This window comes from Streptomyces sp. NPDC005820 (assembly GCF_040630255.1).
GTDB lineage: Bacteria > Actinomycetota > Actinomycetes > Streptomycetales > Streptomycetaceae > Streptomyces.
This window is the reverse complement of record NZ_JBEXXE010000001.1, coordinates 57,211-483,486: the sequence shown is the minus strand read 5'-3', so window position 1 is coordinate 483,486 and position 426,276 is coordinate 57,211. Positions and strand designations below refer to the sequence as shown.

Here is a 426,276-nt window from a genome sequence, read left to right as displayed (position 1 = left end):
ACGGCGACATCGACCCCGACGCGGATCCCGACGACCTCGCGTACCTACTGCTGACCGTCATCCGCGGGAGCGATGTCGTGGGCGCGTACGGCCACAGCCCCGACCGCCTGAACTCGATCGCGGAGAGCGCGTTCGCCTTGCTGCCCCGCCCGCGCCACACCTGACAAGGGAACGGCCGGCCTCGTTGCACCAGCATCTGATGCGGCCGGCCCCCTTCGACGCCGCGGAGACACGGCCCGCAGGTTCACGCGCCGCCGTGACCTCGTGTGTCGGCGCGTGCTGTGGCGTTCCGGGGATAATGGACGCTGCTGCCCAAAATGAGGGTCAGGACCCGCTTGCCGATCGTCTGATCAGGGCCGGTGCCGCGTTCGAGGGCAGTACGGAGATCGCCGAGGCTCGCGCCATGGCCCACGACTCCCGCACCTCGGTGCAGGCCGTGCACGGGCTGCCGGTGTCGGCGCGGGCGATGGGCACGATGCAGCTTGGTCGTCAGCGACCCTTGGGGTGCTGCAGGATCGAGTGGAATGCCTCGCCGAAAGCAGTCACCGTCAGACCTTCTGCAATCTTCGGCGGGCGGGCATAAATGTCCCAGGTTTCGGTGAACCGGGCGTGACGTGAGAGGGACTGTGAACCGTTCCGGGATCGGTGGAGGCTCCGGACTGTCCCGAGCCGAATGAGATCGGCTGCAGCCGTAGGCAGATGGTGAAGGCCCAGTCGCTCGCCTGGGTGAAATGGCCGTCGGAGAGAAGCTGTCTGGTGGGTGCTGTGTGGCACTGTGGAGCCGTCCCGCAAGGACAGAGACGCCACCCAGGCCCGCTAAAACCACGGGTGGTGTCCGGTACCGACCTCCAATCGGTGCCAGCGATGCCTCCAGGATGGCCATCCTGGAGGCATTCGTATGCCTGGCTCCGATGCCGGAGGCAGACGTCCTCATCGCGGCTCGACCGAGGTCGATTCCGAGTGCTGTCAGCGGGTTCACAGCCCAATCAACGCCGTCTGACCTGGGCAGACTCGGACCAAAACAGAGGGCGGTTGCCTCTGATCGGCTCCGAGCAGCTCGGTTCGAATCGGGGTCGAATCAGAGCGGTTTCCTCTGACTGCCTCCGGTCGCCTCTGCAACCCGACCTAGCAGGTCACAACCGATACGCCCCACGAAGCCGCAGGTCAGAAAGGTGCGTCAGGAATACCCGGCGTACAGCCCGACTCGTCTGCCGCCACCTGCGGCTTTGCTCACGCTGAGCACGCCGTCCAAGCGGCTGAGGTCGACGAACACGGGCCGGCTGTCGGCGTCCGTGCCTGCCCGGACCAGACAGGCCGTGGAGAGAACAGCGGCTGAGGTCACGCCGCTGTCGCCCGGGACCTGTCGGCCGGGTGCGGCGGCGGGGCGGCGCCGGCGCGTGCTGTCGATGCTCGTCCACCGTGTGCCGGCCGTCGGCGCAGCGCTACGGCCGTACTTGCTGAACTGTCATTCTTTCGCCGTCGCGAAGAAATCGAGGTAGCAGCGCCCGAGTTCGACGGGCGCCTCCAACGGGATGTTGTGCCCCGCCTGCTCGATCACCACAGGTGTGACGTCCACCGCGACCTGAGTCATCTGCTCTCCGGGCTCCGCGGCCAGGTAGGCGCGACCTCCGACGGCCAGCACCGGGCATTCCAGCGGGACGGCGAACTGCGGCCGGTTCTGTTCGGCGTCGGTCTCGGTGGCCCGGTACAGCTCGAACACGGCGTGGTTGCCGCCCGGTTCTTCGAGCCCTCGGGTGTATTCGTCCTCGTCGGCGTCCGTGTAGGCGCTCGGGTCCCACATGGTCCGCCGCATGAAGTACGTCCAGAAGGCGCGCTCCCGGCCGGCGAGCAGCAATTCGGGATAGTGCGGCAGGCTGAACAACGAACGGTGCCAGCCGGTGCGGGGATCCTCGGCGGCGAGCGGCCCGAGGTCGGGGACCCGCAGTCCGGGCAGTCTCGTCTCCTGGAAGACGAGTTGGACGACCTTCGGGCGGTGGAAGGCCGCCACGGCGTAGGCGACGGCCGCACCCCAGTCCTCGCCCACCACGCGGTACCGGTCATGTCCCAGCACTGTCATGAGCGCGGCGATGTCGGCGGCCAGGGTCCGCGTGTCGTACCCGGTCGCCGGACGTCCGGAGCCGCCGAATCCGCGCAGGTCCACCGCGACGACCGTGTAGTGCGGTGTGAGCAGCGGGATGACGTGCCGCCAGAAGAACATGCTCTTCGGCACGCCGTGGAGCAGGACGACCGGGTCGCCACTGCCGCCCGTCGCATAGTGCAGATCGACCCCGTTGACCCGTGGCCGGCCGTGGGCGAGCGGGACGCCGACGTGATCCGTCATCCTTGGCGCTCCGGATCTCGTCATCGCCGCCTCCTCGTATCAGGTTCCCGCCGGCACCAATGGTGCCGATCGGTCGCATTCCACACCGGCCGACGTTTCGCTCGCACCGGGGAGCCACCCCGGTTCGAGGACGTCCCGCTGGAGGGCGGCGTCCAGGAGTCCCGCGACGAGGGGTTCCGCGGCGGTGTGCTCACGGCGCCGGCCGCGGCTGCCGGATCGTCGGTGGATTGCTGTTCGAGTTCGGCGCGCTCACACCGCCTCGCGGCCGCGATCGCCGTCGGGGCGGTGGCCGGGCTGCGGTGTCCGGGTACTGCTCGGCGGCCACCGTTCGGCGGCGCCCGCCACCTAGCAGGCCGGCCGAGCCGGGCGATCCGACTGAGCCGGGCGGAGCCTGGCGGTCGACGGCCCGCTGTCAATCGTCGGAATCGGTGTCACTCAGCTTGCGCCCGATCTGCTTGCGCGACGTGATACCGAGCTTGCGGAAGACCCTGCTCAAATGGAACTCGATGGTCGAGGTGGTGACGAACAACTGGGTGGCGATCTCCGCGTTGGTCAACCCCGACGCGGCCAGCATCGCCACATGACGTTCCTGAGGGGTGAGGTCGAACTGGGTGTCGACCGTGCGCTTGCGTGCGGTCTCCCCGGTTGCCAGCAGCTCCACCCTCGCCCGCTCGGCGAAGGACGCGGCTCCAAAGGACTCGAAAGACTCGTACGCGGCCCGCAGTTGGACCCTGGCGTCGGCGCGACGCCTGCGACGGCGGAGCCATTCGCCGAAGAGCAGGCGCGACCATGCCAGCTCCACGGCCACCGGGACCTTCTCGAGCTGCGAGATCGATTCCTGGTACAGCTGCTCGGCTCCGTCATCGTCGGCCATCAGGGCCTGGCAGCGCGCGAGCAGCCCCCACGCCCATGGGGTTCCGGCCAGCGGAGCGCGCTCCTCCATGCGCTCCATGGCCATGGCGGCGGCCTTCCGGTCGCCGGCCCGCAGCCCGGCCTCGACCATTCCGGCGAGATTGATGTCGCCGAGGACCAACGGGTCGTAGTCGAAGACCGCGAGCAGGGCGTCGAGCGCCTCCCGATACCGTCCGCGACCGATCTCGAAGATGCTCAGGGCCTGGCCGATCCCCCGCCGGTTCAGTACGAGGCCCAGGTTCTCGGCCATGGCGTTCATCGTCGCGACCGCGGCCCGCAGTTCGGCTTCCCGGCCGGTCCAGGCATACAGCAGGGCCTTGTGGAAGTCTCCCGACGCGCTGTACCCGGTCGCGGTCATGTAGTCGTCCGCCTCGTCGTAGCAGCTTTCGGCGGCGGCGAACCGGCCGTCCCAGATCTCCACGGTGGCGAGGGAGACCAACGCGATACCGAGCCCGTAGAGGGCTCCGCGGCCGCGGTCTGCCGTCACCAGCTTCCCGAGGATCTCCCGCTTGGCTTCGATGTCCCACAACTCGTCGCCCGCGATGCCGACCATGGCGCTGAACGTATTCTGCTCCTGGAGTTCGTCGGCGGTACGCAACCGGGTCAGGGCCGCGGCCAGGGCCGGGGCTCCCGCGGCGTAGCCGTAGGCGATCAAGCGCGCCAGTGCCGCCATCAGCGGATCGGGGCTCCAGGCCGGCAACGCCGGTTCGCGCCAGGCGTCGGCGGTGGCCTTGGCGACCTCGAGGGTTGTCGTCCCCGTGATCATCCGGCCGCCCATGATCGCGGCGTACGTCGCCTCGCGCAGCAGCTCCCAGCTCGCCACGGGATCGGTGGTGCCGAGGTCGGCCACCGCGTCCAGCAGCATCGCGGGCACCTCACGGGTGCGGGCACAAACCATCTCGACGGAGGCCCGCAGCCGTATCGCGTGGACCCGGGCGGTCGGACCGGTCAGGTCGGGAGTGGCGAGTTCGAGCAGCGTCCGGACCGCCGGCAGATTGCCGGAGGTAAGGTGTGCCGCCGCCGCGTCGAGATACCGCTCGGCCCGTCTGCCCGGGTGCGCGGTCAGCTCCGCCGCCCGGGTGAGGACCAGGGCCTGTTCGGAGTATCCGCCACGCGTCTGGGCCAGTTCGGAGGCGGCTTCGAGCTGTGCGGCCACGCCGTCGTCCGGACTGATGGCCGCCTCGGCCAGATGCCAGGCCCGGCGCTCGGGAGCGCTCGTGGCGGCCAGTGCCGCCTGGACACCGCGTCGCTCCTCGGCGGACGCGGCCGAGTGGACCGCCGACCGGATCAGCGGGTGGCGGAACTCGGCGACGATCCCGCGGTTCAGTATCCCCGCGGCGATCGCGGGCGTGGCCGACCGGATGGACAGCCCCAGGGCGCCGGCGGCGCGCCACAGCGTGGCCTGGTCGTCCGTCGGCGTCGTGGCCATGAGCAGCAGCAGGGTCTGGGTGTCGGCGGGCAGCAGCGCCGCCGCCTGCCGGAAGTGTTCTTCCAGCTGCCGGTTCACCGGTAGCGGCTCGGGTAGGGGTGTGATCCCGGCCAGCTGCTCCGAGCCCAGGTTCACGGCCAGTTCCAGAAGCGCGAGCGGGTTGCCTCCGGTGCCGGCCACGAGCCGCTCGGCGACGGCCTGGTCGAGGTGCCCGGTCACAGCGTCGGTCAGCAGGGCCCGGGCCTCCACGTCCGCGAGTCCCTCCAGCCGGAGTGCGGGCAGGGCGCCGAAGACGTCGTGGACGCCGGTCCCGTCACGCCCGGCGAACAGCAGCCCGAGGCAGTCCGCGTACAGGCGTCGGCCCACGAACGCCAGGGTCTCCGCCGACTCGCGGTCCAGCCACTGCACGTCGTCGACCAGGCAGAGCATCGGCGCCGCCGTGGCCGCGTCCGAGAGCAGCGTCAGCGCGGCCAATCCGACCAGATGGCGGTCGGACGGCGAAGCATCGGTCAGCCCGAACGCGGCGTTCAGGGCGTCACGCTGGCGCTGCGGCAGAGCCGACAGCCGGCCGAGGTAGGGCAGCATGAGCCGGTGCAGGGCGCCATAGCCCAGTCGTGTCTCGGCCTCCACGCCGACCAGCCTGACGACTGTCAGGTCCGCGGCCGACTCGGCGGCGTACTCCAGAAGCCGGGATTTGCCGACTCCCGCGTCGCCGGTGAGCACCAGGACGCCACTGAAGCCGTCACGGACCGATTCGAGCAGTCTTCCGATCGCCTCACGCTCCGCGTGCCGACCGACCATCGGCGGCCCCGCCGCGTGGTGAACCCCGGACCACATCATGAGATCTCCTTTCGCGATGCTCTGCCCGGTTCAGACGGTGGGCGCGCCGCAACAGGCCAAGTCGTCGAGGGCGGCGACGGCAGCCAGGTCCCTTGGCGACGTGCTCGGCGACTTGATGCTTCATTCGCGTGGCTGACATCTCGCCACCAGGCAAAACAGGCACGGTCCCCCCGGGATTGGTGTGCTCTTTTCCGGCGTCCGAGCCGTCGGGGAAGGCTGAATGCCGTCGATTGACGGTAAGCGGGTCGGAGTGTGCAAAGCGTGCCGAGAAGGTGAACACCCCGTCGGGCGAGCGTTCACCCCGGTCTGGAACCCCACGCGCCGGTACGCCGACGGGCGCTGTGCGAGCGCGGGGCCCACCCCACGTCCCAGGCGGTGAACCCAAAGCTGTGGAGAAGCCGGACAGGCCCCGTCCGCCTCGTCAGTACCCCCACACAGCCGGGTGGTCCGCCAGCAGGCTTCGTGCTGTTCGCTGTAGCCCCTGAGTACGGCGGAGTGCGGCCGCCGCTCCCCGCGTACGTGTGCTCTCGACCGCGGAGGGATGCCTCGGCGTCGGGTCATGTGTCGTCGGGGCGCCGGAGCTTGTCGCGTACGTGCTCGGCATCGGGGTGCGCGATGGCCTCAAGGATCTCCAGTGCCTGCTGCCAGGCGCCCGCCGCCCGCTCCTGGGAGCCGTCGGCCTCCCACGCGTCACCGATGTGGACGAGAGTGTCCGCTTCCAGGTAGTCGTCGTGGATCTCGCGGTATGCCGTCAACGCGTGTTCGTAGCAGGTGAGGGCCTGCTGATACTGGCCGAGGTGGTGACGGGCGTAGCCGAGGCTGTCCCAGGCGGCGGCCTCCCCGTTGCGGTCGCCGAGTTGCTGGTTCATGGTGATCGCCCGTTGGCAGTCGGCCAGGGCTTCCTCGTACGCGCCGAGCAGAATGTGGGTCCAGCCGACCTCGTTGAAGATGCCTGCCTGTCCGCTGCGATGACCGGCCGCCTCGTACAGCGAGTGCGCCTCGCGGTAGTGGTCGAGTGCCTCGTGGTGATGGCCTTGGCGGTTGGCCTGGAAGGCCAGGTAGCGGTGGACGCGCCCCTGGCCGGGCAAGTCGCCGATGGCGGCGAACAGTTCCAGCGCGGTGGACAGGTGTCCGCGTGCCTCGGCGGGGCGCTCCAGACGCCCGTTCACGAAGCCCAGCGCCCGGTGCGCGTGAGCGCGTCCCGAGAGATCGCCCAGTTCCTCGGCCGCGTGCAACGCCGCCGCCTGAACGGCTAGTTGGTCCTGCCACCGGCCATGCCGGTCGAGGAAGAGTTCCAGTGTCGCGGCCAGCTGCCAGCAGTGGACGCCGAAGCCGGATCGGGCCGCCTCCTGCACGGCTGCGAGGAGGACCGGTCGCTCGGAGTTCAGCCAGCTCGCCGCTTTCTCCTGGCTGTCGAACGCCACCGGACTGGCCCCGGCGGCGACCCGCGGTGACAGGGCGAGACGTTCCCGGTGGGGTGCGAGCAGGCTGTCGGCCCGGTGAGCGGTGTGCAGGAGGTGGTCGAGCAGCCGGTGCCGTGCGGCGTCCCGCTCCTCGAGGGCGTCGTGTGATTCGGCCAGTTCCGCGGCGTAGATCCGCAGCAGTTCGTGTGAACCGAAGCGGCCCGGGGACCGCTGGGTGAGCAGATGCGCGCCGACCGATTCGGCGAGGAGAGGGCGTACGTCTTTGAGCGGTAGGCCCAGCAGAACCGCCGCGGTCGCGGTGGACGCGTCGGGGCCGGGATGGATCGCCAGGAGACGGAACAGTCTCGCCGCACCTGGTGTGAGAGCGTCGTAGGACCACGAGAACGCCGTACGGGGGTCGGTGGCGGGGTCATCGTTGGCGAAGCCGGCGAGGCTGCCGCGGGTCTCGCGCAGGTCCTCGGCGATGGACGAGAGGCTCCGGCCCGGCTGCACCGCGGCACGGGCACTGACGATGGCCAGTGTCAACGGCAGGGAGCCGCACAGTGCGACGATCTCGTCGGCGGCGGTCGGCTCCTCGGCGACCCGCTTCGTGCCGAGTCGCCTGATGAGGAACTCCCTGGACTCCGCGGCCGTCAGGAGGTCGAGCGAGAGGGGATGGGCGCCGTCCGCGACGACCAGTCCGTGCAGGTGGTTGCGGCTCGTGATGACGATCAGGCATCCGGCGGAGCCCGGCAGGAGCGGGCGGACCTGCTCCGTGTCGCGCGCATTGTCCAGCAGCACCAGGACTCGGTGGCCGGCCAGCAGACTCCGGTAGAGGGCGGTCTGGGCGTCAAGGCCGGCCGGTACGCGGTGCGCGGGGACGCCCAGGGCATCGAGAAAGCCGCGGATCACCTCCGCGGGATCCGCGATCGAACCCGACGGGTCGAAGCCGCGCAGGTCGGCATACAGCTGGCCGTCGGGAAAGCGGTGGGCGATCCGGTGGGCCCAGTGCACCGCCAGGCTGGTCTTGCCGACGCCCGCCATGCCGCCGATCGCGCTGATCACCACGGCGTTCGGCCGATCGTCCGACGGAGACAAGAGGGCGTCAACCCGGTCCAGTTCGGCGCGACGGCCGGTGAACATCACCAGGTCGGGCGGGAGTTGTGCGGGGCGGGCCCACGTCGCGCCGTCTGCCGCCTCGCCGGTGGAGGTTTCCGGCACGCGGGCGCCGCCGTACGACGGTTGGGGTGCGTCGTTCTCGGCACTGCTCCGAGCACTGCCCGCGGGTCCCGACGGGCCCGGCGGTGTGGAGGCGGTGCCGCGCGGCAAGTGCTGTTCGGCGGCCAGAAGTTCCGGGCCCGGGTCCAGACCCAGCTCATCGACGAGCCGCGTACTGACGTCCCGATAGGCGTTCCATGCCTCGGCCCGGTGTCCGGTCGCCGCGAGCGCTGTGACGAGACTCGCGTGGAGCACCTCGTCCAAGGGGTGGGCCGCGGCCGTCTGTCTGAGGATCGGCAGCAACTGCCCGGCGAGTGCCGGTCCGGCTTCGAGGGCCACCGCGGCGGCTTCCTTCACCGCAGCCGGATACTCCCGGTCCACCGACGCGAAGGCGGGGTGCGCGCGCACTTCCGGCGCGATCCCCGACGCCGTGGGGCCGCGCCACAGGGCGAGTGCCTCGAGCAGTGACGCGGCGGCTCGGGCAGGGTCGCCCAGATCCCGGGCCGCACTCGCCTCGTCACGCAGGGCACGGAACCGCTGGAGGTCGAGCTCCCCTGCGCCGAGTATCAGGCGGTAGCCTCCGGAGCCACGTACGAGTCGGCTGGACGTCGTCTGTCCGGACGGATCCGCGTCCAACATCCCGCGCAGGGCTCCCACATGACGGCTCAGCACATTGACGGAGCTGACCGGCGCGTTCTCGCCCCACAGCACATCGACGATCTCGTGGACGGGAACGGGCTCCCCCGCCCGCGTCAGGAGCAGGGCCAGCAGGGCTCGCCGCTTGGGCGGCCCCGGGGTCAGCTCCCTTTCGCCTCGCCAGGCTCCGACGGGCCCCAACACCGTGAAACGCACAGTTCGGAGTCTATGACGTCGGCAATGCGCACCGACCGACCTCGATCATTTCCGGTCTTGACCATTCCCCGCCCTGCGGTTCTTTCGCGCCGATGGTCACTTCAGACGCATCCATCGGTAACCGCCGGACTCCTACGCTGCCCCCACCACACCGAGCCGGACCGAGCAGCGGTACCCGGCACGACGGACGGAGTCTCCACATGATCGAGTCGGCGGTGCGCCTGCTGGCCGGACAGGTCGACCCGGCACGGCTTCGACGCGATGTCGAGGTCCTGGCGGCGGGCCCACGCAGCCGTATGCGCGCGCCGGAAGCCATGGCCGAGGCGGAGCGCCATGTGACGGAGGAGTTGTCGGCCGCCGGATGGCAGGTCGAGCGACAGCCGTTCGACCTGCGGTGGCAGCCAGGTGCGACCGACCGGCAAGGGCACCGGCTCCTTCCTCTCAAGCTGCGCCTGCATCGGCGGCTGACCGGCGCCAACCTGCTCGCGCGACTCCCCGGGCACCCGCAGCGGCCGACCGTGCTGATCGGCGCGCACCTGGACTCCGTGGACGGAAGCCCAGGAGCCGACGACAACGCCTCCGGTGTGGCGGTCCTGCTGGAGGCCGCCCGGCTGCTCGGCGCGCTGGAAGAGCCGCCGCCCGTCACCCTCATGTGCTTCGACATGGAGGAACTGGGACTGATCGGCTCGCGGTACGCCGCCCGGCAGTTCACCGACCGACAGGGGCAGGTGGCGGGCATGATCTGTCTGGAGTCGGTCGGGTACTTCGCACCTGAGCCGGGTGGTCAGCGGCTGCCCGCAGGCTTCGGTCTGGCCTTTCCGTCGGCCTCCCGCGAGGTCCGTGCGAACCGCTTCCGCGGCGACTTCACCCTCGTGGTCCACCGGCGTTCCACACAGGGTGCCGCCGCTCTGTGGCAGCGTGCGGCCGGGTGCGTGGGTCCGGCACTGCCCGCCCTCCCGTCGATCGCCCTCCGTGACCGCCGTCCCGAAGGGCCGTCGGGTCTGCTCATCGGCCTGCTGGTACCACCGGCGAATCATCTCGGGCGCAGCGACCACGCCTCGTTCTGGAACCGCCGGATCCCGGCGCTCATGCTGACCAGCACCGCCAACTTCCGTAATCGGCACTACCACCGCCCCACGGACACGGCGGACCTCCTCGACTACGACCGGCTGGCCGCGGTCACCGCCGCGACCGCGGCCACAGCGCTGCACTGGCCCCGCGGGTGAGAGAACGTCATGGTGAGGGGCGACGTGCACCCTGTGGTCATCCGTCCCGTCCGCGGCCGTCCGACCTCGACCCCGCACGACCGGCCGTCGCCCTGCGGGCCGGGGTACTGTGAGCTGGGGGAAGGTCCCTGACGGCACAGCTGGAACGCGCATCGGTCGCGGGCGGTGAGGGCGGGTCGGGGCCTCGGGACGGGGGGATTCATGACCATGGTGCTCGACGCGTTCAGCAGGGCAACGGCAGGTACGGGCACCGGCTCGCGCTTCGCCGGGCATCGTGCTCGGCCGACCGCCGTATGAAGCACCCGGCCGAACCGCGGAGACCGTCAGCCAGGCCCACGACCGGTCCTTCCGGCGGGCGGGAGCTCCGACCCCCGGGGGAGACGGTGCACTTCGCCGTGCTCGGTCCGGTACGCGCCTGGCGGGCCGATGTCGAGCTGCGCCTGGGGCCCCCGCAGCAGCAGGCGTTCGCGGCGTTGCTGCTGGCGAACGCCGGCCGGCCCGTCACCGTCGCGGAAGTCGTCGACATGCTGTGGGGGCGGGATTCGCCGCCGAGCGCGGTCAATGTCGTACGCCGCTATGTGGGCTCGCTGCGCCGCGTGCTGGAGCCGGGGCTGCCCCGGATGGCGACCGGGAGATGGCTGCTCCGAGAGGGCGGCGGATACCGGCTGAACGTCGGCGTCACCGCACTCGACCTGCTGCGCTTCCGTGACCTGCGTACGCGGGCGCGGGCGGCCGACCAAGCGGACGGTTCCGCGTACGCCCTCGAGTTGTATGCGCAGGCCCTGGCGCTGTGGCGCGGTCACGCGGCGGCCGGGATACCGGCGCAGGCTCGCAGCCACCCCGTGTTCGCGGGTCTCGACGGCGAGCGTCTGGCCACGGTCAAGGAGGCCGCCGACACGGCCCTGCGCTGCGGCCGCGCGGAACCGGTGCTGGCCCAACTGCAGGGCCTGGCGGACAACCATCCCCTTGACGAACCGCTGCACAGCCGGCTGATCAGGGCGCTGACGCTGACGGGCCAGCAGGCCCAGGCCTTGGAGACCTATCAGAGAATCCGGGTGCTGCTGGCCGAGGAACTGGGCGTCGAGCCCTCCTCCGAGTTGCTGGCCGCTCACCGCGAAGTGCTGAGTGCGCGGACCGCACCCACCTCCCCGACGCCCTCCGCGGCCTCGGACAGTGAGGGCTCGACCGGTCGGCCCGCTGCTCCCGAGACGGCCTCCCCGGCTCGTGACGACCTACTCGTTCCACTGCCCCGGCCGGCCCAACTCCCGGCCCTTTACGAACACTTCGCAGGCCGTGAGGCCGAGATCGACCACATGCTGCGCCGCCTTCCGGCCGTCCCGGGCCAGGGTGGACCCGGGACCACCATGGTGATCAACGCGATCGGCGGCATGGCCGGAGTGGGCAAGACCACCTTGGCCGTCCAGGTGGCCCATCGAGTGACGGACCGCTTCCCGGACGGCCAGCTCTACGTCAATCTGCGGGGGTTCGATCTCCACGGCGCGGCCATGGACCCGGCGGAAGCCGTACGCGGCTTCCTCGAGGCCCTGGGAGTCAGCCGCAAGCAGATGCCCGACAGCCTGGAAGCCCAGGCGGCTCTGTACCGAAGCCTCCTCGCGGACCGACGCGTCCTGGTCCTGCTGGACAACGCGCGCGACGCCGACCAGGTACGTCCGCTGCTGCCCGGAGCCGCCGGCTGCCTGGTCCTGATCACCAGTCGCAATCAGCTGACGAGCCTGGTGGTGGCCGGCGGCGCACACCCCCTCACCCTCGACCTACTGTCTCCGAAAGACGCCAGGCAGTCACTCGTACGACGTCTAGGGGCCGACCGGGTGGCCGCCGAACCCGCTGCCGTCGACACGATCGTCTCCCTCTGCGGCGGGCTGCCACTGGCGCTGTCCATCATCACGGCCCGCGCCCTGATGAACCCGACGTTCCCCTTGTCCGGCATCGCAGCGGAACTCATGGAGGCGAACGGAAGCCTCGACGCCTTCGACGGCCTCGATGCGACGACAGATGTGCGGACGGTGTTCGGCTGGTCGTACCGCACGCTGACCGGCGAAGCGGCCAGGCTGTTCCGGCTCCTGTCCCTGCATCCCGGGCCGGACATCGGGACACACGCGGCCGCCGCACTCGCGGACCGCCCGACCGGCCGGGTCCGTTCCCTGCTGGGCGAACTGACGCGCACGCACCTCCTCACCGAGGAGGCCCCGGGCCGATACCGCTTCCACGACCTCCTGCGCGCGTATGCGAACGAACTCGCCCGTGCCGAGGACGGCGAGGGGGACAGTGAGGAGGAACGGCGCGACGCCCTGCGCCGCATGTTCGATCACTATCTGCTCACCGCGTACGCCAGCGCCCCCCTTCTCGATCCGGCGGGTGTCTTCCCTTCACCGCCCCCGTCACCGGAGACCACGGGGACCCCGGTGGTCCTGAGGGACGCCGAGTCCGCCCTCGGCTGGTTCAGTGCGGAGCGGCTCGTCCTGCTGGAAGTGGCGCGGCAGTCGGTGGACGAAGGGTTCGGCGGCCACGCGTGGCAACTGGCACGGCTGCTGGACCCGGTGCACGAACGGTTCGGGCACTGGCACGACTGGGCGGACCTCCAGCGCATCGCCCTCGCCGCGGCCCAGCAGCTCGCCGACCCCGTCGGCATGGCGCATGCCCACGGTGGCCTCGGGCGCGCCTGTTCACTGCTCCGCCGCTATGCCGAGGCCGAAGACCACCTGCGCCACGCCCTGTCCCTGTTCGAGGCGCTGGGCGACGACCTCAGCCAGGCACACACACGACGCGCTCTCGGCTGGGTGATGACCCGCACCGAGAGGCACGGTGAGGCGATACGGCAGACCCGGCACGCCCTGGACCTGTACCGCATCGCCGGACATCCGAGCGGGCAGGCGGACGCGATGAACGCGATCGCCTGGTACCAAGCGGTACTCGGCGACTACGACGAGGCCATGGCCAACGCCGTAGGGTCGCTTTCTCTGTACCGACGGATGAGCGACCGAGGCGGTCCGAACGAGGCCAACGCCTGGGACACCCTTGCCTACGCCCATCATCATCTGGGCAACTTCAGGCGGGCGCACACCTGTTACCTGCGAGCCATCGGCATGCTGCGCAGGAACGGCGACCGTTACAACGAGGCCGGCAGCCTCACCCGGCTCGGCGACACCCACGCGGCGACCGGCGACGACGCGGCCGCTCGTGCGGTGTGGGCGCAGGCGGCGGACATCCTCACGGAGATCGATCCCCCGTGGGCGGCCGAGGTGCGGGCGAAGCTTCAGACCGTGTGGGAGGGACCCCCGGCCGTACGCACCGAACGTCGCTCCTTCTCCCAGGGAGAGCCGTCAGAAGGGCGCTGAACCCGTTCGTGTGCGACCGCATGAACGACCTGCGGCGGTTCGGTCAGCAGGTTTCGGGCCCTTGCCTCCATGGCGCTGTCGAGGCCGGTCTGCCGTTCGTGGTGCTGCGCCAGGTGTTCTGACCACGACCGGACGAGGAACGTTTCGAAAAGGCGGTCGGGGGATGCGGTGTCCGCGTAGAGGCCCCAACTGAACGCGCCGGTGCGCTGCCGCGACCGTCCGACGTGGTCCATCTCGGCCAGGAAGGCAGCCGTGTTCCCCGGTCGGACCCGGTACTCGACGATCACCGGTGTCGTGCTGTCGGCGGTCGCGGCGTCGTGCAGCGGCCATCGGACGTGAGCGAGCGCGGCCAGGACAAGGGAGGCTGCCGCCGCGGTGAGCGCGGGCCGTACCCCCGCCCGCTGCGCGACGGCTCCCCACAGCAGCGATCCGACTGCCTGGCAGCCCTGGAAGGCGAGCAGGTAGAACGCGAGGCCCCGCGCCCGCACCCAGGCGGGCAACGTCAGCTGCAGCGACGCGTTGAGCGTGGTCAGGACCCCGATCCAGGCGATGCCGCCGCCGACGAGTGCGACAGCCGCGATCCACGCAGAGCGGGTGAGGGTCAGGGCGGCGATGACCGCGGCGTAGCCGAGGATCGACGCTGTGAGCGTCCGTCGCCGCCGAGCCGACGGGTCAGTGGCCGCAGAAGAAGCGACCCCGCTACGGCTCCGACCCCCACTGCGCCGAGAAGCGCGCCGTAGCCGGGTGCGCCGAGCCCCAGTTCCGTCTTGGCGACCACCGGCAACAGGGCCCACAGTGCGACCGCTCCCGGGATGAACAGCGCTGCGAACAGGATCAGACGCCGTACTCGAGGCGCGTTGCGGACGTAACGACTGCCTGCTGCCGGCGCGCCTCGGATGTGCGGTGTTCTGACGCGGCCCGCACCGGGGTCCACCCCAGTCCGAGGCGGCCGTCGGTGGGCCCGTCCCACTGGGGTGGGGCCCCGGTGCGAACGCTGCTCACGCGGTGCTGTCCTGACGTGGCCGGCGATCACGGTTTGCGCGGCGAGGAGCGCTGAGGCCGTCGGCAGCGGACGGGCCGGGCCACCGACGGCCACCGGCCACTCGACACCTTCGATCCCTGCTTCAGCTGAACACCTTCACCCCGGAATCCGACCCCGATTCTTCCCCTGAACCGAAAGGCGACCCGACTCCCATGTCTCCCGAACTCCTGCCTCCGACCGGCCGCCGCGGATTCCTCAAAGGCGCTGCCGGCGCCCTCGCCGTCCCGGCCGCCGCGACCCTCGTCGGGGGCGTGCTGGCCGAGCCCGCCCACGCCGACGAGGGCGGCCTGCCCGACTTCGCGCCGATCCCGGCCTCCTCGGCCGGGCCCAAGATGAACACGGACGGCTACCACGTGGGCCGGATCGCCGGAAACCTGTACTGGGTCACCGACTCCTACTACCAGTCCATGTTCCTGACGACCACGCGGGGCGTCGTCCTCGTCGACGCGCCGCCGACCATCGGGCACAACCTGCTGCGCGCGATCGACGACATCACCCGGGTCAACGGCCGGCCGAGCAAGGTGACCCACCTGGTCTACTCGCACTCGCACGCCGACCACATCGGCGCCGCCGGTCTGTTCGGAACCGACGTCGTCCGGATCTCGCACGCCGCGACGGCCGGCCTGCTGGCCCGCGCGGCGGACCCCAACCGTCCGCTGCCGACGGTCACGTTCCACGACAAGTACCAGCTCAAGGTCGGTGGTGAAACCCTGCACCTGGCGTACCACGGGCCCAACCACTCCCCGGACAACATCTTCGTCTACGCGCCCGAATACGCCACCCTGATGCTGGTCGACGTCCTGTACCCCGGGTGGGTGCCGTTCAAGAACCTCGCGGTCTCCCAGGACATCCCCGACTGGATCAAGGCCCAGAGGATCGCGATGGACTACCCCTGGCGGACGTTCGTCGGCGGTCATCTCGGGCGGCTCGGAGTCCGCGCGGACGGCGCCCTGCAGATCCAGTACATGGACGATCTGGAGGCCAGTACCCGGTCCGCGATCGCCTCCGTCGACCCGAGCCCGTTCTTCGACAAGTACTACGCGCAGGGGAACTCGTGGGCGATCTTCAAGACCTTCCTCGACGCGGTCGCCGACACCGCGGCCGCCCCGGTGACCGCGAAGTACACCGGCGTCCTCGCCGCCGCCGACGTCTTCACGAAGGACAACGCCTGGACCCTGCTGGAGTCCCTGCGGATCGACGCGGGTGTCCTCGGGCCGTTCGGCGTCCACCCCTGAACCACTGGGGCGCCACCCCGGTGCGAGAGCACCGGGGTTCCCGGTTTCGTGTGCGCATACCCGGTCAGGACACCCACACAAGAGAGGCCCAGCCATGACCGTCCCGCTTCCCGTGATCTTCGTCCACGGACTCTGGCTGCACAGCACCTCCTGGCGGCCGTGGCTCGATCTGTTCCGCGAGGAGGGCTACGACCCGTCCGCGCCCGGGTGGCCCGGCGACCCCGACACCGTCGAGGAGGCGCGCCAGAACCCCGAGAGCATCGCCGGCCACGGCATCGACGACGTCGTCGAGCACTACGCGGCACTGATCGCGGACCTGCCCGTGCGGCCCATCGTGATCGGTCACTCCTTCGGCGGGATGATCGCGCAGAAGCTGCTCGGCCAGGACCGCGCCGCCGCCGCGGTCGCGATCGACGCCGCACAGATCAAGGGCGTTCTGCCCCTGCCGCTGTCCGCACTGAGGGCGACGTTCCCGGTCTTCAAGAACCCGGCCAACAAGCACCGGTCGGTCTCGCTGACCGCGGAGCAGTTCCGGTTCGCGTTCGGCAACGCCATCTCGGAGGAGGAATCGACGGCCCTGTACGAGCGGTGGACCATCCCCGCGCCGGGCAAGCCGCTGTACGAGGCCGCCTCCGCCAACTTCAACCCTCACTCGCCGGCGAAGGTCGACACGCAGAACAGTGGTCGCGGTCCGCTGCTGCTGATCTCCGGCGGCAAGGACCACACGGTGCCCGAGACCGTCACCCGGGCCACCCTCAAGCAGTACCGGCACTCCGAGGCCGTCACCGACATCACCAACTTCCCCGACCGCGGGCACTCCCTGACGATCGACGACGGCTGGCGCGAGGTCGCGGACACCGTTCTCACCTGGCTGCGGCAGCAGGTTCTGGAGACCGGGCGATGACCTCCCGCCCGTCCCGCAAGGAGCCCGACTGATGGATCTTCGACTCGACGACGCAGTCGTGGTGGTGACCGGCGCTTCCGCAGGGATCGGCGAGGCCACGGCGGGAGCCGGCGCAGCAGGCGGAGGCGAACAGTTGGCAGCGCAGGCTGCGCCGGGCCGCGGCGAGGGCGCGCAGCCCGGTCGCCGCGCCGACGCCGAAGCCGGCGCCCGCGACGCCGAGCTCAACATCCACTGCGCAGTGCGGATGACCCGGGCCGCGCTGCCCGCCCTGCTCATGCGCGATGGCTCCCTGGTCCACCTCACCAGCGAGGCGGCCAGGATGCCGGACGTGTCGATGGTGGACCACGCGGCCGCCAAAACCGCGCTGCTGTCACTGTCCAAGACACTGGCGGCCGAGTTCGGCCCGCGCGGAGTGCGTTCCAACGTCGTCCAACCCGGACCGGCCCGGACCCGGCTGTGGGACAGCCCGGGCGGCTTCGCCGAGCAGCTCCCCGCTCAGTTCCACCTGGAACGGGAGGCGGCGATCGACCACTTCGTCCGCGAGGTGCGAAGGCTGCCCACCGCCCGGCTCGGCAGCCCCGACGACGTCGCACGGGTCATCGCCTACCTGCTCTCCCCCCTCGCACGCCAGATCACCGGCGCCGAGTGGGCGGTCGACGGCGGCGCGCTGCGCCAGATCTGACCCTCCCCGCGAAGACTCCCTCTGGCTCTGCGCAAGTCGATCGGTACCAGCGCCCTCGCCGGCGCCGACTTCGTCATCGCCGGCGGCTTCGTCGCCCCCCCCTGACCGGCCGCGCCTCGCTTCCCCTCGCACCCCCTGGAGATCTCAGTGAGATTCCGCCTGCCCCGCTCCCGCCGCCTGACGGCCGCGGCCTTCGCCCTGGCCGTCGTCCTCGGGTCGATCACCGTCACGGCCGCGGCCTCCGACAAGCCGGTGCCGTCGTCCGGCGAGCAGATCCCCGCCGGCTTCAGCGAACACAAGACCCAGGTCGCCGGGACCGGCATCAACTACGTGATCGGCGGCCACGGTCCGACCCTGGTCCTGATCCACGGCTACCCCCAGACCTGGTACGAGTGGCACGGCATCATGCCCGCGCTCGCCAAGCACTACACCGTCATCGCACCTGACCTGCCCGGCGCGGGCAAGAGCGACGCCCCGGCGTCCGGCTACGACAAGAAGACCATGGCCGCCAAGCTGCACGCGCTCCTGGTGTCGCTCGGCAAGGACCAGGACGTGAACGTCGTCGGCCACGACATCGGCACGATGGTCGCCTACTCCTACGCCGCGCAGTACCCGCACAGTGTCAGCAAGCTCGTGCTCAGCGAGGCCCCGATCCCGGACCCGGGCGTCTACACGTTCCCGTCGCTGACGGCCCAGGGCACCGGGGCGTGGCACTTCGGCTTCTTCTCCTTGCAGACCGGCCTCCCCGAGAGCCTGATCCAGGGCCGCGAACTGACCTGGATCTCCGGCTTCATGCGGGGCATCGCCGTGCACAAGGACGCCCTGACCCCGGAGGACCTCCAGATCTTCGCCTCCTACCTGCGCGACCCCGCACACCTGGAAGCGAGCTTCGCCTGGTTCCGGACGTTCCCGCAGGACATCGCCGACAACGCGCGGTTCCAGAAGAAGCCCCTGACCATGCCGGTTCTCGCGATCGGCGCCGACGGCAGCCTCGGTTCGTCGGTCGCGAAGCAGGTACGTCACTACGCCACCCACGTCACCCCGGCCGTCGTCCCCGACTCCGGCCACTGGATCTACGAGGAGCACCCGAAAGAGATGACCGACCTGCTGCTGCGTTTCCTGGACGGCCGACGATGACGTCAGGAACGGAAACGACCCGGTTCTTCCCCACCTTCGGCCCGACGGCCGAGCGCGAGCCCTTCTGGTTCCTCGGCGGCCAGGCCAGGATTCTGCTTCCCGGCGCCGCGACCGACAACCGGCTCAGCCTGATGGAGTTCGCCGACCCGGCCGGCCACGCGCCCCCGCACCACGTCCACGAGGACGAGGAGGAGGTCTGGTTCGTCCTCGACGGCGAGGTGACGTTCTTCGTCGGCGACCAGCGCCACGATCTGGTGCCCGGGCAGGTCGCGTACGGGCCGCGCGGGGTTCCGCACAGCTATCTGGTGCGCTCGCCCGAGGGGGCGCGGATAGCGGTGCTGTTCAGCCCGGCCCGCATCGAAGAGTACTTCAGGGCCAACGGCACCCCGGTGGCCGAGGCCGGGGACCTGCCGCCGGAGTTCGATCTCGCGGCGGTCGTGGCCTCCGCCGAGGCCTTCCACCTGCGCGTCACGGGACCGCCGCCGTCCTTGTGAGTCGGACCGCCCCGAAAGAGCAGGAAAGACGAAAGACGAGGAAAGACGAGGAGAGCGGTCATGACCGGCATCGACGTCCTCCCGCTCCCCCGGAACGCACCGGTCCACCTCACCCACCCCGGCGCCGTCACCGCGCTGACCCACCAGCCCGCGAAGGGAAACCGACATGCCGTACATCACCGTCGGCCAGGAGAACTCCACCGACATCGAGCTGTACTACGAGGACCACGGGAGCGGGCAGCCCGTCGTGCTGATCCACGGCTACCCGCTGGACGGCCACTCCTGGGAGAAGCAACTCCCGGCCCTGCTCGACGCGGGCCACCGGGTCATCACCTACGACCGGCGCGGCTTCGGCCGGTCGTCGCAGCCGACCACGGGCTACGACTACGACAGCTTCGCCGCCGATCTCGACACCCTGCTGTCAGAGCTGGACCTCACCGACGCGGTACTCGTCGGGTTCTCCATGGGCACGGGGGAAGTCGGCCGCTATCTGGGTACGTACGGCTCGCAGCGCGTCGCCAAGGCCGCCTTCCTGGCCTCCCTCGAACCCTTTCTGCTCAAGACCGACGACAACCCGGACGGCGTCGACCGGTCCGTCTTCGACGGCATCCTGGAGGCGGTCACCAAGGACCGCTATGCCTACTTCACCGGCTTCTACGAGGGGTTCTACAACCTCGACGAGACGCTCGGCGACCGGATCAGCGAAGAGGTGGTGCGGGCCAGTTGGAACGTGGCAGCGGGCGCGTCGGCGTACGCGTCGGTGGCCTGCGTGCCCACCTGGATCACCGACTTCCGCGCCGACGTCGCCAAGATCGACGTACCGACGCTGATCCTGCACGGCACCGCCGACCGGATCCTGCCGATCGACTCCACCGGACGGCCCTTCCACGCGCTGCTGCCCTCGGCCGAGTACGTCGAGATCGAGGGCGCCCCGCACGGTCTGCTGTGGACGCACGCCGAGGAGGTCAACGCCGCGCTGCTGGCCTTCCTGAGCAAGTAACCGTCAGCTCGGCCCCGCACCGAGGGCCAGGTCCGTGACTCGGTGCAGGTCCTGGCGGCTCGCCCCGCCGCTGACCTGCACCGCCCTGGCCGACGGCCCGTCAGGCAGCGGGCGAGGGCGTCCGCGTCGGCCTTCGGACTCGGGTCGCCCTCGGCGTGGGCACGCTCGAACCCGCGCGCACCCCACCGGCATCGCGCTCCCCGGCGCTCGGCCGGGTCGCGTCGGGCCGGCTCGCCCTCGGGTCCGCGGGCCAGCGCGGACCGACCAGCAGACAGCCGCAGGGCGGCCGGCGGCCGGGGGTGGTGCGGGCGTCGTGACAGCCGTGTGGCAGCGTCTCGGCCACCTCGCGGGCGGTGGGCTGCTCCAGACATCAACGCCGACCGCGTCCCCAGGCCCGACACCGCTGGGCTTCCTCCCCTTTCAGCGGCCACGTTCAAGGAGGCAGCCGCCCAGGACGTCGTGACCCACGCAACTGCCCGGCGAGCTTGTGGCCGAACGCTGCGGGCACCTCCCGCAGGCCCTGGCAGCCGACCGCACCAAGCCACTCCTGGCGTACGTCGAACGCATGCTGGGCGATCGTCACATGGCAGAGGACATCGTGCAGGAGACCTTGATACGCGCCTGGCACCAACTCCGACCGGCTGTGCGCCAACGAGGGATCGATGCGCGGCTGGCTGCTCACCGTGGCCCACAACCTCGCCATCGACCGGATACGCAGCGCCTACTTCCGCCATGAGTCCCCGGGCGCGGAACACCAGGGCACCCTGCCGAGCGACCACGCCGACACGGTCGCGTCCTCGGTCGACGTCGTGGCCCTGCTGCGGCATCTGTCACAGGAGCCGTTACGCGTTGCGCCAGCTCCGCAACCGGGTCCGCGCACGTAGGGCGACCGAGACGGCCGCTGAGACAGCAGCCGCCTGAGTCGGCTGTCGCGCCTACGGGGCACGCTTCCGGCACGGCACGGCCGACCGGATCCTGCCGATCGACGCCACCAGCGGGCGCCACCCGGCCCGCCAAAGCCACGGGCCGTGTCCGGTACCGGCCTCAAGTCGGTGCCGGCGAAGCCTCCAGGATGGCCGTCCTGGAGGCCTTCGTATGCCTGGATCAGAGCGGTTGCAGGTCAGAAAGGTGCTCGGGAAGACCCGCAGGCCGGCACTGGCGTTGCCGAGATGTCCGGGATGCCGATCCTACGATGCCGCTGCCCTCGGTTCCTGTCCCCGCTGACGGCCAGGGGCTCTCGCGTTTGCCGTACGGCTGCGGGGCGGGGTGGACTCGTGCGCCCGGCCAGCGGCGAATGGGTGATCACCACGGCCGCAGGGTATGCGTAGCAATTCCAGACGCGGACGCGGTACGACACGCCGGGACAGGCGGCTGTACCTCGATCCGGTGGTCGCAAGACTGTGCGGGACTTGGGGGGTGGGGTTTGCGCGTCGTAGGGCGGGCCGATCCGCTGGTCCGGCGCGATCTGGATCATGTGGCGGCCGAGCTCACCGTTCCACCGTTCTCACCGGACGGAGAACGCGTGTCTCCGGGAAACGAGTCGCACGGCGTGCAGGCCTCATGGCAACTGCGCACGACGTGCCGGGGGGAAGTCGTTGATGAGCGAGTTGAGCGGGAACATCGACGCATGGCCGTTGTCTCCGCTCGTGGATACCTTGTGCGGTCTCTCCTGCATGCGCGGCAGCGCCGAACGGGGTGCCTTTGTCGACGTTCTCCAGCGAGTCCACCGGCTGAGCGTCCAGCTGCGCGGGGTCAGCCTGCGCGAGGACGTCGTGCAGATCGTCCTGGAGGTGAAGGACCGCGCGCACGGCGTCGACGCCCTTGTGGACACCGTCGCCATGTTCTGCGGTAGTGAGGACGCCGAACGAGTGGCCCGGCACTTCGGACGTGCTCCCGCCCCCGGTGGCCCGGCGAACGGGGTGCTCCACACGGGCGCGGGGGACGAAGGCCCCGCCGTACACCGCGAGCGCGGCCTCGGCGCGGTCGATCCGAGGTCGCCCGCGCCGCCCCAGGACGGGGACATCCACCCGGGCGACGCCCGCCCCTGGTCGGCTGTGCCGTACTTCCCGGAACCGCTCACCCCCGGCGAGTCACATTCCGCGCGCGCCCTGCTGGAGAAGGACCAGGCATTCTCCGACTCGCGGCTGGCCGATCTGCTCGCTCGGGAACTCGACTGCGACATACCGGTCAACCTGTCGGCGGGGCAACTGCTCAGCAGAGCCCTGCTGATGAACGCCCAGCCCGACGGCCTGCCGCCGGCGGTCATCCTCCTGGAACTGGCCGCCGACTGCGCCTCCTCGGAGGAGCGCAGTGGCGCTCTACGGAACCTGGTCGAGGGATGGGCCCATCGCCATTCACTGGATGACCAGTTGGCCTTCCGCCGCCGTCGACGTTCCGGGTACGTGCCCGATCACACCACCCCCAGATGCCTGGTCGTCGTGGTCGACCCGGCCCTCGACGGCTCTGACGACATCGCCGTGCAGTACTGGGTCAACAGCGTTCCCGGCTACTGGAATCCGCAGCAGGGCACCCCCGTGATGACCAAGCTCGACGGGCTGGCCGAGGCCGTCCAGGAAGCGTTGCGGGACGGGGTCGGCAGATGGAGTGAACTGTCCGGTTCCCCGCAGGGACCGCCGGATCCCGTCAGCCCTTACATCGAGTTCGTCTTGCCGTACAGTCTCCTCAACCACGACGTGGCCGGGCTCCACCTGTCGACGGGGGACGGCGCGCCTCTGCCCCTGAGCCCCCGCTACAGCGTGCATGTGCGCAGCCTGGAGCGGATGAGGGCGGGGGATCCCTTGCAGATCGAACGCTGGCGTACGCGGTGGAGCCACCTGCGGCACAGTGGACCCCGCGTCTTTGCCTTCGAGCCCGAGGACGCGTGTCGGCTGGCGGAGTGGCAGATGCGGCTCGCGCTCCAGGCCGAGATGTCGGTCGTGTTCGTCGACGCACCCGCCGAGGGCGCGGACTCGCTCGATGCTCTGAAGTGCGCCCTGGCCGAAGGAGTCGGCTGTGCGGCGTGGGACCGCCGAGGCGGCTTGGAGACACAGCCACGCACGATCATGTCGGCGGTGCTCGCTGCCGCGGGCGCCACGCCCCTGCACCTGCCCGACGCCGTGCAACGCTTCAAGAAGAACGCGGTGCTGCGGCCGGCCCCGCATCTGGACTTCGCTGAACACCTGGTCCTCTTCTGGGACGATCCGCATCGCCTGGTCGGTGAGCAACACATCGTGGAACCCGAGAAGGAGATGACCGAAGAATGACGCTGAACGGTGAGCGGAGCGCGCCCTCCTGGCGCCTCTTCCACGCCACAGGACGCCCCTCGGAGGGCGACCCGCCGGAGTTACCCGAGGCACCGCCGTGGCGGCGCTTCGCGGGACAGCCGGTACAGCCCGACCCTCCGGACGCGGACCCCGATCTGCGGCGTCGGCTCGGCGCCCTCGGAGACGTTCCGTACCTGGACGACTCGAGCGTCGACATCGTCAACGCGGCACTGGTGCTGAGGAGGCCTCTGCTGGTCACCGGGCCCCCAGGGGTCGGCAAGTCCAGCCTGGCGCACCTTCTGGCGAGCGAGCTGCGTCTCGGCCGGGTGCTGCCCTGGCCCGTGGTCAGCCGCACCACCCTCAAGGAGGGCACCTACACCTACGACGCCATCGGACGGGCCCAGGCGCTGGCGGCCTGGCGTGCCGAGCAGGAGGCGGGCGGTACGCTCCAGGAAGCGCCCAGGTTGGGGGACTTCATCACCCTGGGACCGCTGGGAACGGCTCTTCTGCCGCACCGTCGGCCACGGGTCCTCTTGGTCGACGAGCTGGACAAGAGCGATCTGGACCTGCCCAACGATCTGTTGCACGTGCTCGAGAACGGGTCCTACGAGATCACCGAGCTGACCCGTGGCGCGGAGGACTCCGTCCTGGTGCGCACCGACGACCCCGACGGCACAGCGCTGGTCTCCCGGGGCCGGGTCGAGTGCGCGGAGTTCCCGATCGTCGTCATCACCAGCAACGGCGAACGGGAGTTCCCGGCGGCCTTCCGCCGCAGGTGTCTGCCCCTGGAGATGCCCGTCCCCAGCCGGGATCAACTGCTCGCCATGGTGGAGGCCCATCTGCGGGAGCGTCCGCAGGGAATCGCCGCGTTGACGGATGACTTCGTGCAACGTGTGCGCAGTGGTGGCGCCCACTCGATCGATCAGCTCCTCAACGCCCTTTATCTGATCAGTTCCACGGGCCGCGACCTGGCCGAAACTTCGGCCTTCTCGGAGTCCGAAGAGGGGCGTAGGCTTGTTGAGGTATTGTTGCGCGACCTTTCCAAGGGCCAGTGATGACGGCCCGTCAGCAGGATCAGAAAGCCGACCGCGACAGCCCGCGACAGGGGGGTCGACCAGTGCCCTCATCGGAGACGCGCGACGAGTGGGCGGGCGGCGTGTCGGCTTCGCAGCGGCGCGGGCGTGATCCGGACTGGCGCGATCTCGCCGACGCCGCCTGGCTTGCCGACTTCTGGTTACGGTCGGATCGATCCTCCCCTCCCCTCACCCCGATCGAGCCCGGTCCCGAGGTCCGTCAGGCCGACGCCCCGCCGGCGCCCGAGCCTGACCGCGGCCCGCTGGAGGCGGCTGAGCCCGAGGCCGCCGACGGCCCCGGCCCGGTCCCCGCTGCCGAGCTTCTCCCGAGTCCGTCGACTCCGGGGACCTTCCTGACGCCGTCCGCGGAGTTATCCGGCGAGGGCTCCTCCACCGCGTTGCGTCATGTGACGCCCGCCGTGCTGCCGGTCGACTCGGTGCTGGCACGTCGTCCGGTGGCCCGTGACGTCGCGCTGATGGCGCAGGCCCTGCACCGGATGGCGCGGAGAGTCCCCTCGCGCAAAGTGAAGATCGTCGACGAGGTCGTCACCGCCGAGCATTCCCTGGGGGAGGGCGGTTGCCTGCTGCCGGTCCTGGTACCCGCTCAGGAGACCGTGTTCGACCTGGTGGTGCTCATCGACGCCGCTCCCACCATGCCGGTCTGGGAGCGGCACTGGCGCAGCCTCGTCCTGGCGGCCCAGCAGTGCGGCGCGTTCCGGGACGTCCGCCTCGCGCGGGTCAGCGTGGGGCCCTCCGGCCAGCCGGTCCTGTTGTGGCCGTCCGGCGCCCGGAGCCATCCGGGTGAACTCGTGGACAGCCAGGGCACTCGGGTTCACCTCGTGGTCACCGACGGACTGGCACACGGCTGGGCGGCGCCTTCGGCGGACGTACTGCTGACGCTCCTCGCCCGGGCCGGGCCGACAGCCCTCGTGCATCTGCTGCCGCCGCATCTGCGCCACCGGTCCTCGCTCTACCCCTACCCCGCCCGCCTCGGAGCCGGGGGTTTCGGGGTGCCCAACACCAGGCTGGTACACACACCGCGCAGGGACGACTCGGCCTCGTTGAGGGCCTTCCCGGAGACGGACGGGCTCATCTCCGTGCCCGTGCTCAGCCTGAAGGCCACGTCCCTGGCCGCATGGGCCCATCTGGTGAGCGGCGACCGTGGAGTGCTGCGCGACATGCCCGCGATCCCTGCGGGTGCCCTCGCCAAGGGCGTTCCCGCGCCCGGGCTGTGGGCCCCCGCTGCGGGCAGCCCGCAGCAGGTCTCGCTCGCTGTCCGGCATTTCCTGACCCTCGCCACGCCGATGGCACGCCGGCTCGCCGCCCACATGGCGGTTGTTCCGTTCGAGTACGACATCGTCGCGAGCCTGATCGGACGGCTGCTGCCCGACTTCGAGCCGACCCATCTGGCCGAGGTACTGATGGGCGGATTGATCGATTGGCGAGGGCTCGGGGAGTCCTCGCCGGGCGCCGAAAGAATCCGGCCTGATTTCGCGCCTGGCGTACGCAAGGCGCTGCTGGCCACCACGACACGCCGGGAACTGGCCCGAGCAGTACAAGCGTTCGGTGAGATCCCGGACCCAAAACGCCGCGGCCGACGGCTGCAGGAGATCCTGGCCGACCCTGAAAACGCCCCTTTGCCCTCGTCGGACGACGAGTCCTGGGCCGAACTGGAGGGCGCGGTCCTGAATGCGCTGTCCGGCCCTTACGCGGAACGGGCACGCCTCATTGTGGATGCGCAAGTCTTCGGTCCGAGAGGCCCGGTGACTGCGATAGGGTCAGGAACTCCTGCTGGCGCCGACCCGGCCGGCTCAGGATCGAGCCAGTGCAATGCGCTGGCGGCGGCCGAAACCGGAGGAGGCGGAGTGGCGCAGAACTCTCGAACTGATGGACTCGTGACCGAGGAAGTGGATTCCTCGCCAGCCACCGTTCCGCGCCTCGAGGGGTCGGCCACGCCGCATCTGCAGGCGTCCCCGCCGCTGCCCGCGCCTGACGCCCTGCCCGTCCCCGCCTCTCTGCCCGCAGTGCCGCGCACCCCTGCCGTCATGGGCAATGTGCCACCTCGGAACCAGTATTTCACCGGCCGGGAAGAGCTTCTCGCGAGTGTGGACGCCCAGCTCCGCCAGGACAGCACGGCCGCCGTGCTGCCCCACGCGCTGCACGGCATGGGCGGGGTCGGCAAGTCGCAGATCGCTGTTGAATACATTTATCGGCATCGTTCCGAGTACAACGTCATCTGGTGGGTCCCCGCCGAGAGTGAAACCCTCGTTCTGGGTGCTTTGTCGCAACTCGCGGCACGTCTTGGACTGGATGTCTCCCGCGAGGCGAACCGCGCCGTTCCCGCCGTACGGGAAGCGCTTCGCACAGGTGTTCCCTATTCCAACTGGCTTCTCGTCTTCGACAATGCCGAAGACGTCGAAACCGTACGCTCGTATTTCCCGACCGACGGCCCGGGGAAAGTCATCGTCACGTCACGAAATCGCGACTGGGAGCGCATTGCCACGCCCCTGTCGGTGGATGTCTTCCGCAGGGACGAATCGATCTCTTTGCTCCAGCGACGTGCCCGGCACATGTCGCTGGAGGACGCCGATCGGCTCGCGAAAGCACTCGGTGACCTGCCTCTCGCGATCGAGCAGGCAGGGGCCTGGCACGCCAACACCGCGATGCCCGTGGCGGAGTACCTGGCCCTGCTGGAACAGCGCAAACCGGAGATCCTGAACCTCGACCCCTCACCGGACTACCCGGTCTCGGTCGCCGCGGCCTGGGACATCTCGCTGGACCGGCTGGCCCAGGAGGCGCCCGGAGCGCGCCAACTGCTCGACCTGTGCGCGTGCATGGCACCTGAACCCGTTCCGCTCTCCATGCTGCGGGCCGGGCGTGACACACAGGTACCGGAGGTTCTCAGGCGCGTACTCGACGGCAGCCTCGAGCTGGGCCGCGCCAGTCGGCTGCTCAACCGCTACTCCCTGGTCCGTACGAACCACGGCGCAGGCACCCTGCAGATGCACCGGCTGCTGCAGAACGTGCTCGTCGCCCGGCTGTCGCCGGAGGAGCGAGCCGTCGCGACCAGCACGACGCACCTGCTGATGGCGAACAACCGCCCCACACCCGCGTATGCCGACCCGGCGCAGTGGCCGGCCTACCAGGCCCTGGTCCCGCACATCATCGCCTCCGAGGCTTTCCGCTCGACGGACGAGTACGTGCGGGAACTGGTCTACGACTCCGTGCTCTACCTCTACTACTGGGGTGACCACGACACCTCGCTGAGGCTCGCGAAGGGCACGCACGAGGCGTGGCGGGAGGAGTCCGGCGAGGACAATCTCCACGTCATCCGGATCGCCAAGATCCTTGCGTTCCTCCTCCGTCTGAAGAACGAGGGCGACGAGGCATTCCGGCTGAACGCCTTGTCGCTGCAGAGGTCACGACAGGACGGGGTACCGACGGAGGACCTCGTCGACTCGCTGTCGCAGTACGCCGGCGCCCTGCGGTACGCCGGACGGTTCGAGGAGGCTCGCGACAGCGACAAGGAAGCGGAGGCTCTGGCGCGGGACCCCTTCGGTCCGGACGACGTCCACACACTGCTCGCCGCGCACAGCTACGGCGTGTCGCTGCGTCTGTGCGGGGACTTCAAGGCCGCCGAGGAACTGGACGAGGAGACGGTCCGTCAGTGGGTCAACGTGCAGGGGCCCACGCACCTGCTCACGCTCAACACCCAGAACGGTCTGGCCATCGACATCCGTGAGGGCGGAGACTACCCACGGGCCCGGCTGCGACAGGAAGAGACGTATCAGTCGTATCGGCATGCCTACGGAGAGGAGTACGTCGCCACGCTGCGGGCCGCGTACAACCTTGCCGTCTGCCTTCGCCGCGACGGGGCCCTGCCGGAGGCGGCGGCGCTGAGCGAGCTCACCCTCGCGCGCCTCACCTCCCGGTACGGGGCGAACCACGGCGACGTACTGGCGGTTGCCAGCAACGTCACCGTCGACCGTAGGCTCGCGGGGAACCTGGAAGGGTCCCACAACCTCGGTCGCCAGACCGTCGACCTCTACCGGCAGACCCTCGGACCGGACCACGCCAACACCCTGGTCGCCATGGCCAACCTGGCCGCGACCCTGCGGGCCATGAAGGAGTTCACCGCGGCTGCGGAGCTCGACGAGCAGGTCATCGAGACCCTCACCAGAACTCTGGGACCGCGTCACATCACCACCCTCACGGCAGAACTGGGGCGGGCCCACGACCACTACTACCGCTTCGACTTCGCCGGGGCCCGAGACACCGACCGGGCGGCCCGGGAAGCACTGACCGAGGTGGCCGGGCCCGGGCACCCCGTCACCCTCGCCGCCCTCGCCAACCTCTCGCTCGACCTGCGTGGCCTGGGACAGGGCGAGGAGGCGGACGCCCTCCAGCGGCAGGCGGTGGTCGGCTTCGCGAGGGTCGTGGCGGAGGGACATCCGTGGTCGGTCGCCGCCCGGTTCAACCGGCGCATCGAGTGCGACATGAGCCCCCTCCCGCTGTAGGGGGAGAGGCGTCCGCCGGGTTGTACGGAAGCCGACCGCAGGGGGGATCTGCTGGTGTCGACAGTGGTACTCATTCACGGCACGGGGGTACGTGAGCCGCGCTTTTCGGCCTTACGGGCGCGGTTCACGGAGGAACTGACGGGGCGTCGGCCGGACGTCACGGTTCTGGGGTACTACTGGGGCGGCCCGCACGGGGCCACCCTCTCGCACGGAGGAGCCAGCCTTCCGCTCGAATCGGGGGGCCGGCACCGGGCACTCGAGTCCGACGATCACGACCCCTGGGAATGGCTCTACGCGGAGCCCTACCTGGAACTCGGCCTGGCCTCGGCAGGTTCCCCCGACGGCAGGGAAGAACGGCCCCCGGGAGCCGCCTCCCCGGCCCGGGAAGCACGCCGGCGGCTCGGCGCCGTCACCGACGAAACGCTGCCCGAGCTGGCTCCGCACCTCAGCCGGGCAGCGGCGGAGCTGGCAGCGGAACCGCTGCTCACCGCGGCGGCGGACTCCCTGCCCACGGACGAACTCGCGGCAATTCTCGCCCGCGCGCTCGTCGCCGACGCCACCCGGCGGGCGCTGGCCGAGGGAGGCGCCGTCCTGCCCCTCGCGGACGCCCGGGACGAGGCCGTCGCGAAGCTGGCGCAGGGATTCGGCGCCTCGCCCGAGGGCAGCGAGCGAGGGCTGAAGAGCTGGTTGCTGGCGCGCGTGGGGGCCCTCGTGGCCAGACCCGTCGAGAACCGCCGCCGCGCGCTCACTCAAGCCGCACATCCCGCCGCCGGTGACATCCTCCGCTATCTCAGTCACGGCGAACCCTTCCGCACCGGACTACGAGACCTCATCGCGGCAGCGGCACCACCGGTCACGCTGATAGGCCACAGCCTGGGCGGCATCATCGCCCTGGACACCCTGGCCCTCCACGACGCCCCGGCGGTCGGCTTGCTGATCACCTTCGGGTCGCAAGCACCCTTCCTCTACGAGAGCGGCGCCCTTCCCGGCCTCACCCCGCCGCACCCCCTGCCCGACCACGTTCCGCCCTGGCTGAACATCTATGACCCCCGCGACCTGCTCTCGTACACGGGTGCCGCGTTGTTCCCCGGACGCGTCACCGACCGGGCCCTGCCGTCCTCGCTCCCCTTTCCCGCCTCGCACAGCGCCTACTGGGCCAATCCGGCCCTCTACGACTGCCTCGCGGAGCACCTGCCGTGACCGCCGCCGTGCATCCGGCCCACGTCCACGCGCTCATCGTCGGCATCGAGTCCTATGCCGCGGGCCCGCACTGGAACCTCCCCGGTCCGGTGGACGACGCACTGCGCTTCCGCACCCTCATGCACGCGGCCGGCGTACCCGAGGCCAATCTGCACCTGCACCTCGCCCCTCTTCCCGGAACCACTCCCGCCCATCCGTACCGGCCGGCAGATCACGCCTCGCTACGGGCGGCACTTGTCGGCGACCTGTCGAGCGTGGCCGACGGCCGGCATCTGTGGGTGTGGTGGGGCGGACACGGGGTGCTGGACCATACCGATCGGCTCAGGCTGCTGTGCGCCGACGCGACAGTTCCGGACAAGCGCTCCATCGATTTCGATTCCTCCCTCGCCCGCTTCAGGACCGATGCGGTGCCCGGGTTCGACCGGCAGCTCTGGCTGGCGGACGTGTGCGAGACCTTCGAGGAAGACCTCGCGTTCCGCCACTCCCTGCCCACCGACACCCTCCCCGCCGGCCGCCGCGACGCGGAACGACGCCAGGTGGAGATCCGGGCGGCCGGGCGTGGACGCCGAGCGAGGAACGACCCCGAACGCCGCACCGGCCTTTTTTCGGAGATCGTGCTCGAACTGCTCAGAGAACAACTGCTCGCGCCGCCCGGCACGGCGCTGGCGCGACTCCCCGGCGTCCCCGACTCGATGGATTTCCTGTCGGAGATACGAGCCCGGGTCGCAGCCCGCAGGGCCGCCGGGCAGACCGAGCAACTGCCCCACCTGGTCCTGCGCGGACCCGACGGCGGATACGACGAACCACCCCCGCGTGCCTCCGTACCCAGTCCCGCCCGTCCGCATCCGAGGGAGGGGGCCCGGCCCGGGCAGGCGGCGGTGCGACGGGCCGTCGAATGTCTCCTCGCGTATCCCCTCATGCGGGACCCCGTGCAACGGGAACTGGTGATCGAGGGCATCGACGCGCGCTTCACCGACCGACTCCGGCGCAATGTCTCGGTTCTGCGCTCCGACATCGCCGGCATCGTCGTCGGACTCTCCGCATATCCGGAAGCCCTCGGGCAACTGCGGGAGGCGATCCTTGTGCTGGACCCCGATTCCGGGAGGGGCGGCGAGCTGACCGCCGCCTTGGACGACCTTGCCGGGCACGATCCGTACGCGCGAGGGACCAGCCCCGAGCCCATGGCGTGATCGCATGGTGATCGTGGCGTGATCGTGCGGTTCCCCCATCTGCCTCGGGTCGCCATGATGGACACACCGCCGGACAGCACGTGCCATCTCACCTACACAGGGGGACATGCCTTGGACACGTCGGAGAGTTCAGAGTCCGGCACCCCGAGCAGTCTGCCGGACTGGGAGTCGGACATGGCCGACCTGGCCTCGATGCCGATCCAGGGCATCACCGACCTCGAGGTACCGCTCCCCGTTCGCCTGCTGACGGAGCTGCGCCGTTCACGGGGGAATCTGACCGGCGGTTCGAATCCCGGACGCGCGGAATGACGCGAGTCCGGACAGCACCGTGAAGAACCACGGAAAAGCATGCCCACCCCTGCGCATACCCGAGCGGCACTTCGCCTCCCTCGCCTCCGGGGGCGGCACCCCGGAGGCCATCGACCTGCTCCGAAGCGGTGAGCGCTCCAGACGACTGCTTCTCCTGCGCGAGTTCCTCGACGCGACCAGCGCGATCGACACCCCGCTCGGGCCGGTCGCCACCGGCTGGAAGGTTCTGCGCGACGCCGCCCGGGAGTCGCCCCGGCACGTCGAGGAACTCGTGCTGTCGCCCCAGGCAGGAGCCTGGCTCGCCTATGTGCTGCGCCGTCTGCACCGTGACGCCGGGGACAGCACACTCTGGCTGGACGTCGGCCACTTCCATGCACTCGCCGTCGCCGCCGCTGTCAAAGCGCGCACCGACGGTGAACTCGACGTCCTCCTGAACGACGGAGCCCTCGTCCTGCCCACGCTCGGCATGCTGCGCTTCGAGGGCCACCCGGCAGGTCACTCGGTCGGCCGGGCCACCGTGCGTGCCGGAAGGCTCACTCTCCATTCGGCGGAAGGGACCCTCCCGGACATCGCCGCGAGCGACCACGAGACAGCACACTGGTTCCCGCTACGCCGACTGCGCCGCATGTCCTTCCTCGACGACCTCGACCCGTACCGAGACCTCGACCGGCCCATCGCACCCGCCCGGCTCGACGCGGAGGAGGTCGCCGAATGGCGACGGGTGCACGACCAGACCGTCGCCCTCCTCCGCAGCAGACCGGGCAGCGGTCCCGGCAGCCTCGCCCCCGAGCTCGTCGACACCATCGTCCCGTGGGGCCGCACCGCGGCAAAGCCGCCCGCCGTACCTTCGGTCCGCCTCTCGGCGTCCACCGGCGATGCCTTCGGTTCCATGGTCATCGAACGCCCCACCGAGGGACGAGCCCTGGCGGAATCATTCGTGCACGAGTATCAGCACAGCAAACTGGGCGCGCTGCTCCATCTGTTCCCTGTTCTCCAGGACGACCGCGCGGAGCTCTACTACGCGCCGTGGCGCTCCGATCCGCGCCACCTGACCGGATTGCTGCACGGTGTGTACGCCTTCACCGGGGTGGCGGGCTTCTGGCTCGGTCTCATCGGCGATACGACGTACGACAGGGACGGCGCCTGCGGTTACCACTTCGCGCTGCGCCGCCTGCAGACCCGTATGGCGCTGCGCACCCTTGCCACACGAGCCACCCTGACCCTCCCCGGCCGTCGCCTCGTCGCCGGATTGACGACGACACTGGACGCCTGGCAGCGGGTACCCGTGGACGCGGACTGCTTGCGGCGTGCACGCCTCGCCGCCCGCATGCACCTGGAGGAATGGCACCTGCGCAACGCGGCCGGCATCACACGCTGGCCGGACCGCTGCGTCACCTTGTTCGCGGCGGTGCCGACCGTACCTGGGACCGCGGACGAACTCCTCGCGGCGGGACGCTACGCCGAAGCACGGGAAGAGTACGCGAGGAACCCCGAGGACCTGCACGCCGAAGCCGGCCGCCGTGTCGCGGAACGGGAACTGGGTCGCGAGCGCACTCGACTGGAGGGGGACCGACGGCCGGGGTAGCGGGGTGACGGGGCGTCGGCCGTGGGACCGGTGGCCGCGTCGGCCGCTCACCTCACCCCGGGAGCCTCGGATGCGCCCAGCGACCTCTCCGCCACCCTCGCCAAATGCTCCCCGAACACCCGCTCAGGCTCCGGCGTAAGCGTCCGCAGCGCCACCAACGCCGTGATCACCACATCACACAGCTCCCCCTGCACCTCCTCCCACGTATGGCTGGCCCCCTTGCGCGGGTTCTGCCCCATCGCGCCGATCACCGCCTCCGCGACCTCCCCCACCTCCTCCGACAGCTTCAGCATGCGGAGGAGGAGGCCCTCCTGGCCGGCGTGGGCGCGGTTGGTGTCCAGCCAGGTCCACAGGGCGTCGATCGTGGGCCAGATGTCATCAGAAGTGGGGGAGGCGGCGTCAGTCATGCAGGCAGCTTGGCATGAGCCGCCAAGCCGCAGAACCGCGCCTCACCTCACCCCAGCAACAGCTCCCCCTCCTCGAACAACGCCGCCTGCTCCCCCTCCTCCCGTCGCCGGACCCGGCGATTGCGCGTGCCCACCACCACCGCCGTCAGCACGCCCGTCGCCGCCAGGGCCGTCGGGACCATCCAGCCCCGGTCGAAGACGTGGCCGAGGGCGTGGTCCAGGGAGAGGCGGCCGGGGCCCGTGATGGCGAGGCCGGTGGCGGCCAGGCCCAGGGTGGCCGCGTACTCGTAGCCGCCCTCGGCGTTGAAGAAGCCGTTCGGGGCGTGGACTGCCGCCGCGCCCGCCATGCCGCCGGCCGCCGCCGCGCCCGCTGCCGGGGTGGCCAGGCCCAGGGCGAGGAGGGTGCCGCCGCCCGCCTCCGCCAGGCCCGCCGCCGTCGCGCTGGCCCGGCCCGGCTTGTAGCCGACCGACTCCATGAACTGGCCCGTGCCCTCCAGGCCGTGGCCGCCGAACCAGCCGAACAGCTTTTGCGCGCCGTGCGCGGCCAGGACGCCGCCCGTGCCCAGCCGTAGCAGCAGCAGGCCCACGTCACGGCGGTTGCAGAAGGTCATGGGGACTCACTCCCTGAGCAGAGCAGACAGCAGTGGCACCCCCCGGTTCCGGTTTCCTCCGTCCACCGTCGCATCCCTGCGTCCCACCCGGCCCCTCCTGGGCGCCGTTCGGGTGGCGGGCGGAGTGGGGTGGTGTGACGCTGCCCTTATGACGATCAAGACCGGCAAACTCACCGACCCGGCCGTCCGGGCCTTCGTCAGTGCCGTCAACGACGGTGACCAGGAGGCCTTCCTGAGCATCCTGGCGCCCGACGCGACCATGGCGGACGACGGCTCCGACCGTGACATCGCGCAGTGGATCGACCGGGAGATCTTCTCCTCCCGCGGCCACATGGACGTCGTCAACGAGTCCAACCGCGGCCAGGACCTCGTCGTGAACTACCGCAACGACACCTGGGGCGAGATGCGCACCCGCTGGCACTTCGACGTCACCGGTGACGGGCACATCGCACGGTTCGAGACCGGGCAGGCGTAGGGCAAGGGCACGCGGAGCAGCGGGAAGGGGCCGCTCGCCGGACAAACGGCGAGCGGCCCCTCGAGAGGTTCCCGGGGCTCAGTAGCCCTGCTGCGCCGGCACGTACGCGTTCTGCGCGTGCTGCTCGGTCAGCGTGATCTGCCCCGCCTTGATCGTGGCCAGGCGCGGTGCGCGGCGGGCGATCGACGAGTCGTGGGTGACCATGATGAAGGTCAGGCCGTACTCGTGCCACAGGCCCTCCAGCAGGGCCATGATGTCGTCGCGGGTGCCCTCGTCGAGGTTGCCGGTGGGCTCGTCGGCGAGCAGGACCTTCGGCTTCTTCACCAGCGCGCGGGCGATCGCGACGCGCTGCTGCTGGCCGCCGGAGAGCTCCGAGGGGGCGTGGCTCAGGCGCTCGCCCAGGCCCACCGAGCGCAGGGCCTCCGCCGCGCGCTCGCGGCGCTCGGCCGGCTTCACGCCCAGGGGGACGAGCGCCGTCTCGACGTTCTCCTGCGCGGTCAGTGTCGGGATGAGGTTGAAGGACTGGAAGATGATGCCGATCTTCTCGGCGCGCAGGCGCGTCAGCTTCGCCTCGCTGATGCGGGCCAGGTCGACGCCGTCCAGCTCCACGCTGCCCTCGGTCGGGCGGTCCAGGCCGCCGATCATCTGCAGGAGGGTGGACTTGCCGCCGCCCGTCGGGCCCTGGATGACCAGCTGGTCGCCGTCCTCGATCGTCAGGTCGATGCCGCGCAGGGCCTCCACCGTCTCCTTGCCGCGCGAGTAGCGCTTGGTGACGCCGGTCAGTCTGTACATGGGTGCTCCAGGTCCGTAGCCGCGTAGCCGCGTAGCCGCGTAGAGAACGCGTAGAGAAGAAGGAAGAAGAGGGGTTGGGGCGCCGCTGACCCGGGGGGAGAGGGGTCGGTCGCGGCGCCCCGGCACGGGGGGTGTTACGACACGCTGCGCAGCGCGTCCGCCGGGCGCATCCGGGACGCGCGCCAGCCGCCCATCGCGCCGGCGATCAGACCGCCGGCCACCGCCAGGCCCACCGCGAGGGCGATGGTGGTCGCGGAGACGGGGGCCGACAGGGCGATCTCCATGGTGTTGGAGGCGGACTGCTGGCCGGGGCCGCCACCGCCGGGGCCGCCGCCCATGCCGCCGCCACCGCCGCCGGTGTTGCCGAGCTCGGCGGTCAGCTTCGGGCTGATCGCGGTCACCGCGTACGCGGCCGCCAGGCCGAGCGCGATACCGAGGGCGCCGCCGAGCAGACCGTTGACGATGGACTCGCCGACGACCTGCCGGGTCACCCGGCGGCTCGGCCAGCCGAGGGCCTTCAGGGTGCCGAACTCACGCACGCGGCGGGACACGGCCGAGGAGGTGAGCAGCGCGGCCACCAGGAAGGCGGCGGCGAGCACCGCGATCGACAGCCACTTGCCGACGCTGGTCGCGAGGTTCGAGGCGGTGGAGAGGGAGCCGGAGACGGTCTCCGCGAGGTCGGCGGAGGTCGTGACCGTCGTACCGGAGATGTTCTTCTGGATCGTCGCCTTGACGGTGTCGATCTGCTTGGAGTCGGTCGCCTTGACGTAGATCGTGGTGACCTGGTTCTTGGCGTCGGCGAGGGTCTGCGCCTGCTTCAGCGGCAGGTAGACGTCGGTGGTGGAGTCGCTGCTGTCGGGCGTCGCGATGCCGATGATCGTGTACTTGGTGCCGGAGATCTTGAAGGTCTTGCCGACCTTGTACTTGTTCTCCTTGGCGTACGACTTGCTGACGACCGCGACCTTCGCGTTGGTCTGCGAGGCGGTGAAGGTCTTGCCCGTGGTGATCTTCGAGCCGGCCAGCGGGCCGAGGTCCTGGTTCGTGACGTCCACGCCGGCCACGGAGTAGGAGTTCACGTCGAAGGAGGCGCCGCCGCCCTGGACCTGCGGGGCCGCGGTGGAGCCGCTGCCCTGGCCGCCGCCGGGGCCGCCCTGGTTGCCGCTGCTGCCGCTGGTGGAGGACTGCGCCTTGCCCTGGGTGAAGGAGCCGTCGACCTTGGTGACGTTCAGGGTGATCGCGCCGACCGCGTCCGCCACGCCCTTCTGGGCGGCGACCTTCGTCACCAGCGCGGACTTCAGGGCCTGACCGCCCTGCGTCATCACCCGGTCCGAGCTCTGCTCGGAGTCGTCGTCGTTCGACTTCGCGTCGAACTCGAATCTCGGCTGACCGGAGCTGTTGCTGGTGGGCGCCGTGCGCGCCTTGGTCACCGTCATGTCGGTGCCGAGGCCGTACAGCGACTGCAGGACCTTGTCCTGCGCCTGCGTCATACCGGCCGACACCGAGTTGACGGTGATGACCAGCGCGATACCGAGCGCCAGACCCAGAGCGATGACCAGGGCCGCCTTCTTGCGCCGGCCCAGCTCGCGCTTGAGATAGATGCCAAACATCCCGTTCCTCGAAGGTTCTTGGCGCCCGCTGTGGACGCGACCCAAAAACTAGGGAGGAACCTTTGAGCCGGACTGAGTAAAAGATGTGTAAGGACTGAGAATGAGGATCGATTCCGGACCCCTGGATCAGAATTCCATCAGACAGCTCATTCCTAAGCTGTGGAGGGGGTTTTCCCAGGTGGAAGGGGTTGGCTGGCTGACGCTCACGGTGTTTTGCCGCCCACAGGATCCCCTTGTACGGTCCCGCCGTGCACGCATTCTCCCGACGTTCGTTGCTGTCCTTCACCGCGCTCGCGCCCCTGGCTCTCGCCGCTCCCGCGGTCGCCGCGACGGGCACGGTGATCGGCGGCGCCCGGCTCGCCCGCGACGGCGTCCAGACGGCCGTCCCCGCCGGCCTGCCGAAGAAGCTCACCGCCCGCGCCTGGCTGGTCGCCGACCACGACACCGGCGAGGTGCTGGCCTCCTACCGCGCGCACAGCCGCCTGGCGCCCGCCTCGACGCTGAAGATGCTGTTCGCGGACACCCTGCTGGACAAGTTCGAGCGCACCGAGCGCTACACCGTCACCGACGCCGACCTCGCCGACATCCCGGCCGGTTCCAGCCTCGTCGGCCTCAAGCCCGGCCTCACCTACACCGTCGAGCAGCTCTGGCAGGGCGTCTTCCTGCGCTCGGGCAACGACGCCGTGCACATCCTCGCCCTGATGAACGGCGGGGTCGCCCGGACGGTCGCCGAGATGCAGGCGCGGGCCGCGGACCTCCAGGCGCTGGACACCCATGTCGTCTCCTGCGACGGGTACGACCACACCGGCCAGCTCTCCTCCGCCTACGACCTCACCCTCTTCGCCCGGCACGGCCTGCGCGACGCCGACTTCCGCGCCTACTGCGCCACCAGGGCCGCCGACTTCCCCGCCGGGGGCCGCAGGACCTTCCGCATCGAGAACACCGACCGCCTGCTGTCGGGCACGTACGGCGTCACCCCGTACCGGGGAATGATCGGCGTCAAGAACGGCTACACCACCCACGCCGGCAACACCTTCACCGGCGCCGCGACCCGCGCCGGCCGGACCTTGCTGGTCACCGTCCTCCATCCGAAGAGCGGCAACAACGCGGTCTACGAGGAGACGGCCGCCCTCCTGGACTGGGGCTTCGGGAGGGGGAGTTCGGCCACTCCGGTGGGGCAGCTGGTGGACCCGCTGAGCGAGGGCGGGGCAACGGCCTCACCTTCGGGCAAGGCCCCTCACGCGGGTTCGAAGGCTGCCGCGACGGGCGACGGCTCGGGATGGGCTTCACTCGGAACGGCGGGGGCGCTGACCCTCCTCGCGGCGGGCGCATACACCTGGCGCAGAAACCGACGCGACACCGGCCGACCTGAAGGGGCGCGGGGAACTGCGCGAGAAACCACGACGAACCCGCACCCCGAAGACGACAGCACTCCCACCCACGAACCCGACCCGGCCCAAAAATAAGTGGCAGCCGCTCCACACCACCGGTGCAAACCCCGCGGTCCCATGCGAGGCCCACCCCCACCCGGTGCCGTGGAGCGGCTGCCCTTCCCCCCTCGGTTTGGCCCAATCGGCTCAATCGGCTCAATCAGCGAGGCGTTCTCGTGCTCAAAGTGTGAAGTTCTCGTGGAGAAGAGTTGAGCATAGGTCCACTACCGGCCGCAATGGCCCGGATGGCCAAATTCCGCTTGTATGGACCGCGGAATTGACGCCCCGTGGGCCCCTCACCCCCGCCCCACATACGGCATCGCCGTCGCCAACACCGTCGCGAACTGCACGTTCGCCTCCAGCGGCAGTTCCGCCATGTGCCGCACCGTGCGCGCCACGTCCGTCACATCCATCACGGGTTCCGGCGCGATCTCGCCGTTGGCCTGGAGCGCGCCCGTCTCCATCCGGGCCGTCATCTCGGTCGCCGCGTTGCCGATGTCGATCTGCCCGACGGCGATGCCGTACGCCCGCCCGTCCAGGGACAGGGACTTGGTCAGTCCGGTCAGCGCGTGCTTGGTCGCGGTGTACGGCGCCGACAGCGGGCGCGGTGAGTGCGCCGAGATCGAGCCGTTGTTGATGATCCGTCCGCCCCGCGGCTCCTGCTCCTTCATCTGCCGGAACGCCGCCTGCGCGCACAGGAACGCCCCGTTGAGGTTGGTGTCCACCACATGCCGCCAGGCGTCGTAGGGCAGGTCCTCGAACGGCACGCCGCCCGGCCCGAACGTCCCCGCGTTGTTGAACAGCAGATCCAGCCGCCCGAACCGCTCCCGCGCGGCGGCGAACAGGGCACCCACCTCTCCGGGATCCGAGACGTCCGTCCGTACGACGAGACCCGCGGCCCCGGGCACCAGCGCCGCCGTCGCCTCCAGGGTCTCCGCGCGCCGCCCCGCGAGCCCCACCGACCAGCCCGTACGCAGCAGTTCCACGGCGACCGCCCGCCCGATACCGGAACCGGCACCGGTGACGATCGCGATCCTGCCGGTCTCCACACTCTCCTTGGCGTCCATGGAGCCGCAGCGTACGGCAGGCCGAAAGACGACCTCCGCCATGCGGAACTCCCCCGTCCGCCATGCGACTGTTGTGTACGTGTCAACCCGGCGCCGCCCGTCGGTCGCCCCCGGCCACTCCAATGCCAGGGACACCCACCGTCAGGGGAGGACCGGATGACACCCGCAGCACGCCAGTCCCAGCACACCCCCGAACTCCGCGAGGCCGCCCGCCGTTCCCTCGGAGGGGGCGCCCCCAGCCGCCGCCGCTTCCTCACCGTCACCGGCGCGGCCGCCGCCCTCGCCTTCGCCGTGAACCTGCCCACCGCCGGTACCGCGGCCGCCGCCGAACTCGACCCCGCGCAGCTCACCGACGACCCCTTCACCCTCGGCGTGGCCTCCGGCGACCCCCTGCCGGGCTCCGTGCTGCTGTGGACCCGCCTCGCCCCCGCCCCGTACCAGCCCGACGGCGGACTGCCCGCCGAACGCGTCCCCGTCCACTGGGAACTGGCCCGCGACGAGAACTTCCGCCGCACCGTCAGACGCGGTACGGCCGTCGCCCACCCGGAGTTCGGGCACAGCGTCCACGTCCAGGCCGACCACCTCGACACGGACCGCACGTTCTACTACCGCTTCAAGGCCGGCACCTGGATCAGCCCCACCGGCCGCACCCGCACCGCCCCCGCCCCCGGCGCCGAGTCCTCCGCGCTCACCCTCGGCGTCGTCTCCTGCCAGCGCTACGACCAGGGCTACTACACCGCGTACCGGCACCTCGCCGAGGACGACGTGGACGTCGTCCTCCACCTCGGCGACTATCTGTACGAATACGCCGTCAGCGGCGTCGGCGGCGCCCGCGCCTACCCCGCCGGGACCGTACCGGCCGTCTACGGCCACGAGATGGTGACCCTGGACGACTACCGCATGAAGTACGCCCTCTACAAGTCCGACCCCGACCTGCTGGCCGCGCACGCCGCCCACCCCTTCGTCGTCACCTGGGACGACCACGAGACCGAGAACAACTACGCGGCCTCCGTCTCGGAGAACAACGACCCGCCCGAGGAGTTCCTCATCCGCCGGGCCGCCGCCTACCGCGCCTACTGGGAGAACCAGCCGCTGCGCCGCCCCCAGCTCCCCGACGGCCCCGACGTCAGGCTCTACCGCCGGCTCCACTGGGGCAGGCTCGCCCAGTTCGACGTCCTGGACACCCGCCAGTACCGCTCCGACCAGGCCTACGGCGACGGCTGGCAGTTCCCCGGCCCCGAGTCCGAGGACCCGGCCCGCACCCTCACCGGCGACGCCCAGGAACAGTGGCTGATCGACGGCTGGCGGCGCTCACGCGCTCTCTGGAACGTCGTCCCGCAGCAGGTCACCTTCTCCCGGCGGTACAACTCCACCGCCGTCCCCTCCCGCGTCTCCATGGACTCCTGGGACGGCTACCCGGCCTCCCGTGAGCGGATCCTCGCGGGCGCCGAGGACGCCGGAGTGGAGAACCTGATGGTCCTCACCGGGGACGTGCACGTGCACTACGGCTTCGACGTCAAGCGGGACTTCGCCGACCCCGCCTCGCGCACCCTCGGCACCGAGATCGTCACCACGTCCGTCTCCAGCGGCGGCAACGGCTCGGCGCAGCCGTCCAACTGGGCCACCTTCATGACCGCCAACCCGCACCTGAGGTTCTACAACGGCCTGCGCGGCTACGCGACCGTCACCCTCGGCCGCGACCTCGCCCGCGCCGACTTCAAGACCGTCCCGTACGTCACCACCCAGGGCGCCCCGATCAGCACGGCCGCCTCCTTCGTCACCGAGATCGGCGACCAGGGCCTCAAGCCCGCCTAGGGCCCCAGCCGCTCAGCGCCGTGGCGGCCAGGTGTCGCCCCAGTCCGCGTCCCGGGCCGCCCGGTACAGCTCGCCGTGCTTCTTCGTCACCGTCGTCCGGTCCAGCCGCTCCTCGGTCTCGCACAGGTCGAGGAGCACCTGTCCCTTGCGGATCTGCGGGCGGCGTACGACCCGGGAGGGCGCGGGGGAGACCGGGAAGCGGGCGGCCGCCACGTACGAGAACTTCTCGTCCTCGTACGGCAGGGAGCCGCCCTTGACCTGCCGGTGCAGCGAGGAACGGCTGACCCGCGCCGAGAAGTGGCACCAGTCCTGGCCGGCCACGATCGGGCAGCGGGCGCTGTGCGGGCAGGGCGCGGCGATCCGGAAACCGGCGGCGATCAGCCGGTCCCGGGCCTCGATCAGGCGCGCGTAGCCGTCGGGGGTGCCCGGCTCGACGATCACCACGGCCTGCGCGGCGGCCGCGGCGGCGTCCACCAGCGCGGCGCGGTCGGGCGCGGCCAGCTCGTTCAGGACGTACGAGACCGTGACCAGGTCGGTGGGGTCCAGTGCGAGGGCCGACCCGATGCGGGCGCGCCGCCAGTGGGCGTCGCCGAGCGCCGGGTTCGCGGCGGCGACCTCCTTGCCGAGGGCCAGCGCGGGCTCCGCCCAGTCCAGCACGGTCACCGGACGCGTCCCCGCCCAGACGGCACTCACCGCCCAGGTCGCCGCACCCGTCCCGCCGCCCACGTCCGTATGACTGCCCGGCGTCCACTCCGGCACCGCGTCCGCGAACGCCTCCAGCGCCGAGCACACCGCCTCGAAGGTGGCCGGCATCCGGTACGCGGCATAGGCGGCCACGTCCGCGCGGTCCCGCAGGATGGGGGCGTCGGTGGGGGTGGCCCCCCGGTAGTTGGCGATGAGCCGTTCGACGGCTTGCGCGGCCTGCCGGGGCGGCAGACCGTCGAGGAGTTCCCCCAGCGCGGCGCGGAGGGTCTCGGCGGTGGATACGGAGACGTTCACCCGCCGATTTTCTCAGGTCGCGGCCACGGCGTTCACCGCACCGCCATCGCCATCCGCGTCCCCGCCAGCGCCCGCGGCGAGCTGTCCGGCACCCGTCTCACCGGATGCACCGTGTTCGCCAGCAGCACCACGAACGTGTCCGTGGCCGGGTCCAGCACCAGGGAGGTCCCCGTGAAACCCGTGTGGCCGGCCGCGCCCTCACCCGCCAGCTCGCCCATGAACCACGGCTGGTCCACGGCGAGGCCCAGCCCCGGCGGGGCCAGCAGCAGCTCCACGAAGTCCGGGCCGAGGACGCGCGCGGGGCCGTACGAGCCGCCCGCGAGCAGGGTGCGGCAGAAGACGGCGAGGTCGCGGCCGGTGGAGAACAGGCCCGCGTGCCCGGCCACCCCGCCCAGCGCCCACGCGTTCTCGTCGTGCACCTCGCCCCGCAGCATCCCCCGGTCCGCCTTGGCCCACGGCCGCCACTGGTCCTCGGTGGCCGCCGCGCCCGGACAGGGGCCGAAACGGGTCGAGGTCATGCCCAGCGGCCGGGTGATCCCCTCGTGCACCAGGACGTCGAGACCGCGGCCGGTCAGGCGCTCCAGAAGCCGCTGGAGCAGGAGCATGTTCAGATCGGAGTAGACGTACGTGCCCGGCGGCCCGGCCGGAGTCTCCGCGCGCAGGACCTCCAGCCGCTCCTCGTCGTCCGCGCAGTCGTACAGCGGCAGCTCGGGGCGCAGGCCCGAGGTGTGGGTGAGGAGCTGCCGGACCGTGAGGTCGTGCGCGGCGGCCCCGCGGAAGTCGGGCAGATAGGCGCCGACCCGGGCGTCGATGCCCAGCGTGCCCCGCTCGATCTGCTGCACGGCCGCCACCGAGGTGAACAGTTTCGTGAGGGAGGCCAGGTCGAAGGGGGTGTCCACGGTCATCGGGACGCGTGCGTCGGGAGGGAGCTCCACCCCGGCGTCGGCCTCGGGGTCGTACGACGCGTACCGCACCGCCCAGCCCACCGCCTCCTCGACGGCGATCACCGGGCCGCGGCCCGCGACGACGACGGCGCCCGCGGCCCAGGGCCGGTCGCCGGTGATGAGGTCGATGACGTCGAGCACGAGGAGGCGCATCTCCTCCGGGTCGAGCCCGGCCCGTTCCGGGGTGTCGACGCGCAGTCTCGGTGCGCTCAGCTCTCCTCCACGGTCTGTCTCCAGGGACGGCACATTCCCATGAAACAGGCCAGCGCCACCAGCGCGGCCGCCAGCTGGACGACGGCCATCGGGACGGCGGTGCGCTCCCCGGCGATCCCGACCAGCGGGGAGGCGATCGCGCCGATCAGGAAGGAGGACGTACCCAGCAGCGCGGAGGCGGACCCGGCGGAGTGCCGGACCCGCATCAGGGCGAGCGTCTGCGCGTTCGGCAGCGTCACACCCATCGCCGACATCAGCACGAACAGCGCCGCGGCGACCGGCACGAGACCCGCCTCGCCGAACACCCCCGCCGCCATCAGCAGCAGCGCGGCCGCCGCCAGCGCCACCACCGTCAGCCCCACGGCCAGCACCCGGTCCAGCCGGACCCGGCCCACCAGCACCTTGCCGTTGATCTGCCCGACCAGCACCAGCCCCACCGAGTTCGCCCCGAACAGCAGACCGAACGTCTGCGGGGAGGCGCCGTAGATCTCCTGCACCACGAACGGCGAGGCGCTGATGTACGCGAACAGCGCGGCGAAGGCGAAACCGCCGGTCAACATGTACCCCGTGAAGGGCGCGTCGGCGAGCAGCCCGCGCATCGAGCGCAGCGCCTCGCCCACCCCGCCCGAGTGCCGCTCGGACGGCTCCAGGGTCTCCGGCAGCCGGGCCCACACCAGCGCGCCCAGCGCCAGCCCCACCACCGTGAGCAGCGCGAACACACCCCGCCAGTCCGTCCCCCGCAGGATCTGCGCCCCGATCAGCGGCGCCACCACCGGCGCCACCCCGGAGATCAGCATCAGGGTCGAGAAGAAGCGGGCCATCGCCACACCGTCGTACAGATCACGCACCACGGCTCGCGCGATCACGATCCCCGCCGCGCCCGCGAGGCCCTGCGCCAGCCGGAACGCGATCAGCAGCTCCACGGTCGGCGCGAGCGCGCACAGCACGGTCGCGACGACGTACACCGCGAGACCGGCGAGCAGCGGACGCCGCCGCCCCCACCGGTCGCTCATCGGCCCGACCACCAGCTGCCCCAGCGCCATGCCCGCCAGACAGGCGGTCAGCGTGAGCTGGACCGTCGCGGCGGGCGCGTGCAGCGAGCGGGTGACCTCCGGCAGCGCCGGGAGGTACATGTCCATCGACAGCGGGGGAGTGGCGGTCAGACCGCCCAGGACCAGGGTGACGAGCAGACCGGTCCGGCGCCGCGCGGGCGACGGCGGCGCGACGGCCGTCGTATCCGATACCGCCGACACTCCCGGTATCGCCCCACCCTCCGGCATACGGCCGCCCCTCCCTCATTCCTGTCTCCGCCACCTATGCTCTCAGCTCGGAACGACTGCTGGTACGGCGCGAGGACGGGACGGGGTATGACGACGGACACGGTGCGATGGGGAATCCTGGCGACCGGCGGCATAGCCGCCGCGTTCACGGCGGACCTGATCGACCTGCCCGACGCGGAGGTCGTCGCGGTCGGCTCGCGCACCGAGGCCTCCGCCCAGGCGTTCGCCGAGCGCTTCGGCATCCCCAGGGCCTACGGCGACTGGGGCGCGCTTGCCGAGGACCCGTACATCGATGTCGTCTACGTCGCCACCCCGCACGCCGCCCACCGCACCGCCGCCGGCCTCTGCCTCAAGGCCGGGCGGGCCGTGCTGTGCGAGAAGCCGTTCACCCTCAACGTGCGCGAGGCCCAGGAACTCGTCGCGCTGGCCCGCGACAACGGCCGCTTCCTCATGGAAGCCATGTGGATGTACTGCAGCCCGCTGATCCGCCGCCTCAAGGCCCTCGTCGACGACGGCGCGATCGGCGAGGTGCGCACCGTCCAGGCCGACTTCGGCCTCGAAGGCCCCTTCCCGCCCTCGCACCGGCTGCGCGACCCCGCCCAGGGCGGCGGCGCCCTCCTCGACCTCGGCGTCTACCCCGTCTCCTTCGCCCACCTGCTGCTCGGCGAACCCGACGGCATCTCCGCCCAGGCCGTCCTGTCCGCCGAGGGTGTCGACCTGCAGACCGCCCTCGCCCTGTCCTGGGACTCCGGCGCGCTCGCCGCCCTGCACTGCTCCGTCGTCGGCGGCACCGGCACCACCGCCTCCGTCACCGGCTCGCGCGGCCGCATCGACATCCCCTCCGGCTTCTTCCACCCCGACCGGCTGGTCCTGCACCGCGCCGGACGCGACCCCGAGGAGTTCACCGCCGACCCGGCCGACGGCCCCCGCAACTCCTTCCGCCACGAGGCCCGCGAGGTCATGCGCGCCCTGCGGGCCGGCGAGACCGAGTCCCCGCTCGCCCCGCTCGACGGCACCCTCGCCGTCATGCGCACCCTGGACGCCGTACGGGAACGGATCGGCGTGCGCTACCCGAACGAGTAGGCCGTACCGTCGACCCATGGTCACCAAGCCTGCCAAGCCCGCCACGCCCGCTCAGCCCGCCAGACCGGCCCCCGACACCAGCCGCCGCAGCGAGAGGTCCCGCCGCGCCATCTACGAGGCGGCGCTCTCGCTCGTCGCCGAGGCGGGCTACCCGAAGACCACGATCGAGGGGATCGCCGCCCGCGCGGGCGTCGGCAAGCAGACCATCTACCGCTGGTGGGGGTCGAAGGCCGACGTCCTGCTGGAGGCGTTCCTCGACCTCGGCGAGCAGGCCGCCGAGGCCGCCGGGCACGTGCCGTACACCCTTCCCGACACCGGCGACCTGGCCGCCGACCTCAAGGCCGTCCTGCGCGCCACCGTCGACGAACTCCTCGACCCCCGCTTCGAGGCCCCCGCCCGCGCCCTGTCCGCCGAGGGCCTGGTCAACGAACCGCTCGGCCGCGAGTTCGTCACCCGACTCCTCGAACCCCAGCTCCAGCTCTACGTGGACCGCCTGCGTTCCGCCCAGCGCGACGGCCAGATCCGCCCCGAGATCGACCCGCGCATCGCCCTCGAACTCTTCGTCTCCCCGCTCGCCCAGCGCTGGCTCCAGTACACGGGCCCGATCTCCTACGACTACACGGACACCCTTGTCGACTACGCCCTGTACGGACTCGCACCCCGCTGACGGGCTTTGCCCCGATTGGGGGTACGGGACCCCCGATGCGCCGGATGATGGGACCATAAGGCATGCTGTCCGCATCACCGGCGAGGCGAGGGGATAGATGAGCGCGGAGTTCGGCGGCCCGAGCGGCCTGCGGGGCAGACTCACCCAGTGGCTGCGCGGAAGCGGCCCGACCCGGACCGCCGACGACGGCGGCCGTGAGGCCCTGCTGCTCGCCGCCGCCGGGGCCGGACTGCCCCTCGCGCCCGCCGCGCACCCCGCCGCCGACTACCGCTGCTCCTGCGACCGCGTCGGCTGCCCCACCCCGGCCAGGCACCCGGTGTCCTTCGCCTGGCAGACCCAGTCCACGACCGACCGCGCCCAGATCGAGCGCTGGGCCCGGCACCAGCCGCAGGCCAACTTCATCACCGCGACCGGGATGACCCACGACGTTCTCGACGTCCCCCTGGAAGCCGGCCGCGAGGCACTCGACCGCCTCCTCGGCGCCGGCGTGGAGGTCGGCCCGGTCGCCGAGAGCGACGACGGCCGCCTCCTCTTCTTCACCCTCACCCGGGGCACCCCCGAGGACGAGGACGAATGGTGGCCCTGCGAGCTGGACTGCCACCCCGAGACGATGGACGAACACCCCGGCCTGCGCTGGCACTGCCGGGGTTCCTACGTCCTGATCCCACCGGCCCGCCTCCCGGGGGACGACCACCGGTCGGTGCACTGGGTAAGGGGCCCGGAACACCCTCTCCCGGACCCCCTGAGCCTCCTGGAAACCCTGACAGAGGCCTGCGCCCGCCACGTAAACGCCTTCGGCCTCTAGGCTGTTGGCCTTTGGCTTTTGGCTTTGGCTTTGGCTTTTGGCTTTTAGGGGCGCGGGGAACTGCGCGACAAGCCACAACGCACCCGCACCCGACCGACGGCCTACTCCCCCTTCGCGCCGGTCAACCCCTCAAGCCGGCTCAACAAGGACACCTTCCCGTCCCCGGAACCCTTCACCGGATCCAGGGCGATCTCATTCGCGACGAACTCCATCGTCAGCGTCTGCTTGATCTCCCCGGTGGTCAACGCCTTCACACTCACGTTCGGCGCCGGCACGGACGCCCCCGCCGCGGCCGTCTGCTTGACGTAGTGGTGCGAGGAGAAGAACACCAACGCCCCACCGTCCGCCGTCCGCAACGCGAGCGGGGCGAACCCCCCGCCGGTCAGCGGCTCGTCGATGTACTGCTGCACCAGCCCCGGCTTCTCCGCGCTCTTCGCCCGCGTGGTGCGCAACGTGCTGGTGTACGAGCCGTCCGCGAACGCACCCCCGCCGTCCTTGAGGTAGGCGGTGTACTCCTTGCTCAAGTCCCCCGGCGCCCACGTCAGTTCGGCTGAGTCCGCCGGTACGGTCTCCGCCCAGCCGTCCTTGTCCTTGCTGAACTCCGGCATCGCCCCCGCCGCCACCAGCGTCAGATACGCCGCCTGCCACGGCTCGGAGAGGTCGCCCCGGGTGAACACCAGCACCCACCGGGCGTCACCCCCCTTGTTCGCCTTGGCGTCGGCGACGAACCAGCGCGGCCAACCGGCCTTCTTGGGGATCGTGTACGTCACGTCCGTCAGCGTCAGCGGGGTGTGCTGCGGGTTGCCGCCCGGGTTGTTGGCCTTCCCGGCCTTCAGCCGCGCCGCGTCGATGGCCCCGAGCGCGCCGGTGGTGTACTCGGCGTCCAGGGAACCGTCGTACGCCTTGTCCGCCTTGTTGTACGCGGTCGTGAACTGATCGAGCGCCTTCGCGGCCTCCGCCGGGGTCGCCGAGGGGAGCACCACACGCTCCCCGTGGACGACCACACAACCGCTCGCCGTCAACGACAAAGCCGTCGCGGTGGCCGCCCACAGCGCGCTCCGCTCAAGCCTGCGGAGCCTTCGACTGCCGCGATCCCCGGTCGTCAGGTGCGTCATCAGGAGCCTTCACCTTCCCCTTCCCGGAGGCGAACCCTACCGGGGCGAGGAACAGCGCGAGCGTGGGGACCAGGTACAGCAGCCACACCGTGACCTGGAGGACGGTCGGATCGGGCTGGAAGTTGAACACGCCCTTCAGCAGCGTGCCGTACCAGCTGTCCGGCGGGATTGTGCCGCTGATGTCGAAGGCGAGGCTGTTCAACCCCGGCAGCCAGTCGGCCTCCTGGAGGTCGTGGAAGCCGTACGCCAGCACGCCCGCGGCCACGACGACGAGCATGCCACCCGTCCAGGTGAAGAACTTCGCCAGGTTGATGCGCAGCGCCCCGCGGTAGAACAGCCAGCCCAGGAACACCGCCGTCGCGAGGCCGAGGGCCACCCCGATCAGCGGGCGCGGGGTGCCGTCACCGGCCGCGTGCACCGACGCCCACACGAACAGGGCGGTCTCCAGGCCCTCCCGGCCCACGGCGAGGAACGCGGTCGCGACCAGCGCGCCCGTGCCCATCGCGAGGGCCGCGTCCAGCTTGCCGTGCAGCTCGGACTTCAGATGCCGGGCGGTGCGCCGCATCCAGAAGACCATCCACGTCACCAGGCCGACCGCGAGGACCGACAGCGACCCGCCGAGCGCCTCCTGCGCCTCGAACGTCAGCTCCTGCGAGCCGAATTCGAGGACGCAGCCGAAACCCATCGCGATGAGGACGGCGATCGCGATACCGGTCCACACCGGCTTCAGGGCGTCCCGGCGGTCGGTCTTCACCAGGTAGGCGATGAGGATGCAGACGACGAGCGAGGCCTCCAGGCCCTCCCGAAGTCCGATCAGATAGTTGGAGAACACGGGCTACGCCTCCTCGGAGAACAGCGTCCGGCCCCACCAGTCGTCCTTGTCCCGGACGCCCGGCGGCACGGCGAAGACGGCCGAACCCACGTGCTGGATGTACTCGTTGAGCGCGTCGGTCGCGAGATTGCGCTGGATGCGGATGAACCCGTTGCCCACGTCGCGCATGTAGGCGAGGAAGAACAGGCCCGCCTCCAGGCGCCCCAGACCGTCGGTGCCGTCGGTGAAGGAGTAGCCGCGGCGCAGGATGGTCGACCCGTGGTTGGAGTCCGGATGCGCGAGCCGTACGTGCGCGTCGGGCTTCATCGCCTTCAGGAACGGCTCGTCGCGTTCCTTCGCCTTGCCGACGGGCGCGCCCTCGCCCTTGTCCCGCCCGAAGATGTCCTCCTGCTCCTGGAGGGGGGTGCGGTCCCAGGTCTCGATGTGCATCCGGATCCGCCGGGCGACGAGGTAGGACCCGCCCACCATCCACTCCGGGCCGTCCTTCTCGCCGACCCACACGAACTTCTTCAGCCGGTCGGTCTCGGTCCCGGCGATGTTGCGGGTGCCGTCCTTGAAGCCCATCAGGTTGCGCGGGGTCTGTGCGTCCGGGGTGGTGGAGGAGGTCTTGCCGAACCCGAGCTGCGACCAGCGGATGGAGACCTTGCCCATGCCGATACGGGCCAGGTTGCGGATGGCGTGCACGGCGACCTGCGGGTCGTCGGCACAGGCCTGGACGCACAGATCGCCGTTGGAGCGGCTCGCGTCGAGGGCGTCCCCGGCGAACTTCGGCAGATCGACGAGCGCCTCGGGCCGCCGGCCGTCCAGCCCGAACTTCGCGAAGAGGGACGGACCGAAGCCGAGGGTGAGCGTCAGCCGCGAGGGCTTGAGGCCCAGGGCCTCACCGGTGTCGTCCGGCGGGGCCTCGGTGAGTCCGCCGTACGCCCCGTCGCCGACCGTCTTCCCGGCGGTCATCCGGTGCGCGGCCGCCGTCCAGTCCTTGAGCATCTGGACGAACTCGGCGCGGTCGGTGGTGTCCACGTCGAACGCGGCGAAGTGCAGCCGGTCCTGGACGGGCGTGGCGATGCCGGCCTGGTTCGCGCCGTGGAACGCGACCGCGGCACCGGTCTCGGCGGCCGTCGGCTCGACGTCGTCGCCGGTACGGGCCATCGCCACCGCGCCACCGGCCGCGACGGCCCCGAGCGCGAGCCCGGCCCCGCCCCAGCCGATGAGCGACCGCCGGGAGGGGCGGCTGTCGTCCTTGACCTCGGTGTTCTCGGTGCTCTCGGTGTTCTCGGTCATTGCCGTTCCCCCTACTTGACCACGGCCGCGGCGAGCTTGGAGAGGGGCTCGGCGAGCGCGTTCACCGCGTCCGAGAGCTCCTTGCGCTGGGCCTCGGTGACCTTGTCGTAGGAGACGAAGTCGTACGAGGCCTTGTCGGTGCGGTACTTGTCGAGCAGCGTGTTGAGCGCGGCGAACTGCTTGTCGAGCCCGGTCGTGAGCGCCGCGTCATTGGTCTGCGCGACCGGCTTCAGCAGTTCGTACGCCTTCTGCGCGCCCTCGACGTTGGCCTTGAAGTCGGCGAGGTCGGTGTGCGAGTAGCGGTCCTCCTCGCCGGTGACCTTGCCGGTGGCGACCTCGTCGAGCAGCTCCTTGGCGCCGTTGGCCATCGAGGTCGGGGTGATCTCGGCCTTGCCGACCCGCTTCTGCCAGTCCTTCAGGTCGGTGACGAGCTGGTCGGCGAGGGTCTTCTCCTCGTCGCCGATCTTCTTGTCCTCCCAGAGGGCCTTCTCCAGCCGGTGCCAGCCGGTCCACTTCTGGCCGTCCTCCAGGCCGTCCGCGCGGGTGTCGACCAGCGGGTCGATGTCACCGAAGGACTCGGCGACCGGCTCGGTGCGCTCCCAGCCGAGGCGGGAGGGCGCGTAGGCCTTCTGGGCGGCGGCCAGGTCGCCGGCCTTGATCGCCTTCACGAAGGTCTCGACGAGCGGGATGGTGGCGTCGGACTGCTCCTGGGCGTACTCGCGGTAGTCGGCGACGGCCTTGTCCAGCTGGGGGTTGCGCTTGGCGGCGGTGCCGCCGGTGACCTTGAGGTCCTGCCGTATGCCGGTGCCCTTCATACCGGGCTTGCAGGCGATCTCGTAGTCGCCGGCCTTCACCTCGGCGGTGACGCGCTGCTTGGTGCCGGGACCGATGTTCTCCCGCTCCGTGACGACCCGGTCGTCCGGGAACAGCACGTACACCTCGGTGACCTTGGAGCCCTTGTTCTCGATGGCGAGTTCGACGTGCCCGGCGGAGATCTCCTTCTTGGAGGTCTCGCACTTGGAGTCGGTGGCGGTCACGTTGATGATGCGGTCGCCGTCCTTCGCATCGCTCTTCTCGGTGCAGCCGGTGACGGCGGTCAGTGCGGTCACGGCGGCGACGGCGGTGACGACGGACAGTCTGGCGGCTCGCATTCGGGCTCCCGGCGATGGCTGAATATTCACGTGACGGGACTCACAAGGATTGGTGAGCCTCGCCTAACTTATCCAAGGCTTACCTGCGTAATACCCGCCCGTGCCGTGATTCAGCTCTCATAGACGGTGTAAGAGCACGACCCGATCACGGTGGCTCAAACCGGACCCCAATGGATGGTCAAAGGAGATTCAAAGATTCCGCTTGGCGGTGACGATGAGTGCCCCGCTGCGGGGATGCGGAAGCACTTCGACGGCGTGCTCGTACACATCACTGAGCAACCGCTCGCCGAAGACGTCCCCCGGAGCCCCGTCGGCCGCGACGCGCCCCTGGCACAACACGGCGACCCGGTCCGCGTAGGCGGCGGCGAGCCCCAGATCGTGCAGCACGACGACAACGGCGTCCCCGCCCCTCGCCCTCTCCCGGCACACCCGCAACACCAGTTCCTGATGCCTGAGGTCCAGCGCGGCGGTCGGTTCGTCGAGCAGCAGCAGGGGCGCCCGCTGGGCCAGCACCCGGGCGAGCGCGACGCGGGCCCGCTCACCGCCGCTCAGCGCGGAGAACGGCCGCGCGGCGAAGCCGCTCACCTCGGTGGCGGCCATGGCCTCGGCGACGACCGTGTCGTCCTCGGCGGCCGAGGAGTCGTGCGGCGCCCGCCCCATCCGCACGACGTCCTCGACGGCGAACGGGAACGACAACTCGGCGGCCTGGGGCAACACGGCCCGCCGCAAGGCGAGTTCCCCCGCTGACCACCCCGCCACGGCCCGCCCGTGAATCTGTACGTCCCCTCGCGCGACCGCCAGATCACCGGCGAGCACCGCGAGCAGGCTGGACTTCCCGGCCCCATTGGGCCCCACCAACGCCAACACCTCCCCACCGCGGACCTTCACATCAACCCCGCGCAGCACCTCCCGCCCCCCGAGCCGCACATGCACCCCGACGACTTCGGCGAGAACCGCGCCAGGGGGAAGCGCCGCAGGGGGGTTGAACCGCCGACGAAGAAGACGCATACGGGGACTCCTTGAGGAGGGGACGGAAACCGACTCGGCACCGCCGGGCTGCACCGCGCCGGCTGAACACCGTTACGGCCGGGAGGGGTATACGGGGTGGGGGAGACGCGGGGTGCGTGGCGAGAGGGGTGGGGATTGAGGGGATCGGGGGCAGGTGCGGAGCCCCTGGTCTCCCGAGGGGCGCGGGGAACTGCGCGATCGGCCACGTACGAGCCGCACTCGGCCGGGGTCAGGCCCAACCGCCCTGACGGCGCCGGGTCCTGCGCAGGAGCCAGAAGAAGAACGGGCTCCCGAGCAGCGCCGTGAGGACACCCAACGGCAGCTCCGCGGGCACCGCGACCGTACGCGCCGCGAGATCCGCGGCCAACAGCACCAACGCCCCCGCCAACGCACTCCCCGGCACCAGGAACCGGTGCCCCGGCCCCGCCGCCATCCGCAGCAGATGCGGCACCACCAACCCCACGAACCCGATGATCCCGGACACGCTCACCGCCGCGGCCGTCAACAGCGCGATGACAAGGATCAGCACCACCCGCAACCGCTCCACCTCCACCCCCAGATGCCGCGCCGGCCGCTCCCCGAGCGCGAGCAGGTCCAGCCGACGCGAGAAGAAGGGGGCGACCCCCAGCCCCACCACCGCGCACGGCAGCACCGCGACCACCTTCGGCCACGTGGCCTGCGACAGCGACCCCAACTGCCAGAAGGTGATCTGCTGGATCGCCGCCGCGTCGGCGAAGAACAGGAACAGCCCGATCAGCGCCCCGGCGAACGCGTTCACCGCGATCCCGGTGAGGATCAGCGTCACCACCTCGGTGCGCCCCCCGGACCGCGCCATCGCGTACACCACCAGCACGGTCGCGAGCCCGGCGAGGAACGCGAACGCCGACACGGTCCACGTCCCCAGCACGTTCACCCCGAACGCGATCGCCCCGACCGCCCCCACCGCCGCCCCGGAGGAGATCCCGATGACCCCCGGCTCGGCGAGCGGATTGCCGAACACGCCCTGCATCAGCGCCCCGGCGCACCCCAGCGAGGCCCCGACGAGCAGCGCCAGCACGATCCTCGGGAACCGCACGTTCCACAGCACCGACTCCGCGACCCGGTCCAGCTCCCGTCCCCCGGGCCCGAGGTGGTGCTGCACGGAGGCGAGCACGTCGCCGACCGGGATCGCGTAGGCGCCGAACGCCCCGGCCGCCGGCACGAGCACGAGCAGCGCGGCCACCAGCCCGAGGGTGAGCAGCCCCGAGGTCCCGCGCCACTTCCGTACCGGCTCACCCACCTTCTCGTCCGCCGTGCCATCCGCCGTGCCGTCCGCCGTGTCGTCCACTTCCGCGTCCAGGACAGTCATGGATGCATCTTAGGTTAGCCTTACCTATCTAAGTCACTCCTCCATGCGATGTTTCAATTCCGGAGTGACTGATTACGACGTGCTCCGCGTCTTCTGCGCGCCGAACGGCGGCTACGGCAACGAACTGGGCGTGGTCCGCGAAGGCTCGGTGCTGCCGGACCGGGAGGACCGCCAGGCCCTCGCGGCGAAACTCGCCTTCAGCGAGACGGTGTTCGTCGACGACCCCGAGCGCGGGATCATCGACATCTACACCCCCACCGCCCGCCTGCCCTTCGCCGGCTACCCCTGCGTCGGCGCCGCCTGGCTGCTCGACGTCCCCGAACTGGTCACCCCGGCCGGGGTCGTCGGCGCCCGCCTGGACGGGGAGTTCAGCTGGATCGAGGCGCGCGCGGAGTGGGCCCCGCCGCGCACGTTCCGCCAGTACGCCAGTGCCGCCGAGATCGACGACCTCGCCGTGCCGCCGCCCGGCGAGTGGGTCTACGCCTGGGCCTGGGAGGACGAGCCCGCCGGCCGGATCCGCGCTCGCGGTTTCCCCGGCCGCGGCGACGGCATCGAGGAGGACGAGGCGACCGGAGCCGCCGCGCTCCTGCTCACCGAGCAGCTGGGCCGGGCTCTGAACATCACCCAGGGCGCGGGCTCCCAGATCCTCACCGCACCGCAGCCGTACGGATGGGTGGAGATCGGCGGCCGGGTCCGCCTGGAGGGCGCCGAACGCTGAGCGCCGGAACAGGTCCGGCCGCGCGCGTCCGTGGTGTTCGGGCGGCCGTACGGGTGGTCCCGCGTGTGCGCCGGGAGGCGAACGGTTACCTCTGGCGTGACCACTCCGCCTCCGTGAGAGGAGCATCATGCGTATCCGATCAGCCCTGGCCGCCACCGTCCTGGGACTCGCCCTGGCCACCGCCGGCGCGACGAGCGCCGTCGCCGACGAGGGTCCCCACCACTACGGCAGCGACCACTACGGGAACGACTACGGCAAGGAGCATCACGGCAAGGACCACTACGGCAAGGACCACTACGGCAAGGACAAGGACCACTACGGCAAGGAGCACCACGGCAACCACGGTGGCCCCGTCTGCAGCCCGTACATCGGCAAGGTCGGCGCGGGTCCCAGCCACATCTTCTGGGCGGGTGCGCACTGCGGCTGGTTCTGACAGGGCCGAGCCACGGCACCGGGCCCTTTCCCGTCAGGGGGAAGGGCACGGCCGGTGCTCCGGCCCCGTCGGCGGCCTCAGGCCGACAGCGGGAACTCCTCGCCCAGCGCTCGGAACACGGCCGTGTTGAGCGCGAAGGCCCGCTTGCACTCCGCGACGATCCGCTGCTTCTCCAGGTCGTCCGCCCGTACCGCGTCGAGCAGTTCCCGGTAGTCCCGCTTGAAGGCGGCCGGGTTGCCGATCCCCTCGAAGACGTAGAAGCGGACGCCGTCGCCCTTCTTCTCGAAGCCCCAGGTCCTCTCGGCCCGGTCGCGGATGATCTGGCCGCCGGAGAGGTCGCCGAGGTAGCGGGTGTAGTGGTGGGCGATGTACCCGGCCGGCCAGTCCTCGGCGCAGGCGCGCACCCGGTCCGCGTACGCCCGCGTCGCCGGCAGGGCCGCCAGTCCCGCCCGCCAGTCCGCTCCCCGCAGATGCGCCAGGTCCCGGTCCAGCGCGGCCAGCCGGAACAGCTCGGGCCGCACGAACGGGCCCGCCACCGGGTCCGACGCCAGCCGCTCGGCGCCGGCCTCCAGCGCCTCGTAGACGAACCAGAGCTGCTCGGTGTAGCGCGCGTACGCCTGCACGCCGAGCCGGCCGCCCAGCAGGTCGCTCATGAACGTCGAGGTCTCGGCCTCCATGTGCTGCTCGTGGGAGGCCGTGCGGATGACGGTCGAGAAGGAGTCCATACCGCCTATCCTCTAAGGTAAGGCTTACCTAAGTCAACGCTCTTGCCGACACCCTGTCGGTAAAAGCGTACAAGAAAGGACCCGCTCCGCACGGGGAGCGGGCCTCTGATCACACTCGGGTGCTACGGCAGGGTGAGGATCTCCGCTCCGGTCTCCGTCACGACCAGCGTGTGCTCGAACTGGGCCGTGCGCCTGCGGTCCTTGGTCACCACGGTCCAGCCGTCGTCCCACATGTCGTAGTCGTGCGTCCCCAGCGTCAGCATCGGCTCGATCGTGAAGGTCATCCCCGGCTGCATCACGGTCGTCGCGTGCGGGCTGTCGTAGTGCGGGATGATCAGCCCGGAGTGGAACGAGGAGTTGATCCCGTGCCCGGTGAAGTCCCGGACCACGCCGTACCCGAACCGCTTGGCGTACGACTCGATGACCCGCCCGATGATGTTGATCTGCCGCCCCGGCCGGACCGCCTTGATCGCGCGGTTCAGGGACTCCCGGGTCCGCTCCACCAGCAGCCGGCTCTCCTCGTCGACGTCCCCGACCAGGTACGTCGCGTTGTTGTCGCCGTGCACCCCGCCGATGTACGCCGTCACGTCGAGGTTGACGATGTCGCCGTCGCGCAGCACCGTCGAGTCCGGGATGCCGTGGCAGATGACCTCGTTGACGCTGGTGCACAGGGACTTGGGGAAGCCGCGGTAGCCGAGCGTGGAGGGGTAGGCGCCGTGGTCGCACATGTACGCGTGCGCCACCCTGTCCAGTTCGTCGGTCGTCACCCCCGGCGCGATCAGCTTCGCGGCCTCCTCCATCGCCCGCGCGGCGATCCGCCCGGCGACCCGCATCGCCTCGACGGTCTCCGGGGTCTGCACCTCAGGACCGGTGTACGGCTTCGGCGCGGGCTTGCCGACGTACTCGGGACGGCGGATGTTTCCGGGCACGGAACGGGTGGGGGAGAGTTCCCCGGGCACGAGCAGCGACTGGCCAGACATACCGGCGAGTCTATCGAGCGGCCACGGGGGAACATGTGGGTGGCGAGAGGAGCCGGTCATGCCCCTGTTCAAACGGCGCGTCACGGGAAAGCCGGGCGAGTGGTACTACTGCCTGGAGCACAAGAAGGTCGAGGAGGGCCCGGACTGCCCCGGCAAGGACCGCTTCGGCCCGTACGCCTCCCGCCAGGAGGCCGAACACGCCATGGAGAGCGCCCGCGAACGCAACCTCGAGTGGGAGAACGACCCGCGCTGGCACGACGCCCCGAAGAGCGAGGCGGGTGAGGACTAGGCGCCGGTGAGTGGTGTGGGGGTGGGGGCCGCTGCCGCCCGCCGCTCGCGTTCACGGGCCGCGTGCCGGTCCGTCCGTACGTCGTAGCGCATCAGCGCCGGCAGGCACAGGGCCAGCAGCCCCACCGCGCCGGCGCACAGCGCGCCGCCCGACCACACGGACGTGCGCACCCCCAGCCACGCCGCGAACCCGCCGCTGCGGACCTGGCCCACCGTCGGCCCCACCGAGTACGACAGCAGCTCGATCCCGGCGAGCCGCCCGCGCAGCTCGTCCGGGATCGTCTGGTTCCACATCGCGCCCCGGAAGATCCCGCTGACCATGTCGCAGCCGCCGGCGAGGGTGAGGCAGAGCAGCACCAGCCATACGTTGCCGACGAGCCCCGCGCCCGCGATCGCCACGCCCCACAGCGCGGCCGCGACCACGACCGCCCGCCCGTGCCGGTGCACCCGGGAGGTCCAGCCGCTCGTCAGGCTCACCAGCATCGCCCCGGCCGGCACCGACGCGTACATCAGGCCCAGCGCCCACTCGGCGTCCAGCTCGTCGGCGAGGAACGGCAGCACGGCGAGCGGCATGGCCAGGAACATCGCGGCGAGGTCCACGGCGTACGTCCCTAGCAGTTCCTTCCTGCCCCAGGCGTACCGGGCGCCCTCGGCTATCGCCTGCCAGGACGGCTTCGCCGCCTCGTGCGCGGCGGGGGAGGCGGCGATGCCGACGGTCAGGGCGACGGAGACGGCGAAGGTGAACGCGTCGGCGGCGTAGGCCCAGGCGAGGCCCGCGTACGCCACGACGATCCCCGCGACCGCCGGTCCGGCCACCCCGCCGACCGTCCAGCGCAGCGAGTTCAGCGCGGTGGCGGCCGGCAGATGCTCATGGGCGACGATCCGCGGCCACAGCGAGTCCAGTGCGGGCCGCTGCACGGAGAACAGCACGGCGGAGAGCCCCGCGACGACGTACAGCGGCCATACGGCGGGCTCCGGCAGCAACGCGTTCACCAGCAGCGCGGCACTGAGCAGTCCCTGTCCGACCTCCGTCCACACGATCAGCGTCCGCTTGTCGAGGGCGTCCGCGAGCGCGCCGCCGTACAGCCCGAACACGACGAGCGGGACCAGCTGCACGGCCCCGATCGCCCCGACCGCCGCCGCCGACCCCGTCAACTCCTTCAACTGCACCGGCAACGCGACGAACGTCAGGAAACTCCCGAAGTTCGAGATCAGCCCCGAGAACCAGAGCCGCCGAAAGTCACGGGAGCCCCGCCAGGGGGCGAGATCGGGCAGAAGCGCGCGCAGGGAGTCGGTGGCCACGGGGGGCCATGCTCGGCGGAGCCCCAGAGGAGAGCAACACATTTTCCCACCCCCCTTCCCCCACCCCCCACCCCCCGCCCACCACCCGGCCGCCCGCCTGCCCGCTCGCCACCCGGCGGCCGCCCGCCTGCCTGCTCGTCGCCCGGCCGCCCCGCGCCTGCTCGTCGTCCAGCCGCCGTCAGGCCGCCAGGCGCCTGCTCGCCGCCCGGCCGTCCACCTGCTCGCCGTCAGGCCGTCCACCTGCTCGCCGCCTGCCCGTCCCGCGCCTGCTCGTCGTCCGGCCGCCCGCTTGCTCGTCGTCCTGCCGCCCCGCGCTTGCTCGCCGTCAGGCCGCCCCGCGCATGCTCGCTGCCCGGCCGTCCACCTGCTCGCCGCCTGCCCGTCCCGCGCCTGATCGTCGTCCGGCCGCCCGCTTGCTCGTCGTCCTGCCGCCCCGCGCTTGCTCGCCGTCAGGCCGCCCCGCGCATGCTCGCTGCCCGGCCGTCCGCCTGCTCGCCGCCTGCCCGTCCCGCGCCTGATCGTTGTCCGGCCGCCGTCCGGCCGCCCCCCCGCCGCTCCTCCTCCGCCCCGCCCGGCCCCGCTCGCCCCCCGCCCCGCTCGCCCCCCGTCCCGCAGCTCGGTCGCCCCGCATCCGGGCCCCAGTCTGTTCTGCCGAAGGCGGTGTTCCGAGCGGGACGGGTGGGTGGGTGGGGAAGTCACCAGGAGGGAGGGGGCGGGGCTGTCAGGGACTCCGCCAGCCGGGAGAGGCGGTCGCGGAAACCCCGCCGCACCCGCGCCGAGCGCCCGCTTTCGCCCGCCGCCGCGCTGACCAGATGCTGCACGGTGTCCAGGTCCAGCTCCGAGCCGTCCGGCACGGTCAGCGTCTCGTGCGACAGCGCCGTCAGCTCCCCCTCGCCCGGACCGAGGGACAGCACGGTCAGACCGCAACGCCGCGCGTCCGCCACCCGCTCCAGCAGGGCGGGATCCCCCTGCGGCGACGCCACCAGCAGCGTCTCGCCCCGCCGCGCCGCCTCGATCCGCCCGAGGCCCACCGCGAGATGCGCGGGGTCGCAAGGACGCGCGTGATGCCGTACGAGAGTCGGCGCCAGCTCCGGCGTACCGGACCACGCGGCCTCGTCCACCAGATGCGCCGCGAGATGCCACGGCTCGTACTCCGCCGTCCCCACCAGCAGCAGCCCGCCCCCGTGCGAGACCACCGACCCGCGCAGCACCGCGCCGAACCTGCGCGTGGCCCCCAGCCACTCCGTCCCGGCGAGCACCTCGCGCAGCAGCGCGACCCGTACGGCGTCCATGCGCCCGCATCCTGCCCCAGCCGCCCCACCCCCGCCCCCGCTTCGCCCCCGATTCACCCGACACGGCGAAGGCGCCGTCACCGCCCCACGTAAAGTCGGCCCATGACCTCTACCGACAGTGCACAGAACGCCCCCGCGAAGGCCCCCGCCAAGGACCCGTGGGACCTCCCCGATGTCTCCGGACTGGTCGTCGGCGTGCTCGGCGGCACCGGCCCGCAGGGCAAGGGTCTCGCCTACCGGCTCGCCAAGGCCGGCCAGAAGGTGATCATCGGCTCGCGCGCCGCCGACCGCGCGCAGGCCGCCGCCGACGAGCTCGGATACGGCGTCGAGGGCGCCGACAACGCCGAGACCGCCCGCCGCAGCGACATCGTGATCGTCGCCGTGCCGTGGGACGGGCACGGCAAGACGCTCGAGTCGCTGCGCGAGGAACTGGCCGGCAAGCTCGTCGTCGACTGCGTCAACCCGCTCGGCTTCGACAAGAAGGGCGCCTACGCGCTCAAGCCCGAGGAGGGCAGCGCCGCCGAGCAGGCCGCCGCCCTGCTGCCGGACTCCCGGGTCGCCGCCGCCTTCCACCACCTCTCCGCCGTCCTCCTCCAGGACCCGGCGATCGAGGAGATCGACACCGATGTGATGGTGCTCGGCGAGGAGCGCGCCGACGTGGAGATCGTGCAGGCGCTGGCCGGCCGTATCCCCGGGATGCGCGGTGTCTTCGCGGGGCGGCTGCGAGGCGCCCACCAGGTCGAGTCCCTGGTCGCCAACCTGATCTCCGTAAACCGCCGCTACAAGGCGCACGCGGGACTGCGGGTCACGGACGTCTGAGCGCATGGGGGACACTGGACGACGCACCCACCTGGCCATCCGGCCATCCGGCCACCCGCCTACCCATCCGGTGTCCCCCGACAGGAGAGCAGCACCATGCCCCGCCTCGCGATCTACACCCTCGTCGTCTGTCTCCTCGCCGTCGCCGCCGCGGTCGTCTCCTTCGCGCAGGGCAGCTTCCTGGGGGTCGTCTGGGTGCTGCTCGCGGGTCTGTCCTCCAACATGACCTGGTACTACGTCAAGCGCGACAAGGCCCGGAAGTCCGTCACCGGCTGACCGCGCAGTACTCGTTGGTCTCCTGCCAGAAGCGGTAGAGGTTCTGGCCGCAGTAGGTGTCGAAGTCGCTGATGCCGAGACCGCGCAGCACCGCGTCGACCGCGTCGAAGAACACGGCGTTGACCGAAGGCACCCACAGCAGCGCGAACACGAACAGCAGTCCGAACGGCGCGAACGGCTCCACCTGCCGCTTGATCCCGTACGACAGCCAGGGCTCGACCACGCCGTACCCGTCGAGGCCGGGCACCGGCAGGAAGTTCAGGATCGCCGCGGTGACCTGGAGCAGCGCGAGGAACGCGAGCGCGTACCGGAAGGCGGCCGGCACGCCGTCCAGGGCGTCCAGCCAGAACGGCGCGGTGCACACGGCGGCGAACAGCACGTTCGTCAGCGGACCGGCCGCCGAGACCAGACTGTGCTGCCAGCGCTTGTGGATCCGCCCGCGCTCGATGAACACGGCGCCGCCCGGCAGACCGATCCCGCCCATGACCACGAAGATCACCGGTAGCACGATGCTGAGCAGGGCGTGGGTGTAGGCGAGAGGATTGAGCGTGAGGTACCCCTTCGCGCCGACCGTGATGTCGCCGCTGTGCAGGGCCGTGCGCGCGTGGGCGTACTCGTGCAGGCACAGGGAGACGATCCAGGCCGCCGTCACGAACAGGAACACGGCCAGGCCGGGCTGCTCGGCGAACCCGGTCCAGGTGGCCCAGCCGGTGACCGCGGTGACGGCCAGGATCCCCACGAAGACCGGGCTGATCCTCCGGTCGCCGTTACGGGTGGTGGCGGTGGTCATGGGGCTCCCTGAACTCGTCGGCACGCGTGGAACGGCCCGACCGTACCGGGCGCACCGGGAAAACGTCTCGCGGTGGCCCCCGGGTTCCGTGGAAGGGTGGGCACATGGGGTTGCGGCAGGTGTTCTACGAGGACTGGCGGATGGAGTGTGCGGTGCACCCCGACGAACGGGGCCGCCGCCCCGACGAGTCGGGAGTGCTCGCGACCCTGGAGATCCCGGCCCTGACCGTGGCCCCGGGCCCGGATTCCTGACCGCCGTACCGCCGTAACTCCGTGACCGCCCCCGTTCTCGCCGGAGACAATGAACCCCGTGCGCTATCGCATTCTCGGCACCACCCAGGCACTCCGTCCCGACGGCACCCCCGTCGCCGTCGGCGGTGCGCGGCTGCGTGCGCTTCTGACCGTACTGGCGTTGCGGGCCGGGCGGAGCGTGCCCACGGGGCTGCTCGTGGAGGAGGTGTGGGCCGGGGATCCGCCCGCCGACGCCCCGGGCGCGCTGCAGGCGCTGGTCGGGCGGCTGCGCCGGGCCCTCGGCGCCGAAGAGATCGCCTCCGCCGAGGGCGGCTACCGGCTCACCGCCACCGCCGACGCCGTCGACCTGCACCGTTTCGAACGGCTCACCGCCGACGGCGTCGACGCCCTCGCCGACGGCGACCCCGCCAAGGCGGCGGTCCTCCTCGACGACGCCCTCGCCCTGTGGCAGGACCCGCCCCTCGCCGACCTGCCCGACCGTGCCACGGAGGCGGCCCGTCTCCTGGCCCGCCGGCTGGACGCGGTACGCGCCCGCCACACCGCCGCGCTCGCCCTCGGCCACGCCGACCGGTCGCTTCCCGAACTCACCGCCCTGTGCGACGCCCACCCCCTGGACGAGCCCCTCCAGGCCCTGCGCCTGCGCGCCCTGCGCGACGCCGGCCGCCCGGCCCAGGCCCTGGCCGCCTACGACGACGTACGCCGCCTCCTCACCGACCGCCTCGGCTCCGACCCGGGCCCCGAACTCCGCTCCCTGCACGCCGAACTCCTCAACCCACCGGCCCCGCCGTCCGCCCCGCACCAGGGCAACGGCACCAACCCGGCCGCCCGGCCCCCGCACCCGGGCAACCCCGCCGCCCCGGTCGCCCCGCCCTCGTACCCGGCCGCCCCGCCGACCCCGGACGGCTCCCGTCCGACCCCGATCCAGCCGCCCCCCGACCGGCTGTCCGCCGACCGGCTGTCCGCCGACCGGCCGTCCGCCGACCGGTCCCTGACGGGCGGCGTTGCCCCGGGCTCGCCGTCCGCCACCGCCACCGCCGCCGCCGCCGGGGACGCGGCCCCGCCCGCGCCCTTCGGCGGGCCGCACGCCCTCACCCCGCCACCCCCCGGCAACCTCCGCGCCCGCCTCACCTCCTTCGTGGGCCGGGAGGGGGAGATCGGCGCCATCCGCGGGGACCTCGTGCAGGCGCGGCTCGTCACCCTGCTCGGGCCCGGTGGGGCGGGGAAGACACGGCTGTCGCAGGAGGCCGCCGAGGGCGTACGGGACTTCGCACGCGACGGCGTGTGGCTGGCCGAGCTCGCCCCCGTCGCCGACCCGGACGCCGTACCGCAGGCCGTGCTGACCGCCGTCGGAGCCCGGGAGACCGTGATGTACGGCGCCGGGGCCGAGGAGATGCGCGCGGTGGCCGAGCGGACCGACGACCCGGTGGAGCGGCTGGTCGAGCACTGCGCCCGGCGCCGCATGCTGATCGTCCTCGACAACTGCGAGCACGTCGTCGAGGCCGCCGCCCGGCTCGTCGAGGAACTCCTCGGCCGCTGCCCCGGCGTGACCGTCCTCGCCACCAGCCGTGAACCCCTCGGCGTCCCGGGCGAGTTGCTGCGCCCCGTCGAGCCGCTGCCGGAGCCCGTGGCGCTGCGGCTGCTCGCCGACCGGGGCGCGGCCGCCCGCCCCGGCTTCCGGGTCGAGGACGACCCCGAGGCCTGCGCCGAGATCTGCCACCGCCTCGACGGCCTGCCCCTCGCGATCGAACTCGCCGCCGCCCGGCTGCGCATGCTGACCCCGCGCCGGATAGCCGACCGCCTCGACGACCGCTTCCGGCTGCTCACCTCGGGCAGCCGTACCGTCCTGCCCCGCCAGCAGACCCTGCGCGCGGTCGTGGACTGGTCCTGGGACCTGCTGGACGAGGAGGAGCGCGAGGTCCTCGCCCGGCTGTCGGTGTTCGCCCGCGGCTGCGACCTGGCCGCCGTCGAGGCGGTGTGCGGTCCCGCCGCGCACGACGCGCTCTCCTCCCTCGCCTCCCTCGTCGACAAGTCCCTGGTGGTGGCCGCCCCGGCCCCGGACGGCGAGATGCGCTACCGGCTCCTGGAGACCGTCGCCGAGTACGCCTCCGAACGGCTCGACGAGACCGGCCGCCGCCCCGACGCCGAGCACGCGCATCTGACGTACTACCGCGAACTTGCCCGCACCACGGAGCCGTTGCTGCGCGGCACCCGCCAGACGGAGGCCGTCGCCCGCTTCCAGCTCGAGTACGAGAACCTGCGCACCGCGCTGCGCCGCGCCGTCGCCGCACGCGACGAGCAGGAGGCGCTCAGCCTCGCCCTGTCCCTCGTCTGGTACTGGCAGATGCGCGATCTGCGGATCGAGGCCCGCACCTGGTGCCGTGCGGTCATGGACCTCGGCCCCGACCCCTTCACCGAGCCCGTCCGCCCCGCCGTCCCGGTGTGGCGACCCGCCTCCGAGACCCCGCTGCCGCTGTCCGGCGAATTCCTCGCGGAGGCCCGGCGCGGGGTCCACCTCGCCCATCTCGCCTGCATGGACACCGAGCTGGACGCCTGGGAGACCCCGGAGGCCCAGCGCAAGCTGCGGATCATCAGCGAGACCTACACTCCCGGCCTGCCGCAGACCTGCCGCCCGCCGGGTCTGCTCTGGTTCTACGCCGTGATGATGATCGGCGACATCGAGCGCATCCGTGTCGTCGTCGACGCCAACGTCGAGACCTGCCGTACGACCCCCGGCTACGAGTGGGAGCTCGCCACCACGCTGCAACTGCGTGCCAACCTCCTCGCCAACCGCGCCGACTGGGCCGGCGCCGCGGGCCGCGACGCCGACGAGGCACTGGACCTGTACCGCCGGCTGGGCGACGCCTGGGGCGCGGCCGAGGCCCTCTCGGCGCGCGCCGAGGCCCGCGAGCGGACGGGCGACTACCGGGGCGCCGCGGCCGACTACGAGGAGGCCCGCGTCCAGGCCGAACGGCTCGACGCCCGCCACCAGTCGGCGATCCTCGGCGCCCGACTGGGCAGCGTCCTGCTGGAGGCCGGTGACGAGGAGCACGGTGAGCGTCTGCTGCGTGAGGTCGTCGAGGCCACGGCCGGCGGCCACAACGAGGCCATGCCCGCCGCCCGTCTCTTCCTCGCCTCGCACCTGGCGATGACCGGCCGCCTGCCCGAGGCACGGGAACAGCTGCGGCTGCTGCGCGAGACCTTCGGCCTCGCGCACTTCGTCGTCTTCGACGCCTTCATCCTGGGGGCCGAGGCCTGGGTGGACGTCGTGGACGGCCGGTACGGGCAGGCCCTCGTCTCCGTCCGCAAGGCCATGCGGCACGCGTCCGAGCGGCTGTCCCTGAACATCGCCCCGCACATGCGCAGCTTCTACCTCGCCATCGCGGCCTACGCCCTGGCCGGCGCCGAGGGCGGCGCTCGCGCCGCGGACGCCGCCCGCTGTCTCGGCGCCGCCGCGAGGATGCTGCCCCCGGGCCATGTCGCCGTCCGCTTCGAGCGCGAGACCCTGGTCCGGGCCACGGGCGCCGCCCGGGCCGTCCTCGGCGACACCGCGTTCGAGGCCGCGTACGCCGAGGGCGGCGGCCTCTCCTACGAGGAGGCCGCCGCCCTGGTCCGAGAGCCCGAGACAGGCTCCTGAGAGCCCGGCAGGGCTCGTCGGCTCCGCAAGGGAAGCCCCGTCTCAGCTCTTGGTGCGGAACTTGTGGATGGCGACCGGCGCCATCACCGCCGTCAGCCCCACCGACCAGGCCAGCGTCACCCACAGGCCGTGCGCGACCGGACCGCCCACCATCAGCCCGCGGGCCGCGTCCGCGAGCGAGGACAGCGGGTTGTAGTCGGTGAAGTTCTGCAGCCAGCCCGGCATCGAGGCGGTCGGCGCGAAGATCGACGAGCCGAACTGCAGCGGCATCAGCACCAGGAAGCCCATCGCCTGCACCGACTGCGCGCTCTTCATGATCACGCCGAGGGTGAGGAACACCCACATCAGCGCCGAGCCGAACACCGTGGCCAGGCCCACGGCCGCGAACAGCCCGGGCCAGTGGGTGATGTCGAAGCCCACCAGCACGGCCACGACCATGAGGATCACGCAGGCGACCAGCATCCGCATCAGCTCGACCACGATCTTGGCGAACAGCACCGAGCCCCGGCCGATCGGCAGCGACCGGAAGCGGTCCATGACCCCGGAGTTGAAGTCCGTGTTGAAGCCGGTGCCCACGCCCTGCGCCATGTTCATTCCCATCATGGCCAGCAGACCGGGGATGACGTACTGGACGTAGGCCTCCTGTCCGCCGCCCAGGGACTGCCCGATGGAGCCGCCGAAGACGTACACGAACAGCAGGGTGAAGATCACCGGGAACAGGATCGCGTCGAACATCGACTCCGGGTCCTGCCGGATCCACAGCAGATTGCGGCGGATGAGCGCGCCGGTGTGCCGCAGATGGCTGCGCAGCGGGATCCGGGCGTCCGCCGCGCCCTTGATCTCGACGGCGGTGACGGTGGGGGGCGGGGTGGCGGTGGCGGTGGCGCTCATACGGCGACCTCCTCGCGGTCGTAGGCGGGCACGGTGTCCTGCGGGGCACCGGCGCGGTGGCCGGTGAGGGACAGGAACACCTCGTCCAGGCTGGGCAGTTCGGTGGTGAGGGAGGAGAGGGTGACGCCGCGCGCGGTGACCGCGCCGACGACGGCGGTGAGCTGCTCGTCGCTGAGCACCGGCACCAGCAGCGAGCCGCGCTCGGTGTCCACGACGGTGGTGGCGAGGCCGGTGATGCCGAGCTCGTCGATCCAGCCGGCCAGCGGGCGCAGCTGGAGCGGATCGGAGGGCCGGATCCGCAGGGCCCGTCCGCCGACCCTCGCCTTCAGCTCCTCGATGCCCCCGCCCGCGATGACCCGGCCCCGGTCGACCACGGTCAGCTCGGTGGCCAGCTGCTCGGCCTCCTCCATGTACTGGGTGGTCAGCACCACGGTCACCCCGTCCCCGACCATCGTCTTGACCTCGTCCCACACCTCGTTGCGGGTGCGCGGGTCGAGCCCGGTGGTCGGCTCGTCCAGGAACAGCACGGTGGGCCGGCCGATCATGGACGCGGCGAGGTCCAGCCGCCGCCGCATACCGCCGGAGTACGTCGCGGTCGGCCGCCTGGCGGCCTCGGTGAGGGAGAACCGCTCCAGCAGCTCGTCGGCGCGGGCCCGGGACTCCTTGCGGGACAGGTCGAGCAGCCGCCCGATCATGTACAGGTTCTCCCAGCCGGGGAGCTTCTCGTCCACGGAGGCGTACTGCCCCGTGAGGCCGATGACCCGGCGCAGCTGCCGGGGCTGCCGTACGACGTCGTAGCCGGCGACGGTCGCCTGCCCCGCGTCGGCGGCGAGCAGGGTGCACAGGATCCGTACGAGGGTGGTCTTGCCGGCGCCGTTCGGCCCCAGCACCCCCATCACGGTGCCCTCCCGCACATCCAGGTCCACCCCGTCCAGCGCCTTGGTCTCGCCGTAGTGCTTGACCAGCCCCCGCACGGTCACGGCGCTCGCGGCGCCCCCGGGGTTCATGTCGATTCGCGTCATGCCACGAACCGTCCCAGCCCCCACCGACAAACCACCGACAGGCCGCCGACAACGGGGTGACGAGGGGTTCGGCCACCGACATTCCGCCGACAGAGACGGCACCGCCCGCCGACGGGGGAAGATCGGCGGGCGGTGCGTGGTGCGGCACTGGCTCAGTGGACGGAGTGCTCCTCCTGCGGGAACGTCCCGCCGACGACGTCCTCGGCGAACGCCTTCGCGGCGTTCCCCATCACCTCACGCAGGTTCGCGTACTGCTTGACGAACTTCGGCACCCGTCCGCCGGTCAGCCCGAGCATGTCGGTCCACACCAGCACCTGCGCGTCGCACTCCGGGCCGGCGCCGATGCCCACGGTCGGGATGTGCAGCACGCGGGTCACCTCGGCGGCCAGCTCGGCCGGCACCAGTTCCAGGACCACCGCGAACGCGCCGGCGTCCTGCACGGCCTTCGCGTCCCGCAGCAGCTGCTGGGCCGCCTCCTCGCCGCGGCCCTGCACGCGGTAGCCCATCGCGTTCACGGACTGCGGGGTCAGGCCGATGTGGGCCATGACCGGGATCCCGGACTCCACCAGCAGCTCGATCTGCCGGTGCGAGCGCTCGCCGCCCTCCAGCTTCACGGCCCCGACGCCGGCCTCCTTGACCAGCCGGGTCGCGCTGCGCAGCGCCTGGACGGGGCCCTCCTGGTACGAGCCGAAGGGCAGGTCGCCGACGATCAGCGCACGGTTCGTACCGCGCACGACCGCCGCCGACAGCATGGTCATCTCGTCGAGGGTGACGGGTACGGTCGTCTCGTACCCCAGGTGACAGTTGCCCGCCGAGTCGCCGACGAGCATCACGGGGATCCCGGCCTCGTCGAACACCGACGCGGTCATCGCGTCGTAGGCGGTCAGCATGGGCCACTTCTCGCCCCGCTCCTTGGCGAGCGCGAGGTCGCGGACGGTGATACGGCGTGTGCCCTTGCCCCCGTACAGCGCCTTGCTGCCGTCGGAGGGGTTCGTCTGGGCAGCCGAAAGCTGCGTCATTGCAACGGCTCCTTACGTCATCTCGAGGCGCCCTCACGGCGTCCCCGGACCACCCCCCATGGTGGCACCTCGTGCCAGGCAGGGCCAGACCGCCCCGTGTGGCCAACACCTCGTCGGCGACCTCGGGGGCGACCACGTGGGGTGCTTCATGGGTAAAAGCTGAGTAAGAGAACCGCGCCACGATCAAATACGAGACGGTCTCGTATCGAAAAGGTTCTACGCTCGACGACATGACTACTCCTGCCGTCCCCACCGCGCCCCGGATACCGGAACAGGTGCACCGGCGCCGTTGGGCGATCCTCGGCGTGCTGATGCTGAGCCTGCTGATCGTGGTGCTGGACAACTCGATCCTGAACGTCGCGATCAAGACCATCTCCACCCCGGCCCCGACCGGGCTCGGCGCCACGCAGAGCGAGCTGGAGTGGGCCATAAACGCCTACACCCTGGTCTTCGCGGGCCTGCTGTTCACCGCCGGTCTTCTCGGCGACCGCATCGGCCGCAAGAGGGTCCTGCTCGGCGGGCTCGCCGTGTTCGGCATCGGCTCCGCGCTCGCCGCCGAGTCCGGCTCGCCGGCCCAGCTGATCGCCTTCCGCGCGCTGATGGCCGTCGGGGCCGCCTTCGTGATGCCGGCCACCCTCGCCGTCCTCATGAACGTCTTCGAGCGGGAGGAACAGCCCAAGGCGATCGGCATCTGGGCCGGCGGCGTGGGCCTCGCCATCGCGATAGGGCCGATCACCGGAGGCCTCCTCCTCGACCACTTCTGGTGGGGCTCGGTCTTCCTCATCAACGTGCCGATCGTGATCCTCGCGTTCGCGCTGATGCTCTGGCTGGTGCCCGACTCCCGCGACCCGAACCCCGGCCGGATCGACCCCGTCGGCGTCGTCCTGTCCGTCGTGGGCCTCGTCCTGCTCGTCTACGGCATCATCAAGGGCGGCGAGCTGGCCGACTTCACCGACGTCACCGTGCTGGCGACGATCGGCGCCGGTCTCGCCGTACTCGCCGCGTTCGTGGTGTTCGAGGCACGCAGCGACCACCCGTCGATAGACGTCACCTACTTCAAGAACAAGGTGTTCTCGGCCGCCATGGCCGTCATCACCCTGGTGTTCTTCGCGCTGATGGGCGTGACCTTCTTCTCGGTCTTCTACACCCAGAGCGTGCGCGGCTACTCACCGCTGCAGTCCGGTCTGCTCCTGCTGCCGCTGGCCGCCGCCCAGCTGATCTTCGCGCCGCGCGCCCGGCTGGTCGTCGACCGCATAGGGGTCCGGGCCACCACCACGGGCGCCATGCTCGTGCTCACCGCGACCCTGGCCGCGTTCGCCACCCTGGACGCCGACACCCCGATCTGGCTGCTGGAGATCGTCTTCTTCTGCATGGGCACCGGCATGGCCCACGTCATGACCCCGACCAGCGTCGTCATCATGCAGGCCCTGCCCCGCGAGAAGGCCGGCTCCGCCTCCGCCCTCAGCAACACCTTCCGCCAGCTCGGCGGCGCGCTCGGCATCGCCGTCCTCGGCTCGGTGCTCTCCACGGCGTACCGCAACGGCATCGAGGACAAGCTCGGCGCCCTGCCCGCCGGTCTGCGCGAGACGGCGGGGGAGTCCATCGAGGCCACCCTGGGCGTCGCCGCCAAGCTCGGCGCCCGCGGCAAGGGCCTGGTCACGTCCGCCGACGACGCCTTCCTGCACGCCATGCACATCACCGCGCTGTGCGGCGCCGGGGTGGCGCTGGCCGGGGCGATCGTGGTGGCGCTCTTCCTGCCCGGGAAGCCGAAGGCACCCCAGCAGGGCGCCCCGGAGGAGGAGTTGGTGCGCACGGAGTCCTAGAACCGTCGGGAGGGGACGGCCCGTGGGCGAGAATTCCCCCAGGAGGACGAAAGGAACGATGGACGTGAGCCTCGTCGGCAGTGGCACCGCTCCGGAGCAGCCCGCCAGGGGCCGGCCCCGCAGCGAGGCCGTGGAACGGGCCATCCTCGAGGGGACGATGAAGCTGCTGGAGGACGGCGTGCCCCTCGCCGAGATCTCCATAGAGCGCATCGCCCGTACGGCGGGAGTCGGCAAGGCCACCATCTACCGGCGCTGGAGCGGCAAGGAGGAACTCTTCGTCGACGTCCTGCGCACCGCCGAACCCCAGGACCCCGAGCAGCTCCCGGGCACCTCCATGCGCGACGACCTCATCGTCCTGCTGGAGTCCCTGCGGCAACGGGGCCTGGCCAACCGCTCCTCGGCGATCCTGCACAACGTGCACGCCCAGATGAAGAGCAGCCCGAAGATCTGGTCGGCCTACCACAACTCGGTCATACTTCCCCGGCGCAGGGCGGGCATCGAAGTCCTGCGCCGCGGCCAGCAGAACGGCGAACTCCGCGCCGACCTGGACCTGGAACTGGTGAACGACATCATCATCGGCCCGATGCTGGTCCGGGCCGTCCTGCGCCCCGAGGCCGAACTCCCCGAGGACCTGGCGGAACGGATCGTCGACACCCTGCTCGCCGGACTACGCCCCGTCAGCTGACGGGCCGGACGTCGGAATGTGCGCGTTCCGTCACAGAGCGGCACGCGCACCGCAGGTCCGGAACCCCCGGCGCGGCCCCGTTCGTCCTCGTGCCAGTACGGCCGTCGAGGGACGGCAGGATGGAAGCCGATCATCCCCTAGGGTCTATGCCCGGGGGAGACGGTGTGCACGGCAGGCAGTGAGGCGACGGTATGGCGCAGCAGGCGTACATGACGGAGACGGACGACAACGGCGGCTCGGGGCCCGAGCGTCGGGGAGACCGGCTCCGGCGCCTGATCGGACGTCTGACCTCGGGCTGGCGCGGTGACCCACGCGTCTGGCGCCGCGGCCTGGTGGTCGCCGCGCTGGCCCTGCTCCTCTCCCTGGTGATGCTGCTGCACTCGCGCATCCCCAACCGCTTCGGCAACCTCGGCAGCCTCACGGAGACGTTCCTGCCGTGGTTCGGGCTGCTCAATCCGCTGTTCCTGCTTCTCGCCCTGGTGCGCAAGTCGGCGAGCGCGCTGATTGCGGTGGTCCTCCCGGCCGTCGTCTGGCTGAACCTCTTCGGCGGCCTCCTCAGCGACAAGACCGGCGGTGGCGGCGACCTCACCGTCGCCACCCACAACGTCAACGCCGACAACCCCGACCCGTCCGGCACCGCCCGGGACGTGGCCGCGTCCGGCGCGGACGTGGTGGCGCTGGAGGAGCTGACCGCCTCGGCGGTGCCGGTGTACGAGAAGGCGATGGCGGCGACGTACCAGTACCACTCGGTGCAGGGCACGGTCGGCCTGTGGAGCAAGTACCCGCTGAGCGCGGTCAAGCCCGTCGACATCAAGCTGGGCTGGACGCGCGCGATGCGGGCGACGGCGGCGACCCCGGAGGGCCAGGTCGCCTTCTACGTCGCCCACCTCCCGTCGGTCCGGGTCAAGCTGCAGGCCGGCTTCACCGCCCGCCAGCGCGACAAGAGCGCGGACGCCCTCGGCGAGGCGATCGCCGACGAGCCGCTGAGCCGGGTGATCCTCCTCGGCGACCTCAACGGCACCATGAACGACCGCTCGCTGAACGCCGTGACCTCCCAGATGCGGTCCACGCAGGGCGCGGCGGGCGACGGCTTCGGCTTCAGCTGGCCGGCGTCGTTCCCGATGGCGCGGATCGACCAGATCCTGGTGCGGGGTGTGGAGCCGGTGACGTCCTGGACGCTCCCGCAGACGGGCAGCGACCATCTGCCGATCGCGGCGCGGGTGAAGCTCCCCACGTCGGATTCCTGAAGACGGCTTGCTGGTAAATCGGGCCGGGGCGGGTGGTGCGCAGCTATACCGGCAGGCGCCATGAGGGGCCGTCGGGCGTCCCGGCCCAGACGCGTTGCGTGCCGTCGACGTCCACGGTCATGCCGAAGTCGGACTGCGGAGGTGATCCCGCGTCCTGCCATTCCATGAGTGCGTCTTCCACGGCGTTCCACAGTCGCAGAGGCCCGTGCTGGTGAACCTGCCAGCCGCCCTCGACCGACTCCGTCCAGGCCTGCGAGCCGGTAGCGACGTCCAGGAGGATCACCCCCTCGCTCGTCGTCATCAGCTCCGCGGAGGGAGCGGCGAGCTGGGCGACGAACTGTCCCGTCCAGTCGTCGAGGAGGCCCGGGTCCAACCGGGTGGGACGGGACTGGCCCTGCAGCTGGTAGTAGGTGGGGCGGGGTGGGCGCTCGTGTGGGCGGGCGAGCATGTAACTGATCCGGTCCCCGGTGAACCGACCCGTGGCGGTGCCGTCGGCGTGGACGGTGAGCCGGATGAGCCCGGAGGCGAGCATCCACCCGCTGACGGTCGTGGTGATGGTCCCGCCGGAACGGACCTGGTGGAGCCAGGCCGGCGGGATGTGCCGCACGGCGCAGGTCGCGACGATCGCGTCGTACTCGGCCGCCCCTCTGTGCCCGTCGAGGCCGTCTCCGGTGACGACGTTCGGGAAGTACCCGGCGGCGTGGATTCGATCGGCCGCGACGGCGGCCAGCCGAGGGTCGTACTCGACCGAGTACACGTACTGGTAGCCGAGGCGGTGGCAGAGGATGGCGGTGGAGTAGCCGGTTCCGGTCCCGATCTCCAGCACCTTCTCGTCCTGGCGGAGGTCTGCGAGTTCGAGCATGCGCACGACTAGGGAAGGCAGCGTGCTGGACGACGTGGGACGGCCGTCGAGGGGGCCGGGGGCGTCTGCGGCGCTGATGCCATCGACCTGGGTCACCCAGGTGGTGTCCTGGTAGACGAGGCGCAGCCAAGCGTCTTCGCCGGTCCGGTCACGGTGTACGGGCTCCCATCGGGAGCCTGACGGCCTGAACAGGCAGTCGCCGAGGAAGAGTTCGCGGGGGACGGCTTCGACTGCGGCCCGCCATGCCGGGTCGGTCACGTCGAGGGTGGCGGCCAGGCTGCGGCGCAGTTCGGCGGGGGCGGCTGTCATACGGATTCTCCAGAGCGTTGGAGCTGATCGGCGAGAGCAGCGGTGATCGGTGCGGTGATGTGATCGGGGAACCAGGCCCACTGGCCGTTGGGGTTGCACTCGTACCAGTACCAGCACCCATCCGCTCCCAGGCCGAAATCGAAGGCGCCGAAGACGAGGCCGAAGGCATCGAGGTACGCGCGGACGCCTTCCGTGATCTCGGGTGGGGTGGGGATGGGCGTGTAGGTGAGGTCGTCGTAGTGGCGACGCCAGTCCACCCCCGGCGATCCGTCGATGCGGACCGCGAAGAGAAGATCCCCGACCGCGGTCAGGCGGACATCGGCTGCCTTGGCCACCCGCTGCTGGAAGAGATGAGCGGTGTGGCGCAGGCTGCTGTCGATCAGGTCAGGAGGGACGTCGTCGATCCACACCGTGAGTGCGCGGCCGTCCGTGTCGGTGTACTCGGTCTCACGGAGCGGCTTGTAGATCACCCGTTCCTGGTCGGCCGCGAAAGCCCGGGCCCGCCCGGGGTCGTTGGTGATCAGAGTCGGAGGCACGGTGAACCCGCAGCCTTCCGCCGTCGACAGTTGCGCGGGCTTGTACTCCGCGTCCCGGTTGCGCCAGGGATGATTCACATAGTGGGCGCCGGGCAGACCGGCGAGCACGCCTCCGAGTCCGTACCGGGCCTCCTCCAGGGCCCAGAGGGCGGCCTGCTCCGGCATGGCGCCATCGGCCGTATACGGGGTGGGCCGCCGCCAGTACACCGAGCGCACGTCGTCGAGGCGGAGGGTGCGGGTCTCGGTGGCGAGCGTTCCACCGGGCCCGCCGCCGCCGAAAGTCGCGTTCAGGATGACTGCCGTGGGGAAGTCCCCAGGGTCCACGCGAACCACCGGCACTGCGCGCCGATTCAGCTCCGTGATCACCTCGTCGGCCGTGGCGTCGTCCAGACGGGTGACGACGAGGACGGGCGGCCCATCCCCCGCCATCAGTCGGAGTCTCCCTGCTGGTCGCTGCCCTGGTCCGGCGCGCCGTCGAGACTGGTCTTCGTCCTCGTCTCCTTCGACGTCTCGGAGCGTTTGTGCCGGTCCAGTGTCGGCACCAGGGTGCCGTCGGGGTCGAGCCATGTGGCGGTCTGGGTCTCGGGGTCGAGTACGGCCAGGGCTGCAGGAAGGGCGACGGCAGGGGGGAAGGGCTTCATGCGCCCGATTCCCCAGGGCGACAGCCGGTCGTTCGGCGGTGTCGTCTGCATGGGACTCCTTCAAACGAGTTGATGCGTGGGCAGGCTCGTCGTGTTGTGGTCGGCGGGGCCACGGCACGACGGTGATTCGGGTGCGGCCCTGACCCGAGCGGCCGCCGTGGGGGTGCGTCAGTACGCCGTCCATGCCCGCACCATGGCGAGGACGGGAGCGGTCACGTACCGGACAGGACGGTGATCGCCCTCACGAGAGGTCACCGACGGACGGCTGCCAGTGGCATGAGCAGCGGCAGCGGTGGACGAGCAGTACGCCCGTGGAGTACGGCAGTGGCACGTCCCTGAGCTGGCGGCACTGGGCATGTACGTCCTCATAGCCGGGCTTTCGGCCTAGTGCGCACTCGACGGACAGCGCCTTGGAGTCGGTTGCGGTCGCCGTCGTCACGGGCGGTCGCCGCCGAAGCTCTCGTAGTGGTCGCACAGGGCTTTCAGGACACGGGCCAGACGCCTGGCGTGGCCGATGTCCCCGCCGAATCGCGGGGTCGGCCCGGCGCGGAGTTTCCCGCGCGCCTCTCCTACGCAGGCGAGCGCGCAGTGCCGGGGGACGCACCCCTCGTCCAGCTTTCGGGCGGCTTGCTCCACCACGGGGATGAGCAGGCCGAGGTGCCCGCACAGGGTCTGCGTCAGCGTGGCCACCTCGCCGGCGGACAGACCGAGCGCTTCCGGGGCCAGCGCGATCTCCACTGTTTCGCGCATCACGGTGATGTCCATGGAGGGCGCCTGGTGCACGATCACTGTTGTGCGGGGTGGTGTGACCACACCCTCCCGGGTGACCTTGTACACGCTGATCGTCATCTTGGCTCGCCCAGTGTGTTCCACGCGCGGGGCGGTACCGTTCGTCATGTCGACGCTCCCTCTCAGGTTTGAGCGTTGGCCATGCCCCGGGGCCGTTCGCGCGGTCGCCGGGGTCGTGCCTTGCAGCTCACCAACATTCACGAGTTGAGCGGGGCGTTACCACCGCCCTCGAAGGACGTTGAGTACAGAGTTGGAATACGCTCATGAAGCGTCCCTAACGTCCCAGGGGGTATCCGTGAACGAAGCCCTGCGTCGGGCCATGGCTCAAGCGCGACTGAACGACCGGCAGTTGGCAGAACGCTGCGGCGTCGACGCCAAGACGGTCGGCCGGTGGATCACACAGGCAGGGCGGGTCCCTCGAGCACGTCACCGGTGGGCCGTCTGCGACGCACTCGGAGAGGACGAAACAGTGTTGTGGCCAACAGCAGCGAAGAAGGCAGTCAAAGTCGGCCCGGATCGCGAGATCGTTTCCGCGTATCCGTACCGGTCTTCCTGCCCTGCCGCACTGTGGCGATCGCTCATCACGAACGCCAAACGGGAACTGACCTTCGCGGGCTATACCAATTACTTCCTGTGGCTCGAACACGCCCGTTTCGGCAGTGTGTTGCGACGCAAGGCCGAGCAAGGGTGCCGGGTGCGATTCCTGATCGGTGACCCTGACAGTGATCTGACCCGTTCGCGAGAAGAGGACGAAGGGGTTGCCCTCACTCTGTCCACCCGCATCCGGGTGACGATCGCTGAACTGGAAAAGATCAGGAACCGGACCGGCATTGAAGCTCGTTACAGCGCCGGACACGCTCACCTGTCGGTGTTCTGCTTCGACGACGACATGATCGTGACACCGCTTCTGACGCATAGCGTGGGGCACGACGCGCCGACATTGCATCTTCACCGATACCAGGACGACGGCATGTTCGACCGCTTTGCCTCGCATGTCGAGGAACTGTGGAACCGGGGTACCCCGGTGTGGGAAAGGCAGACTCATGAGCAGGCGTGACTACGAAGACGACCCGAACGCCCCGGAGGCGAACAGCCTCGTCCCAGCGGCCTCCGCCGTTGTCGTCGACGACTCGGGATGCATTTTGCTCCAACGCCGCAGCGACAATGGCATGTGGGCCCTGCCGGGCGGTGCCATGAACATTGGTGAGTCTCTCCCTGACTGCGCTGCTCGCGAAACCCTCGAAGAGACCGGCATTGAAGTCGAAGTCATCGGGATCGTCGGCACCTACACCAACCCTCGCCACGTCTTTGCCTATGACGACGGCGAGGTACGGCAGGAGTTCTCCATCTGCTTTCTGGCCCGACCCGTGGCAGGTGAGTTGACCATTTCGGAGGAATCCACGGACGTCCGCTGGTTCAAGCCGGAGGACGTGGCCGAACTCCCCATGGTCCCGAGCATCCGCAAGCGAGTGAACGACTGGCGGAACGGAACCATGCCTGTCCTGGGCTGACTCGCCTCCTCAGCCGTCAAGGGTGTCGATCAGCTCGCTGAGAGTGCTGATCCGCCAGTCCGCCGTCGCCGTGACTTCTGGATCGTCGGCCCACAGGTGCCCCCACGGCCCCCGCCGGAGGTGCGCCACCCGCAGTCCTGCGGCCTTGGCCGGGAAGATGTCGTTGGCCGGGTGGTCTCCCACGTAGAGAGTTCTGTCCGCCGGGGCCTGCGCGACCTCCCGGACCCGTGCGAAGAACGACGGCTGCGGCTTGGCGACCCCCCACTCCCCAGACGTCATGATCAGGTCCGCCGGAAGGGCAAGGCCGCGCAGAAGCTCACCTGCACGGGCAGTCTGGTTGCCCGCGACGACGACCCGCACCCCACGTCCACGCAGTGCGGAAAGGGCAGGCCGCACATCGTCGTAGAGGTCGCTTTCGTCAAGGTACTCGCCGCGTCCCGCCGCTTCCCGGGCGCGGTATTCGGCAGCCACGTCGCAGCCGGGCCGCGCGAGCCGTAGTGCATCGGCGTTGTCCTGGCCCTTTGCGACGACTGCGCCAACGAGGGCGGACAGGGTGTGACGAGGGATCTCCAGCCAGTCGGCCCAGGAGGCCCAGTAGCGGTCATCACGGGTGATCGTCTCGCCGATGTCCAGCACGATGGTCTCAATCACCCTCGGAGGTTACGGGGCAGTGAAGCCCCGCCCAACCAGTCGCGGTCACCACCTCCCGCGCGATGTCCGCGACGGCGCGTCCGTCGGTCAACACACGGATCGTTCCCGCCGACGCTCGTTGTTCCAGGAGCCGGGCCTTGCGGACGCTGCCTTCCCACTCCCGCTCCAGTTCCGAACCGAGTTCACGCCCCACGAGCCGCTCGCGAGCGATGGTGTCGGAAGCGGTGAGCAGGACCCGCACGATCTTCACGCCGGCTCCCATGGCGCGCTCGAACATGCCCGTCGCCTCCGGCAGCACGCTCACGGTGTTCGTGTAGATCAGGCGTCGGTAGCCACGCCGGGCGAAGTTGGCCCACACCGCGGTCAGATTGCTCTCGGTGATCTCCTCGCGGTGCGGGTCCCCCGCAGGTGCCGGATGCACCTGCCCCATGAAGTCGCCCTCGATGATCGCGTGAGCGACTTCCGCTGCGCGGAGCTGCGCCGAGACCTCCCATCCCACAGTCGTCTTGCCGACACCGGCCCGTCCCCCGATGAGCAGTACTTCCGTGCGATCCATGAAGGCAGCGTGCCAGCGGGGGACCATCGCGGGCGATCCGTTATCGGGTGGGCGCAGGGCTATTCGTCGAAGCGGGCCAGATCCCGCAACCAAGCGCGCGCCGAGCTGTCCGACGGTGCCCGCCAGTCCCCTCGCGGCGACAGCGAACCGCCCGCCGACACCTTCGGCCCGTTCGGCATCGCCGAGCGCTTGAACTGGGCGAACGCGAAGAAGCGGCGGCAGAAGACCTCCAGCCACTGCCGGATCTCGGGCAGGTCGTACGCCACCCGCTTGGCCTGGGGGAAGCCGGGCGGCCAGGCGCCGCCCTCCGCGTCGTGCCAGGCGTGCCACGCCAGGAAGGCGATCTTCGACGGCCGGAAGCCGTACCGCAGGACGTGGAAGAGCGTGAAGTCGTGCAGCGCGTACGGGCCGATCTTCGACTCCGTCGACTGCATCTCCTCGCCCGGGACCAGCTCCGGGCTGATCTCGGTGTCGAGGATCGCGGCGAGCGTCCTGCCGGTCTCCTCGCCGAACTGGCCGCTGCTGATGACCCAGCGGATCAGATGCTGCATCAGCGTCTTCGGCACACCCGAGTTGACGTTGTAGTGGCTCATCTGGTCGCCCACGCCGTAGGTGGACCAGCCGAGGGCGAGTTCCGACAGGTCGCCGGTGCCGAGGACGATGCCGCCGCGCTGGTTCGCCAGCCGGAACAGGTAGTCCGTGCGCAGGCCCGCCTGGACGTTCTCGAAGGTGACGTCGTACACCGGCTCGCCGGCGGCGAACGGGTGGCCCATCTCCCGCAGCATCAGGCGCGCGGTCGGCGTGATGTCCAGCTCGGCCGCGGTGACGCCCAGCGAGTTCATCAGCTTGTGGGCGTTGGACTTGGTGTGGTCGCTGGTGGCGAAGCCGGGCAGGGTCCAGGCCAGGATGTCACTGCGCGGGCGGCCCGCGCGGTCCATCGCCCGGGCGGCGACGATCAGCGCGTGCGTGGAGTCCAGGCCGCCGGACACCCCGATGACCACCTTCGGGCCGCCGATCGAGGCCAGCCGCTGCTGGAGGCCCTCGACCTGGATGTTGTACGCCTCGAAGCAGTCCAGGGCGAGCCGGTCGGCGTCGGCCGGCACGAACGGGAAGCGCTCCAGCCGGCGGCGCAGGCCCAGGTCGGTCAGCGGCGGGTCGAGCTCGAAGGAGACCGTCCGGAAGTCGGCGGTCCGTGCGCGGTGCGTACGGCGGTTGTCGTCGAAGGTGCCCATCCGCTGCCGCTCCTGCCGCAGCAGGTCGAGGTCCACGTCGGCCACCGCGTACTCGTCGCCGAGCGGGAAGCGCTCGGTCTCCGCGAGCAGCACGCCGTTCTCGTAGACCATGGCCTGGCCGTCCCAGGACAGATCGGTGGTGGACTCGCCGAGGCCGGCCGCCGCGTAGACGTACGCGGCCAGGCAGCGCGAGGACGCCGAGCGGCACAGCAGCTTGCGGTCCTCGGCCCGCCCGACCGTGATCGGGCTGCCGGAGAGGTTGACCAGGACGGTCGCGCCGGCGAGGGCCGCCTCCGCGCTGGGCGGCACCGGCACCCACATGTCCTCGCAGATCTCCGCGAACAGGGTGAGACCGGGCACGTCGTCCGCCGCGAACAGCAGGTCCACGCCGAACGGCACGGTCTCGCCGCCCACGCGGATCGTTCCGCCACGCTCGTCGGAGCCGTCCGCGATCTGCCGGCGCTCGTAGAACTCCCGGTAGTTCGGCGGGTACGACTTCGGTACGACCCCGAGGATCCGGCCGCGGTGCACGATCACCGCGCAGTTGTAGATCCGGTTGCGGTGGCGCAGCGGGGCGCCGACGACCAGCACCGGCAGCAGCCCCGCCGAGCCGGCCACCACCTGCCCGACCGCCTCCTCGACCTGGTCGAGCAGCGCGTCCTGGAGCAGCAGGTCCTCGATGGAGTAGCCGCACAGGCCCATCTCCGGGAACACGGCGACGGCGACGCCCTCGTCGGCGCACCGGCGCGCGTGCCGCAGCACCGCCTCGGCGTTGGCGGGCGGGTCCGCGATGACCGTGTGGCCCGTACAAGCGGCGACGCGGGCGAAGCCGTGCTGATAGATCGACCAGAAGTTCAACGGAGGCACGCGGCTCAGTGTAATCGCTGTAATCGTCAGAGCGACGCGATGGGGTGGCGTGCGGTGTGGTCCACCGCCCGCCACCCCATCGGCGACTCAGCGCTTGCGGTACGAGTCGACGTAGCCGTTCGCGGGCGTGCCCACGCCGGTGACGTCGTCGTAGCCCTTCACCGCGGACAGCGAGCTGTCCTTGCCGAGGCTGCGGACGGAGGTCAGCAGGCCGTCGGCGGCGTCGTAGCCGTTGGCGAAGTCGACGCGGGCGACCGCGAGGCCGGAGCCCGTCGGGTCGTCGGTGACGTCGTGGTAGACCCGCGACCCGTACTTGGAGTAGATCGACGGGTTGGCGAAGCCGATCGCCTTGCCGCCGCGCGCCTCCTGGGCGAGGGCCTGGACCGCCGCGATGACCGGCGCGGCCAGCGAGGTGCCGCCGATGCGGTACTCGCTGTACTGCGCGGACCCGTCCGGGAAGGTCTGCGTCTGGCCGACCTTGAATCCGGTGTTGGGGTCGGCGATCGCCGAGATGTCCGGGACGACCCGGTTGCCGGCCGCGTTGTTGGCGGTGGCCAGCGCGTTCGGGACGACGCCCTTCTGGTAGTACGGCTCGGCGACGGTCTTGCTGGTGCCGCCGCCCGCGCCCGAGGTGAACGCGCCGGGGAAGTTCGTCCAGCTCTTGCCGTCGGCGGACAGGGCGGCCTTCTCGGTGCCCCAGCCGGTCTCCCACAGGTAGTTGTCGCCCTTGCCGACCGCCAGCGAGGTACCGCCGACCGCCGTCACCCAGGCCGAGTTGGCGGGGGTGTCGACCTGCTTCGTCCCGGTGTTGGCGACCTCGTCGCCGTTGTCGCCGGAGGAGAAGTAGAAGCCGATGCCCTCGACCGCGCCGAACTGGAAGACCTGGTCGTAGGCGGCCGCCAGGTCCGGCGTCTGGTTGGCCTCGATGTCGCCCCAGGAGTTGGAGACGATGTCGGCCAGGTGGTTGTCGACGATCTTGCTGAGCGAGTCGAGCAGGTCGTCGTCGTAGCAGGACGCGGCGCCCACGTACGTGACGTTCGCGGCCGGCGCGACCGCGTGCACGGCCTCGACGTCGAGGGTCTCCTCGCCGTACCAGCCGGCCGCCGAGCACTCCTCGGTCTTCGTGTAGTTCTTCGGCAGGACCTGGGTCAGCTGGCCCGTCTTCCAGGCCGCGTCGCCGTGCTTCTTCGCGTAGGTGGCCGCGTCGAAGGCGATCGTCGGCGAGGCGTACGCGTCGGTGATGGCGATGCGCACGCCCTTGCCGGTGTAGCCGCCCGCGCCGTAGGCGGAGCGCAGCTGCTTGCCGGTGTAGCCCTCGACGGCGTACGGGATCTTCGTGCCGTACGCGTCCGGGAGGGTGCTCGCGGTGTTCGAGCCGTAGTACGAGGAGAACGGCCCGGAGTTCTTGAACACCGCGTCCGGCGGCGGGAGCTGGTCCTTGCTGCTCGCCTTGTGCGGCGCGTTGTCCAGGCCGGTGACGGTCAGGACGGCACCGGCGAGGCTCGCGGGCGCGGAGGCCGACTTCGAGGGCGCGCGGTAGGTCCTCGAGCCCTTGGTGTAGTTGTGCAGCTGGGTGCCGAACGCCTTCTCGGCGGCGGCGACATCACCGCTGACGGAGATGTAGTGCTGCGAGGTGCCGGTGACCTTCAGACCGGCGGCCGTCAGCCACGCCTTGACCGCGGCCACCTGGGCCGCGGTCGCCCCGAAGCGGGCCTGCGCCTGCTGGGCGGAGAGGTACTTGCCGAAGGCGGGAGAGCTGGGGTCGGACACCGCCTTCGCGTAGGCCGCGAGGCCGTCCGCGTTCCGGCCGGCGAGGTAGACACGTGCGTTCAGCTGGGCGCTGTTCGAGGTAGAGCCCTTGTCCGCCTTGGCCGTCGCCCACGCGGGCTTGGTCCCGGCCAGCGTGTCACGGGCCGGACCGTCCGCGGCGTGGGCCGCGGGTATGCCGAGCGCGAGGGCACCGGCGATCATGGGCAGTGTCGCCGCCATGCTCACCCCGGCGCGCAGCGCGGCACGGTTGGATCTCATAGGACCCCCTGTATGTGGTTCGACGCGAGTGGATCACTCGCCCCGGCCACTCTGGCCCTGAACCGTTCATGCCAGGGGAATGCGAAGCCCAAGAAGCCCCCAAGTAATCGCTGTCGGGGGTGATTTGGGGTTTAGATCCTTTCGGGAACGTTACGGCCCGCCGAAGATCTTCATGCTGGAGAACGTCAGGTCGGAGACCCTCATGTTCACAGGCCGGTGTGCCCGTTGGCGGTGAGTCGTGCCCGCATCTCGTCGTGCGCGCGGGCGGAGTGCGGATTGCCGGGATCGTGCCTGCGCAGCAGATAGGAGTAGAGCGCCGCGACGCACAAGTCCCGCTGCAGGTACGGCGCGTCGTCGACGAGGCGCAGATCGGGGGAGACCTCCCGGATGGTGCCGGCGGCTGTCGTGTACAGCGGATGCCAGACCAGGCTGATCTGCCGCCCGGCGCTCTCGTGCAGCTCCTGCATCCGCCGCAGCTGGGGGATCTCCTGGTCCTGGAGGACGCTGTCGGGGTCGTGCGCCCGGAGGAAGACGTGCACGGGCCCGGTCGCCCGCTGCACGAACGCCACCGACAGCAGGTTCCACAGCGGTCCGATGAGCGAGAAGTTCGGGTGGAGCCGCAGGCTGTTGACGACCCGTCCGAGGTTGGAGTGCTCCAGTGTCGTATGGCCCTTGGCGCTCGCGTAGTCGTTGACGTCGACTCCGCCGGACCACAGTCCCATGGTCGGGGTGTCGATGCGCAGATGGTCGCCGACCAGGTCGACGACCTGGCGGTACCAGTCGTTGCCGGAGCGCCGCTCCCGTCGCTGCGACCGGGAGAGCCCGGCATCGCCGAGGGAGTGCTCCACCGCCTCCTGCTGCCGTATGCCTCCCATGAGGAGCTGCCACACGGCTTCCAGGGTGTCCCGGTCGAACCCCGCCCGGTTCATCAGGATCTGGAACAGCGGCCATTCGGGGTGCTCGACGGGACGCTCGGCGTAGCGGGCCGCGTCGCCCCAGGCGTCCTGGGAACCCTGGATGTCCGGGGAGCCCTGGGTCCGTTGCGCGACCGCACGCGACACGGCGGCGTTGCCGGCGGCGCGTTGCAGCGCCAGCATCCGGCCGGCCGCCCCGGAGGGGGCCACGGCCCTACCCGTCCTCGTCGCCCTGTCCTGCCGGTCGCCCGGTAATTCGTGCGCGCGCACCGCCGTCCCCTCGGATGCTTGCGGGGGCCCGTCTACCGGGCCGTGGCTCCCCGTGCCTTCAACATATCGGCCATCAGCTCGATCTCCGACTCCTGGGCGTCGACCATGCCCTGCGCCAGCCGCTTCTCCACCCCGACGGTGCACTTGGCGACGCACCCTCCGGCCATGTGGATGCCGCCCTTGTGGTGAGCGGTCATCAGCTGGAGGAAGAACACCTCGGCCTGCTTGCCGTTGAGCGTGCCGAGCTTCTTCAGCTCGGTGTCCGTCGCCATGCCGGGCATGAGCGCGCCGTCCTCGCCGTCGGCCATGTCGCCCATCCCCATCCAGCTCATGGGCGCGTCGGACGACACCTTCGGCAGCCCCCACAGATCGAGCCAGCCGAGCAGCATCCCGCGCTGGTTGGCCTGCGTCTGGGCGATGTCGTAGGCGAGCCGCCGCACCTCCTCGTCCGTCGTCCGGTCGCGCACGATGTACGCCATCTCGACGGCCTGCTGGTGATGGACGGCCATGTCCCGGGCGAACCCGGCGTCGGCCGAGTCCGCGGCGGGGACCCGGCCGCCGGTCCCGCCGTCGTCCGCGGCGACGGCGTAGCTGATCGCACCGGCCGCGACGAGCACCGCCGCCGCGGCCGAGGCGATCCAGCCCGCGGACTTCCTCACTTCATCGTCCCGCCCGTGCAGGAGGCACCCGGCTCGGGCGTCTGCTCACCCTGCACGAACTCCTCGAAGAACTTGTCGACGGCCGGGTCGTCCGCGCCGGTCACCGTGCGCTGCTTGCCCCAGGCGCTGAGCATGATCGGATCGGCCTGCTTGTCGTCCGGGCTCATGAACGTGTACGGCGTCTTCTTCACCTTCGCCGCGAGCGCGTCGACGTCGGCCTTCTCCGCCTTGCTGGTGTACGTCACCCAGACCGCACCGTGCTCCAGCGCGTGCACGGCGTTCATGTTGTTCACGGCCTCGGTGTAGACGTCGCCGTTGCAGTTCAGCCAGACCGGGTCGTGGTCGCCGCCGACCGGGGGCTCCATCGGGTACTTCACGGTCTTGGCGACATGGGTGCGCCCCAGCGTGCCCTTCCAGGTCTTCACCCCGTCCGAGCCGGTGACCCAGTGCCCCGAAGCCTTGGAGTCGGAGGCGGCGGTGGAGGAGGAGTCGTCGGACTGCGACCGCACGACGAACACCCCGCCGACGACGAGCGCGGCGACGGCGACGACGCTGCCCGTGATCACGAGGATCCGGTTGCGCCGCTCACGGGCCTGCTGGGCCCGCCGCATCTCTTCTATGCGCGCCTTGCGCGCGGTGCTGCCGGTCTGGTCGGCGGAACCCATGAGGCCTGTCCTTCTGGGGGAAAGGGGCGGGACGGTGGAGGTGTTGCGGGTGGTGCCCAGCGAGTCCACTGATCGTAAGGGGGCGGACCGGGGAAGGCGTAGGTACCCGCGCGGCCGCTCGCGACCGCTCGATAATTTGAAGCCGAGATGCGCATTATCTACGCTTCTCCCATGCGGCTGCTGAAATCCACCGACCTGGCCCTGCGCGTGCTGATGCGCCTGGCGGTCGCGGGGGAGAACACCCCGACGACCCGCGAGGTGGCGGCGGTGATGGACGTCCCCTATACCCACGCGGCCAAGGTCGTGGCCGAGCTCCAGCACCTGGGCCTGCTGGAGGCCCGCCGGGGCCGGGGTGGCGGCCTCTCCCTGACCGAGAAGGGCCGTACGGCGTCCGTGGGCGGTGTCGTCCGCACCTTCGAGGGCGAGGGCGACGTCGTCGACTGCGAGGGCTCCACCCCCTGCCCCCTGAACTCGGCCTGCCGCCTGCGCGGCGCCCTCCGCCGCGCCCAGGAGGCCTTCTTCGCCTCCCTCGACCCGATCACGGTGTCGGACATCGTGGCGGAACCGACGGGGCCGTTGCTGCTCGGGATCTCGGGGCCGGTGTCCGGCTAGGACGCGGCGCAGCCGCACGTCGGGCGCGTGGCGCGTGACGTGCGGCTGCGAAGGGGGCTCGGAGGCTCAGGCGGCCGCCAGCCAGAGGTCCGGGCCGAAGACCTCGTAGTGGATGTCGGACGGGGCGATGCCCTTCTCGATCAGCTGGGACCGTACCGCCCGCATGAAGGGGAGCGGGCCGCACAGGTACGCGCGGGTGCCCGCCGGGACGGTGACGTCCGTGAGGTCGACCAGGCCCTGGGCGTTGCCCTCCGGGGCCTCCCGCTCGTACCAGAGGTGCACGGCGGCCTCCGGGAGCTTCGCCGCGTACGCCTCGTGGTCGGCGCGCAGGGCGTGGGTCGCGGGGGTGCGGTCGGCGTGGACGACGGTGACCGGGGCGCGGTGGCCGCTCGCCGCCAGGTCCGCCAGCATCGCGACCATCGGGGTCACGCCGATGCCGGCCGAGGCCAGCAGCAGGGGCCGGCCGGCGACCTCGTCGAGGACCAGGTCGCCGTACGGCTCCGACAGTTCGATGACGTCCCCTTCGCGTACGCGCGCGTGCAGGTGGTTCGAGACCTCGCCGTCGGGCGTCGTACCGTCGCCGTGCACCCGCTTGACGCTGAACTGGCGGACCGACTCGCCCGGCGCCCCCGAGAGGCTGTACTGGCGTATCTGGCGGGCGCCGTCGGGGAGCGCGACGCCCACGGAGACGTACTGCCCGGCGCGGAAGCCGCGCACCTCCCCGCCGTCGGCCGGCCGCACCCGGAAGCTCACCACGTCGTCGCTCTCCACGATCCGCTCGACGACCTCCCAGGGCCGCGGCCCGGCCGCGCCGCTCTCCTCGTACAGCCGCTTCTCGACGGCGACGAGCGCGTTCGCCATCAGCCAGTAGACCTCGTCCCAGGCCGCCGCGACCTCGGGGGTGACGGCCTCGCCGAGCACCTCGACGATGGCCGCGAAGAGGTGCTCGTGGACCACCGCGTACTGCTCCGGCGCCACGCCGAGCGAGGCGTGCTTGTGGGCGATACGGCTCAGCATCGCGTCGGGGCGCCGGTCGGGGTGGTCCAGCAGATGCGTGGCGAACGCGGCGATGGAGCCGGCGAGGGCCTGCCGCTGGGTTCCGGCGGCCTGGTTTCCGCGGTTGAAGAGGTTCCGCAGCAGCTCGGGGTGGGCGGCGAAGAGGCGGGCGTAGAAACGCTCGGTGATCTCGCCGATGGCCGCGCCGACGGCGGGGAGGGTGGCGCGGACGGTGGCTGCGGACGGCTCGGACAGCATCGGGGCTCCTTGTGGCTCGACCGAACGGCTCGGTACCTCGACGCTATTAAAAATTGCATCTGAGATTCAAATTTAAAGCCCGTGGTCTCCGTCACTCGCGAGACGATCCGGCCATTACGGATGTCGGTGCGAACAGGCAAGATGGGCGGGAGAGCAGTACATCCGGCGGATGAGAGCCGTTCAGGCCGAGGACGCTGGAGCGATCAAGGTCCGCAACGCGCATGAAATGCTGTTGTGGTGTGATGCTCAGGTGCCCGACCGCCTCCCGTGGGACGGGGAGACAGGCGGCCTGACCAGCAAGGATGGGGAAGCGCAAGATGGACAAGCAGCAGGAGTTCGTGCTCCGGACACTCGAGGAGCGCGACATCCGGTTCGTACGCCTGTGGTTCACGGACGTGCTGGGCTTCCTCAAGTCCGTCGCCGTGGCCCCGGCCGAGCTCGAGCAGGCGTTCGATGAAGGGATCGGCTTCGACGGCTCCGCGATCGAGGGCTTCGCCCGGGTCTACGAGTCCGACATGATCGCCAAGCCGGACCCGTCCACCTTCCAGATCCTGCCCTGGCGCGCCGAGGCCCCCGGCACCGCCCGGATGTTCTGCGACATCCTCATGCCGGACGGCTCCCCCTCCTTCGCCGATCCGCGCTATGTCCTCAAGCGCGCCCTCGCCCGCGCCTCCGACCTGGGGTTCACCTTCTACACCCACCCGGAGATCGAGTTCTTCCTGCTGAAGGACCGCCCGCTGGACGGCACCCGCCCGACGCCCGCCGACAACTCCGGCTACTTCGACCACACCCCGCAGAACATCGGCATGGACTTCCGCCGCCAGGCCATCACCATGCTGGAGTCGATGGGCATCTCGGTCGAGTTCTCCCACCACGAGGGCGCCCCCGGCCAGCAGGAGATCGACCTGCGCTACGCCGACGCGCTCTCCACCGCCGACAACATCATGACGTTCCGCCTGGTCATGAAGCAGGTGGCGCTGGAGCAGGGCGTCCAGGCGACCTTCATGCCCAAGCCGTTCTCCGAGCACCCCGGCAGCGGCATGCACACCCACCTCTCCCTCTTCGAGGGCGACCGCAACGCGTTCTACGAGTCCGGCTCCGAGTACCAGCTCTCCAAGGTCGGCCGCTCCTTCATCGCCGGCCTGCTCAAGCACGCCGCCGAGATCGCCGCCGTCACCAACCAGTGGGTCAACTCCTACAAGCGCATCTGGGGCGGCTCCGAGCGCACGGCGGGCGCGGGCGGCGAGGCCCCCTCGTACATCTGCTGGGGCCACAACAACCGCTCGGCCCTGGTCCGCGTCCCGATGTACAAGCCCGGCAAGACCGGCTCCGCCCGCATCGAGGTCCGCTCCCTCGACTCCGGCGCCAACCCCTACCTGGCGTACGCCATGCTCCTCGCCGCCGGCCTCAAGGGCGTCGAGGAGGGCTACGAGCTCCCGCCGGGCGCCGAGGACGACGTCTGGGCCCTCTCCGACGCCGAGCGCCGCGCGATGGGCATCGAGCCCCTCCCGCAGAACCTCGGCGAGGCCCTCACCCTCATGGAGCGCAGCGACCTGGTCGCCGAGACCCTGGGCGAGCACGTCTTCGACTTCTTCCTGCGCAACAAGAAGCAGGAGTGGTACGAGTACCGCTCGGAGGTCACGGCGTTCGAGCTGCGGAAGAACCTGCCGGTGCTGTAGCGCTGGTCGGAGCGGGTTTCCCGACGCGCTGACAGGTGGGGCCGACGGTCACGGACCGTCGGCCCCCCGGCGCACGTCCCCCGGGTCACCGCCGGCCTTCATGGCGGCGAGCCGGCAGGACCACTCGCGTTCGGCGACGACGAGGCTGCGCTCCAGCGTCTCGACGAACGACGTCCGGCTCACCGATGCCACCGCTGACGCCTGCGGGCCCGCGTCCCCGTGCACCCGGCAGGCGAGGTGGACCCGGTCCCCGTCGGGGAAGGCGAACGCCAGCACGTAATCCGTGCACTCGCCCCAGTCCAGGAACCGCCACCTCGCGAGCTCCGCCCCGGCCTCGGCCGCCGTTTCCGTAACGGCCTCGTCGTACATCCAGTCCTCGGCAAGGCGAAACGCCTCGAGCGGCGAGACGAAGCCCGCCGGCGGCGCGGTCGGCGTGCGAAAGCGGCCGAGCTCGTCCTTGAGCTTCTTGACCAGCAGCGGCGGATAGAACGCGTTGTCCCACGTGTTCACGTGGAGCCCGCCGACGAAGAGGTCGACGCAGAGCAGCCCCGGGTCCTGTTCGACGTGGAACTCCACACCGAATCCGCTCCGCGACCCGAACACCACGGCGACCCTCCCCAGCGCCGACGCCCCACCCATCACGACCCAACCACATGGCAGCCCCTTGCGGGAGGCCCGTCGGAACCGCTCGGGTCCCGTGTTCGTCTTGTGCGCTGACTGTGTGCGAAACGGGCAAGTGGGGGACGTTGTGACGCGAAACGTGACGAAGGCCGGGCTCATCGCGGTGGCCATGGCGACGGTGTTCGGGGCTTCGGCCTGCGGTGGGGAGGCCGGCGCGGCGGCCGGTTCGGGGGCGGCAGCCGACTCGGCGGCGTCCGGTTCGGCGGCGGCGTCCGACGGCGGTCTGGAGAAGCTGGCCGCACCGGCCGCGGCGCCGCGCCTCACCCGGAGCGTGCCGTGGAACCTGGACATCCTGGACCAGCGTGCGCGGCCGCTGAACGGGAAGCTCACCACCACCGCCACCGGCAAGGGCGTCCACGTCTATGTGATCGACACCGGGATGGACATCGGCCACAAGGAGTTCGGCGGACGCGCCCGCCTCGGCGCCGACTTCGTGGGCCCGAAGGACTCCGGCGACTGCTTCAGCGAGGCGGGGACCGGGCACGGCACGTTCGTCGCCGGCATCATCGGCGGGGCGAAGTACGGCGTGGCGCCCAAGGCGGAGCTGGTACGGGTCCAGGGCGTCGTGTGCGAGAGCGACGGCGGCGGCTCGTCGGCCGCGGCCGAGGCGGCCCTGGTGAAGTCGGTCAAGTGGGTCACCGCGCACGCCCAGAAGCCCGCCGTGGTGAACATGTCGCTCAACCTCGACCACCGGTCGGCGGCCCTGGAGTCCGCCGTGAAGAAGATGGTTGACGCGGGGATTCCGACGGTGGTGTCGGCCGGCAACTTCCACGACGACGCCTGCAAGCACTCCCCGGCCGGCGTCCCCGGCACCATCGTCGTGGCCGCCTCCACCTCCACCGACCGCGTGTGGAACGACGGCGGCTCCTACGGATCGGGCTACGGACGGTGCGTGGACCTGTACGCCCCCGGCCAGAAGGTGACCTCCGCCCTCGCCGGCGGCGGCACGTACACCGAGACCGGCGGCGCGACGTCCTGGGCCGCGCCGCACGCGACCGGCGTGATCGCGCTCTACCTGTCGGCCCACCCCCACGCCACGGTCCGCCAGGTCCACGTCTGGCTCGACCACACCGCCACCACCGGTGTCGTCCGCGGCGTCCGCTCCGACACCCCCAACCGGCTGCTCAACACCGGCGGCATCTGATCCGCGGAGCGCGGGTCACGAGGTCGGGCGGGCCAGGTCCGTCAGGACCTGGTGCAGGGGTTCCGTGGCGCGGCGGCGGTACTCCTGGATCGCCCAGCCGTTGCCGTCCGGGTCGGTGAAGTACAGGAAGGTGGCGCCGTCGTCGGGGGCGTAGCGGACCGGCTCGGCGACCTCCAGGCCCCGCTCCAGCAGTTCCGCGCGGGCGGCGTCGATGTCGGCCACGCACAGCTGGAGGCCCTGGTAGGAGCCGGGCGCGGGGCGCGGTCCCCGCACCATCTCCCAGATGCTGTCGCCGAGCGCGATCGAGCACCCCGAGCCCGGCGGCGTCAGCTGGACGATCCGCATGCCGGGCATGACCTCCTGGTCGATGTCCACATGGAAACCGACCTTGTCGCGGTAGAAGTCACGGGCCCGGTCGATGTCGCTCACGGGCAGCGGGATCACTTCGAGCGTGTACTGCATCCCCGGTCCTCCCAGGCCTCGGCAACGGCTCCCCCTCACCGAAGCCGAAAACCGTCCGCGGCGCCACCGGTCATCCGGAACTCACCCGCCCTCGCCCCGGCGCTTCCCCGCACCTCTCCGGTTACGCTCGACTGCGTACGACCTTGATCAGAGTCAGCGGAGTCGAGGAGGCCGGGGATGACGGCGGCGCCGGGGCGCAGGAGCAGTACCTTCACGCGGCTGCTGCGGCACGGGTTCACCGATCCCTCCGCCGCCGAACGGCTGCTGGACGGGCCCGAGCTGTCCCCGGTGCGCAGCGATCCCATCCTCCTGGAGGCGCTGGGCGCGGTCGCCGATCCGGATCTCGCGCTGCGCGGTCTCGTACGGCTGCTGGAGGCGCAGTCCGATCACACGGCCCGGCGCGGACTGCTCGACACGCTGATAGCGGCCAAGCCGCTGCGGGACCGGCTGCTGGGGGTGCTGGGGGCGTCCGCCGCGCTCGCCGAGCATCTGGCCCGGCACCCGCGGGACTGGGAGGCGCTGCTCACCTACGAGCCCCGGGACCTGCACCCCGGGGTGGAGGAGTTCGAGCGGGGCCTCGCACCGGCCGACGATCCGGTGTCGCTGCGGGTCGCCTACCGGCGCTGTCTGCTGTCGATCGCCGCCCGGGACGTCTGCGGGACGACCGATGTCGCCGAGACCGCCGCCGAACTCGCCGACCTCGCCACCGCCACCCTGCGCGCGGCGCTGCGCATCGCGATGGCGGCCGCCCCGCAGGACGCCGCGCTGTGCCGGCTCGCCGTCATCGCCATGGGGAAGTGCGGCGGCCACGAGCTGAACTACGTCTCCGACGTCGACGTCATCTTCGTGGGGGAGGCCGTCGACGGCGCCGACGAGGGCAAGGCCCTGCGGGCCGCCACCAAGCTGGCCTCCCACATGATGCGGATCTGCTCCGAGACCACCGTGGAAGGGTCCATCTGGCCCGTCGACGCCAATCTGCGGCCCGAGGGGCGCAACGGGCCGCTCGTGCGGACGCTCAGCAGCCATCTCGCCTACTACCAGCGATGGGCCAAGACCTGGGAGTTCCAGGCGCTGCTCAAGGCCCGGCCGGTCGCGGGCGACCTGGACCTGGGCGCCGAGTACATCGCCGCCGTCGAGCCGCTGGTGTGGAAGGCCGCCGAGCGGGAGAACTTCGTCGTCGACGTGCAGAAGATGCGGCGGCGGGTCGTCGAGAACATTCCGGCCGCCGAGATCGAGCGCGAGCTGAAGCTCGGGCCCGGCGGGCTGCGGGACGTCGAGTTCGCCGTCCAGCTGCTCCAGCTGGTGCACGGGCGGTCCGACGCCTCGCTGCGCAGCGGGACCACCCTGGACGCCCTGCAGGCGCTGGCCGCGGGCGGGTACGTGGGACGCGCCGACGCCGTACAGCTCGACGACGCCTACCGGTTCCTGCGGTCCATGGAGCACCGCATCCAGCTGTACCGGCTGCGGCGCACCCATCTCGTCCCCGAGAACGAGGACGATCAGCGGCGCCTCGGACGCTCGCTCGGCCTGCGGACCGATCCGGTGGCGGAGCTGAACCGGGAGTGGAAGCGGCACGCGGCCGTGGTCCGGCGCCTCCACGAGAAGATCTTCTACCGGCCGCTGCTCGACGCCGTCGCCCAACTGGCCACCGGCGAAGCCCGGTTGAGCCTGGAGGCGGCGCGCGAGCGGCTGGTCGCCCTCGGGTACGCGGACCCCGCCGCCGCGCTGCGGCACTTGGAGGCGCTCGCCTCGGGCGTCACCCGCAAGGCCGCCATCCAGCGCACCCTGCTGCCCGTGCTGCTCGCCTGGTTCGCCGACTCCGCCGACCCGGACGCCGGGCTGCTCAACTTCCGCAAGGTGTCGGACGCGTTGGGCAAGACCCCTTGGTATCTACGGCTGTTGAGGGACGAGGGGGCCGCCGCCGAGAACCTCGCGCGGGTGCTGTCGGCCGGCCGCCTCGCCCCGGATCTGCTGCTTCGGGCCCCGGAGGCCGTGGCGCTGCTCGGGGACGGCGACGGCGACGGGGGCGGGCTCCAGCCGCGCGGGCGGGCCCAGTTGGAGCAGGAGATCCTGGCCACGGTGGGGCGCGCGGAGAACGCCGAGCAGGCGGTCACCGCGGCCCGCGGAGTGCGCCGACGGGAACTGTTCCGTACGGCGGCCGGGGACATCGTCAGTTCGTACGGCACGGAGACACAGCCCGCAGAGCCCGACCAGGGGGCGCTGGTGGACCGGGTCGGCGCCGCCGTGTCCGATCTGACGGCGGCCACGCTCGCGGGGACGCTGCGGGCCGTGGTGCGCGAGGGCTGGGGCGACACCCTGCCGACGCGGTTCGCCGTGATCGGCATGGGCCGTTTCGGGGGCCACGAGCTCGGCTACGGATCGGACGCCGACGTGCTGTTCGTGCACGAGCCGCGGGAGGGCAGCGACGAACGCGAGGCCTCCGAGGCCGCGAACCGGGTGGTCGCCGAGATGCGCCGACTGCTGCAGATCCCGAGCGCCGATCCGCCGCTGCTGATCGACGCCGATCTGCGGCCCGAGGGGAAGTCCGGGCCGCTGGTGCGGACCCTGAAGTCGTACGAGGCCTACTACCGGCGCTGGTCGCTGGTGTGGGAGTCCCAGGCGCTGCTGCGGGCCGAACCCGTGGCGGGAGACGAGGAGCTGGGGCGGCGGTTCATCGAGCTGATCGATCCGCTGCGGTACCCGGCGGAGGGGCTCGGGGAGGACGCCGTACGGGAGATCCGGCGGCTGAAGGCCCGGATGGAGTCGGAGCGGCTGCCGCGCGGTGCCGATCCCAAGCTGCACACCAAGCTCGGGCCGGGCGGGCTGTCCGACGTGGAGTGGACCGTGCAGCTGCTCCAGATGCGGCGCGGATGGGCGGAGCCGGGGCTGCGGACCACGCGGACCCGGGAGGCGCTCGGGGCCGCGTGCGCGGCCGGGCTCATCGCGGCGGAGGACGCGGAGATCCTCGACGAGGCGTGGGTGCTGGCCACCCGGGTGCGCAACGCCGTGATGCTGGTCCGGGGCCGGGCCGGGGACACGTTCCCCTCGGAGAGCCGTGAACTCACCGCCGTGGGCCGTTACCTGGGGTACGGACCGGGACGGGTGGGGGAGCTGCTGGACGGCTATCGGCGCACCGCCCGGCGGGCCCGGGGGGTGGTGGAGCAGCTGTTCTACGGGGGCTGACGGGCTGGGGGCTGACGGGCTGCGTTCTCCGGGTGAGGGCGACCCCCGCGAGCACCACTGTCATGCCGGCCAGCGTGCGGGTGCCGATGTGCTCGTCCAGGACCAGGGCGCCGAGCGCCACGGAGACCACCGGCAGCAGATAGCCGACCGTGGCCGCCGCCGTCGCGCCCTCGTCCGCTATCAGGCGGTAGTTGAGGTAGAAGGTCAGGCCCGTGCCCAGGACGCCCAGGGCGGTCACCGCCAGCAGTCCGACCGGGTCCGGGCGGAGCGGGCCGGCCGCCGGGAGGGCGAGCGTCGTCCAGGCCGTGGCGGTCAGGAGCTGGGCCGCCGACATGGCCAGCGGCGCCTCCCGTACGGCGAGATGGCGGGCCATGTAGGCGAAGGCGACGGCGTAGCTGGCCGCCGCCGCCAGCAGGGCCAGGGCGGGCCCGCTGAACAGACCCTCGTGCTGCCAGGGGGCGAAGATCAGGAGCGTACCGGCGAAACCGAGGACCAGGCCGGTCAGCCGGACCGGGTGCGCGCCCCGGTCGGTGCCCAGGGCCAGGCCGATGAGGAGGGACCAGAGCGGGGTCGTGGCGTTGAGGACCCCCGCCAGCCCCGAGTCGACCCGCTGCTCTCCCAGGGCGAACAGCGCGAACGGGAGGGCGTTGCAGAACAGGGCGGCCACGGTGAGGTGGAGCCAGGTGGTGCGGTCGCGGGGGAGGCGCTGGCCCGAGCGGCGGGCCAGGAGGAGGAGTACGGCCGTGCCCAGCGCGCAGCGGGCGATCGTGATCTGGGCCGGGGTCAGGCCGTGGGTGAGGGCCAGCTTGATCCAGAGGAAGCCGGAGCCCCAGAACAGGGCCAGGGCCGCCATACGGAGGGTGGAGGCGAGGGGCATGCCTCCACCGTGACCCGCTTCTTCTGTGAGGACAAGTGAAAGGTTCTGGATGGTTCGTTAAGCTGAACTGTATTAACCTGGGCGCATGCTTGATGTGCGGCGGATGCAGGTGTTGCGGGCGGTCGTGGGGAGCGGGTCCGTGACGGGGGCCGCCGGGGTGCTGGGGTACACGCCGTCCGCGGTGAGCCAGCAGATCGCCGCCCTGGAGAAGGAGGCCGGGGTCGAGCTGCTGGAGCGGGTGGGGCGGGGGGTGCGGCCCACGGCCGCGGGGCTGCTGCTCACCGAGTACGCCGAGGCCATCGGGCGGCAGGTCGCCGAGGCCGAGACCGCGCTCGCCGATCTGGTGGCGGGGCGGATCGGGCGGCTGTCCGTGCGGTACTTCGCGACCGCGGGGGCGGGGCTCGTGGCGCCTGCCGTGGCCCGGCTGCGGGAGCGGCACCCGGGCGTCCAGGTCGATCTGAAGCTGACCACCGACCCCGAGGACGCCCTGGCGGACGTCAGGGAGGGGCGGGCCGATCTCGCCCTCGTGGTGCGGAGGGAGGGCGCGCGGGAGAGCGGGGTGCGGGTGGTGCGTCTGCTCGACGACCCCTATCTCGCCGTACTCCCGCGCGGCCACCGGCTCGCCGGGCGGCGCAAGCTGCGGCTGGCGGAACTCGCCGAGGAGGCGTTCGTCGGGAGTGAGTGGCCGGGGCCCTGTCTCGACGCCCAGCTGGACGCTTGCGCGGCGGTGGGATTCCGGCCGCGGTTCGTCGTGGAGAGCGAGGACTACGTCACCGCGCAGGGCTTCGTCGCGGCCGGGCTGGGCGTGAGTCTGGTGCCCCGACTGGGACTGGGGAGCCGGCACCCGGGGGTCGTGGTGTGCGAGGTACGCGAGCCCGTGCCCGTGCGCACCCTTCACACGGCCGTACGGGACACGGCCCCACCGCAGCCCGCCCTGGACGCCTTCATCACCGCACTGCAGGAGACCGCCCAACCACCTGCCTGACCCGCGCCGCCGCCGACCGGCTGTGCCGTGCTCGCGCACACCCGTGGCGCACCCTTGGCGATCGGTTTCCGCGGGCGCTTCTACGCCTGCGCGGCCGGAGCGCCCGGTTCTGCGGCGGTTGGACGGCGGCCGGTGCTTCTGGTTCTGCGGCGACGGGACAACCGGCGGCCCATCTCATCCCGCCGCGACGCCGCTCAGCCACGCCGGTGGCCGCCGACGGCGCCGAACCGACCCCACCCAACGCCACCGACCCGCCCGACGCCACTGACCCGCCCGACGCCACTGGCCCGCCTGACCCCACCGACCTGCCTGACCCCACCGGCCTGCCTGACGCCGCTGGCCTGCCTGACCCCACCGACCTGCCTGAGCCCACCGGCCTGCCTGACGCCGCTGGCCCGCCCGACGCCGCTGGCCCGTCTGACCCCATCAACCCGCTTGACCCCACCGACCTGCCTGAGCCTACCGGCCTGCCTGACGCCGCTGGCCCGTCTGACCCCATCAACCCGCTTGACCCCACCGGCCTGCCTGACCCCACCGACCTGCCCGACGCCACTGGCCCGTCTGACCCCATCAACCCGCTTGACCCCACCGACCTGCCTGAGCCCACCGACCTGCCTGAGCCCACCGACCTGCCTGACCCCACCGACCTGCCTGACCCCACCGACCTGCCTGAGCCCACCGGCCCGCCCGACGCCACCGGCCCGCCTGTCCCCGCCGGCCCAGCCACTCGGTATCGTCGCCCGCGTACCGCCCCGGTGCCGCCTCCGGTGCAACCCCCGGCCCCCGCCGCCCGCAGGGCTACGCCTTGGTGGGCAGGAGTGGGCCGCCCCGTCCCCGTGCCGGTACCGCTCTCGGCAAGGCGTACGGCAGGGTGCCGTACCACAGGGCCGCCACCGTGAAGCCGAAGGCGAGGCAGATGATGCCGCCCACCGCGTCCAGCCAGAAGTGGTTGGCGGTGGCGACGATGACGAGCAGGGTCGCCGCCGGGTAGAGGAGGCCCAGGATCCGCACCCAGGGCAGCTTGGCCAGGGCGAAGATCGTCAGGCCGCACCACAGGGACCAGCCGATGTGCATGGACGGCATCGCGGCGTACTGGTTCGACATGTGCTTGAGGTCGCCCGAGGCCATCGAGCCCCAGGTCTGGTGGACCATGACGGTGTCGACGAAGTGGCCGCCGGTCAGCAGCCGCGGGGGCGCCAGCGGATAGAAGTAGTAGCCGACCAGGGCTACCGCGGTGGTGGCGAAGAGGACCAGACGGGTCGCGGCGTAGCGCCCGGGATGGCTGCGGTAGAGCCAGACCAGCACGGTCAGGGTGATGATGAAGTGCAGCGTCGCGTAGTAATAGTTCATGCCCACGATCAGCCACGTCACCGAGTTCACGGCGTGGTTGACCGACTGCTCGAAGGCGAGTCCGAGATGGTGCTCCATGCGCCAGATCCAGTCCGCGTTGCGCAGGGCCTCGGAGCGCTGCTCGGGCACGGCGTTGCGGATCAGTGAGTACGTCCAGTAGCTGACCGCGATGAGCAGGATCTCGAACCAGAGGCGGGGCCGGCGCGGGGAGCGCAGCCGGGCGAATCGGCGCTCCCGGGACCCGGCCGCGACGGGCTGTGGAAGCGCCTGCTCACGGCCTTCCAACGGCGTCACGGTCGAGTCACCCATGGACACAAAGTCTGCCAGAAAAGCCCTCTTGGCCCGATCATCCTCCGGTCGGGTTGCCCCCGCATGTTCTACGGCGGACGAACCCCATCGTCTCCTACCGGCGCAGGGGAGGAAACCCCCTTTTCCTCCACCCCGGGGAGGATTCAGGGGCGATTGCGGTCCCCGGGGGCCGAAGCGGTCGAACCGCGCACCACCAGTTCCGGCATGAACACGAACTCGCTGTGCGGCGCGGGCGTCCCGCCGATCTCCTCGAGGAGCGTGCGCACCGCGGCCTGCCCCATCGCCGGGACCGGCTTGCGGATCGTGGTGAGGGGCGGATCGGTGAAGGCGATCAGCGGGGAGTCGTCGAAACCGACCACCGAGACGTCCTGGGGGACCGCGAGCCCCCGCTGCCGGGCGGCCCTTATCGCGCCGAGCGCCATCATGTCGCTGGCACAGACGATCGCCGTACAGCCCCGGTCGATCAGGGCCGTGGTCGCGGCCTGCCCGCCCTCCAGGGTGTAGAGGGAGTGCTGGACCAGCTCCGCCTCGATCTGCTCGGCGCTCAGCCCCAGCTGGTCCTGCATCGTGCGGACGAAGCCCTCGATCTTGCGCTGGACCGGCACGAACCGCTTCGGACCCAGGGCGAGCCCGATCCGGGTGTGGCCGAGCGAGGCGAGGTGGGTGACCGCGAGGGTCATCGCCGCCCGGTCGTCGGGGGAGATGAACGGCGCCTGGACCTTCGGCGAGAAGCCGTCCACGAGGACGAAGGGGACGCCCTGGGCGCGCAGCTGCTCGTAGCGCTGCATGTCGGCCGTGGTGTCCGCGTGCAGGCCCGAGACGTAGATGATGCCGGCGACCCCGCGGTCCACCAGCATCTCGGTCAGCTCGTCCTCCGTGGAGCCGCCCGGGGTCTGGGTGGCCAGCACGGGGGTGTAGCCCTGGCGGGTCAGCGCCTGCCCGATGACCTGGGCCAGGGCCGGGAATATCGGGTTCTCCAGCTCCGGCGTGATGAGGCCGACGAGGCCCGCGCTGCGCTGACGCAGCCGGACCGGGCGTTCATAGCCCAGGACGTCCAGTGCGGCGAGCACGGACTGGCGGGTGGTGGCGGCGACGCCAGGCTTGCCGTTCAAGACGCGGCTGACGGTCGCTTCGCTCACCCCCGCCTGCGCAGCGATGTCGGCAAGCCGTGTGGTCACAGACGTGGACTGTACCGGCCAGGTGTCGCCTTGCACACCAATCGGACGCCGCGGCCGACCCGCTGGCCTGCCTCGTCCGGGCTGCTGCGTCATCGCGCTCCCTCGTGGTCCTTCATGAAAGTTGATGGCAAGAGCTTGCAGAGTCTTGCATAGACCGCCCCACGTGCTCGACGGGCATAAACAAGCGTCTCACGGCGGTCGCTGTCCGGTCACGCCCGGATAACTTCCCGGCCTTCTTGCATATTTTTGCTGCAAGGACTTTCGCGCCGCTTACAACGCTGTTACGTTCGGCCACGCCCGGCGGCGGCAACGGCGCTAGTCGGCCAAGTCGACAGGGACGGTGGACGGGACCGCCCCCTGGAGCTACACGGGCCTTCACCCTCAAGGAGAACTCATGCGGCGTGGCATAGCGGCCACCGCACTGGTGGCGTCCCTCGCCCTCGCGGCGACGGCCTGCGGCGGAGACGACAGCGGCAGCGACAACTCGAGCGGGCCGGTCACCATCACCTGGTGGGACACCTCCAACGCCACCAATGAGGCGCCGACGTACCAGGCCTTGGTCAAGGAGTTCGAGGCCGCAAACAAGGACATCAAGGTCAAGTACGTCAACGTGCCCTTCGACCAGGCGCAGAACAAGTTCGACACCGCCGCCGGTGCCTCCGGCGCCCCGGACATCCTGCGCTCCGAGGTCGGCTGGACCCCCGCCTTCGCCAAGAAGGGCTACTTCCTGCCGCTGGACGGCACCGACGCCCTCGCCGACCAGGCCAAGTTCAAGTCCAACCTGATCGAGCAGGCCAAGTACGACGGCAAGACCTACGGCGTGCCGTTCGTCACCGACACCCTCGCGCTCGTCTACAACAAGGCGCTGTTCGAGAAGGCCGGCATCACCGAGGCCCCCAAGACCTGGGACGACCTCAAGAAGGCCGCCGCCACCGTCAAGGCCAAGACCGGCGTCGACGGCTACTGGGGCTCCACCCAGGCCTACTACGCCCAGACCTTCCTCTACGGCGAGGGCACCGACACCGTCGACGCCGCCGCCAAGAAGATCACGGTGAACTCCGCCGCCGCGAAGAAGGCGTACGGCACCTGGCTGAGCCTCTTCGACGGCAAGGGCCTGCACAAGGCCGACACCACCGCCGACGCCTACGCCCACATCCAGGACGCGTTCGTCAACGGCAAGGTCGCCGCGATCATCCAGGGCCCGTGGGAGATCACCAACTTCTACAAGGGCACCGCCTTCAAGGACAAGGCCAACCTGGGCATCGCCACCGTCCCGGCCGGCTCCACCGGCAAGGCGGGCGCCCCGACCGGCGGCCACAACCTCTCGGTCTACGCCGGCTCGGACAAGGCCCACCAGGCCGCCGCGCTGAAGTTCGTCAACTTCATGACGTCCGCGAAGTCCCAGTCGACCATCGCGCTGAAGAACTCCACCCTGCCGACCCGCGACGACGCCTACACCACCGAGGTCAAGGCCGACCCGGGCATCGCCGGCTACGGCGCGGTCCTCGCCGCCGCCCAGCCGCGCCCCGCGCTGCCGGAGTACAGCTCCCTGTGGGGCCCGCTCGACACCGAACTGCCCAAGATCGCGGGCGGCAAGGAGTCCCTCGACCAGGGTCTGAGCACCGCCGAGACCGCCATCGCCAAGCTGGTGCCGGACTTCAGCAAGTGAGCCCCGCGTGGCCGCCGGATCCCTCGCACACGGGGGAGGGATCCGGCGGCCACCGGCCTGTGAGCCGTACACCCCCCTCGAAGATCCAGCGTGAAGACCCAGAAGGTGTCGAACCATGACAGTCGCCATCGACCGCGCGACCGGCAAGCGCCGCGGTGACCGTGAGCCAGGGCCCGGCCTGGGCGGGCGCCTGAAGCGGGGCTACCACAAGCACTGGTACGCCTACGCCATGATCGCCCCGGTGGCGGTCGTCCTCGGCGTCCTCGTGCTCTACCCCCTGGTGTACGGCCTCTACCTCACCCTCACCGACGCCAACAGCCTCAACACCGCACGCACGATCGGCGTCAACCACATCGACGCCACGTACAAGTTCATCGGCCTCGACAACTACGCCGACATCCTCTGGGGCCCCACGGCGTACGACCGCTTCTGGTCGCACTTCATCTGGACCATCGTATGGACGGCCGCCTGTGTCGCCCTGCACTACACCCTCGGCCTCGGCCTCGCGCTGCTGCTCAACCAGAAGCTGCGCGGCCGCACCCTGTACCGGCTGATCCTGGTGCTGCCCTGGGCGGTGCCCACCTTCGTCACGGTGTTCGGCTGGCGCTTCATGCTCGCCGACGGCGGCATCATCAACTCCGCCCTCGACGCCCTCCACCTGCCGTCGCCCTCCTGGCTGGAGGACACCTTCTGGCAGCGGTTCGCCGCGATCATGGTCAACACCTGGTGCGGTGTGCCGTTCATGATGGTCTCCCTGCTCGGCGGCCTCCAGTCGATCGACGCCTCCCTCTACGAGGCGGCCGAGATGGACGGCGCGAGCGCCTGGCAGCGGTTCCGGTACGTCACCGTCCCCGGCCTGCGGACCGTCAGCTCCACCGTCGTCCTGCTCGGCATCATCTGGACCTTCAACCAGTTCGCCGTGATCTTCCTGCTGTTCGGCAACACCGCCCCCGACGCGCAGATCCTCGTCACCTGGGCCTACTACCTCGGCTTCGGACAGCAGCCGCGCGACTTCGCCCAGTCCGCCGCCTACGGCATCCTGCTGCTGGCGATCCTGATCGTCTTCACCTCCTTCTACCGCCGCTGGCTGGGCCGCAACGAGCAGCAGCTCGCGATCTGAGGCAGGAGCTCTCATGAGTACGACCACTGCGCAGACCTCCGCCCCGGCGAGCGAGGAGAACCCCGTGAAGGCACCGACGGCACCGCGCCGGGTCCGCCGCCGCGGCGAGACGGGCCTCGCCGCCTCCCTCGCCTCCCACGGCATCCTGACCGTCGCGAGCCTGATCGCGCTGTTCCCGATCCTCTGGCTGGTCTATCTGTCCCTCGGCCCGGACAAGGACGACTATCTCCACCCGGGCGGCATCTGGGACAAGATGACGTTCGACAACTACACGTTCGTCCTCGAACACACCAAGTTCTTCGACTGGCTGAAGAGCTCGCTGATCGTCACCCTCGGCACCACGGCCATCGGCGTGCTCATCGCCGCCACCACCGGCTACGCCGTCTCCCGGATGCGCTTCCCCGGCTACAAGAAGTTCATGTGGGTGCTGCTGGTCACCCAGATGTTCCCGGTCGCCGTCCTGATGGTCCCGATGTACCAGATCCTCTCGGACCTCAAGCTCATCGACAACTACTTCGGCCTGGTCCTCGTCTACTGCACGACGGTCATCCCGTACAGCGCGTGGCTGCTCAAGGGGTACTTCGACACCATCCCCTTCGAGATCGACGAGGCGGGACGCGTCGACGGACTCACCCCGTTCGGCACCTTCTTCCGGCTGATCCTGCCGCTCGCCAAGCCCGGCCTCGCGGTGGCCGCGTTCTACAACTTCCTCACCGCCTTCAGCGAGGTCGCCTTCGCCTCGACGTTCATGCTCAGCGACGACAAGTACACCCTGGCCGTCGGCCTGCAGTCCTTCGTCAGCGAGCACGACGCCCAGCGCAACCTCATGGCCGCCACCGCGGTGCTGATCGCCCTGCCCGCCGCCGCGTTCTTCTACCTCGTGCAGAAGAACCTGGTCACCGGTCTCACGGCGGGCGGCACGAAGGGCTGACCGCCGGTTGAGCCGCGAGGGGCCGTCGTTCGTCCGCGGCTCCGTCGTGGCCGGTCGCGCCCACGCGGCGGAGCCGCATATCGATAGAGCCCCGCGCCCCTTCGAGGGCGCGGTTGGCGGCCGTGGTCACCATCCGACCCCGCTGTGACCGCGGCCGCCTCGTCCCCCCGCCGAATCCACCTCTGCCCGATGACTCTGTTACGTATAGGACGCCATGAGCCAGCAGCACTCCGCAGCCCAGGCCCCCACCCCCACCTCCGCAGCGGCCGTCGCCACCGTCGGGCCACGCCGTGACTGGTGGCGGGACGCGGTGATCTACCAGGTGTACCCGCGCAGCTTCGCCGACAGCAACGGCGACGGCATGGGCGACCTGGAAGGCGTACGCTCCCGCCTCCCGTATCTGCGCGACCTCGGCGTGGACGCCGTGTGGCTCAGCCCCTTCTACGCCTCCCCGCAGGCCGACGCCGGCTACGACGTCGCCGACTACCGTGCCGTCGACCCGATGTTCGGCAACCTGCTCGACGCCGACGCCCTGATCCGCGACGCCCGCGAGCTGGGCCTGCGCATCATCGTCGACCTGGTCCCCAACCACTCCTCAGACCAGCACGAGTGGTTCAAGCGGGCGGTCGCGGAGGGGCCGGGTTCCCCCCTCCGCGACCGCTACCACTTCCGCCCCGGCAAGGGGAAGAGCGGCGAACTCCCGCCCAACGACTGGGAGTCCATCTTCGGCGGTCCCGCCTGGACCCGGGTCACCGAGCCGGACGGCACGCCCGGCGAGTGGTACCTCCACCTCTTCGCGCCCGAGCAGCCCGACTTCAACTGGGAACACCCCGCGGTCGGCGACGAGTTCCGCTCGATCCTGCGCTTCTGGCTGGACATGGGCGTGGACGGCTTCCGCATCGACGTCGCCCACGGACTGGTGAAGGCCGCCGGTCTTCCCGACCTCGGCTCCCACGACCAGCTGAAACTGCTGGGCAACGATGTCATGCCGTTCTTCGACCAGGACGGCGTCCACGCCATCTACCGCCAGTGGCGGCTCATCCTCGACGAGTACTCGGGCGAGCGCATCTTCGTCGCCGAGGCCTGGACCCCCACCGTCGAGCGCACCGCGAACTACGTCCGCCCCGACGAGCTCCACCAGGCCTTCAACTTCCAGTACCTGTCGACGGAATGGGACGCGAAGGAACTCCGTACGGTCATCGACCGCACCCTGGAGGCGATGCGCCCGGTCGGCGCCCCGGCCACCTGGGTCCTCTCCAACCACGACGTGACCCGCCACGCCACCCGCTTCGCCAACCCGCCCGGCCTCGGCACCCAGATCCGCACCGCCGGCGACCGCGAGCTGGGCCTGCGCCGCGCCCGCGCCGCGACCCTCCTGATGCTGGCCCTGCCCGGCTCGGCCTACGTCTACCAGGGCGAGGAACTCGGCCTGCCCGACGTCGTCGACCTCCCCGACGAGGTCCGCCAGGACCCGGCCTACTTCCGCGGCGCCGGCCAGGACGGCTTCCGCGACGGCTGCCGGGTGCCGATCCCGTGGACGCGCGAGGGGACGTCGTACGGCTTCGGCACGGGCGGCAGCTGGCTGCCCCAGCCGGCCGAGTGGGCGGAACTGAGCGTCGAGGCCCAGCAGGGCGTGGCCGGCTCCACCCTGGAGCTCTACCGCCGCGCCCTGCACCTGCGCCGCACCCAGCCCGACCTGGGCGCCGGCGACGCGGTGGAGTGGCTGAAGGCCCCGGAGGGCGTCCTAGCCTTCCGCCGCGGCGACTTCGTGTGCGTGGCGAACACCTCCACCGAGTCGGTCCGCGTCCCGTCGTACGGCCGTGTCCTCCTCACCAGCGGCGAGGTGGCCGAGACGGACGCCGGGACGAAGATCCCCGCCGACACGACCGCGTGGTGGTGGACCACGGCCTGACCTGCCGTCAAGGACCCTGCCGCTTCTTCGGGAGTGGTGGGGTCCTTTGTCTTCCACCTCGGTGCCTTCGGCCCCGAGTATGTGGACCTCTTGATCGATGTGCGACGAACGAGGGCCTGTGCTCACCTGTAAAGAGGTGAGCGAATCAGACTCCTCCGTGGATGTGGTCCGGATGAACATCCGAAGGGTTTTGGCTACGTGGACTCCGGTGATGATGGCTGCGACAGTCGGTCTCGGCGTTCCGGTGAGCGCACCGGCAACGGCCGCTACCGGTTCATTTCCCGAGGAGGGGGCGTACGCCACGCAGGGTGACAGCACCATCATCTCGGACGATGGAGAGCTACAGGTTTCCTGGATAGCCAGTCAGGTGTTCCCGTGGGAAGGCGGAATACCGACCCGCTGGCAGGTCGACGTGATCTATGCCAACACGTCGGACAACGTTCTCTACTTGACCTGCGAAGGCTGGGACACCAGCAACGTCAGAGAGACCATATTCAGGGACGGGAAGAACATCGGCCACGTCGAGGCGGAGCATGACCTCTGCAGCGACCACCCGGACTGGAATGCCAACCTCAGCCCGCAGCACCGACTCCTCCTTTCATGGGCCGTGTTCCACAACGTCCCATGGAAGGGTGACGAGGTTTCACTGCAGTGGGGCGACTACGGGACGTCCAAGCCCCTGGACCCGTTCGGTCACTGAGGACCTCATGCCCGAGATCCCGGATGTCGACGGATTCTGCGGGGGCTGGTTACCGCCAGCAGAAGCGGGGCGAGCATGGACTCACGGACGACGATTTCCACAACTGGCTTTCCCCGGCGGAAACCCGAGGCCGTCGCGCCCCAGTGAGAAAGGAGCCGGAAACGACTCGGTGTCGTCCCCGTATGCCGATGCCGAGCCTGCCGGACGAGGGGCCGTCGGGTGGGTGTGCGAGCGGCCCCCGGTCGGTACGCGCAGCTCAGCCCATACCGTTTTTCCGGGGGTGGCCGGGCGAGGAGTGACGCCCCAGTCGTCCGCGAGGGAGGCGACGAGGAGCAGGCCACGGCCGGGCTCGGATGTGAAGTCGGAGATCGGGGGAGTGGACGGAGGCAGCTTCTCGGCTCGGGTGTCGGTCACCTCGATGCGGAAGGTGTCCTCGACCAGGCTGAGTTGGACGTGGAAGTCCCGGCCGGGGATGTGCCCGTGGCGTACGGCGTTCGCGGTGAGCTCGGCCGTGATGAGGGTGAGGGTCTCGTTGATCGGGGTCGTGTATGGGTGGCCCCAGTCGTCCAGGCGGTGCGAGACCAGTCGGCGGGCGAGGCGGGCGCCGCGTGGGGTCGAGGTGAAGCGCATGGCGAACTCGCGTTCGGGTGCCGGGTGCTGTGGCATATGCCCGTTCGGGGGAGTTGCTGACTTCATACGGTCAACGGTCGCGGACTCTGCGTAGCGTTGAACAGGAGCGACGTGCTGACGGGTGCGGGCTGTACACGTGGGCGGCGCGGTTGTACGTGGTGTCGGCGTGACCGGATCCAGGGCCGTGCGTTGGGCGGGCGGAGTCCGGTGGCCGTGAGGGTCGTACGGGAGGAGTTGCGGCGTGGACGACGAGGTTCAGCAGCCGGAGTATGAGGTCGGGACAGGCATGTTGTGCCTGTTCGGGCGGCAGCTGAAGCTGTTCCGGGAGCGGGCGGGGATGGACCGCGCCAAGCTCGGTTCGAGGACCGGGTACTCGGCCTCGACGATCGCGTCGTTCGAGCAGGCGAGGCGCATTCCGCCGCCGAAGTTCATCGACCGGGCGGATCAGGTGCTCGGGGCTGGTGGGGTGCTGAGCGCCAGCAAGGAGGAGATGGCTCGGGCTCAGTATCCGGCGTTCTTTCGGGATGCGGCCAAGTTGGAGGCCGAGGCAGTTGTACTGCACGTGTTCGCCACCCAGGCAGTGCCAGGACTGCTGCAGACGCCGGAGTATGGGCGGGCGGTCTTCGCCATGTGGCTCCCGCAGTTGGATGAAGAGGTCATCGAGCAGCGGTTGGCAGCTCGACTGGCACGCCAGGGGATCTTCGATCGGCGACCCGCTCCGCATCTGAGCTTTGTGATCGAGGAGGCCGTACTTCTGCGTCCGCTCGGTGGTGCGGCGGTATGGCGAGGACAGTTGGAACAGCTCCTGCTCATCAAGGAGAGGCGGAACGTGGAGATCCAGGTGATGCCGCTCTCCCGACAGGAACATGCGGGATTGGCTGGTCCGTTCACCTTGATGGAGATGAAGGACGGGCGCAGGATCGCCTACGCGGAGGTACAAGGCGACAGCCGCGTGCACACGGAGCGCCAGAGGGTCCGGGAGCTTGAACGCACGTACGGGACTCTGCGCGCCCAGGCCCACACTCCGGCAGAATCACATGCGTTGATCGAGAAGCTGTTGGGAGAGAGATGAGCGGGGATAAGGCCAAGCTCGGCCTGGACGGACTGGCCTGGTTCAAGAGCAGTTACAGCGCTGGCAACGGTGGCGAATGCGTAGAGGTCGCCGTCCGCCCCGGCATGGTCCACGTCCGCGACTCAAAGGACACAACCCGTACCGCACTGGCCGTACAACCCACGGCCTGGACTGCGTTCGTCCAAGGCGCGGCACTCTGACAGGAACAGGGCCCTCGGCAGGCGTCTGCTTGCCCAGGGCCCCGCGCATGTCCGCCTCCGCAGTACGTTCAGCAGCCCCCCGCCTCATGGCTCACCTGTGACGCTGCCAGACGGTGACGGGTCCTGGGGCTTGGCGAAGGGGCCCCTCAGCGTGCCATCCGCGTCAGCCGACGCTGCCGTACTGCACGGGGAAGTCCGGGGGCCAGGGCTGAGAGAAGTCGAACAGAGACGGGTCCTCGAACTCGCGGTCCGCCTCGCGCCATGAGGGGCTGCCGGAGACGACGAAGCTGTCACCGTCCGGTTCGATCATCCAGGTGAAGCCCGCATCCTCCGCGGGGAGGTCGTGGCGCTCTTTCAGCACCGCGAACTCCGCCTCCGACGCCGGGCGGATGTGGATCCCCTTCTGGTAGATGGGCTTGAGCAGCATGAGCTCCACATGCCCGAAGTACACCTCGATGCGGGTGTCCGTGTTGTCGACGGCCGTGGCGTCGCTGCGCAGCAGCAGCTGCCGGTGCGACGCCTCGAAGCCGACCACCCGGAACAGACGTCCCTCCCGCACGAAATCCGGCATTCCCTGTCCTCTTCCTGTCCTCGACCAGAACAGCGCCCTGAGGCGTCAATCCACAACTTCTTGCACTTCTTTCACGCCACCCCCTGCCCTTCTCGGCCATCACACCCTTAACATCGCGCCACCGCAAGGTTTCTGAAAGATTTCAGCAAGAACCTTCAATGGAGAAGGAACCCCCACATGGTCAGCAGCAGAACCCTTTCGGGCGCCGTCGCCCTCGCCGCCGGGGCGGCCCTCATGGCCCCCGCGACCGCCGCCCACGCCACCCCGCCCGGCACCAAGGACGTCACCGCCGTCCTCTTCGAGTGGAACTTCGCCTCGGTGGCGAAGGAGTGCACCAACACCCTCGGCCCGGCGGGCTACGGATACGTCCAGGTCTCCCCGCCCGCCGAGCACATACAGGGCTCGCAGTGGTGGACGTCGTACCAGCCGGTCAGCTACAAGATCGCGGGGCGCCTCGGTGACCGCGCCGCGTTCCAGAACATGGTCAGCACCTGCCACGCGGCCGGGGTCAAGGTCGTCGTCGACACCGTCATCAACCACATGTCGGCCGGCAGCGGCACCGGCACCGGCGGCTCCTCGTACACGAAGTACGACTACCCGGGCCTGTACTCCTCGTACGACTTCGACGACTGCACCTCCCCGGTGACCAACTACCAGGACCGCTGGAACGTCCAGCACTGCGAGCTGGTCAACCTCGCCGACCTGGACACTGGCGAGGAGTACGTCCGCAAGACCATCGCCGGCTACATGAACGACCTCCTCACCCTCGGCGTCGACGGCTTCCGCATCGACGCGGCCAAGCACATCGACACCGCCGACCTGGCGAACATCAAGTCCCGGCTGACGAACCCGAGCGCGTACTGGAAGCAGGAGGTGATCTACGGCTCCGGCGAGGCCGTGCAGCCGACCGAGTACACCGGCAACGGCGATGTGCAGGAGTTCCGTTACGCCTACGACCTCAAGCGGGTCTTCAACAACGAGAACCTCGCCTACCTGAAGAACTACGGAGAGGGCTGGGGATACCTGAGCAACTCCGTCGCCGGTGTCTTCGTCGACAACCACGACACCGAGCGCAACGGCTCGACCCTCAACTACAAGGACGGCGCGAACTACACCCTCGCCAACGTCTTCATGCTGGCGTACCCGTACGGCGCCCCGGACATCAACTCCGGCTACGAGTGGTCCGACACGGACGCGGGCCCGCCCAACGGCGGTACGGTCAAAGCCTGTTGGCAGGACGGCTGGAAGTGCCAGCACGCCTGGCCGGAGATCCTCCGCATGGTCGCCTTCCGCAACGCCACCCGCGGCGAGGCAGTCTCCAACTGGTGGGACAACGGGGGCGACGCGATCGCCTTCGGGCGCGGCAGCAAGGGCTATGTCGCCATCAATCACGAGAGCGGCTCCCTGACTCGGACCTACCAGACCTCCCTGGCCGCGGGGACGTACTGCAACATCCAGAACAACACCACGGTGACGGTGAATGGGAGTGGCCAGTTCACGGCCACCCTCGGCGCCAACACCGCCCTCGCGATCTACACGGGCAAGACGAGCTGCTGACCCTCTTGACGCTTGCATGACACCGCCCTACGTTCCGCCACTAGGAATGGGAGCGCTCCCACGCTAGGGCGGATCATGCTGCGCAGACTCAGGAGCAGACTCAGGACATGGACAGCGGCCTCGGTGGCGGCCCTGCTGACGGCCGTCGGCGTCACCGCCGTAGGTACCCCGAACGCCTACGCCGCCACCTCGGCCACCATCGACGGCTCGACCACGTACCAGCCCATCGACGGCTTCGGCATCTCCGAGCACTTCGGGAGGGCCGCCATCATGAACGGCTCGCAGGGCTTGTCGGGCCCACATCAGAAGGAGATCCTGGATCTCCTCTTCCACCGCAGCACCGGCGCCGGCCTCAGCATCCTGCGCCTCGGCATCGACTCCGGCATCCAGCCCACCGACCCCGGCGGCCCGAACGCCACGCCCCGCTATGTCTGGGACGGCTACGACAAGGGCCAGGTGTGGCTGGCCAAGGAGGCCAAGGCCTACGGGGTGAACCGGTTCTACGCCGACGCCTGGACCGCCCCCGGCTATATGAAGACCAACGGGACGGACGCGGGCGGCGGCACGCTGTGCGGTCTTTCCGGCGCCACCTGCGCGAGCGGCGACTGGCGGCGGGCGTACGCGAACTTCCTCGTCCAGTACGCCCGGTTCTACGCCCAGGAGGGCATCGGCGTCACCGACCTCGGCTTCACCAACGAGCCCGACTGGACGGCGACGTACGACTCCATGCGGCTCACCCCGGCGCAGGCGGTCGAGTTCACGAAGGTGGTGGGCCCGATCGCGAACGCGGCCGGATACAAGGTCGCCTGCTGCGACTCCTTCGGCTGGACCCAGCAGAAGGCCTACACGAGCGCCATCGAGGCCGACGCGACGGCCCGGGGATACGTCAGCACCCACACCGGCCACACCTACGCCAGCGCGGTCGACGGCCCCCTGCCGACCGCGCAACGCACCTGGATGTCGGAGTGGTCCCCCAACGGCACCGCCTGGAACGAGAACTGGGACGACGGCAGCGGCTACGACGGCCTCACCGTCGCCACCGCCGTGCACGACGCCCTTACCAAGGGCGGCACCAGCGGCTACGTCTACTGGTACGGCGCCTCCACGGGCGCCACCCGGGGCCTGATCCAGATGGACGGCGACAGCTATCACGTCTCCAAGCGGCTCTGGGCGCTCGCCGCGTACAGCCGCCACATCCGCCCCGGCGCCGTCCGGATCGGCGCCACCACCCCCGACGCGAACCTCAGGCTCTCGGCCTTCCGCAACGCCGACGGCACGCTGACGGTCGTGGTCCTCAACACGGGCACCGCCGCCCAGCAAGTGTCGTACGGCCTGCGCAACACCGGGATCACCACCGGCACCGCGACCCCGTATCTCACCGACAGCGCGAACAGCATGGCTCGGCAGCCCGCCGTCGCGGTGAGCGGGGGCTCGCTGACCGCCACGGTCCCGGCCCGCTCCTTGGTGACGTACACCCTCAACCGATAGGAGTAGCGATGCGTGTGCGACGACGTCTGGGTCTCTTACTCGGCGGGCTCGCCCTGCTGATCGGGGCTGCCGCGGCCCCGTCCTCCGCGGCGGCGACCGCCCTGCCCGGCAGCTTCACCTGGTCCTCCAGCGGCCCGCTGATCACCGCCAAGTCGGACGCCACCCATACGATCGCGGCGGTCAAGGACCCGTCGGTGGTGTACTCGGGCGGCAAGTGGCACGTCTTCGCCTCCACCGCGAGCGGCGCGGGCGGCTACAGCATGGTGTACCTCAGCTTCACCGACTGGTCGCAGGCCGCGAACGCCACGCACTACTACCTGGACCGTACGGCCATCGGCACCGGCTACAAGGCGGCCCCGCAGGTCTTCTACTTCGCTCCGCAGAAGCTCTGGTACCTCGTCTACCAGACCGGCGACAACGCGGCCTACTCGACGACCGCCGACATCGCCAACCCGGCCTCCTGGACCGCCCCGAAGAAGTTCTACGCGGAGGGAATGCCGCAGATCATCAAGGACAACATCGGCAGCGGGTACTGGGTCGACTTCTGGACCATCTGCGACGCCGCCACCTGCTATCTCTTCTCCTCCGACGACAACGGCCACCTCTACCGCTCCCAGACCACCCTGGCCGCCTTCCCGAACGGCTTCACCAACACGGTGATGGTGGTGTCCGACAGCAACAAGTACCGCCTGTGGGAGGCGAGCAACGTCTACAAGCTCGCCGGTACGAACACCTACCTGATGCTGGTGGAGGCGATCGGCGGCAACGGCAGGCGTTACTTCCGCTCCTGGACCTCCACCTCCCTGACCGGCGCCTGGACCCCGCTCGCCGACACGGAGAGCAACCCCTTCGCCCGGTCCACCAACGTCACGTTCACCGGCACCGCCTGGAGCCAGGACATCAGTCACGGCGAGATGATCCGCGCCGGCAGCGACCAGACCCTCACCGTCAACCCCTGCCGGCTCCAGTACCTCTACCAAGGCCTGGACCCGGCCGCCACGGGCCCGTACAACACCCTCCCGTGGCGGCTGGGTCTGCTCACCCAGACCAACTCGACCTGCTGAGCCCTACTTCCAGGTGTCGCTCGTGGTGTATCCGGACGAACTGCCCGTCGTGTACGAGCGGTTCGTCCCGGACTCCCAGGTGACCGTCCCCGACGCGTCCTTCTTGAGGAACTTGTACTCGAAGGCCGTGCTCTTCGGGACGATCACCGTCCTGCTCCACGTCGGGTACGACGCCGAGGACAGCGGGATCGCGTCGGCGGTGTTCCAGGAGCCGAGCGAGGCGAGCGAGCCCACGACGTAGACGTTGGTGCCCCAGGTCGTCGTCGCGTTGACGTTGAAGGTGACGTCGGTGGCGCTCGCGGTGGCCACGTTCCAGGAGCTGTTGACCGTGATCGCCGAAGTCGTGGTCGTCGCCGTCCGGTTGGCGTTGGACTCCCAGGTCACGTTGCCGGAGGAGTCCTTCTTGATGTACTTGAACTCGAACGACGTGTTGATCGGCACGCTCACCTCGCCCGACCAGACCGGATAGCCGGAGGAGGACAGGGCGATCGCCTTGGAGGTGTCCCAGCTGCCGAGGGCCGCGATCGAGCCGACGACGTAGACGTTCGTGCCGGTGGCCGTCGACGCGTACTCGTTGAAGGTGGCGCTCACCGTCGACGTGGAGCCGCCGCCGTCGCCGCCCGGGTCCTCGCAGCCGACGGTGCAGGTGTAGGAGCCGTCGTAGAAGGCGATCGCGCTCTTCGCCGGGATGGTGAGGGAGGCGCTGCCGCCCGAGACGGTGACCGTGCTCGCGCCGCCGTCGATCACGTTCTTGTACGTGCCGTCGGCCATGCCGGTCGTGAAGGTGTAAGTGGCGCTGCTGGAACCGTTGTTGAGCGCGAAGAAGCCCGCACCGCTGCGGCCGAGGCCGATCACGCTCGACGACTTGGTCTGCCAGTTCGACACGGCGGCCGTGTCGGTCGCGTTGTGCCAGGCCACCATGCCGACGACCGCGCTGTCCCGGTCGAGGCAGTACCAGGAGCCGTTCGCGCAGTCGGTGGCGGTGACGAAACCGGCGGAGTTCGGCGGGGCCTGGTCGCTCTGCGTCCACTCCCAGCTCGCGTACACGGTCGGCGTGGACCACTTGTAGGCGAGCTGGAAGAGGTTGGCGAGCTTGTAGGAGTCGCCGTCCTTGTAGCTCATGTGCAGACCGTTGCGCTCGGTGTCGTGGTTGGTCACGAAGGACACCGAATTGGCGGCCGGGAGGATGCCGGAGGACGACAGGGACTCCAGGTCGCTGACATTGCCCTGGAACGCCGACTTCAGTTTGCTCGCGTAGGTGAAGTCCAGGACGTCACCGGAGGCGTAGTAGTCCGCCGGCTGCGGGGTCGAGCCGGGGTAGATCTCCTGGAAGACGTACGGCGTCGACCCCGAGGTCGTGGCGGTCAGCTTGGCCTCGATCGCCGCGAGGTCGGCCTCGGGGATGTGCTTGGCCGCGTCCACCCGGAAGCCGTCCACCCCGAGCGCGAGCTGCTTGTTGAGGAAGGCGGCGATGCCGGAGCGGACGCTGTCGTTCTCCGTCTCCAGGTCGGGCAGGCCGAGCAGTTCGCAGTTCTGGACCTCGGAGAGGTTCGACCAGTCGTCGATGATCAGGTCGGAGTCGTTGCAGTCGTCGGACTGGTGGTAGTCGCCCGGGTCCCAGTCCGGGGTGTCGTACTTGTTGGTGAGCGTGGTGCCGTTGTAGCCGGTGCCGGTCTGGGCGGCGGTGTGGTTGATCACCGCGTCCGTGTAGACCTTGACTCCGGCGTCGTGGCAGGCGGTCACCATCGACGCGAACTTCGCCGCCGTACCGAAGCGGCTGTTCAGGTTGTAGGAGTACGGCTGGTAGACGTCCCACCAGTAGTACGAGGACTGCTTGAGGGACTCGGCGGGCGGGGCGACCTGGACGGCGCCGTAGCCGGCCGGGCCGAGGACGTCGGTGCACTCGTCGGCGATGGAGTCCCAGTTCCATTCCCACAGGTTGGCGATGACATCGCCCTGGGCGGTGGTGTCCGCGTGGGCGGCGGTGGCCGGCAGCGCGACGGCTCCGGCGAGGGCCAGGGTGGCGGCGGCAGCGGCGGCGGCGGCGCGCCTGAGGACACCCGGGGGGTGGTGTCTGGTGGTCATGTGCGGCTCCGGAAAGGGGTTTCGTGTTTCAACAACCCGTGAGGGTGGGGCAGTTACGAAGGGCCCGTCAAGGCTCCGGTGAAAGTTCTTGCTGTTAATTGCAAGACTCTTGCTGTAAACCTTTCGGCAGCGATACGGTCGCGCGGGGTCGGACCCAAGACACCGCCGTCGCTAGGAGTTCACACCGGTGATACAAGTCAGACGGGTCGCGGCCGTCGCCGTCGTGGCCCTCGCCGCCGCGCTCGTGCAGCCGCTCGCCGCCCACGCGGACAGCCCGCCCCCGCCGCCCTCCGACGCGAAGCTCGCCGCCGAGCCCGCCCGGCACGACGACACCCGCGAGCAGTTCTACTTCGTCATGCCGGACCGTTTCGCCAACGGGGACACCGCCAACGACAAGGGCGGTCTGACCGGTTCACGCCTGACCACCGGCTACGACCCCACCGACAAGGGCTTCTACCAGGGCGGCGACCTCAAGGGTCTGACCCGGCGCCTCGACTACATCAAGGGCCTCGGCACCACCGCCATCTGGATGGCCCCGATCTTCAAGAACCGTCCCGTGCAGGGCACGGGCAGCAACGCCTCCGCCGGCTACCACGGTTACTGGATCACCGACTTCACCCAGGTCGACCCGCACTTCGGCACCAACAAGGACCTCGAGACCCTCATCGCCAAGGCGCACGCCAAGGGCATGAAGGTGTTCTTCGACGTCATCACCAACCACACCGCCGACGTCGTCGACTACGAGGAGAAGTCCTACGGCTACCTCTCCAAGGGCGCCTTCCCCTATCTGACGAAGGACGGCGAGCCCTTCGACGACGCCGACTACGCGGCCGCCGGGAAGAAGTTCCCCGCCGTCGACGCCGACTCCTTCCCGCGCACCCCGAAGGTCACCTCGAACTCCAAGGTGCCGTCCTGGCTCAACGACCCGACGATGTACCACAACCGGGGCGACTCCACCTACGCCGGCGAGTCCACGACCTACGGCGACTTCTCCGGCCTCGACGACCTGTGGACCGAGCGCCCCGAGGTCGTCAGCGGCATGGAGAAGATCTACCGGCGCTGGGTGCGGGACTTCGACATCGACGGCTTCCGGATCGACACCGTGAAGCACGTCGACATGGAGTTCTGGACGCAGTGGGCGACGGCGCTCGACGCGTACGCGGCCAAGCAGGGCCGCAAGGACTTCTTCATGTTCGGCGAGGTCTACTCCGCCGACACGTCGATCACCTCCCCGTACGTCACCCAGGGCCGCCTCGACGCCACCCTCGACTTCCCCTTCCAGGAGGCGGCCCGCCAGTACGCCTCCCAGGGCGGCAGCGCGCAGAAACTCGCGGGCGTCTTCGCCGACGACTACAGGTACACGACCGACAAGGCCAACGCGTACGAGCAGGTCACCTTCCTCGGCAACCACGACATGGGCCGCATCGGCTACTTCCTGAACCAGGACAACCCGAAGGCCACCGACGCCGAACTGCTCGAGAAGGACCGGCTCGCCAACGAGCTGATGTTCCTCAGCCGTGGCAACCCGGTCGTCTACTACGGCGACGAGCAGGGCTTCACCGGCTCCGGCGGCGACAAGGACGCCCGCCAGACGATGTTCGCCTCCAAGGTCGCCGACTACCTCGACGACGACGAGATCGGCACCGACCGCACCCACGCGAGCGACGCCTACGACACGAGCGCGCCCCTGTACCGGCGGATCGCGGCCCTCGCGAAGCTCCGCAAGGCGAACCCGGCGCTCACCGACGGCGTCCAGACCGAGCGGTACGCGGCCGAGGGCGCGGGCGTCTACGCCTTCTCGCGCACCGGGTCGGGCGTCGAGTACGTCGTCGCCTTCAACAACGCGGACACCGCGCGGACCGCGACCTTCGCGACCGGTTCCGAGACCATGGCCTTCCACGGGATCTACGGCACCGAGAGCACGGTCACCTCCGGCGCCGACAAGAAGATCACCGTCACCGTCCCGGCCGGTTCGGCGATCGTCCTCAAGGCCGCCGGGAAGCTCGCCCGGCCCGCGACCAAGCCGACGATCACCCTCGAGGCCCCCGCCGCCGGCGCCACCGGCACCGTCGAGCTCAGCGCCGATGTGGACGGCGGTCAGCTCAACCGGGTCGTCTTCGCCGCCCAGACCGGCAACGGGAAGTGGCGGACCCTCGGCTCCGCCGACCACGCCCCCTACAAGGTCACCCAGACCCTCGGCAAGGACGTCCCGGCCGGAACCGCCCTGCGTTACAAGGCGGTGGTCGTCGACTCCGCCGGCCGGACCGCGTCCGCGACCGCCGGGTCCAGCACCGGCACCCCGCCCGCCGAGGAGACCCCCACCGCCTCCTCCCGCGACTACGCGATCGTCCACTACAAGCGCACCGACGGCGACTACGCCGACTGGGGCCTGTACGCCTGGGGCGACCTCGCCGACGGCGAGGCGACGAACTGGCCGGACAGCCACCCCTTCACCGGCCGCGACGCGTACGGCGCCTTCGCCTACGTCAAGCTGAAGCCCGGCGCCTCGAACGTCGGCTTCCTCGTCATCGACAAGGACGGCACCAAGGACGTCTCCACCGACCGCACGATCGACGTCACCAGGGCCGGCGAGGTCTGGATCGAGCAGGGCAAGGACACCGTCCTCACGGAGAGGCCCGACTACCCGGCCCAGGACGGGACGAAGGCGGTTCTGCACTACCACCGCGCCGACGGCGACTACGACGGCTGGGGCCTGCACGTCTGGACGGGCGCCGCCGACCCCACCGAGTGGTCCAACCCGCTGAAGCCGGTGAACACCGACGCCTACGGGGCGGTCTACGAGGTGCCGCTCACCGACGGGGCCACCAGCCTCAGCTACATCCTCCACAAGGGCGACGAGAAGGATCTGCCCGCCGACCAGTCCCTCGACCTCACGGCGAACGGGCACGAGGTGTGGCTGCTGGGCGGCCAGGAGAAGTATCTGCTCCCGCAGCCGGCCGGGTCCGCCGCCGCGCTCGACCTGACCACCTCCAAGGCGGTCTGGATCGACCGGAACACCCTCGCCTGGAACGGCTCCGACGCCGCCGCCTCCACCCAGCTCCGGTACTCCCACGACGGCTCGATCACCGTCGACAAGGGCGCGCTGACCAGCGACGACGAGCGCTGGCTACGGCTGACGAAGACCACGCTCACCGATGCCCAGAAGGCGAGGTTCCCGCATCTGAAGGACTACACCGCCTGGTCCGTCGACCCGCGCGACCGCGACCGGGTGCGCGAGGCGCTCAGCGGGCAGCTCGTCGCCTCCCAGCGGGCGGTCAACGGCGCGGTCCTCACGGCGACCGGCGTCCAGATCGCCGGAGTGCTCGACGACCTGTACCCCGCGGCGACGAAGGCGAAGCTGGGCCCCGCCTTCCACGACGGCCGCCCCACCCTGGCCGTCTGGGCGCCGACCGCGCAGAAGGTGTTCCTGGAACTCGACGGCTCCCTCGTGAAGATGAGGCGTGACGGCGACACCGGCGTCTGGTCCGTCACCGGCCCCACGTCCTGGAAGGGCAAGGCCTACCGCTACGTCGTGAAGGTCTGGGCGCCGAGCGTCCGCAAGGTCGTCACCAACAAGGTCACCGACCCCTACTCGGTCGCCCTGACGGCGAACTCCGAGCGCAGCCTGGTCGTCGACCTCGACGACAAGTCCCTGGCGCCGGGCGGCTGGTCCTCGTACACCAAGCCCGAGGCGGTGCCGTTGAAGGACGCCGAGATCCAGGAGCTGCACATCCGGGACTTCTCCGTCGCGGACCCGACCGTGCCGGTGAAGGACCGGGGCACCTACCTCGCCTTCACCGACGGGAACAGCGACGGCTCGAAGCATCTGCGCGCCCTGGCGAAGTCGGGCACGTCGTACGTCCACCTGCTGCCCGCCTTCGACATCGCCACCATCCCCGAGAAGAAGGCCGACCAGGCCACCCCCGACTGCGACCTCGCCTCCTACGCGGCCGACTCCGAGCAGCAGCAGGACTGCGTGACGAGGACCGCCGCGAAGGACGCCTACAACTGGGGCTACGACCCGTACCACTACACGGTCCCCGAGGGCTCGTACGCCACCGATCCGGACGGCACCGCCCGCACGGTCCAGTTCCGGAAGATGGTCAAGTCCCTGAACGAGGACGGCCTCGGGGTCGTCATGGACGTCGTCTACAACCACACCGCGGCGAGCGGTCAGGCCGACACCTCCGTCCTGGACCGGATCGTCCCCGGCTACTACCAGCGCCTGCTCGCCGACGGGTCGGTGGCCAACAGCACCTGCTGCGCCAACACCGCGACCGAGAACGCCATGATGGGCAAGCTGGTCGTGGACTCGATCGTCACCTGGGCCAAGGAGTACAAGGTCGACGGCTTCCGCTTCGACCTCATGGGCCACCACCCGAAGGCCAACATCCTGGCCGTCCGCAAGGCGCTCGACGCGCTGACCCCCGCCAAGGACGGCGTGGACGGCAAGAAGATCATCCTGTACGGCGAGGGCTGGAACTTCGGCGAGGTCGCCGACGACGCCCGGTTCGTGCAGGCCACGCAGAAGAACATGGCCGGCACCGGCATCGCGACCTTCTCCGACCGGGCGCGGGACGCCGTACGCGGCGGCGGGCCCTTCGACTCCGACCCCGGCGTCCAGGGCTTCGCGTCCGGCCTGTACACCGACCCCAACTCCGCCACGGCCAACGGGACGACGGCCGAGCAGAAGGCCCGCCTCCTGCACTACCAGGACCTGATCAAGGTCGGACTGTCGGGCAACCTCGCCGCCTACCGGTTCACCGACACCGACGGCAAGGAGGTCACCGGCGCCGAGGTCGACTACAACGGGCAGCCCGCCGGATACGCGGACGCACCCGGAGACGCCCTCGCCTACGCCGACGCGCACGACAACGAGTCCCTGTTCGACGCCCTCGCCTACAAGCTGCCGTCGTCGACGAGCGCCGCCGACCGGGCCAGGATGCAGGTCCTCGCGATGGCCACGGCCGCCCTCTCGCAGGGCCCCTCGCTCTCCCAGGCCGGCTCCGACCTGCTGCGCTCCAAGTCCCTGGACCGCAACTCCTACGACAGCGGCGACTGGTTCAACGCGATCCACTGGAACTGCGCCGACGGCAACGGCTTCGGCCGCGGGCTGCCCCCGGCCGCCGACAACGCCGCCAAGTGGCCCTACGCCAAGCCCCTGTTGACGAGCGTCGCGGTGGGCTGCCCGCAGATCACCGGCGCCTCCGCCGCGTACCAGGACCTGCTGAGGATCCGTACGACGGAGAAGGCGTTCTCGCTCGGCACGGCCGCGCGGGTCCAGTCGGCGCTGTCCTTCCCGCTGTCCGGCACCGACGAGACGCCCGGGGTCATCACCATGGAGCTGGGCGACCTGGTCGTCGTCTTCAACGCGACGCCGGACGCGCAGCAGCAGCGGATCGTTTCTCTCGCCGGGAAGGGCTACCGACTGCACCCGGTGCAGGCGGCGGGGGCGGACTCTACCGTCAAGACCGCGTCCTACGTGCGGGAATCGGGCACGTTCGCCGTTCCGGGTCGTACTGTCGCGGTATTCTCCCGGGTCTCCTGATACAGGACTAGCTTGGTGGGGCGGTCCCGGTGCGGGGCTGCCCCACCACGTCGTTTCCTAGAGGGCCGGGAGTCTCACGGTGCCCGCCGATCCGCTGCAGACGCAGTCCGCCGTCCGGGCCGCCCTGCGCGGGGCGCGGCGCAGGGGCGACGCGGAGGTGCGGGCGCGACGGCTGACGCTCCTCGCTGAGGCCACGGTCGCCGTACAGACCGCGCGCTGCCCGGGTGAGCTGGCCGAGGCCGCCGCAGAAGGCGCCGCGAGGCTGGCCGGGGCTCCGGCGGTGGTCTTCGTGATCGGCCCGGACGGCGGACTGCACCGGGGCACCTCCCTCGACCGCGGCACCCTCGGACTGCCCGACCCGGCCGCGCACGAGACGGTGGCCCGGCTGGTCTCCCGGCTCGCGGGGGCGCACGGCGGGCCACGGGGCGTGGTCGTGCCCGCGACGGTGTGGCCGGCCGGGTTCTTCCGGCCCGGCCGGCGGGAGGCGGCCCGGCTGGTGCCGGCCGTGACCCCGGGCCGTCGCACCCCCGTCTGCGTGGCGGTCCCGGCCGCCGCCCCCGTCGTCGACGGAATGCTCTCCCGCCTCGCCCAGGTCACCGCGCTGGCCGCCGAGCCGCTGCTGATGTACCAGGTCGAACGGCATGTCGCGCTCACCCTCCAGCACAGCTTCCTGCCCCGCCCCGACCGGCCGCCCCGGCTGCCCGGCGTGGACCTGGTGGTGCGGTACGTGCCCGCGTCCCGGGAGACCGAGATCGGCGGCGACTTCTACGCGGCCGTGTCCACCGGCGGCCGGGTGCTCACCGCCGTCGGGGACGTCGTCGGGCACTCCCTGGAGGCCGCCACGGTGATGGTCGAGATCCGGCACGCGCTGCGCGCCTACTGCGTCGAGGACCCCGACCCGGCGGTGCTGGCCGCCCGCCTCGACCGGATGCTCCAGCACTACCACCCCGACGTCACCGCGACCGTGTGCCTGGCCCTGCTGGAGCCCGCGACCGGACGGCTGCGGGTGGCCAACGCCGGGCACCTCCCCCCGCTGGTCGTCTCCGGCGCCGGCACCGCCGGCTACGTCGACGTGGACGGCCCCCTCCTCGGCCTCGGCCTGGAACGCCCGGCCCCCACCGAGCTGACACTGCGCCCCGACGACCGGCTCCTCATGGTCACCGACGGCCTGATCGAGACCCGCGGCACCGACCTCGGCGTCAGCCTGGAACACCTCCGCACCGCCGCCGCGGCCGCCCCACCGGGCCTGGACCCCCTCTGCGACCTGCTGCTCGGCCGCTTCGCCCACGATCAGGACGACGACATCGCCATGCTGGCACTGCGGCTAGGGTGACGTGACGTCGTCGCCCTGGAACAGGAGTGCTCATGCCGAACATCACCGTCGACCACTCGGCCTCGATCCAATTCGACCGGGCCGCCTTCGCTCAGGCCCTGCACGCCTCGGTGGTGGAGATCGCGGCCGCCAAGCCGGAGGCCTGCAAGACCCTGTTCCGCGAGGCCGACGTGACCGCGTACGGCTACGAGGACCCGAGCGAGGGGGGCCATGCGATCGTCCACGTCACCCTCGGCCTGCTCGCCGGCCGCACCGAGGAGACCAAGGCCAAGCTGACCGAGGCCGTCCTGGAGCTGCTGCGCGAGCATGTCGAGGACGGCGGGTGGTTCGTGCTGCACGCCTCCGCCGAGGTCCGCGACCTGGACCCGTCGTACCGCAAGTTCGAGCGGGAGTAGCGGCCGCTACGACGCCAGCGCGATGAGCCGGGCCGCCAGGTTCCCGAACGGGCCCTCGGCCGGCTCGCCGGCCAGCATGGGGTGCAGCAGGGTGCGCATCTCGTCGTCGTAGGCCGCGCTGACGGCGGTGAGCGCGGCGAAGTCGTGCACGAGCTGCACCTCCAGCTCCCCGCGCGGGATGCGCCGCCCGTCCAGCCAGATCAGCGCGGTCGACTCGGCGAGCGAGATCCAGGAGCGGACCACCAGCTCCAGGCGGGCCGGTGGGTCCGTGATGCCCAGATGGGACAGGATCTGCTCGTAGGCGGCCTGGCGCACGGAGTCGATCAGGGCGTTGGTCGTGGACGAGCCGACGGCCGGGCCGCCGCGCATCAGGGCGGAGAAACCCGGGCCGTGCTCGTCCACGAAGTCGAAGTAACGACGCATCACCCGCAGCAGGCGCGAGCCGAGCGGACCGTCGTGGGCCTCGACGAAACGGGAGGCGAGATCCTCCGAGGCCCGCTTCAACGCGGCCTCGTACAGGCTGAGTTTGCCGGGGAAGTAGTGGTAGACGAGGGGGCGCGAGATACCGGCGGCGGCCGCTATCTCGTCGATGGAGACCTCGTCGGGCGAGCGCTGGGCGAACAGGTCGAGGGCGACGCCGATCAACTGCTGCCGACGCTCCTCGACTCCCATTCTTCGACGAACCCCGGTAGTCATGCGCACACCTTACCGATCAGATCCGGCCTCGAACGGATCTGATCGGCCGCGGGTGTTCACATATCGAGCACCAGCCGCTCACCCCGTGCCCGGGACACACAGATCAGCAGCGAGTCCACGCGCTCGGCGTCCGTGAGCAGTTCGTCCCGGTGGTCCACCTCGCCCTCCAGCACCCGCTGCCGGCAGGTTCCGCAGAACCCCTGCTCGCAGGAGTAGAGCGTGCCGGGGAACTCGGCGCGTACGGCGGCGAGCACGGAGGAGTCGGCGGCCACGGTCAACGTCCGGCCGCTGCGCCGCAGTTCGACCTCGAAGGCGGCGCCGCTCACCGTCTGCGGCGCGAACCGCTCGACCCGTACCGACGGCACCCGCTCGGCCACGGCCGCCATCAGCCCCTCCGGGCCGCAGCAGTGGACCACGGTCCCGGCCGGCAGGTCCGCCAACTCCGCGTCCAGATCCGGCCGTCCCTCCACCACCGTCACCCGGTCACCGCCCAGCTTCTCGACCTCCGCCAGGAACGGCATCGACGCCCGCGACCGCCCGGCGTACACCAGCCGCCAGTCGGCGTCCTCGGGGAGCGCCCGCAGCATCGGCAGGAGCGGGGTGATGCCGATCCCGCCGGCGACGAAGACGTACGCCGGGGCCGCGATGAGCGGGAAGCGGTTCCGCGGGCCGCGCACCTCGACCTCCGTGCCCTGCGGAAGCCGCTCGTGCACCTCGCGCGACCCGCCCCGCCCGTCCGCGACGAGGCGTGTGGCGACGGTGTACGCGGAGCGGTCCGCCGGGTCCCCGCACAGCGAGTACTGCCGCACCAGCCCCGACGGCAGCACCAGATCGATGTGCGCCCCCGGCTCCCAGCGCGGCAGCTCCCGCCCTTCGAGGCGCAGCCGTACGACCCCCTCGGCGACCGTCTCCCGCGCGGCCACCCGCAGCCGCAGCGAGCGCGACCGGGGCCGCCCGGAGACCGGCTCCGCCAGCGCGGGCAACGGCCACAGCGGCGAGGCCTGGATCCGGCGCCGCATCGCCCGCCGCGCCAGCCAGGCCGTACCGGCGACCAGCGCGGCCTTGCGCAGAGCGTGTGCCATCAGGACGCCCTCCGCTCCGCGGCGAGCGCGGCCAGCGCGGCGGGGGAGGAGGCGAGATAGGCGACCGCCTGCTCGGTGGAGCCCTCCTGCGAGGGGTGGTAACTCCGGCTGAGATAGCGGGGGATGGACCGCAGCAGCGCGCCGGTGGCGGGCAGCGTGCCCCGTCTGCCACGGACGTGGAAGGCCCGGAAGCTCGCCTTCCCGCCGGTGAGTGTCGGGTCGTTCGCCATGAAGAAGCGGGCCCCGCGCTGCCAGAGGAAGACCAGGGCCACGAAGGCGGTGGCCCAGGTCCGCACCCTGCGGCGGTAGTCGCCGTCGAGATGCGTGAACAGGTCGAAGGCCACGGACCGGTGCTCGACCTCCTCGGCGCCGTGCCAGCGCAGCAGGTCCAGCATGGTCGGGTCGGCGCCCCGGCGGTCCAGTTCGTCCGCGTTGAGCACCCAGTCGCCGAGGAAGGCGGTGTAGTGCTCGATGGCCGCGATCAGCGCCACCCGCTCCTTCAGCCACCAGCGGCGGGGCCGGCCGGGCGGCAGGGTGCGGTCGCCGAGCAGCTTCTCGAACAGCCAGTCGACCTGCGCGGTGTACGGCGTCGGGTCGAGCCCCTGCTCCTTCAGATGGGGCAGCACCTCGTCATGGGCCTGGGAGTGCATCGCCTCCTGCCCGATGAACCCGATGACGTCCTCGCGCAGCCGCTCGTCCCGGATGTACGGCAGCACCTGCCGGTAGACGTGCACGAACCAGCGCTCGCCGGCCGGCAGCAGCAGATGCAGCACGTTGATGGTGTGCGTGGTGAAGGGATCTCCCGGCACCCAGTGCAGCGGGGTGTCCTCCCAGGAGAAGGACACCTTGCGGGCCTTGAGCGGCACCCGGGCCTGGTTACCCCGGTCCTTGTTAGACATGACGTCAATGTACTGATGGGTAGCGCCGGGGTGAACCCTTGTGCGGCGATCAGTTGAGCCCGTTCACCGCCCGCCCGTCCGCCAGCGTGCCCTTGAGTTCCGCCTTGGCGCCCTTCTCTGCGGCGGCGGTGAGCAGATGGCCCGGCGCGGAGTCCCGCACCCCGCCGGTCGCCCGCACGTTCCGCGTCCCGGAGTCGCCGGCCGCGAGGAGATACCAGTGGCCGCCCTGCGACTTCCACAACACCCCGGCCAGGACGTGCGGATCACGCGGACCGCACGCCGGGACGTCCCCGGCCTTCGCCACCGCCGCCCCGAACAGCCCGCCCGGCGTACGGAACTGGGCCAGCACCCGGCTCCCGTCGCCGCGCCAGGTCTCCGCCCGGGTGCACACCCATTCCGCCGAACCGCTCGCGTCGGGCAGCGGCTGACGCGCGTACGACCACGCGTTGACCGTCCGCACCCCCTGCCCGCGCACATCGGACAGCGAGCAGGCGTACGGCGCCCAGGTGCCGAGCGCCTCCGCTCCCGTCGCCTCCTTCGGCGCGGTGGGCCGGCCGCCGGTGAGCCGGGCCGGGACCAGCTCGCCGAGGTCGGTGAGGAGATGGGTGCCCGAGGCGTCGGTGAGCTGCAGGACGTTCCAGCCGGTGCAGGTGCCGGTCCGGGTCACGGGGCTGGCCAGCGGTGAGGTGATGCCGTCGGTCAGCGTCAGGGCCATCACCCCGGCGCCCGGCTTGCCGAGGTCCCGCTCGCCCGCCGCGGTCACCCAGGGCGCCGTCAGCCAGCGCACATTGCCGTCGGCCCGGTCCAGGACGATCGCGGACGCCTCGGCGCCGGTCGCGCCGTCGACCCGCGCGAAGTCCAGGGCGGCCCCGGCCGTGCCGTCCTTCGGCTCGGCGTAGCGGGCGATGCGCAGTCCGTCGTAGAAGAGCACCACGCGCGCGTTGCCGACCTCGGCCGCGTACAGCAGCTGGGGTGGTCCGGACGGGCCGCCGGAGGGGGTGCCGGGGGTCGCCGAGACCTGCACCCGCGCGCCGGGGCGGGCCCAGACCGCGAGGGCGCGGCGCAGCAGCGCGGTGTCGCGGACCAGCGCGCCGCGGGCCGGCCAGACGGAGAAGTCGGTGCGCGCGGACGTCTTCCAGGCGACGGGGGAGACCCGCAGCAGCCGGCCCGGGTCGAGGGCGGCCTCCGCGGCCGGGTTCTGCGCGTACACCGGGGCGGCCGCGCCGTCCGGGCCCCAGCCGTCACCGGGCAGCGCGACCAGCGCGCCGCACACCGCGAGGGCCGCGGCGGCGGCCAGCGCGGCCGTGGTGTGCCGGCGGCGGCGCAGCAGATCGGTGGGCCGGGCCTGCAGGGAGCAGGGGTCGAACTCGGGGGAGTCGAGCAGCGCGTAGTGGGCGGGGACCGCGTCGGCCTCGTCCAGCGCCGCGTCGGGGTCCGCCACGCCCGCCTCGGCGAGGACCTTGCGCACCTCGCCGTCGGCGAGCTTCTCCAGGCCGCGCAGCACATAGGCGGCGCGGGCCGGGCCGGCCAGGGCGGACAGCCGCTGGTCCAGGGCGAGTTCGTCGGCGCCGCCGGAGCGCGGGAACAGCCTGAGGCCCCGCACCTGGGGGAGCAGCGGCGGCAGCTGCGCCCGCTTGGGCCAGGCCGGGCGCACCAGCGGCAGCCCCGCCTCCAGCGCCGTCCGCACCACCTGGAGGCGGACGTACGCGTACCCGGGGTCGCCGTCGCGGCCGCCGGCCTGGGCCTGGGCCGGGATCACCGGGGCCGAGGCGCGGCGGCGGGGCAGGGCGCGCTGGACCAGGGCGTGGGCGGTGAGGACCCGGCGGCCCCGGCCGAGACCCGGCGGCAGCACCAGATAGGCGAGCCGGACGAGACGCGGATAGTGCTCGACGAGCGCGGCCTCGGCCTGCTCGACGTCGACGGCCCGGTCGGTGACGGAACCGGGTGCGGGGCTCGGGGCGACATCCTGTGACTGCACGCCCAGCGCAACGAGCGGGGCGGTGGATGGTCACCGCCGTTCGGGTCACGCCCCCTGAGCGCTCGACTCCTTACGGCTCCACGAGCGCCCGGGCGTAGTTCGCCGTCGAGCGCTGGTAGCGCGGCAGATGGGGGGCCAGGGCGCCGAGGACCAGGGACAGGCCCTCGCGGTCGCGGCCGAGGCTGGACAGGCACAGGGCGAGGGTGGCGCGGACGGCGTCGTCGAGTTCGTCGGACGGGGCGTCCAGTTCGGGGGTGAGCAGCGCGACGCCCTCCTCGGCCAGCCCGATGTTGCGCAGGGAGCTGGAGAGCTGGATCCTGGCGCGGCGGCCCTGGTAGCCGGTCAGACCGAGGGCGAGCGCCTCCCGGTAGAGCGGTACGGCCCGGTCGCTGTGGCCGGTGGAGTCGAAGGCGCAGGCCCGCTCGAAGGGGCCGAGGGGACTGTTCTCGGGCAGTTCGGCGACGAGTTCGTCGATCACGGCCCGGAAGTCGGCGGCCCGCGCCTGCGGATAGTGGTCGAAGGTGGCCCAGGCGGCCGTGACGCGCTCTTCCCAGTCGTGGTTCACCGGCCCACTCTCGCACGTGTGTGCCAGCCTGACAGCGTATTTTGAGCGGACCGTGCGCGGGAGCCGTATCCAGGACGAGGCTCACGCAGGGAGGACAGATGAAGGTGACCCGACCGATCCTCGCGGTGGCGACCGCGGCGGCGGCGCTGGTGCTGGCGGGGTGCGCGTCCGGAAGCTCCGGGAAGGCCGAGGTGGCCGTCCCGACGGCGGCGACCGGCAGTCTGGAGCACCTGGCGGCCGAGGTGGACTGCACCCCGAACATGCAGACCGACGCCGACGAACTCCGCCAGGCCATCTGCAAGACCTCCGCGGGAAAGTTCCTCCTGCTGACCTTCGCCACCGACCGGGGCCAGCGCGAGTGGCTCAACGGTGCCAAGGACTACGGCGGCCACTATCTGGTCGGCCGCAAGTGGGTGGCCGTGGGCGAGGAGACCAGCACCGTGACGTCGCTGCGCAAGACCCTCGGCGGCGACATCGAGGAGGGCACGGACCACTCGGCGCACGCGTCGGGCGAGGCCTCCGACGGGGCGACGCACTCCGGTCACTGACCGCGGCGGCACACACGAGAAGGCCGGCGGTGAGGAATCCTCACCGCCGGCCTTCTCAGTTGCCGGCCTGCTCAGCAGCTAGTGACTACTGGCACTTCTTGCCGGTGTTGATGCAGTTGACCATCTGGTTCATCGTGTTCGCGGCGAAGAAGTTGATGAAGTCGTTGTGGTCGGTGATCGGCTTGTGCAGGTTCTCCGGGAAGCTGTCGACCGCGTAGGCGTTCTTCACGACGCCGTTCTGGATCGTCGGCCGGGTGACGTTGTAGACCAGCCGGACCTGGAGCTGCGGGATCGCCTTGAAGCCGTTGGCGCAGGTGCCGTCCTGCTGGACGAAGGACACGTGCGTACGGTGGTTGGCGGAGTCGATGTTCTGACCGTCCCAGCAGCTCTGGAAGAAGGTCGTGCGCACCACCTGGCTGCCCTGCGGGCAGATCGGGTACTTGTCGTGCAGCTGGACCTTGTTCTCGAAGCCCGTGCAGGACCAGTTCACGTTGGCGTTGGCGTTGCCGTTGACGAAGGCCTTCGCGTCACCGGTGATGATGCGCAGCGCCGTCGGCATCGCGACGACCTGGCTCTTCTTGTTGCCGACGAACTTCAGCTGGGCCTGGGCCGGCTGGAGGATCTTGCCGACGTTGCCCTCCTTGCCACCGCCGTCCGCGTTCTGGTCGAAGTCCTGCGTGCCGTCCTGGGTGCGCAGCACCGGCCAGAAGTACGACGACTTGTCGCCCTGGTTCTGGCAGCTGGTCTGGGCCGCCGCCAGCTCCTGGTCGCTCGCGAACGCGTCGTTGGACTGGTTGCCGACGTAGTCGTGCAGGTGGTGGGCACCGTTGCTGACACCGGGGGCCACGATCACGTTGTCCGTGTTGTGGTTGTCGTTGCCGTTGGTGCCGCACTTGGTGGTGAAGGTACCGCGCGAACCGGAGTTGCCGTTGGCGGCGAAGCCGTTGGCGCCGACGCCGATGGTCGCGTTCTGCTGGACCTTCGTGATGTCCACGAAGTCGGCCGCGGTCGGGCCGTTGCCGCCCTGGCCGTTGGCGCCGGCCTGCTGCTGACCGCCGTTGTTCTGGCCGCCGTTGTTCTGGCCATTGTTGTTCTGGCCGTTGTTCTGGCCGTTGTTCTGCTGGCCGTTGTTGTTGTTCTGCTGGCCGTTGTTGTTCTGACCGTTGCCCGCCTGGCCCGCGTTGGTGTTGTTGGCCGCCTGCGTGGTGCAGGCCGCGAGCTGGCTGAGCTGGGTGTTGAACTGGCCGCCGACGCGCTGGATGTCGATGCGGATCCGGTCGATCGTGGCGGCCCGCTTCTCCTTCAGGGGACCGACGATCGCGTTCTGCACGAACCCGGCGTCGTTCGCCTGTGCCTGACGGGTGGAGGCGAGCCGGGCGTATGCCTCGGTGATCTGCTTGTCGAGGTTCGCCAGCTCGGTGGCGACGCCCTGCTTGGCCTTGTCCGGCACGTTCGTCAGCTTCTGCCCCACGTCCGGGCAGGAGATGGTGGCGACCTGCGCTGCCGCGGTGGCGGCCTTGGTCGTGTTCTGACCCGAGGTGCCCGACTCGTGAGCCGAAGCGTAGAAGTTCGCCCAGATCAGCCCGCCCCCGCCGAGCGCTAGGGCCGCCGATGCGGCTATGGCCTTGTTGGCCATCGACGAACGGCGTTTACGAATGTTGCGTCCCATGGAACTCCTCTGACTTCCTTGGCGGGGTCGCATCGAGGCGCCCGACAGGAGTGAAGCTGCTCCCTCCCTTACGCATCCCGTACCGGAGGTGTTCAGCGCTCTCAGAAATTGATGAGAGACCCGTACGACAAACCGTCCCCAACGACCCCACACTTCACGGTAGTTGGCCCCCTACCGATCCCGGTCCAGATAGGCCAGCACCGCCAGTACCCTGCGGTTGTCGTCGTCCGAGACCTCCAAACCGAGCTTCACGAAGATATTGGCGGTGTGCTTGGCGACCGCCCGCTCGGTGACGACCAGTTTGCCGGCGATCGCCGCGTTCGACCGGCCCTGCGCCATCAGCTCCAGAACCTCCCGTTCGCGCGGAGTGAGCCGCTCCACCGGGCCCTGCCCGTCGCCCGAACGGCGGGCCAGCAGCTGCTGGATCACCTGGGGGTCCATCGCCGTCCCGCCCGCCGCGACCCGCCGTACGGCGTCCACGAACTGCTCCGCGTCGAACACCCGGTCCTTCAGCAGATAGCCGACCCCGCCGCTGCCGTCGGCGAGCAGCTCGCGCGCGTACAGCTGCTCGACGTGCTGGGAGAGGACGAGCACCGGAAGGCCCGGGGTGCGGCGGCGGGCGGTGAGCGCGCACTGCAGGCCCTCGTCGGTGTGCGTGGGCGGGAGCCGGACGTCCACCACGGCGACGTCCGGCTCCAGTTCGGCGAGGGCCCGCTCCAGCTCGGGCCCGCTCTCCACGGCGGCGGCGATCTCGAAGTCGTAGGCCTCCAACAGCCGCACCAGCCCGTCCCGCAGCAGGAACAGGTCTTCGGCTAGGACGACGCGCAAGGAATCTCCATGGTCACCATGGTGGGACCGCCCGCGGGGGAGCTGACGGCCAGGACGCCGTCGAATGTACCCAGCCGCCGCTCCACCCCGGCCAGGCCCGACCCCGCCCCGATCGCCGCCCCGCCGCGGCCGTTGTCGGTGACGGAGATCCGCAGATGGCCGTCGGAGTGGTGGAGGTCGACCCAGATCCGGTCGGCCCCGGAGTGCTTGACCGCATTGGTGAGGACCTCGCTCACGGCGAAGTACGCGGCCGACTCGACCGGAGCGTCGGCCCGCCCGGGCAGCTCCACGGCCACCTCCGTCGGCACCGGCAGGCGCAGCGCCAACGCCCGTACGGCGTCGCCCAGTCCGCGCTCGGCCAGCACCGGCGGATGGATCCCGCGCACCAGGTCGCGCAGTTCGGCGAGGGCCTCGGCGGACGACTGCCGGGTCTGCGCGAGAAGCCGCTTGGCCTTCTCGGGGTCCTTGTCCACGAGCATCTCGACCGTGCCGAGGTCCATGCCCATGGCCACCAGCCGGGCCTGCGCCCCGTCGTGCAGATCCCGCTCGATGCGCCGCAGCTCGGCGGCCGAGGTGTCCACGGCGTCCCGCCGGGTGTCGGTCAGCACCTTGACCCGCTCGGCCAGTTCGGCCTGGCCGGGGGTGAGCAGACCGCGGGTGAGCCGGAAGTGGACGGCCAGGGCGTTCACGGCGTGCCGGTCGGCGACGACCAGCAGCAGCACCGCGAGCGCGCCGGCGCCGAAGGCGGTCGTCTGGTCGTCGATCGGCACGAAGCCGTACCAGTAGGGGCCGCCCGCCCCGTCCGTCACGACCCGCCACAGGCCCGCCGCGAGCGCGAGCCCCTCCAGCGGGTAGAAGACCAGGACGACCGGCAGCAGCGCGGTGACCAGCCCCGCCGCCGTGTCCACCATCAGCCACCGCAGGTCCCGCCAGGACGCCGGGTCGCGCAGCAGCGCGTAGGTGAGCCTCGCCGGGTTGGCGGTCCGCGGCACCGGCCGGTACGCGGCCGGGATGTGGATCCCGCACCATCGCCGCGCGAGATCACGCCGGTTGTCGGCGAGGGCCCGCGCCGCCTTCAGCACCCAGGGCGTGGTGACGAGCCCCACGCCGACGGGGATCAGGGCCAGGGAGACGAGGGCCAGACAGTAGACCGCCACGGTCCAGGGCCACACCGCCAGGGCCAGCACGAGCCCCCGTACGGCGGCGAGCACCATCTCCCGTGTCCTCGATCCGCGCCGGCCGCTCTTCGTGTCGGTGTTCATGAGGCAAGTCTGTCCGAGGCCCCGGACGGGGTCACTGGCCCGAGACCCCGTCTCAGGGGGTGGTGCCAGGTACACCTCCCGCCCCGGCCAGCACCCGTGCCTCCACCGCCGGATCGAGCCCCTTCACCGCGCGGTCCGAGCGGTGCGGCGCCGTCCCGCCGATCGAGCACAGCCACTGCCAGGTGTCGGTGACGGTCTCCTCGACCGGACGGCAGGACAGGCCCGTCGCCACCGCCCGTGAGACGTCGGCGGCGTGCAGCGCGTCGTGCATGTCGGTGCCCGGCGGCACCCACACCGGCAGCTGGACCCAGGGCTCGATGCCCGCGTCGAGGACGGTCTCCGGCGCGGTCCAGCGCAGGTGGGCGTCCGACCCGGTGGCGCGGACGCACGCGTCGAGGAACTCGCCCATGGTGGCGTGCCCCTGAGGACTCATCAGATTGAACGGGCCGCTCAGCTCCCGCTCGACCGCCCCGAGGATCCATGCGGCGAGGTCGCGGGCGTCGACGTACTGCAGGGGAAGGTCCCGCGGCCCGGGGGCGAGGACCGGGCCGCCGCGTGCCGTCCGGGCCAGCCACCACGGCAGCCGGCCGATGTTCTCGTACGGGCCGAGGATCAGCCCGGCCCGTACGAGCACGGAGTCCCGCGCGCCGAAGGCGTCGACGGCGGCCAGCTCACCGCCCCGCTTGTCGCGGAGGTAGTCGGTCGAGTCCGCGTCGGGCGCGGCGCCCTCGACCACGGGCGCGTCCTCGGTGTACCCGGCGGGCGGGGCCCAGGTGTACACCGAGCAGCTCGACACGTACACGTACCGGCCGGCGCGGCCCCGCAGCAGCCGCGCCGCCTCGTGCACCGCTCGGGGCGCCGACGACCAGGTGTCGACGACGGCGTCCCAGTCCCCCTGGTGCGCGCCGAGGGCGTCCAGGCCGCCGGGCGCGGTGCGGTCGCCGGTGAGGGCCGTGACCCCCGGGGCGGGGGTGTGCCGGCCCCGGTTCAGGACCGTCACGTCCCAGCCGCGCCCGACGGCCGCCTCCACGACGGCCCGTCCCACGAACTCCGTACCACCCAGCACCAGAAGTCTCATGCGGGTGACTGTGCCCGGCCGGTCCGCGGGACGGAACCCGCCTCTGCTCAGGGCAGAGCGTCAGCGGCCGGTCGGCGGGGTGTACTTGTAGCCGACGCGGCGGACCGTCTGGATGGTGCCGCGGTGCTCGGCGCCCAGCTTGCGGCGCAGCCGGGCGACATGGACGTCGACCGTGCGGCCGTCGCCGACATGGCCGTACCCCCACACCGTGGTGACGAGCTGGTCGCGGGTGTGCACCCGGTTCGGGTACGCCACGAGGTGCGCGAGGAGTTCGAACTCCAGGTAGGTCAGGTCGAGTTCACGCCCGTCGACCTCGGCGGTGCGCTGTACGGCGTCGATGCGCACGAGCGGGTTGCCCGGACGGCTCTCCGTCACCGGCACCGGGACGGGCGGGAACGGCTGCTGCTGGTCCGCCGGGATCAGCACGAGGTAGCCGACCATCGCCGGCCGGCCGGGCAGGTCGGGCAGGGAGTGCTGCGGTGCGGGCAGCCAGGTGGCGCCGGGCGGCAGGAGATCCGCCACGTCGGCCACCTCGTCGGGGCCGACGGCCCGCAGCCGGTGCCGGGGGACGTGCGGGACGGCGTGGGGGAGCGGGGCGGTGGAGAGGGAACGGGTGGTCGCCATGAGAGGTCAGCTCTTTTCGCGCGAGGAGTTCGTCGAGGGACGTACGTCGTGCGCGCTGGCCGAAGGCCGGGGTGTACGGCTTTAGAGGGCCGGCGCGTTCGTCGCGCGGCAACACACCCGGTCGAAGTCGTGGTGCTGACGGGAAGGCCAGAAGGGCTCGAGGTCATGGCGACCCGTCGCGGTGTACTTCTGGAAGCTGGCCATGACCTCATTGAAGCAGACACACGCCCGCAACAGGACCCTCCTCTCACAGCTTGGACGCTTTCCTCGACGCGAAGCCGACATCACGGGCGGGGCACGCGAGAGGGGCGCCCCGCCGGTTCGGCGGGGCGCCCCTTCACGAGCGCTGCGGCACTGCGGGACGGATCAGACCTGGCCGGCCTTCTCCAGGGCGGCGCAGCAGGTGTCCACGATCAGGCGGGTCACCAGGTACGGGTCGACGTTGGCGTTCGGGCGGCGGTCCTCGATGTAGCCCTTGCCGTCCTTCTCGACCTGCCACGGGATACGGACCGAGGCGCCACGGTTGGAGACACCGTAGGAGTACTCGTTCCACGGGGCGGTCTCGTGCAGGCCGGTCAGACGGTCGTCGATGCCGGCGCCGTAGTTCTTGACGTGGTCGAGCGGCTTGGAGCCCTCACCGAGCGACTCGCACGCGGTGATGATCGCGTCGTAGCCCTCGCGCATCGCCTTGGTGGAGAAGTTGGTGTGCGCGCCGGCGCCGTTCCAGTCGCCCTTGACCGGCTTGGGGTCGAGGGTGGCGGAGATGCCGAAGTCCTCGGCGGTGCGGTAGAGCAGCCAGCGGGCGACCCACAGCTGGTCCGAGACCTCGAGCGGGGCGAGCGGGCCGACCTGGAACTCCCACTGGCCGGGCATGACCTCGGCGTTGATGCCGGAGATGCCGAGACCGGCGGCCAGGCAGTTCTCCAGGTGGGCCTCGACGACCTCACGGCCGAAGATCTCGTCGGCGCCGACACCGCAGTAGTAGCCGCCCTGCGGGGCCGGGAAGCCGCCCTTGGGGAAGCCGAGCGGGTAGCCGTCCTGGAAGAAGGTGTACTCCTGCTCGATGCCGAAGATCGGCTCCTGAGAGCCGTACTTCGCCTCGACCTCGGCCAGCGCGGCACGGGTGTTGGACTCGTGCGGCGTCATGTCGATGTTGAGGACCTCGCACAGGACGAGGACGTCGTCGCCGCCGCGGATCGGGTCGGGGCAGGTGAAGACCGGCTTGAGGACACGGTCCGAGGAGTGGCCCTCGGCCTGGTTCGTGGAGGACCCGTCGAAGCCCCAGATCGGCAGCGCGTCCAGACCGGCGGGCTCACCCGTGATGATCTTGGTCTTGGAGCGGAGCTTCGCCGTCGGCTGGGTGCCGTCGATCCAGATGTACTCAGCCTTGAAGGTCACGGGCCACTTCCTTCGGGGGTGTGTCTGACGCACTTGCGGGTGCTTTGATGCTGCGGCGCTGCGGCACTGGGGCGCCGTCGGTGTTGACCGGCAGCTTGTCAACAGGCGATTTCCCGATCATTGCTCGAATGTGAACCCCGTGTTACCTGGTGGTTCTGTGGTGCGGTTCACGGTGTGAGGGGTCATTCGGACCCGGCCGCCGCCCTCCGCACCCCCTCCAGGAACCCCCGGATCGCCGCCCGTTCCCGCTCGTCGTAGCCCTGGAGCAGCTCCACCACCTGGCCGATGAGCGGCCGAAGAAGGCCTGGCCCAGGGCCGCCGCGCGCTCGTCCACCTCGACGACGACCTTGCGCCGGTCGGCGGCGCCGCGCACCCGGCGGACATGGCCCGCCCGCTCCAGCCGGTCCACCAGGGCCGTCGTCCCCGCCGAGTTCAGCCCGAGCGCCGCCCCGAGCCGCCCCGCCGTCATCTCCTCGGCCGCCCGCCGCGCGTCCATGAGGACGATCAGGGCCCGTACGTCCGTCGGATGCATACCGTTGCCGCTCGCGAACCGCGCGCTGTGCAGCCCAAGTTCGACGGCCACCGCGCGCAGCGGATGGACGGTCTCCGGCTCCGGTCCCTCGAAGACGCGGGGGGAGCGCATGGGACAGCGCAGGGGTGTGTACGACGACGGTGTCTTCCGGGCCGCGTACGACACGGTCATGGCCAAGTGGCCCGCCGACCGGGAGGCGGTCACCGTTCCCACGCCGTTCGGCGAGACGTACGTCAACGTCTGCGGCCCCCGCGACGCGCCTCCGCTGCTGCTTCTGCCCGGAGGCGGCGGAGCGACCTCGGCGTCCTGGTTCGCGCAGACGGCCGACCTCGCCCGGATCCGGCGGGTGTACGCCGTCGATCTGATCGGCGCGGCGGGACGCACCCGGGCGCGCGGGGCGCGGACCGTCGACGATCTGATGGACTGGCTGGACGCCGTGCCCGCGGGCCTGGGTATCGGGCGGGCGGCGCCCCTGGACCTGGGCGGACACTCCTACGGCGCGTGGATCGCCCTGCACTACGCCCTGCGCGCCCCCGACCGGGTACGCCGTCTGTTCCTCCTCGACCCGACCCAGTGCTTCGCCGGGTTCGAGACGGCGTATCTGCTGCGCGCCCTGCCGATGCTGCTGCGGCCCACCCCGCGCCGGGTACGGGCCTTCCTGGACTGGGAGAGCGGGGGAGTGGTCATGGACCCCGACTGGCTCCGGCTCCAGGAGTCCGCCGCGGGCTTCCCCGCGGGGCGGCCGGTGACCGGCCCGCGTCCGGCGCCCGACGCGCTACGGGCCCTGCGTACGCGGGTCCTGCTGCTCGTGGCCGCGAACAGCAGGACCCGCCCCCACTCTCGACTTCGCTCGAGCGGGGGGGGACCTCCACCCCGTACGAGGTGACGGCCCGGGCGGGTGAATGGCTGCCGGATGTGGAGACCGCCGTTCTGCCGGACGTGTCCCACCATCAGCTGCCGATCGCCGCGCCCTCCGGAGTGGGCAGCCGCCTCAGCTCGTTTCTCGGCGTCTGAACCTCACCCCACCTTCTCGATCACGGCCCGGCGGATCAGGAACTTGCCGGGCTCGCGGACCTGCTCGAAAGCCGCGTTGTTCAGCAGCACACAGCTGCCGGAGACCGAGGTCACCTGGACGGTGATGGACTTGTTGTTGTCCAGGTTGGTGACCTTCAGCTTGGTGCCCGCCGGGAACTGGTTGCTGGACGCGGCAGGGGCGCCCGCCTCTCCCGAGAGGGTGACGGTCGAGCCGTTGCAGACCTGCTGACCGGAGGCGGCACCGCCGTTTCCGGCGTTTCCGGTGTTCGCCGCGGGGGCCGAGGCCGCCTGCGAAGGCTGGGTCGGCTGGGTCGGCTGCGTCGCCTGGGAGTCCTGAGCCGACTCCCCAACGACGCACCCCGACGCCTTCTGCTGGACCTTGATCTGCGCGATGACCGCCTCGCGGTTGGCGATCCGGGCCGCCGACTGCGCGTCCGGAGCGGCCCGTTGGCCGTCGATGAACTTCTGGTTGTTGCCGAGGGCGGTGGCGAGTCCCTGGCAGACGGTCGAGTTCGCGGCGGACAGCGTCTGTGCCTTCTGCGGCGACTGGGCGGCGTTCGAGCTGCTCGCCAGGGCGAAGGCTCCACCGCCCGCCACCGCCGCCGCGCCGACGAGCAGTGCGATCGTCTTCTTCGTGCCGAGTGTTCTCCTGCGCGACATGCGCGCCTCCTGAAGAGGTAGGGGAGCGTACGGCGCTATGTACGAGATCCCGAACGAAGTTACTCAGCGGTCGCGGGAGCGAGTTGGAGTGGCGCGCGTCACACGACGGCCGGGGGCGCCTCAGTTCCTCCCCGTCCGCCCCTCCTCGTACGCGACGACCGTGTCGTCGACATGCCGCAGCAACCCCTCGGTCTGGGCCGTGAGTTCGGCCTCCCGGGTCTCCTTCCCGTCCCCCCACTGCCCGTTGGCGAACACCACCGAGCGGACCGTCATCACCCGCCGGAAGACCCCGGCCGACCCCGGCGGCACCGTCGGCAGCCCCGCCTCCGGGGGCGGGTCGAGGGAGACGACCTGGTACGTCACCGGGTCCGTCGAGGCCATCATGAACACCCGCGAGGCGTCCTCCACCCGGGCGAAGCTCAGCACGGTGACCGTGATCTGCGAGAGCCGGTCGGCGTCCGTGAACAGCCCCGCCGTCAGCCGCGAGCACTCCCCGCCCTGCTCGATCAGCTCGGCCAGCTCCGGGGACATGCCCCGGGCGCAGTCGGTGGTGGTGGCCAGATCCACCCGGGTGTACCGGGAACCGTCCGTGAGCCGGACGCTCGTGGTGGGGAAGGCCTGCTCGGGCCGGACCACCGGCCGGGCGAGCAGGGAAGGCAGCGAACCGGGGGCGTCGGAGGGGAGGGTGACGTCGACGGAGGGCACCCGCTCGTCGTCGCCCACGACCATCGCCGCACCGGCGGCGATCGCACCCACCAGCACGGCACCCGCCCCGGCCCCCACCGCCGCCCGCCGCGCGCGCCGGCGCCGCCGTATCCGCTCCTCCCGGGCGACGAACTCGGCGTAGGGGTCGAGGGGGGTGTGCGCGCCGGGGTGGGGGTACGGGTGCGGATTTCCTTGATCACCGAAGGTCATGGCCGCGGAGGGTAACAGCGGTACGCCCCCCGACTCCCGCCCCCGGACGAACCATTGCCCAGCCGACTAACGGGACAGAGCGTCCCGTACGGCCTCGTCCGTGCGCGCCACCACGGCCGTACCGTCGTCGGCGGTGATGATCGGGCGCTGGATCAGCTTGGGGTGCTCGGCGAGCGCCGTGATCCAGCGCTCGCGCGACGCCGCGTCCCGCGCCCACTCCTTCAGCCCCAGCTCCTTGGCCACGGCCTCCTGGGTCCGGGTGATGTCCCACGGCTCGAGGCCGAGCCGCTCCAGTACGTCCCTGATCTCGTCCTCGCTCGGCACCTCCTCCAGATACCGGCGGACGGTGTAGTCGGCGCCCTCCGCGTCGAGCAGCGTCAGCGCACTGCGGCACTTCGAGCAGGCCGGGTTGATCCAGATCTCCATGGGGCCCACGGTAGTGGCCTGCCGGGGCCGTCGCCCGAGCGGCAGCTCTGTTCGAATATATGGCGCCCCTCGCGCACCTTGTGAATCGGGGGTGACACGGCGCCAATTTCGTTGTTCACCTGGGCATTTGAAGGGGCTGGCGGACTGCTGAATGTCAGTGGGGGGCAGTAGAATGGCTGCAGTGTTCGAGAGTTTCGCCGGAGATCCCGGCGGGGTTCCGACCGCGACAGGAGGATGCCCGTGCCCGCTGCCGCCGTGAAGCCGAAGCCGTTGCCGACCCAGTCCACCGCGAAGCGTTCCGTCCAGCTCGACCTGCCCTATGTGCCCGTGGCGAAGCGGCCGTTGCCGGCCGGACGGCCCCGGGAGTGGTACATGGCGCACAACCGCCGGCTCAAGGCGATGCGCCTCGCCATAGCGCTGCTCGACCTCGGCGTCTACCTGCCGAACCAGGCCCGCAACGAGAAGATCCGCAGCACGGCGGAGCTGATCGGCGTCCACCCGCCGTCGGACACGACGTGCCACATGGTCAGGGCGTTCCTGCGCTACAACCGCTGAGCCGGCCCGCCGGGTGCCGTCCGAACGGCCCGCACCCGGCGTCTCCCTCACCGCACCGCACCGCACCGCTCCGCTCCGCACCTCACCTCACCTCACCTCACCAGCTCCTTCTCCGTCGGCGTCCGGAACCGCGGCGTCACCCGGGCCGCACCCAGCCAGCCGCCCAGCCGCTCCGCCTCGGCGGCCACCGCGGCCTGCGCGTCCCGCCCGATCCCCTCCCCGAGGAGGATCCGCCACACGATCTCCCCGTCCGCCCGCTGGGCCCAGCCCCCCACCACCCGCCCGTTCCACCACACCGTCGGCCCGATGTTGCCGCTCCCGTCGAAGAGGGCGGGCCGCAGCTCCGGCGCCAGATACCAGTCCCGGCCCTGCCAGCCCATCGCCGTCGGATCGAGCGAGGGCAGCAGCGCCGCCCAGGGCTCCTCCGGCGCCGCCACCGGACCGACGTCCCCCTCCACGACGTATCCCGTGCCCTCGGCCACCGTCACCGCCTGCGCGCCGATCGCCTTCAGCGCCCGCCGGACGTCGGTCACCCGCCACCCCGTCCACCACTTCAGATCCGCCTCGGTGGCCGGACCGCACACCGCGAGCCAGCGCCGCAGCAGCTCCGCCTGGGCGCGCCCGGGATCCAGCTCGGGATGGGCGGGAGCGAGCGCCCAGCGGAACTGGCTGGACGTCCAGGAACCGAGCGGGCGACCCCGGATCACCTTCCCCTCCACCCCCAGCAGCCGCAGCAGCCGGGTCGAGACGGTGTGGATCCCCTCGTAGCTCTTCCCGGCCGCGTACACGAACTGCTCCCGCAGCCGGGGCTCCTCCCGCGCCAGCTCGGTCGCCGTCGCCTGCCCCAGCCGCCCCAGCGCGGCCAGCGCCGACTTCTCGACCTCCGCCAGCCAGGCCGCGTCGGGGGCGCCCGCCTTCGCCATGTCGTTGACCAGCTTGGTCCGCGCGCCGGCGGCGACCGCCAGACCGGTCGAGGCGTGCACGACGGCCGTCAGCTCCGTGGGGAACACGAACACCGTGTGCCGCATGCCGTGCATCCGCACGAGCGTCCGGTCCTCGTACAGCGCCCGCTCCGTCGCCGCCACCGGTCCCGCCGGGTCGGCGAGCCGCGCGCCGACCGCGAGATACACCGTCGCCGGATCCGTGCCGTGCAGGGCGACGAGGGAATCGGCCACCGCCTCCGGCGTCGCGGCCCGCCCCGCCGCGGTCAGCCGGTGCCGCAGCGCCAGCCGGGCCCGCCGCTCCACCCCGTCCACATACCGCACACCCGCACTCATCGCGACCTCCGCCCCGTCGTCACCGGTCCCCGCACGCATCCTCCCCGACACCACTGACAATCGGGCCCCGCGCCGCGTGTCACCCGTTCGCCGGACCCGGCATGCGCACCTCCCCCGCCCGTTCTTGACTGCGAACAGGAGCGTGACGGCGGTGTGTTCGAGACGGGAGAACCGACGTGATGCGGAGAAGAGGAACATGAGCGACGCCGACGTCCACGGTGCCCCCGGCACCCCCGAGGAGCGGGCCCGGCGCGGCAAGGAGGCCCGCAAGCGGGTCCCCCGTTCCGCGCACGCCCGGTGGCTGCCCCCGGTCGACCGGGCGGATCCCGTCGCCGTACTGGAACGGCAGGGCCGCGACCGGCTGCCCGAGCTGTTGCCCGTCCGCTACGGGCGGATGGCCGCCTCGCCCTTCGCCTTCCTACGCGGCGCCGCCGCCGTGATGGCCGCCGACCTGGCCGCCCGGCCGCACACCGGACTCACCGTCCAGCTGTGCGGGGACGCCCATCTGCTCAACTTCGGGGTGTACGCCTCCCCGGAGCGGGCCCTGCTGTTCGATCTGAACGACTTCGACGAGACGTTCCCCGGCCCCTTCGAATGGGACGTGCAACGCCTCGCCGCCTCCGTCGCCGTCGCCGCCCGCGAGAACGGCCACGCCGAGCCCCGAGCGCGCGCCGCCACCGTCGCGGCGGTCGCCGGCTACCGCACCGCGATGCTCCGGCTCGCCCGGCTCGGCGAACTCGACGTCTGGTACGAACGCATCGACGCCGACAGCCTCCTGCCCCTGCTGCGCTCCGCCCGCCACCGCAGGCGCGCCGAGGCCAGCCTCACCCGCGCCCGCCGCCGCACCAGCCTGCACGCTCTCGGCAAACTCACCGAACGCGTCGACGGACGCCACCGCATCATCCACGACCCGCCGCTCCTCGAACCCGCCGGAGTCTCCGACTCCGCAGCCCTGCGCAAGATCTTCAGCGACTACCGCTCCACCCTCCCCGAGGAGCGCCGGCTGCTCCTCGACCGCTACCGCTACGTCGACGCCGCCCGCAAGGTCGTCGGCGTCGGCAGCGTCGGTCTGCGGTGCTTCATCGTCCTGCTGACCGGGCGGGACGCCGACGACCCGCTGTTCCTGCAGATCAAGGAGGCCCGCGCCTCCGTTCTGGAGGCCCATCTGCCGAGCGGGCCGTACACCCACCCCGGCCATCGGGTCGTCGCCGGACAACGGCTGCTCCAGGCGGCGAGCGACATCTTCCTCGGCTGGATGACCGGACCCCAGGGCCGCGCCTTCTACTGGCGCCAGCTGCGGGACATGAAGGGCTCCGCCGACGTCGCCGGTATGACCCCCGCCGGCCTCACGGCGTACGCCCGGCTCTGCGGCACCGCCCTGGCCCGCGCCCACGCCCGCTCCGGCGACCGGATCGCCCTCGCCGGCTACCTCGGCACCGGCGACACCTTCGACCACGCGATCGCCGACTTCGCCGAGGCCTACGCCGACCGCACCACAACCGACCACGCGGCACTGCGCGCGGCGATCGCGGCGGGGGTGGTGACGGCGGCACCCGACGTATGAGACCGGCACCGGGACCCGCCCGCGCGAAAAAGGGGATGCACGGTGCGTGACGGTCTCCCTACGCTGAACTGCATGGGCACCATCATCATCACCGGGACCTTCGTCCTGGTCGTCCTGGGATTCGGAAACCCCGTCTACTGGCTCGCCGCCGTCGCCCTGCTCTACGTCTACGTGCAGTACGGCCGGGGCGGGACGTCCTCGACCTCCTCGACCTCCTCGTCCTCGGCCCCGGCCCCGGGCCCCGCCCCGACCACCTACAAGGCCTACCGCGCCCGCCGCGACCTGCAGGCCAAGTGGGAACGCCGCTACGAACGCGAGCGCGGCAAGTAGCAGAAGCAAGTAGCAGAAGTGGGGCAAGCGGGACAGACGGGAAAAGTGGGACTCAGAGGCCGGGCGCGCCCCACACCGGGAACCAGCGGCTGAGGTCCTGCTCGATCCGCAGGTCGTTCGCCAGAACCGGCTTCACCTGGAGTTCGAGTGCGTTGTCGCGCCGCTGCCCCCGCCCGGGCAGCGGCGCGAACGGGTAGTACGTGCCTCGCTTGTAGAGGTACACGAGCGCGAGCGACCGTCCGGCCGGGTTCTCGAAGGCGGCCAGGGAGCAGAGCAGCTGGGGTCCGAAGCCGTTGATCTCCATCGCGCTGTTGACCGCGTGGAGGTCGTTGACCAGGGCGGAGAGGTCGTCGGGGGAGCGTTGGGAGAGGAGCCAGGAGTAGCCGTAGTCGTCGCGCAGGAGCCGGACCGGGGGGCCGGTGCGCTCGGTGTCGGCGTCGAGGAGGGCCTGGACCTCGCGGTGCGTCTGTTCGAAGGCCGCGCCCTCCACGGTCGCGAAGCAGACGGCGCCCTGCCCGGTCGGCGTGAAGCCGGTCGCCGCCTCCAGCGTGATCGCCGCCGAAGGCAGCGCGAACAGCTGATCGAGGTCGGGGACGACCGGCTTGGTCCGGCCGAGCAGGATGTCCAGCAGCCCCATGCGTCAGCCTGCCTTCCCGGGGGTGGCCGCCTCACCCAGCTCGGCGGAGATCCGCCCCAGCTGGTCGAGCCGCTGCTCCAGGCTCGGATGGGTGGAGAAGTAACGCTCGATGCCCGGCTCCTTGCCGGTCGCCGGGGTGAAGTAGAAGGCGTTGAAGGCCTGGGCCGTGCGCAGATCCTTGGTCGGGATCCGGGCGATGTCCCCGGAGACCTTGGTGAGCGCCGACGCCAGCGCCGAGGGCCGCCCGGTCAGCAGCGCGGCCGCCCGGTCCGCCGCCAGCTCCCGGTACCGGGACAGCGCCCTGATCAGCAGGAAGCTGATCGCGTACACGGCCGCCGACACCCCCATCACGGCGGCGAAGATCACGGCGGTGTTCTGGTCCCGGCGCCCGCCGCCGAACAGCTGCGAGTAGAACGCGAACCGCACGATCAGCCCCGCGATCACCCCGAGGAACGACGCGATCGTGATCACGGCGACGTCCTTGTGGGCCACGTGCGACAGCTCGTGCGCGAGCACGCCCTCCAGCTCGGCCGGCTCCAGCCGGCGCAGCAGCCCCGTCGTCACACACACCACCGCGTGGTCGGGATTGCGTCCGGTGGCGAACGCGTTCGGCATGTCCATATCGGACACGGCGACGACCGGCTTCGGCATGTCGGAGATGGCGCACAGCCGGTCCACGACGGCATGCAGCTCGGGATACTCCTCCCGCTCCACGACCCGCCCGCGCATGGCGAACATCGCGATCCGGTCGGAGAACCAGAACTGCGCCACGAACATGGCCGCGATCAGCACAACCACCAGCAGCCACGACTTCAGCAACACGATCAGCGCGGCGACGAACGCCACGTACAGCAACCCCAGCAGAAACATGGTGACCGTCATTCGCACGGTCAGCCCTCGGTCGCTCCGGAAACGGCTCGGCATCTGCATCACCCCGCAGGCACTCAGGCACTCGCCCCACTGCCAGTGTGCACCCGCGCACTCCCATGAAGCGCTCCTGATCAGACCTAGGGGCAGCAAAGCCTCAGGACCGGACCCCGGCCTCCCACTTCCTCCGCTTCAGCACGTACTCGCTGAACAGATGCCGCGACCGGTCCAGCAGCGCACCCACCTCCGCCGCCGCCTCGGGCGGCACGTCCGCGCCCGCGTGCCAGCCCTGCACGGACTGCCGGGCCCACTCCCGGATCCGCTCGTCCGGGTCGTCGAGCGCCGTGACCGCGGCCCGCAGCCGTACGATCCCGCCGCGCGCGTCCAGCAGCCGGAACGCGGCGACCCGCACCTGACGGGGCCACTCGCCGCCGAGCCGCTCCGTCAGCTCCTGCTCGGGCACGGCCCCCGCCGACGTCAGCAGCGCGGCGGTCACCTCCCGCACCACCCCGGGCGCCGGATCGTCCAGCAGCGGCCGCAGCCGTCGTACGTCCGTCACATCCAGGATCCGCAGCCCGGCGACGGCCCGTGCCCGCACCCCGGCCGACGGATGCCCGAGCAGCGCCCACAGCACCTCGGCGTCGGCCCGCTCCCCGCACTCGGCGAGCCCGATCACGGCCCCCGGCGGCAGCCCCTCGGGGTCGGCGCACCGCTCCCGGTACCAGGGCAGCGGATCGCCCCCGCCCTGCCGCACCACATACCGCGCACAGGCCCGCACCACCCCCGCCCGATCCGCGAGGAACCCCACGGCCCGCTCGGTCCGCCCGGCCCGCCCGGCCCGCCGCAGGGCGGTGACCCCGGCCGCCCGGACCTGCGGACTGCGGGCCCCGAGCAGCGGTTCGAGCACGTCGTCATATCCCTCGCCGTCCGCTACGGCGGCCTGGGCGGCGTCGGCGCACAGCGACTGCACGACCGTGTCGGAGTCCCGGGCGGCCGTACGCGCCAGCTCGGCGGGGGCGAGGAGCCGCTCCTCGACGGCGAGCCGGTACGCGTAACGGCGTACGGCGCGGTCGGGGTCGGTGTAGAGGGGCGCCAGGAGCTCGGGCGGGGCGGTGCGCAGCAGCCGGTCCGCGAGAGCGGTGGCGAAGTCGCCCCGGCCCCGGCGCCCGATGCGCAGGACCAGGGGCATCAGCCGTACGGCGGTCCGCTCGTCGAGCGCCTCCGCCAGCCGCAGCCGGGCGGCCTCGCGCACCTGCGGGGCCCAGTCGGAGCAGCGCACGACCACCAGCGGCAGCAGCCCGGGGTGGTCGGCGACCTGGTCGAGGGCCTTCTGGCGGACCCTGCCGTCCCAGTGGCACAGCACCAGCGCGAGCTGGGACTCGGTGAGCGGTTGCGCACGCCGGAGGACGGCGGTCAGGCCGCGTGCCCCGTTGCGGCGAACGGCGGCGAGAAGCGCCTGTCCGCCCTCGGTGACCGCCCAAGGGCGCAGCCAGACGCCCTCGTCCGCGTACCAGATGCTCTGCCGGGCGCCCGCGTCGAGCGCGATCCACGCCCCGGGGTCGTCATCGGGCACCACCGCTTCGACCGATTCCCCCCGGGCGAGCCGTACCGCCGCCGTCTCCCCGTCGCCCATGGCTCCTATGGCTCTCATCGTGCTCGTGCTCATGCCTAGTACGGCGCCTGGAATCGCGTCCACCCCAGCAGCAGGATCACCGCCGCCACGCAGCCCAGCACGATCGTCGTGGACACCCACGACGAGCGGCGCGGCCCCACGTGCTCCGGCTCCCCCCGGAACGGCACCGGCTCCGGTGGGTTCTCCTTCCAGCGGGCGGCCAGCATCCGGGCCCGGGCCGAGGGCTCCTTGTGCTCGGCCTGGTCGGCCCACTTGATGTCGAACTCCCGCTGGTCGTCGTCCTGTTCGGACATCCCCGTATCCCCCCGTTGCCTGGTCTCGAACAGCAGTGCCAGAAACCATACGACGGCGCCCCCGTCCCGGGAAACCGGAAACGGGGGCGCCGAGCAAGCCGTACGGCTACGGGCCGATCACACGTCGAAGTAGAGCTCGAACTCGTGCGGGTGCGGGCGCAGCTGCAGCGGGGCGATCTCGTTCGCGCGCTTGTAGTCGATCCACGTCTCGATCAGGTCGGACGTGAAGACGTCACCGGCGAGCAGGAACTCGTGGTCGCGCTCGAGCGAGTCGAGGACGGCCGGGAGCGAGGTCGGGACCTGCGGGACGCCCGCGTGCTCCTCGGGGGCCAGCTCGTAGAGGTCCTTGTCGATCGGCTCGGCCGGCTCGATCTTGTTCTTGATGCCGTCGAGACCCGCGAGGAGCAGGGCCGAGAAGGCGAGGTACGGGTTGCCGGAGGAGTCGGGCGCGCGGAACTCGACGCGCTTGGCCTTCGGGTTCGAACCCGTGATCGGGATACGCATCGCGGCGGAGCGGTTGCGCTGCGAGTACACCAGGTTGACCGGGGCCTCGAAGCCGGGGACCAGACGGTGGTACGAGTTCACCGTGGGGTTGGTGAAGGCGAGCAGCGACGGGGCGTGCTTGAGGATGCCGCCGATGTAGTAGCGGGCGGTGTCCGACAGACCCGCGTAGCCGGCCTCGTCGTAGAAGAGCGGGGAGCCGCCCGCCCACAGCGACTGGTGGACGTGCATGCCCGAGCCGTTGTCGCCGAAGATCGGCTTCGGCATGAAGGTCGCGGTCTTGCCGTTGCGCCAGGCCACGTTCTTCACGATGTACTTGAAGAGCTGGAGGTCGTCGGCGGCGGCGAGCAGCGTGTTGAACTTGTAGTTGATCTCGGCCTGGCCGGCGGTGCCCACCTCGTGGTGCTGGCGCTCGACCTGGAGGCCGGAGGCGGCCAGCTCCAGGGAGATCTCGGCACGCAGGTCGGCGAAGTGGTCGACCGGCGGGGTCGGGAAGTAGCCACCCTTGTAGCGGACCTTGTAACCGCGGTTGTCCTCGAGCGCACCGGTGTTCCAGGCGCCGGCCTCGGAGTCGATGTGGTAGAACGACTCGTTCTCCGAGGTCTTGAAGCGCACGCTGTCGAACACGTAGAACTCGGCCTCGGGACCGAAGTACGCGGTGTCGGCGATACCGGTCGACGCCAGGTACGCCTCCGCCTTCTTCGCCACGTTGCGCGGGTCACGGGAGTACTGCTCGCCCGTGATCGGGTCGTGGATGAAGAAGTTGATGTTGACCGTCTTGTCGCGGCGGAAGGGGTCCACGCGCGCGGTCGACAGGTCGGCGCGCAGGGCCATGTCGGACTCGTGGATGGCCTGGAAGCCGCGGATCGACGAACCGTCGAACGCGAGCTCCTCGTCCGGGTCGAACGCCTCGACGGGCAGCGTGAAGTGCTGCATGACGCCCGGCAGGTCGCAGAAGCGGACGTCGACGAACTTGACGTCCTCGTCCGCGATGAACTTCTTGGCCTCGTCGGCGTTCTGGAACATCCAGCTCCTCCTACTCCCGGCCGTCGAGCCGGGGTGGTAGTTCGTTCGTGCGGCCAGTGCGGTGGCACACGCTGTCCTCGACCCTAGGGACGCGTGATTTCTCGGGCGTGACCCATTTGTTTCGCACAAGTTAACCGGACTCCGTCCGAATCACCCACCTGTCCGCATCGCGAAACGGGGGAAGTACCGTGGACGCGTGGACAAGAGGGATGCAATCGGATCGTGGCTCTCGGGCCCCCGCGCGGCAGCGGAGGAAGCCGGTGTCGACTTCGGATACAGGGGCGAGCAGTTGGGCCTGCCGGAGGAGGGACCGGGCTCGATCGCCCGCCCCGGCCGGCGCGTCGGCGCACTCGTCGTGGACTGGGGTCTGTGCCTGCTGATCGCATACAGCTTGATCACCGACGGCTACACCCCCTCCACCAGCAACTGGACCCTGCTGGTCTTCCTGGTGGTGAGCCTGCTCACGGTGGGTACGCTCGGCTTCACTCCCGGCAAGCGGATCTTCGGTCTGCGCGTGGTGTCCCTGGACACCGGCACCGTCAAGCCGCTGCGCTCGGCGATCCGTACGGTCCTGCTCTGCCTCGCCCTGCCGGCCCTGATCTGGGACCGCGACGGCCGCGGTCTGCACGACCGGCTGGCCCGCACGGTCGAGGTGCGGATCTAGTGACCTGAGTCAGAGATTCGTCGGCAGTAGGCGGCGACTTTGTCGAGGATCTCGTCGGCGGTCTTCGTCCAGACGAACGGCCGCGGGTGCTCGTTCCAGTCGGCGAGCCAGGACCGGATGTCCCGCTCGAGGGCCTGGACGGAGCGGTGGACGCCTCTCTTGAGCTTCTTTTGCGTGAGCTCGGCGAACCACCGCTCCACCAGGTTCAGCCAGGACGAACTCGTCGGTGTGAAGTGCAGATGGAAGCGTGGGTGCGCCAGCAGCCACTGCTTGATGGCAGGCGTCTTGTGGGTGACGTAGTTGTCCAGGATCAGGTGCACGTCGAGGTCGGCGGGGACTTCCTTGTCGACCTTGGTCAGGAACTTCTTGAACTCGACGGCCCGGTGGCGCCGGTGGAGGGAGCCGATCACCTTGCCGGTGGCGACTTCCAGCGCGGCGAACAAGGTGGTGGTGCCGGCGCGGACATAGTCGTGGCTGCGGCGTTCGGGAACGCCGGGAACCATCGGCAGCACGGGCTGGGACCGGTCGAGGGCCTGGATCTGGGACTTCTCGTCCACGCAGAGCACCAGGGCCTTCTCCGGCGGGTCGAGATACAGGCCCACGACATCGCGGACCTTGTCGATGAACAGCGGGTCCGTGGACAGCTTGAACGTCTGCGACCGGTGCGGCGCCAGTGCGAACGCCCGCCAGATCCGCGAGATCGCCGACTGCGACATACCCGTGGCCGCCGCCATCGACCGGGTCGACCAGTGGGTGGCGTTCTTCGGCTTCTCCTCGAGTGTCCTGACGATGACCCGCTCGACGTCCGCGTCGGTGATCTTCCGCGGGACGCCGGGCCGCGGCTCGTCGGACAGGCCGTCCAGGCCCCGTTCGAGGAAACGCCGCCGCCAGGTGCGGACCGTGTCCGGCGTGACCTGCAGCCGGCGCGACACCTCCATGATCGAGTGCCCGTCGGCGCACTCCAGCACGATCCGCGAGCGCTGGGCCAGCGCCTGAGCCGTCGTGCGGCGACGCACCCAGCCCTCCAGCACAGCCCGCTGGGCATCAGTCAGTGACAGCGGCGGAATCTTCGGACCCGGACGACTCATACCAAACCAACGACGAATCTCCGACTCAGGTCACTAGGGCCTGTCGTTTGGATCGGGCCGCAGGACATCGACGGGGCTGTGCGGTGCCGGTGAGCGGGGTCTGGTGCGGGCAGCTGCAAGGCGGAGGAGGGCGTCGACGCGATGGGGGTCCCCCCCCGCTCGAGCGCAGCCGAGAGTGGGGGAGTCGGCAACCGACGACAACGCGGCAGATGCGCGTGCCAGACCCCGCGTCTGCGGCATGATCCAAACGACAGGCCCCAAGGGCCACCGGCGATACGACGACGAGGGGCGCCCGGTGATCACCGGGCGCCCCTCGTCGTAGGTCTTCTGGGCCGGGAGCCGTCAGCGGGGCCCGCCCTTCGGCAGGCGCATCCCCTTGGGCATGGGCCCCTTGGGCAGCGGCATGTTGCTCATCAGGTCGCCCATGGCGCGCAGCCGGTCGTTCGTCGCGGTGACCTGCGGGCCGGTGAGGACGCGCGGGTACTTCAGGAGGTGGGTCCGCAGCTTCTTCAGCTCGGTCTGGCCCTCGCCCGTGCCGACGATCACGTCGTGCACCGGGACGTCCGCGACGATGCGGTTCATCTTCTTCTTCTCGGCGGCCAGGAGGGACTTCACCCGGTTCGGGTTGCCCTCGGCGACCAGCACGATGCCGGCCTTGCCGACGGCGCGGTGCACCACGTCCTGGCTGCGGTTCATCGCCACCGCGGGGGTCGTCGTCCAGCCGCGGCCGATGTTGTCGAGCACGGCCGCCGCGGCGCCCGGCTGGCCCTCCATCTGCCCGAACGCGGCCCGCTCGGCCCGCCGGCCGAACACGATCGCCGTCCCGAGGAAGGCGAGCAGGAAGCCGAGGATGCCCAGGTAGACCGGGTGGCCGATCAGGAAACCGATCGCGAGAAAGACACCGAGGATGAGGATGAAGACACCCGCGAGCACCAGACCGATCGTCTTGTCGGCCTTGCGGGTCATCTTGTACGTCAGGGCGATCTGCTTCAGTCGCCCGGGGTTCGCGGCGTCCGCCGCGCTGTCACTTCTCGCCATGCCACGAAGTCTACGTGGCCCCGGAAGTGCCGACGACGGCAGTGTCCGGGAGGGGAGCGGCGGGGTGGGGAGGTGTGGGGTGGGGAGTGAAGGGGCCGGTGGGTCAGGAGGTGCGGGCGGAGGTGACCGCTTCGAGGACGCGCTGCGCCTCGACCCGGTCCTTGGCGCGGCGGCGGTCCTCCAGCACGGAGGTCCAGGCGTTGCGGCGGGCGGTGCGCTGTCCGCTGCTCAGGAGCAGCGACTCGACGGCGCGCAGGGCGGTGGTGAACGACGGGATCGCGGTGGCGCGAACGGGCGCGGCCTGCATGGGAAGGTCCCCCTCGGGCAGGTTGGGGTGGGCATCTACGAGGTGTGACACCAGCGTCACTGTTCGGTGTTACCAGGGCGTGACCGACCGGTCAAACGCCAATGAAGCCTTGATGTGGGGCGTTCGGGGGGCGTGGGACGCCGACGCGGTCCCGACCGGGGCCCTCATCTGCGAGGACGGTCGGAACCGCGCCGTTTCGGCCGTTACTGGCCAGTAGTACCTTGTGCGCGAGTTCACACGCTTGCCCGACGCCCGTACGGCGCAAGGCGGGTGGCGGCTGTCGCCCAGGTCACACGGCCTGCGAGGCGACGTAGGCGCCACGCTTCTCGACGGCCATCTGGTACAGCCGGCCCGCGCGGTACGAGGAGCGCACCAGTGGACCGGACATCACCCCGGAGAAACCGAGCTGCTCGGCCTCCTCCTTCAGCTCCACGAACTCGTGCGGCTTCACCCAGCGCTCCACGGGGTGGTGGCGCACGGACGGACGCAGGTACTGCGTGATGGTGATCAGCTCGCAGCCGGCCTCGTGGAGCTGCTTCAGCGCCTCGCTGACCTCCTCACGGGTCTCGCCCATGCCGAGGATCAGGTTGGACTTGGTGACCAGGCCGTAGTCGCGGGCCTCGGTGATCACCTTCAGCGAGCGCTCGTAGCGGAAGCCGGGGCGGATCCGCTTGAAGATCCGCGGGACCGTCTCGACGTTGTGCGCGAAGACCTCGGGGCGGGAGGCGAAGACCTCCGCCAGCAGCTCCGGCACCGCGTTGAAGTCGGGGGCGAGCAGCTCGACCTTGGTCCGGCCGGCCTCGCGGGACGCGGTCTGCTCGTGGATCTGGCGGACCGTCTCGGCGTACAGCCAGGCGCCGCCGTCCTCCAGGTCGTCGCGGGCGACGCCGGTGATGGTGGCGTAGTTCAGGTCCATGGTGACCACGGACTCGCCCACCCGGCGCGGCTCGTCACGGTCCAGCGCCTCGGGCTTGCCGGTGTCGATCTGACAGAAGTCGCAGCGCCGGGTGCACTGGTCGCCGCCGATGAGGAAGGTCGCCTCGCGGTCCTCCCAGCACTCGTAGATGTTGGGGCAGCCGGCCTCCTGGCACACCGTGTGCAGCCCCTCGCTCTTCACGAGCTTCTGCATGGCGGTGTATTCGGGACCCATTTTCGCCCGGGTCTTGATCCACTCGGGCTTGCGCTCGATGGGGGTCTGGCTGTTGCGGACCTCCAGGCGCAGCATCTTGCGTCCGTCGGGGGTGACTGCGGACACGACCGGCTCCCTGTGACTTCGATTCCTCGGCGCACACCAGGGTACGCCCGTGCTTACTGAGCCCTGCCGTCAGGCCAACCCGACGGACGGGGGGTCCATTCCCGCCGTCAGGCGGTCGCCCTCTCGATCTCCCGGGGCTTCAGCTGTGCGTTCCCCAGGACGTCCGCCAGATGGCGCTCGGCCACCGGCAGCACCTCGGCGATGGTGAGCTCGCGGCCCAGTTCGTACGACAGCGAGGTGACCCCCGCGTCACGGATCCCGCAAGGGATGATCTTGTCGAAGTTGGACGTGTCGGGATTCACGTTCAGGGCGAAGCCGTGCATGGTCACCCCCTTGGCGACCCGCACGCCCATGGCGCAGATCTTGCGGTCCTCGCGGCGCTGGCCGGCGTTGGAGGGGGCGTACTCCGGGCCGTTGAGCCGGGGGTCGAACTCGTCGTCGGTCAGCCGGGGGTCGAAGTCGAGGGCGAGTCCGCCGAGGGCGGGGCGCTGTTCCACCGGGTCGCCCAGCACCCAGACACCGGCCCGGCCCTCCACCCGGCTGGTCGCGACGCCGAACTCCGCGCAGACCCGGATCATCGCCTCCTCCAGCCGGCGCAGATGCGCCACCACGTCCACCGGGCGGGGGAGCTTCTGGATGGGGTAGCCGACCAGTTGGCCGGGGCCGTGCCAGGTGATCTTGCCGCCGCGGTCCACGTCGACGACCGGGGTGCCGTCGAGGGGGCGCTCGTTGTCGGCCGTGCGTCGGCCGGCCGTGTACACCGCCGGGTGCTCCAGAAGCAGCACGGTGTCGGGGATCTCGTCGGCGAACCGGGCCGTGTGCACCCGGCGCTGCTCGTCCCAGGCCTCCCGGTACTCCACGGCCTCGGCGCCGAAACCCCTACGGACGAACCGCAACTCACTCACGGCAAGCGCCTCCCTGGAAGGTCGTAAGGCACGAAACGCGCCCAAGTCACTGTACGTCCGCGCGTTCCGCGTCAGCCGCACGGCCAATCCTCACACGATCGGATGAATGAACGTCGAGATGTGCGACCGACTGCTTACGCTCCGCTACATTCGCGCCGTTCACGAGGCATCAGGCCTGATCACAGCTCTCAGGGCACTTCATCCGGGCATGTCAGCGGCCCGGGAGGCAGGAGACCGCACCGCAGATGACGGAACGACCCGCGCAGCGCACTCCCAACCGCCAGCTCGCCGCGCTCATCGCAGAAGCCGGGTTCTCCAACGCGGGTCTGGCCCGTCGCGTCGATCAGCTGGGCCTCGAACACGGACTGGACCTCAGATACGACAAGACCTCCGTCACCCGGTGGCTGCGCGGCCAGCAGCCCCGGGGCACCACCCCGGCCCTCATCGCCGAGGTGTTCACCCGCCGCCTCGGCCGCCGGCTCACCGCCCAGGACCTCGGCCTGGACGCCTGCGCCCCGGTGTACGCCGGGCTGGAGTTCGCCGGCACCCCCGAGGAGGCCATCGACATCGTCGGCGGCCTGTGGCGCAAGGACTCCGGCAGCCACGCCGAGCTCCGCAAGATCGCCTTCACCCCGGCGGGACTCGTCGTCCCGAGCCGCGACTGGCTGATCGGCCGGGCCGACGAGAAGGTGGCCCGCGGCGGCGAGCCGGTCCCCCGGGTACCGGCCCAGAGCCGCCCGGCACCCCGCGCGACGGGGACGAGGACAGCCGGCCCCGGCGGACCGGGTGGTCCCGGTGGACTCGGCGGGTCCGGTGGCCTGGGCGGGTCCGGTGGACTGGGCGGGCCCGGCCTGCCCCCGGTCCCGCAGATCGCCGTCCCCCGCCAGCGCGGCCAGGGCAGCGAACGCGGCCCCGGCCAGCGGGTCACCGGCGGGGACATCTCCGCCCTGCGCTCGGTCGGCGAGCTCTTCCGCACCCTCGACGACATGTACGGCGGCGGCCACGCCCGCCAGGCCCTCGTGCGCTACCTGGAGCACGAGTGCGAGCCGATGCTCCGGGGCACCTACGGCGAGCAGACCGGCCGCCGGCTCTTCGGCGCCGCAGCCGACCTCACCCGGCTGGCCGGCTGGACCTCCTTCGACATCGCCGCGCACGGTCTCGCCCAGCGCTACTTCGTCCAGTCCCTGCGCCTCGCCCAGGCGGCCGGCGACCGCGCGTACGGCTCGTACGTCCTGGTCACCATGAGCCGCCAGGCCGTCTACCTCGGGCACGGGCGCGAGGCCGTCCAGCTGGCCCGGGTCGCCCAGCAGGGCGTCGGCGGCGGCGCCCCGCCCGTCGTCCAGGCCCTGCTGCACGCGGCCGAGGCGCGCGGCCACGGCGTGCTCGGCGAGGTGCGGGCCGGCACGGCCGCGCTGGTGCGGGCCGAACGGGCCCTGGAGGCGGCCCGCCCGGGCGACGAGGTGCCGTACTGGGCGCGGTTCTTCGACGAGGGCCAGCTGGCCGACGACTTCGGACACTGCCACCGCGACCTCCAGCAGTTCCGGGCCGCCGCCCAGCACGCCGAACGCTCCCTCCAGCTGCGCCCGGCCGGCTACGCCCGCAGCCGCCTGTTCAGCCGGGTCGTCCTCGCCACCGCCCGCCTCGGCCTCGGTGAACTCGACCAGGCCTGCCAGCTGGCCGCCGAGGCGGCGATCCAGGCGGCGGAGATGAGGTCGGTCCGAGCGGTGGAGTACGTGAGGGACTTCGAACGCAGACTGGAGCCGTACCGCGACGCGGCCCCGGCGAGGACCTACCGGGACAAGGTGTCGGCGCTGGGCTGAGTCGATATGCGGCTCCCGCGTGGGCGCGACCAGCCCCCACACCCCCGCACCCGAACAACAACCTCACGCGGCCTCAGCGGCAGCTCCCCGCACAGGATCGGCCCGGTGCATGGATCCCCCCGCCCCCAGGTCGGACAGAATCGCCGCAGCCGCCCGGTGGGCGGAATGCAGCGCCCCCTGGACCGTGCTGGTGTCCCGGTGATCCCCGCACACGTACAGCCCCGCGAGGAGCCGTACCGCCCGCCGCAGATCGTGCGGCGGGCGCATCGCGGGCACGGCCTCGGCCGTGTGGTGGACGGCGAGCGTCTCCCACCGGGCGGTCGAGGTGCCGTACAGCCGCTCGAGATGCATCCGTACGGCGGTGTCGACACCGTCGGGCGGGGTGCCGAGGACGGTGGAGGAGATCAGCGCGCGGCCCTCGGGCGCCCGGGAGGGGTCGACCGCGCTGGTCACGTTCGTGTGCGCGACGGGGCCGCCGCGGTCGGCGTCCAGCAGCAGGGACGCGCCGGTCGCCGGGGGCTCGTCCGTGGTGTGGTGGACCACCGTCACCGGGTGGAACTCGGGTACCCGCAGACCGGGCAGCAGCTCGGCCGCGGTGCGCGCGTCGGTGGCCACCAGGACCGCGCGGCAGCGGAACTCCCCGTGCTCGGCGGTGGTCACCGAGGTCGTGGAGACCGAGGTGACCCGCACCCCGGTGTGCACCACACCAGGCGGCAGGGTCCGGGCGAGCAGGTCCGGCAGCACCTCGGCGCCGCCCTCCGGCACACACAGCCGGCCCGCGGCGAAGGCGCGCAGCGCGAGGTCCGCGCACCGGCTGGAGGTGGTGAGGTCCGGGTCGCACAGCAGTGCGGCGAGCAGCGGACGCAGAAACCCGTCGATCGTGCGGGCGGGCAGCCCGCGCGCGGCGAGTGCCGCGGCGGCCGGCGACTCCGGGCGGCGCAGCAGCCGTTCGGCGGAGGTGGCCGCGATCCGGGTGAGAGCCGCGCCCAGCCGGGCCTGGTCCACGGCCGTGCCCAGCGGGGCTCCGGGCCGCACCCGGGGCGGCGGGACGGCCTGTCCGGGCCCGCCCGAGCGGGTCCCGGGCAGCGACATCCCCCGCCCGCCGGGCAGCGGCACCGACCGGGAGGCGGCCGGGCGCGGCCGGGGCAGGGCGCCCGGTCGCGGGGCGCTCGCCAGGGCGCGTACGGCATGGAGTGCGCCCCGCGCGCTCCCCGCGCCCGCCTGTGCGCCGGCCCGGTGATGGCGCCCGTCGCTGTGCAGCAGGACTCCGGGGGCGAAGGGACGCAGGACGAGCGCGTCGAGCCCCGGGGTCAGGCCCAGTTCGGGGTAGGCCGTGGACAGCAGTTGTCCGATGCGGTCGAGCCGGAAGCCGTCGACCTTCTCGGTCGACATGCGGCCGCCGACCCAGGGGGCGGCCTCCAGGACTGCGGTCGTAATTCCTGCGCTGGTCAGCCGATGTGCGGCGGAGAGTCCGGCGACTCCGGCTCCCACGACGACGACGTCTGCCTGGTACGCGGGCTCAAGCACGTGCCCCTCCTCGAGGTTTGCGCGGCCGGTGGAGACGTCATGCCCCCAACCGGCGTCCGGGATGCCCGAGTTCGGATCGAGGTTAGGGCCGTGATCGGTCAGGAACAGTCGCGCATCGGCAGGGCACGGTCGCACGGCGGTCGCATACGGTCGCCGGGGGTGGGCACACCCGGTCGCACACCGCCGTACGAGGCCCCTCGCGCCGCACGCATGACGCCTCGCGCCGCGCGGGCATCGCGTCTCACGCCGCGCGTACGGCGTCCTCGATCCCCGGGAACGCGAAGGTGAACCCGGACTCCAGCAGCCGCTTCGGCACCACCCGTGCGCTGCCCAGGACGTCCCCGGCCATCTCGCCCAGCACCGAACGCAGCACCGGCGCCGGCACCGCGAACAGCGTCGGCCGCCGCAGCACCCGCCCCATCGCCTCGGTGATCTCACGGTTCGTCAGCGGCTCGGGCGCGGTCAGGTTGAACGGCCCCGACAGATCGTCACGGTCCATCAGATGCCGGATCGCCGCGACCTCGTCGTGCAGCGCGATGTACGACCAGTACTGGCGGCCGTCGCCCATCCGCCCGCCGAGGCCCGCGAGGAAGAGCGGGAACAGCTTCCCCCAGGCCCCGCCGCCGCGCGCCACGACCAGCCCGGTCCGGGTGAACACCGTCCGCACCCCGGCCTGCTCGGCGGGCGCCGCGGCGGCCTCCCACTCCACGCACAGCTCCGGCAGGAAGCCCGTACCGGCGGGCGCGTCCTCGTCCACGACCCGCTCGCCCGTCTCGCCGTAGAAGCCCATGGCGCTGCCGTTGACGAACACCCGCGGCGGTGCGTCGAGCGAGGCGACCGCCTGCGCGAGACCGGACGTGGCGTGCACCCGGCTGTCGTGGATGCGCCGCTTGTACGTGTCCGTCCACCGCCGGTCCCCGACCCCCGCGCCCGCCAGGTTGACCACGGCCGCGCACCCCGCGAGCCCCGCCGCGTCCACCTGCCCCCGCTCGGGGTCCCAGCGCACCTCGTCCGCGCTCCGGGGCGCGTGCCGCACCAGCCGGACCACCTCGTGCCCGTCGGCCGTCAGGGACCGCACCAGGGCGCTGCCGATGAGACCGGAAGCGCCGGCCACCGCGATTCGCGCACGTTCGTTCTGCATGGACTCATCCTGCCGGGCGACGGCGTAAAACCCCCGTCGGGTCCCGCCCCGCGCGGCCTAGGGTGACGCCATGTCCGACACCCCCGCGCTCCGCATCCGGCCCGCCCGCCCCACCGACGCCCCGGCGCTCGCCCGGCTCGACCGCGCCACCTGGTCGCACCTGCACTCCGTCTCGCCGCGGCCCGCGCCCGACGCCCCCTTCTTCGACGCACGCCACCTCCCCGAGGACCATCTGGTCGCCGAGCTCGAGGACCGCCTCCTCGGCTACATCCGCCTGGTCCCGCCCACCTCGCTCGGCGCCACCGCCCACGTCCGCCAGATACAGGGCCTCGCCGTCTCCGAGGAGGCCCGCGGCCGGGGCGTCGGCCGGGCCCTGCTCCGCGCGGCCGTCGAGGAGACCCGCCGCCAGGGCGCCCGCCGCATCACCCTCCGCGTCCTGGGCCACAACGCCCCCGCCCGCAAGCTCTACGAGTCCGAGGGCTTCGCGGTCGAGGGCATCCTCCCGGAGGAGATGTTCCTGGCCGGCGAGTACGTGGACGACATCCTGATGGGCCGCCGGGTGTGACTCCTTGAGGGGGACGGGGGCGCGACAAGCCACAACGGCGCCGCACCCGAACACACAATCAGCTGGTCAACTCACCGGTGTCGACGGCAGCCGTAGCCTTCGCCGCCTTCGCCGCGTCCCCGGAGACCTCCGCAGCCGTCAGCACATACCCCGTCTCGTCATCCGAGGTGGACCGCGCGAAGACCACCCCGAACACCTCACCGGAGGTGGTCAGCAGCGGCCCGCCGGAGTTGCCGGGCCGCACCGTCGAGCGGATCGAGTAGATCTCACGGGTCACGGTCGAGTCGTTGTAGATGTTCCGGCCGGTCGCCTTCACCCGGTTCGCGACCGTCGCCGCCTGCAGATTGAGGTCGCCGTCCTGCGGATAGCCCGCCACGACCGCCTCGTCGCCCCGCTCCGCCGCGTCGTCGAAGCGCAGCACGGGGGCGCGCAGCTTGGGCACGTACAGCACGGCCACGTCCTTGTCCGGGTCGAAGAGCACCACCGTCGCGTCGTACGACGCCCCCACCCCGCCCACGCGCACGCTCGGGTGGTCGATGCCGGCCACCACGTGCGCGTTGGTCATCACATGCTCGTGCGCGTACACGAACCCGCTGCCCTCGCGGCCCTGGTCGCCCGAGGAGCCCTCGATCTTCACCGTGCTCAGCTTCGCCGCGTTGGTCGCGTTCACCGTCACGCTGTCGCCGCTGGGTTTGGCGACCTCGGCCGTCGACTCGTTCTCGAACGGGTTGAAGACCTGCGGGAAGCCCGCCTGGGTGAGCGCGGAGGTGGCGTTGGAGAACCAGGCCGGGGTGGTGTCCGGCATGGCGTCCTGCACCGCGCCCAGCAGCTTGGAGTCCCGGATGGACGTCGTGACCACCGGCGAGGAGGGGGACGCGCCCAGCACGCTCGCCGCCACCCACGCCACGATCAGCACCGCCACCGCGTTCGCCGCCGCCCCGCCGATCCCGTCCGCGACCCGCAGCGGCCCCCGGTCCAGCTCGCGCCGCAGCCGCAGCGCGAGGCGCCCCGCCAGCTCGTGCCCGAACGCCGCCGGCACCAGGACCGTGAACACCGCGGCCACCGTCGCCGCGGTGGTCCCCGGCGTCACCAGCTTCATCACCCAGGGCAGCACCCATACGCCGATCACCGCGCCGCCGACGAACCCGGCCAGCGAGACACAGCCCGCCACCAGTCCGCGCCGGTAACCGGAGCCGGCGTAGGCGAGGATCACCAGCGCCAGCAGGATGTCGAGCAGGTCCACGGGGCCGCCTTTCTCTAGGACCCTTCAGTACGTGGGGGACGGGCCCAGTGATCAGCCGCACGCGTGCCGTGGCTGAACACGATCGGCCCTGCGTGCGTGCACCCCGGAGAACGCGGTGGAGGGGGACGATGGTTCCACCAGGTGGCACAGCACACATCGCGGGCGGGGCGGAACCGGCCGACAGTGGGTCCATGTGCGCCCTTCGACCGGTCCCGCGCGGGAGCCGGGGAACGCGACGAGGACGGCGCCCGGCGCGGATACCGGGGTCGCTCCTGGCGCTGCTGGGCTGCCTGCCGGGGTTCGCCGCCGTCGCCGCCCTGGTGCTGTGCACGGGCGGCGTCGACCACATCACCACGGCCCGGCCGGCCGCCCGGGCCGGCCTGCCCACCCCGGCCCGCAGCGCGGCGGCGCCGGCGCACACCGCCGCCCGGCCGCCGATCGTGCCCCGCACGGCCTGGCTCGACGCCCGCACCCGGCGCGCGCAGCCGCCGCCGCGCTACGACGACAAGGTGGTCGCCGTCTTCGTCCACCACACCGACTCGCCCAACGGCTACGACTGCGCCGACGCGCCCCGCATCATCCGCTACCTGTACACGGGCCAGACCGGCGCCCGGGACTGGGACGACATCGGCTACAACTTCCTCGTCGACCGCTGCGGGACCGTCTACGAGGGCCGCGCGGGCGGAGTCGACCGCCCCGTCACCGGCGCCCACACCCAGGGCTTCAACCACCGCACCGCCGGGATCGCCGCCCTCGGCACGTTCACCGCCGGAGTGCCCGTCCCGCAGCCGATGGTGGACGCGATCGCCGCCCTGACCGCCTGGAAGCTCGGCCTCGCCGACATCGACCCGCGCAGCATGGTCCGCCTCACCTCCAGCAACGGCCTCAGCCGGTACGCCGCCGGCAGCACCGCCACCCTGCCCGCCCTGGCCGGCCACAACGACGGCTACATGACGAGCTGCCCCGGCGCCGCCCTCACCGCCCGCCTCCCCGAGATCCGCGCCACGGCGGCCCGCCTCCAGGGCCGGGCACCCGCCACAGCGCCCTCCGGGACGCTCACAGGAACGCCTTAGGCAGGATTCAGGGTTCTCCCATCCCCGCCGCCTACGGTCATGGACAACACAAGAAAGACCGACCGGAGGCGGGGACGATGAACAGCAGTCACACGAGCGAGCACACCACCGTCGGCTGGACCCGGGCGGCCCGCGGCCCCTGGACCGTGCTGTGCGCCGTCGCCGCGGTCGTCCTGGGCCCGGCCGCCGTCACCGCGTCCGCCCTCGAACAGGCCAACAAGGCCCCGCTGCACCACGCGGTGCGCGCCGACCAGACGCAGGCGTACATCCCGACGGACAGCACCCGCCGCAGGGTCGCGGTCTGACGCCGGCCGCCCAGGAACAGGCGCTCACTCCTTGAAGCGCCCCCACAGCCGGGGAAAGCGCTCGGCGAGCGCCCCCTCGTTCTCGAAGTCGACGGGCGTGCCCTCGGGTTCGGACGGCGCGGGTTCGATGCCGAGGTCCGGGGCGACGGTCCCGGTGAGCTGCTCGTAGGCCTCGTCGGCCGCGTACCCGAGCTCCTCCCCGTCCCCGTCGATCTCCTCGTCGAACTCGCCCAGCAGCTCCGCCAGCGCGTCCGGATCGTGCACCGCGCCCTCGAAGGTCTCCCGGCCCTGCCCGATCAGCCAGCACCGGAAGAAGTCGAAGGCGTCGTCGCTCGCCCCGTCGAGCAGCACCCACGCGGCGCCCCACAGGTCCCAGGTGTAGGCGCGGTTGTAGCGGGACTCGAAGTGCCGGGCGAAGTCGAGCACGGACTCCGGGTCCAGCCGGATCAGCCGCTCGACGAGCAGGTCGGCCTGCTCCTCGGGGTCGCCCTGCGCGGCCGTACGGGAGACGTCCACCAGCTCCCAGAACTCCAACTCGTCCATCACGGGTCCAAGCATCGTGCCTGCGGGGGTGCGGCGCACCCGGAGTGCCGGGGATTGTCACGCACGTCCGTACAACTCCGCCAGCCGTCCCGCGTCCTCGGTGAACCGCCGCCGCAGCGACTCGGGGGAGACCACCTCCACCTCGGCGCCCAGCGAGGTGAGCTGGCCGTGCGCCACGTTCTCCGACTCCACCCGCAGCGTCACCGTCACCCGGCCCCGCGCGTCGGGCTCCCCGGCCGCGGCCAGCGCGTCCCGGGCGGCCACCGGATCCACGGCGTGCGGCAGCGCGCGCACCCCGGCCTCCGACAGCCGTACGACGACCTCGGCGCGCAGGATCGAGCGCGCGAACCGCTCCGCCTGCTCGCCCCAGAACCCCGGCAGATCGAAGTCCTCGTCCCGGGTGAAACGATCCTTCAGATCCTCGATCCCGACGAACCGGTCGATCCGGTACGTCCGGAAGGCCCCGCATCCGGAGCCGCCCACCCGCGCGCACAGGTACCAGACCCCCGCCTTCAGCACGAGCCCGTACGGCTCCAGATCCCGCTCGACCTCGCTCTCCCCGCGGCGGTAGCGCGCCCGCACCCGCCGGTCGTCCCACACCGCGTCCGCCACCACCGCCAGCGCCCCGGGCGTCTCCGGCTCCCGGAACCACGCGGGCGCGTCCAGATGGAACCGCTGCGCCGCCGCCTTGGGGGCGTCCCGCAGCGAGGGCAGCAGCGCCGCGGACACCTTCAGCCGGGCCGCCGACGCGGCGTCCTCCAGACCCATCTCCCTGAGCGCCCCCGGCACCCCGCTCAGGAACAGCGCCTCCGCCTCACTGCGGGCCAGCCCGGTCAGCCCCGTCCGGTACCCGCCGACCAGCCGGTACCCCCCGGCCCGCCCCCGCTCCGCGTACACCGGCACACCCGCCTCCGACAGCGCCTGCGCGTCCCGGGTGACGGTCCGCTCGGACACCTCCAGCTCCCGCGCCAGCTCGGCGCCGGTCATGGCGGGGCGGGACTGGAGGAGCAGCACCATCTTGATGAGCCGGGCAGCGCGCATACGGTCATGATGCCGGGGCCCACCGACAAGAAAGGGGTGTACGGCAGTCGCCGTACACCCCTTCCCCGAACCGTGACCTACCGGCCGGCCTACAGGCCGTAGCGCTCGCGCGCCTCCTTCACCGCGGTGGCCTTGACCTCGCCGCGCCGGGCCAGCTGGGCCAGCGCCGCGACGACCACCGACTCGGCGTCCACGCCGAAGTGACGGCGGGCCCCCTCACGGGTGTCGGAGAGGCCGAAGCCGTCCGCGCCGAGCGAGGACCAGTCCTGCTCGACCCACTGCGCGATCTGGTCCGGGACCTGGCGCATGTAGTCGGAGACGGCGAGCACCGGGCCCTCGGCGCCGTGCAGCGCCTGCCGGACGTACGGGATGCGCTCCTCGCCGCGCAGCAGCGCCGCGTCGGCCTCCAGCGCGTCCCGGCGCAGCTCGGACCAGGAGGTCGCGGACCACACGTCGGCGGCCACACCCCACTCCTCGGCGAGCAGCTTCTGCGCCCGCAGCGCCCAGTGGATCGCCGTACCGGAGCCCAGCAGCTGGATGCGCGGGGCGTTGGCCGCCGGGGACAGGCCCGCCGACTCCGCCGTGTTGAAGCGGTACAGGCCCTTGACGACGCCCTCGTCGATACCGAGGCCGGCGGGCTTCGCGGGCTGCGGCAGCGGCTCGTTGTAGACCGTCAGGTAGTAGAAGACATTCGGGTCCTCACCGGGGGCGGCCTCGCCGTACATCCGGCGCAGACCGTCCTTGACGATCACGGCGATCTCGTACGCGAAGGCCGGGTCGTACGTCAGCGCGGCCGGGTTGGTCGCGGCGATGACCGGGGAGTGGCCGTCGGCGTGCTGCAGACCCTCGCCCGTCAGCGTCGTACGGCCCGCGGTGGCGCCGACGAGGAAGCCGCGGCCGAGCTGGTCGCCGAGCTGCCACATCTGGTCGGCCGTGCGCTGCCAGCCGAACATCGAGTAGAAGATGTAGAACGGGATCATCGCTTCGCCGTGCGTGGAGTACGCGGTGGACGCGGCGATGAAATCGGCCATCGAACCGGCCTCGGTGATCCCCTCGTTGAGGATCTGGCCGTTCGTGGCCTCCTTGTAGTACATCAGCTGGTCGCGGTCGACCGGCTCGTACGTCTGGCCCTTGGGGGAGTAGATGCCCAGGGAGGGGAACAGGCTCTCCATGCCGAAGGTGCGCGCCTCGTCGGGGACGATCGGCACCCAGCGCTTGCCCGTCTCCTTGTCGCGGACCAGGTCCTTGATCAGACGGACGAAGGCCATGGTGGTGGCCACGTTCTGGGAGCCGGAGCCCTTGTCGAAGGAGGCGAACGCCTTCTCCGCCGGGGCGGGCAGCGGGGCCAGCGGGTGGACGCGGCGGGCCGGGGCCGGGCCGCCGAGGGCCGCGCGGCGCTCCTGGAGGTAGCGGACCTCGGGGGAGTCGGCGCCCGGGTGGCCGTAGGGCACCACGCCGTCGGTGAAGTCGCTGTCCTTGATGGGCAGTTCGAGCAGGTCGCGCATCGCCTTGAACTCGTCCACCGTCAGCTTCTTCATCTGGTGGTTGGCGTTCTTCGACGCGAAGCCCTCGCCGAGGGTGTGGCCCTTGACCGTCTGGGCCAGGATCACGGTCGGCGCGCCCTTGAACTCGACGGCGGCCTTGTAGGCGGCGTAGACCTTGCGCGCCTCGTGGCCACCGCGCGAGAGGTGGAAGCACTCGAGGATCTTGTCGTCGGACAGCAGCTTCGCCATCTCGACGAGCGCCGGGTCCTTGCCGAAGAAGTCCTGGCGGATGTAGGCGGCGTCGCGGGTCTGGTACGTCTGCACCTGGGCGTCCGGCACCTCGCGCAGCCGTCGTACGAGCGCGCCGGTGGTGTCGAGCTGGAACAGCTCGTCCCACGCCGTGCCCCACAGCGTCTTGATCACGTTCCAGCCGGCGCCGCGGAACTGGGCCTCCAGCTCCTGCACGATCTTGAAGTTGGCGCGGACCGGGCCGTCGAGGCGCTGCAGGTTGCAGTTGATGACGAAGGTCAGGTTGTCCAGACCCTCGCGGGAGGCGAGCGCGAGCGCCGCCGTCGACTCGGGCTCGTCCATCTCGCCGTCGCCGAGGAAGGCCCAGACGTGGGACGCGGAGATGTCCTTGATGCCGCGGTTGGTCAGGTACCGGTTGAACCGGGCCTGGTAGATCGCCGACAGCGGGCCGAGGCCCATGGAGACGGTCGGGAACTCCCACAGCCAGGGCAGCCGGCGCGGGTGCGGGTACGACGGCAGACCGTTGCCGCCGGACTCGCGGCGGAAGTTGTCCAGGTGGGACTCGGTCAGCCGGCCGTCGAGGAAGGCGCGGGCGTAGATGCCGGGGGAGGCGTGGCCCTGGATGTAGAGCTGGTCGCCGGACCCGTCGGCCTCCTTGCCCTTGAAGAAGTGGTTGAAGCCGGTCTCGTACAGCCAGGCCGCGGAGGCGAAGGTGGCGATGTGGCCGCCGACGCCGTATTTGGAGCCGCGGCTCACCATGGCGGCCGCGTTCCAGCGGTTCCACGCGGTGATCTTCCGCTCCATCTCCTCGTCACCGGGCGCGGACGGCTCGGCGGCGGTGGGGATGGTGTTGACGTAGTCGGTCTCGAGGAGCTTCGGCAGCGCGATGCCGTTGCCCTCCGCCCGCTCCAGCGTGCGGCGCATCAGGTACGCGGCACGGTGCGGGCCGGCCGCCTTGGCGACCGCGTCCAGCGAGGCCTGCCATTCGGCGGTCTCCTCCGGGTCACGGTCCGGGAGCTGGTCGAGCTCGCTGGGCTGGATGGCGTTGGGGTCGGTCATGTCGCCGCCTTCCTCAGTCGAAGGGGGTTCCCTCATCGGTAAGGGTTCGGGGGTGCCCTTGGTCTTTGGCAGGACAGGGCTGAGGACTCCGGTGGGAGTCCGTCGGCGACTCTAACTCCCTGATCGATGATCGATCAAAGGGTTGAAGGGAAAAACTTCTCGATTACGAGAAAGTCGGCACGGGGTGTCTTTCGGGCAGGCACCCGGTGCCGCTCATATCGGGTGTTCTCGCAGGTCGGGGCAGACGTATGAGCATGTGTACGCTCCACTGAACCAGGCCCTAGGCGCGCGGCGCACAGCCGAGGACATGCGCCTTCACCAGGTCCGCGATCCTCGGATCCCGCCGCCGGAACGCCTGGACCAGCTCCTCGTGCTCCTCCGCGTACGACTGCTGCACCGTGCCCAGCCAGCGGATGGACAGCGCGGTGAACACCTCGATGCCCAGGCCCTCCCAGGTGTGCAGCAGCACGGAGTTGCCGGCGGCCCGGACCAGCTCGCGGTGGAAACCGACGGTGTGCCGGACCTGGGCGGTGCCGTCGGCGTTGCGGTCGGCGTCGTAGAGGGCGGCGACATGCGGCTCCAGGGCCGAGCAGTCCTCGGCCAGCCGCTGGGCCGCCAGCTCGGCGGCGATGGCCTCCAGACCGGCCCGCACCGGGTAGCTCTCCTCCAGGTCGGCCGCGGTCAGGTTGCGCACCCGGACGCCCTTGTTCGGCGCGGACTCGATCAGCCGCAGGCTCTCCAGCTCGCGCAGCGCCTCGCGCACCGGGGTCTGGCTGACCTCCAGCTCGGTGGCGATCCGCCGCTCCACGATCCGCTCGCCCGGCTTCCAGCGCCCGCTGACGATCCCCTCCACGATGTGCTCGCGGATCTGTTCGCGCAGCGAGTGGACGACGGGCGCGGTCATGAGTGCTCCTTAAGGAGGGGCCGCCCTTGGGCCCCGGGGCGTTCGACGTTTAGACAATACGGCTGGTTCGTGTCGTGGGTCAGGCGGGCGGCGGTGCTTTTACGCAGGTGAGACATGGCTTACATGGGGTCTGTGGCGCAATCCGGGGGTGCGGGTGGTGTCGTCCGGCGGGTGCGGGTTGTGGGTGGCTTGTCGTGCCCACGCGGCGGAGCCGCATATCGACACAGCCCCGCGCCCCTGGGAAGTCGGAGCTGCCGTACGCCACAAAGCGGCGCCCCGCCCGGGTGAGCCCGGGCGGGGCGCCGTACCGCGTGATCAGGTGACTCAGAGGCCGAGCTCGACCTCGAACTCGCCCGCCTCCAGGATCGCCTTGACCGCGGTCAGGTAACGGGCCGCGTCGGCGCCGTCGACCAGGCGGTGGTCGTAGGACAGGGTCAGGTACGTCATGTCGCGGACGCCGATGACCGTGCCCTCCTCCGTCTCGATGACGGCCGGGCGCTTCACCGTGGCACCGATGCCGAGGATCGCGACCTGGCCCGGCGGCACGATGATCGTGTCGAAGAGCGCACCGCGCGAACCGGTGTTGGAGATGGTGAAGGTCGCGCCGGACAGCTCGTCCGGGGTGATCTTGTTGCCGCGGACCTTGCCGGCCAGGTCGGCCGTGGCCTTGGCGATACCCGCGATGTTGAGGTCACCGGCACCCTTGATGACCGGGGTCATCAGGCCCTTCTCCGAGTCCACGGCGATGCCGACGTTCTCGGAGTCGAAGTAGGTGATCGTGCCCTCGGCCTCGTTGATCTTGGCGTTGATGACCGGGTGGGCCTTCAGCGCCTGGGCCGCCGCCTTCACGAAGAACGGCATCGGGGAGAGCTTGACGCCCTCACGCGCGGCGAAGGAGTCCTTCGCCTGCGTCCGCAGCCGCATCAGACGAGTGACGTCGACCTCGACGACCGAGGACAGCTGCGCCTGCTCGTGCAGCGCCTTGACCATGTTGTCGCCGATGACCTTGCGGATGCGGGGCATCTTCACGGTCTGGCCGCGCAGGGGGGAGACCTCCAGCGCCGGGGCCTTCTTCGCGGCGGCTGCCGGGGCGACCGCGGCCGGAGCCGGGGCAGCAGCCGCGGCCTTCGCGGCCTCGGCGGCGGCGATGACGTCCTGCTTGCGGATACGACCGCCGACGCCGGTGCCCTTGACGGAGCCCAGGTCGACGCCGTTCTCGGCGGCGAGCTTGCGCACCAGCGGGGTGACGTAGGCACCCTCGTCGGTGGGCTGGGCGGCGGCGGGCACGGGAGCCACGGGCGCCGGGGCGACCGGGGCCGGAGCCACCGGCGCGGGGGCCGGGGCCGGAGCCACCGGCGCGGGGGCCGGGGCCGGAGCCGGAGCCGCGGGCTGGACCGGGGCCGGAGCGGCGGCGGCCGGGGCGGCCGGAGCAGCCGGGGCCGGAGCCGGGGCGGCGGGAGCGACCGGAGCCGGGGCAGCGGCGGCGGGCGCCGGGGCCGGGGCGGCCGGAGCCGCGCCCGGGGCGCCGATGACGGCGAGCTTGGCGCCGACCTCGGCGGTCTCGTCCTCACCGACGACGATCTCCAGCAGGACACCGGCGACCGGCGCCGGGATCTCGGTGTCGACCTTGTCCGTGGAGACCTCGAGCAGGGGCTCGTCCTCCGCGACCTCCTCGCCGACCTCCTTCAGCCAGCGGGTGACGGTGCCCTCGGTGACGGACTCGCCGAGCGCGGGCAGGACGACGTCCGTGCCGGTGGCGCCGCCGGCGGGAGCCGGGGCGGCGGGCGCCTCGGCGGCCGGGGCGGGGGCGGCCGGGGCCTCGGCCACGGGGGCCGGGGCGGCGGGCGCCGGAGCCGCGGCGGGCTCGGCGGCCGGGGCCGGGGTGGCGGCCGGGGCGCCGGTGCCGTCGTCGATGATCGCCAGCTCGGCGCCCACCTCGACGGTCTCGTCCTCGGCGACCTTGATGGACGCCAGGATGCCCGCGGCGGGCGCGGGGATCTCGGTGTCGACCTTGTCGGTGGAGACCTCGAGCAGCGGCTCGTCGGCCTCTACGCGCTCACCCTCGGCCTTCAGCCAGCGGGTGACAGTGCCCTCGGTGACGCTCTCGCCGAGCGCCGGAAGGGTTACGGAAACCGCCATGGTTTCGGTTGCTCCTTACGAGTTGCGGAAGTCTGTGTCGTCGCTTCGTCGACCGAGGGGTCAGTCGTGCGAGTGCAGCGGCTTGCCCGCCAGGGCCAGGTGGGCCTCGCCGAGCGCCTCGCTCTGCGTCGGGTGGGCGTGGATGAGCTGGGCGACCTCGGCCGGCAGGGCCTCCCAGTTGTAGATCAGCTGGGCCTCGCCGACCTGCTCGCCCATGCGGTCGCCGACCATGTGGACGCCGACCACGGCACCGTCCTTGACCTGGACGAGCTTGATCTCGCCCGAGGTGTTCAGGATCTTGCTCTTGCCGTTGCCCGCCAGGTTGTACTTCAGAGCGACGACCTTGTCCGCGCCGTAGATCTCCTTGGCCTTGGCCTCGGTGATGCCGACGGAGGCGACCTCGGGGTGGCAGTAGGTCACCCGCGGGACACCGTCGTAGTCGATCGGGACGGTCTTCAGGCCGGCCAGACGCTCCGCCACCAGGATGCCCTCGGCGAAGCCGACGTGCGCGAGCTGGAGGGTCGGGACCAGGTCGCCGACGGCGGAGATGGTGGGGACGTTCGTCCGCATGTACTCGTCGACGAGGACATAGCCGCGGTCCGTCGCGACGCCCTGCTCCTCGTAACCGAGACCGGCGGAGACCGGGCCGCGGCCGACCGCGACCAGCAGGACCTCGGCCTCGAACTCCTTGCCGTCGGCCAGGGTGACCTTGACGCCGTCGGCGGTGTACTCGGCCTTCGAGAAGAAGGTGCCGAGGTTGAACTTGATGCCGCGCTTGCGGAAGGCGCGCTCGAGCAGCTTGGAGCTGTTCTCGTCCTCGACCGGGACGAGGTGCTTCAGACCCTCGATGACGGTGACGTCCGCGCCGAAGGACTTCCACGCCGAGGCGAACTCGACGCCGATGACACCGCCGCCGAGGATGATCGCGGACTTCGGTACGCGGTCCAGGACGAGGGCGTGGTCGGAGGAGATGATCCGGTTGCCGTCGATCTCCAGGCCGGGCAGCGACTTCGGCACGGAGCCGGTGGCCAGCAGGACGTGGCGCCCCTGGATCCGCTGTCCGTTGACGTCGACGGAGGTGGGGGAGGACAGCCGGCCCTCACCCTCGATGTAGGTCACCTTGCGGGAGGCGACCAGCCCCTGGAGACCCTTGTACAGGCCGGAGATGACACCGTCCTTGTACTTGTGGACCCCGGCGATGTCGATGCCCTCGAAGGTGGCCTTGACGCCGAACTGCGCGCTCTCGCGGGCCTGGTCGGCGATCTCGCCCGCGTGCAGCAGGGCCTTGGTGGGGATGCAACCCCGGTGCAGGCAGGTGCCGCCGACCTTGTCCTTCTCGATCAGGGCGACGTCCAGGCCCAGCTGCGCCCCGCGCAGGGCCGCGGCGTAACCGCCACTACCACCGCCGAGGATCACTAGGTCGAAAACGGTGCTGGCGTCGTTCGCCACGTCACGTCCTCCATGCATGTGCGCCGTGCGCCGGTCGTCGCTGACCGCCGGCGGCTGGTGTCCGGCCGCTCTTTCTCCGGCCCTGTGGTGGGGGCCCTGTCCTGCCGACGCCCATCCTCGCACTTGTCGGAGGCCAACGAGACACGGGGCACCTATGTGAGACGCCCCACGTATCGCAACCAGGGGCGCGGGGCTGTGTCGATCTGCGGCTCCGCCGCGCGGGCGCGACCGGCTGGGCAGCCTGGTGATGGACGTGACCGGTCCCACCCAGGGGCGCGGGGAACTGCGCGACAAGCCACACACGGCCCGCACTCGCCACACGGACGGTCGGACCCGAGTGATCAGGCGCACAGTCCCCCAGCCCGGAGAACTAGCCCAGCTCACCCGCCGCGGTCAGTTCGGCGAGGCGCACCAGCGTCCGCACGGCGGTCCCGGTGCCCCCCTTCGGCGTGTACCCGAAGGGCCCGCCCTCGTTGAACGCGGGCCCGGCGATGTCCAGGTGCGCCCAGGTGATCCCCTCGCCCACGAACTCGCGCAGGAACAGACCGGCCACCAGCCCGCCGCCCATCCGCTCGCCCATGTTCGCGATGTCGGCGGTGGGGGAGTCCATGCCCTTGCGCAGGTGCTCCGGCAGCGGCATCGGCCAGGCCGGCTCGCCGACCTCCTCGGCGGCCTCGTACACCGCCGTGCGGAACGCGTCGTCGTTGGCCATGACCCCGAACGTCCGGCTGCCCAGCGCCAGCATCATCGCCCCGGTCAGCGTCGCCACGTCGACGATCGCGTCCGGCTTCTCCTGGGACGCCGCCCACAGCGCGTCCGCGAGGACCAGCCGGCCCTCCGCGTCGGTGTTCAGCACCTCCACGGTCTTGCCGCTGAACATGCGCAGCACGTCACCCGGGCGGGTGGCGGTGCCCGACGGCATGTTCTCGGCCAGGGCGAGCCAGCCGGTGACGTTGACCTCGAGGCCGAGCCGCGCGGCGGCGACCACGGCGGCGAAGACCGCCGCCGCCCCGCTCATGTCGCACTTCATCGTCTCGTTGTGACCGGCCGGCTTCAGCGAGATGCCGCCCGAGTCGTAGGTGATGCCCTTGCCGACGAAGGCGAGGTGCTTGTCCGCCTTGGCGGAGGTGTACGACAGCTTGACCAGGCGCGGAGCGGCCGCGGAGCCGCCGCCGACGCCCAGGATGCCGCCGTAGCCGCCCTTGGCGAGGGCCTTCTCGTCGAGCACCTGGACCTTGATGCCGTGCTCCTTGGCCGCGGTCTGGGCCAGGGTGGCGAACGCCGCGGGGTCGAGGTCGTTCGGCGGCATGTTGATCAGGTCGCGGGCCCGGTTGAGCTCCTCGCCGACGGCGGTGGCACGGGCGAGCGCGGCCTTGTGGGCGGCGTCGCGCGGCTTCCCGCCGAGCAGGGCGGCCTCGGCGAGCGGCGCCTTGGCGTTCTTCGCCTTGGCGTCGGCGCCGTTCTGCTTGTAGACGTCGAAGGAGTACGCGCCCAGCACCACGCCCTCGGCGACCGCGCCGACGTCGCCGGCGTCCGTGAGGGGCAGGGCGAAGGCGGCCTTCTTGGAGCCGGTGAGGGCGCGGGCGGCCACGCCGGCCGCCCTGCGGAGCGCCTCCGCGTCGTAGGCGGCGTCCTTCTCGGGCTCCGCGCCCAGCCCCACCGCGAGCACGAGCGGCGCCTTGAAGCCGGCCGGGGCGGGCAGCTTCGTCACCTCGCCCTCGGCGCCGGTGGCGCCGAGGGTTTCCAGGACGCCCGCGAGGCGGCCGTCGTAGGCCTGGTCGACGGGCTCGGAGCCCGGGGCAACGATCGGGCCCTTTACGCCCTTGGCGACACCGATCACGATCGCGTCGGCCCGGAGGCCGGGCGCCGCGGCGGTGCTGAGAGTGAGAGCAGTCACGGTGGTGAAATCTCGCTTCCGATGTGGAGTTGCTGTGGCCGGAATGTGTGGGTCGACCGGGCCCGGCAGCAGACCCTAGACGGTGTCTGATCTCGTCCGGAGGCGCGGTCGCACGCGGGGTAGGTCGCACCGGCGCGGCGAACCGGCGTGACGAACCCCGCAACGAGCCTACGCGTGCCTGCGCATTCGCTCATGCACGCGAGCGTTCACCTGTCTGTGGCGTCGTAGCCATTTCTGGATCCTCGCACTCCATGAGGTGGGTCACACTCGTCGGGTTCCGGCGAAGAGATCACTTCGCTGTTCGCACGATTTCCACGGATCCTTCGCCGTATCGGCACAGCCATGCCTGCTGCCCGCGCGCGGGGATCCATCTCTGGGGGAGGACACACCATGGCGCAGCGTGCGCACATGTGGAGAAACGCCAAGAACGCCGCCGCCTTCATGGCGGCCGCGGGGCTGACGGCGCTGAGTCTGGGGGCGGCACCCGGCGCCACCGCGGCAGGGGAGCCGCGGATCGACCTGAGGGTCCTGGTCGTGGACAACGGGGACACCCCCGTCCAGGCCATCACCGCCCAGCTGAAGAGCACCGGCATCCCGTACACCGTCGTCGACCTCAACTCCGCGAGCCGGCCGACGATCACCGCGGCCTTCCTGGCCGACACCGTGAACGGGACGGCGAGGGCCAGGTACCAGGGCGTGGTACTGCCCAACGAGGCGCCGTTCGGGGCGGGTTCGGCCGAGCAGACCGCGCTGGAGACGTACGAGAAGACGTACGGCATCCCGCAGGTCGACGCCTACACCTGGGCGCATCCCGAGGTCGGCCTGGAGTACGCGAACTACTCCGGCTCCCTCGACGGGCGGCAGGCGTCCGTCACGACGGCCGGCAAGGCCGGCTGGTTCGGCTACCTCGACGGAGGCTTCACCTTCGAGGACAACTCGCCCACGATCGGCGAGAGTTACGGCTACCTGGCGGCGCCCAGGGCCGGCTACACCAGCTATGTCGACGCACCCCTGCCGGGCGGCAGCGGCACCGGCAGCCTGGTCGGCGAGTACGCCCACGACGGCCGCCGCGAGCTGGTCGTGACGTTCGCCTACAACCAGTACCAGCAGCAGTTCCGGCTGCTCGCCCGCGGCATCGTCGAGTGGCTCACCCAGGGCATCCACCTGGGCCAGGCCCGCAACTACTTCGCCGTCCACGTCGACGACGTGTTCGCGCCCGACGCCCGCTGGGACGCCGCGCGCAACTGCACGCCCGGCGACATCGACTGCGTCGGCGGCGGGGACGACGACGGCACCCCGATCCGGATGACGGCCGCCGACGCGGCCTACGCCGCCCAGTGGCAGCAGGAGCACGGCTTCACCATGGACATGGTGTACAACGCCGGCGCCGGGGAGGAGTGGAAGACCGAGAACGGCGGCACCGACGCCATGGCCGACCGGCTCCTCGCCGACAAGGCCAAGTACCGCTGGATCAACCACACCTACACCCACCCGTTCCTCGGCTGTGTGCAGGACACCTCCACCGTGCCGTGGAGCTGCGCGAAGAACGCCGACGGCTCGACGCAGTACATGAGCCGCGCCGACATCTCCGCGCAGATCCGCGACAACAACAACTGGGCGGCGACCAAGGGCCTGCCGATCGACCGCACCGAGCTGGTCACCGGCGAGCACTCGGGCCTCAGGACGCTCCCGCAGCAGCCCGACGACAACCCGAACCTGGCCCGCGCCCTCTCCGACAACGGCGTCAAGTGGATCGCCTCGGACAACTCGCGCGAGCCCGAGCAGCGCCCGGTGGGCAACGCGCTGACCGTCCCGCGCTACCCGATGAACGTGTACTACAACACCGGCACCAAGGCGGAGATGGCCGACGAGTACAACTGGATCTACACCTCGAAGGCCGACGGCGGCAGCGGCATCTGCGAGGGCAACGCCTCCTCCACCTGCCTCTCCCAGCCGCTGAACACGGCCACCGGCTACGACGACGTCATCGTCCCGCAGGAGGCCCGCACCGACCTCGGTCACGCCATCAGCAACGACCCGCGGCCGCACTACGCCCACCAGTCCAACCTCGCCGAGGACCGCCTGCTCTACCCGGTCATGGACAAGGTCCTCACCGACTACAAGGCCCTCTTCGCCGACAACACCCCCCTGGAGAACCTCCGCCAGAGCGCCATCGGCACCGAGCTCCAGCGCCGCGCCGCCTGGCAGGCCGCCGTCGCCGCCAACAAGGTGACCGCGTACCGCATCGGCAACACGGTCACGATCACCGCGCCGAACGGCACCCAGATCCCGGTCACCGCACCGGAGGGCACGAAGAAGCAGCAGCTCCTCGGCAGCTCCGTCTTCGGCACCCCGTACGCCGGCCGCCGCTCCGACTGGACGACGGCGGGCGGCCTCCAGACCGCGGTCACGCTGAAGCTGGCGTAAGCACCAACGCCCCGAGGGGCAGCGCCCCAAAGGGGCGCGGGGAACTGCGCGACCAGCCCGGACGGACCCGCAGCCGGGCTCCGGGGCGCAGTTCCCCCACCTGATCCGCACCAAACAGGGGGAAGCGGCGCAGCCATGCGCACAGGCCGAAAAGTCACCATGCTCACCGAAGGCACCTACCCGCTCGTCCACGGCGGCGTCAGCACCTGGTGCGACCAGCTCGTCAAGGGCATGCCGGAGGTGGACTTCCACATCGTCTCGCTCTCCGGCAGCGGCCGCGAACCCGTGACCTGGGAGCTGCCGCCCAACGTCCGCCGCCACACCACCGTCCCCACCTGGGGCCCGCGCCCCGGCCGCGACCGGCCGCCGTACGGCAGGGATCTGCGCCGCTTCGGCGACGCCCACGAACGTCTCCTGCTCTCGATCCTCGACCCCGACGCGCCCTGCGACTTCGGCGAGAGCCTCTACGAACTGGCCGCCCTCGCCCGTGAGGGACGGCTGTCGGCGGCCCTGCGCACCGAGACCGCGCTGCGCTCCCTGATGGCGATATGGACGATGCCGCACCTGCCCACCGCGGCCGCCGCCCCCACCGTGCACGACGCGCTCACCGCCACCGACCTGCTGGAACACGCCCTGCGCCCGCTGGGCTTCCGAGTCCCCGGCGACTCGGTCGCCCACGCCGTCAGCAGCGGCCTCGCCACCCTCCCCGCCCTCGCCGCCCGCCACTTCGACGGCGTGCCGTTCCTCCTCACCGAGCACGGCATCTATCTGCGCGAGCGCTACCTCGGCAGCCGCCGCGAGGCACAGCGCTGGCCGGTGAAGGCCTTCATGCTCGGCTTCCACCGCGCCCTGAACACCCTCGGCTACCGCACGGCCGACCTCATCACCCCCTGCAACCAGTACAACCGCCGCTGGGAGGAGCGCGGCGGCGCCGACCCGCAAAAGATCCGCACGGTCTACAACGGCGTCGACCCGCACGCCTTCCCGCACGCCGGCCCCGAGCCCGAGGTGCCCACCCTGGCCTGGTGCGGCCGGATCGACCCCATCAAGGACCTGGAAACCCTGCTGCGCGCCTACGCCCTGGTCCGCGCCGAACTCCCCGACACCCGCCTCAGGTTGTTCGGCCCGGTGCCGCCCGGCTGCGAGGAGTACGCCACCCGGCTGGAGAAGCTCGCCGCCGAACTCGGCGTCACCGACGGCCTCACCTTCGAGGGCCGGGTCACCGAGGTCCGGCGCGCCTACGCGGCCGGCCACGTCGTGGTGCTGTCCTCGATCTCCGAGGGCTTCCCGTTCTCCCTCATCGAGGCCATGTCCTGCGGCCGTACGACGGTGTCGACGGACGTCGGCGGAGTGCGCGAGGCCGTCGGCGACACCGGGATCGTCGTCCCGCCGCGCGAGCCGGAGAAGCTGGCCGCCGCCGCGCTCGCCCTCCTCAAGGACGACGAACGGCGCCTGAAGCTGGGCGAGTTGTCCCGGCAGCGGGTCATCGACCGGTTCACGCTCCGCCGCTCGGTCGACAACTTCCGCACGATCTACCAGGAACTCGCGGGCCTCGACGTCTACGAGCCCACGGTCGAGACGGTCGCCGACTGGACCGAGGAACTGCGCGACCCGTGGTACCGGGCCGTGGCGACGGACGGGACGGGCTGGTGAACCAGAAGACCACCGGCCGGGAGACGACCGGCCGGGAGACGACCGCACGCCCCTTCGTCCCCCAGCAGCGCACCGCGAGGACCGCCCCCTCCTGGGCCGCCCCCGACCCCGTCGACCAACTCGCCGCACACCTCGGCGACTTCGCGGCCGCCGCCGTCCACCCGGACGAGATAGCCGCGGTACTGGAGTCCGACGGCCTCTCCGACGACCAGATCCGCGAACGCTACGGCGTACGCAACTCCTTCGCGCTCGCCGAGGAGCTCTACGCCCGCGTCCCGCGCCGCCACCCGGAACCCGACACCCCACCGCACGACCCCTGGCGGATCGGCCTGCGCGCCTGCCTCCTGCGCGGGCTCGTCTTCGCCCTGCCCGGCTTCGCCCACGTCCTCGGCGCCCCCCTGCTCGCCGGCCCGCCCGGCGCCTTCGGCCTGCCGCCGGGCACGGTCCCGCTGCTGGCCGGCGCGCTGTTCGGCTGGACCTGGAACCAGGGCCTGTCCCACCGCGCGTACGTCTGGCTGGGCCTGGGCGACCTTCCCGCCGCCCGCCGCTGCCTCCTCGTCGGGGCCCCGGTGGGCGCCCTGCTCGGCGCGCTGACCGCACTGGCCGTCGCCGGCCCCGCCGACGGGGCGGCCGTGGCCTTCGCCGCCGGCCAGTCCTGCTACCTCGGCGCCTCCACCACCCTGCTCGTCCTCGGCCGCGAACGGGCCCTGCTGGCCGCGCTGGCACCGCTCACGGCGGGCGCCCTCCTGGCCCTGGCCCACCCCCTCCCGGACCCGGTCGGCCCGACCCTGCTGGTGGGCTCACTGGTCGCGGTGATGCTGCTCGGACTGCTCTCGGTGGCGACCCGCGTGCGGGAGTCGCCCGGCGGGGCCGGCGCCCCCGCCCCGGCGGCCTCCCTGCCGTACGCCCTGTTCGGCCTCGGCAGCGGCGCGCTCGTCCTGTACGCGGCCCTCGGCGACGTCCTGGCGGGGGAGGAGCACAGCGCGCTCGCCGCGCCCGCCGCCGTGGCGCTCACCCTCAGCATGGGCCCCGCCGAATGGCTGCTGTACCGCTTCCGCAGCGGCAGCCTGGCCGGACTGCGCACCACGGGCACCCCGCACGCCTTCCGGCGGGCGACCCTGCGCACGGGCGCCGAGTGCCTCGCCGCCTACCTCCTGGTCCTCGCGGCCCTCGGCCTGACCGCCACCGCCCTGTGGCCGGACACCCCCGGCCTCACCGCCGTACGCCTGGCCGATCTGCTCCTGCTGGGCGTGGTGCTGTGGACCGGGCTGCTGCTCCAGTCCTTCGGCGCGGTCCACGGCACGGCCGCCGTCTGCTGCGCCGCCGCCCTCGCCCAGACCCTCGCCCTGCTCACCCACCTCGCCGACCCGCACGGGGTGGCCCTTACGGTGTACACAACGGCGGCCGCCGTCCAGGCGCTGCTGGTCCGCACACTCCTGGGAAGAGCGACGGCCCACCGATGAACACGCGATCCCTCCTCGCGACCGCCTCCCTGCTCCTGCTGCTCACGGGCTGCACGACGGTCTCCGACGGCAAGGGCGACGAACCGGCGACCGGCGGTACGGCCGCGGGGAAGCGCTGGCAACCCCGGCCCGGCACCGACTGGCAGTGGCAGCTCAGCGGCAAGCTGGACACCTCCGTCGACGTCCCGGTGTACGACATCGACGGCTTCGACCACACGAAGAAGACCGTCGCCGCACTGCACGCCGACGGCCGCAAGGTCATCTGCTACCTGTCCACCGGCGCCTGGGAGGACTGGCGCCCGGACGCCGGCGACTTCCCGAAGTCCGTGATCGGCAAGGGCAACGGCTGGAAGGGCGAACGCTGGCTCGACATCCGCGCGGTGGACGTCCTCGAACCCCTGATGGCGGCGCGCCTCGACATGTGCCGGGACAAGGGCTTCGACGCGGTCGAGCCGGACAACATGGACGGCTACAAGAACACCACCGGCTTCCCGCTGAAGGCGGCCGACCAGCTCCGCTACAACCGGCTGCTCGCCCGCCTCGCCCACGAACGGGGCATGTCCGTCGGCCTGAAGAACGACCTCGACCAGATCCCGGCACTCGTCGACGACTTCGACTTCGCGGTCAACGAGCAGTGCGCGCAGTACGACGAGTGCGCGGACATGACGCCGTTCATCGAGGCGGACAAGGCGGTCTTCCACGTCGAGTACGAACTCCCGACCAGCGACTTCTGCGCGGAGTCCCGGCGGCTGAAGCTGAGTTCGCTGCTGAAGAAGTACGAACTGGGGGTGTGGCGGGAGGCCTGTTAGCCGCCCAGGGTCAGCGCCACCAGGGCCGTCGTCGCCGCTGTCTCCGCCACGCCGCCGAACACGTCCCCCGTCACCCCGCCGAAGCGGCGGGTGCAGTGGCGCAGGAGGAGTTCGGCGGTGGCCAGGGCGGCGAGGAGGGCTAGGGGCGTGCGGGCGGTGTCGTAGGCGCCCGACAGCGCGCCCACGGCTGCCGCGGCGGCCGTGAACAAGGCCGTCACCGTCAGCGCGGCCGGAACCGGGACCACGCCCGCCACCGCCGCGCCCAGACCCTCCGGCCGGGCCGGCGGGACACCCGCCCGGGCCGCCAGGGTCAGCGCCAGACGGGCCGCCACCGCCGAGACGACGGCGGCGACCGCACCCCGGGCCCATGAGTCGTCGTACAGCCGTGCCAGCGCCGCCACCTGCGCGAGCAGCACGAACACGAGCGTGAGCACCCCGAACGGCCCGATGTCCGACTGCTTCATGATCCGCAGCGCGTCCTCGGCGGGCTTGCCGCTGCCCAGACCGTCCGCCGTGTCGGCGAGCCCGTCGAGGTGCAGACCGCGCGTGAGCACGGCGGGTACGGCGGCGGAGGCGACGGCGGCGAGCAGCGGGCCCGTGCCGAGAAGGAGCAGCAGCAGACCGAGGCCCGCCGCACAGCCCCCGACGACCAGCCCGACCACGGGCGCGCTCAGCATGCCGCCGCGCGCGGCCTCCCGGTCCCAGCGGCTCACCCGCACCGGGAGGACGGTGAGGGTGCCGAAGGCGAAGCGGAGGCCGTGGAGCGGCGGCGGGGTCATGGACACGGCGGAAGAGTAGCCCGGTCGCCCCGCCCACGAGGCAGCCCACCCCGCCGCCCGCGACACTGGGGACATGGGCGACTGGCTGCAGCGCAACATCGTCGAGCCGGGGAAACTCCCCCTGCTCCTCGCCCTGACCGCGTTCGTCCTCACCTTCCTGATCACCCGGATGATCACCCGCATGATCCGGGCCGGAAAGGGACCCTTCGGCAACATCAGCTCCGGCGGGGTGCACATCCACCATGTCGTGCCCGGGGTCGTGCTGATCGTCGCGGGCGGCTTCGGCGCGGTGGCGAGCGGGGCGCGCGGGTTCGGCTCCGGGGTCTTCGCGGTGATCTTCGGCATCGGGGCGGGGCTCGTCCTCGACGAGTTCGCGCTGATCCTGCACCTCGACGACGTGTACTGGACGGAGGCGGGGCGCAAGAGCGTGGAGGCGGTGGTGCTGACGGCCGCGCTCGGCGGGCTGCTGCTGGTGGGGGCGGCGCCGTTCGGGGTCAACGACATGAGCGACGCGGAGCTTCAGGACCGGGGGGCCGTGCTGGCGACGGTCGCCGTGAATTTCCTGCTGTCGCTGACCGTGCTGTTCAAGGGCAAGGTCAAGATGGCGGTGTTCAGTGTGTTCATCCCCTTCATCGGGCTGATCGGCATGGTGCGGCTGGCCCGGCCCGGGTCGCCCTGGGCACGGCGGTTCTACCGGCGGCGGCCGAAGGCGCGGGCCCGGGCGATCCTGCGGGCGTATCGGCACGACCGGCGGTGGGTGGGGCCGGGGCGGGTGCTGGGGGACTGGCTCGGGGGGAAGACGGATGCGGAGCTTTCACGCAAGGGCGCCTAGCGGGGGTGGGTGCGTCCGTTGTTCGGCGGGTGCGGGCGCGCTGTGGCTTGTCGCGCCCCGCGGCGGAGCCGCAGATCGATACAGCCCCGCGTCCCTTGGGTGGGACATCTTGCCGCGCACAGAAAAGCAACCGCCGCCATCGCCGCCAAGTGCTCCTTGCCCGCCAGGTTGTTCTTCAGTACGACCTCCACCACTATCGCGGCGACCACCGCCGCCGTCGTGGCGTACGCGCGGTAGCGCCAGCCCACGTACACCGCCAGGCCCACCACCGCCGCCGACGGGCCGGTGTCGACCACCTGGGCGTCGGTGGTGGGGAGGGTGTCCAGGGCGATGGCCGCGCGGGCGTACAGGGTGCCGGCGAGGGTCGCGGCGTAGGCGACGGTCAGGGTGCGGCGCCGGCCCAGGCAGGTCTCCGCGATGCCGAACACGAGCAGGATCTGAGCGAGGGCACCCCAGACCGGCAGGTCGAGGGCGGGGACGAACAGGGAGAGCGGGGTGCGCAGGAGGGCGAGCCACAGGGGGTCCTCGGCCCGGACCGCGCCCAGGTCCTGCACCGGGCGGTAGCCCCAGGACCGGTTCTGCACGAGCTGCATGACCGACGTCAGACACACGGCCGTGAGGGTCAACGGCACCGCCCGCCACCGCCGCCGTACCAAGGGCCCGCGCACGGCCGCGTACAACGGCCCCCACTCGGCGCGGGCCCAGCGGGTGACGCGACGGTTCACCGCGGCAGCCCCGGCGCCCGGGCGCCCAGGAACCCTTCGGCCCGGGCCGACGCGAGGCCGATGCGGGGCAGGTCCGCGGACTTTTCGAAGAGGAGGAACCTGGGCTCCCAGATGGGCCGGTACTTGGCGTTGGCGCGGTACAGGGACTCGATCTGCCACCAGCGGGAGAAGAAGGTCAGCAGGGAGCGCCACAGCCTCAGCACCGGCCCGGCGCCCAGCCGCGCGCCGCGTTCGAAGACCGAGCGGAACATCGCGAAGTTGAGCGAGACCTGGGTGATCCGGATCTCCGACGCGCGCCGGAGGAGTTCGATCACCATGAACTCCATCAGGCCGTTGTCGGAGTCCCGGTCGCGCCGCATCAGGTCGAGGGAGAGGCCGTGCGGGCCCCAGGGCACGAAGGAGAGCAGGGCGCGGAGGTCACCGTGCGCGTCCGTGCACTCCAGCATCACGCAGCGCCCGTCCTGCGGGTCCCCGAGCCGCCCCAGCGCCATGCTGAACCCGCGCTCGGTGGCCCCGTCCCGCCAGTCGTCGGCACGGCGCAGGAGATACGCCATCTCGTCGGCCGGGATGTCCTCGTGCCGCCGTACCCGCACGGTGTACCCGGCCCGGCGGACCCGGTTGTGGGCCTGCCGGACGGTTCGCATGGCCCGGCCCTCCAGGGTGAACTCGGCGACGTCGACGATCGCCTCGTCGCCGAGTTCGAGGGCGTCCAGGCCGTGCCGGGCGTACACCGTCCCGGCCTCCTCGCCCGCCCCCATCACCGCCGGGATCCACCCGTGCGCCCGCGCCTCGGCGAGCCATGGCTCGATCGCCCCCGGCCACGCCTCCGGGTCCCCGAGCGGATCCCCCGACGCCAGGGACACCCCGCCGACCACCCGGTAGGCGACGGCCGCCTTCCCGGTCGGCGACCAGCACACGCTCTTCTCCCGGCGCAGCGCGAAGTACCCGAGGGAGTCCCGCTCGCCGTGCCGGTCGAGCAGCTCCCGCAGCCGCTTCTCGTCGTCCTCGGTGAGCGGGTCCACGGCCCGCCGGGAGCGGAAGGCGGCGTACAGGACGCCGAGCACGAGGGCCGTGCTCAGCACGTTCACGGTGACGTCGACCCAGTTCGGCGGGGCGACGCCGGGGGAGCGGAAGTCGGAGATGGAGACCAGGCGGAGGGTTCCGTAGCGCCAGCACTCGGCGAACGTGGAGTGGCCTCGGGCCTGGTTGGTCGCCGCCACCAGCAGCGCCGCGAGCAGCGACGAGACGAGCAGCCCGCCGGCCGCGACGGTCGCGGCGAGCTTGGGGTTGGCCCGATCACCCTTGGCGTAGAACTCCCGCCGCCCGAGCACCAGCGCGCCCACGAAGGCCGCCGTCAGGGCCAGCGACACCCAGTTCTGCGGGTGCCGCCGGATCTCCGGGAACACCATGGCGAAGGCGAGCAGCGCGAGGAACGCCCCGCCGAGCCCGAGGTTGAGGATCCACGCGGCGCGCTTGCGGCGCCGCATGGTGATCGCCAGGAACGCCGTGAACACGCCGGAGGCGAAGCCGGCGGTCAGCAGGTACGGCGTGAACAGGTCCTCCTGGTTGTGCCGCCGCACGTCCTGCCCCAGGGAAACCCACACCGCGCTGAGGAAGTTGACGAAGGCGACGGCACGCAGATACCAGACGGCGAAGACGGCGGCGAAACGGGTGTTTCCCATGAGCGGTGATCATATGGGTGCACTTCCGGTAAACCGCTCTTTTGTAGCCGCCTGTCCCTTTACGCCTCTTGCTCCTCTTGCTCCTCTTGCTCCCCTTACTCCTCTTCCTTGTCGTTCTCCTCGGCGGGGGCCGGCTTCTCGGGGAGCTCGGCGGCCAGTGCCGCCGCGGCCTGTACCAGCGGCAGCGCCAGCAGCGCCCCCGCGCCCTCCCCGACCTTCACGCCCTGGTCGAGCAGCGGCTCCAGCGCCATCCGGTCCAGCGCCTTCGCCTGCCCCGGCTCACCGCTCTTGTTCGCCGCCAGCCACCAGTCCGGCGCCCGGAACGCGATCCGCTGCCCCACGAGCGCGCACGCGGCCACCACGACCCCGTCCAGCACGACCGGCAGCTTCCGCACGGCGCACTGCAGCAGAAAGCCCGTCATCGCGGCGAGGTCGGCCCCGCCCACGGTCGCCAGCAGCTGCAACTGCTCCCCGAGCACCGGCCGCGCCCGCCGCAGCGCGTCCCGGATGGCCGCGCACTTGCGCATCCACGCCAGGTCGTCGATGCCCTCGCCGCCCCGCCCGGTCACCACGGAGGCGTCGGTCCCGCACAGCGCGGCGACCAGCACCCCGGCCGCCGTGGTCCCGCCCACGCTCACATCGCCGAGGACGACGAGATCCGTACCGGAGTCGGCCTCCTCGTCCGCGACCGCCATGCCGGCCCGGAAGGCCGCCTCGGCCTCCTCGACCGTCAGGGCGTCCTCGATGTCGATCCGGCCGCTGCCGCGCCGCACCCGGTGCCGTACGACGTCCTCCGGGAACGCGTCCGGCTCGCAGTCCAGCGCCATGTCCACGATCCGCACGGGCACATCGAGGCGCCGGGCGAGCACCGAGACCGGCCGGCCGCCCTCCAGGATCTCCCGCACCAGCTCCGCGGCGGTGCCCGCGGGCCGGGCCGAGACCTCGAGCTCGGCGACGCCGTGGTCACCGGCGAACAGCACCACCCGCGGCCGTACGACCGGCCGCACGGGCACCGAACCCTGCGCCGCCGCCAGCCACTCACCCAGGTCGTCCAGGCGCCCCAGCGATCCGGGCGGCACGATCTGACGTTCCCGGCGGGCCTCCGCGTCGCGGCGCACGCCGCCGTCGGGGCGCTCGATCAGATCGGTGAAGTCGTCGAGATTAAGCGAGCTCATTCGCCGAACAGTACCGGCACGGGGCGACCGGTTCGGCGGCACATGGGCACCCCACAGGCGCGACGTCTTTGCACCCAAGATCGGTATCCCATACGTTCCGTTTTGCTGCGGAATGTCGTAGCGCTCGCGTCTGCCCTTCCCCCGGAGCCGCTCATGCCCTCCCGGCCCAGGCCCATCCACGATCCGCGCCGCGACGACTGCCCGTGGTGCGGCTCGAAACGCCTGCGCACCCGACTGCGGTCACCGGACCTGCGCCACCGCAGACCGGGCACCTTCGTGGTCGACGAGTGCCGGGACTGCGCGCACGCCTTCCAGAACCCGCGCCTGACCCCCGAGGGGCTGACGCTCTACGACGGCCGGCGCGACCGGCGCCCCACGCCTCGGCACCTGCGCGCGACGGCCCGCGCGATGCTGCCGTTCCCGGAGCCGGAGAGCTGGCTGGACGTGGGCACGGGGGACGCGCACTTCCCCCTGGCGGCCAAGGCGCTGTTCGCCTACACCGCGTTCGACGGGGTGGACCCGACCCCGCGCGTGCAGCGGGCGCGGGCGGCGGGCCGCCTGGACGAGGCCCACCTGGGCCGGCTCACCGCCCCCGACGTCCTCGCCCGGCTGCGCGGCCGCTACGACGTCGTCAGCATGCTCCACCACCTCGAACACACCCGGGACCCCCGAGCGGAACTCGCCGCGGCACTGCTGGCGTTGCGCCCCGGCGGCCACCTCCTCCTCGAACTCCCGGACCCCACCAGCGCGTCCGCGACCGTCCTCGGCAAGTGGTGGCACCCCTACGACCAGCCCCGCCACCTCCATCTGATCCCCCTCACCAACCTCCTCCCGGAACTCGAGTCCCAGGGCTGCGAGATCGTCCTGACGGACCGCAGATCCCCGCACACCCCGCACGACCTCTCGACGGCCGTCTCCCTCTACGTGAACAGAACCCGCCTGCACCGGGCGGCCGGCCCGCTGACCACCCTGGCCGCCGTCCTCGACCACGCCCTGGCCCCGGCCCTCCGCCGCACCCGCTTCTCGAACGCGTACCGGGTGATCGCCCGGAAGAAGTGACCCCGTTGCCCGCAGCCCGCAGCCACGGAGCGAATGCGACAGCGTGACTGCAGTTCCCAGGGACGCGGGGCGGTGTCGATATGCGGCTCCGCCGCGTGGGCGCGACCAGCCCCCAGGCACCCGCAGCCGCGCGACGGTCCGCAGTCCCGTCCCACCCCCCCGGTCAACCGCGGAGCACCACCGCCTGCCCCGCCACCACCAGCACGACCTCCTCGCACTCACCCGCCACCGCCGCGTTCAACCGCCCCAGCTCATCCCGGTACCGCCGCCCGGAAGCAGTCGCCGGCACGATCCCCGACCCCACCTCGTTCGACACCAGCACCACCTTCCGCCGAGCCCCCCGCACCGCCCCCGCCAACTCCGCGACCCGCGCCCGCAGGGCCCGCTCACCCCCGTCCGCCCACACCGCGTCGTCCCACGCCCCCACGGAGTCCATGGCATCCGTCAGCCACAGCGACAGACAGTCGATCAGCACCGGCGCCGCGGCCCCCTCGTCCGCCAGCAGCGGCACGAGATCGCACGTCTCGGCCGTACGCCACGACCCCGGCCGCCGCTCCCGGTGCGCCGACACCCGCGCCGCCCACTCGGTGTCCCCGCTCCGCGAGCCTCCGGTGGCCACGTACAGCACGTCGGGGAACGACTCCAGCCGCCGCTCCGCCTCCACCGACTTCCCCGACCGCGCCCCGCCCAGCACCAGCGTCCGCCGCGGCACGTCCGGCACGTCCTCGTACACGCCCGCCACCAGCGTCGTCCCGTCCGGCACCGCCCGCGCCCCCGCCGCCGCGAGCCGTCGCGTCAACTCCGCGCCCGGCGGCACGTCATGGTCCAGATGTACGGCCACCACATCCGTCGTCGGCCCGGCCGCGCCCACCGCCCGCAGCTTCGCCAGCGCGTCCGGCCGCCCCACGAGGTCGGCAAAGACCAGGTCGTACCGCTCGGCGGGCTCCGCCCCCTCCTCCAGACCGGCCGGCGCGCCCCCCGGCGGCAGGTACAGCAGCCGCTGCCCGTCGGGACCGGTCACCGCGTAGCCGGTTCCGGGCGCGTCCATCGCCACCGCCCGCACCCGATGCCCCGTCAGCAGCGCCAGCTCCCGCCCGTCCGGCACCCGGCCGGGCTGCGGCAACCCGGCCGGCACCTCCACCGGCGGCCCGTCGTGCGGATGCGACAGCAGCACCTGCCGTACACCGCCCAGCGAATGTCCCACCCGGGCCGCCGCGAAGGCCGCACCCGGCGTCAGATCGAGCAACAGCGCCCCGTCCACGAGCAACGCCGTCGCCGCACGCGCGTGCGGTCCCAGCGACATCGCGCACACCGCGCAGGGGCAGTCGGGGCGGGGCAGTCCCGCGGGGGCACCGGTTCCGAGCAGAGTCACTTCCACACAGCGTATTTTCGCGTCTCTGACCTGGTCTTGCGCATCCGACTAGGCTGCTCGGCAGGGGCCGGACCAAGATCCGGCTTCTGCTCTGCACGTGTTCATATCAGGGAGGCGTACATGGCGGCATGGACGTGGCGGTTCGAGAAGGCCGACGGGACGGAGGTCCAGCCCGCGGTGGAACCGGACGAGTTCACCACCCAGGGGGACGCCGAGTCCTGGATCGGGGAAGAGTGGAAGGCCCTCCTCGAAGGCGGCGCGGACCAGGTGCGGCTCTTCGAGGACTCCAGCGAGATCTACGGCCCCATGAGCCTGCACGCGAACGAGGCGTAGCCCCGGGGCCACCCGGGACACGCACAGGGGCGGCCGTGCCACGGCCGCCCCTGTGCACCGCCCCCGTGCACCGCCTCACTGCTCACCCAGCGTCACCTCGGCCTTCTTCTCCCGGCCGTTGTGGGTGAACGTCACCGTGGTCCGGTCACCCGGCTTCCGCTCGGCCAGCGCCTCCGTCAGCGAGGTGATGGTGGTGATGTCCGTGTCGCCCAGCCGGACGATGACGTCCCCCGGCACGATGCCCGCCTCGTCGGCCGCGCCCCCGTCCTTCACCTCCACCACGACCACCCCGGCGGGCTGGAAGTCCGCGTCCACGAAGGTGCGTCCGGTGATGCCGAGGGCCGCCCGGCCCGAGTCGGTGACCCGGCCGCTGCGCACGATCTGGTCGGCGATCGTGCGCACGGTCGACGCGGGTATCGCGAACCCGATGCCGGGCGCCGCGCCGCCGCCGAGTTCGGGATCGGTCGCGGCGAGCGTCGGGATGCCGATGATCCGCCCGTCCAGACCGACCAGCGCGCCCCCGCTGTTGCCCGGGTTGATCGCCGCCGAGGTCTGCACCATGTTGGCGAGGGTCGCCCCCGTACCGCCGTCGTCGCTGCCCTCGCTGACGGTCCGTCCGGTCGCCGAGACGATGCCCTCCGTCACGCTCGACGACAGGCCCAGCGGTGACCCCATCGCCAGCACCACCTGCCCGACCTGCACCTTCGAGGTGTCCCCGAACGTGGCCGCCCGCAGCCCGGCCGGCACGGTGTCCAGCTTGACCACGGCGAGATCCTGCTCCGGGTACGAGGAGACGAGGGTCGCCGTCAGCGGCTTCTTGCTGTTGGCGGTGGTCACCCGGAACGTCCGCCCGCCCTCGACGACGTGCGCGTTGGTGACGATGTGCCCCTTGCCGTCGTAGACGACCCCCGACCCCAGCCCGCTCTCCGTCTCGATCTGCACCACCGACGGCAGAACGTCCTTGATCACCCGCTGGAAGTCGCTCTGCAGATCGTCCGCGGCCTTCCCCGGCGGCTGCGCGGCCTGCGCGGCCTGCGCGGTCGTGGCCTGCGGAGCCCCCACACCGGAACACCCGGCGCAGCACACGAGCAAGGCGAGTCCCAGGGCGCGGAAGCGGGGAGAGTCCATGCCCCGAGTCTCACGCCGGCGGGGGAAAGGGGCCTGATGGAGTCACCCGAACGAGCGAAACCCACGCCCACTGCACGTAGGGGCGCGGGGGCGGTGTCGATATGCGGCTACCGCCGCGTGGGCGCGACCAGCCCCCACGCACCCGCGGATCCAGGACGCCCTCAGGCCCCCCGAACCCCACAAAGATGCAGCAACGCCGCCACCCCCCGGTAGGGATCCGTCCTCCCGGCTCGCTCCTCGGCCGCCAGCAAGGCCTCCGCCTCCGCCGGATCCTCCGGCACCCCGGTGTCGTCCGAGGCGGTGTCGGTGAACACCCGCACCCCGTACCAGGCCTGCAACGGCGCCCCGATCCCGGCCAGCGCGTCGGTCAGCGTGGTCAGCCGGTCGGCCCGGACGTCCAGGCCCAGCCGGTTCGTGTACGACACGGTGTCGAACGCGGCCAGCGCGCCCGCCCAGTCGCCGCTCAGCCCCGGCCGCATGGCCAGCGCGTCCGCGTTGCGCACCAGCAGCGACAGCAGCCCGCCCGGGGCCAGCATCCGCCCAAGGCCGGCCAGCAGGGCGTCCGGCTCCTCGACGTACATCAGCACGCCGTGGCACAGCACCACGTCGAAGCTGCCCGGCAGGAAGTGCACACCGGTGTCCCGGCCGTCGCCCTCGATGATCCGCATCCGCTCCCGGATGCCCTCAGGCTCCCCGGACAGCGACGCACGGGCCGCCGCGGCCATCGTCGCGTCCTGCTCCAGACCGGTCACCTGATGACCGAGGCGGGCCAGCCGCAGCGCCTGCGTGCCCTGCCCCATCCCCACGTCGAGCACCCGCAGCCGCTGCCCGACCGGATACCGCCCCGCGATCTGCTCGTCGAGCTGCCGCGCCACCAGTTCCTGCCGTACGACATCACGCAGCCCACCCAGCCTGCTCAGCCAGGCCTCGGCCGCTCCCCCGGAGAAAGCCGTCGTGCTCAGGGCCGCTCTCCGCGCTTGACCTGCGGCTTGGGCAGCCGGAGCCGACGCATCTGCAGGGAGCGCATCAGGGCGTAGGCGACCGCGCCACGCCGGTTCTGGTCGGGGAAGCGCGCGTGCAGCGCCTTGCGCAGCCGGAAGACGGTGACGATCGAGTCGAGGACGATCAGCACGATCACGACCAGCCACAGCAGCAGCGCGATCGTCTGCAGCGAGGCCACCCGGACCAGGCTCAGCACCAGGATCACCACGGCCATGGGCAGGAAGAACTCCGCCACGTTGAACCGCGAGTCGATGAAGTCACGCGCGAACTTGCGGACCGGACCCTTGTCACGGGCCGGCAGATACCGCTCGTCGCCGCCCGCCAGCGCCTGGCGCTGACGTTCCAGCTGGGTGCGGCGCTCGTCGCGCTGCCGCTTGGCGGCCTCCTTGCGCGTCGTCGGGGTGTTGGCGACGCTGCGGCGCTGGGACTGGGCCTCATTGCGCTTGGGCGTCGGCCGACCCTTGGGGGCCTGCGGGTCACGGGGCTGCTTGGAGTCGGTCACCGCCGCCTTGTCGGCGGGGGCCTTCTCTTCCTTGGCACGGCTACGGAACACAAAACCCAAGGGTAAGCGCTCGCGGGCATGGACCCCAGCCCGGCGGGGAACGATCCGGCAACACCGGACGTCTCTAGGGGAGACGGACCGGGATAGACGGGGGAAAACAGCGGAAGACAGGACGTAAGGGGGCCGTAGGGGAGGGCGAGCGCCCACCCTGAGGGTCACCTACTCCTCACGCCGGAGCAAAGGACTCCGTCAGTCGTTCTCGGGGAGGAGCGCATCCGCCCCCGAACAGTGCGTCAATGGATGCAGGGCCCGTACTGTGGGTTCTGTCGCAGAGCTGGAGCTGGACGTCAGAAGGGGGCGCGCGAAGCCCATGAGCGGTGTCATGAAGCGTATGGGGATGATCTTCCGCGCGAAGGCGAACAAGGCCCTTGACCGGGCCGAGGACCCGCGCGAGACCCTCGATTACTCGTACCAGAAGCAGTTGGAGCTCCTGCAGAAGGTCCGCCGCGGCGTCGCCGACGTGGCCACCTCGCGCAAGCGCCTGGAGCTGCAGCTCAACCAGTTGCAGTCGCAGTCCTCGAAGCTGGAGGACCAGGGCCGCAAGGCGCTCGCGCTCGGCCGTGAGGACCTCGCCCGCGAGGCGCTCTCCCGCCGTGCCGCCCTCCAGCAGCAGGTCACCGACCTGGAGACCCAGCACGCCACGCTCCAGGGCGAGGAGGAGAAGCTCACACTCGCGGCGCAGCGCCTGCAGGCCAAGGTCGACGCCTTCCGTACGAAGAAGGAGACCATCAAGGCCACCTACACCGCCGCCCAGGCCCAGACCCGCATCGGCGAGGCGTTCTCCGGCATCTCCGAGGAGATGGGCGACGTCGGCCTCGCCATCCAGCGCGCCGAGGACAAGACCGCCCAGCTCCAGGCCCGGGCCGGCGCCCTCGACGAGCTGCTCGCCTCCGGCGCCCTGGACGACCCCACCGGCATCGCGAAGGACGACATCCAGAGCGAGCTGGACCGGCTCTCCGGTGGTACGGATGTAGAGCTGGAACTGCAGCGCATGAAGGCCGAGCTCGCCGGAGGTTCGTCCGCCGGGCAGCAGGCCATCGAAGGTGGCACCGGCCAGTCGCAGTCCCAGCAGCAGCCGCAGGACACCCCGCGCTTCGACAAGCAGTAGCAGCCCGGCGCCGGGGACCGGAGCCGAGGAGGGCCGACATGATCGTACGGATCATGGGGGAGGGCCAGTGGACACTGGCCGACTCCCACTTCGCCGAGCTGAACAAGCTGGACGACGAGCTGCTCGCGGAGATGGAGGGCGGCGACGAGACCGGCTTCCACCGCACCCTCGGCGCCCTCCTCGACGCGGTCCGCCGCCTCGGCGAGCCCCTCCCCGACGACGCCCTGGAACCCTCGGAGCTGATCCTCCCGGCCCCGGAGGCGAGCCTGGAGGAGGTCCGGGAGATGCTGAGCGACGACGGGTTGATCCCGGGCTGAGGGACACTTCCCGGCGCCGGTCACGGCGACTCCAGCCCGTCCGGCGTGTGAGGACGAGGCCCCTTCAGGGCCGAAGCGGGGGTCTGGGGGCGGCCGGCCCCCAGCCACGGTCAGGAGAGCGACGGTAAGCGGAAAGTGACCCCCCTCGCACGGGCCCGGCGCCAGCTGACAGCCCACCCCCTCGCGCTCGACGCGGCCCTCGCCGCAGGCGTCCTCCTCTGTATGCTCGCCGGCTCCTTCGTCGACCCCCACAGCGGCCACACCGTCAGCTGGAGCATCCGCACCCCCGACCCCCTCAGCCTCCTGCTGATGACCCTCGGCGCGGTCGCCCTGGTCTTCCGCCGCCGCGCCCCCATGACGGTCCTCGCCGTCACCGGCACCCTCTCCGTCGTCGAGTCCATCACCGGAGACCCCCGCGCCCCCGTCGCGATGTCCGCCGTCGTCGCCCTCTTCACCGTCGCCGCCACCACCGACCGCGCCACCACCCTGCGCGCCGGACTGGTCACCATGACCGCGCTCACCAGCGCCGCGATGCTCGCCGGCCCCCTGCCCTGGTACGCGCAGGAAAACCTCGGCATCCTCGCCTGGACCGGCATCGGCGCCACCGCCGGCGACGCCGTCCGCAGCCGCCGGGCCGTCGTCCAGGCCATCCGCGAGCGCGCCGAGCGGGCCGAGCGCACCCGCGAGGAGGAGGCCCGCCGCCGCGTCGCCGAGGAGCGCCTGCGCATCGCCCGCGATCTGCACGACGTGGTCGCCCACCACATCGCCCTGGTCAACGTCCAGGCCGGAGTCGCCGCCCACGTCATGGACAAGCGCCCCGACCAGGCCAAGGAGGCCCTCGCCCACGTCCGCGAGGCCAGCCGCTCCGCGCTCAACGAGCTGCGCGCCACCGTCGGCCTGCTGCGTCAGTCCGGCGACCCGGAGGCCCCCACCGAACCGGCCCCCGGCCTGGACCGCCTCGACGAGCTGGCCGGCACCTTCCGCAGCGCCGGACTGCTGGTCGAGGTGGCCCGCGCCGACCACGAGACGAAACTCCCCGCCGCCGTGGACCTGGCCGCCTACCGGGTCATCCAGGAGGCCCTCACCAACGTGCAGAAACACGCGGGAGCGGACGCGAAGGCCGAGGTCAGCGTGGTACGCGTGGGACCGCACATCGAGATCACGGTCCTCGACGACGGCGACCCCGGGGCCGAGGAGGCCCCGGTCACCGGCGGCGGGCACGGCCTGCTCGGCATGCGGGAACGCGTCACCGCCCTGCGCGGCACCCTCACCACGGGTCCCCGCTACGGAGGCGGCTTCCGGGTGCATGCGATCCTGCCCGTCAAGACCCGTACCCGGACCGCCGAGGACCCCGTATGACCATCCGTGTCCTGCTCGCCGACGACCAGGCGCTGCTGCGCAGTGCGTTCCGGGTGCTCGTCGACTCCGAGTCCGACATGGAGGTGGTGGGGGAGGCGTCCGACGGGGCGCAGGCGGTCCTGCTGGCCCGGCAGGAGCGTCCGGACGTCGTCCTGATGGACATCCGCATGCCCGGCACCGACGGCCTCGCCGCGACCCGGGAGATCAGCGCCGACCCCGACCTCGCCCAGGTCCGGGTGGTCATCCTGACCACCTTCGAGGTCGACGACTACGTGGTGCAGTCCCTGCGCGCGGGCGCCTCCGGCTTCCTCGGCAAGGGCAGCGAGCCGGAGGAGCTGCTGAGCGCGATCCGGATAGCCGCCGGCGGTGAGGCCCTGCTCTCCCCGGCCGCCACCAAGGGCCTGATCGCCCGCTTCCTCGCGCAGGGCGACGCCCCCGACGAGCACGACCCCGCGCGGGCGGAGCGCCTCGGCGCCCTCACCGTGCGCGAGCGCGAGGTCCTCGTCCAGGTGGCCGGCGGGCACTCCAACGACGAGATAGCCGAGCGGCTGGAGGTCAGCCCGCTGACCGTGAAGACGCATGTCAACCGGGCCATGGCGAAGCTGGGCGCCCGCGACCGGGCCCAGCTCGTGGTGATCGCGTACGAGTCCGGGCTGGTACGCCCGAGGGTGGAGTGACCCCAACTGCCCCGTATTGCCCGTCTGGTTGGGGTGCGATCGGTGTCACCGGGCTGGTTCCAACCCGGCCGGTGTTGATCGCATGAGACTCGACCGTCCGCCGGGCGGACAAGCAGCGTGAGCCGGGAATCCCCGTGTCGGGGAGGGTTCAAAGAAGAGAGACCCGTAAAAGCGGGCCCATGTGATGTGGTCGTCGCGATCGCCCCCGGGTGATCGCGGCACCGCAGCTGCTGCCGACCATCGAACTGCCGATGGTGTCCGTGCTCGCCCCCTACCAGGGCGCCTCCCCGGACCTCGTCGAGAAGCAGGTCGTCGAACCGATCGAGGACAGCCTCGAAGGCGTCGACGGCATCACCGGCGTCACCTCCACCGCCAGCGAGGGCAACGCCCTCGTCGTGGCGTCCTTCGACTACGGCAACGACACCAAGCAGCTGGTCGCCGACGTCCAGCTGGCCGTGAACCGGGCCCGCGCCCAGCTCCCGGACGCGGTGGACCCGCAGGTCGTCGCCGGTTCCACGGACGACATGCCGACCGTGGTCCTCGCGGTCACCTCCGGCAAGGACCAGCAGGCCCTCGCCGACCAGCTCGACTCGACCGTGGTGCCCGCCCTGAAGGACATCGACGGCGTCGGCCAGGTCACCGTCACCGGCGTCCGCGACCTCCAGGTCACCGTCACCCCGGCCGACGCGAAGCTCGCCAAGGCGGGCCTGACCACGCAGTCCCTCGCCCTGGCCCTGCAGGCGGGCGGCGCGACCGTCGCGGCCGGTTCCTTCGACGAGGCGGGCAGCAACCGCACCGTCCGGGTCGGCGGCGGCTACACCTCCGTCCAGCAGATCGAGGACCTGCGGATCCCCGGCGTCGGCGGCGGGAAGCCGGTGCGTCTCGGCGACGTGGCCACGGTGCGGCAGGAGGAGGCCCCGGCCGACTCCCTGACCCGCACCGACGGAAAGCCCAGCCTCGCCGTGATGGTCACCATGGACCACGACGGCAGCGCGGTCGCCATCTCGAACGCCGTCGAGGACAAGCTGCCCGGCCTGCGCCAGGACCTCGGCTCCGGCGCGACGATCACCGTCGTCAGCGACCAGGGCCCGGCCGTCTCCAAGGCCATCGAGGGCCTCACCACGGAGGGCGCGCTCGGTCTGCTCTTCGCCGTCCTCGTCATCCTGGTGTTCCTGGCGTCGGTCCGCTCCACGCTGGTCACGGCGGTCTCCATCCCGCTGTCCGTGGTCCTCGCGCTGATCGTGCTGTGGACCCGTGACCTGTCGCTCAACATGCTGACCCTGGGCGCGCTGACCATCGCGATCGGCCGGGTCGTCGACGACTCGATCGTCGTCCTGGAGAACATCAAGCGCCACCTCGGCTACGGCGAGGAGCGGCAGACCGCGATCATCACCGCGGTCCGTGAGGTGGCCGGCGCGGTCACCTCCTCCACCCTCACCACGGTCGCCGTGTTCCTGCCGATCGGCCTGGTCGGCGGCATGGTCGGCGCCCTGTTCGGCGCGTTCAGCCTCACCGTCACGGCGGCCCTGCTGGCCTCCCTGCTGGTGTCGTGACGGTCGTACCGGTCCTGTCGTACTGGTTCCTGCGCGCCCCCAAGGGCACCCCCGAGGACGCCGAGGAAGCCCGACGCGCGGCGGAGGAGAAGGAGGCCAGGAGCCGGCTCCAGCGCTTCTACGTCCCCGTCCTCAGGTTCGCGACCCGGCGCCGGCTCACCAGTGTGGCCCTCGCGGTCGTCGTCCTCCTGGGCACCTTCGGCATGGCGCCCCTGCTGAAGACCAAGTCGAGAAGCTGCTCGCCGGCGTCAAGGGCGTGAAGGACTACCAGGTCACCGTCGGCTCCTCCGGCTTCATGGCGGCCTTCGGCGGCGGCACCGACACCAACCAGGCCTCCTACCAGGTGATGCTGGAGGACTCGGCGTCGTACGAGGACGTCCAGGACCGGATCGAGGACGGGCTGAAGAAGCTCGACGGCATCGGCACGACCACGGTCGCCGCCGGTGACGGCTTCGGCAGCCAGGACCTGAGCGTCGTCGTGAAGGCGGCCGACGCGGACGTGCTGCGCACGGCGTCCGAGCAGGTCCGCAAGGCGGTCGCCGGGCTCGACGACGTCACCGACGTCACCGACGACCTCTCGCAGAGCGTGCCCCGTATCTCCGTCAAGGCCAACTCCAAGGCGGCGGCGGCCGGTTTCGACGACCAGACGCTGGGCGCGGCGGTCACCCAGGCCGTGCGCGGGACGACGACGGCCAAGGCGGTCCTCGACGACACCGAACGCGATGTCGTCATCCGCTCCGCGCAGCCCGCGCAGACCCTCGCCCAGCTGAAGAGCCTGAAGCTGGGCGCGGTGACGCTCGGTGACATCGCCACCGTCCAACTGGTCGACGGCCCGGTGTCGATGACCCGGATCGACGGGCAGCGCGCCGCCACCGTCACCGCCCGCCCGACCGGCGACAACACCGGCGCGGTCAGCACCCAGCTCCAGTCGAGGATCGATGCCCTGAAGCTCCCGGCGGGCGCCACGGCCGAGATCGGCGGGGTCTCCTCGGACCAGGACAGCGCCTTCAAGAACCTGGGCCTGGCAATGCTCGCGGCGATCGCGATCGTCTTCATGCTGCTGGTGGCGACTTTCCGCTCGCTCGTCCAGCCGCTGATCCTGCTGGTCTCCATCCCGTTCGCGGCCACCGGCGCGATCGGTCTGCTCATCGCCACCGGCACCCCGATGGGCGTCCCGGCGATGATCGGCATGCTGATGCTCATCGGCATCGTGGTGACCAACGCGATCGTCCTGATCGACCTCGTCAACCAGTACCGCAAGCAGGGGTACGGCGTCGTCGAGGCCGTGGTGGAAGGCGGCCGGCACCGGCTGCGCCCCATCCTCATGACCGCGCTCGCGACCATCTTCGCCCTGCTGCCGATGGCCCTGGGCGTCACCGGTCAGGGCGGCTTCATCGCCCAGCCGCTGGCGGTGGTCGTGATCGGCGGGCTGATCACCTCGACGCTGCTCACCCTGCTCCTCGTCCCGACGCTCTACGCGATGCTCGAACTGCGCAAGGAACGCCGGGCCAGGAAGCGGGCCCTGAAGCGGGAGACCGCACAGCCCGAGAAGGCGCCCGAACCGGCGGGCGTCTGACGACAGGTCGGCGCGGCGGACCCCCGGTCCGTCGCGCCGACGGTTTTCCCGTCGGGTCGGTTCCTTATGCTGTGCGCTCGAACTGCTCTGCGGCGGAAGGAAATCGGGACGTGCCGCTGCACAAGGACGACCCGAGGATGCTCGGCGGATACAAGATCGTCGACCGGCTCGGGGCCGGAGGCATGGGTGTGGTCTACCGCGCCCGCTCACGGTCGGGGCGCGAGGTCGCGCTGAAGGTGGTGCACGCCCAGTACGCCGAGGACACCGTCTTCCGGGCCCGGTTCCGGCAGGAGATCGAGGCCGTCCGCAGGGTGAGCGGCGCCTTCACCGCGCCGGTCGTGGACGTCGATCCGGACGCGGCACGGCCCTGGATGGCGACCCAGTACGTGCCCGGACGCTCGCTCGCCGACCGGATCCGCGAGGGCGGCCCGATCCGGGGCCCCGAAGTGCGGCTGGTGGCACTGGGGCTGGTGGAGGCGCTGCGGGACATCCACCGGGCGGGCGTGGTCCACCGCGATCTGAAACCGGCGAACGTCCTGATGGCCGAGGACGGCCCCCGCGTCATCGACTTCGGCATATCCAGGGCGGCCGAGAACCACAACACCCTCACCGAGACCGGCCAGATGATCGGCACCCCGCCCTTCATGTCGCCGGAGCAGTTCACCGACGCCCGCTCGGTCGGCCCCGCCTCCGACGTCTTCTCGCTCGGCGCGCTGCTGGCGTACTCCCTCACCGGCCGCGGCCCCTTCGACGCCGACAGTCCCTATCTGACCGCCTACCGGGTGGTCCACCACGAGCCCATGCTGGAGGGCGTGGCGCGCCCCCTGCGCACCGTCCTGGAGCGCTGCCTGGCCAAGGAGGCCAAGGAGCGGCCCGGACTCGATGAACTGGCCCAGGAATTCGCCGCCGTCCTGCCCGAGCCCACGGGGGACGACGACCCGCCCACGATGACCCTGCGTCCGGTCGTCCTGCGGGCCGCCCCGGAGACCGACCCGGGCCACGCCGTCGACGCCACGGCCGCCACCACCGGCTCCGGCCGGCGCCGACGCCGTATGCGTCCCGTGTGGGCCGCGGTCGGCACGGTCGGCGCGCTCGCCCTGGGGACGCTGGGCTATATGCGGTTCGGGCCGGGTTTCGCGGACGACCCCCCGTCGGTGGGCTCCGCCTCGTCGCGTTCCTCGTCCTCGTCCTCGTCCTCGTCCGCGTCCGCCGCCGTGGGCCGGGCGGCGCTCCCGGCCGGCTGGAAGCCCTGGCAGACGACCGTGCACGCGGACGCCGAGCGCGGACTGCGCAAGGCCCCGGATACGAAGGAGGCCGCCATCGCGCCGTTCTGCGCGATGGACGGGGGCGCCCTCTACTGCGGTGGCAGCGCGCTCCTCCCGGAACGGATCGACGGCACCACCGGCAAGACCCTGTGGCGGGCGGACATCGCGCCCGCCGGGGTCTCGCCCGACCTGTACGTCACCTCGGTCTTCGGCGTGCACGACGGCGTGGTGCTCGTGGAGCTGATCGTGGACAAGGAGGACGGCGGGACGCAGGTGCAGGCCGTTCTCGGCCTCGACAGCGACACCGGCGAGACGCTCTGGTCCCGGAACACGCACAAGGACGGCCTCGGCTCGGTCTACGCGGACGGGCTGGCCGTGATGGAGGAGGGCGACGGCAGTTCGCTGACCGCCCGCTCGGCGAGCGACGGCGCGCAGCGCTGGAAACTCACCCTGCCCACCGGGTACTACTGCACGCCGACGTCCCTGGCGGACCGCCTGTACGTGCAGTGCGCCACCCAGGCGGAGAACTCCGACGACGCGCTGTTCCTCGTCGTCGACCCCGCCGACGGCTCCACCCGCCGGGTGACCTCACTGGGCGGCAACGACACCTTCGTCGGCACCCTCGACGGGCGGCTCGTCTTCGTGGAGTCGGTGGACGAGGGCCCCTTCCTCGACGGCGACGTCACGTACAGCCGCGTCCTGCGCATCGACCCCGACAGCGGCAGGCGCGAGGAGACCGCGCTGACCGGCACGTTCAGGGGGACGGTGGTGATGCGGCACGACACGCTCTGGTTCGTCACCCTGGGCGGCCGGGTGAGCGCCGTCGACCCCGCCACCGGCACCCGGAAGTGGGAGAGCCGCACCGACCTGGAGTCACCGGGCGACGTCACCGTGGACGACGAGGGGAGCACGGTGTACCTGGCCACCACCAGCGGCCGGACGGCGGCCCTCGACGCGGTCAAGGGCACCCTGCTGTGGCAGTCGGAGGCCCGGGCCGAGGTCCTGGCCAGCGGGCTCCACCCGGCGGTCCTGGTCAACAAGGGCGCCGTGGTGGTGGTGACCGCCGACGGCACCGTCTTCACCCTGGACCCGGCCCACCCCGACCGGACACCGGTCTCGGCGGGCTGAGCACCGGCCGGCGCACACCGGGCTCCGGGCCGTCGCGCCGAACTGCCTTCCCCCACAGGGTTTTCATATCCTGTGGACTCGAACTGTCCGGCGGGGGAAGGGAAACCGGGACGTGCCGCTGCACAAGGACGACCCGAAGGCGCTCGGCGGCTACCGGATCGTCGACCGCCTCGGCTCCGGGGGCATGGGCGTCGTCTACCTGGGCCGGTCCCGTTCGGGGCGCGAGGTCGCCGTCAAGCTGGTGCACGCGCAGTACGCCGAGGACGCCGTCTTCCGGGCCCGGTTCCGGCAGGAGATCGAGGCGGTCCGCAAGGTGAGCGGCGCGTTCACCGCGCCGGTCGTGGACGCCGACCCGGAGGCCGTACGGCCCTGGATGGCCACCCAGTACGTGCCGGGCGCCGCGCTCTCCGCCCGCATCCGCGAGGCCGGCCCGCTGAAGGGGGCGGAGCTGCGACGGCTGGCCCTCGGGCTGGTGGAGGCGCTGCGGGACATCCACCGGGCCGGGGTCGTCCACCGTGACCTCAAGCCCGCCAACGTCCTCATGGCCGAGGACGGCCCCCGGGTCATCGACTTCGGCATCTCCCGCGCCACCGAGAACCAGACCCTCACCGAGACGGGGCACGCGATCGGCACCCCGCCGTTCATGTCCCCGGAGCAGTTCAAGGACGCCCGCTCGGTCGGCCCCGCCTCGGACGTCTTCTCCCTCGGCGCGCTGCTGGTGTTCGCCGCCACCGGCCGCGGCCCCTTCGACGCCGAGAGCCCCTACATGACGGCGTACCGGGTCATGCACGAGGAGCCCTCGGTGGACTCCGTCGCCGAACCGCTGCGCGCGGTGCTGGTCCGCTGCCTGGCCAAGGAGGCCGACGGGCGGCCCGGACTGGAGGACCTGGGCCGGGAGCTGGCGAAGGTGCTGCCCGAGCCGGAGGCGGGTGACGAGCAGACGGTGACCCTGCGGGTGCCGCCCGCCCGCGCGACGCCCGAGGAGCCCGTCCGGACGCTCCGGCCGGGCCGCGGGAGCCGCCTGCGCCGGTGGCCGGTCCTGGCCGGAGCGGCGGCCGTCCTGGCCGTGGCGCTCACCGTGTCCTTCCTGTACGACCCGTTCAAGCGGTCGGACACGACGGCGGAGCCGGACAGCACGGGCGCCGAGTTCTCCCGCTGGGACCCTCTGCCCAACGGCTGGCAGCCCTGGCGGACGTCGGTCTTCGGGACGGCCGCGAGCGGCGTGCGCAAGCCGCTGGGCGGTGTCGCCGGGGTGGCCGACGGCGACTCCCTGTCCTGTACGACGGGCCGGGGCGCCCTGTACTGCGGCGGCGGCGGCACCCTGCCGATCCGGGTCGACGGGGCGACGGGCCGGATCCTGTGGCGCGCGGACTCCCTGCCCTCGGGGGTGAGCCGGGAGAAGTACGGCAGCACGCTCCTCGGAGTGCACGAGGACGCGGTGCTGCTCACCCAGTCGGTCGTGAACAGCGCGGGCAACGACACCACGGCCACCCTCGTCGCCCTCGATCCGGGCACCGGCGCGCGGCTCTGGTCGCGCGTGACGCACGGTTACGACCAAGAGCCCGCCCTCGTCGGTGATCTGCTGCTGGTTCCGGACGGCAAGCGCGTGACGGCCCGCGACCCGCGCGACGGCACCGCGCGCTGGACCACGACGCTGCCCGCCGGGGCCGACTACGGCTGCCGGTTCCACGACGTCGACGGCCTGCCGTACGCCGGCTGCACCAACGCGGGCACCCCGTCGCGCACCGTGTTCTACGCCGTCGACCCCGCCGACGGCACGACCCGCGAGGTGAGCGTGCCGGACGGCGACGCCGTCCACGTCGGTGCCGTCGACGGCGACCTGGCCTTCGTGATGTCCTCCCGGCAGGACGGCCGGACCTCCGCCGAGACGGAGTACACCGAGGCGCTGCTGATCGACCCGGACACCGCGGCCGTGCGGAGGAAGAAGTTGGCGGGCAGCCCGCGCGGCAGGGTCTCGCTGGTCGGCGGCGTGCTCTGTTTCGCCTCCTCCAGCGGTCTGCTGACCGCTTACGCGCCCGCCACCGGCGAGCGGCTGTGGGAGACCCCGACCACCCTTCAGCAGCCCGGCGAGCCCGTCGCCGACGGACGGGGCCGTACGGTGTTCGTGGCCAGCGCCTCCGGGCGGGTCGCCGCCCTCGACATCGCCACGGGCGACCTGCTGTGGGAGTCCCCCGCGCGGGCCGACCACGTCGGCGGGATGGGTTACCAGTCGGCGGGCGTGTTCCTGGACGAGGGCGCCCTGATGGTGCTCAGCCCGGACGGGACGGTCTTCACGCTGGACCCGGGCCACCCCGACCGGGAGCCGGTGTCGGGGTGATCCGGGACAGCGGGCGTCCGGCTACGGCAGGGCCAGCATCCGCTCCAGCGCCAGCTTCGCGAACGCCTCGGTCTCCTGGTCGACCTCGATGCGGTTGACCAGATTGCCCTCGGCCAGCGACTCCAGGGTCCAGACCAGGTGGGGCAGGTCGATGCGGTTCATGGTCGAGCAGAAGCAGACCGTCTTGTCGAGGAAGACGATCTCCTTGCCCTCGGGCGCGAAACGGTTCGCCAGGCGGCGCACCAGGTTCAGCTCGGTGCCGATGGCCCACTTGGAGCCGGCCGGGGCCGCCTCCAGCGCCTTGATGATGTACTCGGTCGAGCCGACGTGGTCCGCCGCGGCGACGACCTCGTGCCGGCACTCGGGGTGCACCAGCACGTTCACGCCGGGGATCCGGGCGCGGACGTCCTCGACCGACTCCAGGCTGAAGCGGCCGTGCACCGAGCAGTGGCCGCGCCACAGGATCATCTTCGCCGCGCGCAGCTGCTCGACGGTCAGCCCGCCGCCCGGCTTGTGCGGGTTGTAGACGACGCAGTCCTCCAGGGACATGCCCATGTCCCGCACGGCCGTGTTGCGGCCGAGGTGCTGGTCGGGCAGGAACAGCACCTTCGTCGTCGCGGGGTCCCCCTGCCCGAACGCCCACTCCAGGGCCCGCCGGGCGTTGGAGGAGGTGCAGATCGTGCCGCCGTGCCTGCCCGTGAACGCCTTGATGTCCGCGGACGAGTTCATGTACGAGACGGGCACGACCTGCTCGGCTATGCCGGCCTCGGTCAGCACGTCCCAGCACTCGGCGACCTGCTCGGCCGTCGCCATGTCGGCCATCGAGCAGCCGGCGGCGAGGTCGGGCAGGACCACCTTCTGGTCGTCCGACGTCAGGATGTCCGCCGACTCGGCCATGAAGTGCACACCGCAGAACACGATGTACTCGGCCTCGGGGCGGGCGGCCGCGTCCCGGGCCAGCTTGAAGGAGTCGCCCGTGACGTCGGCGAACTGGATGACCTCGTCGCGCTGGTAGTGGTGGCCGAGCACGAAGACCTTGTCACCGAGCTTCTCCTTGGCCGCCCGGGCGCGCTCGACCAGGTCCGGGTCGGAGGGCGAGGGCAGGTCGCCGGGGCACTCGACACCCCGCTCGCTCTTCGGGTCGGCCTCGCGGCCGAGCAGCAACAGGGCGAGCGGAGTCGGCTGTACGTCGAGCTCCGTGGTCTGGGCGGTGGTCACGTCACGCACCCTTTCTACTTTCGTCGAACTGCTTTTCGTCGAACTGACGCTATCTATGATAGCTTGCTTCGTGTCACCTTGACGATGGTCATCGCGTCGATGTGACATGAATCCCGGACACGGCGCGGACCCGGCGCGGACCCGGCGCCGGGATGGCGCCGGGATGGCGCCGGGATGGCGCGGAGAGGCCGCTGGGCGGGCGGTCGCTGTTCGCTTCGCCGCCGGTGTGCGAGCATGAACGTAGTGCCCGGCCCGGAATGAATCCGCGGCCCCGTCGGTTGCAACCGTCGGCAAGCAGCCTCCGTACAACCCGGGAGAGATGTAGATGTCCGTATCGGACGAGACCAGCACCGCCACCGACGGCATCATCCTGTCCGACGCCGCCGCGGCGAAGGTCAAGGCCCTGCTCGACCAGGAAGGCCGCGACGACCTGGCGCTGCGCGTCGCCGTGCAGCCCGGCGGCTGCTCCGGCCTGCGGTACCAGCTCTTCTTCGACGAGCGCTCCCTCGACGGCGACGTCGTCAAGGACTTCGACGGCGTCAAGGTCGTCACCGACCGTATGAGCGCCCCGTACCTGGGCGGCGCCTCGATCGACTTCGTCGACACCATCGAGAAGCAGGGCTTCACGATCGACAACCCGAACGCCACGGGCTCCTGCGCCTGCGGCGACTCCTTCAGCTGAGCCTCGCCGAGAGGTACGACGAAGGCGGCGACCCCGGGAAGGGGCCGCCGCCTTCGTCGTACGCACTCCCGCGCGTGCTCCCCGCGGCGCCTACTGGACGTCGGGCAGGCGGGCCCCCGCCTTCTCCAGCGGTACGGCCGCCCCGTCCGAGCCGACCACCTTCCGGCTGCCGAGCGGCTCGTCCAGCTGCACGGTCCGGTGGTACTCCTTGGCGATCAGGATGCAGACCTTGTCCGGCCAGGGCGTCTCGGTCACCGTGACCGTCACCTGCCCGCCGGACTCCTTCGCCGTCGCCTCGTAGTCGGCGCACACCCCGCCGGTGAAGCTCACGACGAGCTCCTTGCCCTCCGCCGTGTAGCCGTCCACCTGCACGTTCCGGGTGCCCGAGGTGGCGCTCGGCGCCGGCGTGGGCGTCGTGGCGCCCTGCAGATAGGCCGGGTCGACCGCCGGCTGCGTCACCCGGTACGCGTCCGCGGCCCCCGTGCCCTGCACGTCGAACAGCCAGGACGGCACGAGCACCTGCCGCCCGCCCGAGGTGTGCGGGGCGAGCCCGAGCACCGCGTCCTCGACGGTCACCGTCTCCGCGGGGCTCGTGGACGAGCCGCACGGGCTCTCCAGCCGGTCCTTCAACGGCACCGGGCTCGCACACCCGCCGATGCCCATCCGGTGACCGCTCCCCGGCGCCGCGTTCAACGCCTTCAGCGCCTCCGCGGCGGTCAGCAGCGGGTACGCGTCCCCCTCGACCGGCGCCTTCAGCTGCCCGTTCCCGCCGACGACCACCCCGTCGGCGCCGACGCTGATCCCGGTCGTCCACCCGTAGGTGGGCAGACCGCCGACCTCCGGGTCCGCGTTCACCACCCGCTGGGCCCCCATGACCTGGTGCGCGTCCACCTTGGCGTCGTCCTGCCCGACGGCCTTCAGGATCGGCGCCGCCGCCTTCTTCGCGGCCGCCTCGCTCACCGGGTCGGCGGCCGGGGCCGCGGGATCCTTGGTGCACTTCGCGATACCGCCCGTGCAGGCGTCCGTCCCCGGCGCGTACCGGCTGAACGTCCACATGCCCGGCGCCTGCCGGTTCACCCGCAGCACCGGCCCCGAGCCGTCGTTCCCGGCGCCCACCTTCCAGGCCTCCCCGTCGACCACGGGCGTTCCGTCCACCCCGAGCGCCTTCGCCAGCCGCGCCACCTCGTCCTTGCCGACCTGGCCCTTAGCCCAGTACACCGGCGCAGAACCGGGACCCTCGGGGAGCGTGCCGGCGGCGTTGTACGTCACGCCGTACGGGTTCGGCTCACCGGGCGCGATGCCGTTCGCCCCCCCGTCGGAGCCGGTCCCGGTGTAGTCGTCCAGCGTCAGCGGTACGGGGGTGCCGCCGTCCGAGGGCGCCCCGGAACCGGCGCCGCCGCCCCCGGCGGCCTGCGCACTGAGGTACGCCCCGCCCCCACCGACCAGCAGCACGGCGGCGGCGACGGAGAGGATGAGGAAGGGGGACCGGCGACGGGGGGCCGGAACGGGTTCGGCACCTGCGCTTACACCGATCGGGGTGACTTCGACCGCTTCGGGCTCCGAGGTGTCGGCCGCCTCGCGCTCCGGCGTGTCAGCCGCTTCGGGCTCCGGGATGTCAGCCGCTTCGGGCTCCGGAATGTCGGCAGCCTCGGGCTCCGGAGTGTCGGCAGCCTCGGGCCCCGGAGTGTCGGCAGCCTCCGCGGCGGCATCGGTCTCCTCGTCCGGAGCGCTCTCCTCGACCTCCGGGGCTTCCGGGGCGTCTTCGGCCGCAGCGGCCTCCGGAGCGCTCTCCATGACCTCCGGGGCCTCTGTGGCCTCCGGGGTCTTGAGGGGCTGCTCCGCCGCCTCCTGCTGTGCGACCTTCTCGGTCTGCTCGGCGGAGCCCGTCTCCTCCGGCTCGCGCGCGGCGTCGTCGTTCTCGGGTCGCTCGGTGTTCACCGCATCGCTCCTTCGGCTGCCCTGCTGTCGTAGCTCACATCCCCTCGACGAGGGACAGCGATGGGACGCGGCGGGGGAGCGTACGGTTCCCTGTGAGCGCCCCGGCCGGAAAAGCCGTAAGGAAAGAGCGAAAGGAAAAGCGGGGAAACCCCCTAGTTGCCGTAGTCCGGCATGGCTTCCAGGAGTCGTGCCGACCGCGCCGGGACGGAGACGCCGTGGATGAGTGACGGGGAGACCGGACGGGAAGTGATCTTCTCCGGAGCCGCCCAGTGCGGAGCCATCCGGGCGCAGTCACCCCGCAGCGACGCGAGATCGCCGTCGAGGTCGGCCGGTGCGGGGGCGATACGGAACTCGAGGTTCGTCATAGCGGAACCGTAAGCACGGCAGAGCCCGCGAAGAAAGATCTACTATCGGGTAGTTTCGGCTGCTTCAGTGGCGCCGCTCCACCGGGTAGCGTGAACTGTCAATCCCCCTCCCCACAGGAGAGTCCACGCCGTGCGCATCGCAGTCACCGGCTCCATCGCGACCGACCACCTCATGACGTTCCCCGGACGTTTCTCCGACCAGCTGGTCGCGGACCGGCTCCACACGGTCTCGCTCTCCTTCCTGGTCGACAACCTGGACGTGCGCCGGGGCGGAGTGGGCGCGAACATCGCCTTCGGGATGGGACAGCTCGGCACCCGGCCGATCCTGGTCGGCGCCGCGGGCGCCGACTTCGACGAGTACCGCGCCTGGCTGGACCGGCACGGCGTGGACACCGAGTCCGTCCGTATCTCCGAGACCCTGCACACCGCCCGCTTCGTGTGCACCACCGACGCCGACCACAACCAGATCGGCTCCTTCTACACCGGCGCGATGAGCGAGGCCCGGCTGATCGAGCTGAAGACCGTCGCGGACCGCGTCGGCGGTCTCGACCTGGTCCTGATCGGCGCCGACGACCCGGAGGGGATGCTCCGCCACACGGAGGAGTGCCGCTCCCGCGCCATCCCCTTCGCCGCCGACTTCTCCCAGCAGATCGCCCGGATGGAGGGCGAGGAGATCCGGATACTGCTGGAGGGCGCCACGTACCTGTTCTCGAACGAGTACGAGAAGGGCCTCATCGAGTCCAAGACCGGCTGGTCCGACGCCGAGATCCTCGCGAAGGTCGGCCACCGCGTCACCACCCTCGGCGCGCGCGGCGTCCGTATCGAACGGGACGGCGAGGACCCGATCGAGGTCGGCTGCCCCGACGAGGAGCGCAAGGCCGACCCCACCGGTGTCGGCGACGCCTTCCGCGCCGGGTTCCTCTCCGGGCTCGCCTGGGGGGTCTCGCTGGAGCGGGCCGCGCAGGTCGGCTGCATGCTGGCGACGCTCGTCATCGAGACCGTGGGGACGCAGGAGTACCGGCTGCGGCGGGCGCATTTCATGGAGCGGTTCACCAAGGCGTACGGCGAGGAAGCGGCCGAAGAGGTTCGCGCTCACGTGGGCTGATTTCGGGTGAGGGTGCTTGGGGGGCTGGTCGCGCACACGCGGCGGTAGCCGCATGTCGACACAGCCCCGCGCCCCTGGGTGGGTCAGCTGAGCCGGCGGACCAAGTACGCCGTTCCCCTCTCCGCCGGTTCCGCGCCCTCGTACCCCTGGCCTCTCATCTCGCACCACGCCGGGATGTCCAGGCGGGCCGCCTCGTCGTCGGACAGGACCCGCACCAGGCCGCCCACCGGCACGTCCCCGATGACCTTCGCCAGTTCGATGACCGGGATCGGGCAGCGCTTGCCGAGGGCGTCCACGACCAGGACGTCCTCCTGCACGGCCGTGGAGGGGGCTGCCGGTGCCCCGAGCTTCTCGCGCACCCCCGCCACCGCCCCCGGCAGCACGGCGAGGAACCGCTCCACCTCCTCCTCGGCCGCCCCGGCCGGCAGCGACACCCGTACGTTCCCCTCGCTCAGCACCCCCATCGCCTTGAGCACATGGCTCGGCGTCAGGGTGCTGCTGGTGCAGGACGAGCCCGAGGACACCGAGAAGCCCTCCCGGTCCAGCTCGTGCAGCAGCGCCTCCCCGTCGACATACAGGCAGGAGAAGGTGACGATCCCCGGCAGCCGTCGCTCCGGATCGCCCACCACCTCGACGTCCGGGACCAGTTCGGGCACCCGTACCCGGATCCGCTCCGTCAGCTCCCGCAGCCGTACCGTCTCCCGGCCGGCCTCGGCGCGCACCGCCCGCAGGGACGCGGCGGCCGCCACGATCGCCGGCAGGTTCCCGAACTCCTCCGCCTCACGGGCCGCGTACCGCACCCCCTTGCGCACCACGAGCAGCCCGACCCCCGACGGGCCGCCCCATTTGTGCGCACTGGCGGTCAGCGCAGACCAGTCGCCGTCCACCCGCGCCCACCCGAGCGACTGCGCCGCGTCCACCAGCAACGGCACCCCGGCCGCCCGGCACACCTCGGCGACGGCCGCCACCGGCTGCTCGGTCCCCACCTCGTGGTTGGCCGACTGCAGGCACGCCAGCGCGGTGTCGGGACGCAGCGCCTCCTCGTAGGCCCCCGCCTCCACCGCCCCGCTCCGCACCACCGGCACCCGCGTCACCGTCCCGCCGTCCGCCTCCAGCGCTTCGGCCGAATGGAGCACCGAGGAATGTTCGACGGCTGACACGATCAGGTGACGCCCGATCCGCCGACGACCCGCCAACACCCCTGCGACACCCGTCTGGACGGCCCGGGTTCCGGACGAGGTGAACACCAGCTCGTCCGCCCGGCACCCCACGGCCTCGGCAGCCGCTTCCCGTGCGGCGTCCAGCAGCATCCGGGCCCGCCGCCCCTCCCGGTACAACCGCCCGGGATCGGCCCACCCCTCGTCCAGCGAGGCCAACAGGGCCTGACGGGCAACGGGATGAAGGGGAGCGGCGGAAGCGGCATCGAAGTAGGACACACGGCAACGCTAAAACGTCCGGTGGGGCAACGGCCAAAAGGGGCGCGGGGAACTGCGCGAACGGCCACAACGAACGCCACACCCGCCAAACCGGCGAACCACCCCCCTCAGTAGGCACCCCTCCCCGAGAACCCCCGGAGGGCGTCGGCTAGGGTTTGGTCCGCATAAACATCCAAACCCCTGCCCGACGCAGGGCGGCGACCGACCAGCGAGAAGGCCGCAGCCGATCCGCGCGGGCGAGACTCTCGGGAAGGCGCTACGTGAGTCCCAACGGCTCCGACCGCTCGCCGCGGCGCCCGATGCGGCGGAAGCTGCTGCAGGCAATGACCGCGGGCCTGGTCCTGGCGACCGCCACCGGTTGCACATACAAGGACTTCCCCCGCCTTGGCATGCCCACCCCCGTCACAGAAGAGGCTCCGCGGATCCTCTCCCTGTGGCAGGGCTCCTGGGCGGCCGCGCTGGCCACCGGCGTGCTGGTGTGGGGCCTGATCCTGTGGAGTGCTTTCTTCCACCGGCGCAGCCGCACGAAGGTCGAAGTTCCTCCGCAGACCCGGTACAACATGCCGATCGAGGCGCTGTACACGGTGGTCCCGATCATCATCGTCTCGGTGCTGTTCTACTTCACGGCCCGCGACGAGTCGAAGCTCCTCAGCCTCGAGAAGAAGCCCGACGTCACGGTCAACGTGGTCGGCTTCCAGTGGAGCTGGTGCTTCAACTACATCGCGAACGTCGAAGGCTCCACCGGCGACGCGAAGACCGACGAGAACCTGGCCGCGATCCCGGACCGGTTCAAGAAGGACTTCCCGTCCGACGCGGGCGGCGTCTACACCTGCGGTGTCCCCGGTGAGCGGAACCCGCAGACCAACAACCCGGGTCCGACCCTCTGGCTTCCTGAGGGCAAGACGGTCCGCTTCGTCCTGACCTCGCGCGACGTCATCCACTCCTTCTGGGTGGTGCCGTTCCTCATGAAGCAGGACGTCATCCCGGGTCACACCAATGCCTTCCAGGTGGTCCCCAACCATGAGGGCACCTTCCTGGGCAAGTGCGCCGAACTCTGCGGCGTCGACCACTCCCGGATGCTGTTCAACGTGAAGGTCGTCTCCCCCGAGCGCTACGAGCAGCACCTCAAGGACCTCGCCAAGAAGGGGCAGACCGGTTACGTTCCCGCGGGCATCGAGCAGACCGCCCATGAGAAGAACCGGGAGACGAACAACCTGTGAGCATCCTCAACGAACCCCAGGGTGCCGCGGCAGCTGAAGACTCATACGAGAACGAGCTGCCGGTCCGGCGCAAGCAGCCCGGCAACGTCGTGGTCAAGTGGCTCACCACCACCGACCACAAGACCATCGGCACGTTGTACCTGGTCACGTCGTTCGCGTTCTTCATGATCGGCGGCGTGATGGCGCTGTTCATGCGCGCCGAACTGGCCCGTCCGGGCCTGCAGCTGATGTCGAACGAGCAGTTCAACCAGGCGTTCACGATGCACGGCACGATCATGCTGCTGATGTTCGCGACGCCGCTGTTCGCCGGCTTCACGAACTGGATCATGCCGCTGCAGATCGGCGCGCCGGACGTGGCGTTCCCGCGGCTGAACATGTTCGCCTACTGGCTGTACCTGTTCGGCTCGCTCATCGCCGTCGGCGGCTTCCTCACCCCGCAGGGTGCGGCCGACTTCGGCTGGTTCGCCTACTCCCCGCTGTCGGACGCGGTCCGCAGCCCGGGCATCGGCGCCGACATGTGGATCATGGGTCTGGCCTTCTCCGGCTTCGGCACCATCCTCGGCTCGGTCAACTTCATCACCACGATCATCTGCATGCGCGCGCCGGGCATGACCATGTTCCGCATGCCGATCTTCGTGTGGAACGTCCTGCTGACCGGTGTCCTGGTCCTGCTGGCCTTCCCGGTCCTCGCGGCCGCGCTGTTCGCCCTGGAGGCGGACCGCAAGTTCGGCGCCCATGTCTTCGACGCCGCCAACGGCGGAGCCTTGCTATGGCAACACCTCTTCTGGTTCTTCGGCCATCCAGAGGTGTACATCATCGCGCTACCGTTCTTCGGCATCATCAGTGAGATCATCCCGGTCTTCTCCCGCAAGCCGATGTTCGGCTACATGGGCCTGATCGCCGCGACGATCGCCATCGCCGGTCTGTCCGTGACGGTGTGGGCGCACCACATGTACGTCACCGGTGGCGTGCTCCTTCCGTTCTTCTCCTTCATGACGTTCCTCATCGCCGTCCCGACAGGCGTGAAGTTCTTCAACTGGATCGGAACGATGTGGAAGGGGTCATTGAGTTTCGAGACCCCGATGCTCTGGGCGGCGGGCTTCCTCATCACCTTCACCTTCGGTGGTCTGACCGGCGTCATCCTGGCCTCGCCGCCGATGGACTTCCACGTCTCCGACTCGTACTTCGTGGTGGCGCACTTCCACTACGTCGTCTTCGGCACCGTCGTCTTCGCGATGTTCGCCGGCTTCCACTTCTGGTGGCCGAAGTTCACCGGCAAGATGCTCGACGAGCGCCTCGGCAAGATCACCTTCTGGACGCTGTTCTTCGGCTTCCACGGCACCTTCCTGGTCCAGCACTGGCTGGGCGCCGAGGGCATGCCGCGCCGCTACGCCGACTACCTGGCGCAGGACGGCTTCACCGCCCTGAACACGATCTCGACGATCAGCTCGTTCGTCCTCGGTCTGTCGATCCTGCCGTTCCTCTACAACGTGTGGAAGACGGCCAAGTACGGCAAGAAGATCGAGGTCGACGACCCGTGGGGCTACGGCCGCTCCCTGGAGTGGGCGACCTCCTGCCCGCCGCCGCGGCACAACTTCCTCACCCTGCCGCGGATCCGCAGTGAATCCCCGGCGTTCGACCTGCACCACCCGGAGATCGCCGCGCTCGAGCAGCTGGAGCACGCCGGCCACGGTGCCATCGCGGGCAGCAAGGAGGCCGGCAAGTGAAGGTCCAAGGCCGGATGTTCACGTGGCTGAGCGTGTTCATCCTCATCATGGCGATCGTCTACGGCGTCTGGTCGAAGGAGCCGGCGGGCACCACGGCCCTCTTCCTGGCCTTCGGTCTGTCCATCATGATCGGCTTCTACCTGGGCTTCACCGCCCGTCGGGTGGACGCGGGCGCCCAGGACAACAAGGAGGCGGACGTCGCGGACGACGCCGGTGAGCTGGGCTTCTTCAGCCCGCACAGCTGGCAGCCGCTCGCGCTCGGCGTCGGTGGCGCCATCGCCTTCCTCGGTGTCGCGATCGGGTGGTGGCTGCTGTACTTCTCCGCCCCGATCATCCTGATCGGCATCTGGGGCTGGGTCTTCGAGTACTACCGCGGTGAGAACCGCACCCAGTAGCACGCGCCGAACCCGCGGGAGCCCGGACACTCCGTCAAGGAGGGTCCGGGCTCCTTCGTTCGCCGCAATCCCTGTCCTCCATCCGTGGCGTCCAGCGCGCCGTGGTTGACGCGGCTCCCTAGCGTGAAGCCATGAGCCACACACCCCGCCCCCGCACAGTCGTCAGCTGCACGGTGCTGGTGATCGCCCTCGGAGCGGGCGTCGTCACCGCCTGCGGATCCGACGGCAACCCCCTCGCCGAACGTCCCTACGACGCGAGCGACCGGATCTCGTTCAACGGCCCCGACGGCGACGGAAGGAAGAAGGCCGACCCGGACAAGCCGCTGGAGGTCGTCGCCCGGGACGACGACGAGCCCATCACCGACGTCACCGCCGTGGACGCCTCAGGACGCTATGTGGCGGGCGAACTCGCCGCCGACGGCAGCCGCTGGCACAGCACCGAGCCGCTGGCCGCCGACGCCCACTACACGGTCCGGGTGAGCACCGAGGACGCCGACGGCGCCCCCGGCCGCCGGGTCCTCACCTTCGACACGGGCAAGCCCAGCGGCAAGAAGCGCCTCGCGGTCGAGCTCGGCCCGGACCAGGGCACGTACGGCGTCGGCCAGCCCGTCACCGCCAAGCTCAGCGAGCCCGTCAAGGACCCGGCTCAGCGTGCGATAGTCGAGCGCGGTCTCAAGGTCGACTCCACGCCCTCCGTGCCGGGCGCCTGGTACTGGGTGGACGACAAGGAACTCCACTACCGTCCCCAGGAGTACTGGCCCGCCCACGCCACGATCCGCGCCCACAGCAACCTCGACGGCATCCGGATCAGCGACCGCCTGTGGGGCAGCACGTCGAAGGACGTCAGCCTCACCATCGGGGACCGCGTCATAGCCGTCACGGACGCCTCGTCCCACTCGCTGACGTTCTACAAGAACGACGAGGTGATCAAGACCATCCCGGTCACCACCGGCAAGCCCGGCTTCGAGACCCGCAACGGCGTCAAGGTCGTCCTGGGCAAGGAACAGTTCGTCCGGATGCGCAGCGCCACGGTCGGCATCGCCGAGGGCTCCTCGGAGTCGTACGACCTGCCCGTCTACTACGCCACCCGGCTCACCTGGAGCGGCGAGTACGTCCACGCCGCCCCCTGGTCCGTGGGCTCCCAGGGCTACGCGAACGTCAGCCACGGCTGCACCGGCATGAGCACCGCCAACGCCGAGTGGTTCTTCGAGCACGTCCGCCCCGGCGACGTCGTCAAGGTCGTCAACAGCTACGGCAACACGATGGAACCCTTCGGCAACGGCTTCGGCGACTGGAACGTCGACTGGCCGAAGTGGAAAACCGGCAGCGCCCTGATCACAGGCAAGCACAGGACCCAGCCGGACACGTCAACTTTGAGGCCTACGGCGGTGTAGCCCACCAGGGCGCGGGGAACTGCGCGACAAGCCACAACGGGCGCCGCACCCGCCCCACAACGCCCCCAGGCACCCCCCTAGGCGCTCTGAAGCCTCTTCTCCCGCAACAGCGAAGCCAGCGCGGCCGCGAACTCCACCGGCTCCACAGGCAGCGTCACAGCCGCGTCGGCCCGGCTCCACGTGGCCAGCCACGCATCCTGCGGCCGGGCGATCAGCAACAGCACCGGCGGGCACTGGAACACCTCGTCCTTGATCTGCCGGCACAGCCCCATCCCGCCCATGGGCACGGCCTCGCCGTCCAGCACGCACACATCGATCCCGCCCTTGTCCAGCTCCCGAAGCACCGCGTCCGGAGTGGCGCACTCCACGAACTCGACCACCGGTACATCGGGAGCCGGTCGCCGGCCGGTGGCCAACCGCACCTGCTCGCGGGTGTTGGAGTCGTCGCTGTAGACCAGCACCGTCGCGGTCGCCTGCATGCTTCCTCCGTGACTTCAGCGTCGTACGGACAGAACCGATGCGGCGGATGCTACTCCCTTGAACACCTCGTCAACAGCGCTTGGAACACCACTTCGATGGGCCATCCGGGCCCTACACGGCCTGCGAACACTCCGAACGGCACCCCCCGGAGTGAGGGCGGGATAAGCGACCGACATAATGTCGGTCGTGGCGACAGCAACGACAGTAGAAACCGGGCACGCGCACCCGTCGGTCAATCGGCCGAACCTCACCAGCGTCGGAACCATCATCTGGCTGAGTTCCGAGCTGATGTTCTTCGCGGCCCTCTTCGCGATGTACTTCACCCTGCGTTCGGTGACGGGTACCGAGCACTGGAAGGAAATGGCCGAGGCCCTGAACTTCCCGTTCTCGGCCACGAACACCACGATCCTGGTGCTCTCCTCCCTCACCTGCCAGCTCGGCGTCTTCGCCGCCGAGCGCGGTGACGTGAAGAAGCTCCGGGGCTGGTTCATCATCACCTTCATCATGGGTGCGATCTTCGTCGGCGGTCAGATCTACGAGTACACCGAGCTGGTGAAGAAGGACGGGCTCTCGCTCTCCTCCGACCCGTACGGCTCGGTCTTCTACCTGACCACCGGCTTCCACGGACTGCACGTGACGGGCGGCCTCATCGCCTTCCTGCTGGTCCTGGGACGTACCTACGCGGCCAAGAGGTTCACCCACGAGCAGGCGACCGCCGCGATCGTCGTGTCCTACTACTGGCACTTCGTCGATGTCGTCTGGATCGGCCTCTTCGCCACGATCTACATGATCAAGTAGCCGGGCCCGTTCCCGCCATCGCAAGCATCGACGCAGAAGATCCTGACACCGGGGTAATCCGTGAAAAAGCTCTCCGTACGACGACGCCATCCGCTGGCGGCGCTCGTCGTCCTACTCCTCGCGCTGGCGTGCACGGGGGGGCTGTACGCCGCGTTCGCGCCCGCGAGCAAGGCGCAGGCAGATGAAACCGCCCAGTCCCTGGCCATCGACGAGGGCAAGAAGCTCTTCGCCACAGGCTGCGCCAGCTGCCACGGCACCAAGGGTCAGGGCAGCTCCGACGGCCCGAGCCTGGTCGGCGTGGGCGCCGCAGCCGTCGACTTCCAGGTCGGCACCGGGCGTATGCCGGCCGCGACCTCCCAGGGCGCCCAGGTGCCGCGGAAGAAGGTCATCTACACCCAGGCGCAGATCGACCAGCTGGCCGCATACATCGCCTCGCTCGGCGCCGGCCCGAACGTCCCCACCGAGGCCGAGTACGGCACGGAGGGCGCCGACATCGGCAAGGGCGGCGAGCTGTTCCGCACCAACTGCGCGCAGTGCCACACCGCCAGCGCCAAGGGCGGTGCCCTGACCCACGGCAAGTTCGCCCCGACGCTCGAGGGTGTCGCCCCGAAGCACATCTACGAGGCCATGCAGACCGGGCCGCAGAACATGCCGTCCTTCCCGGACACCACGCTCACCGAGCAGAACAAGAAGGACATCATCGCGTACCTGGACGCGATCGACAGCGACGAGACGGTGAACCCGGGCGGTCTGGAGCTGGGCGGTATCGGCCCGGTCAGCGAGGGTCTCTTCGCGTGGATCTTCGGCCTCGGTGCGCTGATCGCGGTCGCCGTCTGGGTCGCCGCTCGGACCGCAAAGGCCAAGAAGTCATGAGTAGCCAAGACATTCCAGAAGAGAACCTGCCCGCTGAGCAGGACCACGGCCACGGTGCGGTAGCCGTCGCGGACGAGAAGAACCCGTTCGCCGACCCGGGACTGCCGCCCCACGAGCACCGCATCCAGGACATCGACGAGCGGGCCGCCAAGCGGTCCGAGCGTGCGGTCGCCCTGCTGTTCACGGTGTCGATGCTCGCCACCGTCGGCTTCATCGTCTCCTACGTGGCGATCCCGATCGACAAGTCGATCTTCGTCTTCCCGATCGGGCACGTCAGCGCGCTGAACTTCGCGCTGGGTCTGACCCTGGGCACGGCGCTGTTCACCATCGGCGCCGGCGCGGTCCACTGGGCCCGCACCCTGATGTCCGACGTCGAGGTCGCCGACGACCGTCACCCGATCGCGGCCGAGCCCGAGGTCCGGGCGAAGGTCCACGCGGACTTCAAGCAGGGCGCCAAGGAATCGGTGATCGGCCGTCGCAAGCTGATCCGCAACACGATGTTCGGCGCGCTGGCCCTGGTGCCGCTCTCCGGCGTCATGCTGCTGCGCGACCTCGGCCCGCTGCCCGAGGACAAGCTGCGCCACACCCTGTGGGCCAAGGGCAAGCTCCTCGTCAACATGAACACCAACGAGCCGCTGCGTCCCTCGGACGTGGCCGTCGGTTCGCTCACCTTCGCCAAGCCCGAGGGCCTGGAGGAGCACGACGAGGACTTCCAGAACGAGATCGCCAAGGCGGCCCTGATGATCGTCCGGCTCCAGCCGGCGGACATCAAGGACAAGCAGGAACTCGAGTGGTCCCACCAGGGCATCGTGGCCTACTCGAAGATCTGCACCCACGTCGGCTGCCCGATCTCGCTGTACGAGCAGCAGACGCACCACGTGCTGTGCCCCTGCCACCAGTCCACCTTCGACCTCTCCGACGGCGCCAAGGTCATCTTCGGCCCGGCCGGTCACGCCCTGCCGCAGCTGCGCATCGGTGTGAACGACGAGGGCTACCTCGAGGCGCTCGGCGACTTCGAAGAGCCCGTCGGTCCTGCCTTCTGGGAGCGCGGATGAGCACCAACGAGAACACGCAGTCCCGCGAACGCGGGAAGGCGCCGGCCGGCGAGCGGATCGCCGACTGGGCCGACGGCCGGCTGGGGATCTACTCCCTCGCCAAGGCCAACATGCGCAAGATCTTCCCCGACCACTGGTCGTTCATGCTGGGCGAGATCTGCCTGTACAGCTTCATCATCATCATCCTCACGGGTGTGTACCTGACGCTGTTCTTCCACCCGTCGATGAACGAGGTGGAGTACCACGGCAGCTACGTCCCGCTGCAGGGACAGCTGATGTCCGAGGCGTTCAACTCGACCATGCACATCTCCTTCGATGTGCGCGGTGGTCTGCTCATCCGGCAGATCCACCACTGGGCGGCGCTGATCTTCCTCGCCGGCATGTTCGTGCACATGATGCGTGTGTTCTTCACCGGCGCGTTCCGCAAGCCGCGTGAGATCAACTGGCTGTTCGGCTTCCTGCTGTTCGTCCTGGGCATGTTCACCGGTTTCACCGGTTACTCGCTCCCGGACGACCTGCTCTCCGGCACCGGTGTCCGCTTCACCCAGGGCGCCATCCTGGCGACGCCGATCGTCGGCACGTACATCTCGATGTTCCTCTTCGGCGGCGAGTTCCCGGGCCACGACTTCGTGGCGCGGTTCTACTCGATCCACATCCTGCTGCTGCCGGGCATCATGCTCGGCCTGGTGGTGGGCCACCTGATCCTGGTCTTCTACCACAAGCACACGCAGTTCGCGGGCCCCGGCAAGAGCAACAAGAACGTCGTCGGCATGCCGCTGCTGCCCGTGTACATGGCGAAGGCGGGCGGCTTCTTCTTCCTGGTCTTCGGCACGATCGCGGCCATCGCGGCGCTCGCCCAGATCAACCCGGTGTGGATCTTCGGCCCCTACCGTCCGGACCAGGTGTCCACCGGCGCCCAGCCCGACTGGTACATGGGCTTCGCCGAGGGTCTGATCCGCTTCATGCCGGGCTGGGAGGTCAACATCTGGGGCCACACGCTGGTCCTGGGCGTGTTCATCCCGCTGACGCTGTTCGGTGTCGTCCTCGTGGCGATGGCGCTGTACCCGTTCATCGAGTCGTGGATCACCGGCGACAAGCGCGAGCACCACATCCTGGACCGTCCGCGCAACGCCCCCACGCGCACCGCGCTGGGCGTCGCCTGGGTCACGATGTACATGATCACGCTGGTCGGCGGTGGCAACGACCTGTGGGCCACCCACTTCCACCTGTCGATCAACTCGATCACCTGGTTCGTCCGGATCTTCTTCTTCGTCGGACCGGTCATCGCGTACATCCTCACCAAGCGCATCTGCCTCGGCCTGCAGCGCCGGGACAGGGACAAGGTGCTGCACGGTCGCGAGACCGGCACCATCAAGCGCCTGCCGCACGGTGAGTTCATCGAGGTCCACGAGCCGCTCAGCCAGGAGCAGCTCCACACCATCACGGCGCACGAGCAGTACGAGCCGGCCGCGATCGGCCCGGCGGTCGACGAGAACGGCGTCGAGCGCAAGATCAAGCGGTCCGAGAAGCTGCGCGCCAAGATCAGCGGCGCGTACTTCGGCGAGGACCAGCAGATCCCGAAGCCGACCGTCGAGGAGTACAAGGAGATCACGAGCGGCCACGGCCACCACTGATCCACTGTCGCCACAGAAGGGCCCCGTCCGGTGTTCGGACGGGGCCCTTCGCCGTGTCCTGAGCTGGATAAGGTGGCCTCACGTGGTTCTACGACACCCAGGAGCGGCTATGAGCGCTGTGACCCCCGCTGGAGGCGACACCGCGGCGGGCCGTTCCTGGCCCGACGTGCTGAACGCCCTGCTGTACGGCCGTGACCAGAGCGCCGACGCCACCGCCTGGGCGATGGACCGGATCATGCGCGGGGAGGCGACGGACGCGCAGATCGCCGGGTTCGTGGTGGCGCTGCGGGCCAAGGGCGAGACCGTCGAGGAGATCAACGGGCTCGTCCGGACCATGTACGCGCACGCCAACACGATCGAGGTGCCGGGCCGGACCGTCGACATCGTCGGCACCGGCGGCGACGGCGCCAAGACCGTCAACATCTCCACCATGTCGGCGATCGTCGTCGCCGGCGCGGGTGCCACCGTCGTCAAGCACGGCAACCGGGCCGCGTCCTCCGCCTCCGGCGCCTCGGACGTGCTGGAGAAGCTCGGCGTCAATCTGGAGCTGACCCCGGCGCGGGTGGCGGAGGTGGCCCGGGAGGCCGGGATCACCTTCTGCTTCGCGATCAAGTTCCATCCGGCGCTGCGTCACGCGGGCGCCGCGCGCGGCCAGTTGGGCATCCGCACGGTGTTCAACATCCTCGGCCCGCTGACCAACCCGGCCCGGGTGCGCGCCCAGGCGGTCGGGGTCGCGGACCCGCGCATGGCGCCGGTCGTCGCGGGTGTCTTCGCCGAGCGCGGCCACTCCTCCCTGGTGTTCCGGGGCGACGACGGCCTCGACGAGCTGACCACCACGGCCACCTCCCGGGTGTGGGTGGTGCGCGACGGCAAGGTCACCGAGGAGGTCTTCGACCCGCGGGACGTCGGCATCGAGCTGGTGCCGGTGGAGGCCTTGCGGGGCGGCGACCCGTCGTACAACGCGGAGGTCGCCCGCCGCCTGCTGGACGGCGAGCAGGGCCCCGTGCGGGACGCGGTCCTGCTGAACTCGGCGGCCGCCCTGGTCGCCCTGGACCCGGGCCCGGGCACCCTCGCGGAGCAGATCCGCGCGGGCATGGACCGCGCGGCCGAGTCCATCGACTCGGGCGCGGCCAAGCAGGCCCTGGACCGCTGGGTCGCGGCCACGCACGTCTAGCCACGCCATGGGTCGGCGGTCCCGTCATTCGGACACGAGTTGCGGGACCGCGATCACTTCCCGTACGTTCCTGTACCAGGTCATGAGTGACAGTCATGAGGCCCCGGCCGACTGTCCGGCAACCCTCCGTCCGTGGCGGGGTGCCCCGGGTGAAGACCAGGCCGTGGGCAGCGAGGTCCACGGCAAGCGCGGACCCCTCGCGGAACACCAGGGGTCCTGGTCGTCGAGGGAGCCTTCTGTGAGCAAGCGAATGCGATAGGGCGCCGAGCCCCGCCTCCGCATACCCCTTTCACCTCTTCCCGTGCCGTCGACGCATCGTCCGGCGCGGTGCTGTGACTTTTTTGGGGGCTTGCCCCCAAACCCCCGCGCCTGCCTCTCACAGGAGTTCGCCATGTCTGTCTCCACCGCTGCCGCCGCCCGTACCGTTTGCAACCTTTCGCAGGAGCTGCCCGTTCTGGGCCGGGATGTCACCGTCCCGCTCGTCACCGGCGGCGAGGTCACCTACGCGGCGCTCGACTACGCCGCCAGCGCCCCCGCCCTCCAGCGCGTCTGGGACGACGTGGCGGCCTACGCCCCGTACTACGGCAGCGTCCACCGCGGCGCCGGCTACCTCTCCCAGCTCTCCACGGACCTCTTCGAGAACGCCCGCCGCACGGTCGCCGAGTTCCTGGACTGCCGCGCCGACGACCAGCTGGTCTTCACCCGCTCCACCACCGACTCCCTCAACCTGCTGGCCGCCGCCCTCCCCGCCGACTGCCAGGTCTTCGTCTTCGAGACCGAGCACCACGCGAGTCTGCTGCCCTGGCGGGAGGCCCGGGTCACCTACCTCGACGCCCCGCGCACCCCGCGGCAGGCCGTGGAGACCCTGGAGCGCGCTCTCGCCGCCCGCGACCCCCACGGCCCGGCCCTGGTCTGTGTCACCGGCGCCTCGAACGTCACCGGCGAGCTGTGGCCCGTACGGGAGCTCGCGGCCGCCGCCCACGCGCACGGCGCCCGGATCGTCCTGGACGCCGCCCAGCTCGCCCCGCACCACCCGGTGTCCGTCCGCGACCTGGACGTCGACTGGATCGCCTTCTCCGGCCACAAGCTGTACGCCCCCTTCGGCTCCGGCGTTCTGGCCGGCCGCGCCGACTGGCTCCGGGCCGCCGACCCCTACCTCGCGGGCGGCGGCGCCAGCCGCAAGGTCACCCGGCGCGAGGACGGGGGAGTGGATGTGGAGTGGCACGAGACCGCGGCCCGCCACGAGGCCGGGTCCCCGAACGTCATCGGCGCCTACTCCATCGCCTCGGCCTGCAAGGCCCTCACCGAGGCCGGTTTCGACACCTTGGTCGCCCGTGAGCAGCACCTGATCACCCGGGTCCGCACGGGCCTCGCCGAGGTCCCGCAGGTCAGGATCCTGTCCCTGTTCGGCGACGACGCCCCGCGGGTCGGCGTGATCTCCTTCGTGGTCGAGGGCTGGAACAGCTCCCACTTCGCCGCGGCCCTCTCCGCCGAGTACGGCATCGGGGTCCGCGACGGCCTCTTCTGCGCCCACCCCCTGGTCCGCACCCTGCTGGGCGCCGCCCCCGAGACCCAGGGCGAGTGCGGCGCGCCCGAGGCGGCCCCGGGCGAGAAGTCCCTCAACGCCATCCGGGTGAGCTTCGGCGCGGGCACCCCCGACGAGCACGTGGACCGTTTCGTCGCGGCCGTCCGCGAACTGGTGACCGAGGGCCCGAAGTGGACGTACCGCACGGAGGACGGCCGCTGCGTCCCGGCGGTCTAGAAGGTTTCGCCCCCGGAGGCGGTGATGCGGCCGGTCAGGAGTCCAGGCCGATCGCGAACGCCGCCTCCAGGTCGTGCTGGGAGTACGTACGGAACGCCACGTGGGTGTCCGTGGCCTCGACGCCGGGAATCTTGCTGATGCTGCCCGGGATGACCTCCGCGAGGTCCTCGTGCTGCTGCACCCGGACCATGGCGATCAGGTCGTACGTCCCGGTCACGGAGAACACCTCGCTCACGGAATCCAGCGCGGCGATCCGCTCCGCGATCTCGGGGATCCGGTCCACGCTGGTCTTGATGAGGACGATCGCGGTGATCACGGCTGGTTCTCTCCCTCGGGGGCCGGAGCTGGGGCGGCCCTCACTCTAGTCGTACGGCCGAAACGCGCCCACGCGTAGCAGAACCCCAGCCCGAAGCCCACCAGGTGCGCCAGATACGCCACCCCGGGCCCCCGGGGCGCCTGTCCCACCGCGACCCACTGCAGCGCCGCCCAGAACGGCAGCACCACCCAGGCCGGGAACCGCAGCGGCAGGAAGAACAGGAACGGCAGCAGGCTGGTCACCCGGGCCCGGGGGAACAGGTACAGGAACGCGCCGAGCACCGCCGAGATCGCCCCGGAGGCCCCCACCAGCGACTGCGGCGACCCGGAGTGCGCGGCCGCGTACCCGAGCAGGGCGAGGCAGCCGCAGCACAGGTAGAAGAAGGTGAACTCGGCACGGCCCATCCGCTCCTCGGTCATCGCCCCGAAGACGTAGAGGAAGAGCATGTTGCCCAGCAGGTGCACCCAGCTGCCGTGGACGAAGAGGGCCGTGGCGGGGGTCAGGACGGCGCGCGCGGAGCCCGCGAAGAGTTCCGCCGGGACCACGCCCCAGCGGCGGAAATAGGCCCGCTGGGCGGCCATCAGCCCGTCGCCGGTGCCGTACGCCGGATCGAGCCCCGAGGCCGGGCCGATCGCGAAGACCAGACAGCACACGGCGATCAGCCCGTACGTCACCGGCGCCGAGGGGTCGCGCAGAGCCTTGCGGACGGTCCCGCTCCAGTTGCCGATCATGAGCACAGAGCATGACGTACCAGGACAGAAGCGCCCGGTGCGCCTCGCCGCCGTGAACGGATGGGCGGCGAGTACCCGCCAGGCCGTAGGGTTACGAGCCATGCACAGCGGGGAGCCTCCGGCGCGACCCGACCGGAAGACCGACACTAGAAGGACAAGTCACGATGACGGTTCCCCTGCCGACCGCGACCACGCGGTGGCGCTGCACCCTCTGCGGCAACCTCACCAGGTTCGACGTGACGCGCTCGTCGAAGGTCGTCGAGTATGTGCACCTCGACCTCGCCGGAGAGCCGAAGGTGGAGGAGCGCGAGGTGGTCAGTGAGACCATCGAGTCGGTGCGGTGCCGCTGGTGCAACGCCGTGGATCAGGTGGAACTCGTGGATCGGCCGGGCGCCGGCTCCTGAGCGGAGCGGCCCCCGTACAGGTATTGGGGTGTGACGGATGGTGGAGAGCGCAGGCGGGGGGCCGGGCGACGGCGCCGCCGAGATGCTCGACCGTCCGCTGCCCGACGGCGTGCGCCGCCGGGTCGTGCAGATCGTCTCCGACGGCTTCGGCGGCCTGACCGTCGCGGAACTTCCCGCGCAGTTGCGGCAGTACGCCCGCTTCGCACCGAATCGCCGGGCGAAGTTCGCGGGCAACGCGATGGCGGCCGCGCTGGAGACGGATGCCCTGTTCCGGCAGCGCATCGCCGAGAAGTTCAGAGACGCCCAGCCGGAGCTGTCCGGCGCTCTGGACTCCGGCTCGCCGACCCCGGCCGCGGACCCGCTCGACGTGGCGGCCGCGGCCTATGTGCTGCGGCCCGCGGGCTGGGTGAAGCTGGTGACGGCGGCCGGCGAGGAGGCCCAGCGGGCGGACGCCGAGCGCGCCGACGAGGAGAGCCGGGCCGAACTGGATCGGCTGCGCGAGGAGCTGGCGCAGGCGCGCGAGCAGACCCGCGCGGACACCGAACGGCTGCGCACCGAGCTGGACGCGGCGAAGAAGGAAGCGGAATCGCTTCAGCGCAAGCTGCGTTCGGCCCTCAGTGACGTCAAGCGCGGCGAGGCGGCCCTGCGCAAGGTGCAGGGCGAGATCGAGGCCGTACGGGCCGAGGGGCAGGCCCAGGTGTCCGTCGCCGAGAGCGAGACCCGGCGGCTCAAGGCGCGGCTCGGGGAGGCCGAGGCGGCCCTGGAGGCCACCCGGCGGGCGGCCCGTGAGGGGCGCAGCGTCGAGGACATGCGGGTACGGCTGCTGCTGGACACCGTGCTGGACGCCGCCCAAGGGCTGCGCCGCGAGCTGGCGTTGCCGCCGGTGTCCGTCCGTCCGGCGGAAACGGTCGATGCGGTCGAACCGGGACGAATGACCCCGAAGGACATCGCCGCACGTGCCCTGTCGGAGCACGATCCGGCCATTCTCGACCAGCTGTTGGCACTGCCCCAGGCGCATCTGGTCGTCGACGGCTACAACGTGACCAAGACCGGCTATCCGCAGATGCCGTTGGAGAAGCAGCGGCTGCGGCTGCTCGGGCAGCTCTCGGCGCTCGCCGCGCAGACCGGCGCCGAGGTCACCTGTGTCTTCGACGGCGCCGAACTGGCCGCTCCGGTGCTGCTCGCGCCGCCGCGCGGGGTGCGGGTGCTGTTCTCCAAGGCGGGGGTCACCGCCGACGAACTCATCCGCCAGCTGGTGCGGGCCGAGCCCCCGGGGAGACCGGTCATCGTCGCCTCGACCGACCGGGAGGTCGCCGACGGGGTCGCGAAGGCGGGTGCCCGACCCGTGGCTTCCGCGATGCTTCTCAAGCGCCTGTCCTGAAGGGCGAAGTTACAGGCTTAATGCCCGAATTGGCGGAATCGTCACGCAACGTAAAGTCAAGCCAGCGTCACGGCAGGTGAGTTACGTGAAAAAACTGCGTTGCGTGACGTGATTTTTGTGGCCGGGGATTTGAACTGATCACAGTGGGGTCACTAAGGTCTGGTGCTCGAACCTCCACACGGGTGATCACTCAAAAGAAGGAGCCCGTCTCCGTGGCGTCCCACCGTCGACCGAAGCAGCCGAGTCGCGTACGCGTGACCGTGCTGACCACCGCAGCCGCCGCTGCCGTCGCTCTGAGCTCCCAGGCCGCCAACGCGGCGCCTGCCGAGAAGCTCTCCAAGGACGAGGTCAAGGCCAAGGTCGACAAGCTCTACGAGGAGCAGGAGCAGGCCACCGAGAAGCTCAACGGAGCCGAGGAGAAGCAGGAGAAGCTCCAGAAGGAGATCTCCACCATCCAGGACAACGTCGCCCGCGGCCAGGAGGAGCTCAACGAGCTGCGCGACTCCATAGGCCTGGCGGCCGCGGCCCAGTACCGCACGGGCACCATCGACTCCTCCCTCCAGCTCTTCCTGTCCTCGAACCCGGACGACTACCTGGACAAGGCGTCCGCCGCCGACCAGCTCAGCGCCCAGCAGGTCGAGGCGCTGAAGAAGATCCAGGAGAAGCAGCGCGAGCTCGCGCAGGAACGCTCCGAGGCCTCGGCCAAGCTCAAGGACCTCGCCGCCACCCGGACCGAGCTGGCCAAGCAGAAGAAGATCGCCCAGGGCAAGCTCGCCGCGGCGCAGAAGCTCCTCAACACGCTGACGTCGGCGGAGAAGGCCGCGCTGGCGGCCGAGGACGCCCGCGCCAACCGCTCCTCCGCCTCCCGGGTCGACCTCGGTGACACGGGCAGCGCCTCCGGCCGTGCCGCCGCCGCCTTCTCCGCCGCCCAGTCCAAGCTCGGCTCGCCGTACGTCTACAGCGCTTCCGGCCCCAACACCTTCGACTGCTCGGGCCTGACCTCCTGGGCCTACGCCCAGGCCGGCGTCTCCATCCCGCGCACCTCCGAGGCCCAGTCCAGCTACGGCACGAAGATCTACTCCGTCAGCGACCTCAAGGTCGGCGACCTGGTGTTCTTCTTCAACGACCTGCACCACGTGGGCCTGTACGCGGGCAACGGCCAGATCCTGCACGCGCCGCGCACCGGCACCGTCGTCCGCTACGAGTCGATGAGCACCATCGGCGGCCCCTTCATGTGGGGCGTCCGCGTCTGAGCCCTCCGAGGCTCCGCCCGGGTCCTGATCCTTCCAAGATCAGGACACGGCACCGCCCGAACGGGCGAATTACGACAACCCCGAGTGACCCCACGCCCCGCCGGTGACCTGCGTCAGCGGCGGGGCGTCACGTTGTGTGCCCGTGGAGGTCTTTGGCCGCCCCCCTGACACGGGGCTACTGTCTGCCGCGTTTCGTCCGCCAGTGGAAGGAGCGCGGCTTCCCGTGGGGTCCCATCGCCGCCTTGCACCGTCCGGGTTCGACCGGGGCGCCGTCAGCGCCCTCGGTGTGCTGTCCGCCGCGGCCGCCGCACTCGGCGCCCTGACCGCCGTACCGGCCTCGGCCGCGCCGCACGACGACACCCGATCCGAGGTGGACCGTCTCTACGAGGAGGCGGAGCAGGCCACCGAGGCCTTCAACGAGGCCGACGAGCGCGCCGGCACCCTGCGCCGGCAGCTGCGCCGGGCGCAGGACCGGATCGCCCGCCAGCAGGGGCACATCAACGACCTGCGCGAGCGGCTCGGTTCGCTGGCCGGCGCCCAGTACCGCTCCGGCGGCCTCGACCCGTCCCTGGCGCTGCTGTTCTCCGACGACCCGGCCGACTACCTCGCCAAGGCGTCCGTCCTGGACCGGATCACCGCCCACCAGGCGGGCGAACTCAGGGAACTCCAGCTCGCGCTCCGCGAACTCGCCCAGGAGCGCACCGAGGCCGCCGGGCAGCTCGCCGCGCTGGAGAAGAGCCGCAAGGCCGTCGCCGACCACAAACGGACCGTCGAGCGCAAGCTCGCCCGGGCCCGGCAGCTCCTCAACGCCTTGCCGGCCGCCGAACGCGCCGCCTACGACCGGGCCTCCCGCTCCGGCCGCACCGACCTGCCCGGGCTCACCGGCGTCGTCCCCGCCTCCGGCCGCGCGGCCGCCGCCCTCGCCGCCGCCCGCTCCGCCCTCGGCAGGCCGTACGTCTGGGGCGCCAACGGCCCCTCCGGCTTCGACTGTTCGGGCCTGATGCAGTGGTCGTACGCACAGGCCGGGGTGGCCCTGCCGCGCACCTCGCAGGCCCAGGCGCACACCGGCCGCAGCGTCCCGCTCTCCCAGGCCCGGCCGGGCGACATCGTCACCTACCGCTCGGACGCCAGCCACGTCGGCATGTACGCGGGCAACGGCCAGGTCATCCACGCCCCCTACCCGGGCGCTCCGGTGCGCTACGACCCGGTCGGGATGATGCCGGTGTCCTCGGTGACACGGCCCTGACCGGGGTCCCCTCGCGGGGACGGCCGTACGATCGGGAGGATGGCTGGTCGTGGGCGGGTGCGCGGATCCGGGGTCCCGGGTCTCTGTCTGCTGCTCGTCGGCCTCTTCCTCGTCGGCTGCGGCGGCAGGCCCGCCACCGACACCTCCCGGACCGAGGTGCAGCAGCTGCTGGACCGGCGGGCGGCGGCCGTCCTGCACCACGACGCCGACGCCTACGCGGCCACCGGCGCCCGGGCGGACTACGCCCGGCTGCGGACCGTACCGCTCGCGGCCTGGTCGTACCGGGTGACCTCGGTGCGCCGGGACGGCGACGCGCTGACCGCCGACGCCGCGCTCAGCTACCGCCTGCGGGACTACGACAGCGCCCCGGTCACCGTCGCCCGCACCCTGCGGCTGGCCCGGGACGCCGGCGGGCGCTGGGGCGTGACCTCCGAGCGGCCCGCGGGGAAGGCCGCCGAGCAGCTGTGGGACCAGGGCGCGGTGACCGTCGTACGGGGTGAGCACAGCCTGGTGCTGGGCGCCGGGCAGACCGCCGCGCGGCTGCGGGCCTTCGCCGATCTCGCCGACGACGCGGTCCCGTCGGTGTCGGCGGCCTGGGGCACGGACTGGGCGGGGCACGTCGTCGTCCTCGTGCCGAAGTCACTGGACGGCATGGCGGCCCTGCTCGGCTCGCCCGCCTCCTCCTACCGGGGCATCGCCGCGGTGACGACCGGCGAGACCGGCGGCGGGGCCGACGGCCGCACCCGGTTCCCGGCCGACCGGGTGGTGGTCAACCCCGACGCGTACGACCTGCTCGGCGGGCTCGGCCGACAGGTCGTCCTCACCCACGAGACCACCCATGTGGCCACCCGCGCCCACACCGACGCGGCCACCCCGCTGTGGCTGTCCGAGGGATACGCCGACTGGGTCGGCTACCGCGACTCCGGGCGCACCCCGCGCCAGGTCGCGCCCGAGCTGCGGAGCGCGGTCACCGAGGGGCGGCTCCCGGCGGCGCTGCCCACCGACGCCGACTTCGGCTTCTCCGGCGACCCCGCCCTGCTGGCCCGGGCCTACGAGGGCGGCTGGCTGGCCTGTCGCATGATCGCCGAACGGTGGGGCGAGGTGAAGCTGGACGCGTTCTACCGGGCCGTCGGGGCGCACCAGGAGCGGGCGGGGGCGGTCGAGGGGGCCCTGCGGAGCGTGCTGGGCGTGTCCCTGCCGCAGCTCACCGCGGACTGGCAGACGTATCTGCGCGCCCAGCTCGGCTGACCCAGCTCGGCCGGCGCCTCCCTGAGCCACTCCGGCGCCGCGGCCGGTGTCGCGGTGTGCGGGGTGTCAGGAGGAGGCCGGGGCCGTCTCGCTCGTGCGGGCGGTCCGATCCGGGACGGGATCCCGGTCCGGGGCGCGCTCCGGCACGGTCGAGTGCCACAGGCGTACGGCGGCGGCGAGCGTGGCGGTCAGCAGGAGGCCGTTGCGCACGAAGAGGAGGGTCACCCCGAGCGGGGTGCTGTTGACGACGTCCGCGAAGTACACCGGGAACTCCAGCACGGTCACCGAGGACGCGGCCAGGACCAGCGCGGCGGGACCGGTCATCCGGGTCGCGCGGGAGCACAGGCAGACCGCGGCCAGGCCCACCAGCCACACCAGGTACTGCGGACTGATCACCCGGCTGGTCACCGTGAAGAGCAGGACGGCCGTGAACGCCGCGTCGGCCAGGGTGTGCGGCGCGAACCGGCGTGCCGCGAGCCGCCACAGCAGCAGCCAGCCGAACGCCACCGCCGTCAGGAACAGCGCCAGGTCGCTCACCACGGACACGTACGGGCCGAGGAACTCCACCGAGCCGTAGTTCAGCAGCACCCGCCCCTGCCAGCCGAACTGCCGGGCCACATGGAAGACGAGGGCGCCCAGCGACTCCACCTCGGTGCCCCGGTCGCGCTGGAAGGTGAGGAAGGCGAAGGCGCCCGGCATCAGCAGGGCGAACAGGCCCGAGAGCGCGGCGACCGTCACCGCCGCCGCGCCCCAGGCCCGCCGCCGCACCGCGCCCGCAAGGAGCAGCACCGGCCACACCTTCAGCAGCGCGGCGAAGCCGGTGAGCGCGCCCATGATCCGGGGGTGGCGCACGCCCGCGAGCAGGGTGGCCACGGCGACCGCGGTGACCATCACGTCGTAGCGGGCGTAGACCGTCGGGCCGAGCAGCGGGACGCCCGCCACCCACACCCAGGCGCCGCGCAGCGAGCGGCGCGGGCGCAGCCCCGCGTTCAGCAGCAGCACGAGGACGGCCAGGTCGGCCAGGAAGGCCAGGACGAAGAACGCCTGCGCGTAGTCGAGGAAGGGCAGCAGGGCGGGGGAGAGGATCGCGAGGGCGGCGGCGGGCGGGTACTGCCAGGTGACGTCCGTCCGCGGGAAGCCGCCGGTGCGCAGCACCTCGTACCAGCCCTGGTAGATGGACGACACATCGGTCGTCACGTCCGGGCCGGGGAAGAGGAACACCCTGAAGACGAAGAGGAGCAGGACGAGCCGGGTCACGCCCCAGGTCGCCAGCAGCCAGGTGAGCGGCCGTCTCGCTTCCGTGATCTCCACCGGTGTCCGTTCCCTCAGTGTTCGTACAGCGCCGTCCGTCCCGTGAGGCCCATGATCCCCCCGTCGGCTGTGAGGCGCGGCCGGGCGCGGCTGTGAGCGGGGTTTGGATAGGGTCGGCCCCGATGCACAAGACCCTGATCGTGACGAACGACTTTCCGCCCCGCCCCGGTGGTATCCAGGCGTTCCTGCACAACATGGCGCTCCGGCTCGACCCCGACCGGCTCGTCGTCTACGCCTCCACCTGGAAGCGGGGCCGGGAGGGCGCCGAGGCGACCGCCGCCTTCGACGCCGAGCAGCCCTTCACCGTCGTACGGGACTCCACGACGATGCTGCTGCCGACGCCCGGGGCGACCCGGCGGGCCGTCGGCCTGCTGCGGGAGCACGGGTGCACCTCGGTGTGGTTCGGGGCCGCCGCGCCGCTCGGGCTGATGGCGCCCGCGCTCAGGAAGGCCGGCGCCGAGCGGCTGGTCGGCACCACCCACGGGCACGAGGCCGGATGGGCGCAGCTGCCCGCCGCCCGGCAGCTGCTCGGCCGGATCGGGGACACCACGGACACCCTGACCTACCTCGGCGAGTACACCCGCTCGCGGATGGCGACCGCGCTGAGCCCGGCGGCGGCCGGGCGGATGGTGCGGCTGCCGCCGGGCGTCGACGAGAAGACCTTCCACCCCGGCTCGGGCGGCGACGAGGTGCGGGCACGGCTCGGGCTGACCGACCGGCCGGTGGTGGTGTGCGTCTCGCGGCTGGTGCCGCGCAAGGGCCAGGACACGCTGATCCTCGCCCTGCCCCGGATCCTGGCCGCCGAGCCGGACGCCGTGCTGCTGATCGTCGGCGGCGGGCCGTACGAGAAGGACCTGCGCCGGCTGGCCCGGGAGACCGGGGTCGCCGCCTCCGTGCGGTTCACCGGGCCGGTGCCCTGGAGCGAGCTGCCCGCGCACTACGGCGCCGGGGACGTCTTCGCGATGCCCTGCCGGACCCGGCGGGGCGGGCTGGACGTCGAGGGGCTCGGGATCGTCTACCTGGAGGCGTCCGCCACCGGGCTGCCCGTCGTCGCCGGGGACTCCGGCGGGGCGCCCGACGCCGTGCTGGACGGGGAGACGGGCTGGGTCGTGCGGGGCGGCTCCCCGGCCGAGGCCGCCGAGCGGATCGTCGCCCTCCTCGGGGACGCCGAGCTGCGCCGTCGCATGGGCGAGCGGGGGCGGCGCTGGGTGGAGGAGAAGTGGCGCTGGGACCTCCTCGCGGAGCAGCTGAAAACATTGCTCTAGACTTTTCGCCTTTTGCTCTAGCCGGACGGCGGAAATCCGCTGATGCTGCGCACATGACAGCCAAACTGATGCAGCGTCAGCTGACGAGACGTCAAATCCTTGGTATGGCCGCCCTCCAGACGGCGGCCACCCTCGGTTTCACCCGCATCGGCCTGCAGTCGGCCCGCGCGGACGAGCCCGCCGCGGTCGAGTCCGCGCCCGCGATCGTCATCGGCTCCGGCTACGGAGCCGCCGTCGCCGCCCTGCGCCTCGGCCAGGCCGGCATCCGCACGCTCGTCCTCGAGATGGGCCGGCTCTGGAACACCGCCGGCGCCGACGGCAAGATCTTCTGCAACACCGCCAGCCCCGACCAGCGCTCCATGTGGTTCAAGACCCGCACCGAGGCGCCGCTCGCCTCGTTCCTCTGGCTGGACGTCGTCAACAAGGACATCAGCCCCTACCCCGGCGTCCTGGACCGGGTGCACTTCGACAACATGTCCGTCTTCGTGGGCCGCGGGGTCGGCGGCGGCTCCCTGGTCAACGGCTCGATGGCGGTCACCCCGCTCCAGTCCTACTTCGCCGAGCAGTTCCCGACCGTCGACGTCACGGAGATGTACGGCACGTACTACCCGCGGGCCCGCGCCATGCTCGGCGTCAACACGATCGACCCCGCCTGGTTCGAGTCGACCGAGTGGTACCAGTTCAGCCGGACCTCCCGGAAGGCCGCCGCCAACACCGGTCTGAAGACCACCTTCGTGCCCAGCGTCTACGACTTCGGCTACATGCAGCGCGAGGCCGCCGGCACCGCCACCAGGTCCGCCCTCGGGCAGGAGGTCATCTACGGCAACAACTACGGCAAGAAGAGCCTCGACAAGACCTATCTGGCGTCCGCGCTCGGCACCGGCAACGTCACCATCCACACCATGGAGAAGGTGACCGCGATCAGCCGGGCGAGCGACGGCACCTGGCTGCTGACCGTCCAGCGCATCGACGACACCGGCGCCGTCGTCGAGACCAAGCAGTACGGCTGCACCTATCTGTTCCTCGGCGCGGGCAGCCTCGGCACCAGCGAACTCCTGGTTCGGGCACGGCAGACCGGCACGCTCCCGGCACTGGACGCGAGCGTGGGAACCGGCTGGGGCACCAACGGCAACGTGATGCTCGGCCGGGCCAACCACCTGTGGGACACGGTCGGCGCCAACCAGTCGACCATGCCGGTCATGGGCATCGACGACTGGGCCAACACCGACAACCCCGTCTTCGCCGAGATGGCCCCGCTGCCGACCGGCCTGGAGCACTGGGTCAGCCTCTATCTGGCGATCACCAAGAACCCCGAGCGGGCCGCCTTCTCCTGGACCAACGGCGCGCTCAAGCTGAACTGGAGCGCCGCCCAGAGCGCGGTCTCCGTGAGCATGGCGAAGAAACTCTTCGACCGGATCAACTCGGCGAACTCGACGATCTACCGGTACGACCTCTTCGGCTCCTCCAGCAAGATCTTCGCCGACGACTTCACCTACCACCCGCTCGGCGGCTGCGTGCTGGGCAAGGCCACCGACAACTACGGACGCGTGAAGGGGTATTCCAAGCTCTACGTCACCGACGGCTCGCTGGTGCCGGGCAACATCGGCGTCAACCCGTTCGTCACCATCACCGCGCTCGCCGAACGCACGATGGCGCGGGTCCTCGCCGAGGACACCGCGCCATGATCGTGCTGCTCGTGTGACTCCTGCCCGCGCGACTACTTGGCGTAGATCGCCTCGATCTCCGCCGCGTAGTCCTTCGCCACGACGTTGCGCTTGAGCTTCAGCGACGGCGTCAGATGACCCGAGTCCTCCGTGAACTGGGAGGAGAGAATGCGGAACTTCCGCACCGATTCCGCCTTCGAGACCGCGGCGTTGCCGTCGTCGATCGCCGACTGGATGGCAGCCTGCAGATCGGCGTCCCCGCGCAGCGACGCCGCGGTCGACCCCGCCGGCTTGCCGTGCTCGGCGGCCCAGCGGCCCAGGAACTCCTCGTCGAGGGTGATCAGCGCGCCCACGAACGGCCGCCCGTCGCCCACCACCATGCACTCCGCGACCAGCGCGTGCGCCCGGATCCGGTCCTCGATCACGGCCGGGGCCACGTTCTTGCCGCCGGCCGTGACGATGATCTCCTTCTTGCGGCCGGTGATCCTGAGGTAGCCGTCCTCGTCGAGGGTGCCCACGTCACCGGTGTGGAACCAGCCGTCCGCCAGCGCCTCGGCGGTCGCCGCAGGGTTGTTCCAGTACTCCTTGAACAGGTGCTCGCCGTGCAGCAGCACCTCGCCGTCGTCGGCGATCCGCACCACCGAGCCCGGCAGCGGCTGCCCGACCGTGCCGATCTTCTGCCGGTCCCAGGGGTTGAACGCGGTCGCCGCACAGGACTCCGTCAGACCGTAGCCCTCCAGGACCGTGAAGCCGATACCGCGGAAGAAGTGACCGAGCCGCTCACCGAGCGGCGCGCCGCCGGAGATCGCGTACTCGCCCTTGCCGCCGAGCACCGCGCGCAGCTTGCTGTACACGAGCCGGTCGAACACCTTGTGCTTGATCCTCAGCCCGAGGGACGGGCCCGAGGGCAGGTCCAGCGCCCGGCTGTAGGCGATCGCGGTGTCCGCCGCCTTGTCGAAGATCGCGCCCTTGCCGTCCGCCTGCGCCTTGGCCCGCGCCGAGTTGTAGACCTTCTCGAAGACGCGCGGCACGCCCAGGATCAGCGTCGGCCGGAAGGCGGCCAGCTCGTCGGTGAGGTTCTTGATGTCCGGGACCGTGCCCAGCTTGATCGGCGCCATCATCGGGGCGATCTGCACCAGCCGGCCGAACACGTGCGCGAGCGGCAGGAAGAGCAGCACACTGCACTCGCCCGTGCGGAACAGCGGCCGCAGCCGCTCCACCACGTTCCCGCACTCGGCGAAGAAGCTGCGGTGCGTGAGCACACAGCCCTTGGGTCGGCCCGTCGTGCCCGAGGTGTAGACGATGGTCGCCGGGTCGTCCGCGCGGGCCGCCGAGCCGCGCTCCTCGACCGTCTCGTCGGAGACGTCCTGGCCGAGCCGCCCGAGCTCCTCGACACCGCCCCCCTCGATCTGCCAGACGTGCTTCAGCGCGGGCAGCGTGTCCCGCACCGACTCCACGGCCGCCGTGTGACCGTCCAGCTCGACGATCATGGCGGTGGCGCCCGAGTCGGACAGGATCCACTGCACCTGCTCCGGCGAACTGGTCTCGTACACCGGCACGGTGACCGCGCCCGCGCTCCAGATCGCGAAGTCCAGCAGCGTCCACTCGTAGCGGGTGCGCGACATCAGAGCGACCCGGTCGCCCGGCTGCACACCGGAGGCGATGAGGCCCTTGGCAGCGGCGTGCACCTCGGCCAGGAAGGCCGTCGCGGTCACGTCCTGCCAGGCGCCGCCCACCTTGCGGGCGATGACGGCGACATCGGGGTGCTGCGCGGCGTTTCTGCGGACGATGTCGGTCAGATTGCCGTCCGCAGGGACCTCGTACAAAGCCGGAAGGCTGAACTCGCGCAAGACTGCTGCTCCTCATAGGGCGCCGGCGCCACGACGTTGTGTGATGCGACGGTGCGGTCCAAGGCTCGGGCTGGTGCTCGGAGATCGATGGTTGAAATCCTGAGCACGACTGGACTGCCCGGACGTTACCCGCCGGTATGGCTTCTTCGACAGGGGGGTCCGACGAGATGTTCGCTGCGTCACACAGATTGGTGTTTCCTCGCGCACAGTAGTCCACCCCTTTACTGACTGGCCAGTAACCGCTAATTCCGTCGGCACTGTTCACTTATGCCGCACACGCCTACTCTTGATCGTCATGGCCTCCACACCCGCCGGTAACCGCAGGACACGCATCCATGTGGTCAGTGACGTGCACGGCAACGCCCGTGACCTGGCCCGGGCCGGAGAGGGCGCGGACGCGCTGGTCTGTCTGGGCGACCTCGTCCTCTTCCTCGACTACGCCGACCACTCCCGCGGGATCTTCCCCGACCTCTTCGGCGTCGAGAACGCCGACCTGATCGTCGAGCTGCGCACCGCCCGCCGCTTCGAGGAGGCCCGCGAACTCGGCCGCCGGCTGTGGGCCGGCGTCGACGGCGACCGGGCCGCCGTCATCGAGAAGGCCGTGCGCAAGCAGTACGCCGAGCTGTTCCCGGCCTTCCCGACCCCGACGTACGCCACCTACGGCAATGTCGACATGCCCCAGCTCTGGCGCGAGTACGCCGGGCCCGGCACCACCGTCCTGGACGGCGAACGGGTGGAGATCGGCGGCCGGGTCTTCGGCTTCGTCGGCGGCGGGCTCCAAACGGCCATGCGCACGCCGTACGAGATCAGCGACGAGGAGTACGCCGCGAAGATCGAGGCCGTCGGCGAGGTCGACGTGCTCTGCACCCACATCCCGCCCGAGGTGCCCGAACTCGTCTACGACACCGTCGCGCGCCGCTTCGAACGCGGCAGCCGCGCCCTGCTCGACGCCATCCGCCGGACCCGTCCCCGCTACTCCCTCTTCGGACACGTCCACCAGCCGCTCGCGCCGCGGATGCGGATCGGCGCGACGGAGTGCGTCAACGTCGGGCACTTCGCGGGGAGCGGGAAGCCGTGGGCACTGGAGTGGTGACCCCGTCTCCTGACCTGATCACGAGGTGGGGTGAAGGCGGCAGGTCGGGCGCGCGGTAGCCTTCACGCTGCACACACGTACCTTTACGGGCCCGTATCCGGAGGAGTCACGGCGATGGCGGAACACACCAGTTCGAGCATCACGATCGAGGCGGCACCGGCCGACGTCATGGCCGTGATCGCGGACTTCGCCCGCTACCCGGACTGGACCGGCGAGGTGAAGCAGGCGGAGGTCCTCAAGGAGGACGCGCAGGGGCGCGCCGAGCAGGTGCGACTCGTCATGGACGCCGGTGCGATCAAGGACGACCAGGTGCTGGGGTACACCTGGACCGGGGAGCACGAGGTGTCCTGGACGCTGGTGAAGTCGCAGATGCTGCGCCAGCTGGACGGGTCGTACATCCTGAAGGCGGCGGGGGCGGGCGCCACGGAGGTCACCTATCAGCTGACCGTCGACGTCAAGATCCCGATGCTGGGGATGATCAAGCGCAAGGCCGAGAAGGTCATCATCGACCGGGCGCTGGCGGGCCTGAAGAAGCGGGTCGAGTCCGGTAAGTAGGCTGGGGGTGCGTCTCGGTTAGCGTTCCTCCTCATGCGCACCATCTTGATCATCGGGCCTGGCGGTAGTGGTCGTACGACGGTTGCGGCCGCCACCGCGCTGGACGCCGCCCGCGTGGGCATCCGCACCCTCGTTCTCAGCGCCGACCGGACCGACAGCCTCGGTGCCGCCCTCGGTGTGCCGACCGGGGCCGAGCCCGTTCGGGTTCTGTCGCAGCTCACCGCCTGGCGGCCCGACGCCACCACCGGTTTCCGGGACGATCTCGCCGGATTCCAGGACCGCGCCTCCACCGTGCTCGATCTGCTCGGGGCCGCGCGGCTCGACCCCGAGGAGGTCACTCCGCTTCCCGGGGCCGAGGAGCTGACGCTGCTGCGGGCCCTGCGGGACGCCGCCCTCGCCGAGGCGCACGACCTGCTCGTCGTCGATCTGCCGCCCACCCCCCAGGCCCTCGCCCTGCTCGCGCTCCCCGAGGAACTGCGGCGCTACCTGCGCCGGCTGCTGCCGCCGGAGCGTCAGGCCGCCCGTGCGCTGCGGCCCGTCCTCGGGCGGCTCGCCGGGGTGCCGATGCCCGCCGAGTGGCTGTACGAGACCACCGGCCGCTGGGACCTGGAGCTGGCCGCCGTGGAGGCGGTCCTCGCCGACCGCCGCACCGCCGTACGGCTCGTCGCCGAACCCGGCCCGGCCGGGGCCGACGCCGTCCGGGACGCCCGCCTCGGCCTCGCCCTGCGCGCGACTCCCGTCGAGTCGCTCGTCGCCAACCGGGTCCTGCCGGAGGCGGCGGCCGACGACGGCTGGCTCGGCCGGCTGGTCGCCCAGCAGCGCAAGGCCCTGGGGGAGTGGGGCGACTCCGTGCGGACCGTCGCCCACCTGGGGCACGACCCGCGCGGCGCCGACGACCTCACGGCGCTCGCCGTGCCCCCCGTCAACACGGCCGCCTCCCCGGTCGAGTGGCCCGTCACCGACCGGCTCGCCGAGGACGGCGTGCTCGTCTGGCACCTCCCGCTGCCCGGCGCCATACGCGACGAGCTGGACCTCATCCGGCGCGGCGACGAACTCGTCCTCGCCGCCGGCCCCTTCCGCCGGATCGTCCCGCTGCCCTCGGCGCTGCGCCGCTGCACCGTGGACGGCGCCGCCCTGCGCGACGGCGAGCTGCGCATCCGGTTCGCGCCGGATCCCGGCCTGTGGCCGCAGGGACGGTGAACGGCGTACCCCCGTTCGGGTAACGTCGAGAGGGACGATCCGTCATCGGGCGTCGTCCGGTCGGGACAACCGATCGGACAATCGACCGGACAACCGACCGGACAACCGACCGGGACGGCCGATCGGGACAGCAGAAGCCATCAGGAGTCCGTCATGAGCGAAGAGCGCCCCACGCCCGACGCCGCCCGGGACGAGGCCGCCGCCAAGGAGGCCGCCGCCGAGGAGCCCCGCGCGACCGACGCCGATGCCTGGGCCACCGCCTGTGCCGAGGACCTGGCCCGCGAGAAGGCCCGCCGCCGGGCCGAGCAGGGCAGGCCGGAGGGCTCGGCCGCCGAGGAACTGCGCAAGCTCGTCGAGACCGTCGCCGACAAGCTCTCCGGCCTCCAGTCCCCGCTGCTCGGCGGGGTCGCGGGCGGCGCCGCCCAGCAGGTGGTCCGCCAGGTCGTCCAGCAGGCCAAGGCCGCCGTCGAACCCGTCATCGAGCGCAACCCCGATGTCTTCGACCACCTCGCGGCGGCCGGCGGCGAACTGCTCGCCGCCTACCGCTCCGCCGTCCAGCACCAGGAACAGCGCTGGACGAGCCGCGACCACGACCTCGAGGACGACCCGCGCGACGACCCCCACGACGGGGGCGAGGGCACCGGCCCGGGACAGCGCATCGACCTCGACTGACCGCGGCCACCCTCAGAGACGCCCCGGGGCGCCTGTCCGCCCGGCGGACGACGGGAATCCGAGAACAGTGCCTCGGGTACCGTTGGCCGTAGCGGGGCTCGACCGAAACTGAGGGATTCATGGGACTCACCATCGGCGTCGACATCGGCGGCACGAAGATCGCGGCCGGCGTGGTCGACGAGGAAGGCAACATCCTCTCGACCTTCAAGGTGCCGACCCCCACCACGCCCGAGGCCATCGTGGACGCCATCGCCTCGGCCGTGGAGGGCGCCCGCGCGGGCCACGAGATCGTCGGTGTGGGCATCGGAGCCGCCGGTTACGTCAACCGGCAGCGTTCCACCGTCTACTTCGCGCCCAACATCGACTGGCGCCAGGAACCGCTCAAGGACGACGTCGAGGCCCGCGTGGGCCTCCCGGTCGTCGTCGAGAACGACGCCAACGCCGCCGCCTGGGGCGAGTACAAGTTCGGCGCCGGCAAGGGCCACCGCAACGTCATCTGCATCACGCTCGGCACCGGCCTCGGCGGCGGCATCATCATCGGCAACAAGCTGCGCCGCGGCCACTTCGGCGTCGCCGCCGAGTTCGGCCACATCCGGATGGTCCCGGACGGCCTGCTGTGCGGCTGCGGCTCGCAGGGCTGCTGGGAGCAGTACGCCTCCGGCCGCGCCCTCGTGCGGTACGCCAAGCAGCGCGCCAACGCCACCCCGGAGAACGCCGAGATCCTCCTCGGCCTCGGCGACGGCTCCCCCGACGGCATCGAGGGCAAGCACATCTCCATGGCCGCCCGCCAGGGCGACCCGGTCGCCGTCGACTCCTACCGTGAGCTGGCCCGCTGGGCCGGCGCCGGTCTCGCCGACCTCGCCTCGCTCTTCGACCCCTCCGCCTTCATCGTCGGCGGCGGCCTCTCCGACGAGGGCGAACTGGTCCTCGACCCGATCCGCAAGTCCTACAAGCGCTGGCTGGTCGGCGGCAACTGGCGCCCGGTCGCCGACGTGATCGCGGCCCAGCTCGGCAACAAGGCGGGCCTGGTGGGAGCGGCGGACCTGGCGAGAGAGCCCGACCCCATCATGTGACGTTCACATCTCGAGTCGGGCGACGGAGCCCGCTCAGGGGCGCGGGGCGTGTACGAACATGCGGCTCCGCCGCGTGGGCGCGACCAGCCACGACGATCCGGCAGTCGCGCACATTCCTCGCGCTCCGCCCCATTGGGCGTAAATTGATCCACATGACGCCGCTCCCCAACTCCCGCACGGAGCCCGACGGTTCAGCCGTCCTCCGCGTCCTCAGTTACAACATCCGCTCGATGCGCGACGACACCCACGCCCTCGCCCGCGTCATCACCGCCTGCGCCCCCGACCTGGTCCTCCTCCAGGAAGCCCCCATCTTCTTCCGCTGGCGCAAGAAACTCGCCCGCCTGGCCGCAGCCACCGACCTGGTGATCCTCACCGGCGGCGGCACGGCGGCCGGCCCGGCCGTCCTCTGCTCCCTCCGCGCCACCGTGGAACGCACGGAGGACGTCCTGCTCCCCCTCACCCCCGGCCACCACCGCCGAGGCCTCGCCACCGCCGTCGTCCGCTTCGCGGGGGCCCGCCTCGGGGTGATCAGCTGCCACCTCGGCCTCCACCGGGACGAGCGCCACGATCAGGCGGGCATGCTCCTCGACCGCCTCGCGGGCCTGGGCGTGGAGCACGCGATCGCCGGCGGCGACATCAACGAGAGGCCCCAGGGCCGAACCTTCGCCCGCCTGTCCAGCACCCTGCAGGACTGCCGCACCACCGCCCCCTGGGGCGCCGAGCACACCTTCCCCGCCGCCGCCCCCGACCGCCGTATCGACGGCATCTTCGCGACCAAAGGCGTCGAAGTCCTCGGCTGCGGCGTCCCCCTCGGCCTCCCCGGCGTCACCGAGAACGACCTGAGGGCGGCCACGGACCACCTGCCGGTCCTGGCCGCCCTCAGAATCCCCGCGAACTAGACCACGGCCCCCCGCCCGGGATCCTGGTCGTCCTCGTCGTCCGGTCGCATCCGCACCACCAGCGTGGCGAAACCGCCGAGGAAGCCGCCGACGCAGACCGTCGTCAGCCACCACGTCATGTCCCAGCCCAGCAGCACCGCCAGCAACAGCAGGACCGGCCCGCCGATCACCCCGAGCCAGGCGAACTTGGCCGTGGTGTCGGCGGCCGGCAGCGGCGGCGGCTCCGGCGGTACGAAGTGACCCTCGTCCTCGTCGTCGACGTCCTCCTCGGCCGGCTCCGGCGCGCTGTAGTCGCGCGGGCCGACACCGGGCGCGAACGAGATGGAGCTGCCGAGCGGCTTGGCCGGTTTCGGCTCCTGCTCGTCCCCGGAGTCACGGGGCTCGCCCTCGCTCGTGTCGCTCGTGTCGTTCGCCTCGTTCGTCCGGGACTCCAGCAGCGCCAGGTCCTCGATCGACTTGAACGGCTTGGCCCCCGGCGGGTCCGGCGGTTCGTCCCCGTACCCCGCGACGATCGCCGCCCACGCGGCGTCCTCGTCGAAAGGCACGTTCTGCTCCTCCGGCTCCCGGCCCCGACGGGCTTCCTGGCCGTCCAGGCCCTCCCGCTCGTCCCGGTTCTCCCGGTCCTCGCGGTCGGAGTCGTGCTCAGCCACCTACGGCCGTCCCTTCCTTGCCGACACTGGGCGCGATCCGGGCGATGAACGCGTAGCTCTCCTCGAAGATCCGGTCCGCATCGTGGTCCAACGTTGCCACGTGGTAGCTCTGTTCCAGGAGGATCTCGGTCACCTCCGTGGACGAGACCCGGCTCAGGACCCGGGCCGAGTCGGCCGCCGGCACGACATGGTCCTGGACGCTGCGCAGGAGCAGCAGCGGCTGCGTGACCTGCGGAAGCTCCCCGTCGATCTGCCGCAGCAGGATCCGCAGGGCATGCGCCGAGCGCAGTGGCACCCGGTCGTACCCCGTCTCGACGATCCCCTCCTTCGCGATGTCGCTCGCGATCCCCTTCGCCGACCGCACGAAGTGGTGGGCCACCGGGAGGGCGTACGCCGACAGCCCGTGCACCTTGTTCGCCGGGTTGACCACGATCACGCCCTCGACGCCCGCGCCGTGCTTCGCGGCCAGCCGCAGCGCCAGCGCGCCACCCATGGACAGCCCGGCGACGAACACCCGGGAGCACCGCTCGCGCAGGGCGCGCAGCTCGCGGTCCACCTCCGCGTACCAATCGGCGCCGTCGGTGAGGGCCATGTCCTCCCAGCGCGTGCCGTGCCCCGGCAGCAGGGGCACCGAGACGCTGAGACCCTGCCCGGCCAGATGGCGGGCCCAGGGGCGCAGTGACTGAGGGGAACCGGTGAAGCCGTGGCAGAGGAGGACCCCGACCTCCCCGCCCTCGTGGCGGTACGGCTCGGCTCCAGGAAGGACCGGCACCTTCGGTCTCCTGTCTTCGTCTGTTCTTCATGAGAGGGACGTGAGGTTCACGGTACGCGACCCCACTGACACCGACCAGGGCCGTCGGAGCCTTTGCCGCCGCTCCGGGTTAAGGTCTGAGGACACATACAGGAGGCACTGGGTTGTTGTACGGCGCGATGAAGGTCGCTATCGGGGGGCCGCTGAAGGTCACCTTCAGGCCCTGGGTGGAAGGCCTCGAGAACATTCCCGCCGAGGGCCCCGCGATCCTGGCGAGCAACCACCTGTCCTTCTCGGACTCCTTCTTCCTGCCCGCGGTCCTGGACCGCAAGGTCACGTTCATCGCGAAGGCCGAGTACTTCACCACGCCCGGCCTCAAGGGCAGGCTCACGGCCGCGTTCTTCAAGGGCGTCGGCCAGCTCCCGGTGGACCGCTCCGGCGCGCGCGGCGCGGGGGAGGCCGCGATCAAGAGCGGCATAGACGTGCTGGAGCGCGGTGAGCTGTTCGGGATCTACCCGGAGGGCACCCGCTCGCCCGACGGCCGCCTCTACCGCGGCAAGCCGGGCGGCCTCGCGCGCGTGGCGCTCGCCAGCGGCGCGCCCGTCATCCCCGTCGCCATGATCGACACGGAGAAGATCCAGCCGCCGGGCAAGGTGATGCCCAAGGTGATGCGGCCCGGCATCCGGATCGGCGAGCCGCTGGACTTCAGCCGCTACCAGGGCATGGACCACGACCGTTTCGTGCTGCGGGCGCTGACGGACGAGGTGATGTACGAGATCATGAAGCTTTCCGGCCAGGAGTACGTCGACATCTACGCGACCGCCGCCAAGCGGCAGATCGCGGAGGCGGCCAAGGCCGACAAGGAAGCGGAGAAGGCCGCGAGGGCGGCGCTCGCGCAGGCCGAGAAGGACCAGGCCAAGAAGGAACAAGAGCAGTAGCGGAACAAGTGCAGCAGGGGACGCTCCGGGGGCGGGGGGACTGGACGGATGGCCAGGCGCGAGAGAGTCATGAGGATGTCGGTGGAGCTGCCGCTGTGGCGCGCGCTCTCCGGCTACCGGGTCCTGACGATGCTGTACGCGGTCGGCCTGTTCGCCACCGCCTACGACGACTTCGAGCGTCCCGGCGTCGCCGTCGCCTACTTCGCCGTCCTGTTCGTCTGGACGCTCGCGACCCTGCCCCGGGTGCAGAACGCGGCGGCCTGCACCAAGCGCTTCCTCGCCGTCGACCTCGCCGTCGCGCTCTCCGGCATCGTCCTCACCCCGCTCGTCGTCAGCGAGCAGCACATCCAGGACGGCGGCCCCACCCTGCCCTCGATATGGACGGCCGGCTCGGTCCTCGCCTTCGCCATCAAGGGCGGCTGGCGCTGGGCCGCGTTCGCCTCCACGCCCGTCGCCGTCGCCAACCTGATCGAGCGCGGCCACCCGGCCCGCGACACCGTCCACAACGTGATCCTCGTCTGGGTGGCCTCCATCGCCATCGGGTACGTCGTCGAGGTCGCCCGCGCCTCCGAGCGCACCCTCGCCCGCGCCCTGGAGATCGAGGCCGCGACGAGGGAACGGGAGCGGCTCGCCCGGGACATCCACGACGGCGTGCTCCAGGTGCTGGCCATGGTGCAGCGGCGCGGCGCGGTCCTCGGCGGTGAGGCGGGCGAGCTGGGCCGGCTGGCCGGCGAGCAGGAGGTCGCGCTGCGCACCCTGGTCTCCGGCGGGCTCGTACCGGTCTCCCGGGTGTCGGAGGACCTCGCCGACGGGGCCGTCGTCCGCCTGGTGGAGGTGCCCGAGGAGCCGGCGGGGAGCGACGGTCCGGTCGATCTGCGCACACTGCTCGCGCCGTACGCCGCCGCGAAGGTCGCGCTCGCGGAACCGGGTGCGCCGGTGCTACTGGAGCCGGCCGCCGCCCGGGAGCTGGCCGCCGCGGTGGGCGCAGCCCTGGACAACGTACGCCGGCACGCGGGCGAGGAGGCCCGCGCCTGGATCCTGGTCGAGGACGAACCCGGCGAGGTGATCGTCACCGTGCGGGACGACGGCCCCGGCATCCCGGAGGGGCGGCTCGCCCAGGCCGAGGGCGAGGGGCGGCTCGGGGTCGCCCAGTCGATCCGGGGCCGGCTGCGCGACCTCGGCGGCCGCGCCGAGCTGATCTCGACGCCCGGACAGGGCACCGAAGTGGAGTTGACCGTGCCGAAGGCCGTGGCGGGGAAGGACAGCAGGCGATGAGCATCAAGGTCATGGTGGTCGACGACCACCCGATGTGGCGCGACGCGGTCGCCCGGGACCTGGCCGAGTCCGGCTTCGACGTGGTCGCCACCGCGGGCGACGGCGAGCAGGCGGTGCGCCGCGTCAAGGCCGCCGTGCCGGACGTGCTCGTCCTGGACCTCAACCTGCCGGCCAAGCCGGGGGTCCAGGTGTGCAAGGAGGTCGTCGCCGCGAACCCCGCGCTGCGCGTCCTGGTGCTCTCCGCGAGCGGTGAGCACGCCGACGTCCTGGAGGCGGTCAAGTCCGGCGCGACCGGCTATCTGCTGAAGTCCGCGTCCACCGAGGAACTGCTGGACGCGGTGCGCCGGACCGCCGTCGGCGACCCGGTGTTCACCCCCGGCCTCGCCGGACTGGTCCTCGGCGAGTACCGCCGGCTGGCCTCCGACCCCGGCCCCGCCTCCGGCCCGGACGAGCCGGACGCGCCGCGGCTGACGGACCGGGAGACCGAGGTGCTGCGGCTGGTCGCCAAGGGGCTCAGCTACAAGCAGATCGCCGAACGCCTCGTCATCTCCCACCGCACGGTCCAGAACCACGTCCAGAACACCCTCGGCAAGCTCCAGCTGCACAACCGGGTGGAGCTCGTCCGGTACGCGATAGAGCGGGGTCTCGACGACGAGTGAGCCCCGCAGGACACTGACTCCTCGTCAGGCAGCCACTGGCTCTCGGCGAAGGGACTTCTTCCATGCGCGTCGGAGTACTGACCGGAGGCGGTGACTGCCCGGGGCTCAACGCCGTCATCCGGGCCGTCGTCCGCAAGGGCGTCCAGGAGTACGGGCACGAGTTCATCGGCTTCCGGGACGGCTGGCGGGGTCCCCTGGAGGGGCGGTCGGTCCGCCTCGGCATCCCGGCCGTGCGCGGCATCCTCCCCCGCGGCGGCACCGTCCTCGGCTCCTCCCGCACCAACCCGCTGAAGGAGGAGGACGGCATCCGCCGGATCAAGGACACCCTGGCCCGGCAGCGGATCGAGGCCCTGATCACCATCGGCGGCGAGGACACCCTCGGCGTAGCCGCCAAACTCTCCGGCGAGTACGACGTCCCTTGCGTCGGCGTCCCCAAGACCATCGACAACGACCTCTCCGCCACCGACTACACCTTCGGCTTCGACACCGCCGTGGGCATCGCCACCGAGGCCATCGACCGCCTGCACACCACCGCCGAGTCCCATATGCGGGTCCTGGTCGTCGAGGTGATGGGCCGTCACGCGGGCTGGATCGCCCTCCACTCGGGCCTGGCCGGCGGCGCCAACGTCATCCTCATCCCCGAGCAGCCCTTCGACGTCGAGCAGGTGTGCGCCTGGGTGACCTCCCGGTTCCGGGCCTCGTACGCGCCGATCGTGGTCGTCGCCGAGGGCGCCCTGCCCAAGGACGGCGACCTGGTCCTCAAGGACGGCTCGCTGGACTCCTTCGGGCACGTCCGGCTCTCCGGCGTCGGCGAGTGGCTCGCCAAGGAGATCGAGCGGCGCACCGGCAACGAGGCCCGCACCACCGTCCTCGGGCACGTCCAGCGCGGCGGCACCCCCAGCGCCTTCGACCGCTGGCTCGCCACCCGGTTCGGCCTGCACGCCGTCGACGCCGTCCACGAGGGCGACTTCGGCACGATGGTCGCCCTGCGCGGCACGGACATCGTCCGCGTACCCCTCGCGGAGGCGACGGCCCGGCTGAAGACCGTCGATCCGGCGCTGTACGCGGAGGCGGGGGTGTTCTTCGGCTAGCCGACCGGCCGCAGCGCCCCCATCAACTCCCGTACGATCACGGCCCCGTTCACCGTCAGCACCGACTCCGGGTGGAACTGCACCCCCGCGAACCCGGGCCCCCGTACGGCGTGCACCTCCGCGTTCGGGGCCCGGCTCACCTCGACGCCGTGCGCGGCCAGCTCCTGCGCGGTCCCGTCGTCGCACCGCGCCACGAAGCTGTTGTAGAAGCCGACGGTCTCCGCCCGCCCGAACAGGTCGATCTCCGTCTGCGCCCCCTGGTACGGCACCTCCTTGCGGACGATGTCCAGCCCCAGCTCCGCCGCGATCAGCTCGTGCCCGAGGCAGACGCCGAGCACCCCGTGCCGGTGCTCCCGCAGCACCCGCGCGGCCAGCTCCCGCAGGAACCGCATCTTCGGGTCGCCGAGATCGGCGGGGTCACCGGGACCGGGGCCCAGCACCACAGGGCCCTCGTGCGCCGACACGACCTCGGGCAGCCCGGGCTCGTCGTAGCGCCGGACGGACACCTCCAGGCCGCCGGACCGCAACACGTGCGCGAGCATCGCCGTGAAGGTGTCCTCCCCGTCGACCACCAGCGCGTGACCGGTCAGGTCCCGGGTCCGCTCCTGCATCCGCAGCCAGAACGGCGCAAGCGACGAGCGCCGCCCGTCCAGCGCGGCCCGCACCCGGGGGTCGTCGGCCAGCCGGGGCCGCGTCTGCTCCTCCCGGGGCCTGCCCGGCCGTACCCCGAGCGCCGCCAGCACCCCGGCCGCCTTCGCATGCGTCTCCGCGACCTCGCCCGCCGGATCCGACCCCCGTACGAGCGTGGCGCCGACCGGCACCCGCAGCCGCCCGGCCGCGTCGATGTCGGCGGTCCGGATGAGGATGGGGGAGTCGAGGGTCTGCGCCCCGCCGGAGTCCCGGCCCAGCAGCGCCAGCGCCCCCGCGTAGTACCCGCGGCCACCGACCTCGTGCCGTTCGATGACCCGGCAGGCGTTCTGCACCGGCGAGCCGGTCACCGTCGCCGCGAACATGGTCTCCCTCAGCACCTCCCGCGCGTCCAGCGAGGACTTCCCGCGCAGCTCGTACTCGGTGTGCGCGAGATGCGCCATCTCCTTCAGCCGGGGCCCCACGACCACCCCGCCCATGTCGCCGACGGTGCACATCATCTTGAGCTCCTCGTCGACCACCATCGACAGCTCCTCGATCTCCTTGCCGTCGGCGAGGAAGGAGAGCAGATGCTCCGGCGTCGGGCCCTCGGCCGGATAGCGGTACGTCCCGCTGATCGGGTTCATCACGACCGTCCCGCCGGACATCCGGACGTGCACCTCCGGGCTCGCCCCGACCAGCGTGCGCTCCCCGGTGTGCACGACGAACGTCCAGTACGCGCCCCGCTCGCCCTCCAGCAGCCGCCGGAACAGCGCGAGGGCGTCCCGGCGCGAGAACCCCGGGATCCCACCCTCGTACGTCCGCCGGATCACGAAGTTCGCGCCCTCGCCGCGCCCGATCTCGTCCCGCAGCACCCGCCCGACGATCCCGCGGTACTCCTCGTCGGTGACGTCGAAGCCGCCGCCCTCGACGTGCACCTCGTGCGCGGGGAGCTGGGCGAGCGCCTCGGCTAGCGGGACGGCGTACCGCTCCTCGGGGGTGAGGACGGTGAGCGGGGTGCCGTCGTCGCGGACGTCGAAGCCGCGCTCACGGATCTGGCGGAAGGGGATCAGCGCGAGGCCGTCGTCGGGGAGGTCGGCCAGCCGGTCGTACGCCGCGACCGGGCCGAGCAGCAGCTCCACGGTGTTCTCGTCGTGGCCGGGGGTGCGGCGACGCAGCAGGGCGAAGGGGCGGTCGTCGTGGGACAGCTGTGTCAGGTCCATGGTTCCTCTGCAAGGTAGGTGAGGAACGGACCCCGGAAACGCCGAAGGCCGCCCCTCGGGCGGCCTTCGCGAAGTCTTGCGTACGCGCAGTCAGTGGGCCGCCGGATGAGCGGTCCACCACCAGTTCTGGGTCGAAAGCGCGAACATGCGACGCACCCTACCCCACGCGCACCTGAGCGTGGGGTCGTCTCACCTGTCGAGCCGGGGCGAAAGGGACTCGACACGACCCCGTAATGTTGAGGGCGTGACCGTGAACGCTAAGACCAGCGCGAGCGCTGGCAACACCTGGCGAGACCTGCCCGCGGCGCAGCAGCCCGAGTACCCCGACACCGAGGCTCTGCGCGCAGTCGTTGCGGAGCTGGAGTCGTATCCGCCGCTCGTCTTCGCGGGCGAGTGCGACCAGCTGCGCGCCCGGATGGCGGCCGTCGCCAAGGGAGAGGCGTTCCTCCTCCAGGGCGGCGACTGCGCCGAGGCCTTCGACGCGGTGTCGGCCGACCACATCCGCAACAAGCTGAAGACCCTGCTCCAGATGGGCGCCGTGCTGACGTACGCCGCGTCCGTGCCCGTGGTGAAGGTGGGCCGCATCGCCGGCCAGTACTCCAAGCCGCGCTCCAAGGGCACCGAGACCCGCGACGGCGTGACCCTGCCGACGTACCGCGGCGACTCGGTCAACGGCTTCGACTTCAACGAGGCCGCCCGGATCCCGGACCCCGAGCGGCTGAAGCGCATGTACCACGCCTCCGCCTCCACGCTGAACCTGGTGCGCGCCTTCACCACCGGCGGTTACGCCGACCTGCGCCAGGTGCACGCCTGGAACCAGGACTTCGTGAAGTCGTCCCCCTCCGGCCAGCGCTACGAGCAGCTGGCGCGCGAGATCGACAGCGCGCTGAACTTCATGCGGGCCTGCGGGACCGACCCGGAGGAGTTCAAGACGGTCGAGTTCTACTCCTCGCACGAGGCGCTGCTGCTCGACTACGAGGCGGCCCTGACCAGGGTCGACTCCCGCACCGGGCATCTGTACGACGTCTCCGGGCACATGGTGTGGATCGGTGAGCGCACCCGGCAGCTGGACCACGCGCACATCGAGTTCGCCTCGCGGATCCGCAACCCGATCGGCATCAAGCTCGGCCCGACGACCACGGCCGAGGAGGCGCTGCAGTACATCGAGCGCCTCGACCCCGACCGTGAGCCCGGCCGGCTGACCTTCATCGTCCGGATGGGCGCCGACAAGGTCCGCGACAAGCTGCCCGAGCTGGTCGAGAAGGTCAGCGCGTCCGGCGCGGTGGTGGCCTGGGTGACCGACCCGATGCACGGCAACACCTTCGAGGCGGCCTCCGGCCACAAGACCCGCCGCTTCGACGACGTGCTCGACGAGGTCAAGGGCTTCTTCGAGGTCCACAAGGGCCTCGGCACCCACCCGGGCGGCATCCACGTCGAGCTCACCGGTGACGATGTCACCGAGTGCGTGGGCGGCGGCGACGAGATCTTCGTCGACGACCTCCACCAGCGCTACGAGACGGCCTGCGACCCGCGTCTCAACCGCAGCCAGTCCCTCGACCTGGCGTTCCTCGTCGCGGAGATGTACCGGGACCAGTGACCTCCGGTTCATGAGAGTGGGGCGCGGATCACATACGATCCGCGCCCCACTCCACTTTTGCGGTCACCGAGTGCCGGGTAAGGTTAGGGTAGCCTCACCGATCAAGCGGGACGGCGACAGTCATCGATCCCGGCGGGAGGTGGATCCGCGTGTACGTCTGCAGCTGCTTCGGTGTGACCGAGGCGCAGGTCAAGAAGCACGCGGAGAACGGCGCGTGCACGCCCCGCCAGATAGCCTCCGCCTGCAAGGCCGGCACCGACTGCGGTTCCTGCGTCCGCCGGATCCAGGCGATCCTCGGCCGGGGCGCCTGCCCCCGCCGCGATCTGGCCGACCAGGGCCGGCCGGTCCTCTCCGAGCTGGAACGGCTGGACGAGGCAGCCTAGCTCTCCGGCTGTTCGATCAGCTGCGCGATGTAGAGGGCGTCACCGAGCTTCTCCACCAGCTCCAGCTGGGTGTCGAGGTAGTCGATGTGGTGCTCCTCGTCCGCGAGGATCGACTCGAAGATGTTCGCCGAGGTGATGTCGCCCTTCTCGCGCATCACCTTGATGCCGCGCTTGAGGCGGTCGATCGCCTCTACCTCGATCTGCCGGTCGGCCTCGAACATCTCCTTGACGGTCTGGCCCACCCGTACGTGGAACAGCCTCTGGTAGTTCGGCAGCCCCTCGAGGAACAGGATCCGGTCGGTGAGCACCTCCGCGTGCTTCATCTCGTCGAAGGATTCGTGCCGCGTGTACTTCGCGAGCTTCGTCCAGCCGAAGTTCTCCTGCATCTTGGCGTGGAGGAAGTACTGGTTGATCGCGGTGAGCTCACCGGTGAGCTGCTCGTTCAGGAACTCGATGACCTCGGGGTCGCCCTGCATCGCAGAGGCTCCTTCCACGTGGGGAGTCGGGGAGGTTGCCGCCGCATGATGTCACCGGGGGAAAAGATCGTCCAGTAAGTGCGTACTTAGTAAGTTAGTGCATGCTTAGTCCGGGGTTGCCCGATTCGGGACATGGCCGGTCATGTGCACTGTGTCGGGTCTGTCAGGATGGAGACATGGGTCAGCCGGTGGAGCGCGCATCAGGAGAAGCAGCGGCGTCCGAGCTTCCGCCGGGACAGCGACTCCAGCGGGGCTGGCCGGTCACCCACTACGGCCCGGTCCCCAAGTTCCGGTCCGAGCGCTGGGAGTTCCGGGTCTTCGGCGCCACCGCCGACGGCGAGAAGCGCTGCTGGAACCACGAGGAGTTCACCGCCCTCCCGTACACGACCGTCGTGGCCGATCTGCACTGCGTGACGAAGTTCAGCATGCTCGGCGCCGAGTGGGGCGGGGTCCCGGCCCGGACCGTCCTGGAGATCGCCCCGCCCGCCGCCGACGTCACCCATGTGATGGTGTGGGCGGAGTACGGCTTCAGCTCCAACCTGCGCCTCGAGGACTTCGCCTCCGAGCGCACGATCTTCGCCACCCACAAGGACGGCGAGCTCCTCACCGCCGAGCACGGCTTCCCGGTCCGGCTCGTCGTGCCCCACCTCTACGCCTGGAAGGGGCCCAAGTGGGTCCGCGGCGTCGAGTACATGACCGCCGACCGCCGCGGCTTCTGGGAGGAGCGCGGCTACCACAACATCGGCGACCCCTGGAAGGAGCAGCGCTACTCCTACCAGGAGGAACCCGGGGACGGCCCAGGGCTCTGAGCCTCAGTGGTGGTACTGGTGCACCACCGCGTGACCCTTGCCGCGCCCGATCATCCACTTGTTGACCGGCACCGTGATTACGAAGGCGATCACGAGCGAGATCGCCAGCGAGGCCCAGAACAGGACGTCGGACAGGGTCGCGTCCATCGCGTCGGGCCACAGCACGATCACGCCGTTGTCGATCAGCTCCATCACCGCGATCGACAGCGTGTCCGCGGCCAGCGCCACCCGCAGCGCGGCACGGAAGCCGACGCCGGCCTTCAGTACGCCGCGCAGGGTGAACGAGTAGCCGAAGAAGAAGGCCAGGACGATCGCCAGGACCGTGGTCGGCAGATTGCCCCAGCCGAGCGCGGTGCCGACGACCATGCCGAGCACCTCGCCGATGGCGCAGCCGGTCAGACAGTGCAGGGTGGCCTGGGCGGCCATGGCCCAGGTGGCGGCGGGTGCCGCGGTGTGATGGACGTGCGCGGTGTGCGTCTCGTGTTCCATGGGTGCCCCCAATGCCGGATGACGGTTCCTGCGTCGCTCGCCTCCAGAACCGTATACCCCCCTGGGGTATTCCCGAACGTTTCGCCCGAACATGGCGCCCGAACAGGCGCCCGACCGTGGTTCACGCGTCCCGGAGTTTCTTCAGCCGCTCCACGTCCGCCGCGTGGCCCTCCTTGCCGCCGGGCGTCTCGATGATCAGCGGTACGCCCTCCGTCGCCGGGTGGGTCATCAGCGCGCGGAACGGGTCCTCGCCGATGTGCCCGGCGCCGATGTTCTCGTGCCGGTCCTTGTGGGCGCCGACCACGTCCTTGGAGTCATTGGCGTGGATCAGCTTCAGCCGGCCCTCGCCGACGGTGTCCACCAGGAGATCGAGGGTGTCGTGCATCCCGGAGGGCCCGGTCAGGTCGTGGCCCGCGGCGAACACATGACAGGTGTCCAGACACACCCCGAGCCTGGGATGCGCGTCCAGCGCCTCGAAGTACGGTCCGAAGTCCCAGGTCCGGGAGCAGAGCGAGGAGCCCTGCCCGGCGGTGGACTCCAGCAGCAGGAACGGGTCGTCGTCCTCGGTCAGCTCGTCCAGCAGCGGCAGCAGATACTCGCGCACCTGCTTCAACGCCACGGACCGCTCCCGCCCGCCCGTCGCGCTCCCCGTGTGCACGACCACCCCGAGCGCGCCGATCGCCCGGCCCCGGCGCAGCGAGTGCCGCAGCGACTCCACCGACCGCTCCACCGTCGCCTCGGTGTGCGACCCGAAGTTGATCAGATACGGCGCGTGCACGTACGCCGGGACCGACTCCGCCGCGCAGGCCTCCCGGAACGCCTCGTCCTGCGCCGGGTTGCCCACCGGGGTGGCCCAGCCGCGCGGGTTGGCGACGAACACCTGGACCGTCTCGGCCTTGAGGTCGTGGGCGTACGACAGGCCCACGGAGTGCAGTCCGCCGGCCACGGGGACATGGCCGCCGACGGGGTTGCGGGAGGGGAAGGGTGCTGCTGGGCGGGGTTGCTGACTCACCCGTTCAGGGTGTCATGCCCGGGCGCGAGTCCCGCCCGGGCCCCTGCCCGACGTCTCGACGTCCGGTCACCGGATGGTGATCGTGATCGTCGACCCCTTGGGGGCGGTCTTCCCGCCCTTCACCGACTGCTTCTTCACCGTGTCGCCGAACAGCCCGAGCAGCCCGCGGTCCTCCTTGACCTCGAAGCCGGCCTGTTCGAGCGCCGTCTTCGCGTCGTCGACGCTGTCCCCGACCACGTCCGGGACCTCGACCATCTCCGGGCCCTTGGACAGCGTCAGCGTCACCGTGTCGCCGTCGGCGGCCTGGCTGTCGGCCTCCGGGGTCTGCGCCGCGACCTGGCCCTTGTCGAACTCGGAGGTGACCTGCTCGGCGGAGACCTCCACCGTCAGACCGGCCTCCTCCAGCTCGGCCCTGGCGTCGTCCAGGTCCTCGCCGGTGACGTCCGGGACGTCGATCGCGCTGCCCTTGCTGACCACGATCGCGACCGCCGAACCCGCCCGGCGCTCGGTGCCCGCCTCGGGGGAGGTACTGATCACGAAGCCCTTGATCACGTCGTCGCTGAACTCCTGGGTGACCTGCCCCGGCTCCAGCCCGTCGGACTTCAGCAGTTCCTTGGCCTTGTCCAGCCGGGACCCCGTCACATCCGGCACCTTCACGGTCTGCGGGCCGTCGGAGACGGTGAGCGTGACCGAGTCGTGCTTACGGATCCGGGTGCCCGGCTCCGGGTCCGTGCCGATCACGGTGCCCCGCTTCACGGTGTCGCTGTACGCGTGCTCGACCCCGCCCACTTCCAGGCCGGCCGCCTCCAGCCGCTGCTCGGCCCTGGCCTGCGACTGCGTCAGCACGGCGGGCACCTTGGTGAACTGCCCGGAGTTGATGTACCAGACACCGGTACCGACCCCGATCACCAGCAGGACGACGGTGACGAGCGCGAGCAGCCCGCGCCGGGGCCGCACACCGCGCCGACGGGGAGGCAGCGGAGGGGGACTCCGGAACCGGGAGGTCCGGTTGACGTCGTCCGGGCCGAACCCCTCCTCCTCGTTGACCGGCAGCGGCCGGGGCACGGTCAGTGAGCGCGGGATGACGCTCGTCCGGTCCTCGGCGTTGTCATGGGCGGCGGACACGGCCTGCGGGGGCACGGCGTCCAACTGCTCCTCGGTCAGCCCGGCGCGCGCCTCGCGCACCTGGCCGAGCAGCGCGACCGCGTCGTGCGGCCGGATCTCCCGGGTGCGGGCGGTGGCCGACGCGACCAGCTCGTCCAGGGCGAACGGCAGCCCGGGGACCTCGGCGGAAGGCGGCGGCACGTCCTCGTGGAGATGCTTGTAGAGCACGATCGCGGGGGACTCGCCGTCGTGCGGCTTCTCGCCGGTGAGCATCTCGAAGAGCACGACACCGCACGCGTACACGTCGACCCGGGGGTCGGCGGCGCCGGGCGTCTCGATCTGCTCGGGCGCGAGATAGGCGACGGTCCCGAGGACGGCCCCCGTCGTGCTCGTCACCGTGTCCACGGACCGCACCAGCCCGAAGTCCGCGACCTTGACCCGCCCGTCGTCCCCTATCAGCACGTTCTCGGGCTTCATGTCGCGGTGCACGAACCCGGCCCGGTGCGCGGCGCCGAGCGCGGCGAGCACCGGCTCCAGGATGTCGAGCGCGGCCCTCGGCTGCAGCGCGCCGCGCTCGCGCAGCACGTCCCGCAGGGTGCAGCCCGCGATGTACTCCATCGCGAGGTACACATACGACCCGTCCGCACCCTGGTCGAACACCTGCACGACATTGGGGTGGGCGAGCCGCGCGACGGACTTGGCCTCCCGGATGAACCGCTCGACGAACGTCCCGTCGGCCGCGAGCGCCGGATGCATCACCTTGAGGGCGAGCACACGGTCGAGGCGGGTGTCCACGGCCCGGTAGACCGTGGCCATGCCGCCCACGGCGATCCGCGCGTCGATGCGATACCGCCCGTCGAGCACCTGCCCGACCAGAGGGTCCTGAAGGGTCGTGTCCACGCAGCGAGTCTACGAGCCACCACCGACACCCCACCCACACCCACCCATTCGGAGCACGACTGAAGCTGACCTGTGACGCGGCACGCGAAGCCACGGACACAAGGGGTCATGGAAGGGAAAGCCGCCGACGGCGTTCGGCCCCCGCGGGTCGGTCCACCTCTCGGCCTACTGGAAACGGGTGGTGCGTGGGTGGGAGAGGGGAAGGGTCAGAAGGCGGGGCGTTCCGGGTCCAGGGCGGCCAGGCCCTCAGCGGGCGACGACGCCTCCGCGAAATAGCGCCGGGGGATACGCCCCGCCAGGCGGGCCAGCCGCCCCGCCTCGACCCCGGCCCGCATCGCCGACGCCATCCGCTCGGGATCCGGCGACCGCGTCACCGCCGACGCCAGCATCACCCCCGCACACCCCAGCTCCATCGCCAGCGCCACATCCGACGCCGTCCCGGCCCCCGCGTCCAGAATCACCGGCACCCGCGCGTGCTCCACGATCAGCTGGAAGTTGTGCGGATTGCGGATCCCGAGCCCGGAGCCGATCGGAGAGCCCAGCGGCATCACCGCCGCACACCCCGCGTCCTCCAGCTTCCGCGCCAGCACCGGATCGTCGTTCGTGTACGGCAGCACCGTGAACCCGTCGTCCACCAGCGTCTCCGCCGCGTCCAGCAACTCCACCGGATCCGGCAGCAGCGTCCGCTCGTCGGCGATGACCTCCAGCTTCACCAGCGACGTCCCGAGCGCCTCCCGCGCCAGCCGAGCCGTCAGCACCGCCTCCCCGGCCGTGAAGCACCCCGCCGTGTTCGGCAGCACCCGGATGCCGAGCCGCTCCAGCACGGACAGCACGGAGCCCCGTACACCGGGGTCCACCCTGCGCATCGCCACCGTCGTCAGCTCGGTCCCGGACGCCACCAGCGCCCGCTCCAGCACCTCCAGGCTGGGCGCACCCCCCGTACCCATGATCAAACGGGACGAGAGGGACGTACCGCCGAGGAGGAACGGATCGTCGGCCACGGCGCTCACCCTCCCTGCACGGCGGTCAGGACTTCCACCCGGTCGCCCTCGCACAGCGCCGTCACGGACCACTCCGCGCGCGGGACGACCGTCTCGTTCAGCGCGGCCGCCACCCCGGAGGGCGCCGCCGTCAGGGACCGTACGACGCTGTCGAGGGCCGTACCGGGAGCGACGGCCTGCCGCTCCCCGTTCACCGAGATGTTCAGCGAGATGGTCATACGAGCTGCTCCGTGCGGGCGGCGGCGCCGAAGCGCCGGGGGGTGAAGGGGCGGGCCTCGTCGGGGAGTTCCCCGGTGGCCAGGGCATGCGCCAGCGCGTCCCCGGTCACCGGCGTCAGCAGCACCCCGTTGCGGTAGTGCCCGGTGGCCAGCAGCAGCCCCTCCAGCGCGGTCGGCCCGAGCAGCGGCGCGTTGTCGGGCGAGCCGGGCCGCAGTCCCGCGCGTGTCTCCGTGAGCGGCAGTTCCGTGATCCCGGGCACCAGTTCGTGCGCGTCGCGCAGCAACTCGTACACGCCGCCCGCCGTCACCGCCGTGTCCCAGCCCGACTCCTCGCTCGTGGCGCCCACGACCAGCTCGCCGTTCTCCCGGGGCACCAGATACACCTGGCCGCCGCGCACGACGGCCCGAACCGTACGGCTGAGGAACGGCGCGTACCCGGCCGGCACCGTCAGCCGCACCACCTGCCCCTTCACCGGCCGCACCGGCGGCAGTACGTCCTCGGGGACCCCTGCCAGCCGCCCGCTGAGGCTTCCCGCCGCGAGCACCACCTGCCCCGCCGCCAGGGCCGTACCGTCCCCGGTGACGACCCCCGCGGCCCGCCCGCCCACGACGGACAGCCGCTCCGCCCACGCGCGGTGCAGGACCACCCCCGCCCGCTCGCACGCCACGACCAGCGCGTCGGTGAGCCGCCGGGGATCGATCTGGTGGTCGCCGTCCACCCGCAGCCCGCCCCGCACCCCGGGCGCGAGCATCGGCTCCAGACGTCGGCACTCCCGCCCGGTCAGCCACTCCGACTCCAGCCCCGACTGCGCCTGCAACGCGTGCAGTTCGCGCAGATGGGCGCGGTCGTCGGCGTCCAGCGCCACCGCGAGCGTGCCGCACCGGCGGTAGCCGAGGTCCAGCCCGCTCGCCTCGGTCAGCTCGGCCGCGAAGTCCGGGTACCGGCGGGCCGAGGCCAGGTTGAGCCCCAGCAGGGTCTGTTCGCCGTAGTGGAGTTCGGTGACGGCGGCCAGCATCCCGGCCGCCACCCGCGCGGCCCCGCCGCCCGGTTCGGGGTCCACCACCGTCGTGGCGAACCCGCGCTGCGCGGCCCGCCACGCCGTGACCAGCCCGATGATTCCGCCCCCCACGACGAGGACGTCGGATGTACGTGTACGCGACATGGGCGTCCAGCCCCTCCCTTCGCCGGCATGACCCGGATCAGGTTCGTACGGTCGGAGGCCGGCCAGCCTCCCTCTCAGCCCGGTGCGTCCGGGCTCCCGCGAGTGCTCTACGTTGGCCACACCCTAGCCCGTGCTTCCGCGCCCCTGTAAAGGGAGCCTCCCGTCAGGAAAGGGGAGCCCCCTCCTCATGCCCCGCTCGCTCGACGGTCTCGTCCTCGCCCCCGTCGCCGACCAGGCCCCGGGCCAGGTCGGCACCCGCACCCGCTTCACGTACCACGAGCAGGACGGCGTGATCTGGGCGGACTACGCGGGCGGCGACGTCGTACGCGGCCATCTCGTGGGTACCCGTAAAGGGGACCGGCTCGAATTCCGGTACGTCCAGCTCAAGCGGGACGGCACGACCTCCTCGGGGCACTGCGTCTCGACGGTCCTCGCCCTGCCGGACGGGCGGGTGCGGCTGGAGGAGACCTGGTCCTGGGAGTCGCAGGAGGGCAGCGGCACCAGCGTTGTGGAGCAGGTCACGGAGCACGAAGGCTGACTGACAAAACGTCAGGTGTCTATGGTGATCAGGTGAGCGAGCTGAGTCGGGAAGAGGACAGGACGGCGGGGCGGCGCGTGGTCGTCGTCGGCGCGGGCATGGCCGGGGTGCAGACCGCGGTCGCCCTGCGCGAACGGGGCTTCGACGGGACCGTGACGCTGATCGGCGCGGAGCCCCACCAGCCCTACGACCGGCCACCGCTGTCCAAGGCCGTCCTGCTCGGCAAGGCCGAGGGCTCCGCCTTCGACGTCGACTTCGACAGCCTCGGCGTCGACCTGCTGCTCGGCCGCGAGGTGCTCGGCCTGCGCCCCGCCGACCACGAGGTGGACACCGAGGCCGGGCCCGTCCCGTACGACGTCCTCGTCCTCGCCACCGGCGCCGAACCGGTCCGGCTGCCGGGCGCCGAAGGGGTGCCGGGCGTCCATCTGCTGCGCACCCTCGACGACGCCGAACGGCTGCGGCCCGTCCTCGCCCGGCAGCACGACGTCGTGGTCGTCGGCGCCGGCTGGATCGGCGCCGAGTTCGCCACCGCCGCCCGCGAGGCCGGCTGCGCGGTCACCGTCGTGGAGGCCGCCGACCGGCCCCTCGCCGGCGCCCTGCCGGCCGAGGTCGCCGCCCCGATGACCGCCTGGTACGCCGACAGCGGCACCGACCTGCGCACCCACGCGCGCGTGGCCCGCGTCGAGCCCGGCGCGGTCGTCCTCGACGACGGCTCCCGGCTGCCCGCGGGCGCCGTCGTCGTCGGCATCGGCGCCCGCCCCGCCACCGCCTGGCTGGCCGGCTCCGGCGTCGCCCTCGGCCCCCACCACGAGGTCCTGGCCGACGACCGGCTGCGCACCAACGTCCCGGACGTCTACGCGGTCGGCGACTGCGCCTCCTTCCCCTCGGCGCGCTACGGCGAACGCCTCCTCGTCCACCACTGGGACAACGCCCTCCAGGGCCCCCGCACGGTCGCCGCGAACATCCTCGGCGAGGCCGACGCCGTGTACGACCCGGTGCCGTACTTCTGGTCCGAACAGTTCGGCCGCTTCGTCCAGTACGCGGGCCACCACACCGCGGCCGACCGGCTGATCTGGCGCGGCGACCCGACGGGCCCGGCCTGGAGCGTCTGCTGGCTGCGCGACGACCACCTGGTCGCCCTCCTGGCAGTGGGCCGCCCCCGCGACCTGGCCCAGGGCAGACGCCTGATCGAGGCAGGAACCCGCATGGACGAACAGGCCCTGACGGACCCGACCCGCCCCTTGAAGAACGCGACTGTTCGACCCACGTAAGGGGCAACCCCCCAGGGGCGCGGGGAACTGCGCGACCAGCCCCCACGCAGCCGCACCCGACCACGCACCCGACCACGCACCCATCGCGGCCCACCCGAAGATGCGCCTACCCTTGACCCCGTGACCGAGATTGACGCAAAGACCGATGCTCTCGTCCCCGCCTGGCTGACCGTGCCCGACATCGCGGAGATGCTCGATGTCGACGTGATCCGCGTCCGGCAGCTGATCAAGGAGGGCCAGCTCATCGCCGTACGCCGCGGTGAGAACCGCGCGCTGCACATCCCCGCCGCCTTCATCGACGGCGACAAGGTCGTCAAGGGCCTCTCCGGCACCCTGACGCTCCTGCGGGACGACGGCTTCACGGACGAAGAGATGCTGGAGTGGCTCTTCACGCCCGACGACAGCCTGCCGGGCACCCCCGCCCAGGCCCTCAGCGAGAATCGCGGCACGGAGGTGAAGCGCCGCGCTCAGGCGCTCGCCGTCTGAGACAGCCGGTACCGACACCACGGGGGACACCGATGACCGACACCGCTCGCGCCCGCCTGGCCGACGCCCGCCTCTATCTGTGCACGGACGCCCGCACCCGCCAGGGTGACCTGCCGGAGTTCCTGGACGCGGTCCTGGCGGGCGGTGTCGACATCGTGCAGCTGCGCGACAAGGGCATGGAGGCCGCTGAGGAGCTGGAGCATCTGGCGGTGTTCGCCGAGGCCTGCGCCCGGCACGGCAAGCTCCTCGCGGTCAACGACCGGGCCGATGTCGCCCACGCGGCCCGCGCCGACGTCCTCCACCTCGGCCAGGGCGACCTGCCGGTCCCGGCGGCCCGCGCGATCCTCGGCGACGACGTCCTCATCGGCCGCTCCACCCACTCCGAGGCGGAGGCGGAGGCCGCCGCCGTCCAGGAGGGCGTGGACTACTTCTGCACCGGCCCCTGCTGGCCCACGCCCACCAAGCCCGGCCGGCCCGCCCCCGGTCTCGGTCTGGTCCGGCACACCGCCGCCCTCGGCACCGACCGTCCCTGGTTCGCGATCGGCGGCATCGACCTCGGCACCCTCGACGAGGTGCTGGACGCCGGGGCCCGCCGGGTCGTGGTCGTCCGGGCGATCACCGAGGCGGCCGATCCGGGCGCGGCGGCGGCGGAGTTCGCGAAGCGACTGCGCCAGCTGTAGGACGCCTGCCCGGATGTCCGCCACGTCAGCCCGCATGTCTGCCCGCATGTCTGCCCGGATGTCTGTCCAATGGGTGGACAATGGGCCGACAATTCGGGCAAATATCCGGCATCCGGTTGGGTGACCGTCGGCCCCTGGTTAACCTGCGGGTATGGCCCTCGGAACCGCATCCACCAGGACGGACCGCGCACGCACCGTGCGTGACATCCTGGCGACCGGCAAGACGACGTACTCGTTCGAGTTCACCGCGCCGAAGACACCCAAGGGTGAGCGGAGTCTTTGGAACGCCTTGCGGAGGGTTGAGGCGGTCACTCCCGACTTCGTCTCGGTGACGTACGGCGCCGGCGGCTCCACCCGGGCCACCACGGTCAAGGAGACGCAGCAGATCGTCGTCGACACCACCCTCACCCCGGTGGCGCACCTCACCGCCGTCGACCACTCCGTCGTCGAACTGCGCAACATCATCGGCCAGTACGCCGACGCCGGGATCCGCAACATGCTCGCCGTGCGGGGCGACCCGCCCGGCGACCCGATGGGCGACTGGGTGCCGCATCCCCGAGGCCTCACCTACGCAGCCGAGCTCGTCCGGCTCATCAAGGAGTCGGGCGACTTCTGCGTCGGCGTCGCCGCCTTCCCGGAGATGCACCCCCGCTCCGGGGACCGGGACACCGACGTCGCGCACTTCGTCGACAAGTGCCGGGCGGGCGCCGACTACGCCATCACGCAGATGTTCTTCCAGCCCGAGTCGTACCTGCGGCTGCGCGACCGGGTCGCGGCGGCCGGCTGCGAGACCCCGGTCATCCCGGAAGTCCTGCCGGTGACCAGTGTGAAGATGCTGGAGAGGCTGCCCAAGCTCAGCAACGCGCACTTCCCGGACGTCCTGAAAGAGCGGATCCTCACAGCCAAAGAGGATCCGGCCGCTGTACGCTCCATTGGCATCGACTTCGCCACGGAGTTCTGCGCACGGCTCCTCGCCGAGGGAGTGCCCGGACTGCACTTCATCACGCTCAACAACTCCACGGCGACACTGGAAATCTACGAGAACCTGGGTCTGCACCACCCGCCGCAGGCCTAGACCGGTCGCATCCAGGTACGACACACTGCGTAGCGGCCACTGGGAGAGGGGCGTACATGGGCTGGACGGTCCTCTACATCGCGTTCGGCATCGTCGCGCTGTGGCTGCTCGGTGAGGTGCTGCTGCAGTACAAGGCGCGCCTGCGCTGGCGGCTGCTCGCGTTCGTGGGCTTCCTCGGGGTCGTGCTCGGTGTGCTGATCCCCTCGGTGATCGTCATCGGGCTGGGCGCGGCCGCCTTCGCGGTCGGCCAGACGTACGTCACGCTGTCCTTCCGCCGTGGCTTCGCCGAGGGCTGGGCCGTGCGCCGCGGCGACGGCGAGGGGCCGCTCCCCAAGGGCCTGGGCAGGGCCCGCCGCACCAAGGGCGACCGTGAGGACCCGGACCTGCAGGGCGCCGACCTCGAGTCCGGGAGCCTCCCCGGCTACGGCGACCGGGACGCCTTCGCCGCCGACGGCCCGGGCTACGGCCGGGACAAGGACGCGGGCGCCTTCCCCGACGAGGACTACGACCGCGACGACGTCTTCACCCCGGCCGCCCGCCAGGCCCAGGCCTCCGCCGCCGAGACGACCACCGTCTACTCGCCGCAGCCCATGCCCGACGACACCAACGCGTACGGCATATACACCGACTCCGCGTACGCGGAGGCCACCGGCCAGCCCCAGGACCAGTACGCGACGGCCGCCCAGGGCACCGACCAGACCTACGGCTACGACGGCTACTCCGGGTACAACCAGCAGCAGTACGGCTACGACGCCACCGGCGAGCAGCAGTACGCCGCCTACTCCGACCCGTACATCGGCACCCAGACCTACGGCGGCGGCTCCTACGACGCCGGCTACGGCCAGCAGCAGTACGGGCAGCAGGGCTACGGCCAGGACCAGTACGGCACCGGCGGCACCGGCGGCTACGGGGAGACCCCGGCGGGCGGGGTCTGGGTCCCGCAGCAGCGCAACACCGACGACTCCCTCGGCGGTGAACTCCCGCCCGAGCAGCAGCAGTACCCGTACCAGGGGGACGGCCAGCAGGGGCAGCAGGGCCACGGGTACGACGACCAGCAGTACCGCTACTGACGCCCGGCTGACGGGCCCTCACTGCGAGCCGCGGAACTCCGGTCCCTCCACGATCAGTCCGGCCACCAGCGCGCCCGACATGCCCGCGTGGGGCAGCCCGCCCCCCGGATGCGACCAGCCGCCGGCGGTGAACAGCCCTTGCAGGCCCGTCGAGTTCGCCGGGTGCAGCAGCCGGCCCCCGGACGCCGCCAGCGCGGGCGCCGGGACGGCGCCACCCCTCACACCCGTCTCCGCCGCGATGTCGGCGGGGGTGCGCACCTCGCGCCACAGCACGCGGTCGCGCAGCCCCGGCACGGCCCGCTCGGCGGCGGCGACCAGCGCCTCCACGTGGTCCTCGCGTATCTCCGCCCCCGCGGGCACCGTGGCGCCGAGCGTGACCGCCTCGTGGTCGCCGTCCGGCACCAGCGCCGGGTCGCCGGGCCGCAGCACCGTGACGGTGGGCCTCGCGGGCACCGCGGGCGCCGCGCCGAACAGGCTCTCCAGCTCGCCCTCGCGGTCCTCGGTGTGCACCACGGTCCGGTGCGCGGTCCCCTCCGGCCGGGCGCCGCGCAGCGCGAGCAGCACGGTCAGCCGACTGGGCAGGCCCTGCTGGGGCGGCACCTCGCCCTCGCCCCGGACGGGCAGCCCCGCCGCGCCGCCGGGCGCGACCACGAAGTCGGCGTCCACGACCTCGCCTCCGGCGAGCTCCACGCCCGTCGCCCGGCCGTCCTTCTCCAGCACCCGGGTGACCTCGGCGCCGAAGACGAACTCGACGCGGCGGGCCGTACACCGCTCGTACACCGCGCGGGCCAGCTCCCGCAGACCCCCGCGCACGTACCACATGCCGAAGGCGTGCTCCATGTACGGCAGCACGGCCGCGCTCGCCGGGGCGCGGCGCGGATCCAGACCGTACGCGAGCGCGTGCCCGTCCAGCAGGGCGGCCAGCCGCGGGTCGCGCAGCTCCCAGGCGCCCACCTCGGCGAGGGTGCCCGCCCGGCGGGTGCGCAGCAGCCGCTTGTGCGGCACCGCCGGATAGGGCTCACGGTCGGCCAGCACCTGCCAGTTCGGCCACAGCGGCTCCTCCAGGAGCGGGCGGCGGGTGCGGTCCCAGGCCTCGCTGGCCCGGACCAGGAAATCGCCCCAGCGCAGCCCCGCGCCCGGGCCGAGCGCCTCGTCCAGGGCGGAGACGACCCCCGCGCGCGAGGCGTTCGGCAGGGACACCTCGGTGCCGTCCGCGAACACATGCCGGGCCGAGGGGTCGACCTGGACCAGCTCGACACAGGCCTCCAGCGGCTCCTTGCCGGTCTTGACGAACAGGTCCCGGTAGACCGCGGGCAGGGGCAGCAGCCCCGGCCCGGTGTCGAAACCGAAGCCGTCCCGCTCGAAGCGGCGCACCGCTCCGCCGTACGTCTCCGTACGTTCGTACACCGCCACCCGGTGGCCCGCGACGGCCAGCCGGGCGGCGGTCGCCATCGCGCCCAGCCCGGCGCCGATCACCGCAATCCGTGCCATGCCTGCGACTTTATCGGCCGCCACTGGCAGTCACCGCGGCAGGCCGTGCGGCGCGGGGGAGGACGGGGGGAGCACTGGGGGAGCTCGGGGGGAGTACGGCGACGGACGCGATCGTGACCACACGACCGCGGAGCGTTCTGAGGTTGAGCACGCAGCCCTGAGTACACGTACCTAGGGAGTGAGTTGAGTACGCGCGCGGATGGGGGCGGGCCTGCGCGAACGCGACAGTGGAGACACGGAAAAGGGGCGCGGCTCCGGCACCGGCGACACGGGGCGCCGGAACGGAGCGGCCCTTGATCCGCTCCTTCCGCCGGCCAGGTCGGCGGGAGCGAGGCACGGGGGAGACCCGGGGGAAAGACCGCACGGGGGCAACACGGGGAACGGGGGAAATCGGGGGAAACGGGGAACGGGGGGAACGGGGAACGGGGGGAACGGGGGAGCACGAGGAAGCGCCGGTTCGAGGTGGCCCGCGGGGGACGTGGCCACAGCGGACCGGCGCTTCTGTGTCTGCTCCTGTCGCTTTCCGTCAGCGGTTGCCGCTGACCCGCCCCTGCAGCAGCCGGGACAGCGCGGAGTGGACGTCGTCCAGGGAGCGCTCCGGCTGGAAGGCCTGCCAGTCCAGGGCGGCCACCAGGACCATCCCGACCAGCGCGGACGCGGTCAGCTGGACGTCGATCTCCTCGCTGAACTCGCCGTTCTCCACGCCCGCGCGCAGCACCCCCTCCACGACGGCCACCGCCTGCTCGCGCACCACCATCAGCGTGGACTGCCAGGTCCGGTTGGTGCGCCACAGCTCGGCCACGTACAGCTGGGTGAAGGACGGGTAGCGCTCGATGAAGACGAGCCCCGCGCGGACCATCGCGTCCAGCGCGTCGACCTTGCTGCCGCCCCGCTGCTCGGTGTCCTCGGCGGCCTGTCTCAAGGAGGCGGTGAGCAGGCCCACGCCGTGCCGCAGCAACTCCTCGAAGAGGACCGACTTGCTCGCGAAGTTGTAGTAGACCGTGCCCTTCGCGACGCCCGCCCGCTCGGCGATCTCGTCCACCGTGGTGGCGGAGAAGCCCTGTTCGGCGATGAGGGTGACGGCCGCCTCGTAGAGCTTCTGCCGGGTGGCCTCGCGGCGGGTGCGGCCGCCCGACGTGGTGCTGCTTTCCATGGTCCCGATTGTCACAGGAACCCGACCTCCCGTACGCCGGATCTTCACAGGCTCAGTTCGGGGTGCAGCCGGTCCAGGGTCCACACCTGGCGGCGGCGGGCCGACAGGGCGGTCAGCGCCAGCGCCCCCGCGGTGAACAGGACGAGCACCACGCACGCGTGCCACACCGGTTGCAGACCGCCGCCCGTGATGAGTCTGCGCAGCGCCTCCACGACGTAACTCATCGGCAGCCAGGGGTGGATGGCGTTGAAGAAGCCGGGGCTGGTCTGCACCGGATAGGTGCCGCCCGCCGAGGTCAGCTGGAGCATCAGCAGCGCCAGGACGAGGATCCGGCCCGCCGCGCCGAAGCGCGCGTTGAGCCACTGCACGAGGGCCGCGAAACACGCCGTGACGAGGAACAGGAAGCCCACCGTCCCGGCCGCGCGGGCCATCTCCAGGCCGATCGCCCAGTGCAGCACGGCCATCAGCGCCGTCGTCTGCAGCACCCCGACGGCGACCACCGGCAGCCAGCCCGCCAGCGCGATCCGCCAGGCCGGGGCGCCCACGGCGAGCGCGCGCCGGTTCATCGGCGGGATCAGCATGTACGCCACCATCGCGCCCACCCACAGCGACAGCGGGATGAAGTACGGGGCGAAACCGGTGCCGTAGTTCGCCGCCCTGTGCAGGTCCTGGGAGGCGAGTCGCACGGGGTCGGCCATCACGGCCGTACGCGTGTCGCGCTGCCGCGCGTCGTAGTCGGGGATCCGCGCGGCGCCGTCGTGCAGTCCGTCGGCGAGCCGGCCGGAGCCGTCGGAGAGCTTGAACATGCCGCCGTCGAGGTCCTCGGCGCCGGTCTCGAGCCTGCCGACGCCCTGGTCCAGGGTGCCGGCGCCGGTGCTGGCGGTGCCGAGCCCGGTGTGCAGCTCCTGCGCGCCCGCGGCGACCTTGCGGGCGCCCGTGTTGAGGGCGTTGATCCGGGTGACCGCGTCGTCGAGGTCCTCGGAGAGGTGCGGGGCCCGGTCGGCGAGGGCCTGCGCCTGCCGCTGGAGCGTGCCGAGGTGGGCGCGCAGGATCGTCAGGTCGCCGTTCTGGTCGGCGATCAGCGTGTTGAGGTCGTCCGCGATCGTGGCGACCTCGGCGGCCGTGTCCCGGGCCTTCTTCAGGTCCGCGCAGGCGGGGTCGGGCAGCACCGGGTTCTCGCAGCGCGTCCGGTACACGGCGGCGAGCGTGTCCGAGGCGGTGTGCGCGCCCTTCGCCGCGGTCGGGGCGGCCTTCACCAGCGCGTCGAGGTGGGCGCCGACCGTGGTGGCGGAGTCCGCGACGAGCTGCGCGGTGTCGCCGATGGTCTTCTCGTTGTCCTTCAGGAAGGGCCCCACCTTGCCCGCGACCCCGTTGACCCGGTCGGCGAGCGCCTGGGTGCCGTTCGCGACCTGCCGGCTGCCGTCCGCCAGGTCGCCGGCTCCCGAGTCCAGCCTGCGCAGGCCGGTGGCCAGCGAGCCGCTGCCCTTCTTGGCCGTGGACAGCCCGTCGGCGAGGTCCTCGGCGCCCTTCTGCGCCTTGCCGATGCCGCCGCTCAGGTCGTCGGCGCCGTCGGCCGCCTTCGCGGTGGCGCCGTGCAGGTCGGAGAACGAGACGAAGATCTTGTCGAGGAAGGACCGCGAGGCCTTCGTGGAGGCGGCCGAGCGGACCTCGCTGAAGACGGTCCGTGAGATCTGTCCGACGATGTAGTTGTTCGCGTCGTTCGTCCGCACCCGGAGGGCGCCGGTCTCCGGGGTGTCGCCCGCGCTGGAGGCGATCCGCTCGCTGAGGTCGGCGGGCATGGTCAGCGACAGGTAGTACGTCCCGTCCTCCACGCCCGCGCGTGCCTGCTCGGCGCTCACCTCGTGCCAGTCGAAGACCTCGCTGTCCCGCAGCCCCCGGGTGATGTCGTCGCCGGCGCTGATCCGCTTCCCGTCGGCGGTCGCCCCCTTGTCGTCGTTCACCAGCGCCACGGGGATGCGGTCGAGCCGGCCGTACGGGTCCCAGAACGACCACAGGTACAGCGCCCCGTAGAGCAGCGGCAGCAGCAGAAGCGCCACCAGGGCGGCCCGCGGCAGCTTCCCCCTGCCGAAGCGACGCAGCTCAAGCGCGGCGAGTATCGGCGAGCGCATCGGCCTTCTCCTTCGTCTTCTCGTCGTCACGCGTGCGCGTGGACACCGTCGCGATGCCTCCGGGCGCCTCCGCGCAGACCGCGAGCACGGTGGTCCCGGACACGGCGATCGATCGCAACAGGTCCCAGACCGCGTCGCGTTCGGCCTCGGACAGCTTCAGGTCGGTGTCGTCGACGCCGAGCAGCGCCGGCCGCCCGACGAGCGCGAGGGCCACCGACAGCCGCAGCGCCTCGATCCGCTCCAGATCGCGTACGGCGGTCCGCGCGCCCTTGGGCAGGGCCGCGCGGTCGAGGCCGGCCGCGCCCAGCGCGGCGTCGATCGTGAGCTCCGCCCGCGTGGCCCGCTCCGCGCGCGGGCGCAGCAGCTCCCGTACGGAGCCTCCGAACCGCCGCTGGAGCAGCGCCCGTTCGCGCAGGTGCTCGCCGACGGTCAGCGCCGGGTCGAGGTCGGTGACGCCGGCGACATGCGCGAGCGCGCCGATCCGGCGCACCGCAGCCGACTGCTTCGGCAGCCGTGCCGTACCCACGGTCGCCGTCCCCTCGGTGGCCCTCATCCGGCCGGTGAGCACGAGCAGCAGGCTTGTGCGGCCGGATCCGGACGGTCCCTCGATCGCGAGCAGAGAGCCGGGTTCCGCGTCGAGGTCCACGCCACGGAAGGCCCAACCGCGAGGGCCCTTGAGGCCGAGGCCCTCGGCTGTGATGCGGACGCCGCCCACAGTCCCCCCTAATTTGAACTGACTGGTCAGTGCAAAAACTAGCCCGAACCTTCGATCGAAGCAAAAGCCCAGGTCAGAACGGATTGTCAGTGGCATACCGCACGATGGGCACATACGGCACCACCGGACAGGTCGTGCCGTCACCCAGACGACAGGAGGTTCGTCATGGCCAGCTACCACGCAGCCGCCGCACACCGGCGCCGCGCCCCCGGCCCTGCCCCCTCACTGACCGGCCCGGCGAGCGACGTACACCCCGTGCTGCGCCGGACGACGGCTCCGCCCGCCGCACTCGACCTGCTCGCCCAGGCCCGTGCCGGCCTGGAGGAGGCGGCCGTCCTCGAAACCCCCAACGAGCGCTACGCCACGGCCCATCTCGCCGCCCTGCGCACCGCCGCCGCCGTCCTCGCCGCCCGCGGCCGGCCCGACCCCTCGCCCCGCAAGCGGGCACGCATCCGCAGCGCCTGGGAAGTGCTCCCCGAGATCGCGCCCGAACTCACCGAGTGGAGCGCCCTGTTCGCCTCAGGGGCCCGGCGCCGCGCCCGGGCCGAGGCGGGCATCCAGGGCGCGGCCACCCGCCGGGACGCCGACGATCTGATACGCGACGTGGCGATGTTCGTCCGCCTCGTCGAGCGCATGCTGGTCCTCCAGCCGGTCCTGCCCCAGCCCCGCCAGGACGGGGACGACCCGGACGGCAGGGGAGCGGGGCGGGCGATGCCGGACGCGGGCTGAGGTGGGACGGAGTGCCCGGTCCGGATGTCGGAGGCAATAGGGTGGAAGGTGTTTGAAGCCTTCCCTCCGCCCGGCCCCGCTCCGGTCGCGCCGGTCCCGGGAGGCAGCCCGTTCGCTCCGCCGCGCAAGAGGCGGTGCCGCGCCGAGGAGTCAACTGCCGTGCCGGACCCGATCCGCCCCCGTGCCGCTCTCCGTACCGCCGTGGTCTGGGAGGTCCTCCAGGACGCCCTCGAGCGCCGGGTCAAGGCCACCGGTCGCGAGGCGCTCGACGTCCTCGACACCGGCGGCGGCAGCGGCAACTTCGCGGTGCCCGTCGCCCGCCTCGGCCACCGGGTCACGGTCGTCGACCCCAGCCCCAACGCGCTCTTCGCGCTGGAGCGCCGCACCGCCGAGGCCGGCGTCGCCGACCGGGTGCGCGGCGTCCAGGGCGACGCCCACGGCCTCTTCGACGTGGTCGAGCGCGGCGGCTACGACGCCGTCCTGTGCCACGGCGTCCTGGAGTACGTCGACGACCCCGCCGAAGGCGTCCGCAACACCGTGGCCGCCCTGCGCCCCGAGGGCGTCCTCAGCCTCCTCGCCGCCGGCCTCGGCGGAGCCGTCCTCGCGCGGGCCCTCGCCGGTCACTTCAAGGAGGCCCGGCAGGCCCTCACCGACCCGGACGGCCGCTGGGGCAGCGGCGACCCCGTGCCCCGCCGCTTCACCGCCGAGCAGCTCACCGGTCTCGTCGAGGGCGCGGGCCTCGACGTCACCGCCGTGCACGGCGTACGGGTCTTCGCCGACCTCGTCCCCGGCGTCCTCGTGGACACCGAGCCCGGCGCCCTGGACGCCCTGCTCAAGCTGGAGGAGGCCGCCGCCGAACTCCCCGCGTTCCACTCCGTCGCCACCCAGCTCCATGTGCTCGGTGAGACGCGGGGGACCGAGGAGGCCTGAGCGCTGCCCGACCCCGCCCGTGACCCCGCCCGCTGATCAGGGGCTTGGCGGCACATGGAGTACGCCACAGGCCCCCCGTTCGGGCGCTGTGCGCCGTATGATCGAGGGAGACCGCCCGGCATGACGGGTCGGCCGCTGGGGAATGGAAGCCTCAGCGGACCGGGACGCCCATGGCGGGCTCCGGTTGGCCAATTGGCGTAGAGGGGCGGGTTTCACGGGGGCGAATCCCTGCCTATCCTGAAGGGACCCCCGAGTCGCCCCGGCGACTGCACGATGAGGAGGACTCCGTGCCGCTCTCGGAGCACGAGCAGCGCATGCTCGAGCAGATGGAGCGAGCGCTGTACGCCGAAGATCCCAAGTTCGCGTCGGCGCTCGAGGGAAGCGGGCTGCGTACGTACACCCGGCGGCGGGTCTACCAGGCGGTCGCGGGCTTCCTCGTGGGTATCGCGCTCCTCATGGCGGGAATGGTCGCCAAGCAGGTGTGGCTCAGTGTGGTGGGCTTCCTCGTCATGCTGGGATGCGCGGTGCTCGCGGTCACCGGCTGGCGCAAGGCTCCCAAGCCGGGCGAACGCCCCGCGGGCGGTCACCACACCCGCGGCGAGGGACGGCAGAAGCGCTCACTGATGGACCGGATCGAGCAGCGCTGGCAGCGCCGCCGAGACGAGCAGGGCGGCCACTGACCGGCCCCCCACCCCGGACGACGTCGAGGGGGTGACCACCCACCGGGTGGTCACCCCCTCGACGTTTCTGTCCTCCGCTCAGCTCTGCTGACCCGAAGGGCGCCGGCGCAGCAGGCTCGCCAGCCGGTCCGCCCGGTCCGCCCAGGACGCCTTGAGGGCCGTCCAGCGGTCCGAGAGGTCCCAGACCGCCCGTATCGCCGACCGGGGTGCCACGACGGCCCGTACGCGCGTGGTCCAGCCGGCCCTCGCCCGCAGCGCCGCCCGCACCCGGTGGACGTCCTCGGACAGCCCGGCCTGCGCGCGCGGGTGCGGAGCGAACAGCACCTGCTCCACGGCCCCGGCCACCCGGTGCACCGATCCGGCCACCGTCTCGTCCAGCTCCCCGATCCGCACGATCCGCGCCGCCGCCCCCCGGGGGGTCAGCGCGTCGTCCGGCTCGATGCCGTAGTCCCAGGCCGTGTCGACGAGCTCGCGCCAGACCGCCAGCACATGCGCCACGGCGGCCTCGGCCACCTCCTGGGACGGCTCGTCCAGCAGCACCCCGGAACCGGCGTTCTCCGCCGTGAGACCGTCCGTGCCGCCGGGCGGGTAGCGTCCGCCCGTCGCCACGGCCCCGGAGTGCCGGGCCGACGCCAGCCGCACCGACCGCCGCCGCAGCCGCCACAGCATGGGCAGCAACGGCACGGTCAGCCCCAGGGCGCCCAACAGGACCCACACGGCCTTCATGTACAGCGGGGTGCCCTGGCCGCCCTGCTCCGCCTCGTCCAGCGGCAGCGCCGCACCACAGCCGTCGAGCTTCTTGTCCTGCGCCGAGCAGCTCGCGCTCGCCGAGGGCGCGGCCGACGGGGCCGCGTTTGCCGACTGGGAGGACTGAGGCAGGTCGGGGGTGTCCGTGTCCGAGGTGTCCGGCACCGTGTACGAAGGAGTCGTACCGCGCGTCGGGGTGGGCTCGAAGCGGGTCCAGCCCACGCCCTCGAAGTACAGCTCGGGCCAGGCGTGCGCGTCCTTCAGGCTCACCGCCACCGAACCGTCCGCCTGTGGGGAACCCGGCGCGAAGCCCACCGCGACCCGGGCCGGTATGCCCAGCGTGCGGGCCATCGCCGCCATCGCGAACGAGAAGTGGACGCAGAAGCCCTGCTTGTCCCGCAGGAAGCGGGCGATCGCGTCGGGGCCGGAACCGACCTCCACCTCGGTGTCGTACTCGAAGCCGCCCGTGACCGCGAAGTAGTCCTGCAGCGCGACCGCCTTCGCGTAGTCGCTCGTCGCGCCCTCGGTGATCTCCCGGGCCTCGCGCGTCACCACCTTCGGCAGCGAGTTCGGCACCTTGGTGTACTCGTTGCGGATCGAGCTCGGCGCCTTGGGTGCCGTCGCCAGCTGCTCGGCCGTCGGCTGCACATCGAGGCTCGTCACCGTATACGTCTTGCCGCTGGTCTTCTGACCGTGGTCACCGACGAGGGTCATGCCGACCGGTTCGTACCGCCAGTTGCCCCTGATGTTCACGCTGCTCGGCGGGTACGGCATCGGCAGCCAGTCCTGGGCATAGCCGTCGGCGGCCGAGATCCGGGTGGAGACCACCGTGCGCTTGACGTCGGGAGCCAGACCGGTGGGCGTGGGGAACTCGTCCGGCACGGTGACGATGTGGCGCTTGGACGGCTTCCAGGTGGTGCCGTCGAAGTCGTCCAGGGACACGATCCGCAGATACATGTCCGACAGGTCGCCGGCGTCGGTGCTCAGCGTGAGGACCGTGCGGTCCTCGTTCACGTTCAGGCTGTCGCGCAGCGACACCACCGGGTTGACCGCGGAGATCGTGCCCCCGCCGCCGTTGCCCGCGCCCACGCCCGTCCCGGCGCCCGCCAGCAGGCCGCCCTGGATCGCCGGCAGCGGCAGCAGCGGCACCACCAGGGCCACGCCCAGCGCGGCCATGCCGATCCGCCGCCCGGTGCGCACCGGCGCCACCGCCCCCGGCTGCTCGCCCGGGGTGCGCGGGGCGCCCGCGAAGACCCGGCCCCACTGGGAGAGCCGCTCACGGCCCTCGGCCAGCAGCAGCATCAGATAGCCGACCGCGGCGACCAGGAACCACACCCAGTCGCTCGACCCGGCGGACAGCCCCGCGGCCACCGAGTACAGCGCGAGGAGCGGCAGACCGGCCGGGGCGGCGTTGCGGAAGGTCACCGCGAGGGTGTCCACCGCCAGGCCGATGCCCAGCACACCGCTGACCGTCATCAGCCGGATGCCGTCGGACAGCGGGGCGGGGATCGCGTACTGCCCGACGTCCTCGGCGCCTGCCCGGAACAACTCCCCGAAGTGCCGGATCGCGTCCGGGCCGGGGATCACCCCGAGCAGCGCCTGCTCCCGGGCGAAGACCAGGGTGAGCAGCAACAGCGTGACCAGCGCCTGGGCGGCCACCGTCAGCGGCCGGGCCAGCGGGACCCGGCGCGCGGCCGCGCCCACCCCGGACTGGATCGCCAGCAGCACCGCCGCCTGGAGGATCCAGGTCGCCGGGTCGACGAGGGGCAGCAGGGCGCACGAGGCCATCAGCGTGGCCGCCGCCGAGCACAGTGTCAGCCGAGCCCGTCCGCTCATGATCGCGCCTCCCCCGCACGCGTCCCGCCCGCCGTCACGACCCCCGCCCGCTCGCGGTCGGCCTGCCGCCACAGCTCGGTCAGCGGAGTGCCCCGCGGTACGCCGAGGACGGTCCAGCCCGCCTCGCGCAGCAACCGCAGCCGCTCCTCCTGACTGTTCATCGGATGAGCCATGCCGTTCGGTTCACGCCCCCATGTGTCGCTGTCCAGCAGGAAGGCGACCGCGCCGCCGCTGCGCTGGCGCATCCTCGCGGCGATCGCCGCCTGTTCCTCGTCGATGTCGCCGAGGAACGCCACCAGCAGCCCCTCGTTGCCGCCGCGCAGCGCGTCGTACGCCCGCGACAGGCTCGCGCCGTCGGAGTGGTCGACCACCGCGAGGGTGTCCATCATCAGCCCGGCCGCGTCCGCGGACTCCTGGCTGGCCCCGGCGAACCCGTCGGCGCCCTCGCCGGGCACCGAGGTGCCGGTGTCCGTCAGCAGCCGTACCGAGAAGCCCCGCTCCAGCATGTGCACCAGCACGGAGGCGGCGCCCGAGACCGCCCATTCGAAGGCCGAGTCCGGGCCGGCGCCCGCGTAGGCCACGCCCCGGGTGTCCAGGAGCACCGTGCAGCGGGCCCGCTGGGGCTGTTCCTCGCGGCGCACCATCAGCTCGCCGTACCGGGCGGTCGAACGCCAGTGCACCCGGCGCAGGTCGTCGCCGTAGCGGTAGCCGCGCGGGATCACGTCGTCCTCGCCGGCCAGCGCCACCGCGCGCTGCCGCCCGTCGCCGTACCCCTTGGCCTCGCCGCTGAGCCGCACCGGCGGCAGCGCCTCCACCCGGGGGATCACCGTCAGTGTGTCGTACGTCGAGAAGGACCGGGTCAGTTCGCACATGCCGAACGGGTCGCTCAGCCGCAGTTGCAGGGGACCCAGCGGATAGCGGCCGCGCAGATCGGAGCGGACCCGGTAGGACACCTCGCGCCGGCCGCCCGCCTCCACCCGGTCCAGGACGAACCGGGGGCGCGGGCCGAGGACGTAGGGCACCTTGTCCTGGAGCATCAGCAGACCGGTGGGCAGCCGCGAGACGTTGTCCATCCGCAGATGGACACGGGCCTCGCTGCCGGCCGGCACGCGCGCGGGGGCCAGCCGGCGGCTGCCGGCGACCCGGTAGCGGGTGCGGTAGACGACGGCCGCGCAGATCAGCGGCAGGGCGGCCAGCAGCAGCCCGACCCGCAGCAGATTGGGCTGCCCGAGCACGTACGCGCAGACGGCGGCGGCTATACCGGCCGCCAGGAAGGATCGCCCGCGGGTGCTCAGACCCGCCAGGGCGGTCCGGGCGCCGCCCTTCTCGAGGCGGCCGCCCTGGGGCTGTCCGGTCCGGCCGGTCCCCCCGGTGGTCATCAGATCCTCCGCGGCGGCTGCTGCGGATACGCGGGCGCGTTCTGGCCCAGGCCGCCGTAGGTGTGCTGCTGGCCGCCGGTGGGCACCGGGATGCGCTGCAGGATCTCCTCGACGACCTGCTCCGCCGTGCGGCGGTTGAGCTGGGCCTGCGCGGTGGGCAGCAGCCGGTGGGCCAGGACGGCCACGGCGAGGTTCTGCACATCGTCGGGCAGCGCGTAGTCCCGGCCCGAGAGGGCGGCGGAGGCCTTCGCCGCGCGCAGCAGGTGCAGCGTCGCGCGCGGGGAGGCGCCGAGTCTGAGGTCGGGGTGGGTGCGCGTGGCGGCGACCAGGTCGACGGCGTAGCGGCGAACCGATTCGGCGACATGGACCGTGCGGACGGCGTCGATCAGTTTCACGATCTCGTGCGCGTGGGCCACCGGCTGGAGGTCGTCCAGCGGGCTGGCCCCGCCGTGCACGTCCAGCATCTGCAGCTCGGCCTCCGGGCTCGGATAGCCGATGGAGACCCGGGCCATGAAACGGTCGCGCTGGGCCTCGGGCAGCGGGTAGGTGCCCTCCATCTCGACCGGGTTCTGCGTGGCCACCACCATGAAGGGAGTGGGCAGCTCGTACGTCTGCCCGTCGATGGTGACCTGGCGCTCCTCGAGGGACTCCAGGAGCGCGGACTGGGTCTTGGGCGAGGCCCGGTTGATCTCGTCGCCGATCACGATCTGGGCGAAGATCGCGCCCGGCTTGAACTCGAAGTCGCGGCGCTGCTGGTCCCAGATCGACACGCCCGTGATGTCCGAGGGCAGCAGGTCCGGTGTGAACTGGATCCGGCGCACCGAACAGTCGATGGACTTCGCCAGCGCCTTGGCGAGCATCGTCTTGCCGACGCCGGGGACATCCTCGATCAGAAGATGTCCCTCGGCGAGCAGCACGGTCAGCGAAAGCCGTACGACCTCGGGCTTGCCCTCGATCACTCCCTCCACCGAACTGCGGACTCGATCCACAGTGGCGGTCAGATCCGTGAGGCTCGCTCGCTCGTCATAGGTCGTCACCCGGCCCTCCTCGGCCCTTACATTCCTCCGGGCCGACGCTCTTCTCCGCGAACCGGCCCACCCCGAATCACGTGCGCCACCCGTGAAATGTTCGGAGTGGCGTCACAACCGCATTCTTGCTGCCGTTACCGATTCGTGTCACTCGCCTGTGGACAACTGCCCGCGATATGTCGCTTCTATGGCCTTTTGGGCACCCGCGTGGGAGAAATCAACAGGCAATCGACAGCGAACGACAGGGGTGAGAGACGGCCGTGCGAGCGGTCAGGCGGGGTCGATCTCGCGCAGCAGGCCCGTCTTCACGTCGAACACGAAGCCGCGCACGTCGTCGGCGTGCAGCAGGAACGGCGAGGTGCGCACCCGCTGCATGGACTGCCGTACGTCCTGGTCCACGTCCCGGAACGCCTCCACCGCCCAGGCCGGACGCTGCCCGACCTCCATCTCCAGCTCGGTGCGGAAGTCCTCGGTGATCGCCTCCAGGCCGCAGCCCGTGTGGTGGATCAGCACGATGCTGCGGGTGCCCAGCTTGCGCTGGCTGATCGTGAGCGACCGGATCACGTCGTCGGTGACCACCCCGCCCGCGTTGCGGATCGTGTGGCAGTCGCCCAGCTCCAGGCCGAGCGCCGCGTGCAGGTCGAGACGGGCGTCCATGCAGGCCACGACCGCCACGTGCAGCACGGGCCGGGCGTCCATGCCGGGATCGGCGAAGGCGGCGGCGTACCGCTCGTTCGCGTCGACGAGACGGTCGGTCACCGTGCCGCCGTGTATGGCGCCTTCGGACTCTGTGGGTACGGATGCGGAAGTCGTCATAACCATGACGGTACTGGTCACGGGTGTGATGGTCCTGTTGTGAGAAGGGAAAAAGAGCGTCATCACGTCGTGTTTGTGAGGTAAGCCACAGGAGTGAGGTCGGGTCACCCGGCCGGGTGATTTCCGCCGCTCCACCGCTTCACGGCGGCGCCCGCCCGCGACGCGCAGGCCGGTTGATTGACCGCGAGACACCGTGGACTAAAGTGACGCGAAGCGGGAGGCGGCGATCTCGACGGCGATCTCCCTGCTGGACTGACTTTCCCCGCATGCCGCGGCAGGCCTTCCCCAGACGAGAGGGCGGGGACCCGGCGGTGCGCGTTCCCGCCGGATCTGAGAGGGCCCCTTGAGCCAGAGTCGACACGTCCCGGTGATGCTCCAGCGGTGCCTGGACCTGTTGGCCCCCGCCCTGCGGCGCCCCGGCGCGGTCGTCGTCGACTGCACCCTCGGCCTCGGCGGCCACAGCGAGGCCCTGCTCACGCAGTTCCCCGAGGTCCGGCTCGTCGCTCTCGACCGCGACAAGGAGGCCCTGCGGCTCTCCGGCGAGCGCCTCGCCCCCTTCGGCGACCGCGCCACCCTCGTGCACGCCGTCTACGACGAACTCCCCGACGTCCTCGACCGGCTCGGCATCGAGCACGTCCAGGGCGTCCTGTTCGACCTCGGCGTGTCCTCCATGCAGCTCGACGAGGCCGACCGGGGCTTCGCCTACGCCCAGGACGCCCCGCTCGACATGCGCATGGACCAGACGACCGGCATCAGCGCCGCCGAGGTCCTCAACACCTACCCGCCCGGCGAACTGGTGCGGATCCTGCGGGCGTACGGCGAGGAGAAGCAGGCCAAGCGGATCGTCTCCGCGATCGTCCGCGAACGCGACAAGGAGCCGTTCACCAACAGCGCCCGGCTCGTCGAACTGATCCGGGGCGCACTGCCGCAGGCCGCCAAGCGCACCGGCGGCAACCCGGCCAAGCGCACCTTCCAGGCGCTGCGCATCGAGGTCAACGGCGAACTGTCGGTGCTGGAGCGGGCGATCCCGGCCGCCGTCGAGGCGATCGACGTCGGCGGACGGATCGCCGTGCTGTCGTACCACTCGCTGGAGGACCGGCTGGTCAAGCAGGTGTTCGCGGCCGGCGCCGCCTCCACCGCGCCGCCCGGGCTGCCCGTCGTCCCGGAGGCCTACCAGCCGCGGCTCAAGCTGCTGACCCGCGGTGCCGAACTTCCCACCGAGGAAGAGGTCGCCGAGAACCGGCGCGCGGCCCCGGCCCGGCTGCGCGGGGCCGAACGCATCAGGGAGTCCATCGAATGAGGGCGCGGCGGGCGCAGGCGGGAAAACCGGACGCGGGGGAGGGCGAGTGAGCAGGAAACCCGAACTCAAGGGGAGGGCGGCCCGGCTCGCCCGTCTGTTCCCCGCACGGCCGCGCCAGGCGGCCCGCACCCCCTTCGTCCTCCTCGTCGTCCTCCTGCTGGGAGGCGGTCTCATCGGGCTTCTCGTGCTGAACTCCGCGCTCAGCGAGGGCTCGTTCCGGATGGGCGACCTCCAGCGGGACACCAAGAACCTCACCGACGAGGAACAGGCGCTCCAGCGCGACATCGACTCCTACTCCGCCCCGGACGCCCTCCAGCGCCGCGCCCGCGAACTCGGCATGGTCCCCGGCGGCGACCCCGCCTTCCTGGACCCCGACGGCAGCGTCAACGGCGTCCCCTCGGCCGCGGCCCAGCAGCCGGCGCAGGGCGCCGCCGACGTCGTACGGCCGCCCGAGGCGATGACGCTCTCCCAGACGATCGCCTCGCCGGCGCCCTCACCGTCACCGTCGTCCACCCTTCCCGGCGGCCCTCCCGCGCCGAGCACGTCGCCGGCTCCGACCGCAGCCCTTCCCACGACCCCCGGCAGGTGACGGAAGTGTCCGACAGGGAACCGCCCCGCCGCCGCGTGCCCGGCCCCGCCCGGCCCTCCCGCCCCGCCTCCGCACAGCGCCGGCCGGGCCCCGGCGCCCGCCCGGCCCGCCGCCCGGCCGCACCGCGGCCCCCGGCCCCGCACGCCCTCCGGCTCGGCAGCCCCCGCCCCCGGCTGCGCATGGTCGGCCTCGCCCTGACCCTGGTGATGGCCGCCTTCGTCGTGCGCCTCCTCCAGGTCCAGGCCGTCGATGCCAGTACGTACGCGGCCAAGGCCGACCGGAACCGTTACGTCGGCCAGGTGCTGGCCGCCGAACGCGGCGAGATCACCGACCGCAGCGGGGTGGCCCTCGCCAGCAGCGAGGACGCGTACGACATCACCGCCGACCCGACGATGTTCAACCGCGAGAACCTGAAGATCGACGACGGTCCCGAGCAGGCCGCGGCCCTCCTCGCCCCGATCCTCGGCCAGGAGCAGTCCACGATCGTCGCCAAGCTGCGGCCCAGCAACACCAAGTCGCAGTACGCGCTGCTGGCCGTCCGGCAGACCCCCGAGGTCTGGAAACAGATCAAGGACCTGCGGTCCGCGCTCGCCGCCAAGGCCCGGTCCGACGGCACCACGGTCAACGTCCTCGCGGGCCTCTTCGCGGTCCCCAGCAGCAAGCGCGTGTACCCCAACGGCGACCTCGCCGCCTCCGTGCTCGGCTGGGTCAACGCCGCGGGCAAGGGCGGCGGCGGCATCGAGCAGCAGCTGAACCCGCTCCTGTCCGGCAAGGACGGCAAGATCCGCTACGCCCAGTCCGGCGGCCTCCAGGTGCCCACCGCCGGCTCCACCGAGACGCCCGCCGTGCCCGGCTCCGACATCGAGCTGACGCTCGACCGGGACATCCAGTGGGCCGCCCAGAACGCCATCACCGAACAGGTCAAGGCATCGAAGGCGGACCGCGGCTACGTCGTCGTCCAGGACACCCGCACCGGCGAGATCCTCGCCATGGCCAACTCGCCCGGCTTCGACCCCAACGACCTCACCACGGCGAACCCGGACGCCCTCGGCAACGCCGCCCTCCAGGACGCCTACGAGCCCGGCTCCACCGCCAAGATCATGTCGATGGCGGCCGTCCTCGAGGAGAACGTCGCCACCCCGCTCACCCATGTCGTCGTACCGAACCGGCTGCACCGCGGCGACCGGCTCTTCAAGGACGACATCGACCACGAGACCTGGAACCTGACGCTCAACGGCGTGCTCGCCAAGTCCAGCAACATCGGCACGATCCTCGCCACCGGGGAACTCGGCAAGACCCAGGCCGAGGCCAACCGGGTCCTCTACTCCTACCTGCGCAAGTTCGGCATCGGCAGCTACACCGGCCTCGGCTTCCCCGGCGAGACCAAGGGCATCCTCGCCGCGCCCGACAAGTGGTCGACCTCGCAGCAGTACACGATCCCTTTCGGACAGGGCGTCTCGCTCAATGCGCTCCAGGCCGCCTCCGTCTACTCGGCCATCGCCAACGGCGGCGTACGGATCGAGCCGACCCTGGTGCGCGGCACCCAGGGCCCCGACGGACGCTTCACCCCCGCCGCCGCCCCCAAGAAGACCAGGGTCGTCAGCGAGAAGACGGCGAAGACCCTCGCCCAGATGCTGGAGTCGGTCGTGGACGACCAGGAGGGCACCGGCACCAAGGCGCGCATCCCCGGCTACCGCGTCGCGGGCAAGACGGGCACGGCGAACCGCGTGGATCCGGCCACCGGCAAGTACAAGGGATACACCTCGTCCTTCGCCGGCTTCGCCCCCGCCGACAAGCCCCGGATCACCGTCTACTGCGCCATCCAGAACGCCACCCAGGGCAGCTACTTCGGCGGCCAGATCTGCGGACCCATCTTCAAGCAGGTCATGGAGTTCGCCCTGAAGACCCTGCAGATCCCGCCGACCGGGGCGAAGGCCGCCAACCTGCCCGTCACCTTCTCCCCCTGACCCCCCCCGCTCGCCCCTGCCCATCGCTGTTCAGCGCCGAACCAGCCAGGAACCAGCCCGTGACCATGATCACTCCCGGACCCGGGAACCACGCGTCCCCCTCCGCCTCGCTTCGCCCGCAGGCGGGTGCGCCCGGTACGCTCACCGCCGTGCCACACGCTGATCAGTCCCAAACCACCCAGAAGGGCGCTTCCGTGACATACCCGGGACCGCCCAGGCCGGTTCAGGTCTCCGCCACACCCCTCGCGGAGCTCGCCGACCAGCTGGGTGCCACCGCCGTGCGGAGCGAAGCGACCGTCACGGGCATCACCCACGACTCGCGCGCCGTCCGCCCCGGCGACCTGTACGCCGCCCTCCCGGGCGCCCGGCTGCACGGCGCAGACTTCGTCACCCAGGCCGCCGGCCTCGGCGCGGTCGCCGTGCTCACCGACCCGACCGGCGCCGAGCGCGCCGCCGCGACCGGCCTGCCGGTCCTGGTCGTCGACGACCCGCGCGCGCGGATGGGCGGGCTGGCGGCCACGATCTACGGCCGCCCGGGCCGCGATCTGCTCCAGATCGGCATCACCGGCACCTCCGGCAAGACCACCACCGCCTACCTGGTGGAGGGCGGACTGAAGTCGCTGAAGGCCACCGGACTGATCGGCACGGTCGAGACGCGCATCGGCGAGGAGCGCATCAAGTCCGAGCGCACCACCCCCGAGGCCACCGATCTGCAGGCCCTGTTCGCCGTCATGCGCGAGCGCGGGGTCGAGGCGGTCGCCATGGAGGTCTCCAGCCACGCCCTGGTCCTCGGCCGGGTCGACGGCTGCGTCTTCGACATCGCCGTCTTCACCAACCTCAGCCCGGAACACATGGAGTTCCACTCCGACATGGAGGACTACTTCCGGGCCAAGGCGCAGCTGTTCACGCTTAAACGCAGCAAACTCGGCGTCGTCAACCTCGACGACGAGTACGGCCGCCGACTGGCCCGCGAGGCCGAGGTCCCGGTCGTCACCTTCTCCGCCGAGGGCCACCCCGACGCCGACTGGCGCGCGGTCGAGGTCCACGTCGGCCCGCTGGACTCGACGTTCACCGCCGTCGGCCCGGACGGGGTACGGATCGCCTCCAAGGCGCCGCTGCCCGGCTCGTTCAACGTGGCCAACACCCTCGCCGCGATCGTCGCCCTCGCCGCCGCGGGACTCGACCCGCAGACCGCCGCCGACGGCGTCGCCGCCGTACCGGGCGTGCCGGGCCGGCTGGAGCGCGTCGACGCCGGCCAGCCCTATCTCGCGGTCGTCGACTACGCCCACAAGACGGACGCCGTCGAATCGGTCCTCAGGGCGCTGCGCAAGGTCACCAAGGGCCGGCTGCACATCGTCATCGGCTGCGGCGGCGACCGGGACCGCACCAAGCGTGCGCCGATGGGCGCCGCCGCGGCACGGCTCGCCGACATCGCCGTACTGACCTCCGACAACCCCCGCTCCGAGGACCCCCTCGCGATCCTCGCGACCATGCTCGAAGGGGCCGCCTCGGTGCCCGCGCACGAGCGCGGCGAGGTACTCCTGTTCGAGGACCGGGCCGCCGCGATCGCCGCCGCCGTCGCCCGCGCGCACGCCGGGGACACCGTGCTGGTCGCGGGCAAGGGCCATGAGCAGGGCCAGGACATCGCCGGAGTGGTCCGTCCGTTCGACGACCGCCAGGTGCTTCGCGAAGCTATCCAGCAGACCCAGGGATGAACTTGTGATCGCCCTCTCCCTCGCCGAGATCGCAGCAGTCGTCGGCGGGCAGACGTACGACATACCGGATCCGTCCGCGGAAGTCACCGGACCGGTCGTCCGGGACTCCCGCGAGGTGGAGCCCGGCAGCCTCTTCGTCGCCTTCGTCGGCGAACGCGTCGACGGCCACGACTACGCGGCCGCGGTCGTCGAGGCGGGCGCGACGGCCGTACTGGCCTCGCGCCCGGTCGGTGTGCCCGCGATCGTCGTGGACGACGTCCAGGCCGCCCTGGGCGCCCTCGCCCGGCATGTCGTGCACAAGCTCGGCACGACCCTCGTCGCGCTCACCGGCTCGGCCGGCAAGACCAGCACCAAGGACCTCATCGCCCAGGTGCTCCGGCGCAAGGCGCCGACCGTCTTCACCCCCGGCTCCCTCAACAACGAGATCGGGCTGCCGCTGACCGCCCTGTCCGCCACCGAGGAAACCCGGTTCCTGGTCCTGGAGATGGGCGCCCGCGGCATCGGACACATCCGCTACCTCACGGAACTGACGCCCCCGAAGGTCGGCCTCGTGCTGAACGTCGGCACCGCCCACATCGGCGAGTTCGGCGGCCGCGAACAGATCGCACAGGCAAAGGGCGAGCTGGTCGAGAGCCTTCCCCCGGCGAGCGACGGCGGTGTCGCCGTCCTCAACGCCGACGACCCGTTGGTCCGGGCCATGGCCTCCCGTACGACGGCGAAGGTGGTCCTTTTCGGAGAGTCCGGCGAAGCGGACGTACGGGCCGAGAACGTACGACTCACGGACAGTGGACAGCCCTCCTTCAGCCTTCACACACCCTCCGGGTGCAGCGATGTGACCATGCGCCTGTACGGTGAGCACCACGTGTCGAACGCGCTCGCCGCGGCAGCCGTCGCCCATGAGCTGGGCATGTCCGTAACAGAGATCGCCACCGCGCTCTCCGAGGCGGGCTCCCTCTCCCGCTGGCGGATGGAGGTCACCGAGCGCCCGGACGGCGTGACGATCGTCAACGACGCCTACAACGCGAACCCCGAGTCCATGCGAGCCGCTCTGCGCGCGCTGGCGGCCATGGGCAAGGGGCGGCGGACCTGGGCGGTGCTCGGCAAGATGGCCGAGCTCGGAGACGAGGCGCTCGCCGAGCACGACGCGGTCGGGCGGCTCGCCGTCCGGCTCAACGTCAGCAAGCTCGTCGCGGTCGGGGGCAGGGAAGCCGCCTGGCTGCAACTGGGCGCATATAACGAGGGTTCGTGGGGTGAGGAGTCGGTGCACGTGTCCGACGCACAGGCGGCGGTCGACCTGTTGCGCAGCGAGCTGCGCCCGGGGGACGTCGTACTCGTGAAGGCGTCCCGATCGGTCGGTCTCGAGAGCGTCGCGCAGGCGCTGCTCGCGACCGGTGCCGAGGGTGAGGTTTCCGCCCGATGATGAAGCAGATCCTGTTCGCAGGTGTCATTGGCCTCTTCCTGACGCTGATCGGCACGCCGCTGCTGATCAAGCTGCTGGCGCGCAAGGGCTACGGCCAGTACATCCGCGACGACGGTCCGCGCGAGCACGCCAGCAAGCGCGGTACGCCGACCATGGGCGGTATCGCGTTCATACTGGCGACGGTCGCCGCGTACTTCCTGTCCAAGGTGATCACCGGCAAGCCGCCGACCTTCTCGGGTCTGCTGGTCCTCGGCCTGATGTGCGGCATGGGCCTGGTCGGCTTCCTCGACGACTACATCAAGATCGTCAAGCGGCGTTCGCTGGGTCTGCGGGCCAAGGCGAAGATGGCCGGCCAGCTGATCGTCGGCATCGCCTTCGCGGTGCTCTCGCTGCAGTTCGCGGACTCCCGCGGCAACACCCCGGCCTCCACCAAGCTGTCGTTCATCACGGACTTCGGCTGGACGATCGGCCCGGTGCTGTTCGTCGTCTGGGCGCTGTTCATGATCCTCGCCATGTCCAACGGCGTGAACCTCACCGACGGTCTGGACGGCCTCGCCACCGGCGCCTCCGTCCTCGTCTTCGGCGCGTACACGTTCATCGGCGTCTGGCAGTACCAGGAGTCCTGCGCCAACGGCGAGACCCTGACCAACCCCGGCGCCTGCTACGAGGTGCGCGACCCGCTGGACCTCGCGGTCGTCTCCGCCGCGCTGATGGGTTCCTGCCTCGGCTTCCTGTGGTGGAACACGTCGCCGGCCAAGATCTTCATGGGCGACACCGGTTCGCTGGCGCTCGGCGGTGTGCTCACGGGCCTCGCCATCTGCTCCCGCACCGAGCTGCTGGTCGCCATCATGGGCGGTCTGTTCGTCCTCATCACCATGTCGGTGGTCATCCAGGTCGGCTCGTTCCGGCTGACCGGGAAGCGCGTCTTCCGGATGGCGCCACTTCAGCATCACTTCGAACTCAAGGGCTGGTCCGAAGTCCTGGTCGTGGTCCGATTCTGGATCATTCAGGGCATCTGTGTGATCGTCGGACTGGGTCTCTTCTACGCGGGATGGGCAGCAGACAAGTGACCTCCTCGGTGTCCCCGGACTTCACGGGCAAGCACGTCACCGTCGCCGGGCTCGGCGTCTCCGGTGTCCCGGCGGCCAAGGTGCTGCACGCACGCGGGGCGATCGTCACCGTCGTCAACGACGGCGACGACGCACGCGCGCGTGAGCAGGCCGCCGAGCTGGAGGCGCTGGGCGTCACCGTGCGCCTCGGCGACGGGGCGACCCTTCCCGAGGGCACCGAACTCATCGTCACCGCACCGGGCTGGAAGCCCGACAAGCCGCTCTTCGCGGCGGCGGCCGAGGCCGGGGTGGAGATCTGGGGCGACGTCGAACTCGCCTGGCGCCTCCGGGGCCCCGAAGCCGCCCCCTGGCTGTGCGTCACCGGCACCAACGGCAAGACGACCACCACCCAGATGCTGGCCTCCATCCTGAAGGCGGCCGGCCTGCGCACGGCGGCCGTCGGCAACATCGGCGTCTCGCTGCTCGACGCCGTCCTCGGCGACGAGGAGTACGACGTCCTGGCCGTGGAGTTGTCCAGCTACCAGCTGCACTGGGCGCCCTCCCTGCGGGCGCACTCGGCGACCGTGCTGAACCTCGCCCCCGACCACCTCGACTGGCACGGCTCGATGGAGGCGTACGCGCGCGACAAGGGCCGGATCTACGAGGGCAATCGCGTCGCCTGCGTCTACAACGTCGCCGACAAGGCCACCGAGGACCTGGTCCGCGAGGCGGACGTCGAGGAGGGCTGCCGCGCCATCGGCTTCACCCTCGGCACCCCGGGACCGTCCCAACTCGGCGTGATCGACGGCATCCTGGTCGACCGCGCGTTCGTCGAGAACCGGCAGAAGAACGCCCAGGAACTCGCCGAGGTCTCCGACGTCACCCCGCCGGCCCCGCACAACATCGCCAACGCCCTTGCCGCGGCGGCCCTCGCCCGCGCCTTCGGCGTGCCTCCCACGGCCGTACGGGACGGCCTGCGGGCCTTCACCCCGGACGCCCACCGCATCGCCCACGTGGCCGACGTGGACGGCGTCGTGTACATCGACGACTCCAAGGCGACCAACACGCACGCGGCGGAAGCCTCGTTGGCGGCCTACCCGTCGATCGTGTGGATCGCCGGAGGGCTCGCCAAGGGCGCGACCTTCGACGAACTCGTCGCCAGGTCCGCGGAGCGGCTGCGCGGGGTCGTCCTGATCGGCGCCGACCGCGCGCTGATCCGTGAAGCCCTCGCGCGACACGCCCCGGAAGTACCCGTCGTGGACCTCGACCGGACCGACACTGGGGCGATGCTCGCGGCGGTCCAGGAGGCCCGGCGCCTCGCCCGCGCGGGAGACACGGTGCTGCTCGCCCCGGCCTGCGCGTCCATGGACATGTTCGTCAACTACAACCAGCGCGGGGACGCGTTCGCCGAGGCGGTGCGTGAACTCGCCTGACGGCGGGTCTTTTGGAGGGCGCGTGACTGTGTCGTTCAGGTGCGGGCCGGTGGGGGCTTGTCGCGCCCGCGCGGCGCAGCCGCAGATGTCAGGGTCCCGCGCCCCTAGGGGGTTGTAGTCACGTGTCCAGTAGTCGTACCGGGCGGCCGCCCGTCCAGCGGGCTGTCCGTCGGCCCCCCGCCCGGCGGCCGGCCCGTGACAACCCCGTCCTGCGGGCCTACACGCGTGCGCGCAAGGCCTGGGACCGGCCGCTCACCGCCTACTACGTGATCCTCGGCGGCAGTCTGCTGATCACCGTGCTCGGGCTGGTGATGGTGTACTCCGCCTCGCAGATCACCGCGCTGCAGATGTCGCTGCCCGGGTCGTTCTTCTTCCGCAAACAGTTCCTGGCCGCCTCCATCGGGGCCGTGCTGCTGCTGGTCGCCTCCCGGATGCCGGTCAAGCTGCACCGGGCGCTGGCCTACCCGATCCTCGCCGGAGCCGTCTTCATGATGGCCCTGGTGCAGGTGCCCGGGATAGGGATGGCCGTCAACGGCAACCAGAACTGGATCTCGCTCGGCGGCTCCTTCCAGATCCAGCCCAGCGAGTTCGGCAAGCTCGCCCTGGTGCTGTGGGGCGCCGACCTGCTCGCCCGCAAGCAGGACAGGAAGCTGCTCACCCAGTGGAAGCACATGCTGGTGCCCCTGGTCCCGGTGGCCTTCATGCTGCTCGGGCTGATCATGCTCGGCGGCGACATGGGGACGGCGATCATCCTCACGGCGATCCTGTTCGGGCTGTTGTGGCTCGCGGGGGCGCCCACCCGGCTCTTCGTCGGGGTGCTGTCGATCGCCGCCGCGATCGGGTTCCTCCTGATCAAGACCAGCCCGAACCGGATGGCCCGCCTCGCCTGCATCGGCGCCACCGAGCCCAAGTCCGGAGCCGCCGACTGCTGGCAGGCCGTGCACGGGATCTACGCCCTCGCCTCCGGCGGCATCTTCGGTTCCGGACTCGGGGCGAGTGTGGAGAAATGGGGACAACTCCCCGAAGCCCACACCGACTTCATCTTCGCCGTCACCGGTGAGGAACTGGGTCTCGCGGGGACGCTGTCGGTGCTCGCCCTGTTCGCGGCTCTAGGCTATGCGGGTATCCGCGTGGCCGGACGCACGGAGGACCCCTTCGTCAGGTACGCCGCGGGAGGTGTGACCACCTGGATCACCGCGCAAGCCGTGATCAACATCGGTGCGGTGCTCGGTCTGCTGCCGATCGCCGGCGTCCCCCTCCCGCTGTTCTCCTACGGGGGGTCCGCCCTGCTGCCGACCATGTTCGCGATCGGGCTGCTGATCGCCTTCGCACGCGACGACCCCGCTGCACGGGCGGCGCTTGCGCTGCGGCAACCCCGCTTTGGTAGAAAGCGGGGGGCCGGGGGTTCCGCGGTGAAACGGGAACCCCGGAGATGGAACACGATGCGACGGCGTGCCTCGGCGGCGCGTCCGTCCGGAGAGCGGTGAATTTCGGTGCATGTCGTACTCGCTGGTGGGGGGACCGCCGGCCACATCGAGCCCGCGCTCGCCCTCGCGGACGCCCTGCGCAGGCAGGACCCCACCGTGGGGATCACGGCCCTGGGCACCGAGCGCGGTCTGGAGACCACGCTCGTTCCGCAGCGGGGCTACGAGCTCGCGCTGATCCCGGCCGTACCGCTGCCGCGCAAGCCCACCCCCGAGCTGATCACCGTCCCGGGCCGGCTGCGCGGCACGATCAAGGCCGCCGAGCAGATCCTGGAGCGCACCAAGGCCGACGCCGTCGTCGGCTTCGGCGGGTACGTGGCCCTGCCCGGCTATCTCGCCGCCAAGCGCCTCGGGGTGCCGATCGTGGTCCACGAGGCCAACGCCCGCCCCGGCCTGGCCAACAAGATCGGCTCCCGGTACGCCGCCCGCGTCGCCGTCTCCACGCCCGACAGCAAGCTGCGCGACGCCCGCTACATCGGCATCCCGCTGCGCCGCTCCATCGCCACCCTGGACCGCGCCGCGGCCCGCCCCGAGGCCCGTCATATGTTCGGCCTCGACCCCAATCTGCCGACGCTGCTCGTCTCGGGCGGCTCGCAGGGCGCCCGCCGCCTCAACGAGGTCGTCCAGCAGGTCGCGCCCTGGCTCCAGCAGGCCGGCATCCAGATCCTGCACGCGGTCGGCCCGAAGAACGAACTGCCACATGTCCAGCAGATGCCGGGAATGCCCCCCTACATCCCGGTACCGTACCTGGACCGGATGGACCTCGCGTACGCCGCGGCCGACATGATGCTCTGCCGCGCGGGCGCGATGACCGTCGCCGAGCTCTCCGCCGTCGGACTCCCGGCCGCCTACGTCCCGCTGCCCATCGGCAACGGCGAACAGCGGCTGAACGCCCAGCCGGTGGTCAAGGCCGGCGGCGGGCTCCTCGTCGACGACGCGGAACTCACCCCCGAGTGGGTGCGCGAGAGCGTCCTGCCGGTGCTCGCCGATCCGCACCGGCTGTACGAGATGTCCCGCGCCGCCGGCGAGTTCGGCCGCCGGGACGCCGACGAGCTGCTCGTCGGCATGGTGTACGAGGCGATCGCGGCGAGTCGCGCCCAGCGATAGGCAACGCATCGGCGAGTGAACCGAAGGGGCGCGTCGGTGTGGCGCCCCGGAGGTGGACCGAGCCAGGAAAGGGAGTGCGCGTGGCCGGATCCGCCACCGTCGAGCGCGGTGCGCGCCAGGAGGAGCCGTCCGGCCCGCCCCTCGTCCGAAGACTGGGCGGCCCTCGCCGAGCCCGTATGATGATCATCCTCGCGCTCGCCGTGCTCCTCCTCGGCGGAGGCACGGTCTGGGTGTTGTACGGCTCCTCGTGGACGAGGGTCGAGCGCGTCTCGGTGTCCGGCACGGACGTCCTGACGCCCGACCAGGTGCGCGAGGCCGCCGCCGTACCGGTCGGATCGCCGCTCGTCTCCGTCGACATCGGTGCGATCGAGGCGCGGCTGCGCACGAGACTGCCCCGAATCGACACGGTTGACGTGGTTCGTTCCTGGCCCCATGGAATCGGCCTGAAAGTGACCGAGCGACAGCCCGTTCTGCTCGTCGGAAAAGGGTCGAACTTCGTGGAAGTGGACGACAAAGGCGTCCGTTTCGCCACGATTTCCCAGGCATTGAAGAACGTGCCGCTCCTCGAATTGGCCCTCTCCGGGTCGAGTTCGGGCGGGTCCGGCGCAGCGAGCCTGCGCCGCTTCGGCGAGGGCCGTCTGGTGCGTGAGGCGGTGAAGGTCGTCGGCGGCATTCCGGACGCCGTCGCCCGGACGACCCGCTCCCTCAAGGTCCGTTCCTACGACGACATCTCGCTGGAGCTGACCGACGGCCGCACGGTCGCCTGGGGAAGTGCCGACCAGGGTGCCCTGAAGGCGCGTACGCTCGGTGCTCTCATGAAAGCCTCCCCGGCCGCGCGGCACTTCGATGTCAGCGCTCCCACGGCCCCTGCGTCATCAGGGAGTTGACGCACATCAGCGCAGGCCAGCACCCTGGTTGGGCAGCGACACGGCTGATCACATAGGGTGAAAAGAAAAACGGGAGGTTCGGCGTGTTCGTTGAACGGGCGCCACTTGTCGACTTAGTGTCCTGTTCAGAAGACTCCAAGGAACAGACACACTGGTAACCCTAAACTTCAGCGTTAGGGTTCGGGTCGGCGAAACGGACCGTCCCATTCGGCATCAGTCGTCGGATCGCGCGACCACGCGAGGCGGCGACACGTAACTCGAGGCGAGAGGCCTTCGACGTGGCAGCACCGCAGAACTACCTCGCAGTCATCAAAGTCATCGGTGTCGGCGGCGGTGGTGTCAATGCCATCAACCGGATGATCGAGGTCGGTCTCAAGGGCGTCGAGTTCATCGCCATCAACACCGACGCGCAGGCGCTGTTGATGAGCGACGCCGACGTCAAGCTCGACGTCGGCCGCGAACTGACCCGCGGACTCGGCGCCGGCGCCAACCCGGCCGTCGGCCGCAAGGCCGCCGAGGACCACCGCGAGGAGATCGAGGAGGTCCTCAAGGGGGCCGACATGGTCTTCGTGACGGCCGGTGAAGGCGGCGGCACCGGCACCGGCGGCGCGCCCGTCGTCGCCAACATCGCCCGCTCCCTGGGCGCCCTGACCATCGGCGTGGTCACCCGCCCGTTCACCTTCGAGGGGCGGCGCCGGGCCAACCAGGCCGAGGACGGCATCGCCGAACTCCGCGAAGAGGTCGACACCCTCATCGTCATCCCCAACGACCGGCTGCTGTCCATCTCGGACCGCCAGGTCTCGGTCCTGGACGCCTTCAAGTCGGCCGACCAGGTACTGCTCTCGGGTGTCCAGGGCATCACCGACCTCATCACCACCCCCGGCCTCATCAACCTCGACTTCGCCGACGTCAAGTCGGTCATGTCCGAGGCCGGTTCGGCGCTCATGGGCATCGGCTCGGCCCGCGGCGACGACCGCGCGGTGGCCGCCGCCGAGATGGCGATCTCCTCGCCGCTCCTCGAGGCCTCCATCGACGGCGCCCGGGGCGTGCTGCTCTCCATCTCCGGCGGCTCCGACCTCGGCCTGTTCGAGATCAACGAGGCCGCCCAGCTGGTCAGCGAGGCCGCCCATCCCGAGGCCAACATCATCTTCGGCGCGGTCATCGACGACGCGCTCGGCGACGAGGTCCGGGTCACGGTCATCGCGGCCGGCTTCGACGGCGGCCAGCCCCCGGCCCGCCGGGACAACGTCCTCGGCTCGTCCACCGCCTCCACCCGCCGCGAGGAGCCCGCTCCGGTACGGCAGCCGGAGAGCCGCCCGTCCTTCGGCTCGCTCGGCAGCGTCACGCCGAAGGAGGAGCCGGAGCCGGCCCCCGAGCCGGTGGCCGAGATCCCGGTCGCCCCGCCGGTCCCGCCGTCGCGGACCTACTCGGACAGCGCGGCCGAGGAGCTGGACGTGCCGGACTTCCTGAAGTGATAGGACAGCGCGGACACGTGAGCGGCGCGCACTTCGCCTTCACCGACCGGTGGGGCGGGGTGAGCGCCGCTCCGTATGAGGAGCTCAACCTCGGCGGAGCGGTCGGCGACGACTCCGCGGCCGTGCTCGCCAACCGGGACCTGGCCGCCAAGTCCCTGGGGCTGGATCCTTCGGACGTGGTCTGGATGAACCAGGTGCACGGCGCCGACGCGGCGGTCGTCGACGGACCCTGGGGCGACAGGCCGGTGCCGCGGGTCGACGCGATCGTCACCGCGCGGCGCGGGCTCGCCCTCGCCGTCCTCACCGCCGACTGCACCCCCGTCCTGCTCGCCGACCCGGTCGCCGGGATCGCCGCCGCGGCCCACGCGGGCCGGCCCGGCATGGTCGCCGGGATCGTCCCCGCCGCCGTACGGGCCATGGTGGAACTCGGCGCCGACCCGTCCCGGATCGTCGCCCGCACCGGACCCGCCGTCTGCGGCCGGTGCTACGAGGTGCCGCAGCAGATGCGGGCCGAGGTCGCCGCCGTCGAGCCGGCGGCACACGCCGAGACGAGCTGGGGCACGCCGGCGGTCGATGTGACCGCCGGGGTGCACGCGCAGCTCGACCGGCTCGGGGTGTGCGACCGGGAGCAGTCGCCGGTGTGCACCCGTGAGTCGCAGGACCACTTCTCCTACCGCCGCGACCGCGCCACGGGGCGACTCGCGGGATATGTCTGGCTGGACTGATGGGCATGACGGACCGCAAGGACGAACTCGCCGTAAATCTGGCGAAGGTGGAGGAGCGCATCGCCCGCGCGTGCGCGGCCGCCGGTCGGGCGCGGGAGGACGTGACCCTGATCGTGGTCACCAAGACCTACCCGGCCGACGACGTGCGGATCCTGGCGGACCTCGGGGTGCGCCACGTCGCCGAGAACAAGGACCAGGACGCCGCGCCCAAGGCCGCGACTTGCTCGGACCTGTCGCTTTCCTGGCACTTCGTCGGCCAGTTGCAGACCAACAAGGTGCGATCCGTGGTCGGTTACGCGGACTTCGTGCAGTCCGTGGACCGTTCCCGGCTGGTGACCGCGCTGTCGAAGGAGGCGGCGCGCACCGGGCGGGAGGTCGGGTGCCTGATCCAGGTCGCCCTGGACGCGGGTGAGAGCGGGCGGGGGGACCGGGGCGGCGTGGCGCCCGGCGGCATCGAGGAGTTGGCCGGCCTGGTCGCCGGCGCGCCGGGACTGAGGCTCGCCGGACTGATGACCGTCGCACCTCTGACCGGGGAGTACGCGGGACGCCAACGCGCCGCGTTCGAGCGGTTGATGGATTTGTCGACTGACCTGCGCCGAGCCCATCCCGGTGCGAACATGGTCTCCGCAGGGATGAGTGCGGACCTCGAGGAGGCCGTGGCTGCCGGGGCGACACATGTACGCGTCGGCACTGCGGTACTCGGAGTCCGCGCCAGGCTCGGGTAACGTCGCCAGGAAGTCGGACCACAGCAGAAAATATGGTCATTACCGCCGGTAGGCGGGCACAAGGGCCACGTGGATCGCGGGACTTGGCAGTCGAAAGCCGATCCACCACAGAGCGGAGGACTCAGAGCATGGCCGGCGCGATGCGCAAGATGGCGGTCTACCTCGGCCTCGTGGAGGACGATGGGTACGACGGCCGGGGATTCGACCCCGATGACGACTTCGAACCCGAGCTCGACCCGGAACCCGAGCGGGACCACCGGCGACACGAGCCGTCCCACCAGTCACACGGAGTGCACCAGTCCCAAAGGGACGAAGAGGTGCGAATCGTGCAGCCACCCGCTCCGCGCGAGCCGGTGGCCCGATCCGCTTCGCTCGCTGCGGAATCCGGGCGCCCGGCGCGCATCGCGCCCGTGGCATCCATCACACAAGAACGTCAGTCCCTGGAGAAGAACGCACCGGTGATCATGCCCAAGGTCGTGTCGGAACGAGAGCCGTACCGGATCACCACGCTTCACCCCCGGACCTACAACGAGGCCCGTACCATCGGGGAACACTTCCGCGAGGGCACCCCGGTGATCATGAATCTGACTGAGATGGATGACACAGACGCAAAGCGACTTGTCGACTTTGCGGCCGGTTTGGTGTTTGGTCTTCACGGCAGCATCGAGCGGGTGACGCAGAAGGTGTTTCTGTTGTCGCCTGCTAACGTCGATGTCACGGCGGAGGACAAGGCCCGCATCGCAGAGGGCGGGTTCTTCAACCAGAGCTGAGACGCAAGACCGGACACAGGGGAGAGGGAAGCACCGAACATGAGCGTGGTTCTGCAGGTGATCTACGTCGTGCTGATGGTCTTCCTGATCGTGCTCATCTTCCGATTGGTCATGGATTACGTCTTTCAGTTCGCCCGCTCATGGCAACCCGGCAAGGCGATGGTGGTCGTTCTGGAGGCCACCTACACTGTCACCGATCCACCGCTCAAGCTTCTGCGGCGAGTCATCCCGCCGTTGCGTCTCGGGGGCGTGGCACTCGACCTGTCCTTCTTCGTATTGATGATCATCGTCTACATCCTGATCACACTCACCCGGGCCGGGATGTGAGCGATGTGAGAGATACGGTCCTGCCGAATGCCGACGACTACGTTGAGGTGAAGAGATGCCGTTGACCCCCGAGGACGTGCGGAACAAGCAGTTCACGACCGTCCGCCTCCGAGAAGGCTATGACGAGGACGAGGTCGATGCCTTCCTCGACGAGGTCGAAGCCGAACTGACCCGACTGCTCCGCGAGAACGAGGACCTGCGCGCCAAACTGGCGGCGGCCACGCGCGCTGCTGCCCAGAACCAGCAGAACATGCGCAAGCCTCCGGAGCCGCAGGACCAGGGCGGCATGCCTCAGCAGGGTGGGATGCAGCAGGGCGGTATGCAGCAGGGCATGCCTCAGCAGGGGATGCCCCAGCAGGGGATGCCGCCCCAGGGCATGCCTCAGCAGGGGATGCCCCAGCAGGGGATGCCGCCGCAGGGGATGCGAGGCCCCGGCGCTCCGGTGCCCGCCGGCATATCGGGCCCGCCGCAGCAGCAGATGGGCGGCCCCATGGGTGGCCCGCCCCAGCTGCCGAGCGGTGCCCCGCAGCTGCCCGCCGGCCCCGGCGGTCAGGGTGGTCCTCAGGGTCCCGGCCCGATGGGTCCGGGTCCGATGGGCCAGGGTCCCATGGGTCAGGGTCCCATGGGTGGTCCCATGGGTGGTCCCATGGGTGGCCAGCCCCCGATGCAGCAGCAGATGGGTGGCCCGATGGGCGGCCCCATGGGCGGTCCGATGGGCGGCCCCGGTCAGGGCCCCGGTGGCGACAGCGCCGCCCGAGTCCTCTCGCTGGCCCAGCAGACCGCCGACCAGGCGATCGCCGAGGCCCGCTCCGAGGCGAACAAGATCGTCGGCGAGGCGCGTTCGCGTGCCGAGGGTCTCGAGCGTGACGCCCGCGCCAAGGCCGACGCCCTGGAGCGGGACGCGCAGGAGAAGCACCGCGTCGCGATGGGCTCCCTGGAGTCCGCCCGCGCCACGCTGGAGCGCAAGGTCGAGGACCTGCGCGGCTTCGAGCGCGAGTACCGCACGCGTCTGAAGTCGTACCTCGAGTCCCAGCTGCGCCAGCTGGAGACCCAGGCCGACGACTCCCTCGCGCCGCCGCGCACCCCCGCCGCCGCTTCCCTGCCGCCGTCCCCGGCGCCCTCCATGGCTCCGGCCGGCGCCGGCGCGCCGTCCTACGGCTCCGGTGCTCCGGGTATGGGTTCCGGCATGGGGTCCGGCATGGGTTCGGGCATGGGCGCGCCCAGCCCCGCCGCGCCGTCCTACGGCGGGCAGCAGCAGATGTCCCCGGCCATGACTCAGCCGATGGCGCCGGTTCGTCCGCAGGGTCCCTCCCCGATGGGCCAGGCTCCCTCGCCGATGCGCGGCTTCCTCATCGACGAGGACGACAACTGACGGCCAGTAGTACGCCTTAGGCGTCGGCAGCGTTCAAAGGGCGGGCCCCGGATTCCGATCCGGGGTCCCGCCCTTTTTACGCGTGTTGACGATGGTGCAGGTGGTGACGGTGCGACACATGGTGCATACGGAAGGGCCCGGCCTCCAGGAGACCGGGCCCTTCTCGTACGTTCTTACAGCTTGCGCAGGCGGAACGTCAGCGTCAGGCCCTCGTCGGTGAACGGGGTGCCGTACGCCTCGCCGGCCTCGTCGGGCTCGCCCTGGGCGAAGTCGGTCGACAGGACCTCGTCGGCGATCAGGGCGGAGTGGCCGGACAGCGCGTCCACGGTGGCCGGGTCGGTGGCCGTCCAGCGCAGCGCGATGCGGTCGGCGACGTCGAGGCCGCTGTTCTTGCGGGCCTCCTGGATCAGCCGGATCGCGTCCCGGGCGAGACCCGCGCGGCGCAGCTCCTCGGTGATCTCCAGGTCCAGGGCGACGGTGGCGCCGGAGTCGGAGGCGACGGACCAGCCCTCGCGCGGGGTCTCGGTGATGATGACCTCGTCGGGGGCGAGAGCGATCGTCTCGCCGTCGACGTCCACCGACGCCGTGCCCTCGCGCAGGGCGAGGGACAGCGCGGCCGCGTCCGCGTTCGCGACGGCCTTGGCCACGTCCTGGACGCGCTTGCCGAACCGCTTGCCGAGGGCCCGGAAGTTCGCCTTGGCGGTGGTGTCGACCAGCGACCCGCCCACCTCGGAGAGGGACGCCAGGGACTCGACGTTCAGCTCCTCGGTGATCTGGGTGTGCAGCTCGGGGGAGAGCGCGTCGAAGCCGCTCGCGCCGACCAGGGCCCGGCTCAGCGGCTGGCGGGTCTTGACGCCCGACTCCGCGCGCGTGGCGCGCCCCAGCTCCACCAGGCGGCGTACCAGGACCATCTGCTTCGACAGCTCCGGGTCGATCGCGGAGAGGTCCGCCTCCGGCCAGGAGGAGAGGTGCACGGACTCCGGGGCGCCCGGGGTGACGGGCACGACCAGGTCCTGCCAGACCCGCTCGGTGATGAACGGGGTCAGCGGGGCCATCAGCTTGGTGACCGTCTCCACGACCTCGTGCAGGGTGCGCAGCGCGGCCTTGTCGCCCTGCCAGAAGCGGCGCCGTGAGCGACGGACGTACCAGTTGGACAGGTCGTCGACGAACGCCGAGAGCAGCTTGCCGGCGCGCTGGGTGTCGTACGCCTCCAGCGCCTGGGTCACCTGGTCGGTGAGCGCGTGGAGTTCGGAGAGCAGCCAGCGGTCCAGCAGCGGGCGGTCGGCCGGGGCCGGGTCGGCCGCGCTCGGCGCCCAGGCGGACGTACGGGCGTACAGCGCCTGGAAGGCCACCGTGTTCCAGTACGTGAGGAGCGTCTTGCGGACGACCTCCTGGATGGTGCCGTGGCCGACGCGACGGGCCGCCCAGGGGGAGCCGCCGGCCGCCATGAACCAGCGGACCGCGTCGGCGCCGTGCTGGTCCATGAGCGGGATCGGCTGCAGGATGTTGCCCAGGTGCTTGGACATCTTGCGGCCGTCCTCGGCCAGGATGTGGCCGAGGCACACGACGTTCTCGTACGAGGACTTGTCGAAGACCAGGGTGCCGACCGCCATCAGCGTGTAGAACCAGCCGCGGGTCTGGTCGATGGCCTCGGAGATGAACTGCGCCGGGTAGCGGGACTCGAACAGGTCCTTGTTCTTGTACGGGTAGCCCCACTGCGCGAACGGCATCGACCCCGAGTCGTACCAGGCGTCGATGACCTCCGGCACGCGCGTGGCCGTCTTCCCGCAGCTCTCCTGCGGGCAGGCGAAGGTGAGCGCGTCGATGAACGGGCGGTGCGGGTCCAGCTCGGACTGGTCGGCGCCGGTCAGTTCGCTCAGCTCCGCGCGCGAGCCGACGACGGTGAGGTGGTCGTCCTCGCAGCGCCAGATCGGCAGCGGGGTGCCCCAGTAGCGGCTGCGGGAGAGCGCCCAGTCGATGTTGTTGTTCAGCCAGTCGCCGAAGCGGCCGTGCTTGACCGTGTCCGGGAACCAGTTGGTCTTCTCGTTCTCCTGGAGGAGCCGGTCCTTGACGGCGGTGGTGCGGATGTACCAGGACGGCTGCGCGTAGTAGAGGAGCGCGGTGTGGCAGCGCCAGCAGTGCGGGTAGCTGTGCTCGTACGGGATGTGCCTGAAGAGGAGGCCGCGCTGCTGGAGGTCCTCGGTGAGCTGTTCGTCCGCCTTCTTGAAGAAGACGCCGCCGACCATCGGGACGGACTCCTCGAAGGTGCCGTCCGGGCGGACCGGGTTGACCACGGGCAGGCCGTAGGCGCGGCAGACCTTGAGGTCGTCCTCGCCGAAGGCGGGGGACTGGTGGACCAGGCCCGTACCGTCCTCGGTGGTGACGTACTCGGCATTGACGACGAAATGCGCCTCGGCCGGGAACTCCACGAGCTCGAACGGACGTTGATAGGTCCAGCGCTCCATCTCGGCGCCGGTGAAGCGCTGACCGGTGGTCTCCCAGCCCTCGCCGAGCGCCTTGGCCACCAGCGGCTCGGCGACGACGAGGTTCTCCTCGCCGTTCGTCGCGACGACGTAGGCGACCTCGGGGTGCGCGGCCACGGCCGTGTTGGACACCAGGGTCCACGGGGTCGTCGTCCACACCAGGAGCGCGGCCTGGCCGGCCAGCGGACCGGAGGTGAGCGGGAAACGGACGTACACGGACGGGTCGACGACCGTCTCGTAGCCCTGGGCCAGCTCGTGGTCGGACAGGCCGGTGCCGCAGCGGGGGCACCAGGGGGCGACGCGGTGGTCCTGGACCAGCAGGCCCTTGTCGAAGATCTCCTTCAGCGACCACCAGACCGACTCGATGTACTCGGGGTCCATCGTGACGTACGCGTCGTCGAGGTCGACCCAGTAGCCCATGCGCGTCGTCAGCTCGGAGAAGGCGTCGGTGTGGCGCAGCACGGACTCACGGCACTTGGCGTTGAACTCGGCGATGCCGTACGCCTCGATGTCCTTCTTGCCGGCGAAGCCGAGCTCCTTCTCCACCGCCAGCTCCACCGGCAGGCCGTGGCAGTCCCAGCCGGCCTTGCGGGCCACGTGGTAGCCCCGCATGGTGCGGAAGCGGGGGAAGACGTCCTTGAAGACGCGCGCCTCGATGTGGTGGGCGCCCGGCATGCCGTTGGCGGTGGGCGGGCCCTCGTAGAACACCCACTCGGGGCGGCCCTCGGACTGCTCCAGGCTCTTGGCAAAGATCTTCTGCTCGCGCCAGAAGTCGAGCACGGCGTGCTCGAGGGCGGGCAGGTCGACCTGGGCGGGCACCTGTCGGTACTGCGGCGTTGTCATCTGCGAGCTTCCTCCGGCGGACGTACTGCCTTCCGTCGGAGGGACGAGAGCCTTTGTGTCCTACGCCGTGTGCGGCGCGCTCCCGCGGTACCACCCTCCTTGGCCCTCCGGTGCGCCCTGCGCTCCGGTGAGCCCCCTCATTGGGGTCGCGATGCCGGTTCTACTCGCCCTGCGCGGGCTTTCCTCCGGCGGCTCCGGGGTGATCTTCACGTCGCGCTCGCCCCCGGGCTTCCACCGTCCCCGGGTCGCTCTGGGCTGCGTACGCCGCTACTCGTCCCCATCCACGCTTTTCGCTCCACCCAGTGTACGGCGCCGCACGGACAGCGGCCGACCGGTTTTCGCGGCCTCCGGGCACGGGGTGCGGACCGGTGCGGGGTGACCCGATTGGTGGCCCCGCGGCGGGGTACGCGGGTGCGCGTTCCGGGGCGGTCGGCCGGGCGGATTACCCGCCGGGGAGCTGGGCACAACGCAGGCAGGCCGACCGCGTGGCGTGCGCGAGGCGGGCGATTTCGGCGGTGTGCCCCGTTGCCGCGGCTCTCAAGTCGATTTATCGTCCCAGCACGATTCGCGCGCAAGATCACCATATGTGAAGGGGCCGCGGCCATGGTGGCGAAGAAGACCACTGCCGAGAAGCCGAAGGTGACTGCCGGCGAGCCGGCGGCGCAGGCGAGGGCCGCACGGTCGGCGGGTGGCGTGAAGGGCGCCGCCAAGAAGGCGGCAGGGGAGACCACCGGGGAGAAGTCCCCCGGAGGGAAGACCGCCGCCAAGAAGACGGCGGCTCCCAGGGCGGCCGCCAAGAAGGCGGCTGCTTCCGGGACGGCCGCCGGGAAGGCGGCTGGTTCCGGGACGGCTGTCAGGAAGGCGGGCGGGAAGAAGGCGGGCGGCAGGAAGGCAGCCGCCGGCGGCAAGGCCGCGGACGCCGGGGGCGTGGCAGCGGCGGGTGCGGGAAAGAAGAGCACGGCCAAGAAGGTGGGCGCGGCCAAGGCCGCGGAGCAGACGGGAGCCACGACGGTGGTTGCGAAGAAGACTCCTGGCACGGCCACGGCGGCGAAGAACGCCGTTCCCAAGGCACGCCTCGCCGCGGTGGAACCCGGCGAACTCGCGGTACGCCCCGGGGAGGACCCCTGGACCCCAGAGGAGGTCGAGGAGGCCCGCACCGAGCTGCAGTCCGAGATGGAGCGGCTGCGGGCCGAGCTCGCCTCCTCCGAGACGGCCCTGGTGGGGCTGATGCGGGACTCGGGGGACGGTGCCGGCGACGACCAGGCGGACACCGGGACGAAGAACATCACGCGCGAGCACGAACTGGCGCTGGCCGCCAACGCGCGCGAGATGCTGATCCAGACCGAGCACGCCCTGGAACGGCTGGACGCCGGTACGTACGGCCTGTGCGAGAACTGCGGCAAGGCCATCGGCAAGGCGCGGATGCAGGCCTTCCCGCGGGCCACGCTGTGCGTCGAGTGCAAGCAGAAACAGGAGCGCCGGTACTGATCGCGTGCCGGTGCGGGGGCGTGTCGTACCCTCGTCCTCAGTCAGGTACCTAGGTTGAGGGACTCACGTGGCAGAGGCGGAGCGCATCATCGGTACGCCGGACATCCCAGAGGCGGCGGGAGCCGAGCCGGAGCAGTCGTCCGGCCCGGACCTCCCGGACGGGCAGGAGAGCACCGAGGCGCAGCCCAGGGGCAAGCGCCGGATCGCCGTGCTCTTCGCCGTCGCCGCGTTCGCGTACGCCATCGACCTGGTCAGCAAGATGATCGTGGTCGCCCGGCTGGAGCACCACGCGCCGATCGAGATCATCGGGGACTGGCTGAGGTTCGAGGCCATCCGCAACGCGGGCGCGGCCTTCGGTTTCGGCGAGGCCTTCACGATCATCTTCACCGTCATCGCGACAGCGGTGATCGTGGTCATCGCGCGGCTCGCCCGCAAGCTCTACAGCCTGCCCTGGGCGATCGCGCTGGGCCTGCTGCTGGGCGGCGCGCTGGGCAACCTCACCGACCGGATCTTCCGCTCGCCCGGTGTCTTCGAGGGCGCGGTCGTCGACTTCATCGCGCCGAAGCACTTCGCCGTCTTCAACCTCGCCGACTCGGCGATCGTGTGCGGCGGCATCCTGATCGTGCTGCTGTCCTTCAAGGGGCTGGACCCGGACGGGACCGTCCACAAGGACTGACCCGGGCTGGCCCCGTCCGTGGGCCCCGTCCGAGGTTGTCCACAGGCCCGTACGGGGCGGTCGGAGCCGTCCGGCATACTCGTCGGGTGAGCACGATTCCCGAGATCCGTACCCTGCCCGTGCCGGACGGTCTGGAGGGCGAGCGCGTCGACGCCGCCATCTCCCGCATGTTCGGCTTCTCCCGCACCAAGGCCGCGGAGCTCGCCGCGGCGGGGAAGGTCTCGGTCGACGGCTCGGTGGTCGGAAAGTCCGAGCGGGTGCACGGCGGGGCCTGGCTCGAGGTCGAGATGCCCCAGGCGCCCGCGCCGGTGCAGATCGTCGCCGAGCCCGTCGAGGGCATGGAGATCGTGCATGACGACGACGACATCGTCGTGATCGTCAAGCCGGTGGGCGTGGCCGCGCACCCGTCACCCGGCTGGAGCGGCCCCACCGTCATCGGCGGGCTGGCCGCCGCCGGCTACCGGATCTCCACCTCCGGCGCCGCCGAGCGCCAGGGCATCGTGCACCGCCTCGACGTGGGCACCTCCGGTCTGATGGTGGTCGCCAAGTCGGAGCGGGCGTACACCTCGCTCAAGCGCCAGTTCAAGGAGCGCACGGTCGACAAGCGCTACCACACGCTGGTCCAGGGCCACCCGGACCCGACCAGCGGCACCATCGACGCGCCCATCGGCCGGCATCCGCACCACGACTACAAGTGGGCGGTCACCGCCGAGGGCAAGCCCTCCGTCACGCACTACGACCTGATCGAGGCCTTCCGCGCGGCCTCCCTGCTGGACGTGAAGCTGGAGACCGGCCGCACGCACCAGATCCGCGTGCACATGTCCGCCCACCGCCACCCCTGCGTCGGCGACCTGACCTACGGCGCGGACCCCACGCTCGCCAAGCGGCTGCGGCTGACCCGCCAGTGGCTGCACGCCGTGCGGCTGGGCTTCGAGCACCCCGGCGACGGGCAGTGGGTGGAGTTCGCCAGCGACTACCCGGCGGACCTGCAGAAGGCCCTGGACCAGGTCCGCGAGGAGACCTACGGATGAGCGGCACGCCCGCGTACACGGTGCGCGTCGCCGAGGACGCCGCCGACCTCGAGGCGTGCTTCGCGGTGCGCAAGGAGGTCTTCGTCGGCGAGCAGGGCGTCCCGGAGGACCTGGAGTACGACGAGCACGACGCCGGCGCGGTGCACGTACTGGCGGTCCGCACGGACGGCATACCGCTCGGGACGGGGCGGCTGCTCTTCGGCGCGGCGGCCGCGGAGCGCACCGGCGGCGATCCCGCGGTCGGGTCGCTCGGGCGGCTGGCCGTCGCGCGGGAGGCGCGCGGACTCGGTGTCGGGGTCGCGCTGGTGCGGGCCATCGAGGAGGCGGCACAGGCGCGGGGGCTGACGGCCGTGGACCTGCACGCGCAGACCCGGGCCCTCGGCTTCTACGAACGGCTGGGGTACGCGGCGTACGGCCCCGAGGAGCTGGAGGCGGGGATTCCGCACCGGTCCATGCGGCGTTCTCTCTAGCGACCGGTGGCGCGTGCGACGCTGGACGTCCGGATGCCCTTGATCGTCTAGCCGTCCCGGAGCACGCCCGTGGATCAGTTGGCCCTGCTGTTCGTGCTGTTGCTCGGGGCCGTGGTCAGCGTCCCGGTCGGAGACCGGTTCGGGCTGCCCTCGCCGGTGCTGATGACCCTGCTCGGGATCGTCCTCGCGGTCGCGGACTTCGTGCCGAACGTCGACGTCCCGCCGGACCTGATCCTGCCCCTGGTGCTGCCACCGCTGCTCTACGCGGCCGTACGGCGCACCTCGTGGCGGCAGTTCGCCGCCAACAGACGGCCCATCTTCCTGCTCGCCGTGGCACTGGTGTTCGTCACCACGGTCTCGGTGGCCGCCGTCGCCCAGTCGGTGATCCCCGGGCTGCCGGTCGCCGCCGCCGTCGCGCTGGGCGCCCTGGTCGCGCCGCCCGACCCGGTGGCCGCGACCGCCGTCGCCGGACAGCTCGGGCTGCCGCGCCGGCTCGTCTCCATCCTGGAGGGCGAGGGACTGTTCAACGACGTGACGGCCATCGTCCTGTACCACGTGGCGATCGCCGCCGCCGTCAGCGGCGAGTTCGTGCCCGGCGAGGCGGCCCTGGAGCTGGTGCTGTCCGCCGTGGTCGCGATCGCCGTCGGCGTCGGGCTCGGCTGGGGCGCCAACCGGCTGCTCGACCTGCTGGGCGACGCCACCCTGCAGATCGGGCTCACCCTGCTCGTGCCGTACGCGGCCTATGTGCTGGCCGAGGAGCTGCACGGCTCCGGTGTGCTCGCCGTGCTGACCTGCGCGCTGTTCCTCGCGGAGCACGCCACCGACCCCGACGACGTGCTGACCCGGCTCGCCGGGCACGCCTTCTGGGACATCGTCGACACGCTGGTGACGGGCGTGGCGTTCGGGCTCATCGGGCTCGAACTGCACAACGCGATCCGTACGGCGTCCGGGCGGTGGGGCGAGATGCTCGGCTGGGCCGGGATCATCGCGGCCGTGGTGATCGTCGTACGGCTGGCCTGGCTGCTGCCGGCGACCTGGCTGACGAAACGGCTGCACGCGCGGCGGGACCACGAGGACATCCCGCTCGGCTGGCGGGAGACCGTGGTCATGTGGTGGGCGGGGATGCGCGGGGTGGCGTCGGTCGCGCTGGCGCTGGCGATTCCGCTGGAGACGGAGGCGGGGGACGCGTTCCCCGATCGGGACGAGATCGTCTTCGTCGCGTTCGGGGTCATCATGGCGACGCTGGTGCTCCAGGGGCTCACCCTGCCGTGGCTGGTGAACCGGCTCGGGGTGGAGGCCGACACCGAGCGGGAGAAGGCGTTCGAACGGGAGCTGGCGGTGCGGGCGGCGAAGGCGGCGAAGCTCAGACTGCGGGAGATCGAGGCGGCGGAGGAGCTGCCGGAGGAGCTGAGTGAGCAGATGCTGCGGCGGGCGTTCGAGATCGGGGTGCGGATCAGTCCCGAGATGGGGGAGGAGGAGCGGCGGGAGGGGCATGACGCGCGGGTGCGGAGGCTGAAGCGGGTGCGGCGGATCCAGGGGGAGTTGTTGAGCGCGGCCCGGCACGAGGTGCTGGCGGCGCGGAATGAGGCGGGGGCGGATCCGGAGGTGGTGGACCGGGTGTTGCGTCAGCTGGATGTCCGCAGCCTTCGGTGATCTCCCACCCGCGCACCGCCTGTTCAGCCGGCTGAGGGGTGGGCCGGCCTTCCGTGGTTCCGGCTCGTCGGCGGCTTTCCCTGGCTACGCTCTGATCATGGCACGTAACGTCGTGATCAGCGGTGGTGGTACGGGAATCGGGCTTGCTGCGGCTCGGGTCTTCGCGGGGGACGGGGACCGGGTGCTGTTGCTCGGGCGGCGGGTGGAGGTGCTGGAGAAGGCCGGGATCGACGGGGCGTTGGTCCATGCCGCCGATCTGAGCCGGGTCGAGGAGGTCAGAGGGGTCGCCCGGCTCGTCGCGGAGGAGTTCGGGACGGTCGATGTGCTGGTGCACGGCGCGGGCGGCGCCGGGCATCTGGAGCCGCCGAGCGAGAGTGCGGATCCGCTCGACCGGGTGGCCCACAACTGGACCGTGAACTTCCGGATCAACACGCTCACCGCCGCCCTGCTCACCGAGGCGCTCAAGGACCGGCTCGCCTCCCCCGGCGGACGGGTGCTGTTCGTCAGCTCCATCGCCGCCTACCGGGGGTCCGGGAGCGGGGCGTACGCCGGCGCCAAGGCCGCGCTGCACCCGTACGCCCGTGATCTCGCCCGGGAACTGGGCCCGCGCGGGATCACCGCCAACACCGTCGCGCCCGGCTACATCGAGGACACCGGGTTCTTCGGCGAGGCCATCGACCCCGCGCGGCGCGAGCGGCTGATCGGCGAGACCTTCGACGGGCGGGCCGGGACGCCGGGCGACGTCGCCGCCACCCTGCACTGGCTCGCCTCGCCCGGCGCCGCGCACATCACCTCGCAGGTCGTCCAGGTCAACGGCGGCGCCGAGCGCGGCAACTGAGCTCCCGTGTCAGATGTGACGGGCCGCCGCCGCCCCGTCCGGCGAGGAGGACTGGCCGGGGAGCCGGGCCGGCGGCGGCGTCGCGTCCGCCGTGTTGACCCGCGGCAGCGCGTACGGGTGCTCCTTGGCCAGCCAGCGGACCATCTGCTCGCGGACCGTGACCCGGACCTTCCAGATGTCGTCGGCGTCCTTCGCCGTGACCAGGGCCCGCACCTGCATGGTGTTCGGGGTGGTGTCCGTCACGTCCAGACCGCAGGCGCGGCCGTCCCAGGCGGGGCACTCCCGCAGGATGTCCCGCAGCTTCTCGCGCATCACGTCCACCGGCGCCGTGTGGTCGACGTGGAAGTAGACGATGCCGGTCATCTGCGGTGTGCCGCGCGACCAGTTCTCGAACGGCTTCGAGGTGAAGTACGACACCGGCATGGTGATCCGGCGCTCGTCCCAGGTCCGCACCGTCAGGAAGGTCAGCGTGATCTCCTCGACGGTGCCCCACTCGCCGTCCACGACGACGGTGTCGCCGATGCGCACCATGTCGCCGAAGGCGATCTGCAGCCCCGCGAACATATTGCTCAGCGTCGACTGGGCGGCCACACCGGCGACGATGCCGAGGATGCCGGCCGAGGCCAGCAGCGAGGCGCCCGCCGCCCGCATCGCCGGGAACGTCAGCAGCATCGCCGCCACCGCCACCACCCCGACGACGGCCGCCACCACCCGCATGATCAGCGACACCTGGGTCCGCACCCGCCGCACCCGGGCCGGATCGCGGTGCACGCGCGCGTAGCGGCTGTACGACGTCTCCACGACCGCCGCCGCGATGCGGATCACCAGCCAGGCCACCGAGCCGATCAGCACCAGGGTGAGCGCCTGGCCGATGCCGGTGCGATGGTCCTCCAGCAGCTTCGCCTGGTCGTACGAGCCTCTCAGCAGGGCCGCGCACAGCACCAGCTGGTAGGGGATGCGGCCGCGCCGCAGCAGACCCCACAGCGGTGTCTCACTGTGCCGGGCGTCGGCCTTGCGCAGCAGTAGGTCGGTGGCCCAGCCGATGAGGACGGTCAGCAGGACCGAACCGCCGACCACGATCACGGGGCGGATCACGTTCTCCATGCCCCCGAAAGTAACCGGGTGGGCGGGGCCTTGAACATGTGACTTCCGTGCAGAGACGCTCACGCGGCGTTGTCGGTGCCGGCTGGCACCATGGGCGCATGAACATCATGCTCTTTCACTCGACCTACGGACTGCGCCCCGCCGTGCGCGCGGCGGCCGACCGGCTGCGCGCCGCCGGGTACGAGGTGTGGACCCCGGACCTCTTCGAGGGACGCACGTTCGAGACGGTGGAGGAGGCCAGGGACTACCGGGAGGAGATCGGCAAGGACGAGCTGCTGAAGAGAGCCGTCCTGGCCGCCGCCCCCTACTCGGAGAGAGGGCTGGTGTACGCCGGGTTCTCCCTGGGCGCGGCGATCGCGCAGACCCTCGCCCTGGGCGACGACAAGGCGCGCGGCCTGCTGCTCCTGCACGGCACCTCGGACCTCGCGCCGAACGTCTCGGTGGACGAGCTGCCGGTCCAACTGCACGTGGCGGAGCCGGACCCGTTCGAGCCCGACGACTGGCTGAGCGCCTGGTACCTCCAGATGGGCCGGGCGGGCGCCGACGTGGAGGTCTACCGGTACGCGGGCGCCGGGCACCTGTACACCGACCCCGACCTCCCGGACTGGGACGCGGAGGCCGCCGAGGCCACCTGGCGGGTGGCACTCGGCTTCCTCGAGACCCTTTAGCCGGCTTGGCCGGCGTGGCCGGCTGTTACACCGGGTCGTACGTCCGCTCCACCTTCTGCGTCCCGCTGCGCGTGCGGTAGGAACGGGACCAGGAGGAGGTCGCGGTGGCGCTGGTGCGGTCGGAGAGGACGTAGTAGTCCATCTGCGCGCGGTCGGCGGTGATGTCCAGGACGCCGTAGCCGTGGCGGTCGGTGTCGACGAAGTGGACGTGCCGGTTGGCGGCCCGGATGATCGGCGAGGCGATCGCGGTCAGCGTGCCCTCCGGGACCTTGACGATGTCGTCCAGGTTGTCGGAGGTCACCGAGGTGACCACGAACTCGGTGGCGGCCGAGGCCGACAGCGGGTAGGTCCCCGCGTCCACGGGCACGTCGTTGGCCCACGCCATGTGGATGTCACCGGTCAGGAAGACCGTGTTGCCGATGGCGTTGGAGCGCAGATGCGCCAGCAGTTCACGGCGGTCGTCGGTGTAGCCGTCCCACTGGTCGGTGTTGAGCGCCAGGCCCTCCTGGGGCAGACCGAGCAGCTTGGCGAGCGGCTTGAACAGATCGGCGGAGAGGGAGCCGATGGCGAACGGCGAGATCATCACCGAGTTGCCGACCAGCCGCCAGGTGGTGTCGGACGCCTTGAGCCCGGCCTTCAGCCAGTCGAGCTGGGCGCGGCCGGTGATGGTGCGGTCCGGGTCGTCGACCGTGCCGTTGCCGACCGCCACCTGCTGCGAGCGGAAGGACCGCAGGTCGAGCAGGGACAGATCGGCCAGCTTGCCGAAGCGCAGCCGGCGGTAGGTGGTGCCGGCGATCGCCGGACGGACCGGCATCCACTCGAAGTAGGCCTGCTTGGCGGCCGCCTGACGGGCCGCCCAGGTGCCCTCGGTGCCCTCCGTGTGGTTCTCGGCGCCGCCCGACCAGGTGTCGTTGGCGAACTCGTGGTCGTCCCAGATCGCGACGACCGGCGCCTTCGCGTGCAGGGCCTGCAGATCGGGGTCCGTCTTGTACTTGCCGTGCCGGGTGCGGTAGTCGGCGAGCGTGAGGATCTCGTGCGTGGGCGAGGTCTGCCGGACGACCGTGCCGCGCGCGCCGTACTCTCCGGTGCCGTACTCGTAGATGTAGTCGCCGAGGTGCAGCCAGGCGTCCAGGTCGCCGCGGGCCGCGAGATGGCGGTACGAGGAGAAGTAGCCGGCCTCCCAGTTGGCGCAGGAGACCACGCCGAAGCGCAGTCCGCTCACGGAGGCGTCCGCCGCCGGCGCGGTGCGGGTGCGCGCCACCGGGGAGTCCGTCCCGCCTGCCGAGAAGCGGAAGTAGTAGTCGGTGGCCGGGGCGAGACCGCGCACGTCCGCCTTGACCGTGTGGTCGGAGGCGGCGGTCGCCGTGAGGGAGCCCCGGCCGACGATGTTCGTCAGCGCCTTGTCGGTGGCGACGACCCAGCTGACCTCAGTGTCCGGGCCGAGCCCGGAGCCCGGCACCGCCTCGGCGGTGGGCGTCACCCGCGTCCACAGCAGGACGCCGTCGGGCAGCGGGTCGCCGGAGGCGAGACCGTGCAGGAAGGCCGGGGCCTCGGCGGCCGCGCGGGCGGGTATCGCGGCGGCGAGCGGTCCGGCCAGGACAGCCGTCGCCGCCGCGGCCTTGACGACCGTACGGCGGCGGGGGGACAGCGAGTCGGCGCGCTCTGACGGGATGTCGGCGCTCTCGGGTGATCTGTATCGACTGGTCACGGGCGATGAGATTACTGACCAGTACGACAAAAGAGCGGGCGAACGTGAAATGTTCGCCCGCTCTTCGACTGCGTTTTGTCCTGGGGGGACTTGACCGGGTCAGCCCTTGAGGGCCGCCTCGATCGCCGTGTTGAAGTCGGCGACGGACATCGGCGCGTTCTGGGTGCCGGCGGCGGTCAGCGCCTTGCCGTCCATCTTCAGGGTCGGGGTGCCCGTGACGCCGCTGCTGTCGAAGGTCTTCGACATCTCCAGCGCCCACCGGTCGTAGGTGCCGTTCTTCACCGCGTTCTGGAACTCGGTGTTGCCCTTCAGCTCCTTGACGGTGTCCGCGACCTTGATCAGGTAGGAGTCGTCCTTGAACTTGTCCTCGGTCTCGTCGGGGTGGTACTTCGCCGAGTACAGGGCGGTCTTGTACTCGAGGAACGCCTCGGGGCTGACGTTCAGCGCGGCGCCGAGCGCGCTCAGCGCGTTCTTCGAGCCCTCGCCGGTGAGGCTGCGGTCGAGGAAGGTGGCGCCGACGTACTGGATCTTGAACTTGCCGTCGTCGTAGTCCTTCTTCACCGTCGAGCCGACGGTCTGCTCGAACTGGGCGCAGACCGGGCAGCGCGGGTCCTCGTACATCACGAGGGTCTTCTTGGCGCTCTCCTTGCCCATGACCACGGTGGTGCCGTTCTTGCCGCTGGTGTTGGCCGGCTCGACCAGCTTGGCGGTCTTGGCCTCCTCCCAGTAGCTGGGCTGGTTGGCCTGGACGACGGCGTAGCCTATGCCGCCGGCCGCGGCCAGCACGCCGACCGCCGAGGCGGCGACGATGATCTGCCGCTTGGCCTTGGCCCGCTTGGCCTGCTTCTCGCGCTCGACGCGCAGCCGCTCCCGGGCCGCCGTCTTCGCCGCCGCGCTGTTTCGCTTGCTCATGGTGGTGTTCTCCATCGGGGACGCGCACACGCAGGTGCGCGGGATACGTGGGTGGGGACTGCTCGTGCCGGTGACCGTTCCCGCGGAACGGTTCCGCTCAGACGGAGACGGCCGGGCGCGGTGGTCCGCGCCGGCCCAGGGAGTGCACGAGGAGCAGGTCCCGGGCGGCGGCCGTGCGGTGCGCGGGCCGCGGCAGGCGGCGGGCCGCCGGGGCGCGTCGTACGGTCACGGCGCGGACCGCGAGCAGCAGGGGCCGGAAGGTGGTCGCGCCGGCCGCCCGCAGCAGCTGGGCCAGCGCCCGCTCGCCCCGACGCAGCCAGGCGGCCGCGAGCAGGCCGACGGTGACGTGCGCGGCGAGCAGCAGCCAGGCGGTGACCGGGTCGGTGTGGGCCATCAGCCCGCCGAGCCGGTCGGGGTCGGCGCCGGCGACCCGGGCCAGCGGGGTGCCGAACCGGCCGTTGCCGCACAGCACGTCCCAGCCGACCGCGGCCAGCGGGCCGGCGACCGGGCCGCCCGCCCGGCCGTAGCAGACGTGCTGGCCGGTGGTGAAGATCGTGTCGGCCGCCAGCTCCAGCGGGATCAGCAGGGCGGCGATCCGCCCGAAGCCGCACTCGCGGCCCGCGAGGGCGTACGCGAGGACGAACACGGCGGCCGTGACGGCGGCCACCGTGTTGAACGGCAGCGGGGCCCGGGACAGCAGGACGTGCGACGCGGTGCTGAGCGTCACGACGACCGCCGTGAACAGCGCCGCGCGTACGGCTCTGAGTCGGGTCCCGGATATGTCCATGGCAGCAGAGAGTGTGTCACGCGCTCCTGTAGGAGACCCCTAAAGGGTGCCTGTGAGGAGCGGCACCGTCAGAGACCCGGGATCCGGCCGTTGCGGAACAGGTCGACGAAGATCTGGTGGTCCGCACGCGCGCGTGCGCCGTAGCCGTGCGCGAAGTCCACCAGGAGCGGTGCGAAGCCCTCCTCGTCGGCGGCGATGGCCGCGTCGATGGCCCGCTCGGTGGAGAACGGCACCAGGGACTCGCCGGAGGTGTCGTCCGCCGCCGCGTGCATGGTGGCCGTGGCCCGGCCCAGGTCGGCGACGACGCCCGCGATCTCCTCGGGGTCGTCGACGTCGCCCCAGTCCAGGTCGACGGCGTACGGCGAGACCTCGGCGACGAGCTGGCCCGCGCCGCCCAGCTCGGTCCAGCCCAGCCACGGGTCGGCGTGCTGCTGCAGGGCGCGCTGGGATATCACCGTGCGATGGCCCTCGTGCTGGAAGTAGTCACGGATCGCCGGGTCGGTGACGTGCCGGGAGACGGCCGGCGTCTGGGCCTGCTTGATGTAGATCACCACGTCGTTCTCCAGGGCGTCGCTGTGGCCCTCCAGGAGGATGTTGTACGACGGGAGGCCCGCGGAGCCGATGCCGATGCCGCGGCGGCCCACGACGTCCTTCACCCGGTAGGAGTCCGGGCGGGCCAGGGAGGTCTCCGGGAGCGTCTCCAGATAGCCGTCGAAGGCCGCGAGGACCTTGTAGCGGGTGGCCGCGTCCAGCTCGATGGAGCCGCCGCCGGGCGCGAAGCGGCGCTCGAAGTCGCGGATCTCCGTCATGGAGTCCAGCAGCCCGAAGCGGGTGAGGGAGCGGGCGTCGCGCAGGGCGTCCAGCAGCGGGCCCTCGGCGGTGTCCAGGGTGAACGGCGGCACCTCGTCGCTCTTGGCGCCGGAGGCCAGCGCACGGATCCGCTCGCGGTACGCGCCCGCGTACACCTGCACCAGCTCGGTGATCTGGTCGTCGCCGAGCGCCTTCGCGTACCCGATGAGGGCGATCGAGGCGGAGAAGCGCTTGAGGTCCCAGGTGAAGGGGCCGACGTAGGCCTCGTCGAAGTCGTTGACGTTGAAGATCAGCCGACCGGTCGAGTCCATGTAGGTGCCGAAGTTCTCCGCGTGCAGATCGCCGTGGATCCACACGCGCGAGGTGCGGTCGTCCAGGAACGGCCCGCTGTATGTCCTCCCGCCACCCCGCCCGGCGTTCTCGGCGTCCAGGTCGTGGTAGAACAGCGCCGCCGTGCCCCGGTAGAACGCGAACGCCGAGGCCGCCATCTTGCGGAACTTCACCCGGAACGCGGCCGGGTCGGCGGCCAGGAGCTCGCCGAAGGCGGTGTCGAAGACGGCGAGGATCTCCTCGCCGCGCTGCTCGTCATTGAGCTGGGGAACCGACATCGCTGGGTGCCTCCTGGGACAGGTGGTGCGTGACCTCGGGACGGATCGTCCGTCCCCTTCCAACGTCCGAAGGTACGTGGGAGTGCCCGTCGAGTGTCAGTGGCGAGGCATAGACTTCGACGCTGACCCCCGGACTGTCCGCCCGCCAGTCGTCGAGTGTTTCCCTTGGAGGCCACGCCGTGTCGAAGCCGCCGTTCACGCACCTGCACGTCCACACCCAGTACTCGCTGCTGGACGGTGCCGCGCGGCTGAAGGACATGTTCAACGCGTGCAACGAGATGGGCATGACGCACATCGCCATGTCCGACCACGGCAACCTGCACGGGGCGTACGACTTCTTCCACACCGCGAAGAAGTCCGGGATCACCCCGATCATCGGGATCGAGGCGTACGTCGCGCCCGAGTCACGGCGCAACAAGCGCAAGATCCAGTGGGGCCAGCCGCACCAGAAGCGCGACGACGTCTCCGGTTCCGGCGGCTACACCCACAAGACGATCTGGGCGGCGAACGCGACGGGCCTGCACAACCTCTTCCGCCTCTCCTCCGACGCGTACGCCGAGGGCTGGCTCCAGAAGTGGCCGCGCATGGACAAGGAGACCATCGCCCAGTGGTCCGAGGGGCTCATCGCCTCCACCGGCTGCCCCTCCGGCGAACTCCAGACCCGGCTGCGCCTCGGCCAGTACGACGAGGCACTGAAGGCGGCCGCCGAATACCAGGACATCTTCGGCAAGGACCGCTACTTCCTGGAGCTGATGGACCACGGCATCGAGATCGAGCACCGGGTCCGCGACGGGCTGCTGGAGATCGGTAAGAAGCTCGGCATCCCGCCCCTGGTGACGAACGACTCGCACTACACGTACGCGCACGAGGCGACCGCGCACGACGCGCTGCTGTGCATCCAGACCGGCAAGAACCTCTCCGACCCCGACCGCTTCAAGTTCGACGGCACCGGCTACTACCTGAAGTCCACGGACGAGATGTACGCCATCGACTCCTCGGACGCCTGGCAGGAGGGCTGCGCCAACACCCTCCTGGTGGCCGAGCAGATCGACACGGCCGACATGTTCGAGGCCAAGAACCTCATGCCGAAGTTCGACATCCCGGACGGCTACACCGAGGTCACCTGGTTCCGCGAGGAGACCATGCGCGGCATGCACCGCCGCTTCCCCGGGGGCATCCCGGACGACCGCATGAAGCAGGTCGAGTACGAGATGGACACCATCATCTCGATGGGCTTCCCCGGCTACTTCCTCGTCGTCGCCGACTTCATCATGTGGGCCAAGAAGCAGGGCATCGCGGTCGGCCCCGGCCGAGGCTCCGCGGCCGGCTCGATCGTCGCGTACGCCATGGGCATCACCGACCTCGACCCCATCCCGCACGGCCTGATCTTCGAGCGGTTCCTCAACCCCGAGCGCATCTCCATGCCCGACGTCGACATCGACTTCGACGAGCGCAGGCGCGTCGAGGTGATCAGGTACGTGACGGAGAAGTACGGCTCCGACAAGGTCGCCATGATCGGGACCTACGGCAAGATCAAGGCCAAGAACGCGATCAAGGACTCCGCGCGCGTGCTGGGCTACCCGTACGCCATGGGCGACCGCCTCACCAAGGCCATGCCCGCCGACGTCCTCGGCAAGGGCATCGACCTCAACGGCATCACCGACCCCTCGCACCCGCGCTACAGCGAGGCGGGCGAGATCCGTGCGATGTACGAGAACGAACCCGACGTGAAGAAGGTCATCGACACCGCCAAGGGCGTCGAGGGCCTGGTCCGGCAGATGGGTGTGCACGCCGCCGGAGTGATCATGTCCAGCGAGCCCATCGTCGACCACGCCCCCATCTGGGTGCGGCACACGGACGGCGTGACCATCACCCAGTGGGACTACCCGCAGTGCGAGTCGCTCGGCCTGCTGAAGATGGACTTCCTCGGCCTGCGCAACCTGACGATCATGGACGACGCCGTCAAGATGGTGAAGTCCAACAAGGGCGTCGACCTCGATCTGCTGGCCCTGCCGCTCGATGACCCGAAGACCTTCGAGCTGCTCCAGCGCGGCGACACCCTCGGTGTCTTCCAGTTCGACGGCGGCCCCATGCGCTCACTGCTGCGCCTGATGAAGCCCGACAACTTCGAAGACATCTCCGCCGTCTCCGCGCTCTACCGCCCCGGCCCGATGGGCATGGACTCGCACACCAACTACGCGCTGCGCAAGAACAAGCTCCAGGAGATCACCCCGATCCACAAGGAGCTGGAGGAGCCCCTCGAAGAGGTCCTGGCCGTCACCTACGGCCTGATCGTCTACCAGGAGCAGGTGCAGAAGGCCGCCCAGATCATCGCCGGGTACTCGCTGGGCGAGGCCGACATCCTGCGCCGCGTGATGGGCAAGAAGAAGCCCGAGGAACTGGCCAAGAACTTCACCATCTTCCAGGCCGGCGCCCAGAAGAACGGCTACAGCGACGAGGCCATCCAGGCGCTGTGGGACGTGCTGGTCCCGTTCGCCGGCTACGCCTTCAACAAGGCGCACTCCGCCGCGTACGGACTGGTCTCGTACTGGACGGCCTATCTGAAGGCCAACCACCCCGCCGAGTACATGGCGGGGCTGCTCACCTCCGTCAAGGACGACAAGGACAAATCGGCCGTCTACCTCAACGAGTGCCGGCGCATGGGCATCAAGGTGCTGCCGCCGAACGTCAACGAATCGGTGCACAACTTCGCCGCCCAGGGCGACGACGTGATCCTCTTCGGCCTGGAGGCCGTCCGCAACGTCGGCACCAACGTGGTCGAGTCGATCATCAGGAGCCGCAAGGCCAAGGGGAAGTACGCCTCCTTCCCCGACTACCTCGACAAGGTCGAGGCGGTCGCCTGCAACAAGCGCACCACGGAATCGCTGATCAAGGCGGGCGCGTTCGACACGCTCGGGCACACCCGCAAGGGCCTCACCGCCCAGTTCGAACCGATGATCGACAATGTGGTCGCGGTCAAGCGCAAGGAGGCCGAGGGCCAGTTCGACCTCTTCGGCGGCATGGGCGAGGAGGAGACCAGCGAGCCCGGCTTCGGCCTCGACGTGCAGTTCACCGAGGACGAGTGGGACAAGACCTATCTGCTCGCCCAGGAGCGGGAGATGCTCGGTCTCTACGTCTCCGACCACCCGCTGTTCGGCCTGGAGCACGTGCTGTCCGACAAGGCCGACGCGGGCATCGCCCAGCTCACCGGAGGCGAGCACGCGGACGGCGCGGTCGTCACCATCGGCGGCATCATCTCGGGCCTCCAGCGCAAGATGACCAAGCAGGGCAACGCCTGGGCCATCGCCACCGTGGAGGACCTCGCGGGCTCCATCGAGTGCATGTTCTTCCCGGCGACCTACCAGCTGGTGTCGACCCAACTCGTCGAGGACGCCGTCGTCTTCGTCAAGGGCCGCCTCGACAAGCGCGAGGACGTGCCCCGGCTCGTCGCGATGGAGCTCCAGGTCCCCGACCTGTCCAACGCGGGCACCAACGCACCGGTGATCCTCACCATCCCGGCCACCCGGGTCACCCCGCCGATGGTCAGCCGCCTCAACGAGATCCTCACCCACCACCGGGGCGACAGCGAGGTCCGCATCAAGCTCCAGGGCCCGACCAGGACGACCGTCCTGCGGCTGGACCGGCACCGGGTCAAGCCCGATCCGGCGCTGTTCGGCGATCTGAAGGTGCTGCTCGGCCCGTCCTGCCTGGCGGGCTGAGGCCCGACCCGGGGAGCAGGCGCGAGGGGCGCGTCCGGTACCGGACGCGCCCCTCGGTGTGCCTGGGCCGCAACGGCCCACCGCGCGGACGTCAGTTGTGCCCGAACCGCTTCTGCCGGCCCTTGCGGGCGACGTCGGCCGGGGTCACCTGGGAGATCCGCTGTTCGGCCTGCTCCTGCATCGAGGACTGCTGGGCCTGCTGCTGACCACGCTCGGACTGCGGCTGTTTACGGTCCTGCTTCTTGTTCTTGGCCATGGGGATCTGCCTCCTGCGGGGGATGTAGGGACCAGAACCGCGACCAGATTCACATAGGCTGACGTAAGGCGCATTTCGGATAATTACCGTCCGTGACAGGGGTTCTCGGAGCGCATCGGCCCGAAACGCCACGCCGAAGATCGAGTTCGGGCCGTTAACCCCCGTACGGTCGGGCAGACTCGAAGGAAGCCCGAAGCAAACCTCCCGGGAAGAGGGTGAGTCGTGTGGACCGCTGCATCGTCCTGGTGGACGCCGGGTATCTGCTGGGGGCCGCCGCGAGCCTCCTCGCCGGAGAGCCCTCGCGGTCCCGCATCACCGTCGATCACTCCGCACTCGTCCAGGGGCTGCGCGAACAGGCCGAGTCCGACACCGAGCGCCCCCTGCTGCGCATCTACTGGTTCGACGGCGCCCCCGACCGCGTCCCCCAGCCCGAACACCGCAGGCTGCGCGTGATGCCCCGGGTCACCGTCCGGCTGGGCGCCCTGACCCGCAGCGACGGACGCTGGGCCCAGAAGGGCGTCGACGCCGCCATGCACGCCGAACTGACCGAGCTGGCCCGCAACCGCGCCTGCTCCGACGTCGTCCTCGTCACCGGCGACGGCGATCTGCTGCCCGGCATGATGGCCGCCAAGGAACACGGCGTCGCCGTCCACCTGTGGGCCGTCCAGGCCGCCGACGGCGACTACAACCAGTCCGAGGACCTGGTCGCCGAGGCCGACGAACGGCGCGTCCTGGACCGTACCTGGATCACCAAGGCCGTACGCGCCAAGGACCTCGGCGGGGTGTGCGCACCGCCGCCCGTGCCCCGGCCCGAGATCGCCGCGATCCTGTCCGCGCCGCTGCCCGACAGCGGCCTCGCCCCCGCCGCCGAGCGCACCGCGGAGGAGCCCGAGCACGCCGGCGCGGACGCGGCCGACCGCTCCGGCGTCCCGGAGCGCCTGCCCGCCACCAAGGGCGTCCCCACCCCCAAGGACCTGGCCGCGCTGCGCGCACCCGGCAGCCACCCCGCCCCGCACCCCGCCAGCGCCACCCTGCGCTGGTCCTCCGACAAGGGCTGGGTGGACCGGCCCGGTGTCGTCGCCGAGCCCGCCGAGGCCTCCTCCATGCCGACGCTGGCCCAGCTGACCACGGCGGAGCAGCGGTGGGCCGACCGCGAGGAGGACATCACCACCGTCGGCGGCGACCCGTTCGAGGTGGGACAGGTCTTCGCCCGGCGCTGGATGGGCCGCCTCGGCGACCAGGGCAATCTGCAGAAACTGTCCGGCATGTACCCGCGCATCCCGCACCGCATCGACGGCGAGCTGCTCCGGTACGCGGCCCGCTTCGGACTGCTCGCGCACAAGGACGACCAGATCGACGAGCACGACCGCTACGCCATCCGGGCGGGCTTCTGGCGCGAGGTCGACGTCAGGACCGCCGCCGAGCACGCGCCCGCCGGGGACTGACGGCCCGGAGAGCGGCCCCAAGGACGAGCGGAGCGTTCCGACCCCGTAGGCTCGTCCCTTGTGAGTACGCGCGCGCCATCGGCCATCCGGCACCCGGACGAGGTCGTGTGTGCCGTGCGCGGACTGACCAAGACCTATCCGGCGGTGCGGGGCCGGCGCGGCACCCCGGCGACCCCCGAGGTACGCGCCACCGACGCCGTGGAGCTGGACATCCGGCGCGGGGAGATCTTCGGACTGCTCGGGCCGAACGGAGCCGGCAAGTCCACCCTCGTACGGCAGATGACCGGGCTGATGCGGCCCGACGCGGGCACCGTGGAGATCCTCGGCCACGACATCGTGCGCCACCCCGAGCGGGCCGCGCGCATCCTCGCCTACCTCGGCCAGGAGTCCACCGCCCTCGACGAGCTCACCGTCTCCCTCGCCGCCGAGACCACCGGGCGGCTGCGCGGCCTCGACGTCCGCCAGGCCCGGCGGGAACGGGACGCCGTCCTCGACGAACTGGGGCTCACCCCGCTCGCCGGCCGCACGCTGCGCAAGCTGTCCGGCGGCCAGCGGCGGCTGGCCTGCTTCGCGTCCGCGCTGGTGGGGGAGCGGCCGCTGCTCGTGCTCGACGAGCCGACCACCGGGATGGACCCGGTCGCGCGGCGCGCCGTGTGGTCGGCCGTGGACCGGCGGCGCGCCGAGCGCGGCACCACCGTCCTGCTGGTCACCCACAACGTCATCGAGGCCGAGACCGTGCTCGACCGGGTCGCCGTCCTCGACCGGGGCCGGGTCATCGCCTGCGACACGCCCGCCGGGCTCAAGGAGCAGGTCGCCGGCGAGGTCCGGGTCGAACTGGTGTGGCGGGAGCGGGCGCCCCTGGAGGTCCCCGAGGTCGCCGCGCTGCGCGAGCGGGCCGTGGAGTCCGGGCGCCGCTGGACGCTGCGGCTCGCCCCCGACGAGGCCCGCGCGATCGTCGCCACCGTCACCGGCGGGGCCGCCTTCGCCGCGCTGGACGACTTCACCCTGGCCACGCCCAGCCTGGAGGACGTGTACCTGGCGCTGGGCGGGGCCGCACGGCAGGGGCTGGTGCGGACGTGAGCGAGATGAGCAGGGTCGGCCCCGGGTCCGTATGGTCCGTGGGGGACGGTAGGAGAGCCGTAGGGGAAGAGGAGCAGCGCCACGTGAGTGTCGTACCCGCCGAGGTTCTGCCGGGCGGCGCCCGGGCCGTCACCGGTACGGTCCGCGCGGCCGCCGAGCTGGGGCCGCGCGCACGGCTGTGGCCGTCGCTCGTGGCCGTGTACCGGGCGCAGCTCTCCCGTGCGCGGGTGGCGCGGATCCCGCTGCTGTTCGTGGCGACCTTCCAGTCGGTCGGCATCCTGATCATGATGCGGGGCGTCGTGGACGGGGGCAGCGAGGCCGAGGCGGTCGTCGCGGGCTCCGCGGTGCTCGTCGTCGCGTTCGTCGCGCTCAATCTGCTCGCGCAGTACTTCGGGCAGCTGCGGGCGAGCGGCGGGCTCGACCACTACGCCACCCTGCCGGTGCCGCCGGCGGCCGTGGTGCTGGGCGCGGCGGGGGCGTACGCCTCCTTCACCGTGCCCGGGACCCTGGTGACCGCGGTGTTCGGGTGTGTGCTGTTCGGGCTGCCGCTGACGCATCTGTGGGTGCTGGCGGCCGTGATTCCGCTGGCCGGGGCCGCGCTGTCCGGGCTGGGGGCCGCGTTCGGGCTGCTCGCGCCGCGGCCGGAGCTGGCGACCGTGCTGGGGCAGCTGGGGATGTCCGCCGCGCTGCTGCTGGGGGTGCTGCCGCCGGACCGGATGCCGGAGGCGGTGCGGTTCGCCCGGGATCTGCTGCCGTCGACGTACGGCGTGGAGGCCTTCGCGCGGACGTTCGGGGCGGATCCGGACTGGGCGCTGGTGCTCGGGGACCTCGCCGTGTGCGCGGGGGTGGGCGTCGTTTCGCTGGCCGTCGCCACCTGGGCGTACCGTCGGGCCGCCGTCCGGTGACGCGCCGCACAGGCGGGCCTGGCACGATGTCAGGGTGACCGCACCGCTGACTCCGCCTCCGCCGCCGCACGAACCGTCCCCGCAGGGGGCTGCCTGGCCGCCCTCGCCGGGGGCCTACGCGGTGGCGCCCGCGCCGCACGACGCCGTGTACGGACAGGACGGGCCGGGGATGAAGACCGAACTGCGGGAGGCCGCCGTGGTGACGGTGGCCGTCGCGGTTGCCGGGGCGCTGCTCGGGGTGCTGTGGAGGTATCTGGCGCCCTCCGTGCCGCTGGTGGGGGACGTGGTGAACGGGGGGTGGGTCGTCTACCTCAAGGACACCGAGGGGGAGCAGGCGATCGGGGTGGACGGGACGTTCACCCTGCTGGCGCTGGCGTTCGGGGCCGTGAGTGCGGCGGTGGTGTTCGCCTGGCGGCGGCGTGGGGGCGTGCCGTTGGTGGTGGCGCTGCTGGCCGGGGGGCTGCTGGGGTCGCTGCTGGCGTGGCGGCTGGGGGTGTGGCTGGGGCCCGGGTCGGATGTGATCGCCCAGGCCAAGGCCGCGGGGAAGGGCGTGACGTTCTCGGCGCCCCTGAAGCTGGGGGCGCACGGGGCGCTGCTGGCTTGGCCGTTCGCTGCGCTGGTGGTCCATCTGGGCCTCACGGCGCTGTTCGGCCCACGCGACCCCGACCCGTACGGTCAGCACCCGACCCCGAAGGACTCCTACGGCGCACCGCTCACGTAACGGCGACGCGCTCCCCCGGTCAGCCCCGGCCGATCGGGGCCAGGACCGCCCCTGTCAGGGTGGCCAGATCGGCCGGGGAGAGTTCCACCTCCAGGCCCCGGCGGCCCGCCGAGATGCAGATCGTGGGGTGGGCGGTGGCCGACGTGTCGAGGACCGTGGGGAGTTTCTTGCGCTGGCCCAACGGAGAGATGCCGCCTCGGACGTAGCCCGTGGTGCGTTCGGCCAGGGTGGGGTCGGCCATCGCGGCGCGTTTGCCGCCGACCGCCGAGGCCAGGGCCTTGAGGTCGAGGGAGCCGGCCACCGGGACCACCGCCACGGTCAGGGTGCCGTCCACGTCCGCCACCAGGGTTTTGAAGACCCGGTCGGGCGACACGCCCATCGCCTCCGCGGCCTCCTCGCCGTAGGACGGGTGGTTCGGGTCGTGGTCGTAGGCGTGGACCGTGAAGTCCACGCCCGCCGAGGTGAGGGCCACCGTGGCGGGCGTGCCGCCGGACTGCTGCTGCTTCTTCGGCTTCTTCGCCATGGGTTCGAGCGCCTTGGGTTCGTGGCCTCAGTTGAGACTCGTCGGGCCGCGCGTCAGGTCCGACGCGGGCAGCGAGGGCAGGCTACGGATGATCGCCGTCTCGGTGCGAAGGAGTTTCAGTTCGTCGCGGAGCCGGGAGGCGGTGTCGGGGGCCTGCAGGAGGCGCTGCTTCGTGGGGGTGTCGAGCATCACCGCCGCGGCGACCAGGTAGGACACCACCGCGGGGTCGTCGGGGAGGTCCGCGCCGGTGGTGAGGGAGCGTTCGCGGGCGCCCGCCAGCCGCTTCTGGTACTGGCGGAAGGCCCGTAGGACGCCCTCGGCGAGCGCACCGGCCTCGTCGCCCGGCTCTTCGGGGAGCTCCTCCAGCTCCGCCGTCAGGAACGGGCCCGAGGCGTCCACCGAGACGAGGCGGACCCGGGTGGTGCCCGTCGCCAGGACCTCGAAGGTGCCGTCGGCGCGCTCGCGGATCGTCGCCGCGTCGGCGACACAGCCGGTGCCGTGGAACGACGTGAGGGGATCCTCGCCGAAACCGGCCGCCGGGCCGCGCTCGGGCCGCGCCGTCGGGTCGGGCAGACCCGGCGCGCTCGGCGCGACCTCGTGGCCGTCGCGGATGGCGACGACGGCGAACCGGCGCGGTTCGTCCTCGGCGGTCTTGAGCAGTTCGCGCATCATGGCGCGATAGCGCTCCTCGAAGACGTTCAGCGGAAGCACCAGACCCGGGAACAGCACCGAGTTCAGGGGGAAGAGCGGCAGACGGACGGTGGTCACGGCGCAGAAGCCTAATGGTCGTCCGGGTGGGTCAGGTCGCCGTGCCCATTTCGTGGATGCCACGGTTCGGGCACGGCCCGTCCCGTGTACACGGCCTCGCGCACCGCCAGGAAGTGGCCGAGGGGGTCGTCGGAGAGCCGGCCCCAGGGGAAGGAGGTGGCGTACGGGCCTATCAGGCGCAGCTGGACCAGCGCGTCGTCGAGGCGGCCGAGGCGGACCAGGACGTACGCCAGCAGGTTGCGTATCTCGGCCGGCCACGGGTCCAGGGACGGGAACCGGGCCGACAGGGCGATCGCGCGGTCGGCCGCCGCGTCCAGCCGCTCGCGCGGCACCTCGGGACCGCAGCCGTCGGTGAGATAGGCGAAGGCCGCCCGGGCCGGGAGCGCCTGGACCAGCGAGCCCGCCGGGGCGTCCTGGGCGGCCCGGTCGGCGAAGTCGAAGCACTCGCGGTGCGAGCCGTGCCAGGACTCGGCGAGATAGCGCTTGGCGGCGACATGGCAGCCGTAGTGGTGCGGGGCGCGGCGCACCGCCGCCTCCCACAGTTCGCCGAAGTACTTGTGCCCGGCCCGCGCGCCGCGCGCGTGGTCCAGGGCGATCCGCCACGGCACCGGGTCGCCGTGGTCGCTCTGCGCGGCCGCGGTGATCAGCGGGCTCACCTCGCGCAGCAGTTCGGCGCGGGCCGGTGACAGCCAGGCCCGGTCCACCGCGAGCTGGGCCGAGACCAGCAGCAGGTCCGGATCGCGGGGGGCCGCCGCGCGCCACTCCTCGAACCACTCCGTGCGGGAGTGCGCGAAGGAGGCCAGGCGGGTCACATAGCGGTCGCGGTACTCCCACTCGGCCCGTTCCCGGGTGTGGGACAGCAACTCGGCGGCCGTCTCGTACGAGCCCCGGCCGGCCGCGACCAGGGCGGGGCCGAGCCGGTCGTCGGGCACATCGAGGAGCACCTCGTCGTCGGCGGGGAGCCCGGCGCCGGGGTGGGGGGCGGCGGTCGTCCGGGCCGCCCGGGAGATCCGGGAGGCACGGATGAATGGGGGCAGCAGAGCCATGGTGCCGCCCATTGAAAAGCCGCAGGTCGGGTTGCGCCAGAGGGTGCGGGCAAGCCAAGGAAAGTTGTACGCCGCCCGGTCAAGGAACCGTAAAAGGTGAGCCCTGTTCAGGGAATGTTCGTGCACTGACAAGGGGGTTGTGTGGAGATTCGGGCGGCCGGGTTTGAGCCGGCCGGGACCGTGCGCGTCACCCCCGCCGCGGCGACGGCCTCATCCCCGCCGCAGCAACCGCGTCGCTCCCGCCGCCACCGTCGTCGCCAGGATCCAGCCCAGCAGGATCAGCGCCGTCGACAGCCACTGCCAGCCGCCGGTGAGCCGCCACTGGCCGGCCTGGCCCAGATCGATCACCGGCAGCAGCAGATCGAGGGTGAACAGGGCCGGGTTCCAGGGCGGGTGTCCGCCCGGGTTCACCGGCGGGTGCGGGGCGTTCGCGAAGGCCAGGGTGCTCGCCGCCCACAGCACCGCCATCCACACCGCCGCCCGGCCCGGCCGGTACCCGTAGGCGACCGTCCAGTCCTGCGCGTAGCCCACGAGCTTCGCGGCCGGCGGCAGGGTCTCGCGGCGCCGGCGCTGCTTGGCGAGCAGCACCTCACGCGCGTCCTCGTCCTCGCCGCCCTCCCGCAGCACCGCCGCCAGCCGTTCGTACGGCTCCGGCGCGTACTCGGCGGTCGCCGCGGCGATCCACTCCAGCCGCGCGGACAGCGGGAACGGGCCCTGCGGCACCAGGTTCTCGTACGCGAAACCGCCCATGTGCAGACTGCCGGGGCCCGGCCACGCGCTCGCCCGGTCCACCAGGTTGATCACCCGGGCGCCGGACAGCACCACCTTGCCGCGCCGCGGCCGCTCCCCGAGGAAGCGCAGCTCGGGCGTCTGGACCCGGACCAGCGACAGCTCCTGGTCGTCGGTGAACGTGAACCGGGCCCGCTCCAGGTCGACCGCGTCCCCGAACCGCCCGTCGTCCAGCCGCACCCCGCCCCGGCACTCGAACCGCTGGATGCGCGTCCCGCGCGCGGGCGTCGTCCCGCTCAGCGCCTGCCGGCCGACGCCCGCCGGGGTCAGATACAGCGAGCGCTCCACGGTCAGCTGGGGCGCGTTCAGCGCGAGCCGGGTGTACGGATTGGCCAGCCGGGCGCCCCGCAGACTCAGCGACACGCCGATCTTGGCGCTGCGCAGGCTCAGCTCGCCGTGCGACTCCAGCAGCTCCGCCTGGAGGTCCTGGCCGACCGTCATGCCGTCGGCGGCGATCGAGCGGCCCGTGCGGTCGCGGTACACGATCGCCTGGTTGAGCATCAGGTCCGTGCCGATGTGCGCGTCGGTGAGCCGTACGCCGTTGTGGAAGCGGCACCGGGGGAGATGCAGATCGCCCTCGGTGTGCAGCCGGGCCGCCTCCAGTCGCGGCACCGCGCAGTCCACCATCCTGAGGGTCGTGAACCGCGCCTCCGGCAGCAGCACGTCCTGCTCGAACCGGCAGCGCCTCAGCTCGACGTACGGCACCACCGTGCCGCCCGCCAGATCGAGGCTGCCGCTGATCCGGACGCCGGCCAGCTTGAGGCTGGCCACCCGGCCCGCCAGCGCGGGCGGCCCGTCCAGCAGCAGCCAGGCGACGATCCTGGCCCGCACGGTGCGCTCCTCGCCCCACGGATGCCCGCCGTGCGGATCGTCCACGACCGTGTCCCCGCTGCTCAGGTCGTACCCGCTGCCGTTGCGGAAGGCCTGCCACATACCGGCCTCGGCGGCGGTCAGATCGTCCGGGATGTCCCCCACGGCCGTTCCGTCCCCTTCGGTCACCATCTGTCACCCCCCTCGGTCACTCACAGCCCTTGATGCCCTTGCGCGACCTCCTGGAAGCAGGACGTGAAGGTGATCTTCCGGGTTCCGGCCACGCTCCGTATCAGCCACTGATACGCGCGGACGGCGCCGGATCCCGGTCTGAGAGAATTGGACCGTGATCTCTCGAATCGATCTGCGCGGCGACGCCCTCCCCGAGGGGCCCGCCCTGCGCGACCTGCTGCCCCGAGCCGACTTCGACGTCTCGGCCGCCCTGGAGAAGGTGCGTCCGATCTGCGAGGCCGTGCATCATCGGGGCGACGCGGCGCTGATCGACTTCGCCGAGAAGTTCGACGGGGTACGGCTGGAATCCGTCCGTGTTCCCGCGCGTGCGATCACCGACGCGCTGGAGGCGCTCGACCCGGCCGTGCGCGCCGCGCTGGAGGAGTCCATCCGCCGCGCCCGGCTCGTCCACCGCGAGCAGCGCCGTACGGCCCACACGACCCAGGTCGTGCCGGGCGGGTCCGTGACCGAGAAGTGGGTGCCCGTGGACCGCGTCGGGCTGTACGCGCCCGGCGGCCGGTCGGTCTACCCGTCCTCCGTGGTGATGAACGTCGTGCCCGCGCAGGAGGCCGGCGTCGAGTCCATCGCGCTCGCCTCCCCGGCCCAGGCCCCCGCTTTCGACAATGATCCAGCCGGTGGCCTGCCGCACCCGACGATCCTCGCCGCCTGCGCCCTGCTCGGCGTCGACGAGGTGTACGCGGCCGGCGGCGCGACCGCCGTCGCGATGTTCGCGTACGGCACCGAGTCCTGCCCGCCCGCGAACATGGTCACCGGGCCCGGCAACATCTGGGTCGCCGCCGCCAAGCGCTACTTCACCGGCAAGATCGGCATCGACGCCGAGGCCGGCCCGACCGAGATCGCGGTCCTGGCCGACGACACCGCCGACCCGGTGCACGTGGCGTCCGACCTGATCAGCCAGGCCGAGCACGACCCGCTGGCCGCCGCCGTCCTGGTCACCGACTCCGCCGAGCTGGCGGACGCGGTCGAGAAGGAGCTGGAGACGCAGATCGCGGCCACCAAGCACGTCGACGACCGGATCGTCCCCGCCCTCAAGGGCCGGCAGTCCGCGATCGTCCTCGTGGACGGCATCGACGAGGGCCTCCGGGTCGTCGACGCGTACGGCGCCGAGCACCTGGAGATCCAGACGGCGGACGCGGCGGCCGTGGCCGACCGGGTGCGCAACGCCGGCGCGATCTTCATCGGGCCCTGGGCGCCGGTCTCCCTCGGCGACTACGCCGCCGGGTCCAACCACGTGCTGCCCACCGGCGGCTGCGCCTGCCACTCCTCGGGCCTGTCGGTCCAGTCCTTCCTGCGCGGCATCCACATCGTCGACTACACGCAGGACGCGCTGGCCGAGGTCGCGCACCACGTGGTCACGCTGGCGGAGGCGGAGGACCTGCCCGCGCACGGCGCGGCGATCAAGGCAAGGTTCGGGTGGAAGGTACCGGCGAGCAAGTGAACTTCGGAATCGACGATCTTCCCGTACGGGACGAGCTGCGCGGCAAGTCCCCCTACGGCGCGCCCCAGCTGGACGTCCCCGTCCGGCTGAACACCAACGAGAACCCCTACCCGCTGCCCGAGCCGCTGGTCGAGCGGATCGCGGAGCGGGTCCGCGAGGCGGCCCGCGACCTCAACCGCTACCCCGACCGGGACGCCGTCGAGCTGCGCACCCAGCTCGCGAAGTACCTGACGGACACCTCCGGGCACGCGGTGGGCCTCGCCAACGTCTGGGCCGCCAACGGCTCCAACGAGGTTCTCCAGCAGCTGCTGCAGACCTTCGGCGGACCGGGCCGTACGGCGATCGGCTTCGAGCCGTCGTACTCGATGCACGGACTCATCGCGCGCGGCACCGGCACCGGCTGGATCTCCGGGCCCCGCAACGAGGACTTCACCATCGACCTCGCGGCCGCCGAGAAGGCCCTCGCCGAGCACCGCCCGGACGTCGTCTTCATCACCACCCCCAACAACCCCACCGGCACCGCCGTCCCGGCCGAGACCGTCCTCGCGCTGTACGAGGCCGCGCAGGCCGCGAAGCCGTCGATGGTGGTCGTCGACGAGGCGTACATCGAGTTCAGCCACGGCGACTCGCTGCTGCCGCTGCTCGAAGGTCGGCCGAATCTCGTCGTCTCGCGGACGATGTCCAAGGCCTTCGGCGCGGCCGGGCTGCGCCTCGGCTACCTCGCCGCCCACCCGGCGGTGGTGGACGCCGTCCAGCTCGTACGGCTGCCGTACCACCTGTCGGCCGTCACCCAGGCGACCGCGCTGGCCGCCCTGGAGCACACCGACACGCTGCTGAAGTACGTCGAGCAGCTGAAGTCGGAGCGCGACCGGCTGGTGAGCGAGCTGCTGGCGATCGGCTACGAGGTCACGGCGTCCGACGCCAACTTCGTGCAGTTCGGCCGGTTCGCCGACGCCCACGACGTCTGGCAGCGGATCCTCGACCGGGGCGTCCTGGTCCGCGACAACGGCGTGCCGGGCTGGCTGCGGGTCACCGCCGGAACCCCCGAAGAGAACGACGCGTTCCTCGACGCGGTCCGTGAAGTCAAGAAGGAGCAGAGCGCATGAGCCGCGTAGGACGTGTAGAGCGCACGACGAAGGAGACCTCGGTCCTCGTCGAGATCAACCTCGACGGCACCGGCAAGGTCGATGTGTCGACCGGCGTCGGCTTCTACGACCACATGCTCGACCAGCTCGGCCGGCACGGTCTGTTCGACCTGACCGTGAAGACCGACGGCGACCTGCACATCGACTCGCACCACACCATCGAGGACACCGCCCTCGCCCTCGGCGCCGCCTTCAAGCAGGCCCTCGGCGACAAGGTGGGCATCTACCGCTTCGGCAACTGCACGGTCCCGCTGGACGAGTCCCTCGCCCAGGTGACGGTGGACCTGTCCGGCCGCCCGTACCTCGTGCACACCGAGCCCGAGAAGATGGCGCCGATGATCGGCGAGTACGACACCACGATGACCCGGCACATCCTGGAGTCCTTCGTCGCCCAGGCCCAGATCGCGCTGCACGTGCACGTGCCCTACGGGCGCAACGCCCACCACATCGTGGAGTGCCAGTTCAAGGCGCTCGCCCGGGCCCTGCGGTACGCCTCCGAGCGCGACCCCCGCGCGGCCGGCATCCTCCCCTCCACGAAGGGTGCGCTGTAAAGCCATGACCGGTCTGTCGACCCTTCTGATCGTCGTCGGTCTGTTCCTGGCCGGCGGTATCTACTCCTTCGTCAAGCAGGACATGCCGAGGAGCCTGATCGTGCTGCTGTCGATCGGCGCCGGGATGTGTCTGGTCGCCGGTGTGCTGCGGCTGGAGGTGTGGAATTGAGCGCGGTGAGCAAGAAGGTCGTCGTCTTCGACTACGGCTTCGGCAACGTCCGCTCCGCCGAGCGCGCCCTTGCGCGCACCGGGGCCGAGGTCGAGATCACCCGTGACTTCGACACGGCCATGAACGCCGACGGGCTGCTGGTGCCCGGCGTCGGCGCCTTCGCCGCCTGTATGACCGGCCTGCGCGAGGCGCGCGGCGACTGGATCATCGACCGGCGGCTCGCCGGCGGCCGCCCCGTGATGGGCATCTGCGTCGGCATGCAGATCCTGTTCGCCCGGGGCATCGAGCACGGCGTCGAGACCGAGGGCCTCGACGAGTGGCCCGGCTCGGTCGAGCCGCTCCAGGCCGAGGTCGTGCCCCACATGGGCTGGAACACCGTGGACGCGCCCGCCGACTCCGAGCTCTTCGCCGGCCTCGACGCCGACGCCCGGTTCTACTTCGTGCACTCCTACGCCGTCCACGACTGGTCCCTGGAGACGCACAACCCGGCCATGCTCGCGCCCAGGGTGACCTGGTCGACCCACGGCAAGCCCTTCGTGGCCGCCGTGGAGAACGGCGCCCTGTGGGCCACGCAGTTCCACCCCGAGAAGTCCGGCGACGCCGGAGCCCAGCTCCTCACCAACTGGATCGGAACCCTGTGAGCAAGCTCGAACTCCTCCCCGCCGTCGACGTCCGCGACGGCCAGGCCGTCCGCCTCGTCCACGGCGAGTCCGGCACGGAGACCTCGTACGGCTCCCCGCTGGAGGCGGCCCTCGCCTGGCAGCGGGCGGGCGCCGAGTGGCTGCACCTGGTGGACCTGGACGCCGCGTTCGGCACCGGCGACAACCGGGACCTGGTCCGCGAGGTCACGCGCGCCATGGACATCAAGGTGGAGCTGTCCGGCGGCATCCGGGACGACGCCTCGCTCGCCGCCGCGCTCGCCACCGGCTGCACCCGCGTCAACCTCGGCACCGCCGCCCTGGAGACCCCCGAGTGGGTCGCCAAGGTCATCGCCGAGCACGGCGACAGGATCGCGGTCGGCCTGGACGTGCGCGGCACGACCCTGAAGGGCCGCGGCTGGACCCGCGACGGCGGCGACCTCTACGAGACGCTGGAGCGGCTCAACCAGGAGGGCTGCGCCCGGTACGTCGTCACCGACATCGCCAAGGACGGCACCCTGCAGGGCCCCAACCTGGAGCTGCTGCGGAACGTCTGCTCGGCGACGGACCGGCCGGTCGTGGCGTCGGGCGGCGTGTCGTCGCTCGACGACCTGCGCGCCATCGCCGAGCTGGTACCCCTCGGTGTCGAGGGCTCCATCGTCGGGAAGGCGCTCTACGCGAAGGCGTTCACCCTGGAAGAAGCACTGGAGGCAGTGTCGTCATGACGTCCGAAGCCGTACGGCGGGTGCAGAGCGGAAGTCCCTGGGAGGAGAGTTTCGGATTCGCACGCGCCGTCGCGGCGGGAGACCGTGTGCTGGTGGCGGGCACCACGTCCTTCAAGGGCACCGTGCTCCATGGGGAGGGCGACCCCTACGAGCAGGCCAGGGTGGCCTTCACCAGCGCGGTCGAGGCGATCGGCGCGTTCGGGCTCGGCGTCGAGTCCGTGATCCGTACCAGGATGTATCTGACGCACCAGCGGGACGTCGACGACGTGGGCCGGGCCCACCAGGAGATCTTCGGCGCGGTGCGCCCGGTCTCCACCCTGCTGGTGGTGGAGGGGTTCGTCGACCCGCGCATCCTGGTCGAAGTGGAACTAGAGGCATTCAGAGGAGCCGTGAACTCATGACCCTGGCGGTCCGAGTCATCCCCTGCCTGGACGTGGACAACGGCCGGGTCGTCAAGGGCGTCAACTTCCAGAACCTGCGCGACGCGGGCGACCCCGTCGAGATGGCCAAGGTGTACGACGCCGAGGGCGCCGACGAGCTGACCTTCCTGGACATCACCGCCTCGTCCGGCAACCGCGAGACCACCTACGACGTGGTGCGCCGCACCGCCGAACAGGTGTTCATCCCGCTGACCGTCGGCGGCGGCGTGCGCGCCCCCGAGGACGTCGACAAGCTGCTGCGGGCGGGCGCCGACAAGGTGGGCGTCAACACGGCGGCCATCGCCCGTCCGGAACTCATCAAGGAGATCGCCGAACGCTTCGGCAGCCAGGTCCTGGTGCTGTCGGTGGACGCGCGCCGCACCGCCTCGGGCTCCTTCGAGGTGACCACCCACGGCGGCCGCAAGGGCACCGGCATCGACGCGATCGAGTGGGCGCACCGGGCGGCCGAGCTGGGCGCCGGCGAGATCCTGCTGAACTCGATGGACGCGGACGGCACCAAGGACGGCTACGACCTGGAGATGATCGCCGCCGTCCGTAAGCGCGTCACGGTCCCGGTCATCGCCTCCGGCGGCGCCGGAAAGCTCGGCGACTTCGCTCCGGCCGTCGCGTCGGGCGCGGACGCGGTACTCGCCGCGTCGGTGTTCCACTTCGGCGACCTGCGGATCGGGGAAGTGAAGCAGGCGCTGAGGGAGGCGGGCCACCCGGTGCGGTGACGCCGCGCCCGGCTTGAGGTAAGCCCCGGTCACCTGGTGGCCGGGGCTTACCTGTGGGCAGATGCGAAAGGAATATTGCGCAAGAGAAGTTGCGCAAGAGAAGTTGCGCAAAATAGATTGCGCAACTTTTCTTGCGTATCTACGGTGGGGGCATGACAGGCAAGGAGAGAGACCGCCGCATCACCGACCTCGGCACCCTCAAGGCGCTCGCCCACCCCCTGCGGATGCAGCTCTACCGAGCGCTGACCGTCGCCCGCGTGGCCACCGCCTCCCAGCTCGCCGAGCAGGTCGACGAGGCCGTCTCCCTCGTCAGCTACCACCTGCGCAAACTCGCCGAGCACGGGCTCGTCGAGGAGGCCGAGCCGCAGCGCGCCGACGGCCGCGAGCGCTGGTGGCAGCCCTCCTCCGACGGGGTGAGCATCCGCGACGAGGACTTCCGCGACGCCCCCGAGAAGGCCGCCGCGCACACCGCCGCCAGCCGCCTCTTCTTCGAGCAGCGCGCCGACATGTTCCGCCGCTTCCTCGACGAGCGCGTCCACTGGGGCGAGGCGTGGAACTCCGCCGCCGAGTCCTCCGAGTCCCTCCTGCGCCTCACCACGGCCGAACTCACCGAACTCAACCGCGAGGTCCTCGCCCTGATCCGCCGCTACGAGGAGCGGGGCCGGGCCGCCGACGAGGCAGGGGACCGCGAGGGCCGCGAGAACGTCGCGGTGCACACGTACGCGTTCCCGTTCCGGATCTGAGAAGGAGCCCGCCATGAGCACGGCCCTGCACCGGCCGGCCCCCGCCGCGGCGCGCCCCGCCCACCGCGACCCGCACGTGCTGCGCTGGCTCGGCGCGTACACCGCCTCCATGGTCGGCGACAGTGTGTACTACCTCGCCCTGTCCTGGGCCGCCGTCCAGGCCGGTACGCCCACGCAGGCGGGGCTCGTGATGACGGCGAGTGCCGTGCCCAGAGCGCTGCTGATGCTGGGCGGGGGAGTGATCGCCGACCGGTTCGGCCCGCGCCGGATCGTCATCGGAAGCGACGCCGTTCGCTGCGCGGCCGTCCTGGCCGTGGCCGCGCTCCTGTTCCTCACCAGCCCCGGGCTGTGGCCACTGGCCCTGCTCGCCCTGGTCTTCGGCGCCGTCGACGCCGTGTTCGTACCGGCCGTCGGCGCGCTGCCCGCGCGCGTGGCGAGCCATGACCAGCTCGCGCGCGTGCAGGGCATGCGGGGGCTCGCGATCCGCTTCGCGAGCGTCGTCGGCGCCCCGCTCGGCGGCCTCGGCGTCGCGGTGGGCGGCGCGGCGGCCGCGTTCGGGCTCGCGGGCCTCCTCATCGCGGTGTCCGTGCCGCTGCTCGTGTCCGTCCGGATGCGGGAACTGCCCGCCGACGACAGGGCGGGCGCCTCGGGCGGCACCGCCCGGCGCGACCTGGTGGTCGGTCTGCGCTACATCCGCCGCCACCGCGTGCTCGCGCCGCTGATGCTGGCCATCGCCCTCGGTGACCTGGGCTTCGTCGCGCCCCTCAACGTGGGCCTGACCCTCCTGGCGGACGAGCGCGGATGGGGCGCCTCCGGCATGGGCTGGGTGCTCGCCGGGTTCGGGGTCGGCGCGGGCGCGGCCTCGCTGCTGCTGACCGTGCGGGGAAGGCTCCCGCACGCCGGACAGGTGGCCGGCTGGTCCATCCTGGCGGGTTCGCTGGCGATCGGCGCCCTCGCGTACGCCCCGACCGTCGCCGCCGCCGTCGGCACCGCCCTGCTGGTCGGGCTGTTCGCCGGGCTCAGCGGCGCGATGTGCGGTGCCCTCCTGCAGACCCGGGCCGACCCCGCCTACCTGGGCCGGGTCACCGCCGTGGCCAGCCTGGTCAGCCTCGGCCTCACCCCGCTCAGCATGCCGCTGTCCGCAGCCGCGATCGGGGCCTGGGGGACCGGACCGGTCTTCGTCGTCAGCGCCGCCGTCTGCGGCCTCGGCGGAGTCGTCACCCTCGGCGTCCCCGCCCTGCGCCGCGCGCAGCTGCCCCGCTGATCAGCCCTTGGGCTGCGCCAGCTGCACCAGATTGCCCACCGTGTCGTCCAGCACGGCCGTGATCACCGGACCCTGCTCCGTCGGGGCCTGCGCGAACTCGACGCCCAGGCCGCGCAGCCGGTCGTACTCCTGCTGGACGTCGTCCACGGAGAACACGATGCACGGCAGCCCCGCCCCCTTCACGGCCGTGCGGTACGGCTCCGCGATGGGACCCTGCCCGGGCTCCAGCAGGAGCTGCAGATCCTGCTGCGCGCCCTCGGCCGCACCCACGGTGACGAACAGCGTGCCGCCGCCCAGATCCATGTGCATCCGGGTCTCGAACCCCAGGACGTCCGTGTAGAACGCGTGGGCCTTCGCGACATCGTCGACGTACACGCTGGTCATGGCTACTTTGATCACGGAGGTGCCCTTTCAGCCCGCTCAGATGCCCAGCTGCCTGCCGCTGTGCAGCTTCTCGACGGCGTCCTCGTCGCCGTCCAGCTCCACCTTCGCGGCACTCTGCCGGCCGTACAGGAACAGCAGCAGCTCCGACGGCTCCCCGGTGACCGTCACCACCGGCGCGCCGCGCTGCGCGACCACCGTACGGCCGTCCGCGCGGCGCAGCACCAGACCGGTCGGGGCGCCGCGGCCCATCAGCCGGGCCGTGCGCTCCAGCCGGGACCACAGCGCGTCCTGGAAGACCGGGTCCAGCTCCCGGGTCGTCCAGTCGGGCTGGGCCCGCCGTACGTCCTCGGTGTGGACGTAGAACTCGATCGTGTTGGACGCCTCGTCGATCTGCTTCAGCTGGAAGGGTGAGAACCGCGGCGGACCGGTACGGATCAGCTGGATCAGCTCCTCGTACGGCTTGGCGGCGAACTCCGCCATCACCTTGTCCAGCCGGGGAGCCAGCTGCTTGATCAGGATGCCGCCGGCGGCGTCCGGACGACGCTCGCGCACCACCACGTGCGCGGCCAGGTCCTGTGTCTCCCAGCCCTCGCAGAGGGTCGGGGCACCCGGACCGGCGGTCTCCAAGAGGTCGGCGAGAAGGAGCCGTTCACGCTTGGCGAAAGTCGACATGCGGTCAGCCTACGACTGCGTACAGGGTCCGCACAGTGGACAGGGACCCGTCACTGTCAGTGGCGCGCGGCACAATGGCACCCATGACCAGCACGCCCCCGCCCAGCAGTCTGGACCCCGAGATCGCCGCGCGCCTGAAGCGCAGCGCCGACGGGCTCGTCCCCGCCATCGCCCAGCAGTACGACACCGGTGAGGTGCTAATGCTCGGCTGGATGGACGACGAGGCGCTGCACCGCACCCTCACCACCGGCCGCTGCACCTACTGGTCGCGCAGCCGTCGGGAGTACTGGGTCAAGGGCGACACCTCCGGCCACTTCCAGTGGGTGAAGTCCGTGGCGCTGGACTGTGACGCCGACACCCTGCTCGTCAAGGTCGACCAGATCGGCGCCGCCTGCCACACCGGCGCGCGCACCTGCTTCGACGCCGACGTGCTCCTCAAGGACGCCGATTCCGGCGTAACCGCCTCGGATCAGTAAGGTCAGCCGCCATGGACCTCGAGACGTTCCGCAAGCTGGCCACCGACCGACGGGTCATCCCGGTCACCCGCAAGCTCCTCGCCGACGGCGACACCCCGGTCGCGCTCTACCGCAAGCTCGCCGCCGAGCGCCCCGGCACCTTCCTGCTGGAGTCCGCGGAGAACGGCCGCACAGCGTTTCAATGGTCTCGGTACTCCTTCGTGGGCGTCCGGTCCGCGGCGACCCTGACGGCCCGCGACGGACAGGTCCACTGGCTCGGGGTCCCGCCCGTCGGCGTCCCCGTCGACGGCGACCCGCTCGCCGCCCTGCGCGCCACCATCGAGGCCCTGCACACCCCCCACCAGGAGGGCTTGCCGCCCTTCACCGGCGGCATGGTCGGCTACCTCGGCTACGACATCGTGCGCCGCCTGGAGAAGATCGGCCCCGGCGAGCGGGACGACCTGGGGCTGCCCGAGCTGACCATGCTCCTCACCAGCGACCTCGCCGTCATGGACCACTGGGAGGGCTCGGTCCTGCTGATCGCCAACGCGATCAACCACAACGACCTCGACACCGGCGTCGACGAGGCCTACGCGGACGCGGTGGCCCGCCTCGACACCATGGAGGCCGACCTCTCGCGCGCGGTGGCCCAGCCCCCGGCCGTGCTGCCGCCCTCCGAGCTGCCCGAGTACACCGCGCTGTGGGGCGGCCCCGACTTCCAGGAGGCCGTCGAGGACATCAAGGAGCGCATCCGCGCGGGCGAGGCCTTCCAGGTCGTCCCCTCGCAGCGCTTCGAGACGCCGTGCACGGCGAGCGCGCTGGACGTCTACCGCGTCCTGCGGGCCACCAACCCCTCGCCGTACATGTACCTCTTCCGCTTCGACGGGTTCGACGTGGTCGGCTCCTCCCCCGAGGCCCTGGTCAAGGTCGAGGACGGGCACGCCATGGTCCACCCCATCGCCGGCACCCGGCACCGCGGCGCCACCCCGCAGGAGGACCAGGCCCTCGCCGACGAACTCCTCGCCGACCCCAAGGAGCGCGCCGAGCACCTCATGCTCGTCGACCTCGGTCGCAACGACCTGGGGCGGGTCTGCGAGCCCGGCTCGGTCGAGGTCGTCGACTTCATGTCCATCGAGCGGTACTCGCACGTCATGCACATCGTCTCGACGGTCACCGGCAAGGTCGCCCCGGGCCGCACCGCCTTCGACGTCCTGACCGCCTGCTTCCCCGCCGGCACCCTCTCCGGCGCCCCCAAGCCCCGCGCCATGCAGATCATCGACGAGCTGGAGCCGTCCCGGCGCGGCCTGTACGGCGGCTGCGTGGGCTACCTGGACTTCGCGGGCGACTCCGACACCGCCATCGCCATCCGCACCGCCCTGCTGCGCGACGGCACCGCCTACGTCCAGGCCGGCGCGGGCATCGTCGCCGACTCCGACCCCGTCGCCGAGGACCAGGAGTGCCGCAACAAGGCCGCCGCGGTCCTGCGCGCGGTCCACACCGCGAACCGGCTCGTGAAGTAGCCCTCCCGCGCGGTGGGGCGCGAATCACTGAGCCCCGGGTGACGGTTCGCCCGGGGTTCAGGCGATAGTGGACTCCGTGACTGCTGTACCTCACCCCCGTTCCGTATCCGCCGCCTCCGCCCGGGCCGGCCGACTGAGCCTCGGCCTCGCCCTGCTGTCCGGTGCGCTGGGCGCGGCCGTGGCCCTGCTCTCCACCCGGCAGCGCTGGTCCGAGGGCACGGCGACGGTGGCCGGCGGCCCCTTCGCCCTCACCGCCAAGGGCAGCGACGTCACGGGCGTGCCCGCGGCGCTCGCCATAGTGGGCCTCGCCGCGCTCGTCGCCGTCTTCGCCGTCCGCAAGGCCGGCCGCCTCGCGGTCTCCGCCCTCCTCGCGCTCTCCGGCGTCGGTATCGCCGTCGCCGCCCTGACCGGCGCCTCCGACGACTCCGCGCTCGACGAACAGGCCGCGCGGGCCTCCGGCGACACCTCCGCGACCGTCGCCTCCTTCACCCACACCGCCTGGCCCTACGTCGCGGTCGTCGGCGGAGTCCTGATCCTCCTGGCGGGCCTGCTGGCCCTGCGCTACGGCCGCCAGTGGCCCGCCATGTCCGGCCGCTACGAACGCAATGGCGCCCCCCGGCAGCGGCGTGCGGCCAGGCCGGTCGACCCCGAGCGGCCCGAGGAGATCTGGAAGGCCCTGGACCGCGGCGAGGACCCGACGGGCGCCGACCCGGTCTGACGGACCGGAGCACGGCTTCCCGATGTGGTGAATCAGACGCGAACGGAAGCCACCCCCGCGTCCGCCACGCGTGTGCGTACGGGACAATGGACCACGAGCCCCGGCTCGCACGGACACACAGCCAGCGACACTTAGACAGCAATGAGGAGCAAGTCATGGCGGGCAGCAGCCACGGACACACCCCGGCCGCCTGGACCGGTGTCACCATCGCCATCATCGGTTTCTGCGTCGCGGGCGCGTTCATGGTGATGGCCCAGCCCGTGGGCTTCTGGGCCGGCATGGTGATCGTGGCCCTCAGCGGGGTCGTCGGTGCCGCCATGCGCGCAGCGGGTCTCGGCCAGCCGAAGGAAGTCCACCCGGTACACAAGGTCACGGCGACGGCGAAGCCCGAGCCCGTCGTCGCCGAGGGCTGATCGCCCGTACGACTCCCCGTGAGGGGCGGCCGGTGAGCGCACCGGCCGCCCCTCACGCGCGTGTGCGTCCCGCGCGGGGCACAATGCGAGACGTGAACGCCGACAGCCAGAGGGTGACGTCCACGGCCGTGGGACGCCTGGCCGTACCCGCCGGGATCCTCGCCGCCGTCGCCGGGGCCTTCGCCTACGTCGGCGCCGTCGACCCCAACGAACCCGGCCACTACCCCGTCTGCCCCCTGCTGCGCGTCACCGGCCTGTACTGCCCCGGCTGCGGCGGTCTGCGCAGCGCGCACGCCTTCGTCCACGGGGATTTCCTTGCCGCCCTGCACGCCAACGCGCTCGCGGTGGCGGGCTATCTGCTCTTCGCCGTCCTGTGGACCGTCTGGGTGGTCCGCGCGGCCCGCGGACGGCCCCTGCGGATCGACCTCGCCCCGGTCACCCTGTGGTCGCTGGGCGCGTTGGTGCTGGTCTTCACGGTTGTCCGGAACCTGCCGGTCGGTGGCTGGCTGCACCCTTGATCAACCGGGGAATGTCCAGGTACTGGGACCGCGCTCCACCGGATGTGAGGCCGCACCCCTCCTGCGGATACCATCGCAGTGACCATCGTTTTCCACTGGTTGCCGAAAGGGGGCCGCTCGCGTGAGTGTGCTCGACGAGATCATCGACGGAGTCCGTGCCGACCTCGCGGAGCGGCAGGCGAGCGTCAGCCTCGACGAGCTCAAGGAGCGCGCGGCCAAGGCGCCCGCCGCCAAGGACGGCGCCGCCGCGCTCAAGGGCGAAGGCGTCAAGGTGATCTGCGAGGTCAAGCGCTCCAGCCCGTCCAAGGGCGCGCTGGCCGCCATCGCCGACCCGGCCGGCCTCGCCGCCGACTACGAGGCGGGCGGCGCCGCCGTCATCTCCGTCCTCACCGAACAGCGCCGCTTCGGCGGTTCGCTGGCCGACCTGGACGCCGTCCGCGCGCGGGTGGACATCCCGGTCCTGCGCAAGGACTTCATCGTCACCTCGTACCAGCTGTGGGAGGCCCGTGCGCACGGCGCCGACCTCGCGCTGCTGATCGTGGCCGCCCTCGACCAGTCGGCCCTCGAGTCGCTGATCGAGCGTGCCGTCTCCATCGGCCTCACCCCGCTCGTCGAGGTGCACGACGAGGAGGAGGTCGAGCGCGCCGTCGACGCGGGCGCCCGGATCATCGGCGTCAACGCGCGCAACCTGAAGACCCTCGAGGTCGACCGCACCACCTTCGAGCGGGTCGCCCCCGAGATCCCCGACCACATCGTCAAGGTCGCCGAGTCCGGCGTCCGCGGCCCGCACGACCTCATCGCGTACGCCAACGCGGGCGCCGACGCGGTCCTGGTCGGCGAGTCCCTGGTGACGGGCCGCGACCCGAAGACGGCGGTGGCCGACCTGGTCGCGGCGGGCGAGCACCCCGCACTGCGCCACGGCCGGGGCTGATCACCCGCTAGGCTTGCCCCGATGACTCTCACCGTGACGACCGTGGACCGGTACGCCCGCCTCGCGCGCGGCTGCCGCCCCAGGGGCTGCCGAGCCCCGGCGAGGCGCGTCCACGGCCGCCGGGTGCGGTACGTCATCGGAGACGAACCGGGACAGGTCAACGGACGTCGATGGCAGCGCGCCCTTCAGGGGCGCGGGGCTCTGTTCGATGTGCGGCTACCGCCGCGCGAGCGCGACCAGTCACCGACGGCCTGAGGCCGTCCGACAACCCCCGCCCCCACGGCGAATCGTGTTTCTCCACCAACACTCACCGTGAGGTTTCGGTATGCCCAGCGAGTTCTTCATTCCCGACCCCGAGGGTCAAGTCCCCACCGCCGAAGGCTACTTCGGCGCCTTCGGCGGCAAGTTCATCCCGGAGGCCCTCGTCGCCGCCGTGGACGAGGTCGCCGTCGAGTACGACAAGGCCAAGCACGACCCCGAGTTCGCCCGCGAGCTCGACGACCTGCTGGTCCACTACACCGGCCGCCCCAGCTCCCTCACCGAGGTCCCCCGTTTCGCCGAACACGCCGGCGGCGCGCGGATCTTCCTGAAGCGGGAAGACCTCAACCACACCGGCTCCCACAAGATCAACAACGTGCTCGGCCAGGCCCTGCTCACCAGGCGCATGGGCAAGACGAGGGTCATCGCCGAGACCGGCGCCGGCCAGCACGGCGTGGCCACGGCCACCGCCTGCGCCCTGTTCGGCCTCGAGTGCACGATCTACATGGGTGAGATCGACACCCAGCGCCAGGCCCTCAACGTGGCCCGCATGCGCATGCTCGGCGCCGAGGTCGTCGCCGTGAAGTCCGGCAGCCGCACCCTGAAGGACGCCATCAACGAGGCGTTCCGCGACTGGGTCGCCAACGTCGACCACACCCACTACCTCTTCGGCACGGTCGCCGGCCCGCACCCCTTCCCGGCGATGGTCCGCGACTTCCACCGCGTCATCGGCGTCGAGGCCCGCCGCCAGCTCCTCGAGCGCGCCGGACGCCTGCCCGACGCGGCGGTCGCCTGCGTCGGCGGCGGCTCCAACGCCATCGGCCTCTTCCACGCCTTCATCCCGGACGCCTCCGTCCGCCTGATCGGCTGTGAGCCGGCCGGCCACGGCGTGGAGACCGGCGAGCACGCCGCGACCCTCACCGCCGGCGAGCCCGGCATCCTGCACGGTTCGCGCTCCTACGTCCTCCAGGACGACGAGGGCCAGATCACCGAGCCGTACTCCATCTCGGCGGGCCTGGACTACCCGGGCATCGGCCCCGAGCACTCCTACCTCAAGGACAGCGGCCGCGGCGAGTACCGCGCGGTCACCGACGACGCCGCCATGCAGGCCCTGCGCCTGCTGTCGCGCACCGAGGGCATCATCCCGGCGATCGAGTCCGCGCACGCCCTCGCCGGCGCCCTGGAGGTCGGCAAGGAGCTGGGCAAGGACGGCCTGATCGTCGTCAACCTGTCCGGCCGTGGCGACAAGGACATGGACACGGCCGCCCGCTACTTCGGGCTGTACGACACCGACGCCGAGGTCGCCGCCAACGCCGCCGACACCGCCGAGATCGAGGGGGACGCCAAGTGAGCGGGACCATCCAACTGCTGTCGGACACCCTCGCCGCCGCCAGGGCCGAGGGCCGCTCCGCGCTCATCGCCTACCTCCCGGCCGGGTTCCCGACCGTGGACGGCGGGATCGAGGCGATCAAGGCCGTCTTCGACGGCGGCGCGGACATCGTCGAGGTCGGTCTGCCGCACAGCGACCCCGTCCTCGACGGTCCGGTCATCCAGACCGCCGACGACATCGCCCTGCGCGGCGGCGTCAAGATCGCGGACGTCATGCGCACGGTCAAGGAGGCCCACGAGGCCACCGGGAAGCCGGTGCTCGTCATGACGTACTGGAACCCCATCGACCGCTACGGCGTCGAGCGGTTCACCGCCGAGCTGGCCGAGGCGGGCGGCGCGGGCTGCATCCTGCCCGACCTGCCGGTGCAGGAGGCGCGGCTGTGGAGGGAGCACGCCGAGAAGCACGGCCTCGCGACGGTCTTCGTCGTGGCGCCCAGCAGCAAGGACGAGCGGCTCGCGCAGATCACCGCGGCGGGCAGCGGCTTCGTCTACGCCGCCTCGCTGATGGGCGTCACCGGCACCCGTGAGTCGGTCGGCGCACAGGCCCACGACCTCGTCGAACGTACCCGGGCCACCGGCTCGGGACTGCCGGTCTGCGTCGGCCTCGGCGTCTCCAACGCCCAGCAGGCCGCCGAGGTCGCCGGCTTCGCCGACGGCGTGATCGTCGGCTCGGCCTTCGTCAAGCGGATGCTGGACGCCCCGGACGACGCGGCCGGCGTCGAGGCCGTCCGGGCGCTCGCCGGTGAGCTGGCGAAGGGCGTGCGCGGACAGGTGTAGCAGAGCGGGACATTTCGCTCGGTTCACCCGTACGGGTGGACCTGGGACCGGGGAGGCTCATTGGGCCTCCCCGGTTCGTTCTGGGGGTGTGAGCGAGAAGAATCGAGAGGGAAAGCGCACCGCCCGGGAGCGACTGGCGGTGGAGCGCGAGAAGCAGAAGGCCGCCGAGCGGCGGCGGCGCACACTGATCGTCGGCGCGAGCGTCGTCTGTGTGCTGGGCCTGGCCGCGGTGATCGGCATCGTCGCCGCGAACTCCGGCAAGGACGAGGACAGCGCCAAGTCCGGCCCGGTCGTGGCGCCCTCGGGGGCCGTGGGCAAGGACTCCCTGGCGATCCCGGTCGGCAAGGACGACGTCAAGGCCACGCTCACCGTGTGGGAGGACTTCCGCTGCCCGGCCTGCAAGGCCTTCGAGACGGCGTACAGACCGACGATCCACGAGCTGACGGACGCCGGGAAGCTGAGGGTCGAGTACCACCTGGCCACCCTCATCGACGGCAACATGGGCGGCAGCGGCTCCCGCAACGCGGCCAACGCGGCGGCCTGCGCCCAGGGCGCCGGAAAGTTCACCGCCTACCACGACGTGCTGTACGAGAACCAGCCGGAGGAGACGGACGACGCCTTCAGCAAGAACGGCAAGCTGATCGAGCTGGCGGGCAAGGTCGACGGACTCGACACGCCGGCGTTCCGCGCCTGTGTCGAGAAGGGCACGCACAACAGCTGGGTCGTGAAGTCCAACCAGGCCTTCCAGAGTGGCGGCTTCGGCGGCACGCCGACCGTCCTGTTCAACGGCAAGAACATCTACCAGGACCAGACGATGACACCGGCGAAGTTCAAGCAGATGGTGGAGGAGGCCAACCAGGGGTGAGTGTTTCTCACCGGCCCGTTATGGAGCCGTAGCCGGGGTGCCTGCCGTGGGCCCGGTGCGGCAGGGTAGCGTCGGACCTGCCATGGAACTTGCCTACATTCCCAGCCCGTCACGCGGGGTGCTGTACCTCGGCCCCATTCCGCTGCGCGGCTACGCGTTCTGCATCATCATCGGCGTCTTCGTCGCGGTCTGGCTCGGCAACAGGCGCTGGCTCGCCCGGGGCGGGCGGGTCGGCACGGTGGCCGACATCGCGGTCTGGGCGGTGCCCTTCGGACTGGTCGGCGGCCGGCTCTACCACGTGATCACGGACTACGAGCTCTACTTCACCGAGGGCCGTGACTGGGTGGACGCCTTCAAGGTGTGGGAGGGCGGCCTCGGCATCTGGGGCGCGATCTCCCTCGGCGCGGTCGGCGCCTGGATCGGCTGCCGCCGCCGGGGCATCCCGCTGCCCGCCTACGCCGACGCCATCGCCCCCGGCATCGCCCTCGCGCAGGCCATCGGCCGCTGGGGCAACTGGTTCAACCAGGAGCTGTACGGCAAGCCGACCGACCTGCCCTGGGCCCTGCACATCACGTCCTCCGCGGACGGCCGGGTGCCGGGCTACTACCACCCGACGTTCCTGTACGAGTCGCTGTGGTGCATCGGCGTCGCCCTCCTGGTCATCTGGGCGGACCGCCGCTTCAAGCTGGGGCACGGCCGGGCGTTCGCGCTGTACGTGGCCGCGTACTGCGCGGGGCGCGGCTGGATCGAGTACATGCGTATCGACGACGCCCACCACATCCTGGGCATCCGGCTCAACGTCTGGACCGCGATCATCGTGGGCCTGCTCGCGGTGACGTACATCGTGGTGTCGGCGAAGAAGCGCCCGGGCCGGGAAGAGGTGGTCGAGCCTCTCGCCTCCGGCGACGAGGCGGCTGCCGACGGCGAGGGCGCGTCCGAGAGCAAGACCGAGGAGAAGGCTGCCGAGGCTGCCGACAAGGCCGAGGACAAGACTGAGGCCGAGGACAAGACTGAGGCTGAAGACGAGGCCGAGGTCGAGGAGAAGGACGAGGCCGAGTCGGCCGGTAAGAAGAGCTGACGGCAGGTTCTACGACGTCGAGGGCGCCCGGGTTTCCCGGGCGCCCTCCGTCGTGGAAGAAGTCAGCCGCTGCGTGTCGCGAGGGACAGGGTGCGTTGGGCCGCTGCCACCACCGCCGCGTCGATGAAGCGGCCGTCGGGGAGGGCCTGGGCGCCCTGTTCCGTCACCGCTGCCTTGACGATCGTCTCGGCCTCGTCCAGTTCCTGCTCGGTGGGCAGGTAGGCGCGCTCGATGATGGGGAGCTGGCGGGGGTGGATCGCGGCGCGGCCCAGGAAGCCGAGGGCGCGGCCGTGGGCGCAGGAGGCCGCGAGGCCGTTGAGGTCCCGGGTGTCGGGGTGGACGGACTGCGGCGGCGGGGGGAGTCCCGCGGCACGGGCGGCGACGACCAGCCGGGAGCGGCACCAGTCCAGGCCCACGTCGTCGCGGATGCCGAGGTCGGCGCGGAGGTCGGCCTCGCCGAGGGCGATGCCCCGCAGGGCCGGGTGCGCGCAGGCGATCGCGTAGGCGTGTTCGACGCCGAGGGCGCTCTCCAGCAGGGCGTGAAGCGGGGGTGCGCCGCCGTCGGCGGGGGCGGTGGTCTCGGCGATCCGGGCGATCTGGTGCGGGGCCGTCACCTTGGGCAGCCGCAGTCCCGTGACGCCCGGCAGCGCGGCCACCGCCCGGAGGTCGGCGGAGGCCAGCGGGCCGTCGAGGGCGTTCACCCGGACGTGCACCGCAACGGGCTGGGGTTCGGCGAGGCGTTCGGCGGTGGCCTTGCGGGCGTAGGCCTTGCGGTCGGGGGCGACCGCGTCCTCCAGGTCGATGATCACGACGTCGGCGCCGGAGGCGAGGGCCTTGGTGACGGTGTGCGGGCGGTCCCCGGGGGCGTACAGCCAGGTCAGCGGGAAGGGCGCGGTCACAGGGCGCCCTCCTCGCGCAGGGCGGACAGCTCGGCGGGGGTCAGGCCCAGCTCGGTGAGGACCTCGTCGGTGTCGGCGCCGTGCGGGCGGCCGGCCCAGCGGATCGCGCCGGGGGTCGCGGAGAGCCGGAAGAGGACGTTCTGCATCCGGATACGGCCCAGCTCCGGGTCGTCGACGGCGGTGACCGTGCCGAGGGCCTGGTACTGGGGATCGTCCATCACGTCCCGTACGTCCTGGATCGGGGCGACGGCCGCCTCCGCCTTCTCGAAGGCGGCGAGGACCTCGGCGCGGGAGCGGGCCGCGATCCAGCCGCCGACGGCCCGGTCGAGGAGGTCGGCGTGCGCGGCCCGGCCGACGCCCGTCGCGAACCACGGCTCGTCGATCAGCTCGGGGCGGCCGACCAGGCGCAGCACGCGTTCCGCGATCGACTGGGCCGAGGTGGAGACGGCGACCCAGGTGCCGTCGGCCGTGCGGTAGGTGTTGCGCGGGGCGTTGTTGGCGGAGCGGTTGCCGGTGCGCTTCTGGACGTATCCGAGTTGGTCGTACCAGAGGGGCTGCGGACCGAGGACCGCGAGCATCGGCTCGATGATCGCCATGTCCACGACCTGGCCCCGGCCCGTGCGCTCCCGGGCGGCGAGGGCGGTCATGACGGCGTAGGCGGTGGCGAGGGCGGTGATGGAGTCGGCGAGGCCGAAGGGCGGGAGCGTCGGCGGCGCGTCCGGTTCCCCGGTGATCGCGGCGAAGCCGCTCATCGCCTCGGCGAGGGTGCCGAAGCCGGGGCGATGCGCGTACGGCCCGAACTGGCCGAAGGCGGTGACCCGGGTGAGGACCAGCCGGGGGTTGGCGGCGGACAGCTCCTCCCAGCCGAGGTCCCACTTCTCCAGGGTGCCCGGGCGGAAGTTCTCGATGATCACGTCGGCGCCCGCGGCGAGCCGCAGGAGGGTGGCGCGGCCCCCGGGGGTGGAGAGGTTCAGGGTGATCGTGCGCTTGTTGCGGCCGAGGAGTTTCCACCACAGGCCGATGCCGTCCTTGGCGGGTCCGTGGCCGCGGGACGGGTCGGGTTTCGTGGGGTGCTCGACCTTGACGACCTCCGCGCCGAAGTCGCCGAGCAGGGTGGCGGCGAGCGGGCCGGCGAAGAGCGTGGCGAGGTCGAGGACGCGCAGGCCGTGCAGCGGGGTGGTGGTGGTCGCGGTCATGAGGCGTACTGCTTCTCGATCTCGGAGCGGTACGGCATCGAGGCGGAGGCACCCGGCCGCTGGACCGACAGCGCGGCCGCCGCGGCCGCCCAGGCCAGGGCCTCCCGCACGGGGCGTTCCTCGCCGAGGTCCCCCACTCTCGGCTTCGCTCGAGCGGGGGCGCCCCCATCCGCGAGGGCTCCGACGAAGGTGTCGCCCGCGCCGGTGGAGTCGACGGCGGTGACCTGCGGGGCGGGCACGGTGAGCGGGTCGGCGCCACGGGCCGCGTGCAGGCTGCCGGCCGCGCCGAGCGTGATGACGACCTCCGGGACGAGGTCCAGCAGCGCGGCGGCGGCCTCGCGGGGGTCCGTGCGGCCGGTGAGCGCGGTCGCCTCGTGCTCGTTGGGGATCAGCAGGTCGACGGCGGCGAGGAGCTCGGGCGGCAGCGGCTGGGCGGGGGCCGGGGTGAGGATCGTACGGACCCCGTGGGCGCGGGCCGCGCGGGCGCCCGCGACGACCGCGGGCAGCGGGATCTCCAGTTGGAGCAGGAGCGCGTCGGCGGAGGCGATCAGGCCCTCGTCGCCGGGGGCGAGATGGTCGACGGTGCCGTTCGCGCCGGGGACGACGACGATCGCGTTGCCGCCCTCGTCGTCCACGACGATGTGCGCGGTGCCGGAGGGGAACTCGACCGTGCGCAGATGGTCGGTGTTGACGCCGGAGTGCTCCAGGGTGGAGCGCAGGCGGGCGCCGAAGGAGTCGTTGCCGACCGCGCCGATCATGGAGACGGTGCCTCCGGCGTGGGCGGCTGCGATCGCCTGGTTGGCGCCCTTGCCGCCGGGGATCGTACGGAACTCCCGTCCCGTCACGGTCTCCCCGCGTTGCGGGGCCTTCTCGACGTAGGCGACGAGGTCCATGTTCGTGCTGCCGAGCACGACGATGTCGGTCATGGGCGGGATGCCTCCCGGTGGGTGAGGGACCAGGTGAGGTGGGCGAGGTCGTCGAAGCCGATGCCGTCGAAGCCGGTGACGGAGGTGGCGAGGCGGTTCTTCAGGGGGGCCGTCCAGCGGGCGGGGAGGGCGGTGGGGTCGCCGGTGAGGAGGCCGGCGATGCTGCCCGCCGTCGCGCCGTTGGAGTCGGTGTCCCAACCGCCGGACACCGCACGGCAGATGGAGCCGGTGAAGTCGCCGTCGGCGTGGGTGAGGGCGGCGGCGATCAGGGCGGCGTTGGGGATCGCGTGGACCCAGTGCAGGTCCTTGTGGGTGGTGTGGAGTTCGTCCACGACCGTGTCGAAGTCGGGGTGCGTCTGGGCTAGTTGGATCGCGTGGGTGACGGCCTTCGTGAGGCGGGAGCGGGGCGGGATCACCGTGAGGCCGGCGCGGAGGCAGGCGTGGACGTCGTGGGCTCCGGTGGCGGCCGTCGCGATGGTGGCCGCCGTGAACATCGCCGCGTAGACGCCGTTGGCGGTGTGGGTGAGGGTGGCGTCGCGGTGGGCCTGCTCCGCGGCCGCTTCCGGTGCGCCGGGGTTGGTCCAGCCGTGGACGTCGGCGCGGATGAGGGCGCCGATCCATTCGCGGAAGGGGTTGCGGTGGCGGGCGGTGTGCGGGGGTTCGATACCGGAGAGGAGGTTGCGGAAGGCGACGCGCTCGGCGGTGAAGGTACGGCCGGGGGGCAGTTCGTCGAGCCAGAGTTTCGCCACGTCGGTGGGGGTGAAGCGGGGGCCGTGGCGTTGGAGCAGGAGGAGGTTGAGGAGCGGGTAGTTGAGGTCGTCGTCCTCGGGCATGCCGTCGATGTTCTCGGCGAGGGAGGTGGTTGCCGAGCGGCGGTTCCAGGGGTGGTCGGTGAGGAGGGTCTGGGGGACTCCTTGGGCGGTGAAGTAGGTGGTGAGGGGCCAGTTGCCTGCTGCTCTGGCCAGTTGACGGATGGCGTCCAGGGGGAGTTTTTCCACTGGTTTGCCCAGGAGGCAGCCTGTTGCTCTGCCGAGCCAGGCGGCTTCCAGGGCGGCTTGGGTGGGGGCTGGGCGGGGGTGGGTCGCGCGGCCCGGCGTTGGCGGGGTGCCGCCCGCGCCCACCCTGCCCGCGGCTGGGCGAGACCCGCCGCAGCTCAAAAGGATTTCATGCCAGTCCGTCGGCTCGTCCTCCCCGAATCTGCTGGGGAGGTCCGCCAGTTCGTCCAGCAGGTCTTCTGCCAGTTGCCGGAGGTAGCGGGAGGCTCTGTGGGGGGATGAGCCAGCTCTGTCCGGGGCTTCCGGGCCCCCCGCTGCTTTCCAGCGGGCTGCGATGGCCCAGGGCTCGCGGCCGTCCTCCGTTGCCTGGCGGAGTTCGTGGCCCAGGAGGTCCTCCGGTTGGACCCAGGTCAGGCGGAGCATTCCCGGCCTCCGAGCAGGGTGGTGAACGCCGTCTCGTGGGAGCGGCGGGCCCGGACGTCCTTCGCGAAGATCTCGCGGGCGACCCGGGCCAGCGTGCGGGGTGGTTCCCAGAGGTCCAGGCGGCTGGCCTCCGCGACCTGCTTCGACCAGTCCTCGGGGACGGGGGAGCCCAGGGCGCCCGCGAGCGCGCCCGCCATCGTGGCGATCGAGTCGCAGTCCCGGCCGTAGTTGACCGCGCCGAGGACCGCGTGGCGATAGTCGCCGCTCGACACCAGCAACATGCCCAGGGCGACGGGGAGTTCCTCGATCGCGTGCAGACGGGAGGGGCGGCGGGCGGCCAGGGAGGGCTGTCGGTAGTCGGGGCCCACCGTGTCGTACGGGGCCACCGCCTCCCGCAGCGGGAGCAGCGCCGACTCGAAGTCCCGGTGACGGGACGCCTCTTCGCAGACCTTCTCGATCGCGCTGCGCGTGCCGTCCTTCGCCAGGGACAGGCAGGTGGCGACGATCGAGTCGGGGGTCGCGTCCGGGGCGCAGGCCGCCGCCACGGCCGCCGCGAAGACGCCCGCCGCCTCACGGCCGTACGAGGACGAGTGGGCGCCCGCGATGTCCAGGGCCTCGGCGTACGCGCCCGCCGGGTGGGCGGCGTTGACCAGGCCGACCGGGGCCATGTACATCGCCGCGCCGCAGTTGACGATGTTGCCGGCGCCGGCCTCGCGGGGGTCCGCGTGGCCGTAGTGGAGCCTGGTCACCAGCCACTTCTCCGCCAGGAAGAGCCGCTGCAGGGGGAGCGCCTCGGTCTCCAGTTCCGGGATCCAGCGGGGGGTCGTCATCAGGTCCGGGACCAGGTGGTCCGTGATGGCGTACGCGTCCAGGTGGTCGCGGACCCGGTCGTACACCCTGATCAGCGCGTGGGTCATCAAGGTGTCGTCGGTGACGTGTCCGTCGCCCTTGTGGTACGGCGCGATCGGGCGGGCGGTGCGCCAGGCGTCGCCGTTCCAGGGGCCGACGACACCGTGGACGCGGCCGCCGTGGCGTTCCACGATCTGGTCGGGGGAGTAGCCCTCGACGGGGCCGCCCAGGGCGTCGCCGACCGCCGCGCCCACGAGGGCTCCGGTGATCCGGTCTTCCAGAGTGCTGTCGGATCCCTTCGTGCTGTCCGGACCTTTGGTGCTTTCTGAATCTTTGGGCGTCATGCCCCGAATCATCCTCCTGGTGGCGCCGGTTGTGTGGCTTCCAGGAGTTCGGCGAGTTCCACCAGGTCGGTGCCGGTGAGGCGGGGGAGCGCGCAGCCGGAGAGGACGCGGCAGGCGTCGCGCCAGGAGGCGGGGATCGCGTCCTTGCCGCCGAGCGCGCCGGCCAGCGCGCCCGCGAGCGCGGGGGCCGAGTCGGCGACCCGGGACAGGCAGGCCGCCGCCGGTACGGCTTCGTGGATACGGCCCTTGGCGGCGCTGACCAGGGCCAGGGCCACCGGGACCGTCTCGGCGGCGGCGATGCCGTAGCTGTAGACGTGGTCGACGATCTGGTGTTCCAGGAGGGGGATGACGGCGAAGGCGCCGTCCGCGTCGTGGGCGAGTTTCAGCGCGTGGCGGGCGTTGCGGCCGATCTCGGTGTGCTCGGGGAGTTCGGCGAGGGCCGCGGTGGTGCAGGCCTCGGGGGGTGCGCCGGTCAGGGCGAGGGAGACGGCCGCCGCCATCGCGCGGGCGCCGTGCACTCCGTCGCCGTCCTGGGTGTAGCGGGCGTCGAACTCGGCCAGTTCGGCGGCGAGTCGGGGGTCGCCGGGGTGGGCGACCGCGAGGACGCAGGCGCGGACGCAGGCGGCGTCGTCGAAGTAGTGCGGGTTGTCGTGGCCGGTGGCGGGGGGCCGTAGGCCGGTGGCGAGGTTGCCGAGGCCGGCGCGGACGGAGATACGGGCGCGCAGGGGGAGGACGGCGGACTCGATCTCGGGGGCGCGGTCGGCTGCGGCGGCGACCTCGCAGGCGAGGGCGTTCCAGGTGAGGTCGATGGCGGCGCGCATACGGCGTTCTCGGCTGAGGTCGCCGAGGGCGGTGTCGTCGCCGGCCCTGAGGACCGCCTCCGCCGCGAAGGCCGCCCATTCGGCGTCGTCGGAGGGGCCGAGGCGGAGGGGTTCGGGGGGTTGGTTGAGGGCGATGGGGACGGGGAGGGTGGTCGTGGCGTTGTGTTCGGCGAAGGTGTCCAGTTCTCGGGTGAGGCGGCGGGTCCAGTCGGGCATGCGGGAGGCGCGGTGGCGGGCGGCAGGCCAGCCGGCGGCGTCGCCTGCGGCGAGGCCGAGGAGGAGGCCGTGGATGCGGGCCTCGGCTTCGCCGTCGGCCCGCCGTTTCCCACCCGCACCACCCGTGCGGGTTTCGTCGTCAGGTGCGGGTGGCCCCGGCGGGGCGCCCCCACCGTCGGCGCCTGCGGGTTCGCTCGGCTTCGCCGCTCGCCCTTCGTCCTCCCGCGCCGTCCGAGCCGCTCGCCCTTCGTCCTCCCGCGCCGTTCCAGGTGGTGTCCCTTCGTCCTCCCTCGCCGTTCGAGCCGCTCGCCCCTCGTCCCCCTTCACCGTTTCAGCCGGTGTCCCTTCGTCCTCCCTCGCCGTTCCAGCCGGTGTCCCTTCGTCCTCCCTCGCCGTTCGAGGCGGTGCCCCTTCGTCCTCTCTCACCGTTCCAGCCGGTGCCCCCTCGTCCCCCGGTGTCGTTCCGGTTGGGGTGGCCTCGTCCCATGGGGCGGGTGGGTTCATGCGCCTACCTCCGTTTCGGTGGTGTGGTGGATGCGGTGGAGGAGGTCGGTGATCGATTCCGGGGGTACCAGGCCCTCTCCCCATTTGGCGCCGTCGTCGGGGACCAGGAGGTCCGCCACGTCGAGGATGTGGTGGCCGGCCATGGCGGGGAGGCAGGTGCCGCGGGCGGGGCCGATCGCCGCTGCCCAGGTGGTGGGGACGGCCGAGGCGCCCTGGGTGGCGCCGGCGAGGGCGCCGGCCACCGCTGCCGTGGTGTCGGCGTCGCGGCCCATGTTGACGGCCGTGAGCACCGCCTGCGGGAAGTCGCCGTCCGCCGCCGCGTACGCGCCGAAGGCGAGGGCGACGGCCTCGGGGGCGAGGTCGGTCCAGGGGTAGCCGCCGATGACGACGGCGGAGCGGACCGCGCGTTCGCCCCGGTGCGCGACGGCCACCGCGCGCCGCAGGGAACGGGCCGTCCAGGAGTCCTCGGGGACGACGGCGAGGGCGGCGGCGACCACGGCGGTCGTCGGCGCGCCCGCCATCGCCGCCGCCACGCCGGCCGCGACCGCCTGGCCGCCGTAGATGCCCTCGCCGTCGTGGCTCACCGCGCCGTCGATGGCGACCAGTCGGGCCGCCTCGGCCGGGCGGCCCGCCGCGAAGACGCCGAAGGGGGCCGCGCGCATGGCCAGTCCGTCGCTCCAGGCGTGCCGGTGCTGGGCGGAGATCGGGGCGGCCAGGCCCCGGCGGAGGTTCTCCAGCGTGCCGCGCTCGCTGAAGCCGGCGCCCTGGAAGGGGCCCTCGTCGCGGTCGGCGATCCACTCGTGCCAGGCGGCCTCGACATGGGCCTGGGTGAGGGCCGAGCCGTGCCGGGCGAGGAGCAGGCCCGAGAAGATCGTGTACTCGGTGTCGTCCGTGCCGGCCGGCCGGTCGGTGACATAGCCCGTGATACGGCCCCAACGGGCGCGGATCTCGGACGGTTTCATGTTCTCGGCCGGTGCCCCGAGGGCGTCTCCGACGGCGAGGCCGAGCAGGGCGCCGCGGGCTCGTTCACGGATGGTTGGCATACAGGGCCTCTCCTCCGCAGGCTCCGCACGGGCGCGGAACCGTTTGCGGATGTGTCCCACCATCGGCGGTTGACCCGAGCCTGGAATCCCCTCATATCACCCGGTCGACATTTGTGCAGACTCCCGATCGAATGAGCGCGCGAGTGCAAAAGCGCAGGTTAGCCGAGCCTTTCCTTGCTGGCGAGGGGGAAGAAAGAGACGTACTTTGGCGTTGTCGGAAATTAGAATCTGTCCAAAGTTAGCTTTGGCTCACCTATCTTCGCTCGCCCTGTCGCTCACCTTTCCTGGGGGATTCCATGGCCATCATCGACATCGAGGCGCCGCTCCACGAGGCGCACCGTGACAACCACACGCACCGTGATGTGAACGGCGGCTGGCTGCGCCCCGCCGTGTTCGGTGCGATGGACGGCCTGGTCTCCAACCTCGCCCTGATGACCGGTGTCGCCGGCGGGGCCGTCGGTCAGCAGACCGTCGTGCTGACCGGGCTGGCCGGGCTCGCCGCCGGCGCCTTCTCCATGGCCGCCGGCGAGTACACCTCCGTCGCCTCCCAGCGCGAACTCGTCGAGGCCGAGCTGGATGTCGAGCGCGTACAGCTGAGAAAGCACCCGAAGGACGAGGAGGCCGAGCTCGCCGCGCTGTACGAGGCGCGGGGCGTCGACGCCGATCTCGCCCGGCGGGTCGCCGCGCAGCTCTCCCGTGATCCCGAGCAGGCGCTGGAGATCCACGCCCGGGAGGAGCTGGGCATCGACCCCACCGACCTGCCCTCGCCGCTGGTCGCCGCCGTATCCAGCTTCGGCTCGTTCGCGCTCGGCGCGCTGCTGCCCGTACTGCCGTATCTGCTCGGGGCGAGCACGCTGTGGCCGGCCGTGCTGCTGGCGCTGTTCGGGCTGTTCGCGTGCGGGGCCGTGGTGGCCCGGGTGACCGCGCGGACCTGGTGGTACAGCGGGCTGCGGCAGCTCGCCCTCGGTGGCGCCGCGGCCGGTGTGACGTACGCCCTGGGCAGTTTGTTCGGTACGGCCGTAGGATAGTACGACTGCTACTTATGCGATGGGCCGCATAAGTAGCCGTTACCGACTGGTTTCGAGTGTTTGACCAGTGGGCATGAGCCGTAAGCGCTGTGGGCAATGACGCCTGCGGCGCACTCGCGGGGTGAACGGCGACGCTCTTCCCGCCCTCGGGTCGGCGGACATGGATCTGTCCCGTTCGATCCCCACACACTTTCAGCCATGCGCGCGGTACCCCCGCCGCACGCCCGTGGCGTCCGCATGTTGGAACGGAGTATCCGGTTCCCGAGAACCGCTCCATCATGTAACCTGCACGAAATTTTGCGCACACGCAGAGGGCCAACGTCGTCCCTCGGCACGCAGATATGCCACTTGAGACGACGACGGGAGAGCCGATGCGTACGCCGCGCCAGCCGTCCCAGCATTCCGCGAATGGCCAGAACTGGTCCTTCATGGATGCTCGCCCTGCTGCGCAGGGTATGTACGACCCCCGCAACGAGCGCGACGCCTGTGGCGTCGGCTTCGTGGCCACCCTCACGGGCGAGGCGAGCCACACGCTGGTCGAGCAGGCGCTGACCGTTCTGCGCAACCTCGAGCACCGCGGCGCCACCGGCTCCGAGCCGGACTCCGGCGACGGCGCGGGCATCCTCACCCAGGTCCCCGACGCGTTCCTGCGCGAGGTGGCCGGGTTCGAGCTGCCCGAGGCCGGCTCCTACGCCGTCGGCATCGCCTTCCTGCCCGAGGAGGGCACCCAGGAGATCGTCTCGCAGATCGAGACGATCGCCGGCGAAGAGGACCTGACCGTCCTCGGCTGGCGCGAGGTCCCCGTCGCCCCCGAGCTGCTCGGCGCCACCGCCCGCTCCACCATGCCGGCCTTCCGGCAGATCTTCGTGACGGACGGCGGCAGCCAGGGCATCGCCCTCGACCGCAAGGCGTTCGTGCTGCGCAAGCGCGCCGAGCGCGAGGCCGGCGTGTACTTCCCGTCGCTCTCCGCCCGCACGATCGTCTACAAGGGCATGCTGACCACCGGCCAGCTCGAGCCCTTCTTCCCGGACCTGTCCGACCGCCGCTTCGCCTCGGCCGTGTCGCTCGTCCACTCGCGCTTCTCCACGAACACCTTCCCGTCGTGGCCGCTCGCGCACCCGTACCGCTTCGTCGCGCACAACGGTGAGATCAACACCGTCAAGGGCAACCGCAACTGGATGCGCGCCCGTGAGTCGCAGCTCGTCTCCGACCTGTTCGGTTCGCAGGAGAACGCCATCGAGCGGATCTTCCCCGTCTGTACGCCGGACGCCTCCGACTCGGCGTCCTTCGACGAGGTGCTCGAGCTGCTCCACCTCGGTGGCCGCTCGCTGCCGCACTCCGTGCTGATGATGATCCCGGAGGCGTGGGAGAACCACGACTCCATGGACCCGGCCCGGCGCGCCTTCTACCAGTTCCACTCCACGATGATGGAGCCCTGGGACGGCCCGGCCTGCGTCACCTTCACCGACGGCACCCAGGTCGGCGCGGTCCTCGACCGCAACGGTCTGCGCCCCGGCCGCTACTGGGTCACCGACGAGGGCCTCGTCGTCCTCGGCTCCGAGGTCGGCGTCCTCGACATCGACCCCGCCAAGGTCGTCCGCAAGGGCCGTCTGCAGCCCGGCAAGATGTTCCTCGTCGACACCGCCGAGCACCGCATCATCGAGGACGACGAGATCAAGGCGCAGCTCGCCGCCGAGGCCCCGTACGCCGAGTGGCTCGAGGCCGGCGAGATCGAGCTGGGCGACCTGCCCGAGCGTGAGCACATCGTGCACACCCACGCCTCGGTCACCCGCCGCCAGCAGACCTTCGGCTACACCGAGGAGGAGCTGCGCGTCCTCCTCGCGCCGATGGCCAAGGCCGGCGCCGAGCCGATCGGCTCCATGGGCACCGACTCGCCGATCGCCGCGCTGTCCTCCCGCCCGCGCCTGCTCTTCGACTACTTCACCCAGCTGTTCGCGCAGGTCACCAACCCGCCGCTGGACGCGATCCGCGAGGAGCTGGTCACCTCCCTGCGCTCGTCGCTGGGCCCCGAGGGCAACCTGCTGGAGCCGACGGCCGCCTCCTGCCGTACGGTCACCCTGCCCTTCCCGGTGATCGACAACGACGAGCTGGCCAAGCTCATCCACATCAACGCCGACGGCGACATGCCCGGCTTCAAGGCCGCGACGCTCTCCGGCCTGTACCGGGTGCACGGCGGCGGTGACGCCCTCGCCGCCCGCATCGACGAGATCTGCGCCGAGGCCGACGCCGCCATCGACAACGGCGCCCGGCTGATCGTCCTGTCGGACCGCCACTCGGACGCCGAGCACGCGCCGATCCCGTCGCTGCTGCTCACCGCGGCCGTCCACCACCACCTCATCCGCACCAAGCAGCGCACCGAGGTGGGCCTGCTGGTCGAGGCCGGTGACGTCCGCGAGGTCCACCACGTCGCCCTGCTGATCGGTTTCGGCGCCGCCGCCGTCAACCCGTACCTGGCGATGGAGTCCGTCGAGGACCTGGTCCGCGCCGGCACCTTCCTGTCGGACATCGAGTCCGAGAAGGCCATCCGCAACCTGATCTACGCCCTCGGCAAGGGCGTCCTGAAGGTCATGTCCAAGATGGGCATCTCCACCGTCGCCTCCTACCGCGGCGCCCAGGTCTTCGAGGCCGTCGGTCTCGACGACGCCTTCGTGGAGAAGTACTTCAACGGCACCGCCACCAAGATCGGCGGCGTCGGCATCGACGTCGTCGCCCAGGAGGTCGCCGCCCGCCACGCCAAGGCCTACCCGGCCTCCGGCATCGCTCCCGCGCACCGCGCGCTGGAGATCGGCGGCGAGTACCAGTGGCGCCGCGAGGGCGAGCCGCACCTGTTCGACCCGGAGACGGTCTTCCGCCTCCAGCACTCGACGCGCTCGGGCAGCTACGACATCTTCAAGAAGTACACGGACCGGGTGAACGAGCAGTCCGAGCGCCTGATGACGCTCCGCGGCCTGTTCGGCTTCTCCTCCGGCCGCCCGTCGATCCCCGTCGACGAGGTCGAGCCGGTCTCCGAGATCGTCAAGCGCTTCTCCACCGGCGCCATGTCGTACGGCTCCATCTCGCTGGAGGCGCACGAGACCCTCGCGATCGCCATGAACCAGCTGGGCGCCAAGTCCAACACCGGTGAGGGCGGCGAGGACCCGGAGCGCCTGTACGACCCGGCGCGCCGCTCCGCGATCAAGCAGGTCGCCTCCGGCCGCTTCGGCGTGACGAGCGAGTACCTGGTCAACGCGGACGACATCCAGATCAAGATGGCCCAGGGCGCCAAGCCCGGCGAGGGCGGCCAGCTGCCCGGCCACAAGGTCTACCCGTGGGTCGCCAAGACCCGGCACTCCACCCCGGGTGTCGGTCTGATCTCCCCGCCGCCGCACCACGACATCTACTCCATCGAGGACCTGGCCCAGCTGATCCACGACCTGAAGAACGCGAACCCGCAGGCGCGGATTCACGTGAAGCTGGTCTCCGAGGTCGGCGTCGGCACGGTCGCGGCGGGTGTGTCCAAGGCGCACGCGGACGTCGTGCTGATTTCCGGCCACGACGGCGGCACCGGTGCCTCCCCGTTGACCTCGCTCAAGCACGCGGGCGGCCCCTGGGAGCTCGGTCTCGCCGAGACCCAGCAGACCCTGCTGCTCAACGGCCTGCGCGACCGGATCGTCGTCCAGACCGACGGTCAGCTCAAGACCGGCCGTGACGTCGTCATCGCCGCGCTGCTCGGCGCCGAGGAGTTCGGTTTCGCGACCGCGCCGCTCGTCGTCTCCGGCTGCGTCATGATGCGCGTCTGCCACCTGGACACCTGCCCGGTCGGCATCGCCACCCAGAACCCGGTCCTGCGCGACCGCTTCTCCGGCAAGGCCGAGTACGTGGTGAACTTCTTCAAGTTCATCGCCGAGGAGGTCCGCGAGCTCCTCGCCGAGCTGGGCTTCCGCTCCATCGAGGAGGCCGTCGGCCACGCCGAGGTCCTCGACGTGCAGCGCGCCGTTAACCACTGGAAGGCGCAGGGCCTCGACCTCGCCCCGCTGTTCTACGTGCCCGAGCTGCCCGAGGGCGCGGTGCTCCACCACGCCGTCGCCCAGGACCACGGTCTGGAGAAGGCGCTCGACAACGAGCTGATCAAGCTCGCCGCCGACGCGCTCGCCGCCTCCGACGCCACCGAGGCCCAGCCGGTGCGCGCCCAGGTCAAGGTCCGCAACATCAACCGCACGGTCGGCACCATGCTCGGCCACGAGGTGACGAAGAAGTTCGGTGGCGCGGGCCTGCCCGAAGACACCATCGACATCACCTTCACCGGCAGCGCGGGCCAGTCCTTCGGCGCCTTCCTGCCGCGCGGTGTCACGCTGCGCCTGGAGGGCGACGCCAACGACTACGTCGGCAAGGGCCTCTCCGGCGGCCGGGTGATCGTCCGTCCCGACCGGGGCGCCGACCACCTCGCCGAGTACTCCACCATCGCGGGCAACACCATCGCCTACGGCGCGACCGGCGGCGAGCTGTTCCTGCGCGGCCGCACCGGTGAGCGGTTCTGCGTCCGCAACTCCGGCGCGCTGGTCGTCTCCGAGGGCGTGGGCGACCACGGCTGCGAGTACATGACCGGCGGTCGCGCGGTGGTCCTCGGCGAGACGGGCCGCAACTTCGCGGCCGGCATGTCCGGCGGTGTCGCCTACGTGATCGACCTCGCCCGCGACAACGTCAACGTCGGCAACCTGGACGCCGTGGAGGCGCTGGACGACGCGGACAAGCAGTGGCTGCACGACGTGGTGCGCCGCCACGCCGAGGAGACCGGTTCCACGGTCGCCGAGAAGCTCCTCGTGGACTGGGACGCGTCCGTGGCGCGCTTCAGCAAGATCATCCCCAGCACGTACAAGGCAGTGCTCGCCGCCAAGGACGCCGCCGAGCAGGCGGGACTCTCCGAGTCCGAGATCACCGAGAAGATGATGGAGGCGGCGACCAATGGCTGACCCGAAGGGCTTCCTGAACCACGGCCGTGAGGTCGCCAAGTCCCGTCCCGTCGACGTGCGCCTCAAGGACTGGAACGAGGTCTACGTCCCCGGCTCGCTGCTGCCGATCATCAGCAAGCAGGCCAGCCGGTGCATGGACTGCGGCATCCCGTTCTGCCACAACGGCTGTCCGCTCGGGAACCTCATCCCCGAGTGGAACGACTACGCCTACCGCGAGGACTGGTCGGCCGCGTCGGAGCGTCTGCACGCCACGAACAACTTCCCGGAGTTCACCGGCCGCCTCTGCCCGGCGCCCTGCGAGTCGGCGTGCGTGCTCGGCATCAACCAGCCGGCCGTGACCATCAAGAACGTCGAGGTCTCGATCATCGACAAGGCGTGGGACGCGGGCACCGTCGCCCCGCAGGCCCCCGAGCGCCTGTCGGGCAAGACCGTCGCCGTCATCGGCTCGGGCCCGGCGGGTCTCGCCGCCGCCCAGCAGCTGACCCGGGCCGGCCACACCGTCGCCGTCTACGAGCGCGCGGACCGCATCGGAGGCCTCCTCCGCTACGGCATCCCCGAGTTCAAGATGGAGAAGCGGCACATCAACCGCCGTATCGAGCAGATGCGCGCGGAGGGCACCCGCTTCCGCACCGGCATCGAGATCGGCCGCGACCTCAAGGCGACCGACCTGAAGAAGCGGTACGACGCCGTCGTCATCGCCGCCGGCGCCACGACCGCCCGTGACCTCCCGGTCCCCGGCCGTGAGCTCAAGGGCGTCCACCAGGCGATGGAGTACCTGCCGCTGGCCAACAAGGTCCAGGAGGGCGACTACGTCACCTCCCCGATCACGGCCGAGGGCAAGCACGTCGTCGTCATCGGCGGCGGCGACACCGGCGCCGACTGCGTGGGCACCGCCCACCGCCAGGGCGCGGCCTCCGTCACCCAGCTGGAGATCATGCCCCGGCCGGGCGAGGACCGGGCGACGCACCAGCCGTGGCCGACCTTCCCGATGCTCTACAAGGTCACCTCCGCGCACGAGGAGGGTGGCGAGCGGGTCTACTCCGTCTCCACCACCCACTTCGAGGGCGACGAGGACGGCAACGTCCAGTGGCTGCACCTCACCGAGGTGGAGTTCATCGAGGGCAGGCTGACCCCGAAGCCGGGCACCGAGCGCAAGATCCCCGCCCAGCTGGTCACCCTCGCCATGGGCTTCACCGGCACCGACCGCGAGAACGGTCTGGTCGAGCAGTTCGGCCTGGAGCTCGACGAGCGCGGCAACGTCGCCCGCGACGCCGACTTCCAGACCAACGTGCCGGGCGTCTTCGTCGCCGGTGACGCGGGCCGCGGTCAGTCGCTCATCGTCTGGGCGATCGCCGAGGGCCGCTCGGCCGCCCGCGGCTGCGACCGTTTCCTGACCGGCGCCAGCGACCTGCCGGCCCCGATCCGCCCGACGGACCGCTCGCTGATGGTCTGACGGTCACCCCACCGGCCCCGGTGCGACACCGGGGCCCCGCACACGTGACGTACAACGGCGTACGGAACACAGGACGGCGCCTGCCTCACTGTCCCCGACCGGACGAACTGGCAGGCGCCGCCGCATGTCTTCTCAGCCGTCCCCTCAGCGGTTCCCGTCCGGCCACACCTGGATGTGGTCCTCCTCCAGCTCCAGCAGCACCCGGTCCGCCAGGTCCAGCGCGGCCGTGTACTCGGCGGGCAGCTGAAGCCGCCCGGCCCGGTCGAGCATCGCGTACTCCCGCGCCACCAGGGACTCCCGGCCCTCCTCGTCGACCTCGGTGCGCCGCAGCACCTCCGCCGAGGTGCGGCCGTCACGGATCGCGACCGTGCGCCGGACCTCGCCGGCCACCGCCTGGTCGTGGGTGACCACGACGATCGTCGTGCCCAGCTCCTCGTTGGCCCGCCGGAACGCGGCGAACACCTGCTGCCCGGTCGCCGAGTCCAGCTCACCGGTGGGCTCGTCGGCGAGCAGCACCGAGGGCGCGTTGGCGAGGGCCACGGCGATCGCGACCCGCTGCTGCTGGCCCCCGGACAGCTGCCGCGGATACCGCTCGGCGCAGTCGGCGACCCCGAGCAGCGCCAGCAGCTCCGCCGCCCGCCCGGCCCGCTTCCCGCGCCGCACCCCCGCCAGCTGCATCGGCAGCGTCACGTTCTGGGCGGCCGTCAGATACGGCAGCAGATTGCGCGCCGTCTGCTGCCACACGAAGCCCACCACCTCACGCCGGTACCGCAGCCGCGCCTTCGCGTCCATCGCCAGCAGATCGCGGCCCGCCACCCGCGCCGCGCCCGCGGTGGGGACGTCCAGGCCCGCGAGGATGTTCATCAGCGTCGACTTGCCGCTGCCGGACGCGCCGACCAGCGCCATCAGCTCGCCCTCCCGGACCAGCAGATCGAGCCCCTGGAGCGCCTGCACCTCCACCGCGTCCCCGCTGCCGCGCCCGCCCCCGTGCCCCGCGAAGATCCGCACCAGCCGGTCGCAGGCGATCAGCGCGTCGTGCCCGTACGCGGGCCGGTCGCGCCGGTCGGCCGCCCGCCGCTCCAGCTCCGCCAGCGACTCCGTGGTCCCGCTCATCGCATGTCTCCCGCCCTGAGATGGGTGATCGGTGTCCGGCGCCCCGCCCACCAGGCCTGCCCGACGGCCACCGCGCCCGCCAGCAGCACCGCGCCCGCGGCGGGCAGCACCAGCGACCACAGGTCGGTCCGCAGGGCCGCGCCATGCACGGTGGAGCCGGCCGGCAGGGCCAGCCGGTCGAGGTCGACGCCCGGCGCGAGCAGCCGGACGGTGGCCCAGCCGACGGCCACACCCCCGCCGGCCGCGATCAGCGCCTGCGGCAGCGCCTCCAGACCGAGCAGCCGCCGGCCCCGGCGGGTCGTCAGCCCCAGCGTGCGCAGCCGGGCCAGCAGTGCGGCCCGCTCCGGCGCGGCCCGCAGCAGCGAGAGCACCAGGGCGAGTACGGCGTACCCGGCGCCCGCGACGACCGCCCAGCCGTAGATCCGCCCGGCCCCCTCCTGCAGTGGTGTGTCGGACAGCGCCGCGCGTTCCTCGGCGCGCAGCGTCATCGTGAGGTCCGCCCCGCGCACGGCCGCCCGCAGCGCCCGCGCGTCGAGCCCGGCACCGGCCGCCAGCAGGGTCGTAGGACCGCCGGAACCCTTCAGCCCCGCCGCGTCGACCAGCAGGAACTCGCCGTCGGGCACGGCGGGCGTACGGTCGCGCACCGCCGTGATCCGCACCGTGACGACTCCGCCCGGCGTCACGATCCGGCGCGCCGCCCGCCCCAGCCGCTCGGCGACCCCGGGCGAGGCGACGGCGTCCAGCACCCCGCCCGCCGACGTCAGCCGCCCGTCCGGGAAACCGCCGAGCCCGACCCGCCGGGCCAGCCCCGCGTACGCGTCCGGCTCGACCCCGACCACGGTCAGCGGATGCGTCTCGTCGGACGCGCTCGTCGAGGCCCGCTCGATCCGTACGCCCGCCACCTCCCGTACCCCCGCCACGCCCCGCACCGCGCGCACCAGGCCCGTGGAGAGCGGGGTGCCGTCGGCCGTGGCGATCCGCGCGTCGGCGCCCGTCGTCAGCAGCGCGGCCCGGTCCCGGGCGTCCGCGACCCCCGTCAGCACAGACCCCCCGAACGCCGCCGTCGTCAAAGCCGTCAGCAGGGCGAGCAGCGGCAGCGCCGCGACCCCGGCCGAGGAGCGGCCCGCCCGGGCCAGCGCCAGGAACCCCACCACCCCCCGCAGCCGCGCGGCCGGCCCGGCGGCCCAACGCAGCGGCAGCGGATACAGCCGTACGAGGATCAGCGCCGCGACCAGCCCGACCAGCACCGGCGCCGCGCTCACCAGCAGATCGCCCGACGCGCCCGTGCCCCGGCGGCGCAGCGCCGCCACCGAGCCCACGGCCAGCACCAGCAGGGTCAGTTCGGCGACGGTGCGGCGTGCGCCGGGCCGGGCGTGGGCGAGGTCGTCCCGCTCCTGATGCGCCTGCGGCCTGCGGTGGGCGACGACCGCGCGCACCGGCAGCGCCGCACAGGCGAGCACCGCCACGACGCCCGCGCCGAGCACCGCGGGCAGCAGCCGCGCCCCGTCCACCGCGACCACGGCGAGCAGCAGTCCGCCGGCCGCCGAGGGCACCGCCACCACGGCCGTCTCGCCCAGCAGCCGCCCCGCGATACCGCGCAGGGAGCCGCCCCGGGCCCGCAGCAGGGCCAGCTCCCGCTCACGGCGGGCGGCCGCCAGACCGGCGCTCATGACCAGGACGACGACGGCGACCGCGGCGATCCCGACGGCGCCGACGGCCACCACGGGCGCGATCGCGTCACGGACCGCGGTGCCGGCCCCGACGACCTGCTCCAGCCCGGTGGAGAGCGCGGCCGTCGGACCGGCCGCCGCGCGCAGCCGCAGCAGCCCGGGCCCGCCTTCGAGGGAGGCGACCGCGTCGACGAGCGGGGTGGCGTCCCGCCCGGTGAGCCCCGCGGTGGCGGGCGCGATCCGCCAGTACTTCTCCGGCTCGCCCCGGCCGCCCAGCAGCGCCGGCGCCGCCTCGGGCGGCAGCAGCAGGGCCGCCTCCCAGTAGAACTGGGGCGGAGTCTCCTTGATGTAGGCCAGGGCGGGGGTGCGCAGGGTCGGCTCCACCGCCCAGTAACTCCCCTGCGGATGCCGGGGCGCGAGGATCCCGGTGATCCGGACAGTCAGCGGTGCGTCGGTGAACCCGTCGAGGGTGACGGTGGAGCCGGTCCGCAGCCTCAGCGTCCGGGCGGTCTCGGTGGTCACGGCGCCTTCCAGCACCCGCGTGTCCGTCGTCACCGGCTCCTCGGCGGCGGGCAGCCGGCCCTCCCGTACGGTGGCGTGCCCGGCGATCCCCGACTGCGTCAGCAGGGTGAACCGGGGCGGCAGTCCGTCGGGCCGGGGGAGGGACGCCTCCTGCGCCTCCAGGCTCTTCGCGGTCCGCACGCCGTAGGCGGACTCGGCCGGGTCCGCCCGCAGCGGTCCGGGCAGCGCGGCCGAGGCCTTGGCGTCGACGGCCGCGAGCGCCCCGGGCCGTACGGCCTCCTCGCGGGCCTCGCGCGGTAGTTCGAGCCCCGGCTGCGGGGCCTTCAGCTCCAGCACCGTGGACGGCGGGGGAGCGTCGGCGACGGCCTCGCGCAGCCCCCGCGTCCCGTACGACTCGACGGCCCGGGGCAGCAGGGCCGCGAGGAACGCGGTGAGCAGCACCAGCGCACCGAAGGCGACGGCTGCCACCGGCGCGGTGCGCAGCCGAGTCCGCACCCAGGGCGCGCCGTGCGGGTCCGGGCGCATCTCAGTCCTCTCCCTGGTGGCGCAGCGCGACCGCCGGCTCGGTCCGGCGCAGCGCGGAGGCGGCGGTGATCAGCAGGAGCGGGGCGGCGACCCCCGCGAGCAGCAGGGCCACCCTCGGCAGCGGCAGCTCGACCAGGACGGGCGGGACGGGCGTCGCCGCGTCGGAGGTCAGCACGATCAGCGGGACGACGGCCCGGGTCAGCACGGTCCCCAGCCCCAGCCCGGCGAGCAGTCCGGCCCCGACGAGCAGGCTCTGCTCGGTCGCGACCAGCCGGGCGAGGTCCCGGCGCGGCGCGCCCAGCGCCCGCAGCACCGCGAACTCCGCGGACCGCTCCCGCCGCGCCCCGGCCGCGCTCACCGCGAACCCCCCGGCCGCCAGGGCCACGGCGGCCACCGCGACCGCCGTCAGGGCCGAGCGGGGCCCGGCGCCGAGCGGGTCCCGCAGCAGTGCGGCGGCGGTCTCGTCGCGCACCAGCACCTGGTCCGCGGCGAGATCGGGACGTGCCCGCAGCGCGGCGGCGACCCGGGCGGCCCGGCCGGGGGCGGCGTCCACCCACCACTCGTTCGGGGTGAGCGGCACACTCGCCCGCCGGGCCAGCGCCGCGTCCACGGCCCGCAGATCGAGCAGCAGCGCCCCGCCGTCCACGGCCCGTCCGTCCGCGTCGGCCGCGGTCGTCGGCAGCGCCTCGACGGACCGGACGATCCGCACCCGCAGCCGCTCCCCGGCCAGCGTGACGTCGATGCCGTCGCCGACCTTCGCGCCGGCGGAGCGCAGGAACCCTTCGGTGGCCAGGCCGGGCAGGCTCGCCGCGGCCGGGGCGCCGGCCGTGTCGACGCGGACGGTGAACGTCGGCGGGGCGAGGCCGAGGCCGTTGTCGACGCCCGTGGCGTACTCGACGGTCAGCGGCGCCCGGGCGGTCAGGGGCCTCAGGACCGTACGGGCCATGACCGCGCCGTTCTCCGCCACGGTCCAGCCACCCGACCAGCGCAGTCCGGCGGGCGCCGGGACGGTCCGCGCGGCGCCGTCCGGGCCGGTGGCGAGCAGGCGTTCGACGGTGAGCCGGTGGCCCTGGGGACGACCCTCGGGAGAGGTGCCGTCGAGTTGCAGCCCGGTCAGCCGCACCGGCCCGGCCGGGGCGGCCCGGCCGCCGGTCGCCGTCAGGTCCAGGTCCACGGCGGCCCGGTGCACCCGGCCGTCGACGGGGATCTTCCCGGCGCTCATCCGGTACGCGATGCCGTAGCCGTCCTCGACGACCAGGGTGAGCTGCGCCGCGAGGCCGGAGGGGCGGTTCTTCGGGTCCGTGACGTCGGTGATCCGCAGGTCGAGCGCGAGCCGCCGGGTGCCGTCGGGCAGCCGGATCGCGCGGTCGGTGTCCTGCCCGGCGGGGGCCAGCGCCCGCAGCAGCCGGGCCGGGGGCTCCCCGGCGAGATCGCCGCGCAGCAGCAGATCCTCCCCGGCGTGCGCGGTGTCCAGGGCGAGGACCGTGGCGGTCCGGCCGCCGGAGAGGTCCAGGGTGGTGCGGTGCGCGGGGGCGGCGTCGCGGGCCCCGGGCAGCGCGGCGTACAGACCGGTCTGGCCGGGGCTCCCCGGCCGGGTGTCGAGAACCCGCACGGAGGCACCGGTGTGGAAGTCGGCCTGGTCGTCCTGCGACCGGTCCCAGGACGCACCGTGCCCGATCGCCAGCATCCCCGTCGCCACCGCGACGACCAGCAGCAGCACCGGACCCGCCCCGCGCAGCGGACGCCGGCTGAACTGCCAGCCCGCGAGCGCCGCCGGCAGCCCCCGGCCGCTCGCCGACCGACGCTCCGCGAGCCGGGCCGCGAGCGGCAGCAGCCGCAGCGTCAGCACCGTGCCCGCCAGCAGCGCCAGCGCGGGCGCGGCGACCAGCAGCGGATCCACGCCCAGCTCCCCGGACCGGTCCCGGCTGAGCGCGCCGCCGCCGCTCGCGTCGGTCCGCCGGCCGAGCTGCCCGTAGGCGATCCCGGCGATCAGCAGCAGCGCGGCATCGGCTCCGGCGCGCACCGGCGCGGCCGAGGCCGTGGCCCGGATCCGCCGCAGCCGGACGGGCGCCTGGGCCGTCGCCGCCAGCGCGGGCGCCACGACCGCCGTCGCGCAGGCCGCGGCCACCGCGCCCGCGACCAGCCACACCCGGCCCGCGGGGGCCGCGTCGAGGCGCAGCCCGATCCGGTCGAGCGAGGACCAGTGGGCGAGCAGCCGGGCCAGCGGACCGGACAGCAGCGCGGCGCCGACCGCGGCCGGCACCGCCAGCAGCAGCGCCTCCAGCGCGGCGAGTCCGGCGATCCGGCCGCGCGATCCGCCCCGGGCGCGCAGCAGTTCGGTCTCGCCCGCCCGCTCGCCGTCGAGGAGCCGGGCCACCAGCAGCAGCGCGTACCCGGCGAGCAGTACCAGCTGCACCGAGACGATCATCAGGGTGGAGCGGGAGACGAGCAGGGCCCGCGCGGTCCGGTCGAGCAGGGCGGGCAGTTCGCTGTGCACGGACGCGCTCTCCCCGAGCGCCGTGCGCAGTTCCCCGGCGGCCCGTGCGTTCGCCGCGCTCAGCCGGTCGATGCCGGCGGTGGTGAGCGAGCGGTAGTCGGCCGTCGCCACCCAGGTGGTGCCGTCGACGGCGGCGCGGCCCGAGGCGAGCACGGAGGCGTCGGTGAGCAGCGGGCCGTAGGTGGTGAAGACGACCGTGCGCACCCCGTGTCCGGCGAGGGTGTCCGCCTGCCAGTACGGGTCGGCGGTGTCGGCCGCCCGGTAGACGCCGGTCACCCGGACGGTCAAGGGCTTCCCGGTCAGCCGGTCGGTGAGCTCGACCCGCGCCCCCGGCTTCAGCCGCAGCCGGTCGGCGGCCGCGTCGGGCAGCGCGACCGGCACCGGCGCGGTCCCGGCCGCCGGTCCGGGCAGCGCGCCCGCGACCAGCCGGATCCGGGAGGTGTCCAGGGCGGCGAGGAAGGTGAGGTCCGGCTGCCCGGCCCGCGGGGTCCCGGGCAGGGCGTACGCCGTCGAGTGCTCCAGCGCCCGCACGGTCACCGGCAGCCCGCCGAACGCCTCCCGCGCCCGCCGGGTCACGGTCCGCGCCGCCTCGTCCCGGGGTACGTCGGTCTCGACCACCAGCGCCGCCGAGGCCGCCGCCCGGCCGCTGAGCGTGGTGCGCAGGGCGGCGTCGCCGACGGAACCGGAGAACGCGGCGAGGGCGGCGAGCACCGAGGCGGTCAGCAGCACCGCGAGCAGGGCGGCCGTGAGCAGCAGCCGGTGCGCGCGCACGCGCAGCACCAAGAAGCCCGTCACGCGCCCCCCGCTCCCCCCGAAGTCCCCTACGCGGCATGCATATCACGGAGTTACCGGTCGGGCACATGTGTGCGGTGCCGGATGCCTACGGCCCTTGACGGTGTGGGCGGGCACCGGATGTGATGCCGGAATGACGGAGAACACCGCCGCCCTCGCGACCGGCACCACCGATCGTGCGGCGGACCCCATGCTGCTGGTGGAGGATCTGCACCACTCCTACGGCACGGGCGCCGCCGCCGTCCACGCGCTGCGCGGGGCGTCCTTCGCCGTCCGGCGCGGCGAACTGGTCGCCCTCAAGGGCCGTTCGGGCTCCGGAAAGACGACCCTGCTGCATCTCATCGGCGGCCTCGACTCCCCGCAGCGCGGCCGGATCGTCCTCGACGACACCGATCTGTCGCAGCTCGGCGAGAGCGGGCTGCTGGAGCTGCGCCGCGACCGGATCGGCTTCGTCTTCCAGTCCTTCGGGCTCATCCCCATCCTCACCGCCGCCGAGAACGTGGGGGTGCCGCTGCGCCTCAGCCGTGCCGAGTCGCGCGAACGCGAGGAGCGGGTGGCCCTGCTGCTGGCCCTGGTGGGGCTCGCCGGCCACGAGACACAGCGGCCGGCCGAGCTGTCCGGCGGCCAGCAGCAGCGGGTCGCCATCGCCCGCGCCCTCGCCAACCGGCCCGCGCTGCTGCTCGCCGACGAGCCGACCGGTCAGCTCGACGCCGCCACCGGCCTCGCGGTGATGGAGCTGCTGCGGGCCGTGGTGCGCAGCGAGGGCGTCACGGCCCTCGTCGCCACCCACGACCCGCAACTCCTGGGGCTGGCGGACCGGGTGCTGGAGCTCGCCGACGGCGAGGTCGTCGAGAGCCCCTGATCAGGTGAGCTGATGGACCTTCGCCCACGCGCACACCACCAGCAGCACCAGCAGCGCCACGCACACCCCCGCCTGGATCCACGGCCGCCGCTCGTCCCGGGGCGCGTGGGCGAAGGCCAGGGCCACCGCACCGCCCGTCAGCAGCCCGCCGAGGTGTCCCTGCCAGGAGGTGAGGCCCGCGGAGATCACCAGCCACAGCAGCAGGCCCGCCATGAACCGGTTGACCTGGCCCATGTCGGCGCCGAGCCGTCGCGCCAGGACGTAGTAGGCGGCGCCGACGCCGAAGATCGCGCCGGAGGCGCCGACCGTGAAGACCATGGGGGTGATCAGCAGCACCAGCACCGAACCGCCGAGCGCCGACAGCAGGTAGAGGGCGACATAGCGGATCCGGCCGAGCTGGGCCTCCACCACGCGGCCCAGGTTCCACAGCGACACCATGTTCATCACGATGTGCAGGATCCCGAACGTGCCCTGGGTGGGCGGCTGATGCAGGAACGCGCCGGTGAGCAGCCGGTACCACTCGCCGTGGGCGACGCCCCAGGGGACGTAACCCCGCGGCGTGCTGCCGAGCATCGCGAACCGGTCGACGACGTCCTCGTCCACCACCTCCGCCAGATACGCGAGCACGTTGAGCCCGATCAGCACGTACGTCACCAGCGGCACCGCCGACACCCGGCCGCCCACGACGGTGCGGGCCCGGCGCACCGACCGCGCGCCCTCCTTCACGCACTCGGGGCACTGGTGGCCGACGGCCGCCTCCCTCATGCAGGCCGGGCAGATGAACCGCTCGCAGCGGGTGCAGCGGACGTAGGACTCCACCTTGGGATGGCGGTAGCAGGTGGTGACGGTGGACTCGGACTCCACGGACCGGCTCCTCTGGGCGCTTCGCGGCTGGGCGCATCTCGGCAAGAGCGAACAAAATAGCGAACACCGCTGGATGTGGGAGGGTGGGGGCCATGGTCGCGATCAGTCTGAGCAAGGTCCAGGAGACCGCTCCCGCGCTGGTGAACCTCTACAAGAGCGCCGGGGTCTCCCTCACGAAGCACGGTCTCGACGGGCAACGGGCCGCCGTCTACCTGGTGGTCGACTACTCGGGGTCGATGAAGCCGTACTACCAGGACGGCAGTGTGCAGGCGCTGGCCGACCGGGTGCTGGGCCTGTCCGCGCACCTCGACGACGACGGCCGGGTCCCCGTGGTGTTCTTCTCCACCGACGTCGACGCCGTGACCGACATCGAACTCGCCTCCCACCAGGGCCGGGTGGAGCGGATCGCGGCCGGGCTCGGGCACATGGGAAAGACCAGCTACCACCTGGCGATGGACGCGGTCATCGACCACTACCTCGACAGCGGCGCGCGCGAGCCCGCCCTCGTCGTCTTCCAGACCGACGGCGGCCCGATCAACAAGCTCGCCGCCGAACGCTATCTCTGCAAAGCGGCCCGGCTGCCGCTGTTCTGGCAGTTCGTCGGCTTCGGCGACCGGGGCAGCAAGCAGTTCGACTTCCTGCGCAAGCTCGACGAGCTCGCCGTGCCCGGCAAGCGGGTGGTCGACAACGCCGGCTTCTTCCACGCGGGTCCGGATCCGCGCCGGGTCTCCGACGCGGAGCTCTACGACCGGCTGGTGGGCGAGTTCCCCAAGTGGCTGGTGGCGGCGCGGGCGGTGGGGATCGTACGGCCGTAGCGGGCTACCAGGTGAGCAGCCGCTCGGCGAAGCGCTCCCCCATGCGGCGGTGGATGGCCGCGTCCGGGTGGAGGCCGTCGGGGAGGGGGAGTTCGGCGGCGTCGGCCTCGCCGTACAGCTCGCGGCCGTCCAGGTAGTGCAGGTTCGGGTCGTCGGCCGCGCGCTGCTCCACTATGCGGGCCAGCGCGTCGCGGATGACGCGCAGGGTCAGCTTCCCGCTCGCCACCTCGGCGGGGTCGCCCATCGGCTGGAACCACAGCTGCCCCTCGGCGACCGAGGTGAAGTCCAGGGCGGTCGGACCGGGGGTGTCCTCGTGCATGGGGCACAGGATCGGTGAGACGACCACCAGCGGGACGGTGGGCCGGCCCTCGCGGATCGTGTCGAGGAAGCCGTGGACGGCGGGGCCGAAGGCGCGCAGCCGCATCAGATCGGTGTTGACCAGGTTGATGCCGATCTTGACGCTGATCAGATCGGCGGGCGTGTCACGCAGGGCGCGGGCGGTGAACGGGTCGAGCAGGGCGCTGCCGCCCAGGCCGAGATTGATCAGCTCCACCCCGACGAGCCTCGCCGCGAGCGCCGGCCAGACGCCCGTCGGGCTCGCCGCGTCGGAGCCGTGGCTGATCGAACTGCCGTGGTGCAGCCAGACCCGGCGGCCGGAGGGCCGGGCCGGCTCGACCGGGGCGTCGGTGCGCAGGGCGACGAGCTCGGTGGTCTCGTTGTGCGGCAGCCAGATCTCGAAGTCCTTCGTCCCGCCCGGCAGGCCGGCGAAACGGACGGTGCCCGGCTTCCCGGGGCGGAGGTCGCCGGTGCCGGCGGCCAGGTCGACGGTCAGCGTGTGGCCGCCGCCCGTCACGCTCGCGTGCCCGGCCGGGCGGCCGTCGACGAGCAGGTCGTACACGCCGTCCGGCCGGGGCGGCGCGCCCGGGTAGACCCGCCGGGTGGGCAGCGCGTCCAGCTCCACGGTGGTGGCGGCGCTGCGGAAGACCAGCCGTACGCCCGAGGGCTGGGACTCGGCCATGAGCAGCTGCCCGTCGGAGCACTGGGCGCGGGCCCGGGCCGGCAGCCGGTGCGGCAGCACGCCGTGCGCGGTGCGCTCGATGTCCAGGGCGCCGCGCAGCAGGTCCGAGGTGATCGGCGTGGTGATCCACGCGGGCCCGGTCATGCGGCGGGCCAGGTGCGCAGCAGCGCGTCGAGGGCGTCCAGGACGCGGGTCCAGGTCTCGTCCGTGTCCGGGGCGCTGTGGCTGAAGCCGCCGCCCAGCTCCAGGCTGACATAGCCGTGGAAGACGCTGCCGAGGAGGCGGACCGCGTGGGTCCGGTCCGGTTCCGCGAGGTCGTAGCCGCGCAGGATCGCCCGGGTCATCTGCGCATGGCGGACTCCCGCGCTCGCGGCCGCCGTCTCCGGGTCGAGCCGGAGCTGGGCGGCGGCGTAGCGGCCGGGGTGCTCATGGGCGTAGTCGCGGTAGACGTTGGCCAGTGCGCTCAAGGCGTCCTTGCCGGCTCGTCCGGCCAGCGCATCGGAGGCCCGGTCGGCGAGCTCCTCCAGGGCGAGCAGGGCGATACGGGTCCTGAGGTCCTGGGAGTTGCGCACATGGGAGTACAGACTCGCCACCTTGACGTCGAACCGTCTGGCCAGCGCCGAGACGGTCACCTCGTCGAAGCCGGCCTCGTCGGCCAGCTCGGCGCCCGCCCGCACCAGACGTTCCGTGGTCAGCCCGACCCGCACCATGTCGCCTCTCCCCTCACTCTTCACCCTTCGCCTGAAGCAAGTATGCATTTGCCTAAAAGCTTTAGGCAAATTACCGTCACCTTTATGGAGCCTCTGACCGAGCAACAGATCCGCGCCGCCTTCGTGAACTGCACCAAGGGCGAGGCCAAACGCCTGTCCGTCCCGCGCGACCTGGCCGAGCGGCCCTGGGACGACCTGGACTACCTCGGCTGGCGCGACCCCCAGGCCCCCGACCGGGCCTACCTCGTCACCGCGCTCGACGGCCGTCCGACGGCCCTCGCCCTGCGCGCCACCGCCGGAGCCGTCGGACAGGCCCGGCGCAGCATGTGCTCGATGTGCCTGACCACCCACTCCGGCGGCGTCGCCCTGATGGTCGCCCCCAAGGCCGGCCGCGCGGGCCAGCAGGGCAACTCGGTCGGCGCCTACCTCTGCGCCGACCTCGCCTGCTCGCTCTACCTGCGCGGACTGCGCGACGCGGGCATCGGCGCCCGGCTGCCCGAGACGATCACCCTGGAGGAGAAGATCCGGCGGACGGTGACGAACCTCGCCGCGTTCGTCGCCAGGGTCACCGGCTGACGCTCAGCCCCGCGCGGCCAGGACCGCCGCCCGGCACTCCTCGGGCGTGCCCCACGCCGTGCGCAGCGCCCGCGCCTTGGTCAGCCACAGCGACAGGTCGTACTCCTCCGTGTACCCGATCGCGCCGTGGAGCTGCAGCGCCGTCCGCGCGCAGGCGTACGCCGCCTCGCAGGCGCTCACCTTCGCCGCCGCCACATCCGCCGGAGCCATCGTCACCGCGGCGCCCAGCACCAGCGGCCGGGCGAACTCCAGTGCGATGCGCGCGTCCGCCAGCCGGTGCTTGACCGCCTGGAACGAGCCCACCGCCACCCCGAACTGGGTGCGCTGCCGCACATACCCCACCGTCCGCTCCAGCAGCGCCAGACCGACGCCGAGCGCCTGGGCGGCGGTGGCGAGCCGGGCCAGCAGGAGGGCCTCGGGCGGGGGCGGCCCGGCCGCGAGCAGTTCTCCGCCCGGCCGCAGCCGGGTCAGCCGCCGCGCCGGGTCCAGGGAAGGCCGTACGGGGTCATGGCCCGGGGCCAGCCGCACCCCGTCGGGCGCCACGGACAGCCGTACGTCCGCCAGGTCCCCGTCGAGCGCGTACGCCCCCTCGTACGCCACCGTCGCCACCGACCCGCCCGCCGCCAGCGCCGGCAGCAGCCGCTTCGCCGGACCCGGTGCGCGCAGCAGGGCCGCCGCGGTCACCGTCTCCACCAGCGGACCCGGTACCGCGTGCCGCCCCAGCTCCACGAACGCCACGGCCAGGTCGACCGGTCGGAGCCCCAGCCCCTCGTACTCCTCCGGGACCGCCAGCGCGAACACCCCCGCGTCGGCGAGCCGCGACCACAGCGCCCGCCCGCCCGCGTGCTCCCCCCGGCTCCACGCCCGCACCGCCTTCGGCGTGTCGGCCGCCGTCAGCAGCGCGTCCAGGGAGGCGGCGAACGCCCGCTGCTCGGCGTCCAGGAGGAAGCGCATCAGCGGCGTCCCTTCGGCAGGCCGAGCAGCCGCTCGGCGACGATGTCGCGCTGGATCTCGTTGGTGCCCGCGTAGATCGGACCGGCGAGCGAGAACACATACCGCTCCGCCCAGTCGGTGTCCGCCCGCTCGCCCTCCTCGCCGAGCAGGTCGAGCGCCGTCTCGTGCAGCGCGATGTCGTACTCGGACCAGAAGACCTTGTTCAGGCTGGACTCCGGGCCGAGCCGCTCGCCCGCCAGGAAGCGGGAGGCGGCCGCGTAGGTGAACAGCTGGTGGGCGCGGGCCCCGATCAGGGCGTCCGCGACCCGCGCGGCCGACTCCGGGGGGCCGCCCTTCGCACGCCACACCTCGTGCAGCCGGTCGGCGGAGGCGAGGAAGCGGCCGGGGGAGCGCAGGGTCAGCCCACGCTCGTTCGCCGCCGTCGACATCGCGATCCGCCAGCCCTGCCCGGGCTCGCCGATCACGTCCTCGTCCGGCACGAACACCTCGTCCAGGAACAGCTCGGCGAACGCCGGCTTCCCGTCGAGCCGGCCGATCGGACGCACGGTCACCCCGGGCGCGTCCAGGTCGAACATGACGTAGGTGAGCCCCTGGTGGGGCTTCGGGGCGTCCGGGTCGCTGCGGAACAGACCGAAGGCCCGGTCGGCGAAGGCCGCGCGGGACGACCAGGTCTTCTGGCCGCTCAAGCGCCAGCCGCCCTCCGCGCGGACCGCCCGCGAGCGCAGGGAGGCCAGGTCCGAACCGGCCTCCGGCTCCGACCAGGCCTGCGCCCACACCGTCTCGCCGCGCGCCATGGGCGGCAGCACCCGGGCCCGCTGCTCCTCGGTGCCGTGCTCCAGCAGGGTCGGGCCCAGCAGGCTGATCCCGTTCTGGTTGACGCGCCCCGGGGCGCCCGCCGCGTAGTACTCCTCCTCGAACAGCAGCCAGCGGATCAGCCCGCACTCCCGGCCGCCGTAGCGCGCGGGCCAGTCCACCACCGACCAGCCGTCCGCGGCCAGTTCGGCCTCCCACGCGCGGTGCGCCGCGAACCCCTCCGCCGTCTCCAGGGAGGGCGGCGCGACGGCCGGCACATGCGCCTCCAGCCAGGCACGGGCCTCGGCGCGGAACGCCTCCTCGTCCCGGGTGAGGGCGAGATCCATGGGCGGCCCTCCTTTCCGTTTCCGTGTGCGGCGAACCTTTTCTAACAAGTGTTTGGTAGGTTAGCGTGGCGGTATGACAGACGTCGAGACTCCGGCGTACGTACCCGGCCACGGACTGCTCACGGGCCGCACCGCCGTCATCACCGCGGCGGCCGGCGCGGGCATCGGCGGCGCCACCGCCCGGCGCTTCCTCGAGGAGGGCGCACGCGTCCTGATCAGCGACGCCCACACCCGGCGCCTGAAGGAGTACGAGGCCGCACTCGCCGCCGAGTTCGGCGCGGCCTCCGTCGCCGCGACCCCCTGTGACGTCACCGACGACAGCCAGGTCCGGGCCCTGTTCCAGGCGGCCGTGGACACGCACGGACGGCTCGACGTCGTCGTCAACAACGCCGGACTGGGCGGCACCGCACCCCTCGTCGACATGACCGACGACCAGTGGACCCGCGTCCTGGACGTCACGCTGAACGGCACCTTCCGCTGCACCCGGGCGGCGCTCCGCCTGATGCGCGGGAACGGCCGGGGCGTGATCGTCAACAACGCCTCCGTCCTCGGCTGGCGCGCCCAGGCCGGCCAGGCCCACTACGCCGCCGCCAAGGCCGGCGTGATGGCCCTGACCCGCTGCGCGGCGATCGAGGCCGCCGCCTACGGCGTCCGCGTCAACGCCGTCGCACCGAGCCTCGCCCTGCACCCGCACCTGGCGAAGGTCACGACCCCCGAAGTACTGGAGGAACTCACCGCGCGCGAGGCCTTCGGCCGGTACGCCGAACCCTGGGAGATCGCCAACGTGATCGTGTTCCTCGCGTCCGGCTACTCCTCGTACCTGACGGGCGAGACCGTCTCCGTCAGCAGCCAGCACGCGTAGGACGACAATGGGCCCGTGCCGACCAAGAAGAAGCCCCAGGTGACCGCCGCCGAGCCGCCCGCGGCCGCCGCCGCCCGCGACCGCCGCGGCGAACTCCTCGACACCGCCGCCGAGGTCTTCGCCGAGCAGGGCTACAACGCCACCACCGTCCGTAAGATCGCCGACCACGCGGGCATGCTCGCCGGCAGCCTCTACTACCACTTCGACTCCAAGGAATCGATGCTGGAGGAGATCCTGCGCACCTTCCTCGACGAGCTGTGGAAGGGCTACGACACCGTCCTCGACGCCGGTCTCGGCCCGCGCGAGACCCTCGAGGCCCTGGTCACCGAGTCGTTCCGGGAGATCGACCGGCACCGCGCCGCCGTCGCGATCTACCAGAAGGAGAGCAGGCAGCTGGTCGCGCAGGAACGGTTCGCGTTCCTCGCCGAGTCCCAGCGCAGATTCGAGAAGGCGTGGCTGGCCACGCTGGAACGCGGGGTCGGGCTCCAGGTCTTCCGCGCCGACCTCGACGTCCGCCTCACCTATCGGTTCGTCCGCGACACCGTCTGGGTCGCCGCGTCCTGGTACCGGCCCGGCGGACAGCACAGCCCGGAGGAGATCGCCCGGCAGTACCTGTCGATGGTGCTGGACGGGATCGCCGTACGCACGTAACCCACTGGGGAGTTGCCATGGCCGAGGCCTACATCGTCGAAGCGGTCCGTACGCCCGTCGGGCGGCGCGGGGGAGGACTGAGCGCGGTCCACCCGGCCGATCTGGGCGCGCACGTGCTGAAGGAACTGGTCGCCCGCGCCGCCGTCGACCCGGCGGCCGTGGAGGACGTCGTGTTCGGCTGCCTGGACGCCGTCGGCCCGCAGGCCGGGGACATCGCCCGCACCTGCTGGCTCGCCGCGGGGCTGCCCGAGGAGGTGCCCGGCGTGACCGTGGACCGCCAGTGCGGCTCCTCCCAGCAGGCCGTCCACTTCGCCGCGCAGGCCGTGCTCTCCGGCACCCAGGACCTGGTCGTCGCGGGCGGCGTGCAGAACATGTCGCAGATCCCCATCGCCTTCGCCACCCGCCAGGCCGCCGAGCCGCTCGGTTTCACCCAGGGCCCCTTCGCGGGCAGCGAGGGCTGGCGCGCCCGCTACGGCGACCGGCCCGTCAACCAGTTCGCCGGCGCCGAGATGATCGCCGCGAAATGGGGCATCAGCCGCCTCGACCAGGAGGAGTTCGCGCTGCGCTCCCATCAGCGGGCGGTCCGGGCGATCGACGAGGGCCGCTTCGCGCGGGAGACCGTCGCCCACGGCGACGTGACGGCCGACGAGGGGCCGCGCCGCGACACCACCCTGGAGAAGATGGCCGCCCTGAAGCCCGTCATCGGCGGCGGGACCGTCACCGCCGCCTGCTCCTCCCAGGTCTCCGACGGCGCCGCCGCCCTGCTCCTCGCCTCCGAGCGGGCGGTCCGCGAACACGGGCTCACCCCCCGGGCGCGCGTGCACCACCTCTCCGTACGCGGCGAGGACCCCATCCGCATGCTGACCGCGCCCATCCCGGCGACGGCGTACGCCTTCAAGAAGACCGGCCTGACCATCGACGACATCGACCTCGTCGAGATCAACGAGGCCTTCGCCCCCGTCGTCCTCGCCTGGCTGAAGGACACCGGCGCCGACCCGGACAAGGTCAACGTCAACGGCGGCGCCATCGCCCTCGGCCACCCCCTCGGCGCGACCGGCGCCAAACTGATGACGACCCTCCTCCACGAACTGGAACGCACCGGCGGCCGCTACGGCCTCCAGACGATGTGCGAGGGCGGCGGCCAGGCGAACGTGACGATCATCGAGAGGCTGTGACGGCGGCGACGCAGCTCGGCCGCCCACTTCGGCGGACGGAGTCCGGCGCAGGCTCCCGAAGCCCGTGAGGCCCCCTGGGGCCGAGTGGTGCGAGGGGGCCGTCGGGGGTGGTGTCGATGTGCGAGGGCGGCGGTCAGGCGAATGTGACGATCATTGAGAGGCTGTGACGGCGGCGATGCAGCTCGGCCGCCCACTTCGGCGGACGGAGTCCGGCGCAGGCTCCCGAAGCCTGTGAGGCCCCCTGGGGCCGAGTGGTGCGAGGGGGCCGTCGGGGGTGGTGTCGATGTGCGAGGGCGGCGGTCAGGCGAATGTGACGATCATTGAGAGGCTGTGACGGCGGCGATGCAGCTCGGCCGCCCACTTCGGCGGACGGAGTCCGGCGCAGGCTCCCGAAGCCTGTGAGGCCCCCTGGGGCCGAGTGGTGCGAGGGGGCCGTCGGGGGTGGTGTCGATGTGCGAGGGCGGCGGCCAGGCGAATGTGACGATCATCGAGAGGCTGTGAGCCGTACCCTCACCGATTCGGCCTCCCGCACGATCCGTTCCACCAGCTCCGCGCACGACGGCAGGTCGTCGATCACCCCGGCGACCTGCCCCGAGGCCATCACCCCGAGATCCGTGCGGCCGTCCACCATCGCCGACCGCAGCAGCATCGGGGTGTTGGCGGCCAGCAGGACCTGGCTCCAGGACAGCTCCTTGCCGTGGCGCAGGGCGAGGCCGTCCCGGACCATGCCCGGCCAGGACAGCCCCGACAGCTTTCGGAACGCCGCCGCCCGGCGCACCGCGTGCAGCAGACGGCGCGCGCGCCCCGAGCCCTCCAGGGCGTCCACCAGGTCCGTGCGGAGCATGCGGTGCGGCAGACCGTCCACCGCGCGGGTGACCGTGACGTCCCGGACCGTCGCCGCCAGATAGCGGGCCTTCACCGGGTCCGGCACCGTCGAGTCCGACGTCAGCAGGAAGCGCGTGCCCATCGCCACGCCCGCCGCCCCGTAGGCCAGCGCCGCGACCAGGCCCCGGCCGTCGAAGAAGCCGCCCGCCGCCACCACCGGGATGTCCACCGCGTCCACCACCTGCGGCAGCAGCACGGTCGTCGCCACCTCGCCGGTGTGCCCGCCGCCCTCCCCGCCCTGCACCACCACCGCGTCCGCACCCCACGCCGCGACCTTCTCGGCGTGTCGGCGCGCCCCCACGGAGGGGATCACGACGACCCCGGCCTCCTTCAGCTCGGCGATCAGCTCCCGCGAGGGCGCCAGCGCGAACGACGCCACCCGCACCCCCTCGTCGACGACGATCCGCACCCGGTCCCCGGCGTCCCCCGCGTCCGCCCGCAGATTAACCCCGAACGGCGCGTCCGTACGGGACTTGACCTCCCGTACCGCCTCCCGCAGCCCGTCCACGGTCATCGTCGCCGAGCCGAGCACACCCAGCGCGCCCGCCTCCGCCACCGCCGACACCAGCCGGGGGCCCGCCACCCAGCCCATCCCGCTCTGCACGAGCGGATGCCGCACCCCGACCAGCCGCGTCAGCGCCGTCTCCATCAGACCGGCACCTCCCGCGCGCGGGTGTTCCCCGGATCGATCACCTCACGGATCAGCCGCAGCTCGGCGGCGGTCGGCTCGCGGGTGCACGGCACCTCGTCCGGGACCACGAGCGCGAACCCCGTCGCCTCCCGCACCTGCTCCACCGTCACCCCCGGATGCAGCGAGGCCAGCCGCATCGCGCGGTCGGGCGTGGCGAAGTCGAACACGCCCAGGTCGGAGACGACCCGCGGGATGCGGTGGTGACGGGCGCCGGCCGCCCGGTCGTACCCGACCCCGCACACCATGTCGACCCGCTCGACGAACACCCGCCGGGAATGCTTCGGGATCCAGTAACTGGTCGGGTTGTTGAGGGTGTTGACCGGCGCCCCGCGCACCCCGAGCAGCTGGCGCCGCGGCCGCGCCCAGTCGCCGACGCAGGAGATGTTCTGGTTGCCGTACCGGTCGATCTGGCTCGCGCCCATCATCACGTGCCGCCGCCCGCCGGTGACCAGCTCCAGGTGCTGCCGGTACGGCAGCCAGCCCTCGGCCGTGCCGTCCGGGCGGACCAGCGTCGCCTCGCCGTCGGTGAGCAGCAGGTCCGGCGCGAACGTGAGCCGGGCCAGCCGGGCCCCCACGGAGGGGACCAGACCCATCGGGCTCGCCAGGATCTCGCCGCCGTCCCGCCAGGCCTCGGCGCAGGCGATCACGCAGTACTCGGCACGCGTGGTCATGAGTCCCCCCGGGCCGCCGCCTGGTACGCCGCCTCGTCCCCGGCCAGATACCGCGCCGCGAACTCCTCCCACGGAGTGGTCGCGTACCGCTTCTGGAACGCCTCGTCCCGGCCGTAGTCGGGGGCGCAGGACGTGAAGTGCGCGCCGCCCGGAGCCTCCACCACCCCGGTCACCGCATGCCGCTTGATCAGCAGGGTCTGCGGCGGCGCCGCCTTCGTCAGCTCGGCCGTGTCGACGATCCGTTCGCAGGACAGATACGCCGTGTCCGCCGCCGCGCAGAAGAGGTCGTCGAAGTACGGGTCCGGGCCCAGATACTGCCCGTTGCCCAGCCGGTCGGCCCGGTTGACGTGCACCAGGGCCGCGTCCAGGCGCAGGGCGGGCATCGCGACGAACGTCTCCCCGTCCTCGTACGGCGAGGTCACCGTCCGCAGGGCGGGGTTGACCCGCATGACGTCCGAGCCGAGCCCCGCCCGCACCGGCAGGAACGGCAGCCGGTTGGCGGCCGCGCGCAGCCCCCACATGAACATCGCCTCGTCGATCTCCATCAGCTCGAACGCACCGCGCTCCCGGGCCGCGCGGTAGTGCGGTTCGAGCGGGATCGAGTCGAGGGTGGCGAAGGCGGCGACCAGGGTGCGGATCCGCCCGGCCGCCGCCAGCATGCCGACGTCCGGGCCGCCGTACGACACCACGGTCAGATCGGTGATCCCGGACCGCAGCAGGGCCCGCACCAGGGCCATCGGCTTGCGGCGCGAGCCCCAGCCGCCGATGCCGAGGGTCATGCCGCTCTCCAGCCGGGAGACGGCCTCCTCGGCCGTCATCGTCTTGTCGGCCACTCAGCCACCGTCCCTTCCGAACGTGTCACGGACCCGGTCGGCCACCCCCGAGACACTCGCCTCGAAGGTGAACCCCTGTTCGAATCGATAGCTGCGGCGCACATCGACCGGGTCGATCCCGTTGAGGGCCGCCTTCGCCAGCCGCAGCAGCTCCCCGTCCTTGGCGGCGATCTCCCGCGCCACCTCCAGCGCGGCCGCGCGCAGCTCCTCGCGCCGGACCACCCGCCACACCGAGCCGTGTCCGTGCAGCTCGGCGGCGGTGACCGTGCGCGAGGTGAAGTACAGGGCGCGCATCAGATGCTGGGGGACCAGCCGGGCCAGATGGGTCGCCGCGCCGAGCGCGCCCCGGTCCAGCTCGGGCAGCCCGAACACCGCGTCCTCGCTCGCCACGATCAGATCCGCGTTGCCGACGAGCCCGACACCGCCGCCCAGACAGAAGCCGTGCACCGCCGCGACCACCGGGACCTCGCACTCGTACACCGCCGCGAACGCCTCGAAACAGCCGCGGTTGACGCCGACGAGCGCGCCCGGCCCCTGCTTCTGGAGCTCCTTGATGTCCACGCCCGCGTTGAACCCCCGCCCCTCGGCGGCCAGCACCACGCACCGGGTCCCCGGGTCCCGGCCGGCCGCGCGCACCGCGTCGGCCAGCGCGAACCAGCCGCTCACCGGCAGCGCGTTGACCGGCGGGACGTCGACCGTGACCAGTGAAATCCCCTTTTCCGGGGACGAGGTGGAGACACCCATGGAAGCATCAGCTACCTTTCCACCAAACGTTTGTTAGGTAGAAAGGTAGCAGCGAATGGAGCTTGACGGGAAGGTCGCCGTCGTCACGGGCGGCACCCGGGGCGTGGGCGCCGGCATCGCGCGCTCCTTCGCGCGCGCGGGCGCCGAGGTGGTCGTCGTCGCCCGCCGGCCCCCGGAAGTCCCGCTGCCCAGGACCGAGTTCACGGCCCTGGACGTGCGGGACGCGGACGCCGTACGGGAGTTCTTCGCCGGGCTGCCCCGGTGCGACGTGCTGGTCAACAACGCGGGCGGCGCGCCGTACCGCCGACTCGCCGACGCTCCGGCCGAGCGCCACGCGCGCGTGATCGAGCTCAATCTGCTCGCCCCGCTGACCGTCTCCCTCGCCGCCCACGAGCACCTGCGGCGGGCCCGCGGCGCGGTGGTGATGATCGGCAGTGTCAGCGGCAGCCGTCCCTCGCCCGGCTCGGCGGCCTACGGCGCGGCCAAGGCCGGTCTGGAGCACCTCGCCCGCTCGATGGCCGTCGAGTGGGCGCCGCAGGTGCGGGTCAACACCCTGGTCGTCGGCATGGTCCACACCGAGCTGGCGCACCTGCACTACGGCGGCCCCGAGGGCGTCGAGGGCGTCTCCCGCACGATCCCGCTCGGCCGGCTCGCACAGCCCGCCGACGTGGGCGCGGCGGCCGTCTTCCTCGCCTCCGACGCGGCCGCGTACATCAGCGGGGCGAGTCTGCTCGTGCACGGGGGAGGGGAGCGGCCCGCGTTCCTCGACGCCGCGACAGCCAACAAGGACGCCGCGACAGCCAACAAGGACGCCGCGACAGTCGACAAGGGCGCCGCGACAGCCGACAAGGGCGCCGCGACAGCCGACAAGGACGCCGCGACAGCCGACAAGGACGCCGCGACAGCCGACAAGGACAGCGAGGAGGCGTGAGATGACAGCACTCTGCGACGGACGGGTGGTCGTCGTCACCGGCGCGGGACGCGGGCTCGGGCGGGCGCACGCGCGCGCGTTCGCGGCGGAGGGCGCGCGGGTCGTCGTCAACGATCTGGGCGTCGGCCTGGACGGCGCGCCGGACCCCGGCAGCCCGGCCGGACAGGTCGTGGCGGAGATCCGCGCGGCCGGCGGCGAGGCCGTCGCCCACGGCGGCGACATCGCCACGCCCGAGGGCGCCGCCTCCCTGGTCGCCATCGCCCTGGAGACGTACGGCCGGCTCGACACCCTCGTCAACAACGCGGGCTTCCTGCGCGACCGGATGCTGGTCAACCTGGACGAGGACGACTTCGACGCCGTCCTGCGCGTCCACCTCAAGGGCCACTTCCTGCCGCTGAAGCACGCCGCCGCGCACTGGCGCGCCGAGGCCAAGGCGGGGCGCACACCCGTCGCCCGCATCGTCAACACCGGCAGCGGGGCCGGGCTGCTGGGCTCGGTCGGGCAGGGCAACTACAGCGCCGCGAAGGCCGGGATCGTCGGCCTGACCCTGGTCGCCGCCGCCGAACTCGCCCGCTACGGAGTCCAGGTCAACGCGATCGCCCCCGCCGCCCGCACCCGGATGACGGAACGGACCTTCGCCGAGACCATGGCGGCTCCCGAGTCCGGCTTCGACGCCATGGCCCCGGAGAACGTCTCGCCGCTCGTCGTCTGGCTGGGCTCCGCCGCGAGCGCGGGGGTCACCGGCCGGGTCTTCGAGGCGGAGGCCGGCCGGATCACCGTGATGGAGGGCTGGCGGCCGGGCCCGACCGCCGACAAGGGCGCGCGCTGGAGCCCGGCGGAGGCGGGGGAGGCCGTACAGAAGCTGCTGGCGACGGCCGAACCGCCCGGCGCCGTGTACGGGGCGTAGCGCGTCAGCCGGTGAGCCGGGCCGTCGCCCGGCTCTGGGCCTCGGTCATGACCTCCAGGAACCGGTTCACCGTCTCCAGCTCCTGCGCGTCGAACTCCTCGCACGCCCGGACGATGTCGCGGGCCCACTCCTCGAAGAACCCCGCGAGCTCGGCGAGCTTGGCCTCGTCGAGCTCGACGAGCACGCGCCGCTTGTCCGTGGGGTGCCTGACCCGGCGGACGAACCCCTTGGCCTCCAGCCGGTCGAGCATGCCGGTGACGGAGGCCGGGGCCAGACCGGTGTGCTCGGCCAGGTCCTTCGCGGTGAGCGGGCCCCGGCGCTGCAGCACGTCGAGGGTCTTCTCCTCCGTGGCGTTCAGCCCCTGCTTCGCCGCGATCGCCGAGTGGAACATCACCGTGACCATGCTGTGCTGCCGGCCCACGGTCATCAGCCGTTCCAGGGCGGCGGCCCGCCGTTCGTCGGTCATGGGGGCCAGGATAACAAATATTTCGTTCGGACGAACTAACGACTTGCGCGGGCAGGCCTCCCGGTGCAAGTCTTTCGTTAGGTCGAACGAAATAAATCCGCACGAGATCCCGAGATCCGCACGGGATCCGGACGAGATCCGGAGGCTCCCATGACCGCCCCCCTCACCACCCCGCCGACCCTCGCGCCGCCACCGCACCCGCACCGCTGGGCCGCCGCCGTCGTCATGACGGTCGCCGCCCTGATGGACCTCGTCGACACCACCATCGTCAACGTCGCGATCCCCTCCATCGCGGACGACCTGCACGCCTCCCCGGACGCGCTCCAGTGGACGGTCTCCGCCTACCTCCTCGGCTTCGCCGCCGCCCTGATCGTCTCCGGCCACCTCGGCGACCGCTACGGCCGCCGCACCCTCTTCCTCCTCGGCACCGCAGGCTTCGGACTGGCGAGCCTCGCCTGCGGCATCGCCCGGACCCCCGGCCAGCTGATCGCCGCCCGAGCCGTCCAGGGCGTCCTCGCCGCCGTCCTGATCCCCCAGGTCATCGGCTCCTTCCGCACCCTCTTCCAGGGCCGCGAACGCGGCGCCGCCTTCGGGATGTACGGCGCCGTCGCCGGCTTCGCCTCCGCCGTCGGACTGCTGCTCGGCGGAGTCCTCACCGACGCCGACCTGTTCGGCTGGGGCTGGCGGTCGGTGTTCCTGGTGAACGTGCCCGTCGCCCTGATCACCCTCGTCGCCGGAGCCCTCCTCGTCCCCGCCACCCGGGAACGCTCCGCGGGCCGCCCCGACACCCTCGGCAGCCTCGCCCTCGCCGCCGGCCTCGTCGCGATCGTGCTGCCCCTCGTCCAGGGCCGCGAGAACGGCTGGCCGCTGTGGGGCTGGCTCTGCCTGGCCGCCGGCGTGCTCACCGTCACCGGCCTCGGCGTCCTCCAGGCCCGACGCCACCCCACCACCACCGTCCCCCTCCTCCCCGCCCGCGCCTTCCGGCTCCCCGCGTTCTCCGTCGGCGTCCTGGTCCAGCTCCTCTTCTCCGTCGGCATGCAGGGCTTCTTCCTCGTCTTCGCCGTCTGGCTGCAGTCCGGCCAGGGCTACACCCCCCTGCAGGCCGGCCTGCTCACCGTCGCCTTCTCCGTCGGCGGCTTCCTCACCGCCCCGGCCGCCGACACCCTCGCCGTGCGCCACGGACGGCTCGTCCTGGCCGCCGGAGCGCTGCTCATGGCCGGCGGCTTCGGCTGGGTGTGGGCCGCGGTCGACGGCGCCGCCGCCGTCCACACCGGCGCCTGGCCGCTCGCCCCCGGCCTGGCCGTCGCCGGCGCCGGCCTCGGCTTCCTCGTGGTGCCCCTCGTCAACGTCGTCCTGTCCGCCGTACCCGCCGACCTCGCCGGCGGCGCCTCCGGGATCTTCTCCACCGCCCAGCAGTTCGGCGGCGCCCTCGGCGCGGCCACCCTCGGCACCGTGTTCTTCGGCCACGCCGACCAAGGACTCACCGAGGCACTGGGGACGGCGATGCCCTGGGTGACCGGCGGGTTCGTCCTGTGCGCGGCGCTGTGCACGGCGCTGCCGCGCACAGCGATCTCCGGCGCCTGACCGCGCTGTACGCCGGTCTGCGCACACCCGTCTGCGCACGGCGGACTGCGCCCGCCGGTCCCCGTACGCCGCCCCGTACACCGCCCTACGTGTCGCACTCCAGCACCGTCCGGCACAGCCCGCACCGCGCCCGGACCCGCCCCTTCACCGGCACCCTGATCCGCTGGTGGCAGGTCGGGCAGGGAAACGTCACCCGCAACGGCCCCCGCGGGTCCGGCGCGAACGCGTACGACGGCTCCGAGGCCGCCGCCGACCGGTGGTCCCCACCCTGCCCATGGCCCTGCGCATGCCGCCGGTCCCGGGCGTACCGGCGCCGCCCCGCCCACCCCGCCGCCGTCAGCGGCGGCTGCCGCCCGTCGTGCAGAGCCCGCTCACGCCCCCGCACATACGCCGAGTACGCCTGCGCACTGGTGAACCACACCGACGGATCCTCCCCGAACACCAGCGACCGCTTCGCCAGCACGTACCCGAACTCCTCCGGCGTCAGATACCCCAGCTTCTGCGAGGAGGCCGCGTCCTCCCGGTACGCGTCCAGCAGCAGCCAGCCCGCACCCAGATACGTCGTCGCCGTGTCCGTGAGGATCTCGTTGTCCCGCGTCCCCGGGAACGACAGGTCCAGCCGGTGCAGATACACATGCATGATCTCGTGCGCCAGCGCCGCCCCGATGTCCCGCCGGTGTGTCCGGAAACGGTCGTTCAGCTCGACGAAGTACTCCGGACCCGCCGCCAGCTCCACATGCGCCGCGTGCTCCATCTCCCGGAACGCCACGATCATCCGCGCGTCCGGCAGCCGGTAGTGCCGCACCAGCTCCCGCGCCACCCGCTGCGCCCCCAGATGCAGATCGTCGGTGTCGCAGAACGCCACGTCGACCGGCGGCACACTCGCCGCGAACTGGTGGATCGTGTCGTACGACAACCGCCGGTACAGCGCCGTGACAGCATCCCGCACCGTCTCCAGATGCGGAAAGCCGTGCTCGACCGGTCCGCCGTTGGCCACGCCCGCACCCCCAAGACGTCTGCACCCGACTCCACTGTACGAGGACCCCGCCGCGCGAGGTGACGGCGCGAGGGCGCCGCCGGTGACGGGCCGCCGAAGGCGACGCACTAGGGTGATCGCCCATGACCACCCGCAACACCCCCGGAACCGGCACCGGAGACGTCGACCCCGCCGTCCGCGCCGAACTCGACCGGCTGCGCGACAGCATCGACAACATCGACGCGGCCGTCGTCCACATGCTCGCCGAGCGCTTCAAGGCCACCCAGCAGGTCGGCCACCTCAAGGCCCGCCACCGGCTGCCCGCCGCCGACCCCACCCGCGAGGCCCGCCAGATCGAGCGACTGCGCACCCTCGCCGAGAACGCCAAACTCGACCCCGCGTTCGCGGAGAAGTTCCTCAACTTCATCATCGCCGAGGTGATCCGCCACCACGAGCGCATCGCCGAGGACGCCGCGACCCCGTCGTCCCGCTGACCCGCACCCACCCGCCCACCGGCGGCGCGATCCGGCCGGGCGGTGCCCCCCACCACGAGCGATGCCCGGCGCCTCCGGCGCGAGAAGGGACATTGGGCGCGTAACGATCCGCCCCTGTGCCCGGCCTGCGGTATCAGGCAGCATGTCGTGCATGTCCGTACTGACGCGCGACGAAGCGCTAAGCCGTGCCCGGCTCCTCGACGTCCACCGCTACACCATCGAGCTCGACCTGACCACCGGCGACGAGACCTTCGGCTCCCGCACCGCCATCAGGTTCACCGCACGCACCGATGGGGACACCTTCGTCGAGATCAAGCCCGCCGACCTGCACACGGTCACGCTCGACGGACAGCCGATCGACCCCGACAGCCTCGACGGCAACCGGATCGCCCTGAAGGACCTCGCCGCCGGGGAGCACGAACTCCACGTCGACGCCCGCATGCGCTACTCCCGCACCGGCGAGGGCATGCACCGCTTCACCGACCCCAGCGACGGTGAGACCTACCTCTACACCCAACTCTTCATGGACGACGTCCAGCGCGTCTTCGCCGCCTTCGACCAGCCCGACCTCAAAGCCGTCTTCGACCTGACCGTCAAGGCCCCCGAAGCCTGGACCGTCCTCGCCAACGGCGTCACCGAACACCTCGGCGACGGACAGTGGCGCGCCGCCACCACCCCCCTCATCTCCACCTACCTCGTCGCCGTCGCCGCCGGCCCCTGGCACTCCGTGCGCACCGAACACCGCGGCCTGCCCTTCGGCCTCCACTGCCGGCGCTCCCTCGCCCCCTACCTCGACGCTGACGCCGACGACCTCCTCGACATCACCCGCGCCTGCTTCGACCGCTACCACGAGAAGTTCGAGGAGCCCTACCCCTTCGACTCCTACGACCAGGCCTTCGTCCCCGAGTTCAACGCCGGCGCCATGGAGAACCCCGGACTCGTCACCTTCCGCGACGAGTTCGTCTACCGCTCCGCCGTCACCGACACCGAACGCCAGACCCGCGCCATGGTCATCGCCCACGAGATGGCCCACATGTGGTTCGGCGACCTCGTCACCCTGCGCTGGTGGGACGACATCTGGCTCAACGAGTCCTTCGCCGAGTACATGGGCTACCAGACCCTCACCGAGGCGACCCGCTTCACCGACACCTGGACCGACTTCGGCGTCGTCCGCAAGGCCTGGGGCTACGACGCCGACCAGCGCCCCTCCACCCACCCCGTCGCCCCCGAGGACGTCCCCGACACCGCCTCCGCCCTCCTCAACTTCGACGGCATCTCCTACGCCAAGGGCGCCTCCGCCCTGCGCCAACTGGTCGCCTGGCTCGGCGAGAAGGACTTCCTGGCCGGCATCAACACCCACTTCGCCCGCCACCGGTTCGCCAACGCCACCCTCGCCGACTTCATCGACTCCCTCGCCGCCGGCACCGACCGCGACGTCCACGCCTGGGCCGACGCCTGGCTGCGCACCACCGGCGTCGACACCCTCACCCCCGTCGTCACCGGCGCCAACGGCGAGCACCACCTCACCGTCGACCGCACCGGCAGCCGCCCCCACCGCATCGCCGTCGGCCTCTACGACCTCGACCTCCCCGGCGACGAAGGCCGCCTCACCCGCCGCGCCCCCCTCGAACTCGACATCCCGCAGAGCGCACCCGTCCCCCTCGGCAAGCGCCCCACCCTGCTCCTCCTCAACGACGGCGACCTCACCTACGCCAAGATCCGCTTCGACGCCCACTCCTTCCAGGGCGTCACCGCCCACCTGTGCGGACTACCCGACCCGCTCACCCGCGCCGTCGTCTGGAACGCCCTGCGCGACGCCGTCCGCGACGGCGAACTCGCCCCCGGCGCCTACCTCGACGCCGCCCGCGCCCACCTCCCGCACGAGACCGACCTCGCCCTCGTCCAGGGCGTCCTCGCCTTCGCCACCGCCCAGGTCGCCGGCCGCTACCTCACCCCAGAGGACCGCCCCGCCGCCCTCACCACCCTGTCCGCCCTGTGCCGCGACCTGATCCGCCGCACCGAGGACGGCGACCACCCCGGCCTGCGCCTGATCGCCGTACGCCACTTCATCAACGTCGCCGCCCAGCCCGACACCATCGCCGCCTGGCTCGCCGACGGCACCGTCCCCGGCGGCCCCGAACTCGACCCCGACCTGCGCTGGCGCGTCCTCGCCCGGCTCGCCGTCCTCGGCGCCACCGACGAGAGCGCCATCGCCGCCGAGTTCGAGCGCGACCCCTCCGCCACCGGCCGCGAGGGCGCCGCCCGCTGCCGCGCCGCCCTCCCCGACGAGGACGCCAAGGCGAAGGCCTGGGCCGCCATGTTCGCCACCGACGACCTCTCCAACTACCTCTTCACCGCCACCGCCCAGGGCTTCTGGCAGCCCGAACAGGCCGACCTGGTCCGCGCGTACGTCCCCCGCTACTACGAGGACGCCGTCGCCGTCGCCGCCCGCCGCGGCCCCGCCATCGCCGACGCCGCCGGCCACTGGGCCTTCCCCGCCCACGCCGTCGACCCCGACTCCCTCACCCTCGGCGAGACCTGCCTGCGCGACGCCGACCCCATCCCGGCCCTGCGCCGCAAACTGACCGACCAACTCGACGACCTCCGACGCGCGTTGAAGGTGCGCGCCACGCACGGCACCGTGTAGCCCGCGCTCTCCTCCCGACGATCGGTATCCACTTTCGGGTACCGATCGTTGGTCTTTTCGGGCGTGTCTCCGCATCGGCGTACAAGCTGGAGCCCCTTCTGCCCCGCGCCCGCCCGGAGGACCCCATGAGCACCCCGCCGCCCGGCTCGGGCTCCGAAGGCCCCGCCCCTCTCCGGCCGCCGCTCGCCTCGGGCCCCGAAGACCCCACCCCTCTCCGACCGCCGCTCGCCTCGGGCTCCGAAGGCCCCGCCCCTCTCCGACCGCCGCCCGGCTCGGGCTCCGAAGGCCCCGCCCCTCTCCGACCGCCGCTCGCCTCGGGCCCCGGGGGCGCCGACGCACTACGGCCCCTGCTCGCCACCGTCCTCGACGCCCTCGACGCGGGCGCACAGGCACGCGGCGGACCCCTCCCGCCCGGCGGCCCCGACGCGGTCGCCGCCCGGCTGAGCGCCGCAGTCGGCGACGTACTCCCCGAACACGGCGACCCCCACGCCCTGCCCACCCTCGTCCGCGCCCTCGCCGAAGGCTCCGCCGACCCCGCCCACCCCCGGTGCGCCGCCCATCTGCACTGCCCGCCCCTCGCCGTCGCCACCGCCGCCGACCTCGCCGTCAGCGCCCTCAACCCCTCCCTCGACTCCTGGGACCAGGCCCCGGCTTCCTCCGAGCTGGAGGCGCTGGTGACCCGGGCACTCGCGAGGGAGGTCTACCCCGAGCTGTCCAAGGGCGCGGAACCCTGCCGACATCCGGCTCCGCAGCGGGGCGCGACAAGCCACCCCGCACCCACAGCCGACGACGCCCGCAACCCACCCCACCCCGATGCCCGGCCCTCGGCCCGTCCCGAGGCCCGGAACCCACTCCACCCCGATGCCCGGCCCTCGGCCCGTCCCGAGGCCCGGAGCCCGCTCCACCCCGATGCCCGGCCCTCGGCCCGTCCCGAGGCCCGGAGCCCGCTCCACCCCGATGCCCGGCCCTCGGCGCATCCCGAGGCCCGCAACCCACCCCACCCCGACGCCCGACCATCGGCCCGTCCCGAGGCCCGCAACCCACTCCACCCCGACGCCCCGCCCTCAGCTCACCCCGACGCCCCGAACCCACCCCACCCCGACGCCCTCGTCACCACCGGCGGTACCGAGTCCAACCACCTCGCCCTCCTTCTCGCCCGTGAGACCCTCGGCCCCACCGTCCGCCTCCTGTGCGGCAGCAACGCACACCACTCCCTGACCCGCGCCGCCTGGCTCCTCGGCCTGCCCGAACCCGTCGTCGTCCCCGCCCCCGCCGGCACCCTCGACCCCGCCGCCCTCGACGCAGCCCTCACCGCCGTGCCCGGCCCCCATCTCGTCGCCGCCACCGCGGGCACCACCGACGCCGGACTCATCGACCCCCTCCCCGACATCGCCGCCCGCTGCGCCGCCCACGGCGCCCGCCTCCACATCGACGCCGCCTACGGAGGCGGCCTCCTCTTCAGCGACCGCCACCGCCCCCTGCTCGCCGGACTCGACGCCGCCCACACCGTCACCCTCGACCTGCACAAACTCGGCTGGCAACCCGTCGCCGCCGGACTCCTCGCCGTCCGCGACCCCGCCGACCTCACCGCCCTGCACCAGCACGCCGACTACCTCAACGCCGACGACGACACCGAAGCCGGCCTCCCCGACCTCCTCGGCCGCTCCCTGCGCACCACCCGCCGCCCCGACGTCCTCAAGATCGCCGTCACCCTCAGGACCCTCGGCCGCCACGGCCTCGGCGCCCTCGTCGACCAGGTCTGCGACCACGCCCGCACCTTCGCCGCCCTCGTCCGCGACCACCCCGGCCTCGAACTCCACGCCCCGCCCACCATCAGCACCGTCCTCTTCCGCCCCACCGGCGCCCCCGACACCGCCGTCGCGGAGATACGCCGCCGCCTCCTCACCGACGGCCACGCCGTCCTCGGCCGCGCCCGCCTCGACGGCCGCCTCTGGCTCAAGGCCACCCTCCTCAACCCCCACACCAGCCCCCACGAACTCGCCGCCCTCCTGAAAACAGCCTCGGAAACCGGCCCCTGAAACGGCCGCCGAAACCGGCCTGTGTAAACGGCAGAAGGAAGCACCCCCGCATGAACACGCCCCCACCCCCCGACACCGACACCCCCCGCGACCTCGTCGGCATCGGCATCGGCCCCAGCAACCTCTCCCTCGCCGCCCTCGCCCACCCCCTCGCCGAACTCGACGCCGTCTTCTACGAACAACGCCCCCGCTTCGACTGGCACCCCGGCCTCCTCATCGACGGCGCCCGCGTCCAGGTCCCCTTCCTCGCCGACCTAGTCACCCTCGCCGACCCCACCAGCCCCTGGAGCTTCCTCAACTACCTCAAGACCCACCACCGCCTCTACCCCTTCTACTTCGCCGAGCACTTCCACATCCAGCGCGCCGAATACGACACCTACTGCCGCTGGGTCGCCGACCACCTCCCCGGACTCCACTTCCGCCACCAGGTCGACGCCGTCCGCTGGAACCCCGAACGCGACATCTTCGAAGTCGACTTCACCCAGCTCGACACCGACGGAGAAGCCGAGGCCCTCGGCCGCACCCACACCAGGAACGTCGTCCTCGGCATCGGCACCGAGCCCTACGTCCCCGACCCCCTGCGCCCCCTCGTCGAGGCCCCCGGCGTCCCCGTCCTGCACGCCGGCGACTACCTCGCCCACCGCGACACCCTCCTCGCCGCCGGCCACGTCACCGTCGTCGGATCAGGACAGTCCGGCGCCGAGGTCTTCCTCGACCTCCTCCGCCACCGCCCCGCCGGCCGCGAACAACTCCACTGGATCGGCCGCACCGAGGCCTTCGCCCCCATGGAGTACTCCAAACTCGGCCTCGAACACTTCACCCCCGACTACACCCGCTACTTCCACGCCCTCGCCGAACCCGTCCGCGACCGCCTCGTCAGCGCCCAGTGGCAGCTCCACAAGGGCATCGACGCCGGCACCCTCGCCGCCATCCACGACGAGCTCTACCGCCGCACCCTCGACGGCGGCTGGCCCGACGCCGTCCTCACCCCCGGCGTCCAGGTCCGCACCGCCGGCCGCATCTCCACCACCCGCATCGAACTCCACCTCGAACACACCCAGCAGAACACCCGCTCCCGCCTCACCACCGACGCCGTCGTCCTCGCCACCGGCCACCGCGAACGCCCCCTCGACCGCATCCTCGCCGGCCTAGACCCCTATCTGCGCCGCGACAGCGGCGAACGCCCCCGCATCGACGAACACTTCCGACTCGTCCTGGACCCTGCCGTCACCGCCACCGGCTGCCACATCTACGTCCAGAACGCCGAACGCCACACCCACGGCGTCGGCGCCCCCGACCTCGGCCTCGCCGCCTGGCGCAGCGCCACCGTCCTCAACACCCTCACCGGCAAGGACAACTACCCCCTGCCCACCCGCACCGCCTTCACCAGCTTCGGCCTCGAACAACGACAGCCCCAGATCCCGCCCGCACGCCGGCCCCCCACACTGACCCCCCTGCGCGACGGAATCTGAGGCCGCCACCTCAGCTCAGAGCACGGCTCAGAACACCGGCGTACCGTCCCGCGTGAGCTTCCAGTCCACCGAGGCGAAGTCCTTCGGGTCCAGCACACCCTTCGCGGTCACCCACTCCGCGATCCGCGTCCGGATCTCCGTCGACTCCGACCACAGCTCGGTGGCGGAGGCCACATGCGGGAACGCCCCACCGCCGTTCGCCCGGTAGTTGTTCACCGCGAACACGAACTGCTGCGCGCCGTCCAGCGCCGCCCCGTTGAACGTCAGGTTCTTGATCCGCGAACCCGCCGCCTGCGCGATGTCGATGTCGTACGACAGCCCCGACACATAGTCGTAGTTGTAGTCCGGCCGGTTGTTCGCGTTCGTCAGCTTGTCGACGTCCACGACCACGCCGGCGGCCGTCTGCACGAAGTACTCCGCCGAGTACTCCAGGTACGCCTTGATCTGCGCGCCCGTCAGCAGCTTCGCCACCAGCGTGTTGTCGTACACGTACAGGCTCGACAGATCCCGGATCGTCACGTTGCCGGCCGGGATCTCCGACGTACGGGAGAACGGCGACGCCTGCGCGATCACCGGCAGCGACGCGTACGACGTCCCCGCCAGCGCCGCCTTGACGACATCCTCCTGCACCTTGGTGATCAGGTCGATGATCGGGGCGTCCTTGTACCGCGCCTCGACCGTCGTCAGCGTCTCCGTCGCCGTACCGACCACCTGGTTGACGTACTCCACGACCTTCGCGTGCTCGTCACTCAGCAGCTTGGTGATCTTCGGGTCGTCCGCCACGGTGTTGGAGTTCAGCACCTTCGACGCCACCGACTCGACCGTCCACCGCCCCTTCTCGAACACCAGCTCGATGTCGAACACGGACAGCCGCTCCGCGTACGCCAACGGCTCCGACAGGACGACCGTCTTCCCGGTCTTCTCGTTCGTCACCTTCAGCTCGGGAATCTCCACATGCGCGTGCCCCACCAGCACCGCGTCGATGTCCGGCACCTGCTGTGCCACCAGCGCCGCCGAGTTCTCGACGTACGGCAGCTGGTCACCGTAGGAGGAGGTGCCCGACGAACCCGAGTGCGCCGAGACCACGACCACGTCCGCGCCCATCGCCTTCAGCTTCGGCACCCACTTCGCGGCCTGCTCCTCAAGGCCCGGGAACGCCAGCTTGCCCTGCACATAGGCCTTGTCCCAGATCGCGATACCGGGGTTCGTCAGACCCAGGATCGCGACCTTGACCGGCGGCGCGCCCTTCACGCAGAACGTCCTGATCGCATACGGCTGGAAGGCCGGCCTCAGCGTCTTGGCGTCCACCGCGTTCGCGCCCAGCAGCGGGAACCGCAGCTGCGACTCGAACTTCCGCAGCGTCTCGATCCCGTAGTTGAACTCGTGATTGCCCAGCGCCGCCGCGTCGTACCCGATCGCGTTCATCGCCTGCGCCATCGGGTGCACCGGACCACCCTTGGCGGTGATCGGGTCCACCTTCGCGTAGTAGTACGTCAGCGGCGTGCCCTGAATCGTGTCGCCCGCGTCCAGCAGCAGCACGTTCTCCCGCCCCTTCTCGGCGCGGATCTGGTTGACGAGCGTCGAGATGCGCGCGAGCCCCTGGGCGTTGCCCGCCTTGTCCGTGTACTCCGCGTTCTTGAAGTAGTCCCAGTTGAAGACATGCCCGTGCAGATCCGTCGTCCCCAGCACGGTCAGCGCGTACCGCTTCGGCTGCTTGACGGGCTTCCCCGGCCTCCCCGCCTCCGCAGCCTGCGCCGCCGGAGCCGCAGCCGCCCCCGCGATCGCCACTCCGGCCCCGGTCACGGCGGACTTCTTCAGAAACTTCCGGCGGTTCAACGGCATGTCTCGAGCTCCTAGCGGAATGGTCAACAACGCGCGTAGACAAACGCGCGTAGATTCTGACCCGGACATGACCGACAGCAACAGGTCCGGGAGGTTTCGATCTGGTGACCAGACCGGTCAACTCCCGCCACGCAAAGGGGAAAGGCATGACAAGGTGGGGCGTATGACCGCCCCGCAGATTCCCCCGTACGGCACCCCCGACACCCCCCTCCTCGCGGTACGCGGCGAGGCCGAACTCGACACCGACCCCGACCTCGCCCGCATCGGCATCACCGTCACCGCACGCGGCAAGGACCGCCGCACCACCCTCGACGACCTCACCCGCCGCAACACCACCGTCGTCGAACTGATCAAGTCCTACGGCGACGCCGTCGAGGACGTCTCCACGGGCGCGGTCTCCCTCACCCCGGAACTCGGGCAACGCGGCCGGGGCGAACGCGTCCGCGCCTACCACGGCCGCGTCCACCTCACCGCCGAGCTGACCGACTTCACCGCACTGGGCGAACTGACGACCCGCCTCGCCGACCTCGACCTCACCCGGGTCGACGGCCCCTGGTGGACCCTGCGCCCCGACTCGCCGGTTTACCGCCGCGCCCGCCGACAGGCGGTAGGGGACGCCGTCCAGCGGGCGAAGGAGTACGCGGAGGCGCTCGGCACCACGATCGGCGCCCTGATCGAGCTGGCCGACACCGGAACCGGATCGGCGCCCGGCCGCCCGCAGTCCGGCTTCGGCCGCCGTATGCGCCGAATGTCGGCGGCGGCGGACGACATGGAGTCCGCACCCGAGCCCCTGAACCTCGAACCGGAGCGGATGCGGGTCCGGGCCGAGGTGACCGCGCAATTCACGATGGTGCCGCCGACCCTGTGAATTCACCCATTCGGGGAATGCGGGCGCGATATCGGTATGCTCATAAGAGCGGCACCCCGCACAATTCAACAGTTGTCAACTCCCCTTCACTAAACGGTTGTTGGCCGGTCACGTCCCCCCGATTCGCTACTGCCCGGTAAGTCATAGGCTCGACTCATGCGCCGAGCAAAAATCGTTTGTACCCTGGGCCCCGCCACCGACTCGTACGACCAGATCAAAGCCCTGGTCGACGCCGGAATGGACGTCGCCCGCCTCAACCTCAGCCACGGCAGCCACGCCGAACACGAGGAGCGCTACCACCGCGTCCGCAAGGCCTCCGACGAGACCGGCCGCAGCGTCGGCGTCCTCGCCGATCTTCAAGGCCCGAAGATCCGCCTCGGCCACTTCGCGGAAGGCCCCGTACTCCTCGAACGCGGCGACACCTTCACCATCACCGTCGAGGACGGCGTCGCGGGCGACGGCAAGCGCTGCGGCACCACCTACGCCGGCCTCGCGCAGGACGTGACCCCGGGCGAACGGATCCTCGTCGACGACGGCAAGGTCTGCCTGGAGGTCACGGAGGTCGTGGGCCACGAGGTCCACACCCGGGTGGTCGAAGGCGGCGTCATCTCCGACCACAAGGGCCTGAACCTGCCCGGTGTCGCGGTCTCCGTCCCCGCCCTCTCCAAGAAGGACGAGGAGGACCTGCGCTGGGCGCTCCGCACGGGCTGCGACGTCATCGCCCTGTCCTTCGTGCGCAGCGGCCGCGACATCCTCGACGTCCACCGCATCATGGACGAGGAGGGTCGCCGCCTCCCGGTGATCGCCAAGGTGGAGAAACCCCAGGCGGTGGAGGCCATCGACGACATCGTCGCCGCCTTCGACGGCATCATGGTCGCCCGCGGCGACCTCGGCGTCGAGATGCCTCTCGAACAGGTCCCGATCGTCCAGAAGCGAGCGATCAAGCTGGCGAAGCGCAACGCCAAGCCGGTGATCGTCGCGACCCAGATGCTCGACTCGATGATCGAGAACTCTCGCCCCACCCGCGCCGAGGCCTCGGACGTGGCGAACGCGGTGATCGACGGCACCGACGCCGTCATGCTCTCGGGCGAGACGAGCGTGGGCAAGTACGCCATCCAGACGGTCCGCACGATGGCCAAGATCGTCGAGGCGGCTGAGGAGGACATCCTGGCCAAGGGCCTCCCGCCCCTCACCGAACGCAACAAACCCCGCACCCAGGGCGGCGCGGTCGCCCGGGCGGCGGCGGAGATCGGCGACTTCCTGAACGCCAAACTCCTGGTCGCCTTCACCCAGACCGGCGACACGGCCCGCCGCCTCTCCCGCTACCGCTCCCCGATCCCCCTCCTGGCCTTCACCCCGGAACAGTCGACCCGCTCCCAGCTGAGCCTGACCTGGGGCTCGGAAACCTTCCTGGTCCCGCCGGTGGGCTCCACGGACGCGATGGTCGACCAGGTCGACGAGCTGCTGCTGAGGTACGGCCGCTGCCAGAAGGGCGACATCATCGTGATCACGGCAGGCTCCCCGCCGGGTGTCTCGGGCGCGACGAACCTGGTCCGCGTCCACCATGTGGGGGAGGACGACAGTCCGAAGTAGGGGGCTGGTCAGTGCTTGGGGCCCACGTGGGCGTCGAGGAGGGCGACGGAGGCTTTGCGGGCGACGGAGACGTTGAACGGTGTTCCGTTGCGGGTGCAGTAGGTCCACTCGACGCCCAGCTTGTCGAGGGTGTCGGTATACAGCTGCCGGATGTCGTCGGAGAGGTTGGTGAAGAAGTAGCGCGGATACTCGTAGCGCTTGCGTTCGGCACCGATGGTCTTCTCGGTCCAGTTCGTGATGCGGCAGCCGTCAGAGTGGATGAGGCCCCGGATGAACTCCCAGGGGTGGGCGTCAACGATGGCTTGCTGCCAAGGCTCAAGGGTGATTCGACGGTCGTGCTTCTTGCCGGGGCCGTGCTGAGGAAAGAGGCGCGGCCAGTGCTGTGAGTAGGAGGTCACCGCGACGCAGCCCTGTCTCTGCAGGATGTACACGCCGATGCCCGGGCGCACCTTCCTGATGGCTTCGCGGCACAGTTCGATGAGCCCGGGCCACGCATCTGCGCAGGCGATGCGCAGGTAGTAGCCGCTGCGCCGATGTGGGCTAATGCATCCGTCGCCGAGATAGAGCCCGAGCAGATATGCGTATGCGCATTCGTCAGCGGGTGGTCCAGGGTCTTGAGGCGCGATACGAGGCAAGGGCTCTAGGCGGTCTTGCCAGGAGCGGATCGCGGCACGGGAGATACCGGTCTGCTTGCTTACCGAATTCAGGCTTCGGCCCTGCGCAACGAGGGCGAGTGCGCGCTTGCGTGTGCTGACGTCGTACATGTGGCCACTCTGTGAGGGTGATCACGACGACACGCAGCAAAAAGCGGATGTTCACGAGAATGGGAACATCCGCTTTTGATTGGCGACCTTCGAATTGAAGGTTAAGTGCCCCGGGTGGGATTCGAACCCACACTGAATACCTTTTGAGGGTATCGTCTCTGCCGATTGGACTACCGGAGCCTCTTCGAACCGAAGGTTAGTGTAGCCCCTCGGTGCCTCAAACATACAGGAGATAGGTAGGCTCTTGTCAGCAGTGCCCCTGCCCTGAACGAGGAGCCCCCGTGACCGCCCCCGAGTCGCCCCAGCCCGTAGACGTGCCCGATGACGACAAGTCGCACGTGCCGCCGCTGACGACCCGTGTCGTCATCGCCGAGGACGAGGCCCTGATCCGGCTCGATCTCAAAGAGATGCTGGAGGAGGAGGGCTACAGCGTCGTCGGTGAGGCCGGTGACGGTGAGCAGGCGATCGAGCTGGCCCGCGAGCACCAGCCGGACCTCGTCATCCTCGACGTGAAGATGCCCAAGATGGACGGCATCTCCGCCGCCGAGAAGATCGCGGAGGAGCGGATCGCGCCCGTGCTCATGCTCACCGCCTTCTCGCAGCGGGATCTGGTCGAGCGGGCCAGGGACGCGGGGGCCATGGCGTACCTCGTGAAGCCGTTCAGCAAGAGTGACGTCGTGCCGGCGATCGAGATGGCCGTCAGCCGGTTCAACGAGCTGAAGGAGCTGGAGAAGGAGGTCGCCGACCTCACGCTCCGGCTGGAGACCCGCAAGCTGGTCGACCGGGCGAAGTCGGTCCTCCAGACGGAGTACGGGCTGACCGAGCCCGCCGCGTTCCGGTGGATCCAGAAGACCTCCATGGACCGGCGGATGTCGATGCAGCAGGTCGCCGAGGCCGTCATCCAGGACGCCGAGGAGAAGAAGGCCAACAAGGGCTGACCCCGCCACACACACGACGAGGCCCGCACCCGGAGAAGGGGTGCGGGCCTCGTCGTATGCCGCGGAGAGGCGGAACCTCAGTCCTCGCCGAGGTAGGCCTTGCGGACCGACTCGTCGTGGAGGAGGTCCTGGCCGGTGCCGGAGAGGACGATGTTGCCGACCTCCATGACGTGGCCGTGGTCGGCGAGCGACAGCGCCGCCTGGGCGTTCTGCTCGATGAGCAGGATCGTCATGCCCTGGGACTTCAGCTCGGCGATGGTGGCCATGATCTTCTGCATCATGATGGGGGAGAGGCCCATGGAGGGCTCGTCCAGCATGAGCAGCTTCGGCTGGGACATCAGGGCGCGGCCCATGGCGAGCATCTGCTGCTCACCGCCGGACAGCGTGCCCGCGGCCTGCTTGCGGCGCTCTCCCAGGATCGGGAAGAGGTCGTAGGCGCGCTGGATGTCCTTCTCGATGCCCGCCTTGTCGCTGCGGAGGAAGGCGCCGAGGCGGAGGTTGTCCTCGATGGTCATGCGGGGGAAGATGTGCCGCCCCTCGGGGGAGTGGGCGAGCCCCAGCGAGACGATGTCGTGGGCGGGGACCTTCTTCAGCGACTTGCCGTTGAACTTGATCTGCCCGCCGACCGGCTTGAGCAGACCCGACAGGGTGCGCAGGGTGGTGGTCTTGCCGGCGCCGTTGGTGCCGATGAGGGTGACGACCTCGCCGGCCTCGACCTTGAAGGAGATGCCCTTGACGGCTTCGATCTTGCCGTAGGCGACCCGGAGGTCCTCGACTTCGAGCAGTGCGGTCATCGGTCGTTCTCCTTGCCGGGCGCGGCGTCCGTGGGGGCCTCGGCGTTGGCCTCGGCGGCCTCGACTTCGGCGATCTCTTCGTCGCCGGGGGCGTTCTCGAAGGGTTCGCCGAGGTAGGCGGCGACGACGCGTTCGTCGCCCTGGACGGTGGCGCTGTCGCCCTCGACGAGCTTCTCGCCCTGGACGAGGACGGCCACGCGGTCGCAGAGGTTGAAGATGAAGCGCATGTCGTGCTCGATGACGAGGACGGCGATGCCCTTGTCGCGGATGGCGAAGACGAGTTCCTCGGTGGCCCGGGTCTCCTGGGGGTTCATGCCGGCGGTCGGCTCGTCGAGGAGGAGCAGGCCCGGCTCGCTGGCCAGGGCCCGCGCGATCTCGAGCTTGCGCTGCTCGCCGTACGGCAGATTCCGCGCGAGGTGCTCGGCCTTGTTTTCGAGGCCGACGAACTCCAGGAGTTCCATGGCGCGTTCGCGGGAGGCCGCCTCGGCCTTGTGGAAGCCGGGGCCGCGCAGGACGGCCGACCAGAAACCTTCCTTCGTCCGCGTGTGACGGCCCACCAGCACGTTCTCCAGGACCGTCATGTTGGCGAACAGTCGGATGTTCTGGAAGGTGCGGGCGATGCCGGCGGCGGTGACCTTGAAGGACTTGGGCGGCAGGACGGTGCCCTTGTAGCGGACTTCGCCCTCGGTGGGGATGTAGAGGCCGGTGAGGCAGTTGAAGAAGGTCGTCTTGCCGGCGCCGTTGGGGCCGATGAGGCCGACGATCTCGCCGCTGTTGACGGTGAGGTTGACGTCGCGGACGGCGGTGAGGCCGCCGAAGCGCATGGTGACGCCGCGTGCGTCGAGGACCGTCTCGCCGGTGGGGGCGACCGTGGTGGTGGTGTCGGTGGTCATGGTGGTCAGGCCCCTGCCTTCGTGAGGACGGTGGGCGCTTCCGCTTCCTCGTGGAACTCGAGCTGGCGGCGGCGGTTGGGGATCATGCCCTCCGGCCGGAAGCGCATCAGCAGGATGAGTGCGAGGCCGAAGGCGAAGAGCTGGTAGTCGCCCAGGAACTGGAGCTTGTTGGGGATGAGGAAGAGCAGGGAGGCGCCGATGAGGGGTCCGCCGATGGTGCCCATGCCGCCGAGGACGACCGCGGCGAGGAGGAAGGCGGAGTTGGGCGGGATGGGGCCGGCGAAGAGGTACTGCTCGGGCGTCACGGTGTAGGTGACGTGGGCCTGGACGGTGCCGGCGAGGCCGGCGAGGGAGGCGCCGACGGCGAAGGCGATGAGCTTGACGCGGAAGCCGTTGATGCCCATGGCGAGGGCGGCGGTCTCGTCCTCGCGGATGGCGACCCAGGCGCGGCCGATGCGGGAGTCACCGCTGCGCCGGAAGACCAGCACGACGATCGCGGTGATGATGAGCATCAGGAAGAAGTAGTTGGCGAAGCGGCCGATGTCGACGCCGAGGATGTTGTGGACGGCTCCGAAGTCGAACCCGAGGATGTTCAGGTTCGGGATGGAGGAGATGCCGTTGGATCCGTTGGTGATGTCGGGGCCGGAGGTGCCGTCGAGGTTGTTGGCGGTGATGCGGAAGATCTCACCGAAGCCGAGGGTGACGATGGCGAGGTAGTCGCCGCGCAGGCGCAGGGTCGGGGCGCCGATGAGGACGCCGAAGACCAGGGAGGCGGCGCAGCCGACGAGGGCGGCGGCCCAGAACGGGAAGTGCACGTCGAACGGCGAGCTGGGGGAGCCGGAGACCATGGCGGCGGCGTAGGCGCCGACGCCGAGGAAGGCGACGTAACCGAGGTCGAGGAGGCCGGCGAGGCCGACGACGATGTTCAGGCCGAGGGCGACGGTGGCGAAGATGAGGATGTAGACGCCGAGGGTCGCGTACTGGTCGTCGGTCTGGGTGAAGGGGAAGGCTGCGGCTGCCACGAACGCGCCGCAGACGGTGATGTTCTGGTGCCGGGCGGTGATCTGGCTGGCCTGGGCGACGAGGCCGGCCTTGCCGACGGCGGCGAAGCCGAAGCCGGCGGTGATCAGGAAGCCGATGAACAGTTCGTCGTACTCGGTGCCGATGCCGTAGGTGAAGACGGTGAGGGCGAGGGCGAGGACGGCGACGATGACCAGGATCTCGGCGTACGCGGGCAGGGCCGGGGCGGGGCGCGGGGTGCTGGTGGCGAAGGCGGCCTTGACGGTCTGCCACTGGTGGCCGAGCTTGTGCTTGGTGTGTTCCCACGACGTGTCGTCGGGGTCGATCGGGTCGGGCTCGGGGTGCTCGAAGGGCAGGGCCAGGGCGCCGAGGAAGGTGGCGAGGCTGGCCACGGCGACGACGTAGCCGCCGGGTTCGAGGTTGACGGCACCGCCGAGGTCGACGCTGATCGCGATGACGGTGTACCAGGCGGTGGCGAATGTGGCGAGCGCGGCGAACTTGATCGCGCCGTCGGCGCCGGCGGGGGTGAGCCAGCCGAGGCCCTTGACGCCGTAGGAGGCGAGGGCGAAGAGGGTGGTGAGGGCGCCGCCGATGAGGACGAGGACCTGCAGGCCGCCCGGGTAGCCGTAGACGGTGAGGTCGCCGGGGAAGGCGGAGGTCCAGGTCCAGGCGAGGAAGGTGGAGATGATGGTGAGGATCGCGCCGCCGGTGGCGAGGGCGCGGGCGGCGGTCTCGGGGATGCCGATGAGGCCGGCGGTGGCGGGCGGTGCGGCGTCGTCGAAGGCTTCGGGTGTGGTGGTCTGTGTCGTCATCGGTGTCACGCCCTGTCCGCGACGCGCTCGCCGAGCAGGCCTTGGGGCCGGAACAGCAGCACGAGGATGAGGAGTACGAAGGCCCAGACGTCGGCCCAGGAGTTGCTGCCGAACTTGTCCATGCCGGGGATGTCGGCGATGTAGGCGGTGGCCAGGGTCTCGGCGATGCCGAGGACGACGCCGCCGATCATGGCGCCGTAGATGTTGCCGATACCGCCGAGGACGGCCGCGGTGAAGGCCTTGAGGCCGAGCAGGAAGCCCATGGTGAAGGAGATCTGGCCGTACTTGAGGCCGTAGGCGACGGCTCCGACGGCGGCGAAGGTGGCGCCGAGGGCGAACGCGATCACGATGATGCGGTCGGTGTTGACGCCCATGAGCTTGGCGGTGTCGGGGTCCTGGGCGGTGGCCTGCATGCCGCGTCCGGTGCGGGTCTTCATGACGAAGTAGGCGAGGAAGCCCATGCTGAGCGGGGCGGCGATGAGCAGGAAGATGTCACCGGTCTGGATGGTGACGCTGCCGAGCTCGAAGGGGCCGCCGTCGATCTGGGGGAAGACGCGGGCGGACTTGGCCTCGGGGTACCAGGCCCAGACGGCCTGCTGGAGCGCCAGGGAGAGGCCGATGGCGGTGATGAGCGGGGCGAGGCGTGGTGCGTTGCGGAGGGGACGGTAGGCGAACCGTTCCGCTCCCACGGCGACGGTGACGGAGACCATGACCGCGCCCACCAGCATGAGCGGCAGGGCGATGGCCATCGAGGTGCCGTCGGGCAGAATGTATACGTAGACCGTGAGAGCGCCGAACGCTCCGGTCATGAAGATCTCGCCGTGGGCGAAGTTGATGAGCTGGACAATGCCATAGACCATTGTGTAGCCGATGGCGACCAGGCCGTACATGGATCCCAGTAGCAGGCCGTTGACCAGCTGCTGCGGCAGTTCGTTCACCGCATGTCCTCCGAGACGGTTCGGATGTTTCGACGGGGGGCCGGATGTGAGTCCGCGCGGGGCGCCAGTGGAACAGCGCCCCGCGCGGCTCAGGAGTGGTGCGGGTGGGTCAGCCGGAGTAGGTACCGGACTTGACGGCCTTCCAGGCACCGTTCTCGACGGCGTAGACGGTGAGCTGCTTGTTGGTGGCGTCACCGAACTCGTCGAAGGAGACCTTGCCGGTCACACCGTCGAAGGAGACGTTCTGGGTGGCGGCGGTGATCTTCGCGCGGGCGTCGTCGGGGAGCTTGCCGTTGTTGTCGTCGACGACCTTCTTGACGGCCTCGATGATGGCCCAGGCGGAGTCGTAGGCGTAGCCGCCGTAGGCGCCGTAGGCCTCCTTGTAGCCGCCGGCCTGGTAGTTGGCCACGAACTCCTTGGCGGAGTCGAGCTCCTCGACGGGGGCGCCGACGGAGGTGGCGAGGTCGCCGGTGGCGGTGGCGCCGGCCAGCTTGATGAAGTCGTCGGCGTAGATGCCGTCGCCGCCGATGAGCGGGATCTTGGCGCCGGCGGCCTTGATCTGCTTGCTGAGCGGGCCGGCCTGCGGGTACTCACCGCCGTAGTAGACGGCTTCGGCGCCGGAGGTCTTCACCTTGGTGGCGACGGCGGAGAAGTCCTTGGAGTCGGGGTTGATGTGCTCGGTGCCGACGACGGTGCCGCCGAGCTTCTTGAACTCCTCGGTGAAGGTGCCCGCGAGGCCGGCGCCGTAGGTCTTCTTGTCGTCGATGACGAAGACCTTCTTCTTCTTGGCGTCGTTGAAGACGTACTGCGCGGCGAACGGGCCCTGGATGGCGTCCGTGGTCGCGGTGCGGAAGTACGACGTGTAGGGGCGCTTCTTGGTGTTCGCCCAGTCGGTGCCCTGGGTGAGCGCCGGGTTGGTGTTGGCCGGGGAGACCTCGACCAGCTTGGCGTCGTCGAAGACCTTCTGCATCGACTCGGCGACGGAGGAGTTCAGCGGGCCGACCACGCCGAGGACGCTCTTGTCGGCGACGAGCGCGGTGGCGTTCTGCTGGCCGGCGGAGGGCTGCGCCTGGTCGTCCTTGGCGACGATCTTGAAGGTGACGCCGTCGACGGTCTTCTGCTTGTTGGCCGTTTTGGCGGCGAGGTCGACGGAGTTCTTGATGCCGAGGCCCAGCGCGGACAGGTCGCCGGTGAGCGGGGCGTCCACGCCGATGGTGACGGTGGTGCCGCCGCTGTCGGAGCCCTTGTCGCCGCCGCTGTCACGCGAACCGCAGGCGGTGAGGGTGAGTGCTCCGGCGGACAGCGCAGCGGTGATGGCGATGAGCGAACGTTGACGCACGTTCCAGTCCTTTCCCTGGGCGGCCCTCCCCCCTGGAAGAGGCCGAGTCGAGCGCTGAGGCCGAAGGGGTATTCCAGCCGCGCGGTGACTGGGCGTGACTCTAAGCGGGTGGAGGGAACGGGGAGGAGGGTCTGAACCAGGCTGTGACGCTCTTGTTATGACACGAGGTAATGCAGAGCGGTACTTGGCGGGTGGAACAGCGAATTTCAGGCCGATTCGCCCTGTCCGCATGCTGAGAACGTGCAGGATGAACCCCGGTGAGTTCAGGTGTCTCAGGCGTTTTGGTCATTACGGGGAATCGTTGCTACAGGCGACCTGTAGGGCCTGGGAGAGGTCCTGCGCATACCGGGGGCCCAGGATGAAGCTCTGCACTTGTATTGCACGCGCATTACGCAGAGTTACGTCGATGAAAGGAAGCCCGGCATTCTCCGGTACTTTCCCGCATTCCGCCACATGCATGGTGATCACGATCTTGCGGGCGGACCCCGCCTTCGTGCGGAACGGGGCCCGAGGTGCCGAGGTCAGCGAGGCGCCGGCGTACGGCTGGGACACCCGGGTCACCGTGACCGGGGGCCCCGATTCCACCGTCAGCAGCACCTCGAAGGCGAGGGTGTGCGGACGGGTGCCCGGTGGCACGGTGCGTTCGCCGAGATAGGTGACGTCGACGACCTGGGCGGGAAACGGCGGCTTGGGCGTGGCCTGTTCCCGCCCATGGGGACGGGTCACCCAGAGGAGGGCACCGACGGCCACCAGGGTGACGGCGGCGAGGGCGGCCAGGGCGGCTCCACGGTGGGAGAAGAGGAGACGGCGAAGCCGGTTGAAGGGGGCGGGCGGACGCGCCGGGGGAGCGGAGGCGCCGTCGGGGGGCTCCGCCGCGTGCGTGTCCCACGCGTGCGTGCCCTCGCCGGGCTCGATCGGGCCGATGCCGCTCACTGCCAGGGTCCTCCGCCCGGGCCGCCGGAGCGGTACCGGTCGGTGCAGCCCGCGCGCGCCTCACGCTCGATCAACGCGTCGGCGACGTCCGCCCCTTGGCGTTTCTTCTCGGCCCGCGCGGCGTCCACGACGCTCCGCAGGATGTCGTACTGGCCGTTGGAGAGCCCCATCGACTGGTAGTCGCCGTAGGTGTGGCTGTCCAGGACCTCACGGGACCAGTGGGCGACCACGCGCGTGCACAGCTCCTCGGGTGAGGTGGTGGAGGGAGAGACGGAAGGGGAGGGGGAGGCGGAGGGGGTGGCCGCCCGGCCTTGGGCGGCGTCGTCGCAGGCGGTCGCCGCGAGCCAGGCCAGAAGGACCCCCGCCGCCCACCGTGCCGCCGCCCGCGCTCCGCGCGCCCCTCCCGTGGTCATGCCCCGACGCTAGGGCGCCGGGGCAGCAGGGGCAACGGGCCGTGCGGTGCTTCGTCCGGGGAGCCGGTCAGCCCGCCGTGGGGGCGTCCCGCAGCAGACACGTCAGCCGCGCGGTGCACACCCGGCGCCCCGCCTCGTCGCTGATCACGATCTCGTACGTCGCCGTGGACCGCCCCCGGTGCACGGGCGTGGCCACGCCGGTGACCAGGCCGGAGCGGGCGCCCCGGTGGTGGGTGCAGTTCAGGTCGACCCCGACGGCGATCTTGGAGCTGCCGCCGTGCAGCATCGAGCCGACCGAGCCGAGGGTCTCGGCCAGCACCGCGGAGGCGCCGCCGTGCAGCAGGCCGTACGGCTGGGTGTTGCCCTCCACCGGCATGGTGCCGACGACCCGGTCCGCGGAGGCCTCGACGATCTCCACGCCCATACGGGAGCCGAGGTGTCCGGCCGAGAACAGGGCCACGATGTCGATGCCGAGCGCGGCGTACTCCTCGATGACCTCCGGTGGGAACTTCACATGCTGCTGCTCGCCCATGGGGCCGGGCTCCGTTCGTCGATCCGGGTCCAGTCACTGAGCAAACGCTCAGTCGGTCGACGATTGTTCCAGACGCACCACGACGGACTTACTGGCCGGGGTGTTGCTCGTGTCGGCGGTGGAGTCCAGCGGCACCAGCACGTTCGTCTCCGGGTAGTACGCCGCCGCGCAACCCCGCGTGGTCGGGTACAGCACGACCCGGAAACCCGGCGCCCGCCGCTCCACACCGTCCCGCCACTCGCCGACCAGATCCACGTACGAGCCTTCCGCCACCCCCAACGCGCGCGCGTCCTCGGCGTTGACCAGGACGACCCGCCGGCCGTTCCGGATGCCGCGGTAACGGTCGTCGAGGCCGTAGATCGTGGTGTTGTACTGGTCGTGCGAGCGCAGCGTCTGCAGCAGCAGCCGGCCCTCGGGCAGCTTCGGGTACTCGACCGGCGCGGCCGTGAAGTTGGCCTTGCCGGTGGCCGTCGGGAAGCGGCGCTCGTCGCGCGGGGCGTGCGGGAGGGTGAAGCCGCCCGGCCGGGCCACGCGCGCGTTGAAGTCCTCGAAGCCGGGGATCACGCGGGCTATCCGGTCACGGATCGTCGCGTAGTCCTTCTCGAACTCCTCCCACGGCACCTTGCTGTCCTCGCCGAGCACCCGGCGGGCCAGCCGGCTGACGATGGCCGGTTCGGACAGCAGCCGGTCGCTCGCGGGGGCCAGCCGGCCGCGCGAGGCGTGCACCATGCCCATGGAGTCCTCGACGGTCACGAACTGCTCGCCACCGGCCTGCAGATCGCGCTCGGTGCGCCCCAGCGTCGGCAGGATCAGCGCCCGCGCGCCCGTGACGACGTGCGAGCGGTTCAGCTTGGTCGACACGTGCACCGTCAGCCGGGCGCGCCGCATGGCGGCCTCGGTGACCTCGGTGTCGGGGGAGGCGGCGACGAAGTTGCCGCCCATGGCGAAGAACAGCTTCGCCTCGCCGTCGCGCAGGGCGCGGATGGCGCCCACCACGTCGAAGCCGTGCTCGCGCGGGGGCGCGAAGCCGAACTCCCGCTCCAGGGCGTCCAGGAAGGCCGGGGCCGGCCGCTCGAAGATGCCCATGGTGCGGTCGCCCTGCACGTTCGAGTGACCGCGCACCGGGCACACGCCCGCACCCGGGCGGCCGATGTTGCCGCGCAGCAGCAGGAGGTTGACCACCTCGCGGATGGTCGGCACGGAGTGCTTGTGCTGGGTGAGGCCCATGGCCCAGCAGACGATGGTGCGCTCCGAGGCGAGCACCATGCGCAGGGTCTCCTCGATCTCCGCGCGCGTGAGGCCGGTCGCGGTGAGCGTCTCGTCCCAGTCGGCGGCGCGGGCGGCCTCGGCGAACTCCTCGAAGCCGTGGGTGTGCTCGGCGATGAACGCCTCGTCGAGGGCGCCCTCGGTCTCCAGGACCAGCTTGTTGAGGAGCCGGAAGAGGGCCTGGTCGCCGCCGATGCGGATCTGCAGGAACAGGTCGGTGAGGGCCGCGCCCTTGAGCATGCCCTGCGGGGTCTGCGGGTTCTTGAACCGCTCCAGGCCCGCCTCGGGCAGCGGGTTGACGCTGATGATCCTCGCGCCGCCGGCCTTGGCCTTCTCCAGGGCGGAGAGCATCCGCGGGTGGTTCGTGCCCGGGTTCTGGCCGGCGACGATGATCAGGTCGGCCCGGTACAGGTCCTCCAGCAGGACGCTGCCCTTGCCGATGCCGATGGTCTGCGACAGGGCCGAGCCGGAGGACTCGTGGCACATGTTGGAGCAGTCCGGCAGGTTGTTCGTGCCGAGCTCGCGCGCGAACAGCTGGTAGAGGAACGCGGCCTCGTTGCTGGTGCGGCCCGAGGTGTAGAAGACGGCCTCGTCGGGGGAGGCGAGCGCGGCCGTCTCCTCGGCGATGATGTCGAAGGCCCGCTCCCAGGCGACCGGCTCGTAGTGCGTGCCGCCCTCGGGGAGGTACATGGGGTGGGTGAGCCGCCCCTGCTGGCCGAGCCAGTAGCCGCTGCGCGTGGCGAGGTCGTCGACGGGGTGGGCGGCGAAGAACTCCGGGGTGACCCGGCGCAGGGTCGCCTCCTCCGCCACCGCCTTGGCGCCGTTCTCGCAGAACTCGGCGGCGTGCCGGTGGTCCGGCTCGGGCCAGGCGCAGCCGGGGCAGTCGAAGCCGTTCTTCTGGTTGACCCGCAGCAGGGTCAGCGCGGTGCGGCGGACGCCCATCTGCTGCCGGGCGATCCGCAGGGAGTGTCCGACGGCCGGCAGGCCCGCCGCCGAGTGCTGCGGCTCGGCGACCTCCGGCGCGTCCTGGACCGGATCGGCCTTGGGCGGCTTCGTTGCCATCGCACCCTCTCCTTCATGGCTGCCGTGTGCGCGGTGTGTCCGGTCGTGCACGGGGCGTACCGCCGGGTGCGACACGCTTCCAAATCCTCGCACGCGGCGGTGACGACGAAGGCGGTCGGGGGCGTCCGGGAAAAAGCCGTGGCAGCGCACGGGTTGGGCCGAGCGCCCCGCCGGCGTCGACGGGGCCGGGCCCGGCTCGGCGGTGGGCGGGGCCGAGTGTCAGTGGGGCGTGGCAGGATCGGGGGCGTGGCAGAGACAGCATCGAAGAAGACCGAGACCCCCGACGGCGGCAGCCGCCCGCGCCTGATGCTCATGGACGGGCACTCGCTGGCCTACCGCGCGTTCTTCGCGCTGCCCGCGGAGAACTTCACCACCGCGACGGGCCAGCCGACGAACGCGATCTACGGCTTCGCGTCGATGCTGGCCAACACCCTGCGTGACGAGGCGCCCACGCACTTCGCGGTCGCCTTCGACGTCTCACGCAAGACCTGGCGTTCCGAGGAGTTCACCGAGTACAAGGCGAACCGCTCGAAGACCCCGGACGAGTTCAAGGGCCAGGTCGAGCTGATCGGCGAGCTGCTCGACGCGATGCACGTCTCGCGGTTCGCGATCGACGGCTTCGAGGCGGACGACGTCATCGCCACGCTCGTCACCCAGGCCGAGGCCGAGGGCTTCGAGGTGCTGATCGTCACCGGCGACCGCGACTCCTTCCAGCTGGTCACCGAGCACACGACCGTGCTGTACCCGACGAAGGGCGTCTCCGAGCTGACCCGGTTCACCCCGGAGAAGGTCGTCGAGAAGTACGGACTGACGCCCGCCCAGTACCCCGACTTCGCGGCGCTGCGCGGCGACCCGTCCGACAACCTCCCGGGCATCCCCGGCGTCGGCGAGAAGACCGCCGCGAAGTGGATCAACCAGTTCGGCTCGTTCGCGGATCTCGTCGAGCGCGTCGAGGAGGTCAAGGGCAAGGCCGGGCAGAACCTCCGCGACCACCTGGAGGCGGTCAAGCTCAACCGCCGCCTCACCGAGATGGTCCGCACGGTCGAGCTGCCGAAGACGGTCACCGACCTGGAGCGCGCCCCGTACGACCGGACGGCCGTCGCGATGGTCCTGGACACCCTGGAGATCAGGAACCCCTCCCTGCGCGAGCGGCTCCTCGCCGTCGACCCGGGTGGCGCCGAGGCCGAGACCACCCCGGTGGTCACCGCCGGCGTGGAACTCGACGGCACCGTGCTGGGCACCGGCGAGCTGGCCGGCTGGCTCGCCGACCACGCCGGGCAGCCCCTCGGCGTCGCCACCGTCGACACCTGGGCGCTGGGCGCCGGCTCGGTCGCCGAGGTCGCCCTGGCCACCGCCGACGGCCCCGCCGCCTGGTTCGACCCCTCCCAGCTCGACGAGGCCGACGAGAGCGCGTGGGCGGCCTGGCTGGCCGACGGGGACCGTCCCAAGGTCCTGCACAACGCCAAGGGCGCCATGCGGGTCTGCGCCGAGCACGGCTGGTCGGTCGCCGGCGTCTCCATGGACACCGCCCTCGCCGCCTACCTGGTCAAGCCGGGCCGCCGCTCCTTCGACCTGGACGCGCTCTCCCTGGAGTACCTGGGCCGCGAACTGGCCCCCGCCGCCGCGGCCGACGGCCAGCTAGCCTTCGGCGCGGACGACGGCGCCGAGGCCGAGGCCCTCATGGTGCAGGCCCGCGCGATCCTCGACCTCGGCGAGGCCTTCCGCGGCAAGCTCGAGGAGGTCGGCGCGGCCGACCTGCTCCAGGACATGGAACTGCCCACCTCCGTCCTCCTCGCCCGCATGGAGCGGCATGGCATCGCCGCCGACCGCGCCCATCTCGAGGCCATGGAGCAGATGTTCGCCGGAGCCGTCCAGCAGGCCGTGAAGGAGGCGCACGCGGCCGCGGGGCACGAGTTCAACCTGGGCTCGCCCAAGCAGCTCCAGGAGGTCCTCTTCGGCGAACTGGCCCTGCCCAAGACCAAGAAGACCAAGACCGGCTACACCACCGACGCCGACGCCCTGGCCTGGCTCGCCGGCCAGACGGACAACGAACTGCCGGTCATCATGCTCCGCCACCGCGAGCAGGCGAAGCTCCGCGTCACCGTCGAGGGCCTGATCAAGACGATCGCCGCCGACGGCCGGATCCACACCACGTTCAACCAGACGGTCGCCGCGACCGGCCGGCTGTCCTCCACGGACCCCAACCTGCAGAACATCCCGGTCCGCACGGACGAGGGCCGCGCGATCCGCCGCGGCTTCGTCGTCGGCGAGGGCTTCGAGTCCCTGATGACCGCCGACTACAGCCAGATCGAACTGCGCGTGATGGCCCACCTCTCCGAGGACGAGGGCCTCATCCGGGCGTTCACCTCCGGCGAGGACCTGCACACCACGGCCGCCTCCCAGGTGTTCGCCGTCGAACCGGGCGTGGTGGACGCGGAGATGCGCCGCAAGATCAAGGCCATGTCCTACGGCCTGGCCTACGGCCTGTCGGCGTTCGGCCTGTCCCAGCAGCTGAACATCGAGGCGGGCGAGGCCCGCGCCCTGATGGACGCCTACTTCGAGCGCTTCGGCGGCGTCCGCGACTATCTGCGCCGCGCCGTCGACGAGGCCCGGGCCACCGGCTACACCGCGACCCTCTTCGGCCGCCGCCGCTACCTCCCCGACCTCAACAGCGACAACCGCCAGCGCCGCGAGGCGGCCGAACGCATGGCCCTCAACGCGCCCATCCAGGGCACCGCGGCCGACATCGTCAAGATCGCCATGCTCAAGGTGGACGACGCACTGCGCACGGCGGGCCTCACCTCCCGCATGCTGCTCCAGGTCCACGACGAAATCGTCCTGGAGATCGCCCCCGGCGAGCGTGCGGCAGTGGAGGAGATCGTCCGCCGCGAGATGACGGGCGCGGTCCGGCTCCGGGCCCCGCTGGACGTCTCGGTGGGCGCGGGCCCCGACTGGGAGTCGGCAGCGCACTAGCCTCCGACGGGGGAGCGACGGCTTGCTCCCCACGTTGCATGGAGAGGCCCGGTCGGCGGGGACCGGGCCCTCTCCCATCGACAGGGCACCCTTCTCATGCCGCCTCCGCCGCAACGGCGATCGGCCACGACGGCGCTCTCCGGCGGTGCCCGCCCGCCCGTCACCCCCGGTACATCCCCCGAAGGGCCCTCACCCGCGTGGCCCCCGAGAACACGCCCCGCACGGCTTCCGCCCGCCACGATGCCGCCATGGGTATACGTACGCACCACCGCCGGACGGCGGCCCTCACCCGCGGCAGCGCGGCCGCGGACACTCAGGCCGACCCCGGCGCGGCTCCCCCCGGGCGCCGGCTCCCCGCCCTCGCGCCCGCCGCCTCCACGGCCCGCGTCCCCGGCACCCCCGGCGGCACCCCGCGCCTGTGGGCCGAGCAGACCCGCGCCTACCTCACCCTCGCCCTGGCCAACCTGACCGCCCTGGGCCGTCCGCACCGACGAAAGCCGGCCCGCCGTATCACCGTCTTCGTCGCGACGACGCCCCTCAGCGCACGCCCTGACGGCTCCGCCCCACACCGGCCTCCGCCGGCCGCCCGCCCGCCGCACCCCCGGTGACCGGACGCCACACGCGCACGCCGACGGCGTACAGCAGCAGCCCCAGCACCAGGCCCGCGCCCGCCCCGAAGCAGGCCGTCGGGATCAGCTCCCACGGTTTCGCGCCGTGCGGCTCCCGGTACGCCCACCAGCGCGACACCCGCTGCACGGCCCCCGCCAGCCCGCACCCGCCGATCACCGCCGCCGCCGTCCACCGGTCCCGCGAGGACAACGACGGCACCCCGACCGGCCCGCCCGCGGGCGCCCGGCGCAGCGCGTGCACGACGAACGCGGTGATCACGACGGCGGCCACGGCCGAACCGCCGTACTGCAGGTACCAGTACAGCGGCGAACCGGCCACCTCCTCGCCCAGCACCGGGAACAGCCGCATGCCCCAGCGGTCCAGGTGCGTGAACGCGTCCCACACCACATGCGTCGACGCGCCGAGCACCGCGGAGACGTACCACCACAGCACGCCGGCGGCCCGCACGCGCGCGCGTGGCGCCCCGCACCGGGTCAGCGCGGCCGTCCGCGCCTGCCGGGACCGGGGCAGCAGCGCCACCAGTGGCTCGCGCAGCAGCAGCCAGAGCCCCACCAGCGTCCAGGCGATGACCACGTCGACCGTGAAGACACCGGGGAAGGAGTGCGTGACATCGCCGAACTCCATCGCCCCGGACCGGACACTCGCCGCGTAATAGGTCAGGTCGGGCGCGAACGAGCCCGCCACGAGAACGGCCGGAACCAGCCGTCCGCGGCCGGTCCCGTCGGCGCGCACCCCGGGCAGCACCGCCGCCGCGTGGCTCAGAGTGAACGGCAACGCGGCTCCCGGGGGCGGAGGGTGGAGATCTCGATCGGCATGCAGGCGGAAGACGTCCCGGGTGCGGCAGTGGTTCCCGGACGAACGGAACCCGGCCAACCGGTGAAATGGAGGTGCGAACGGGTGCCGGTGCAAAAGAAGTTGTCGTAGGGTCGCTGGGGTTGCCGTGCCGCCGCGGGCAGTCGAACAAAAGAACAGACCAGTACGGGTCGCTCCGGGTGCAACCCTCGGGGCGGGTCGATCGTCACAACAGCCGCAGGGGTGCCACAGCCATCACGGGCGTGGCGCAGACACGGACACGGACGCCGGGCGTCCACGGGAGGGGTTCGCTTCATGTCGTCGGCGCATTTCGGCAGCAGGCTGCGCAAGGGAGCGGTCAACACCACCGTGGCCGCACTGGCGGTCGCGGCCCTGGCCGCATCCCAGGCACCGGACGTCACAGCCTCCGGCGTCAGCGGAAGCGGACAGGCGGCCGCCGACACCCCGGCGGCCGCGGACGCGAGCACCGACGGCAGCGCCACCGGCAACTCGCCGTACTACACGGACCTGCCGCCGCTGAACAGCCCGAACCCCGCGCCCAGCGCGAGCGCCACCACCAGCCCGGTCGGCACCGGCAGCTCCGAGGCGGGCATCCCCGCGACCGTCCTGGACGCCTACAAGAAGGCCGAGGCGGAGCTGGCCCAGTCCAAGCCGGGCTGCAACCTGCCCTGGCAACTCCTCGCCGCCATCGGCAAGGTCGAGTCGGGCCAGGCCCGCGGCGGCAACGTCGGCGCCGACGGCACCACCCTCTCGCCGATCCTCGGCCCCGTCCTCAACGGCAACGGCTTCGCCAACATCAGCGACACCGACAACGGCGCCTACGACGGCGACAGCACCTACGACCGTGCCGTCGGCCCCATGCAGTTCATCCCCTCCACCTGGGCCTGGGCGGGCCGCGACGGCAACGACGACGGCAAGAAGGACCCCAACAACATCTACGACGCCGCGCTCGCCGCCGGCCATTACCTGTGCCGCAACAACTGGGACATGTCCACCACCTCGGGCATGCGCAGCGCGATCCTCAGCTACAACAACTCGACGGCCTACTACAACACCGTCATGTCGTGGCTGGAGTACTACCGCAAGGGCACCCACTCCATCCCCGACGGCACCGGCACTGTGCCCTCCGGCCGCAGCGACGACGAGCCGAGCACGCCGTCCACCCCGTCGACGCCCAGCACGCCGTCGACCCCGAGCACGCCCAGCACCCCCTCGACGCCGAGCACCCCGGCGCCCACACCGACCGACACGGTCGACCACCTCGAGAACGCGGGCAGCACGGCCAAGCTCACCGCCATGGCGGGCGACGCCTTCACCACGAAGGTCAGCACCCGCGCGGAGACCGAGGCCGGCAAGGCCGTCGCCAAGGTCCGGGTCCGCTTCACCATCGTCGGCGACACCGACCTGACGTTCGCGGGCGGCGAGAGCGTCGCCACGGTCGCCACCGACAGCAAGGGCGTCGCCGTGGCGCCCGCGCTCCAGGCGGGCGAGAAGACCGGCACGTTCACCGTCCGCGCCACCATCGCGGGCCGTACGATCACCGCCCTCGACTACAAGGCCACCGTCACCGCGCGCGCCGCCGACGCCCTCGCCCGCACCGCCGAGACCGCGCTGACCTGCGTCGCCGGCGGCGAGTTCGCCGACCAGGTCGCGGTGAAGGCCACCTACGAGGGCGCCGTCGCCGACAAGGTCGCCGCGACCGCCACCCTGATCAAGTCGGCCGACGACCCGACCGCCAACGACAAGGGCCCCTACTTCAAGGACGCCTCCGGCAACCCCGTCCGCACCCTGACGGACCTGCAGACCGACGCGAACGGCGTGCTCCAGCTGCCGAAGCTGTACGCGGACGACACCGCCGGCACCTACCTGCTGCGCATCACCACCACCGGCGGAGCGACCCTCACGGTCGAACTGACCGTCACGGCCGCCGCGTCCACGACCCCGGACCCGACGCCCAGCGAGTCGTCGAGCACGAGCCCGTCCCCGAGCGCCAGTGCGAGCGCGGACGCGAGCAGCAGCGCCTCGCCGAGCGAGTCGTCGTCCACCTCCGGGTCGTAGCCCGGCACCCCGCCCTCTCGTACGGCCACTGCGGCGCCCTTCCCGACGGAGGGGCGCCGCAGTGCTGTCCGACGTGTTCTCATCTCACCCGCCGGTTGCTACGGTGCCGCAGCTGACGCCCTGTCAGCTCCGGGACCGTTCACGCCGGGAGGCCCGTATGCGCGCCCTGATCGCCGCCGCGACCGGTCTCGCCGTCGCGCTCGTCGTCGTCCTCGGCCTCTCCGCGATCGGCACACCCACCGGCAAGACCTCACCGAAACCGCTCCTGACCACCGTGCCCGCCCACCCGTAACCGCCCGCCCACCCGTAACCGCCCCGGAGGGAGGCCGAGATGCGCCGTACGACAAGCCTGGTCCTGCTCGCCCTCGCCGTGTTCTGCGCGGCACTCGCCCCACTGGTGCGCTGGTACGCCTTCCCGCGCCTGGCCAAGATCCCGGCGAACGAGTACCAGACGATGGTCCTGGAGGCGAAGAACGCCACCCTCCTCGACTACGGCACCATGACCGCCCGCACGGTCCCGAAGGTGACCATCGTGCAGACCCTCAAGGGCGACGTGGAAGCCTCCGAGAAGATCGAGAAGACAGCAGGCCGGGACGTCGTCGTCTGGGACGGCCTCTCCTACATCCAGGGCCCCGACGGCAAGATGGTCTCCAAGGTCCCCGAGCGCTACATCTTCGACGCCCACACCCAGGAACCCGTCCACGCCACCGGCGAATCCGTCGACGGCGACCCGGTCCGCCGCGAGGGCATCGAGTTCAAGTGGCCCTTCCTCACGGAGAAACGCGACTACGAGTACTTCGACGCCCAGACCCGCACCAGCAACCCCATCCACTACAAGGGCACCCAGGACTTCCGCGGCGTGAAGGTCTACTACTTCGAGCAGACCATCCCCTGGACCAAGGTCTCCATGCCGAAGACGATGCCCGTCGCCGGCATCACCCCCGAGACCGTCGCCAAGACGGGCACCACCCGCTGGTACACGACGGTCCGCAAGTTCTGGGTCGAACCGCTCACCGGCGCGCCCGTCTACGGCGAGGAGATCCACAAGGAGGAACTGCGCGGCGGCACCCTCCTCGGCGGCCGCGCCCGGGTCACGGCGTTCGCGGGCCACGTGAAGATGCGCGAGGACTACACCGAGCACACCGTCGCCCTCGTCAAGCACAACCGCACCCTGGTCCTGCTCATGACGTTCTACCTGCCCCGGGGCGCCCTCACCCTCGGCGCCCTGCTCCTCGCCCTGGCCCTCTGGCTGGAGGCCCGGGGCCGCCGCCCCCTGGGCCCGCCGCCGGCGAGGACGACGCAACGCGAACCGGTCACCGCCTGAGCCGCGCGTTGGTGTGCCGCGTCGGCTCGGCGGACGCCGGATCCTCCGGCCACGGATGCTTCGGATACCGCCCCCGCAGCTCCGCCCGCACCCCCTTGTACCCGTCCCTCCAGAAGGACGCGAGATCGGCGGTGACGGCGGCCGGCCGCCCGGCGGGCGACAACAGGTGCATCAGCAGCGGCACCCCGGCGACCCGAGGGGACTCCTGCAGCCCGAACATCTCCTGCAGCTTCACCGCCAGAACCGGCCGCGCGGGATCCGCGTAGTCGATCCGGATCGCGGACCCACTCGGCACGGTGATCCGCTGCGGCGCCAGCTCGTCCAGCCGGGCCGCCTCCCCGGACGCCCAGGGCAGCAGCCGCCCGAGCGCCTCCCCGGCGTCGATCCGCCCGAGGTCCGCCCGTCGCCGGGCCCGGCCCAGCTCGGGCTCCAGCCACTCGCCCACGCGCGCGTGCAGCGCCTCGTCCGACACCTCGGGCCATGGCTCACCCCGGTGCAGCCGCAGAAACGCCAGCCGCCGCCGCAGCGTCTCCGCCTCCGCGGACCACCGCAACAACCGGAAACCCTCCTGCCGGAGCCCCTCCAGCAGAGCATCCCGTACGAGACCGGCGTCGGCGTCCCGCAGCGGACGCACCGTCAGTTCCACCGCCCCGAGCCGCTCGACCCGCCGCGCGACGACGTCCCCGCCCGCCCAGCACACCTCGTCCCGCTCGTCCAGCAACGCACGGGCGGCCCCGCGGGCCACGTCCTCGTCCACCACCGCGGCGAGCTGCACCCGCGCGTGCCCCTTCCCCAACGGCCGGTCGGCGACGGCGACGGCGAGCCAGTCCGCGTGCCGCAGCGCCGACCCTTCGGGAAGCTCGGCCCGGGTTCCGGAGACCATGAGCCACGAACCACCGTCGACCCGGGCGACCCGTTCGGGAAAGGCGAGGGCGGCGACAAGCCCGACGAGCCGCTCGTCGGCGGCACCGGGGCCGTCGACGCCGCTGACGCTCACCCCTGTCAAAAGAGCGTCATGGGCGGGTGGGTGGGAAAGGTCGGCGAAGACACCCCGCAGCCGCCGCACCTCGGACCGCCACCGCCCGGAATAGGCGTCACCCCCACGCCGAACCGCCCGCAGAGCGGCCCCCAGATCGACCCCGTACTCCCGGGGAACCTCCTCGCTCAACAGAGCGACCACCTCCGCGGCCCGCTCCACCCCCACCACGCCGGCCCCGTCCAGCAACGCCCGCCCCAGCCGCGGATGCAACCCCAACCGGGCCAGGCGAACCCCCCGGTCAGTGGCCCGGCCCACGGAGTCGACCGCTCCGACGGCCGTCAGCAGACGACCTGCCGCCGCCATCGCCCCACCCGGCGGCGGATCCAGCAACGCCAGCCCCGACGCCCCGGGATCACCCCAGCACGCCGCCTGAAGGGCGAAAGCGGTGAGGTCGGCCACCTTGATCTCCGGTGCCGGGAAACGCGGCAGACGCGCGTCCTCCGCCTCCGTCCAGCACCGGTACACCACCCCCGGCGCCTCCCGCCCGGCCCGCCCCGCCCGCTGCCGCGCCGCCGCCCGCGAGGCCCGTACGGTCGCCAGCGCGCTCAGCCCGCGCGCATGGTCCACCCGCGGCTCGCGCGCCAGCCCCGAGTCGACGACCACCCGCACCCCGGGAACCGTCAGCGAGGACTCCGCGACCGAGGTGGCCAGCACCACCCGCCGCCGCTCACCCGGCGCCAGCACCGCGTCCTGCACGGCGGCCGGCGCCCGCCCGTGCACCTGGAGCACGTCCACCCCGTCCAGCCCCCCGAGCAGCCCGGCGACCCGCGCGATCTCCCCCACGCCCGGCAGAAAGCACAGCACGTCCCCGGCCCGCTCGGCCAGCGCCCGCCGCACCACCGACGCCACGTGCGCGAGCAGCGCCGGATCGACCCGCATCCCGTGCGGCGGCCGTACCGGGCGCACCGGGGGAGCCCAGACCACCTCCACGTCGTACGAGGCTCCGTGGGCCTCCACCACCGGCGCCCCGCCCAGCAGCCGCGCCCACCCCTCGGTGTCGGTCGTCGCGGACGCGGCCACCAGCCGCAGCTCCGGCCGCAGCGTCTCCCGTACGTCCCACAGGAACGCGGCCGAGGTGTCCGCGTCCAGATGCCGCTCGTGGCACTCGTCGAGCACGACGACGTCGACGCCGGTCAGCTCCTGGTCGCGCTGGAGCCGCTGCAGCAGCACACCGGTCGTGACGACCTCCACGCGCGTGTGCCGCCCGACGACCCGCTCCCCGCGCACGGTGAAACCCACGCTCCCGCCGGGCTTCTCGCCCAGCAGCCACGCCATCCGCCGGGCCGCCGCCCGCGCCGCGATCCGCCGGGGCTCGGCCACGAGCACCCGCCGCGCCGGCCCCTCACCCAGCAGCCCGGCCAGCGCCAGCGGAACGAGCGTCGTCTTGCCGGTGCCGGGCGGCGCGGCCAGGACGGCGGTGCCGTGCCCGTCCAGAGCCTCGTTCAGGGCGGGCAGGGCGGCGCGCACGGGCAGCGCGTCCAGGGCGTCGGCACGGAGGATCACGCCCCTAGTGTCGTACGGCGGCCGGTGCCGTATGACGGGTCAGTCCCGCTCGCAGACGAAGATCGCCGTGCCCGGGATCAGGTTGCCGCGCAGCGGGGACCAGCCGCCCCACTCGGAGGTGTTCCACACCGGCCACTCCGGCTCCGCCACGTCGACCAGACGGAAACCGGCCAGCGCGATGTCACGGACCCGGTCGCCCAGCGTGCGGTGGTGCTCGACGTAGACCGCCCGGCCCCCCTCGTCCACCTCGACGTACGGCGTACGGTCGAAGTACGAGGCCGAGACGGTCAGCCCCTCCGGACCCGGCTCGTCCGGGAACGCCCAGCGGATCGGGTGGGTCACCGAGAACACGAACCGCCCGCCCGGCCGCAGCACCCTGCGGACCTCTCTCAGCACCAGCACCGGATCGGCCACGAAGGGCAGCGCCCCGTACGCCGAGCAGGCCAGGTCGAAGGAGCCGTCCGCGAAGGGCAGCGCCCCGGCGTCCGCGCACACCAGCGGGAACGCCCCGCCGATCCGCAGCGCGTGCTGCAGCTGGCGGTGCGAGAGGTCCAGGGCGACCGGGCGCGCCCCCTGGGCGGCCAGCCAGCGCGAGCACTGGGCCGCGCCGGCGCCGATCTCCAGGACGGCCTTGCCCTTGAGGTCCTCGGCCGGGCCGAGCAGCTCGGCCTCCACCTCGTCCAGGCCCTCGGGACCCCACACGAAGCGGTCGTCGCCGAGGAACGTGCCGTGCTCGATCTGGTACTCGTCCGCGTTGCGGTCCCACCAGCCCCGGTTGGCCCGGGAGCTCTCCGTGATGTCGGCGTCGCGCCTGGTGGCCTCCGGCTCGGCGGCCGGATCGGACAGGGGCGCGGACGATGCGGGCTCTTGGATGATCGGCTCCCTCGTCGTACTCTTCCGTGCAACCCGCCGGGTCACGGACGTGTCACCGGAGGGGCTTCCTGCGGCCTGCGTGACCTCAGGAGAAAGGTTCTGTGCCGGGTTTGCGGCGTTCTGCCCCGGGTGTGCGCCTTCGCGCATTGACCCTGCCCGGCTGCCCCCGTATGCTACAAGTTGCGCTGCGGGCCTGCGCACCTCAGACGGAGCAGGCTGCGCTCGCATCTGTTGTATGTCCCCTCGGTTGTCGAGGCGCGTCACCGGTTCGATCGGTGAGGCGTTTCCTAAGCTGTCCGGCTTCATCAGAGCGATACGGGCTCCCGGCGTAGCAGTACCTACGACTTTCTGTCCGTAACCGGAGCCCTTTCCCACATGACGAGCAGCACCGAGACCACCGCCACCATCCCGCAGGTTGCGGTCAACGACATCGGTAACGAGGAAGCCTTCCTCGCCGCGATCGACGAGACGATCAAGTACTTCAACGACGGCGACATCGTCGACGGCGTCATCGTGAAGGTCGACCGGGACGAGGTCCTGCTCGACATCGGTTACAAGACCGAAGGTGTCATCCCGAGCCGCGAGCTCTCGATCAAGCACGACGTCGACCCCAACGAGGTCGTCGCCGTCGGCGACGAGATCGAGGCCCTCGTCCTCCAGAAGGAGGACAAGGAAGGCCGCCTGATCCTCTCGAAGAAGCGCGCCCAGTACGAGCGTGCCTGGGGCACCATCGAGAAGATCAAGGAAGAGGACGGCATCGTCACCGGTACCGTCATCGAGGTCGTCAAGGGTGGTCTCATCCTCGACATCGGCCTCCGTGGCTTCCTCCCGGCCTCCCTGGTCGAGATGCGCCGCGTCCGCGACCTCCAGCCCTACGTGGGCAAGGAGCTCGAGGCGAAGATCATCGAGCTGGACAAGAACCGCAACAACGTGGTCCTGTCCCGCCGTGCCTGGCTGGAGCAGACCCAGTCCGAGGTCCGCCAGACGTTCCTCACGACCCTCCAGAAGGGTCAGGTCCGCTCCGGTGTGGTCTCCTCGATCGTCAACTTCGGTGCCTTCGTGGACCTGGGTGGCGTCGACGGTCTGGTCCACGTCTCCGAGCTGTCCTGGAAGCACATCGACCACCCCTCCGAGGTCGTCGAGGTCGGCCAGGAGGTCACGGTCGAGGTCCTCGACGTCGACATGGACCGCGAGCGCGTCTCCCTGTCGCTGAAGGCGACCCAGGAAGACCCGTGGCAGCAGTTCGCCCGCACCCACCAGATCGGCCAGGTCGTGCCCGGCAAGGTCACGAAGCTGGTTCCGTTCGGTGCGTTCGTCCGCGTGGACGAGGGCATCGAGGGTCTGGTCCACATCTCCGAGCTGGCCGAGCGCCACGTGGAGATCCCGGAGCAGGTCGTCCAGGTCAACGACGAGATCTTCGTCAAGGTCATCGACATCGACCTCGAGCGTCGCCGGATCTCGCTGTCCCTCAAGCAGGCCAACGAGTCCTTCGGCGCCGACCCGGCCTCGGTCGAGTTCGACCCGACCCTGTACGGCATGGCCGCGTCCTACGACGACCAGGGCAACTACATCTACCCCGAGGGCTTCGACCCCGAGACCAACGACTGGCTCGAGGGCTACGAGACCCAGCGGGAGACGTGGGAGCAGCAGTACGCCGAGGCGCAGACCCGCTTCGAGCAGCACCAGAAGCAGGTCATCAAGTCCCGCGAGGCCGACGAGGCTGCTGCCGCCGAGGGCGGCGAGGCTGCGGCTCCGGCCGCGACCGGTGGCTCGTACTCCTCCGAGGGCGCGGACACCTCCGGTGCCCTGGCCTCGGACGAGGCGCTCGCCGCGCTGCGCGAGAAGCTGGCCGGCGGCCAGAGCTGATCGCTCACTGAGCAGTAGCTCCTGACTGAGGGGCCGTACCTTTCGAGGTGCGGCCCCTCGGCTTTTCCGGCTTTCGGCCGCTGGGGCTTCTCACGCAGTTCCCCGCGCTCCTGGGGGTTGGGGGCGCCCCTCGCTGAGCAAGCACTCGGAGGGCGGGAATGCCCACGCCTGTACGCGTGTTGACATGGGGGGAACACGAGGAGGAGCGGTCCAGGTGCTTGATCCGCAGGGTTTGTACGCATGGGAGCCGAAGGGGCTGGCCGTCGTCGACATGGCGCTCGCCCAGGAGTCGGCCGGACTTGTCATGCTCTACCACTTCGACGGATACATCGACGCGGGCGAGACCGGCGAGCAGATCGTCGACCGGCTCCTCGACTCGCTGCCCCACCAGCTCGTCGCCCGCTTCGACCACGACCGGCTGGTGGACTACCGCGCCCGCCGGCCGCTGCTGACCTTCAAGCGCGACCGCTGGACCGAGTACGAGGAACCGGCCATCGAGGTACGGCTCGTCCAGGACACCACCGGAGCGCCCTTCCTGCTCCTGTCCGGCCCCGAGCCCGACGTCGAGTGGGAGCGCTTCGCCGCCGCCGTGAAGCAGATCGTGGAGCGCCTGGGCGTACGCCTCTCGGTGAACTTCCACGGCATCCCCATGGGTGTCCCGCACACCCGCCCGGTCGGCCTCACCCCGCACGGCAGCCGCACGGACCTGGTCCCCGGTCACCGCAGCCCCTTCGACGAGGCCCAGGTCCCCGGCAGCGCCGAGGCACTCGTCGAGTACCGCCTCATGGAGGCCGGCCACGACGTCCTGGGCGTCGCCGCCCACGTCCCGCACTACATCGCCCGCTCCGCCTACCCGGACGCGGCGCTGACCGTCCTCGAAGCGATCACCGCGGCGACCGGCCTCGTCCTGCCCGGCATCGCCCACAGCCTGCGCACGGACGCCCACCGCACCCAGACCGAGATCGACCGCCAGATCCGCGAGGGCGACGAGGAACTCACCTCCCTCGTCCAGGGCCTTGAACACCAGTACGACGCCGCCGCCGGCGCCGAGACCCGGGGCAACATGCTCGCCGAACCGGCCGACATCCCGTCGGCGGACGAGATCGGCCTGGAGTTCGAGCGCTTCCTGGCGGAACGCGAAGGCGACAACTGAGCCACCCCGCAGCGCGAAGCGGGCACCCGGCCTGCCGGGACGACGGTCACCGGCAGGCCCTAAGCTTCCCCTCATGCTGAAGGTGGGCCTGACCGGCGGGATCGGCGCCGGCAAGAGCGAGGTGTCGCGACTGCTCGTCGAGTGCGGTGCCGTGCTGATCGACGCGGACCGCATCGCGCGCGAGGTCGTCGCCCCCGGAACACCGGGACTCACGGCCGTCGTCGACGCCTTCGGCGAGGACGTCCTGACCGCGGACGGCAGCCTCGACCGGCCCGGGCTCGGCGCGATCGTCTTCGCCGACCCGCAGCAGCTGGCCGTCCTCAACCGGATCGTGCACCCCCTGGTCGGCGCCCGCTCCCGCGAACTGGAGACCGCCGCCCCCGAGGACGCCGTCGTCGTCCACGACGTCCCCCTCCTCACCGAGAACGGCCTCGCCACGCTCTACGACCTCGTGATCGTCGTCGACGCGGCCACCGAGACCCAGCTCGACCGGCTGGTCCGGCTGCGCGGCATGACCGAGGACGACGCCCGCGCCCGCATGGCCGCCCAGGCCACCCGGGAGCAACGCCGGAAGATCGCCGACATCGTCATCGACAACGACGTGCCCCTGCCGGAACTGGAGCGGCGCGTCAAGGACGTCTGGGCCGAGCTCACCCGCCGAGCGCGGCGGTCCACCGAAGAGGGGCGCTCGGAATAGGGGCGCTCGTTCCGCGCGTTGAACCCTCCCAGCAAGGGAAGGATTTTTCCGTGCCCGATACCAGCGGTTCGACCGGACGTACTCCGGAGACGCATGTCATCGACTTCCGTGCCGCGGAGCAACTGCTCGCCGCACGGGACCCGCGGGGCGCGGTGAAACTGCTCGACAGTGTCATAGCCGCCCACCCCGAGAACACCGCCGCCCGCCTGCTGCGCGCCCGCGCCTTCTTCGCCGCCGCGCAACTCAGGCCCGCGGAGCTGGAGTTCACCGTCGTACTGGAGCGGGAGCCGGACAACGCGTACGCGCACTTCGCGCTCGCCCGCACCTACGAGCGGCAGGGCCGCGGCGACCAGGCGAAACGCCACTTCCGTCTGGCGGCCGCACTGGACCCCAACCCGCAGTACCTCAAGGCGGCCCGCTTCGAGACCTGACCGCGCCCGGCGCTCAGGGAGGGTGGCGCTCCGGCGGCCGGTACGGCGGGACGTCACGGCCCGGCTGATAGTGCGGGCCCTGCCGGAGGTGCCTGAGGATCATCGTCAGATCCACGGTGACCACCACCCAGAGCACCCCGCAGGCGACCGCCCATCCGGGACGCCCCGCGAGGGAGAACGCGGCCGTCCCGAAGATCGCCCACAGCAGCCCCCACACGCTCAGCCAGGCACGCATCCGCAGTGCACTGCGCGCGGTCGTCGGCTCACTGCCCGTACGCATCGGGATCACCACTCCTCCCTTGAAACGTACTCTTCCGCAGGGCGGCTCGAAAGAGTGAACCCGTGCGAGCGGGGAACGGCTGACCGAGAGCGGGCCGTTGGACGGGCATGCGACTGGAAATGCGAAACGGATACGCGGGGACGGGCCCCGGAGCGATCACCCCGGACGGCTGCGCGGTCGAGCTCTACTCACGCCTGCCGGTGCGGGACGAGCCGGACGTCATCGCCGCGGCGGTGCCCGCCGGCGCACACCTCCTCGAACTCGGCAGCGGAGTCGGCCGCCTCACCCACGCCCTCCTGGAACGCGGGTTCACCGTCACAGCGGTGGACGAGTCCCCCGACATGCTGGAACGCGTCCGGGGTGCCCGCACCTTATGCGCCTCCATAGAGACCCTCGACCTGGGCGAGACCTTCGACGTGGTGCTTCTCGCCTCGTTCCTGGTCCACAGCGGCGACAGTGAGGTCCGCCGGGGCATGCTCCGCGTCTGCGCACGGCACCTGGCCGACGGAGGGTGCGTACTGATCCAGCGCGAGGGCGCCGACTACCACACCGACCTGCCCCGCGAACGCGTCGACCCGACCGGCTTCACCCTGCGCCTGGTCTCCTCGGACCCGATCGGCGACGGCGTCCACTCCGTCCACGCGGAGTACGAGTTCCCGGACGCGACCTGGACCCAGACCTTCCTCGCCCGCCCCCTCACCCAGGAGCAGTTCGAGGAGGCGCTGGCGGAGGCGGGCCTGAGGGTGGACCGGTATCTGACGGAGGACGGGACCTGGGTGAGAGCGGTCGTACGGTGAAGGCATGGACGCCGCACACCGCCCCGATGCCGCGGGACCCGAGGGCCTCGCCGGCCTGGATCGGCGGGTCGCGGACTGCCGGGCGTGTCCTCGGCTGGTGGCGTGGCGGGAGGAGGTGGCCGCCACCAAGCGGGCGGCCTTCGCCGACCGGACGTACTGGGGCCGCCCGGTCCCCGGCTTCGGCCCGCCGGACGCGCGGCTGCTGATCGTGGGGCTCGCCCCGGCGGCGCACGGCGGCAACCGCACGGGCCGTATGTTCACCGGCGACCGCTCCGGGGACGTCCTGTACCGAGCGCTGTACGACGTGGGGCTCGCCTCGCAGCCCACCTCCGTCTCCACGGACGACGGGCTGCGGCTGTACGGAGTGCGGGTGACCGCGCCGGTGCACTGCGCACCGCCCGCCAACAAGCCCACCCCCGAGGAACGGGACACCTGCCGGCCCTGGCTCGTGCAGGAACTGCGGCTGCTGCGGCCGACGCTCCGCGCGGTCGTCGCCCTCGGCGCGTTCGGCTGGCAGGCCGCACTGCCCGCGTTCACCGAGGCGGGCTGGACGGTACCCCGGCCCCGGCCGGCGTTCGGGCACGGGGCACGGGTGACGTTGGCGAGGACGGAGGGACCACTCGAACTCTTCGGCTGCTTCCACGTCAGCCAGCGCAACACCTTCACCGGCCGCCTCACCCCCGAGATGCTGAGGGACGTCCTGCGCACCGCGGCGGACGCGGCGGGGCTGCCCCGGTGAGGGGCTCCGACGGGGCGGCCGAAAAAGGCGCGACCTCGGTGGGGCGAGCGCCCTAGGGTGCCCGGATGAGCCTGTATCCGGAGATCGAACCGTACGAGCACGGCATGTTGGATGTGGGGGACGGCAACCGCGTGTACTGGGAGACCTGCGGGAATCCGCGGGGAAAGCCGGCGCTGGTGCTGCACGGAGGGCCGGGGTCCGGGGCGAGTGCGTGGGCGCGGCGGCTGTTCGATCCGGAGGCGTACCGGATCGTGCTCCTCGACCAGCGGGGGTGCGGGCGTTCCACGCCGAGCGCGAGCGCGTACGACACCGACATGAGCGTCAACACGACGGCTCACCTCATGGCGGACCTGGAGCTGCTGCGTGCGCGGCTGGGGATCGAGCGGTGGCTGGTGTGGGGCGTGTCGTGGGGTTCGGTGCTGGGGCTGCGGTACGCGCAGACGCATCCCGGTGTGGTGAGCGAGCTGGTGCTGACCGGGGTGGCCTCCGGGTCCGACGCGGAGGTGGAGCTGCTGACCAGGGGGCTCGGGAAGCTGTACCCGGAGGCCTTCGAGGAGTTCCTCGGCGCGTTGCCGGAGGGGGCGGCGCGGGAGGGGAATCTCCCGGCCGCCTACAACCGGCTGCTGGAGTCGCCCGACCCGCAGGTGCGGGAGCGGGCGGCGCGAGCGTGGACCGACTGGGAGACGGCGATCATCCCGGCGCCGCCGCGTTCGGTGAAGCGGTACGAGGATGAGGCGTTCCGTATGGGGTTCGCCCGTACCGTCACGCACTACTGGGGCAACGGTCACTTCCTGGGCGAGGAGGGGGCGGAGGGCGTGGTCCTGCGCGACGCGCATCTCCTCAAGGGCGTCCCCGGCACCCTCGTCCAGGGCAGCCTCGACTTCGGCAACCTCGTCGGCGTCGTCTGGCGGCTGCACCACGCCTGGCCCGGCAGTGAGCTCGTGGTCGTGGACCAGGTGGGGCACGACGCGGGCGCGCCGGGCATCACGGAGGCGCTGGTGGCGGCCACCGACAGGTACGCCCGCCGCTGACCGCCCGCCCCTCACGCGGTATGCGTCATCGTGTTCGGGTCACACGATGCGCGCCGCCGACACCGGGCGCTGCGCGACCGGCCAGGTGTTCGTGGACTTGGCGGAGTTGACGCTCCAGCGGTAGCGGGAGAACTCGCCGGTGGTGTCGGAGGCGTAGAACATCATGTGGCCGATGCCGACGCCCTGGAAGTTCTCGCCGTCCACATCGCTGACCATGCGGGTGTCGGGGTACGTGGGGTAGTTGGTCTTGCCGTACACGCCGTGCGGCTCGGCGGTGCAGTCGACGACCTCGACGGCGTACTGGGTCTCGCCGCTGAAGTCGGCCACGCCGCTGAAGACGCCCCTGACCTCGCGGACCATGACGATGTGTCCGGTGTTGTTCTCGACCGTGCCCAGGTAGTCGACCGCGATCAGATCGCCCGGCAGCAGGTCGGCGACCTTGCGGATGGGCTGGTAGCGGGGGCCGCCGGTGCCGTCGGTGAAGGCCTTGCGGTAGTCGGCGGCCTCGGGGATGCGGTCCTGGAAGTGTTGGCTGAAGTAGTCGTCGGTGGCCCATCCGTAGGTGTGCCGGAGCACCCAGGTGACGAAGGACGAGCAGCGGGCGTGGGCGATCCAGCCGGCCGGGTCGTCGGGGGTGCCCCAGGTGAGGGTCGAGGGGGAGCCGATCAGGTAGACGTTGTTGGCTCGTGCCGTGCGCCCGCTGATCAGGGAGATCTCGTCGGCGGTGAGGGCGCGGCCGTAGGCGCGGACGTCGTCGGTCGCGCCCTTGAAGCGGTTGACGTAGGCGCCGTCCCAGCGGGCCCGGCCGATGTTGAAGCCCTGGGTGGCGGCCCAGGAGAGGGTGGTGTCGGCGCTGCCTTCCAGGGTGCCGTCCACGTAGAGGTGGATGCGGCCGCCGTCCCAGACGCCGGTCAGATGGGTCCAGCGGCCGGGGACGGGGGTGGTGGTGGCCAGGGCGGAGATCTTGGTGCTCTGGTCCTCGGCGCGGACCTTGAAGGCCCAGGTGGCGGCCGTGTCGTCGTACTGGAGCAGGAAGCGGCTGCACCGGGTGCCGTCCTGGCTGACGGCGGTGTACATGTTCGCGGGGTCGGTGTCGGGGGCGAGGCGTACCCAGGCCGAGACGGTGAAGGGGGCGGTGGTGTCCAGGACGGAGGCGGTGGCGGCGTACGCCCCGGAGGTGCCGTCGAGACCGAGTGCGCCGCCGGCCCGCAGCGTCGACCAGGTCGCGCCGGTGCCGAGGGCGAGGGGCTGGTCGCGGCCGGAGCGGTCGGCGCCCGAGCCGTCCAGCGGCCAGTGCCCGGCGAGGCCGCCGGGCAGATGACCGGCGGCCAGCAGTCGCTGGTACTGGACCATCCGTTCGGCCTCGAGGAGGTGCGGTGCGGCGACCGGGGTGAACGGGGTGTCGAGGGGGGCGTCGGCGGCGGCGTTCCCCGCGCCGCCGATCACGCCGGTCATCGCGCCCGCCCCCATGAGTGCCGCTCCGCTCAACAGCCCGCGTCTGCTGACCATGTTTCTTTTCTCCTCCCGTTGGGTGTCGGACCGTCGGTGTCCGACCCCGGGAGTCTATTCGTACTGTTGTTCGGTGATCGGCTGCGGTGGGGCCGTCCGTCGGGGTGCCGGCTCGGCGAGGTCGCCGAAGAGATGCCGCACGCTGGAGCGGTAGTTGGCCTGCACGTGGCGCAGTGCGTGGGCGCGGGCCCGGTCGGGGTCGCCGGAGGCGAGGGCGTCGTAGAGTTCGCGGTGCTCGGTGAGGAGCTGGGGCCACTCCTCGTTCTGCCGGGTGAGCCAGCGCATACGGCCGTCGACGGGCTCCATGACCGAGATGAGCAGGCTGTTGCCCGCCATGGCGAGGATGGCGTCGTGGAAGCGGGTGTTGACGTCGGTGATCGTCTCGGCGTCCCCGGCGGCGGTCGCCGTGGCCGCCTGGTCGAGGAGTTCGCGCAGGTGCGTGAGGGCGTCGGGGGTGGCCCGTGCGGCGGCCAGTCCGGCCGCGTACACCTCCAACGCCTCGCGCAGTTCGAAGAGTTCCTTGACGTCGTCGGGGGTGAGCCGGCGTACGACGGTGCGGCGCGCCGACTCGAAGAGGACGAAGCCCTCGGCGACCAGGGACCGGATGGCTTCCCGGACCGGTACCCGGGAGACACCGAACCGCTCGGCGAGTTCGCGCTCGACGAGCCGGTCGCCGGGGCGCAGGCGGCCCGCGATGATGTCCTGCCGCAGGGTGGCCAGGACTCGTTCGCGCACCGCGCCGAGGGGTTCGATCTTCGTCGTGGAGCTCATGGAGCCATCTTCGCCGACCCGGGCGTGCTTTTACGGGGCCGTAACGGGACGGACATCGGTCAGGACTCTTGACGGGAGGACCATGTCGGCAGTTTGGTATACCAAACGCGGATTTCCCAACGATGGAGGCCCCGTGTCCCTTGCCGACAGAGCCGAAGCCACCGGCGCACCGGCGTTCGTCCCCGATCCCCGGCTCACCAACGAAGACCTCGCCCCCGCCGAGAAGCGGAACTGGAAGGTCTTCGACCTCTTCGCCATGTGGATGTCCGACGTCCACAATCTCGGCAACTACACGTTCGCCGCCGGTCTGCTGGTCCTCGGCATGAACGTCTGGCAGATCTTCACCGCCCTCCTCGTCGGCTTCGTGCTCATCTACATCGGCATGAACTGGATGGGCAGGATCGGCCAGCGCCACGGCGTGCCCTTCCCGGTCGTCAGCCGGATCAGCTTCGGCGTCTGGGGCGCCAACATCCCCGCCCTCATCCGGGCCGTGATCGCCATCATGTGGTACGGCATCCAGACCTATCTGGCGTCCGTCGCGGTCAACGTGATGCTGCTGGCGGCCTGGCCCGGCCTGGAGTCCTGGACGCACCACTCCTTCCTCGGCCTCGACGCCCTCGGCTGGGTCTCCTTCCTCGCCCTCTGGCTGATCCAGGCGCTGATCATCAGCCAGGGCATGGAGTCGGTCCGCAAGTTCCAGGACTTCTGCGGCCCCGCGATCTGGCTGGTCATGATCGCCCTGGCGGTCTGGGTGCTGGCCAAGGCCGGCTGGACCATCTCGCTCACCTCCACCCCGCACCCCGTCTCCGTGGGCGAGCAGTGGCGGCAGTGGTTCGGCGCGATCGGCCTGATCCTCGCCACCTACGGCACCCTGATGCTCAACTTCTGCGACTTCTCCCGCTTCGCCCCCGACTACAAGACGGTCCGGCGAGGCAACTTCTGGGGCCTGCCGATCAACTCCACGGCCTTCGTCGTCGTGTCCGTCATCGTCACCGCCGGCTCCCTGGAGGTGTTCGGCGAGGCCATCACCGACCCCGCGGAACTGGTCGCCAAGGTCGGCAACACCTGGGTGATGGTGCTGGGCGCGCTGACCTTCGCCATCGCCACCATGGGCGTCAACATCGTCGCCAACTTCGTCTCCCCGGCGTACGACCTCGCCAACGTCTGGCCGCAGAAGATCACCTTCAAGGTCGGCGGCATGATCAGCACGGTCGCCGCGCTGGTCGTCACCCCCTGGAACCTCTTCTCCAACCCCACCGTCGTCAACTACTTCCTCGGCGGCCTCGGCGCCTTCCTCGGCCCCCTCTTCGGCGTGATCATGGTCGACTACTACCTGGTCAAGCGCGGCCGCGTCGACGTCGACGAACTGTTCGACGCCACCCCCGGCTCCCGCTACTACTACCGCAAGGGCGTCAACCCGAAGGCGCTGTGGGCGTTCCTGCCCTCCGCCGCCGTCGCGGCGGTCCTCGCCCTGGTGAAGACCTTCAGCGACATCGCCCCGTACTCCTGGTTCATCGGTACGGCCCTCGCGGCCGGCCTCTACGTCCTGCTGACCCGCACCGAGCGGGCGGCCGTCACCGAACAGCCCGCGGAGGTCTGAGAAGCGTGCGGATCGTCGTCACCAACTGCAACACCACGCAGGAGATGACCGAGGAGATCGTGCGAGGTGCCCGGGCCGCGGCAGGCCCGGGCACCGCCGTGCTCGGCCTCACCCCTGCCTGGGGACCGGCGTCGGCCGAGGGCTGGCTCGACAGCTACCTCTCGGCGGCGGCCGTCCTCGACACCCTGCGCACCTACGACGGCCCGCCCTACGACGCCGTCGTCATGGCCGGCTTCGGCGAGCACGGCCGCGAGGGCGTACGGGAGCTCGTGGACGTCCCCGTCGTCGACATCACCGAGGCCGCCGCCCACCTCGCCTGCCTCCTCGGCCGCCGCTACGGCGTCGTCACCACCCTGGAACGCTCCTGCGGCCAGATCGAGGACAGCCTGGAACTCGCCGGTGTCGGCCGCAACTGCGTGGCCGTGGTCGGCACCGGCCTCGGCGTCCTCGACCTCGGCGACGAGGAACGCACCGAGGCGGCGTTCCTCACGGCCGCCGAACGGGCCCGGGACGCGGGAGCGGAGGTGCTGGTCCTGGGCTGCGCAGGGATGACCGGCCTGCAGGCGACGGTGGGGGAGAAACTGGGGGTGCCGGTCGTCGACGGCGTCGGGGCCGCGGTGAAGATGGCGGAGTCCCTGGTGGGCCTGGGCCTGACAACCAGCAGGGCGGGGAGCTTCGCACGGCCGGTACCGAAGAGAAGGACGTGGGGGACGCCCTGAGGACGACTACGTCGGGGGGCTGGGGACGGCCGTGTCGGGGGGCGGGGGCGACCGTGTCGGGGGGCGGCGAGGGTGACCGCGGCGGGGCTGGGGAAGGACCGCATCGGGGGGCCGGTGCGACCGTGCGGGGGGCGGGTACGACCGCGCCGGGGGCCGGGGAGGGCCACGTCGGGGGGCGAGGGTGACCGCGGCGGGGCCGGGGAGGACCGCATCGGGGGGCGGGTACGACCGCGCTGGAGCGACGGCGACCGCGTGAGGGGCGGGTACGACCGCGTCGCGGGCCGGGGAGGACCGCTTCGGGGGGCGAGGGTGACCGCGGCGGGGCCGGGGAGGACCGCATCGGGGGGCGGGTGCGACCGTGCTGGGGGGGCGAGGGCGACCGCGTCGAGGGCCGGGGACGGCCGCGTCGGGGGGGTGAGGGCGACCGCGTCGGGGGGCCGAGGACCAGCCCGCCGGGGGCGTTGTCGGTGATAATCGGTCGACGCCGGGCGCGTCGCCCCGCCACCCTTGCTCTCCGGAGTGTTCCCGCTCCGATACCGCCACCGTGCCTCCGGGAGACCGATGCCCGTGCCCGCGCTGAGCGACGCCGAGTTCCTCGACGTGACCGCCGACCGTCTCGCCGCGCTCCCCGGGGTCCGGGCCGTGGCGCTCGGCGGATCGCGGGCCGAGGGCACCCACCGGGCCGACAGCGACTGGGACCTCGCCGTGTACTACCGGGGCTCCTTCGACCCCGCGGACCTGCGGGCCGTCGGCTGGGAGGGCGAGGTGTCGGAGATCGGCGGGTGGGGCGGCGGCGTCTTCAACGGGGGCGCCTGGCTGACCGTCGACGGGCGGCGGGTCGATGTGCACTACCGCGACCTCGACTCCGTGGAGCACGAATGGGCCGAAGCCGAGGAGGGGCGGTTCCGGGTCGAGCCGCTGCTGTTCCATCTCGCGGGCATCCCCAGCTATCTCGTCGTCGCCGAGCTGGCCGTCAACCGGGTGCTGCGCGGTGAGTTGCGGCAGCCCTCCGCCTACCCCCGAGCGCTCCGCCGTACCGCGCCCGACCGCTGGTACGGAACCGCCCGCGCCACCCTCGACCACGCCAGGGCCCACCACGCCCCCGCCGGACGGCGCACCGAGACCGCCGGCGCGCTCGCCGTGGCGGCCGCCCAGACCGGCCACGCGGTGCTGGCGGCCCGCGGGGAATGGGTGACGAACGAGAAACGGCTGCGGGAAAGGGCCGGACTGCGCGGTGTCGACGCACTCGTCCGTCTGCTCGGCAACGCCGAGGACGACGCGCTGCCGAACGTGCTGGAGCGGGCCTCGGATCTCTTCGCGGAATGCTTCCGGGCGGCCCGGGAAAATCGCACCCTCGAATAATCGTTGGAATCGGGCGAGTTGTCGTTGCTACGGTTTTTCCCGTGGCGAAACTCAATCAGATCATCGCAGTCGAGAAGGGCATCAAGTCCAAGGCCCACCAGGACCTGACCGCAGCTCACCACGGGCTGCAGAAGCCCGCGTTGCTGGCCGGTATCTCGCGTACCTACCAGCCCAAGGACGAGGAGGGCGAGCAGCTGCCGCCCGAGTCGACGCGTGTGCAGGTGCAGGCCGAGGACGTGCTGCGGGAGACCGCGGCCACCCTGACCCGGCTGTTCGACGTGACCGCCACGAAGGACTGGGCCAACTGCACCGCCCGTGCCGACGTGACGGTGGACGGACGGGTCCTCGTCGCCGACGTACCCGTGTCCTACCTGCTCTTCCTGGAGAAGCAGCTCGTCGACCTCACCACCTTCGTACGGAAGCTGCCGGTCCTCGACGCCTCCGAGGCCTGGGTGGAGGACCCCTCCACCGACGCCTGGAAGACCGAGCCGGTGCGGACCCTGCGGACCAAGAAGGTGCCCCGCAACCATGTGAAGGCGGAGGCGACCGAGAAGCACCCGGCGCAGGTCGAGGTGTACTACGAGGACGTGCCGGTCGGTTACTGGACGACCGTGAAGTTCTCCGGAGCCCTTCCGGCCCGCCGGGTCAACGAACTTCTCGCCCGGGTGGAGAAGATGCAGCAGGCCGTGAAATTCGCCCGGGAAGAGGCGAATGGCGCCGACGTCGTCGACCAGCGGGTCGGTGACGCGGTTTTCGGTTACCTCTTCGAATAACCGTTTCGGACTCCCCGGCCTTGTGCGGCCGGGGTGCGCGAGGAGCGCAAAGCTGAAGCTGAAGCTTGTCGTGATGATCGCCAATAATCGGTGATCGCAGAATCTCAGACTCTCGCTCCAGACTCAGCATTCGCCGCCGATCGCCGGATCGACCGGGCCCAGGCCCCCGGACGTCGAATTGCTGGTTCAAGTCCAGCCCGCGCAGCTCGATGCGCGGTGGTCCAAAGGCAGGACGCGACGACATCAGACTGCCCTGGGTCCTCAAGCGTGCCGGCGTGCCACATGGGCGGCACCGACAGGGGCCGGGGGCAGGCTACGCCTCCGGCCCCGCTCCCGTTTCCGCTCCCGCTCCCGTTTCCGCTCCGGCTCTCGTTCCGCTCGCGTTCCCGGCATTGCGTTCATAAAGAAAGCGAGATCCGGCGCAGACGTCACCTCGCCGAAACGCAACAGCCCCACGATCCCCGACACCACCCCCTACCGTGGACACCACAGCTCACCGCTGACCGCCCCGGCCGCCGTCGCCCGAAGGCACACCCGCCCTCGACACGACAGGAGCCCTGTGTCCCCGCGTTCCGCCGTTGCCGTTCGCACAGTCCTTCCGCCCTGGCTCGCCCACGCCCTGCGCGCCCAGCGCGGCCCCGTCCCCTGGAGCGCGGTCACCCGCGGCGCCCTCGCCGCCGGGCCGCTGCTGCTCCTCGCGGTCCTCACCGACCGCGTCTCCCTCGGGGTCGTCGCCGCCATCGCCGCGATGCTCGCCGGGATCAACGACCGGCCCGGCAGCCGACGGGCCGCCGTCAAACGGCTCGGGGCGCCCGCCCTCGCGGGAGCGGGCGGGATGCTCGTCGGCACGTACCTCGGCGACCGGGCGGGCGCCGTCGCGCTGATCGCCGCACTGACCGGCCTTGGCCTGCTCGCGGGCGGGATGAGCGCCATCGGGCCCGTCGCCTCCGGTGCCGGGACACAACTGCTGGTGGCGGCGGCCGTCGGCGCCGGGATGCCGGTGCCCGAGGCCGGGTGGACGCGCGCCCTCGCCTTTCTCGCCGGCGCCGGCTGGCTGCTCGCGCTGCGGCTCGTCCTGCCCACGCCCGGCGCCCTGACCGGCGACTTCCGCTTCGACGGGGAGCGCGCCGCCGTGTCCGGGGTGTACGACGCCGTCGCCGACCTCCTCGACGCCGCCGGCACCGCCCACGCCACCGCCCGCCGCGCCGCCCTCACCGCCGCCCTCGACCACGCCCAGGACGCCCTCACCGGCCCCCGCCTGCGCCGCTTCGCCGGCTCCGCCGCCGAACGGCGACTGCACGCCCAGTACGCCGCGGCCCTGCCCCTCGCCGAGGCGGCGACCGCCCTCGCCTGGGCCGGGGAAGACGTCTCCGCACGCGCCGCCGAAGGCCCCCGGCGACTCGCCGCCGCCGTACGCGACAACACGGCCACCGGGCCGCTGCCCGCTCCCACGCGGTCCGCGCCCGCGCTGCGCGCCCTCGACGACGCGCTGCTGCACGCCGCCGAGGCCTTCGACCGGGGCGGCGGAGGCGATCTGCACACCCGCCGGCGCAGCCCCCGCGCTCTGCTGCGGACCGCGTTCGGGGCGGGCGGCCGCGAGTACGGGCTACGGGTCGCCCTCTGCTTCGGGGCCGGCGCGGCCATCGCCCAGGTCCTGCACCACTCCCACTGGTACGGGCAGCACACCCACTGGTACTGGCTGCCCGCCACCGCCGTCTTCCTCGTCAAGCCCGACCTCGGACCGCTGGTGTCCCGGGTGCTGTGCCGGGCCGCCGGGACCGTGCTCGGCGCACTGGTGTTCGCCGCGTTCGCCGCCGTGCTGCCCCGGCCGGAGGGGCTCGTCGCGCTGGTCGCCGTCTGCGGGGCGCTGGTCCCCGTCTCCACCCGGCACTTCGCCGCGCAGACCGCCGTCGTCACCGTGCTCGTGCTGTCCCTCGTGATGGTCGGCGGCGAACCGCAGGCCTCCGTCAGCCGGATCGCGGAGACCCTGCTGGCCTGCGCGATCGTCCTCGTCGTCGGACATCTGCCGATGCCGGGGGAGCGCGGGGGCCAGGTGCGCGCCCGGCTCACCGCGGCCACCGGCGCCGCGCACGCCTACCTCACCCATGTCCTCGAGGGCCGCGACGGCCCCGATGTTCCCGACGGCCCGGATGCTCCCGGCGGCCGCTCCCACCGCGCCCGCCGCTGGACCCTGCGCCGCGAGGCCTACCGCACGCTCGCCGAGGCCCGCACCGCCATCGCCCTCGCCGCCCATGAACTGCCCGCCCTCGCCCGGCACACCGAGGGCACCGACGAGGTCGCCGCCCTCCTCGAACGGCTCGTCGACACCACCACCGCGTGCGCCGTCCACCTCGACGACACCGGGCGGCTCGGCCCCGGGCACCGGGCGCAGCTCGCCGAACTCCTCGCCGAACTCGCCGTACGCAGGGAACGGGTGGGGCTGACCGCTCCGGTACTGCCGCTCGCGGGCTGAGAGGGCTTGGTGGAGGTGCCGCGATCGCGCCGTCGCCCAGTGCGGCGCCGTTGTGGCCGGGCCGGTCGCGCAGTTCCCCGCGCCCCTTCAGGGTGTTGCCGAACCGCCCGTCATCAAGAACCGCACCCGCACAGCCGATCGGGCAGGTCCGCACCCACCGGGCCTGTCAGTCGATCCGCACCCACACCGGCGCGTGGTCCGACCCCGACTCGCTGTGGTGTGCCGCCGGATCCGCTCCCACCGACGGCAGGCGAAGCGCCCCCTCGGGCCCCGGCCCGCTTCCCGTCCCCGCCTCCGTCAGCCGGTGGACCAGCCGG

The 426,276-nt window shown here is 71.6% G+C and carries 367 protein-coding genes, 1 tRNA gene, 8 pseudogenes and 2 riboswitches (1 of these 378 only partly in view); of the genes and pseudogenes, 204 read left to right on the top strand and 172 right to left on the bottom strand.

The features are described 5' to 3' along the window. Positions 1-164: pseudogene (locus tag ABZ464_RS02145) on the top strand (TetR/AcrR family transcriptional regulator); the annotation flags it as partial. A gap of 1,301 nt (positions 165-1,465) precedes the next feature. Here ABZ464_RS02145 and ABZ464_RS02140 read toward each other — a convergent pair. The 3 genes from ABZ464_RS02140 to ABZ464_RS02130 form a co-directional block, all read right to left on the bottom strand. Next, a complete protein-coding gene (locus ABZ464_RS02140) occupies positions 1,466-2,341 on the bottom strand; it encodes an alpha/beta hydrolase (protein WP_359269578.1) in 876 nt (291 codons plus the stop codon). 412 nt (positions 2,342-2,753) lie between these two features. Further along, on the bottom strand, positions 2,754-5,522 hold the full coding sequence (locus ABZ464_RS02135; protein ID WP_359269575.1) for an AAA family ATPase: 2,769 nt from the start codon (positions 5,520-5,522) through the stop codon (positions 2,754-2,756). A gap of 557 nt (positions 5,523-6,079) precedes the next feature. Then, positions 6,080-8,995 carry a BTAD domain-containing putative transcriptional regulator gene (locus ABZ464_RS02130; RefSeq protein ID WP_359269572.1) on the bottom strand — a complete coding sequence of 972 codons (2,916 nt, stop codon included), beginning with the start codon at positions 8,993-8,995 and terminating at the stop codon, positions 6,080-6,082. A 200-nt stretch (positions 8,996-9,195) separates the two neighbouring features. Between ABZ464_RS02130 and ABZ464_RS02125 the strand changes: the two genes are divergently transcribed. Together ABZ464_RS02125 and ABZ464_RS02120 are read left to right on the top strand one after the other, a co-directional pair. After that, positions 9,196-10,221, top strand: coding sequence for a M28 family peptidase (locus ABZ464_RS02125; RefSeq protein WP_359269569.1), 1,026 nt, complete (start codon positions 9,196-9,198; stop codon positions 10,219-10,221). Between the two features lie 383 nt (positions 10,222-10,604). Next, a complete protein-coding gene (locus ABZ464_RS02120) occupies positions 10,605-13,577 on the top strand; it encodes a BTAD domain-containing putative transcriptional regulator (protein WP_359269566.1) in 2,973 nt (990 codons plus the stop codon). On the opposite strand, the pseudogene ABZ464_RS02115 reads toward ABZ464_RS02120, so the two are convergent. Both ABZ464_RS02115 and ABZ464_RS02110 read right to left on the bottom strand, forming a co-directional pair. Next, positions 13,496-14,215: pseudogene (locus ABZ464_RS02115) on the bottom strand (MFS transporter); the annotation flags it as partial. The gene ABZ464_RS02120 and the pseudogene ABZ464_RS02115 sit on opposite strands and share 82 nt — an antisense overlap. Next, complete coding sequence (locus ABZ464_RS02110) at positions 14,179-14,511, bottom strand: MFS transporter (RefSeq protein WP_359269563.1); 333 nt, start codon at positions 14,509-14,511, stop codon at positions 14,179-14,181. The gene ABZ464_RS02110 and the pseudogene ABZ464_RS02115, both read right to left, overlap by 37 nt. 260 nt (positions 14,512-14,771) lie before the next feature. Between ABZ464_RS02110 and ABZ464_RS02105 the strand changes: the two genes are divergently transcribed. From ABZ464_RS02105 to ABZ464_RS02035, 15 genes are all read left to right on the top strand, one after another. Beyond that, on the top strand, positions 14,772-15,854 hold the full coding sequence (locus ABZ464_RS02105) for an MBL fold metallo-hydrolase (protein ID WP_359269560.1): 1,083 nt from the start codon (positions 14,772-14,774) through the stop codon (positions 15,852-15,854). Positions 15,855-15,948: 94 nt separating this feature from the next. After that, positions 15,949-16,758 (top strand): alpha/beta fold hydrolase, encoded by an 810-nt coding sequence (locus ABZ464_RS02100; RefSeq protein ID WP_359269558.1) that lies wholly within the window; start codon positions 15,949-15,951, stop codon positions 16,756-16,758. 31 nt (positions 16,759-16,789) lie between these two features. Next, entirely contained in the window at positions 16,790-17,440 is a 651-nt protein-coding gene (locus tag ABZ464_RS02095; RefSeq protein ID WP_359269555.1) for an SDR family oxidoreductase, read from the top strand. Positions 17,441-17,587: 147 nt separating this feature from the next. Then, positions 17,588-18,577, top strand: a complete 990-nt coding sequence (locus ABZ464_RS02090) for an alpha/beta hydrolase (RefSeq protein ID WP_359269552.1) — start codon at positions 17,588-17,590, stop codon at positions 18,575-18,577. After that, positions 18,574-19,071, top strand: a complete 498-nt coding sequence (locus tag ABZ464_RS02085) for a cupin domain-containing protein (RefSeq protein ID WP_359269550.1) — start codon at positions 18,574-18,576, stop codon at positions 19,069-19,071. The genes ABZ464_RS02090 and ABZ464_RS02085 overlap by 4 nt, the downstream gene beginning before the upstream one ends. Before the next feature lie 166 nt (positions 19,072-19,237). Continuing rightward, positions 19,238-20,071, top strand: a complete 834-nt coding sequence (locus tag ABZ464_RS02080) for an alpha/beta hydrolase (RefSeq protein WP_359269547.1) — start codon at positions 19,238-19,240, stop codon at positions 20,069-20,071. Between the two features lie 565 nt (positions 20,072-20,636). Continuing rightward, positions 20,637-20,807, top strand: coding sequence for a sigma factor (locus ABZ464_RS02075; RefSeq protein WP_359269544.1), 171 nt, complete (start codon positions 20,637-20,639; stop codon positions 20,805-20,807). Continuing rightward, positions 20,734-20,955: a hypothetical protein gene (locus ABZ464_RS02070; protein WP_359269621.1), complete on the top strand. Its 222-nt coding sequence runs from the start codon at positions 20,734-20,736 to the stop codon at positions 20,953-20,955. The genes ABZ464_RS02075 and ABZ464_RS02070 overlap by 74 nt, the downstream gene beginning before the upstream one ends. Before the next feature lie 714 nt (positions 20,956-21,669). After that, complete coding sequence (locus ABZ464_RS02065) at positions 21,670-23,334, top strand: hypothetical protein (protein WP_359269542.1); 1,665 nt, start codon at positions 21,670-21,672, stop codon at positions 23,332-23,334. Beyond that, positions 23,331-24,389 (top strand): MoxR family ATPase, encoded by a 1,059-nt coding sequence (locus ABZ464_RS02060; RefSeq protein WP_359269540.1) that lies wholly within the window; start codon positions 23,331-23,333, stop codon positions 24,387-24,389. Before ABZ464_RS02065 ends, ABZ464_RS02060 begins: the two co-directional genes overlap by 4 nt. Before the next feature lie 62 nt (positions 24,390-24,451). Beyond that, positions 24,452-28,924 (top strand): FxSxx-COOH system tetratricopeptide repeat protein, encoded by a 4,473-nt coding sequence (gene fxsT / locus ABZ464_RS02055; protein ID WP_359269537.1) that lies wholly within the window; start codon positions 24,452-24,454, stop codon positions 28,922-28,924. A 54-nt stretch (positions 28,925-28,978) separates the two neighbouring features. Then, positions 28,979-30,124 (top strand): hypothetical protein, encoded by a 1,146-nt coding sequence (locus ABZ464_RS02050; protein ID WP_359269534.1) that lies wholly within the window; start codon positions 28,979-28,981, stop codon positions 30,122-30,124. After that, entirely contained in the window at positions 30,121-31,314 is a 1,194-nt protein-coding gene (locus ABZ464_RS02045) for a caspase family protein (protein ID WP_359269531.1), read from the top strand. The genes ABZ464_RS02050 and ABZ464_RS02045 overlap by 4 nt, the downstream gene beginning before the upstream one ends. A gap of 174 nt (positions 31,315-31,488) precedes the next feature. After that, positions 31,489-31,623: an aldo/keto reductase gene (locus tag ABZ464_RS02040; RefSeq protein WP_359269528.1), complete on the top strand. Its 135-nt coding sequence runs from the start codon at positions 31,489-31,491 to the stop codon at positions 31,621-31,623. 19 nt (positions 31,624-31,642) lie between these two features. Continuing rightward, positions 31,643-33,208 carry an HEXXH motif-containing putative peptide modification protein gene (locus ABZ464_RS02035; RefSeq protein WP_359269525.1) on the top strand — a complete coding sequence of 522 codons (1,566 nt, stop codon included), beginning with the start codon at positions 31,643-31,645 and terminating at the stop codon, positions 33,206-33,208. Between the two features lie 47 nt (positions 33,209-33,255). On the opposite strand, the gene ABZ464_RS02030 is transcribed toward ABZ464_RS02035, so the two are convergent. Next, positions 33,256-33,615 carry a MazG-like family protein gene (locus ABZ464_RS02030; RefSeq protein WP_359269522.1) on the bottom strand — a complete coding sequence of 120 codons (360 nt, stop codon included), beginning with the start codon at positions 33,613-33,615 and terminating at the stop codon, positions 33,256-33,258. Between the two features lie 47 nt (positions 33,616-33,662). Further along, on the bottom strand, positions 33,663-34,226 hold the full coding sequence (locus ABZ464_RS02025) for a DoxX family membrane protein (protein WP_359269519.1): 564 nt from the start codon (positions 34,224-34,226) through the stop codon (positions 33,663-33,665). A gap of 148 nt (positions 34,227-34,374) precedes the next feature. On the opposite strand from ABZ464_RS02025, the gene ABZ464_RS02020 reads away from it, so the two are divergent. Then, positions 34,375-34,701 carry a nuclear transport factor 2 family protein gene (locus ABZ464_RS02020; protein ID WP_359269516.1) on the top strand — a complete coding sequence of 109 codons (327 nt, stop codon included), beginning with the start codon at positions 34,375-34,377 and terminating at the stop codon, positions 34,699-34,701. Positions 34,702-34,779: 78 nt separating this feature from the next. On the opposite strand, the gene ABZ464_RS02015 is transcribed toward ABZ464_RS02020, so the two are convergent. Together ABZ464_RS02015 and ABZ464_RS02010 are read right to left on the bottom strand one after the other, a co-directional pair. Beyond that, a complete protein-coding gene (locus ABZ464_RS02015; protein WP_359269513.1) occupies positions 34,780-35,493 on the bottom strand; it encodes an ABC transporter ATP-binding protein in 714 nt (237 codons plus the stop codon). Between the two features lie 134 nt (positions 35,494-35,627). Beyond that, positions 35,628-37,100, bottom strand: a complete 1,473-nt coding sequence (locus ABZ464_RS02010) for an ABC transporter permease (RefSeq protein WP_359269510.1) — start codon at positions 37,098-37,100, stop codon at positions 35,628-35,630. A 248-nt stretch (positions 37,101-37,348) separates the two neighbouring features. Between ABZ464_RS02010 and ABZ464_RS02005 the strand changes: the two genes are divergently transcribed. Next, positions 37,349-38,566: a serine hydrolase gene (locus tag ABZ464_RS02005; RefSeq protein WP_359269507.1), complete on the top strand. Its 1,218-nt coding sequence runs from the start codon at positions 37,349-37,351 to the stop codon at positions 38,564-38,566. A gap of 260 nt (positions 38,567-38,826) precedes the next feature. On the opposite strand, the gene ABZ464_RS02000 is transcribed toward ABZ464_RS02005, so the two are convergent. Continuing rightward, a complete protein-coding gene (locus tag ABZ464_RS02000; RefSeq protein ID WP_359269504.1) occupies positions 38,827-39,597 on the bottom strand; it encodes an SDR family oxidoreductase in 771 nt (256 codons plus the stop codon). A gap of 156 nt (positions 39,598-39,753) precedes the next feature. Here ABZ464_RS02000 and ABZ464_RS01995 point away from each other — a divergent pair, with 156 nt between their 5' ends. Next, on the top strand, positions 39,754-41,412 hold the full coding sequence (locus ABZ464_RS01995; protein ID WP_359269501.1) for an alkaline phosphatase D family protein: 1,659 nt from the start codon (positions 39,754-39,756) through the stop codon (positions 41,410-41,412). A 12-nt stretch (positions 41,413-41,424) separates the two neighbouring features. Here ABZ464_RS01995 and ABZ464_RS01990 read toward each other — a convergent pair whose 3' ends face one another. From ABZ464_RS01990 to ABZ464_RS01980, 3 genes are read right to left on the bottom strand one after another with little or no spacing between them, the layout of a single operon-like run. Next, positions 41,425-42,411 carry a small ribosomal subunit Rsm22 family protein gene (locus tag ABZ464_RS01990; RefSeq protein ID WP_359269498.1) on the bottom strand — a complete coding sequence of 329 codons (987 nt, stop codon included), beginning with the start codon at positions 42,409-42,411 and terminating at the stop codon, positions 41,425-41,427. Positions 42,412-42,443: 32 nt separating this feature from the next. Further along, complete coding sequence (locus tag ABZ464_RS01985; RefSeq protein WP_359269496.1) at positions 42,444-43,601, bottom strand: serine hydrolase domain-containing protein; 1,158 nt, start codon at positions 43,599-43,601, stop codon at positions 42,444-42,446. Then, positions 43,565-44,848, bottom strand: a complete 1,284-nt coding sequence (locus ABZ464_RS01980) for a multidrug effflux MFS transporter (protein ID WP_359269493.1) — start codon at positions 44,846-44,848, stop codon at positions 43,565-43,567. The genes ABZ464_RS01985 and ABZ464_RS01980 overlap by 37 nt, the downstream gene beginning before the upstream one ends. 87 nt (positions 44,849-44,935) lie before the next feature. Between ABZ464_RS01980 and ABZ464_RS01975 the strand changes: the two genes are divergently transcribed. From ABZ464_RS01975 to ABZ464_RS01965, 3 genes are all read left to right on the top strand, one after another. Next, positions 44,936-45,931 (top strand): Gfo/Idh/MocA family oxidoreductase, encoded by a 996-nt coding sequence (locus tag ABZ464_RS01975; RefSeq protein ID WP_359269490.1) that lies wholly within the window; start codon positions 44,936-44,938, stop codon positions 45,929-45,931. 16 nt (positions 45,932-45,947) lie between these two features. Next, a complete protein-coding gene (locus tag ABZ464_RS01970; RefSeq protein WP_359269487.1) occupies positions 45,948-46,598 on the top strand; it encodes a TetR/AcrR family transcriptional regulator in 651 nt (216 codons plus the stop codon). 97 nt (positions 46,599-46,695) lie between these two features. Further along, positions 46,696-47,403, top strand: coding sequence for a bifunctional DNA primase/polymerase (locus ABZ464_RS01965; protein WP_359269484.1), 708 nt, complete (start codon positions 46,696-46,698; stop codon positions 47,401-47,403). A gap of 101 nt (positions 47,404-47,504) precedes the next feature. Here the strand turns inward: ABZ464_RS01965 and ABZ464_RS01960 are convergent, their stop codons facing one another. The 6 genes from ABZ464_RS01960 to ABZ464_RS01935 form a co-directional block, all read right to left on the bottom strand. Then, positions 47,505-48,518: a hypothetical protein gene (locus tag ABZ464_RS01960; protein WP_359269482.1), complete on the bottom strand. Its 1,014-nt coding sequence runs from the start codon at positions 48,516-48,518 to the stop codon at positions 47,505-47,507. Continuing rightward, positions 48,466-49,350, bottom strand: a complete 885-nt coding sequence (efeU, locus tag ABZ464_RS01955) for an iron uptake transporter permease EfeU (protein WP_359269479.1) — start codon at positions 49,348-49,350, stop codon at positions 48,466-48,468. Before efeU ends, ABZ464_RS01960 begins: the two co-directional genes overlap by 53 nt. 3 nt (positions 49,351-49,353) lie before the next feature. Then, positions 49,354-50,631, bottom strand: coding sequence for an iron uptake transporter deferrochelatase/peroxidase subunit (efeB, locus tag ABZ464_RS01950; RefSeq protein ID WP_359269477.1), 1,278 nt, complete (start codon positions 50,629-50,631; stop codon positions 49,354-49,356). 11 nt (positions 50,632-50,642) lie between these two features. Beyond that, entirely contained in the window at positions 50,643-51,782 is a 1,140-nt protein-coding gene (efeO, locus tag ABZ464_RS01945) for an iron uptake system protein EfeO (protein WP_359269475.1), read from the bottom strand. A 189-nt stretch (positions 51,783-51,971) separates the two neighbouring features. Next, positions 51,972-52,790, bottom strand: a complete 819-nt coding sequence (locus ABZ464_RS01940) for a heme ABC transporter ATP-binding protein (protein WP_359269472.1) — start codon at positions 52,788-52,790, stop codon at positions 51,972-51,974. Between the two features lie 229 nt (positions 52,791-53,019). Beyond that, positions 53,020-54,138 (bottom strand): iron ABC transporter permease, encoded by a 1,119-nt coding sequence (locus tag ABZ464_RS01935; RefSeq protein ID WP_359269469.1) that lies wholly within the window; start codon positions 54,136-54,138, stop codon positions 53,020-53,022. 64 nt (positions 54,139-54,202) lie between these two features. Here ABZ464_RS01935 and ABZ464_RS01930 point away from each other — a divergent pair, with 64 nt between their 5' ends. After that, complete coding sequence (locus ABZ464_RS01930; protein WP_359269468.1) at positions 54,203-54,856, top strand: PhzF family phenazine biosynthesis protein; 654 nt, start codon at positions 54,203-54,205, stop codon at positions 54,854-54,856. Between the two features lie 127 nt (positions 54,857-54,983). Continuing rightward, on the top strand, positions 54,984-55,289 hold the full coding sequence (locus ABZ464_RS01925; RefSeq protein WP_359269465.1) for a hypothetical protein: 306 nt from the start codon (positions 54,984-54,986) through the stop codon (positions 55,287-55,289). 77 nt (positions 55,290-55,366) lie between these two features. Here the strand turns inward: ABZ464_RS01925 and ABZ464_RS01920 are convergent, their stop codons facing one another. Then, positions 55,367-56,014, bottom strand: coding sequence for a biliverdin-producing heme oxygenase (locus ABZ464_RS01920; protein WP_359269462.1), 648 nt, complete (start codon positions 56,012-56,014; stop codon positions 55,367-55,369). A gap of 122 nt (positions 56,015-56,136) precedes the next feature. Beyond that, on the bottom strand, positions 56,137-56,994 hold the full coding sequence (gene map, locus ABZ464_RS01915) for a type I methionyl aminopeptidase (RefSeq protein WP_359269459.1): 858 nt from the start codon (positions 56,992-56,994) through the stop codon (positions 56,137-56,139). Between the two features lie 58 nt (positions 56,995-57,052). Here map and ABZ464_RS01910 point away from each other — a divergent pair, with 58 nt between their 5' ends. Continuing rightward, a complete protein-coding gene (locus tag ABZ464_RS01910) occupies positions 57,053-57,283 on the top strand; it encodes a hypothetical protein (RefSeq protein WP_359269456.1) in 231 nt (76 codons plus the stop codon). Here ABZ464_RS01910 and ABZ464_RS01905 read toward each other — a convergent pair. Together ABZ464_RS01905 and ABZ464_RS01900 are read right to left on the bottom strand one after the other, a co-directional pair. Continuing rightward, positions 57,280-58,584, bottom strand: a complete 1,305-nt coding sequence (locus ABZ464_RS01905) for an MFS transporter (protein WP_359269453.1) — start codon at positions 58,582-58,584, stop codon at positions 57,280-57,282. The genes ABZ464_RS01910 and ABZ464_RS01905 overlap by 4 nt on opposite strands. 695 nt (positions 58,585-59,279) lie before the next feature. Continuing rightward, a complete protein-coding gene (locus tag ABZ464_RS01900) occupies positions 59,280-59,876 on the bottom strand; it encodes a hypothetical protein (protein ID WP_359269450.1) in 597 nt (198 codons plus the stop codon). A 102-nt stretch (positions 59,877-59,978) separates the two neighbouring features. On the opposite strand from ABZ464_RS01900, the gene npdG reads away from it, so the two are divergent. Next, on the top strand, positions 59,979-60,695 hold the full coding sequence (npdG, locus tag ABZ464_RS01895) for an NADPH-dependent F420 reductase (protein ID WP_359269447.1): 717 nt from the start codon (positions 59,979-59,981) through the stop codon (positions 60,693-60,695). Between the two features lie 96 nt (positions 60,696-60,791). Further along, entirely contained in the window at positions 60,792-60,971 is a 180-nt protein-coding gene (locus ABZ464_RS01890) for a hypothetical protein (RefSeq protein WP_359269444.1), read from the top strand. Here the strand turns inward: ABZ464_RS01890 and ABZ464_RS01885 are convergent. Then, positions 60,961-61,761 carry a site-2 protease family protein gene (locus tag ABZ464_RS01885; protein WP_359269442.1) on the bottom strand — a complete coding sequence of 267 codons (801 nt, stop codon included), beginning with the start codon at positions 61,759-61,761 and terminating at the stop codon, positions 60,961-60,963. The genes ABZ464_RS01890 and ABZ464_RS01885 overlap by 11 nt on opposite strands. Positions 61,762-61,865: 104 nt before the next feature. Here ABZ464_RS01885 and ABZ464_RS01880 point away from each other — a divergent pair, with 104 nt between their 5' ends. Further along, positions 61,866-62,012 carry a hypothetical protein gene (locus ABZ464_RS01880; RefSeq protein ID WP_359269440.1) on the top strand — a complete coding sequence of 49 codons (147 nt, stop codon included), beginning with the start codon at positions 61,866-61,868 and terminating at the stop codon, positions 62,010-62,012. Between the two features lie 49 nt (positions 62,013-62,061). Continuing rightward, entirely contained in the window at positions 62,062-65,646 is a 3,585-nt protein-coding gene (locus ABZ464_RS01875; RefSeq protein ID WP_359269437.1) for a BTAD domain-containing putative transcriptional regulator, read from the top strand. 42 nt (positions 65,647-65,688) lie between these two features. On the opposite strand, the gene ABZ464_RS01870 is transcribed toward ABZ464_RS01875, so the two are convergent. The 3 genes from ABZ464_RS01870 to panB all read right to left on the bottom strand — a co-directional run bounded on the left by ABZ464_RS01870 (position 65,689) and on the right by panB (position 68,578). Next, positions 65,689-66,537 carry an ABC transporter permease gene (locus ABZ464_RS01870; RefSeq protein ID WP_359269434.1) on the bottom strand — a complete coding sequence of 283 codons (849 nt, stop codon included), beginning with the start codon at positions 66,535-66,537 and terminating at the stop codon, positions 65,689-65,691. After that, positions 66,534-67,559, bottom strand: coding sequence for an ATP-binding cassette domain-containing protein (locus ABZ464_RS01865; RefSeq protein WP_359269431.1), 1,026 nt, complete (start codon positions 67,557-67,559; stop codon positions 66,534-66,536). The genes ABZ464_RS01870 and ABZ464_RS01865 overlap by 4 nt, the downstream gene beginning before the upstream one ends. A gap of 152 nt (positions 67,560-67,711) precedes the next feature. Then, positions 67,712-68,578, bottom strand: a complete 867-nt coding sequence (gene panB, locus ABZ464_RS01860; protein ID WP_359269428.1) for a 3-methyl-2-oxobutanoate hydroxymethyltransferase — start codon at positions 68,576-68,578, stop codon at positions 67,712-67,714. 230 nt (positions 68,579-68,808) lie between these two features. On the opposite strand from panB, the gene ABZ464_RS01855 reads away from it, so the two are divergent. The 3 genes from ABZ464_RS01855 to ABZ464_RS01845 all read left to right on the top strand — a co-directional run bounded on the left by ABZ464_RS01855 (position 68,809) and on the right by ABZ464_RS01845 (position 72,333). Further along, positions 68,809-70,401, top strand: a complete 1,593-nt coding sequence (locus ABZ464_RS01855; protein ID WP_359269425.1) for an MFS transporter — start codon at positions 68,809-68,811, stop codon at positions 70,399-70,401. Positions 70,402-70,459: 58 nt separating this feature from the next. Then, a complete protein-coding gene (locus tag ABZ464_RS01850) occupies positions 70,460-71,086 on the top strand; it encodes a TetR/AcrR family transcriptional regulator (RefSeq protein ID WP_359269423.1) in 627 nt (208 codons plus the stop codon). Positions 71,087-71,277: 191 nt separating this feature from the next. Beyond that, positions 71,278-72,333, top strand: a complete 1,056-nt coding sequence (locus ABZ464_RS01845) for an endonuclease/exonuclease/phosphatase family protein (RefSeq protein WP_359269420.1) — start codon at positions 71,278-71,280, stop codon at positions 72,331-72,333. A 43-nt stretch (positions 72,334-72,376) separates the two neighbouring features. On the opposite strand, the gene tgmC is transcribed toward ABZ464_RS01845, so the two are convergent. The 4 genes from tgmC to ABZ464_RS01825 form a co-directional block, all read right to left on the bottom strand. Then, a complete protein-coding gene (gene tgmC / locus ABZ464_RS01840; protein WP_359269417.1) occupies positions 72,377-73,504 on the bottom strand; it encodes an ATP-grasp peptide maturase system methyltransferase in 1,128 nt (375 codons plus the stop codon). Then, on the bottom strand, positions 73,501-74,469 hold the full coding sequence (gene tgmB / locus ABZ464_RS01835; protein ID WP_359269414.1) for an ATP-grasp ribosomal peptide maturase: 969 nt from the start codon (positions 74,467-74,469) through the stop codon (positions 73,501-73,503). Before tgmB ends, tgmC begins: the two co-directional genes overlap by 4 nt. Beyond that, on the bottom strand, positions 74,469-74,732 hold the full coding sequence (locus ABZ464_RS01830; protein ID WP_359269412.1) for a putative ATP-grasp-modified RiPP: 264 nt from the start codon (positions 74,730-74,732) through the stop codon (positions 74,469-74,471). The genes tgmB and ABZ464_RS01830 overlap by 1 nt, the downstream gene beginning before the upstream one ends. 384 nt (positions 74,733-75,116) lie before the next feature. After that, the gene (locus ABZ464_RS01825; RefSeq protein WP_359269409.1) at positions 75,117-75,578 is read right to left on the bottom strand and encodes a DUF6415 family natural product biosynthesis protein; all 462 of its coding nucleotides are present in this window, start codon (positions 75,576-75,578) and stop codon (positions 75,117-75,119) included. Between the two features lie 187 nt (positions 75,579-75,765). Between ABZ464_RS01825 and ABZ464_RS01820 the strand changes: the two genes are divergently transcribed. Both ABZ464_RS01820 and ABZ464_RS01815 read left to right on the top strand, forming a co-directional pair. Next, positions 75,766-76,527, top strand: coding sequence for a DUF5919 domain-containing protein (locus ABZ464_RS01820; protein ID WP_359269406.1), 762 nt, complete (start codon positions 75,766-75,768; stop codon positions 76,525-76,527). Continuing rightward, complete coding sequence (locus ABZ464_RS01815; protein ID WP_359269403.1) at positions 76,514-76,981, top strand: NUDIX domain-containing protein; 468 nt, start codon at positions 76,514-76,516, stop codon at positions 76,979-76,981. The genes ABZ464_RS01820 and ABZ464_RS01815 overlap by 14 nt, the downstream gene beginning before the upstream one ends. A 9-nt stretch (positions 76,982-76,990) precedes the next feature. On the opposite strand, the gene ABZ464_RS01810 is transcribed toward ABZ464_RS01815, so the two are convergent. The 7 genes from ABZ464_RS01810 to ABZ464_RS01780 form a co-directional block, all read right to left on the bottom strand. Next, positions 76,991-77,632, bottom strand: a complete 642-nt coding sequence (locus tag ABZ464_RS01810) for an HAD family hydrolase (RefSeq protein ID WP_359269400.1) — start codon at positions 77,630-77,632, stop codon at positions 76,991-76,993. Continuing rightward, positions 77,625-78,188 (bottom strand): AAA family ATPase, encoded by a 564-nt coding sequence (locus ABZ464_RS01805; protein WP_359269618.1) that lies wholly within the window; start codon positions 78,186-78,188, stop codon positions 77,625-77,627. Before ABZ464_RS01805 ends, ABZ464_RS01810 begins: the two co-directional genes overlap by 8 nt. 59 nt (positions 78,189-78,247) lie before the next feature. After that, positions 78,248-80,287, bottom strand: a complete 2,040-nt coding sequence (locus tag ABZ464_RS01800; protein WP_359269397.1) for an NAD(+) synthase — start codon at positions 80,285-80,287, stop codon at positions 78,248-78,250. Between the two features lie 87 nt (positions 80,288-80,374). Next, positions 80,375-82,315, bottom strand: a complete 1,941-nt coding sequence (locus ABZ464_RS01795) for a S53 family peptidase (protein WP_359269395.1) — start codon at positions 82,313-82,315, stop codon at positions 80,375-80,377. A gap of 206 nt (positions 82,316-82,521) precedes the next feature. Further along, on the bottom strand, positions 82,522-83,439 hold the full coding sequence (locus ABZ464_RS01790) for a hypothetical protein (RefSeq protein WP_359269392.1): 918 nt from the start codon (positions 83,437-83,439) through the stop codon (positions 82,522-82,524). A 92-nt stretch (positions 83,440-83,531) separates the two neighbouring features. Then, positions 83,532-84,158: a DUF305 domain-containing protein gene (locus ABZ464_RS01785; protein ID WP_359269390.1), complete on the bottom strand. Its 627-nt coding sequence runs from the start codon at positions 84,156-84,158 to the stop codon at positions 83,532-83,534. Continuing rightward, on the bottom strand, positions 84,155-84,823 hold the full coding sequence (locus ABZ464_RS01780) for a DUF3105 domain-containing protein (RefSeq protein ID WP_359269387.1): 669 nt from the start codon (positions 84,821-84,823) through the stop codon (positions 84,155-84,157). The genes ABZ464_RS01785 and ABZ464_RS01780 overlap by 4 nt, the downstream gene beginning before the upstream one ends. Before the next feature lie 171 nt (positions 84,824-84,994). Here ABZ464_RS01780 and ABZ464_RS01775 point away from each other — a divergent pair, with 171 nt between their 5' ends. Then, complete coding sequence (locus ABZ464_RS01775) at positions 84,995-85,435, top strand: Rrf2 family transcriptional regulator (RefSeq protein WP_359269384.1); 441 nt, start codon at positions 84,995-84,997, stop codon at positions 85,433-85,435. A 66-nt stretch (positions 85,436-85,501) separates the two neighbouring features. Here the strand turns inward: ABZ464_RS01775 and ABZ464_RS01770 are convergent, their stop codons facing one another. Beyond that, complete coding sequence (locus tag ABZ464_RS01770) at positions 85,502-86,689, bottom strand: globin domain-containing protein (RefSeq protein ID WP_359269381.1); 1,188 nt, start codon at positions 86,687-86,689, stop codon at positions 85,502-85,504. Between the two features lie 317 nt (positions 86,690-87,006). On the opposite strand from ABZ464_RS01770, the gene ABZ464_RS01765 reads away from it, so the two are divergent. After that, on the top strand, positions 87,007-88,368 hold the full coding sequence (locus ABZ464_RS01765) for a glutamine synthetase family protein (RefSeq protein WP_359269379.1): 1,362 nt from the start codon (positions 87,007-87,009) through the stop codon (positions 88,366-88,368). A gap of 48 nt (positions 88,369-88,416) precedes the next feature. Here the strand turns inward: ABZ464_RS01765 and ABZ464_RS01760 are convergent, their stop codons facing one another. Continuing rightward, positions 88,417-88,944 (bottom strand): hypothetical protein, encoded by a 528-nt coding sequence (locus tag ABZ464_RS01760; RefSeq protein ID WP_359269376.1) that lies wholly within the window; start codon positions 88,942-88,944, stop codon positions 88,417-88,419. A 172-nt stretch (positions 88,945-89,116) separates the two neighbouring features. Between ABZ464_RS01760 and ABZ464_RS01755 the strand changes: the two genes are divergently transcribed. After that, on the top strand, positions 89,117-90,193 hold the full coding sequence (locus tag ABZ464_RS01755) for a S8 family peptidase (RefSeq protein WP_359269373.1): 1,077 nt from the start codon (positions 89,117-89,119) through the stop codon (positions 90,191-90,193). A 15-nt stretch (positions 90,194-90,208) separates the two neighbouring features. Here ABZ464_RS01755 and ABZ464_RS01750 read toward each other — a convergent pair whose 3' ends face one another. Then, positions 90,209-90,655: a VOC family protein gene (locus tag ABZ464_RS01750; RefSeq protein WP_359269371.1), complete on the bottom strand. Its 447-nt coding sequence runs from the start codon at positions 90,653-90,655 to the stop codon at positions 90,209-90,211. A 177-nt stretch (positions 90,656-90,832) separates the two neighbouring features. Between ABZ464_RS01750 and ABZ464_RS01745 the strand changes: the two genes are divergently transcribed. Then, on the top strand, positions 90,833-93,838 hold the full coding sequence (locus ABZ464_RS01745) for a bifunctional [glutamine synthetase] adenylyltransferase/[glutamine synthetase]-adenylyl-L-tyrosine phosphorylase (RefSeq protein ID WP_359269368.1): 3,006 nt from the start codon (positions 90,833-90,835) through the stop codon (positions 93,836-93,838). 28 nt (positions 93,839-93,866) lie between these two features. Here ABZ464_RS01745 and ABZ464_RS01740 read toward each other — a convergent pair. Continuing rightward, positions 93,867-94,715: pseudogene (locus ABZ464_RS01740) on the bottom strand (DMT family transporter); the annotation flags it as partial. A gap of 85 nt (positions 94,716-94,800) precedes the next feature. Between ABZ464_RS01740 and ABZ464_RS01735 the strand changes: the two are divergent. Next, complete coding sequence (locus ABZ464_RS01735) at positions 94,801-95,700, top strand: LysR family transcriptional regulator (protein WP_359269365.1); 900 nt, start codon at positions 94,801-94,803, stop codon at positions 95,698-95,700. Positions 95,701-96,498: 798 nt separating this feature from the next. On the opposite strand, the gene ABZ464_RS01730 is transcribed toward ABZ464_RS01735, so the two are convergent. Both ABZ464_RS01730 and ABZ464_RS01725 read right to left on the bottom strand, forming a co-directional pair. Next, positions 96,499-97,359 carry a phosphatase PAP2 family protein gene (locus ABZ464_RS01730; protein ID WP_359269362.1) on the bottom strand — a complete coding sequence of 287 codons (861 nt, stop codon included), beginning with the start codon at positions 97,357-97,359 and terminating at the stop codon, positions 96,499-96,501. Between the two features lie 143 nt (positions 97,360-97,502). Further along, on the bottom strand, positions 97,503-98,537 hold the full coding sequence (locus ABZ464_RS01725; RefSeq protein ID WP_359269360.1) for a LacI family DNA-binding transcriptional regulator: 1,035 nt from the start codon (positions 98,535-98,537) through the stop codon (positions 97,503-97,505). A 394-nt stretch (positions 98,538-98,931) separates the two neighbouring features. On the opposite strand from ABZ464_RS01725, the gene ABZ464_RS01720 reads away from it, so the two are divergent. The 5 genes from ABZ464_RS01720 (at position 98,932) to ABZ464_RS01700 (ending at position 104,869) form a co-directional block, all read left to right on the top strand. After that, positions 98,932-100,206 carry an extracellular solute-binding protein gene (locus ABZ464_RS01720; protein WP_359269357.1) on the top strand — a complete coding sequence of 425 codons (1,275 nt, stop codon included), beginning with the start codon at positions 98,932-98,934 and terminating at the stop codon, positions 100,204-100,206. A 115-nt stretch (positions 100,207-100,321) separates the two neighbouring features. After that, positions 100,322-101,326: a sugar ABC transporter permease gene (locus ABZ464_RS01715; RefSeq protein ID WP_359269354.1), complete on the top strand. Its 1,005-nt coding sequence runs from the start codon at positions 100,322-100,324 to the stop codon at positions 101,324-101,326. Positions 101,327-101,339: 13 nt separating this feature from the next. Next, positions 101,340-102,257 carry an ABC transporter permease subunit gene (locus ABZ464_RS01710; protein WP_359269351.1) on the top strand — a complete coding sequence of 306 codons (918 nt, stop codon included), beginning with the start codon at positions 101,340-101,342 and terminating at the stop codon, positions 102,255-102,257. A gap of 214 nt (positions 102,258-102,471) precedes the next feature. Then, positions 102,472-104,169 (top strand): glycoside hydrolase family 13 protein, encoded by a 1,698-nt coding sequence (locus ABZ464_RS01705; protein ID WP_359269348.1) that lies wholly within the window; start codon positions 102,472-102,474, stop codon positions 104,167-104,169. 136 nt (positions 104,170-104,305) lie between these two features. Continuing rightward, positions 104,306-104,869 carry a hypothetical protein gene (locus ABZ464_RS01700; RefSeq protein WP_359269345.1) on the top strand — a complete coding sequence of 188 codons (564 nt, stop codon included), beginning with the start codon at positions 104,306-104,308 and terminating at the stop codon, positions 104,867-104,869. 81 nt (positions 104,870-104,950) lie between these two features. Here the strand turns inward: ABZ464_RS01700 and ABZ464_RS01695 are convergent, their stop codons facing one another. After that, positions 104,951-105,565, bottom strand: coding sequence for an ATP-binding protein (locus tag ABZ464_RS01695; protein ID WP_359269342.1), 615 nt, complete (start codon positions 105,563-105,565; stop codon positions 104,951-104,953). A 175-nt stretch (positions 105,566-105,740) separates the two neighbouring features. Here ABZ464_RS01695 and ABZ464_RS01690 point away from each other — a divergent pair, with 175 nt between their 5' ends. Both ABZ464_RS01690 and ABZ464_RS01685 read left to right on the top strand, forming a co-directional pair. Further along, entirely contained in the window at positions 105,741-106,571 is an 831-nt protein-coding gene (locus ABZ464_RS01690; protein WP_359269339.1) for a helix-turn-helix transcriptional regulator, read from the top strand. Further along, complete coding sequence (locus ABZ464_RS01685; RefSeq protein WP_359269336.1) at positions 106,568-106,771, top strand: DUF397 domain-containing protein; 204 nt, start codon at positions 106,568-106,570, stop codon at positions 106,769-106,771. Before ABZ464_RS01690 ends, ABZ464_RS01685 begins: the two co-directional genes overlap by 4 nt. 163 nt (positions 106,772-106,934) lie before the next feature. Here ABZ464_RS01685 and ABZ464_RS01680 read toward each other — a convergent pair whose 3' ends face one another. Next, on the bottom strand, positions 106,935-107,342 hold the full coding sequence (locus ABZ464_RS01680) for a hypothetical protein (protein ID WP_359269334.1): 408 nt from the start codon (positions 107,340-107,342) through the stop codon (positions 106,935-106,937). A 177-nt stretch (positions 107,343-107,519) separates the two neighbouring features. Here ABZ464_RS01680 and ABZ464_RS01675 point away from each other — a divergent pair, with 177 nt between their 5' ends. The 3 genes and pseudogenes from ABZ464_RS01675 to ABZ464_RS01665 all read left to right on the top strand — a co-directional run. Then, a complete protein-coding gene (locus ABZ464_RS01675; RefSeq protein WP_359269331.1) occupies positions 107,520-108,899 on the top strand; it encodes an alpha-amylase family protein in 1,380 nt (459 codons plus the stop codon). 75 nt (positions 108,900-108,974) lie between these two features. Further along, on the top strand, positions 108,975-110,387 hold the full coding sequence (locus ABZ464_RS01670; protein ID WP_359269328.1) for a glycoside hydrolase family 30 beta sandwich domain-containing protein: 1,413 nt from the start codon (positions 108,975-108,977) through the stop codon (positions 110,385-110,387). A 68-nt stretch (positions 110,388-110,455) separates the two neighbouring features. Continuing rightward, positions 110,456-111,451, top strand: a pseudogene (locus ABZ464_RS01665) (non-reducing end alpha-L-arabinofuranosidase family hydrolase); the annotation flags it as partial. Positions 111,452-111,454: 3 nt separating this feature from the next. On the opposite strand, the gene ABZ464_RS01660 reads toward ABZ464_RS01665, so the two are convergent. Further along, positions 111,455-113,536: a carbohydrate-binding module family 20 domain-containing protein gene (locus ABZ464_RS01660; protein ID WP_359269326.1), complete on the bottom strand. Its 2,082-nt coding sequence runs from the start codon at positions 113,534-113,536 to the stop codon at positions 111,455-111,457. A gap of 187 nt (positions 113,537-113,723) precedes the next feature. On the opposite strand from ABZ464_RS01660, the gene pulA reads away from it, so the two are divergent. The 3 genes and pseudogenes from pulA (at position 113,724) to ABZ464_RS01645 (ending at position 120,812) form a co-directional block, all read left to right on the top strand. Further along, entirely contained in the window at positions 113,724-119,084 is a 5,361-nt protein-coding gene (gene pulA, locus ABZ464_RS01655; RefSeq protein ID WP_359269323.1) for a pullulanase-type alpha-1,6-glucosidase, read from the top strand. A gap of 73 nt (positions 119,085-119,157) precedes the next feature. Further along, positions 119,158-120,417, top strand: a pseudogene (locus ABZ464_RS01650) (PP2C family protein-serine/threonine phosphatase); the annotation flags it as partial. A gap of 32 nt (positions 120,418-120,449) precedes the next feature. Beyond that, positions 120,450-120,812 carry an isomerase gene (locus ABZ464_RS01645; protein ID WP_359269320.1) on the top strand — a complete coding sequence of 121 codons (363 nt, stop codon included), beginning with the start codon at positions 120,450-120,452 and terminating at the stop codon, positions 120,810-120,812. 6 nt (positions 120,813-120,818) lie between these two features. Here ABZ464_RS01645 and ABZ464_RS01640 read toward each other — a convergent pair whose 3' ends face one another. The 5 genes from ABZ464_RS01640 to ABZ464_RS01620 form a co-directional block, all read right to left on the bottom strand. Next, positions 120,819-121,508, bottom strand: a complete 690-nt coding sequence (locus ABZ464_RS01640) for a TetR/AcrR family transcriptional regulator (RefSeq protein WP_359269317.1) — start codon at positions 121,506-121,508, stop codon at positions 120,819-120,821. Positions 121,509-121,564: 56 nt separating this feature from the next. Then, positions 121,565-122,590, bottom strand: a complete 1,026-nt coding sequence (locus ABZ464_RS01635) for a PDR/VanB family oxidoreductase (protein ID WP_359269314.1) — start codon at positions 122,588-122,590, stop codon at positions 121,565-121,567. Further along, complete coding sequence (locus ABZ464_RS01630) at positions 122,590-123,489, bottom strand: metal-dependent hydrolase (RefSeq protein WP_359269311.1); 900 nt, start codon at positions 123,487-123,489, stop codon at positions 122,590-122,592. Before ABZ464_RS01630 ends, ABZ464_RS01635 begins: the two co-directional genes overlap by 1 nt. Before the next feature lie 49 nt (positions 123,490-123,538). Further along, on the bottom strand, positions 123,539-125,467 hold the full coding sequence (locus ABZ464_RS01625; RefSeq protein ID WP_359269308.1) for a hypothetical protein: 1,929 nt from the start codon (positions 125,465-125,467) through the stop codon (positions 123,539-123,541). A 70-nt stretch (positions 125,468-125,537) separates the two neighbouring features. Further along, positions 125,538-126,032, bottom strand: a complete 495-nt coding sequence (locus ABZ464_RS01620) for a tetratricopeptide repeat protein (protein ID WP_359269305.1) — start codon at positions 126,030-126,032, stop codon at positions 125,538-125,540. Between the two features lie 98 nt (positions 126,033-126,130). Between ABZ464_RS01620 and ABZ464_RS01615 the strand changes: the two genes are divergently transcribed. Then, entirely contained in the window at positions 126,131-126,580 is a 450-nt protein-coding gene (locus tag ABZ464_RS01615) for a hypothetical protein (RefSeq protein ID WP_359269302.1), read from the top strand. An 85-nt stretch (positions 126,581-126,665) separates the two neighbouring features. On the opposite strand, the gene ABZ464_RS01610 is transcribed toward ABZ464_RS01615, so the two are convergent. The 7 genes and pseudogenes from ABZ464_RS01610 to ABZ464_RS01580 form a co-directional block, all read right to left on the bottom strand. Next, complete coding sequence (locus tag ABZ464_RS01610; RefSeq protein ID WP_359269299.1) at positions 126,666-128,249, bottom strand: DUF1996 domain-containing protein; 1,584 nt, start codon at positions 128,247-128,249, stop codon at positions 126,666-126,668. A 171-nt stretch (positions 128,250-128,420) separates the two neighbouring features. Next, positions 128,421-129,077, bottom strand: a complete 657-nt coding sequence (locus ABZ464_RS01605; RefSeq protein ID WP_359269296.1) for a response regulator transcription factor — start codon at positions 129,075-129,077, stop codon at positions 128,421-128,423. Then, on the bottom strand, positions 129,062-130,339 hold the full coding sequence (locus ABZ464_RS01600) for a sensor domain-containing protein (protein WP_359269294.1): 1,278 nt from the start codon (positions 130,337-130,339) through the stop codon (positions 129,062-129,064). The genes ABZ464_RS01605 and ABZ464_RS01600 overlap by 16 nt, the downstream gene beginning before the upstream one ends. Before the next feature lie 52 nt (positions 130,340-130,391). Then, positions 130,392-131,417, bottom strand: coding sequence for an NAD-dependent epimerase/dehydratase family protein (locus ABZ464_RS01595; RefSeq protein WP_359269292.1), 1,026 nt, complete (start codon positions 131,415-131,417; stop codon positions 130,392-130,394). Positions 131,418-131,477: 60 nt separating this feature from the next. After that, a complete protein-coding gene (locus ABZ464_RS01590; protein WP_359269289.1) occupies positions 131,478-132,041 on the bottom strand; it encodes a winged helix-turn-helix domain-containing protein in 564 nt (187 codons plus the stop codon). A 366-nt stretch (positions 132,042-132,407) separates the two neighbouring features. Then, on the bottom strand, positions 132,408-133,439 hold the full coding sequence (gene glnII, locus ABZ464_RS01585; RefSeq protein ID WP_359269287.1) for a glutamine synthetase: 1,032 nt from the start codon (positions 133,437-133,439) through the stop codon (positions 132,408-132,410). A 182-nt stretch (positions 133,440-133,621) separates the two neighbouring features. After that, positions 133,622-134,082: pseudogene (locus ABZ464_RS01580) on the bottom strand (MarR family transcriptional regulator). Here ABZ464_RS01580 and ABZ464_RS01575 point away from each other — a divergent pair. After that, positions 134,081-134,985: pseudogene (locus ABZ464_RS01575) on the top strand (alpha/beta fold hydrolase). The pseudogenes ABZ464_RS01580 and ABZ464_RS01575 overlap by 2 nt on opposite strands. Positions 134,986-134,988: 3 nt before the next feature. Here ABZ464_RS01575 and ABZ464_RS01570 read toward each other — a convergent pair. From ABZ464_RS01570 to ABZ464_RS01560, 3 genes are all read right to left on the bottom strand, one after another. Next, positions 134,989-135,666 (bottom strand): hypothetical protein, encoded by a 678-nt coding sequence (locus tag ABZ464_RS01570; RefSeq protein WP_359269285.1) that lies wholly within the window; start codon positions 135,664-135,666, stop codon positions 134,989-134,991. A 120-nt stretch (positions 135,667-135,786) separates the two neighbouring features. Beyond that, entirely contained in the window at positions 135,787-136,581 is a 795-nt protein-coding gene (locus ABZ464_RS01565; RefSeq protein ID WP_359269282.1) for a hypothetical protein, read from the bottom strand. Positions 136,582-136,647: 66 nt separating this feature from the next. Next, on the bottom strand, positions 136,648-137,007 hold the full coding sequence (locus ABZ464_RS01560) for an arsenate reductase family protein (RefSeq protein WP_359269279.1): 360 nt from the start codon (positions 137,005-137,007) through the stop codon (positions 136,648-136,650). 240 nt (positions 137,008-137,247) lie between these two features. Here ABZ464_RS01560 and ABZ464_RS01555 point away from each other — a divergent pair, with 240 nt between their 5' ends. Then, entirely contained in the window at positions 137,248-137,562 is a 315-nt protein-coding gene (locus ABZ464_RS01555; protein WP_359269277.1) for a hypothetical protein, read from the top strand. 92 nt (positions 137,563-137,654) lie between these two features. On the opposite strand, the gene ABZ464_RS01550 is transcribed toward ABZ464_RS01555, so the two are convergent. After that, positions 137,655-138,839 carry a winged helix DNA-binding domain-containing protein gene (locus tag ABZ464_RS01550; RefSeq protein WP_359269274.1) on the bottom strand — a complete coding sequence of 395 codons (1,185 nt, stop codon included), beginning with the start codon at positions 138,837-138,839 and terminating at the stop codon, positions 137,655-137,657. A 196-nt stretch (positions 138,840-139,035) separates the two neighbouring features. Between ABZ464_RS01550 and ABZ464_RS01545 the strand changes: the two genes are divergently transcribed. Both ABZ464_RS01545 and ABZ464_RS01540 read left to right on the top strand, forming a co-directional pair. Continuing rightward, positions 139,036-140,403, top strand: a complete 1,368-nt coding sequence (locus ABZ464_RS01545) for a DUF2252 domain-containing protein (protein WP_359269271.1) — start codon at positions 139,036-139,038, stop codon at positions 140,401-140,403. A gap of 72 nt (positions 140,404-140,475) precedes the next feature. Next, a complete protein-coding gene (locus ABZ464_RS01540; RefSeq protein WP_359269268.1) occupies positions 140,476-140,733 on the top strand; it encodes a hypothetical protein in 258 nt (85 codons plus the stop codon). A 52-nt stretch (positions 140,734-140,785) separates the two neighbouring features. Here the strand turns inward: ABZ464_RS01540 and ABZ464_RS01535 are convergent, their stop codons facing one another. The 5 genes from ABZ464_RS01535 to glnA all read right to left on the bottom strand — a co-directional run bounded on the left by ABZ464_RS01535 (position 140,786) and on the right by glnA (position 145,690). Continuing rightward, the gene (locus ABZ464_RS01535) at positions 140,786-141,370 is read right to left on the bottom strand and encodes a hypothetical protein (protein WP_359269265.1); all 585 of its coding nucleotides are present in this window, start codon (positions 141,368-141,370) and stop codon (positions 140,786-140,788) included. 3 nt (positions 141,371-141,373) lie between these two features. Next, positions 141,374-142,294: a zinc metalloprotease HtpX gene (gene htpX, locus ABZ464_RS01530; protein ID WP_359269263.1), complete on the bottom strand. Its 921-nt coding sequence runs from the start codon at positions 142,292-142,294 to the stop codon at positions 141,374-141,376. A 100-nt stretch (positions 142,295-142,394) separates the two neighbouring features. Beyond that, positions 142,395-143,903: a hypothetical protein gene (locus ABZ464_RS01525; RefSeq protein WP_359269261.1), complete on the bottom strand. Its 1,509-nt coding sequence runs from the start codon at positions 143,901-143,903 to the stop codon at positions 142,395-142,397. A 2-nt stretch (positions 143,904-143,905) separates the two neighbouring features. Beyond that, positions 143,906-144,163: a hypothetical protein gene (locus tag ABZ464_RS01520; protein WP_359269259.1), complete on the bottom strand. Its 258-nt coding sequence runs from the start codon at positions 144,161-144,163 to the stop codon at positions 143,906-143,908. 117 nt (positions 144,164-144,280) lie between these two features. Then, on the bottom strand, positions 144,281-145,690 hold the full coding sequence (gene glnA, locus ABZ464_RS01515; RefSeq protein WP_359269256.1) for a type I glutamate--ammonia ligase: 1,410 nt from the start codon (positions 145,688-145,690) through the stop codon (positions 144,281-144,283). Positions 145,691-145,886: 196 nt separating this feature from the next. Here glnA and ABZ464_RS01510 point away from each other — a divergent pair, with 196 nt between their 5' ends. Then, positions 145,887-146,354: an RDD family protein gene (locus ABZ464_RS01510; RefSeq protein ID WP_359269253.1), complete on the top strand. Its 468-nt coding sequence runs from the start codon at positions 145,887-145,889 to the stop codon at positions 146,352-146,354. Here the strand turns inward: ABZ464_RS01510 and ABZ464_RS01505 are convergent. The 5 genes from ABZ464_RS01505 to lipB form a co-directional block, all read right to left on the bottom strand. Continuing rightward, entirely contained in the window at positions 146,351-147,442 is a 1,092-nt protein-coding gene (locus ABZ464_RS01505) for an IS630 family transposase (protein ID WP_359269251.1), read from the bottom strand. The genes ABZ464_RS01510 and ABZ464_RS01505 overlap by 4 nt on opposite strands. Positions 147,443-147,784: 342 nt before the next feature. Next, the gene (locus tag ABZ464_RS01500) at positions 147,785-148,480 is read right to left on the bottom strand and encodes a DUF4191 domain-containing protein (RefSeq protein ID WP_359269249.1); all 696 of its coding nucleotides are present in this window, start codon (positions 148,478-148,480) and stop codon (positions 147,785-147,787) included. Positions 148,481-148,583: 103 nt separating this feature from the next. Next, entirely contained in the window at positions 148,584-148,787 is a 204-nt protein-coding gene (locus ABZ464_RS01495) for a hypothetical protein (protein WP_067245807.1), read from the bottom strand. Between the two features lie 289 nt (positions 148,788-149,076). Then, positions 149,077-150,042 (bottom strand): lipoyl synthase, encoded by a 966-nt coding sequence (gene lipA / locus ABZ464_RS01490; RefSeq protein WP_359269246.1) that lies wholly within the window; start codon positions 150,040-150,042, stop codon positions 149,077-149,079. 107 nt (positions 150,043-150,149) lie between these two features. Further along, complete coding sequence (gene lipB, locus ABZ464_RS01485; RefSeq protein WP_359269243.1) at positions 150,150-150,992, bottom strand: lipoyl(octanoyl) transferase LipB; 843 nt, start codon at positions 150,990-150,992, stop codon at positions 150,150-150,152. 200 nt (positions 150,993-151,192) lie between these two features. Here lipB and ABZ464_RS01480 point away from each other — a divergent pair, with 200 nt between their 5' ends. Next, a complete protein-coding gene (locus tag ABZ464_RS01480) occupies positions 151,193-152,767 on the top strand; it encodes a regulator (RefSeq protein ID WP_359269240.1) in 1,575 nt (524 codons plus the stop codon). 63 nt (positions 152,768-152,830) lie between these two features. Here ABZ464_RS01480 and ABZ464_RS01475 read toward each other — a convergent pair whose 3' ends face one another. Together ABZ464_RS01475 and ABZ464_RS01470 are read right to left on the bottom strand one after the other, a co-directional pair. Then, the gene (locus ABZ464_RS01475; RefSeq protein ID WP_359269237.1) at positions 152,831-154,294 is read right to left on the bottom strand and encodes an NAD(P)/FAD-dependent oxidoreductase; all 1,464 of its coding nucleotides are present in this window, start codon (positions 154,292-154,294) and stop codon (positions 152,831-152,833) included. Between the two features lie 241 nt (positions 154,295-154,535). Beyond that, positions 154,536-155,435, bottom strand: a complete 900-nt coding sequence (locus ABZ464_RS01470; RefSeq protein WP_359269234.1) for a TIGR01777 family oxidoreductase — start codon at positions 155,433-155,435, stop codon at positions 154,536-154,538. Positions 155,436-155,505: 70 nt separating this feature from the next. On the opposite strand from ABZ464_RS01470, the gene ABZ464_RS01465 reads away from it, so the two are divergent. After that, a complete protein-coding gene (locus tag ABZ464_RS01465) occupies positions 155,506-156,000 on the top strand; it encodes a GNAT family N-acetyltransferase (RefSeq protein WP_359269231.1) in 495 nt (164 codons plus the stop codon). A 58-nt stretch (positions 156,001-156,058) separates the two neighbouring features. On the opposite strand, the gene ABZ464_RS01460 is transcribed toward ABZ464_RS01465, so the two are convergent. Further along, positions 156,059-157,243, bottom strand: coding sequence for a MarP family serine protease (locus ABZ464_RS01460; RefSeq protein ID WP_359269229.1), 1,185 nt, complete (start codon positions 157,241-157,243; stop codon positions 156,059-156,061). Between the two features lie 191 nt (positions 157,244-157,434). On the opposite strand from ABZ464_RS01460, the gene ABZ464_RS01455 reads away from it, so the two are divergent. After that, a complete protein-coding gene (locus tag ABZ464_RS01455) occupies positions 157,435-158,316 on the top strand; it encodes a peptidoglycan recognition protein (RefSeq protein ID WP_359269227.1) in 882 nt (293 codons plus the stop codon). A 77-nt stretch (positions 158,317-158,393) separates the two neighbouring features. After that, positions 158,394-158,621, top strand: a complete 228-nt coding sequence (locus tag ABZ464_RS01450; RefSeq protein WP_359269225.1) for a hypothetical protein — start codon at positions 158,394-158,396, stop codon at positions 158,619-158,621. Positions 158,622-158,645: 24 nt separating this feature from the next. On the opposite strand, the gene ABZ464_RS01445 is transcribed toward ABZ464_RS01450, so the two are convergent. From ABZ464_RS01445 to ABZ464_RS01415, 7 genes are all read right to left on the bottom strand, one after another. Then, positions 158,646-159,167 carry a DUF4240 domain-containing protein gene (locus ABZ464_RS01445; protein ID WP_359269223.1) on the bottom strand — a complete coding sequence of 174 codons (522 nt, stop codon included), beginning with the start codon at positions 159,165-159,167 and terminating at the stop codon, positions 158,646-158,648. A gap of 54 nt (positions 159,168-159,221) precedes the next feature. Next, the gene (locus tag ABZ464_RS01440; RefSeq protein WP_359269221.1) at positions 159,222-160,205 is read right to left on the bottom strand and encodes a WYL domain-containing protein; all 984 of its coding nucleotides are present in this window, start codon (positions 160,203-160,205) and stop codon (positions 159,222-159,224) included. 89 nt (positions 160,206-160,294) lie between these two features. Continuing rightward, positions 160,295-162,997, bottom strand: coding sequence for a pyruvate dehydrogenase (acetyl-transferring), homodimeric type (aceE, locus tag ABZ464_RS01435; RefSeq protein WP_359269219.1), 2,703 nt, complete (start codon positions 162,995-162,997; stop codon positions 160,295-160,297). 280 nt (positions 162,998-163,277) lie between these two features. Beyond that, positions 163,278-163,901 carry a GntR family transcriptional regulator gene (locus ABZ464_RS01430; RefSeq protein WP_359269217.1) on the bottom strand — a complete coding sequence of 208 codons (624 nt, stop codon included), beginning with the start codon at positions 163,899-163,901 and terminating at the stop codon, positions 163,278-163,280. 324 nt (positions 163,902-164,225) lie between these two features. Further along, on the bottom strand, positions 164,226-166,040 hold the full coding sequence (gene sucB / locus ABZ464_RS01425) for a 2-oxoglutarate dehydrogenase, E2 component, dihydrolipoamide succinyltransferase (protein WP_359269215.1): 1,815 nt from the start codon (positions 166,038-166,040) through the stop codon (positions 164,226-164,228). A 60-nt stretch (positions 166,041-166,100) separates the two neighbouring features. Then, the gene (lpdA, locus tag ABZ464_RS01420; RefSeq protein ID WP_359269213.1) at positions 166,101-167,489 is read right to left on the bottom strand and encodes a dihydrolipoyl dehydrogenase; all 1,389 of its coding nucleotides are present in this window, start codon (positions 167,487-167,489) and stop codon (positions 166,101-166,103) included. A 370-nt stretch (positions 167,490-167,859) separates the two neighbouring features. After that, positions 167,860-169,386, bottom strand: coding sequence for a leucyl aminopeptidase (locus ABZ464_RS01415; protein WP_359269212.1), 1,527 nt, complete (start codon positions 169,384-169,386; stop codon positions 167,860-167,862). A 390-nt stretch (positions 169,387-169,776) separates the two neighbouring features. Between ABZ464_RS01415 and ABZ464_RS01410 the strand changes: the two genes are divergently transcribed. The 4 genes from ABZ464_RS01410 to ABZ464_RS01395 all read left to right on the top strand — a co-directional run bounded on the left by ABZ464_RS01410 (position 169,777) and on the right by ABZ464_RS01395 (position 175,738). Further along, the gene (locus ABZ464_RS01410; RefSeq protein ID WP_359269210.1) at positions 169,777-171,813 is read left to right on the top strand and encodes a hypothetical protein; all 2,037 of its coding nucleotides are present in this window, start codon (positions 169,777-169,779) and stop codon (positions 171,811-171,813) included. Between the two features lie 135 nt (positions 171,814-171,948). Beyond that, complete coding sequence (gene pelF / locus ABZ464_RS01405) at positions 171,949-173,466, top strand: GT4 family glycosyltransferase PelF (protein WP_359269208.1); 1,518 nt, start codon at positions 171,949-171,951, stop codon at positions 173,464-173,466. Continuing rightward, on the top strand, positions 173,463-174,929 hold the full coding sequence (locus ABZ464_RS01400; RefSeq protein ID WP_359269205.1) for a hypothetical protein: 1,467 nt from the start codon (positions 173,463-173,465) through the stop codon (positions 174,927-174,929). The genes pelF and ABZ464_RS01400 overlap by 4 nt, the downstream gene beginning before the upstream one ends. Further along, positions 174,926-175,738: an endo alpha-1,4 polygalactosaminidase gene (locus ABZ464_RS01395; protein ID WP_359269202.1), complete on the top strand. Its 813-nt coding sequence runs from the start codon at positions 174,926-174,928 to the stop codon at positions 175,736-175,738. Before ABZ464_RS01400 ends, ABZ464_RS01395 begins: the two co-directional genes overlap by 4 nt. Here the strand turns inward: ABZ464_RS01395 and ABZ464_RS01390 are convergent. Next, on the bottom strand, positions 175,735-176,517 hold the full coding sequence (locus tag ABZ464_RS01390; RefSeq protein WP_359269615.1) for an adenosylcobinamide-GDP ribazoletransferase: 783 nt from the start codon (positions 176,515-176,517) through the stop codon (positions 175,735-175,737). The two genes, ABZ464_RS01395 and ABZ464_RS01390, sit on opposite strands and share 4 nt — an antisense overlap. A gap of 73 nt (positions 176,518-176,590) precedes the next feature. Here ABZ464_RS01390 and ABZ464_RS01385 point away from each other — a divergent pair, with 73 nt between their 5' ends. Next, the gene (locus ABZ464_RS01385; RefSeq protein WP_359269199.1) at positions 176,591-177,349 is read left to right on the top strand and encodes a hypothetical protein; all 759 of its coding nucleotides are present in this window, start codon (positions 176,591-176,593) and stop codon (positions 177,347-177,349) included. Here the strand turns inward: ABZ464_RS01385 and ABZ464_RS01380 are convergent. From ABZ464_RS01380 to cobT, 3 genes are all read right to left on the bottom strand, one after another. Continuing rightward, a complete protein-coding gene (locus tag ABZ464_RS01380) occupies positions 177,346-178,074 on the bottom strand; it encodes a hypothetical protein (RefSeq protein WP_359269197.1) in 729 nt (242 codons plus the stop codon). The genes ABZ464_RS01385 and ABZ464_RS01380 overlap by 4 nt on opposite strands. Continuing rightward, entirely contained in the window at positions 178,071-179,756 is a 1,686-nt protein-coding gene (locus tag ABZ464_RS01375) for a phosphatidylglycerol lysyltransferase domain-containing protein (protein WP_359269194.1), read from the bottom strand. Before ABZ464_RS01375 ends, ABZ464_RS01380 begins: the two co-directional genes overlap by 4 nt. Before the next feature lie 95 nt (positions 179,757-179,851). After that, positions 179,852-180,931, bottom strand: a complete 1,080-nt coding sequence (cobT, locus tag ABZ464_RS01370) for a nicotinate-nucleotide--dimethylbenzimidazole phosphoribosyltransferase (protein WP_359269191.1) — start codon at positions 180,929-180,931, stop codon at positions 179,852-179,854. A gap of 153 nt (positions 180,932-181,084) precedes the next feature. On the opposite strand from cobT, the gene ABZ464_RS01365 reads away from it, so the two are divergent. Beyond that, a complete protein-coding gene (locus ABZ464_RS01365) occupies positions 181,085-181,990 on the top strand; it encodes a class I SAM-dependent methyltransferase (RefSeq protein WP_359269189.1) in 906 nt (301 codons plus the stop codon). Between the two features lie 163 nt (positions 181,991-182,153). Here ABZ464_RS01365 and ABZ464_RS01360 read toward each other — a convergent pair whose 3' ends face one another. Continuing rightward, a complete protein-coding gene (locus tag ABZ464_RS01360; protein ID WP_359269186.1) occupies positions 182,154-183,368 on the bottom strand; it encodes a bifunctional adenosylcobinamide kinase/adenosylcobinamide-phosphate guanylyltransferase in 1,215 nt (404 codons plus the stop codon). Positions 183,369-183,482: 114 nt separating this feature from the next. Between ABZ464_RS01360 and ABZ464_RS01355 the strand changes: the two genes are divergently transcribed. Continuing rightward, the gene (locus ABZ464_RS01355; RefSeq protein WP_359269184.1) at positions 183,483-183,695 is read left to right on the top strand and encodes a hypothetical protein; all 213 of its coding nucleotides are present in this window, start codon (positions 183,483-183,485) and stop codon (positions 183,693-183,695) included. Positions 183,696-183,770: 75 nt separating this feature from the next. On the opposite strand, the gene ABZ464_RS01350 is transcribed toward ABZ464_RS01355, so the two are convergent. The 3 genes from ABZ464_RS01350 to ABZ464_RS01340 all read right to left on the bottom strand — a co-directional run bounded on the left by ABZ464_RS01350 (position 183,771) and on the right by ABZ464_RS01340 (position 186,432). Further along, positions 183,771-184,823, bottom strand: coding sequence for a trypsin-like peptidase domain-containing protein (locus ABZ464_RS01350; protein WP_359269182.1), 1,053 nt, complete (start codon positions 184,821-184,823; stop codon positions 183,771-183,773). A gap of 161 nt (positions 184,824-184,984) precedes the next feature. Further along, on the bottom strand, positions 184,985-185,698 hold the full coding sequence (locus ABZ464_RS01345; protein ID WP_359269179.1) for a methyltransferase domain-containing protein: 714 nt from the start codon (positions 185,696-185,698) through the stop codon (positions 184,985-184,987). 83 nt (positions 185,699-185,781) lie between these two features. Beyond that, positions 185,782-186,432 carry a DUF3043 domain-containing protein gene (locus ABZ464_RS01340; protein ID WP_359269612.1) on the bottom strand — a complete coding sequence of 217 codons (651 nt, stop codon included), beginning with the start codon at positions 186,430-186,432 and terminating at the stop codon, positions 185,782-185,784. Positions 186,433-186,724: 292 nt separating this feature from the next. On the opposite strand from ABZ464_RS01340, the gene ABZ464_RS01335 reads away from it, so the two are divergent. The 7 genes and pseudogenes from ABZ464_RS01335 (at position 186,725) to ABZ464_RS01305 (ending at position 197,708) form a co-directional block, all read left to right on the top strand. Continuing rightward, positions 186,725-187,495 (top strand): PspA/IM30 family protein, encoded by a 771-nt coding sequence (locus tag ABZ464_RS01335; RefSeq protein ID WP_359269609.1) that lies wholly within the window; start codon positions 186,725-186,727, stop codon positions 187,493-187,495. 38 nt (positions 187,496-187,533) lie between these two features. Further along, positions 187,534-187,812 carry a hypothetical protein gene (locus ABZ464_RS01330; RefSeq protein ID WP_359269176.1) on the top strand — a complete coding sequence of 93 codons (279 nt, stop codon included), beginning with the start codon at positions 187,534-187,536 and terminating at the stop codon, positions 187,810-187,812. Positions 187,813-187,947: 135 nt separating this feature from the next. Beyond that, positions 187,948-189,171, top strand: coding sequence for a sensor histidine kinase (locus ABZ464_RS01325; protein WP_359269174.1), 1,224 nt, complete (start codon positions 187,948-187,950; stop codon positions 189,169-189,171). Beyond that, positions 189,168-189,848: a response regulator transcription factor gene (locus ABZ464_RS01320; protein WP_359269171.1), complete on the top strand. Its 681-nt coding sequence runs from the start codon at positions 189,168-189,170 to the stop codon at positions 189,846-189,848. Before ABZ464_RS01325 ends, ABZ464_RS01320 begins: the two co-directional genes overlap by 4 nt. A 224-nt stretch (positions 189,849-190,072) precedes the next feature. After that, a pseudogene (locus tag ABZ464_RS01315) lies at positions 190,073-192,977 on the top strand (efflux RND transporter permease subunit); the annotation flags it as partial. A 110-nt stretch (positions 192,978-193,087) separates the two neighbouring features. Beyond that, the gene (locus ABZ464_RS01310) at positions 193,088-195,370 is read left to right on the top strand and encodes a serine/threonine-protein kinase (RefSeq protein WP_359269169.1); all 2,283 of its coding nucleotides are present in this window, start codon (positions 193,088-193,090) and stop codon (positions 195,368-195,370) included. 112 nt (positions 195,371-195,482) lie between these two features. Further along, positions 195,483-197,708 carry a PQQ-binding-like beta-propeller repeat protein gene (locus tag ABZ464_RS01305; RefSeq protein WP_359269166.1) on the top strand — a complete coding sequence of 742 codons (2,226 nt, stop codon included), beginning with the start codon at positions 195,483-195,485 and terminating at the stop codon, positions 197,706-197,708. A 21-nt stretch (positions 197,709-197,729) separates the two neighbouring features. On the opposite strand, the gene nadA is transcribed toward ABZ464_RS01305, so the two are convergent. Continuing rightward, positions 197,730-198,926: a quinolinate synthase NadA gene (nadA, locus tag ABZ464_RS01300; RefSeq protein WP_359269163.1), complete on the bottom strand. Its 1,197-nt coding sequence runs from the start codon at positions 198,924-198,926 to the stop codon at positions 197,730-197,732. A gap of 325 nt (positions 198,927-199,251) precedes the next feature. On the opposite strand from nadA, the gene ABZ464_RS01295 reads away from it, so the two are divergent. Further along, entirely contained in the window at positions 199,252-199,608 is a 357-nt protein-coding gene (locus ABZ464_RS01295) for an iron-sulfur cluster assembly accessory protein (RefSeq protein WP_046727393.1), read from the top strand. A 90-nt stretch (positions 199,609-199,698) separates the two neighbouring features. On the opposite strand, the gene ABZ464_RS01290 is transcribed toward ABZ464_RS01295, so the two are convergent. Both ABZ464_RS01290 and ABZ464_RS01285 read right to left on the bottom strand, forming a co-directional pair. Next, the gene (locus ABZ464_RS01290; RefSeq protein ID WP_359269161.1) at positions 199,699-201,546 is read right to left on the bottom strand and encodes a hypothetical protein; all 1,848 of its coding nucleotides are present in this window, start codon (positions 201,544-201,546) and stop codon (positions 199,699-199,701) included. Between the two features lie 152 nt (positions 201,547-201,698). Then, positions 201,699-201,911 (bottom strand): hypothetical protein, encoded by a 213-nt coding sequence (locus ABZ464_RS01285; RefSeq protein ID WP_359269158.1) that lies wholly within the window; start codon positions 201,909-201,911, stop codon positions 201,699-201,701. A gap of 130 nt (positions 201,912-202,041) precedes the next feature. Between ABZ464_RS01285 and ABZ464_RS01280 the strand changes: the two genes are divergently transcribed. After that, the gene (locus ABZ464_RS01280; protein ID WP_359269155.1) at positions 202,042-203,016 is read left to right on the top strand and encodes a carbohydrate kinase family protein; all 975 of its coding nucleotides are present in this window, start codon (positions 202,042-202,044) and stop codon (positions 203,014-203,016) included. An 83-nt stretch (positions 203,017-203,099) separates the two neighbouring features. Here ABZ464_RS01280 and ABZ464_RS01275 read toward each other — a convergent pair whose 3' ends face one another. After that, entirely contained in the window at positions 203,100-204,452 is a 1,353-nt protein-coding gene (locus tag ABZ464_RS01275; RefSeq protein WP_359269153.1) for an aminotransferase class V-fold PLP-dependent enzyme, read from the bottom strand. A gap of 260 nt (positions 204,453-204,712) precedes the next feature. On the opposite strand from ABZ464_RS01275, the gene coxB reads away from it, so the two are divergent. The 4 genes from coxB to ABZ464_RS01255 all read left to right on the top strand — a co-directional run bounded on the left by coxB (position 204,713) and on the right by ABZ464_RS01255 (position 209,188). Continuing rightward, entirely contained in the window at positions 204,713-205,672 is a 960-nt protein-coding gene (gene coxB / locus ABZ464_RS01270) for a cytochrome c oxidase subunit II (protein ID WP_359269150.1), read from the top strand. After that, positions 205,669-207,399, top strand: coding sequence for a cytochrome c oxidase subunit I (ctaD, locus tag ABZ464_RS01265; RefSeq protein WP_359269148.1), 1,731 nt, complete (start codon positions 205,669-205,671; stop codon positions 207,397-207,399). Before coxB ends, ctaD begins: the two co-directional genes overlap by 4 nt. Beyond that, a complete protein-coding gene (locus ABZ464_RS01260; RefSeq protein WP_055631436.1) occupies positions 207,396-207,794 on the top strand; it encodes a cytochrome c oxidase subunit 4 in 399 nt (132 codons plus the stop codon). The genes ctaD and ABZ464_RS01260 overlap by 4 nt, the downstream gene beginning before the upstream one ends. A 131-nt stretch (positions 207,795-207,925) precedes the next feature. Beyond that, positions 207,926-209,188 carry an Ig-like domain-containing protein gene (locus ABZ464_RS01255; protein ID WP_359269145.1) on the top strand — a complete coding sequence of 421 codons (1,263 nt, stop codon included), beginning with the start codon at positions 207,926-207,928 and terminating at the stop codon, positions 209,186-209,188. A 77-nt stretch (positions 209,189-209,265) separates the two neighbouring features. Here the strand turns inward: ABZ464_RS01255 and ABZ464_RS01250 are convergent, their stop codons facing one another. Continuing rightward, positions 209,266-209,667 carry a hypothetical protein gene (locus ABZ464_RS01250; RefSeq protein WP_359269142.1) on the bottom strand — a complete coding sequence of 134 codons (402 nt, stop codon included), beginning with the start codon at positions 209,665-209,667 and terminating at the stop codon, positions 209,266-209,268. Between the two features lie 178 nt (positions 209,668-209,845). Here ABZ464_RS01250 and ABZ464_RS01245 point away from each other — a divergent pair, with 178 nt between their 5' ends. The 6 genes from ABZ464_RS01245 to ABZ464_RS01220 all read left to right on the top strand — a co-directional run bounded on the left by ABZ464_RS01245 (position 209,846) and on the right by ABZ464_RS01220 (position 216,964). Next, a complete protein-coding gene (locus tag ABZ464_RS01245) occupies positions 209,846-210,466 on the top strand; it encodes a heme-copper oxidase subunit III (protein WP_055631439.1) in 621 nt (206 codons plus the stop codon). A gap of 60 nt (positions 210,467-210,526) precedes the next feature. Then, the gene (locus ABZ464_RS01240; RefSeq protein WP_359269138.1) at positions 210,527-211,339 is read left to right on the top strand and encodes a c-type cytochrome; all 813 of its coding nucleotides are present in this window, start codon (positions 210,527-210,529) and stop codon (positions 211,337-211,339) included. After that, on the top strand, positions 211,336-212,394 hold the full coding sequence (locus tag ABZ464_RS01235) for a Rieske 2Fe-2S domain-containing protein (protein ID WP_359269136.1): 1,059 nt from the start codon (positions 211,336-211,338) through the stop codon (positions 212,392-212,394). The genes ABZ464_RS01240 and ABZ464_RS01235 overlap by 4 nt, the downstream gene beginning before the upstream one ends. Next, positions 212,391-214,028 carry a cytochrome bc complex cytochrome b subunit gene (locus ABZ464_RS01230; protein ID WP_359269133.1) on the top strand — a complete coding sequence of 546 codons (1,638 nt, stop codon included), beginning with the start codon at positions 212,391-212,393 and terminating at the stop codon, positions 214,026-214,028. The genes ABZ464_RS01235 and ABZ464_RS01230 overlap by 4 nt, the downstream gene beginning before the upstream one ends. Before the next feature lie 109 nt (positions 214,029-214,137). Beyond that, the gene (gene trpD, locus ABZ464_RS01225; protein WP_359269130.1) at positions 214,138-215,202 is read left to right on the top strand and encodes an anthranilate phosphoribosyltransferase; all 1,065 of its coding nucleotides are present in this window, start codon (positions 214,138-214,140) and stop codon (positions 215,200-215,202) included. A 78-nt stretch (positions 215,203-215,280) separates the two neighbouring features. Next, positions 215,281-215,397: riboswitch (SAM riboswitch) on the top strand. Positions 215,398-215,593: 196 nt separating this feature from the next. Beyond that, the gene (locus ABZ464_RS01220; protein ID WP_359269128.1) at positions 215,594-216,964 is read left to right on the top strand and encodes an aminotransferase class V-fold PLP-dependent enzyme; all 1,371 of its coding nucleotides are present in this window, start codon (positions 215,594-215,596) and stop codon (positions 216,962-216,964) included. Between the two features lie 34 nt (positions 216,965-216,998). Here the strand turns inward: ABZ464_RS01220 and ABZ464_RS01215 are convergent, their stop codons facing one another. Beyond that, positions 216,999-217,280: an Lrp/AsnC ligand binding domain-containing protein gene (locus ABZ464_RS01215; RefSeq protein ID WP_067245114.1), complete on the bottom strand. Its 282-nt coding sequence runs from the start codon at positions 217,278-217,280 to the stop codon at positions 216,999-217,001. Beyond that, complete coding sequence (locus tag ABZ464_RS01210) at positions 217,277-218,011, bottom strand: rhomboid family intramembrane serine protease (protein WP_359269125.1); 735 nt, start codon at positions 218,009-218,011, stop codon at positions 217,277-217,279. Before ABZ464_RS01210 ends, ABZ464_RS01215 begins: the two co-directional genes overlap by 4 nt. A 164-nt stretch (positions 218,012-218,175) precedes the next feature. Between ABZ464_RS01210 and ABZ464_RS01205 the strand changes: the two genes are divergently transcribed. The 5 genes from ABZ464_RS01205 to ABZ464_RS01185 all read left to right on the top strand — a co-directional run bounded on the left by ABZ464_RS01205 (position 218,176) and on the right by ABZ464_RS01185 (position 223,543). Beyond that, positions 218,176-218,415, top strand: coding sequence for a hypothetical protein (locus ABZ464_RS01205; RefSeq protein WP_055541554.1), 240 nt, complete (start codon positions 218,176-218,178; stop codon positions 218,413-218,415). A gap of 37 nt (positions 218,416-218,452) precedes the next feature. Next, positions 218,453-219,796, top strand: a complete 1,344-nt coding sequence (locus ABZ464_RS01200) for an NYN domain-containing protein (RefSeq protein ID WP_359269122.1) — start codon at positions 218,453-218,455, stop codon at positions 219,794-219,796. Between the two features lie 212 nt (positions 219,797-220,008). Next, complete coding sequence (locus ABZ464_RS01195) at positions 220,009-221,049, top strand: NlpC/P60 family protein (protein ID WP_359269120.1); 1,041 nt, start codon at positions 220,009-220,011, stop codon at positions 221,047-221,049. Positions 221,050-221,272: 223 nt separating this feature from the next. Then, positions 221,273-222,295, top strand: coding sequence for an NlpC/P60 family protein (locus ABZ464_RS01190; RefSeq protein WP_359269117.1), 1,023 nt, complete (start codon positions 221,273-221,275; stop codon positions 222,293-222,295). A 39-nt stretch (positions 222,296-222,334) separates the two neighbouring features. Continuing rightward, on the top strand, positions 222,335-223,543 hold the full coding sequence (locus tag ABZ464_RS01185) for a hypothetical protein (protein WP_359269114.1): 1,209 nt from the start codon (positions 222,335-222,337) through the stop codon (positions 223,541-223,543). Between the two features lie 66 nt (positions 223,544-223,609). On the opposite strand, the gene ABZ464_RS01180 is transcribed toward ABZ464_RS01185, so the two are convergent. Next, entirely contained in the window at positions 223,610-224,854 is a 1,245-nt protein-coding gene (locus ABZ464_RS01180; RefSeq protein WP_359269112.1) for a glycosyltransferase family 87 protein, read from the bottom strand. A 122-nt stretch (positions 224,855-224,976) separates the two neighbouring features. On the opposite strand from ABZ464_RS01180, the gene ABZ464_RS01175 reads away from it, so the two are divergent. Then, positions 224,977-226,119 (top strand): glycosyltransferase family 4 protein, encoded by a 1,143-nt coding sequence (locus ABZ464_RS01175; protein ID WP_359269109.1) that lies wholly within the window; start codon positions 224,977-224,979, stop codon positions 226,117-226,119. Between the two features lie 104 nt (positions 226,120-226,223). Further along, complete coding sequence (locus tag ABZ464_RS01170; protein WP_359269106.1) at positions 226,224-227,804, top strand: GMC oxidoreductase; 1,581 nt, start codon at positions 226,224-226,226, stop codon at positions 227,802-227,804. 32 nt (positions 227,805-227,836) lie between these two features. On the opposite strand, the gene ABZ464_RS01165 is transcribed toward ABZ464_RS01170, so the two are convergent. Continuing rightward, entirely contained in the window at positions 227,837-229,633 is a 1,797-nt protein-coding gene (locus tag ABZ464_RS01165) for an AMP-dependent synthetase/ligase (RefSeq protein ID WP_359269103.1), read from the bottom strand. Between the two features lie 337 nt (positions 229,634-229,970). On the opposite strand from ABZ464_RS01165, the gene ABZ464_RS01160 reads away from it, so the two are divergent. The 6 genes from ABZ464_RS01160 (at position 229,971) to ABZ464_RS01135 (ending at position 235,125) form a co-directional block, all read left to right on the top strand. Beyond that, positions 229,971-230,726 carry a metallophosphoesterase gene (locus ABZ464_RS01160; RefSeq protein ID WP_359269607.1) on the top strand — a complete coding sequence of 252 codons (756 nt, stop codon included), beginning with the start codon at positions 229,971-229,973 and terminating at the stop codon, positions 230,724-230,726. 114 nt (positions 230,727-230,840) lie between these two features. Further along, complete coding sequence (locus tag ABZ464_RS01155; RefSeq protein WP_359269101.1) at positions 230,841-231,281, top strand: SRPBCC family protein; 441 nt, start codon at positions 230,841-230,843, stop codon at positions 231,279-231,281. A 33-nt stretch (positions 231,282-231,314) separates the two neighbouring features. Beyond that, positions 231,315-232,481 (top strand): ArsA-related P-loop ATPase, encoded by a 1,167-nt coding sequence (locus ABZ464_RS01150; protein WP_359269098.1) that lies wholly within the window; start codon positions 231,315-231,317, stop codon positions 232,479-232,481. A 153-nt stretch (positions 232,482-232,634) separates the two neighbouring features. Then, positions 232,635-233,153 (top strand): DUF5304 domain-containing protein, encoded by a 519-nt coding sequence (locus tag ABZ464_RS01145; protein ID WP_359269095.1) that lies wholly within the window; start codon positions 232,635-232,637, stop codon positions 233,151-233,153. 119 nt (positions 233,154-233,272) lie between these two features. Continuing rightward, complete coding sequence (locus tag ABZ464_RS01140) at positions 233,273-234,226, top strand: ROK family glucokinase (RefSeq protein WP_359269092.1); 954 nt, start codon at positions 233,273-233,275, stop codon at positions 234,224-234,226. Positions 234,227-234,378: 152 nt separating this feature from the next. Next, entirely contained in the window at positions 234,379-235,125 is a 747-nt protein-coding gene (locus ABZ464_RS01135; RefSeq protein WP_359269089.1) for an endonuclease/exonuclease/phosphatase family protein, read from the top strand. On the opposite strand, the gene ABZ464_RS01130 is transcribed toward ABZ464_RS01135, so the two are convergent. Further along, positions 235,122-235,775 carry a hypothetical protein gene (locus ABZ464_RS01130; RefSeq protein ID WP_359269086.1) on the bottom strand — a complete coding sequence of 218 codons (654 nt, stop codon included), beginning with the start codon at positions 235,773-235,775 and terminating at the stop codon, positions 235,122-235,124. The two genes, ABZ464_RS01135 and ABZ464_RS01130, sit on opposite strands and share 4 nt — an antisense overlap. After that, positions 235,768-236,547: an alpha/beta fold hydrolase gene (locus ABZ464_RS01125; RefSeq protein ID WP_359269084.1), complete on the bottom strand. Its 780-nt coding sequence runs from the start codon at positions 236,545-236,547 to the stop codon at positions 235,768-235,770. Before ABZ464_RS01125 ends, ABZ464_RS01130 begins: the two co-directional genes overlap by 8 nt. A gap of 158 nt (positions 236,548-236,705) precedes the next feature. Between ABZ464_RS01125 and ABZ464_RS01120 the strand changes: the two genes are divergently transcribed. The 4 genes from ABZ464_RS01120 to ABZ464_RS01105 all read left to right on the top strand — a co-directional run bounded on the left by ABZ464_RS01120 (position 236,706) and on the right by ABZ464_RS01105 (position 240,489). Next, entirely contained in the window at positions 236,706-237,464 is a 759-nt protein-coding gene (locus ABZ464_RS01120) for a lysophospholipid acyltransferase family protein (RefSeq protein ID WP_359269081.1), read from the top strand. Positions 237,465-237,512: 48 nt separating this feature from the next. Continuing rightward, a complete protein-coding gene (locus ABZ464_RS01115; protein ID WP_359269079.1) occupies positions 237,513-238,739 on the top strand; it encodes a DUF5931 domain-containing protein in 1,227 nt (408 codons plus the stop codon). Further along, positions 238,736-239,398 (top strand): response regulator transcription factor, encoded by a 663-nt coding sequence (locus ABZ464_RS01110; protein WP_359269076.1) that lies wholly within the window; start codon positions 238,736-238,738, stop codon positions 239,396-239,398. The genes ABZ464_RS01115 and ABZ464_RS01110 overlap by 4 nt, the downstream gene beginning before the upstream one ends. 62 nt (positions 239,399-239,460) lie before the next feature. Further along, a complete protein-coding gene (locus ABZ464_RS01105; protein WP_359269073.1) occupies positions 239,461-240,489 on the top strand; it encodes a 6-phosphofructokinase in 1,029 nt (342 codons plus the stop codon). On the opposite strand, the gene ABZ464_RS01100 is transcribed toward ABZ464_RS01105, so the two are convergent. Together ABZ464_RS01100 and ABZ464_RS01095 are read right to left on the bottom strand one after the other, a co-directional pair. Further along, the gene (locus tag ABZ464_RS01100; protein ID WP_359269071.1) at positions 240,486-242,339 is read right to left on the bottom strand and encodes an anthranilate synthase family protein; all 1,854 of its coding nucleotides are present in this window, start codon (positions 242,337-242,339) and stop codon (positions 240,486-240,488) included. The genes ABZ464_RS01105 and ABZ464_RS01100 overlap by 4 nt on opposite strands. 90 nt (positions 242,340-242,429) lie before the next feature. Beyond that, on the bottom strand, positions 242,430-242,486 hold the full coding sequence (locus tag ABZ464_RS01095; RefSeq protein ID WP_078912442.1) for a trp operon leader peptide: 57 nt from the start codon (positions 242,484-242,486) through the stop codon (positions 242,430-242,432). A 97-nt stretch (positions 242,487-242,583) separates the two neighbouring features. Here ABZ464_RS01095 and ABZ464_RS01090 point away from each other — a divergent pair, with 97 nt between their 5' ends. Next, the gene (locus ABZ464_RS01090; protein ID WP_359269069.1) at positions 242,584-243,936 is read left to right on the top strand and encodes a class II 3-deoxy-7-phosphoheptulonate synthase; all 1,353 of its coding nucleotides are present in this window, start codon (positions 242,584-242,586) and stop codon (positions 243,934-243,936) included. Between the two features lie 149 nt (positions 243,937-244,085). Further along, positions 244,086-244,319: a (2Fe-2S)-binding protein gene (locus ABZ464_RS01085; RefSeq protein ID WP_359269066.1), complete on the top strand. Its 234-nt coding sequence runs from the start codon at positions 244,086-244,088 to the stop codon at positions 244,317-244,319. On the opposite strand, the gene bfr is transcribed toward ABZ464_RS01085, so the two are convergent. Then, positions 244,316-244,795 (bottom strand): bacterioferritin, encoded by a 480-nt coding sequence (gene bfr / locus ABZ464_RS01080; protein WP_359269064.1) that lies wholly within the window; start codon positions 244,793-244,795, stop codon positions 244,316-244,318. The two genes, ABZ464_RS01085 and bfr, sit on opposite strands and share 4 nt — an antisense overlap. A 176-nt stretch (positions 244,796-244,971) precedes the next feature. Between bfr and ABZ464_RS01075 the strand changes: the two genes are divergently transcribed. Then, positions 244,972-245,604, top strand: a complete 633-nt coding sequence (locus ABZ464_RS01075; RefSeq protein ID WP_359269061.1) for a sulfite oxidase-like oxidoreductase — start codon at positions 244,972-244,974, stop codon at positions 245,602-245,604. A gap of 3 nt (positions 245,605-245,607) precedes the next feature. On the opposite strand, the gene ABZ464_RS01070 is transcribed toward ABZ464_RS01075, so the two are convergent. The 6 genes from ABZ464_RS01070 to thiO form a co-directional block, all read right to left on the bottom strand. Next, on the bottom strand, positions 245,608-246,093 hold the full coding sequence (locus tag ABZ464_RS01070) for a DUF4396 domain-containing protein (RefSeq protein WP_359269059.1): 486 nt from the start codon (positions 246,091-246,093) through the stop codon (positions 245,608-245,610). A 121-nt stretch (positions 246,094-246,214) separates the two neighbouring features. Beyond that, on the bottom strand, positions 246,215-247,105 hold the full coding sequence (locus ABZ464_RS01065; protein ID WP_359269056.1) for a deoxyribonuclease IV: 891 nt from the start codon (positions 247,103-247,105) through the stop codon (positions 246,215-246,217). Between the two features lie 66 nt (positions 247,106-247,171). Next, positions 247,172-249,109, bottom strand: coding sequence for a Stk1 family PASTA domain-containing Ser/Thr kinase (gene pknB / locus ABZ464_RS01060; RefSeq protein WP_359269053.1), 1,938 nt, complete (start codon positions 249,107-249,109; stop codon positions 247,172-247,174). Between the two features lie 206 nt (positions 249,110-249,315). After that, the gene (locus ABZ464_RS01055) at positions 249,316-250,110 is read right to left on the bottom strand and encodes a thiazole synthase (RefSeq protein ID WP_359269050.1); all 795 of its coding nucleotides are present in this window, start codon (positions 250,108-250,110) and stop codon (positions 249,316-249,318) included. Between the two features lie 5 nt (positions 250,111-250,115). Further along, on the bottom strand, positions 250,116-250,316 hold the full coding sequence (gene thiS, locus ABZ464_RS01050; protein ID WP_359269604.1) for a sulfur carrier protein ThiS: 201 nt from the start codon (positions 250,314-250,316) through the stop codon (positions 250,116-250,118). An 8-nt stretch (positions 250,317-250,324) separates the two neighbouring features. Further along, positions 250,325-251,491: a glycine oxidase ThiO gene (gene thiO, locus ABZ464_RS01045; protein ID WP_359269047.1), complete on the bottom strand. Its 1,167-nt coding sequence runs from the start codon at positions 251,489-251,491 to the stop codon at positions 250,325-250,327. Further along, a riboswitch (TPP riboswitch) is annotated at positions 251,489-251,601 on the bottom strand. (Overlaps the previous gene by 3 nt.) A gap of 77 nt (positions 251,602-251,678) precedes the next feature. Between thiO and ABZ464_RS01040 the strand changes: the two genes are divergently transcribed. The 6 genes from ABZ464_RS01040 to ABZ464_RS01015 all read left to right on the top strand — a co-directional run bounded on the left by ABZ464_RS01040 (position 251,679) and on the right by ABZ464_RS01015 (position 256,611). After that, a complete protein-coding gene (locus tag ABZ464_RS01040; protein WP_359269045.1) occupies positions 251,679-252,029 on the top strand; it encodes a hypothetical protein in 351 nt (116 codons plus the stop codon). Positions 252,030-252,106: 77 nt separating this feature from the next. Beyond that, complete coding sequence (locus tag ABZ464_RS01035) at positions 252,107-253,300, top strand: FAD-dependent oxidoreductase (protein WP_359269602.1); 1,194 nt, start codon at positions 252,107-252,109, stop codon at positions 253,298-253,300. A 120-nt stretch (positions 253,301-253,420) separates the two neighbouring features. Next, the gene (locus tag ABZ464_RS01030; RefSeq protein WP_359269042.1) at positions 253,421-253,786 is read left to right on the top strand and encodes an Rv2175c family DNA-binding protein; all 366 of its coding nucleotides are present in this window, start codon (positions 253,421-253,423) and stop codon (positions 253,784-253,786) included. A 32-nt stretch (positions 253,787-253,818) separates the two neighbouring features. Next, positions 253,819-254,466 carry a thiamine phosphate synthase gene (thiE, locus tag ABZ464_RS01025; RefSeq protein WP_359269039.1) on the top strand — a complete coding sequence of 216 codons (648 nt, stop codon included), beginning with the start codon at positions 253,819-253,821 and terminating at the stop codon, positions 254,464-254,466. Between the two features lie 151 nt (positions 254,467-254,617). Then, positions 254,618-255,541, top strand: coding sequence for a methylenetetrahydrofolate reductase [NAD(P)H] (metF, locus tag ABZ464_RS01020; protein ID WP_359269036.1), 924 nt, complete (start codon positions 254,618-254,620; stop codon positions 255,539-255,541). A gap of 56 nt (positions 255,542-255,597) precedes the next feature. After that, on the top strand, positions 255,598-256,611 hold the full coding sequence (locus tag ABZ464_RS01015) for a hypothetical protein (protein WP_359269033.1): 1,014 nt from the start codon (positions 255,598-255,600) through the stop codon (positions 256,609-256,611). Between the two features lie 18 nt (positions 256,612-256,629). Here the strand turns inward: ABZ464_RS01015 and ABZ464_RS01010 are convergent, their stop codons facing one another. From ABZ464_RS01010 to ABZ464_RS00995, 4 genes are all read right to left on the bottom strand, one after another. Then, positions 256,630-258,102, bottom strand: a complete 1,473-nt coding sequence (locus ABZ464_RS01010) for an NAD(P)/FAD-dependent oxidoreductase (RefSeq protein ID WP_359269030.1) — start codon at positions 258,100-258,102, stop codon at positions 256,630-256,632. Between the two features lie 526 nt (positions 258,103-258,628). After that, positions 258,629-259,255 carry a TetR/AcrR family transcriptional regulator gene (locus ABZ464_RS01005; RefSeq protein ID WP_359269028.1) on the bottom strand — a complete coding sequence of 209 codons (627 nt, stop codon included), beginning with the start codon at positions 259,253-259,255 and terminating at the stop codon, positions 258,629-258,631. Positions 259,256-259,299: 44 nt separating this feature from the next. After that, a complete protein-coding gene (locus tag ABZ464_RS01000; protein WP_359269025.1) occupies positions 259,300-261,384 on the bottom strand; it encodes a YhgE/Pip domain-containing protein in 2,085 nt (694 codons plus the stop codon). Continuing rightward, positions 261,356-262,099 (bottom strand): ATP-binding cassette domain-containing protein, encoded by a 744-nt coding sequence (locus ABZ464_RS00995; RefSeq protein ID WP_359269022.1) that lies wholly within the window; start codon positions 262,097-262,099, stop codon positions 261,356-261,358. Before ABZ464_RS00995 ends, ABZ464_RS01000 begins: the two co-directional genes overlap by 29 nt. A gap of 165 nt (positions 262,100-262,264) precedes the next feature. Here ABZ464_RS00995 and ABZ464_RS00990 point away from each other — a divergent pair, with 165 nt between their 5' ends. The 3 genes from ABZ464_RS00990 (at position 262,265) to ABZ464_RS00980 (ending at position 264,438) form a co-directional block, all read left to right on the top strand. Continuing rightward, complete coding sequence (locus tag ABZ464_RS00990; RefSeq protein WP_359269019.1) at positions 262,265-262,828, top strand: SAV_6107 family HEPN domain-containing protein; 564 nt, start codon at positions 262,265-262,267, stop codon at positions 262,826-262,828. A gap of 159 nt (positions 262,829-262,987) precedes the next feature. Then, positions 262,988-263,758: a methyltransferase gene (locus ABZ464_RS00985; protein ID WP_359269016.1), complete on the top strand. Its 771-nt coding sequence runs from the start codon at positions 262,988-262,990 to the stop codon at positions 263,756-263,758. A 287-nt stretch (positions 263,759-264,045) separates the two neighbouring features. Further along, positions 264,046-264,438, top strand: coding sequence for a DUF3040 domain-containing protein (locus ABZ464_RS00980; RefSeq protein WP_359269013.1), 393 nt, complete (start codon positions 264,046-264,048; stop codon positions 264,436-264,438). 78 nt (positions 264,439-264,516) lie between these two features. Here ABZ464_RS00980 and ABZ464_RS00975 read toward each other — a convergent pair whose 3' ends face one another. The 4 genes from ABZ464_RS00975 to ABZ464_RS00960 form a co-directional block, all read right to left on the bottom strand. Then, positions 264,517-267,021: a DUF3488 and transglutaminase-like domain-containing protein gene (locus ABZ464_RS00975; RefSeq protein WP_359269010.1), complete on the bottom strand. Its 2,505-nt coding sequence runs from the start codon at positions 267,019-267,021 to the stop codon at positions 264,517-264,519. Further along, the gene (locus ABZ464_RS00970) at positions 267,018-268,400 is read right to left on the bottom strand and encodes a DUF58 domain-containing protein (RefSeq protein WP_359269007.1); all 1,383 of its coding nucleotides are present in this window, start codon (positions 268,398-268,400) and stop codon (positions 267,018-267,020) included. Before ABZ464_RS00970 ends, ABZ464_RS00975 begins: the two co-directional genes overlap by 4 nt. Continuing rightward, entirely contained in the window at positions 268,400-269,437 is a 1,038-nt protein-coding gene (locus ABZ464_RS00965; RefSeq protein ID WP_359269004.1) for a MoxR family ATPase, read from the bottom strand. The genes ABZ464_RS00970 and ABZ464_RS00965 overlap by 1 nt, the downstream gene beginning before the upstream one ends. A 261-nt stretch (positions 269,438-269,698) precedes the next feature. Continuing rightward, positions 269,699-270,244 (bottom strand): carbonic anhydrase, encoded by a 546-nt coding sequence (locus ABZ464_RS00960; protein ID WP_359269001.1) that lies wholly within the window; start codon positions 270,242-270,244, stop codon positions 269,699-269,701. Positions 270,245-270,587: 343 nt separating this feature from the next. On the opposite strand from ABZ464_RS00960, the gene rsmH reads away from it, so the two are divergent. The 16 genes from rsmH (at position 270,588) to ABZ464_RS00880 (ending at position 288,589) form a co-directional block, all read left to right on the top strand. Beyond that, positions 270,588-271,544, top strand: coding sequence for a 16S rRNA (cytosine(1402)-N(4))-methyltransferase RsmH (rsmH, locus tag ABZ464_RS00955; protein ID WP_359268998.1), 957 nt, complete (start codon positions 270,588-270,590; stop codon positions 271,542-271,544). A gap of 46 nt (positions 271,545-271,590) precedes the next feature. Continuing rightward, positions 271,591-272,133 (top strand): septum formation initiator family protein, encoded by a 543-nt coding sequence (locus tag ABZ464_RS00950; RefSeq protein WP_359268995.1) that lies wholly within the window; start codon positions 271,591-271,593, stop codon positions 272,131-272,133. A gap of 5 nt (positions 272,134-272,138) precedes the next feature. Next, the gene (locus ABZ464_RS00945; protein ID WP_359268992.1) at positions 272,139-274,100 is read left to right on the top strand and encodes a penicillin-binding protein 2; all 1,962 of its coding nucleotides are present in this window, start codon (positions 272,139-272,141) and stop codon (positions 274,098-274,100) included. Positions 274,101-274,294: 194 nt separating this feature from the next. Next, entirely contained in the window at positions 274,295-275,815 is a 1,521-nt protein-coding gene (locus ABZ464_RS00940; protein WP_359268989.1) for a UDP-N-acetylmuramoyl-L-alanyl-D-glutamate--2,6-diaminopimelate ligase, read from the top strand. A gap of 4 nt (positions 275,816-275,819) precedes the next feature. Next, positions 275,820-277,235, top strand: a complete 1,416-nt coding sequence (gene murF / locus ABZ464_RS00935) for a UDP-N-acetylmuramoyl-tripeptide--D-alanyl-D-alanine ligase (RefSeq protein ID WP_359268986.1) — start codon at positions 275,820-275,822, stop codon at positions 277,233-277,235. Further along, complete coding sequence (gene mraY / locus ABZ464_RS00930; RefSeq protein ID WP_359268983.1) at positions 277,232-278,305, top strand: phospho-N-acetylmuramoyl-pentapeptide-transferase; 1,074 nt, start codon at positions 277,232-277,234, stop codon at positions 278,303-278,305. Before murF ends, mraY begins: the two co-directional genes overlap by 4 nt. Further along, positions 278,287-279,717: a UDP-N-acetylmuramoyl-L-alanine--D-glutamate ligase gene (murD, locus tag ABZ464_RS00925; protein WP_359268980.1), complete on the top strand. Its 1,431-nt coding sequence runs from the start codon at positions 278,287-278,289 to the stop codon at positions 279,715-279,717. The genes mraY and murD overlap by 19 nt, the downstream gene beginning before the upstream one ends. A 122-nt stretch (positions 279,718-279,839) precedes the next feature. Next, entirely contained in the window at positions 279,840-281,204 is a 1,365-nt protein-coding gene (ftsW, locus tag ABZ464_RS00920) for a putative lipid II flippase FtsW (protein ID WP_359268977.1), read from the top strand. A gap of 6 nt (positions 281,205-281,210) precedes the next feature. Further along, on the top strand, positions 281,211-282,308 hold the full coding sequence (gene murG / locus ABZ464_RS00915; protein ID WP_359268974.1) for an undecaprenyldiphospho-muramoylpentapeptide beta-N-acetylglucosaminyltransferase: 1,098 nt from the start codon (positions 281,211-281,213) through the stop codon (positions 282,306-282,308). Positions 282,309-282,388: 80 nt separating this feature from the next. After that, positions 282,389-283,195 carry an FtsQ-type POTRA domain-containing protein gene (locus tag ABZ464_RS00910; RefSeq protein WP_359268971.1) on the top strand — a complete coding sequence of 269 codons (807 nt, stop codon included), beginning with the start codon at positions 282,389-282,391 and terminating at the stop codon, positions 283,193-283,195. A 278-nt stretch (positions 283,196-283,473) separates the two neighbouring features. After that, a complete protein-coding gene (gene ftsZ, locus ABZ464_RS00905; protein ID WP_359268968.1) occupies positions 283,474-284,670 on the top strand; it encodes a cell division protein FtsZ in 1,197 nt (398 codons plus the stop codon). Beyond that, positions 284,667-285,395, top strand: coding sequence for a peptidoglycan editing factor PgeF (gene pgeF / locus ABZ464_RS00900; RefSeq protein WP_359268965.1), 729 nt, complete (start codon positions 284,667-284,669; stop codon positions 285,393-285,395). Before ftsZ ends, pgeF begins: the two co-directional genes overlap by 4 nt. A gap of 5 nt (positions 285,396-285,400) precedes the next feature. Next, positions 285,401-286,120, top strand: a complete 720-nt coding sequence (locus ABZ464_RS00895) for a YggS family pyridoxal phosphate-dependent enzyme (protein WP_359268962.1) — start codon at positions 285,401-285,403, stop codon at positions 286,118-286,120. Positions 286,121-286,248: 128 nt separating this feature from the next. Further along, positions 286,249-286,890: a cell division protein SepF gene (gene sepF, locus ABZ464_RS00890; RefSeq protein WP_359268959.1), complete on the top strand. Its 642-nt coding sequence runs from the start codon at positions 286,249-286,251 to the stop codon at positions 286,888-286,890. Between the two features lie 39 nt (positions 286,891-286,929). After that, the gene (locus ABZ464_RS00885; RefSeq protein WP_359268956.1) at positions 286,930-287,217 is read left to right on the top strand and encodes a YggT family protein; all 288 of its coding nucleotides are present in this window, start codon (positions 286,930-286,932) and stop codon (positions 287,215-287,217) included. Positions 287,218-287,272: 55 nt separating this feature from the next. After that, positions 287,273-288,589: a DivIVA domain-containing protein gene (locus ABZ464_RS00880; RefSeq protein ID WP_359268954.1), complete on the top strand. Its 1,317-nt coding sequence runs from the start codon at positions 287,273-287,275 to the stop codon at positions 288,587-288,589. Positions 288,590-288,762: 173 nt separating this feature from the next. Here the strand turns inward: ABZ464_RS00880 and ileS are convergent, their stop codons facing one another. After that, positions 288,763-291,915, bottom strand: coding sequence for an isoleucine--tRNA ligase (gene ileS, locus ABZ464_RS00875; RefSeq protein WP_359268951.1), 3,153 nt, complete (start codon positions 291,913-291,915; stop codon positions 288,763-288,765). 603 nt (positions 291,916-292,518) lie between these two features. Between ileS and ABZ464_RS00870 the strand changes: the two genes are divergently transcribed. The 6 genes from ABZ464_RS00870 to ABZ464_RS00845 all read left to right on the top strand — a co-directional run bounded on the left by ABZ464_RS00870 (position 292,519) and on the right by ABZ464_RS00845 (position 298,071). Continuing rightward, positions 292,519-293,403 (top strand): TraR/DksA family transcriptional regulator, encoded by an 885-nt coding sequence (locus ABZ464_RS00870; protein ID WP_359268948.1) that lies wholly within the window; start codon positions 292,519-292,521, stop codon positions 293,401-293,403. A 67-nt stretch (positions 293,404-293,470) separates the two neighbouring features. Further along, the gene (gene lspA, locus ABZ464_RS00865) at positions 293,471-294,079 is read left to right on the top strand and encodes a signal peptidase II (protein WP_359268945.1); all 609 of its coding nucleotides are present in this window, start codon (positions 293,471-293,473) and stop codon (positions 294,077-294,079) included. Positions 294,080-294,165: 86 nt separating this feature from the next. Further along, on the top strand, positions 294,166-295,110 hold the full coding sequence (locus tag ABZ464_RS00860; RefSeq protein WP_359268942.1) for an RluA family pseudouridine synthase: 945 nt from the start codon (positions 294,166-294,168) through the stop codon (positions 295,108-295,110). Beyond that, positions 295,107-295,580 (top strand): GNAT family N-acetyltransferase, encoded by a 474-nt coding sequence (locus tag ABZ464_RS00855; protein ID WP_359268939.1) that lies wholly within the window; start codon positions 295,107-295,109, stop codon positions 295,578-295,580. Before ABZ464_RS00860 ends, ABZ464_RS00855 begins: the two co-directional genes overlap by 4 nt. Positions 295,581-295,649: 69 nt before the next feature. Next, on the top strand, positions 295,650-297,233 hold the full coding sequence (locus ABZ464_RS00850; protein WP_359268936.1) for a Na+/H+ antiporter: 1,584 nt from the start codon (positions 295,650-295,652) through the stop codon (positions 297,231-297,233). Between the two features lie 97 nt (positions 297,234-297,330). Next, positions 297,331-298,071 (top strand): SDR family oxidoreductase, encoded by a 741-nt coding sequence (locus tag ABZ464_RS00845; protein ID WP_359268933.1) that lies wholly within the window; start codon positions 297,331-297,333, stop codon positions 298,069-298,071. 9 nt (positions 298,072-298,080) lie between these two features. Here ABZ464_RS00845 and ABZ464_RS00840 read toward each other — a convergent pair whose 3' ends face one another. After that, complete coding sequence (locus ABZ464_RS00840) at positions 298,081-299,175, bottom strand: mechanosensitive ion channel domain-containing protein (protein WP_359268931.1); 1,095 nt, start codon at positions 299,173-299,175, stop codon at positions 298,081-298,083. A gap of 98 nt (positions 299,176-299,273) precedes the next feature. Here ABZ464_RS00840 and ABZ464_RS00835 point away from each other — a divergent pair, with 98 nt between their 5' ends. Then, the gene (locus ABZ464_RS00835; protein WP_359268929.1) at positions 299,274-299,843 is read left to right on the top strand and encodes a dienelactone hydrolase family protein; all 570 of its coding nucleotides are present in this window, start codon (positions 299,274-299,276) and stop codon (positions 299,841-299,843) included. A 25-nt stretch (positions 299,844-299,868) separates the two neighbouring features. Here ABZ464_RS00835 and ABZ464_RS00830 read toward each other — a convergent pair whose 3' ends face one another. The 4 genes from ABZ464_RS00830 to ABZ464_RS00815 all read right to left on the bottom strand — a co-directional run bounded on the left by ABZ464_RS00830 (position 299,869) and on the right by ABZ464_RS00815 (position 304,668). Continuing rightward, a complete protein-coding gene (locus ABZ464_RS00830) occupies positions 299,869-301,551 on the bottom strand; it encodes an alkaline phosphatase D family protein (RefSeq protein ID WP_359268926.1) in 1,683 nt (560 codons plus the stop codon). Between the two features lie 99 nt (positions 301,552-301,650). Then, the gene (locus tag ABZ464_RS00825; protein WP_359268923.1) at positions 301,651-302,463 is read right to left on the bottom strand and encodes a thioredoxin domain-containing protein; all 813 of its coding nucleotides are present in this window, start codon (positions 302,461-302,463) and stop codon (positions 301,651-301,653) included. 97 nt (positions 302,464-302,560) lie between these two features. Beyond that, on the bottom strand, positions 302,561-303,250 hold the full coding sequence (locus ABZ464_RS00820; RefSeq protein WP_359268920.1) for a hypothetical protein: 690 nt from the start codon (positions 303,248-303,250) through the stop codon (positions 302,561-302,563). Positions 303,251-303,318: 68 nt separating this feature from the next. Then, positions 303,319-304,668: a DUF2252 domain-containing protein gene (locus ABZ464_RS00815; protein ID WP_359268917.1), complete on the bottom strand. Its 1,350-nt coding sequence runs from the start codon at positions 304,666-304,668 to the stop codon at positions 303,319-303,321. Positions 304,669-304,847: 179 nt separating this feature from the next. Between ABZ464_RS00815 and dnaE the strand changes: the two genes are divergently transcribed. Continuing rightward, the gene (gene dnaE / locus ABZ464_RS00810; RefSeq protein ID WP_359268914.1) at positions 304,848-308,387 is read left to right on the top strand and encodes a DNA polymerase III subunit alpha; all 3,540 of its coding nucleotides are present in this window, start codon (positions 304,848-304,850) and stop codon (positions 308,385-308,387) included. A 91-nt stretch (positions 308,388-308,478) separates the two neighbouring features. Here dnaE and ABZ464_RS00805 read toward each other — a convergent pair whose 3' ends face one another. Beyond that, a complete protein-coding gene (locus ABZ464_RS00805; protein ID WP_099053949.1) occupies positions 308,479-308,643 on the bottom strand; it encodes a hypothetical protein in 165 nt (54 codons plus the stop codon). A gap of 224 nt (positions 308,644-308,867) precedes the next feature. On the opposite strand from ABZ464_RS00805, the gene ABZ464_RS00800 reads away from it, so the two are divergent. The 4 genes from ABZ464_RS00800 to ABZ464_RS00785 all read left to right on the top strand — a co-directional run bounded on the left by ABZ464_RS00800 (position 308,868) and on the right by ABZ464_RS00785 (position 312,794). Next, positions 308,868-310,088, top strand: coding sequence for an NYN domain-containing protein (locus tag ABZ464_RS00800; protein ID WP_359268912.1), 1,221 nt, complete (start codon positions 308,868-308,870; stop codon positions 310,086-310,088). A gap of 105 nt (positions 310,089-310,193) precedes the next feature. Next, the gene (locus ABZ464_RS00795) at positions 310,194-311,168 is read left to right on the top strand and encodes an ABC transporter ATP-binding protein (protein WP_359269599.1); all 975 of its coding nucleotides are present in this window, start codon (positions 310,194-310,196) and stop codon (positions 311,166-311,168) included. Between the two features lie 83 nt (positions 311,169-311,251). Then, entirely contained in the window at positions 311,252-312,073 is an 822-nt protein-coding gene (locus tag ABZ464_RS00790; protein ID WP_359268909.1) for an ABC transporter permease, read from the top strand. A 34-nt stretch (positions 312,074-312,107) separates the two neighbouring features. Further along, entirely contained in the window at positions 312,108-312,794 is a 687-nt protein-coding gene (locus ABZ464_RS00785; RefSeq protein ID WP_359268907.1) for a DUF2567 domain-containing protein, read from the top strand. A gap of 19 nt (positions 312,795-312,813) precedes the next feature. On the opposite strand, the gene ybaK is transcribed toward ABZ464_RS00785, so the two are convergent. The 4 genes from ybaK to ABZ464_RS00765 all read right to left on the bottom strand — a co-directional run bounded on the left by ybaK (position 312,814) and on the right by ABZ464_RS00765 (position 316,919). Beyond that, entirely contained in the window at positions 312,814-313,317 is a 504-nt protein-coding gene (ybaK, locus tag ABZ464_RS00780; protein ID WP_359268904.1) for a Cys-tRNA(Pro) deacylase, read from the bottom strand. Between the two features lie 27 nt (positions 313,318-313,344). Next, entirely contained in the window at positions 313,345-314,085 is a 741-nt protein-coding gene (locus tag ABZ464_RS00775) for an LON peptidase substrate-binding domain-containing protein (protein WP_359268901.1), read from the bottom strand. 11 nt (positions 314,086-314,096) lie between these two features. Next, positions 314,097-315,143 carry a hypothetical protein gene (locus ABZ464_RS00770; protein WP_359268898.1) on the bottom strand — a complete coding sequence of 349 codons (1,047 nt, stop codon included), beginning with the start codon at positions 315,141-315,143 and terminating at the stop codon, positions 314,097-314,099. Between the two features lie 198 nt (positions 315,144-315,341). Continuing rightward, positions 315,342-316,919, bottom strand: a complete 1,578-nt coding sequence (locus ABZ464_RS00765) for an oxidoreductase (RefSeq protein ID WP_359269596.1) — start codon at positions 316,917-316,919, stop codon at positions 315,342-315,344. A 157-nt stretch (positions 316,920-317,076) separates the two neighbouring features. Here ABZ464_RS00765 and hisD point away from each other — a divergent pair, with 157 nt between their 5' ends. The 10 genes from hisD to ABZ464_RS00715 all read left to right on the top strand — a co-directional run bounded on the left by hisD (position 317,077) and on the right by ABZ464_RS00715 (position 324,808). Next, positions 317,077-318,420, top strand: a complete 1,344-nt coding sequence (gene hisD, locus ABZ464_RS00760; protein ID WP_359268895.1) for a histidinol dehydrogenase — start codon at positions 317,077-317,079, stop codon at positions 318,418-318,420. Then, positions 318,417-319,526: a histidinol-phosphate transaminase gene (locus tag ABZ464_RS00755; protein WP_359268892.1), complete on the top strand. Its 1,110-nt coding sequence runs from the start codon at positions 318,417-318,419 to the stop codon at positions 319,524-319,526. The genes hisD and ABZ464_RS00755 overlap by 4 nt, the downstream gene beginning before the upstream one ends. Beyond that, positions 319,523-320,116 (top strand): imidazoleglycerol-phosphate dehydratase HisB, encoded by a 594-nt coding sequence (gene hisB, locus ABZ464_RS00750; protein WP_055632936.1) that lies wholly within the window; start codon positions 319,523-319,525, stop codon positions 320,114-320,116. Before ABZ464_RS00755 ends, hisB begins: the two co-directional genes overlap by 4 nt. A gap of 4 nt (positions 320,117-320,120) precedes the next feature. Further along, a complete protein-coding gene (locus ABZ464_RS00745) occupies positions 320,121-320,285 on the top strand; it encodes a hypothetical protein (protein WP_055632935.1) in 165 nt (54 codons plus the stop codon). After that, positions 320,276-320,926, top strand: a complete 651-nt coding sequence (gene hisH, locus ABZ464_RS00740) for an imidazole glycerol phosphate synthase subunit HisH (RefSeq protein WP_359268891.1) — start codon at positions 320,276-320,278, stop codon at positions 320,924-320,926. The genes ABZ464_RS00745 and hisH overlap by 10 nt, the downstream gene beginning before the upstream one ends. Further along, positions 320,923-321,648, top strand: coding sequence for a bifunctional 1-(5-phosphoribosyl)-5-((5-phosphoribosylamino)methylideneamino)imidazole-4-carboxamide isomerase/phosphoribosylanthranilate isomerase PriA (gene priA, locus ABZ464_RS00735; RefSeq protein ID WP_359268888.1), 726 nt, complete (start codon positions 320,923-320,925; stop codon positions 321,646-321,648). The genes hisH and priA overlap by 4 nt, the downstream gene beginning before the upstream one ends. Then, entirely contained in the window at positions 321,645-322,049 is a 405-nt protein-coding gene (locus ABZ464_RS00730) for a RidA family protein (RefSeq protein ID WP_359268885.1), read from the top strand. The genes priA and ABZ464_RS00730 overlap by 4 nt, the downstream gene beginning before the upstream one ends. Then, positions 322,046-322,801 carry an imidazole glycerol phosphate synthase subunit HisF gene (gene hisF / locus ABZ464_RS00725; protein WP_359268882.1) on the top strand — a complete coding sequence of 252 codons (756 nt, stop codon included), beginning with the start codon at positions 322,046-322,048 and terminating at the stop codon, positions 322,799-322,801. The genes ABZ464_RS00730 and hisF overlap by 4 nt, the downstream gene beginning before the upstream one ends. 152 nt (positions 322,802-322,953) lie before the next feature. Beyond that, the gene (locus ABZ464_RS00720) at positions 322,954-323,544 is read left to right on the top strand and encodes a helix-turn-helix domain-containing protein (protein WP_359268879.1); all 591 of its coding nucleotides are present in this window, start codon (positions 322,954-322,956) and stop codon (positions 323,542-323,544) included. A 13-nt stretch (positions 323,545-323,557) separates the two neighbouring features. After that, complete coding sequence (locus ABZ464_RS00715; protein ID WP_359268876.1) at positions 323,558-324,808, top strand: MFS transporter; 1,251 nt, start codon at positions 323,558-323,560, stop codon at positions 324,806-324,808. On the opposite strand, the gene ABZ464_RS00710 is transcribed toward ABZ464_RS00715, so the two are convergent. Beyond that, positions 324,809-325,207 carry a VOC family protein gene (locus ABZ464_RS00710; RefSeq protein WP_359268873.1) on the bottom strand — a complete coding sequence of 133 codons (399 nt, stop codon included), beginning with the start codon at positions 325,205-325,207 and terminating at the stop codon, positions 324,809-324,811. It lies immediately after the preceding gene. A 21-nt stretch (positions 325,208-325,228) separates the two neighbouring features. Beyond that, positions 325,229-325,864 carry a TIGR03085 family metal-binding protein gene (locus tag ABZ464_RS00705; RefSeq protein WP_359268870.1) on the bottom strand — a complete coding sequence of 212 codons (636 nt, stop codon included), beginning with the start codon at positions 325,862-325,864 and terminating at the stop codon, positions 325,229-325,231. Positions 325,865-325,947: 83 nt separating this feature from the next. On the opposite strand from ABZ464_RS00705, the gene hisI reads away from it, so the two are divergent. From hisI to lgt, 11 genes are all read left to right on the top strand, one after another. Beyond that, complete coding sequence (hisI, locus tag ABZ464_RS00700) at positions 325,948-326,340, top strand: phosphoribosyl-AMP cyclohydrolase (protein WP_359268867.1); 393 nt, start codon at positions 325,948-325,950, stop codon at positions 326,338-326,340. A gap of 11 nt (positions 326,341-326,351) precedes the next feature. After that, positions 326,352-327,839 (top strand): anthranilate synthase component I, encoded by a 1,488-nt coding sequence (locus tag ABZ464_RS00695; RefSeq protein ID WP_359268864.1) that lies wholly within the window; start codon positions 326,352-326,354, stop codon positions 327,837-327,839. A gap of 67 nt (positions 327,840-327,906) precedes the next feature. Then, on the top strand, positions 327,907-328,557 hold the full coding sequence (locus ABZ464_RS00690; protein WP_359268861.1) for a TIGR02234 family membrane protein: 651 nt from the start codon (positions 327,907-327,909) through the stop codon (positions 328,555-328,557). Between the two features lie 155 nt (positions 328,558-328,712). After that, positions 328,713-328,970, top strand: a complete 258-nt coding sequence (locus ABZ464_RS00685) for an HGxxPAAW family protein (RefSeq protein WP_359268858.1) — start codon at positions 328,713-328,715, stop codon at positions 328,968-328,970. Between the two features lie 83 nt (positions 328,971-329,053). Beyond that, on the top strand, positions 329,054-329,488 hold the full coding sequence (locus ABZ464_RS00680; protein WP_359268855.1) for a DUF2752 domain-containing protein: 435 nt from the start codon (positions 329,054-329,056) through the stop codon (positions 329,486-329,488). A 121-nt stretch (positions 329,489-329,609) separates the two neighbouring features. Then, positions 329,610-330,419 carry an indole-3-glycerol phosphate synthase TrpC gene (trpC, locus tag ABZ464_RS00675; RefSeq protein WP_359268852.1) on the top strand — a complete coding sequence of 270 codons (810 nt, stop codon included), beginning with the start codon at positions 329,610-329,612 and terminating at the stop codon, positions 330,417-330,419. A gap of 21 nt (positions 330,420-330,440) precedes the next feature. Further along, a complete protein-coding gene (locus ABZ464_RS00670; RefSeq protein WP_359268849.1) occupies positions 330,441-330,674 on the top strand; it encodes a tryptophan synthase subunit(beta) in 234 nt (77 codons plus the stop codon). Positions 330,675-330,744: 70 nt separating this feature from the next. Beyond that, positions 330,745-332,028 (top strand): tryptophan synthase subunit beta, encoded by a 1,284-nt coding sequence (gene trpB, locus ABZ464_RS00665; protein ID WP_359268846.1) that lies wholly within the window; start codon positions 330,745-330,747, stop codon positions 332,026-332,028. Then, positions 332,025-332,843, top strand: coding sequence for a tryptophan synthase subunit alpha (gene trpA, locus ABZ464_RS00660; RefSeq protein ID WP_359268843.1), 819 nt, complete (start codon positions 332,025-332,027; stop codon positions 332,841-332,843). Before trpB ends, trpA begins: the two co-directional genes overlap by 4 nt. Positions 332,844-332,931: 88 nt before the next feature. Next, a complete protein-coding gene (locus ABZ464_RS00655; RefSeq protein WP_359268840.1) occupies positions 332,932-333,708 on the top strand; it encodes a thioredoxin domain-containing protein in 777 nt (258 codons plus the stop codon). Positions 333,709-333,790: 82 nt separating this feature from the next. Then, positions 333,791-334,786: a prolipoprotein diacylglyceryl transferase gene (gene lgt, locus ABZ464_RS00650; RefSeq protein ID WP_359268837.1), complete on the top strand. Its 996-nt coding sequence runs from the start codon at positions 333,791-333,793 to the stop codon at positions 334,784-334,786. Between the two features lie 62 nt (positions 334,787-334,848). Here the strand turns inward: lgt and ABZ464_RS00645 are convergent, their stop codons facing one another. Genes ABZ464_RS00645 through ABZ464_RS00615 form a run of 7 tightly spaced genes read right to left on the bottom strand, consistent with a single transcriptional unit; the run spans position 334,849 to position 343,002 of the window. Beyond that, positions 334,849-335,685, bottom strand: coding sequence for a CoA ester lyase (locus ABZ464_RS00645; protein WP_359268834.1), 837 nt, complete (start codon positions 335,683-335,685; stop codon positions 334,849-334,851). After that, positions 335,682-336,881, bottom strand: coding sequence for a CoA transferase (locus ABZ464_RS00640; RefSeq protein ID WP_359268832.1), 1,200 nt, complete (start codon positions 336,879-336,881; stop codon positions 335,682-335,684). The genes ABZ464_RS00645 and ABZ464_RS00640 overlap by 4 nt, the downstream gene beginning before the upstream one ends. After that, positions 336,878-337,807 (bottom strand): ribokinase, encoded by a 930-nt coding sequence (locus tag ABZ464_RS00635; protein ID WP_359268830.1) that lies wholly within the window; start codon positions 337,805-337,807, stop codon positions 336,878-336,880. Before ABZ464_RS00635 ends, ABZ464_RS00640 begins: the two co-directional genes overlap by 4 nt. Beyond that, a complete protein-coding gene (locus ABZ464_RS00630; RefSeq protein WP_359268827.1) occupies positions 337,804-339,225 on the bottom strand; it encodes an ADP-ribosylglycohydrolase family protein in 1,422 nt (473 codons plus the stop codon). Before ABZ464_RS00630 ends, ABZ464_RS00635 begins: the two co-directional genes overlap by 4 nt. Beyond that, positions 339,213-340,418 (bottom strand): ADP-ribosylglycohydrolase family protein, encoded by a 1,206-nt coding sequence (locus ABZ464_RS00625; RefSeq protein ID WP_359268824.1) that lies wholly within the window; start codon positions 340,416-340,418, stop codon positions 339,213-339,215. The genes ABZ464_RS00630 and ABZ464_RS00625 overlap by 13 nt, the downstream gene beginning before the upstream one ends. An 8-nt stretch (positions 340,419-340,426) precedes the next feature. After that, complete coding sequence (locus ABZ464_RS00620; RefSeq protein ID WP_359268822.1) at positions 340,427-341,959, bottom strand: ADP-ribosylglycohydrolase family protein; 1,533 nt, start codon at positions 341,957-341,959, stop codon at positions 340,427-340,429. Further along, a complete protein-coding gene (locus tag ABZ464_RS00615; protein ID WP_359268818.1) occupies positions 341,956-343,002 on the bottom strand; it encodes an ADP-ribosylglycohydrolase family protein in 1,047 nt (348 codons plus the stop codon). The genes ABZ464_RS00620 and ABZ464_RS00615 overlap by 4 nt, the downstream gene beginning before the upstream one ends. A gap of 296 nt (positions 343,003-343,298) precedes the next feature. On the opposite strand from ABZ464_RS00615, the gene ABZ464_RS00610 reads away from it, so the two are divergent. The 3 genes from ABZ464_RS00610 (at position 343,299) to ABZ464_RS00600 (ending at position 350,453) form a co-directional block, all read left to right on the top strand. Further along, complete coding sequence (locus ABZ464_RS00610; RefSeq protein WP_359268816.1) at positions 343,299-344,030, top strand: VIT1/CCC1 transporter family protein; 732 nt, start codon at positions 343,299-343,301, stop codon at positions 344,028-344,030. Positions 344,031-344,401: 371 nt separating this feature from the next. Continuing rightward, complete coding sequence (gltB, locus tag ABZ464_RS00605) at positions 344,402-349,000, top strand: glutamate synthase large subunit (RefSeq protein WP_359268813.1); 4,599 nt, start codon at positions 344,402-344,404, stop codon at positions 348,998-349,000. Next, complete coding sequence (locus ABZ464_RS00600) at positions 348,993-350,453, top strand: glutamate synthase subunit beta (protein WP_359268810.1); 1,461 nt, start codon at positions 348,993-348,995, stop codon at positions 350,451-350,453. The genes gltB and ABZ464_RS00600 overlap by 8 nt, the downstream gene beginning before the upstream one ends. A gap of 144 nt (positions 350,454-350,597) precedes the next feature. On the opposite strand, the gene ABZ464_RS00595 is transcribed toward ABZ464_RS00600, so the two are convergent. Genes ABZ464_RS00595 through ABZ464_RS00585 form a run of 3 tightly spaced genes read right to left on the bottom strand, consistent with a single transcriptional unit; the run spans position 350,598 to position 357,575 of the window. After that, positions 350,598-351,566, bottom strand: coding sequence for an ABC transporter ATP-binding protein (locus ABZ464_RS00595; protein ID WP_359268808.1), 969 nt, complete (start codon positions 351,564-351,566; stop codon positions 350,598-350,600). Further along, positions 351,563-354,283, bottom strand: coding sequence for an ABC transporter permease (locus tag ABZ464_RS00590; protein WP_359268805.1), 2,721 nt, complete (start codon positions 354,281-354,283; stop codon positions 351,563-351,565). Before ABZ464_RS00590 ends, ABZ464_RS00595 begins: the two co-directional genes overlap by 4 nt. Position 354,284: 1 nt before the next feature. Then, positions 354,285-357,575, bottom strand: a complete 3,291-nt coding sequence (locus ABZ464_RS00585) for an FtsX-like permease family protein (RefSeq protein WP_359268802.1) — start codon at positions 357,573-357,575, stop codon at positions 354,285-354,287. A 130-nt stretch (positions 357,576-357,705) separates the two neighbouring features. Here ABZ464_RS00585 and ABZ464_RS00580 point away from each other — a divergent pair, with 130 nt between their 5' ends. Continuing rightward, positions 357,706-358,434, top strand: a complete 729-nt coding sequence (locus ABZ464_RS00580) for an ABC transporter ATP-binding protein (RefSeq protein ID WP_359268798.1) — start codon at positions 357,706-357,708, stop codon at positions 358,432-358,434. Here ABZ464_RS00580 and ABZ464_RS00575 read toward each other — a convergent pair whose 3' ends face one another. Then, a complete protein-coding gene (locus tag ABZ464_RS00575; protein WP_359268795.1) occupies positions 358,435-359,298 on the bottom strand; it encodes a rhomboid family intramembrane serine protease in 864 nt (287 codons plus the stop codon). A 92-nt stretch (positions 359,299-359,390) separates the two neighbouring features. Here ABZ464_RS00575 and ABZ464_RS00570 point away from each other — a divergent pair, with 92 nt between their 5' ends. Continuing rightward, positions 359,391-360,113, top strand: coding sequence for a VWA domain-containing protein (locus tag ABZ464_RS00570; RefSeq protein WP_359268792.1), 723 nt, complete (start codon positions 359,391-359,393; stop codon positions 360,111-360,113). A 4-nt stretch (positions 360,114-360,117) separates the two neighbouring features. Here ABZ464_RS00570 and ABZ464_RS00565 read toward each other — a convergent pair whose 3' ends face one another. Continuing rightward, a complete protein-coding gene (locus tag ABZ464_RS00565; RefSeq protein WP_359268789.1) occupies positions 360,118-361,275 on the bottom strand; it encodes a GDSL-type esterase/lipase family protein in 1,158 nt (385 codons plus the stop codon). Then, positions 361,272-361,841 carry a WHG domain-containing protein gene (locus tag ABZ464_RS00560; protein WP_359268786.1) on the bottom strand — a complete coding sequence of 190 codons (570 nt, stop codon included), beginning with the start codon at positions 361,839-361,841 and terminating at the stop codon, positions 361,272-361,274. Before ABZ464_RS00560 ends, ABZ464_RS00565 begins: the two co-directional genes overlap by 4 nt. A gap of 84 nt (positions 361,842-361,925) precedes the next feature. On the opposite strand from ABZ464_RS00560, the gene ABZ464_RS00555 reads away from it, so the two are divergent. Next, positions 361,926-362,417: an FBP domain-containing protein gene (locus tag ABZ464_RS00555; protein WP_359268783.1), complete on the top strand. Its 492-nt coding sequence runs from the start codon at positions 361,926-361,928 to the stop codon at positions 362,415-362,417. A gap of 3 nt (positions 362,418-362,420) precedes the next feature. On the opposite strand, the gene ABZ464_RS00550 is transcribed toward ABZ464_RS00555, so the two are convergent. Both ABZ464_RS00550 and ABZ464_RS00545 read right to left on the bottom strand, forming a co-directional pair. Beyond that, positions 362,421-363,371 carry an acyl-CoA dehydrogenase family protein gene (locus tag ABZ464_RS00550; RefSeq protein WP_359268780.1) on the bottom strand — a complete coding sequence of 317 codons (951 nt, stop codon included), beginning with the start codon at positions 363,369-363,371 and terminating at the stop codon, positions 362,421-362,423. Then, positions 363,371-364,510 carry an acyl-CoA dehydrogenase family protein gene (locus ABZ464_RS00545; RefSeq protein ID WP_359268777.1) on the bottom strand — a complete coding sequence of 380 codons (1,140 nt, stop codon included), beginning with the start codon at positions 364,508-364,510 and terminating at the stop codon, positions 363,371-363,373. The genes ABZ464_RS00550 and ABZ464_RS00545 overlap by 1 nt, the downstream gene beginning before the upstream one ends. Positions 364,511-364,583: 73 nt before the next feature. Between ABZ464_RS00545 and ABZ464_RS00540 the strand changes: the two genes are divergently transcribed. Genes ABZ464_RS00540 through ABZ464_RS00530 form a run of 3 tightly spaced genes read left to right on the top strand, consistent with a single transcriptional unit; the run spans position 364,584 to position 367,198 of the window. Next, entirely contained in the window at positions 364,584-365,372 is a 789-nt protein-coding gene (locus ABZ464_RS00540) for an SDR family oxidoreductase (protein ID WP_359268774.1), read from the top strand. A 15-nt stretch (positions 365,373-365,387) separates the two neighbouring features. Further along, complete coding sequence (locus tag ABZ464_RS00535) at positions 365,388-366,023, top strand: TetR/AcrR family transcriptional regulator (RefSeq protein ID WP_359268771.1); 636 nt, start codon at positions 365,388-365,390, stop codon at positions 366,021-366,023. 17 nt (positions 366,024-366,040) lie between these two features. After that, positions 366,041-367,198: an acetyl-CoA C-acetyltransferase gene (locus tag ABZ464_RS00530; protein WP_359268768.1), complete on the top strand. Its 1,158-nt coding sequence runs from the start codon at positions 366,041-366,043 to the stop codon at positions 367,196-367,198. Positions 367,199-367,682: 484 nt separating this feature from the next. Here ABZ464_RS00530 and ABZ464_RS00525 read toward each other — a convergent pair whose 3' ends face one another. Genes ABZ464_RS00525 through ABZ464_RS00510 form a run of 4 tightly spaced genes read right to left on the bottom strand, consistent with a single transcriptional unit; the run spans position 367,683 to position 371,022 of the window. Continuing rightward, on the bottom strand, positions 367,683-368,732 hold the full coding sequence (locus tag ABZ464_RS00525) for a nitronate monooxygenase (RefSeq protein WP_359268764.1): 1,050 nt from the start codon (positions 368,730-368,732) through the stop codon (positions 367,683-367,685). Further along, positions 368,732-369,445: a CoA-transferase gene (locus ABZ464_RS00520; protein ID WP_359268761.1), complete on the bottom strand. Its 714-nt coding sequence runs from the start codon at positions 369,443-369,445 to the stop codon at positions 368,732-368,734. The genes ABZ464_RS00525 and ABZ464_RS00520 overlap by 1 nt, the downstream gene beginning before the upstream one ends. After that, entirely contained in the window at positions 369,442-370,278 is an 837-nt protein-coding gene (locus tag ABZ464_RS00515; protein ID WP_359268759.1) for a CoA-transferase, read from the bottom strand. The genes ABZ464_RS00520 and ABZ464_RS00515 overlap by 4 nt, the downstream gene beginning before the upstream one ends. After that, positions 370,279-371,022, bottom strand: a complete 744-nt coding sequence (locus tag ABZ464_RS00510) for an enoyl-CoA hydratase family protein (protein WP_359268756.1) — start codon at positions 371,020-371,022, stop codon at positions 370,279-370,281. Positions 371,023-371,077: 55 nt separating this feature from the next. On the opposite strand from ABZ464_RS00510, the gene ABZ464_RS00505 reads away from it, so the two are divergent. Together ABZ464_RS00505 and ABZ464_RS00500 are read left to right on the top strand one after the other, a co-directional pair. Then, positions 371,078-371,953, top strand: coding sequence for an SDR family oxidoreductase (locus ABZ464_RS00505; RefSeq protein ID WP_359268754.1), 876 nt, complete (start codon positions 371,078-371,080; stop codon positions 371,951-371,953). 1 nt (position 371,954) lies between these two features. Next, complete coding sequence (locus tag ABZ464_RS00500; protein ID WP_359268751.1) at positions 371,955-372,860, top strand: SDR family oxidoreductase; 906 nt, start codon at positions 371,955-371,957, stop codon at positions 372,858-372,860. A 4-nt stretch (positions 372,861-372,864) separates the two neighbouring features. Here ABZ464_RS00500 and ABZ464_RS00495 read toward each other — a convergent pair whose 3' ends face one another. After that, positions 372,865-373,326 (bottom strand): MarR family transcriptional regulator, encoded by a 462-nt coding sequence (locus ABZ464_RS00495; RefSeq protein ID WP_359268748.1) that lies wholly within the window; start codon positions 373,324-373,326, stop codon positions 372,865-372,867. Between the two features lie 150 nt (positions 373,327-373,476). Here ABZ464_RS00495 and ABZ464_RS00490 point away from each other — a divergent pair, with 150 nt between their 5' ends. Continuing rightward, positions 373,477-374,910, top strand: coding sequence for an MFS transporter (locus ABZ464_RS00490; RefSeq protein WP_359268745.1), 1,434 nt, complete (start codon positions 373,477-373,479; stop codon positions 374,908-374,910). An 85-nt stretch (positions 374,911-374,995) separates the two neighbouring features. On the opposite strand, the gene ABZ464_RS00485 is transcribed toward ABZ464_RS00490, so the two are convergent. After that, positions 374,996-375,907, bottom strand: coding sequence for a hypothetical protein (locus tag ABZ464_RS00485; RefSeq protein ID WP_359268742.1), 912 nt, complete (start codon positions 375,905-375,907; stop codon positions 374,996-374,998). Positions 375,908-376,029: 122 nt separating this feature from the next. Here ABZ464_RS00485 and ABZ464_RS00480 point away from each other — a divergent pair, with 122 nt between their 5' ends. The 4 genes from ABZ464_RS00480 (at position 376,030) to ABZ464_RS00465 (ending at position 382,538) form a co-directional block, all read left to right on the top strand. Further along, positions 376,030-376,380: a chorismate mutase gene (locus tag ABZ464_RS00480; protein WP_359268739.1), complete on the top strand. Its 351-nt coding sequence runs from the start codon at positions 376,030-376,032 to the stop codon at positions 376,378-376,380. 151 nt (positions 376,381-376,531) lie between these two features. Further along, complete coding sequence (pepN, locus tag ABZ464_RS00475) at positions 376,532-379,027, top strand: aminopeptidase N (RefSeq protein WP_359268736.1); 2,496 nt, start codon at positions 376,532-376,534, stop codon at positions 379,025-379,027. Between the two features lie 560 nt (positions 379,028-379,587). After that, on the top strand, positions 379,588-381,066 hold the full coding sequence (locus ABZ464_RS00470) for an aminotransferase class V-fold PLP-dependent enzyme (protein WP_359269593.1): 1,479 nt from the start codon (positions 379,588-379,590) through the stop codon (positions 381,064-381,066). Positions 381,067-381,116: 50 nt separating this feature from the next. Continuing rightward, complete coding sequence (locus ABZ464_RS00465) at positions 381,117-382,538, top strand: SidA/IucD/PvdA family monooxygenase (protein WP_359268733.1); 1,422 nt, start codon at positions 381,117-381,119, stop codon at positions 382,536-382,538. Between the two features lie 27 nt (positions 382,539-382,565). On the opposite strand, the gene ABZ464_RS00460 is transcribed toward ABZ464_RS00465, so the two are convergent. Beyond that, positions 382,566-384,380 carry a 5'-nucleotidase C-terminal domain-containing protein gene (locus tag ABZ464_RS00460; protein ID WP_359268730.1) on the bottom strand — a complete coding sequence of 605 codons (1,815 nt, stop codon included), beginning with the start codon at positions 384,378-384,380 and terminating at the stop codon, positions 382,566-382,568. A 163-nt stretch (positions 384,381-384,543) separates the two neighbouring features. Here ABZ464_RS00460 and ABZ464_RS00455 point away from each other — a divergent pair, with 163 nt between their 5' ends. Both ABZ464_RS00455 and pyk read left to right on the top strand, forming a co-directional pair. Next, entirely contained in the window at positions 384,544-385,248 is a 705-nt protein-coding gene (locus ABZ464_RS00455; RefSeq protein ID WP_359268727.1) for an SIMPL domain-containing protein, read from the top strand. 156 nt (positions 385,249-385,404) lie between these two features. Then, complete coding sequence (gene pyk, locus ABZ464_RS00450; RefSeq protein ID WP_359268724.1) at positions 385,405-386,841, top strand: pyruvate kinase; 1,437 nt, start codon at positions 385,405-385,407, stop codon at positions 386,839-386,841. An 8-nt stretch (positions 386,842-386,849) separates the two neighbouring features. Here pyk and ABZ464_RS00445 read toward each other — a convergent pair whose 3' ends face one another. Together ABZ464_RS00445 and ABZ464_RS00440 are read right to left on the bottom strand one after the other, a co-directional pair. Next, the gene (locus tag ABZ464_RS00445; RefSeq protein WP_359268721.1) at positions 386,850-387,605 is read right to left on the bottom strand and encodes a helix-turn-helix domain-containing protein; all 756 of its coding nucleotides are present in this window, start codon (positions 387,603-387,605) and stop codon (positions 386,850-386,852) included. Between the two features lie 106 nt (positions 387,606-387,711). After that, positions 387,712-387,785 (bottom strand) — tRNA-Leu (locus tag ABZ464_RS00440). Positions 387,786-387,886: 101 nt separating this feature from the next. Between ABZ464_RS00440 and ABZ464_RS00435 the strand changes: the two genes are divergently transcribed. Next, positions 387,887-388,543: a response regulator gene (locus tag ABZ464_RS00435; protein ID WP_359268718.1), complete on the top strand. Its 657-nt coding sequence runs from the start codon at positions 387,887-387,889 to the stop codon at positions 388,541-388,543. 77 nt (positions 388,544-388,620) lie between these two features. Here the strand turns inward: ABZ464_RS00435 and ABZ464_RS00430 are convergent, their stop codons facing one another. From ABZ464_RS00430 to ABZ464_RS00390, 9 genes are all read right to left on the bottom strand, one after another. Then, positions 388,621-389,337: an ABC transporter ATP-binding protein gene (locus tag ABZ464_RS00430; protein WP_055635601.1), complete on the bottom strand. Its 717-nt coding sequence runs from the start codon at positions 389,335-389,337 to the stop codon at positions 388,621-388,623. Next, positions 389,334-390,230: an ABC transporter ATP-binding protein gene (locus tag ABZ464_RS00425; RefSeq protein ID WP_359268714.1), complete on the bottom strand. Its 897-nt coding sequence runs from the start codon at positions 390,228-390,230 to the stop codon at positions 389,334-389,336. Before ABZ464_RS00425 ends, ABZ464_RS00430 begins: the two co-directional genes overlap by 4 nt. A gap of 5 nt (positions 390,231-390,235) precedes the next feature. Beyond that, entirely contained in the window at positions 390,236-392,062 is a 1,827-nt protein-coding gene (locus ABZ464_RS00420) for a branched-chain amino acid ABC transporter permease (RefSeq protein WP_359268711.1), read from the bottom strand. 5 nt (positions 392,063-392,067) lie between these two features. Then, complete coding sequence (locus tag ABZ464_RS00415; RefSeq protein ID WP_359268708.1) at positions 392,068-393,000, bottom strand: branched-chain amino acid ABC transporter permease; 933 nt, start codon at positions 392,998-393,000, stop codon at positions 392,068-392,070. A 109-nt stretch (positions 393,001-393,109) separates the two neighbouring features. Next, positions 393,110-394,339, bottom strand: a complete 1,230-nt coding sequence (locus ABZ464_RS00410) for a branched-chain amino acid ABC transporter substrate-binding protein (protein ID WP_359268706.1) — start codon at positions 394,337-394,339, stop codon at positions 393,110-393,112. 288 nt (positions 394,340-394,627) lie between these two features. Further along, positions 394,628-395,272 carry a Tat pathway signal sequence domain protein gene (locus ABZ464_RS00405; RefSeq protein ID WP_359268704.1) on the bottom strand — a complete coding sequence of 215 codons (645 nt, stop codon included), beginning with the start codon at positions 395,270-395,272 and terminating at the stop codon, positions 394,628-394,630. Beyond that, complete coding sequence (locus ABZ464_RS00400; protein ID WP_359268701.1) at positions 395,269-395,685, bottom strand: hypothetical protein; 417 nt, start codon at positions 395,683-395,685, stop codon at positions 395,269-395,271. The genes ABZ464_RS00405 and ABZ464_RS00400 overlap by 4 nt, the downstream gene beginning before the upstream one ends. A 67-nt stretch (positions 395,686-395,752) precedes the next feature. After that, positions 395,753-396,217 carry a hotdog fold thioesterase gene (locus tag ABZ464_RS00395; protein WP_359268698.1) on the bottom strand — a complete coding sequence of 155 codons (465 nt, stop codon included), beginning with the start codon at positions 396,215-396,217 and terminating at the stop codon, positions 395,753-395,755. Between the two features lie 48 nt (positions 396,218-396,265). Further along, positions 396,266-398,545: an FdhF/YdeP family oxidoreductase gene (locus ABZ464_RS00390; RefSeq protein WP_359268695.1), complete on the bottom strand. Its 2,280-nt coding sequence runs from the start codon at positions 398,543-398,545 to the stop codon at positions 396,266-396,268. Positions 398,546-398,791: 246 nt separating this feature from the next. Here ABZ464_RS00390 and polA point away from each other — a divergent pair, with 246 nt between their 5' ends. Together polA and ABZ464_RS00380 are read left to right on the top strand one after the other, a co-directional pair. Then, positions 398,792-401,518, top strand: a complete 2,727-nt coding sequence (gene polA, locus ABZ464_RS00385; RefSeq protein ID WP_359268692.1) for a DNA polymerase I — start codon at positions 398,792-398,794, stop codon at positions 401,516-401,518. Positions 401,519-401,766: 248 nt separating this feature from the next. Next, the gene (locus tag ABZ464_RS00380; RefSeq protein WP_359268689.1) at positions 401,767-402,126 is read left to right on the top strand and encodes a hypothetical protein; all 360 of its coding nucleotides are present in this window, start codon (positions 401,767-401,769) and stop codon (positions 402,124-402,126) included. Here the strand turns inward: ABZ464_RS00380 and ABZ464_RS00375 are convergent. Then, complete coding sequence (locus tag ABZ464_RS00375; RefSeq protein ID WP_359268686.1) at positions 402,056-402,922, bottom strand: DUF4184 family protein; 867 nt, start codon at positions 402,920-402,922, stop codon at positions 402,056-402,058. The genes ABZ464_RS00380 and ABZ464_RS00375 overlap by 71 nt on opposite strands. Before the next feature lie 333 nt (positions 402,923-403,255). On the opposite strand from ABZ464_RS00375, the gene ABZ464_RS00370 reads away from it, so the two are divergent. From ABZ464_RS00370 to ABZ464_RS00360, 3 genes are all read left to right on the top strand, one after another. After that, positions 403,256-405,019 carry a lytic transglycosylase domain-containing protein gene (locus ABZ464_RS00370; protein WP_359268683.1) on the top strand — a complete coding sequence of 588 codons (1,764 nt, stop codon included), beginning with the start codon at positions 403,256-403,258 and terminating at the stop codon, positions 405,017-405,019. 157 nt (positions 405,020-405,176) lie between these two features. Further along, complete coding sequence (locus tag ABZ464_RS00365) at positions 405,177-405,311, top strand: SPW_0924 family protein (RefSeq protein WP_359268680.1); 135 nt, start codon at positions 405,177-405,179, stop codon at positions 405,309-405,311. Positions 405,312-405,350: 39 nt separating this feature from the next. Then, the gene (locus ABZ464_RS00360; protein ID WP_359268678.1) at positions 405,351-406,343 is read left to right on the top strand and encodes a DUF3068 domain-containing protein; all 993 of its coding nucleotides are present in this window, start codon (positions 405,351-405,353) and stop codon (positions 406,341-406,343) included. Here the strand turns inward: ABZ464_RS00360 and hrpB are convergent. Further along, positions 406,333-408,882 (bottom strand): ATP-dependent helicase HrpB, encoded by a 2,550-nt coding sequence (gene hrpB, locus ABZ464_RS00355; RefSeq protein ID WP_359269591.1) that lies wholly within the window; start codon positions 408,880-408,882, stop codon positions 406,333-406,335. The two genes, ABZ464_RS00360 and hrpB, sit on opposite strands and share 11 nt — an antisense overlap. A 42-nt stretch (positions 408,883-408,924) precedes the next feature. Further along, complete coding sequence (locus tag ABZ464_RS00350; protein ID WP_359268675.1) at positions 408,925-409,905, bottom strand: class I SAM-dependent methyltransferase; 981 nt, start codon at positions 409,903-409,905, stop codon at positions 408,925-408,927. 228 nt (positions 409,906-410,133) lie between these two features. On the opposite strand from ABZ464_RS00350, the gene rpsA reads away from it, so the two are divergent. The 4 genes from rpsA (at position 410,134) to ABZ464_RS00330 (ending at position 413,905) form a co-directional block, all read left to right on the top strand. After that, on the top strand, positions 410,134-411,624 hold the full coding sequence (rpsA, locus tag ABZ464_RS00345; protein ID WP_359268672.1) for a 30S ribosomal protein S1: 1,491 nt from the start codon (positions 410,134-410,136) through the stop codon (positions 411,622-411,624). A 214-nt stretch (positions 411,625-411,838) separates the two neighbouring features. Then, positions 411,839-412,777: a PAC2 family protein gene (locus ABZ464_RS00340; protein ID WP_359268670.1), complete on the top strand. Its 939-nt coding sequence runs from the start codon at positions 411,839-411,841 to the stop codon at positions 412,775-412,777. 73 nt (positions 412,778-412,850) lie between these two features. Beyond that, positions 412,851-413,474: a dephospho-CoA kinase gene (coaE, locus tag ABZ464_RS00335; protein WP_359268668.1), complete on the top strand. Its 624-nt coding sequence runs from the start codon at positions 412,851-412,853 to the stop codon at positions 413,472-413,474. Between the two features lie 50 nt (positions 413,475-413,524). Next, positions 413,525-413,905 carry a tetratricopeptide repeat protein gene (locus tag ABZ464_RS00330; RefSeq protein ID WP_055637991.1) on the top strand — a complete coding sequence of 127 codons (381 nt, stop codon included), beginning with the start codon at positions 413,525-413,527 and terminating at the stop codon, positions 413,903-413,905. A gap of 13 nt (positions 413,906-413,918) precedes the next feature. Here ABZ464_RS00330 and ABZ464_RS00325 read toward each other — a convergent pair whose 3' ends face one another. Beyond that, positions 413,919-414,185 (bottom strand): DUF6343 family protein, encoded by a 267-nt coding sequence (locus ABZ464_RS00325; RefSeq protein WP_359268666.1) that lies wholly within the window; start codon positions 414,183-414,185, stop codon positions 413,919-413,921. 107 nt (positions 414,186-414,292) lie between these two features. Between ABZ464_RS00325 and ABZ464_RS00320 the strand changes: the two genes are divergently transcribed. From ABZ464_RS00320 to pip, 3 genes are all read left to right on the top strand, one after another. After that, positions 414,293-414,982, top strand: coding sequence for a class I SAM-dependent methyltransferase (locus ABZ464_RS00320; protein WP_359268663.1), 690 nt, complete (start codon positions 414,293-414,295; stop codon positions 414,980-414,982). A gap of 4 nt (positions 414,983-414,986) precedes the next feature. Beyond that, positions 414,987-415,721, top strand: coding sequence for a uracil-DNA glycosylase (locus tag ABZ464_RS00315; RefSeq protein ID WP_359268661.1), 735 nt, complete (start codon positions 414,987-414,989; stop codon positions 415,719-415,721). A 65-nt stretch (positions 415,722-415,786) separates the two neighbouring features. Continuing rightward, a complete protein-coding gene (gene pip, locus ABZ464_RS00310; RefSeq protein WP_359268659.1) occupies positions 415,787-416,752 on the top strand; it encodes a prolyl aminopeptidase in 966 nt (321 codons plus the stop codon). Between the two features lie 39 nt (positions 416,753-416,791). On the opposite strand, the gene ABZ464_RS00305 is transcribed toward pip, so the two are convergent. Together ABZ464_RS00305 and ABZ464_RS00300 are read right to left on the bottom strand one after the other, a co-directional pair. Then, positions 416,792-418,261, bottom strand: coding sequence for a LamG domain-containing protein (locus ABZ464_RS00305; RefSeq protein ID WP_359268657.1), 1,470 nt, complete (start codon positions 418,259-418,261; stop codon positions 416,792-416,794). 54 nt (positions 418,262-418,315) lie between these two features. Beyond that, positions 418,316-419,032 carry a GntR family transcriptional regulator gene (locus ABZ464_RS00300; RefSeq protein WP_359268655.1) on the bottom strand — a complete coding sequence of 239 codons (717 nt, stop codon included), beginning with the start codon at positions 419,030-419,032 and terminating at the stop codon, positions 418,316-418,318. A 133-nt stretch (positions 419,033-419,165) separates the two neighbouring features. Here ABZ464_RS00300 and ABZ464_RS00295 point away from each other — a divergent pair, with 133 nt between their 5' ends. The 5 genes from ABZ464_RS00295 (at position 419,166) to ABZ464_RS00275 (ending at position 425,959) form a co-directional block, all read left to right on the top strand. Next, positions 419,166-420,632 (top strand): NCS1 family nucleobase:cation symporter-1, encoded by a 1,467-nt coding sequence (locus ABZ464_RS00295; protein ID WP_359268653.1) that lies wholly within the window; start codon positions 419,166-419,168, stop codon positions 420,630-420,632. 5 nt (positions 420,633-420,637) lie between these two features. Then, complete coding sequence (locus tag ABZ464_RS00290) at positions 420,638-421,351, top strand: aspartate/glutamate racemase family protein (RefSeq protein ID WP_359268651.1); 714 nt, start codon at positions 420,638-420,640, stop codon at positions 421,349-421,351. 561 nt (positions 421,352-421,912) lie between these two features. After that, positions 421,913-422,713, top strand: a complete 801-nt coding sequence (locus ABZ464_RS00285; RefSeq protein ID WP_359268649.1) for a nucleotidyltransferase domain-containing protein — start codon at positions 421,913-421,915, stop codon at positions 422,711-422,713. A gap of 41 nt (positions 422,714-422,754) precedes the next feature. Further along, a complete protein-coding gene (locus ABZ464_RS00280) occupies positions 422,755-423,486 on the top strand; it encodes a hypothetical protein (RefSeq protein WP_359268647.1) in 732 nt (243 codons plus the stop codon). Between the two features lie 559 nt (positions 423,487-424,045). Next, positions 424,046-425,959, top strand: a complete 1,914-nt coding sequence (locus ABZ464_RS00275) for an FUSC family protein (protein ID WP_359268644.1) — start codon at positions 424,046-424,048, stop codon at positions 425,957-425,959. 166 nt (positions 425,960-426,125) lie between these two features. Here ABZ464_RS00275 and ABZ464_RS00270 read toward each other — a convergent pair whose 3' ends face one another. Further along, on the bottom strand, positions 426,126-426,276 hold the end of the coding sequence (locus ABZ464_RS00270) for an endonuclease/exonuclease/phosphatase family protein (RefSeq protein WP_359268641.1). Its footprint extends 806 nt past the window's final position; only the last 151 of its 957 coding nucleotides appear in the window; its start codon lies beyond the right edge, outside the window — the gene reads right to left on this strand; its stop codon occupies positions 426,126-426,128.

Bases quoted from the DNA above. Each gene is read 5' to 3' on its own strand.
- ABZ464_RS02140 (WP_359269578.1), bottom strand. From the start codon at position 2,341: ATGACGGATCACGTCGGCGTCCCGCTCGCCCACGGCCGGCCACGGGTC.
- ABZ464_RS02135 (WP_359269575.1), bottom strand. From the start codon at position 5,522: ATGATGTGGTCCGGGGTTCACCACGCGGCGGGGCCGCCGATGGTCGGT.
- ABZ464_RS02125 (WP_359269569.1), top strand. From the start codon at position 9,196: ATGATCGAGTCGGCGGTGCGCCTGCTGGCCGGACAGGTCGACCCGGCA.
- ABZ464_RS02105 (WP_359269560.1), top strand. From the start codon at position 14,772: ATGTCTCCCGAACTCCTGCCTCCGACCGGCCGCCGCGGATTCCTCAAA.
- ABZ464_RS02100 (WP_359269558.1), top strand. From the start codon at position 15,949: ATGACCGTCCCGCTTCCCGTGATCTTCGTCCACGGACTCTGGCTGCAC.
- ABZ464_RS02095 (WP_359269555.1), top strand. From the start codon at position 16,790: ATGGATCTTCGACTCGACGACGCAGTCGTGGTGGTGACCGGCGCTTCC.
- ABZ464_RS02085 (WP_359269550.1), top strand. From the start codon at position 18,574: ATGACGTCAGGAACGGAAACGACCCGGTTCTTCCCCACCTTCGGCCCG.
- ABZ464_RS02080 (WP_359269547.1), top strand. From the start codon at position 19,238: ATGCCGTACATCACCGTCGGCCAGGAGAACTCCACCGACATCGAGCTG.
- ABZ464_RS02075 (WP_359269544.1), top strand. From the start codon at position 20,637: ATGCTGGGCGATCGTCACATGGCAGAGGACATCGTGCAGGAGACCTTG.
- ABZ464_RS02070 (WP_359269621.1), top strand. From the start codon at position 20,734: ATGCGCGGCTGGCTGCTCACCGTGGCCCACAACCTCGCCATCGACCGG.
- ABZ464_RS02065 (WP_359269542.1), top strand. From the start codon at position 21,670: ATGAGCGAGTTGAGCGGGAACATCGACGCATGGCCGTTGTCTCCGCTC.
- ABZ464_RS02060 (WP_359269540.1), top strand. From the start codon at position 23,331: ATGACGCTGAACGGTGAGCGGAGCGCGCCCTCCTGGCGCCTCTTCCAC.
- ABZ464_RS02040 (WP_359269528.1), top strand. From the start codon at position 31,489: ATGGCCGACCTGGCCTCGATGCCGATCCAGGGCATCACCGACCTCGAG.
- ABZ464_RS02030 (WP_359269522.1), bottom strand. From the start codon at position 33,615: ATGACTGACGCCGCCTCCCCCACTTCTGATGACATCTGGCCCACGATC.
- ABZ464_RS02025 (WP_359269519.1), bottom strand. From the start codon at position 34,226: ATGACCTTCTGCAACCGCCGTGACGTGGGCCTGCTGCTGCTACGGCTG.
- ABZ464_RS02020 (WP_359269516.1), top strand. From the start codon at position 34,375: ATGACGATCAAGACCGGCAAACTCACCGACCCGGCCGTCCGGGCCTTC.
- ABZ464_RS02015 (WP_359269513.1), bottom strand. From the start codon at position 35,493: ATGTACAGACTGACCGGCGTCACCAAGCGCTACTCGCGCGGCAAGGAG.
- ABZ464_RS02010 (WP_359269510.1), bottom strand. From the start codon at position 37,100: ATGTTTGGCATCTATCTCAAGCGCGAGCTGGGCCGGCGCAAGAAGGCG.
- ABZ464_RS02000 (WP_359269504.1), bottom strand. From the start codon at position 39,597: ATGGACGCCAAGGAGAGTGTGGAGACCGGCAGGATCGCGATCGTCACC.
- ABZ464_RS01995 (WP_359269501.1), top strand. From the start codon at position 39,754: ATGACACCCGCAGCACGCCAGTCCCAGCACACCCCCGAACTCCGCGAG.
- ABZ464_RS01980 (WP_359269493.1), bottom strand. From the start codon at position 44,848: ATGCCGGAGGGTGGGGCGATACCGGGAGTGTCGGCGGTATCGGATACG.
- ABZ464_RS01975 (WP_359269490.1), top strand. From the start codon at position 44,936: ATGACGACGGACACGGTGCGATGGGGAATCCTGGCGACCGGCGGCATA.
- ABZ464_RS01970 (WP_359269487.1), top strand. From the start codon at position 45,948: ATGGTCACCAAGCCTGCCAAGCCCGCCACGCCCGCTCAGCCCGCCAGA.
- ABZ464_RS01965 (WP_359269484.1), top strand. From the start codon at position 46,696: ATGAGCGCGGAGTTCGGCGGCCCGAGCGGCCTGCGGGGCAGACTCACC.
- ABZ464_RS01960 (WP_359269482.1), bottom strand. From the start codon at position 48,518: ATGACGCACCTGACGACCGGGGATCGCGGCAGTCGAAGGCTCCGCAGG.
- efeB (WP_359269477.1), bottom strand. From the start codon at position 50,631: ATGACCGAGAACACCGAGAGCACCGAGAACACCGAGGTCAAGGACGAC.
- efeO (WP_359269475.1), bottom strand. From the start codon at position 51,782: ATGCGAGCCGCCAGACTGTCCGTCGTCACCGCCGTCGCCGCCGTGACC.
- ABZ464_RS01940 (WP_359269472.1), bottom strand. From the start codon at position 52,790: ATGCGTCTTCTTCGTCGGCGGTTCAACCCCCCTGCGGCGCTTCCCCCT.
- ABZ464_RS01935 (WP_359269469.1), bottom strand. From the start codon at position 54,138: ATGACTGTCCTGGACGCGGAAGTGGACGACACGGCGGACGGCACGGCG.
- ABZ464_RS01925 (WP_359269465.1), top strand. From the start codon at position 54,984: ATGCGTATCCGATCAGCCCTGGCCGCCACCGTCCTGGGACTCGCCCTG.
- ABZ464_RS01920 (WP_359269462.1), bottom strand. From the start codon at position 56,014: ATGGACTCCTTCTCGACCGTCATCCGCACGGCCTCCCACGAGCAGCAC.
- map (WP_359269459.1), bottom strand. From the start codon at position 56,994: ATGTCTGGCCAGTCGCTGCTCGTGCCCGGGGAACTCTCCCCCACCCGT.
- ABZ464_RS01910 (WP_359269456.1), top strand. From the start codon at position 57,053: ATGCCCCTGTTCAAACGGCGCGTCACGGGAAAGCCGGGCGAGTGGTAC.
- ABZ464_RS01900 (WP_359269450.1), bottom strand. From the start codon at position 59,876: ATGGACGCCGTACGGGTCGCGCTGCTGCGCGAGGTGCTCGCCGGGACG.
- npdG (WP_359269447.1), top strand. From the start codon at position 59,979: ATGACCTCTACCGACAGTGCACAGAACGCCCCCGCGAAGGCCCCCGCC.
- ABZ464_RS01890 (WP_359269444.1), top strand. From the start codon at position 60,792: ATGCCCCGCCTCGCGATCTACACCCTCGTCGTCTGTCTCCTCGCCGTC.
- ABZ464_RS01885 (WP_359269442.1), bottom strand. From the start codon at position 61,761: ATGACCACCGCCACCACCCGTAACGGCGACCGGAGGATCAGCCCGGTC.
- ABZ464_RS01880 (WP_359269440.1), top strand. From the start codon at position 61,866: ATGGGGTTGCGGCAGGTGTTCTACGAGGACTGGCGGATGGAGTGTGCG.
- ABZ464_RS01875 (WP_359269437.1), top strand. From the start codon at position 62,062: ATGAACCCCGTGCGCTATCGCATTCTCGGCACCACCCAGGCACTCCGT.
- ABZ464_RS01870 (WP_359269434.1), bottom strand. From the start codon at position 66,537: ATGAGCGCCACCGCCACCGCCACCCCGCCCCCCACCGTCACCGCCGTC.
- ABZ464_RS01865 (WP_359269431.1), bottom strand. From the start codon at position 67,559: ATGACGCGAATCGACATGAACCCCGGGGGCGCCGCGAGCGCCGTGACC.
- panB (WP_359269428.1), bottom strand. From the start codon at position 68,578: ATGACGCAGCTTTCGGCTGCCCAGACGAACCCCTCCGACGGCAGCAAG.
- ABZ464_RS01855 (WP_359269425.1), top strand. From the start codon at position 68,809: ATGACTACTCCTGCCGTCCCCACCGCGCCCCGGATACCGGAACAGGTG.
- ABZ464_RS01850 (WP_359269423.1), top strand. From the start codon at position 70,460: ATGGACGTGAGCCTCGTCGGCAGTGGCACCGCTCCGGAGCAGCCCGCC.
- ABZ464_RS01845 (WP_359269420.1), top strand. From the start codon at position 71,278: ATGGCGCAGCAGGCGTACATGACGGAGACGGACGACAACGGCGGCTCG.
- tgmC (WP_359269417.1), bottom strand. From the start codon at position 73,504: ATGACAGCCGCCCCCGCCGAACTGCGCCGCAGCCTGGCCGCCACCCTC.
- tgmB (WP_359269414.1), bottom strand. From the start codon at position 74,469: ATGGCGGGGGATGGGCCGCCCGTCCTCGTCGTCACCCGTCTGGACGAC.
- ABZ464_RS01830 (WP_359269412.1), bottom strand. From the start codon at position 74,732: ATGCAGACGACACCGCCGAACGACCGGCTGTCGCCCTGGGGAATCGGG.
- ABZ464_RS01825 (WP_359269409.1), bottom strand. From the start codon at position 75,578: ATGACGAACGGTACCGCCCCGCGCGTGGAACACACTGGGCGAGCCAAG.
- ABZ464_RS01815 (WP_359269403.1), top strand. From the start codon at position 76,514: ATGAGCAGGCGTGACTACGAAGACGACCCGAACGCCCCGGAGGCGAAC.
- ABZ464_RS01805 (WP_359269618.1), bottom strand. From the start codon at position 78,188: ATGGATCGCACGGAAGTACTGCTCATCGGGGGACGGGCCGGTGTCGGC.
- ABZ464_RS01795 (WP_359269395.1), bottom strand. From the start codon at position 82,315: ATGAGATCCAACCGTGCCGCGCTGCGCGCCGGGGTGAGCATGGCGGCG.
- ABZ464_RS01780 (WP_359269387.1), bottom strand. From the start codon at position 84,823: ATGGGTTCCGCCGACCAGACCGGCAGCACCGCGCGCAAGGCGCGCATA.
- ABZ464_RS01775 (WP_359269384.1), top strand. From the start codon at position 84,995: ATGCGGCTGCTGAAATCCACCGACCTGGCCCTGCGCGTGCTGATGCGC.
- ABZ464_RS01770 (WP_359269381.1), bottom strand. From the start codon at position 86,689: ATGCTGTCCGAGCCGTCCGCAGCCACCGTCCGCGCCACCCTCCCCGCC.
- ABZ464_RS01765 (WP_359269379.1), top strand. From the start codon at position 87,007: ATGGACAAGCAGCAGGAGTTCGTGCTCCGGACACTCGAGGAGCGCGAC.
- ABZ464_RS01750 (WP_359269371.1), bottom strand. From the start codon at position 90,655: ATGCAGTACACGCTCGAAGTGATCCCGCTGCCCGTGAGCGACATCGAC.
- ABZ464_RS01745 (WP_359269368.1), top strand. From the start codon at position 90,833: ATGACGGCGGCGCCGGGGCGCAGGAGCAGTACCTTCACGCGGCTGCTG.
- ABZ464_RS01735 (WP_359269365.1), top strand. From the start codon at position 94,801: ATGCTTGATGTGCGGCGGATGCAGGTGTTGCGGGCGGTCGTGGGGAGC.
- ABZ464_RS01730 (WP_359269362.1), bottom strand. From the start codon at position 97,359: ATGGGTGACTCGACCGTGACGCCGTTGGAAGGCCGTGAGCAGGCGCTT.
- ABZ464_RS01720 (WP_359269357.1), top strand. From the start codon at position 98,932: ATGCGGCGTGGCATAGCGGCCACCGCACTGGTGGCGTCCCTCGCCCTC.
- ABZ464_RS01715 (WP_359269354.1), top strand. From the start codon at position 100,322: ATGACAGTCGCCATCGACCGCGCGACCGGCAAGCGCCGCGGTGACCGT.
- ABZ464_RS01710 (WP_359269351.1), top strand. From the start codon at position 101,340: ATGAGTACGACCACTGCGCAGACCTCCGCCCCGGCGAGCGAGGAGAAC.
- ABZ464_RS01705 (WP_359269348.1), top strand. From the start codon at position 102,472: ATGAGCCAGCAGCACTCCGCAGCCCAGGCCCCCACCCCCACCTCCGCA.
- ABZ464_RS01695 (WP_359269342.1), bottom strand. From the start codon at position 105,565: ATGAAGTCAGCAACTCCCCCGAACGGGCATATGCCACAGCACCCGGCA.
- ABZ464_RS01685 (WP_359269336.1), top strand. From the start codon at position 106,568: ATGAGCGGGGATAAGGCCAAGCTCGGCCTGGACGGACTGGCCTGGTTC.
- ABZ464_RS01680 (WP_359269334.1), bottom strand. From the start codon at position 107,342: ATGCCGGATTTCGTGCGGGAGGGACGTCTGTTCCGGGTGGTCGGCTTC.
- ABZ464_RS01675 (WP_359269331.1), top strand. From the start codon at position 107,520: ATGGTCAGCAGCAGAACCCTTTCGGGCGCCGTCGCCCTCGCCGCCGGG.
- ABZ464_RS01670 (WP_359269328.1), top strand. From the start codon at position 108,975: ATGCTGCGCAGACTCAGGAGCAGACTCAGGACATGGACAGCGGCCTCG.
- ABZ464_RS01660 (WP_359269326.1), bottom strand. From the start codon at position 113,536: ATGACCACCAGACACCACCCCCCGGGTGTCCTCAGGCGCGCCGCCGCC.
- ABZ464_RS01645 (WP_359269320.1), top strand. From the start codon at position 120,450: ATGCCGAACATCACCGTCGACCACTCGGCCTCGATCCAATTCGACCGG.
- ABZ464_RS01640 (WP_359269317.1), bottom strand. From the start codon at position 121,508: ATGACTACCGGGGTTCGTCGAAGAATGGGAGTCGAGGAGCGTCGGCAG.
- ABZ464_RS01635 (WP_359269314.1), bottom strand. From the start codon at position 122,590: ATGGCACACGCTCTGCGCAAGGCCGCGCTGGTCGCCGGTACGGCCTGG.
- ABZ464_RS01630 (WP_359269311.1), bottom strand. From the start codon at position 123,489: ATGTCTAACAAGGACCGGGGTAACCAGGCCCGGGTGCCGCTCAAGGCC.
- ABZ464_RS01615 (WP_359269302.1), top strand. From the start codon at position 126,131: ATGAAGGTGACCCGACCGATCCTCGCGGTGGCGACCGCGGCGGCGGCG.
- ABZ464_RS01610 (WP_359269299.1), bottom strand. From the start codon at position 128,249: ATGGGACGCAACATTCGTAAACGCCGTTCGTCGATGGCCAACAAGGCC.
- ABZ464_RS01600 (WP_359269294.1), bottom strand. From the start codon at position 130,339: ATGAACACCGACACGAAGAGCGGCCGGCGCGGATCGAGGACACGGGAG.
- ABZ464_RS01595 (WP_359269292.1), bottom strand. From the start codon at position 131,417: ATGAGACTTCTGGTGCTGGGTGGTACGGAGTTCGTGGGACGGGCCGTC.
- ABZ464_RS01590 (WP_359269289.1), bottom strand. From the start codon at position 132,041: ATGGCGACCACCCGTTCCCTCTCCACCGCCCCGCTCCCCCACGCCGTC.
- ABZ464_RS01570 (WP_359269285.1), bottom strand. From the start codon at position 135,666: ATGTCGCGCAGGAGAACACTCGGCACGAAGAAGACGATCGCACTGCTC.
- ABZ464_RS01565 (WP_359269282.1), bottom strand. From the start codon at position 136,581: ATGACCTTCGGTGATCAAGGAAATCCGCACCCGTACCCCCACCCCGGC.
- ABZ464_RS01560 (WP_359269279.1), bottom strand. From the start codon at position 137,007: ATGGAGATCTGGATCAACCCGGCCTGCTCGAAGTGCCGCAGTGCGCTG.
- ABZ464_RS01550 (WP_359269274.1), bottom strand. From the start codon at position 138,839: ATGAGTGCGGGTGTGCGGTATGTGGACGGGGTGGAGCGGCGGGCCCGG.
- ABZ464_RS01545 (WP_359269271.1), top strand. From the start codon at position 139,036: ATGAGCGACGCCGACGTCCACGGTGCCCCCGGCACCCCCGAGGAGCGG.
- ABZ464_RS01540 (WP_359269268.1), top strand. From the start codon at position 140,476: ATGGGCACCATCATCATCACCGGGACCTTCGTCCTGGTCGTCCTGGGA.
- ABZ464_RS01535 (WP_359269265.1), bottom strand. From the start codon at position 141,370: ATGGGGCTGCTGGACATCCTGCTCGGCCGGACCAAGCCGGTCGTCCCC.
- htpX (WP_359269263.1), bottom strand. From the start codon at position 142,294: ATGCCGAGCCGTTTCCGGAGCGACCGAGGGCTGACCGTGCGAATGACG.
- ABZ464_RS01525 (WP_359269261.1), bottom strand. From the start codon at position 143,903: ATGAGCACGAGCACGATGAGAGCCATAGGAGCCATGGGCGACGGGGAG.
- ABZ464_RS01520 (WP_359269259.1), bottom strand. From the start codon at position 144,163: ATGTCCGAACAGGACGACGACCAGCGGGAGTTCGACATCAAGTGGGCC.
- glnA (WP_359269256.1), bottom strand. From the start codon at position 145,690: ATGTTCCAGAACGCCGACGAGGCCAAGAAGTTCATCGCGGACGAGGAC.
- ABZ464_RS01505 (WP_359269251.1), bottom strand. From the start codon at position 147,442: ATGAGTCGTCCGGGTCCGAAGATTCCGCCGCTGTCACTGACTGATGCC.
- ABZ464_RS01500 (WP_359269249.1), bottom strand. From the start codon at position 148,480: ATGGCGAGAAGTGACAGCGCGGCGGACGCCGCGAACCCCGGGCGACTG.
- ABZ464_RS01495 (WP_067245807.1), bottom strand. From the start codon at position 148,787: ATGCAGGCCGCGCCCGTTCGCGCCACCGCGATCCCGTCGTTCACCACC.
- ABZ464_RS01480 (WP_359269240.1), top strand. From the start codon at position 151,193: ATGACGGAACGACCCGCGCAGCGCACTCCCAACCGCCAGCTCGCCGCG.
- ABZ464_RS01470 (WP_359269234.1), bottom strand. From the start codon at position 155,435: ATGCAGAACGAACGTGCGCGAATCGCGGTGGCCGGCGCTTCCGGTCTC.
- ABZ464_RS01465 (WP_359269231.1), top strand. From the start codon at position 155,506: ATGTCCGACACCCCCGCGCTCCGCATCCGGCCCGCCCGCCCCACCGAC.
- ABZ464_RS01455 (WP_359269227.1), top strand. From the start codon at position 157,435: ATGTGCGCCCTTCGACCGGTCCCGCGCGGGAGCCGGGGAACGCGACGA.
- ABZ464_RS01450 (WP_359269225.1), top strand. From the start codon at position 158,394: ATGAACAGCAGTCACACGAGCGAGCACACCACCGTCGGCTGGACCCGG.
- ABZ464_RS01440 (WP_359269221.1), bottom strand. From the start codon at position 160,205: ATGCGCGCTGCCCGGCTCATCAAGATGGTGCTGCTCCTCCAGTCCCGC.
- aceE (WP_359269219.1), bottom strand. From the start codon at position 162,997: ATGACCGACCCCAACGCCATCCAGCCCAGCGAGCTCGACCAGCTCCCG.
- ABZ464_RS01430 (WP_359269217.1), bottom strand. From the start codon at position 163,901: ATGACCGCGCCCGTCGTCCACTCGCTGCGCGAACAGATCCGCGAGCAC.
- sucB (WP_359269215.1), bottom strand. From the start codon at position 166,040: ATGGCGGTTTCCGTAACCCTTCCGGCGCTCGGCGAGAGCGTCACCGAG.
- ABZ464_RS01410 (WP_359269210.1), top strand. From the start codon at position 169,777: ATGGCGCAGCGTGCGCACATGTGGAGAAACGCCAAGAACGCCGCCGCC.
- pelF (WP_359269208.1), top strand. From the start codon at position 171,949: ATGCGCACAGGCCGAAAAGTCACCATGCTCACCGAAGGCACCTACCCG.
- ABZ464_RS01395 (WP_359269202.1), top strand. From the start codon at position 174,926: ATGAACACGCGATCCCTCCTCGCGACCGCCTCCCTGCTCCTGCTGCTC.
- ABZ464_RS01390 (WP_359269615.1), bottom strand. From the start codon at position 176,517: ATGACCCCGCCGCCGCTCCACGGCCTCCGCTTCGCCTTCGGCACCCTC.
- ABZ464_RS01385 (WP_359269199.1), top strand. From the start codon at position 176,591: ATGGGCGACTGGCTGCAGCGCAACATCGTCGAGCCGGGGAAACTCCCC.
- ABZ464_RS01375 (WP_359269194.1), bottom strand. From the start codon at position 179,756: ATGGGAAACACCCGTTTCGCCGCCGTCTTCGCCGTCTGGTATCTGCGT.
- cobT (WP_359269191.1), bottom strand. From the start codon at position 180,931: ATGAGCTCGCTTAATCTCGACGACTTCACCGATCTGATCGAGCGCCCC.
- ABZ464_RS01365 (WP_359269189.1), top strand. From the start codon at position 181,085: ATGCCCTCCCGGCCCAGGCCCATCCACGATCCGCGCCGCGACGACTGC.
- ABZ464_RS01355 (WP_359269184.1), top strand. From the start codon at position 183,483: ATGGCGGCATGGACGTGGCGGTTCGAGAAGGCCGACGGGACGGAGGTC.
- ABZ464_RS01350 (WP_359269182.1), bottom strand. From the start codon at position 184,823: ATGGACTCTCCCCGCTTCCGCGCCCTGGGACTCGCCTTGCTCGTGTGC.
- ABZ464_RS01335 (WP_359269609.1), top strand. From the start codon at position 186,725: ATGATCTTCCGCGCGAAGGCGAACAAGGCCCTTGACCGGGCCGAGGAC.
- ABZ464_RS01330 (WP_359269176.1), top strand. From the start codon at position 187,534: ATGATCGTACGGATCATGGGGGAGGGCCAGTGGACACTGGCCGACTCC.
- ABZ464_RS01320 (WP_359269171.1), top strand. From the start codon at position 189,168: ATGACCATCCGTGTCCTGCTCGCCGACGACCAGGCGCTGCTGCGCAGT.
- ABZ464_RS01295 (WP_046727393.1), top strand. From the start codon at position 199,252: ATGTCCGTATCGGACGAGACCAGCACCGCCACCGACGGCATCATCCTG.
- ABZ464_RS01285 (WP_359269158.1), bottom strand. From the start codon at position 201,911: ATGACGAACCTCGAGTTCCGTATCGCCCCCGCACCGGCCGACCTCGAC.
- ABZ464_RS01255 (WP_359269145.1), top strand. From the start codon at position 207,926: ATGAGCCACACACCCCGCCCCCGCACAGTCGTCAGCTGCACGGTGCTG.
- ABZ464_RS01250 (WP_359269142.1), bottom strand. From the start codon at position 209,667: ATGCAGGCGACCGCGACGGTGCTGGTCTACAGCGACGACTCCAACACC.
- ABZ464_RS01245 (WP_055631439.1), top strand. From the start codon at position 209,846: ATGTCGGTCGTGGCGACAGCAACGACAGTAGAAACCGGGCACGCGCAC.
- ABZ464_RS01235 (WP_359269136.1), top strand. From the start codon at position 211,336: ATGAGTAGCCAAGACATTCCAGAAGAGAACCTGCCCGCTGAGCAGGAC.
- ABZ464_RS01230 (WP_359269133.1), top strand. From the start codon at position 212,391: ATGAGCACCAACGAGAACACGCAGTCCCGCGAACGCGGGAAGGCGCCG.
- trpD (WP_359269130.1), top strand. From the start codon at position 214,138: ATGAGCGCTGTGACCCCCGCTGGAGGCGACACCGCGGCGGGCCGTTCC.
- ABZ464_RS01220 (WP_359269128.1), top strand. From the start codon at position 215,594: ATGTCTGTCTCCACCGCTGCCGCCGCCCGTACCGTTTGCAACCTTTCG.
- ABZ464_RS01210 (WP_359269125.1), bottom strand. From the start codon at position 218,011: ATGATCGGCAACTGGAGCGGGACCGTCCGCAAGGCTCTGCGCGACCCC.
- ABZ464_RS01205 (WP_055541554.1), top strand. From the start codon at position 218,176: ATGACGGTTCCCCTGCCGACCGCGACCACGCGGTGGCGCTGCACCCTC.
- ABZ464_RS01200 (WP_359269122.1), top strand. From the start codon at position 218,453: ATGGTGGAGAGCGCAGGCGGGGGGCCGGGCGACGGCGCCGCCGAGATG.
- ABZ464_RS01185 (WP_359269114.1), top strand. From the start codon at position 222,335: ATGGCTGGTCGTGGGCGGGTGCGCGGATCCGGGGTCCCGGGTCTCTGT.
- ABZ464_RS01175 (WP_359269109.1), top strand. From the start codon at position 224,977: ATGCACAAGACCCTGATCGTGACGAACGACTTTCCGCCCCGCCCCGGT.
- ABZ464_RS01170 (WP_359269106.1), top strand. From the start codon at position 226,224: ATGGCCGCCCTCCAGACGGCGGCCACCCTCGGTTTCACCCGCATCGGC.
- ABZ464_RS01155 (WP_359269101.1), top strand. From the start codon at position 230,841: ATGGCGGAACACACCAGTTCGAGCATCACGATCGAGGCGGCACCGGCC.
- ABZ464_RS01150 (WP_359269098.1), top strand. From the start codon at position 231,315: ATGCGCACCATCTTGATCATCGGGCCTGGCGGTAGTGGTCGTACGACG.
- ABZ464_RS01145 (WP_359269095.1), top strand. From the start codon at position 232,635: ATGAGCGAAGAGCGCCCCACGCCCGACGCCGCCCGGGACGAGGCCGCC.
- ABZ464_RS01140 (WP_359269092.1), top strand. From the start codon at position 233,273: ATGGGACTCACCATCGGCGTCGACATCGGCGGCACGAAGATCGCGGCC.
- ABZ464_RS01135 (WP_359269089.1), top strand. From the start codon at position 234,379: ATGACGCCGCTCCCCAACTCCCGCACGGAGCCCGACGGTTCAGCCGTC.
- ABZ464_RS01120 (WP_359269081.1), top strand. From the start codon at position 236,706: ATGAAGGTCGCTATCGGGGGGCCGCTGAAGGTCACCTTCAGGCCCTGG.
- ABZ464_RS01115 (WP_359269079.1), top strand. From the start codon at position 237,513: ATGGCCAGGCGCGAGAGAGTCATGAGGATGTCGGTGGAGCTGCCGCTG.
- ABZ464_RS01110 (WP_359269076.1), top strand. From the start codon at position 238,736: ATGAGCATCAAGGTCATGGTGGTCGACGACCACCCGATGTGGCGCGAC.
- ABZ464_RS01105 (WP_359269073.1), top strand. From the start codon at position 239,461: ATGCGCGTCGGAGTACTGACCGGAGGCGGTGACTGCCCGGGGCTCAAC.
- ABZ464_RS01100 (WP_359269071.1), bottom strand. From the start codon at position 242,339: ATGGACCTGACACAGCTGTCCCACGACGACCGCCCCTTCGCCCTGCTG.
- bfr (WP_359269064.1), bottom strand. From the start codon at position 244,795: ATGCAGGGCGACCCCGAGGTCATCGAGTTCCTGAACGAGCAGCTCACC.
- ABZ464_RS01075 (WP_359269061.1), top strand. From the start codon at position 244,972: ATGGGTCAGCCGGTGGAGCGCGCATCAGGAGAAGCAGCGGCGTCCGAG.
- ABZ464_RS01070 (WP_359269059.1), bottom strand. From the start codon at position 246,093: ATGGAACACGAGACGCACACCGCGCACGTCCATCACACCGCGGCACCC.
- thiO (WP_359269047.1), bottom strand. From the start codon at position 251,491: ATGTCGCGTACACGTACATCCGACGTCCTCGTCGTGGGGGGCGGAATC.
- ABZ464_RS01040 (WP_359269045.1), top strand. From the start codon at position 251,679: ATGCCCCGCTCGCTCGACGGTCTCGTCCTCGCCCCCGTCGCCGACCAG.
- thiE (WP_359269039.1), top strand. From the start codon at position 253,819: ATGACCGACACCGCTCGCGCCCGCCTGGCCGACGCCCGCCTCTATCTG.
- metF (WP_359269036.1), top strand. From the start codon at position 254,618: ATGGCCCTCGGAACCGCATCCACCAGGACGGACCGCGCACGCACCGTG.
- ABZ464_RS01015 (WP_359269033.1), top strand. From the start codon at position 255,598: ATGGGCTGGACGGTCCTCTACATCGCGTTCGGCATCGTCGCGCTGTGG.
- ABZ464_RS01010 (WP_359269030.1), bottom strand. From the start codon at position 258,102: ATGGCACGGATTGCGGTGATCGGCGCCGGGCTGGGCGCGATGGCGACC.
- ABZ464_RS01005 (WP_359269028.1), bottom strand. From the start codon at position 259,255: ATGGAAAGCAGCACCACGTCGGGCGGCCGCACCCGCCGCGAGGCCACC.
- ABZ464_RS01000 (WP_359269025.1), bottom strand. From the start codon at position 261,384: ATGCGCTCGCCGATACTCGCCGCGCTTGAGCTGCGTCGCTTCGGCAGG.
- ABZ464_RS00990 (WP_359269019.1), top strand. From the start codon at position 262,265: ATGGCCAGCTACCACGCAGCCGCCGCACACCGGCGCCGCGCCCCCGGC.
- ABZ464_RS00975 (WP_359269010.1), bottom strand. From the start codon at position 267,021: ATGAGCGGACGGGCTCGGCTGACACTGTGCTCGGCGGCGGCCACGCTG.
- ABZ464_RS00970 (WP_359269007.1), bottom strand. From the start codon at position 268,400: ATGACCACCGGGGGGACCGGCCGGACCGGACAGCCCCAGGGCGGCCGC.
- ABZ464_RS00960 (WP_359269001.1), bottom strand. From the start codon at position 270,244: ATGACGACTTCCGCATCCGTACCCACAGAGTCCGAAGGCGCCATACAC.
- mraY (WP_359268983.1), top strand. From the start codon at position 277,232: ATGATGAAGCAGATCCTGTTCGCAGGTGTCATTGGCCTCTTCCTGACG.
- murD (WP_359268980.1), top strand. From the start codon at position 278,287: ATGGGCAGCAGACAAGTGACCTCCTCGGTGTCCCCGGACTTCACGGGC.
- ABZ464_RS00895 (WP_359268962.1), top strand. From the start codon at position 285,401: ATGACGGACCGCAAGGACGAACTCGCCGTAAATCTGGCGAAGGTGGAG.
- sepF (WP_359268959.1), top strand. From the start codon at position 286,249: ATGGCCGGCGCGATGCGCAAGATGGCGGTCTACCTCGGCCTCGTGGAG.
- ABZ464_RS00885 (WP_359268956.1), top strand. From the start codon at position 286,930: ATGAGCGTGGTTCTGCAGGTGATCTACGTCGTGCTGATGGTCTTCCTG.
- ABZ464_RS00880 (WP_359268954.1), top strand. From the start codon at position 287,273: ATGCCGTTGACCCCCGAGGACGTGCGGAACAAGCAGTTCACGACCGTC.
- ileS (WP_359268951.1), bottom strand. From the start codon at position 291,915: ATGACAACGCCGCAGTACCGACAGGTGCCCGCCCAGGTCGACCTGCCC.
- ABZ464_RS00870 (WP_359268948.1), top strand. From the start codon at position 292,519: ATGGTGGCGAAGAAGACCACTGCCGAGAAGCCGAAGGTGACTGCCGGC.
- ABZ464_RS00855 (WP_359268939.1), top strand. From the start codon at position 295,107: ATGAGCGGCACGCCCGCGTACACGGTGCGCGTCGCCGAGGACGCCGCC.
- ABZ464_RS00845 (WP_359268933.1), top strand. From the start codon at position 297,331: ATGGCACGTAACGTCGTGATCAGCGGTGGTGGTACGGGAATCGGGCTT.
- ABZ464_RS00840 (WP_359268931.1), bottom strand. From the start codon at position 299,175: ATGGAGAACGTGATCCGCCCCGTGATCGTGGTCGGCGGTTCGGTCCTG.
- ABZ464_RS00835 (WP_359268929.1), top strand. From the start codon at position 299,274: ATGAACATCATGCTCTTTCACTCGACCTACGGACTGCGCCCCGCCGTG.
- ABZ464_RS00825 (WP_359268923.1), bottom strand. From the start codon at position 302,463: ATGAGCAAGCGAAACAGCGCGGCGGCGAAGACGGCGGCCCGGGAGCGG.
- ABZ464_RS00820 (WP_359268920.1), bottom strand. From the start codon at position 303,250: ATGGACATATCCGGGACCCGACTCAGAGCCGTACGCGCGGCGCTGTTC.
- ABZ464_RS00815 (WP_359268917.1), bottom strand. From the start codon at position 304,668: ATGTCGGTTCCCCAGCTCAATGACGAGCAGCGCGGCGAGGAGATCCTC.
- ABZ464_RS00805 (WP_099053949.1), bottom strand. From the start codon at position 308,643: ATGGCCAAGAACAAGAAGCAGGACCGTAAACAGCCGCAGTCCGAGCGT.
- ybaK (WP_359268904.1), bottom strand. From the start codon at position 313,317: ATGGCGAAGAAGCCGAAGAAGCAGCAGCAGTCCGGCGGCACGCCCGCC.
- ABZ464_RS00770 (WP_359268898.1), bottom strand. From the start codon at position 315,143: ATGGGCGGCACCATGGCTCTGCTGCCCCCATTCATCCGTGCCTCCCGG.
- hisB (WP_055632936.1), top strand. From the start codon at position 319,523: ATGAGCCGCGTAGGACGTGTAGAGCGCACGACGAAGGAGACCTCGGTC.
- ABZ464_RS00745 (WP_055632935.1), top strand. From the start codon at position 320,121: ATGACCGGTCTGTCGACCCTTCTGATCGTCGTCGGTCTGTTCCTGGCC.
- ABZ464_RS00730 (WP_359268885.1), top strand. From the start codon at position 321,645: ATGACGTCCGAAGCCGTACGGCGGGTGCAGAGCGGAAGTCCCTGGGAG.
- hisF (WP_359268882.1), top strand. From the start codon at position 322,046: ATGACCCTGGCGGTCCGAGTCATCCCCTGCCTGGACGTGGACAACGGC.
- ABZ464_RS00720 (WP_359268879.1), top strand. From the start codon at position 322,954: ATGACAGGCAAGGAGAGAGACCGCCGCATCACCGACCTCGGCACCCTC.
- ABZ464_RS00715 (WP_359268876.1), top strand. From the start codon at position 323,558: ATGAGCACGGCCCTGCACCGGCCGGCCCCCGCCGCGGCGCGCCCCGCC.
- ABZ464_RS00705 (WP_359268870.1), bottom strand. From the start codon at position 325,864: ATGTCGACTTTCGCCAAGCGTGAACGGCTCCTTCTCGCCGACCTCTTG.
- hisI (WP_359268867.1), top strand. From the start codon at position 325,948: ATGACCAGCACGCCCCCGCCCAGCAGTCTGGACCCCGAGATCGCCGCG.
- ABZ464_RS00695 (WP_359268864.1), top strand. From the start codon at position 326,352: ATGGACCTCGAGACGTTCCGCAAGCTGGCCACCGACCGACGGGTCATC.
- ABZ464_RS00685 (WP_359268858.1), top strand. From the start codon at position 328,713: ATGGCGGGCAGCAGCCACGGACACACCCCGGCCGCCTGGACCGGTGTC.
- ABZ464_RS00680 (WP_359268855.1), top strand. From the start codon at position 329,054: ATGCGAGACGTGAACGCCGACAGCCAGAGGGTGACGTCCACGGCCGTG.
- ABZ464_RS00670 (WP_359268849.1), top strand. From the start codon at position 330,441: ATGACTCTCACCGTGACGACCGTGGACCGGTACGCCCGCCTCGCGCGC.
- trpB (WP_359268846.1), top strand. From the start codon at position 330,745: ATGCCCAGCGAGTTCTTCATTCCCGACCCCGAGGGTCAAGTCCCCACC.
- lgt (WP_359268837.1), top strand. From the start codon at position 333,791: ATGGAACTTGCCTACATTCCCAGCCCGTCACGCGGGGTGCTGTACCTC.
- ABZ464_RS00640 (WP_359268832.1), bottom strand. From the start codon at position 336,881: ATGACCGCGACCACCACCACCCCGCTGCACGGCCTGCGCGTCCTCGAC.
- ABZ464_RS00635 (WP_359268830.1), bottom strand. From the start codon at position 337,807: ATGACCGACATCGTCGTGCTCGGCAGCACGAACATGGACCTCGTCGCC.
- ABZ464_RS00630 (WP_359268827.1), bottom strand. From the start codon at position 339,225: ATGCTCCGCCTGACCTGGGTCCAACCGGAGGACCTCCTGGGCCACGAA.
- ABZ464_RS00625 (WP_359268824.1), bottom strand. From the start codon at position 340,418: ATGACGCCCAAAGATTCAGAAAGCACCAAAGGTCCGGACAGCACGAAG.
- ABZ464_RS00620 (WP_359268822.1), bottom strand. From the start codon at position 341,959: ATGAACCCACCCGCCCCATGGGACGAGGCCACCCCAACCGGAACGACA.
- ABZ464_RS00615 (WP_359268818.1), bottom strand. From the start codon at position 343,002: ATGCCAACCATCCGTGAACGAGCCCGCGGCGCCCTGCTCGGCCTCGCC.
- ABZ464_RS00610 (WP_359268816.1), top strand. From the start codon at position 343,299: ATGGCCATCATCGACATCGAGGCGCCGCTCCACGAGGCGCACCGTGAC.
- gltB (WP_359268813.1), top strand. From the start codon at position 344,402: ATGCGTACGCCGCGCCAGCCGTCCCAGCATTCCGCGAATGGCCAGAAC.
- ABZ464_RS00600 (WP_359268810.1), top strand. From the start codon at position 348,993: ATGGCTGACCCGAAGGGCTTCCTGAACCACGGCCGTGAGGTCGCCAAG.
- ABZ464_RS00595 (WP_359268808.1), bottom strand. From the start codon at position 351,566: ATGAGCGGGACCACGGAGTCGCTGGCGGAGCTGGAGCGGCGGGCGGCC.
- ABZ464_RS00590 (WP_359268805.1), bottom strand. From the start codon at position 354,283: ATGCGCCCGGACCCGCACGGCGCGCCCTGGGTGCGGACTCGGCTGCGC.
- ABZ464_RS00580 (WP_359268798.1), top strand. From the start codon at position 357,706: ATGACGGAGAACACCGCCGCCCTCGCGACCGGCACCACCGATCGTGCG.
- ABZ464_RS00570 (WP_359268792.1), top strand. From the start codon at position 359,391: ATGGTCGCGATCAGTCTGAGCAAGGTCCAGGAGACCGCTCCCGCGCTG.
- ABZ464_RS00565 (WP_359268789.1), bottom strand. From the start codon at position 361,275: ATGACCGGGCCCGCGTGGATCACCACGCCGATCACCTCGGACCTGCTG.
- ABZ464_RS00560 (WP_359268786.1), bottom strand. From the start codon at position 361,841: ATGGTGCGGGTCGGGCTGACCACGGAACGTCTGGTGCGGGCGGGCGCC.
- ABZ464_RS00555 (WP_359268783.1), top strand. From the start codon at position 361,926: ATGGAGCCTCTGACCGAGCAACAGATCCGCGCCGCCTTCGTGAACTGC.
- ABZ464_RS00550 (WP_359268780.1), bottom strand. From the start codon at position 363,371: ATGCGCTTCCTCCTGGACGCCGAGCAGCGGGCGTTCGCCGCCTCCCTG.
- ABZ464_RS00545 (WP_359268777.1), bottom strand. From the start codon at position 364,510: ATGGATCTCGCCCTCACCCGGGACGAGGAGGCGTTCCGCGCCGAGGCC.
- ABZ464_RS00540 (WP_359268774.1), top strand. From the start codon at position 364,584: ATGACAGACGTCGAGACTCCGGCGTACGTACCCGGCCACGGACTGCTC.
- ABZ464_RS00530 (WP_359268768.1), top strand. From the start codon at position 366,041: ATGGCCGAGGCCTACATCGTCGAAGCGGTCCGTACGCCCGTCGGGCGG.
- ABZ464_RS00525 (WP_359268764.1), bottom strand. From the start codon at position 368,732: ATGGAGACGGCGCTGACGCGGCTGGTCGGGGTGCGGCATCCGCTCGTG.
- ABZ464_RS00520 (WP_359268761.1), bottom strand. From the start codon at position 369,445: ATGACCACGCGTGCCGAGTACTGCGTGATCGCCTGCGCCGAGGCCTGG.
- ABZ464_RS00510 (WP_359268756.1), bottom strand. From the start codon at position 371,022: ATGGGTGTCTCCACCTCGTCCCCGGAAAAGGGGATTTCACTGGTCACG.
- ABZ464_RS00505 (WP_359268754.1), top strand. From the start codon at position 371,078: ATGGAGCTTGACGGGAAGGTCGCCGTCGTCACGGGCGGCACCCGGGGC.
- ABZ464_RS00500 (WP_359268751.1), top strand. From the start codon at position 371,955: ATGACAGCACTCTGCGACGGACGGGTGGTCGTCGTCACCGGCGCGGGA.
- ABZ464_RS00495 (WP_359268748.1), bottom strand. From the start codon at position 373,326: ATGACCGACGAACGGCGGGCCGCCGCCCTGGAACGGCTGATGACCGTG.
- ABZ464_RS00490 (WP_359268745.1), top strand. From the start codon at position 373,477: ATGACCGCCCCCCTCACCACCCCGCCGACCCTCGCGCCGCCACCGCAC.
- ABZ464_RS00480 (WP_359268739.1), top strand. From the start codon at position 376,030: ATGACCACCCGCAACACCCCCGGAACCGGCACCGGAGACGTCGACCCC.
- pepN (WP_359268736.1), top strand. From the start codon at position 376,532: ATGTCCGTACTGACGCGCGACGAAGCGCTAAGCCGTGCCCGGCTCCTC.
- ABZ464_RS00465 (WP_359268733.1), top strand. From the start codon at position 381,117: ATGAACACGCCCCCACCCCCCGACACCGACACCCCCCGCGACCTCGTC.
- ABZ464_RS00460 (WP_359268730.1), bottom strand. From the start codon at position 384,380: ATGCCGTTGAACCGCCGGAAGTTTCTGAAGAAGTCCGCCGTGACCGGG.
- ABZ464_RS00455 (WP_359268727.1), top strand. From the start codon at position 384,544: ATGACCGCCCCGCAGATTCCCCCGTACGGCACCCCCGACACCCCCCTC.
- pyk (WP_359268724.1), top strand. From the start codon at position 385,405: ATGCGCCGAGCAAAAATCGTTTGTACCCTGGGCCCCGCCACCGACTCG.
- ABZ464_RS00445 (WP_359268721.1), bottom strand. From the start codon at position 387,605: ATGTACGACGTCAGCACACGCAAGCGCGCACTCGCCCTCGTTGCGCAG.
- ABZ464_RS00430 (WP_055635601.1), bottom strand. From the start codon at position 389,337: ATGACCGCACTGCTCGAAGTCGAGGACCTCCGGGTCGCCTACGGCAAG.
- ABZ464_RS00425 (WP_359268714.1), bottom strand. From the start codon at position 390,230: ATGACCACCGACACCACCACCACGGTCGCCCCCACCGGCGAGACGGTC.
- ABZ464_RS00420 (WP_359268711.1), bottom strand. From the start codon at position 392,062: ATGACGACACAGACCACCACACCCGAAGCCTTCGACGACGCCGCACCG.
- ABZ464_RS00400 (WP_359268701.1), bottom strand. From the start codon at position 395,685: ATGACCACGGGAGGGGCGCGCGGAGCGCGGGCGGCGGCACGGTGGGCG.
- ABZ464_RS00395 (WP_359268698.1), bottom strand. From the start codon at position 396,217: ATGGGCGAGCAGCAGCATGTGAAGTTCCCACCGGAGGTCATCGAGGAG.
- ABZ464_RS00390 (WP_359268695.1), bottom strand. From the start codon at position 398,545: ATGGCAACGAAGCCGCCCAAGGCCGATCCGGTCCAGGACGCGCCGGAG.
- ABZ464_RS00380 (WP_359268689.1), top strand. From the start codon at position 401,767: ATGGGTATACGTACGCACCACCGCCGGACGGCGGCCCTCACCCGCGGC.
- ABZ464_RS00370 (WP_359268683.1), top strand. From the start codon at position 403,256: ATGTCGTCGGCGCATTTCGGCAGCAGGCTGCGCAAGGGAGCGGTCAAC.
- ABZ464_RS00365 (WP_359268680.1), top strand. From the start codon at position 405,177: ATGCGCGCCCTGATCGCCGCCGCGACCGGTCTCGCCGTCGCGCTCGTC.
- ABZ464_RS00360 (WP_359268678.1), top strand. From the start codon at position 405,351: ATGCGCCGTACGACAAGCCTGGTCCTGCTCGCCCTCGCCGTGTTCTGC.
- ABZ464_RS00350 (WP_359268675.1), bottom strand. From the start codon at position 409,905: ATGCGCGAAGGCGCACACCCGGGGCAGAACGCCGCAAACCCGGCACAG.
- rpsA (WP_359268672.1), top strand. From the start codon at position 410,134: ATGACGAGCAGCACCGAGACCACCGCCACCATCCCGCAGGTTGCGGTC.
- coaE (WP_359268668.1), top strand. From the start codon at position 412,851: ATGCTGAAGGTGGGCCTGACCGGCGGGATCGGCGCCGGCAAGAGCGAG.
- ABZ464_RS00325 (WP_359268666.1), bottom strand. From the start codon at position 414,185: ATGCGTACGGGCAGTGAGCCGACGACCGCGCGCAGTGCACTGCGGATG.
- ABZ464_RS00320 (WP_359268663.1), top strand. From the start codon at position 414,293: ATGCGACTGGAAATGCGAAACGGATACGCGGGGACGGGCCCCGGAGCG.
- ABZ464_RS00315 (WP_359268661.1), top strand. From the start codon at position 414,987: ATGGACGCCGCACACCGCCCCGATGCCGCGGGACCCGAGGGCCTCGCC.
- pip (WP_359268659.1), top strand. From the start codon at position 415,787: ATGAGCCTGTATCCGGAGATCGAACCGTACGAGCACGGCATGTTGGAT.
- ABZ464_RS00305 (WP_359268657.1), bottom strand. From the start codon at position 418,261: ATGGTCAGCAGACGCGGGCTGTTGAGCGGAGCGGCACTCATGGGGGCG.
- ABZ464_RS00300 (WP_359268655.1), bottom strand. From the start codon at position 419,032: ATGAGCTCCACGACGAAGATCGAACCCCTCGGCGCGGTGCGCGAACGA.
- ABZ464_RS00285 (WP_359268649.1), top strand. From the start codon at position 421,913: ATGCCCGTGCCCGCGCTGAGCGACGCCGAGTTCCTCGACGTGACCGCC.